The organism is Comamonas sp. 14P8.1.4 (genome assembly GCF_057799285.1).
Map to the genome: position 1 here is coordinate 1 of NZ_JBYOKN010000001.1, position 455,228 is coordinate 455,228.

At 59.9% G+C, this 455,228-nt stretch carries 420 protein-coding genes, 1 tRNA gene, 2 pseudogenes and 4 riboswitches (1 of these 427 running past the window's edge); of the genes and pseudogenes, 235 read left to right on the top strand and 188 right to left on the bottom strand.

Annotation, left to right across the window (positions count from 1 at the left end; genetic code table 11):
• The 3 genes from AC27VO_RS00005 to AC27VO_RS00015 form a co-directional block, all read right to left on the bottom strand.
• On the bottom strand, positions 1-791 hold a 791-nt coding region (locus AC27VO_RS00005), incomplete at its 3' end, for a class II glutamine amidotransferase (RefSeq protein WP_488664660.1).
• A gap of 76 nt (positions 792-867) precedes the next feature.
• Positions 868-2,331, bottom strand: a complete 1,464-nt coding sequence (locus tag AC27VO_RS00010; RefSeq protein ID WP_488664661.1) for an MFS transporter — start codon at positions 2,329-2,331, stop codon at positions 868-870.
• A gap of 50 nt (positions 2,332-2,381) precedes the next feature.
• Entirely contained in the window at positions 2,382-2,594 is a 213-nt protein-coding gene (locus AC27VO_RS00015) for a cysteine-rich CWC family protein (RefSeq protein ID WP_488664662.1), read from the bottom strand.
• A gap of 300 nt (positions 2,595-2,894) precedes the next feature.
• Here AC27VO_RS00015 and AC27VO_RS00020 point away from each other — a divergent pair, with 300 nt between their 5' ends.
• From AC27VO_RS00020 to AC27VO_RS00040, 5 genes are all read left to right on the top strand, one after another.
• The gene (locus tag AC27VO_RS00020; RefSeq protein ID WP_488664663.1) at positions 2,895-3,287 is read left to right on the top strand and encodes a winged helix-turn-helix transcriptional regulator; all 393 of its coding nucleotides are present in this window, start codon (positions 2,895-2,897) and stop codon (positions 3,285-3,287) included.
• 62 nt (positions 3,288-3,349) lie between these two features.
• On the top strand, positions 3,350-3,568 hold the full coding sequence (locus tag AC27VO_RS00025; protein ID WP_488664664.1) for a nuclear transport factor 2-like protein: 219 nt from the start codon (positions 3,350-3,352) through the stop codon (positions 3,566-3,568).
• Between the two features lie 3 nt (positions 3,569-3,571).
• Positions 3,572-3,748 (top strand): hypothetical protein, encoded by a 177-nt coding sequence (locus AC27VO_RS00030; protein ID WP_488664665.1) that lies wholly within the window; start codon positions 3,572-3,574, stop codon positions 3,746-3,748.
• A gap of 309 nt (positions 3,749-4,057) precedes the next feature.
• Positions 4,058-4,543: a GreA/GreB family elongation factor gene (locus AC27VO_RS00035; protein WP_488664666.1), complete on the top strand. Its 486-nt coding sequence runs from the start codon at positions 4,058-4,060 to the stop codon at positions 4,541-4,543.
• A 1,066-nt stretch (positions 4,544-5,609) separates the two neighbouring features.
• Entirely contained in the window at positions 5,610-6,479 is an 870-nt protein-coding gene (locus tag AC27VO_RS00040; protein WP_488664667.1) for an autotransporter outer membrane beta-barrel domain-containing protein, read from the top strand.
• 137 nt (positions 6,480-6,616) lie between these two features.
• Here the strand turns inward: AC27VO_RS00040 and AC27VO_RS00045 are convergent, their stop codons facing one another.
• Positions 6,617-8,821, bottom strand: a complete 2,205-nt coding sequence (locus AC27VO_RS00045; protein ID WP_488664668.1) for a malate synthase G — start codon at positions 8,819-8,821, stop codon at positions 6,617-6,619.
• Positions 8,822-9,061: 240 nt separating this feature from the next.
• On the opposite strand from AC27VO_RS00045, the gene AC27VO_RS00050 reads away from it, so the two are divergent.
• Together AC27VO_RS00050 and AC27VO_RS00055 are read left to right on the top strand one after the other, a co-directional pair.
• On the top strand, positions 9,062-9,994 hold the full coding sequence (locus AC27VO_RS00050) for a LysR family transcriptional regulator (protein ID WP_488664669.1): 933 nt from the start codon (positions 9,062-9,064) through the stop codon (positions 9,992-9,994).
• Positions 9,991-10,437 (top strand): DUF2214 family protein, encoded by a 447-nt coding sequence (locus tag AC27VO_RS00055; protein ID WP_488664670.1) that lies wholly within the window; start codon positions 9,991-9,993, stop codon positions 10,435-10,437. The genes AC27VO_RS00050 and AC27VO_RS00055 overlap by 4 nt, the downstream gene beginning before the upstream one ends.
• 4 nt (positions 10,438-10,441) lie before the next feature.
• Here AC27VO_RS00055 and AC27VO_RS00060 read toward each other — a convergent pair whose 3' ends face one another.
• Complete coding sequence (locus tag AC27VO_RS00060; RefSeq protein ID WP_488664671.1) at positions 10,442-10,771, bottom strand: YdcA family protein; 330 nt, start codon at positions 10,769-10,771, stop codon at positions 10,442-10,444.
• A gap of 88 nt (positions 10,772-10,859) precedes the next feature.
• Here AC27VO_RS00060 and argS point away from each other — a divergent pair, with 88 nt between their 5' ends.
• The 13 genes from argS (at position 10,860) to AC27VO_RS00125 (ending at position 24,076) form a co-directional block, all read left to right on the top strand.
• Positions 10,860-12,569 carry an arginine--tRNA ligase gene (gene argS, locus AC27VO_RS00065; RefSeq protein WP_488664672.1) on the top strand — a complete coding sequence of 570 codons (1,710 nt, stop codon included), beginning with the start codon at positions 10,860-10,862 and terminating at the stop codon, positions 12,567-12,569.
• A 32-nt stretch (positions 12,570-12,601) separates the two neighbouring features.
• Positions 12,602-13,246 carry an SPOR domain-containing protein gene (locus AC27VO_RS00070; protein ID WP_488664673.1) on the top strand — a complete coding sequence of 215 codons (645 nt, stop codon included), beginning with the start codon at positions 12,602-12,604 and terminating at the stop codon, positions 13,244-13,246.
• 55 nt (positions 13,247-13,301) lie between these two features.
• Positions 13,302-13,949 carry a thiol:disulfide interchange protein DsbA/DsbL gene (locus AC27VO_RS00075; RefSeq protein WP_488665503.1) on the top strand — a complete coding sequence of 216 codons (648 nt, stop codon included), beginning with the start codon at positions 13,302-13,304 and terminating at the stop codon, positions 13,947-13,949.
• Positions 13,950-14,059: 110 nt separating this feature from the next.
• Positions 14,060-14,698, top strand: a complete 639-nt coding sequence (lptA, locus tag AC27VO_RS00080; protein WP_488664674.1) for a lipopolysaccharide transport periplasmic protein LptA — start codon at positions 14,060-14,062, stop codon at positions 14,696-14,698.
• Positions 14,698-15,468 (top strand): LPS export ABC transporter ATP-binding protein, encoded by a 771-nt coding sequence (gene lptB, locus AC27VO_RS00085; protein ID WP_488664675.1) that lies wholly within the window; start codon positions 14,698-14,700, stop codon positions 15,466-15,468. Before lptA ends, lptB begins: the two co-directional genes overlap by 1 nt.
• Before the next feature lie 60 nt (positions 15,469-15,528).
• Complete coding sequence (locus AC27VO_RS00090; protein WP_488664676.1) at positions 15,529-17,112, top strand: RNA polymerase factor sigma-54; 1,584 nt, start codon at positions 15,529-15,531, stop codon at positions 17,110-17,112.
• Between the two features lie 184 nt (positions 17,113-17,296).
• Positions 17,297-18,241: a sugar ABC transporter substrate-binding protein gene (locus AC27VO_RS00095; protein WP_488664677.1), complete on the top strand. Its 945-nt coding sequence runs from the start codon at positions 17,297-17,299 to the stop codon at positions 18,239-18,241.
• 10 nt (positions 18,242-18,251) lie between these two features.
• Positions 18,252-19,820 (top strand): sugar ABC transporter ATP-binding protein, encoded by a 1,569-nt coding sequence (locus AC27VO_RS00100; protein ID WP_488664678.1) that lies wholly within the window; start codon positions 18,252-18,254, stop codon positions 19,818-19,820.
• A 21-nt stretch (positions 19,821-19,841) separates the two neighbouring features.
• Positions 19,842-20,831 (top strand): ABC transporter permease, encoded by a 990-nt coding sequence (locus AC27VO_RS00105; RefSeq protein WP_488664679.1) that lies wholly within the window; start codon positions 19,842-19,844, stop codon positions 20,829-20,831.
• A 24-nt stretch (positions 20,832-20,855) separates the two neighbouring features.
• Positions 20,856-21,770: a ribokinase gene (gene rbsK / locus AC27VO_RS00110; protein ID WP_488664680.1), complete on the top strand. Its 915-nt coding sequence runs from the start codon at positions 20,856-20,858 to the stop codon at positions 21,768-21,770.
• A complete protein-coding gene (gene rbsD / locus AC27VO_RS00115; protein WP_488664681.1) occupies positions 21,767-22,165 on the top strand; it encodes a D-ribose pyranase in 399 nt (132 codons plus the stop codon). Before rbsK ends, rbsD begins: the two co-directional genes overlap by 4 nt.
• A 121-nt stretch (positions 22,166-22,286) precedes the next feature.
• A complete protein-coding gene (locus AC27VO_RS00120) occupies positions 22,287-23,570 on the top strand; it encodes a THUMP domain-containing class I SAM-dependent RNA methyltransferase (RefSeq protein WP_488664682.1) in 1,284 nt (427 codons plus the stop codon).
• A 2-nt stretch (positions 23,571-23,572) separates the two neighbouring features.
• Complete coding sequence (locus AC27VO_RS00125; RefSeq protein ID WP_488664683.1) at positions 23,573-24,076, top strand: putative toxin-antitoxin system toxin component, PIN family; 504 nt, start codon at positions 23,573-23,575, stop codon at positions 24,074-24,076.
• Positions 24,077-24,161: 85 nt separating this feature from the next.
• Here the strand turns inward: AC27VO_RS00125 and AC27VO_RS00130 are convergent, their stop codons facing one another.
• Genes AC27VO_RS00130 through AC27VO_RS00140 form a run of 3 tightly spaced genes read right to left on the bottom strand, consistent with a single transcriptional unit; the run spans position 24,162 to position 28,718 of the window.
• Entirely contained in the window at positions 24,162-25,211 is a 1,050-nt protein-coding gene (locus AC27VO_RS00130) for a siderophore-interacting protein (RefSeq protein WP_488664684.1), read from the bottom strand.
• 1 nt (position 25,212) lies between these two features.
• The gene (locus AC27VO_RS00135) at positions 25,213-26,460 is read right to left on the bottom strand and encodes an MFS transporter (RefSeq protein WP_488664685.1); all 1,248 of its coding nucleotides are present in this window, start codon (positions 26,458-26,460) and stop codon (positions 25,213-25,215) included.
• 17 nt (positions 26,461-26,477) lie between these two features.
• Positions 26,478-28,718, bottom strand: coding sequence for a TonB-dependent receptor (locus AC27VO_RS00140; protein WP_488664686.1), 2,241 nt, complete (start codon positions 28,716-28,718; stop codon positions 26,478-26,480).
• Between the two features lie 85 nt (positions 28,719-28,803).
• Here AC27VO_RS00140 and AC27VO_RS00145 point away from each other — a divergent pair, with 85 nt between their 5' ends.
• Positions 28,804-29,514, top strand: coding sequence for a Crp/Fnr family transcriptional regulator (locus AC27VO_RS00145; RefSeq protein WP_488664687.1), 711 nt, complete (start codon positions 28,804-28,806; stop codon positions 29,512-29,514).
• Between the two features lie 123 nt (positions 29,515-29,637).
• Positions 29,638-30,747 (top strand): 3-deoxy-7-phosphoheptulonate synthase, encoded by a 1,110-nt coding sequence (locus tag AC27VO_RS00150; RefSeq protein WP_488664688.1) that lies wholly within the window; start codon positions 29,638-29,640, stop codon positions 30,745-30,747.
• A gap of 71 nt (positions 30,748-30,818) precedes the next feature.
• Here AC27VO_RS00150 and AC27VO_RS00155 read toward each other — a convergent pair whose 3' ends face one another.
• Entirely contained in the window at positions 30,819-31,478 is a 660-nt protein-coding gene (locus AC27VO_RS00155; RefSeq protein WP_488664689.1) for a hemerythrin domain-containing protein, read from the bottom strand.
• A gap of 361 nt (positions 31,479-31,839) precedes the next feature.
• Here AC27VO_RS00155 and sugE point away from each other — a divergent pair, with 361 nt between their 5' ends.
• The gene (sugE, locus tag AC27VO_RS00160; RefSeq protein WP_488664690.1) at positions 31,840-32,160 is read left to right on the top strand and encodes a quaternary ammonium compound efflux SMR transporter SugE; all 321 of its coding nucleotides are present in this window, start codon (positions 31,840-31,842) and stop codon (positions 32,158-32,160) included.
• Between the two features lie 18 nt (positions 32,161-32,178).
• On the opposite strand, the gene AC27VO_RS00165 is transcribed toward sugE, so the two are convergent.
• Positions 32,179-32,499, bottom strand: coding sequence for a heavy metal-binding domain-containing protein (locus tag AC27VO_RS00165; protein WP_488664691.1), 321 nt, complete (start codon positions 32,497-32,499; stop codon positions 32,179-32,181).
• A 158-nt stretch (positions 32,500-32,657) separates the two neighbouring features.
• Between AC27VO_RS00165 and AC27VO_RS00170 the strand changes: the two genes are divergently transcribed.
• Together AC27VO_RS00170 and AC27VO_RS00175 are read left to right on the top strand one after the other, a co-directional pair.
• Positions 32,658-32,780, top strand: coding sequence for a hypothetical protein (locus tag AC27VO_RS00170; protein WP_488664692.1), 123 nt, complete (start codon positions 32,658-32,660; stop codon positions 32,778-32,780).
• Between the two features lie 459 nt (positions 32,781-33,239).
• The gene (locus AC27VO_RS00175) at positions 33,240-33,878 is read left to right on the top strand and encodes a response regulator (RefSeq protein WP_488664693.1); all 639 of its coding nucleotides are present in this window, start codon (positions 33,240-33,242) and stop codon (positions 33,876-33,878) included.
• 89 nt (positions 33,879-33,967) lie between these two features.
• Here AC27VO_RS00175 and AC27VO_RS00180 read toward each other — a convergent pair whose 3' ends face one another.
• From AC27VO_RS00180 to AC27VO_RS00190, 3 genes are all read right to left on the bottom strand, one after another.
• Positions 33,968-35,074 (bottom strand): acyltransferase family protein, encoded by a 1,107-nt coding sequence (locus AC27VO_RS00180; protein WP_488664694.1) that lies wholly within the window; start codon positions 35,072-35,074, stop codon positions 33,968-33,970.
• Positions 35,075-35,258: 184 nt separating this feature from the next.
• A complete protein-coding gene (locus AC27VO_RS00185; protein WP_488664695.1) occupies positions 35,259-35,501 on the bottom strand; it encodes a hypothetical protein in 243 nt (80 codons plus the stop codon).
• Positions 35,502-35,584: 83 nt separating this feature from the next.
• Complete coding sequence (locus AC27VO_RS00190) at positions 35,585-38,233, bottom strand: hybrid sensor histidine kinase/response regulator (RefSeq protein ID WP_488664696.1); 2,649 nt, start codon at positions 38,231-38,233, stop codon at positions 35,585-35,587.
• Between the two features lie 219 nt (positions 38,234-38,452).
• Between AC27VO_RS00190 and AC27VO_RS00195 the strand changes: the two genes are divergently transcribed.
• The gene (locus tag AC27VO_RS00195; RefSeq protein ID WP_488664697.1) at positions 38,453-39,769 is read left to right on the top strand and encodes a dicarboxylate/amino acid:cation symporter; all 1,317 of its coding nucleotides are present in this window, start codon (positions 38,453-38,455) and stop codon (positions 39,767-39,769) included.
• A gap of 143 nt (positions 39,770-39,912) precedes the next feature.
• On the opposite strand, the gene AC27VO_RS00200 is transcribed toward AC27VO_RS00195, so the two are convergent.
• The 3 genes from AC27VO_RS00200 to AC27VO_RS00210 all read right to left on the bottom strand — a co-directional run bounded on the left by AC27VO_RS00200 (position 39,913) and on the right by AC27VO_RS00210 (position 44,066).
• Positions 39,913-40,887 (bottom strand): diguanylate cyclase domain-containing protein, encoded by a 975-nt coding sequence (locus AC27VO_RS00200; protein WP_488664698.1) that lies wholly within the window; start codon positions 40,885-40,887, stop codon positions 39,913-39,915.
• A gap of 581 nt (positions 40,888-41,468) precedes the next feature.
• Entirely contained in the window at positions 41,469-42,302 is an 834-nt protein-coding gene (locus AC27VO_RS00205) for a BUD32 family EKC/KEOPS complex subunit (protein ID WP_488664699.1), read from the bottom strand.
• A 48-nt stretch (positions 42,303-42,350) separates the two neighbouring features.
• Complete coding sequence (locus tag AC27VO_RS00210; RefSeq protein ID WP_488664700.1) at positions 42,351-44,066, bottom strand: FMN-binding glutamate synthase family protein; 1,716 nt, start codon at positions 44,064-44,066, stop codon at positions 42,351-42,353.
• A gap of 202 nt (positions 44,067-44,268) precedes the next feature.
• Between AC27VO_RS00210 and AC27VO_RS00215 the strand changes: the two genes are divergently transcribed.
• Positions 44,269-45,093 (top strand): UPF0149 family protein, encoded by an 825-nt coding sequence (locus AC27VO_RS00215; RefSeq protein WP_488664701.1) that lies wholly within the window; start codon positions 44,269-44,271, stop codon positions 45,091-45,093.
• A 190-nt stretch (positions 45,094-45,283) separates the two neighbouring features.
• Complete coding sequence (locus AC27VO_RS00220; protein WP_488664702.1) at positions 45,284-46,762, top strand: SulP family inorganic anion transporter; 1,479 nt, start codon at positions 45,284-45,286, stop codon at positions 46,760-46,762.
• A gap of 70 nt (positions 46,763-46,832) precedes the next feature.
• Here AC27VO_RS00220 and AC27VO_RS00225 read toward each other — a convergent pair whose 3' ends face one another.
• Both AC27VO_RS00225 and AC27VO_RS00230 read right to left on the bottom strand, forming a co-directional pair.
• Entirely contained in the window at positions 46,833-47,945 is a 1,113-nt protein-coding gene (locus tag AC27VO_RS00225; RefSeq protein WP_488664703.1) for a L,D-transpeptidase family protein, read from the bottom strand.
• Between the two features lie 143 nt (positions 47,946-48,088).
• Positions 48,089-49,219, bottom strand: coding sequence for a L,D-transpeptidase Cds6 family protein (locus AC27VO_RS00230; RefSeq protein ID WP_488664704.1), 1,131 nt, complete (start codon positions 49,217-49,219; stop codon positions 48,089-48,091).
• 394 nt (positions 49,220-49,613) lie between these two features.
• On the opposite strand from AC27VO_RS00230, the gene AC27VO_RS00235 reads away from it, so the two are divergent.
• The 13 genes from AC27VO_RS00235 (at position 49,614) to AC27VO_RS00295 (ending at position 62,030) form a co-directional block, all read left to right on the top strand.
• Complete coding sequence (locus AC27VO_RS00235; protein ID WP_488664705.1) at positions 49,614-49,808, top strand: Flp family type IVb pilin; 195 nt, start codon at positions 49,614-49,616, stop codon at positions 49,806-49,808.
• Positions 49,798-50,376: an A24 family peptidase gene (locus tag AC27VO_RS00240; RefSeq protein WP_488664706.1), complete on the top strand. Its 579-nt coding sequence runs from the start codon at positions 49,798-49,800 to the stop codon at positions 50,374-50,376. The genes AC27VO_RS00235 and AC27VO_RS00240 overlap by 11 nt, the downstream gene beginning before the upstream one ends.
• Before the next feature lie 99 nt (positions 50,377-50,475).
• Positions 50,476-51,516 (top strand): Flp pilus assembly protein CpaB, encoded by a 1,041-nt coding sequence (gene cpaB / locus AC27VO_RS00245; RefSeq protein WP_488664707.1) that lies wholly within the window; start codon positions 50,476-50,478, stop codon positions 51,514-51,516.
• A 19-nt stretch (positions 51,517-51,535) separates the two neighbouring features.
• The gene (locus tag AC27VO_RS00250; protein ID WP_488664708.1) at positions 51,536-52,906 is read left to right on the top strand and encodes a type II and III secretion system protein family protein; all 1,371 of its coding nucleotides are present in this window, start codon (positions 51,536-51,538) and stop codon (positions 52,904-52,906) included.
• Between the two features lie 8 nt (positions 52,907-52,914).
• Positions 52,915-54,342, top strand: coding sequence for a CpaE/TadZ family protein (locus AC27VO_RS00255; protein ID WP_488664709.1), 1,428 nt, complete (start codon positions 52,915-52,917; stop codon positions 54,340-54,342).
• 30 nt (positions 54,343-54,372) lie between these two features.
• Positions 54,373-55,662, top strand: a complete 1,290-nt coding sequence (locus tag AC27VO_RS00260) for a TadA family conjugal transfer-associated ATPase (protein ID WP_488665504.1) — start codon at positions 54,373-54,375, stop codon at positions 55,660-55,662.
• Positions 55,663-55,704: 42 nt separating this feature from the next.
• Positions 55,705-56,661 (top strand): type II secretion system F family protein, encoded by a 957-nt coding sequence (locus tag AC27VO_RS00265; protein WP_488664710.1) that lies wholly within the window; start codon positions 55,705-55,707, stop codon positions 56,659-56,661.
• Between the two features lie 15 nt (positions 56,662-56,676).
• A complete protein-coding gene (locus AC27VO_RS00270; protein ID WP_488664711.1) occupies positions 56,677-57,633 on the top strand; it encodes a type II secretion system F family protein in 957 nt (318 codons plus the stop codon).
• An 11-nt stretch (positions 57,634-57,644) separates the two neighbouring features.
• Positions 57,645-58,541: a tetratricopeptide repeat protein gene (locus AC27VO_RS00275; protein WP_488664712.1), complete on the top strand. Its 897-nt coding sequence runs from the start codon at positions 57,645-57,647 to the stop codon at positions 58,539-58,541.
• Positions 58,538-58,870: a DUF3613 domain-containing protein gene (locus AC27VO_RS00280; protein WP_488664713.1), complete on the top strand. Its 333-nt coding sequence runs from the start codon at positions 58,538-58,540 to the stop codon at positions 58,868-58,870. Before AC27VO_RS00275 ends, AC27VO_RS00280 begins: the two co-directional genes overlap by 4 nt.
• 17 nt (positions 58,871-58,887) lie before the next feature.
• Positions 58,888-59,385: a TadE/TadG family type IV pilus assembly protein gene (locus tag AC27VO_RS00285; RefSeq protein ID WP_488664714.1), complete on the top strand. Its 498-nt coding sequence runs from the start codon at positions 58,888-58,890 to the stop codon at positions 59,383-59,385.
• Position 59,386: 1 nt separating this feature from the next.
• Positions 59,387-59,839: a TadE/TadG family type IV pilus assembly protein gene (locus AC27VO_RS00290; protein WP_488664715.1), complete on the top strand. Its 453-nt coding sequence runs from the start codon at positions 59,387-59,389 to the stop codon at positions 59,837-59,839.
• A 64-nt stretch (positions 59,840-59,903) separates the two neighbouring features.
• Positions 59,904-62,030, top strand: coding sequence for a TadG family pilus assembly protein (locus AC27VO_RS00295; protein WP_488664716.1), 2,127 nt, complete (start codon positions 59,904-59,906; stop codon positions 62,028-62,030).
• Positions 62,031-62,072: 42 nt separating this feature from the next.
• On the opposite strand, the gene AC27VO_RS00300 is transcribed toward AC27VO_RS00295, so the two are convergent.
• From AC27VO_RS00300 to apaG, 8 genes are all read right to left on the bottom strand, one after another.
• Positions 62,073-62,564: a CinA family protein gene (locus AC27VO_RS00300; RefSeq protein ID WP_488664717.1), complete on the bottom strand. Its 492-nt coding sequence runs from the start codon at positions 62,562-62,564 to the stop codon at positions 62,073-62,075.
• A 22-nt stretch (positions 62,565-62,586) separates the two neighbouring features.
• Entirely contained in the window at positions 62,587-64,146 is a 1,560-nt protein-coding gene (locus tag AC27VO_RS00305) for a DUF4139 domain-containing protein (protein ID WP_488664718.1), read from the bottom strand.
• 12 nt (positions 64,147-64,158) lie between these two features.
• Positions 64,159-64,770 carry a phosphatidylglycerophosphatase A family protein gene (locus AC27VO_RS00310; protein ID WP_488664719.1) on the bottom strand — a complete coding sequence of 204 codons (612 nt, stop codon included), beginning with the start codon at positions 64,768-64,770 and terminating at the stop codon, positions 64,159-64,161.
• 32 nt (positions 64,771-64,802) lie between these two features.
• Entirely contained in the window at positions 64,803-65,771 is a 969-nt protein-coding gene (gene thiL, locus AC27VO_RS00315; RefSeq protein ID WP_488664720.1) for a thiamine-phosphate kinase, read from the bottom strand.
• Between the two features lie 103 nt (positions 65,772-65,874).
• Positions 65,875-66,999, bottom strand: coding sequence for a YbdK family carboxylate-amine ligase (locus AC27VO_RS00320; protein WP_488664721.1), 1,125 nt, complete (start codon positions 66,997-66,999; stop codon positions 65,875-65,877).
• 2 nt (positions 67,000-67,001) lie between these two features.
• Positions 67,002-68,252 (bottom strand): cation:proton antiporter, encoded by a 1,251-nt coding sequence (locus AC27VO_RS00325; RefSeq protein ID WP_488664722.1) that lies wholly within the window; start codon positions 68,250-68,252, stop codon positions 67,002-67,004.
• Positions 68,253-68,323: 71 nt separating this feature from the next.
• Positions 68,324-70,288: a site-specific recombinase gene (locus AC27VO_RS00330; RefSeq protein WP_488664723.1), complete on the bottom strand. Its 1,965-nt coding sequence runs from the start codon at positions 70,286-70,288 to the stop codon at positions 68,324-68,326.
• Positions 70,289-70,705, bottom strand: a complete 417-nt coding sequence (apaG, locus tag AC27VO_RS00335; RefSeq protein ID WP_488664724.1) for a Co2+/Mg2+ efflux protein ApaG — start codon at positions 70,703-70,705, stop codon at positions 70,289-70,291.
• Positions 70,706-70,735: 30 nt separating this feature from the next.
• Here apaG and rpe point away from each other — a divergent pair, with 30 nt between their 5' ends.
• Complete coding sequence (gene rpe, locus AC27VO_RS00340; protein WP_488664725.1) at positions 70,736-71,419, top strand: ribulose-phosphate 3-epimerase; 684 nt, start codon at positions 70,736-70,738, stop codon at positions 71,417-71,419.
• A gap of 117 nt (positions 71,420-71,536) precedes the next feature.
• A complete protein-coding gene (locus AC27VO_RS00345) occupies positions 71,537-72,265 on the top strand; it encodes a phosphoglycolate phosphatase (protein WP_488664726.1) in 729 nt (242 codons plus the stop codon).
• Between the two features lie 65 nt (positions 72,266-72,330).
• Here the strand turns inward: AC27VO_RS00345 and AC27VO_RS00350 are convergent, their stop codons facing one another.
• Positions 72,331-74,031 carry a methyl-accepting chemotaxis protein gene (locus AC27VO_RS00350; protein WP_488664727.1) on the bottom strand — a complete coding sequence of 567 codons (1,701 nt, stop codon included), beginning with the start codon at positions 74,029-74,031 and terminating at the stop codon, positions 72,331-72,333.
• Between the two features lie 196 nt (positions 74,032-74,227).
• The gene (locus tag AC27VO_RS00355) at positions 74,228-74,854 is read right to left on the bottom strand and encodes a chalcone isomerase family protein (protein WP_488664728.1); all 627 of its coding nucleotides are present in this window, start codon (positions 74,852-74,854) and stop codon (positions 74,228-74,230) included.
• Between the two features lie 409 nt (positions 74,855-75,263).
• Between AC27VO_RS00355 and trpE the strand changes: the two genes are divergently transcribed.
• From trpE to AC27VO_RS00385, 6 genes are all read left to right on the top strand, one after another.
• On the top strand, positions 75,264-76,763 hold the full coding sequence (gene trpE, locus AC27VO_RS00360; protein WP_488664729.1) for an anthranilate synthase component I: 1,500 nt from the start codon (positions 75,264-75,266) through the stop codon (positions 76,761-76,763).
• Positions 76,760-77,110 (top strand): chorismate mutase, encoded by a 351-nt coding sequence (locus AC27VO_RS00365; protein ID WP_488664730.1) that lies wholly within the window; start codon positions 76,760-76,762, stop codon positions 77,108-77,110. Before trpE ends, AC27VO_RS00365 begins: the two co-directional genes overlap by 4 nt.
• A complete protein-coding gene (locus AC27VO_RS00370; protein ID WP_488664731.1) occupies positions 77,107-77,688 on the top strand; it encodes an anthranilate synthase component II in 582 nt (193 codons plus the stop codon). The genes AC27VO_RS00365 and AC27VO_RS00370 overlap by 4 nt, the downstream gene beginning before the upstream one ends.
• A 150-nt stretch (positions 77,689-77,838) precedes the next feature.
• Positions 77,839-78,873 (top strand): anthranilate phosphoribosyltransferase, encoded by a 1,035-nt coding sequence (gene trpD, locus AC27VO_RS00375; protein WP_488664732.1) that lies wholly within the window; start codon positions 77,839-77,841, stop codon positions 78,871-78,873.
• Between the two features lie 67 nt (positions 78,874-78,940).
• The gene (gene trpC, locus AC27VO_RS00380) at positions 78,941-79,741 is read left to right on the top strand and encodes an indole-3-glycerol phosphate synthase TrpC (protein ID WP_488664733.1); all 801 of its coding nucleotides are present in this window, start codon (positions 78,941-78,943) and stop codon (positions 79,739-79,741) included.
• A gap of 154 nt (positions 79,742-79,895) precedes the next feature.
• Complete coding sequence (locus tag AC27VO_RS00385; protein WP_488664734.1) at positions 79,896-80,615, top strand: uracil-DNA glycosylase; 720 nt, start codon at positions 79,896-79,898, stop codon at positions 80,613-80,615.
• Here the strand turns inward: AC27VO_RS00385 and AC27VO_RS00390 are convergent.
• The gene (locus AC27VO_RS00390) at positions 80,612-81,451 is read right to left on the bottom strand and encodes a hypothetical protein (protein WP_488664735.1); all 840 of its coding nucleotides are present in this window, start codon (positions 81,449-81,451) and stop codon (positions 80,612-80,614) included. The genes AC27VO_RS00385 and AC27VO_RS00390 overlap by 4 nt on opposite strands.
• Positions 81,452-81,666: 215 nt before the next feature.
• Here AC27VO_RS00390 and AC27VO_RS00395 point away from each other — a divergent pair, with 215 nt between their 5' ends.
• From AC27VO_RS00395 to AC27VO_RS00420, 6 genes are all read left to right on the top strand, one after another.
• A complete protein-coding gene (locus AC27VO_RS00395; RefSeq protein ID WP_488664736.1) occupies positions 81,667-82,596 on the top strand; it encodes a siderophore ABC transporter substrate-binding protein in 930 nt (309 codons plus the stop codon).
• On the top strand, positions 82,580-83,578 hold the full coding sequence (locus tag AC27VO_RS00400; protein ID WP_488664737.1) for an ABC transporter permease: 999 nt from the start codon (positions 82,580-82,582) through the stop codon (positions 83,576-83,578). Before AC27VO_RS00395 ends, AC27VO_RS00400 begins: the two co-directional genes overlap by 17 nt.
• A 4-nt stretch (positions 83,579-83,582) precedes the next feature.
• A complete protein-coding gene (locus tag AC27VO_RS00405) occupies positions 83,583-84,575 on the top strand; it encodes an iron chelate uptake ABC transporter family permease subunit (protein ID WP_488664738.1) in 993 nt (330 codons plus the stop codon).
• Positions 84,572-85,330 carry an iron ABC transporter ATP-binding protein gene (locus tag AC27VO_RS00410; protein ID WP_488664739.1) on the top strand — a complete coding sequence of 253 codons (759 nt, stop codon included), beginning with the start codon at positions 84,572-84,574 and terminating at the stop codon, positions 85,328-85,330. The genes AC27VO_RS00405 and AC27VO_RS00410 overlap by 4 nt, the downstream gene beginning before the upstream one ends.
• A 195-nt stretch (positions 85,331-85,525) precedes the next feature.
• The gene (locus AC27VO_RS00415; protein WP_488664740.1) at positions 85,526-87,691 is read left to right on the top strand and encodes a TonB-dependent receptor; all 2,166 of its coding nucleotides are present in this window, start codon (positions 85,526-85,528) and stop codon (positions 87,689-87,691) included.
• Positions 87,692-87,785: 94 nt separating this feature from the next.
• On the top strand, positions 87,786-89,480 hold the full coding sequence (locus AC27VO_RS00420) for an enterochelin esterase domain-containing protein (protein ID WP_488664741.1): 1,695 nt from the start codon (positions 87,786-87,788) through the stop codon (positions 89,478-89,480).
• Between the two features lie 81 nt (positions 89,481-89,561).
• On the opposite strand, the gene AC27VO_RS00425 is transcribed toward AC27VO_RS00420, so the two are convergent.
• On the bottom strand, positions 89,562-91,355 hold the full coding sequence (locus tag AC27VO_RS00425) for a bifunctional metallophosphatase/5'-nucleotidase (RefSeq protein WP_488664742.1): 1,794 nt from the start codon (positions 91,353-91,355) through the stop codon (positions 89,562-89,564).
• A gap of 152 nt (positions 91,356-91,507) precedes the next feature.
• Here AC27VO_RS00425 and AC27VO_RS00430 point away from each other — a divergent pair, with 152 nt between their 5' ends.
• Positions 91,508-93,385, top strand: a complete 1,878-nt coding sequence (locus AC27VO_RS00430; protein ID WP_488664743.1) for a hypothetical protein — start codon at positions 91,508-91,510, stop codon at positions 93,383-93,385.
• Between the two features lie 126 nt (positions 93,386-93,511).
• Here AC27VO_RS00430 and queA read toward each other — a convergent pair whose 3' ends face one another.
• Complete coding sequence (gene queA / locus AC27VO_RS00435; protein WP_488664744.1) at positions 93,512-94,600, bottom strand: tRNA preQ1(34) S-adenosylmethionine ribosyltransferase-isomerase QueA; 1,089 nt, start codon at positions 94,598-94,600, stop codon at positions 93,512-93,514.
• Between the two features lie 246 nt (positions 94,601-94,846).
• Between queA and AC27VO_RS00440 the strand changes: the two genes are divergently transcribed.
• Positions 94,847-95,995: a sensor domain-containing diguanylate cyclase gene (locus AC27VO_RS00440; protein ID WP_488664745.1), complete on the top strand. Its 1,149-nt coding sequence runs from the start codon at positions 94,847-94,849 to the stop codon at positions 95,993-95,995.
• Here the strand turns inward: AC27VO_RS00440 and AC27VO_RS00445 are convergent.
• Complete coding sequence (locus tag AC27VO_RS00445) at positions 95,985-97,187, bottom strand: cyclic di-GMP phosphodiesterase (RefSeq protein WP_488664746.1); 1,203 nt, start codon at positions 97,185-97,187, stop codon at positions 95,985-95,987. The two genes, AC27VO_RS00440 and AC27VO_RS00445, sit on opposite strands and share 11 nt — an antisense overlap.
• Positions 97,188-97,280: 93 nt before the next feature.
• On the opposite strand from AC27VO_RS00445, the gene recG reads away from it, so the two are divergent.
• The 5 genes from recG (at position 97,281) to ygiD (ending at position 103,231) form a co-directional block, all read left to right on the top strand.
• A complete protein-coding gene (gene recG, locus AC27VO_RS00450) occupies positions 97,281-99,404 on the top strand; it encodes an ATP-dependent DNA helicase RecG (protein WP_488664747.1) in 2,124 nt (707 codons plus the stop codon).
• A 114-nt stretch (positions 99,405-99,518) separates the two neighbouring features.
• Positions 99,519-100,481 carry a LysR substrate-binding domain-containing protein gene (locus tag AC27VO_RS00455; protein WP_488664748.1) on the top strand — a complete coding sequence of 321 codons (963 nt, stop codon included), beginning with the start codon at positions 99,519-99,521 and terminating at the stop codon, positions 100,479-100,481.
• 195 nt (positions 100,482-100,676) lie between these two features.
• Positions 100,677-101,150, top strand: coding sequence for a Dps family protein (locus tag AC27VO_RS00460; RefSeq protein WP_488665505.1), 474 nt, complete (start codon positions 100,677-100,679; stop codon positions 101,148-101,150).
• 111 nt (positions 101,151-101,261) lie between these two features.
• On the top strand, positions 101,262-102,158 hold the full coding sequence (ubiA, locus tag AC27VO_RS00465; RefSeq protein ID WP_488664749.1) for a 4-hydroxybenzoate octaprenyltransferase: 897 nt from the start codon (positions 101,262-101,264) through the stop codon (positions 102,156-102,158).
• Positions 102,159-102,355: 197 nt separating this feature from the next.
• Entirely contained in the window at positions 102,356-103,231 is an 876-nt protein-coding gene (gene ygiD / locus AC27VO_RS00470) for a 4,5-DOPA-extradiol-dioxygenase (protein ID WP_488664750.1), read from the top strand.
• A 113-nt stretch (positions 103,232-103,344) separates the two neighbouring features.
• On the opposite strand, the gene proC is transcribed toward ygiD, so the two are convergent.
• The 4 genes from proC to AC27VO_RS00490 all read right to left on the bottom strand — a co-directional run bounded on the left by proC (position 103,345) and on the right by AC27VO_RS00490 (position 107,071).
• Positions 103,345-104,169 (bottom strand): pyrroline-5-carboxylate reductase, encoded by an 825-nt coding sequence (gene proC / locus AC27VO_RS00475; RefSeq protein ID WP_488664751.1) that lies wholly within the window; start codon positions 104,167-104,169, stop codon positions 103,345-103,347.
• A 139-nt stretch (positions 104,170-104,308) separates the two neighbouring features.
• On the bottom strand, positions 104,309-105,817 hold the full coding sequence (gene glpK / locus AC27VO_RS00480; RefSeq protein WP_488664752.1) for a glycerol kinase GlpK: 1,509 nt from the start codon (positions 105,815-105,817) through the stop codon (positions 104,309-104,311).
• A gap of 28 nt (positions 105,818-105,845) precedes the next feature.
• Positions 105,846-106,325: a GNAT family N-acetyltransferase gene (locus AC27VO_RS00485; protein ID WP_488664753.1), complete on the bottom strand. Its 480-nt coding sequence runs from the start codon at positions 106,323-106,325 to the stop codon at positions 105,846-105,848.
• The gene (locus tag AC27VO_RS00490; RefSeq protein ID WP_488664754.1) at positions 106,307-107,071 is read right to left on the bottom strand and encodes a DeoR/GlpR family DNA-binding transcription regulator; all 765 of its coding nucleotides are present in this window, start codon (positions 107,069-107,071) and stop codon (positions 106,307-106,309) included. The genes AC27VO_RS00485 and AC27VO_RS00490 overlap by 19 nt, the downstream gene beginning before the upstream one ends.
• A 237-nt stretch (positions 107,072-107,308) precedes the next feature.
• On the opposite strand from AC27VO_RS00490, the gene AC27VO_RS00495 reads away from it, so the two are divergent.
• From AC27VO_RS00495 to AC27VO_RS00615, 25 genes are all read left to right on the top strand, one after another.
• Positions 107,309-108,412: an ABC transporter ATP-binding protein gene (locus AC27VO_RS00495; RefSeq protein ID WP_488664755.1), complete on the top strand. Its 1,104-nt coding sequence runs from the start codon at positions 107,309-107,311 to the stop codon at positions 108,410-108,412.
• Positions 108,413-108,415: 3 nt separating this feature from the next.
• The gene (locus AC27VO_RS00500) at positions 108,416-109,504 is read left to right on the top strand and encodes an ABC transporter ATP-binding protein (RefSeq protein ID WP_488664756.1); all 1,089 of its coding nucleotides are present in this window, start codon (positions 108,416-108,418) and stop codon (positions 109,502-109,504) included.
• Positions 109,501-110,394, top strand: coding sequence for a carbohydrate ABC transporter permease (locus AC27VO_RS00505; RefSeq protein ID WP_488664757.1), 894 nt, complete (start codon positions 109,501-109,503; stop codon positions 110,392-110,394). Before AC27VO_RS00500 ends, AC27VO_RS00505 begins: the two co-directional genes overlap by 4 nt.
• Positions 110,387-111,199 (top strand): carbohydrate ABC transporter permease, encoded by an 813-nt coding sequence (locus AC27VO_RS00510; protein WP_488664758.1) that lies wholly within the window; start codon positions 110,387-110,389, stop codon positions 111,197-111,199. Before AC27VO_RS00505 ends, AC27VO_RS00510 begins: the two co-directional genes overlap by 8 nt.
• Before the next feature lie 13 nt (positions 111,200-111,212).
• Complete coding sequence (locus tag AC27VO_RS00515) at positions 111,213-111,521, top strand: DUF2160 domain-containing protein (RefSeq protein ID WP_488664759.1); 309 nt, start codon at positions 111,213-111,215, stop codon at positions 111,519-111,521.
• Positions 111,522-111,647: 126 nt separating this feature from the next.
• On the top strand, positions 111,648-113,381 hold the full coding sequence (locus AC27VO_RS00520; protein ID WP_488664760.1) for an ABC transporter substrate-binding protein: 1,734 nt from the start codon (positions 111,648-111,650) through the stop codon (positions 113,379-113,381).
• A 231-nt stretch (positions 113,382-113,612) separates the two neighbouring features.
• Positions 113,613-115,211: a glycerol-3-phosphate dehydrogenase/oxidase gene (locus AC27VO_RS00525; RefSeq protein ID WP_488664761.1), complete on the top strand. Its 1,599-nt coding sequence runs from the start codon at positions 113,613-113,615 to the stop codon at positions 115,209-115,211.
• A gap of 389 nt (positions 115,212-115,600) precedes the next feature.
• A complete protein-coding gene (rplN, locus tag AC27VO_RS00530; protein WP_042417471.1) occupies positions 115,601-115,969 on the top strand; it encodes a 50S ribosomal protein L14 in 369 nt (122 codons plus the stop codon).
• Between the two features lie 10 nt (positions 115,970-115,979).
• Positions 115,980-116,297, top strand: coding sequence for a 50S ribosomal protein L24 (gene rplX / locus AC27VO_RS00535; protein ID WP_488664762.1), 318 nt, complete (start codon positions 115,980-115,982; stop codon positions 116,295-116,297).
• A 10-nt stretch (positions 116,298-116,307) separates the two neighbouring features.
• Positions 116,308-116,847: a 50S ribosomal protein L5 gene (gene rplE / locus AC27VO_RS00540; protein ID WP_488664763.1), complete on the top strand. Its 540-nt coding sequence runs from the start codon at positions 116,308-116,310 to the stop codon at positions 116,845-116,847.
• Positions 116,848-116,855: 8 nt separating this feature from the next.
• Positions 116,856-117,161 carry a 30S ribosomal protein S14 gene (gene rpsN, locus AC27VO_RS00545; protein WP_042417459.1) on the top strand — a complete coding sequence of 102 codons (306 nt, stop codon included), beginning with the start codon at positions 116,856-116,858 and terminating at the stop codon, positions 117,159-117,161.
• A gap of 20 nt (positions 117,162-117,181) precedes the next feature.
• On the top strand, positions 117,182-117,577 hold the full coding sequence (gene rpsH / locus AC27VO_RS00550; RefSeq protein WP_191722411.1) for a 30S ribosomal protein S8: 396 nt from the start codon (positions 117,182-117,184) through the stop codon (positions 117,575-117,577).
• Positions 117,578-117,601: 24 nt separating this feature from the next.
• Complete coding sequence (gene rplF / locus AC27VO_RS00555; RefSeq protein WP_488664764.1) at positions 117,602-118,135, top strand: 50S ribosomal protein L6; 534 nt, start codon at positions 117,602-117,604, stop codon at positions 118,133-118,135.
• Positions 118,136-118,146: 11 nt separating this feature from the next.
• Complete coding sequence (gene rplR, locus AC27VO_RS00560) at positions 118,147-118,512, top strand: 50S ribosomal protein L18 (protein ID WP_191722413.1); 366 nt, start codon at positions 118,147-118,149, stop codon at positions 118,510-118,512.
• Positions 118,513-118,527: 15 nt separating this feature from the next.
• The gene (gene rpsE, locus AC27VO_RS00565) at positions 118,528-119,049 is read left to right on the top strand and encodes a 30S ribosomal protein S5 (protein WP_488664765.1); all 522 of its coding nucleotides are present in this window, start codon (positions 118,528-118,530) and stop codon (positions 119,047-119,049) included.
• A gap of 14 nt (positions 119,050-119,063) precedes the next feature.
• On the top strand, positions 119,064-119,246 hold the full coding sequence (gene rpmD / locus AC27VO_RS00570) for a 50S ribosomal protein L30 (RefSeq protein WP_003050517.1): 183 nt from the start codon (positions 119,064-119,066) through the stop codon (positions 119,244-119,246).
• 11 nt (positions 119,247-119,257) lie between these two features.
• Positions 119,258-119,689, top strand: coding sequence for a 50S ribosomal protein L15 (gene rplO, locus AC27VO_RS00575; RefSeq protein ID WP_488664766.1), 432 nt, complete (start codon positions 119,258-119,260; stop codon positions 119,687-119,689).
• Between the two features lie 22 nt (positions 119,690-119,711).
• The gene (gene secY / locus AC27VO_RS00580) at positions 119,712-121,025 is read left to right on the top strand and encodes a preprotein translocase subunit SecY (protein ID WP_488664767.1); all 1,314 of its coding nucleotides are present in this window, start codon (positions 119,712-119,714) and stop codon (positions 121,023-121,025) included.
• A gap of 139 nt (positions 121,026-121,164) precedes the next feature.
• Positions 121,165-121,278, top strand: coding sequence for a 50S ribosomal protein L36 (gene rpmJ, locus AC27VO_RS00585; RefSeq protein WP_003050535.1), 114 nt, complete (start codon positions 121,165-121,167; stop codon positions 121,276-121,278).
• A 22-nt stretch (positions 121,279-121,300) separates the two neighbouring features.
• Entirely contained in the window at positions 121,301-121,666 is a 366-nt protein-coding gene (rpsM, locus tag AC27VO_RS00590; RefSeq protein ID WP_312569066.1) for a 30S ribosomal protein S13, read from the top strand.
• 17 nt (positions 121,667-121,683) lie between these two features.
• Positions 121,684-122,085 carry a 30S ribosomal protein S11 gene (rpsK, locus tag AC27VO_RS00595; protein WP_174862330.1) on the top strand — a complete coding sequence of 134 codons (402 nt, stop codon included), beginning with the start codon at positions 121,684-121,686 and terminating at the stop codon, positions 122,083-122,085.
• A gap of 89 nt (positions 122,086-122,174) precedes the next feature.
• Complete coding sequence (gene rpsD, locus AC27VO_RS00600; RefSeq protein ID WP_488664768.1) at positions 122,175-122,798, top strand: 30S ribosomal protein S4; 624 nt, start codon at positions 122,175-122,177, stop codon at positions 122,796-122,798.
• A gap of 118 nt (positions 122,799-122,916) precedes the next feature.
• Complete coding sequence (locus AC27VO_RS00605) at positions 122,917-123,915, top strand: DNA-directed RNA polymerase subunit alpha (protein WP_488664769.1); 999 nt, start codon at positions 122,917-122,919, stop codon at positions 123,913-123,915.
• Positions 123,916-124,043: 128 nt separating this feature from the next.
• The gene (rplQ, locus tag AC27VO_RS00610; RefSeq protein ID WP_286997596.1) at positions 124,044-124,424 is read left to right on the top strand and encodes a 50S ribosomal protein L17; all 381 of its coding nucleotides are present in this window, start codon (positions 124,044-124,046) and stop codon (positions 124,422-124,424) included.
• 24 nt (positions 124,425-124,448) lie between these two features.
• Positions 124,449-124,525: transfer RNA gene (locus AC27VO_RS00615), tRNA-Met, on the top strand.
• A 2-nt stretch (positions 124,526-124,527) separates the two neighbouring features.
• Here AC27VO_RS00615 and AC27VO_RS00620 read toward each other — a convergent pair.
• Both AC27VO_RS00620 and AC27VO_RS00625 read right to left on the bottom strand, forming a co-directional pair.
• Positions 124,528-124,725, bottom strand: a complete 198-nt coding sequence (locus tag AC27VO_RS00620) for a hypothetical protein (RefSeq protein WP_488664770.1) — start codon at positions 124,723-124,725, stop codon at positions 124,528-124,530.
• Between the two features lie 310 nt (positions 124,726-125,035).
• Complete coding sequence (locus tag AC27VO_RS00625; RefSeq protein ID WP_488664771.1) at positions 125,036-125,245, bottom strand: hypothetical protein; 210 nt, start codon at positions 125,243-125,245, stop codon at positions 125,036-125,038.
• On the opposite strand from AC27VO_RS00625, the gene AC27VO_RS00630 reads away from it, so the two are divergent.
• Positions 125,244-126,494 (top strand): Hsp70 family protein, encoded by a 1,251-nt coding sequence (locus AC27VO_RS00630; RefSeq protein WP_488664772.1) that lies wholly within the window; start codon positions 125,244-125,246, stop codon positions 126,492-126,494. The genes AC27VO_RS00625 and AC27VO_RS00630 overlap by 2 nt on opposite strands.
• Positions 126,495-126,815: 321 nt before the next feature.
• Here AC27VO_RS00630 and AC27VO_RS00635 read toward each other — a convergent pair whose 3' ends face one another.
• A complete protein-coding gene (locus tag AC27VO_RS00635; RefSeq protein WP_488664773.1) occupies positions 126,816-127,778 on the bottom strand; it encodes a GlxA family transcriptional regulator in 963 nt (320 codons plus the stop codon).
• A gap of 106 nt (positions 127,779-127,884) precedes the next feature.
• Between AC27VO_RS00635 and AC27VO_RS00640 the strand changes: the two genes are divergently transcribed.
• The gene (locus AC27VO_RS00640) at positions 127,885-128,757 is read left to right on the top strand and encodes an MBL fold metallo-hydrolase (RefSeq protein ID WP_488664774.1); all 873 of its coding nucleotides are present in this window, start codon (positions 127,885-127,887) and stop codon (positions 128,755-128,757) included.
• 409 nt (positions 128,758-129,166) lie between these two features.
• Here the strand turns inward: AC27VO_RS00640 and rsmI are convergent, their stop codons facing one another.
• Entirely contained in the window at positions 129,167-130,090 is a 924-nt protein-coding gene (gene rsmI / locus AC27VO_RS00645; RefSeq protein WP_488664775.1) for a 16S rRNA (cytidine(1402)-2'-O)-methyltransferase, read from the bottom strand.
• On the opposite strand from rsmI, the gene AC27VO_RS00650 reads away from it, so the two are divergent.
• The 3 genes from AC27VO_RS00650 (at position 130,090) to AC27VO_RS00660 (ending at position 131,852) form a co-directional block, all read left to right on the top strand.
• Complete coding sequence (locus AC27VO_RS00650) at positions 130,090-130,491, top strand: YraN family protein (protein ID WP_488664776.1); 402 nt, start codon at positions 130,090-130,092, stop codon at positions 130,489-130,491. The genes rsmI and AC27VO_RS00650 overlap by 1 nt on opposite strands.
• Before the next feature lie 102 nt (positions 130,492-130,593).
• Positions 130,594-131,190, top strand: coding sequence for an SIS domain-containing protein (locus AC27VO_RS00655; RefSeq protein WP_488664777.1), 597 nt, complete (start codon positions 130,594-130,596; stop codon positions 131,188-131,190).
• Positions 131,190-131,852, top strand: a complete 663-nt coding sequence (locus AC27VO_RS00660) for a BON domain-containing protein (RefSeq protein WP_488664778.1) — start codon at positions 131,190-131,192, stop codon at positions 131,850-131,852. Before AC27VO_RS00655 ends, AC27VO_RS00660 begins: the two co-directional genes overlap by 1 nt.
• Before the next feature lie 62 nt (positions 131,853-131,914).
• On the opposite strand, the gene AC27VO_RS00665 is transcribed toward AC27VO_RS00660, so the two are convergent.
• Entirely contained in the window at positions 131,915-133,051 is a 1,137-nt protein-coding gene (locus tag AC27VO_RS00665; RefSeq protein ID WP_488664779.1) for a PilT/PilU family type 4a pilus ATPase, read from the bottom strand.
• A gap of 24 nt (positions 133,052-133,075) precedes the next feature.
• Positions 133,076-134,119, bottom strand: coding sequence for a type IV pilus twitching motility protein PilT (locus AC27VO_RS00670; protein ID WP_488664780.1), 1,044 nt, complete (start codon positions 134,117-134,119; stop codon positions 133,076-133,078).
• A 93-nt stretch (positions 134,120-134,212) separates the two neighbouring features.
• Here AC27VO_RS00670 and AC27VO_RS00675 point away from each other — a divergent pair, with 93 nt between their 5' ends.
• The 3 genes from AC27VO_RS00675 to AC27VO_RS00685 all read left to right on the top strand — a co-directional run bounded on the left by AC27VO_RS00675 (position 134,213) and on the right by AC27VO_RS00685 (position 136,695).
• Positions 134,213-134,932, top strand: a complete 720-nt coding sequence (locus tag AC27VO_RS00675; protein ID WP_488664781.1) for a YggS family pyridoxal phosphate-dependent enzyme — start codon at positions 134,213-134,215, stop codon at positions 134,930-134,932.
• Between the two features lie 178 nt (positions 134,933-135,110).
• Positions 135,111-136,262: an aminotransferase class V-fold PLP-dependent enzyme gene (locus AC27VO_RS00680; protein ID WP_488664782.1), complete on the top strand. Its 1,152-nt coding sequence runs from the start codon at positions 135,111-135,113 to the stop codon at positions 136,260-136,262.
• Between the two features lie 28 nt (positions 136,263-136,290).
• Positions 136,291-136,695: an FKBP-type peptidyl-prolyl cis-trans isomerase gene (locus AC27VO_RS00685; protein ID WP_488664783.1), complete on the top strand. Its 405-nt coding sequence runs from the start codon at positions 136,291-136,293 to the stop codon at positions 136,693-136,695.
• A gap of 155 nt (positions 136,696-136,850) precedes the next feature.
• Here the strand turns inward: AC27VO_RS00685 and AC27VO_RS00690 are convergent, their stop codons facing one another.
• Positions 136,851-139,076, bottom strand: coding sequence for a TonB-dependent receptor domain-containing protein (locus AC27VO_RS00690; protein ID WP_488664784.1), 2,226 nt, complete (start codon positions 139,074-139,076; stop codon positions 136,851-136,853).
• Between the two features lie 329 nt (positions 139,077-139,405).
• Here AC27VO_RS00690 and AC27VO_RS00695 point away from each other — a divergent pair, with 329 nt between their 5' ends.
• The 4 genes from AC27VO_RS00695 (at position 139,406) to AC27VO_RS00710 (ending at position 145,605) form a co-directional block, all read left to right on the top strand.
• Positions 139,406-140,680: a DUF445 domain-containing protein gene (locus AC27VO_RS00695; protein WP_488664785.1), complete on the top strand. Its 1,275-nt coding sequence runs from the start codon at positions 139,406-139,408 to the stop codon at positions 140,678-140,680.
• Between the two features lie 389 nt (positions 140,681-141,069).
• Positions 141,070-142,029 carry a siderophore ABC transporter substrate-binding protein gene (locus AC27VO_RS00700; protein WP_488664786.1) on the top strand — a complete coding sequence of 320 codons (960 nt, stop codon included), beginning with the start codon at positions 141,070-141,072 and terminating at the stop codon, positions 142,027-142,029.
• Between the two features lie 145 nt (positions 142,030-142,174).
• Positions 142,175-144,238, top strand: coding sequence for a TonB-dependent receptor domain-containing protein (locus AC27VO_RS00705; RefSeq protein ID WP_488664787.1), 2,064 nt, complete (start codon positions 142,175-142,177; stop codon positions 144,236-144,238).
• 68 nt (positions 144,239-144,306) lie between these two features.
• Entirely contained in the window at positions 144,307-145,605 is a 1,299-nt protein-coding gene (locus AC27VO_RS00710) for a class I SAM-dependent methyltransferase (protein ID WP_488664788.1), read from the top strand.
• Between the two features lie 9 nt (positions 145,606-145,614).
• Here AC27VO_RS00710 and AC27VO_RS00715 read toward each other — a convergent pair whose 3' ends face one another.
• Complete coding sequence (locus AC27VO_RS00715; RefSeq protein ID WP_488664789.1) at positions 145,615-146,046, bottom strand: hypothetical protein; 432 nt, start codon at positions 146,044-146,046, stop codon at positions 145,615-145,617.
• A 108-nt stretch (positions 146,047-146,154) separates the two neighbouring features.
• Entirely contained in the window at positions 146,155-146,508 is a 354-nt protein-coding gene (locus AC27VO_RS00720) for an ankyrin repeat domain-containing protein (protein ID WP_488664790.1), read from the bottom strand.
• Between the two features lie 314 nt (positions 146,509-146,822).
• On the opposite strand from AC27VO_RS00720, the gene AC27VO_RS00725 reads away from it, so the two are divergent.
• On the top strand, positions 146,823-147,812 hold the full coding sequence (locus AC27VO_RS00725) for a TauD/TfdA family dioxygenase (RefSeq protein WP_488664791.1): 990 nt from the start codon (positions 146,823-146,825) through the stop codon (positions 147,810-147,812).
• A gap of 53 nt (positions 147,813-147,865) precedes the next feature.
• Here the strand turns inward: AC27VO_RS00725 and sctC are convergent, their stop codons facing one another.
• From sctC to AC27VO_RS00830, 21 genes are all read right to left on the bottom strand, one after another.
• Positions 147,866-149,692 carry a type III secretion system outer membrane ring subunit SctC gene (gene sctC, locus AC27VO_RS00730; RefSeq protein ID WP_488664792.1) on the bottom strand — a complete coding sequence of 609 codons (1,827 nt, stop codon included), beginning with the start codon at positions 149,690-149,692 and terminating at the stop codon, positions 147,866-147,868.
• Positions 149,693-149,750: 58 nt separating this feature from the next.
• Positions 149,751-150,164 (bottom strand): type III secretion system chaperone family protein, encoded by a 414-nt coding sequence (locus AC27VO_RS00735; protein ID WP_488664793.1) that lies wholly within the window; start codon positions 150,162-150,164, stop codon positions 149,751-149,753.
• A gap of 18 nt (positions 150,165-150,182) precedes the next feature.
• On the bottom strand, positions 150,183-151,223 hold the full coding sequence (gene sctU, locus AC27VO_RS00740; protein ID WP_488664794.1) for a type III secretion system export apparatus subunit SctU: 1,041 nt from the start codon (positions 151,221-151,223) through the stop codon (positions 150,183-150,185).
• A complete protein-coding gene (gene sctT / locus AC27VO_RS00745; RefSeq protein ID WP_488664795.1) occupies positions 151,220-152,050 on the bottom strand; it encodes a type III secretion system export apparatus subunit SctT in 831 nt (276 codons plus the stop codon). The genes sctU and sctT overlap by 4 nt, the downstream gene beginning before the upstream one ends.
• 27 nt (positions 152,051-152,077) lie before the next feature.
• Complete coding sequence (sctS, locus tag AC27VO_RS00750; RefSeq protein ID WP_488664796.1) at positions 152,078-152,347, bottom strand: type III secretion system export apparatus subunit SctS; 270 nt, start codon at positions 152,345-152,347, stop codon at positions 152,078-152,080.
• Between the two features lie 33 nt (positions 152,348-152,380).
• Positions 152,381-153,031 carry a type III secretion system export apparatus subunit SctR gene (sctR, locus tag AC27VO_RS00755; RefSeq protein ID WP_488664797.1) on the bottom strand — a complete coding sequence of 217 codons (651 nt, stop codon included), beginning with the start codon at positions 153,029-153,031 and terminating at the stop codon, positions 152,381-152,383.
• A 4-nt stretch (positions 153,032-153,035) separates the two neighbouring features.
• Complete coding sequence (sctQ, locus tag AC27VO_RS00760) at positions 153,036-154,160, bottom strand: type III secretion system cytoplasmic ring protein SctQ (protein ID WP_488664798.1); 1,125 nt, start codon at positions 154,158-154,160, stop codon at positions 153,036-153,038.
• A 30-nt stretch (positions 154,161-154,190) separates the two neighbouring features.
• Entirely contained in the window at positions 154,191-154,517 is a 327-nt protein-coding gene (locus tag AC27VO_RS00765; protein ID WP_488664799.1) for a type III secretion HpaP family protein, read from the bottom strand.
• A gap of 327 nt (positions 154,518-154,844) precedes the next feature.
• The gene (gene sctO, locus AC27VO_RS00770) at positions 154,845-155,348 is read right to left on the bottom strand and encodes a type III secretion system stalk subunit SctO (protein WP_488664800.1); all 504 of its coding nucleotides are present in this window, start codon (positions 155,346-155,348) and stop codon (positions 154,845-154,847) included.
• The gene (gene sctN / locus AC27VO_RS00775) at positions 155,345-156,682 is read right to left on the bottom strand and encodes a type III secretion system ATPase SctN (protein ID WP_488665506.1); all 1,338 of its coding nucleotides are present in this window, start codon (positions 156,680-156,682) and stop codon (positions 155,345-155,347) included. Before sctN ends, sctO begins: the two co-directional genes overlap by 4 nt.
• A 32-nt stretch (positions 156,683-156,714) precedes the next feature.
• Positions 156,715-157,356, bottom strand: coding sequence for an HrpE/YscL family type III secretion apparatus protein (locus tag AC27VO_RS00780; RefSeq protein WP_488664801.1), 642 nt, complete (start codon positions 157,354-157,356; stop codon positions 156,715-156,717).
• Positions 157,326-158,042: a SctK family type III secretion system sorting platform protein gene (locus AC27VO_RS00785; RefSeq protein ID WP_488664802.1), complete on the bottom strand. Its 717-nt coding sequence runs from the start codon at positions 158,040-158,042 to the stop codon at positions 157,326-157,328. Before AC27VO_RS00785 ends, AC27VO_RS00780 begins: the two co-directional genes overlap by 31 nt.
• A 14-nt stretch (positions 158,043-158,056) precedes the next feature.
• Complete coding sequence (gene sctJ / locus AC27VO_RS00790) at positions 158,057-158,869, bottom strand: type III secretion system inner membrane ring lipoprotein SctJ (protein WP_488664803.1); 813 nt, start codon at positions 158,867-158,869, stop codon at positions 158,057-158,059.
• The gene (locus AC27VO_RS00795) at positions 158,866-159,300 is read right to left on the bottom strand and encodes an EscF/YscF/HrpA family type III secretion system needle major subunit (RefSeq protein WP_488664804.1); all 435 of its coding nucleotides are present in this window, start codon (positions 159,298-159,300) and stop codon (positions 158,866-158,868) included. The genes sctJ and AC27VO_RS00795 overlap by 4 nt, the downstream gene beginning before the upstream one ends.
• Positions 159,300-159,674: a hypothetical protein gene (locus tag AC27VO_RS00800; RefSeq protein ID WP_488664805.1), complete on the bottom strand. Its 375-nt coding sequence runs from the start codon at positions 159,672-159,674 to the stop codon at positions 159,300-159,302. Before AC27VO_RS00800 ends, AC27VO_RS00795 begins: the two co-directional genes overlap by 1 nt.
• A gap of 37 nt (positions 159,675-159,711) precedes the next feature.
• A complete protein-coding gene (locus AC27VO_RS00805; RefSeq protein WP_488664806.1) occupies positions 159,712-160,212 on the bottom strand; it encodes a hypothetical protein in 501 nt (166 codons plus the stop codon).
• A gap of 14 nt (positions 160,213-160,226) precedes the next feature.
• On the bottom strand, positions 160,227-161,099 hold the full coding sequence (gene sctB / locus AC27VO_RS00810; protein ID WP_488664807.1) for a type III secretion system translocon subunit SctB: 873 nt from the start codon (positions 161,097-161,099) through the stop codon (positions 160,227-160,229).
• A gap of 21 nt (positions 161,100-161,120) precedes the next feature.
• On the bottom strand, positions 161,121-162,242 hold the full coding sequence (gene sctE / locus AC27VO_RS00815) for a type III secretion system translocon subunit SseC family protein (protein WP_488664808.1): 1,122 nt from the start codon (positions 162,240-162,242) through the stop codon (positions 161,121-161,123).
• Positions 162,243-162,367: 125 nt separating this feature from the next.
• Positions 162,368-162,877 (bottom strand): SycD/LcrH family type III secretion system chaperone, encoded by a 510-nt coding sequence (locus AC27VO_RS00820; RefSeq protein WP_488664809.1) that lies wholly within the window; start codon positions 162,875-162,877, stop codon positions 162,368-162,370.
• 12 nt (positions 162,878-162,889) lie between these two features.
• A complete protein-coding gene (locus tag AC27VO_RS00825; protein ID WP_488664810.1) occupies positions 162,890-163,429 on the bottom strand; it encodes a hypothetical protein in 540 nt (179 codons plus the stop codon).
• Positions 163,430-163,447: 18 nt separating this feature from the next.
• The gene (locus AC27VO_RS00830) at positions 163,448-163,735 is read right to left on the bottom strand and encodes a hypothetical protein (RefSeq protein ID WP_488664811.1); all 288 of its coding nucleotides are present in this window, start codon (positions 163,733-163,735) and stop codon (positions 163,448-163,450) included.
• Between the two features lie 215 nt (positions 163,736-163,950).
• Here AC27VO_RS00830 and sctW point away from each other — a divergent pair, with 215 nt between their 5' ends.
• The 5 genes from sctW (at position 163,951) to sctV (ending at position 168,529) form a co-directional block, all read left to right on the top strand.
• A complete protein-coding gene (gene sctW / locus AC27VO_RS00835) occupies positions 163,951-165,009 on the top strand; it encodes a type III secretion system gatekeeper subunit SctW (RefSeq protein WP_488664812.1) in 1,059 nt (352 codons plus the stop codon).
• A gap of 1 nt (position 165,010) precedes the next feature.
• Entirely contained in the window at positions 165,011-165,388 is a 378-nt protein-coding gene (locus tag AC27VO_RS00840; RefSeq protein WP_488664813.1) for a type III secretion system chaperone family protein, read from the top strand.
• A 178-nt stretch (positions 165,389-165,566) separates the two neighbouring features.
• Entirely contained in the window at positions 165,567-165,989 is a 423-nt protein-coding gene (gene sctX / locus AC27VO_RS00845) for a type III secretion apparatus assembly protein SctX (protein ID WP_488664814.1), read from the top strand.
• Positions 165,990-165,991: 2 nt separating this feature from the next.
• Positions 165,992-166,405 carry a type III secretion apparatus assembly chaperone SctY gene (gene sctY, locus AC27VO_RS00850; protein WP_488664815.1) on the top strand — a complete coding sequence of 138 codons (414 nt, stop codon included), beginning with the start codon at positions 165,992-165,994 and terminating at the stop codon, positions 166,403-166,405.
• Between the two features lie 12 nt (positions 166,406-166,417).
• A complete protein-coding gene (sctV, locus tag AC27VO_RS00855; protein WP_488664816.1) occupies positions 166,418-168,529 on the top strand; it encodes a type III secretion system export apparatus subunit SctV in 2,112 nt (703 codons plus the stop codon).
• Positions 168,530-168,573: 44 nt separating this feature from the next.
• Here the strand turns inward: sctV and AC27VO_RS00860 are convergent, their stop codons facing one another.
• Positions 168,574-168,906, bottom strand: a complete 333-nt coding sequence (locus AC27VO_RS00860; RefSeq protein WP_488664817.1) for an STAS domain-containing protein — start codon at positions 168,904-168,906, stop codon at positions 168,574-168,576.
• A gap of 101 nt (positions 168,907-169,007) precedes the next feature.
• Between AC27VO_RS00860 and AC27VO_RS00865 the strand changes: the two genes are divergently transcribed.
• The 3 genes from AC27VO_RS00865 to AC27VO_RS00875 are packed head-to-tail and all read left to right on the top strand — an operon-like array spanning position 169,008 to position 171,093.
• Positions 169,008-170,570: a hypothetical protein gene (locus AC27VO_RS00865; protein WP_488664818.1), complete on the top strand. Its 1,563-nt coding sequence runs from the start codon at positions 169,008-169,010 to the stop codon at positions 170,568-170,570.
• Positions 170,567-170,809 (top strand): EscE/YscE/SsaE family type III secretion system needle protein co-chaperone, encoded by a 243-nt coding sequence (locus AC27VO_RS00870; protein ID WP_488664819.1) that lies wholly within the window; start codon positions 170,567-170,569, stop codon positions 170,807-170,809. The genes AC27VO_RS00865 and AC27VO_RS00870 overlap by 4 nt, the downstream gene beginning before the upstream one ends.
• Positions 170,810-170,859: 50 nt before the next feature.
• On the top strand, positions 170,860-171,093 hold the full coding sequence (locus AC27VO_RS00875; RefSeq protein WP_488664820.1) for an EscF/YscF/HrpA family type III secretion system needle major subunit: 234 nt from the start codon (positions 170,860-170,862) through the stop codon (positions 171,091-171,093).
• Positions 171,094-171,217: 124 nt separating this feature from the next.
• Here AC27VO_RS00875 and AC27VO_RS00880 read toward each other — a convergent pair whose 3' ends face one another.
• From AC27VO_RS00880 to purU, 3 genes are all read right to left on the bottom strand, one after another.
• Complete coding sequence (locus AC27VO_RS00880) at positions 171,218-172,702, bottom strand: FAD-linked oxidase C-terminal domain-containing protein (RefSeq protein WP_488664821.1); 1,485 nt, start codon at positions 172,700-172,702, stop codon at positions 171,218-171,220.
• 142 nt (positions 172,703-172,844) lie between these two features.
• Complete coding sequence (locus AC27VO_RS00885; RefSeq protein ID WP_488664822.1) at positions 172,845-173,765, bottom strand: LysR substrate-binding domain-containing protein; 921 nt, start codon at positions 173,763-173,765, stop codon at positions 172,845-172,847.
• Positions 173,766-173,912: 147 nt separating this feature from the next.
• Positions 173,913-174,761, bottom strand: coding sequence for a formyltetrahydrofolate deformylase (gene purU / locus AC27VO_RS00890; RefSeq protein WP_488664823.1), 849 nt, complete (start codon positions 174,759-174,761; stop codon positions 173,913-173,915).
• Between the two features lie 53 nt (positions 174,762-174,814).
• On the opposite strand from purU, the gene AC27VO_RS00895 reads away from it, so the two are divergent.
• Positions 174,815-177,157 (top strand): putative bifunctional diguanylate cyclase/phosphodiesterase, encoded by a 2,343-nt coding sequence (locus tag AC27VO_RS00895; RefSeq protein WP_488664824.1) that lies wholly within the window; start codon positions 174,815-174,817, stop codon positions 177,155-177,157.
• Positions 177,158-177,232: 75 nt separating this feature from the next.
• Here AC27VO_RS00895 and AC27VO_RS00900 read toward each other — a convergent pair whose 3' ends face one another.
• Positions 177,233-177,529 carry a BTH_I0359 family protein gene (locus tag AC27VO_RS00900; RefSeq protein WP_488664825.1) on the bottom strand — a complete coding sequence of 99 codons (297 nt, stop codon included), beginning with the start codon at positions 177,527-177,529 and terminating at the stop codon, positions 177,233-177,235.
• A gap of 152 nt (positions 177,530-177,681) precedes the next feature.
• Entirely contained in the window at positions 177,682-178,494 is an 813-nt protein-coding gene (locus AC27VO_RS00905) for a DUF3108 domain-containing protein (RefSeq protein ID WP_488664826.1), read from the bottom strand.
• Between the two features lie 129 nt (positions 178,495-178,623).
• Between AC27VO_RS00905 and AC27VO_RS00910 the strand changes: the two genes are divergently transcribed.
• Positions 178,624-179,649, top strand: a complete 1,026-nt coding sequence (locus AC27VO_RS00910) for a fumarylacetoacetate hydrolase family protein (protein WP_488664827.1) — start codon at positions 178,624-178,626, stop codon at positions 179,647-179,649.
• Between the two features lie 156 nt (positions 179,650-179,805).
• Positions 179,806-180,408, top strand: coding sequence for a cytochrome b (locus tag AC27VO_RS00915; protein WP_488664828.1), 603 nt, complete (start codon positions 179,806-179,808; stop codon positions 180,406-180,408).
• A 3-nt stretch (positions 180,409-180,411) separates the two neighbouring features.
• On the opposite strand, the gene AC27VO_RS00920 is transcribed toward AC27VO_RS00915, so the two are convergent.
• The 4 genes from AC27VO_RS00920 to AC27VO_RS00935 all read right to left on the bottom strand — a co-directional run bounded on the left by AC27VO_RS00920 (position 180,412) and on the right by AC27VO_RS00935 (position 186,154).
• Positions 180,412-181,482, bottom strand: coding sequence for a DUF3108 domain-containing protein (locus AC27VO_RS00920; protein ID WP_488664829.1), 1,071 nt, complete (start codon positions 181,480-181,482; stop codon positions 180,412-180,414).
• A 9-nt stretch (positions 181,483-181,491) separates the two neighbouring features.
• Entirely contained in the window at positions 181,492-183,180 is a 1,689-nt protein-coding gene (locus AC27VO_RS00925; protein WP_488664830.1) for an ABC1 kinase family protein, read from the bottom strand.
• A 102-nt stretch (positions 183,181-183,282) separates the two neighbouring features.
• On the bottom strand, positions 183,283-184,851 hold the full coding sequence (locus AC27VO_RS00930) for a sensor domain-containing diguanylate cyclase (protein ID WP_488664831.1): 1,569 nt from the start codon (positions 184,849-184,851) through the stop codon (positions 183,283-183,285).
• A 295-nt stretch (positions 184,852-185,146) separates the two neighbouring features.
• The gene (locus AC27VO_RS00935; RefSeq protein ID WP_488664832.1) at positions 185,147-186,154 is read right to left on the bottom strand and encodes a zinc-dependent alcohol dehydrogenase family protein; all 1,008 of its coding nucleotides are present in this window, start codon (positions 186,152-186,154) and stop codon (positions 185,147-185,149) included.
• A 267-nt stretch (positions 186,155-186,421) separates the two neighbouring features.
• Here AC27VO_RS00935 and AC27VO_RS00940 point away from each other — a divergent pair, with 267 nt between their 5' ends.
• Positions 186,422-187,696 carry a class I SAM-dependent methyltransferase gene (locus AC27VO_RS00940; protein WP_488664833.1) on the top strand — a complete coding sequence of 425 codons (1,275 nt, stop codon included), beginning with the start codon at positions 186,422-186,424 and terminating at the stop codon, positions 187,694-187,696.
• 75 nt (positions 187,697-187,771) lie between these two features.
• Here the strand turns inward: AC27VO_RS00940 and ycaC are convergent, their stop codons facing one another.
• The 4 genes from ycaC to AC27VO_RS00960 form a co-directional block, all read right to left on the bottom strand.
• Positions 187,772-188,404 carry an isochorismate family cysteine hydrolase YcaC gene (ycaC, locus tag AC27VO_RS00945; protein WP_488664834.1) on the bottom strand — a complete coding sequence of 211 codons (633 nt, stop codon included), beginning with the start codon at positions 188,402-188,404 and terminating at the stop codon, positions 187,772-187,774.
• Positions 188,405-188,497: 93 nt separating this feature from the next.
• Positions 188,498-189,370 (bottom strand): pirin family protein, encoded by an 873-nt coding sequence (locus tag AC27VO_RS00950; RefSeq protein ID WP_488664835.1) that lies wholly within the window; start codon positions 189,368-189,370, stop codon positions 188,498-188,500.
• Positions 189,371-189,507: 137 nt separating this feature from the next.
• Complete coding sequence (locus AC27VO_RS00955; RefSeq protein WP_488664836.1) at positions 189,508-190,431, bottom strand: LysR family transcriptional regulator; 924 nt, start codon at positions 190,429-190,431, stop codon at positions 189,508-189,510.
• A gap of 8 nt (positions 190,432-190,439) precedes the next feature.
• On the bottom strand, positions 190,440-192,473 hold the full coding sequence (locus AC27VO_RS00960; protein WP_488664837.1) for a molybdopterin-containing oxidoreductase family protein: 2,034 nt from the start codon (positions 192,471-192,473) through the stop codon (positions 190,440-190,442).
• Positions 192,474-192,766: 293 nt separating this feature from the next.
• Between AC27VO_RS00960 and AC27VO_RS00965 the strand changes: the two genes are divergently transcribed.
• Positions 192,767-193,918: an ABC transporter substrate-binding protein gene (locus tag AC27VO_RS00965; RefSeq protein ID WP_488664838.1), complete on the top strand. Its 1,152-nt coding sequence runs from the start codon at positions 192,767-192,769 to the stop codon at positions 193,916-193,918.
• 88 nt (positions 193,919-194,006) lie between these two features.
• Positions 194,007-194,261, top strand: a complete 255-nt coding sequence (locus AC27VO_RS00970) for an acyl-CoA-binding protein (protein WP_488664839.1) — start codon at positions 194,007-194,009, stop codon at positions 194,259-194,261.
• Positions 194,262-194,416: 155 nt separating this feature from the next.
• Here the strand turns inward: AC27VO_RS00970 and AC27VO_RS00975 are convergent, their stop codons facing one another.
• Positions 194,417-194,710 carry a polyhydroxyalkanoic acid system family protein gene (locus AC27VO_RS00975; protein ID WP_488664840.1) on the bottom strand — a complete coding sequence of 98 codons (294 nt, stop codon included), beginning with the start codon at positions 194,708-194,710 and terminating at the stop codon, positions 194,417-194,419.
• Positions 194,711-194,829: 119 nt separating this feature from the next.
• On the opposite strand from AC27VO_RS00975, the gene AC27VO_RS00980 reads away from it, so the two are divergent.
• From AC27VO_RS00980 to AC27VO_RS00990, 3 genes are all read left to right on the top strand, one after another.
• Positions 194,830-195,444 (top strand): hypothetical protein, encoded by a 615-nt coding sequence (locus AC27VO_RS00980; protein WP_488664841.1) that lies wholly within the window; start codon positions 194,830-194,832, stop codon positions 195,442-195,444.
• A gap of 126 nt (positions 195,445-195,570) precedes the next feature.
• Positions 195,571-196,836: a class I SAM-dependent methyltransferase gene (locus tag AC27VO_RS00985; RefSeq protein ID WP_488664842.1), complete on the top strand. Its 1,266-nt coding sequence runs from the start codon at positions 195,571-195,573 to the stop codon at positions 196,834-196,836.
• 4 nt (positions 196,837-196,840) lie between these two features.
• Entirely contained in the window at positions 196,841-197,206 is a 366-nt protein-coding gene (locus AC27VO_RS00990; protein WP_488664843.1) for a DUF1840 domain-containing protein, read from the top strand.
• Positions 197,207-197,349: 143 nt separating this feature from the next.
• Here AC27VO_RS00990 and AC27VO_RS00995 read toward each other — a convergent pair whose 3' ends face one another.
• The 8 genes from AC27VO_RS00995 to AC27VO_RS01030 form a co-directional block, all read right to left on the bottom strand.
• Positions 197,350-198,339 (bottom strand): tripartite tricarboxylate transporter substrate-binding protein, encoded by a 990-nt coding sequence (locus tag AC27VO_RS00995; protein ID WP_488664844.1) that lies wholly within the window; start codon positions 198,337-198,339, stop codon positions 197,350-197,352.
• 334 nt (positions 198,340-198,673) lie between these two features.
• Positions 198,674-199,921 (bottom strand): phenylacetate--CoA ligase family protein, encoded by a 1,248-nt coding sequence (locus AC27VO_RS01000; protein WP_488664845.1) that lies wholly within the window; start codon positions 199,919-199,921, stop codon positions 198,674-198,676.
• 89 nt (positions 199,922-200,010) lie between these two features.
• Positions 200,011-200,820: an ABC transporter ATP-binding protein gene (locus AC27VO_RS01005; protein WP_488664846.1), complete on the bottom strand. Its 810-nt coding sequence runs from the start codon at positions 200,818-200,820 to the stop codon at positions 200,011-200,013.
• A 159-nt stretch (positions 200,821-200,979) separates the two neighbouring features.
• Positions 200,980-202,302: an ABC transporter substrate-binding protein gene (locus tag AC27VO_RS01010; protein ID WP_488664847.1), complete on the bottom strand. Its 1,323-nt coding sequence runs from the start codon at positions 202,300-202,302 to the stop codon at positions 200,980-200,982.
• 83 nt (positions 202,303-202,385) lie between these two features.
• Positions 202,386-203,462, bottom strand: coding sequence for a branched-chain amino acid ABC transporter permease (locus tag AC27VO_RS01015; RefSeq protein ID WP_488664848.1), 1,077 nt, complete (start codon positions 203,460-203,462; stop codon positions 202,386-202,388).
• Between the two features lie 37 nt (positions 203,463-203,499).
• Positions 203,500-204,429: a branched-chain amino acid ABC transporter permease gene (locus AC27VO_RS01020; protein ID WP_488664849.1), complete on the bottom strand. Its 930-nt coding sequence runs from the start codon at positions 204,427-204,429 to the stop codon at positions 203,500-203,502.
• 16 nt (positions 204,430-204,445) lie between these two features.
• Entirely contained in the window at positions 204,446-205,231 is a 786-nt protein-coding gene (locus AC27VO_RS01025; protein WP_488664850.1) for an ABC transporter ATP-binding protein, read from the bottom strand.
• 25 nt (positions 205,232-205,256) lie between these two features.
• Positions 205,257-207,191, bottom strand: a complete 1,935-nt coding sequence (locus AC27VO_RS01030; RefSeq protein WP_488664851.1) for an AMP-dependent synthetase/ligase — start codon at positions 207,189-207,191, stop codon at positions 205,257-205,259.
• A gap of 286 nt (positions 207,192-207,477) precedes the next feature.
• On the opposite strand from AC27VO_RS01030, the gene AC27VO_RS01035 reads away from it, so the two are divergent.
• Together AC27VO_RS01035 and AC27VO_RS01040 are read left to right on the top strand one after the other, a co-directional pair.
• Positions 207,478-208,233: a Crp/Fnr family transcriptional regulator gene (locus tag AC27VO_RS01035; RefSeq protein WP_488664852.1), complete on the top strand. Its 756-nt coding sequence runs from the start codon at positions 207,478-207,480 to the stop codon at positions 208,231-208,233.
• 64 nt (positions 208,234-208,297) lie between these two features.
• Positions 208,298-209,485 carry a hypothetical protein gene (locus tag AC27VO_RS01040; RefSeq protein ID WP_488664853.1) on the top strand — a complete coding sequence of 396 codons (1,188 nt, stop codon included), beginning with the start codon at positions 208,298-208,300 and terminating at the stop codon, positions 209,483-209,485.
• 121 nt (positions 209,486-209,606) lie between these two features.
• On the opposite strand, the gene aqpZ is transcribed toward AC27VO_RS01040, so the two are convergent.
• The 4 genes from aqpZ to AC27VO_RS01060 all read right to left on the bottom strand — a co-directional run bounded on the left by aqpZ (position 209,607) and on the right by AC27VO_RS01060 (position 214,777).
• Complete coding sequence (aqpZ, locus tag AC27VO_RS01045) at positions 209,607-210,311, bottom strand: aquaporin Z (protein ID WP_488664854.1); 705 nt, start codon at positions 210,309-210,311, stop codon at positions 209,607-209,609.
• A 168-nt stretch (positions 210,312-210,479) separates the two neighbouring features.
• Entirely contained in the window at positions 210,480-211,652 is a 1,173-nt protein-coding gene (locus AC27VO_RS01050) for an alpha-hydroxy acid oxidase (RefSeq protein WP_488664855.1), read from the bottom strand.
• Complete coding sequence (locus tag AC27VO_RS01055) at positions 211,652-212,332, bottom strand: Fe2+-dependent dioxygenase (RefSeq protein ID WP_488664856.1); 681 nt, start codon at positions 212,330-212,332, stop codon at positions 211,652-211,654. Before AC27VO_RS01055 ends, AC27VO_RS01050 begins: the two co-directional genes overlap by 1 nt.
• Before the next feature lie 144 nt (positions 212,333-212,476).
• The gene (locus AC27VO_RS01060; protein WP_488664857.1) at positions 212,477-214,777 is read right to left on the bottom strand and encodes a TonB-dependent receptor; all 2,301 of its coding nucleotides are present in this window, start codon (positions 214,775-214,777) and stop codon (positions 212,477-212,479) included.
• 230 nt (positions 214,778-215,007) lie between these two features.
• Here AC27VO_RS01060 and htpG point away from each other — a divergent pair, with 230 nt between their 5' ends.
• The gene (htpG, locus tag AC27VO_RS01065; RefSeq protein WP_488664858.1) at positions 215,008-216,954 is read left to right on the top strand and encodes a molecular chaperone HtpG; all 1,947 of its coding nucleotides are present in this window, start codon (positions 215,008-215,010) and stop codon (positions 216,952-216,954) included.
• Positions 216,955-217,153: 199 nt separating this feature from the next.
• Positions 217,154-217,588 (top strand): hypothetical protein, encoded by a 435-nt coding sequence (locus AC27VO_RS01070; RefSeq protein ID WP_488664859.1) that lies wholly within the window; start codon positions 217,154-217,156, stop codon positions 217,586-217,588.
• A 6-nt stretch (positions 217,589-217,594) separates the two neighbouring features.
• Here the strand turns inward: AC27VO_RS01070 and AC27VO_RS01075 are convergent, their stop codons facing one another.
• The 5 genes from AC27VO_RS01075 to AC27VO_RS01095 all read right to left on the bottom strand — a co-directional run bounded on the left by AC27VO_RS01075 (position 217,595) and on the right by AC27VO_RS01095 (position 224,688).
• Positions 217,595-218,554, bottom strand: coding sequence for a diguanylate cyclase domain-containing protein (locus AC27VO_RS01075; RefSeq protein WP_488664860.1), 960 nt, complete (start codon positions 218,552-218,554; stop codon positions 217,595-217,597).
• 5 nt (positions 218,555-218,559) lie between these two features.
• Positions 218,560-221,370, bottom strand: a complete 2,811-nt coding sequence (locus AC27VO_RS01080; RefSeq protein ID WP_488664861.1) for an ATP-binding protein — start codon at positions 221,368-221,370, stop codon at positions 218,560-218,562.
• Positions 221,371-221,574: 204 nt separating this feature from the next.
• Positions 221,575-222,306 (bottom strand): response regulator transcription factor, encoded by a 732-nt coding sequence (locus tag AC27VO_RS01085; RefSeq protein ID WP_488664862.1) that lies wholly within the window; start codon positions 222,304-222,306, stop codon positions 221,575-221,577.
• 142 nt (positions 222,307-222,448) lie between these two features.
• On the bottom strand, positions 222,449-223,936 hold the full coding sequence (locus AC27VO_RS01090) for a serine/threonine protein kinase (protein ID WP_488664863.1): 1,488 nt from the start codon (positions 223,934-223,936) through the stop codon (positions 222,449-222,451).
• Positions 223,933-224,688 (bottom strand): metallophosphoesterase family protein, encoded by a 756-nt coding sequence (locus AC27VO_RS01095; protein ID WP_488664864.1) that lies wholly within the window; start codon positions 224,686-224,688, stop codon positions 223,933-223,935. The genes AC27VO_RS01090 and AC27VO_RS01095 overlap by 4 nt, the downstream gene beginning before the upstream one ends.
• A 213-nt stretch (positions 224,689-224,901) precedes the next feature.
• Here AC27VO_RS01095 and AC27VO_RS01100 point away from each other — a divergent pair, with 213 nt between their 5' ends.
• Complete coding sequence (locus tag AC27VO_RS01100) at positions 224,902-225,567, top strand: 2'-5' RNA ligase family protein (protein WP_488664865.1); 666 nt, start codon at positions 224,902-224,904, stop codon at positions 225,565-225,567.
• 3 nt (positions 225,568-225,570) lie between these two features.
• Here the strand turns inward: AC27VO_RS01100 and AC27VO_RS01105 are convergent, their stop codons facing one another.
• Positions 225,571-225,990, bottom strand: a complete 420-nt coding sequence (locus AC27VO_RS01105) for an organic hydroperoxide resistance protein (RefSeq protein WP_488664866.1) — start codon at positions 225,988-225,990, stop codon at positions 225,571-225,573.
• Positions 225,991-226,154: 164 nt separating this feature from the next.
• Positions 226,155-227,003 (bottom strand): 3-hydroxybutyryl-CoA dehydrogenase, encoded by an 849-nt coding sequence (locus tag AC27VO_RS01110; protein ID WP_488664867.1) that lies wholly within the window; start codon positions 227,001-227,003, stop codon positions 226,155-226,157.
• Positions 227,004-227,105: 102 nt separating this feature from the next.
• Here AC27VO_RS01110 and AC27VO_RS01115 point away from each other — a divergent pair, with 102 nt between their 5' ends.
• The 5 genes and pseudogenes from AC27VO_RS01115 (at position 227,106) to AC27VO_RS01135 (ending at position 234,319) form a co-directional block, all read left to right on the top strand.
• On the top strand, positions 227,106-228,737 hold the full coding sequence (locus AC27VO_RS01115) for a GMC family oxidoreductase (protein ID WP_488664868.1): 1,632 nt from the start codon (positions 227,106-227,108) through the stop codon (positions 228,735-228,737).
• Positions 228,738-228,900: 163 nt separating this feature from the next.
• Positions 228,901-230,676 (top strand): PHA/PHB synthase family protein, encoded by a 1,776-nt coding sequence (locus AC27VO_RS01120; RefSeq protein WP_488664869.1) that lies wholly within the window; start codon positions 228,901-228,903, stop codon positions 230,674-230,676.
• A gap of 90 nt (positions 230,677-230,766) precedes the next feature.
• On the top strand, positions 230,767-231,543 hold the full coding sequence (gene fabI / locus AC27VO_RS01125) for an enoyl-ACP reductase FabI (RefSeq protein WP_488664870.1): 777 nt from the start codon (positions 230,767-230,769) through the stop codon (positions 231,541-231,543).
• A gap of 84 nt (positions 231,544-231,627) precedes the next feature.
• The gene (locus tag AC27VO_RS01130; RefSeq protein WP_488664871.1) at positions 231,628-233,061 is read left to right on the top strand and encodes a bifunctional enoyl-CoA hydratase/phosphate acetyltransferase; all 1,434 of its coding nucleotides are present in this window, start codon (positions 231,628-231,630) and stop codon (positions 233,059-233,061) included.
• A 20-nt stretch (positions 233,062-233,081) separates the two neighbouring features.
• Positions 233,082-234,319 (top strand): annotated as a pseudogene (locus AC27VO_RS01135) (acetate/propionate family kinase).
• Here AC27VO_RS01135 and AC27VO_RS01140 read toward each other — a convergent pair.
• The 3 genes from AC27VO_RS01140 to AC27VO_RS01150 are packed head-to-tail and all read right to left on the bottom strand — an operon-like array spanning position 234,316 to position 239,110.
• Positions 234,316-235,491, bottom strand: a complete 1,176-nt coding sequence (locus tag AC27VO_RS01140) for a GGDEF domain-containing protein (RefSeq protein WP_488664872.1) — start codon at positions 235,489-235,491, stop codon at positions 234,316-234,318. The pseudogene AC27VO_RS01135 and the gene AC27VO_RS01140 overlap by 4 nt on opposite strands.
• 46 nt (positions 235,492-235,537) lie before the next feature.
• A complete protein-coding gene (locus AC27VO_RS01145; protein WP_488665507.1) occupies positions 235,538-236,992 on the bottom strand; it encodes an AMP nucleosidase in 1,455 nt (484 codons plus the stop codon).
• 42 nt (positions 236,993-237,034) lie between these two features.
• Positions 237,035-239,110: a putative bifunctional diguanylate cyclase/phosphodiesterase gene (locus tag AC27VO_RS01150; protein WP_488664873.1), complete on the bottom strand. Its 2,076-nt coding sequence runs from the start codon at positions 239,108-239,110 to the stop codon at positions 237,035-237,037.
• 346 nt (positions 239,111-239,456) lie between these two features.
• Between AC27VO_RS01150 and dtd the strand changes: the two genes are divergently transcribed.
• The 8 genes from dtd (at position 239,457) to AC27VO_RS01190 (ending at position 247,615) form a co-directional block, all read left to right on the top strand.
• Positions 239,457-239,927 (top strand): D-aminoacyl-tRNA deacylase, encoded by a 471-nt coding sequence (gene dtd, locus AC27VO_RS01155; RefSeq protein WP_488664874.1) that lies wholly within the window; start codon positions 239,457-239,459, stop codon positions 239,925-239,927.
• Positions 239,928-239,972: 45 nt separating this feature from the next.
• Positions 239,973-240,085, top strand: a riboswitch (S-adenosyl-L-homocysteine riboswitch).
• A gap of 79 nt (positions 240,086-240,164) precedes the next feature.
• The gene (gene ahcY, locus AC27VO_RS01160) at positions 240,165-241,580 is read left to right on the top strand and encodes an adenosylhomocysteinase (RefSeq protein WP_488664875.1); all 1,416 of its coding nucleotides are present in this window, start codon (positions 240,165-240,167) and stop codon (positions 241,578-241,580) included.
• 137 nt (positions 241,581-241,717) lie between these two features.
• Complete coding sequence (locus AC27VO_RS01165) at positions 241,718-242,881, top strand: TlyA family RNA methyltransferase (RefSeq protein ID WP_488664876.1); 1,164 nt, start codon at positions 241,718-241,720, stop codon at positions 242,879-242,881.
• A 131-nt stretch (positions 242,882-243,012) separates the two neighbouring features.
• On the top strand, positions 243,013-243,858 hold the full coding sequence (gene metF / locus AC27VO_RS01170) for a methylenetetrahydrofolate reductase [NAD(P)H] (protein ID WP_488664877.1): 846 nt from the start codon (positions 243,013-243,015) through the stop codon (positions 243,856-243,858).
• Between the two features lie 69 nt (positions 243,859-243,927).
• On the top strand, positions 243,928-244,566 hold the full coding sequence (locus AC27VO_RS01175) for a septal ring lytic transglycosylase RlpA family protein (protein ID WP_488664878.1): 639 nt from the start codon (positions 243,928-243,930) through the stop codon (positions 244,564-244,566).
• A 222-nt stretch (positions 244,567-244,788) separates the two neighbouring features.
• Positions 244,789-246,525, top strand: coding sequence for a hypothetical protein (locus AC27VO_RS01180; protein WP_488664879.1), 1,737 nt, complete (start codon positions 244,789-244,791; stop codon positions 246,523-246,525).
• Between the two features lie 83 nt (positions 246,526-246,608).
• Positions 246,609-246,863 (top strand): hypothetical protein, encoded by a 255-nt coding sequence (locus AC27VO_RS01185; RefSeq protein ID WP_488664880.1) that lies wholly within the window; start codon positions 246,609-246,611, stop codon positions 246,861-246,863.
• A gap of 272 nt (positions 246,864-247,135) precedes the next feature.
• The gene (locus AC27VO_RS01190; RefSeq protein WP_488664881.1) at positions 247,136-247,615 is read left to right on the top strand and encodes a type III secretion system chaperone; all 480 of its coding nucleotides are present in this window, start codon (positions 247,136-247,138) and stop codon (positions 247,613-247,615) included.
• 63 nt (positions 247,616-247,678) lie between these two features.
• On the opposite strand, the gene AC27VO_RS01195 is transcribed toward AC27VO_RS01190, so the two are convergent.
• Positions 247,679-248,581, bottom strand: a complete 903-nt coding sequence (locus tag AC27VO_RS01195; protein ID WP_488664882.1) for a 23S rRNA (adenine(2030)-N(6))-methyltransferase RlmJ — start codon at positions 248,579-248,581, stop codon at positions 247,679-247,681.
• Between the two features lie 330 nt (positions 248,582-248,911).
• Between AC27VO_RS01195 and rplM the strand changes: the two genes are divergently transcribed.
• The 4 genes from rplM (at position 248,912) to mdtD (ending at position 251,884) form a co-directional block, all read left to right on the top strand.
• A complete protein-coding gene (rplM, locus tag AC27VO_RS01200) occupies positions 248,912-249,340 on the top strand; it encodes a 50S ribosomal protein L13 (RefSeq protein WP_003059004.1) in 429 nt (142 codons plus the stop codon).
• A gap of 10 nt (positions 249,341-249,350) precedes the next feature.
• Positions 249,351-249,743 carry a 30S ribosomal protein S9 gene (gene rpsI / locus AC27VO_RS01205; protein WP_312566312.1) on the top strand — a complete coding sequence of 131 codons (393 nt, stop codon included), beginning with the start codon at positions 249,351-249,353 and terminating at the stop codon, positions 249,741-249,743.
• A gap of 238 nt (positions 249,744-249,981) precedes the next feature.
• Positions 249,982-250,347, top strand: a complete 366-nt coding sequence (gene erpA, locus AC27VO_RS01210; protein ID WP_488664883.1) for an iron-sulfur cluster insertion protein ErpA — start codon at positions 249,982-249,984, stop codon at positions 250,345-250,347.
• 121 nt (positions 250,348-250,468) lie between these two features.
• Positions 250,469-251,884 carry a multidrug transporter subunit MdtD gene (gene mdtD / locus AC27VO_RS01215; RefSeq protein WP_488664884.1) on the top strand — a complete coding sequence of 472 codons (1,416 nt, stop codon included), beginning with the start codon at positions 250,469-250,471 and terminating at the stop codon, positions 251,882-251,884.
• Positions 251,885-251,911: 27 nt separating this feature from the next.
• On the opposite strand, the gene AC27VO_RS01220 is transcribed toward mdtD, so the two are convergent.
• Positions 251,912-253,072 carry an anhydro-N-acetylmuramic acid kinase gene (locus AC27VO_RS01220; RefSeq protein ID WP_488664885.1) on the bottom strand — a complete coding sequence of 387 codons (1,161 nt, stop codon included), beginning with the start codon at positions 253,070-253,072 and terminating at the stop codon, positions 251,912-251,914.
• Positions 253,073-253,140: 68 nt separating this feature from the next.
• Positions 253,141-254,499, bottom strand: a complete 1,359-nt coding sequence (locus tag AC27VO_RS01225) for a M23 family metallopeptidase (protein ID WP_488664886.1) — start codon at positions 254,497-254,499, stop codon at positions 253,141-253,143.
• A gap of 184 nt (positions 254,500-254,683) precedes the next feature.
• Between AC27VO_RS01225 and tyrS the strand changes: the two genes are divergently transcribed.
• Positions 254,684-255,916, top strand: a complete 1,233-nt coding sequence (tyrS, locus tag AC27VO_RS01230; RefSeq protein WP_488664887.1) for a tyrosine--tRNA ligase — start codon at positions 254,684-254,686, stop codon at positions 255,914-255,916.
• Between the two features lie 158 nt (positions 255,917-256,074).
• Here the strand turns inward: tyrS and AC27VO_RS01235 are convergent, their stop codons facing one another.
• Entirely contained in the window at positions 256,075-256,524 is a 450-nt protein-coding gene (locus tag AC27VO_RS01235; RefSeq protein WP_488664888.1) for a bacteriohemerythrin, read from the bottom strand.
• A 239-nt stretch (positions 256,525-256,763) separates the two neighbouring features.
• Here AC27VO_RS01235 and glmU point away from each other — a divergent pair, with 239 nt between their 5' ends.
• Together glmU and AC27VO_RS01245 are read left to right on the top strand one after the other, a co-directional pair.
• Positions 256,764-258,200 carry a bifunctional UDP-N-acetylglucosamine diphosphorylase/glucosamine-1-phosphate N-acetyltransferase GlmU gene (gene glmU / locus AC27VO_RS01240; protein WP_488664889.1) on the top strand — a complete coding sequence of 479 codons (1,437 nt, stop codon included), beginning with the start codon at positions 256,764-256,766 and terminating at the stop codon, positions 258,198-258,200.
• 19 nt (positions 258,201-258,219) lie between these two features.
• A complete protein-coding gene (locus tag AC27VO_RS01245; RefSeq protein WP_488664890.1) occupies positions 258,220-259,005 on the top strand; it encodes a sensor histidine kinase in 786 nt (261 codons plus the stop codon).
• A gap of 67 nt (positions 259,006-259,072) precedes the next feature.
• On the opposite strand, the gene AC27VO_RS01250 is transcribed toward AC27VO_RS01245, so the two are convergent.
• A complete protein-coding gene (locus tag AC27VO_RS01250) occupies positions 259,073-259,594 on the bottom strand; it encodes an Lrp/AsnC family transcriptional regulator (RefSeq protein ID WP_488664891.1) in 522 nt (173 codons plus the stop codon).
• A 132-nt stretch (positions 259,595-259,726) separates the two neighbouring features.
• Here AC27VO_RS01250 and glmS point away from each other — a divergent pair, with 132 nt between their 5' ends.
• Positions 259,727-261,625, top strand: coding sequence for a glutamine--fructose-6-phosphate transaminase (isomerizing) (gene glmS / locus AC27VO_RS01255; RefSeq protein ID WP_488664892.1), 1,899 nt, complete (start codon positions 259,727-259,729; stop codon positions 261,623-261,625).
• 162 nt (positions 261,626-261,787) lie between these two features.
• Here the strand turns inward: glmS and AC27VO_RS01260 are convergent, their stop codons facing one another.
• The 3 genes from AC27VO_RS01260 to AC27VO_RS01270 form a co-directional block, all read right to left on the bottom strand.
• Entirely contained in the window at positions 261,788-262,813 is a 1,026-nt protein-coding gene (locus tag AC27VO_RS01260; RefSeq protein ID WP_488664893.1) for a methionine synthase, read from the bottom strand.
• A gap of 73 nt (positions 262,814-262,886) precedes the next feature.
• Complete coding sequence (gene msuE, locus AC27VO_RS01265; RefSeq protein WP_488665508.1) at positions 262,887-263,468, bottom strand: FMN reductase; 582 nt, start codon at positions 263,466-263,468, stop codon at positions 262,887-262,889.
• Between the two features lie 52 nt (positions 263,469-263,520).
• Positions 263,521-264,504 (bottom strand): putative oxygenase MesX, encoded by a 984-nt coding sequence (locus AC27VO_RS01270; RefSeq protein ID WP_488665509.1) that lies wholly within the window; start codon positions 264,502-264,504, stop codon positions 263,521-263,523.
• A gap of 214 nt (positions 264,505-264,718) precedes the next feature.
• Here AC27VO_RS01270 and AC27VO_RS01275 point away from each other — a divergent pair, with 214 nt between their 5' ends.
• Positions 264,719-265,645, top strand: a complete 927-nt coding sequence (locus tag AC27VO_RS01275; RefSeq protein ID WP_488665510.1) for a LysR family transcriptional regulator — start codon at positions 264,719-264,721, stop codon at positions 265,643-265,645.
• Positions 265,646-265,699: 54 nt separating this feature from the next.
• Here AC27VO_RS01275 and AC27VO_RS01280 read toward each other — a convergent pair whose 3' ends face one another.
• The 5 genes from AC27VO_RS01280 to prpC form a co-directional block, all read right to left on the bottom strand.
• Positions 265,700-266,560, bottom strand: coding sequence for an isocitrate lyase/PEP mutase family protein (locus AC27VO_RS01280; protein ID WP_488664894.1), 861 nt, complete (start codon positions 266,558-266,560; stop codon positions 265,700-265,702).
• 67 nt (positions 266,561-266,627) lie between these two features.
• Positions 266,628-267,836, bottom strand: a complete 1,209-nt coding sequence (prpF, locus tag AC27VO_RS01285; protein ID WP_488664895.1) for a 2-methylaconitate cis-trans isomerase PrpF — start codon at positions 267,834-267,836, stop codon at positions 266,628-266,630.
• A 71-nt stretch (positions 267,837-267,907) separates the two neighbouring features.
• Positions 267,908-270,538 (bottom strand): Fe/S-dependent 2-methylisocitrate dehydratase AcnD, encoded by a 2,631-nt coding sequence (gene acnD / locus AC27VO_RS01290; RefSeq protein WP_488664896.1) that lies wholly within the window; start codon positions 270,536-270,538, stop codon positions 267,908-267,910.
• Positions 270,539-270,558: 20 nt separating this feature from the next.
• Positions 270,559-270,996 (bottom strand): GntR family transcriptional regulator, encoded by a 438-nt coding sequence (locus tag AC27VO_RS01295; protein ID WP_488664897.1) that lies wholly within the window; start codon positions 270,994-270,996, stop codon positions 270,559-270,561.
• Positions 270,997-271,017: 21 nt separating this feature from the next.
• Positions 271,018-272,205: a bifunctional 2-methylcitrate synthase/citrate synthase gene (prpC, locus tag AC27VO_RS01300; RefSeq protein WP_488664898.1), complete on the bottom strand. Its 1,188-nt coding sequence runs from the start codon at positions 272,203-272,205 to the stop codon at positions 271,018-271,020.
• Between the two features lie 188 nt (positions 272,206-272,393).
• Between prpC and AC27VO_RS01305 the strand changes: the two genes are divergently transcribed.
• The gene (locus tag AC27VO_RS01305) at positions 272,394-273,851 is read left to right on the top strand and encodes a short-chain fatty acyl-CoA regulator family protein (protein ID WP_488665511.1); all 1,458 of its coding nucleotides are present in this window, start codon (positions 272,394-272,396) and stop codon (positions 273,849-273,851) included.
• A 223-nt stretch (positions 273,852-274,074) separates the two neighbouring features.
• Here AC27VO_RS01305 and AC27VO_RS01310 read toward each other — a convergent pair whose 3' ends face one another.
• The 6 genes from AC27VO_RS01310 to AC27VO_RS01335 form a co-directional block, all read right to left on the bottom strand.
• Positions 274,075-275,922, bottom strand: coding sequence for a TonB-dependent receptor domain-containing protein (locus AC27VO_RS01310; RefSeq protein WP_488664899.1), 1,848 nt, complete (start codon positions 275,920-275,922; stop codon positions 274,075-274,077).
• Between the two features lie 70 nt (positions 275,923-275,992).
• Positions 275,993-276,234: riboswitch (cobalamin riboswitch) on the bottom strand.
• A gap of 128 nt (positions 276,235-276,362) precedes the next feature.
• A complete protein-coding gene (locus tag AC27VO_RS01315) occupies positions 276,363-276,611 on the bottom strand; it encodes a helix-turn-helix domain-containing protein (RefSeq protein WP_488664900.1) in 249 nt (82 codons plus the stop codon).
• Positions 276,612-276,617: 6 nt separating this feature from the next.
• On the bottom strand, positions 276,618-277,577 hold the full coding sequence (gene nrdF / locus AC27VO_RS01320; protein ID WP_488664901.1) for a class 1b ribonucleoside-diphosphate reductase subunit beta: 960 nt from the start codon (positions 277,575-277,577) through the stop codon (positions 276,618-276,620).
• 27 nt (positions 277,578-277,604) lie between these two features.
• Complete coding sequence (gene nrdE / locus AC27VO_RS01325; protein WP_488664902.1) at positions 277,605-279,737, bottom strand: class 1b ribonucleoside-diphosphate reductase subunit alpha; 2,133 nt, start codon at positions 279,735-279,737, stop codon at positions 277,605-277,607.
• Positions 279,734-280,162 carry a class Ib ribonucleoside-diphosphate reductase assembly flavoprotein NrdI gene (nrdI, locus tag AC27VO_RS01330; RefSeq protein ID WP_488664903.1) on the bottom strand — a complete coding sequence of 143 codons (429 nt, stop codon included), beginning with the start codon at positions 280,160-280,162 and terminating at the stop codon, positions 279,734-279,736. The genes nrdE and nrdI overlap by 4 nt, the downstream gene beginning before the upstream one ends.
• Before the next feature lie 8 nt (positions 280,163-280,170).
• Positions 280,171-280,398 (bottom strand): glutaredoxin family protein, encoded by a 228-nt coding sequence (locus tag AC27VO_RS01335; protein WP_488664904.1) that lies wholly within the window; start codon positions 280,396-280,398, stop codon positions 280,171-280,173.
• A 167-nt stretch (positions 280,399-280,565) separates the two neighbouring features.
• A riboswitch (cobalamin riboswitch) is annotated at positions 280,566-280,800 on the bottom strand.
• Between the two features lie 380 nt (positions 280,801-281,180).
• Positions 281,181-281,416, top strand: a riboswitch (cobalamin riboswitch).
• Between the two features lie 67 nt (positions 281,417-281,483).
• Between AC27VO_RS01335 and AC27VO_RS01340 the strand changes: the two genes are divergently transcribed.
• The 6 genes from AC27VO_RS01340 (at position 281,484) to AC27VO_RS01365 (ending at position 290,162) form a co-directional block, all read left to right on the top strand.
• Positions 281,484-283,364, top strand: coding sequence for a TonB-dependent receptor domain-containing protein (locus AC27VO_RS01340; RefSeq protein ID WP_488664905.1), 1,881 nt, complete (start codon positions 281,484-281,486; stop codon positions 283,362-283,364).
• Positions 283,364-284,209, top strand: coding sequence for an ABC transporter substrate-binding protein (locus tag AC27VO_RS01345; protein ID WP_488664906.1), 846 nt, complete (start codon positions 283,364-283,366; stop codon positions 284,207-284,209). The genes AC27VO_RS01340 and AC27VO_RS01345 overlap by 1 nt, the downstream gene beginning before the upstream one ends.
• Entirely contained in the window at positions 284,196-284,756 is a 561-nt protein-coding gene (locus AC27VO_RS01350; protein WP_488664907.1) for a hypothetical protein, read from the top strand. The genes AC27VO_RS01345 and AC27VO_RS01350 overlap by 14 nt, the downstream gene beginning before the upstream one ends.
• Before the next feature lie 219 nt (positions 284,757-284,975).
• Complete coding sequence (locus AC27VO_RS01355; RefSeq protein WP_488664908.1) at positions 284,976-285,563, top strand: hypothetical protein; 588 nt, start codon at positions 284,976-284,978, stop codon at positions 285,561-285,563.
• 97 nt (positions 285,564-285,660) lie between these two features.
• Positions 285,661-288,138, top strand: a complete 2,478-nt coding sequence (locus AC27VO_RS01360) for a heavy metal translocating P-type ATPase (protein ID WP_488664909.1) — start codon at positions 285,661-285,663, stop codon at positions 288,136-288,138.
• A gap of 239 nt (positions 288,139-288,377) precedes the next feature.
• On the top strand, positions 288,378-290,162 hold the full coding sequence (locus AC27VO_RS01365; RefSeq protein WP_488664910.1) for a sensor histidine kinase: 1,785 nt from the start codon (positions 288,378-288,380) through the stop codon (positions 290,160-290,162).
• A gap of 126 nt (positions 290,163-290,288) precedes the next feature.
• Here AC27VO_RS01365 and AC27VO_RS01370 read toward each other — a convergent pair whose 3' ends face one another.
• The 5 genes from AC27VO_RS01370 to hglS all read right to left on the bottom strand — a co-directional run bounded on the left by AC27VO_RS01370 (position 290,289) and on the right by hglS (position 296,418).
• A complete protein-coding gene (locus AC27VO_RS01370; RefSeq protein WP_488664911.1) occupies positions 290,289-292,304 on the bottom strand; it encodes a hypothetical protein in 2,016 nt (671 codons plus the stop codon).
• 138 nt (positions 292,305-292,442) lie between these two features.
• Complete coding sequence (locus tag AC27VO_RS01375) at positions 292,443-293,147, bottom strand: riboflavin synthase subunit alpha (protein ID WP_488664912.1); 705 nt, start codon at positions 293,145-293,147, stop codon at positions 292,443-292,445.
• An 87-nt stretch (positions 293,148-293,234) separates the two neighbouring features.
• Positions 293,235-293,636, bottom strand: a complete 402-nt coding sequence (locus AC27VO_RS01380; protein ID WP_488664913.1) for a diacylglycerol kinase — start codon at positions 293,634-293,636, stop codon at positions 293,235-293,237.
• An 86-nt stretch (positions 293,637-293,722) separates the two neighbouring features.
• Complete coding sequence (locus AC27VO_RS01385) at positions 293,723-294,973, bottom strand: aminotransferase-like domain-containing protein (protein ID WP_488664914.1); 1,251 nt, start codon at positions 294,971-294,973, stop codon at positions 293,723-293,725.
• A 41-nt stretch (positions 294,974-295,014) separates the two neighbouring features.
• Complete coding sequence (hglS, locus tag AC27VO_RS01390) at positions 295,015-296,418, bottom strand: 2-oxoadipate dioxygenase/decarboxylase HglS (RefSeq protein WP_488664915.1); 1,404 nt, start codon at positions 296,416-296,418, stop codon at positions 295,015-295,017.
• A gap of 204 nt (positions 296,419-296,622) precedes the next feature.
• Here hglS and AC27VO_RS01395 point away from each other — a divergent pair, with 204 nt between their 5' ends.
• Positions 296,623-297,573: a LysR family transcriptional regulator gene (locus AC27VO_RS01395; protein WP_488664916.1), complete on the top strand. Its 951-nt coding sequence runs from the start codon at positions 296,623-296,625 to the stop codon at positions 297,571-297,573.
• 6 nt (positions 297,574-297,579) lie between these two features.
• On the opposite strand, the gene AC27VO_RS01400 is transcribed toward AC27VO_RS01395, so the two are convergent.
• The 3 genes from AC27VO_RS01400 to AC27VO_RS01410 all read right to left on the bottom strand — a co-directional run bounded on the left by AC27VO_RS01400 (position 297,580) and on the right by AC27VO_RS01410 (position 300,717).
• Entirely contained in the window at positions 297,580-298,548 is a 969-nt protein-coding gene (locus AC27VO_RS01400; RefSeq protein WP_488664917.1) for a Bug family tripartite tricarboxylate transporter substrate binding protein, read from the bottom strand.
• 197 nt (positions 298,549-298,745) lie between these two features.
• Entirely contained in the window at positions 298,746-299,642 is an 897-nt protein-coding gene (locus tag AC27VO_RS01405) for a transporter substrate-binding domain-containing protein (protein ID WP_488664918.1), read from the bottom strand.
• 190 nt (positions 299,643-299,832) lie between these two features.
• Positions 299,833-300,717: a hypothetical protein gene (locus AC27VO_RS01410; RefSeq protein WP_488664919.1), complete on the bottom strand. Its 885-nt coding sequence runs from the start codon at positions 300,715-300,717 to the stop codon at positions 299,833-299,835.
• A 657-nt stretch (positions 300,718-301,374) separates the two neighbouring features.
• On the opposite strand from AC27VO_RS01410, the gene AC27VO_RS01415 reads away from it, so the two are divergent.
• From AC27VO_RS01415 to AC27VO_RS01430, 4 genes are all read left to right on the top strand, one after another.
• Complete coding sequence (locus AC27VO_RS01415) at positions 301,375-302,040, top strand: DUF2760 domain-containing protein (RefSeq protein WP_488664920.1); 666 nt, start codon at positions 301,375-301,377, stop codon at positions 302,038-302,040.
• Between the two features lie 3 nt (positions 302,041-302,043).
• On the top strand, positions 302,044-304,005 hold the full coding sequence (locus AC27VO_RS01420; protein WP_488664921.1) for an Hsp70 family protein: 1,962 nt from the start codon (positions 302,044-302,046) through the stop codon (positions 304,003-304,005).
• A 451-nt stretch (positions 304,006-304,456) separates the two neighbouring features.
• A complete protein-coding gene (locus AC27VO_RS01425) occupies positions 304,457-304,729 on the top strand; it encodes a hypothetical protein (protein ID WP_488664922.1) in 273 nt (90 codons plus the stop codon).
• A complete protein-coding gene (locus AC27VO_RS01430) occupies positions 304,729-305,034 on the top strand; it encodes a hypothetical protein (protein WP_488664923.1) in 306 nt (101 codons plus the stop codon). The genes AC27VO_RS01425 and AC27VO_RS01430 overlap by 1 nt, the downstream gene beginning before the upstream one ends.
• An 805-nt stretch (positions 305,035-305,839) precedes the next feature.
• On the opposite strand, the gene AC27VO_RS01435 is transcribed toward AC27VO_RS01430, so the two are convergent.
• Both AC27VO_RS01435 and AC27VO_RS01440 read right to left on the bottom strand, forming a co-directional pair.
• On the bottom strand, positions 305,840-306,943 hold the full coding sequence (locus AC27VO_RS01435; RefSeq protein WP_488664924.1) for a calcium:cation antiporter: 1,104 nt from the start codon (positions 306,941-306,943) through the stop codon (positions 305,840-305,842).
• 177 nt (positions 306,944-307,120) lie between these two features.
• Entirely contained in the window at positions 307,121-307,588 is a 468-nt protein-coding gene (locus AC27VO_RS01440; RefSeq protein WP_488664925.1) for a carboxymuconolactone decarboxylase family protein, read from the bottom strand.
• Between the two features lie 321 nt (positions 307,589-307,909).
• On the opposite strand from AC27VO_RS01440, the gene AC27VO_RS01445 reads away from it, so the two are divergent.
• The 5 genes from AC27VO_RS01445 (at position 307,910) to AC27VO_RS01465 (ending at position 317,005) form a co-directional block, all read left to right on the top strand.
• Positions 307,910-308,803, top strand: a complete 894-nt coding sequence (locus tag AC27VO_RS01445) for a DUF4377 domain-containing protein (protein WP_488664926.1) — start codon at positions 307,910-307,912, stop codon at positions 308,801-308,803.
• A gap of 263 nt (positions 308,804-309,066) precedes the next feature.
• A complete protein-coding gene (locus AC27VO_RS01450) occupies positions 309,067-309,546 on the top strand; it encodes a type III secretion system chaperone (protein ID WP_488664927.1) in 480 nt (159 codons plus the stop codon).
• A 1,201-nt stretch (positions 309,547-310,747) separates the two neighbouring features.
• A complete protein-coding gene (locus tag AC27VO_RS01455) occupies positions 310,748-312,667 on the top strand; it encodes a hypothetical protein (RefSeq protein WP_488664928.1) in 1,920 nt (639 codons plus the stop codon).
• A 232-nt stretch (positions 312,668-312,899) separates the two neighbouring features.
• On the top strand, positions 312,900-315,794 hold the full coding sequence (locus tag AC27VO_RS01460) for an Hsp70 family protein (RefSeq protein WP_488664929.1): 2,895 nt from the start codon (positions 312,900-312,902) through the stop codon (positions 315,792-315,794).
• Between the two features lie 230 nt (positions 315,795-316,024).
• Positions 316,025-317,005, top strand: a complete 981-nt coding sequence (locus tag AC27VO_RS01465; RefSeq protein WP_488664930.1) for a Bug family tripartite tricarboxylate transporter substrate binding protein — start codon at positions 316,025-316,027, stop codon at positions 317,003-317,005.
• Between the two features lie 66 nt (positions 317,006-317,071).
• Here AC27VO_RS01465 and AC27VO_RS01470 read toward each other — a convergent pair whose 3' ends face one another.
• The 6 genes from AC27VO_RS01470 to AC27VO_RS01495 all read right to left on the bottom strand — a co-directional run bounded on the left by AC27VO_RS01470 (position 317,072) and on the right by AC27VO_RS01495 (position 322,295).
• The gene (locus AC27VO_RS01470) at positions 317,072-317,989 is read right to left on the bottom strand and encodes an allantoinase PuuE (RefSeq protein ID WP_488664931.1); all 918 of its coding nucleotides are present in this window, start codon (positions 317,987-317,989) and stop codon (positions 317,072-317,074) included.
• A 42-nt stretch (positions 317,990-318,031) separates the two neighbouring features.
• Entirely contained in the window at positions 318,032-318,505 is a 474-nt protein-coding gene (locus tag AC27VO_RS01475) for an ureidoglycolate lyase (protein WP_488664932.1), read from the bottom strand.
• 5 nt (positions 318,506-318,510) lie between these two features.
• Positions 318,511-319,335: an ABC transporter permease gene (locus tag AC27VO_RS01480; RefSeq protein ID WP_488664933.1), complete on the bottom strand. Its 825-nt coding sequence runs from the start codon at positions 319,333-319,335 to the stop codon at positions 318,511-318,513.
• Positions 319,328-320,077: an ABC transporter permease gene (locus AC27VO_RS01485; protein WP_488664934.1), complete on the bottom strand. Its 750-nt coding sequence runs from the start codon at positions 320,075-320,077 to the stop codon at positions 319,328-319,330. Before AC27VO_RS01485 ends, AC27VO_RS01480 begins: the two co-directional genes overlap by 8 nt.
• A 101-nt stretch (positions 320,078-320,178) precedes the next feature.
• Positions 320,179-321,201 carry an extracellular solute-binding protein gene (locus tag AC27VO_RS01490; RefSeq protein ID WP_488664935.1) on the bottom strand — a complete coding sequence of 341 codons (1,023 nt, stop codon included), beginning with the start codon at positions 321,199-321,201 and terminating at the stop codon, positions 320,179-320,181.
• Positions 321,198-322,295 (bottom strand): ABC transporter ATP-binding protein, encoded by a 1,098-nt coding sequence (locus AC27VO_RS01495; RefSeq protein WP_488664936.1) that lies wholly within the window; start codon positions 322,293-322,295, stop codon positions 321,198-321,200. Before AC27VO_RS01495 ends, AC27VO_RS01490 begins: the two co-directional genes overlap by 4 nt.
• 458 nt (positions 322,296-322,753) lie before the next feature.
• Between AC27VO_RS01495 and AC27VO_RS01500 the strand changes: the two genes are divergently transcribed.
• Positions 322,754-324,196, top strand: coding sequence for an NAD-dependent succinate-semialdehyde dehydrogenase (locus tag AC27VO_RS01500; protein WP_488664937.1), 1,443 nt, complete (start codon positions 322,754-322,756; stop codon positions 324,194-324,196).
• Positions 324,197-324,260: 64 nt separating this feature from the next.
• On the opposite strand, the gene AC27VO_RS01505 is transcribed toward AC27VO_RS01500, so the two are convergent.
• Positions 324,261-324,509 (bottom strand): hypothetical protein, encoded by a 249-nt coding sequence (locus AC27VO_RS01505; RefSeq protein ID WP_488664938.1) that lies wholly within the window; start codon positions 324,507-324,509, stop codon positions 324,261-324,263.
• A 247-nt stretch (positions 324,510-324,756) separates the two neighbouring features.
• Here AC27VO_RS01505 and AC27VO_RS01510 point away from each other — a divergent pair, with 247 nt between their 5' ends.
• Positions 324,757-325,023 (top strand): DUF2789 family protein, encoded by a 267-nt coding sequence (locus AC27VO_RS01510; protein ID WP_488664939.1) that lies wholly within the window; start codon positions 324,757-324,759, stop codon positions 325,021-325,023.
• Between the two features lie 70 nt (positions 325,024-325,093).
• Here the strand turns inward: AC27VO_RS01510 and AC27VO_RS01515 are convergent, their stop codons facing one another.
• The gene (locus tag AC27VO_RS01515; protein ID WP_488664940.1) at positions 325,094-326,164 is read right to left on the bottom strand and encodes a YeiH family putative sulfate export transporter; all 1,071 of its coding nucleotides are present in this window, start codon (positions 326,162-326,164) and stop codon (positions 325,094-325,096) included.
• Between the two features lie 125 nt (positions 326,165-326,289).
• On the opposite strand from AC27VO_RS01515, the gene AC27VO_RS01520 reads away from it, so the two are divergent.
• Entirely contained in the window at positions 326,290-327,195 is a 906-nt protein-coding gene (locus AC27VO_RS01520; protein ID WP_488664941.1) for a LysR family transcriptional regulator, read from the top strand.
• 109 nt (positions 327,196-327,304) lie between these two features.
• On the opposite strand, the gene AC27VO_RS01525 is transcribed toward AC27VO_RS01520, so the two are convergent.
• Positions 327,305-327,787, bottom strand: a complete 483-nt coding sequence (locus tag AC27VO_RS01525; protein ID WP_488664942.1) for a CreA family protein — start codon at positions 327,785-327,787, stop codon at positions 327,305-327,307.
• A 226-nt stretch (positions 327,788-328,013) separates the two neighbouring features.
• Between AC27VO_RS01525 and AC27VO_RS01530 the strand changes: the two genes are divergently transcribed.
• Together AC27VO_RS01530 and AC27VO_RS01535 are read left to right on the top strand one after the other, a co-directional pair.
• Positions 328,014-329,264: an MFS transporter gene (locus AC27VO_RS01530; protein ID WP_488665512.1), complete on the top strand. Its 1,251-nt coding sequence runs from the start codon at positions 328,014-328,016 to the stop codon at positions 329,262-329,264.
• A gap of 51 nt (positions 329,265-329,315) precedes the next feature.
• Entirely contained in the window at positions 329,316-330,152 is an 837-nt protein-coding gene (locus AC27VO_RS01535; protein WP_488664943.1) for an alpha/beta fold hydrolase, read from the top strand.
• Positions 330,153-330,254: 102 nt separating this feature from the next.
• Here the strand turns inward: AC27VO_RS01535 and cphA are convergent, their stop codons facing one another.
• On the bottom strand, positions 330,255-332,834 hold the full coding sequence (gene cphA / locus AC27VO_RS01540) for a cyanophycin synthetase (protein WP_488664944.1): 2,580 nt from the start codon (positions 332,832-332,834) through the stop codon (positions 330,255-330,257).
• A gap of 78 nt (positions 332,835-332,912) precedes the next feature.
• Positions 332,913-334,910, bottom strand: coding sequence for a cyanophycin synthetase family protein (locus AC27VO_RS01545; protein ID WP_488664945.1), 1,998 nt, complete (start codon positions 334,908-334,910; stop codon positions 332,913-332,915).
• 221 nt (positions 334,911-335,131) lie between these two features.
• Between AC27VO_RS01545 and AC27VO_RS01550 the strand changes: the two genes are divergently transcribed.
• The 3 genes from AC27VO_RS01550 (at position 335,132) to AC27VO_RS01560 (ending at position 338,492) form a co-directional block, all read left to right on the top strand.
• Positions 335,132-337,432: a cyanophycin metabolism-associated ABC transporter gene (locus tag AC27VO_RS01550; protein WP_488664946.1), complete on the top strand. Its 2,301-nt coding sequence runs from the start codon at positions 335,132-335,134 to the stop codon at positions 337,430-337,432.
• Complete coding sequence (locus AC27VO_RS01555; RefSeq protein ID WP_488664947.1) at positions 337,429-337,902, top strand: cyanophycin metabolism-associated DUF1854 family protein; 474 nt, start codon at positions 337,429-337,431, stop codon at positions 337,900-337,902. The genes AC27VO_RS01550 and AC27VO_RS01555 overlap by 4 nt, the downstream gene beginning before the upstream one ends.
• A gap of 146 nt (positions 337,903-338,048) precedes the next feature.
• Complete coding sequence (locus tag AC27VO_RS01560; protein ID WP_488664948.1) at positions 338,049-338,492, top strand: hypothetical protein; 444 nt, start codon at positions 338,049-338,051, stop codon at positions 338,490-338,492.
• Positions 338,493-338,553: 61 nt separating this feature from the next.
• Here AC27VO_RS01560 and AC27VO_RS01565 read toward each other — a convergent pair whose 3' ends face one another.
• The 8 genes from AC27VO_RS01565 to ilvA form a co-directional block, all read right to left on the bottom strand.
• Positions 338,554-339,468 (bottom strand): 5'-nucleotidase, encoded by a 915-nt coding sequence (locus tag AC27VO_RS01565; RefSeq protein ID WP_488664949.1) that lies wholly within the window; start codon positions 339,466-339,468, stop codon positions 338,554-338,556.
• A gap of 63 nt (positions 339,469-339,531) precedes the next feature.
• Positions 339,532-340,170, bottom strand: a complete 639-nt coding sequence (locus tag AC27VO_RS01570) for a glutathione S-transferase family protein (RefSeq protein ID WP_488664950.1) — start codon at positions 340,168-340,170, stop codon at positions 339,532-339,534.
• A gap of 71 nt (positions 340,171-340,241) precedes the next feature.
• Positions 340,242-340,973 carry a helix-turn-helix transcriptional regulator gene (locus AC27VO_RS01575; RefSeq protein ID WP_488664951.1) on the bottom strand — a complete coding sequence of 244 codons (732 nt, stop codon included), beginning with the start codon at positions 340,971-340,973 and terminating at the stop codon, positions 340,242-340,244.
• Positions 340,974-340,988: 15 nt separating this feature from the next.
• A complete protein-coding gene (locus AC27VO_RS01580; protein WP_488664952.1) occupies positions 340,989-341,987 on the bottom strand; it encodes an LLM class flavin-dependent oxidoreductase in 999 nt (332 codons plus the stop codon).
• Positions 341,988-342,085: 98 nt separating this feature from the next.
• Positions 342,086-342,376, bottom strand: coding sequence for a hypothetical protein (locus AC27VO_RS01585; RefSeq protein ID WP_488664953.1), 291 nt, complete (start codon positions 342,374-342,376; stop codon positions 342,086-342,088).
• Between the two features lie 63 nt (positions 342,377-342,439).
• A complete protein-coding gene (locus AC27VO_RS01590; protein ID WP_488664954.1) occupies positions 342,440-343,048 on the bottom strand; it encodes a histidine phosphatase family protein in 609 nt (202 codons plus the stop codon).
• A 10-nt stretch (positions 343,049-343,058) separates the two neighbouring features.
• Complete coding sequence (locus tag AC27VO_RS01595; protein WP_488664955.1) at positions 343,059-343,874, bottom strand: adenosylcobinamide-GDP ribazoletransferase; 816 nt, start codon at positions 343,872-343,874, stop codon at positions 343,059-343,061.
• A gap of 68 nt (positions 343,875-343,942) precedes the next feature.
• Complete coding sequence (gene ilvA, locus AC27VO_RS01600; RefSeq protein WP_488664956.1) at positions 343,943-345,502, bottom strand: threonine ammonia-lyase, biosynthetic; 1,560 nt, start codon at positions 345,500-345,502, stop codon at positions 343,943-343,945.
• 373 nt (positions 345,503-345,875) lie between these two features.
• Here ilvA and AC27VO_RS01605 point away from each other — a divergent pair, with 373 nt between their 5' ends.
• The 3 genes from AC27VO_RS01605 (at position 345,876) to AC27VO_RS01615 (ending at position 349,253) form a co-directional block, all read left to right on the top strand.
• Complete coding sequence (locus AC27VO_RS01605) at positions 345,876-346,325, top strand: OsmC family protein (protein WP_488664957.1); 450 nt, start codon at positions 345,876-345,878, stop codon at positions 346,323-346,325.
• A gap of 417 nt (positions 346,326-346,742) precedes the next feature.
• A complete protein-coding gene (locus AC27VO_RS01610) occupies positions 346,743-347,753 on the top strand; it encodes a porin (RefSeq protein ID WP_488664958.1) in 1,011 nt (336 codons plus the stop codon).
• Between the two features lie 192 nt (positions 347,754-347,945).
• Complete coding sequence (locus AC27VO_RS01615; RefSeq protein ID WP_488664959.1) at positions 347,946-349,253, top strand: porin; 1,308 nt, start codon at positions 347,946-347,948, stop codon at positions 349,251-349,253.
• A gap of 66 nt (positions 349,254-349,319) precedes the next feature.
• On the opposite strand, the gene AC27VO_RS01620 is transcribed toward AC27VO_RS01615, so the two are convergent.
• Positions 349,320-350,168, bottom strand: coding sequence for a MurR/RpiR family transcriptional regulator (locus AC27VO_RS01620; protein WP_488665513.1), 849 nt, complete (start codon positions 350,166-350,168; stop codon positions 349,320-349,322).
• Positions 350,169-350,321: 153 nt separating this feature from the next.
• Between AC27VO_RS01620 and tal the strand changes: the two genes are divergently transcribed.
• The 3 genes from tal to pgi are packed head-to-tail and all read left to right on the top strand — an operon-like array spanning position 350,322 to position 354,057.
• Entirely contained in the window at positions 350,322-351,269 is a 948-nt protein-coding gene (gene tal, locus AC27VO_RS01625; protein ID WP_488664960.1) for a transaldolase, read from the top strand.
• Positions 351,270-351,320: 51 nt separating this feature from the next.
• Positions 351,321-352,439, top strand: coding sequence for a beta-ketoacyl-ACP synthase III (locus tag AC27VO_RS01630; protein WP_488664961.1), 1,119 nt, complete (start codon positions 351,321-351,323; stop codon positions 352,437-352,439).
• A 7-nt stretch (positions 352,440-352,446) separates the two neighbouring features.
• On the top strand, positions 352,447-354,057 hold the full coding sequence (gene pgi / locus AC27VO_RS01635) for a glucose-6-phosphate isomerase (protein WP_488664962.1): 1,611 nt from the start codon (positions 352,447-352,449) through the stop codon (positions 354,055-354,057).
• A 148-nt stretch (positions 354,058-354,205) separates the two neighbouring features.
• Here the strand turns inward: pgi and groL are convergent, their stop codons facing one another.
• The 10 genes from groL to metK all read right to left on the bottom strand — a co-directional run bounded on the left by groL (position 354,206) and on the right by metK (position 364,980).
• Positions 354,206-355,855, bottom strand: coding sequence for a chaperonin GroEL (gene groL, locus AC27VO_RS01640; RefSeq protein WP_488664963.1), 1,650 nt, complete (start codon positions 355,853-355,855; stop codon positions 354,206-354,208).
• Between the two features lie 109 nt (positions 355,856-355,964).
• Positions 355,965-356,255: a co-chaperone GroES gene (groES, locus tag AC27VO_RS01645; RefSeq protein WP_066540317.1), complete on the bottom strand. Its 291-nt coding sequence runs from the start codon at positions 356,253-356,255 to the stop codon at positions 355,965-355,967.
• A gap of 416 nt (positions 356,256-356,671) precedes the next feature.
• Complete coding sequence (locus AC27VO_RS01650; RefSeq protein WP_488664964.1) at positions 356,672-357,838, bottom strand: GGDEF domain-containing protein; 1,167 nt, start codon at positions 357,836-357,838, stop codon at positions 356,672-356,674.
• A gap of 222 nt (positions 357,839-358,060) precedes the next feature.
• Positions 358,061-359,296: a GGDEF domain-containing protein gene (locus tag AC27VO_RS01655; protein ID WP_488664965.1), complete on the bottom strand. Its 1,236-nt coding sequence runs from the start codon at positions 359,294-359,296 to the stop codon at positions 358,061-358,063.
• Positions 359,297-359,419: 123 nt separating this feature from the next.
• Positions 359,420-359,911, bottom strand: a complete 492-nt coding sequence (locus tag AC27VO_RS01660; RefSeq protein ID WP_488664966.1) for a GNAT family N-acetyltransferase — start codon at positions 359,909-359,911, stop codon at positions 359,420-359,422.
• A gap of 184 nt (positions 359,912-360,095) precedes the next feature.
• A complete protein-coding gene (locus tag AC27VO_RS01665) occupies positions 360,096-361,169 on the bottom strand; it encodes a bifunctional nicotinamide-nucleotide adenylyltransferase/Nudix hydroxylase (RefSeq protein ID WP_488664967.1) in 1,074 nt (357 codons plus the stop codon).
• Positions 361,170-361,270: 101 nt separating this feature from the next.
• On the bottom strand, positions 361,271-362,467 hold the full coding sequence (gene pncB / locus AC27VO_RS01670; RefSeq protein ID WP_488664968.1) for a nicotinate phosphoribosyltransferase: 1,197 nt from the start codon (positions 362,465-362,467) through the stop codon (positions 361,271-361,273).
• Between the two features lie 20 nt (positions 362,468-362,487).
• Positions 362,488-363,315, bottom strand: a complete 828-nt coding sequence (locus AC27VO_RS01675) for a cysteine hydrolase family protein (protein WP_488664969.1) — start codon at positions 363,313-363,315, stop codon at positions 362,488-362,490.
• A gap of 111 nt (positions 363,316-363,426) precedes the next feature.
• The gene (locus AC27VO_RS01680; RefSeq protein ID WP_488664970.1) at positions 363,427-363,612 is read right to left on the bottom strand and encodes a DUF1328 domain-containing protein; all 186 of its coding nucleotides are present in this window, start codon (positions 363,610-363,612) and stop codon (positions 363,427-363,429) included.
• 183 nt (positions 363,613-363,795) lie between these two features.
• Positions 363,796-364,980 (bottom strand): methionine adenosyltransferase, encoded by a 1,185-nt coding sequence (gene metK, locus AC27VO_RS01685; RefSeq protein ID WP_488664971.1) that lies wholly within the window; start codon positions 364,978-364,980, stop codon positions 363,796-363,798.
• A 125-nt stretch (positions 364,981-365,105) separates the two neighbouring features.
• On the opposite strand from metK, the gene AC27VO_RS01690 reads away from it, so the two are divergent.
• Entirely contained in the window at positions 365,106-365,963 is an 858-nt protein-coding gene (locus AC27VO_RS01690; protein WP_488664972.1) for a lysophospholipid acyltransferase family protein, read from the top strand.
• Complete coding sequence (locus AC27VO_RS01695) at positions 365,960-366,841, top strand: lysophospholipid acyltransferase family protein (protein ID WP_488664973.1); 882 nt, start codon at positions 365,960-365,962, stop codon at positions 366,839-366,841. Before AC27VO_RS01690 ends, AC27VO_RS01695 begins: the two co-directional genes overlap by 4 nt.
• A 49-nt stretch (positions 366,842-366,890) precedes the next feature.
• Here the strand turns inward: AC27VO_RS01695 and AC27VO_RS01700 are convergent, their stop codons facing one another.
• Positions 366,891-367,793, bottom strand: a complete 903-nt coding sequence (locus AC27VO_RS01700) for an alpha/beta fold hydrolase (protein ID WP_488664974.1) — start codon at positions 367,791-367,793, stop codon at positions 366,891-366,893.
• A gap of 42 nt (positions 367,794-367,835) precedes the next feature.
• Positions 367,836-368,582 (bottom strand): ribosome biogenesis GTP-binding protein YihA/YsxC, encoded by a 747-nt coding sequence (gene yihA / locus AC27VO_RS01705; protein WP_488664975.1) that lies wholly within the window; start codon positions 368,580-368,582, stop codon positions 367,836-367,838.
• A 69-nt stretch (positions 368,583-368,651) separates the two neighbouring features.
• Between yihA and AC27VO_RS01710 the strand changes: the two genes are divergently transcribed.
• The 3 genes from AC27VO_RS01710 (at position 368,652) to ccsB (ending at position 372,887) form a co-directional block, all read left to right on the top strand.
• Positions 368,652-369,275: a c-type cytochrome gene (locus AC27VO_RS01710; RefSeq protein ID WP_488664976.1), complete on the top strand. Its 624-nt coding sequence runs from the start codon at positions 368,652-368,654 to the stop codon at positions 369,273-369,275.
• A 115-nt stretch (positions 369,276-369,390) separates the two neighbouring features.
• On the top strand, positions 369,391-371,553 hold the full coding sequence (locus AC27VO_RS01715; RefSeq protein WP_488664977.1) for a cytochrome c biogenesis protein ResB: 2,163 nt from the start codon (positions 369,391-369,393) through the stop codon (positions 371,551-371,553).
• Positions 371,550-372,887 carry a c-type cytochrome biogenesis protein CcsB gene (gene ccsB, locus AC27VO_RS01720; RefSeq protein WP_488664978.1) on the top strand — a complete coding sequence of 446 codons (1,338 nt, stop codon included), beginning with the start codon at positions 371,550-371,552 and terminating at the stop codon, positions 372,885-372,887. The genes AC27VO_RS01715 and ccsB overlap by 4 nt, the downstream gene beginning before the upstream one ends.
• Positions 372,888-372,999: 112 nt before the next feature.
• On the opposite strand, the gene AC27VO_RS01725 is transcribed toward ccsB, so the two are convergent.
• On the bottom strand, positions 373,000-374,193 hold the full coding sequence (locus AC27VO_RS01725) for a DSD1 family PLP-dependent enzyme (RefSeq protein WP_488664979.1): 1,194 nt from the start codon (positions 374,191-374,193) through the stop codon (positions 373,000-373,002).
• Between the two features lie 133 nt (positions 374,194-374,326).
• Here AC27VO_RS01725 and AC27VO_RS01730 point away from each other — a divergent pair, with 133 nt between their 5' ends.
• On the top strand, positions 374,327-374,827 hold the full coding sequence (locus AC27VO_RS01730) for a YbhB/YbcL family Raf kinase inhibitor-like protein (protein WP_488664980.1): 501 nt from the start codon (positions 374,327-374,329) through the stop codon (positions 374,825-374,827).
• Between the two features lie 120 nt (positions 374,828-374,947).
• On the opposite strand, the gene AC27VO_RS01735 is transcribed toward AC27VO_RS01730, so the two are convergent.
• From AC27VO_RS01735 to AC27VO_RS01750, 4 genes are all read right to left on the bottom strand, one after another.
• A complete protein-coding gene (locus tag AC27VO_RS01735; RefSeq protein ID WP_488664981.1) occupies positions 374,948-375,718 on the bottom strand; it encodes an amino acid ABC transporter ATP-binding protein in 771 nt (256 codons plus the stop codon).
• Positions 375,719-375,742: 24 nt separating this feature from the next.
• Positions 375,743-376,393, bottom strand: coding sequence for an amino acid ABC transporter permease (locus tag AC27VO_RS01740; protein WP_488664982.1), 651 nt, complete (start codon positions 376,391-376,393; stop codon positions 375,743-375,745).
• Between the two features lie 15 nt (positions 376,394-376,408).
• The gene (locus AC27VO_RS01745; protein WP_488664983.1) at positions 376,409-377,074 is read right to left on the bottom strand and encodes an amino acid ABC transporter permease; all 666 of its coding nucleotides are present in this window, start codon (positions 377,072-377,074) and stop codon (positions 376,409-376,411) included.
• A gap of 98 nt (positions 377,075-377,172) precedes the next feature.
• Positions 377,173-377,973 (bottom strand): transporter substrate-binding domain-containing protein, encoded by an 801-nt coding sequence (locus AC27VO_RS01750; RefSeq protein ID WP_488664984.1) that lies wholly within the window; start codon positions 377,971-377,973, stop codon positions 377,173-377,175.
• Positions 377,974-378,317: 344 nt separating this feature from the next.
• On the opposite strand from AC27VO_RS01750, the gene AC27VO_RS01755 reads away from it, so the two are divergent.
• The 4 genes from AC27VO_RS01755 to AC27VO_RS01770 all read left to right on the top strand — a co-directional run bounded on the left by AC27VO_RS01755 (position 378,318) and on the right by AC27VO_RS01770 (position 382,750).
• A complete protein-coding gene (locus AC27VO_RS01755) occupies positions 378,318-379,190 on the top strand; it encodes a MurR/RpiR family transcriptional regulator (protein ID WP_488664985.1) in 873 nt (290 codons plus the stop codon).
• A gap of 47 nt (positions 379,191-379,237) precedes the next feature.
• Positions 379,238-380,476, top strand: a complete 1,239-nt coding sequence (locus AC27VO_RS01760; RefSeq protein ID WP_488664986.1) for a diaminopropionate ammonia-lyase — start codon at positions 379,238-379,240, stop codon at positions 380,474-380,476.
• On the top strand, positions 380,473-381,726 hold the full coding sequence (locus AC27VO_RS01765; RefSeq protein ID WP_488664987.1) for a Zn-dependent hydrolase: 1,254 nt from the start codon (positions 380,473-380,475) through the stop codon (positions 381,724-381,726). The genes AC27VO_RS01760 and AC27VO_RS01765 overlap by 4 nt, the downstream gene beginning before the upstream one ends.
• Positions 381,727-381,793: 67 nt before the next feature.
• Positions 381,794-382,750, top strand: coding sequence for an N-carbamoyl-D-amino-acid hydrolase (locus AC27VO_RS01770; protein ID WP_488664988.1), 957 nt, complete (start codon positions 381,794-381,796; stop codon positions 382,748-382,750).
• 20 nt (positions 382,751-382,770) lie between these two features.
• On the opposite strand, the gene AC27VO_RS01775 is transcribed toward AC27VO_RS01770, so the two are convergent.
• The gene (locus AC27VO_RS01775; protein WP_488664989.1) at positions 382,771-383,412 is read right to left on the bottom strand and encodes a histidine phosphatase family protein; all 642 of its coding nucleotides are present in this window, start codon (positions 383,410-383,412) and stop codon (positions 382,771-382,773) included.
• Between the two features lie 307 nt (positions 383,413-383,719).
• Here AC27VO_RS01775 and AC27VO_RS01780 point away from each other — a divergent pair, with 307 nt between their 5' ends.
• From AC27VO_RS01780 to AC27VO_RS01795, 4 genes are read left to right on the top strand one after another with little or no spacing between them, the layout of a single operon-like run.
• Positions 383,720-385,318, top strand: a complete 1,599-nt coding sequence (locus AC27VO_RS01780; protein WP_488664990.1) for an ABC transporter substrate-binding protein — start codon at positions 383,720-383,722, stop codon at positions 385,316-385,318.
• A 4-nt stretch (positions 385,319-385,322) separates the two neighbouring features.
• On the top strand, positions 385,323-386,288 hold the full coding sequence (locus AC27VO_RS01785) for an ABC transporter permease (protein WP_488664991.1): 966 nt from the start codon (positions 385,323-385,325) through the stop codon (positions 386,286-386,288).
• Positions 386,289-386,300: 12 nt separating this feature from the next.
• Positions 386,301-387,239: an ABC transporter permease gene (locus AC27VO_RS01790; RefSeq protein ID WP_488664992.1), complete on the top strand. Its 939-nt coding sequence runs from the start codon at positions 386,301-386,303 to the stop codon at positions 387,237-387,239.
• The gene (locus AC27VO_RS01795; protein ID WP_488664993.1) at positions 387,236-388,990 is read left to right on the top strand and encodes an ABC transporter ATP-binding protein; all 1,755 of its coding nucleotides are present in this window, start codon (positions 387,236-387,238) and stop codon (positions 388,988-388,990) included. Before AC27VO_RS01790 ends, AC27VO_RS01795 begins: the two co-directional genes overlap by 4 nt.
• Before the next feature lie 675 nt (positions 388,991-389,665).
• On the opposite strand, the gene AC27VO_RS01800 is transcribed toward AC27VO_RS01795, so the two are convergent.
• Positions 389,666-390,268, bottom strand: a complete 603-nt coding sequence (locus tag AC27VO_RS01800) for a DUF6338 family protein (RefSeq protein ID WP_488664994.1) — start codon at positions 390,266-390,268, stop codon at positions 389,666-389,668.
• 1,165 nt (positions 390,269-391,433) lie between these two features.
• On the opposite strand from AC27VO_RS01800, the gene AC27VO_RS01805 reads away from it, so the two are divergent.
• Both AC27VO_RS01805 and AC27VO_RS01810 read left to right on the top strand, forming a co-directional pair.
• Positions 391,434-391,871: a hypothetical protein gene (locus AC27VO_RS01805; RefSeq protein WP_488664995.1), complete on the top strand. Its 438-nt coding sequence runs from the start codon at positions 391,434-391,436 to the stop codon at positions 391,869-391,871.
• Between the two features lie 234 nt (positions 391,872-392,105).
• A complete protein-coding gene (locus AC27VO_RS01810; protein WP_488664996.1) occupies positions 392,106-392,738 on the top strand; it encodes an ankyrin repeat domain-containing protein in 633 nt (210 codons plus the stop codon).
• A gap of 49 nt (positions 392,739-392,787) precedes the next feature.
• Here AC27VO_RS01810 and AC27VO_RS01815 read toward each other — a convergent pair whose 3' ends face one another.
• On the bottom strand, positions 392,788-393,696 hold the full coding sequence (locus AC27VO_RS01815) for an EamA family transporter (RefSeq protein ID WP_488664997.1): 909 nt from the start codon (positions 393,694-393,696) through the stop codon (positions 392,788-392,790).
• A gap of 317 nt (positions 393,697-394,013) precedes the next feature.
• Between AC27VO_RS01815 and AC27VO_RS01820 the strand changes: the two genes are divergently transcribed.
• From AC27VO_RS01820 to AC27VO_RS01855, 8 genes and pseudogenes are all read left to right on the top strand, one after another.
• Positions 394,014-394,652: an RNA polymerase sigma factor gene (locus AC27VO_RS01820; RefSeq protein ID WP_488664998.1), complete on the top strand. Its 639-nt coding sequence runs from the start codon at positions 394,014-394,016 to the stop codon at positions 394,650-394,652.
• Positions 394,649-395,701 carry a FecR family protein gene (locus AC27VO_RS01825; RefSeq protein ID WP_488664999.1) on the top strand — a complete coding sequence of 351 codons (1,053 nt, stop codon included), beginning with the start codon at positions 394,649-394,651 and terminating at the stop codon, positions 395,699-395,701. Before AC27VO_RS01820 ends, AC27VO_RS01825 begins: the two co-directional genes overlap by 4 nt.
• Positions 395,702-395,968: 267 nt before the next feature.
• Positions 395,969-398,212: pseudogene (locus AC27VO_RS01830) on the top strand (TonB-dependent siderophore receptor).
• Positions 398,202-399,428, top strand: coding sequence for an MFS transporter (locus AC27VO_RS01835; RefSeq protein WP_488665000.1), 1,227 nt, complete (start codon positions 398,202-398,204; stop codon positions 399,426-399,428). Before AC27VO_RS01830 ends, AC27VO_RS01835 begins: the two are co-directional and overlap by 11 nt.
• A gap of 72 nt (positions 399,429-399,500) precedes the next feature.
• On the top strand, positions 399,501-400,007 hold the full coding sequence (locus AC27VO_RS01840) for a hypothetical protein (RefSeq protein ID WP_488665001.1): 507 nt from the start codon (positions 399,501-399,503) through the stop codon (positions 400,005-400,007).
• 191 nt (positions 400,008-400,198) lie between these two features.
• Positions 400,199-401,188: a Bug family tripartite tricarboxylate transporter substrate binding protein gene (locus AC27VO_RS01845; protein ID WP_488665002.1), complete on the top strand. Its 990-nt coding sequence runs from the start codon at positions 400,199-400,201 to the stop codon at positions 401,186-401,188.
• Positions 401,189-401,191: 3 nt separating this feature from the next.
• Positions 401,192-402,409: a M20 aminoacylase family protein gene (locus AC27VO_RS01850; RefSeq protein WP_488665003.1), complete on the top strand. Its 1,218-nt coding sequence runs from the start codon at positions 401,192-401,194 to the stop codon at positions 402,407-402,409.
• On the top strand, positions 402,406-403,146 hold the full coding sequence (locus AC27VO_RS01855) for a phosphoribosyltransferase (protein ID WP_488665004.1): 741 nt from the start codon (positions 402,406-402,408) through the stop codon (positions 403,144-403,146). The genes AC27VO_RS01850 and AC27VO_RS01855 overlap by 4 nt, the downstream gene beginning before the upstream one ends.
• A 107-nt stretch (positions 403,147-403,253) precedes the next feature.
• On the opposite strand, the gene AC27VO_RS01860 is transcribed toward AC27VO_RS01855, so the two are convergent.
• The 4 genes from AC27VO_RS01860 to AC27VO_RS01875 all read right to left on the bottom strand — a co-directional run bounded on the left by AC27VO_RS01860 (position 403,254) and on the right by AC27VO_RS01875 (position 406,250).
• Positions 403,254-403,748 (bottom strand): YjjA family protein, encoded by a 495-nt coding sequence (locus AC27VO_RS01860; protein ID WP_488665514.1) that lies wholly within the window; start codon positions 403,746-403,748, stop codon positions 403,254-403,256.
• 291 nt (positions 403,749-404,039) lie between these two features.
• Entirely contained in the window at positions 404,040-404,738 is a 699-nt protein-coding gene (locus tag AC27VO_RS01865; protein ID WP_488665005.1) for a DUF4136 domain-containing protein, read from the bottom strand.
• Positions 404,739-404,898: 160 nt separating this feature from the next.
• On the bottom strand, positions 404,899-405,882 hold the full coding sequence (ttcA, locus tag AC27VO_RS01870; RefSeq protein WP_488665006.1) for a tRNA 2-thiocytidine(32) synthetase TtcA: 984 nt from the start codon (positions 405,880-405,882) through the stop codon (positions 404,899-404,901).
• Entirely contained in the window at positions 405,876-406,250 is a 375-nt protein-coding gene (locus tag AC27VO_RS01875) for a dihydroneopterin aldolase (protein WP_488665007.1), read from the bottom strand. Before AC27VO_RS01875 ends, ttcA begins: the two co-directional genes overlap by 7 nt.
• A 154-nt stretch (positions 406,251-406,404) precedes the next feature.
• On the opposite strand from AC27VO_RS01875, the gene AC27VO_RS01880 reads away from it, so the two are divergent.
• From AC27VO_RS01880 to trxC, 3 genes are all read left to right on the top strand, one after another.
• Positions 406,405-407,508, top strand: a complete 1,104-nt coding sequence (locus AC27VO_RS01880) for a class I SAM-dependent methyltransferase (protein ID WP_488665008.1) — start codon at positions 406,405-406,407, stop codon at positions 407,506-407,508.
• 17 nt (positions 407,509-407,525) lie between these two features.
• Positions 407,526-407,732 carry a DUF2905 family protein gene (locus AC27VO_RS01885; RefSeq protein ID WP_488665009.1) on the top strand — a complete coding sequence of 69 codons (207 nt, stop codon included), beginning with the start codon at positions 407,526-407,528 and terminating at the stop codon, positions 407,730-407,732.
• 151 nt (positions 407,733-407,883) lie between these two features.
• Positions 407,884-408,333 (top strand): thioredoxin TrxC, encoded by a 450-nt coding sequence (gene trxC / locus AC27VO_RS01890; protein WP_488665010.1) that lies wholly within the window; start codon positions 407,884-407,886, stop codon positions 408,331-408,333.
• A gap of 76 nt (positions 408,334-408,409) precedes the next feature.
• Here trxC and AC27VO_RS01895 read toward each other — a convergent pair whose 3' ends face one another.
• From AC27VO_RS01895 to AC27VO_RS01910, 4 genes are all read right to left on the bottom strand, one after another.
• Positions 408,410-409,555 carry an aminotransferase class V-fold PLP-dependent enzyme gene (locus AC27VO_RS01895; RefSeq protein ID WP_488665011.1) on the bottom strand — a complete coding sequence of 382 codons (1,146 nt, stop codon included), beginning with the start codon at positions 409,553-409,555 and terminating at the stop codon, positions 408,410-408,412.
• A 126-nt stretch (positions 409,556-409,681) separates the two neighbouring features.
• A complete protein-coding gene (locus AC27VO_RS01900) occupies positions 409,682-410,050 on the bottom strand; it encodes a DUF779 domain-containing protein (protein WP_488665012.1) in 369 nt (122 codons plus the stop codon).
• 190 nt (positions 410,051-410,240) lie between these two features.
• Positions 410,241-411,761 (bottom strand): acetaldehyde dehydrogenase ExaC, encoded by a 1,521-nt coding sequence (gene exaC / locus AC27VO_RS01905; RefSeq protein WP_488665013.1) that lies wholly within the window; start codon positions 411,759-411,761, stop codon positions 410,241-410,243.
• A gap of 128 nt (positions 411,762-411,889) precedes the next feature.
• Complete coding sequence (locus AC27VO_RS01910) at positions 411,890-413,140, bottom strand: multifunctional CCA addition/repair protein (protein ID WP_488665014.1); 1,251 nt, start codon at positions 413,138-413,140, stop codon at positions 411,890-411,892.
• A gap of 106 nt (positions 413,141-413,246) precedes the next feature.
• On the opposite strand from AC27VO_RS01910, the gene AC27VO_RS01915 reads away from it, so the two are divergent.
• Positions 413,247-413,702, top strand: coding sequence for a hypothetical protein (locus AC27VO_RS01915; protein WP_488665015.1), 456 nt, complete (start codon positions 413,247-413,249; stop codon positions 413,700-413,702).
• Between the two features lie 36 nt (positions 413,703-413,738).
• On the opposite strand, the gene AC27VO_RS01920 is transcribed toward AC27VO_RS01915, so the two are convergent.
• The 3 genes from AC27VO_RS01920 to AC27VO_RS01930 form a co-directional block, all read right to left on the bottom strand.
• Positions 413,739-414,422 (bottom strand): glutathione S-transferase family protein, encoded by a 684-nt coding sequence (locus AC27VO_RS01920; RefSeq protein WP_488665016.1) that lies wholly within the window; start codon positions 414,420-414,422, stop codon positions 413,739-413,741.
• Between the two features lie 86 nt (positions 414,423-414,508).
• Positions 414,509-414,784, bottom strand: coding sequence for a hypothetical protein (locus tag AC27VO_RS01925; protein ID WP_488665017.1), 276 nt, complete (start codon positions 414,782-414,784; stop codon positions 414,509-414,511).
• A gap of 22 nt (positions 414,785-414,806) precedes the next feature.
• Positions 414,807-415,379, bottom strand: a complete 573-nt coding sequence (locus AC27VO_RS01930) for a 5-formyltetrahydrofolate cyclo-ligase (protein WP_488665018.1) — start codon at positions 415,377-415,379, stop codon at positions 414,807-414,809.
• Between the two features lie 14 nt (positions 415,380-415,393).
• Here AC27VO_RS01930 and AC27VO_RS01935 point away from each other — a divergent pair, with 14 nt between their 5' ends.
• Positions 415,394-417,373 carry a lytic transglycosylase domain-containing protein gene (locus AC27VO_RS01935; RefSeq protein ID WP_488665019.1) on the top strand — a complete coding sequence of 660 codons (1,980 nt, stop codon included), beginning with the start codon at positions 415,394-415,396 and terminating at the stop codon, positions 417,371-417,373.
• Between the two features lie 87 nt (positions 417,374-417,460).
• On the opposite strand, the gene AC27VO_RS01940 is transcribed toward AC27VO_RS01935, so the two are convergent.
• Together AC27VO_RS01940 and AC27VO_RS01945 are read right to left on the bottom strand one after the other, a co-directional pair.
• Complete coding sequence (locus AC27VO_RS01940) at positions 417,461-418,405, bottom strand: MBL fold metallo-hydrolase (RefSeq protein WP_488665020.1); 945 nt, start codon at positions 418,403-418,405, stop codon at positions 417,461-417,463.
• Positions 418,406-418,407: 2 nt separating this feature from the next.
• Complete coding sequence (locus tag AC27VO_RS01945; RefSeq protein WP_488665515.1) at positions 418,408-420,123, bottom strand: AMP-binding protein; 1,716 nt, start codon at positions 420,121-420,123, stop codon at positions 418,408-418,410.
• A 255-nt stretch (positions 420,124-420,378) separates the two neighbouring features.
• Between AC27VO_RS01945 and AC27VO_RS01950 the strand changes: the two genes are divergently transcribed.
• The 10 genes from AC27VO_RS01950 (at position 420,379) to AC27VO_RS01995 (ending at position 429,208) form a co-directional block, all read left to right on the top strand.
• Positions 420,379-420,861: an Lrp/AsnC family transcriptional regulator gene (locus tag AC27VO_RS01950; protein WP_219162845.1), complete on the top strand. Its 483-nt coding sequence runs from the start codon at positions 420,379-420,381 to the stop codon at positions 420,859-420,861.
• Positions 420,862-421,184: 323 nt separating this feature from the next.
• A complete protein-coding gene (locus AC27VO_RS01955) occupies positions 421,185-421,895 on the top strand; it encodes a GNAT family N-acetyltransferase (protein WP_488665021.1) in 711 nt (236 codons plus the stop codon).
• Between the two features lie 158 nt (positions 421,896-422,053).
• Positions 422,054-422,941 carry a CorC family transporter gene (locus AC27VO_RS01960; RefSeq protein WP_488665022.1) on the top strand — a complete coding sequence of 296 codons (888 nt, stop codon included), beginning with the start codon at positions 422,054-422,056 and terminating at the stop codon, positions 422,939-422,941.
• On the top strand, positions 422,938-424,500 hold the full coding sequence (lnt, locus tag AC27VO_RS01965) for an apolipoprotein N-acyltransferase (protein ID WP_488665023.1): 1,563 nt from the start codon (positions 422,938-422,940) through the stop codon (positions 424,498-424,500). Before AC27VO_RS01960 ends, lnt begins: the two co-directional genes overlap by 4 nt.
• A gap of 171 nt (positions 424,501-424,671) precedes the next feature.
• Positions 424,672-425,196, top strand: coding sequence for a bifunctional 3-hydroxydecanoyl-ACP dehydratase/trans-2-decenoyl-ACP isomerase (fabA, locus tag AC27VO_RS01970; RefSeq protein ID WP_488665024.1), 525 nt, complete (start codon positions 424,672-424,674; stop codon positions 425,194-425,196).
• Complete coding sequence (gene fabB / locus AC27VO_RS01975; RefSeq protein WP_488665025.1) at positions 425,193-426,413, top strand: beta-ketoacyl-ACP synthase I; 1,221 nt, start codon at positions 425,193-425,195, stop codon at positions 426,411-426,413. Before fabA ends, fabB begins: the two co-directional genes overlap by 4 nt.
• A 96-nt stretch (positions 426,414-426,509) precedes the next feature.
• Positions 426,510-427,067 (top strand): D-glycero-alpha-D-manno-heptose-1,7-bisphosphate 7-phosphatase, encoded by a 558-nt coding sequence (locus tag AC27VO_RS01980; RefSeq protein WP_488665026.1) that lies wholly within the window; start codon positions 426,510-426,512, stop codon positions 427,065-427,067.
• Between the two features lie 28 nt (positions 427,068-427,095).
• Positions 427,096-427,869 (top strand): lysophospholipid acyltransferase family protein, encoded by a 774-nt coding sequence (locus tag AC27VO_RS01985; RefSeq protein WP_488665027.1) that lies wholly within the window; start codon positions 427,096-427,098, stop codon positions 427,867-427,869.
• A 5-nt stretch (positions 427,870-427,874) separates the two neighbouring features.
• Positions 427,875-428,618 (top strand): M48 family metallopeptidase, encoded by a 744-nt coding sequence (locus tag AC27VO_RS01990; protein ID WP_488665028.1) that lies wholly within the window; start codon positions 427,875-427,877, stop codon positions 428,616-428,618.
• 170 nt (positions 428,619-428,788) lie between these two features.
• Positions 428,789-429,208: a rhodanese-like domain-containing protein gene (locus AC27VO_RS01995; protein WP_488665029.1), complete on the top strand. Its 420-nt coding sequence runs from the start codon at positions 428,789-428,791 to the stop codon at positions 429,206-429,208.
• A gap of 63 nt (positions 429,209-429,271) precedes the next feature.
• On the opposite strand, the gene lysM is transcribed toward AC27VO_RS01995, so the two are convergent.
• Positions 429,272-429,754, bottom strand: a complete 483-nt coding sequence (gene lysM, locus AC27VO_RS02000) for a peptidoglycan-binding protein LysM (protein WP_488665030.1) — start codon at positions 429,752-429,754, stop codon at positions 429,272-429,274.
• Positions 429,755-429,935: 181 nt separating this feature from the next.
• Between lysM and AC27VO_RS02005 the strand changes: the two genes are divergently transcribed.
• The 5 genes from AC27VO_RS02005 to rfbC all read left to right on the top strand — a co-directional run bounded on the left by AC27VO_RS02005 (position 429,936) and on the right by rfbC (position 434,232).
• Positions 429,936-430,709, top strand: coding sequence for a type III pantothenate kinase (locus tag AC27VO_RS02005; RefSeq protein WP_488665031.1), 774 nt, complete (start codon positions 429,936-429,938; stop codon positions 430,707-430,709).
• A gap of 71 nt (positions 430,710-430,780) precedes the next feature.
• A complete protein-coding gene (gene rfbB / locus AC27VO_RS02010) occupies positions 430,781-431,848 on the top strand; it encodes a dTDP-glucose 4,6-dehydratase (protein WP_488665032.1) in 1,068 nt (355 codons plus the stop codon).
• Complete coding sequence (gene rfbD, locus AC27VO_RS02015) at positions 431,845-432,738, top strand: dTDP-4-dehydrorhamnose reductase (RefSeq protein WP_488665033.1); 894 nt, start codon at positions 431,845-431,847, stop codon at positions 432,736-432,738. The genes rfbB and rfbD overlap by 4 nt, the downstream gene beginning before the upstream one ends.
• Positions 432,739-432,793: 55 nt before the next feature.
• The gene (gene rfbA, locus AC27VO_RS02020) at positions 432,794-433,681 is read left to right on the top strand and encodes a glucose-1-phosphate thymidylyltransferase RfbA (RefSeq protein ID WP_488665034.1); all 888 of its coding nucleotides are present in this window, start codon (positions 432,794-432,796) and stop codon (positions 433,679-433,681) included.
• Positions 433,678-434,232, top strand: coding sequence for a dTDP-4-dehydrorhamnose 3,5-epimerase (rfbC, locus tag AC27VO_RS02025; protein WP_488665035.1), 555 nt, complete (start codon positions 433,678-433,680; stop codon positions 434,230-434,232). Before rfbA ends, rfbC begins: the two co-directional genes overlap by 4 nt.
• A gap of 90 nt (positions 434,233-434,322) precedes the next feature.
• Here the strand turns inward: rfbC and AC27VO_RS02030 are convergent, their stop codons facing one another.
• A complete protein-coding gene (locus AC27VO_RS02030; protein ID WP_488665036.1) occupies positions 434,323-435,465 on the bottom strand; it encodes a TFIIB-type zinc ribbon-containing protein in 1,143 nt (380 codons plus the stop codon).
• A 117-nt stretch (positions 435,466-435,582) separates the two neighbouring features.
• Positions 435,583-436,698 (bottom strand): SPFH domain-containing protein, encoded by a 1,116-nt coding sequence (locus AC27VO_RS02035; protein WP_488665037.1) that lies wholly within the window; start codon positions 436,696-436,698, stop codon positions 435,583-435,585.
• A 359-nt stretch (positions 436,699-437,057) separates the two neighbouring features.
• Between AC27VO_RS02035 and glyQ the strand changes: the two genes are divergently transcribed.
• From glyQ to AC27VO_RS02115, 16 genes are all read left to right on the top strand, one after another.
• On the top strand, positions 437,058-437,996 hold the full coding sequence (gene glyQ, locus AC27VO_RS02040) for a glycine--tRNA ligase subunit alpha (RefSeq protein ID WP_488665038.1): 939 nt from the start codon (positions 437,058-437,060) through the stop codon (positions 437,994-437,996).
• A gap of 90 nt (positions 437,997-438,086) precedes the next feature.
• Positions 438,087-440,201, top strand: coding sequence for a glycine--tRNA ligase subunit beta (glyS, locus tag AC27VO_RS02045; RefSeq protein WP_488665039.1), 2,115 nt, complete (start codon positions 438,087-438,089; stop codon positions 440,199-440,201).
• Positions 440,202-440,267: 66 nt separating this feature from the next.
• A complete protein-coding gene (locus tag AC27VO_RS02050; RefSeq protein ID WP_488665040.1) occupies positions 440,268-441,563 on the top strand; it encodes a nucleotide sugar dehydrogenase in 1,296 nt (431 codons plus the stop codon).
• An 11-nt stretch (positions 441,564-441,574) separates the two neighbouring features.
• Complete coding sequence (locus AC27VO_RS02055; RefSeq protein ID WP_192405247.1) at positions 441,575-442,627, top strand: Gfo/Idh/MocA family protein; 1,053 nt, start codon at positions 441,575-441,577, stop codon at positions 442,625-442,627.
• Positions 442,628-442,630: 3 nt separating this feature from the next.
• Positions 442,631-443,212: a UDP-2-acetamido-3-amino-2,3-dideoxy-D-glucuronate N-acetyltransferase gene (wbpD, locus tag AC27VO_RS02060; RefSeq protein ID WP_191722712.1), complete on the top strand. Its 582-nt coding sequence runs from the start codon at positions 442,631-442,633 to the stop codon at positions 443,210-443,212.
• A 7-nt stretch (positions 443,213-443,219) separates the two neighbouring features.
• Positions 443,220-444,323: a DegT/DnrJ/EryC1/StrS family aminotransferase gene (locus tag AC27VO_RS02065; protein ID WP_488665041.1), complete on the top strand. Its 1,104-nt coding sequence runs from the start codon at positions 443,220-443,222 to the stop codon at positions 444,321-444,323.
• A 24-nt stretch (positions 444,324-444,347) separates the two neighbouring features.
• Positions 444,348-446,225 (top strand): acyltransferase family protein, encoded by a 1,878-nt coding sequence (locus AC27VO_RS02070; RefSeq protein ID WP_488665042.1) that lies wholly within the window; start codon positions 444,348-444,350, stop codon positions 446,223-446,225.
• Positions 446,215-447,483: a lipopolysaccharide biosynthesis protein gene (locus tag AC27VO_RS02075; protein WP_488665043.1), complete on the top strand. Its 1,269-nt coding sequence runs from the start codon at positions 446,215-446,217 to the stop codon at positions 447,481-447,483. Before AC27VO_RS02070 ends, AC27VO_RS02075 begins: the two co-directional genes overlap by 11 nt.
• A 366-nt stretch (positions 447,484-447,849) precedes the next feature.
• Positions 447,850-449,172, top strand: a complete 1,323-nt coding sequence (locus AC27VO_RS02080; protein ID WP_488665044.1) for an O-antigen polymerase — start codon at positions 447,850-447,852, stop codon at positions 449,170-449,172.
• A 33-nt stretch (positions 449,173-449,205) separates the two neighbouring features.
• The gene (locus tag AC27VO_RS02085) at positions 449,206-450,369 is read left to right on the top strand and encodes a glycosyltransferase (protein WP_488665045.1); all 1,164 of its coding nucleotides are present in this window, start codon (positions 449,206-449,208) and stop codon (positions 450,367-450,369) included.
• Entirely contained in the window at positions 450,366-450,980 is a 615-nt protein-coding gene (hisH, locus tag AC27VO_RS02090; RefSeq protein ID WP_488665046.1) for an imidazole glycerol phosphate synthase subunit HisH, read from the top strand. Before AC27VO_RS02085 ends, hisH begins: the two co-directional genes overlap by 4 nt.
• Positions 450,977-451,741, top strand: coding sequence for an AglZ/HisF2 family acetamidino modification protein (locus AC27VO_RS02095; protein WP_488665047.1), 765 nt, complete (start codon positions 450,977-450,979; stop codon positions 451,739-451,741). The genes hisH and AC27VO_RS02095 overlap by 4 nt, the downstream gene beginning before the upstream one ends.
• Before the next feature lie 4 nt (positions 451,742-451,745).
• A complete protein-coding gene (locus tag AC27VO_RS02100; RefSeq protein WP_488665048.1) occupies positions 451,746-452,882 on the top strand; it encodes an N-acetyl sugar amidotransferase in 1,137 nt (378 codons plus the stop codon).
• 18 nt (positions 452,883-452,900) lie between these two features.
• Positions 452,901-454,022 carry a glycosyltransferase family 4 protein gene (locus AC27VO_RS02105; RefSeq protein ID WP_488665049.1) on the top strand — a complete coding sequence of 374 codons (1,122 nt, stop codon included), beginning with the start codon at positions 452,901-452,903 and terminating at the stop codon, positions 454,020-454,022.
• Between the two features lie 68 nt (positions 454,023-454,090).
• Entirely contained in the window at positions 454,091-455,170 is a 1,080-nt protein-coding gene (wecB, locus tag AC27VO_RS02110) for a non-hydrolyzing UDP-N-acetylglucosamine 2-epimerase (protein WP_488665050.1), read from the top strand.
• Positions 455,167-455,228, top strand: the start of a protein-coding gene (locus AC27VO_RS02115) for a glycosyltransferase family 4 protein (protein WP_488665051.1). The gene runs 1,186 nt beyond the window's last position; the window shows 62 of its 1,248 coding nt (coding positions 1-62); the start codon lies at positions 455,167-455,169; its stop codon lies beyond the right edge, outside the window. The genes wecB and AC27VO_RS02115 overlap by 4 nt, the downstream gene beginning before the upstream one ends.

The window sequence follows — 455,228 nt, forward strand, 5'->3', positions numbered from 1 at the left end:
CAGGATTCCGATGGTCGGGTGCGCTGGCCAAGGTGCAGGCGGCCATCCATGAACACATTGACCAGGCCTTGTTCAAACTGCGTCCAAGTTTCGTTCTTGGTGAGCGGCGCGGTGACGATGACGGCGACCTTGTCGTTGGGTGTGGTTTCGCTGGAGAAGTCGACACTCAGGTCTTCATCCGACAGATGGGCCTGGGCAAACGGGTGGCGGCGTTCTGTGAAGAACAGGTTGGTGGTGGCGTGGGCCCACAGGGCTTCGCCGTTGGAGAGCAGGAAGTTGAAGGTGCCGTGCGGCGCGATGCGCTGGGCCAGCTCTTGCAGGGTGAGGGTCAGCTCTTCAATGCTGGGCACACCGGCGTGGGATTTCCACAGCTCTTGCATGATCCAGCAGAAGGCCAGCTCGCTGTCGGTGCTGCCCACGGGGTGAAAGTGGGTGTGCAGCTTGGGGACAAAGCCCTTGAGGTCACCGTTGTGCGCAAACACCCAGTTGCGGCCCCACAGCTCCCGCACAAAGGGGTGGCAGTTTTGCAGGCTGACCACGCCTTGCGTGGCTTTGCGGATGTGGGCAATGACGTTCTGGCTTTTGATGGGGTAGTGGCGAATGAGCTGGGCCACAGGCGAGTCGATGGCGCGTTCATGGTCCACGAAGTGGCGCAAGCCTTTGTCTTCAAAGAACGCAATGCCCCAGCCGTCGGTGTGATCGCCGGTGTTGCCCGCCCGTTGCGCAAAGCCGCTGAAGCTAAAGCGCACATCGGTGGGGGTGTTGCAGTTCATTCCTAGCAGCTGGCACATGGGCGCACATTCCGTCTCAAACAATCAAAGGCGATAGCCTAACGTGCCTGCCGCCGCTTGTGTGCAATGCGGCGGTTTAGCGCGGCGTTTTGTTCGGTGGCGAGCGCAATTGCGTGGCCGCCACAAAGGCCAGCAGACACAGCACGGTCAGCATGGCAAAGCTCTCGTGGAACGCTGTGACCTTGCCCTGCAGCGCATCTACGCCAGGGTTGGCGGCCTGCACGGCCAGCCGCCACTCCAGCACAATGCCGCACAGCCCCACGCCAATGGCACCGCCCAGCATGCGAATAAAGCTGATGGTGCTGGAGCCTTGGGCAATCAGCGTGCGGTCCAGCGGGCGCATGGCGCCCAGGTTCAGGCTGGGCAAGATAAAGCCCAGGCCGATACGGCCCACCACAATAAAACCAGCCAGCAGCCACAGCGCCATGCCGGGGCCGGCCCACAGCATCAGGCCAAACGACAGCGCCAGCAGCAGCATGCCAATGCTGGTGAGCCAGTGCGTGGGCTGCGTGTCTGCCATCCGGCCGACCAGCGGAATGGCAATGGCCAGCACCATGCCGGCGGGCAGCAGCAGATTGCCTGCGTAGCTGGCCGACAGGCCCAGCCCCATCTGCATAAACACCGGCAGCAGGTAGGTGGAGCCAAACATGGCCGTGCCATAGATGAAGGCGACGATGCAGCCCATGACAAACGGGCGGTAGCCAAACAGGCGCAAAACCATCAGCGGCTGGCGGCCCTGGCGCAGCAAATACTTCTGCCAGGCAATGAATGCCGTCAGGCACACCACGGCCACGGCCAGCAGCAGTGCACCCTCGGTATGGCTGTGGTGCAAGGCCACCAGGGCATTCAGCACGCTGAGTGTGCCGACGGTCACCAGACCCAGTCCCCACACATCCAGCTTGCTGCCGCTGCCACTCTGGGGGGCACCATCGGGGGATGACGACGGAACAAACTTCCACGCCAGCCACAGCGACAGCAGGCAGGGCGGCACCACCATGAAGAATGTGGAGCGCCAGCCCATCCAGTCCACCAGCAGGCCACCCAGTGCCGGTGCAATGGCCGGCGCCAGCACCACGCCCATGCCAAACATGCCACCGGCGCGGCCCTGCTCGGTGGGTTTGAATGCCCGCAAGATGATGACCGCCGGAATCGGCTGGATGATGCCGGCCGCCACCCCTTCCGCCAGGCGCGAGAGCAGCAGCAATTCAAAATGCTGCGCCAGCCCCCCGGCCAGGCCGCCCACCAGCAGCAAGCCAATGGCCCAGGCATAGGTGGCGCGGTAGCCAAAACGGGCCAGCATCCACGGCGTGACCAGCATGGCGATGGTGGAGGCCACCATGAACGCCGAGGTGATCCACTGCGCGCGCTCCTGCCCCAGGCCAAAGTAGGCACTCATGGCGGGAATGGCCACATTCACGCTGGTGGAGGGAATGATGGAGGCAATCACCCCCACCATCAGCGCCATCAGCAGCAGCCAGCGGTAACGCTCGCCATGGCGGGCTTTCAGAACATCAGACGGCGCGGGGGCGAACAAAGACATGGGGAGCATTCCAACACAAAGCGCAGGGTGCGCAGCCTACGCTTTTGGGCTTAGCTTGGCTGCTTGTTGGCGACAGGTGCCTGCCCGCAGGCGGCGCACACGCAGGCTTGGCCGCGCTGCTCAGCGGGAATGCGTGCCAGCGCGTCCGGCGCAATCGTGGCTTGCATGCACCAGCACGTCTCGGGCGGCAGGCCCGCAGTGATGGCGCATTGGTTGGCTTGGCCGCACAAGGGGCACCGGCTGGGCGAAAGGGGTGAAGACATCGGCGCAGTGTAGGCGGCGGTGCGTGCAAGCGTGTGCTGCAAGGAATTGGTCTTGCACATCCAAACAGCTGTTTGCGCAGTTTTATCCAACGCAGACAGCTATGAATTTTGAGTGGATGGGTGCGATGTGTTCGCCAATGACCAGCCCAGATTTGGCTGACACGCGAAGGCTCTGCTGTACGACAACATGCGCGAGCTCGCCGGTGGCGGCTGTGCGCACAATCGTGGGCAGCGCAATAGGGTCCAGCCTTTGCGCCGTGCGCGCCCGCGCACCTGACTGGCCCATGGCATGGAGGGTTTATGGATCAAATCTCGGAAGTCGATGCCTGCAAGCTGGCGTTTGTCATGGCCATCAAGGATGCGTTGAATGTCGTCAGTGGCCAATGGAAGCTCGCCATCGTGTGCGCCCTGCTGAGTGGCCCGCGCCGCTTCAACGAGATGGAAAGGCTGCTCGACGGTTTAACGCCGCGCATGCTGGCCCGCGAATTGCGCGAGCTGGAAGTCAACGGCGTGGTGATGCGCACCAGTGCGGTGGGCGCGAGTGCCGTGCGCAGCTATGCGCTGACCCCTTCTGGCCAGCAGTTGGAGACAGTCATCCTGCGCATGGCGGAGTGGGGCGTCAGCCATCGCAAGCAGATGGCCCAGAGCCTGCTGGATGGCATGACACAGAGCCTGTCGCTATCCAAAGTGTGAGTGCTTTGTCCGAAGGTGCTGCCTAGCATGGGGCATCTCAAACCCTCTCAAGGAGTACGCAGATGAGCAGCCCTGAAATCACCGTGGTGGAAAAGATGTTTGCGGCATTTGCCGCCAAGGATGTCGCACAGGCCGTGAGCACCGTGTCGAAGGACACGGTGTGGGTGCACCACGGCACAACAAAGATGCCGGCCATGCGCTTTCTGGGCAAGTCCGGAGTGACGAAGTTTTTTGAAACCAGCATCCATAAGATGCAGATGGAGTACTTCCGGGTGTTGTAGACCGTGCAGCAAGGCCCCTTGGTGATCGCACTGGGCGAAGAGCGCTTCACCAGGCCCGGGCGTGATGGTGCTTGGGCGCAAAAGTGGGTGCAGGTCTATACCGTAGAGCACGGCTTGATCACCCGCATGGATGAGTACGCCACTTCGGCCGAAGCGGGCGACTATGGTGGGGTGGAATGACCGCAGCGCTGGGACCGTGCGTGGCGTAGCCTGCACACCTGCTACATAAAAAGGCACCTTGTGGTGCCTTTTTGTTTGCCAAATGGGCCTTTCGCGTAGATTGCGTCAGCGCTGATAGCTACGCTTTTTAAGCGCTTTCCTTCACCCTCAGGCGCCATGCGTGGCAGCCGTGGCCCGGTCTAGCCCGAAGGCTGCTGTACGCCCTTGAACACGAGGTTCAGCGCGGCTTGCATGCGCAGCGCGCTGGGTGCGCACAAGGCACGGGCTTCATAATCGGCGCCCTGTTTGCGTTTTCTGGAGCGATCGATCTTGGTAGATAAATTGTGGCTGCAGCAGCAGGTGCTGCAACAGTTGGACGAGGACTTGCTGCGCGTGGAGCAGGCGGCGCGGTTCGCCCATGAAACGGCCACGCACGAAGAAAACATTGCCGAGAACAAGTACGACACCTTGGGTCTGGAGGCCAGCTACCTCGCCGCAGGCCAAGCCCGCCGTGCAGAGGCGCTGCGCCAAGCCATCAGCCTGTGGCGCCAATGGGTGCCGCAGCCGTACACCGAGCGCCAAGGCATAGGCCAGGGGGCGCTGGTCTGGCTGGCCGATGCCCAAGGGCAAGAACAGCTGCTATTGGTTGGCCCCGAAGGTGGCACCATGAAGCTGAGCTACGGCGCCGCGCACATTCAGGTCATCAGCCACCAAGCGCCCTTGGCGCAGGCGCTGTGGGGCAAGTGTGAGGGGGATGAGGTGGTACTGCAGATGGGGGCGGAGCGCCAGCAGTGGGAAGTGCTGCGGGTGGAATAGGCTGCCAAGCGCTGCCACGGAGTCGCTCCATCGTTGCGCCTGCGCGCGCTTTTTGGCCCAACCTGTTGTGCTGCAAAGCAGCATGCCGTATTTCGATTACTGCAAGCCAAATTGGCATCTGGCGCTTATCTAGCAAGCGCTGGTAGCTCTTTATTTTGAATCTGTATTGCCCCAATGTTGCCGCAATGTGCTGCAATGGTCTTGGTCTTCCATGGCGGTCGTGTGCACCACGCCGTCACTGTCTTGCGGTGCAGCAATCACACGATCGCCCGTTGGAGCAATGGCTCCCCCTTCAGGTAGCCATGTGGGCATAGCGCACCCATGGTGATGGCGGTATTCCAATGCTGGCGGGCAGCAGCAGCAGCATCAGCGGCAGCATTTATGGCGGCTACAGCCAAGGCGGGGCCGCTGGTGCGCAGATGCTGGATGGCACCACCAGTGATGGCGCTGTGGGCCAAGGTGGGCGGGTGTACAACAACCAAGTCACGCTGGTGGGCGAGAACCTCTCCATTGCTGGCAGTGTTTATGGCGGCTGGAGTGTGAATGGGGATGGCAGCATCAACACCGACCGCAGTTTTTACAGCGGCAATACGCTGGTGCTCGATGGCTTCAAGGGTACGGTGCAAGGCATTTACCACTTTGACCGCTACAGCTGGGTGCTGCCAAAAAACGTGGTCAACCAGGATGTGCTGGTGCGCGTGCAAAACGCGGTGGATGTGCAGGGCACGCAGCACACGGTGGCGATGGTCAGCGATGGCAAGCGGCTGTACACGGGCGATACCGTGACCTTGATTGACAAGGCCACGGGCACGCCCACGCTGACCACGGCGCAAATCCAACAAGGCCTGCTGCTGACGTATGACGCCAGCCTGGCGGTGCGCAACGATGGCGCCTTGGTGCTGACCATTGACAAGGCGCCCCAGCCAGCCATAACAAAGCCTTCTTGGAAGGCAGCGCGGCCGCCATGGCTGCAGTGGGCGGTGGCGCCGACATGGTCAGCAGCGATGCCATGGGCGCCGCACGGCAAAGTGCCGGTGCAGCGGGTGCGACCGGTGGTGCAGGCGGCATGTTTGTGGCCACCGGGGGCGGCAGCAGCCGCTACCACACGGGCTCGCATGTGGATGTGCGCGACATCAGCTTGGCGCTGGGCGTGGCCAAGAACCTCGCGCTGTCCACGGGCAGCCTGATGCTGGGGGCGTTTGCCGAATACGGCCAAAGCCGCTATGACAGCTACAACGACTTTGCCGCCAGTGGCGTGGTGCGTGGCCAAGGCAACACCCATTACAGCGGCTTGGGCTTGATGCTGCACATGGGTGGCCTGGGGCAGCCAGCCGGCGTTGTGGCGGGTCAGGCCGCAGGCCCTAGGGGTGCCGTGGTTGAGCCTGCGGGGGCGTTTGTGGAAGCGGCCTTGCGGGCCGGGCGCAGCAGCAACCGCTATGACAGCGCTGATATGGTGGACGCCGCAGGCGTGCGCGGGCGCTATACCTCGCATGCCAACTATGTCAGCGCCATGGCCGGTGGTGGCTATGTGTGGCAGCTGGACGCCCAGCAGGCGCTACAAGCCTATGGCCGCTACACCTGGGGCAAGCTGGGCAGTGACCAGGTGTGGATTGGCGCTGATGCCTTGACCCTGGGTGCGGTGCTTAGCGCCCGCCTGCGCCTGGGTGCGCGCTACAGCTACACCACTGCCAGCCAGATGACGCCGTATGTGGGCCTGGCCTGGGAGCGTGAATTCCGGGGCGCTGCCACCGGCAAGGCCTACGACATGGCGATTGAAGCGCCTTCGCTGCGCGGCAGCACCGCCGTGCTGGAGCTGGGCGTGCGCCTGCAGCCCTCAGCCCGTTACCGCAGTCTGGCGCTGGATGTGGGCGTGCAGGGCTACGCCGGCAAGCGCGAGGGCGTGGCCGCCTCGGCCAAAGTACTCTACGCGTTTTAAGGTGCGGCCGGGCGAAGGTCAAGGCTGCTCCGGCACAGCGTTCGTAAAAAAAGGCACCTTGCGGTGCCTTTGTTGTTGTGTCAGTCTAATAAGCCACTATCGCTTACTGCATAAGCGTTTGTAGCTATGACTTTGGTTTAAGCTTGGCCGGCTTTGACCTTCAAACGCCATGCGTGCAGCAGCGGCTCGGTGTAGCCCGAAGGCTGTTGCACGCCCTTGAACACCAGGTCCAGCGCAGCTTGCATGGCAGCGCCGTTGGGGTGGGCGGCCAAGCTCTTGTAGGCAGCGTCACCAGCGTTTTGCTGGTCCACCACCTTGGCCATGCGGGCAAAGGTGTCGCGCACCTGCTGCTCGGAGACAACGCCGTGCAGCAGCCAGTTGGCAATGTGCTGGCTGGAGATACGCAGCGTGGCGCGGTCTTCCATCAGGCCCACGTTGTGGATGTCGGGCACCTTGGAGCAGCCGACGCCCTGGTCCACCCAGCGCACCACATAGCCCAAGATACCTTGCACGTTGTTGTCCAGCTCTTGCTGCTTTTCCGCGTCGGTCCACTTGGGGTCCTTGGCCACGGGGATTTGCAGCAGGTCGGCCAGGATGTTGGCGCGCTCGGTGTCGGCGCTGGTTTTTTCCAGCTCTTTTTGCACGTCGGCCACGTTCACCTGGTGGTAGTGCAGGGCGTGCAGCGTGGCGCCAGTGGGCGATGGTACCCAGGCGGTGTTGGCACCGGCCTTGGGGTGGCCAATTTTTTGCTCCAGCATGGCTTTCATCAGGTCGGGCATGGCCCACATGCCCTTGCCGATTTGGGCGCGGCCGCGCAGGCCCATGGTCAGGCCGACCAGCACATTGCTCTTTTCATAGGCTTGCAGCCAGGCGCTGGTCTTCATGTCGCCCTTGCGCACCATGGGGCCCGCTTGCATGGCGGTGTGCATTTCGTCGCCGGTGCGGTCCAGGAAGCCGGTGTTGATGAAGGCTACGCGCGCAGGGGCTGCTGCAATGGCGGCCTTCAGGTTCACGCTGGTGCGGCGCTCTTCGTCCATGATGCCCAGCTTGACGGTGTTGTCCTTCATGCCCAGCACTTGTTCGACACGACCAAACAGCTCGTTGGCAAAAGCCACTTCAGCGGGGCCGTGCATCTTGGGCTTGACGATGTAGACGCTGCCGGTGCGGCTGTTCTTGATGCCGTTAGCACCCAGACCCTTCAGGTCATGGATGGCGATGGTGGTGGTGACCATGGCGTCCAGAATGCCTTCGGGAATCTCTTTGCCTTCTGCGCCCCAGAGGATGGCGGGGTTGGTCATCAGGTGGCCCACATTGCGCACAAACATCAGCGAGCGGCCATGCAGCTTCACGGGCTGGCCTTGTGCTGCACCCGCGCCGGTGTAGACGCGGTCACCGTTGAGGCCGCGCGTGACGGTCTTGCCGCCCTTGTCGAAGGACTCGGTCAGTGTGCCCTTCAAAATGCCCAGCCAGTTGCTGTAGCCCAGCACTTTGTCTTCAGCGTCCACGGCGGCCACGGAGTCTTCCAGGTCCAGGATGGTGGACACAGCAGCTTCCACCACCACATCGGCCACGCCTGCGGCATCGGTCTGGCCGATGGGGGTGGCTTTGTTGATGATGATGTCGATGTGCAGGCCGTTGTTGATCAGCAGCACCGAGGTGGGTGCGGCTGCATCACCTTGGAAGCCGACGAACTTGGCGGCGTCTTTCAGCCCGGTCTTGCTGCCGTCCTTGAGGGTGACGGCCAGCTGGCCGCCTTCGACTTTGTAGCCGGTGGAATCTGCGTGCGAGCCAGCGGCCAGCGGTGCAGCTTGGTCGAGGAAGTTGCGCGCAAACGCAATGACCTTGGCGCCGCGCACGGGGTTGTAGCCCTTGCCTTTTTCGGCGCCGCCGTCTTCGCTGATGGCATCGGTGCCGTACAGCGCGTCATACAGGCTGCCCCAGCGGGCGTTGGCGGCATTCAGCGCGTAGCGGGCGTTCAGGATGGGCACCACCAGCTGGGGGCCGGCCATGGTGGCCAGTTCGGCATCCACGTTCTCGGTCGTGGCCTTGGCGCCAGCGGGCTGCTCCACCAGGTAGCCGATCTGTGTCAGAAACTTTTGGTAGGCCGCCATGTCGGCGATGGGGCCGGGGTGGGCCTTGTGCCAGGTGTCCAGCTCGGTCTGCAGGCGGTCGCGTTCGGCCAGCAGGGCGGCGTTCTTGGGGGCCAGGTCGGCCACCAGGGCGTCAAACCCTTTCCAGAACGTGGCGGCATCCACGCCAGTGCCCGGCAGCACTTGTTCGTTGATGAAAGTGTGCAGTTCGTTGGCAACTTGCAGGCCGTGGACTTGGGTGCGTGCGGTCATGGTGGGAACCCCTTGGAACATTGAAAAACCGTGGCTCCGCCAATGTGGAGCCTTGGGCTCACTGTATTCCAAAGATATGGGTTAATAAATTGGGCAAAAAGCTCAAAACTGATGACTTTTACGCAAAAGTGGGCAACACTTGCAAGGCGAGGTGGTTGTCACGTTGGTAAAGAAAACATAGCTGGAAGCGCTTGCTACATAAGCGCTAGAGGATAATTTCATGCATAAAGTATTTGTGCCATGGACAAACTGAAAGCCTTTGAGTCTTTTGTCTCCGTTGCCACCAAGGGCAGCTTGACGGCGGCCGCCAAGGCCGAGGGGGTGGCGCCGGCCATCATGGGGCGCCGGTTGGATGCGCTGGAGGAACACCTGGGCGTCAAGCTGATGGTGCGCACCACACGGCGCATCAGCCTGACGCACGAGGGCAGCGCCTTTCTGGAGGACTGCCAACGCCTGTTGGCCGATGTGTCTAACGCCGAAGCCAGTGTCTCTGCCGGGGGGGTGAAAGCCACCGGCCATCTGCGGCTGACGGCGCCTGCCGGGTTTGGCCGCCGCCATGTGGCCCCGCTGGTGCCGCTGTTTCATGATTTGCACCGGGAAGTCACCATCTCGCTGAACCTGAGCGACCGGGTGGCCGACTTGGCGGGCGAGGGCTATGACTGCGCGGTGCGCGTGGGCGATCTGCCGGATTCCTCCCTCATCAGCGTGCGCATGGCCGACAACCGGCGCCTGTGTGTGGCCACGCCCGGCTATCTGCAAAACCACGGCACACCCAAACACCCATCCGAGCTGGCGCAGCACCGCTGCCTGACTTTGTCGAGCGATGCTTCGCAGACCCGGGGCTGGGCATTCCGTCTGCCCAGCCGCGACGGCGGCACGGAGGTGGTGCACTTCAAGCCCACCGGGCCGCTGGACTGTTCGGACGGCCAGGTGCTGCACGACTGGTGCCTGGGTGGCTGGGGCATTGCCTGGCGCAGCACCTGGGAGGTGGAGGCCGAGATTGCCGCGGGCCGTCTGGTCGAGGTGCTGGCAGACTTTGCTGCGCCGCCCAACGGTATTTATCTGGTGTTCCCCCAGCGCAAGCACATGACTTTGCGGCTACGCTTGTGGATGGATTACCTCAAGGGCCAATATGAGCGCCCTGAGTTTTGGAGCAAAGGGATAGAGCGATGACCCTGGAAGCAATTCTGGCCAGCCTGCACCTGCTGGCCATCCTGACCCTGGTGGTGTTTCTCTCCAGCGAAGCCGCGCTGTGCCGCGCCGAATGGATGAATGAGGCCGTGGTGCGCCGCCTGGCCAAGCTGGACTTGATCTATGGGGTGGCGGCCCTGGTGCTGCTGCTCACCGGGATTGCGCGCATCGTCTGGGGGGCCAAGGGGCTGACCTGGTATGTCTCGCAGCCCTTGTTCCACCTGAAGATGCTGCTATTTTTTGTGACAGCGCTGCTGTCGCTGCGGCCAACCTTCGCCATCCGCAAGTGGGTGAAGACGCTGAATGTGGCGGGCACGCTGCCAGCGGCGGAATCGGTGCGCTGGGTGCGCAAATGGATCATGGTGCAGGCGCACGTGATTCCGGTGATTGCTGTGATTGCCGTGTTCTGGGCGCGCGGGATGTAAGGCCTCAGCGGCGCAGATAGCTTTTGTGCCCGCTGTCGCTGAGGCAGTAGCGCCCACCGCGCGGGCCGGTGCAGACCGCGCCGCTGCGGCAACTGCAGTCAGCACTGGCTGCTGGTGGGGTCTGGGGCAGCAGGCGCTGCGGTGTACTGGTGCCAGGGGCGGCGCACAATTTGCGCGAAGCGCTGATGGAGCCGTTGCGGCAGACAAATTGGCCATCCAGGCAATAGTCCACACCACCTTTGCGGCCCGAACAGGGCGTATTGGCCGCATGCGCGCTGGCCCCCATGCCCAGCAGGCACAGCAAGGCCGCGCCGATCCACATCCTGGTGTGCACACCCATCTCCCGTGTATTTTTCTGAGGCCAGAGTGTGCCGGATTCCAGTGCTTACGCAGGTTGTGGGCTGCGCACGTAAAATCGCCCGATGCTTTCTGTCAAACAAGAATTGCTCGCAGCGCTGGCTGCGCAGCTCGAAACCCTTTCGCCTGGCGCTGGCGCACGCGCTGCGTTCGAAAACCCCAAAGTGGCAGCCCATGGCGATTTCGCTTGTACGGCAGCCATGCAGCTGGCCAAGCCCCTGAAGGCCAACCCCCGTGCACTGGGGGAGCAGCTTAAAGCGTCTTTGGAGGCTACAGCCGCCTTCCAGCAATGGGTGGATGCTATCGAAATTGCAGGCCCAGGCTTCCTCAACATCCGCCTCAAGCCCGCTGCCAAGCAGCAGATCGTGCGCGAAGTGCTGGCGCAGGCCGAGAAGTTCGGCTACCAGGCCGACCGTGGTGAAAACATTCTGGTCGAGTTCGTCTCCGCCAACCCCACCGGTCCCCTGCACGTGGGCCACGGCCGCCAGGCGGCGATTGGTGATGCCATCAGCAACCTGTACGCCACCCAAGGCTGGAAGGTGCACCGCGAGTTCTATTACAACGACGCGGGCGCGCAGATCGACACGCTGACCAAGTCCACCCAGCTGCGTGCCAAGGGCTTCAAGCCCGGTGACGAGTGCTGGCCCACCGACAGCGAAAACCCGCTGGCCAAGAATTTCTACAACGGTGACTACATTGCCGACATCGCCAACGCGTTCCTGGCCAAGGAAAGCATCAAGGCCGATGACCGCGAGTTCACCGCCAATGGCGATGTGGAAGATTACGAAAACATTCGTAACTTTGCCGTGGCCTACCTGCGCAACGAGCAGGACAAGGACTTGCAGGCATTCAACCTGAAGTTCGACGAGTACTACCTGGAGTCCAGCCTCTACACCAACGGCTATGTGGCCGACACGGTGGAGCGCCTGATCGCCAGCGGCTACACCTACGAACAAGACGGCGCGCTGTGGCTCAAGTCCACCGAATTCGGTGACGACAAGGACCGCGTGATGCGCAAGTCCGACGGCCACTACACCTACTTCCTGCCCGATGTGGCCTATCACATCCAGAAGTTCAAGCGTGGCTACGGCAAGGTGGTGAACATTCAGGGCACCGACCACCACGGCACCATTGCCCGCGTGCGTGCGGGCCTGCAGGCGGCCAATGTGGGCATTCCCCAAGGCTACCCTGACTACGTGCTGCACACCATGGTGCGCGTGGTGCGCAACGGCGAAGAGGTGAAGATCAGCAAGCGTGCGGGGTCGTACGTGACGCTGCGTGACCTGATCGAGTGGACCAGCAAGGATGCCGTGCGCTTCTTCCTGTTGAGCCGCAAGCCCGATACCGAGTACACCTTCGACGTGGACCTGGCTGTGGCGCAGAACAACGACAACCCCGTGTACTACGTGCAGTACGCCCACGCCCGTATCCAGTCGGTGCTGCGCAGCTGGCAAGAAGCCGGTGGTGCCGGTGTGCCTGCACTCCAGAATGTGGACTTGTCCGCGCTGGAAGGCCCACAGGCCCAGGCGCTGATGCTGCTGCTGGCCAAGTACCCAGAGATGCTGAGTGCGGCTGCGGCCGGCAATGCGCCGCATGACGTCACTTTCTACCTGCGTGATTTGGCTTCCGCCTACCACAGCTACTACGATGCCGAGCGTATCTTGGTGGACGACGAAGCCGTGAAGCTGGCGCGTCTGGCGCTGGTCGCCGCGACAGCGCAGGTGCTGCACAATGGCTTGGCCGTGCTGGGTGTGAGCGCACCCGAGCGCATGTAACTGAAACAACAAGCAACGTGACAGGCGGTTTTATGGGTAAGCAGCAGCGTGGTGGCACCATCTTGGGGCTCATCATTGGTTTGATCTTGGGCCTGGGCATTGCGCTGGGGGTGGCGGTCTACGTCACCAAGGTGCCGGTGCCTTTCGTCAACAAGGGGGAGCCGCGCAACACGGAGGCCACCGAGAGCGAGCGCAACCGCAACTGGGACCCCAACTCACCCCTGTATGGCGGCACGCCTGGGCGTACCCAGCAGCCGCCTGCTGCAGCGCCTGCGCCGGATGCTCCCGTAGCCGCACCGACCCCGGTGGACCCTGTGGCCAAGCCGCCAGCGGCATCGGCCGATCCGCTGGGTGACCTGGCCAAGGCGCAGGTCAAGGCATCGGAGGCCAAAGCCGCCGCAGAGGCCAAGGCCTCGGCGGCGGCTGCCGCCAGTGCCGATGGCTTCAGCTACTTTGTGCAGGCCGGTGCTTTCCGCACCCAGGGCGATGCCGATGCACAGCGCGCCAAGCTGGCGATGCTGGGCTGGGAGGCGCGCATCAGCGAGCGTGAGCAAAATGGCCGTCCGGTGTTCCGCGTGCGCGTGGGGCCGTTCTCCAAGCGTGGCGATGCTGAACAGCTCAAGCAAAAGCTCGATGGCGCGGGTGTCGATTCCGCACTGGTCCGCGTGCAGCAATGAACTTTTTGAGCCCGCGTGGCTCATACCCCGCATATTTCGATAAGGAGTCCTTTTGATGCAACGCCGCCAGTTCTCTTTGGCCGCCGCTACGGCCGCCACCTCCATGGCTTTTGGTGCCAGCTCTGCCCTGGCGCAGCAAGCTGCTCCCAAGGAAGGCAAGGAATACCTGCGCTTGTCCAAGCCCGCGCCCACCGACGCGCCCGCCGGCAAGGTCGAAGTGGTGGAGTTCTTCTGGTACAGCTGCCCCCACTGCAACGCGTTTGAACCCACGTTTGCCGCCTGGAAGCAAAAAGCGCCTGCCAATGTGGTGGTGCACCGCGTGCCCGTCGCCTTCAACGCCAGCTTTGTGCCGCAGCAAAAGCTGTACTACGCACTGCAGGCCATGGACAACTTTGATGCCATGCACGTGAAGGTGTTCCACGCCATCCACGTGGAGCGCAACAAGCTGGCCAAGGACGAGGACATCTTCAACTGGGTGGCCAAGCAGGGTGTGGACGTGAACAAGTTCAAGGAGGTCTACAGCTCCTTCAACGTGTCCAGCCAGATCCGCAAGGCTGCTGCACTGCAGCAGGCGTATGACGTGGAGGGCGTGCCTTCCATGGGCGTGGCCGGCAAGTTCTATACCGACGGCCCCCGCGCAGGCAGCATGCCCAATGTGCTGAATGTGGTGGAGTTCCTGGTGGCGCAAAGCGCCAAGGCTTAAAGGTGGCCCCGTGAGGGGCTGCACTTCGACAAAGCCCGCCTTGCGCGGGCTTTTTTCATGGTTTGCGGGCTTGCGTGACTACAATGTGACGCAAGAAACGTGCCCTGCCCATGACATCTAAACTCATCACCTGCTTTCTGTTGACAGCTCTCTCGGGGGCTTTTGGTGTTGCGCATGCTGAACGCGCAGACCGCGACAAGCCCATGAACATTGAAGCGGATGCTTTGCGCCACGATGAGCTCAAGCAGACCAGTGTGTTCACCGGCAACGTGGTGATGACCAAGGGCACCATTGTTTTGCGTGGTGCGCAGCTGGATGTGCGTCAGGATGCGCAGGGCTACCAGCACGGGGTGGTCAAGGCCGAACCGGGCAAGCGTGCCTACTTTCGGCAGAAACGCGATACCGCCCCCGGCGCCCCCGACGAAGTCGTCGAAGGCGAGGGCGAGATCATTGAATACAACGGCCAGACCGACGATGTGAAGCTGATTCGCCGTGGCCAGCTGCGCCGTTATACCGGCGGCAAGCTCAGCGATGACATCATGGGCAGCGTCATCACCTATAACAACCTGACCGACGTGTTCACGGTGGATGGTGAGAAGCGCAGCAGCGAGCCTTCGTCGGCCCCTGCTGGCTCGGGCGGCCGTGTGCGCGCTATTTTGGCGCCCAAGGCCAGCGCACCGGCGCAGCCATCAACGGCCCCAGCGCAGCCTTTGCAGCCTTCGGGTGAACTGAATTTGCAAGGAAAGTAATGGCTGAGCATTCCCAAGATACGGCGGCATCCAGCAAGCTGGAAGCGCGCCATCTGGCCAAGTCCTATGGCAGCCGCAAGGTGGTCAAAGACGTGTCCATGACCGTGCAAAAAGGCGAAGTGGTTGGGCTGCTGGGCCCTAATGGCGCCGGCAAGACCACCTCGTTTTACATGATTGTGGGGCTGGTGCGCAGCGATGGCGGTGATGTGTTCATCGATGGCCAGTCGGTGGGTGGCATGCCCATTCACCAGCGCTCACGTCTGGGGCTGTCGTACCTGCCGCAAGAAGCCTCCATCTTCCGCAAGCTGAATGTGGAAGACAACGTGCGCGCCGTGCTGGAGCTGCAAAAGGATGCAGCGGGCAAGCCGCTGGGCAAGGATGAGATTGAGCAGCAGCTCACCACCTTGCTGCAAGAGCTGCGTGTGGACCACCTGCGCAAGTCGCCGTCGCTGGCGCTGTCCGGTGGTGAACGCCGCCGGGTGGAAATTGCCCGTGCGCTGGCGACCAACCCACGCTTCATCTTGCTGGATGAGCCGTTTGCCGGTATCGACCCCATCGCGGTGATCGAGATTCAGCGCATCATCGGTTTCCTCAAAGAGCGCGGCATCGGTGTGCTGATTACCGATCACAACGTGCGCGAAACACTGGGTATCTGTGACCATGCGTTCATCATCAGTGATGGCACAGTGCTGGCGCAGGGAACGCCGCAGGAGATTGTCGAGAACCCGGATGTGCGCCGGGTTTACCTCGGCGAACATTTCCGGATGTAGTCCTCTCCAGCGGTCCTAAAAAACAACAAAGGTCGAGAGAGCAAAAGAGGGGGTACAGCGTTGAAGCCAGGTTTGTCACTGCGGGTCTCACAGCATTTGGCGTTGACACCGCAACTGCAGCAATCCATTCGTCTCCTGCAGCTATCGACGCTGGAGCTTTCTCAAGAGGTCGAGCACATGCTCGACGACAACCCTTTCCTTGAACTGTCTACCGAGGATGCGCCGCGCGAAGAGTTTGGCGTGGACAGTGCAGACACCGCATCGGAATACGATGCCCATGCGGCGGAAGATGCACACTATTCAGTAGCGGACAGCGCAAGCACCACAGGCGCTGAAGGCCAAAAAGAGCAAGATTTTTCTGCTGCCGAAAGCGATGTGCCCAGCGACTGGGAGGGCGATGGCAGCGTGGACATGTCGTCTTTCGATGACGGCGAATGGGGTAGCGAAGCCCCGGCGCGTGGCAACCGCAACGACGATGACGATGCCCCTACCGCCCTGGAGTTGGCGGGCACCCATGAATCGTTGACCGATCATTTGCTGCAGCAGTCTCTGTCGCTGCGCCTTTCGGAGCTGGATCGGTACGCGCTGCGCTTTCTGATCGAAAACCTCAACGACGACGGTTATCTGGAAGACTCGCTGGAAGAGCTTGCCGTGGGGCTGGCAGGCAGCGAGGACCTCGAGCAGCTGGAAGAGCTGGTGCACCGCTTTACCGTGGCGCTGCGCCTGCTGCAATCGCTGGAGCCCGTGGGTGTGGGGGCGCGTAATCTGTCCGAATGCCTGCGCCTGCAGCTGCTCAACCAGCAACACCAGGGCGACGACAGCGAGCTGGTGGCGCAGGCGCTGCTGCTGTGTGCCCAGCCACTGGAAATGCTGGCCCGCCGCGATGTGCGCAAACTCATGCAAGCCTGCGGTCTGCCTGAAGCCAAGGTGCGTGCAGCGCTGGCCGTCATTGCGCGGCTGGAGCCCAAGCCCGGGCGCCGCTTTGTGGATGTGGAGCGCCACGTGATCGTGCCCGACGTCATCGTCAAGAAGGCCAACCGCCGGGGGGCGGACGGGCTGGCGCAGTTCAGCGTACAGCTCAACCCCGATGTCATGCCCCGGCTGCGCGTGCATGAGATTTACGCAGGCGCACTGCGTGGGCACAAGGGCAGTGAGGGCCATGCAGGCCTGCAGCAGCGCCTGCAGGAGGCGCGCTGGTTCATCAAGAACGTGCAACAGCGCTTTGACACGATCTTGCGCGTTTCCAAAGCCATTGTGGAGCGGCAGAAGAACTTCTTCGTGCACGGTGAGCTGGCCATGCGCCCGCTGGTGCTGCGCGACATTGCCGATGAACTGGGACTGCACGAATCCACCATCAGCCGCGTGACCACGGCCAAGTACATGTCCACCCCCCATGGCACGTATGAGCTGAAGTTCTTCTTTGGCTCGGGTCTGGGGACGGAAACCGGAGGCAACGCCTCCAGCACGGCAGTGCGTGCGCTGATCAAGCAGTTTGTATCGGCGGAAAGTGCGAAGAAACCGCTGTCGGACAGTCAGATTGCCGAGATGCTCAAGGAGCAGGGCATTGAGTGCGCGCGCCGCACAGTGGCCAAGTACCGAGAGGCGCTCAAAATTGCACCCGCCAATTTGCGCAAGGCGCTGTAAGCGGGGCTCGCAACCCTTGGCGGCAATGTTGGTTTGTACTCGCTCATGCGTTAATCTTGCGTTCGCCCGATAAAATCGCGCGGCGATCCATCACGAAATGCGCTACCTTTGGGTGGCGCATTTCTTTTTCTTCTCCCGGACTTGTGTTAACCAGTTGAGCGCATGCAGCGCTCGGAGTATCACCATGCAACAACGTCGTCACACCCTGCTGGCCATCGGTGCCGCTGCCCTGGCCGTTTGCGGTGCATTTGCACCTGTGGCCCATGCCGAAGAAAAGCCCAAGGTGGCGCTGGTCATGAAGTCGCTGGCCAATGAGTTCTTCCGCACCATGGAAGACGGTGCCAAGGCCCACAACAAAGAGCACAAGAACTATGTGCTGGTGAGCAACGGCATCAAGAACGAGACCGATACCGCAGCCCAGATCAAGATGGTCGAGCAGATGGTGGCCCAGAAGGCCCAGGCCATCGTGATTGCACCGGCCGACTCCAAGGCCCTGGTGCCTGTGCTCAAGAATGCCGTGGACAAGGGCGTGATCGTGGTGAACATCGACAACCGCCTGGATCCTGAAGCCCTGAAGGAAAAGCACCTGAACATTCCTTTTGTCGGCCCTGATAACCGCCTGGGCGCCAAGATTGTGGGCGAGCGTTTGGCGAAAGAGCTGAAGGCCGGTGACAAGGTCGGCATCATCGAAGGCGTGTCCACCACCACCAATGCGCAGCAGCGCACAGCTGGCTACAAGGACGCCATGGATGCCGCCAAGATGACCATCGTGGGCGTGCAGTCGGGCAATTGGGAAATCGCCAACGGCAACACCGTGGCCGCGGGCATGCTGCGTGAGAACCCCGATCTGAAGGCGCTGCTGGCGGGCAATGATTCGATGGCGCTGGGCGCCGTGGCTGCGGTGAAGGCCGCTGGCAAGGCCGGCAAGGTGCTGGTGGTTGGCTATGACAACATCCAGGCCATCAAGCCCATGCTCAAAGATGGCCGCGTGCTGGCTACGGCAGACCAGTTTGCTGCCAAGCAAGCGGCTTTCGGTATTGATGTGGCGCTGAAGGCCATCCAGGACAAGACCCCTCAGGCGCAGTTGCCTGCTGAAGTCAAGACCGACGTGGTGCTGGTGACCAAGTAAGGCAGCAGGCATGGCATTCCCAACTCCTGCAGACCAAGGCAACGTGGTCATGCACCTGGACGGTCTTGGCAAAGACTACGGCAGCAGCACGGTGCTGGATGGCGTGAGCCTGGATCTGCGTGCGGGCGAGGTACTGGCGCTGACGGGTGAGAATGGCGCAGGCAAAAGCACCTGCTCCAAGATCATGTGCGGCCTGGTGGCAGCCACGCGTGGGCAGATGACGCTCATGGGCCAACCCTTTGCCCCTGTGTCGCGGACCGATGCCGAACGTCAGGGCGTACGCATGGTGCTGCAGGAGCTGGGTTTGGTGAATACGCTGAGCGTGGCAGAAAACCTGCTGCTCGACCGCCTGCCCCGCAAATGGGGCATGGTGGATCGCCGCCGCTTGCACGAGATGGCGCGGGAGCAACTGGCCAAGATGGGGCTGGATCACATTGATCCACGCACCCAGGTGTCCGATCTGGGCATTGGCATGCAGCAGATGGTGGAAATTGCGCGCAATTTGCGTGATGGCAACCGCGTGCTGGTGCTGGACGAGCCGACGGCCATGCTGACGGCCAAGGAAATCGAGCACCTGTTTACCCAGATTGATCTGATGAAGGCGCGTGGTGTGGCACTGGTCTATGTGTCGCACCGCCTGGAAGAGCTGCAGCGTGTGGCCGAGCGTGTGGCCGTGCTGCGCGATGGCCGCCTGGTGGATGTATTGCCCATGCAAGGTCTGTCAGAAGCGACCTTGGTGGAGCGCATGGTGGGCCGTCATGTGGAAACGCTGGATGAAAAGCCCCGCCGTGAAGCGGGCCCCGTGCTGATGCGCGCACAGCATATGTCGCGCGGGGAGGCTGTGAAAGACGTCAGCCTGGAGCTGCACGCTGGCGAAGTGCTGGGTGTGGCGGGTCTGGTGGGCGCAGGCCGTACCGAGCTGCTGCGCTTGCTGTATGGCGCAGACCAGGCCGAGAGTGGCCAGATCGAGTTGACGGGGCAGCATCCCGACCTCACCGCACAGACGGTATCGCCCAACTGGCGCAGCCCCATGCAGGCGGTACGCGCGGGCATCGGACTGATTACCGAAGACCGCAAGGCCCAAGGCCTGTTGTTGCCGCAATCGATCCGCGTGAATACCTCGCTGAGCCATTTGAACGCTGTATCCGGCGGCGGCTGGCTGCACCGTTCGCGTGAGGCACAGCTGGCCAAGCACATGGTGCAGCGCTTGCGTGTGCGCGCCTCCAGCGCCGAACAGTCGGTGGGCACACTCAGCGGTGGTAACCAGCAAAAAGTGATTTTTGCGCGCTGGCTGCACCGGAACTGTCCTGTAGTGCTGTTGGACGAGCCCACGCGCGGCGTCGATGTGGGCGCCCGCGCGGATTTGTATGCCGAGATCAACACCATGACCGACCAAGGCAAGGCGGTGATGGTGGTTTCCAGTGATTTGCGCGAGCTGATGGAGCTGTGTGACCGCATTGCGGTTATGTACCAAGGCCGCATTGTGGCCACCTTTGAGCGTGGCCAATGGAGCCAGCAAGCCCTGCTGGCCGCCGCATTTGGCGATGTGACTGAAGCTGCCGCCACCGTGGCGGTCTGAAAAACAAGATTGACGAGACCCATGTCTTCCACCACCCCAACCTCTACACCGGCCACCGCGCGCAGCCCATGGCGCCAAGAAATGGGCACCTACATTGGCCTGATCGTGGTTTTGATCGCCATGGTGGCGCTGTTCAGCGCGCTGTCGGACTATTTTCTGACCCAGGACACACTGCTGTCGATCGCCAACGAAATCCCCGCTCTGGCGGTGATGGCCGTGGGTATGACTTTTGTGCTGATCATTGCGGGCATTGACCTGTCCGTAGGCTCGGTGCTGGCGCTCAGTGCTGCGGCTGCGGCTGCGGCCATGCTGCAGTGGGAATGGGGCCCCTGGGGGGCCGCAGTGCTCGGCTTGATGGTGGGCGTGGTGTGCGGTGCGATCACTGGGGGCATTTCGGTCGCCTGGCAATTGCCCAGTTTCATTGTGTCGCTGGGCATGCTGGAGGCGGTGCGCGGCGGCGCGTATCTGGTGACGGACTCGCGTACTCAGTATGTTGGCGATGCCATGGGCGGTTTGGCCGTGCCGTGGGTGGGCGGGCTGTCGGCCTCGTTTTTCATCGCGATCGTGGTGGTCATCATTGGCCAGCTGGTGCTCAGCCGCACTGTCTTTGGCCGTTATGTGGTGGGGATTGGTACGAATGAGGAAGCCATGCGCCTGGCCGGCGTTGACCCCAAGCCTGTGCGTATTTTGGTGTTTGCCGCGATGGGCTTGCTGGCCGCGTTGGCTGGACTGATGCAGTCGGCACGCCTGGAAGCCGCAGACCCGAATGCGGGCTCCGGCATGGAGCTGCAAGTGATTGCCGCTGTGGTGATTGGCGGCACCAGCTTGATGGGTGGCCGTGGTTCTGTCATCAACACCTTTTTTGGCGTGCTGATCATCGCCGTGCTGGAGGCGGGCTTGGCCCAGATTGGCGCCAGTGAACCCAGCAAGCGCATCATCACCGGTGCCGTGATTGTGGTCGCCGTGGTGGTGGACACCATCCGCCAGCGCCGCAGCGCGCGCCAGCACTGATCCCGGTTTGCAAGAGATTTGGCAATGACGCAATCTTCCAAGACCCGCATCGTGGTGCTGGGTAGCCTGAATATGGATGTGGTGCTGCGTTTGGGTGCCATGCCCGCACGCGGCGAAACCGTGCACGCCCAGGAACTGAGCTACATCCCCGGTGGCAAGGGGGGCAACCAGGCCGTGGCCTGTGTGCGCCACGGTGCCCAAGTGGCATTGGTGGGCGCAGTGGGGCGCGATGCCCACGGCGATGTACTGCGCAACGCGCTGGTGCAAGACGGGGTCGACGTTGCCCATGTGGCCGTGCACGATGACGTGGCCACAGGCTCTGCCGTGGTGATGGTGGAGCCCGACGGCAGCAACCGCATTGCCGTGATCCCCGGTGCCAACGCACTGGCCGATCTGCCGGCGAATTTTTCCGGCGTGCTCCAACAGGCCGACTTTTTGGTCATCCAGTTTGAGACACCTTTGGATGTGCTGGACCGCGCGCTCGCCGTGGCGCAGCAAGCCGGTTGCAAGGTGGTGCTGAACCCCTCGCCCGTGAAAGCGGTGCCCAGCAGCTGGTGGCCCCTGATCGACACGCTGGTGGTCAATGAGCACGAAGCGGCCGAATTGTCCGGGATGGCCGTGACAGAGGCAGCGACGGCCTTGCGTGCCGCGCAGCACTTTCTGGCGCTGGGCGTGGGCCGTGTGGTGGTCACTTTGGGCAGCCAAGGGGCCTTGGCGCTGGATGTGTCAGGCCATAGCGTGCATCCCGCCCCCCAAGTGCAGGTGGTGGACACGACGTCCGCCGGTGACACCTTTTTGGGCACCATGACCACCCGCTTGGGCGAAGGCTGTACCTTGGCGCAAGCGGTGGAGTGGGCCATTCAGGCTGCGGCTTTGTGCATTGGCCGTGCGGGCGCACAGCCTTCGATTCCGCAGCGTAGTGAAGTAGATCCTCAATGAAAAAAGCCAAACTGTTGAACGCAGCGCTGTCACACCTGGTGGCGCAGCTGGGTCACAACGACATGATCGTGATCGGTGATGCGGGCCTGCCCGTGCCCCCGGGCGTGCCTTGCATTGACCTGGCTGTGATGCGTGGCCTGCCCCGCATCGATCAGGTGCTGGAAGCGCTGGAGAGTGAAATGCAGGTGGAACGCCTGGTGCTGGCCACCGAATCGCTGGCAGCCAACGGTGGCCAAATGCCCGCCTGGTTGCCCTCGGGGTGGCGTGATCTGCCCACCGAGCAGGTGTCGCACGAGGAATTCAAAGTGCGCAACGCGCAAGCCCGTGCGGTGATCCGTACGGGAGAGTGCACACCCTATGCCAATGTGATGTTGGTGGCAGGCGTCGCCTTCTAAAATCGCTTGCTTTGGTGAGCGCAATGCAACGCAGCCTGTCAGGCTGCGTTTTTGCTTTCAGCGGGAGTCAACCAACAGCCGTACAAGGGAAGGGTGACTCGCGTATGCTTGGCCTCCTGCTATGAATCAACTGCATCTGTTTTTACCCTGCGCCGCCGGCGTTGAGGGCTATCTGGCCGACGAAGTGCGCGCCATTACCGGCGTGGGCAACGACGATGTGCTCACCGGCCGTGGCGGCGTCATGGTGCGCGGCATGTGGCGCGATGCCATGCTGCTGAACCTGCACAGCCGCCTGGCGCAGCGCGTGCTGATCGAGCTGTCGTACACCGAGTACCGCAGCGAGAACGACCTGTACCGTGCTGCCAGCGAAGTGGCCTGGGAAATCTGGTTCACACCGAAGGAAACCTTCAAAATCGAAGTGACGGCCCAGCACAGCCCGCTGACCAGCCTGAACTTTGCGGCCCTGCGCGTCAAAGACGCGATTGCCGACCGTTTCCGCGCCAAGCGCAACGGTGTGCGCCCCAGCGTGGAAACCAACCACCCTGATGTTCGCGTGCATGTGCACCTGACGACCGACAGCTGCACGCTGTACATCGACACCACCGGTGAGGCGCTGTTCAAGCGCGGCTGGCGTGAAGACAAGGGCGACGCACCGCTCAAGGAAACCTTGGCCGCCGCCATGATTGCTGCTACGGGCTGGGACCCGCACGGCCCCAACCCGCAGCCGCTGTATGACCCCTGCTGCGGCTCGGGCACGGTGGTGATTGAGGCCGCACAAATTGCGCGCAAGATTCCTGCTGGCATTTTGCGCAGCTTTGCTTTTGAAAAGCTGGTGCCTTATCAAAAGCACGTCTGGGAAGCCATCCTCGACGAAGCGGAATCCAAAATTCTGGATGTCAGTCCCGTGCCGATTTATGGCTCGGATGTGTCGCACCGCATGGTGGACTTTGCCCAGCGCAACGCCGAGCGTGCGGGCGTGGCCGAAACGGTGAACCTGCGTGGTGGTGATGCGCTGCAGCGTATGCCCCCGTGCGAGCAGCCCGGCATTATGCTGCTGAACCCGCCTTATGGTGAGCGTATTGCCGCTGCGGGTAGCTTTGGCCGCAATGCGGCGGAGCGCATGCATGAGGTGGAGCGCGTGGGCCGTGAAACCGCGCAAACCGAAGACGGTGGTGAATTTTTCAGCCAGCTGGCCAGCCACTGGAAGAAGAACTACAGCGGCTGGAGCGGCTGGATGCTCACGCCCGACCTGAAGCTGCCGGGCAAGATGCGCTTGAAAGAGTCGCGCCGTACGCCGATGTGGAACGGCCCGATTGAGTGCCGCCTGTTCCGCTTTGACATGATCAAGGGTGCGGTCAAACCCCGTAAAGATGAGAGCGCACAGCGCCCATTTGACGAGGCTTAAGCATGAAAATCGTTCTGAAATGGCCCACTTGCAACGCGGGCTACACCGGTCCGTTGCCGCGCCCCATGGTGCTGGACACGAACGTGGTCTTGGACATGCTGATTTTTGACGATCCGCACATTCCGCCGATCCGCGAGCTGGTGGCCAAGGGCGAAGTGCGCTGGATTGCCGATGAAGCCCAGCGCATTGAATTGGTCCGTGTGCTGCACTACAGCCAGATTGCCCCGCGCGTGTCGTTCTACGGTAAGACGCCCGAGGGCGTGATGGCGGCCTTTGATGCGGCGGTGGAATACGTGGCGGAAGCACCCAAGATCCGCTTCACCTGCACCGACCCGGATGACCAGCATTTCTTGGATCTGGCCAGCCAGCACCAGGCGCTGCTGGTTAGCAAGGACAAAGCCGTGCTCAAGCAGCGCAAGCGTGTGGCACAGAACTACGGTGCGACCGTGGGCAATATCGTGTTGCTGGAAACGGCAGAGGCCGTAGAAACGGTGGCTGAGGTTTGAGTCAAATCACCCTCTAACGCTTTCCCAGAAAACGCTGGAAGCTATCAAAAGTATGTAAAGGATGTGATGCAAGTCATATCCTTTTTTATTGCCAGTACACCGCGAGTTTGTGGTCGCCCCCTGTTGCCAGCGGATCGGCTTTGAGTGCAGCCTTGGTGGCTTGGATCAATGCTTTTCCGCCCGCTAACCACAGCTGGGTATTGGGGGGCACAGAGGCTGTTTGCGTGCGCAGCCAATGCTGTACGGCAGCGGCTTGGCTGGCAACATCGCCCACATGCCACTGCACATGCGCAGCAGGGGGGATGTAGGCCGTGTCACCCACGTGGGTGGCCAAAGCCAGTAGCTGCCAACCGCTGCCACGTGCGGCTTGCTGCTGTGCAATGCGCAAGGCAGCAGGCAGGGCCGCCATATCGGCGACCAACAGCAGGTGGGGCGCTTGGGGAATCGTGCCGCCAGAAGGCCCCAGCAAACCCACGTGGTCGCCCGTTTTGACCTGTGCCAGCCACTGCGCACCGGGGGCATCATGGTTGTGGCACACGATGTCGATATCCAGCCATTGCGCCTGCGTGTCGCACTGGCGAATGGTGTAGATGCGCTGCGGCAACGGGGTTTGGCCTGCGTCCCATTGCAGACGGCCTTGCGCGTTGAGCTGCGGCCATTGCACGGCGGTGTTGCCCTGCGGCAGCAGCAAACGCACATGCAAACCATCAGCTGCCAACGGGGCCATCACGGGCACTGCCAGCCGCACGCGGCGCATATGGGCGGTGATGTCGGTCACCGCGATGACTGTCACGACCTGAAAACGGTGGCGCAAATCTGCCGTGGGCAGGCCATGCCACTCCAGCTGCAGGGCAGATGCTGGTGCGCCATGGTTGGCCAGAAATTCTTGGGCATGCTCGTCCAGCGAGAGCTGAATCAGTTCTGCCATGCGGATATCCATGGCGTCAATGTCGCAGGAGAACCCGCCGGCATGGCAGCTGTGGAAGGCCAAGGTGCCCACTTGAGGCATGTGCAGTGTCACCCCTTGGGGGGAGGGGTGCAGTTGCACGCCCTCGGCCTCCAGATGGCTTTGTAGCCACGCCAAAAACGCTGGCGCATGGGGCATGTGCGCTTGCACGTGGAAATGCAGGGCCATCTCAGTGCTCCTGCAATCCACGCTGGGCTTTGCGCAGCAAGGTGGGGGTGAGCGCCAAAGACATCACGCCCAAGCCGGTGGCGACAGCGAACAAGCCGGTGAAAGACAACTGCTGCGCAATCGCACCGCCTGCCATGGAACTGACCATGTAGGTGAGCAGTTCGGCACAGACAAATACGCTGAAATCAGTACCAGGTTGTTTTTGCGAGGAAGCGCCCATGAATAAAGCGTAGAGCGCTACCATTTCCATATATCTCAGCATGCTCAGCGCCAGTGCCAGACCGACCAACACTTCGCTGCCGCCCAAGTGGCCACTGGCATGCAGCCCAAACAGCACATAGCAACCCACACGGATCACGCACAGGCCCAGCAACACGGTCAGCTGACTGCTGCGGCGCAGCCACCAAGCGGCCACCACACTGCCGAGCAAACCTGCGGTGACGGCGGCGGTGCCGCTGAGTGTGCCCACTTGGCTCAGGCTGAGGCCTTTGGCCAGCATGTAGCTGCTTTCCATTGACCGCACCATGCCTTCGCTCAGGCGATAGCTCATGGCCAAAAGCAAAATAGCCCAGATGCCTGGGCGCCGGAGCAGTCGCAAGATGCTGGGCCGCTCTGCATGCGCTGAAGGTGGTGCTGCGTCCTCCGCCTCCGCCTCCGCCTCTTGCATCCATGGCAGGGCCAGCAGCGGTAGCAGAGACAGACCGGCCATCAGTAACAGCGTGGCTTGCCAGCCCCAATGCTCAAACAGTTGCATGGACAACATGCCGCCCACCAGCACCCCTGCAGCCACCGCTGCAGCTTGAATGCCGTTGCCTGTGGCGCGCTGGGCTTGATTGTGCAAGATGCTGGTGGCATAGCCATCGGTGGCAATGTCTTGCGTGGCAATGCACAGTGCAATCACCATGCCCACCACCAGCAGCGCGGTGATGCTGCTGGGGGGCACCCAAGCCAGCGCCGCAATGGCTGCGCAGCAGCTCAATTGTGTGATCACAATCCAGCCGCGGCGGTGCCCCAGCTTTCCCCAGCTTTTGCGATCCACCCACGGTGCCCACAGAAACTTGAGCATCAGGGGCAGCATCAGCACCGACAGCAGCCCCACCTGGGTCAGGCTCATGCCACTGGCCCGCAGTGCTGCGGGCACGGCCATGATGAGCAGGTAGGACGGCACACTTTGCGCCAGATACAGCGCGGCAATCGTGGCCCAAGTGCGTGTGGGTGCCGAGTGGGAAAGGCAAAGGGACGAGGACATTTCAGCGCGAGGTGCTATCAATAGTTCACGGTGTAGTTCACCGAGAAGGTACGGCCACGGCCATAGTAGGCAAAGGTTTCTGGTGTGGCGGATGCGCCGTAAATATAGGCGGCGCGTTGCGACCAGGTGGTCAGGTATTTGCGGTCCAGCAGGTTTTGGACACCAAAGCTCAACCGGCCTTTACCCAGCTGTGTGCTCGCCAGCAGGTCCAGGGTGGTAAATCCCTTGATCGTCTGTTGGTTGTCATCGTTGAGTGTGCGCTGGTGTGTGGCCTGCACGCGTGCTTGCCAGCTGCCTTGCTGGTAGTCCGTGTGCAGTGTTAATTTCGATGGGCTGGCCATGTCAATGCCTTGGCGTTTCCAGTCTCCATGCTTGCGCTCTTGCGACTGAATCAGCAGCCAAGAGCCGCCAATACCCCATTGGCGGTTCAAGGCGTAGTTCACACTGCCTTCCCAGCCAAAGTTGCGGCGCTTCTTCTCCAGCACGTCGATCAGCAAGGTGCTGCGGTTTAACTCAATCGAGTTGTCGGACCAGGCATAGAACAGTGCAGTTTGGAAATTCAGTGGGCCTTGCTGGCCTTTCCATCCCCATTCCACTTGGCGTGTCTTGATGCCTTTGAGGGGGGCGGAGCTGGGGTCAACGCCTTGCGCCAGTTGCCAGTGCGTGCCTACCAATTTATAGCTGCCGTCACCAAAGTACTTACCGGGGTCGGGCAGCTCAAAGCCTTCGGTGTAGTTCAGCCACGTGCTGTGGCCTTCCATTGGTTTGAAGTGTGCGCCAAGGTTGAACAAGGTGACGTTGTAGTCTGCACTGCCACCGGGCACGGCATCGGCCGTTTGGCCCATGCCCAGCGCCATATAAATCTGCTGGGTGGCGGCGACAAAGTCCTTGACATCCAAGCCCATGCGCTGGTGGCGCAGGCCTGCAGACAGTGTGGTGCGGTCTGAGAGTTTCCAGTCCATTTGGCCAAATACGGCCTTGCTGTCGACTCGGTAGTCAGGGTAGCGGCCGGTGGTGCCGATCTTGCGATTGATCAAGCCACCACTGGCCATGGATTTCGCACTATCAAACAGCGTCATGCTGGAGTCGAAGTTCTCGCGATCCCAGTCCAGGCCGTAGCGCACGGTGACGTTGCCGATGTCTTTGGCCAGCGCCGCTTTGAAGCCCCACACATCGGTGTTCTGGTGTGAAGCAGATACGTAGCGCGGATCGGGGAAGGGCGCAAAGTCCAGCTCCTCCTGCCGCCAGAATCCCTGCAGGTAGAAATCATGCCCGCCCAGTACGTCGCTCGCGTGGTAGTTGGCATTGAGCATGGCACGCTCGGTCATGGGCACCACATCGCTGCTGAACCCTTCACGCTGTTCCAGCAGGCCGGGTTGCTGGCCGTAAATGCCGGCAAAGTTACTACCTGCATACAGGTAGCTGCTGCCCTCGAATTTGTTGCGGTAGTACTGTGCGCTGAGGTCCAGACTTTGCCCTGCACCTAAGTTGAATTGCAGATTGCCCATCACATCCATGCTGCGCGTATCTTGCAAGTCGGTTTGCGTGATGTCAGAGCGGACAGCCCGCCCTTGGCTATCAAAAAATCTACCGTTGTCTTGCACGGCAATGCCCAGGCGGCCTTGCACGGTCTCATTGCCACCGCTGACGGACTGCGCAACGCGCAACTGGCGGTCATCACTGGCATTCAAGCCGCTGACCATCCCCACTTCGCTGGAGAAGCGTGACGGGGCATCCGCCGCTTTTTTGGTGATGATGTTGACAATGCCGCCGGTGGCACCGCCCCCGTACAGGGCCGATGCGCCCGAGAGCACTTCGATGCGTTCAATATGGAAGGGGTCAATGGCATCGAGCTGGCGTGCGGTACCCCGTGAGGAGTTCAGAGACACCCCGTCCACCATCACCAGCATGGGGCGGCCACGCAGGTTTTGCCCAAACCCGCTGCGCCCTTGGTTGCCAAGGTCAATGCCAGGCACGAGGTGGCCCAGTGCTTCCTTGAGGTTCAGCCCTGCTTGGATCTGCGCACTTAAGGCTTCGCTGTCAATGACTTGTACTGTTGCAGCCAGCTCCGCGCGTGTCTGCCCCAGGCGCGAGACAGAAACGGTCTGTACACCCATCACCTGGGGCTCTGGGGCGCTGGATTGTGCGTGTGCTGGGATGCAGAGCATCAGCATCAAGCCCGTGGCGCTGGCAAGCGGGGTCAGGCGCAAAGCGTGTGCGGCGCTGCGTGGTGCAGAGAAAGAGGGCGTCATGGCCATGGGGTCTGTCGTAGAGAGAAAGTGCGAATTGCATGCGAATGTATGAGAATCGTTCTCAATCATTTTTTCTCGACGGAACAATTGCATGAATCAGCCGAAGAGTTGGACGCACCATGATCTTTACGCGCATTGGCGTGAGTGCATTTGGGCTGACTGCATTCCTGCGGATGTGATGCAGGCGGACGTACTGCCGCAGCTGCGTGTGCACTGCTATCAACCAGGCCAGGCGTTGTGGCTGCGCGGCGATGCGCCAACCGCATGGGTGGGCGTGATGGGCGGTGCTGCCAAGTTGTGCGTGACGACTGCGCAGGGGCGTGCGGTGACGGTGGGCTGCACTGCGGGGAGCTGGATTGGAGAGGCGCCGCTGATTCTGGGCGCAGCGCGGCACAGCTGTGATGCGGTGGCATTACACACACTCACCGCCGTGAGCATGCCGCGTGCCTGCTTTGACCATTTGCGTCGCAACTACTTGACGTTTGGGCTTTTTTTGCAAGAGCTGATGGCCGAGCGCAACCAGCAACTCATGGATTTGCTGGCGGCCCAACAAGAGGGCAACATCCCCGTCAAAGTGGCGAAGTGTCTGGCGGCACTGCTGACGCCGCGCAACTTCCCCACGCCACAAAGCCGAGAGATTCAGGTGTCACAAGGAGAGCTCAGTGAACTGTGCCAAGTCTCTCGATCGCGTCTGAGCGAAGCGCTATCGACGCTCGAAGCGCAGGGACTGATTCACGTGGGATATCGCCGCATCAAGGTGCTGGACTGGAATGCTATGCGCGGTTTGGTGCGATTTGAATGAAATGGGTTGCTAACGCTTGTCTGTAAAGCGCTGGCAGCTATGGTTTTGTGATTTGGCGACAGGTGGGTGCGGTGCACAAACCTTGGACTGGCAGCTTTGCAGCCAGACAGCGACAATGTTGCAATGACTTCTTCGCCTTCTCTGACCAAGCCTGCGGCCTTGTCCACGCTGGACAAGACCCGCATTGACGACACCCGCATCAAGACCGTACGCCCGCTGCTCACCCCTGCCTTGCTGGAAGAGTGGCTGCCCGCCACCGAGCAGGCGCTGGCACTGGTGGAAAGCAGCCGCGCCTCCATCTCGCAGGTGCTGCATGGGCACGATGACCGTCTGGTGGTGGTGGTGGGGCCTTGCTCCATCCACGACCATGCGCAGGCCATGGAATATGCGCGCCAGCTCAAGGTGCAGGCGGATGCGCTGAAAGACGACTTGCTGGTGGTCATGCGCGTGTACTTTGAAAAGCCGCGCACCACCGTGGGCTGGAAGGGCTACATCAACGACCCGTACCGTGATGGCAGCTTCAATGTGAATGAAGGCTTGAAGCTGGCGCGCAAGCTGCTGCTGGAAGTGCTGGAGCTGGGGCTGCCCGCAGGCACGGAGTTCCTGGATTTGCTCTCTCCCCAGTTCATCAGCGATCTGGTCAGCTGGGGCGCCATCGGCGCGCGCACCACCGAGAGTCAGAGCCACCGTCAGCTGGCCAGTGGCCTGTCCTCACCCGTTGGCTTCAAAAACGGCACCGATGGTGGCGTGAAAGTGGCGTGCGATGCCATCTTGGCCGCTCAGTCCTCGCACGCGTTCATGGGCATGACCAAAATGGGGCAAAGCGCGATTTTTGAAACCCGCGGCAACCAAGACTGCCATGTCATTTTGCGTGGCGGCAAAGCGCCCAACTACAGCGCCGCCGATGTGCAATCGGCTTGCGAGATGCTGGAGAAAATCGGCTTGCGCCCGCAAGTCATGATTGATTTTTCGCATGCCAACAGCAGCAAGCAGCATCGTCGCCAGATCGATGTGGGTGCCGATGTGGCGGCACAGATTGCTGCCGGAGAGGCGCGCATCACCGGCGTGATGATTGAAAGCCACCTGAACGAAGGTCGCCAGGACATCGTGGAAGGCCAGCCACTGGCGCATGGCGTGTCGCTGACCGACGCGTGCATCAGCATGGCGCAGACCATTCCTGTGCTGGAGCAGCTGGCCGCTGCAGTGCGCGCGCGCCGTAGTCTCAAGCGCTGAATCGGGGCATAAAAAAAGCCGCATGCAGAAGTTGTCTGCATGCGGCTTTTCTCTGCCAGAGATTTTTGAATTTATGGTTGGAGTTTAATTTTTTTCTCAATTGTGGTGTTCAGTTTTTCTTCTTTTTTACGCCGCGTGAAGACTTGTTTCATATAGCGCACGTCGCTGGCAGAGAGCTGCTTTTGCGCCGCCACGAATTGCTCTTGCTCTTCTTCACGAATGTGGTGCAGATAGACCTCACGCAACGCCGTAAAACGGCGCATCCATGCGGGCGATGCTTGATCGCGTGCCGCTAGGTCGGCCAGCTTGTCATCGATTTCCTTGTGCTCGCTGACCGCATGGCGCGCATCATCGGTGGTCTTGGGGTTGCGCATGACCGTGGACCACAGCGCCTGCTCTTCGGCGGCGGCGTGGCTTTTCAGCTCCAGCGCTAGCTCCTGAAAGAGCGTTGCACGCTCCGCAGATTTCGCGGTGGTTTCGCTCACCATGGCCAGCAGCGCCCGGTGGTGATCGTGGTCTTGCACCAGCCGTCCAAAGATGTCGGGATCTCCACGGAACGGTGTCTGCGGGGTGCTGCCAATGCGGGCGGCTACATCGGGCGCCACAGCCTTGGCTTTGGCAATGGCAGCGCATTTGGCCTGCGCGGCGGGCGGAGTGACAGCGGCCCGCTTGGTACGCGGGGCAGGTGCTGTTTGCGGAAGGTTTTTGCGGCGTGGGGTCGAGCTTGGCATGGCGTTCACCTGGTCAGAAAAGCAATACCGCCTGTTGTAGCCAACGATGCGCAAGTGCACGGGTGGGAAGAGAAGGTGCGCGCCTGTAGGAGATGGCGGCACGTGACCACGCAGGATCGTTTCGGCGGTGGCAGCGGCGGGGCGTTGCAGCATCCCGATGACATCGCCAGTGCCTCTGTCAACTGTGGCATGGCTACCACCCAAGCACCGCCAGGGGTTGGTGTACAGCGTGCGTGCCCGGCGGCGCACTGCCTAGAATGGACTTTCTTTCGCCGTGCCATACGGCCCGGCCCAGGACGACCTGGGTTGGTACTTTCAAAAGGGACGGCCCGCAGCGCACCTGAGGTGCAAGGAGTCTGGAATGGCGTGGCTTTATCTGGTTGTTGCGGGTTTGCTGGAGGTCGTCTGGGCCTTCACCATGAAGCAGTCGCACGGGTTTTCGCGCCTGGTGCCCAGTGTCATCACCCTCGTTGCGATGATTGCAAGCTTTGGCCTGCTGTCCATGGCCATGCGCACGCTGCCGCTGGGCACGGCCTACACCATCTGGACGGGTATTGGTGCAGTCGGTGCGTTTCTGGTGGGGATCACGGTGCTGGGTGAGCAGGTGTCCGCGATGCGCATTGCAGCGGCCGTATTGATTGTCAGCGGCTTGGTGCTGATGAAACTGTCTGCGGCGGAGTGAGCAGGTGGCGCGGCGGGCTTATTTGACGACCACTGCCGTGCCGCTGGCGGACACCATCAGCATGCTGTTGGCGGTGCCCAGGATCTCATAGTCCAGATCGACACCCACCACGGCATTCGCTCCGATTTTGGTGGCGTGGGCCTGCAACTCGGTCAGCGCCACTTCGCGGGCTTTTTGCAGCTCACGTTCATTGGTGCCTGCGCGCCCGCCCGTCAGGTAGCGGATGCCAGCGAACATGTCTTTGAAGACATCAGTGCTCAATATCACTTCGCCGGCCACAACCCCGCAGTATTTGGTAATGGTTTTGCCTTCTACGTTGGGTGTGGTGGTGACGATCATGCAGAGCTTCCAAGACAAAGGATGCCCACATGCTCTACGGAGTTTGCGCTTTGGCTCTGTAGGAATTGCCCGCAAGCGTGCGCGTCTTGGCCCATGTTCTGGACGAACGCGCGACACTGCACGTTCGTCCCCCCGACAGCGGGACGCCAGGAGGAACTATGGAGTCACATCGCATGCGGGAGACCGCGCCACGCCGATCTGCCGAGGCCACGCAGCGCCAGCCTGTAGCGCCCGATCAAGGCCCCGTGCCGTTGCCGCCCGACGACCAGCCACCGCAGTAAGCGGACAACCATCCAGGTCTGCGCATGCAGCACCCGCGCCATCGTCCACGGCCAAGGTTGCAAAGACGCCACAACGTGTGCACAGCAGGGGCTGTGCAAAAATTAATCATGTGGTTTATACTTACGGCTACGGGTTATCACTTACAGGTTAACGCGTAGCTGTGTGGCAGTTGAGATGCATCCCCACAGCACATTCAACCGGCATCTCGTACACAGAAAGAACTGTCATGCGTCAAGCCATTCACTCCATCATCGAGTTCATCCAAGAAGCCCGTGCCGCCCATCTGGACGTGGCCAACCAGTAATCTGGTGTGCTGGGCAGCCAGTGCGGGCTGTTGAAATCTACGCAAACTAGGAAGTGCCCTCCAGCATTGGCTGCAGGGCATTTTTGTTGGTGGCTGCGCACTGGCTTTGCGCAGGGTGAAAGCGGTGGTTCCGGGGGCGTGGCAGACTTCGTCCATGTCTGAACCCACCTTGCTCGTCGCAGACGATCACCCGCTGTTTCGCGCTGCCGTGCTGCACGTGCTGCGTGAGCGCTTTGCGCAGTTCACCACGCTGGAGGCGGCCAGCGCCGCAGGCGTCAGCGGGACACTGCAGGCGCACCCCGAGGTGGAGCTGGTGTTGCTGGACTTGACCATGCCTGGCGCTCGGGGCTTTTCCACGCTGCTGCACGTGCGCGGGGAGTACCCGGAGATCCCGGTTGTCATCATCTCTTCTAACGACCAGCCCCGCGTGATTCGTCGGGCGCAGCAGTTTGGTGCGGCGGGCTTCATTCCCAAATCAGCGCCGGCCGAAGACATTGCCAGTGCGATCGAGGCGGTGCTCGATGGGGGCAGCTGGTTCCCGCCCATGGCGGCAGAGCGTTCACAGGCGGACGCTGATCTGGCCGCGCGGCTGGCACAGCTCACGCCCCAGCAGTTCCGCGTCCTGCTGTGCCTGGCAGATGGCTTGCTCAACAAGCAGATCGCGCATGAGCTGGGTTTGGCAGAGAACACCGTCAAAGTGCATGTGACGGCCATTTTGAAAAAGCTCGCCTGCTATTCACGCACCCAGGCTGCAGTGCTGGTGAAAAGCCTGGAAAACGACAACGAGCTGTAAGCCCTGGGGGCGGCAGTGCAGGTGGCTGCGTTTTGAATGAAATCAGGCGATAGCCAAGGTGTAGCAAGCGCTGCTAGCTATCAATCTTTTCAAATCGACTGAAACAACGTGGCCAGCAAGCCGGTGGACAGCACGCCCACCTGCCAGCGTTGCAAGTGCTTCCAGGTGGCAGTGCTGCGCTCCGTCCACTCATACAGCACGGACCCTGCCGCGATGGACAGCAGCACCGCCACCAGCATGCCCAGTGTGTTGGGGATGAGCTGGCCCGGCCAGTTGGCATGCACCTCGGCATTGACCAGCAGGCACATGGGAAAGTGGATCAGAAAGATGGAGTACGAACGCTGGCCGATCCAGGTCAGACCGGGCAGCTGAAAGTCGCGCACGGCCTCGGGCCAGCGCAGGTTGCCGCACACGGCCAGCAGCAGCGCGCTGAGACCGGACAGCGCAATGCGGTCACGCCACTCCTGTGTCAGGGCAGACAGGGCCAGCACGGCAATCAGCACGGTCCACAGCACGCGCTGCGAGCGTTGTGCGCTGTGGGTGGCCCACCAGGCCATCATGCCCATGCCATAGGCGCCCATGAAGTACAGAGCCCACATGTCCAGATCCGGGTTCAGGTTCCACACCCACAGCGAGACGGCCGTGGCCAGGGCAATGCCCGCTTGGCCCCAGCCCGCCCAGCGCGACTGCTGGCGGCACAGCCACAGCCACAGCAGGCACAGGGCGTACAGCTGAAAGTCGATGGCGACATACCAGACGCCTGCAGAAATCGATTCAAAGCCTGCAATGCTGTGCAGCAGCAGCAAGTGCGCCACCACATTGGCCCAGGTGGGGGTTTCGGAGACCGAGGCATGGTCAAAACCCAGCCCGCGCACGGTCTCATTCACCACAATCGCCACGACCAGCGCTGCGCTGTAGGGCAGGCTCAGGCGGACGAAGCGCTTGCTCAGCGTGGGCCAGAAGGTGGTGTGCTTTCCCACCCCCTGCGGTGCCAGTGCGGCAGCGGCGAAATAGCCGCCCAACACCAGAAACACCTGCACCGCCATGCGGGCGTACTCTTCCATCCAGAACATGGACCCCGGCAGCAGGGGGCGCAGAACATCGGACATCGGGCCATAAAACGCGAGGTGGTGGCAAACAATCAACAGGCATGCCACGGCCTTGACCTGGTCAAGGGCGGTGTTTCGGGAGGTCATGAACAACTCAGAGCGAAGCGTACTTGTTCAACGGATGCCGTAGGCAGAACGCTGACACGTAACAGGCGGTTCTTGTAATTTTTAGTGTTTTTGGTTGCTAGCCCTTGATGGGCTTGCGCAAGATGCTCTTGTTTTTGTGAGTCAAGAAGCCGTTCTTGTAGCGTGCAATGTGCAGGAGGGCGCATCAGGCCTGGTATTGCGTACCCAGAATCCACCAGGCCAGTGCCCCCGACAGCAGGGCCAGCGCGATGGGAATCAGGTTAAGCGCTGCAGACACCGGCCCCCACTGTGCTCCGGCGCGCTGACGGGCGCTGCGGTAGCTGAGGCCTGCCGTCACCAGTGCCACGGGCGGAAACAGCAAGGCGGGCAAGATGAGGAACAGCAGCGGCAGGGTCAGCAGCGAAAGAGCAATCGAAATCCAGCGCATGGAGCAACAGCGGGAGTGGGGCAAGGCCCGCATGATAGCGGGCCGTCCAGGCCTGGGGCGCAGGGCGCGGGCGGCGTGCGCCCTCAGCCTTCCCGAATGCGCAGCAGCGTCTGGCTCATCAGCGCGCGCAAGGCCGGTGGGCGCACGGGTTTGGCCAGAAAGCCCCAGCCACGCTCGGCCGCCTGGCGGCGCAAGGAGGCATCACGCTCGGCCGTGACCAGAATCACGGGAGGGGTCTGCCCCCAGCGCTCACACAGCTGGGCGTACAGGTCTGGCCCGTACAGGTTGTTGCCCAGGTGCACGTCCAGCAGCACCAGCTGTGGCACGGCGTCGGGGGCGGCCAAGTGTAGCGCCTCGTGCGGGCCACCGGCGTAGGGCACCTCGCAGCCCCAGCGTTCCAGCAGGGCGCGGGTGGCGGCGCAGGTCTGTGGGTCATCGTCGATGTACCAGGCCACCCCGCCTTGCAACGGTGCATCGTCCTGGCGGGTGGTGGTGCTGGCACGCACGGTGGGCTGCAGCGCCTGGGCATCGCCCAGTGGCACCTGCACCCAGAACACGCTGCCTTGGCCCAAGGTGGAGCGCAGGCCGATCTCGTGGCCCAGCAGCTTGCCCAGGCGCTCCACAATCGCCAGCCCCAGGCCGGTGCCGCGGTCGTCGGCGTGGCCTTCGTCCAGGCGGCGGAACTCTTCAAAGATTTCACGCTGCAGGGCGGCGGGAATGCCGGGGCCCTGGTCGTGCACCTCGATGCGCACATGCGCACCGTGGCGGCGGCAGCCCACCACAATGCGGCCTTTGCGGGTGTAGCGAATGGCGTTGGAGACAAAGTTCTGCAGGATGCGGCGCAGCAGTGCCTCGTCGCTGCGCACCACATAGCGGCTGGCGCGCGTGCGCAGTTGCAGGCCTTCGCTTTCGGCCAGCATGGCGAAATTGTTGTGCACCACGTGCAGCAGGGAGTCGAGCGCGAAGTCGCGCACATGGGTCTCGAGCTGGCCTGATTCCATGCGTGCAATGTCCAGCATGCTGGTGAGGATGGCGTCCTGCGAGGCCAGCGCAGCATCAATGCTCTCGGCCACGTGGCGTCCGGCCTCGTCGTGTACATGGCTGGGCAGCAGGCTGGTGAACATGCGCGCCGCATTCAGTGGCTGCAGCAGGTCATGCACGGCAGCGTTCACAAACCGGGTTTTGTAGCGGTTGGCTTGCTCGGCCTCCTGGCGCGCAGCGTCCAGATCGCGTGTGCGCTCGGCCACGCGCTGCTCCAGCGCATCGGCCAGTGAGCGCAATTCACGTGCGGCGTTCTTGTAGCTGGTGATGTCGGCATAACTGGTGACAAAGCCGCCATCGGGCAGCGGATTGCCGCGAATCTCCAGCACCGTGCCATCGCCTTTTTCGCTCTCGTGCAGATGGGGCTTGCCACTGCGCAAATGGCCCAGGCGGCGTTGAATGCCCTCTTCCAGCGGGCCATCGCCCAGCAGGCCGCGCTTGGCGTTGTAGCGCAGCAGGGCTTCAATCGGGGCCCCCACGCGCACCAGCTCGGGCGGGTAGCGAAACAGCGCCAGGTAGCGCGAGTTCCAGGCCACCAGGTTCAGCGCGGCATCGATGATGACCACGCCTTGCGGCAGGTGCTCCAGGCTGCGCGAGAGGCCGGTGTCCGCCTGCTGCGCGGCCTGCACGATGCCGTCCTGGGCGGTGCGCAGTTCCTGGGCGTGCTGCTGCAGCACGGTCTCCAGCTCCTGGCGGCTGCGCAGGCGCAGACGTGTCAGTCGTTGGCGCTGGCGCACAAACAGCACCAGCAGCCCGGCAGCCAGCCACAGCCCGCCCGCTGCAATGGCCGCCCACCAGCTGGTGGTGGCGCTGGAGGCGGTGTCGTGCAGCAGGTGCATCTGCCAGCGACTGTTGGGCAGCCCAATGCTTTGCAGCAGCATGTGGCGGGGCAGTGCCGGGTCGTCAATCTGGACGAGGCGGCTGCCGTTGTCTAGGGTCTTGCGCACGCTGAAGTGCAGGGGGCTGAGTTGCTCAGACTGGTACTGGCGGGTGGCGGCCAGTTCGGCCTGTGCCTGCGCGGTGAGTGGCTGCAGCAGGCGGTAGCGCCAGCCGGGGCGGCTGGTCAGGAAGATGACGCCATAGGCATCGGAGACCACCACCACATCGGTGGTGCGGGGCCACTGGCGTTCCAGCTCTTGCAGCGCAATCTTGATGGCGATCAGGCCAATCACGCCGCCTTGATGGTCGTAAATGGCTTGAGAGAGAAAGTAGCCGGGCTCGCCCGTGGTGGTGCCAATGCCATAGAAGCGCCCGCTGCCGTGGGCCAGCGCATCTTGCACATAGGGGCGGTAGCTGTAGTCTTCGCCCACGTTGCTGCGCGGTGCCTGCCAGTTGCTGGCCGCCACGGCAATGCCTTGTCGGTTGATGAGCGTGAGTGTGGATGACTGGCTGGCACCGTTGGCGCGCTCCAGCTTGCGGTTGAGGTAGTCCACATCGTGGGGGCTCAGTGGGCGCTGCAGCGCCGCGCGCAGCTCGGTGTCCAGCGACAGCACTTCCGGCAGCGTGCGGTAGCGGTCCACGCGCTGCGTCAGCGCCTGGGCGCGCACAGCCAGCTGGCGCTGAAAGATGTCGCTTTCGCTGCGCAGGGCCTGCCACCATGTCAGCCAGCCCACGCAGAGCATGCTCAGCAGCATGCCGGCAATGAGGGTGACAACAGTCCAGACGGGGCGACGGCGAAGGGAGGCAAACATGCTGCCAGTGTGCCTGCGATCGCGCGGCTGTGTGGGTCAGCGCACCCCGCAGGGGCGTTCAAGGGTTCGTATTTCTACGTAGCGCGCGGGGTGGGCTTCCTCGGAAGCGCCGCAGACTAATACCAATAGGTTATCGGCAACGCAGCGCCCCAGCAGTACAAACCGGGCAGTAGCACCTTTGTGGTGCATTCGTCTTTGGATTCCTGCGGAAGATTTTGTATGCACGCCGTTCCTGCCGAAGCTATTGCCAAGCTCAAGCTCCCGTTCTACCGCCAGCTGTATTTCCAGGTGGTGTTCGCCATCATCGTGGGCGTGCTGCTGGGTTACTTTGAACCCGCTTACGGCGAAGCCATGAAGCCGTTTGGCGATGCCTTCATCAAGCTGATCAAAATGATCATCGCGCCGGTGATCTTTTTGACCATCGTCACCGGCATTGCCAGCATGACCCACCTGAGCACCGTGGGCCGCGTGTTCGGCAAGGCCATGGCGTACTTCATCACCTTCTCCACGCTGGCGCTGATCGTCGGTTTGATCGTGGCGAATGTGATGCAGCCTGGTGGCGGCATGCACATCAACGTGGCGGACCTGGACCAGACGGCCGTCAAGGGCTATGTGGCCAAAACGCACGATATGACCGTGACCGGCTTTGTGATGGACATCATCCCCAAGACCTTGGTCAGCCCGTTCGTGGGTGACAACATCCTGCAGGTGCTGCTGGTGGCCGTGCTGTTTGGCGTGTCGCTGGCCCTGGCGGGCGAAGCTGGCAAGCCGGTGCTGACCTTCTTGGAAGCCCTGCAAAAGCCCATCTTCAAGCTGGTGAACATTGTGATGAAGGCCGCCCCCATCGGCGCTTTCGGTGCCATGGCCTTCACCATCGGCAAGTTCGGCCTGGGCTCGCTGGTCAATCTGGCGGAGCTGGTGCTGACCTTCTACATCACCTCGGCGCTGTTTGTGCTGGTGGTGCTGGGTGCTGTGGCCCGTGCCTGCGGTTTCTCGGTCATCAAACTGATCAAGTATCTGAAGGAAGAGCTGCTGCTGGTGCTGGGCACATCGTCATCTGAATCGGCCCTGCCCAGCCTGATGGAAAAGATGGAAAAGGCCGGTTGCAAGAAGTCGGTGGTGGGTCTGGTGGTTCCCACGGGCTACTCGTTCAACCTGGACGGCACCAACATCTACATGACGCTGGCGGCGCTGTTCATTGCCCAGGCCACCGATATTGACCTCACGCTGGGTCACCAGATCGCCTTGCTGGCGGTGGCCATGCTGTCGTCCAAGGGCGCGGCGGGTGTGACCGGTGCCGGTTTCATCACCCTGGCCGCTACGCTGGCCGTGGTGCCTGAAGTGCCCGTGGCCGGTATGGCATTGATTCTGGGCGTGGACCGCTTCATGAGCGAATGCCGCTCGCTGACCAACTTCATCGGCAATGCCGTGGCCACCGTGGTGGTTTCGCGCTGGGAGAATGGCGTGGACATGAAGCAGCTGAACGCCGTGCTGGATGGCCAGCCCGTGCCAGCGACGGAAGCCACCCAGGCCTGAGGTCATGGACCATGCTTGGTGCCGAGTTGTTGCACCTAGCCAAAAAGCCCCGCTCAGCGGGGCTTTTTTTGTGCATGTACTGCGCAGATTGATGAGTAAAAGTGCCTGCAGCCCTTTTCTGAAAAGCGCAAGCAGCTATGGTTTTAGCTGGCCAGGCAGTCGGTGGCTGCCGGCAATGCCAGCGCTTGCCAGACGACGCGGTTGCGACCCGACTGCTTAGCTTGGTAGAGCAATTGATCGACCGCCTGCACCAGCTGGGCCGGTGTTTGATCAGGCTGCGGCACCAGGCTGCCGCAGCCGATGCTGACGGTCAGCAGCTGATTGAAGGGCGAGTGGGCATGTGGGATGGCCTGCTCCTGCAGCAGGCTGCGAAAACGCTCGGCCACCTGGCGTGCAATGTCCACCTGCACCTGGGGCAGCAGCACCACAAACTCTTCCCCGCCATAGCGCGCCACCAAGTCGCTGCATTTGTCACAGGTCTGGAACAGCGTCTGGGCGACGCGCACCAGCGCCTGATCGCCCGTCTGGTGGCCGTAGCGGTCATTGAGCTGTTTGAAAAAGTCGATATCCAGCATCAGCAGCGACAGCGGGGTTTGCGTCTGCATGGCATGGCCCCAGGCCTGCGTCAGGGCCTCGTCAAAGCGGCGCCGGTTGGCCAGCTGGGTCAGGCCGTCTTGGTAGGAGAGTGCTTCCAGTTGCTGCTGCATGCTCAGCAGCTTCTCTTCGGTTTTCTTGCGCTCGCTGATGTCAAAGATGAAGCCGACCAGGGCTTGTGTTTCGCCTTGGGCGTTGCGCAGCACATGCACCGTCTCGCGCACCCAGACGTAGCGCCCGTCAGCGGTCAGGGCGCGGTAGTCGGCTTCGTGGTCCACACCTGCCAATGACAGTTCCACGCAGCGGCTGACCACCTGGTCACGTTCATCGGGGTGGATGCGGTCGGCCCAGTCCTGCACCGTGTCCCAGTCCCGGGTGCGCCAGCCCAGCAGGGTTTCGATCTGGGGGCCGACGTACAAGTAGCGCTGGCTCAGCCAGTCAATTTTCCAGGGGATGGCCTGGGTGGACTCCAACAGCGAGCGGTAGGTGTCGTCACGGTCATGGGGTTGGGCAGGAGCAGTCATGGCAGTGGTGTTCAAAGGCAGCGATGGGGTGGCATGCCCGCATCCAGGCGCTGTGCGCCGGGCGAGTGATAGGCCACTGTGCGGGCTGGTGCAGCCACAGCAGATGGTTGGCTATCAAATCATATGGTTTGATAGTGCTTTGTGATGACCTGGTGTAGTGTTGGATGGGACGAATGGTGGGCCATCCGATTACCGGGGCGTTGTGCTGGTGGCGCAAGGCAGGCGCAGCCGAGGACATGGCGGCCATCGGTGGTGTGCAGCAGGCTTATAGGCTTTCAGGCATTAGCGCTTGCTGCATCAGCGCTATGCGCTATGTTTTTTAGTTCAGCGCAGTCAAACACCCCGCATGGGCGCGGCCTCTCCAGCCCTCTCCAGCATCCGCATGCCCGCTCATGGCCTGAGATGCCCAGTGCAGGCGCAGCAGCACACGCTGCGGAGCTTCGTGGCCGGCATCGTGACGAAGGGGAGATGGTCGAGCGACGGCGAAAGTGCATGAACCCCGCCTGTGGCGAGGCAGCGGGCGGCGGTCGATAGCGGGCGTTGGGCCTTGGGGCCCTGGTGCATGCGGCGCTGGCCGTACGCTACTTGGACGCCTTGTGCGCAGGGCGATCCGCACGCACCAGCTCAAAGGCCATGCGAATACGTTGGCCGTCACGGCCCAGTTTGCGGTCCAGTGGCAGGCGGCCAGCCCAGGCCATGCGCGCAATCGACTGCTGCAGCAGTGTGCGGGTGTCGGGGCTCAGGGTCTGGCACCAGGCCGCCCAGTGCTGGCGCGCCTCTTCCAGCGCACCCGCTTGCGCGAGGATCCAGGCGGTGGAGTGGGCGTAGCACAGCGCATCGCGTGCCTGGCACACAGGCAGCGGCAGGTGCGCTGCGGGGTCATCCTCAAAGTCGATATAGCCAATCACACCGTCCGGGCAGCGCACCAGGTTGCGGGCAAATGCCTGGCTGAGCGTGGTGCCCGCCTTGTGCACTTTGCCGATGGCCTGCAGCCCCTGTTTCCACAGCGCCAGCACTGCGTTGGGGCCGCGCGCCATGGCATCTTCCATGGCGTTGCCCAGGCTGGGGGTGTCTTCGCCGGGGGCGCCCAGGTGGCGCATCAGGAAGCCGTCAGCCGTCACGGCCAGCACGGCCGGAGCCCGCAAGCCGCGTGCGGCAAAGTCCTGCAGCCGCGCAACTTCCGTGGCAACGGCCACGCTGCCACCGGGGTTCGGGACGGGGCTGAGCACGGGCATGCGCAAGGCCTTGGCCAGCATGCCCATGGCGCGGTAGCGCCAGCCGGGGTTGAGTGCGCCGGCGCGTTTCACCCACAGCGTTTCGCCGCCCTGGTCATAGCGCATGATGCTGTGCGGCTGGCTGCGCACATGGGCTTGCAAAAAGGCGGCGTAGTCAGGGGCGGCGGTGGAAGCGGGCACAGGCACATCGGTCAAAACAGAGGGACCGCAATCGTGGGGCGCTGCGGGCTAGCCAGCAATTGTGCCCGGTTCTTTCTGCGTGGCTGCGGATGGCTGCAGTGGCGGCGGTGCAATCTGGAAGGTTTGTGCGCAGGCGCGGCCCCAGTACATCTTGAACACATTGTGCTGTGCATCCAGCGGGCCCAGCAGCGCACCTGGTTCCACGCGCAAGATGGTGTTGGCCAGCTGATGGACCTGTGAGTCACTGGTGCGCCGCACGATGTGGTGGGCGGTGATATCACCCGGGTGCTGCAGCCCGGCGGCTTGCACCAGCTCTTTGAGGGCATGAAGGGTGCTGCGGTGGAAGTTGGCCACGCGCGTGCCCTTGTCGGGCACCACCAGGGCCTTCTGGCGCACGGCATCTTGCGTGGTTACCCCGGTGGGGCAGTGGCCGGTATGGCAGGTCTGGGCCTGGATGCAGCCCAGCGCCAGCATGAAGCCGCGCCCCGAGTTGCACCAGTTGGCACCCAGCGCCATCATACGGGCGATGTCGAACGCGGTAATCACCTTGGCTGCCGCGCCAATTTGCACGCGGTGGCGCAAGTTGACGCCCACCAGCGTGTTGTGCACCAGCAGCAGCCCTTCTTGCAACGGCACCCCCACGTGGTCCGTGAATTCGACAGGCGCCGCGCCCGTACCGCCTTCGGCGCCATCCACCACGATGAAGTCAGGGGTGATGTCGGTTTCCATCATGGCTTTGACCATGGCGAACCACTCCCAGGGGTGGCCGACGCACAGTTTCAGCCCCACCGGCTTGCCGCCAGACAGGCGGCGCAGCGTGGCGATGAATTGCATCATCTCCAGCGGGGTGTGGAAGGCGCTGTGGCTGGACGGACTGATGCAGTCCACTCCCACAGGCACGCCGCGTGCGGCCGCAATCTCGGGGGTGACTTTGGCGCCCAGCAGCATGCCGCCGTGGCCGGGTTTGGCACCTTGGCTGAGCTTGAGCTCAATCATCTTGACCTGCGGGTCGGCTGCATTGGCGGCAAAACGTTCTTCGCTGAAGCTGCCATCGGGGTTGCGGCAGCCAAAGTAGCCCGAGGCTACTTGCCAGATCAAATCGCCCCCGTGCACGCGGTGGTGCTGGCTGATGGAGCCTTCGCCCGTATCGTGCGCAAAGCCGCCGGTGCGCGCACCCAGGTTCAGCGCCAGCACGGCGTTGGCGGACAGGGCGCCAAAACTCATGGCCGAGATATTGAACACGCTGGCGTGGTAGGGCTGGGTGCAGACCGCATGGCCGGGCAGGGGGTGCTCGGGCGTTCCGCCAATCCAGACGCGGAAGTCCTGGCTGTCGAGTTTGGTGGGCGTCATGGAATGGTTGACCCATTCATAGCCGTTGGCCGAGACATCCAGCAAGGTGCCAAACGGGCGGCTGTCAGGCTCGCCTTTGCTGCGCTGGTAGACCAGCGAGCGCTGGGCGCGCGAGAAGGGCAGAGCCTCGTGGTCGCCCTCGATGAAGTACTGCCGCATCTCGGGGCGGATGAATTCCAGCATGAAGCGCAAATGCCCAATGACCGGGTAATTGCGCAAGATGGCGTGGCGCGTCTGGCGCAAATCCTGCAGGCCGATAACGGTCAGCACCGCCGCCACGCTGGGCAGCAGCCACCACCAGCGCCCCCAGGCCCATGCCGCCGCCAGGCCCAGCACGCAGGCGACCACGCACAGCACCAGCACGGTGTAGCGCACGGGAAAGAGACCCGAGGAACGGGAAGAAGCAAGATGCATGCAGACAACTCCTGTAGACAACGCCAGTGCAAATGGCACGGGCTTGGCGCGCCGGCTACACTGCCTGTCATCGGCCACGCATGCAGCGCGCATGCAGTCCCGCCCCTTTGCATCGATTGTGCGAATGACGGCGCTATCGCCATGCAGGAGACCGCCGAATTCGTACATGGGCCCGAGCCCGCTAACCCAATATAAACACGCCATGGAAAACCACCAAACAGACGCTCCTGAAGTTGAAGCCGCACTGAGCACCGAAATGCTCGAAGAGCTGGACAACATGCTTGAAGCCATGCGCGAGCGCGCCGAAGAAATCCCCCAGTGGGAGTTCTGTGACGGCTTCTTGACGGCCCTGATCTGCACACGCCGCCCCATCTCCGCTGCCGAATGGCTGCCCATGCTGCTGGGCGATGGCGAAACCCTGGAAGTGGCCGAAGGCCAGCCGTTGCCCAAGTTGGAAGCTTTCCAGGATGCGGCGCAGCAAGCACGCTTTTTGGAGCTGGTGCAGCTGCGCATGGACGAAGTGCGCGGCCAGCTGGATACCGAAATCAAGTCGCTGGAAGACCAGGCTGCCTTCCAGCCTGAAGTGATGGACACCCGCGGTGCGCTGCTGATGCTGCCCGAAGCCGAACGCGCTGAGCTGGAAGAAGAAGAGATCCCTTCGCTGGGCCAGGTCTGGGCATTGGGCTTCATGTTCGTGGTGGAAAACTGGGCCGAAGAGTGGGCCGCCCCCCGCGACAAGGAAGCCGCACAGTGGCTGGATGCCGCCATGGAATTCCTCGTCAACCTGACCGAAGACGACGACGGTGAACCCACGCTGAATCTGTACGACGAGAACGGCCCCGCATCGACCAGCCAAGAGCGCCTGGACGCCTTTGGCGAAACCGTGTGGGCTGTCTATGACCTGCGCCAGCTGTGGCGCAGCATGGGCCCCCGCGTGGAGGCCATCGTCAAGGGTGAGCAGCCAGGCCGCAACGATGTTTGCAGCTGCGGCAGCGGCAAGAAGTTCAAGAAGTGCTGCGGTGCCTAATCTGCACCTGCGTTTTTAAAGGCGCTTGCCTTTAAAAATAGGAGCAGTAAGCGTTCGATTTTTCTGGATTTCAGATGGTTTTCTATCTGAAGCGTAGAGAAATCAAGCGCAAGCAGCTCCTTTTTTGTGGGCGTGTGCAGGTGGGCGCAAAGCCCTACCATCACGTGCCAGTACGTTCTTGAGCTGTTGTATGTCCTTGCCTTTGTTGACCCGTTTGCGCGCGGAATGGGCGCCCAGCATTCCCCGTGAGTTGCTGGCCGGTGCCGTGGCCACGTTTGCGCTGATTCCGGAAGTGATCGCCTTCTCCTTCGTCGCGGGGGTGGATCCGTCGGTGGGTTTGTTTGCGTCGTTCGTCATCAGCATCGTGATCGCCTTTTTTGGAGGGCGCCCGGCCATGGTGTCGGCGGCTGCAGGTTCGGTGGCCCTGGTGGCGGCGCCGCTGGTGGCCTCGCACGGCATTCAGTACCTGTTTGCAGCTGGCCTGCTGGCGGGCGCGATGCAGATCGTGTTTGGCCTGTGCAAGATGGGCATGCTGATGCGCTTTGTCTCCAGCTCGGTGCGAACCGGTTTTGTGAACGCGTTGGCCATCATGATTTTCGCGGCGCAGCTGCCGCATCTGCACGGGGCGAATTTGCCCACCTGGGGCATGCTGGCGCTGGGCCTGCTCATCATTTATGGCCTGCCCTGGCTGGGGAACAAGCTGCAGCTCAAGGCACTGACGGCCATCCCTTCCCCCCTGATTTGCGTGGTGCTGCTGACGGTGCTGGCCGCAGCCCTGGGCCTGCCGGTTGCGACTGTGGCCGATTTGGGCAAGTTGCCGGATGCATTGCCGCTGTTTGGCCTGCCGCAGGTGCCTGCCTCGGTCGAGACCTTGCGCATCATCGTGTTGCCTGCGCTGGCGATTGCGATGGTGGGCCTGCTGGAGTCGGTGTTGACCGCAGCCGTGGTCGATGAAATGACCAACACCCCCAGCGACAAAAACCGCGAATGCACGGGACTGGGCGTGGCCAATATGGCATCCAGCGTGTTCGGCGGCATTGCGGGCTGCGGCATGATTGGCCAGGCCGTGGGCAATGTGAAGTACGGTGGCCGCGGGCGCCTGTCCACCTTGTTTGCCGGGGTGTTCTTGCTGGTGCTGATGGTGGCATTGAAGCCCTGGGTATCCCAAGTGCCAGTGATGGCCCTGGTGGCCATCATGGTGATGGTGTCGGCCTCCACGTTTGACTGGAAGTCGCTGGGCAATCTGGTGCGTTACCCGCGTCTGTCCAGCGGGGTCATGCTGGCCACCGTGGTCATCACCGTTGCCACCCACAATCTGGCGGCAGGGGTGATTGCCGGGGTGCTGCTGTCAGGGGTGTTCTTCACGTTCAAAGTGGCCCACATGCTGCAGGTGACGCATGTGGATGATGCGGTGACGGGCCAGCGCACATGGCGCGTGAGCGGGCAGGTGTTTTTTGCCTCGGCCGATGCCCTGGTCGAACATTTCGACGTGCGTGCGGTTGCGGGTTTGCCGGTGCGCATTGATGTGAGTGACGCGCACTTTTGGGACATCACCGCGATTGGTGCCCTGGATAAGGTGGTGGAGCGCTTGCAGCAACATGGTTGCACCGTCGAGTTGGTGGGCATGGATGCCCAGAGCCAGCGCTTGGTGGCGCGCATGAAGACCTGAGCGCCACCCGCACCATCAAAAAAGCCCGCTGTTGCGGGCTTTTTTGATGGTGGCTTGCCGCCAGCAATGTTTAGCTGAGCACGTCTTCGGAGAATATCTGCCAGTTGCCACCTTGCTTGCGCCAGTACTGGCGCACCGTGGCGGTGGAGTTCTTGGCCACTTGCAAGTTCACAATGCGGATTTCGCCAGCGTCTTCTTGCCAGTTGTAGACGGACATGTCTTCCACCGCTAGCTTGGACAATGGGCCTACGCTGGCCAGGCGGCCACGGCGTTTTTCCAGGGCGTCGGCGTTGTTGAGGTCGGCGCTGTAGAGCTGGTTCAGGCTGTGTGTGTCGCCCTGGCGCCATGCGGTCTGCCAGCGCTCAATGGATTGCTTGAAATTGTCTTGCTGGCGTTGCTGCATCGTCCACTGGGGCGTCACCCAGTGCAGCTTCTCCGTGATCAGCACCGGGGTGCGTCGGTCAATGGATGCCATCAGGAATGCAATATCGGGGTTGGACAGCACCACGCAACCGTCGCTGGCCTGCGGTACGCGGGCAAACTGATCCGAAGGCACGCCGTGCAGCCAGATGCCGCTTCCGGTGCGGCCCTGCAGGCGGTCCCAATCGTTGGGGTAATTCACGGTCAGAGCCCCTTGTCCATACAGGTCGGGCAGGCGCTCGCCGGGAATTTGGCGACCGACAAAGTACACGCCCAAGGGCGTGCGCTGGTCACCTTCGGCGCGCTTGTGCACGCCGTTGCGGCCCACAGTGACGTAGAAGTTGCTGATGACTTCCAGGCCCTTGGGGCCATTGGAGAACACGTAGAGCCGGGATTTGCTGGCATCCACGGCAATGACGTGGCGCACCGATGGGCTCAGGTGCATCAGGTTGCTGGGCACCATGCCAGGCGGTGGCAGGTCCACGGCGGCTTGGCGGCGGCGTTGCAGCTCGTTGTGCAGGCCCTTGTAGAACTCGGGGGGCGCAATGTTCTGGTCGGCCACGCCCATGTTGTGCTTGCTGGGCTCGGCTTGCGAGCGTGCCAACTGCTCACCCATGGTGGGCGCGCCGGTGCGCAGGCGCAGCATGTCGGCGTACAGCAGTTGTGCGGCGCGGAAGTTGGGCACTTCCTGCGTGAGCTCTGTCACGGCGCGGAAGGCTTCATTGATTTCTCTGCGCTCAATCTGCGCCAGGATCTCTACCAAGCGCTTTTCCGCGCGCGTTTGTTCAGCGCTCGCATAGGCGAAGCTGCTCCAGGCGAAGCAGCCTGTGAGCGCAGCCAGTAGCAAGAGGGTGTGGGACCAGTGTTTCCCTGCACAGACAGGGAAACGGTTTGAATGACGGAACATTAACGACCGGTTTCTTCTCGTATGATGCGCCACTTATCGCCTTCGTTTTGCAGGCGCAGCGTTTTGCGGGTGGTCGCTTTGTAGCCACCCGCCGCATAGTACTGGCGGAAGCTGGCGGTAGCGCGCTCTCCCTGAAGGTTCACCTTCAGATCACGCACTTCCAGGGTGATGTCGGATTTGCCCACGATGCGGTCTTTGCGCTCTGTTTTCCACGCAGCCAAGGTGGGGCCTTGGGGGTCAAAGTGACTGCTGTAGGCCGCATAGTAGGCCTGTATGTTCTGCTGCTCCCAGGCCTTGGCCCAGGCTGCGACGGCTTTCTCTACAGCAGCCACGGCTTGCTTGTTTTCATCCGACTTGGCGGGCTTTTTCGTGACTTCCGCAGGTTTGGCAGCAGGGGCAGGGTTGCTTTCTGGAGCAGGCGTTACTGCAGCGACCTGAGGCGCTGTGGGCGCGGGCACTACCGCTTCGGCCGGTTTTGTGACAGCTGCAGGTGCCAAGGCGGCCGTTACAGGCGCTGCTGTCGGGGCGGAGGCCGTGTGTGGTGTGCTGGCTGCAGCGTGTGCCGCCACTGGGAAAATTTTCTTGATCAACGCCAGTTTGGGTTGAATCGCTTTGCGGTTGCCGTCCAGTTGCAAGGCCTTGGCATAGGCATCGCTGGCCATGCGAGCGTACAAATCGCCCAGGTTCTCATGCGCGGTGGCGTAGCTGGGGTTGGTGCGGATGGCTTGCTCAAGCACCTGAGCGGCTTTGCGTTCATCGCCCTTGGCTGCGTACAGCACGGCCAGGTTGTTATAGGGCTCTGGCAGGCCTGGGTAATCTTGTGTGAGTGCCGTGAAAATTTGGATGGCTTGGTCGTACTTGCGTTGCTCGGCCGCAATCACCCCTTGCAGAAAACGCATCTGCACATCGCCGGCATTTTGTTTGAGGTGGCTCTGTGCGCGCTGGGCCGCTTCATTTAGCTTGCCTTGTTCGAGCAATTTCGCCACCTCGGCACTGGCCGATGGATCCGCTGCCGCCCAGCCAGAAGCCAGGGCACCCACGCAGATCATCCCTGCTGTCGTAACAGGTCGTACAAAGCGTAAGAGGCCTTTGCGCATCGAGAACAAGGAAAGCACGGACGTGAGAGACATGAAGGTACTTTCAACGAACAGTCAGGGTGGTGTACGGGAAAGGCATTTTCGCTTGTAAGCGCAAACATGCCAAAGATTGAAAATTTTATGCGGAATCAGCACTCCTACCTGCTATGTAGGGCGTTTTTACCTATAGGGAGCGTGGAGCATGCCCGGGAAGGAGGGTGTACAGGGCACAAGAACGGGGGCGTTGCATGCCCTTGTTTAATAGCTAATTTGTATGAACTTCCGCATTTCAGTAGTGTGTAAATTTTTGTGTAGATGTTGACTCATTGTTTCGCGGGTGGTTTTCCTACAGTTTGAATGGCATCCCATATTTAAATTTTGTTCCGAGCTTTGTTTTTTAGAGCTTGTTTTTATTCGTTTTTCTTTGCTATGAGGAAAGGATTTCATCATGAAAAAAGCTATTCAAAAATTTTGGCGCGACGAAGAAGGTGCTACCGCAATTGAATATGGATTGATTGCGGGGTTGATTGCCGTAGTTTTGGTGACAGTTTTGACAAGTTTGGGTGGTGGGTTGGAGGCAACATTTCAAAAAATTGTAGATGCACTGCCCGGGAAAGCTGCAGCTGGAGGGGGTGGAACTTGATTTGCTAGAAAGAAACTTTATGGGTTTCGGCGGACTGTTTTTTTTGAAAATCATATGGCTGCTACTACTTTGTTGTGTAGCAGCCATTGATTTTAAATTTAGAAAAGTTAAAAACTTTCTTGTGGTTGCTTTTTTTATTTTTGGTATTGCTTCTATTGTTTTTAATGTCACTCCATTTGGCACTAATGTTGGTAGTGCACTCATTGGTGCATCAGCAGCATTTGTTTTTTTTATTATCTTCTATCAATTGAAAATCATGGGTGCCGGGGATGTGAAGTTCGCACTGGTGCTTGGTGTATGGCTGGGTTTGACGAGTGGATTGGTTTTTGTTTTTTTATGGGCAACTATTTTTTCTTTGTTGCATGCATTATTTGAGCTATATGTTTTAAAACATATTAGAAGTGCTTTGTTTTTATGGGGGATAGCGCATGGAAGCCGCTCCGAAGATGCAGCCACCGGCAATTCACCCAGCAAGGTGCGAACTATCCCGTATGCGGGTTATATGGCCGTGGCAGCCATATTTTGGATGCTGAGAGGAGTGCCCTCGGTGAATCTTCTGTCGGTTTAGTCCTATAGCCAACAGCGCTGTTGGTGTACTTCTGCAGGAACACAAAAAGACTCTACTGTTTACACGAAGAAACAAATTGTGTATGGAGGGGATGGCCTCATGAAGTTCACAAAAATATTGGCGGGCATTTTGTTGGTGCTTGCTATTGGCTTGGCGATATTGGCCTGGATGCTGGGTCGCGAAACGCCCAGAGAGGTGAATAAGCACGTGGGTGCACCGACTAATGCGGCTGCGTCCAGCGAAGCATCCACCAAAAGCACTGCGGCACATTTCTCTGTATTGGCTGCGAGAAACGCTATTCCCGCCGGGCATCGCCTCACAGAGGCGGATATTCAGGTGCTTGAAAAGACAGAAGCAGTCGTTGGAAGCTTTGCGCAGCCCGCTGAACTGATCGGCAAGACAACGTTGCTTGCTTTGAATCCTGAACAAATTGTGTTGGAGCAATATTTGGTGACAGGGCTTTCGCTGCAGCTGGAAAACGGCCAGAGGGCCGTTTCCATTGCGGTGAAAGAGCCTATGGCCGCAGGTAATCACATTCGGCCTGGTGATTTTGTGGATGTGTTCTTTACCTTGCAGCAGGACGAAAAGCTGACCAAAGTGGACACGCAAACGCGCTTGTTGCTGGCCCGTACGCGGGTGCTGGCTTATGGGAGTGGGACTGTTGAAAATCCTCCTGCAACGTTGGCGCAGCGTCGGGCTGAACAGGCGAAGGAGAACAGCCAGCGCGGTAGCAGCAGAGAAGAGGCGCGCAGCAGAGCAGACGTGGCAAACACAGCGGTTCTGGCGATCCCCTTGGAGGATGTGCAGCGGCTCACATTGGCTGAAAAGTATGGCCAGTTGAGCCTTGCGTTGAGACATCCCGATGATCTGGAGATGCCTGATATTGAACGTTTTGCAGAACTTCCTGCAGCTTTGCGCCCTGTGGGACAGGGTGTGCAGAAAGCAGGTGACCTTGATCCCATGGACAGGGCGTACGCAGGTTTGCGCTTGTCAGATTTGGCGGATGGTGGTGCAAAGTCAAAGGGTGTGACCGCAGCAGTGCCGCGCAGCGCATCCCGGGCGGGCTCCGCGCATAACACGGCCGCTTCGCAGACCGTAGAGCTGCTCAACGGCAGCAGTGTCCAAACTGTTCGCTATTAAGCCAAGGCAAGAGGTCGTCATGAATTCCTCCTCGTTGTATTGCTCCTCTCCATGGATATCGCGCAGTGTGCTCAGCATGGCAATTTCCGGCGCACTGTCTTGCGGCTATGTATATGCGCAAGATACGCCAAACATCGTGGCGAATGCCGCCCCCCAAGCGCTGTCCGCAGAAGTGGAGCGCATGCTTTATTTGGCAGTTGGTGGCCAGCAAACTCTCACGCCTGATTTCACACCATCGCGCATTGCAATTGGTAATCCTGCTGTCTTAGATGCCAAGGTGTTGCGCAACTCTGCCAAAGGGGCATCCAGCAATGCGCAAATTCTGTTGACGGGCAAAGGTGCCGGTGGCACCACGATGACCTTGTGGCCCAAGCAAGGGGGCGTGCCCCAGCAGTGGAATATTCAAGTTGCGGCGGGATCCCCGCTGATTCTGGATAAGCGATTGCGCAGCATGCAGGAGCATGCAGGGCTGCGTAGCTTCTACAAGTCAGGGCTTGCGCAAGGCAGCACTTTGGTGGATCGCTCTCAGGTGGACGTGAAGAGCAATACGGTCCAAGTGGATGTGCAGGTGATTGAATTCAAAAAATCTGCGATGAAAAAAGCAGGGTTGAACTTCAACACCAATAAGCCCAGAGATGGTGGTTTCAGCTTTGGCTTGTACAACCCATCGACCAGCGGGAGCCAAACACCGTTTGCCGATGCGATGAACCTGGTGCTGAGCTTTGGCAAGGCCTTGAGTGGGGCAGGGCTCACCGCAAGCTTTAGTCTGTTGGAAGGAAATGGTCTGGCGCGTGTGTTGGCCAAGCCCACGTTGGTGGCGCATTCGGGTCAAAGCGCCAGCTTTTTAGCCGGGGGGGAGTTGCCCATTCCCGTAAGTGCTAACGATGGAAATATCGCGATTGAGTACAAAGAGTTCGGCGTCAAACTGCAGCTGACGCCAACAGTGCTGGCAAATGATCGCATTGCTCTCAAAGTGGCTCCGGAATCCAGTGACCTGGATTTCACAAACTCCGTCGCTGTGGGCGGCGTTGAAGTTCCAGCCATTCGTACACGCCGCGCAGACACGATGGTGGAGCTGGCAGATGGTGAAAGCTTTGTCATTGGTGGCCTGGTGAGCCGCAGCACATCCTCCAATGTCAATAAAGTGCCTTTACTGGGTGACTTGCCGATTCTGGGGAGTTTTTTCAAAAATCTCAGCTATTCGCAGGAAGAAACAGAGCTGGTGATTGTGGTGACTCCCAGCTTGATCCACCCCTTACCCGTCGGTACCAATTTAGAAGCATATATGCCTGGTGCCAAGGCTGAGCATCAGCAGGCAGGCCATGTCTGGGAGGGCTACTTGATGGGGGCGGGTACCGCGAATGGCGCAATGCCCGGCTTTTCGTATTGATGGTGGCAATGACGTATTCCAATACTCCAGCCTCCCCGGAAGGCAATAAACATCCAACCTCCAATGCGGTTTCGTTGGAGCAACTTCTGGCATTGCGACAGAAAAAGAATGAAAAAACAGAAGCCACTACGGATGTACGTGAGTCTGTAGATGCCTCCGAGGTTGAAGTGCAGAAAGAGCAGCCAGTCGATCAGGGCTTGCCTTTGATCTTGGTTGTGCATGTAGATCAAACGCAGGCGGCGAGTGCTAAACAAAAACTGCGATGTATTACAGATGAGGTGAGTCTGCAGTGGTTGTCGGTGCAGGAGCAGATTGTTGAGCATGTGCAACTGATGCAGCCGCATGCCGTCATGATTCAATTTGCGTCGAATGCATTGGAGGAAGCTGCTGCGCTGGCGAAACAACTGCACCAAATGCCGCAGCAGTTGCCGGTTTTTGCATGGGGGAGCACGCAAGAGCCGAAGGCGATGCTTTGGGCATTGCGTGCGGGGGTGCAGGATTTTCTGGATATCGATGCCGCAGACCAAGAAATTCATGAGCGTGTGAAGACCTTGCTGGCGAAAGGCAAACATCCAGAGGTGAAGCAGAGTGCCGTAGGGCATGCACCCTTGGTTGCATTGATGTCTGCGCGCGAAGGCGTGGGAAGCAGTTTGCTGGCTGCACACTTGGCAGTTTTTTTGCAAACAGCCTTTGGCCACAGTGCAAAAAATGCAGACCAGACAACTGCGCCGGCGCAGATGGAAACCTTGCTACTAGATCTGGGTGCTCCCGCTGGCGATGGCGCACTTTATTTAGATCTGGTCAGTGAGTTCGACTTCATGGAAGCGGCGCAAAGCTTGCGGCGCTTGGACCAAAAAATGGTATCAGCAGGCTTTGCTCAGCACGTGAGCGGTCTGCGATTGCTGACACTGCCACGCGTCGGTGGTGTTGACAAACCTTTGGCTGGTGCTGAGGCAGATTTACTGGTTCAGCGACTGCGTGAGTATTTTCAGTACATCGTGGTCGATCTTGGTGGCGTGAGTCAGTCCGACCTTGCCATGCGTATTGCATCCAAGGCAAAAAAAATATGTGTGATCTGTGACCAGAGCTTGCCTGGAGTGGTTGCGACGACAGAGTTATTGCGACAGCTGGATTCTCGAAAAATTGCGCGCAGTGACATGGCATTAATTGTCAATCGCTATGACCGTAACCTGGAGCTGTCTGCGCAGCACATTGCAGATCAGTTGCAGCTGCCATTGCTCATGACAATTCCTGAGCGGCGTGTTGAGCTGTTGCAAGCGGTCAATCAAGGGGAGCTGCTATCGCCGCAATCCAAGCGGGAACCGTATGTACAAGCAATTCACAAGCTGGTTGAGATTTTGCGCAGCAGCTTGGGGCTGGAGAAAACTGCTCCCAAAGGTTCTATTTCCTCGCTGTTGCAACGGATGAGGGGGTAATCAATGTCGCAGCAATCGTCGGTATCTGTCATGCATTCAGGATCGGGGGACTTTGAAAAGTCAACGCTGTATACCGATCTGAAAGATCGCGCGCATGAGCATTTGCTCACACGTATTGAAGAGCTCGGTGCTGCATTTTCCCGACTGTCGCAGACAGCGGTAGGGCATTTTGTCAAAGTAGAACTCGACAATTTCATTCGAACGAACACGATTCCCGTCAACGAAATGGAAGCCATGCAGCTCGCGCGTGGCTTGGCGCGAGAGCTGACGGGTATGGGGCCCTTGCAGGAGCTTTTGGACGATCCTGCGGTTGAAGACATTTTGATCAATGGGTATCAAAACTTATATGTGTCACGGCGTGGCGTTTTGCAGAGCGAAACGTCGGGGTTTAAAGATGATGAGCATGTGCTGCGCATCATTCGCCGTATCTTGGCGCCTTTAGGCCGGCGCTTGGATGAGTCAAGCCCGATGGTTGATGCCCGTCTTCCCGATGGCGGCCGTATCAACGTCGTGATTGAGCCATTGGCGATCGATGGCATTTCTGTCTCTATTCGCAAGTTCCGAAAAGAGCCGTTGACGCCGACGGATTTGGTCGAGCTCGGGGCATTCACGAATGATATTGCACGTATTTTGGAAATGGCTGTGCAATCGCGTTGCAATATTTTGGTCAGCGGTGGAACCAGCTCCGGCAAAACCTCTTTGCTGAACGCATTGGCAAATTTCATCCCTGAGCATGAGCGCGTGGTCACGATCGAAGATACGGCAGAGCTTTCACTCAACCATGAGCATGTCGTGCGCTTGGAAAGCAGGCCTGGGGGCTTTGATGGCGTGGGACATGTAAGCATCCGCGACCTGCTGCGCAATAGCTTGCGTATGCGTCCGGATCGCATCATTGTTGGCGAAGTGCGTGGTGGAGAGGTGTTGGAGCTTTTGCAGGCGATGAATACGGGGCACGATGGATCCATGGGCACCATTCATGCAAGCTCTCCCAGGGAGTGCCTCTACCGCGCAGAAATGCTGGCGGGATTCGCCGGCTTTCAGGGGAGTGAAACCAGTTTGCGCCGGCAAATCGCCAATGCAGTGGATTTCATTGTGCAGATCGGTCGGCTGTCGAACGGTAAGCGCCGTTTGATCTCCTTGACAGAAGTCACGGGGATGACGGACAGCATGATTTCCACGCAAGAGCTGTTTCGGTATGAACCAGGCATTGATAGCGATGGTCAGGAGTTTGACCATTGGGTCACGCTCGGCATTTCGCCACACTCGCCAAAGCTGCAAGCTTGGTGGAGAAGCCAGCAAAAAGCATGGGGTGAGGGCTGAAATGCAGATGTTGTCTCCAGATTCACCATATGGGAGGTGACCATGCTTTCACCGGTTGCAGTTGGCTTGGGCGCATTTGCGTGTTTGATCTTCGCGTTGGCTGTTGCAGTATTGGGCTATGGAAAACGCCAGGCTGGAAATGACGCTCTGAATGCGCATTTGCAGCGCACGCTGGGGCGCCAGGCAGTGGGGGAGGGTGTGCATGCTCCCGTAACGGGGGCTGCGGAGAAGTCTTCGCCAAGTCCATGGGATCCCGCGCATGTGTGGGTGCAGCGTTGGCTGTATGCCATTGGCGCCCAAACATGGGGTGTCAGTCGCAGGGCCATTTGGGGAATCGCGGCGGTTGTAGTTTTGCTGTTCGTGTCGGGTTGGACAAAATTCAATGCCGCCTTTGCGGTAGTTGCTGTGCTTGTTTTTGGTTTGGGTGTGTGTTTTTTCTTCTGGAAAAGATTGGAGAAGAAACGCCAAAAAATGTTGGAACAGCTGCCCGGATTTTTGGACAACATGGTGCGCTTGATCGCCATTGGGTCATCGCCACAAGCCGCATTTCAAATGAGCGTCAAAGGCGTTCCAGAGCCCTTGGGAAGCGCCTTGCAGCAGGCTTCAGGGGTACTTTCAGCGAGCTCAAACCTGGGCTATGCAATGGAGCAGCTGGAGGGGACTTGGCGTTTGCCTGAATTTGGTTTGCTCGCTGCGGTATTTCGCATGAGCACCAAGTATGGTGGCCGAACAGATTTGGTGTTGGAGCGGGTCGCAGCCTATATCCGCGACAAGCATTCTGCAGAACGTGAGCTGTATGCCATGTCTGCAGAAGTGCGCTTGTCAGCATGGCTGCTTTCATTGCTACCTATAGTCGTTGGCGCTTTCATCATGCTGGTCAATGATGGTTATTTTTTGCGCATGTGGCAGGACGACAGTGGCCGAAAGATGATCCTCTTGGCTGCGGGTTTGGAGCTTGCAGGGGTGATCTTGTTGTATCGCTTGGCGAAGTTGAAATAACGAAGGTGCCACGTCATGACAGCTTCACAGATTTTGATATTCAGTTTGTGCTTGGGGGCGGTGAGCATCGGTTTATGGAGTGCTACGCTGGTCTGGCGAGTCTGGCGCTCCGAAAAGGCCGGTGTGCACCTGGAAGGCGCTTTGAAGGGGCATGCTGAAGATCGGGCGCGGGCAAGCTTGTCACCAGCGGCGGACGCCTCGCTGAATTCAAGAGATGCGTCTGAAGACCTTGGTCAGGCACTTCCCACATGGTTCAACGGTCGATGGATACGCCCGTTGCTGGCTGATGAAGATCGCGTGTTGCTCGATCAGGCGGGAATTGGTTTGGCAGAAGGTGCGCCTGTCTATGTGGTGAGTCGCGTGATTCTGGCTGGGCTGCTGCCGCTCGTGGCTATGAATTTCATGCATTTGCATGGCATGAAAACGCTGATGGCAGTGTTTTTTGGCATTGCATTGGGGCTGATGCTGCCAAAGTGGATTGTTCAGTCCATGGCCAAAAAACGGCGTAGACGGATCGGCGAAGAGTTGCCCTTGTTTGTGGATATGTTGCGCCTGCTGCAAGGCGTGGGCTTGAGTGTCGACCAGAGCCTGCATATTTTGGCCCATGAGTTTGGCCGTGTACTCAAAGTGATTGGCTTTGAACTTGGGTTGGCAAACCGCCTTTACGCCACAGGCCGAAGCCGTGAGCAGTCTTTCCAGCGCCTGATCGCTTTGAGTGGTGATGAAGACATGGTCGCTGTCGTGAACTTGCTGGTGCAGGTGGATAAGCATGGCGGTGCGGTGCAAGAGCCTTTAGCGCAATTTGCACAGCGACTGCGTGAGAGGCGCCAGGCGGAGTTCAAAGAAAAAATTGGAAAAATCACGGTAAAGATGACGGCCGTCATGGTGCTCACGTTATTGCCCGCCTTGATCGTGATTACGGCGGGGCCGGGTTTTATGGCTGTGATGCGCTCTTTGTCCAGCATCAAGTAAAGGACATCTCTATGCAAACTTGGCTCAAGGGTTTGATGTGGCAGCGGTGCTTGGTTTTGATGGCTGTGCTGATGGCTGGCTGTGCATCTAAGGGGCCGCAGGGCTATGGGGTGTCAAAGAGCACCGCATCAATGGCGCAAGCACAGCTTGCGTTGGCAGAGCAATCGACGCAAGTGGATACCGCAAGCACCTATCTTGGATTGATTGAGCAAATGCAGCAGGCGGGGCATTGGTACGCATCATTGGCTCACACGGAGGCGTTTGAGGCGCAGCACGGGCAGTCACCGGAGGTGCAGTTGCTGCGGGCTGATGCATTGCGCAATACACAACAATATGACGCTGCCAAGAAGATCTACATGTCGTTGCTGACAGCGCCGCAAGCATCGCGGGCATATCGTGGAATGGGGTTGCTGGAAGCCAGCCAAGGGCATTACGAAGCAGCACTACGTGCTTTAGAACAGGCACGCAAGTTGAACCCCATAGATGCCAATACGCTGAGCGATATGGGGTATGCCTATATGCGCAGTGGGCAGCTTGATCAAGCCCATGTACCTGTGATGCAGGCGGCACAGTTGGCGCCGACGAACCCTCGTGTGCAACTGAATTTGGCACTCTATTGGTTAGCCAGTGGGGCAGATGATTTAGGTTGGCAGTTGCTTCAGAAATTGCAACAGCCTCAACCGAAGGGCGCACGTCCTGTCATTAACCAAGATGCTGTGCGCAGCTTGCAAGAGCAACTGGTGATTGTGAAAAGTGCGGTGCAGGCACGCAGCGGCCGTGTTCCCCAAGAGAGCACAGATGATTCGGTTGGGCAAGTGGTCAGGGTGAGTTCTGTGGTGGTAGAGCCCGTCCCACGTGCTGTGTTTGCTGCTGACCAGACGCCCTCATTGTCCAAGGATGCGCCATGAAAAAATCAAGTTTGCGTATGTTGCTCGTTTTTGCATTTTTTGCACCCGTTGGCAGTGGCACATGGGCTGAGGAGACTGCGTCTCCCAGTGCCATTGCATACCAAGGCCAAGCGATGGCGCAGACTCCCGCTGCGGGAGGTGGAGTCCAAAAGGGGTTTGTGATTGGCCTTTCCACGGAAAGGCTCTTGGCGCTGCAGCGCACGAGCGCGCCTTCCAGGCCTCGGACGATCGATGCGGATCAAGCATCTCGCAGTTATGAGCGCTATCTGAAAAGTTTTGAGTACCCGATTCCCGAAAAATTCGAGACAGGGACGGAAACCAAGAAATAGCATGCTTTCGCAGTGATATGAAACACAAGAAAAACATGCCTCGTGCAGCACAACAACATGGCGTTTATGCCGTGGAGTGGGCGATTGTGTTTCCCGTTTTTTTCATGCTGATTTATGCACTTGTCAGCTTTGGCCTGGCATTTCTTGTGCGTGAGTCCATGCAATCTGCCGTAGAGGATGGGGCGAGGGCAGCACTGCGCTATCAACCCACGCGTGAGCAGCGATTGCTGCAGGTGAAAAACGTGGTGCAGCAGAACTTAAGCTGGTTGCCCGCAACCTTGAGGCCGAAGGGGGACGATATCCAGGTGACGGTGTGCCGGTTGAATCAGGCCATGGCATGTGATGCCAATTTGCTCTGTGGTGTTGATTTGGAGAGCCGGTGCTTGGTCAATGTGCAGCTGGAAATACCGTATGGCAAACAGGCACTGGCGCCCGCCATTCCAGGGCTTGGCGTGCTGGTCCCTGATGTGTTGGCCGCCGGAGCCAGTGTGCTGGCTGACCAAGGGGGGCTTTGACATGGTGTGCTCCGCAGCCCATCGTGGCAACGCCGCTGTCCAGTACGGAGTCGCAGCGGTCGAATTTGCACTGTCATTGACGGTGATGCTGTTGTTTCTGGGGGGCGTTTCTATCTACTGGAGTCTGCTGCAGACACAGCAAAGCTTGGCGCGTGCGACTGGCGATGGTGCACGCATGCTGCAGGAACTCTCGTTGGGCGCATTCTCCGCACTGGATCCGAGCAAAGCAGCAGGCAAGGCAGCCATCCAGCAGAAGGTGGCGCTGACGGTGCGGCAAAGCCTGCATGGCTCTGGACTGAGTTCAGCCAATCAGGCGCAGGTGAATATCGTCTGGAGTGCTTCCCAGGCCGCATTGCAGGTGGACTATCCCTATGATTTTTTAGGGAACATCTTCCCACGTGTTGCATCCCCAAAAAGTCTGCAGGCCACAGCCACGGTCAACCTGAGCCCGTAGTCGTGAGGTGAACGAGATGTGCCAGTCCCCATGTGTAAATCGACGACAACGCGGCAGTGTGCTGGTGCAGTTTGCTTTGCTGTTGGGCGTCATCGTGGCCATTCTGGGCGTGATCGATCTCGGCTATATGTTCTATGCCAAACGAGAGTTGCAACGCATTGCGGACCTGTCGGCTTTGCATGCAGTGCAGTACATCGACTTCACGGAGACCGGGAGCAAGCGAGCGATTCCTTGTGAAAAAGCCGGTGAGAGCAGTGTGAATGCCAATTGGCCCGCATCAGGTCCGATCGTTGTCATTTCCAAAGTCGTGACCTGTGGTGAATGGAGTGCCAGCTTGTATTCGGCGCCACAGCATTTTCAAGCGTCCTCTGGCGAAGTAAACGCTGCACGGGTGGTGCTGGAGGGGCGGTCACCGACGTTTTTCCCTGGCACATGGCGGCGCGAAATCGGCGCGCAAGCGATTGCCAAACGTGGCGAGCCGCTGGCGGTTTTTTCTGTGGGCAGCAAGTTGCTGGCGGTTGGTTGCCGCCAAGAGCTGGCGCCTTTGGTGCAGTTGCTGAAAGTGGTGGGTGTGGGTAACCCGTGCGTGACGGTGAATGGTTATGACGGCTTGGCAACTGCCACAGTTTCAGCCAGTGGCTTATTGAAAGCGCTGGGCTTGCCTCTGGATGCAGATTTGTCAGTGCTGGATGTTAATAATTTGCTGATGGCAGAAAAAGTGTCACTGGGCGCCATCTTGGATGCCGCGGCAACGTTGGGCGGGCACAGTGAGCTGCTGGGCCTGAACGCCGAGGTGTTGCGCGTGTTGGGGCTTCAGCTGGGTATTGATGCCCTGAACCTAGAGGTGCCGCTGGGGTCTGGCCCAGGTGGGCCGGGTATCTTTGCCAGCATCCATGCGCCCGATGGCGCCACAGCCTCCGCATTGGATGTGCAGGTTGGAGTGCTGGACATCATCACGGCCGCAGTGGGGGTAGGAACGACGGGGCGAGGCCTTTCCATTCCGGGCCTGTCAGTGCAAATTCCTGGGATCTTGCCCAATCTTTTGCAGGTCAAAGCGGGCATTACAGAGCCACCATCGATTGCGATTGGTGGCGTGGGTGCTACGGCCTATAACGCACAGATACGTCTTTATATCGATGTAGATACCAGTGGCGGTGTGTTGGGGGGCTTGCTGCAGTTGCTGGGCACCAAAATCAAGTTGCCCATCTTCATTGATGTGACGCGTGCCAAAGCAACGCTGAATGCACTGTCCTGCAAGGTGCCACTCAAAGACAGCACAGCGCAGCTTCAGGTGGATGCGTCGATTGCGCAAGCTTGCATTGGCAAGGTGACTGGCGATCCATTCTCGACGCGCACTCCCATTTGTGAGTCCATCCAGAAAGAAACGTTGATCAGTGCACTGGGGCTGATCAAAATTCACAACAAAATCAGTATTGATGCACTGGAAAACAGTTATCAGTCCCCTCCGATAGTGGCTGGAGAGACATGGACCACGCCAGGGAACAGTCTGAACTTAGGCACCACCTTGGCGAACTTGATCAATGAGTTGCTCAGGCTTTTGGGGGAGTTGCTGGGGGCCCCTTCAGGAGGAAGCTGGAGTGCTGCAGAAAATGCGGCATCTGCCCAGAAAATGGCGAGTTACTACTTGGGATTGGGTAGTCCCAGCCATCCGAGTAGCGCGCTTCCTGTCAACCAGTATGGGGTTCTTGCACCCAAAGGCGCTTATGACATCAACAAGCTGAGCGATCGATTGAAAGCTGACATTGATCGAAACTCTCAATCTTGTTTGTTGGTGATTTGCTGGAATACCAATGCATGGGACCGCTGGGTTGACCAAGTGCAAACGGGGCACGTAAACGGCGTGGGTGATGCGTTGGGAGGCCGGGGGTGTCTGGGTGCGACGCCGGAAGGTGGTGTGGTCGCAGGCGTTGGTGGTGCAGACAATATAGCGAGCTTCAACAGCTGTATTCGGCGTGAACTTGCAGATGCATTGCTGGAAGCACCGAATGCCAAACCGAATTACTTGCAGGTGCTGTTGAGCCCGCTGACTACGCTTTTGCAGAAACTCTTAGACCCCATTGGCAACCTTTTGGCGGGGCCGATATTGCGTGATGTACTGGGTATTGAGCTGGGGCTCAACGATGTGCACGTGACATCGGTGGGCTGTGGCGGTGGCCAGTTGGTGTACTGATGGCGGGCGCCTCAAGGGCCACGTTGTCGCCGCGCCATCGTTTTAGTGGAGCAGCTGCAGCAGACGCTGCAGGGCATGGCGGGTTGTTTGATCGCGCACCGCATGGCGATCGCCGGACCACTGCACGCACGCGGTTTGGGTCGTGGTACCTACGGTCCATCCAAACCATACCGTCCCCACAGGCTTTTCCGGGCTGCCGCCGCTGGGGCCCGCAATGCCCGTAACCGCCAGTGCCACATGGGCCTGGGAGTTGGCCGCAGCCCCTGCCGCCATGGCGGCAGCGACTTCCTGACTTACCGCGCCGTGCTGCGCAATCAAGGCAGCAGGCACACCCAGCATGTCTGTTTTGGCTGCATTGGAATAGGTGACAAAGCCGCGGTCAAACCATTCGCTGGAGCCTGGCAGATCAGTGCAAGCCGCAGCAATCATGCCGCCGGTGCAGCTCTCGGCAGTTGCTAGCAACCAGCCGCGCTGGCGCAGGCGGTCCGCCAGTTGCTGAACCAGTTGCGGCAAAGGCATCGCAGGCTGTGGCATAGATCGGCCTTTCGTTCCGCCGTCAGCGGCGTTCGCGCAGCTTCATGTCTTGCGGCCAAGAGATGGTGTGGCTGCTGGAAAAACGCTGGGTCGTTGCGGGGGGCAATGTTGCTTCCCATAAGACGGCACCGGTTTGCGCATTCCACGATGTATTGCTGGGTTGTGGGCTGTAGCGTGATTCCACCCGAATGTCCGCTTGTTCCGCGACGGGAGCTGCATCCAGCACCTGCAGCTGAATGGGGCTGCGGTGGTTGTTGCGCACCTCCCAGGCATTGCTTTCTACGCGTTCCTGGCGCTGCCCCATCAGGCCTGCGGAGCCACGCTGGGTTTCTGCGGGCAGTGCGCGCACCACCACACGTTCATCTTTGCCAAAGCCGAGGCCGTTTTGTGCCACGGCCTGTGCATCCAAGCGGCTGGCGCCTGCATACGCACCATCACGGTACAGGCGCAGTGGGCCGCTGGGCCATATGCCATCGGGCAGCTCAAAGCTGGCGATCAAGTAGGCGCTGGGGTCGATCGCCGGGGTCGTGCGTACCACCAAGCGTGCGTCCAGTTGCTGTTGACCTAGGCTCAGGGACAGCTGCTCTGCGTTGGAGGGGATGACCATGCGCTGCGGCAGCGTGAACGTGGTGGCATGACTGCCTTCAAACACGCTGGCATCAAAGTGGGGTTCTGCGCCCGCTGCAGCGCTGCGTGCTGTGCGCGCGACGGGGGCTGCTGCAGGAGCGGGCATGCGCAACTCTGCGGCAGTGTTGCGTGCCACGGGCGTTGCTTCGGCAATGCGCCAGGGCCGTGGCAGCGGGCTGTTGGCGGCGGCGTTCGGTTGTCCGGTCGACAGCACCAGCGTCACATCGCGCCAGTCTTCGCCGGTGTTCTGGCTAACTTGTGCGGTGCGCTCCAGCGTGATCTTTTGTGGTTCGACCTGCAAGGTAGCCCGGTAGCCCGGTTGCCAGCTGGGGCCGCGGACCTGGTAGCTCAGTGCCAGATCACCACCCTGAGGTGCTGCAAGGGTGATCTGCACGGTGCTGACCATGGCATCGTCGCCGCCGGTGCGTTGCTGGTCTGCCAGCAAGGGGGCCAGCTGGCTTTGCAGCGCTTCTTGTGCACGGCTGATGGCGTGTTGGCGCTGTGCCACGGTTTGGCCGGTGCGGCGCAGCGCATCGGCGGTGGCGGCGATGTGTGTGGCGCTGATCGGTTGCTCAAAACGGTTCAGCCATGCACCGGCGTGCTCAAGGCCTTGTGCCTCGGCTTGTAGCGTTGCAATCTGGTCTTCCAGCTCCCGAATTTTGCTGGGCTGGCCTTGCGCACAGTGGGTTTGCAGCGCACGTGGCTGCTGGCGCACGGCGATCTCGCCCACCGCAATCCCTGTGCTGGTGTGCACTTGCAGGGTTTGGGCATCCAGCCCTGCGGGTAGGCAGGTGAAGGTGGCTTGTTGTGCGCCCGCTGGCAGCCGCATGGCGCGCTCAATCGAAGCACTGCCCGGATACACCGTCACTTGGGTGATGCCTGAGGTCTGGGCATGGGATGCACCCACACCACAGATCAGAACAGACAAGAGCAAAGGTGTGCGGGGCAGGTGCATCGGGCGGAGTCCTTACAGAAAGAGGTGGCGCCACAGCGCCATGACCAGCAGCGTGCAGAACGCAGCCACTAGGTCGTCGAACATGATGCCCCAGCCACCTCGCCAGCCAAAGCCTTTGAACAGGCGGTCGGCCCACTTCACGGGCTGGGGTTTGACGGCATCAAAGAAACGGAACAGGGCAAAAGCGATGAGCTGGCCCCAGAACCCCATGGGCATGGTCAGCCACAGAATGATCCACAGTGCCACCACTTCATCCCAGACGATGTGGCCGGGGTCTGGCACACGCATGTGGCGCGCAGTGACGGTGCACGCCCACCAGCCCACGGGAATGCTGGCGGCAATCAGCCAGCCCATTTGGGGTGGTGTCAGCCACAGCTGCAGCACCAGATAAGCCAGCCAGGCCCACAGGGTGCCAACGGTGCCAGGCGCCACACGGCCCAGGCCAGAGCCAAAACCCAGTGCAATCAGGTGGGCCGGGTGCTGCAGCATGAAGCGCAACGTGGGGCGCACGGGCTGCCCGGCGTGACGACGGTGGGCGGCAGAGGCCGCAGCAGCGTCTGGGGATGCGGTGGTGTTGTCGAATTCGGTGGAGCGCTTGGGCTCCACGTCAGTGATAGGTTCCATGTGGGGATTGTAGAAGTCGACCCGGGCGTGCTTCAGGCGAAGTGGTCAAAGCCGGCAAAGCGCAGCGGCAGTTGCTGGCCGCCGGGCGCCATCACGCGGATACCGCGCTCAGCTTCAATGCGGCCAATGCAGGTGATGGGCACCCCGGCTTGTGTGGCGGCTTCGCGCACGGCGGCCTGGGCACTGCTGGGGGCGGTAAAGCACAGCTCGTAGTCGTCGCCACCGGCGAGGGTGCAGGCATCGATGCGGCTCATGGCCAGCGCGGCCATCAGAGGGTGGCGGCGGGCCTGCATCAGGCTGCGGGTGATGTTGGCATCAATGCGCGCGCCGACGTGGCTGGCGTCCAGAATGTGGGTCAGATCGCCCAGCAGGCCATCGCTGATGTCCAGGCAGCTGCTGGCTACGCCGCGCAGCGCCAGGCCCAGTGCGACGCGGGGTGTGGGTTGTTCCAGGCGCTGGCGGGCCTGCGCCAGTACGGCGGGGGGCAGGGCATGCTGGCGCAGCAGGGCGTCCAGGGCGATGCGGGCATCGCCCAAGGCGCCACTGACCCAGATGTCATCGTCCACCTGGGCGCCGCTGCGCAGCAGCGCCTGTCCGGCGGGTACTTCGCCAAACACGGTGATGCAGATGTTCAGCGGGCCTTGGGTGGTGTCGCCGCCGACCAGTTCGCAGTCGTGCTGGTCGGCCAGCGCAAACAGGCCTTCGGCAAAGGCCTGGCACCAGTTGGTGTCGGCGCGGGGCATGGACAGGGCCAGGGTAAAGGCCAATGGTCGGGCGCCGCTGGCGGCCAGGTCGCTGAGGTTGACGGCCAGGGCTTTGTGGCCCAGCAGCTGGGGCTGGACATCCGCCAGAAAGTGACGGCCTTCCACCAGCATGTCGGTGGAGACTGCCAGTTGCATGCCCGGCGCGGGGGCCAGCAGCGCGCAGTCGTCGCCCACGCCCAGTGGAGAGCGGCGCACGGGGCGCTGGAAGAATTTACGGATGAGTTCGAATTCGCCCATGATAAAAAAGTAGCAGTTAGCGCTGGTGTTTAAAGCATTTCAGATGCAATTGGTGCTGAAGTGATTGTTCTACAAGCGCTAGCAGCTATGCTTTTCGTAAGGTTTAAGCGGCGGCGCTGCGAAAGCGCCGGGCCGCCTGCCGCGTGACTTCGCCCAGCAGCTGTTCTTTGGCCTGGCGCTCGCGCAGCCACCGTGCATCATTGTGACTGCTTGCCACGTCGTTGCGAAGGGTCTGCAGCGCCGACGCCGCGCCGTGGCGCGTGGCATAGGGCGTGAGCTGGTCGAGGGTGTGCTGAATGTGCTCCGACAGCGGCATGTGCTGGCCGCTGCCAGGGTCGACATACACCGCATCCAGCCCGAAGCGGCAGGCCTGGAAGCGGTTGTAGGTGTAGACGAGGTAGTCGTCCTCCTGCGGTGTGAAGGGCTGGGTGTCCAGAAACCAGGCCGCCAGTGCCTGCACATAGCCAGCCAGCGCTGCAGCGCGTTCAATGGTCAGCGGGGTGTCGAACACGCGGATTTCGATGGTGCCGAACTCCGGCTTGGGGCGGATGTCCCAGTAAAAGTCCTTCATGCTCTTGACCACGCCGGTGGCGGTCATCTTGGTGAAGTAGGTCTCAAACTCCGCCCACGTCAGCACACAGGGCGCACGGCCAGACAGCGGAAAGGCAAACACCGAGTTCAGCCGTGCGGAGTCAAACGCTGTGTCTTGCCCCTGCACGTAGGGGCTGGAGGCCGACAGCGCAATGAAATGCGGGATGTAGCGGCTCATGCGGTGCAGCATCAGCAGCGCCGCATCGGCATCCGGGCAGCCAATGTGCACGTGCTGGCCAAAGATGGTGAATTGCTTGCTCAGGTAGCCGTACAGGGCCGACAGCTCATGGAAACGCGCCTTGTCGTAGATGCGCTGCTGGTGCCACTGCTGGAAAGGGTGGGTGCCGCCACCGACCACGGCGATGTTGAGCTTGTCGGCGCTTTTGACCAGCGCATCACGGATGGGGGTGAGCTGGCTGAGGACTTCGGCCGGGCTGTGGCAGATGCCAGTCGAAATCTCGATCATGCTGCTGGTCATCTCCGGCACCACGCTGCCGGGCAGCTGGTGCTTGTCCATCAGGCGCAGCATGTCGGTGGCGTAGGGGGCCAGATCGTAGTCGTTGGTGTTGACGAGCTGTAGCTCCAGCTCCACGCCCAGGGTCAGCGGTTCGGAGTGTTGAAAGGCTTGCAAAGTCATCGTCATCCTCCCTGTGGGGGTTGGGGCGCCGCTGTGTTTTGCGGCTGGCTGCTGGCTTCCCCTGCGCGGCGCAAGGCCAGGGTGGCCAGCACGGCGCCCAGCAGTTCCAGCAGCAAAATGGCGGGCAAGGCCGTGCCTGCAATGGCCTGTGCCGCCTCGGGCGCGGCCTGCGCAAACTGCGAGGTAATCAAGAGCGCCACGGCCGACATGGGTGCCATGGCACAAGCCACCCACACGGCCTGGCGCCAGCTGGCGCCGGTGCCGATATTGCCCAGCCCCACGCCCACGGCCTTGGCCAGCAAACGTGTCACCATCAGGGCCAGCACTGCGATGGCGACGGCACCGCTCCACGAGGCCTGCGCCGCCGTCGTCGACACCAGCACAAACATCAGCATGGTCAGCAGTGAGGATGCCGTGCCCAGCTGCCGTGGCCAGGCCCAGGGGCGCTGGTGCAGCTGCTTGAGCAGCATGCCGCCCAGCAGCGCGGCCAAGGGTGCCGAGCCGCCCAGGTGCGCCGCAATGGCGCTGGCCGCCGCAATCAGCGCCAGCATGAGGATGGAGGTGTTCTCGCTGTTCGGGTTCATCCACTGCAGCGCCAGCCGCATGGCCAGACACAGCAGGGCGGCTACTGCGACGGAGACCCCCAGCACCACCAGCACGGGCGTGATGTCTGTCCACAGCGATTCCGAGGGGTGGGCGAAAATTTCGGCCTTGGCACTGCCCAGCGTGAGCGCGTACAGGGTCGAGAGTGTGGCCAGCGCCATGACCCGGTCGGTCACCGGGCCGGCAGCGCGCGTGTCGTTGATCACACGGGCCAGCACCACCGGGGAGGCCGCCATGGCAATCAAGGCCAGGGGCGTGGCCGTGGCCGCAGGCATCTCCAGCCAGCGCAGGCTCCCGTACACAGCGGCATAGGTCAGTCCGGCCTCCAGCAGGCTTTGCACCAGCACCATGGGGTTGTGGCGGAACCAGCGCAGCGTGATGCGCCCGCCGCATTCAAACAGCACAATGGCCACCCCCAGCTCCAGCAGAAACAAGGCGGGGCCTTGCAGCGGCCACGGTGTGGCGCTGAAGCCCAGAAAGCCCGCTAGCGTGCCGACGGCCGCGTAGCCCAGTACTTTGGGCATCTTCAGGTGGCGCTGGAACATATAGCCAACCAGCGAAGCCACCGCCAGCAGCAGCGACCACTGCAGGGTGTCAAAGCCGGCGGAGGGTTTGAGCCATTGGGCCCAGAAGCTGGGATCTTGGGTCATGCCGTCATCCTTCTCGGTGTCTCCTTGAATCGGAGCAGCGCAAGCGCTGGATGGGCACCGCCTGAGATCGCTCAGGGCTTGAAGAAACTCAGAGGCCGTTTGCGCAGACGGTGGCGAATGGCAGCGTAGATGCGTGAGCGCTCCACGCCAGTGATGTTGTGGGCGCGCAGTGCCATGCGGAAAGCCAGGTAAAAGCTGACCATCACATTGATGGCGCCATTGAAGGGCAGCATGGCTACGGCCCACCAGAAGGCGTCGTCATGAATCATGGACCACCCGAAGGTGGCACCGGCAACGCCCAGCTGGCCTGAGGACAGTGTGACATGTCGCACTTCCAGGCCCAAGCCGAAAAACCCTGCAATCGCAGGCGCAAGCCCCAACATCAAGCCCAGCGAAATATTGGCCGCGAACCCGGAGATGTTGTTGCGCCAGAAAATGCTCCAGCGCTTGGCGCGGTGGCTGCCCAGCAGACCTGTGATGGCCGGGTTGTAGCGCATGGCCGAGTCCAGCCGGTTGAGCACAAACCAGTTTTCGGCCCAGCCGGCGATCAGGCTGCTCAAAAACAGCAGCACGCCGGTGAAGGCCGCAAACAGCACAGAGGGGCCAAGCAGGCTCAGCGAGTCCAGCACGTGGACGGCGTGCACTTCATCCAGCGGCGGTGAGCCAAAAGCGTACTGGTAGAGCAGGGCCAGCCCGAGGGCTGCGGGAAAGACGATCAGCACATTGCCCAAGATGGCGGCCACCTGGGTGCGCGTCAGGTTGGCCACTTCGTCCACAAACCGCTCTACTGCGCCTTGCTCATTAATGTCCTTGAGCCGTGAGGCCATGGCCGGCGCCGTCATGGCGGGCTGTTTGGTGGCCACGGTGAAGTGCAGCAGCTGAATCAGCACAAAGCTGATGGCGTAGTTGATCCCTGCCCAGAAACCGCCCCAGAATGCAGAAAACGCCAGCGCTGCCAGGCCAAACTTCAGCATGGTGGTGACCGACATCAGCAGTCCGCCGCCCGCCGCCTGGCGCACCATCTGCAGGTATTCCGTGCCGTTGCGGGTGATGTAGTGCTCGCCCGTTTCGGCGCTGCGCTCGGTCACCTTGGCCGCCAGCAGCGAGGTGTTGTTGGAGATCAGCGAGCGCAGGCTGCGCCGGTCGCGCCCCACGCTCACAAACCCGGCCAGCAGGCGCATGGCTTCTTGCTCGGGGTGTTCGCTGGTCAGGCAGTCCAGCAACTGGCGGATGCGCACGATGCGCGTGCGCAGCTGGCGCACGCGAAACACCAGGCCGACGGAGATGCCGTCGTCACCAAAGTGGTTGTAGACCGAACCAATGGCGGCGCGGCAGGCGTCCAGGCGCTCGCGCAGGCGGCGCTCGGCCTCCAGCAGGCGCTCGGGAGTGCGCAGGCCATGCAGCACCTCCACGCGCAGGCTTTCCACATCGCGGATCAGGTCGTGAAAAGGCCGTTGCTCGCGCGTTTCTTCGCTCATGCGCAGGCGCAACTCGGGGGCAAAACCATTGGCCAGAATTTGCCCGGCGCAGTAGGTGATGGCGTTGAGCAGCGCATGCTGCCAAAAACCGGCGCCCTGTCCGTCCGCAGGTGCCAGCAAAGTGGCTAGGCGCTGCAGCAGAGGTTCGGGCAGTGCCGTCAGCCAGCGGGCATCAAACTCGCTGGGCATGGCAATGCCAAACAGCTCGGAGGCATCGATGGTCTCGGGGGTGCCCGGCAGCAGCTTGTTGCGAATGCGCTCGGACAACTCGTTGATCATGGCGGTGCGCGGTGCAAAGCCAAAGTCTGCGAGCAAGGTGGTGATGTCGACGTGCGCCGTGAAGGCCTGCCACCAGGCCTGCAGGCGCTGGTGCGCGGCGGCATCGTTTTCAAAGGCGCTGATCAAGGCCTCGAAGCGCGTGAGCGCTACCTCGATGGAGGGCTGGGCGGCGCGCACCCACTCCAGCACGTGGATGAGCCACAGGTGGCGTTCCGCAATGTCGGCTGAGGGATCCAGCTCGCTCAGCAATCGGGGCAGGTCGTAGGCTTGACGGGGCATTCAGTGCAGGGTGCGTGATGAGGGCAGGTGCAGCGCATCGGCGTTGTCCGATACGTGCTCAATATCCAGGGTGAACGGGGCAATGGCCGCGTCAAAGGTTTCACCGGATTCGGTGACGCACAGATAGTGCCCCTGCATGCTACCCGTCGGGGTGCGCAGCTCACAGCCGCTGCTGTAAGTGAAGCTTTCTCCGGGCTGCAGCAGTGGCTGGCGGCCGACCACGCCCAGGCCGTGCACTTCCTGCAGGGTGTCGGCGGCATCGGTGATCAGCCAGTGGCGTGCCACCAACTGGGCAGCGACCTGCCCCGTGTTGGTGACGGTGATCGTGTAGGCGAAGCGATACAGCCCGGACAGCTGCTGGGATTGCTCCGCGTCATAGTGGGCGTGGGCCTCGACCTGAAACTCATACATCGGCATGTGGCTATGGTAACTGCGACAATTGGCCGTATGAACCCCACGTACCGCATTGCCCCCTCCATCCTGTCCGCCGACTTCGCCCGTCTGGGCGAGGAAGTGTGCAACGTCATTGCCTCTGGCGCAGACTGGATTCACTTCGACGTGATGGACAACCACTACGTCCCCAATCTGACGTTTGGCCCCATGATTTGTCAGGCTTTGAAGCCCCACGCTGTCACGCCCGAAGGCAAGCCCGTGCCGATCGATGTGCACCTGATGGTGCAGCCCGTGGACGAGCTGGCCACCGCCTTTGCCAAGGCCGGTGCGGACTACATCAGCTTTCACCCCGATGCCTCGCAGCACGTGCACCGCAGCATCCAGAACATCAAGAGCCAGGGCTGCAAGGCCGGCCTGACGTTCAACCCCGCCATGCCCCTGGACGTGCTGGACTGGGTGATCGAAGACCTGGACCTGATCTTGCTGATGAGCGTGAACCCCGGCTTCGGTGGTCAAAGCTTTATTGATAGCACGCTGCGTAAGATTGAAGCGGTTCGCAAGCGTATTGATGCCTGCGGAAAAGACATCCGCCTGGAAGTGGATGGCGGCATCAAGGAAGGCAATATCCGCGCGGTGGCGAACGCTGGTGCCGACACCTTTGTGGCAGGCAGCGCCATTTTTGGCAAGCCCGACTACAAGGCCGTGATTGACACCATGCGTGCCAATCTGGCGGTCTGAGCGCAGACGGCGGACAGAGAACGCGAAGGCCTGCCATGCAGGCCTTTTTTATAAGTATTTTTGGCTTTTAGCGTAGAGTTCAAAAGCGCTGACAGCTATGAATTTTGGAGAAATTTTGTGGCGCTGAATGTAGCTTGGGTGGAGGGGGGTAAGACGTGGGCCTTGGATGCTGCCATCGTCGATCTGGACGGCACCATGGTGGACACCATGGGCGACTTTGCGGCCGCCATTGAGCGCATGCTGGTGGATTTGGCCCTGCCACCGCTGGATGCCGCCGCGATTGAACACATGGTCGGCAAGGGTACCGAGCACTTGCTGCGCTGTGTGCTGGCCGTGGTGCTGCAGCCCGCTTATCCCGAAGAAGCCGCGCGTGCCCAGCAGGCGCAGGCACTGTTCCCTCAGGCGTTGGAGCGGTATATGCACCACTACATCGCCATCAACGGCCAGCATTCCAGGGTGTACGACGGTGTGTTGTCAGGCCTGGCAGCGCTGAAGGCCGCTGGCCTGCGCCTGGCGTGCGTGACCAACAAGCCCCTGGCTTTCACGCCGCCTTTGCTGGCCGCCAAAGGGCTGGATGGCCTGTTTGAGCAGGTGTTCGGTGGTGACTCTTTTGCGCGCAAAAAGCCCGATCCCATGCCCTTGCTCAAGACCTGTGAGGCGCTGGGCACGCTGCCAGCCCGCACCTTGATGATTGGCGACTCCAGCAACGATGCCCAGGCCGCCCGCGCGGCAGGCTGCCCGGTGGTGCTGGTCACCTATGGCTACAACCACGGCCAGCCCGTGCAGGCGGTGAATGCCGATGGTTTTGTAGACAGCATTGCGCAGCTGCGTAGCAGCGCGGATTGATGCTGCAAAAAATCCAGTAAAAAGCCCCGCAATGCGGTGCCTGGCGTGCGCAGTGTGCTCTGGTTTTAGCTGTGCAACTGTTCCGGCGCGCGGCGTGGTGCGCTGGCGCGTGCCGGTGGCGCGGCAATGGCTGCGGGCAGGGTCTGCAGCACCGGGGCAGGCGCACGGCTTGTGCGCAGCGGGGCCGCAGTGGCTACGGCGGATGCCGCGTGCTGCGCCAGCTGAAAGACGGCCACGGCCTGCACCAGCTGTTCGGCCTGGCTTTGCAGGCTGACGGCCGCGGCTGCGCTTTGTTCCACCAGTGCAGCGTTTTGCTGGGTGTTCTGGTCCATGTGGGTCATGGCCTCGCCCACCTGGCTGACGCCGGTGCTTTGCTCGGCGCTGGCAGCGCTGATCTCGCCCACCATGTCGCTGACACGGCGAATGGCCGTCACCACCTCGGCCATGGTGGCGCCCGCCCGATCGACGAGGGTGGTGCCTTGCTCCACGCGCGTGACGCTGGTGGAAATCAGGGTTTTGATCTCCTTGGCGGCTTCTGCGCTGCGCTGTGCCAGGTTGCGCACCTCGCTGGCGACCACGGCAAAGCCTCGGCCTTGCTCGCCGGCCCGCGCGGCTTCCACGGCCGCGTTCAGTGCCAGGATGTTGGTCTGAAAGGCAATGCCGTCAATCACGCCAATGATGTCGGCGATGCGCTGGCTGGCTTCATGGATGCCGCGCATCGTGCTCACCACTTCTCCGACCACCTGGCCGCCCTGCTGCGCAACCTGGCTGGCACTGCTGGCCAGTTGATTGGCCTGGCGGGCGCTGTCGGCATTCTGGCGCACGGAGCTGCCAAATTCCTCCATGGAGGCGGCGGTTTGCTCCAGGGCGCTGGCCTGCTCTTCCGTGCGGATGGACAGGTCGTGGTTGCCCTGTGCAATTTCCTGGCTGGCCAAGGCCACGTGCTCTGCGCCATGGCGTACGTGCTGCACCATCTCGGCCACGCTGGCGCGCATGCCCTCCAGCCCTTGCAGCACGCTGTGTGTGCCGGGCGGTACAGCCAGCGGCGTGCTCAGGTCACCGCGGGCCATAGTCTGCGTCAGGGACAGCAGCGCAGCGGGCTCGGCGCCCAGCTGCTGCAAGATGCTGCGCGAGAGCACAAAACCCGCGCCCAGCAGCAGCGCGGTGACCAGAACCAGCTCGCCAATGACCCATTGCACGCGCCGGGCAAAGGCCGCGTGCACGGTGTCGATGTAAACGCCGGAACCGACCACCCAGCCCCAGGGTTGAAAGCCCATGACGTACGAGACTTTCTCCACGGGATCGTCGCTGCCGGGCATGGGCCACAGGTAGCGGTGGTAGCCAGCGCCGTCTTTTTTGACGATGTTGACGAAGTCCACAAACAGCTGGCGTCCCGTGGGGTCGCGGTTGTCGGTGACGTCTTGCCCATCCAGCTGTGGGCGTACGGCGTGCATCACCATGCGCGGGTGCATGTCGTTGACCCAGAAATACTCGTTGCCGCTGTAGCGCAGCTTGGCGAGGGCTTGCAGCGCGTTTTGCTGTGCCTGGGTGGTGCTGATCTCGCCTTGGGTTTCCAGCGCGTGGTAGTGCTGCAGCAGGCCGTGCGCAATTTCCACGGTTTGCCGCACGGCGTTTTGGCGTTCCTGGGTCAGCATGGCGCGCTCGGAATAGCTGAAGCCCAGTGCCGTGCCCAGGATCAGCAAGGTGGCCAAGGCCACCAGCGCTCCCAAGCGGCGTGAGACGGTGATGTGATGAAGCAGGGGCATGAAGGCTCTCCAGGTGCGCAGGGTCTAGGCGGTCAGGTCCGGCGCGCGCCAAAGCGGAGCCGTGATAGCGCACTGTGTGGGGTGGCAGGCGCTGCGTTTTTGCGCAGACGCAAAGTGCCGCGTTGCGGCATGTTTCAAAAAAACCAACAGGCCCGATGGGCCTGTTGAACGGTTCCGATGGGCGGTATGTAGGGGCCTAGCTGCGCTTGTCTCCCAGCATGGCTTGCTTGAGCTTGTTGTCCGCAGGCTTGGGGCCCAGCCAGATGCCCAGCAGCGCTTGGTAAAACTCAGGCTCGGAAAACTCCGTGGGCTCCGGCACGCCATTGATGCTGAGCACCATGCCCTTGCCAGGCATCCAGTCCAGCGTGAATTTGTCGCCGGTCTTGAGCTCTTTGTGGCGGTTGAAGACCTCGCTCATGCGCATCACGCCGGGGATGAGCTTGGAAAACTGCTGCTTGTCCATGTTGTCTTCCATGCCGTGTGCAAACAGCTTGCCCAGCTCGGAGGCATTGATGGCGCGCAGCATGGTCACGCTCACGCGTTTGCTGCCCGTCAGCTTGCCAATGTCTTCGAGGGAGCTGGCCGGCTTTTCCAGGTATAGCGCGGCGGCGTAGACCTTGAAGATGGCCTTGGTGCGAATGCCGGCACCGTTGCGCAGCAGTGTCTGGCCCTGTACTTCTACGGTTTTGGGGTAGCCCACCAGCTCATTGGGCTCTTCCGTTTGGGCCCAGCTGGGCAGGGACAGGGTGCCCAGCACGGCGATCAGGCCTGCTAGCGCTAAGCGCAGCAAGCGCAATGCAGGGGAGGTTGAGGCTGTCAGCATGGAGTCTCCTTGGCGATGGTTGCAATCGAACGATCGTGCTTTTTATGAGGGAAATTGTGGTGTGGGCACCGGCGCAAAACAAGATCCCTGCATCGGTTTGGCGGGAAAACCACCCTAGGAATAACACTGAAGCGCGCAGGCGCCGTGCCCCCGCAACAGTGGCTGTCGCGGGGCGTTGGTGCGATGCGCTACACTTGCCCACTATGTTCATTCACTACGTGTTCATCACAGGTTGCGCGGACCGGGGAGCCTGGCCCTGGCGTAAGCCTGCATCAATGACCGTGTAAAGCGCCCGGTGCATGGGCGCACCCTTGTCCGCCACAGCTGCGGACGGTTTGAATGAATCGCAGCGCCTGCCCGACCGATGACGACCTGCGCAGTGCGTTGCCCCGACTGGGAACCCTGCTCTGTGATTACAGAACTTGAATTCAAAAGCCTGGCCAGCGAAGGCTACAACCGCATTCCCCTGGTGACTGAGGCGTTCGCCGATCTGGAGACACCGCTGTCCCTGTATCTGAAGCTGGCCCACGCTGGCGGTGACGGCAAGCACAGTTTTTTGCTGGAATCAGTAGTGGGTGGTGAGCGCTTTGGCCGCTACAGTTTTATTGGTCTTCCCGCCCGTACTTGCTTGCGCGCCAGCGGTTTTGGTACCCAAGCCAAGACCGAGGTGGTGACCGATGGCAAGGTGGTGGAAAGCCATGCGGGCAATCCGCTGGACTTTATTGCCGCCTACCAGCAGCGCTTTAACGTGGCGCTGGTGCCCGGCCTGCCGCGTTTTTGCGGTGGCTTGGCGGGTTACTTTGGCTACGATGCGGTGCGCTACGTCGAGAAAAAGCTCGAAGCCTCCTGCCCGGTCGATACGCTGGGCACGCCCGACATCATGCTGCTGCTGTGCGAAGAGGTGGCGGTCATCGACAACCTCTCGGGCAAGCTGTATTTCATCGTCTATGTGAACCCGGCAGAGGCTGAGGCCTATAGCAAGGGCAAAAAGCGCATGCGCCAGCTCAAAGAGCAGCTGCGCTACTCGGTCAGCGTGCCGCAGATCAAGGGCGGTGACAGCCACCCGGCCGAGCGCAGTTTTGCCAAGGCCGACTACATCGCTGCCGTGGAGCAGGCCAAGGAGCTGATTGCTGCCGGTGAATTCATGCAGGTGCAAGTCGGCCAGCGCATTCAAAAGCGCTACACCGAATCCCCCCTGAGCCTGTACCGCGCGCTGCGCTCGCTCAACCCCTCGCCGTACATGTATTTCTACAACTTTGGCGACTTCCAGGTCGTGGGCTCCAGCCCCGAAATTCTGGTGCGCCAGGAGCAGGTAGAAGAGGGGCAGAAAATCACCATCCGCCCACTGGCCGGTACCCGCCCCCGGGGCGCTACGCCCGAAAAGGACAAGGCCACCGAGCTGGAACTGATGGCCGACCCCAAAGAGCGCGCCGAGCACGTGATGCTGATTGACCTGGCGCGCAACGACATCGGCCGCATTGCCAAGACGGGCAGCGTGAAAGTGACGGAGGCCTTTGTGGTGGAGCGCTACAGCCACGTGATGCACATCGTCAGCAACGTGGAAGGCATTTTGCAAGACGGCATGACCAGCATGGACGTGCTCAAGGCCACCTTCCCCGCGGGCACGCTCTCGGGCGCGCCCAAGGTGCATGCGATGGAGCTGATTGACCAGCTCGAACCCACCAAGCGCGGTATTTACGGTGGCGCCGTGGGTTACCTGAGCTTTGCGGGCCATATGGACATGGCGATTGCCATCCGCACCGGGGTCATCAAAGATGGCCACTTGTATGTGCAGGCCGCGGCCGGTGTGGTGGCCGATTCGGTGCCCGAGATGGAGTGGAGAGAAACCGAACACAAAGCTCGCGCCTTGTTGCGCGCTGCGGAACTGGTGGAAGAAGGGTTGGAATGATGCGAGCGATCGACAAAGTCAAAGACTGCCAGAGCATGCAAGAAGTGCGTGCGGGCGTGAATGCGCTGGACGACATCTTGGTGCCGCTGCTGGTGGAGCGCAGCGGCTATATGACGCAGGCCGCCAAGGTCAAAAACAACGAGCACCTGGTGCGCGATGAAGCGCGCATTCAGGCCATCGTGGACCGTGTGCGCCCGATGGCCGAAGCGCAAGGCGGCAGCCCCGAGCTGATCGAGCGCCTGTACCGCGCCATGATGGAGTGCTACATCGCCTACGAACACCAAGAGCTGGCGCGCCTGCGTGCGGCAGGCTTGCAAGCACAGAACAGCGAAGGAGCGCAGGTATGAAGCTCTTGATGATCGATAACTACGACAGCTTTACCTACAACATCGTCCAGTACTTTGGTGAGTTGGGGGCGCAGGTGACCGTGGTGCGCAACGACGAAATGTCGCTGGACGCCGTGATCGCTTTGGTGGCCGAACAAGGCATTGAACGTGTGGTGATTTCACCCGGCCCCAGTTCACCCAAAGAGGCGGGTATTTCGGTGCCGGCCATCCAGCACTTTGCGGGCAAGCTGCCGGTGCTGGGCGTGTGTCTGGGCCACCAGAGCATTGGCGCGGCGTTTGGTGGCGACATCATCCGCGCGGGCCAGCAAATGCACGGCAAAACCAGCGTCATCAGCACCGACCAAAAAGGCGTGTTTGCCGACTTGCCCGCGCAGTTCACGGTGAACCGCTACCACTCGCTGGTGATTGATAAAAAGACCATCCCGGATTGCCTGGAGATCACAGCCACCAGCGAAGACGGCGAGATCCAGGGCGTGCGCCACAAAACGCTGGCCGTGGAGGGCGTGCAGTTTCACCCCGAAAGCATCTTGACCGAACATGGCCACGCCATGCTCAAGAACTTTCTGGAGCAGAAATAAACGCCCCGCCGCAGTGCCTTGTGCAGTGCGGCTTTTGTTTTTAGGAGCTGCTAGCGCTTGTCATGCAAGGTTTTCAAAGCAATAACTACCTGAAAGACAGCAATAACAAGCGCCAGCAGCTTGCAATGCGATAGCAAAGGAATTCCAGTCATGAGCACGTTTACCGCCCAAGAAGCGCTGCAGCGCACCATCGAACACCGCGAAATCTTCCACGACGAAATGCTGGAGCTGATGCGCCAGATCATGCGTGGCGAACTCTCGCCCGTGATGACGGCGGCCATCGTTACCGGCCTGCGCGTGAAGAAGGAAACGATTGGCGAAATCTCTGCCGCCGCCGAGGTGATGCGTGAGTTTTCCAACAAGGTGCATGTGCACGACAAAGCCAATTTGGTGGACATCGTCGGCACTGGCGGCGATGGGGCCAACACCTTCAATATCTCCACGTGCAGCACCTTTGTGATTGCCGCTGCGGGCGGCAAAGTCAGCAAGCACGGCGGCCGCAGCGTGAGCAGCAAATCGGGCAGCGCGGATGCCATGGAAGCGCTGGGCGTGAATATCAACTTGAAGCCTGAGCAGATTGCCGATTGCATCCGTGATGTTGGGATCGGCTTCATGTTCGCCCCGAACCATCACCCTGCGATGAAGAACGTGGCGCCGGTGCGCAAAGAGCTGGGCGTGCGCACCATCTTCAACATCCTGGGGCCCCTGACCAACCCGGCATCGGCCCCCAACATCTTGATGGGCGTGTTCCACGAAGACTTGGTGGGCATCCAGGTGCGTGCGCTGCAGCGTTTGGGCGCCGAGCATGCCTTGGTGGTGTATGGCCGCGATGGCCTCGACGAAATCAGCCTGGGTGCCGGCACGCTGGTGGGCGAGCTGAAAGACGGCGTGGTGCGCGAATACGAAATCCACCCCGAAGACTTTGGCCTGCGCATGGCGGGCACGCGTGCGCTCAAAGTCGAAACGCCCGAAGAGTCCAAAGCCATGCTGATGGGCGTGCTGCAGGGCGAGCCAGGTCCGGCGCGCGACATCGTGTGCCTGAACGCCGGAGCCGCGCTGTACGCGGCCAATGTGGCCTCCAGCATCGCAGATGGATTGCAGCGCGCGCAGGCGGCGATTGACAGCGGCGCAGCGCTGAACAAGCTCAATGAATTGGTGGCCTATAGCGGCAAGCTCACGCCCTGAGCGGGCAGCGCCGACAATAGACTGCATTGCTGCACCCCGGTGCACGGCTCCAACCAGAAAGCACACCATGTCCGATATTCTGAAAAAAATCTGTGACGTCAAAGTCCAAGAAGTGGCTGCGGCCCAAAAAGCCATTCCGTTGACGGAAATGCGCCGCGATGCAGAAAGCCGTGTGTCCACGCGCGACTTTGAAGGTGCCATCCGCGCCAAAATCGCCAAAGGCCATGCGGGGGTGATCGCGGAAGTCAAAAAAGCCAGCCCCAGCCAAGGCGTGATCCGTTCGGACTTTGATCCGGTCGATATCGCCCAAAGCTATATGGTGGGCAACGGCAAGATCAGCGCGGCGTGCTTGTCGGTGTTGACCGATCGCCAGTTCTTTCAGGGCCAGCCTGACTTTTTGAAGCAAGCCCGCGCTAGCACACTGCTGCCGGTGCTGCGCAAAGACTTCATGGTCAACCCCTACCAAATCTACGAGTCGCGCGTGATGGGCGCCGATTGCGTGCTGCTGATTGCCGCGTGCCTGGAAGACAGCATGATGGTCGAGATGGAGCAAATCGCTCGCAGCTTGGACATGGCGGTGCTGGTGGAGGTGCATGACGGCGCTGAGCTGGAACGTGCCTTGAAGCTCAAAACCAAGTTGGTGGGTATCAACAACCGCAATCTGCGCACCTTCGAGGTGAATGTGCAGACCACGCTGGATCTGCAAAAAGAGGTGCCTGCCGATCGCTTGCTGGTGACCGAGTCGGGCATCCAGACCAAGGAAGACGTCAAGAAGCTGCGCGACGCGGGCATCCATGCCTTCTTGGTGGGTGAGACCTTCATGCGTGCGCCTGAGCCCGGCGAGGCGCTGGCCAAGCTGTTCGCCTGAAATTTGACGCATCGCGTGGACGGGTGCGCTGGTGATGCCCTAGAGCCGCTAGGTATGACCCGCCCCAGTTACGATCAAGGCAAGCGTTGCTGCTCTTTTTTTCAGAGATGCTAGCGCTTGCCTTTGTTTGTTTTTCAATAGAAATCAGCCTGAAATGACCGAACCATCAGCGCAAGCAGCTACCCAATTGATGAGTGCCCATCCTGCAGATTGGCCTGTTGCCGCGGGCTGGCAAACAGCGGTGGACGGTTTTTTTGCTTCGACCACGGGGCAGCAACTGCAAGCCTTTTTGCAGCAGCGTTTGCAAGACGGCGCGGTGATCTTTCCGCCGCAGCCCTTGCGCGCGCTGGCGCTGACGGCGCCGCAAGACGTGCGCGTGGTGATCTTGGGCCAAGACCCGTACCACGGCCGTGGGCAGGCCGAGGGCTTGGCCTTTTCGGTGGCGCCGGGCGTGCGTTTTCCGCCATCGCTGCTCAATATCTTCAAAGAAATGCAGCGCGATTTGGGTGTGCCATTTCCCCCCATGCCCAACCCCGGTGGCTCCTTGGTCAAATGGGCACAAAACGGCGTACTGCTGCTCAACACCTGCCTGACGGTGGAAGAAGGGCAAGCGGCCAGCCACAGCAAAAAAGGCTGGGAGGTGCTGACCGACGCCATCATCCGTCAGGTAGCGGAGCAGGGCCGTCCGACCGTCTTCATGCTCTGGGGCGCCCACGCCCAATCCAAGCGCGCTTTGATTCCAGAAGATCGGGGGCATTTGGTGTTGATGAGCAACCACCCATCGCCGCTTTCGGCCTTGCGCCCGCCGGTGCCATTCATTGGCAATGGCCACTTTGGGCTGGCGAAGGCGTTTCGCCAGCAGCATGGCTATTAGGATTTAAAGCCTAAGTTGGCTTTGAGCTGGGCCAGCTTAGAGCGTTGCGCTGGATCTTGCTGGACACCTTGCAGCGCGTGGCGCATAAAGATCCACAACAAGGCTATGAAGCCTCCGCCGATAAGGCCAGCGAGCAAAGGCATAGCTTTGCGCGCTGATTGAGGGGCTGTGGGTAAGGTGGGCATTTGCACCACATCCTTGCTGCTGAGACCGGTGAGCTCTTGCTCGATTTTGGCGATGGCAAATTCGCGTTGGCTGGCAAGGTTCAGTAGCTCGCCATAAGTGCGAATCGCATCGGGTGTTGTCTGCGATGCAGGCTTTGCATCCGCGATCATTTTCTGTATTTCAGTCAATCGCGCACGCTCGCTTTGCAGCAAATTGCTCAAGCGTTCAGCTTCAGGTCCAGACAGTGCAGTGATCTCAAAGAGTTTTTCTAGTGCAGCTTGATTGCTGGCCTGTGCCATTTCAGGGGTGGGTGCGGTCACGGAAATACTCACTAGGCGATCTTGCCGCCCCAAACTGGCGCTTACTTGATTCGTGGAACTTGGAATGCCCGTAAATGCTTCACCAGTGTTGATCATGCTAATGATCACTTCAGGACGGATTTTCGGGCGCTCGCCTTGAGCAACAGGTTTTTCTACAGAGATCGAGGAGGTGCTGACATAGATCTTGGGTTCTTGTGATTGCCATAAAACAAATCCGCCAGCCATGAGCAAGCCGAGCAACGGCAGAACAATCAATGTTTTGAGGTTTTCAGACAAGATCAAGAAAAGATCCAAGATGTCGATTTCGTCATCTGGTATTTCTGTTGTTGTTGGTGTGGTCGTGGGGGTCATTGGCAGTTGCCTTAAGGCAATAGCTAAGTTGAAAGAAGGGCTAGAGTACTTTCACTCATGCAGAAGTCAATGGATCAGCTTTTGGAAGTGAGGAGGGGGATGCAAAGTCTTCACCCAACTTTACAAGCCCACTTTAGCTTTATTGAGAACGATTCTCATACAATGCGTGCATTGATGAACGAGCAGTCGCTGGAAGGCGGCAGAGGAAATTGGACATGAATGCTGTGTGGAATCGTCGCCAAACCGTAGCGGGCCTTGTGCTGGCAATGACCTTGCCTTTCGCTGCTGCGCATGCGGCAGACACCATCAAGGTGCAAGACAACACGGGTGAGGTGCAAATGCCCGTCAAGCCCAAGACCGTGCTGGTCTATGACTTTGGCGCGTTGGACATTATTCAGACACTGGGTGGTCATGTGACTGGCAATCCCACCCAGGCGCTGCCCCCTTCGCTCAAGCAATTTGCGGACAGCAGCAAGTACGCCAACATTGGCACGCTGTTTGAGCCGGATTACGAAAAAGTCAAAGCGCTCAAGCCGGACCTGATCATTGCGGGCAACCGTTCGCTGCCCAAGGTGGAAGAGCTCAAGAAGTTCGCGCCCGTGTTGGACATCACCATCGACAACCAAAACCAGATGGCGCACGTCTACCGCAACATCCGTGCGATCTCGGCCATCTACGGCGTGCCAGACAAGGGCGAGCAAGAAATCAAAGCCATCGAAGCGGGCATTGCCGATGTGAAGGCCAAGGCCGTCAACAAGGGCGGTGCGCTGTTCATCATGACCAACGGCGGCAAGATCAGCGCCTATGGTCCCGGCTCGCGTTTCGACATGCTGTACTCGGTGTTTGGCGTGAACCCGATCAAGGACAAGATTGAAGTGTCCAAGCACGGTCAAGCGGTGTCGTTTGAGTACTTACTCAAGACCAATCCCGATTACCTCTTGGTCCTCGACCGCGATGCCGCGATTGGCAACGAAGGCCAGTCCGCCAAAAAGCTGCTGGACAACAAGCTGGTGCACGCCACCAAGGCCTGGCGCAATGGCAATGTGGTGTATTTGAATGCGGCCAGCTGGTACACCATGTCCAATTCCAGTCCTACCGCACTCAAAGAGAATCTGAAACAATTGGCAGATGCTTTCTCCAAGTAACACACCCGCAGGGCGCACAGCCCTCGCGTGGACAGGGGCCCTTGTGGCCCTTTTTGCATTGGCGCTGTGGAGTTTGTCGGTGGGCGTGAGCGATGTGTCTTGGGACACCTTGTGGAGCGACAGCGACGACGACATGGTGGCCCAGGTGCTGATGTATTCGCGCGTGCCGCGCACGCTGGCCCTGATGCTGGCGGGCAGTGCCATGGCCGTGGCTGGCCTGCTCATGCAGATGCTGGCGCGCAACCATTTTGTCGAGCCTTCCACCATGGGCACGGTGGAATCGGCCACGCTGGGCATGCTGTTTTGCATGTTGGTGGCACCCGACTTGCCCGTGTTTGCCAAGATGGGTATCTCCGCCGTCACGGCCATGGCGGGTACGGCGCTGTTCATGGGCATTCTCTCGCGCATCAAGCTGCGCTCGGCCTGGATCGTCCCGCTGGTGGGCTTGATCTTGGCGGGCGTGATTGAGGCGGCCACCACGTTCTGGGCCTACCAGCACGACATGATCCAGTCGTTGCGCGCATTCTCCAATGGCGACTTTTCCGTGATCGTGGAAGGTCGCTACGAGATGCTGTGGTTGTCGCTGGGCGTGACGGGCTTGGCGGTCATCGCTGCCGACCGCTTCACGGTCGCGGGCTTGGGCGAATCGTTTGCCACCAATTTGGGTCTGAACTACAAGCGCTTGGTGCTGCAAGGGCTGATTGTGGTTTCTGTGGTCACAGCCTGCATTGTGGTGACCGTGGGTGCTATCCCGTTTGTGGGCCTGATCATTCCGAACGTGGTGCGCTTGGTGCTGGGCGACAACGTGCGCCGCAGCGTGTGGTGGGTGGCCGCAGCAGGTGCAGCGCTGACACTGCTGTGTGACCTGGCTGGGCGCCTCATCATTGCGCCGTATGAGATTCCGGTCGGCACCGTGATGGGCGTGGTGGGCAGTGCGCTGTTCCTCGTGATTTTGTTGCGCCGTCGTGCCAAGCAAGGGTAAGCAGATGGAGCAAGATTTGTATGTGCCGCCGCAACGTGCGGCATGGTGGTCACTCAGCCGCCATCGTTTGATGGTGCTGGTGGCGTTGAGCGTGCTGGCGGTGCTGGCTTTCATGACAGTGGGGGTCGAGGCCGATTGGGCTTTTGTGCTGGAGCACCGGGGCATCAAGGTGCTGACCATGCTGGTCGTGGCCTGCGCCCTGGGCATGTCCACCGTGGTGTTCCAGACCGTCACGCACAACACCATCCTCACGCCTGCGGTGATGGGCCTTGATGCCCTCTATCTATTCTTGCAAGCGGTGCTGGTGTTGGTGCTGGGCTCCGTCGGTGTGGTGGGGCTGGGCGTGATCCCGAAGTTTGGGCTGGAGATCGTGCTGATGGTCGTGCTCAGCGTGGCGCTGATGCGCTGGCTGTTCACCGGCCATGCCTCCAGCCTGCACCTCATGCTGCTGGTGGGCATGGTGCTGGGCATCATGTTTCGCAGCCTGACCAGCTTTGCCATGCGCATGATCGACCCCAATGAGTTCGCCACGCTGCAAGACCGCATGTTTGCCAACTTCAACACCATCCACATACAACTGCTGTGGCCGTCGCTGGTGTTGCTGGCCATCGGTGCGCTGTATTTCTGGCGCCAGCGCCATGTGCTGGATGTGCTTGCATTGGGCCGTGATGCGGCCGTGAATCTGGGCGTGGACTACCAGCCGCAGGTGCTGCGACTGCTGGTGGTGATGTGTGCCATGGTCGCTGTCTCGACCGCGCTGGTCGGCCCGGTGACGTTTTTTGGCCTGCTGGTGGCCAATATGGCCTACCAGTGGATGGGCACGCGCCGCCACCAATGGGTGCTGCCAGCGGCAGTGCTCTGGGGCTGCATCTTGCTGCTGGGCGGCCAGGTGATTTTGGAGCGTGTGCTGGGCTTTAACTCCGCGCTGTCGGTGGTGGTGGAATTTGTGGGCGGCCTGGTGTTTATCTGGCTGCTGATGCGCAAAGGCAAACAATGATTGAGACACGTGACGTCGTGAAGACCCACGGCAGCACCACGGTGCTGCATGGGGTGAATGTGCAGATTCCGGTGGGGCAGTTCACGGCCATCATCGGCCCCAACGGCGCGGGCAAAAGCACGTTGCTGAGCATGGTCAGCCGCCTGGAAGCCATGACCTCCGGCTCGGCCCATGTGGCCGGGCTGGATGTGGCCAAGACCGCCAGCGATGCGCTGGCCAAGGTGATGGCGATTTTGCGCCAGGACAACCAGTCCGCCCTGCGCCTGACTGTGCGCGATCTGGTCGGCTTTGGCCGCTTTCCGCACAGCAAGGGCCGCATGACGGCCGAGGACGTTCAGCATGTGGACCAGTCGCTGGAGTTCCTGCAGCTCATGCCACTGGCTGACCGCTATCTGGATGAACTCTCGGGCGGCCAGCGCCAGCGTGCCTACATCGCCATGGTGCTGTGCCAGGACACGCCGTACATCTTGCTCGATGAGCCCCTGAATAACCTCGACATGGCGCACGCGGTCAGCATGATGAAGCTGCTGCGCCGTATGGTGGATGAGCGTGGCAAGACTGTGGTGGTGGTGCTGCACGACATCAACTTTGCCAGCTGCTATGCCGACCACATCGTGGCCATGAAGGACGGGCGCGTGGCCGATGAAGGCAGCCCCTTGGTGGTGGTGCGTGACGAGGTACTGTCTGCGCTGTACGGCATGACGGTGAGCGTGCATGAAATCAAGGGCCAGCGCCTGTGCCACTACTTTGCATAAAAGATAGCTGCTTACGCTGATGCACAAAGGGTTTCAGGTTGATTGGCCTGAAACCCTTTGTTTTTTGTTTTTAGAACTCTGGTTTTTGTCCTTTTTGCAGGAGGGTAGCGTGCACTGCTACCCCTTACTTAAGCCTGAGTTTGATAATAATTATCATTTATTGAATTGGCCGGCCCTGGGCCTGCCACTTTTTGCATGTTTGTCTCTCGAATCTCTGCGTGCAGCAGCTCGCTGTCGCTGTCTGTGCTGGCTGTCGCTGGCGTTCTCACACTCACCATCAACAGCGCAGCAGCGCAAGAAGCGGCAGCCGTGCTGCAGCAGGTGGACGTCCAGGCCCGGCAGGATGCCCAGGCACTGCCTGCGCCTGCCGCAGGTGGTCAGGTGGCCAAGGGCGCAGGCCTGGGCGTGCTGGGCAACCGTGATGTGATGGATACCTCCTTCAACATCACGGCGTATACCCAGCAAGCCATTGCGGACCACCAGAGCAAAACTTTGGGGGATGTACTGGAGAACGACCCCTCTGTGCGCTACAAGACCAATGCGGGCCATGCACGGGAGAACTTCACGATTCGTGGTCTGGAAGTGAATTCTTCCGAAACCGCCATGAATGGCATGTACGGCATCTTGCCCAGCGACCACATCCCCACCGAGATGATCGAGCGTGTCGAGGTACTCAAGGGCCCAGGTGCGTTGCTCAATGGCATGAGCCCAGGCGGCGCCGTGGGCGGCGTGGTGAACGTGGTCACCAAGCGCGCTACGGCGCAAGATCGCAACCAACTGACCGCCTCGTACGAGACAGCCTCACAGCTGGGAGCACACGCTGACATCTCCAAGCGCTTTGGTCCTGAGCGCCGCCTGGGCGTGCGCGTCAACGGCAGCATGTCCAGCGGCGAAACAACCACCGATGAACAAAAGCGCCGCAAGCGCTTTGGCTCGCTGGGCATGGATTACCAGGGTGACAACTGGACGCTGGGCCTGGATGCCTACGACTACCACTCCCGCATGGCCCATGGCAGCCCCTTTATGGTGGGCTTCAAAACGGGCGTGGTGCCAGCTGCGCCTTCGGCCAATCTGAACCACTTCCGCGGCATCCATACCGATCAGGACAGCCAGGGCGCTGCGCTGCGCGGCAGCATCAACTTGAATGCAGACTGGACAGCGTTTGGCAGCTATGGCTGGTCACAGACCAGCTATGACGGTATGGTGTTTGGCACCCGTGGTGATTTGTTGGATGCGCAAGGAACTCTAGGGGTGACGACCTGGCGCCAGAGCGGTGTGACGCAAAACCATTCTGCTGATTCCGGTGTGCGTGGTAACTTCCAGACCGGTGCGGTGGACCACCAACTGGTGCTGTCATTCAACCAACTGCGCCAGACGTCGGACACGGGCGTGGTGTCCCCCAAGCTGGCTTCGGGCCAGAAGTACCAGTACACCAGCAACCTTTACAACCCCACATCCCAGGCTGTGATGACGACGGGCGCACAGTCGCTGACCCGCGCGGTTGACAATGTCATCACCAGCTACGCACTGGCCGACAGCATGACGCTGCTGAGCGGAAAACTGCAAGTGACTGCGGGCGCGCGCTTGCAAAAAGTGGAGCAAAAGGCCAAGACCTACTATGAAGAATCGGTGGTCACGCCCATGCTGGGTGTGGTGGTCAAGCCTTGGGGCGAGCATTTGTCCTTCTACGGCAATTACATCGAAGGCCTGAGCGCGGGTCAGAACGTCACGGATGTGAAGTACGCCAACTATGGCGACAGCTTGGCTCCGTACAAGACCAAGCAGTTGGAGGCCGGTGTGAAGTGGCAGCAAGGTACATTGACCCAGACGGTGTCGGTGTTCCAGATTCGCAAGCCTTCAGCGATAGCGGTGGAAGAAGGTGGTCAAACCTTCTTGCAAGCAGATGGCGAACAGCGCAACCGTGGTGTGGAATGGAATGTGTTTGGCCAAGCCATGCCTAGCTTGAAGCTACTGGGCGGTGTGGTGTACACGCAATCTAAGCAGAACAAGACCAAAGGTGGCTTGCAAGATGGCAACGATGCCTTTGGTGTCCCTCGCTGGACGGCCAATGTGGGCGCGGACTGGGCTGTGCCTGGTGTGGCAGGCCTGTCGCTCAATGGCCGGGTGGTTTATACCGGTAAGCAATATGCAGATTCGGCTAACAAGCTGCAGGCACCCAGCTGGACCCGTGTAGATGCGGGTGTGGCCTATGCCACGCGCATGGCCAGCCAGCCCGTGACTTTGCGTGCCAATGTGCTCAATGTGTTTGACAAGCAATACTGGGCGGGTTCGTTCAATGATGGCTATATGACGGTCGGAACACCCCGCACCTTGCGTGTGTCTGCGACGCTGGATTTCTAATCTCGCCTGCCGCTGTACACCAGCCCAACGCCGCAGCTCGGCGTTGGGCTTTTTGGCGTACTGGATGCTTTGTTTGATTGCCTGATGTGATCCCATGAATCTGAAAAGAACTTTGCAGCACTGGCCCACCGCCGTACTTGCTGCCACCTTGTGCGCGACGCTGTCTCCTGCGGTGCATGCCGCCAATGGCGTCGCCCTGCTGAATGACCCGGTCCCCGTGCTGCAAAAAACTTTGCACGGCCAAGCGGGCGCTGGCGGACAGGCGGTGCGCCTGGCCGTGCCTGCCGGGCAGGTGGTGCAGCTGCGCTTTGCGGGTGCGGGTCTGCAGTTGGATCTGCGCGATGCTGCAGGGGTGCATGTGCGCCGTCTGGCGGAAGAGGGCAAGGGCGTGCAAACAGCGATGTGGCTGTCACAAGGCCCGGAACGCGAACAGCTGTGGCTGTCGCCTGCCGGTAAGCTGGCTCCCGGCAGTGCCGCATTGCCTTTTGAATTGCAGGTGCTGAACACCTGGGCGACCCAGGGCATTGACCAGCCCCAGCCCGATGAAACACCCATGGGGCCGCGTCTGCAGGCGTTGCAGCAGGCCCTGGCGCGCGGTGAAAGCACCGAGGCATTCTGGCGCGAGGTGCAGGCCCAGGGCGCACCGTGGGTCGAGCCCTGGCAGGACGGCCAACGGCTGGTGACCTTCCTGTGGCGCGATCAGGGCAACCAGAACGTGCGCCTGTTTGGCAGCCCCAGTGGTGACCACAACCCGTTGCGCAAGCTGGCAGGCAGTGATGTGTGGTGGACCAGCGTGGCCATGCCCCCGCAAGCGCGGTTGAGCTATGCGCTGGCACCCGATGTGCCCAACGTGGCCAACCCCGCCCAGCAGCGCCGCATGATCTTGACGACCTTGCAGCGCGACCCGCTCAACCCCCACACTTTCCCGGCTGCGCTGCAGCAGCACGCGCAGGATCGGTTTCAGGGCCGTTCGGTGCTGCAGTTGCCACAGGCGCCTGAACAGCCGTGGGTGGCTGCGCGGGTGCAGGTGCCGCAGGGACAGCTGCAGCGCCATACGGTGCACAGCAGCATCTTGGGCAACGACCGCGATGTCTGGACGTATGTGCCCGCTGGCGCTGCGCCGCAAGCCTTGCTGGTGCTGTTTGATGCCCATGCCTTTGTGCAGGATGTGCCCACGCCGCGCATTCTGGACAACCTGATCGCCGACGGGCTGCTGCCCAACACAGCGGCGGTCATTGTGGGCAATGCCAGCCCCGAAGCACGGGGCGATGAGCTGCCGCCCAACCCGCAATTTGCCCGTTTCATGGCCGAGGAGCTGATGCCCTGGGTGCAGCAGCAGGGCCTGGGGCAGATGGCGCGCCACACGGTGGTGGCTGGCAGCAGTTACGGCGGACTGGTCTCCAGCTACCTGGGGCTGGTGCATCCGGAGCTGTTTGGCAATGTGCTGAGCATGTCGGGCTCGTACTGGTGGGCGCCCAAGGGCGAGCAGCCAGGCTGGATGCAGCGTGCCTGGCAGGCCCTGCCCACGCCCACGCCGGCCGTGAAGTTCTACATCGATGCGGGTCTGTTCGAGGGCGGACGCGGCGGGCGTGCCGGCATTTTGGAAACCAGCCGTGAACTGGGCGATGTGCTGCGCGCGCGCGGCGTGCCGGTGACGCAGCGCGAGTTTGTCTCTGGCCACGACTATGTGCAGTGGCAAGCCTCGCTAGGTTGTGGCCTGGTGGCGCTGCTGGCACCGCAGCACTGGGGCGATACGCGCCTGCAAGTGTGCGATGGTGTGAAGAAATAAGAGCTGCCAGCGCTTGTCATGCCTTGTTTTGGATAGGTTTCCTATCTGAAACGTAGGCATTGAAGGCGCTAGCCGCTCTCTTTATTGCAAGGCTTGAATGCGCGGCTGCACCTGCCAGCGCAGCGGGCTGTGGGCCCGCACATAGGCTTGCAGCGCATCGATATCCACCGGCCCCCGCGTGCGTGCCGTGCCTTCGGCCAGCACGGGATAGCGATCCCCGCCCTCGGCCAGGAAGCTGCTGACCACCACGCGGTAATTGCGTGCCATGTCCAGCGGCTGGCCGCGCAGCTGCAGCGCCTGCACCTGTTGGCCCAGCGGCGCACTGGCCACGTGCTGCCAGCGCAAGTCGGCATTCGGGGTGAGCACGCGCGGGCGGTTGGACGATGAGCGCGGGTGCTGGTAGCTGTCTTCCAGCAAGGTTTTGATCTGCGCGCCCGTCAGCGTCATATTGATCAGGTGATTGCCAAAAGGCTGCACGGCATACAGCTGTTCAAAGCGCACGCTGCCATCGGCGGCGGGCCGCAGGTCGGCGCGAATGCCGCCGCTGTGCATGAAGGACATATCGGCGCTGCCCTGCGCATCGTCACGCAGCGCCCATTGCTGGGCATCGGCAATCAGCTGGCCCAGCGGTACCTCGACCGTGGGCAGGTACTGACGCGACAGTGCAGCGGGCTGCGGCGCGATGATGCGCCCCACCACCTGCTGGGCCAGCGCTTGCGTGCGCGCGCTGTAACGGTCAATCACCTGCTGCACCGGCGCATACGGCGTGACCTGTGGCACCACGGCGGGTGATGCGGTGGCGGCGGCCTGTGCACTGCCGGGCACGGCCAGCGTGCGCGCGCTGCGGTGCACCAGCCGGCGTTGCTGGGTGTCCCACTGCAGGTGAATGTCGGTCAGCTGCGTGCCGTACTGGCCGGCGCTGGTCAGCAGCAGCGGGCGCTGCGGGTTCACGCTGGCGTAGTCGCAGACATAGCTTTGGTGCGTGTGGCCGGAGACGACCACGCTGATGCGCGCATCCAGCCGTTCCAAAATGGGCACGATGCCGCCGCTCAGTCCCTGGCAGCCGCTGGAAAAAGCCGGTGCATGGGTTTTGCCGCCTTCGTGCAGCAGCACGGCAATCACATCCGCCCCCTGGGCCAGCAACTGCGGCACCAGGGCATTGGCGGTGTCGGCCTCATCGGCAAAGCGCAGACCCTCGGTGGCATTGCCTGCCACCAGCTTGGGGGTGGCGCGCAGTGTCATGCCGATAAAACCTACGGTCACCTGCTGGCTGCCGTGGCCGAAGGTCTTCAGCCCCGTGGCGGGCAGCAAGGGCTGGCCATCCACGCGGTGCACATTGGCCGCCAGCAGCGGAAAAGTGGCCCCCGCAAACTGCGGGCTGAGCTGGCAGGGCTGGCGCGTGGTGTGTTGCGTGCAGCCGCCTTGGGCCAGGCGCAACAGCTCGGGCCAGCCCTGGTCAAACTCATGGTTGCCAACGGCGGCAAAGTCCAGCTGCAGCGCGTTGGCTGCTTCGATCGTGGGTTCATCCAAAAAATACGAAGACAGCAGCGGCGACGAGCCGACCATATCCCCCGCGCTGACGACGGCGCTGTGCGCATACTGCTGGCGCAGTTGCGCCACCGTGCCCGCCAGCCAGGCCATGCCGCCCACATCGATGGTGTGGGGCGCATGGCCATTGCCACCTGGCACATGGGCATGTGTGCCCGGTGGCTGCAGGTGGCCGTGCAGGTCGTTGAAAGCCAGCAGGTGCACGTCCACGACGGCGGCCTCTGCCGCCGGGCGGCTGGAGGGAACGGTAGGGCTGGCACAGCTGACCAGGCAGAGCGCGGCCACCACGCAGGCAGCACGGCGCGAAAAAGCGCAGAACAAAGGCATGGGCGCATTGTCTGCGCGCAAGCAAGGCGGCGGCAATCCCTGCGAAGGCCGGTGTGCAGCTGGGCCGGGCAGCACGGCGTGCATGGCGCCAGATACACGCTGTAACGCGCCAGCGCGTGGGCGTGGGCAAGGGCCTCCGATAGACTGCGGCCATGCACGTCACCCCCAGCGCTTCATCACCACTTGCCGCGTCTGCGGTGGACCCTCTGGCACCACCTCCTCCTCCCGCTTCTCAGCGCAGCTTGATGCTGATGGGGTTGCTGCAGGGCATGGCCTTGTATGCCTTGTTCGAGTGGATCGATGACCGCAGCTGGCTGGCCCTGGGCATGTTGCTGACGGTGCAAGTGCCCTTGTTCATGGGCATGGCGGTGACGCGCTGGCGCACGCCAGCGCTGTGGGCGGGTGGCGCGGTCATGGCATTGGTGGTGCTGCTGATGGGCGGCTGGGCCGTATGGCGCAATGGGTACAGCGAGGTGGGGTCGACCGCGGCACTGCTGCGGATGGCCGTGGCCATCTCGCTGTGGTGGTTTGTGGCGTTGGCCTTGTTTCAGGCCTACCTGGAGCGCGGCCGCTGGCGCATTGCCTACCAGCGCCTGTTTGTGCATGCTTGGAACAACGCCCTGGTGCTGCTGGTGGCCGCCGTGTGCGTATTGATGATTTGGCTGGTGCTGTGGCTGTGCGCAGCCTTGTTTGCGCTGGTGGGCGTGAAGACGTTTGCGAAGCTGTTCATTGAACCGTGGTTTGCCTGGCCCTTCAGCGGGTTGGTGTCGGGTCTGGGGCTGTGGCTGGCCCGCACGCTGGAGCGCCCGATTCAGATGGCGCGCCAGGTGATTTTGGCGCTGGGCCATGTGGTGCTGCCACTGATGGGCTGGGTGGTGGTGATGTTTGTGCTGTCACTCGTGTTTACCAGGCTGCAGACCTTGTGGGACACGCGTTTTGCAGCCGCCATGCTGATGGGGGTGGTGATTTTTCAGATCTGGCTGCTCAACGCCGTGTACCAGGACGGCAGTGCCGCGCGCTCACCCTATCCGCGCTGGGTGCAGCATGTGCTGCAGGCCAGTTTGCTGGCCATGCTGGTGCTGGCCACGTTGGCCTGCATGGCTGTGGGCTTGCGGGTGCAGCAATATGGCTGGACGGCCGAACGCCTGTGGGCTGCGGTGGGCAGCGCTTTGGTGTGGCTGTATGCCGCTGGTTATGCCGCCGCCGCGCTGCACAGCTGGCGCACAGCGCGGGCTGCAACGGCAGCCCCGTGGCTGGCATGGCTGAGCCCCGTCAACCGGGCGCTGTCGGTGGTGGTGCTGGCTGTTTTGCTGGCGCTGCAGACGCCGCTGCTGGACCCGGACCGGCTTAGCGCACGCAGCCAGTTGGAACAGCTGTCGTCGGGGGCGCAGCCCATCACCCATGAACGCTTGATGGATCTGAAGTTCAACCACGGGCCTTACGGTGCGCAGGTGCTACAGACGCTGGGTCAGTCCCCCGCAGCGCAGCGCGAGGAGATTCAGATCTGGGTGCAGGAGATTGCCGCCAGCCCCGGGCGCCATGATGTGCCCCGTGTGCATGATGACAAGCGCCAAGCCGTGGATGTGCCTGCTGCCCAGGAACGCATCCAGCATGTGGCGGGGCCTGCGCCACATGCGGACTGGTGGCCGTGGTTGCTGGAGCGTGCTGCGCAGGCGCATTGGGCCTCGTCCTGTTTGTACGACAGCGCCGAGTGCGTGCTGATTACGGGCGACTGGGACGGAGATGGCCAAGCTGACCATCTGCTGTGTGATCTGACCGAGACGAGCTACCAGCGCTGTCGCTTGTCGGCGCGTGGGCCAGCGGCGGGTGCGCAGGCGCGCGGCGCCTGGAATGACGAGGGCGTTGTGGAGTGGCGCTATGGCGCCAGCGCAAATGCTGGCAGTGGCTTGCGTGATGCTTTGCGCCACGGGCAGCTAGAGCCGCAAAAACAGCGCTGGCCCAACTGGTCGGCGTCCGTGGTGCAGGATGGCGCGGCGCAGCCCATGACCGGGCGCTTGCGCAACCGCTGAGGGATGGTGGGTTTTTAAAAAAGAGAGCGGCTTGCGCCTGTTTTTCAATGCTTTTGATGTGTTTTTGCATCGAAAGCATTGCTTAACCTACGCAAGCCGCTCTCTTTTTGTGAAGGCTGCTGTGGCCTAGCGTTTGCGCTCCAGCAGCATCGAGTCACCGTAGCTGAAGAAACGGTACTCGTTGGCAATGGCGTGCTGGTACACATCCATGATGTGCTTGTAGCCAGCCAGTGCGCTCACCAGCATCATCAGCGTGCTCTTGGGCAAGTGGAAGTTGGTGATCAGGCAATCCACCACGCGGAACTCAAAACCGGGGGTGATGAAGATGTTGGTGTCGCCCGTGATCTGGCCGGTGCGCGCCCAGGATTCCAGCGTGCGCACGCTGGTGGTACCCACGGCAATGATGCGGCCACGGCGCTGGCGGCAGCGCTCCAGCGCAGCCAGCGTGGGCAGTGGAATGTTGTACCACTCGGTGTGCATCTGGTGCTCGGCCAGGTTCTCGGTCTTGACCGGCTGGAACGTGCCCGCACCCACGTGCAGGGTGACGGCGGCGGTTTCCACCCCCTTTTCCTTCAGCGCAGCCAGCACCTGTTCGTCAAAGTGCAGCGCGGCCGTCGGCGCGGCCACGGCACCGGGGTGGCTGGCAAACACGGTCTGGTAGCGCTCGGTGTCTTCGGCCTCGTCCGGGTCTTCATCGCTGTTTTGGTTGCGGGCGATGTAGGGCGGCAGCGGCAGGTGGCCAAACTGGTCCATCAACTCCCACGGTGTTTCACCGTTTTCGCCTTGCAGCGCAAAGCGGAACAGCGGGCCACTTTCGTCAGGCCAGCGGCCCAGCAAGGTGCCATCAAATCCGCCTTTGCCCAGACCGCCGTGCAAATGCACCTTGGCACCAGGCAGCGGTTTTTTGCTGACTTTCATGTGGGCCACGACTTCGTTGCCCTGCAGCACGCGCTCAATCAGCAGCTCCAGCTTGCCGCCGCTGGCTTTCTCACCGAACACACGGGCCTTGACGACCTTGGTGTCGTTAAAGATGAGCAAGTCACCTTCGTGCAGCAAATCAGGCAGTTCTTTGAAGATGCGGTCGACCAGCTCCGGCGCTCGCGCGTCCAGCAGGCGCGAGCCACTGCGTTCGGCAGCGGGGTGTTGGGCAATCAGGTGCTCGGGGAGCACAAAGTCAAAATCACTAAGGGTATGAGCGCGGGGGCTGAGAGACATGCGAGTTCTTGAGGGCTGAACAAGGCCCGTTCCAAGGTAAAACCAAAGACGGGAATTCTCGCAAATCTCAGGCAGGGCGCGCAGCAACGGGCTGGCAATGTCCCTGTTCGGCTTGGGTAAGTCCTCGGTGTCCAGAGGCCATCCTTTGATGCGCATCACAGACGGGTGCAATTGGTGTTCTTACACTTGATTACATATCGCGTGTTTGCCGTTTTTTGACCTCACTCTTCATTTCGACGCTTCACCATGGACACCGCCTTTGTATGGGACCAGCACTTTGTCACGGACTTGCACGCTGTGGACGAGCAGCACCATGCGCTCGTGGATCTGTTCAATGAGTTGAGCAACGGCCTGTTCTCCAAGCGCAGCGACCGTGAAGTGGTGCTGGCAGACACCTATGCCCGGCTGCTGTCGTATACCGAGCACCATTTCCAGGAGGAAGAGGCGCTGATGGCCAGTTTTGGGGTGGATCCGCGCCACGTGGAGAGCCACCGCATGATGCACCAGCAGTTTGTGGAGCAGGTCATCTTGCTGTGGGCGCAGCGCACCACCATGAGCGATCCGGCCACCACGCTGGTGGGTTTTTTGACCTCCTGGCTGGGGCTGCATATTCTGGGTATCGACCAGTCCATGGCGCGGCAGATCAAGTCCATCCAGGAAGGCATGTCACCGGCACATGCCTACGACAAGGAACGCGGCAACCACGACAACGGAACGCAGGCCTTGCTCAAGATGATCGGCAAGCTCTACACCGCCTTGACGGCCCAGAACGCCCAGCTGGCGCTGGCCAACCAGACCCTGGAGGCCCGCGTAGCACGCCGCACCCGCGAGCTGGAAGATGCGAACGCCCGGCTGAAAGCGCTGTCCAACACCGATGCACTGCTGGGCATTGCCAACCGCGCACATTTCAATGAGCGGCTGGAGCAAACCTGCGCCATTGCGCGGCGCAGCGCACGGCCGGTGGGCATGGTGCTGATCGATGTGGATTACTTCAAGCGCTACAACGACCGCTACGGCCATGTGCAGGGGGATGCGTGCCTGCAAGCCGTGGTGAAAGCCGTGCAGAACTGTGCGCACCGCGAAACCGATCTGGTGGCGCGCTACGGCGGGGAAGAGTTCGCGGTGATCTTGCCGGACACCGATCTGGACGGTGCCTGGGCCGTGGCCCAGCGCATGGTACAGGCCGTGCATGCGCTGGAGCTGGTGCATGAAAGCTCGCAAACCGCACGCGTGGTGACCATCAGCGCCGGGGTGTTCAGCCAAGTGCCGACGGGCGCGGGCGCCAAACTGCTGGTGCGGGAAGCGGATGAGGCGCTGTACCGCGCCAAAAGTGCCGGGCGCAACCGTGTGATGGCGCCGGAAGGCTACGCGCTGTTGTCGACTCTCAAGCCGTAGCGGCTGCGGCCGCAGCGGCTTTTTGCCACAGGCTTTCCAGGTTGGAAAACGGCCATTGGTTGGGGTCTTCGCTGGCCACAATGCGCTCGTGCGGCAGCTTTTCCAGATCCATCAGCTTGGCGGGGCGCAGCAGGCGCTGCAGCCCGATGTGATAGAAGGCCGCCACCTGCGGGGTGGACATGCTTTGGTGGGCTGGCGCACACACCACCCCCAGCAAGCCCGATTGAAGGCGCACCAGACTGCCCACGGGGTACAAGCCAATCGTTTTGACGAAGTGTTCAAAGATTTCGCCATCCAGATGGCTGTGGCACCACTGCGCCATGCGCTGCAGGGCCACGCTGGGTGACCAGCCTTTCTTGTAAGGGCGGTCAGAGGTGATGGCGTCGTACACATCGCAAATGGCCGTCATGCGCGTGAGCAGGCGCAGATCGGCAGCCGCGAGGCCGTGGGGGTAGCCCGTGCCATCCATGCGCTCATGGTGGTGCAGACAGGCGTCCAGAACATCCTCGTCGTGGATGGTGCCCTTGAGCATGACGTAGCCCTTCACCGGGTGCTTTTGCATGTGCTTGAACTCGTCGTCCGTCAGCTTGCCCGGTTTGTTCAAGATGTCTGCGTTGGCGTAGGCCTTGCCCATGTCATGCAGCAAACCCGCCATGCCAGCTTGCATGACCTGGGTGGCATCCAGCCCCATCTTGCGCGCCAGCGCCACCATCAGCCCTGATACGGCCACCGAGTGCATATAGGTGTAGTTGTCGGTGGTTTTGAGGCGTGCCACGCTGATCAGCGCGTCCGGGTGGCGTTCCACAGAGTTGCAGATCGCATTCACCAGCGTGCTGGCCGCCTGCACATCCAGGGCCTGGCCCATGCGGGCTTCGCTGAACATGTGCATGACGGCGTCACGCGCCTCTTCGCACAGCGCGGCGGCGCGCTGCAGCTCCTGCGCCAGCGGGGCCGGTGCGGTGTCGTCCGTCCAGGCTGTGTTGATCGACACGGGCTCTGCATCGGTGATGTCTGTTCCGCGCAAAGTGTTGATCCACACCTCGGGCACCGCACTGCCGCGCAGCTTGGCGAGCATGGCCGGGCTGTCGATCAGGAAAGACGTGCGCCAAAAATCATGCGCCAGCCATGGCCCGCACAGTGCGTGGACATACATCCCTGTCTGCAGCTGCTCGATACGAATTTTTTTCAGCATGGAGGGATGAAGCAGATTAGAAACATCTGGAAACGTTGCCGTACATGTTAGCCTTTTCACCCTGGTCAGTGACTACTCAACTGTTAACGATTCATGCCTTCTGCATCGCCCACTCCTGCCAAGAAAACAGCCCCCAGTGCGGCCCAGCAGGCCATGCACAAGCTGGGTTTGGTGCGCGATATCGACCTGGTGCTGCACCTGCCCTTGCGCTACGAGGATGAAACCAAGATCACGTTGCTGCGCAACGCGCGTGATGGCGATACGGTGCAGATTGAAGCCACGGTCACGCAGTGCGAGGTGCAGCTGCGCCCGCGGCGCATGCTCAAAGTGACGGTGGAAGACGGTACGGGCACGTGTGTGCTGACCTTTTTCAGTTTCTACCCATCCCAGCAGAAAACCATGGCGGTGGGCACGGTGCTGCGCATTCGTGGCGAGATCAAGGGCGGATTTTGGGGACGGCAGATGATGCACCCGGCCTTCAAGGTGGCCGGGGGCGAGCTGCCGAAGGCGCTCACGCCCGTCTACCCCACGTCGGCAGGTTTGCCCCAGCCCTACCTGCGCCGCGCCATTGCCAGCGCCATGCAGCGTGTGCAGCTGCCGGAAACGCTGCCCCAGGGCGTGCCACCGCCAGTCATGAATTATTGGGGTGAAAATGGCCTACAGCCCTTGCTGAGCCTGCGTGAAGCGCTCGCTTTCTTGCATCACCCTACACCCGATGTGGCCCTGGCCACGCTGGAAGACCATTCGCACCCCGCCTGGCAGCGCCTGAAGGCCGAAGAGCTGCTGGCCCAGCAACTGTCCCAGTACCAGGCCAAGCAAGAGCGTGCGGCCCTGCGCGCCCCGGTGTTGCAGGTGCCAGCCCCAGAGGCTTGGGCGCTGACGCTGGTGGAGCAGTTTTTGCAGCAACTGCCGTTTGGGCTGACGAATGCGCAGCAGCGGGTGTGCCGCGAGATTGCCGAAGACATGGCGCGTGCCATGCCCATGCACCGGCTGCTGCAGGGCGATGTGGGATCGGGAAAAACCGTGGTGGCAGCGATGTCGGCCATGGTCTGCATTGCCGCAGGCTGGCAGTGCGCCTTGATGGCACCCACCGAAATTCTGGCCGAGCAGCACTTTGGCAAGCTGGTGGGGTGGCTGGAGCCGATTCTGGCCCCGTTGGGCAAGAAAGTGGCCTGGCTGTCGGGCGCACAGAAAAAGAAAGAGCGCACGGCCATGCTGGCGCTGGTAGCCAGTGGCGACGCCGCACTGGTAGTGGGCACGCATGCGGTGATTCAGGAGCAGGTGCAATTCCACAACCTGGCCTTGGCCGTGATCGACGAGCAGCACCGCTTTGGTGTGGCGCAGCGCCTGGCCTTGCGACAAAAGCTGGCGCACCAGGGGCTGGAGCCGCATTTGCTGATGATGAGTGCCACGCCCATTCCGCGTACCCTGGCCATGAGCTACTACGCGGACCTGGATGTGTCGGTGATCGACGAGCTGCCACCGGGCCGCACGCCCATCGTGACCAAGGTGATTTCGGACAGCCGCAAGGACGAGGTGATTGCCCGCATTGGTGCCCAGGTGGCCGCTGGGCGGCAGGTGTACTGGGTGTGCCCGCTGATTGAAGAGAGTGAAACGCTGGACCTCTCCAACGCCACGGCGACGCACACGGATCTGAGCGAAGCCCTGCCGGGCGTGACGGTGGGTTTGCTGCATTCGCGCATGCCAACGGCCGAGAAAAAGGCGGTGATGGAGCTGTTCACCGCGGGCATCATGGGCGTGCTGGTGTCCACCACGGTGATTGAAGTGGGGGTGGATGTGCCCAATGCTTCGCTGATGGTGATTGAGCATGCGGAGCGCTTTGGCCTGAGCCAGTTGCACCAACTGCGCGGGCGTGTAGGGCGCGGCGCGGCCGCATCGGCCTGTGTGCTGTTGTATTCCGTCAACGACAACGGACGGTTGTCTGACACCGGCAAGGAGCGCTTGCGCGCCATGGCCGAAACCAACGACGGTTTCGAGATTGCCCGCCGCGACCTGGAGATTCGCGGGCCCGGTGAGTTTCTGGGGGCGCGGCAGTCCGGTGATGCGCTGTTGCGTTTCGCCGATTTGGACAAAGATTTCGCCTTGCTGGAGTGGGCCAAGGAGTTGGCGCCTATGATGTTGCAGCGCCACCCCCACTTGGCGCAGCAGCATATTCAGCGATGGTTGGGCGCCAAGGCGGAGTTCCTGAAGGCGTAGGACAATCGCGGAAATGACCCTGGGTGCTTGCGCATTCTGGGGCGGCGAGTCTGTACATTCGATTACATCAATGCAAAATGCCTTCTCGTTCACCGATAGGCATAAACAAAGTCCATGACGCTTACCGAACTCAAATACATTGTCGCCGTCGCACGTGAGAAGCACTTCGGTCGCGCGGCTGAGGCGTGCTATGTCTCACAGCCCACCTTGTCGGTCGCGATCAAAAAGCTGGAAGACGAGCTGGACGTGAAAATTTTTGAGCGCAGCGCGGGCGAGGTGTCGGTCACTGGACTGGGTGAATCCATCGTGCGCCAAGCGCAAAGCGTGCTGGAGCAGGCTGCCGAGATCAAGGAAATTGCCAAGCGCGGCAAAGATCCGCTGTCGGGCGTGCTGACCCTGGGCGTGATCTACACCATTGGCCCCTATCTGCTGCCAGAGCTGGTGCGTCACTCCATCAAGATGACGCCACAGATGCCGCTGATGCTGCAAGAAAACTTCACGGTGAAGCTGCTGGAGATGCTGCGTACCGGTGAACTCGATTGCGCCATCGTGGCAGAGCCTTTCCCGGATACCGGGCTGGCCATGGCGCCGCTGTATGACGAGCCTTTCATGGCTGCGGTGCCCAATACCCATCCGCTGGCCGAAAAAGAATCGGTCACGACCACCGAGCTGAAAAACGAAACCATGTTGCTGCTGGGCGCGGGACACTGCTTCCGTGACCACGTGCTGGAGGTGTGCCCCGAGTTTGCGCGCTACGCCAGCAATGCCGAGGGCATTCGCCGTACGTTTGAAGGCTCGTCGCTGGAGACCATCAAGCACATGGTGGCCGCAGGCATGGGCGTGACCCTGGTGCCACGTCTGTCTGTGCCCAAGGATGCGCTGGCCACCCAGCGCCGCCGCACCTCTGATGATCCGCACATCCGTTATTTGCCCATTCGCGGTGAAGAGGGGCACCAGCCCCCCAGCCGCCGCGTCATGCTGGTGTGGCGCCGTAGCTTTACCCGCTATGAAGCCATTGCCGCATTGCGCAACGCAGTCTATGCCTGCGAGCTATCAGGTGTTGAGCTGCTGACCTGAGCACTCAACCCACTGTCGCCATAAGTCATAAGACTGTTACGCCAGCATGCATTGGCTTGCGCTACAGTCATCATTACACCTGAGCCGTAGCAGGCACTGTGCTGCCGCACCGGCTCTGCATGATTGAGGAGGAACATCATGGCTACCAAAGCACCCAAGAAAACCACCGTCAAAGCAGCACCCGCACCTGTGGGCATGCCGATCAAGATTGGTATCAGCACCAAAGACCGCGAGCTGATCGCAGCGGGTCTGTCGCGTCTGCTGGCCGACACCTACACCCTGTACCTGACCACGCACAACTTCCACTGGAACGTGACAGGCCCCATGTTCAACACGCTGCACACCATGTTCATGGGTCAGTACACCGAACTGTGGAATGCCGTAGACCCTGTGGCCGAGCGTATCCGCTCGCTGGGCCACTTCGCGCCTGGCTCCTATGGCCAGTTCGGCAAGCTGACCAGCCTGCCCGATGTACCCGCCACCCCCCCCAAGGCTACGGAAATGATCCGCATCCTGGTGGAAGGCAATGAAGCGGTGGCGCGCACAGCCCGTGAGCTGTTCCCCCTGGCTGACAAGGCCAGCGACGAGCCTACCGCCGACTTGCTGACCCAGCGCCTGACCGTGCATGAGCAAAATGCTTGGATGCTGCGTTCGCTGCTGGAAGAGTAAGAGTAAGCGGCACCTAGCGGGCAGGCGCGTGGCACGACCACGTGCCCGCCGCAGAACCCCCACAACGCCCGCGCTCTGCGGGCGTTGTGCTTTTGGCGCGACAATTTGACCATGACGACTTCAACCCCCACACCCGCCGCTGAGGCGGCGCACCGTTCCAAGCTTTCGCTGTACCTGGATTTGATCCGCTGGAACCGCCCGGCGGGCTGGCTGGTGCTGGTGTGGCCTACGCTGGCCGCCTTGTGGCTGGCGGCCGATGGCTTTCCGGGCTGGCATTTGCTGCTGGTGTTTGTGGCGGGCACGGTGCTGATGCGCAGCGCGGGCTGCACCATCAATGACATCGCAGACCGTGACTTTGACAAACACGTCAAGCGCACCACACAGCGCCCCATCACCAGCGGGCAAATCAGCGTCAAGGAAGCGGCCCTCGTGGGCGTGGTGCTGACGCTGGTGTCCTTTGTGCTGGTGCTCACCACACGCTGGGAAGCCGTGGCCTGGTCGGTGCCCGCTGTGTTGTTCACCATCCTCTATCCGTTCACCAAACGTTTTTTTGCCATGCCGCAGGCCTTTTTGGGCATTGCGTTCAACTTCGGCATCGTCATTGCCTTTGCGGCGGTGACGGGGGAAGTGGGCTGGACGGCATGGCTTTTGTGGCTGGCCAATATGTTCCTAGTGCTGGCCTATGACACCGAATACGCCATGGTGGACCGCGATGACGATCTGAAGATCGGCATGAAAACCTCGGCTATCACTTTGGGGCGTTTTGACGTGCTGGGCATCATGGCTTTCTTTGCGCTGTGCCTGGTGCTGACCACCATCGCCGTGCTGCCCTATGGCCTGGGTTGGCCTTTCTGGCTGGGCATGGCAGTTGCTGCCGGCCAGGTGCTGTGGCATTTCACCTTGATCAAAGACCGCGCCCGTGCGGGCTGTTTTGTGGCCTTCAGCAAGAGCCATTACATCGGTATGACGATTTTTGCAGGCATTGCTCTGGGCCTGGCGCTGCGCTAAGTGTCAGGCAGGGCTGCCAGCAAGCCTCGCGGAACTTGTGGGCGTGCAGCCACTCCCATTGCCAACGATGACCAAGGGGCCGGATGGCCCCTTTTTCATGCCCGAACCGAGCAAATGCTGAAAGTGGGAAGATGCAACGCAGACATTGGCTGGGCGCTGCCGCAGGTGCAGCGGCCCTGGCCGCAACAGGAGTCAGCATGACGATGAGCCAAAACTTGGACGCTGCCGTGGCGCAAGCGGGTATCACCGCACTGCGGCCCTCTGCGCGCATGCCGGTGCTGTTTGTGGGGCACGGCAGCCCCATGAACGCGATCGAGGACAACGCCTACCGGCAAAGCTGGCAGCAACTGGGCCAAGAGCTGCTGGCGACGGGCGAGCGCCCGCAGCTGGTGCTGTGCATCTCGGCGCACTGGATCACGCAGGGGCAGGGCGCGTGGCTGACGGGCATGGCGCAGCCTAAAACCATCCATGACTTTGGCGGTTTCCCCGATGCGCTTTTTGCCCAGCAATACCCTGCACCGGGCGCGCCGGCCATTGCCAAGCAGCTGGCTGCCGAGCTGCACAACCCGTACAACCAGCAGGCGCTGGGCGTGGATGAGGATGCTTGGGGGCTGGACCACGGCACGTGGAGCGTGCTCAAGCCCATGTTTCCCGATGCCACCATCCCCGTGGTGCAGCTGAGCATCGACTACAGCCGCCCGGCGGCCGAGCATTTTGCGCTGGGCCAGCAGCTGCGGGCGCTGCGTGATCGCGGCGTGCTGATTGTGGGCAGCGGCAACGTGGTGCACAACCTGCGCGCCTTACAGCGCACGGCATCCCCCCTGCAGGCTTACGACTGGGCCATTGAGTTTGACCAGATGGTGGCCGATAAGGTGCAGCAGCAGGACCTGGCTGCGCTGGCGAACTTCCAGCAGCTGGGCCCCGTGGCGCAGATGGCGCACCCCACGTACGACCATTATTTGCCCCTGCTGTATGCCGCAGGCGCGGTGGGTGCCGATGACGCCGCGCAGTTCTTTAACGCCGACTTTCAGATGGGGGCCATTTCCATGCGTTCCATGGTGTGGCGAGCTTAGGCGCAGGTCGCTGTTTTGTGCAGACGGGACGAAAAAAAGGAGTGCATGGCACTCCTTTTTTATGAGCTGATGGCGCTTGTTTAGTGAGTGTTATAAGCTGTTTTTAGGCCAATTTAACGGCCAAACTCTGCCGCCAGTTCCTTGGCGCGGGTTTCGGCTTTGCGCAGCGCAGCAATGAAGTGCTGGGGCAACTGCGTCTCTTGCATGTGCGTGATGGCGGCGTAGGTGGTGCCGCCCTTGCTGGTGACGCGCTCGCGAAGCGTGGCGGCGGGCTCGTCCGAGCGGGCGGCCAACTCGGAAGCACCTTGGAAGGTAGCAATCGCCAGCTGGTAGCTTTGGTCGGCGGTCAGGCCCATGTCCACACCGGCCTGGGTCATGGCTTCCAGGAACAGGAACACATAGGCGGGGCCGGAGCCGGACATGGCGGTCACGGCGTCGAGCTTGTCTTCGGCATCCACCCAGACAAATTGGCCGGTGGTGCCAATCACGCGCTCGATCAGCGCCTGGCCTTCGGCGTCCACATCAGGGCGGGCAAACAGACCGGTCATGCCCTTGCCCACCAGTGCGGGGGTGTTGGGCATGGCGCGCACGATGCGGCCGGTGCCCAGCCATTGGGCAATGCTGTCGGTGGTGATGCCGGCGGCTACGCTCAGGTGCAGGGCGTTGGCGGTGTGGATGGCGACAGGGGCTGCGGCATCCTTGAAGGACTGGGGCTTGACGGCCCAGACCACCAGGTCGGCACCGGCCAGCGCGGCGCTGGCAGCGGGCAGGGCGGTGATGCCGAATTTGCTCTGCAGCGCAGCGCGCGCGGCTTCAAAGGGCTCCACCACGGTGATTTGCGACACGGGCAGACCACGGCCAATCAGGCCGCCGGTGATGGCGCTGGCCATGTTGCCGCCCCCGATGAAGGCGATGCGGGTAGAAGGTGTCTGGCTCATAGCAAGGGGTTCCAAGAAAACGGTATCTATCTAAAAACAAGAGCTGCTTGCGCTCGTCAAACAAAGGTTTCAATGGGTTTCGTCATTGAAATGCTGTATTTGTGCGCGCTAGCAGCTCTCTTTTTAAGGGCGGCGAGGCTTACTGCGCCGTGGTCTGGCGCACGGCGCGCTCCCAGCGGGCCATCAGCTCATCGGCGCGGCATTTGTCCATGGTGGGCACAAAGCGGCGTTCGGCCTTCCACAGGTGGGCCAGCTCGTCGGTGCTCTGGTACACCCCTGACGATAAACCTGCCAGATAAGCCGCACCCAGCGCTGTGGTTTCCACACAGGCCGGACGCACCACCGGAATGCCCAGCAGGTCTGCCTGGAACTGCATCAGCAGGTTGTTCACGCAGGCGCCGCCGTCCACGCGCAGCTCGCTCACGGCAGCGCCGCCATTGGCCACGGCATCGCGGCTCATGGCCAGCAGCAGGGCCGCGCTTTGGTAGGCGATGGATTCCAGCGCGGCGCGGGCAATGTGCGCCAGCGTGGTGCCGCGTGTCAGGCCGGTGATGGAGCCGCGTGCCTCCGAATCCCAATAGGGCGCGCCCAGGCCGGTGAAGGCGGGCACCAGCATGACGCCGCCGCTGTCGGGCACGCTCTCGGCCAGTTGCTGCACCTGGCCACTGTGCTCAATGGCCTGCAAGCCATCGCGCAGCCACTGCACGACGGCACCGCCGATGAACACGCTGCCTTCCAGCGCAAACTGCGGCGTGGCGCTGGCCTGCGCGGCGCTGGTGGTCAGCAGGCCGTTGGCCGAAGTCTGGAACTTGCTGCCGGTGTGCATCAGCATGAAGCAGCCCGTGCCATAGGTGTTCTTGGCCATGCCGGCCTTGAAGCAGGCCTGGCCGAACAGCGCGCTTTGCTGGTCGCCCGCCACACCGCCGATGTGGATGCTGCCGCCCAGCACGTCGTCGGCCGTGCGGCCAAAGTCGGCGGCCGAAGGCAGCACTTCGGGCATCAGGCTGGCGGGAATGTTCAGCAGGGCCAGCAGATCGGCATCCCACTGGTTGGTGTGCACGTTGAACAGCATGGTGCGGCTGGCGTTGCTCACATCGGTGACGTGGCGTGCTTGGCCTTGCACGCCGCCGGTCAGCTGCCAGATGAGCCAGCTGTCGACCGTGCCAAAGGCCAGCTCGCCGCGCTCGGCAGCGGCGCGGGCGCCGGCCACGTTGTCCAGCAGCCATTGCAGCTTGGTGCCCGAGAAGTAGGCGTCAATGCGCAGGCCCGTCTTTTGCAAGATGGTGTCGCTATGCCCGGCTTCGCGCAGTTGCTGGCAGGTGGGCTCAGCGCGGCGGTCTTGCCAGACGATGCCGTGGTGGATGGGGGCGCCGGTCTTGCGGTTCCAGACGATGGTGGTTTCGCGCTGGTTGGTAATGCCCACGGAGCGAATGTCGCTGGCTTTCAGCCCGGCCTTGGCCAGGGCCTCTTTGGCGGTGGTCAGCTGCGTGCGCCAGATCTCGCGCGGGTCGTGCTCCACCCAGCCCGGGCGGGGGTAGATCTGGGGCAGCTCTTGCTGGGCCGAGGCCACGATCTGGCCTTGGGCATCAAAAACAATGGAGCGGGAGCTGGAGGTGCCTTGGTCCAGGGCGAGCAGGTAGGTGGTCATAGGAAAACAGGGTGTGCAAATCCGCCCATCACAGGTCCAGCACAAAGCGGGCGGTCTGGGCCTGCTCTGTCCAGCCTTGTTGGGCGTAAAAGCCGCGCTGGTAGGAGTCGCGGTCGCGGTTGTTTACCAGCCAGATGCGGCTGCAGCCTTGGGCGCGCGCAGCCTGAATGGCTTGGTCAAGTAATTGGCTTCCAACGCCCATTCCACGGGCGCTGTCAGCTATGAAAAGTTCGCTCACATAGCCTTCCCAGCTTTGCAGGACGGCCACGGGCAGCCAGTGCACGGCGCACCAGCCCAGCAGATCGCCTTGCGCATTGCAGGCCACCCACTGCCGCTGGCGCTCGCTGGGGGCGAGCAGGGGGGCAATCCGGCGGGCGTGTTCTTGCGGGCTGCCACTGGCAAACCCCGCAAACCAGCCAATGCTGTGCAGCAAGGCCGCCAGCGCCTGTGCATCGCTGGTCTGGGCTGGGCGGATGTGCAGTGCAGCCGTCATTGGGCGACGATGCATTGGACCTCGGCCTCCTGCAGCAGGTGGGTGAAGGTCTCGGGGGGGTGCACATCGGTGAACAGGCGGTTGACCTGGTGCAGGCTGGCCAGCTCCACCATGGCCTGGCGGCTGAATTTGCTGTGGTCGGCCGCCAGCCACACTTCGCGCGACTGCTGGATGATGGTTTGGGCCACTTTCACCTCGCGCAGATCGTAGTCGCGCAGGGTGCCGTCCGCCTCGATGGCAGAGATGCCGATGACGGCAATATCCACCTTGAACTGGCGCAGAAAATCGATGGCCGCCTCACCCACAATGCCTCGGTCGCGCGTGCGCACCACGCCTCCGGCCACGATGACTTCGCAGTCGGCATTGCCACTCAAAATGGCGGCCACGTTCAGGTTGTTGGTGATCACGCGCAGGCCCTGGTGGTGCATCAGCGCCTTGGCCACGGCTTCGGTGGTGGTGCCAATGTTCAGGATCAGCGAGCAGCCATTGGGAATGGCCTGGGCAATGGCTTGGGCAATGCGTGTCTTGCCCTCGGCATGCATGGTCTGGCGGCGCGGGTGGGCAATGTTTTCCACGGTGGCGCTGGGCATGCGCACCCCGCCGTGAAAGCGCACCAGCAGACCCATTTCCGCCAGCTTCTGGATGTCGCGGCGCACGGTTTGCAGCGTGACTTCCAGAATGTCCGCCAGTTGTTCAACGGTGGCAGATTGCCTGTGGCGCACTTCTTCCAAAAGCTGCAGTTGGCGTGGATTTGTGTTCACGGATTGGACTTTGACGGTGGTGAATGAAGCCCGCCGCACAAGCGGACGGGGGGCAGTCAAGCCTGCCATCCTAGGGTGTTTACGAATGTAGAACGAATTCAAACGAATCGCTGTCAGGGTATTTTTCTATACCTTGCGCCCCGGAAAGAACAAAAATGATCACAAATCGATGGATTTTTGGCGTTTTATCGCGGGAGTGTTTGCGCACTTCGTTTCGTCGGCTGGCAAGAGGTGTACATGCAACTGGTGCTGGAAAACGTGGTGCAGAAGGTGGGGGCCGCAACGTGGCTGTACCCGCTCAATCTTTCCTTGCAAAGCAATGTGGTGACGGTGCTGCTGGGGGCCACCCAGGCCGGCAAGACCAGCTTGATGCGCCTGATGGCCGGGTTGGACACCCCCACACAGGGGCGCATTGTGGTGGATGGCCAGGACGTGACGGGCATGCCGGTGCGCCAGCGCAATGTGGCCATGGTCTACCAGCAGTTCATCAACTACCCCTCGATGACGGTGGCGGACAACATCGCCTCGCCGCTGCGACTGCGGGGTGAAAAAGAGATTGATAGCAAGGTGCGCGCGCTGGCCAAGCGTTTGCACATTGATATGTTCCTTGATCGCCTGCCGGCCGAGCTGTCAGGCGGTCAACAGCAGCGTGTGGCCCTGGCGCGCGCCCTGGCCAAAGATGCCCCCCTGATGCTGCTCGATGAGCCCCTGGTCAACCTGGACTACAAGTTGCGCGAGGGGCTGCGCGATGAATTGACGCAGCTGTTTGAAGCGGGCCGTTCGACCGTGGTCTATGCCACGACCGAGCCTGCCGAGGCCTTGATGCTGGGTGGCTATACCGCCGTGCTGGAGCGCGGGGAGCTGCTGCAGTACGGCCCAACCTCCGAGGTGTTTCGTGCGCCGCAGTCACTGCGCGTCGCACGTGCCTTCAGCGACCCACCCATGAATCTGGTGACTACGCAGCTGCAGGGCGATGGCCAGCAACTGCGCCTGCCTGATGGGAGCATGTTGACACTGCGCACGCCTTTGCAAGGCGCCAACCACCCCGAGGTGGTGCTGGGTGTGCGTGCCAGTGCCTTGTCGCTGCAGGCGCAACCTGGCAGTGTGGCCCTGCAAGGGCGGGTGCATCTGGCGGAGATTTCTGGCTCTGACACCTTTGTGCATGTGCAGCTGCCCTGGGGTGACTGGGTGGTGCAACTCACGGGGGTGCACAAGGTGGATTTGAATGCGCCTATCAGCGTATATCTGGCGCCCGCATCGTGCTATGTTTTTGCGCCTGAAAACGCCGCTGGGCAAGGTGGTGCATTGCTGCAAATGCCGCTGGGCATGCAAGGAGCTTGAACCATGGCACGTATCACCCTGGATCTGGCACATGCCTACCGCCCCAACCCGCAGCAAGACAGTGACTACGCCCTGCTGCCCATGCAGATGGAGTTTGCCGATGGTGGCGCGTATGCCTTGCTGGGCCCTTCGGGCTGCGGCAAGACCACGCTGCTGAACATCATCTCCGGCCTGGTGCAGCCGTCGCAAGGCAGTGTCTGCTTTGACGGCAAGGCCGTCACGCACGACACACCGCAGCAGCGCAATATTGCGCAGGTGTTCCAGTTTCCGGTGATCTACGACACCATGACCGTCGCTGAAAACCTGGCATTTCCGCTGCGCAATCGCAAGGTGCCTGAGGCGCAGATTCGCCAGCGTGTGGGTGAGATCGCCGAGATGCTGGAGATGAGTGCTCAGCTCGATCAGCGGGCAGCGGGTCTGGCGGCAGACGCCAAACAAAAAATCTCACTGGGGCGAGGGCTGGTGCGCCCGGATGTGGCAGCAGTGCTGTTTGACGAGCCGCTGACGGTGATTGACCCGCACCTGAAATGGCAGCTGCGCCGCAAGCTCAAGCAAATTCACCATGAGCTCAAGCTCACGCTCATCTACGTTACACACGACCAGGTGGAGGCGCTGACGTTTGCCGACGAGGTGGTGGTGATGTCGCGCGGCAAGATGGTGCAGGTGGGTACGCCCGAGGCGTTGTTCGAGCGGCCCCAGCATGCGTTTGTGGGGCATTTCATCGGTTCACCGGGCATGAACTTTGTGCCACTGGCGCAGCGTGACGGACAGTTTTATGCAGCAGGCCAGCCCCTGACGTCACCTGTGCTGCAGGCGCACGCGCCAAGCGGGGATTCGGGCAGCTGGCAACTGGGAATCCGTCCGGAATACGTACAGCTGGCAGCGGCCCAGGCTCCCGGAGCCTGGCCTGCCCAGGTGCTGCGGGTGCAGGATGTGGGGACACACAGTTTGCTGACCGCAGCAGTGGACGGTACCGCGCTGAAGGTGCGTTTGCCTGCGGGTGAGGCGGTCCCTGCCCCCGGTGATGCCGTTTGGTTGCAGCTATTGGGGCCCCACACCTGTTTTTATCGCAATGAGGAGTTGCTGGCATGAGCACCATCAACAAGCCTTTGAACCAGAAAGCGTGGCTGTTGATACTGCCCGTCATGCTGTGTGTGGCGTTCTCGGCCATCTTGCCGCTGATGACGGTGGTGAACTATTCGGTGCAGGACATCATCAGCCCCGAGCGGCGTGTGTTTGTGGGCACGGAATGGTTCGCCATGGTGATGCGGGATGAAGAGCTGCATGCCGCGCTGTGGCGGCAGATCAATTTCTCGCTGGCGGTGCTGCTGGTGGAGATTCCTCTGGGGATTGCGCTGGCACTGTCCATGCCCGAAAAGGGGTGGAAATCTTCGGCAGTGCTGGTGCTGATTGCCTTGTCGCTGCTGATTCCCTGGAACGTGGTGGGCACCATCTGGCAGATTTATGGGCGCTCGGACATTGGGTTGCTGGGCGCCGCGCTCAATGGCCTGGGGATGGACTACAGCTACACCGGCAATGCCGTGGATGCGTGGGTGACGGTGCTGGTCATGGATGTCTGGCACTGGACGCCGCTGGTGGCGCTGCTGTGCTTTGCGGGCCTGCGCTCCATTCCCGATGCGTACTACCAGGCCGCGCGCATTGATGGTGCCAGCAAGTGGGCGGTGTTTCGCTACATCCAGCTGCCCAAGTTGCGGGGTGTGCTGATGATTGCCGTGCTGCTGCGCTTCATGGACAGCTTCATGATCTACACCGAGCCCTTTGTGCTGACGGGCGGTGGCCCTGGCAATGCCACCACCTTCTTGAGCCAGTACCTGACGCAAAAAGCCGTGGGCCAGTTTGACCTGGGGCCAGCGGCGGCGTTCTCGCTGATTTATTTCCTCATCATCTTGCTGCTGTGCTTCATCCTCTACAACTGGATGCAGCGCGTGGGCACGGGCGACGCAGAGGTGGCGCATGACTGAAAAACGCTTCAAAAAACGCAGCATCTTTCTGTGTCTGTACCTGCTGTTTGCGGTGTTACCCATCTACTGGATGGTGAACATGAGCTTCAAGACCAATGAGGAAATTCTCTCCAGCTTCACGCTCTGGCCTGCCCATTTCACCTGGGCGAATTACCACACCATTTTTTCGGATGCCTCCTGGTACAGCGGCTACATCAACAGTCTGATTTATGTGGCGATCAATGTGGTGATTTCGCTGTCGGTGGCGCTGCCTGCGGCCTATGCATTCTCGCGCTACCGTTTTCTGGGTGACAAGCATGTGTTCTTTTGGCTGTTGACCAATCGCATGACGCCACCCGCCGTGTTTTTGCTGCCTTTTTTTCAGCTCTACACCACGGTGGGATTGATGGATACGCACATCGCCGTGGCGCTGGCGCACCTGCTGTTCAACGTGCCTTTGGCGGTGTGGATTCTGGAAGGTTTCATGAGCGGAATTCCGCGCGAGATCGATGAAACCGCCTACATCGATGGCTATAGCTTTCCTCGCTTCTTTCTCACCATTTTTCTGCCGTTGATCAAGGCTGGGGTGGGCGTGGCAGCGTTCTTTTGCTTCATGTTCAGCTGGGTGGAGTTGCTGCTGGCGCGCACCTTGACCAGTGTGAATGCCAAACCCATTGTGGCCACGATGACGCGCACGGTCAGTGCCTCGGGCATGGACTGGGCCACGCTGGCGGCGGCTGGGGTGTTGACCATCGTCCCCGGGATGGTAGTGATTTGGTTCGTTCGCCACTACATCGCCAAAGGCTTTGCGATGGGCCGCGTTTGACAGGAGAGATGTGATGCTCAGTTGGATGGCTTGGACGACACCGGTAGCGATCTTCTTCATCTGTATCGCCGTCATGTTGATTGGCATGACCGTGTGGGAGGTACGCAGCCCCTCGGTGTTGCGCAAAGGCTGGCTGCCAATCTCCACCACGCGGGGGGACCGCCTGTTTGTGGGCCTGCTTTTGGCGGCCTATGTGAATTTGGCCTGGGTGGGTATGGGCGAGAAGCTGGTGCAGTGGCTGGCCCTGGAGCAAGAGCCCTCGGTCTGGATCAGCTTTGTGCTGTCCATGTTGCTGCTGGCGCTGGTCATGCGCAAGGGTTAAGACGGAATGCGGGCGCCTGCACGGGGCTGGGCGCCGGGGTGCGAGTGTGTGGCTTGGCCTGATCTTCCCCTGTCGGCCGGGCGATATGTCAGCGGGGTCAAAGCAAAATCAAACCAGGAGACAGCTATGAAAGTGCAAGTTCGGGCCATCGCCATTGCCGCAGCGGCGCTGGTTGCTGGTCACGCCGCATGGGCGGGTGAAGCAGAAGCCAAAAAGTGGATTGATGCAGAGTTTCAGCCCAGTACCTTGAACAAAGACCAGCAAATGGCCGAGATGAAATGGTTCATCGAGGCGGCCAAAAAACTGCAGGCCAAAGGGGTGAAAGATATTTCGGTGGTCTCAGAGACCATCACCACCCATGAGTACGAGAGCAAAACCCTGGCCAAGGCGTTCTCGGAAATCACTGGCATCAAGGTGACGCATGACCTGATCCAGGAGGGCGATGTGGTGGAGAAGCTGCAGACCTCCATGCAGTCGGGTAAGAGTATTTATGACGGCTGGATTTCAGACTCTGATTTGATTGGCACGCACTACCGCTACGGCAAGATTTTGAATCTGAGCGACTACATGGGCGGTGCGGGCAAGGAATGGACGAATCCGGGGCTGGATCTGAAGGATTTCATCGGCATCAGCTTCACCACGGCACCCGATGGCAAGGTCTACCAGCTGCCCGACCAGCAGTTTGCCAATCTGTACTGGTTCCGCGCCGATCTGTTCGAGCGCGCAGACCTGAAGCAAAAGTTCAAGGCCAAATATGGCTATGACCTGGGTGTGCCACTGAACTGGAGCGCCTATGAAGACATTGCGGAGTTCTTCACCAACGATGTGAAGAACATCGATGGCAAGCCGATTTATGGGCACATGGATTACGGCAAGAAAGATCCGTCGCTGGGCTGGCGCTTCACCGATGCCTGGCTGTCCATGGCCGGAGCAGCCGACAAGGGCATTCCCAACGGCATGCCGGTGGACGAATGGGGCATTCGTGTGGCCGATGACAAATGCACCCCGGTGGGGGCCTCGGTCTCGCGCGGCGGTGCCACCAACTCGCCGGCCGCGGTATTTGCGCTGACCAAGTATGTGGACTGGATGAAGAAGTACGCGCCCAAAGAAGCCATGGGCATGACCTTTGGCGAATCGGGTCCCGTACCTGCGCAGGGGCATATTGCGCAGCAGATCTTCTGGTACACCGGCTTTACAGCCGATATGACCAAGCCGGGTCTTCCCGTGGTGAATGCCGACGGCTCGCCCAAGTGGCGCATGGCCCCAGGCCCCAATGGCCCGTATTGGAAGCAGGGCATGCAAAACGGCTACCAGGATGTGGGCAGCTGGACCTTCTTTAAAGACCACAACCCCGACCGCCTGGCGGCAGCCTGGCTGTATGCGCAGTTTGTGACAGCGAAGACGGCCAGCTTGAAAAAGACCATCGTGGGCCTGACGCCCATCCGCGAATCGGACATCCAGTCCAAAGCCATGACCGATATGGCGCCCAAGCTGGGCGGTTTGGTCGAGTTCTACCGCAGCCCCGCGCGTGTGGCCTGGACCCCGACGGGCAACAATGTGCCGGACTACCCCAAGCTGGCGCAGCTGTGGTGGAAGAACGTGGCGCAGGCGGCTACGGGAGAGAAGACCCCGCAGGCAGCCATGGACACCTTGGCAGAAGAGATGGATCAGGTGATGGCACGTTTGCAACGTGCGGGCATGGCGCACTGTGCGCCCAAGCTCAATCCCAAGGGGGATCCCAACAAGTGGCTCAGCGACAGCCAAGCCCCCTGGAAGAAGCTGGCCAATGAAAAGCCCAAGGGTGAAACCATTGCCTATGACAGCCTGCTGAGCGCCTGGAAGAACGGCAAGGTGCGCTGACCATCGACCTTGGACAGTCCATCCCTGAGGCAGGGGATGGGCTGTTGGGGCCGTATATCGCACAGTGCGTGGGTGGCAAGAGACGCTGCAGCGATCAATTTCGCGCTTAAATCAACTTAACCGCGCATTAAAAACGAAAAAGAGCGAAAATATAGATTGGCTATCTGTGCCAGATCGCTCGTTGTTCAAGGGGAATGCGAGCCGAGGCGGCGCGTGCACAAGGCTTTGCCCATGAACAACCTTTCTTCTCCTCTGACTACCGATCGTGCGGAGCTGCTGGCCCGTCTGGCGCAGCCCGAAACCTACGACCTGCTGATTATCGGTGGTGGCGCAACTGGCTTGGGCACGGCAGTGGATGCGGCGGCGCGTGGTTTCAAGGTGTGCCTGCTGGAGTCGCACGACTTCGCCAAAGGCACCTCATCGCGCGCGACCAAGCTGGTGCATGGCGGTGTGCGTTATCTGGCGCAGGGCAACGTCTCCCTGGTGCGCGAAGCGCTGCACGAGCGGACCACGCTGCTCAACAATGCCCCCCACTTGGCCCAGCCGCTGGCGTTCGTGATGCCGTCCTACAAGCTGCTGGACACGCCTTTTTATGGCGCTGGCTTGAAGATGTACGACGCGCTGGCCGGTAAAGATGGCCTGGGGCGTACCGAATTTCTGAGCAAGGACAAGACCTTGCGCCTGCTGCCCACGGTGCGCACGGACCATCTCAAAGGTGGCGTGAAGTACTGGGATGGCCAATTTGATGATGCGCGTCTGGCCCTGGTGCTGGCCCGTACCGCTGCCGCCAAGGGCGCCTTGCTGGTCAACTACTGTCCGGCCAAGGAACTGTTGCACACCGATGGCAAAGTGTCTGGCGTGGTCTGTGAAGATGCCGAAACAGGCACCCGCTACGAAGTGCATGCCAAATGCGTGGTGAATGCCACCGGCCCCTGGGTGGACCTGCTGCGCCAGCAAGATGCCGAGCTGCTGGGCAAGCCCGTCAAGCCCATGGTGGCGCCCAGCCAAGGGGTGCACGTGGTGGTGGACCGCGAGTTTCTGCCAACCGACCATGCCCTGCTGGTGCCCAAGACGGCGGATGGCCGCGTGCTGTTTGCCGTGCCATGGCTGGGCAAGGTCATTCTGGGGACGACCGACACCCCGCGCCACGTCCTGGCGCGCGAGCCCTTGGCGTTCGAGCAAGAAATCGCCTTCATCCTCAAGGAAGCGGGCAACTACCTGTGCCGCCGTCCCACCCGTGCGGATGTGCGCAGCATCTGGGTGGGCATGCGTCCCCTGGTCAAGCCGCAAGATGATGATGGCGAGAACACCAAGAAGATCAGCCGCGAACACACGGTCATGACCAGCAAATCGGGCTTGGTCACCGTGACCGGTGGCAAGTGGACCACCTACCGCGCCATGGCCGAAGATGTACTCAAAGAGTGCTTTGATGCCCAGCTGCTGCCTGCCCGCGATGGTGGGGTGACGGTCAAGATGCCGCTGGTGGGGGCGCCCAAGCCCGAGCAGGTCAAGCATCGCATGAATGCCGCACAAGGCGAGCACATCTACGGCACAGAGGCTGCCGCCGTGCACAGCCTGCCCGGCGCTGATCAGATGCTGACCGAGGGCCTGAGTGAAGCCATGGTACGTTTTGCCGTGCGCTATGAGTACGCGCGCACCGTGGAAGACGTGCTGGCCCGTCGCAGCCGCTTGCTGTTCCTGGACGCACGCCTGGCGGCCATGGTGGCGCCCCGCGTGGCTGAAATCCTGGGACAAGAGCTGCCAGGGGTGGATGCGAAGCTGCCAGATTTCCTGGCGCTGGCTCAGCAATACCTGCTGCCTCCGGTTTGACGGGGTGAGCGATGCCTGCTGTTGCGGCAGGCACTAGCAAAAATAGAAGCGCCTAGCGTTTGATTTTCATTGGTTCCAAGGGTAAATTGCCTTGAAATCAATGTTTTGCAAGCGCTTGGCGCTATTGTTTTTGCAAAGCGACCGCGGCCTGGCTGCATCCCGTGAGGATGTGGTGGTTTTTGGCTGCTAAGCAGTTGACGCGCAAGGAAATTCTTGCGATAATCCTATGCTTCACGTGTAAAAGCGTGAAACTTTCTGCCCAGCGGGAAGCCTTTTGGAATGGTCCAGAAGGTGGACGACGGGCCCAAGACTGACCGGCTGCTTCGTTCGGCCCTTGAGAAGTTCTCTGGGGCTGTCCGTGTCTGCTGGAGCAAGTTGGGAATATTGAAATGATCCAAACAGAATCTCGTTTAGAGGTTGCCGATAACACGGGCGCGAAGTCTGTTCAGTGCATTAAGGTGCTGGGCGGTTCTCATCGTCGCTACGCAAGTGTTGGTGACATCATCAAAGTGAGCATCAAAGAAGCCGCTCCCCGTGGCCGCGTCAAAAAAGGCGAGGTTTACAGTGCAGTGGTCGTTCGTACAGCCAAGGGCATCCGCCGTGGCGACGGCTCTTTGGTGAAGTTCGATGGCAACGCTGCCGTTCTACTGAACGCCAAGCTGGAGCCTATCGGCACTCGTATTTTTGGCCCCGTGACACGTGAACTGCGTACCGAAAAGTTCATGAAGATCGTGTCCCTGGCACCTGAAGTTCTCTAAAGGAAGCACCATGAACAAGATTCGCAAGGGCGACAAAGTCATCGTGCTGGCCGGCCGTGACAAGGGTAAGCAAGGCGTCGTTGCTTCGCGCAAGGATGACTCGCATCTGGTGATCGATGGCGTGAACCTGGTCAAGAAGCACGTCAAGCCAAACCCCATGAAGGGCACCACCGGCGGCATCGTGGAAAAGGCTATGCCTATCCACCAGTCCAACGTGGCTATCTTCAATGCAGCGACTGGCAAGGCCGATCGCGTGGGCATCAAGGTGAACGCCGATGGCACACGTGTTCGCGTGTTCAAGTCCAATGGCGCTGAAATCGCCGCCTAAGGAGTAACACATGGCACGTTTGCAAAAACTCTACCGCGAAAAGATCGCGGCCGAACTGAAGGCTAAGTTCGGTTACACCTCCGACATGGAAGTGCCCCGTCTGACCAAGATCACTCTGAACATGGGTGTGAGCGAAGCTGTGGCCGACAAGAAGGTGATGGACAACGCTGTGGCTGACCTGACCAAGATTGCTGGTCAAAAGCCCGTGGTGACCAAGGCCAAGAAGGCTATCGCTGGTTTCAAGATCCGTGAAGGCCAAGCTATTGGCTGCATGGTGACCCTGCGCGGCGTTCAAATGTACGAATTCCTGGACCGTTTCGTGACCGTGGCTCTGCCCCGCGTGCGTGACTTCCGTGGTATTTCGGGTCGCTCGTTCGACGGTCGCGGCAACTACAACGTTGGCGTCAAAGAACAGATCATCTTCCCTGAAATCGAATACGACAAAGTGGATGCTCTGCGTGGTCTGAATATCAGCATCACAACCTCGGCGAAGAACGACGACGAGTGCAAGGCACTGCTCGCAGCGTTCAAATTCCCCTTCAAGAACTGAGGTAGCGCATGGCTAAGAAAGCTTTGATCGAGCGCGAACTGAAGCGCGAAAAGCTGGCAGCTAAGTACGCTGCCAAGTACGCAGAACTGAAGGCAATCGCCGGTGACGCTAAGCGTTCCGACGAAGAGCGTGACGCAGCCCGCCTGGGTCTGCAGAAGTTGCCTCGCAACGCCAACCCCACTCGCCAACGTAATCGTTGCGAAATCACTGGTCGTCCACGTGGCACATTCCGTCAATTCGGTCTGGGTCGCGCAAAGATCCGTGAACTGGCCTTTGCTGGTGACATCCCCGGTGTGACCAAGGCTAGCTGGTAAGCAAGCAGGAGAGATACAAGATGAGCATGAGTGATCCTATCGCCGACTTGCTGACCCGTATTCGCAACGCCCAAATGGTGTCCAAAGCCACCGTGTCGGTTCCTTCCTCTAAGGTGAAGGTTGCCATCGCACAAGTGCTGAAGGACGAGGGCTATGTTGACGGTTTTGAAGTCAAGACCGAAGACGGCAAGTCTGAACTCGTTATTACCCTGAAGTACTACGCCGGTCGCCCTGTGATCGAGCGTATCGAACGTGTGAGCCGTCCTGGCCTGCGCGTGTACAAGGGTCGTGACGCTATTCCTCAAGTCCAAAACGGCTTGGGTGTGGCCATTGTTACCACTCCTAAGGGTGTGATGACAGATCGCAAAGCACGTGCTACCGGTGTCGGCGGCGAAGTGCTGTGCTATGTGGCCTAACGGACATTAAGGAGAAATACTGAAATGTCTCGCGTAGCAAAAGCAAATGTGACCATCCCCGCAGGCGTGGATGTGTCGATCAATGCTGATTCCATCAAGGTGAAGGGCAAGGGCGGTGAACTGACCCAAGCGCTGAACGCATTGGTTGTTATCAGCAACAACGAAGGCAAGCTGTCGTTTGCCCCTGTGAACGATTCCCGTGATGCTGACGCTCTGGCCGGTACTTTCCGCCAGCTGGTCAACAACATGGTGAAGGGCGTGACCGAAGGCTTTGAAAAGAAGCTGACGCTGATTGGCGTGGGTTACAAGGCCGCTGCACAGGGCACAAAGCTGAACCTGAACGTGGGCTTCTCGCACCCTGTGCACTTTGAAGCTCCCCAAGGCATCACCATCGCTACCCCTACTCCGACCGAAATCGTGATCAAGGGTGCTGACCGCCAAGTGGTGGGTCAGCTGGCTGCTGAGATCCGCGCCGTTCGTCCCCCTGAGCCTTACAAGGGCAAGGGCATCCGCTATGTGGATGAGAAGGTCGTGATCAAAGAGACCAAGAAGAAGTAAGGAGCTGCAATATGTTGACCAAGAAAGAGCAGCGTCTGCGTCGTGCACGCCAAACACGTATCCGCATTGCACAGCAAGGCGTGGCACGTTTGAGCGTGAACCGCACGAACCTCCACATCTACGCCAGCGTCTTCTCCGAAGATGGCACCAAGGTGTTGGCCACAGCTTCAACTGCCGAAGCCACTGTGCGCGCACAACTGGGCGCCGCTGGCAAGGGTGGCAACGTGGCTGCCGCCACACAAATCGGCAAGCTGATTGCCGAGCGTGCTAAGGCTGCCGGCGTTGAGAAAGTGGCTTTCGATCGCGCTGGTTTCGCATACCACGGCCGCGTGAAGGCTTTGGCAGAGGCCGCTCGCGAAGCGGGCCTGCAGTTCTAAGCGGAGCGGACAAAAATGGCAAAGTTTTCCCCCAAAGTGCAAGACGAAGGTCGTGACGACGGTCTGCGCGAAAAAATGATTGCGGTGAACCGCGTCACCAAGGTTGTGAAGGGCGGTCGTATCCTCGGCTTCGCTGCACTGACCGTGGTTGGCGACGGTGACGGCCGCATTGGCATGGGCAAGGGCAAGTCGAAAGAAGTGCCTGCAGCTGTGCAAAAGGGCATGGAAGAGTCCCGCCGCAACATGATCAAGGTATCGCTGAAGAGCGGTTCCATCCACCACTCTGTGGTGGGTCATCATGGTGCTGCACGCGTGGAACTGCACCCAGCTCCTAAGGGTACCGGTATCATCGCCGGCGGCCCAATGCGCGCTGTGTTCGAAGTGGTCGGCGTGACCGACATCGTGGCCAAGAGCCACGGTTCTTCGAATCCTTACAACATGGTTCGCGCCACACTCGACGCTTTGAAGAACTCCACAACCCCTTCGGAAGTGGCTGCAAAGCGTGGCAAGTCGGTTGAAGACATCTTCACCGCCTGATCGGAGTCCAGCACATGACAACACAACAAACTGTCAAGATTCAGCTGGTTCGTAGCCCCATTGGCACCAAAGAGTCGCACCGTGCGACTGTGCGTGGCCTGGGTCTGCGTAAGCTGAACAGCGTCAGCGAACTGCAGGACACTCCTGAAGTGCGCGGCATGATCAACAAAATCGCCTACTTGGTGAAGGTTCTGTGAAAGGATTGATGATGGAACTCAATAGCATCAAGCCCGCAGAAGGCTCCAAGCACGCAGCACGTCGCGTGGGTCGCGGTATCGGTTCCGGTCTGGGTAAGACTGCCGGTCGTGGTCACAAGGGTCAGAAGTCGCGTTCGGGTGGCTACCACAAGGTAGGCTTCGAAGGCGGTCAAATGCCTCTGCAACGTCGCTTGCCTAAGCGTGGCTTCAAGTCCATGACTTTGAAGTTCAACGCTGAAGTGACTTTGGCTGCTCTGGAGCAGCTGGGTCTGGCTGAAGTGGACGTCGCTGCACTGAAGCAAGCAGGTCTGGTAGCCTCCAACGCCCTGGTGGTGAAGGTTATCAAGAGCGGTGAGTTGACCAAGGCTGTCAAGCTGAATGGCGTTGGTGCCACAGCTGGCGCCAAGGCTGCCATCGAAGCTGCCGGTGGCAGCATCGCCTGATTAAGTTCTGAAAGAGACATCCGTGGCTACTAGCGCAGCTCAAATTGCAAAAACCGGCAAGTTTGGTGACTTGCGTCGCCGACTGGTTTTTCTGTTGCTTGCGCTGGTCGTATACCGTATCGGGGCGCATATCCCCGTGCCGGGCATCGACCCAGCGCAGCTGCAGCAGCTGTTCAATGGCCAGCAGGGCATTCTCAACCTGTTCAATATGTTCTCGGGTGGAGCGCTTTCGCGCTTCACAGTGTTCGCACTGGGGATCATGCCGTACATCTCGGCATCGATCATCATGCAGCTGATGACGTATGTCGTCCCTACATTTGAGCAGCTGAAGAAGGAAGGTGAGGCGGGGCGTCGCAAGATTACCCAATACACCCGCTACGGCACTTTGGCCTTGGCACTTTTCCAGTCGTTGGGTATTGCCGTGGCTTTGGAAAGCTCTCCTGGTCTGGTGTTGGATCCAGGCTTTGGCTTCCGCATGACTGCGGTGGTCAGCCTGACAGCTGGCACTATGTTCCTGATGTGGCTCGGCGAGCAGATCACTGAACGTGGTCTGGGTAACGGCATCTCCATTTTGATCTTTGCTGGTATTGCCGCAGGCTTGCCCAGCTCGATCGGTGGATTGCTGGAGCTGGTTCGTACCGGTGCCATGAGCATCCTGGCCGCGATCTTCATTGTCCTCGTTGTGGCAGCCGTGACGTATTTCGTCGTGTTTGTCGAACGTGGCCAGCGAAAGATCCTGGTGAATTACGCACGCCGCCAAGTCGGCAACAAGGTGTATGGTGGTCAGTCTTCGCACTTGCCACTGAAGTTGAATATGGCAGGTGTGATTCCTCCCATCTTCGCTTCTTCGATCATCTTGCTGCCCGCAACCGTGGTGAATTGGTTCAGTGCAGGAGAATCCATGCGTTGGCTGAAGGACATTGCATCGACGTTGACCCCCGGTCAGCCGATTTATGTGATGCTCTACGCCGCCGCAATCATTTTCTTCTGTTTCTTCTACACAGCACTCGTGTTCAATAGTCGCGAGACCGCTGATAATCTGAAGAAGAGTGGTGCTTTCATCCCCGGTATTCGTCCCGGTGACCAGACTGCCCGCTACATTGACAAGATTTTGGTGCGTTTGACACTGGCTGGCGCCATCTACATTACATTTGTATGTTTGCTGCCTGAGTTCTTGATCCTGAAGTACAACGTTCCGTTCTACTTCGGTGGTACGTCCCTCCTGATTATTGTGGTGGTGACGATGGACTTCATGGCGCAGGTACAGAATTACATGATGTCGCAGCAGTACGAATCCCTTCTCAAGAAGGCCAACTTCAAGGCATCAGGTCACTGAGATATGAAGGCCGTTCCTTCCGGGAATCCCTGGAAGGAATCCAACAACAGGCAAGTTTGAGTGCTCTGCACTCTCTTACGGTCACAGGCAGTGTCCAGGTCAAGAGAGTGGAACGGATGCAAAGTTTTAGGAGAATGAAATGAGAGTTTCGGCTTCGGTCAAGAAAATCTGCCGCAACTGCAAGATCATCCGCCGCAAGGGTGTGGTACGCGTGATCTGCACAGACCAGCGCCATAAGCAGCGCCAGGGCTGATTGAAAGTATTAGAGGACTAATATGGCACGTATTGCTGGTATTAACATCCCGCCCCACAAGCATGCTGAAATCGGCCTGACCGCCATTTTCGGTATCGGTCGTACGACTGCTCGCAAGATCTGCGAAGCTTGCGGTATCGAGTACTCCAAGAAGGTCAAGGACCTGACTGACGCTGATCTGGAAAAGATCCGTGACCAGTTGAATGGCATGACTCTGGAAGGTGATCTGCGTCGCGAAACCACCATGAACATCAAGCGTTTGATGGACATCGGTTGCTATCGCGGTTTCCGTCACCGTCGTGGTCTGCCTATGCGCGGTCAACGTACACGCACCAATGCCCGTACTCGCAAGGGTCCGCGCAAAGGCGCAGCGGCACTGAAGAAATAAGGGATTGAGAGATCACTATGGCTAAGGCACAAAACAACGCTGCAGCACGTGTACGTAAGAAGGTTCGCAAGAACATTTCTGACGGCATTGCACACGTGCACGCTTCGTTTAACAACACGATCATCACCATCACCGACCGTCAAGGCAACGCTCTGTCGTGGGCTTCGTCGGGTGGCCAGGGCTTCAAGGGTTCGCGCAAGTCGACTCCTTTTGCAGCTCAGGTTGCTTCGGAAGTGGCCGGTCGTGCTGCTATCGAACAGGGCATCAAGAACCTGGACGTCGAAATCAAGGGTCCCGGTCCTGGCCGTGAATCCTCGGTTCGCGCCCTGGGTGCTCTGGGTATCCGCATCACTTCCATTGCGGACGTGACACCGGTTCCCCATAACGGCTGCCGCCCTCAAAAGCGTCGTCGTATCTAATTTTTGTAAGCCCACCGCCACCCGGGTTGTTTTTGACACCCCGGGTGGCTCCCGTGTGTAAGCACGGTAGATGAACAAAGGAAACTCAAGTGGCACGTTATATCGGCCCCAAGGCCAAACTCTCCCGCCGTGAAGGCACCGACCTGTTCCTGAAGAGCGCTCGTCGCTCCATCGCGGACAAGTCCAAGTTCGACACAAAGCCCGGCCAACACGGTCGCACATCGGGTCAGCGTACGTCTGACTACGGTCTGCAACTGCGTGAAAAGCAGAAGGTCAAGCGCATGTACGGCGTGCTGGAAAAGCAATTCCGCCGTTACTTCGAAGCTGCTGACCAGAAGAAGGGCAACACTGGTGCGAACCTGCTGGGCCTGCTGGAAACTCGTCTGGACAACGTGGTCTACCGTATGGGCTTCGGCTCCACACGCGCTGAAGCACGTCAGCTGGTGTCCCACAAGGCCATCACTGTGAATGGCCAATCCGTGAACATCCCTTCCTTCCTGGTTAAGGCTGGTGACGTGGTCGCTGTTCGTGAAAAGTCCAAGAAGCAAGCCCGTATTGTTGAAGCCCTGCAACTGGCTCAACAAGTTGGCTTCCCCGCTTGGGTGGAAGTGAGCCTGGACAAGGCTGAAGGTACTTTCAAGCAAGTGCCTGACCGCGATCAATTCGCAGCTGACATCAACGAATCTCTGATCGTTGAGTTGTACTCGCGTTAATCGTTGTCTCGGTTAAGCAATTAACCAATCCCGTTCCTAAACCGCGAGGCATCGCGGTTTAGGTGCTTCACCAGCCTTACCGGTGTAACGAGCCGGGGGTATTGAGAGGAAGTTCTGCATGCAAACAAATCTGCTGAAACCCAAGACGATTAATGTTGAGCAGCTTGGCCACAACCGTGCCAAGGTGACGCTGGAGCCTTTTGAGCGTGGCTATGGCCATACGCTGGGCAACGCACTGCGCCGCGTTCTGCTGTCGTCCATGGTGGGTTACGCAGCGACGGAAGTCACGATTGCTGGCGTGCTGCACGAGTACTCGTCCATCGATGGCGTGCAAGAAGATGTGACCAACATCCTCCTGAACCTGAAGGGCGTGGTGTTCAAGCTGCACAACCGCGACGAAGTGACTCTGAGTCTGCGTAAGGATGGCGAAGGCGTGGTGACCGCGCGCGACATCCAGACTCCCCACGACGTTGAGATCATCAATCCTGACCACGTGATCGCCAACCTGTCGCAAGGCGGCAAGCTGGATATGCAGATCAAGGTGGAACAGGGCCGTGGCTATGTGCCCGGTAACGTGCGCCGCTACGGTGACGAGTCGACCAAGTCGATCGGCCGTATTGTGCTGGACGCATCGTTCTCTCCCGTTCGTCGCGTGAGCTACACCGTGGAATCTGCCCGCGTGGAGCAGCGTACCGATCTGGACAAGCTGGTTGTCGAAATCGAAACCAACGGCGCTATCAACGCTGAAGACGCAGTGCGCGCATCCGCCAAGATCTTGGTGGAACAGCTGGCTGTGTTTGCTCAGCTGGACGGCGAGTTTGGTGAAGGCGGCATCCTGCAAGCCGGCGGTAGCCGCTCGAATGCACAAACGTTCGATCCGATCCTGCTGCGCCCTGTGGACGAGCTGGAACTGACCGTTCGCTCTGCAAACTGCCTGAAGGCAGAAAACATTTACTACATCGGTGACCTGATCCAGCGCACCGAGAACGAGCTGCTCAAGACTCCTAACCTGGGTCGTAAGTCGCTCAATGAAATCAAGGAAGTCTTGGCTTCCCGCGGTCTGACTCTGGGCATGAAGCTCGAGAACTGGCCACCAGCAGGCCTGGAAAAGCGTTAATTCGCTAACCAAGCTATAATTGCTGGCTCTGTACCTGAGAGGGTATAGGGCCAGTTATTTTTCACACACAAGTGCACCGGGCGGTACCTGATACGGCCACTCGACAAACTACCTAAAAGGAAAGCACCATGCGTCACGGCAACGGACTCCGTAAACTGAATCGTACTTCTTCGCACCGCAAGGCGATGCTGCAGAACATGATGAATTCTTTGATCGAACACGAAGCGATCAAGACCACTGTGCCTAAGGCCAAGGAACTGCGTCGCGTGATCGAGCCTATGATCACTCTGGCTAAGGTGGACACCGTGGCTAACCGCCGTCTGGCATTTGACCGTCTGCGCGACCGCGACAGCGTGACCAAGCTGTTCAACGTGCTGGGCCCCCGCAACGCTAAGCGTCCTGGTGGCTACACACGTATCCTGAAGATGGGCTTCCGCGTGGGCGACAATGCACCTATGGCTTTCGTTCAATTGGTGGAACAAGCTGAAGAAACTCAAGCTGCAGAATAATTCTGTGCTATAATTTGGACATATCGCGAGGTGGAGCAGTCTGGTAGCTCGTTGGGCTCATAACCCAAAGGTCGTTGGTTCAAATCCGGCCCTCGCAACCAAATCAAAAACCCTGTTGAAGCAATTCAACAGGGTTTTTTGTTGTCTGCGTTGCATCCAGAATCTCCGCTGAGAGTGCTTTGTGTATGTGCTTGAAGTGCAGGGCCGCAAGCTGCTCCATCGTGAGACCGGCAGCGTGAGCAATCGCTGCAAGCGTTGGGATGCAATGCTTGATGTCTCCAAGTCTTGGGAAATCACTCATGGCGATACACCTTGGCTCGTCGCTTGGCTCCAAAGACCAAAGGTAGGCAAGAACCAGACTACGTGTCCGCTTTGGGCTGGCTCAAGTGGGCTTGAAACCCTGGAAGCGTACGGACCAACGCAGTGCGCAGCAGTACCGAAGCCCCTGCAGAGATCCTGCTGCTGTCTGAGGCCCCGAAAGATATGCCGCATGCGGGTGCGTGAACGGGCGGCCCACAGCCATGGATCTAAGGCGTGCAGGCGTTGCCAGCGGCCCGCTCACTTCATATCTGTATACGTCAGCCCGGCGCATTGCACCTTGCACACTGGTATCAGTCACAGCGCGGGCTGTTGGGTGCTGCCAGCAAGGGCTTGCCCAAGCTGCCAAAATAACGCCCCTTTGTTTGATTGGGCAGCATGGAATGCATAGCTGTTTGCGCTTGTGAAATAAGGCTTTGAGATAGTTTTCTATCTGAAAACCTTATTTTTCCAGCGCAAGCTGCTTCCTTTTTTGTGATGCTGCCTGGCTTGAAATTTCGCATGCAGATTCTTCCGCACACCACGCTGGGTATTGACTTCGGCACTTCCAACTCGGCCATGGCATGGCGCACGGCGGGGCAAACCGCGCAACTGGTACCCCTGGAAGGCAAAGCCGCCGCCATGCCCACGGCGCTGTTTTTTAACTACGAAGACCGCAGCACGCACTATGGCCGTGATGCGATGAAGCAGTATTTGGCCGGTGAAGAAGGGCGCTTGATGCGCTCGCTTAAAAGCCTGCTGGGCAGCAGCTTGCTGCAAGACAAAACGGCGGTGCATGGCAAGCTGGTGAGCTACCAGGACATCATCGCCATCTTCCTGCAGCAACTGGCCCACCAGGCGCAGCAGCACATGGGCGGCATGCCAGAGCGTGTGGTGCTCGGCCGCCCCGTGCATTTTGTTGATGCCAACCCCGAGCGCGATGCGCAGGCACAGGCCTCGCTGGAAGCGGCAGCCCACACCGCAGGTTTCAAAGAAGTGGCTTTCCAGCTGGAGCCGATTGCCGCTGCGCTGGACTATGAGCAGCGCCTGAGCGAAGAAGCCTGCATTTTGGTGGTCGATATTGGCGGTGGTACTTCTGACTTCACCGTGGTGCGCCTGGGGCCCCAGCACGCGGGCAAGCGCGACCGTACGCAGGACATCCTGGCCACCACCGGCGTGCACATTGGCGGTACCGACTTTGACCACAAACTCAACGTCGCCGAGGTGCAGCCCCTGCTGGGCCTGGGCCACACCGGCCCCAGCGGCCGTGAAGTGCCCAGCCGCGTGTTCTATGACCTGTCCACCTGGCATTTGATTCAGTGGCTGTACGCTGCCAAGTCCATGCGCGAGGCCGAAAATCTGCGCGCCGACTACAGCGACCGCAACCTGCACGCCCGCTTGATGCGCGTGCTGGAAGAGCAGGCCGGCCACCGCCTGGCCGATGCCGTGGAGCAGGGCAAGATCAGCGCCTCCAGCACGGCCGCCGATGCGCGCATGGACCTGGGGTGGGTGGAAGCTGGTTTGTCAGCACAGATCACGCCACAAGGCTTGGAGCAGCACTTACAGCAGCTGCTGGCCGATGTGGTGCAGTGCGCCGAGGACTGCGTACGCAAAGCGGGCTTGCGCAAGGAACAGATCACGTCCCTGTACGTGACGGGTGGTTCGTCGGCCCTGCAGACGCTGCGCGATGCGTTGAAGGTGGCTTTCCCCACTACGCCGCAAGTGGCAGGCGATTTGTTTGGCGGCGTGGCATCGGGTCTGGCATATGCCTAAAAATGTAGCTGTATGCCCTTGCTAAATAAGGGCTAGAGGCTGAAAAGGCTGTTAACTCTTGCTGGGGTTGGCAGCCTTTTTATTGGGTTGATGCTTGGGTTGCTGGTTGCGCTTGGGTTGGCTGAGGCAGGGGGACACCCAGATGGGTGATTCACTTTTTTGTCTGAGACATGAAACTCACCAAAGCAGTGCTTCACTCAAACAGCCGCAGGAAAGATGAAGAGCTTCCATGATGGGCGCGGTGCTTACACGCTTGGGAGCCTTGCAGGCAGCGTAGAGAGCTTGAAGCGGCTGTTATCGACCCATAGCGGGCATCAAATTTCATTGCTTTCCAAAAGTTTTCCTCCATTCGCTCGGACTCACTTGATTTCTGCGTTTGAAGTGCTGGCGCAATGTCGTTGAATTTTGAAACCCCACCTGATGCGCAATGGTTTCCACTGGTAACAGGGTACTTTCCAGCAATTCGCGTGTGCGCTGCAGTCGCTCGCTAATCAACCAGTCGCCCAAAGACATGCCGGTTGCTTTGCTGAAATGCCGTGTAAAGGTGCGCCGACTCATGGTGGATCGTGTTGCCAGGCTGTCCACATCATGATTTTCATGCAGATGTTTTCGTAAGAAGTCGAGCAATTGGTTGATTCTTGCGTCTTGGGTCGAAGGGGCAACAGGTTGCTCAATGAATTGCGCTTGGCCGCCTTCACGGTGAGGCTGCACCACCAGCATCCGCGCAAGCTTGTTGGCAATTTTTTGCCCGTAGAACTTGCGCACGATGTAGAGACAGCAATCAATGCCTGCACCTGTGCCGGCCGATGTGATGACCCCATCGTCATCGACATACAGCGAATTCGTGTCAAGTTGAACCTGTGGAAAACGCTGCGTGAAATCTTGCTCACCCATCCAGTGGGTGGAGGCTCGCCTCCCGTCGAGTAATCCGGCATAGGCGAGTGCGTAGGTGCCGTAGCAAAGTCCAACGATGTGCGCACCACGCAGCCGTGCTTTCCGCAGCGCATGGACCAGAGAAGGCTCTGGAGGCTCGTCCAAATGATGCCACCCAGGAACCACGATGATGTCCGCCTGCTCCAGCAGCTCCAAGCCACCATCGGGATGGGCCATGAGTGCGCGTTCTGCCGCCAAAGCGCTGCCTTGGGGCGTCAAGATCTGCAACTCAAACAGTTTTTGTTCAGGCAATTGCGCACTGAACAACAGAAACGGCACCCCAAAGTGAAAGGGGCTGAATTGCGGATATGCAACCAGCGCAACGACTGGTACGTGGGTTTGTGCATGCATACGGTAATTTTGGCCCAATTCTTTCGAATGTTGTCTCGTAGGCCAATTTTTCAAAAAGGCAGGAAACTGAAAAATTCAGTCTGAACTACCACTTCAAAGAGAACCCATGAAAGCTAAAAAGTTGCTGTCCCCGCTGATGTTGGCACTGTCTATGAGCGTGTGCGGCAGCACCGCATGGTCCGGCGAAATGTCAGTCCAAGTGCAGCAAATCCGCAATGCGACCGTCAAGATCGATTTTTCGGGCACCACGTTCTTGATCGACCCGATGCTGGCTCCACAAGGGGCATACGATGGTTTTGAAGGCACCTATCGCAGCGAACTGAGAAATCCTACCGTGGGGCTGCCGATGACAGCGCAACAAGTGCTCGACAGCGTTGAGGCTGTGGTGGTGACCCACACCCACTTAGACCATTGGGACGAGGCTGCGCAAAAGCTGATACCGAAAAATTTGCCTGTGTTTACGCAAAACGCAGCGGACGCACAGCTCATTCGCAGTCAGGGTTTTAAAGATGTGCGTGTGCTGGATGGAGAAGTCACATTCAATGGCGTGAAACTGACAAAAACCGGCGGCCAGCATGGTAGTGATTTGCTCTACGCAGATCCAACGAGAGCGCAGAATTTGGGCGCGGTGATGGGCGTGGTCTTTTCCGCACCTCACGCCAAAAAAGTGTATGTGGCCGGCGATACGGTGTGGCGACCAGAGGTTGCAAAGGTGCTTGCTGTACACAAGCCAGATGTCGTGATTCTGAATACCGGCAGCGCACTCATGACGGGCTTTGAGCAACACCCCATCATCATGGGCAAGCAAGACACGTTGGAGGCCACCAAGCATGCACCCAACGCCACGATCGTGGCTGTGCACATGGATGCGGTGAATCACATGTCACTCAGCCGCAAGGAATTGCGCCAATTTGTTGAAGAACAACAAATTGAAAAAAGCGTTTTGATTCCAGAGGATGGACAAGCCTTCAAGTTCTAAACCATCGTGCCCAGACCAAGTTCTGGGCATTTCTTTTTCAGATTAAAGAATATTCGTGACTGACTTGAAATGCTGCGTATGTCCGCTTCTGGCCGATAGTTGCCCTAGAAAAATCACTGCACCTCAGCTTCCCGCATGCGTGCAAAGTCGAGTTTCGCCGGGCGGCTGCAAAGTCGTATCTGGGGTACTTTTGCGGGTGTAGCCAGACAGTGACTTGCCCGCCGGGGCGACCTCCTGGTCTCGGCCAATCAGCGCACAGCAAGCACTTTCAACACCTCCAAAACATAAAAGGCCTGAAGCCAATGCTTCAAGCCTTTTATGCCACTAGCCCTTATGTGCAAAGTGCTAGTAGCTATTATTTTAGGTGGATGGCGTTAAGCTAATCCCCGCTCAAGCAGGCGCATACCAATCACGCATTTTCACCCTCACGCTTGATGTCCAGCGCCAGGTCATACAAGGTATTGCGATTGCCTCCGGTGATTTCGGCGGTCAGCTTGACGGCAGCCTTGGTGGGCAGCTCCGCCAGCAGCAGGCGCAGCACGCGTTCGCTTTCGCCGGATTCTTGCTGCACTTCGACCGGGTGCAGCACCACCACAAATTCGCCTTTGACGCGGGTGGCATCGGCGTCCAGCCAGGTCGCCACGTCTTGTGCTGCGTGGGTGGTGACTTGTTCAAACTGCTTGGTAATTTCGCGGGCCAGCGTGACTTTGCGCGCGCCCAGCACGGCCAGGGCTTTGGCCATTTCCTGAATGCGGTGCGGCGCTTCTAGCAACACCACGCAGCGCGTTTCATCGGCCAACTGGTGCACGGCGGTTTGGCGTTCGGCATTTTTGGTGGGCAAGAAGCCGGCAAACACAAAGCCACCGTCGGTTTGCCCGGGGGGCACGCAACCGGCCACGCTGATGGCGCTGGTGATAGAGCTGGCGCCGGGCAGTGGCATGGCGCGCAGGCCTTGTGCTGCCAGCGCTGCGCACAGGCGTGCGCCGGGGTCGCTCACGCCGGGGGTGCCGGCATCGCTCACATAGGCAATGCGCTGGCCTTGTTGCAGGCGGGCGATGATGCCAGCGGCGGCTTCGGCCTCGTTGTGCTGGTGCACGGCCAGTAACTGGCTGCCAGGGCGTTCCAGCCCGTAGCTGCGCAACATGCCCTGGGTGTGGCGGGTGTCTTCGCAGGCAATGGCATCCACCATTTGCAGCACATGCAGGGCGCGCAGCGAAATATCGGCCAGATTACCGATGGGCGTAGCCACCACATACAGGACACCCTGTGGATAATTTTGCGAGGCAGCGGCGTCGCGCGCTGCTGTTAATGCCGAAGCGAAAGAGGCACTCAATGTTCTTCCTTGGGAAAAAGCCCGCCACACCAGCGGTGGGTAAAACCAGCGCGCAAGCGCGTGGGCAGGCGGCCGAAGACCAAGCGCTGGCCTATCTGCAGGCCCAGGGCCTGCGGCTGATTGCACGCAATTATCGGACGCCCGGGCGCGGCGGGGGGGAGATTGACTTAATCCTGCAAGAAAGCGATGGCACGGTGGTGTTTGTCGAGGTGCGCAGCCGCAGCCACGCCGGTTTTGGCGGGGCGGGTGGCAGCATCGGCTATGCCAAGCGCCAGCGCATCGTGCTGGCCGCACAGCACTGGCTGCAGGCCCACGGACAGCACACCGCCTGCCGGCTGGATGTGGTGTTGCTCGACGGCAGCACGCTACAGTGGCTGCGCGCTGCCTTTGATGCGGCTTAGGCCGCCAAGTGGTGCGGAACCATGGGGCGATGACGTAGTCACACACGGTGTTAACCGAAGGCTACAAAATTCGAGAAAGCGCACAGTTATCATCACCACTCCATGCTTGAGCAACAAATCCAACAACATTTCATCGACAGCGCTGACTTGAAATACCAGTCAGCCCAGGCGCTGAGCCTGCCCATCTCTGCGGCAGTGCAGGCCTTGCTGGCCTGTATCACCGGTGGCGGGAAAATTCTGGCCTGTGGCTCTGGCGCTTCTGCCAGCCAGGCACAGATGTTCGCCAGCCTGTGTGTCAGCGGCTTTGAACGCGATCGGCCTGAGCTGGCCGCCGTGGCCCTGTCTTCAGACAGCGGCTTTCTGGGCGCGCTGTCGGGTGCAACCAATCTGTCCAACCAGTACGTGGCACGCCAGGTACGTGCTTTGGGTCAAGCCAGTGATGTGCTGCTGGTGCTGTCCATCTCGGGCCATGAAAGCAGCATGCTGGAGGCTGTGGAAGCGGCCCATGAGCGCGACATGATGGTGGTGGTGCTGACAGGCCACACCGGGGGTGCTTTGGCAGGACGTGTACGCGAGACGGACGTGCTGATTTGCGTGCCCCATGAGCGCCCGGCGCGGGTGCGTGAAGTGCACGATCTGGTGCTCAATTGCTTGTGTGATGGAGTAGATACCCAATTGCTGGGCGAACAGGAGATGTAATGAGAGAACAATGGCGTCGAACAGGTTTGGCCGTGGTTGCAGGGGGCATGTTGATCGGCAGTTTGACCGCATGTGTGCCCTTGCTGGTGGGGGGCGGCGCGGTGACGACTGCGTTGGTGGCTTCGGATCGCCGCACCTCGGGCATGTACCTGGAAGATGAACGCATTGAGCAAAAGGCCCGTTTGCAAGTGAACGAGGTGTTGCCCAGCAGCAGCCGTGCCAGTGTGACCAGCTTTAACCGTCTGGCGCTGTTGACCGGTGAAGTGCGCTCGGACAGTGAAAAAGCTGCGGTAGAACGTGCTGTGGCCGGTGTGGAGAATGTGCGCAGCGTGGTCAATGAGCTGGAAGTGGTGCCTTTTATCTCTTCCATCACGCAGCGCAGCAAAGATACGTTCATCACCAGCAAGGTCAAGGCCAGCATTCTGGATGCCAAGGATTTGCAGTCCAACACCATCAAGGTGGTGACAGAGATGAATGTGGTCTACCTCATGGGCATTGTGACGCCGCGTGAAGCCAAGCGTGCTGCAGAGATTGCGCGCGGTGTGAATGATGTGCGCAAGGTGGTGCGGGTGTTTGAGAGCATCACCGAAGAGGAGCTGGCCAGCTACCGCACGCGCCAAGACCAGGCACCGGTCGAGCAAGATCCTGCAGCCCAGAATTAAGCGCAGGTTTCCCCATCAAAAAAGCCCGGTTCAGCCGGGCTTTTTTATGGGTGATAGGTGCGTCACATGATGCGAAAGTGTTCGGTGCCAGCCGCCAGATCACTGTTGTGCGCGCGCTTGCTGTGCAGCTTGATCTGCAGGCGCAAATCGTTGACCGAATCGGCGCTGCGCAAGGCATCTTCGTACTTGACGGCACCGCTCTCGTACAGGTCGAACAGCGACTGGTCAAAGGTTTGCATGCCCAGCTCGCGGCTTTTCTTCATGATCTCCTTGATCTCAACCACATCGCCCTTGGCAATCAGATCAGAAATCAAGGGTGAATTGAGCATGACTTCCAGCGCGGCCACACGGCCCTTGCCGTCTTCTTTGGGCAGCAGGCGCTGGGAAATCATGCCGCGCAGATTGAGCGACAAATCCATGAGCAATTGCTCGCGGCGCTCTTCGGGGAAGAAGTTTACGATCCGGTCCAGCGCCTGGTTGGCGCTGTTGGCGTGCAAGGTGGCCAGGCACAGGTGACCGGTTTCCGAGAACACGATGGCGTGTTCCATGGTTTCGCGGTCGCGGATTTCGCCCATCAAAATCACGTCGGGGGCCTGGCGCAGTGAGTTTTTCAGTGCAGCTTCCCAGCTGTCGGTATCCAGGCCGACTTCGCGCTGGGTGATGATGCAGTTCTTGTGCGGGTGCACAAATTCGATCGGATCTTCCACGGTCACGATGTGACCGTGCGAGTGTTCGTTGCGCCAGTCCACTATGGCTGCCAGCGAGGTCGATTTGCCTGAGCCGGTGGCGCCCACAAAAATGCACAGGCCGCGCTGCGTCATGGCCACGTCTTTGAGTACCTGGGGCAGCCCCATGGCATCAATGGTGGGAATGGTGGCAGGGATGGTTCGCAGCACCATGCCCACACGCCCTTGCTGAATGAAGGCATTCACCCGGAAGCGGCCGATGCCGGCGGGGGAAATCGCAAAATTGCATTCCTTGGTGCGCTCAAACTCGGCCACTTGCTTGTCGCTCATGATGGAGCGCGCCAGTGTCAGGGTGTGGGCGGGCACCAGTGGCTGGTCCATCAGCTTGGTGACCTTGCCGTCGGATTTGATGGCAGGGGGGAAGTCGGCAGTGATGAACAAGTCACTGCCCTTGCGTGCCACCATCAGCTTGAGCAAGTCGTTAATGAATTTACTGGCCTGATCGCGTTCCATGGCGCTGTCTCCAAATGCAGTCGGTTAACCGGGGAAGTTTTCAGGCGACTTGGCCTTGCCACGCGCTTCGGCAGCGCTGATAACGTTGCGGCGCACCAGCTCGGTCAGGTTTTGGTCCAGGGTCTGCATGCCGACGTTGCTGCCTGTCTGGATGGTGGAGTACATCTGGGCCACCTTGGCTTCACGGATCAGGTTGCGGATGGCGCTGGTGCCGATCATGATCTCGTGCGCAGCGACACGGCCATTGCCATCCTTGGTTTTGCACAGGGTCTGCGAAATCACGGCCTGCAATGATTCGGAGAGCATGGCGCGCACCATTTCTTTTTCTTCGGCAGGGAAGACGTCGATGATACGGTCGATGGTTTTGGCCGCGCTGGAGGTGTGCAGCGTACCGAATACCAAGTGGCCGGTTTCGGCGGCGGTCATGGCCAGGCGAATGGTTTCCAGGTCACGCATTTCACCCACCAAGATGCAGTCCGGGTCTTCACGCAGTGCAGAGCGCAGCGCGGCAGAGAAGGAGTGCGTCATCGGCCCCACTTCGCGTTGGTTGACCAGGCATTTCTTGGAGTCGTGCACAAATTCGATGGGGTCTTCCACCGTCAGAATGTGGCCGTGTTCGTTGCTGTTCAGGTAGTCCACCATGGCGGCCAGGGTGGTTGACTTTCCCGAGCCGGTAGGACCGGTGACCAGGACCAGGCCGCGTGGTTTGAGTGCCAGATCGGCAAAGATCTTGGGTGCGTTCAGATCTTCCAGCGTGAGAATTTTGCTGGGAATGGTACGGAACACAGCCGCGGCGCCGCGGTACTGGTTGAAGGCGTTCACACGAAAGCGGGCCAGCCCTGCGATCTCGAACGAGAAGTCCACCTCCAGGTTTTCTTCGTAGGCCTTGCGCTGCCCGTCGTTCATGATGTCGTAGACCATGGCGTGTACAGCCTTGTGGTCCAGCGGCTCCACGTTGATGCGGCGCACGTCGCCGTGCACCCGGATCATCGGTGGCAGACCTGCGGAGAGGTGCAAGTCCGAAGCCTTGTTTTTGACGCTAAAAGCCAGCAGGGTCGTGATGTCCACAACAAATCTCCCTCTCAATACCGCATCGTGCAAAGGTCTCCTTCAGGCGACTTGCTGCCAGCGGCCTTATGGTTTGGTACGCTTCGGAAGATTATGACCACGATTGCTTGCAAGCTCCAAAGCGTTCACGCACAGATTACCCTCGCATGCCAAAAGTGCGGCAGGCAGCCCACAGATGTGGCCTTGTTGGCGGTGTCCAAGACCTTCCCCGCTGAGGCGGTGCGCGAGGCCGCGTTGGCAGGCCAGCGCGCTTTTGGGGAGAACTACATCCAGGAAGGGGTGGAGAAAATAGCCGCTGTGGGGGCCATGGCCGATGTGCCGCCCTTGCAATGGCACTGCATCGGCCCAATCCAAAGCAACAAGACCAAGCTGGTGGCCCAGCACTTTGACTGGGTGCACACCGTTGATCGCGAAAAAATCGCTCAGCGTTTGAGTGAGCAGCGCCCAGACCACCTGCCGCCGTTGCAAGTGTGCATTCAGGTGAATGTGGATGGTGGAGAGACAAAATCCGGTTGCACGCCCGAGCAGGCACTGCAGCTGGCCCAAACGGTGGCGGCGCTGCCCCGGCTGCAACTGCGTGGGGTGATGAGTATTCCAGACCCCCAGGCTACCGATGCCGCCATGCTGGAAGTGCACCGCAAGGTGGTAGAGGTGTTTGCACACATTCGTGCTCAGCTGCCTGGGCAGGCGCAGTTCGATACCGTCAGCCTGGGCATGACGGCGGACATGCACATTGCCATTGCGGCTGGTAGCACCATGGTGCGCGTGGGCAGCGGCATTTTTGGTGGGCGCCATTACGGCGCACAGGGCTAGGGCTGCCTGCATCTGGCTTGCGGTATTTCAGGTTTTTGATGTGGCGCAAGCGGCATATCACTGGGTATATGCCGTGTATACAAAAACGCAGAGCTTGCTCGCGCTGAAAAAAGCGGCATGCTAAGCTGGTTTCTATAGCAATCAGGCCGCGCTGTGGCCGCAAGAACTTGGAGAAACCATGCCCGGACTTTTGCCCGATATCGATCCCGATGGCCTGTTGGAGTTTTCGGTGGTCTACACCGACCGTGCGCTCAACCACATGTCCAAACGCTTTACGGGCGTCGTGCAAGACATTCTGGGCACGCTCAAAGAGGTATACAACGCCCACACGGCGGTGCTGGTGCCCGGCAGTGGCACTTTCGGCATGGAAGCCGTGGCACGCCAGTTTGCCAATGGCCAAAAAGTGCTGATTGTGCGCAATGGCTGGTTCAGCTACCGCTGGACGCAGATTTTTGATACGGGTAACTTTGGTCTGGGCGGTGGTGCCGTGGTCTGCAAGGCGCGCAAGCAAGGCGCAGGCAGCCAGGATCCCTGGGCACCCTGCGCAGCCGAAGATGTGGCTGCCACCATCCGCGCGGAAAAACCCAAGGTGGTGTTTGCCCCGCACGTCGAAACGGCCAGCGGCATTTTGCTGCCTGATGACTACATCCGCACCATCAGCGATGCAGCCCACGAAGTGGGGGCCTTGATGGTGCTGGACTGCGTGGCGTCGGGTGCCATGTGGGTGGACATGGTCAAGACGGGCGTGGATGTGCTGATCAGCGCGCCACAAAAGGGCTGGAGCAGCTCGCCCTGTTGCGCCATGGTGATGCTGTCTGAGCGTGCACGCCAGGCCATTGATGGCACACAAAGCTCCAGTTTCTCGTGCGATCTGAAGAAGTGGATGCAGATTGCCGAAGGCTACGAAAAGGGGGCGCACGCCTACCACACCACCATGCCGACCGATGCGCTGGTGCGTTTGCGCGATGTGATGATGGAAACGCGCGCATACGGTTTTGCCAAAGTGCGCGAAGAACAAATAGAGCTGGGCGCCAAGGTGCGCGCGCTGCTGGAGTCACGCGGTTTCCCCAGCGTGGCGGCGGAGGGCTTCAAAGCGCCTGGCGTGGTGGTCAGCTACACCACCGACCCCGGTATTCAATCGGGCAAGAAGTTCTTGGAGGCGGGGCTGCAAACCGCTTCGGGCGTACCTTTGCAGTGTGATGAAGGTCCCGACTTTCAAACCTTCCGCATTGGCCTGTTTGGCCTGGAGAAGTGGCACAACGTGGACCGCACCGTCGGCCATTTGCGCACTGCCTTGGATGCGATCGGGGTTGTGCCAGTGCAGGCATGATGGCGCTTTGTTTGCAATGAAAGCTTGTATGAAGCAATGGTTTGTCATCGCCGCTGCCAGCCTGCTGGCGCTGGGCACGGCCCATGCGGCCTCTGAGACCACGGCCAGTGGCCTGGTCTATGAAGTCATCCAGGAAGGCATAGGCGCACAGCCTGCCGCCACTGACACCGTGCGCGTGCACTACCGCGGCTGGTTTCCGGAAAGTGGCAAAGAGTTTGACAGCTCCATCGCCCGTGGCCAGCCCATCGACTTTCCTTTGAACCGCGTCATTCCCTGCTGGACCGAAGGCGTGCAAAAAATGAAAGTGGGCGGTAAAGCCAAGCTGACCTGCCCCGCCAGCATTGCCTATGGCAGCCGTGGCGCTGGTGGTGTGATTCCGCCCAATGCCACGCTGAATTTTGAGGTGGAGCTGCTGGGCGTAAAGGGTAAGTAAGTCATAAAAGAATAGCTGCTGGCGCTAGTTGGATATGAATTTCTCTATAAAAACTATCTAAAGTGCTTATTTCGTAAGCGCTACCAGCTATTTTTATTGAAATACGAATATAAAAAAGGGAGGCTTAGGCCTCCCTTTTTTATGTGTGCCAGAACTTAGAACTGGATGTTGGCCCGCAGCCAAAGGGTGCGGCCATCGGGAATAGAGCCTTTGGTGGACTGGCTGGACTTCACGTAGGAGTTGGCCCATGCATCACGCTCTCCGGTGACCACGCCAGCATTGTTGTATGTGAGTTCACGCCATTTCTTGAATTTCAAGAAATCCTTATCAAACAGGTTGTAGATGGTGGCGGAGAAGCTCACATTTTTGTTCATTCGGTATTGAGCACCGAGGTTGAACAGGCTGTAGCCACGGATGTCTCCGACGGCTGCAAATTCACGCTTTTCGTTTTCGGAGAAGTTGCTGTAGTCATTGTTAAAACGGCGGCTTTTACCTCGGTATTCCGCTTGCAGCCATGCAGACCACTGGTTATTGATATTCCAGTTCAATGTAGCGCTGGCTACATGCTTGGCCACATCACTGAGCTTGCCTACCACCTGGCCCTGCTCGATGAGTTCGCTGTCCGTCCATGTGTAAGTTGTGGCCATATTCCAAGCGGGCGAGAAGACGTACTTGCTGCTCAGCTCCAAACCCCATGTTTTGCCTTCGTCTTGGTTGTGACTGAAGGTGGTGTTTCCCAGAAGACCTGCGCATCCTCCAATTCGGTAGCTGGTATCGCAGCGGTCGCTAACGATTTTGTTTTTGATGTTGTTATGAAAAGCGGTAGCACCTGCTGTCCAGCCCTTTTGATTGTCAAATAGCAATCCAAGTTCTGTACTGGTGCTTTCTTCAGGTTTGAGTGCGGGATTACCGATGGTCATGGTTGTGCCCTGACCTGAGTAGCCAGCCAGTCCATCAACCATTTGGTTCACTTTGGGGGCGCGGAATCCTTGGCTGACACCGCCTTTGACGGTCAGCATTTGTGTGGCGCTCCATACCAAATAAGCGCGGGGGCTCCAGTGACCACCAAACTTGTCATGGTGGTCGTAGCGCAAACCACCGGTGGCCGTCAGGCTGTCGGTCAGGCTCCATTCATCTTCGGCAAAGATTGCCCAGGTGTTTTGCTTGAAAGCAGATGCCCCGGTCATCAACGCCAAACCCTCCTTGGCAGTGGTATGGCTGTACTGGGTGCCAATTGAGAGCAAGTGGTTTTCACCAATGGGGCTCACCAGCTTGGTATCCCAGGTGGTGCTGCTGGACTCGAGTGTGCGTGATTTGCCAATCAAATCAGGACGGCCAGCGTGGTTGGCTGCAGCCGTCGGAACGGTACGGCCTTCCGTTCGGTTCTGGCTGTAGCTCAGGCTGCTTTCTAGCAGGCCGATGTCCAGTTTGCCTTTATAGCCGATTGCATATTGGTCGCGGTTGAACTGCAACTCATCGGCATAGCCAGAGGCTGTGTTGTTGGACGCACCTGTGGTGCAGTTCAGGTAGTCCAGCGTACCAAGCTCGCACCGGCGGTTGTCATACGAGGAGCGTGCGCTGTCAACATCCAGCCAAATCTCTTGGCCGTTGCTTGGCGTAAAGGTCAAGCGCGCACCCAAGGTATGTTGGTCAGTCTTTACTGGAGATGGGCCGCGTGTACTGATTGTTCCCTCTCCAGAAGATGGTTTGAGGTCAGAACCATCGCGATTCAAATAGCTGCCGCGAATAGTCAAGCCCAATTTATCTTGCTGGATGGGACCGTTCAAGTAGAAGCTGGTCTTTTGAACTGCACCTTGGTCACCGTTTTCAGGCAGCGAGCCTTCCACTTGCACGCTGCCTCCCCACTCTTTAGCCACCTTGCGGGTGATGATGTTGATCACGCCACCCATCGCATCGGAGCCATACAGCGTAGACATGGGGCCACGAATCACCTCAATGCGCTCAATCGCAGACATGGGGGGGATCAGTGACGTCAATGCGGAGCCAAAGCCATTCGGTGTGGTGTCACCTGCAGGATTAGGACGGCGGCCATCGATCAGCACTAAGGTGTATTCGCTCGGCATGCCACGCATGCTGATGTCAAACCCCCCGGTTTTGCCGGTGCTGCCTTTCACATCGATGCCCTCTACGCCCTGCAGGGCTTCGGCCAAGTCGCGGAAGCTTTTCTTCTCCAACTCTTCGCGCGTCACCACCGAAATGGAGGCGGGCGCTTGCTTGAGTTCTTGCTCAAACCCGGACGCGGAGACGACCACTTCAGATAATGTTTGGGTGCTTTCCTGGGCAACTGCAGATGCACAGGCGGCAGCAGCCAGTGCGAGCAGCGTGGGCTTGACGTAGAACACAGTAGATTTTTTGGACATGGCAAAACCTGCCAGCGGTGCTGGCACTCAGATAGGTTGAGGTGGTGTGAAGCGGTGCAGCCCTATCGCGATCGGATGGGTGCTGCGATGTCCTGGTTATGAATTTTTCTGATGGACATGAAGTGCCTCAATTATTGCATTTCGTAATGCAAATCGTTCTCAGCCTTATGCTTTTTCGGTGTATGTGTCGCGGAAAACAAACGATTGCTTGCGGCGGTGCAGGGGCGCGCTCACCAGAGACCGGCAGTGCTCCTACTGCGCATTTCGGTGCGTGCGCAGCTTGCGTCACAGCAGTGTCGAGTACGCTGGGGTGGCGAGGAGGTCGTGACATGCCCATGAATTGGAGTGCTGCAGGCCATGGCGTACGCCGCGCCAAGCTGCTGGCGCTTGGACTGCTGGTATTTTTTGCACTGCTGTTTGCCTTGACCCATGTGCTGCCCGCAAGCTTGGCGGTGCGGTGCATCAGAGCCGTTTCCGAAGCCGCAATGGTGGGGGCGCTGGCCGACTGGTTTGCTGTGACGGCGCTGTTTCGCCGTATTCCCTTGCCGCTGGTTGGGAGGCATACCGCTATCATTCCGCGCAACAAAGATCGGATTGGCGAAAACCTGGCCGCCTTTGTGCGCGATAAATTCTTGGATGCGCCGTCACTGGTTGCACTGATGCGCCAGCACGACCCTGCGCAATCGATGGCCCAATGGCTTTCAGAGCCACGCAACACCCAACTGCTGGGGCAGCAGCTGGCACGGGTCGTCGCCGGGATGCTGGAGATGGTGCAGGACCGGCAGGTAGAGCGTCTGCTCAAACGCACGCTGCGCAGTGCACTGGCGCAGGTGGATGTCAGCCAGTCCATGGCTGCCGTGCTGGCCGGTTTGACCCATGACGGCCGTCACCAGGCGGTGCTCGATGATGTGCTGCGCAAAGTCTCCAGCATGCTGCGCGAAGAGCGGGCGCGTATTTTTATTGGTGAGACCATCGTGCAATGGCTCAAACGCGAGCACCCGTTCAAAGAGAAAGTGCTGCCGACTGATTGGCTCAGCGAGAAAGGGGCCGATGTGATTGCCCAGGCACTCGACAGTGTGCTGGCTGATATTGCGCACAACCCCCAGCACCGCCTGCGCCTGGCGTTTGACCAACAACTGGTGCAGTGGATCGACAGCTTGCAACATGACCCGGCGTACGCCGCCAAGGGGGCGCAAATTCGCCACTACATCCTCCACGATGAGAACCTGGCCACCTACCTTAGTGGTCTGTGGGCACGCATGCGCAGCAAGTTGGAAGCAGATCTGGCCCATGAGCATTCATGGGTGGCGCGCAAGCTGGCCATGGCTGGGCAATGGCTGGGTCAATCGCTGGCGCAGGACGAAGCGCTGCGTGCTTCCATGAACGAGCGCCTGGAGCGCTGGGCTTACAGCTTGGCCCCGGATGTGTCGCAATTCATTGCCAAGCACATTCAGGACACGGTGCAGCGCTGGGATGCGCAGGAACTCTCTGACCTGATTGAGCAGCACATTGGCAAAGATCTACAGTTCATCCGCATCAACGGGACGCTGGTCGGCGGCTGCATTGGACTGTGCCTGTTTGTCATCGGCCACTGGATGGGCTGACCCAGCGGCCTTGTCCTGCTGGAACGCGCAGGACGGGGTGCACATTGGTTGCGTGAGAAGCAAGAATAAAAACACTTTAGCCTTGATGCACCCGCATTGAATGCTCCTTTAAGAAGAGCAATTAACGCCCTAATCCCGTGACTTTACGTGCTGATTAGGCTGCTTCTGAAACATACTATTACATGTTAATAAGACTGATTCTCAGTTTTCTTCACTGAAAATCACGCACTGTTTCTTCTGCCTTTCATCGCCAGCTTGCGTGATGAGGACTGTGTGAAGTGCATCAATTTCTGCCAGATCCGCCGCTGCCAGCAGGCCTCGCGCACGGATCGATGGGTCGGCATCCCTTGCGGAATCGCCGGCAATTTTTCATAGAGAGGGAGTGTCTTATGGGTTTCCGTAATCAGCGACGAGCCGTCGTCTTGGCTTGCGTTGCCGCGTTCAGCGGTGTGGTTTGTGCGGCAGAAGCGTCCGCCCAGGGGCAAGTGGTCAGCATTGCGCATGCCAAGGGCACGACGCAGGTGCCAGCCAAGCCCTTGCGCGTGGTGGTTTATGACTTGGCGACGTTGGACACCATGCAAACGTTGGGCATTCCTGTTGCGGGTGTTCCCAAAGCGCAGTTTCCGCAGTACATGGCGGGCTATGCTGATGCCAAGTACACCGTGGCGGGCTCGCTGTTTGAACCTGATTACGACGCACTCAGCCAGATCAAGCCCGATTTGATCATCGTCGGTGGCCGCTCGGCTTCGAAGTACGAGGTGCTGAGCAAGATTGCGCCGACGGTCGATTTCTCGGTGAACAGCAAGCAGATGCTGCAGGACATGGAGCGCAATGTGATGCAGCTGGCCGGCTTGTACCAACAGCAGGGCAAGGGCCAGCAGCTGGTTGCACAGATCAACCAGCGCGTGGCGGCGTTGCGCCAGGTGTCCGCTCAGGCCGAACCCGGTCTGCTTTTGATGGCGGTGAACGAAAAGATCATGCCCAACGCACCAGGCAGCCGTTTTGGTTTTCTGTTTGATGTGTTGGGGGCCAAGTCGGCCATCACCGCCAAGGACGTTCCCGCGCGTGGCACGGCCTATACCTTTGACGATGTGGCCAAGCTGAACCCCGCCTGGATTTACGTGATTGACCGCAATACCGGTACCGGCTCGGCCGCTGGCGGCGGCGAAATCATTCCCTCGCAGAAGGTGTTTGACAACGCCCAGGTCAAGGGCACGACGGCAGGTCAAAAGGGGCAGGTGGTTTTTCTGGACCCGAAGGGCTGGTACCTGATGGGCAGCACAGGTCCCACGGCTTTGCTGAACAACGTCGCACAGCTTCAGCAAGCGTTCGCCGCAGCTGTGCGGTGATTTGAATGGTGTGACTGATGCTCCTTAAAGAGGAGCTATAAGCGCATGCTGCATCAGCGTTTGATGGTGAAAACTAAGTCATAACAAACATCTGCCTTCGCTGGCTGCTATTTAAAAAAATGATTCTCGAAAAGCGGATGTTTCCATGTCTAAGGCATTTCCATTTCATCGCTCGCTGATTGCAGCAGCGGCATTGAGCAGTCTGTCTGCACTGGCACAGCAAGAGGGCTCACAGCTCGATACCGTGACGGTGACTGCAGGGGGCTATGAGCAAAGCGTCAAAGACGCGCCCGCATCCATCAGCGTGATTACGGCCGATGAGATTGCCAAAAAGTCGTATACCGATGTGACCGACGTGCTCAAAAATGTGCCGGGTGTGCATATCCAAGGCGGTGGCGTTGAAGAGTCCATCATGATTCGCGGCATGAGTGCGGACTACACCTTGTTCCTGGTGGATGGCCGCCCGCAGCAGGACAACCAGGCCTTTGGTCTGAATGGTGCACAGGCTGGAACACCGATTAACTTCCTGCCGCCGCTGGAATCCATCGAGCGCATTGAAGTGGTGCGTGGCCCGGCATCTTCGCTGTATGGCTCCAATGCGATTGGCGGTGTGGTCAACATCATCACCAAGAAGGTCGTCAACAAATTCAGCGGTAGCGTGACGACAGAATTCGTCCAGCCGGGCTCGGGCAACGATGTCACCAACAGCGGTTTCCAGACCAGCATGGCGCTGAACCTGCCTATCGTGCAGAACGTTCTGTCGCTGCAGCTGACAGGGGCATACCGCAATCAGAGCGAGGCAGATTTTGTAGGTGGTGATGACAGCGCGGCGGCAGATCCTGAGTTCAAGCGACAGAACTTTGGCGCCAAGGCCAGCTTGAAAGTGGATGCACAGAACACCTTCACACTGGGCGGCACCCGTACGACGCAGGAGCGCAGCCACAACCCCGGCAAGAGCTTGGCCGCAGCCGATGATGCGACGTACAGCAAATCCATCCGCAACAACCTGTTTGTGACCCACGAGGGGCGCTACAAGGACATGTTGTGGGAAAGCTATGTGAATTACGACACGTCGGACAACCCCACGCGCACCAACGTCACAACGGGCAACAGCATCAGCTTTGATACGTTGACCGCCAATACGCAGGCAACGTTCTTCCTGGGTGATCACACTTTGACGGCGGGAGCCAATTACAAGGGCGAAGAGCTTAAGGATGGCGCCAGCAACGGGCTGAACCTGCCGGGTGTCGTGGTGCCCACGGATGTGGTGACCATGGACCGCGACATGTATGCCCTGTTCCTCGAAGACAACTGGCAGCTGACGGACGATTTGTCACTGCTGCTGAGCGGGCGCTATGACTACAGCGAGGACTTTGGTGGCAAGCTCAGCCCCAAGGTGTATGCCGTGTACAACCTGACGCCCACGCTGGCGCTGAAAGGTGGCATGACCACGGGCTACAAGACGCCCAGCCTGCGCAATGCCGCATCGGACTTCGGCAGCTCTTCCATGGGCGGCGTGATCATCGGCAACAAGGAGCTGAAGCCTGAGACCACACGTAACTTTGAAATCGGCCTCAACTACGGGGATGCCAGCAATGGCTTGTCTGGCAGCGTGACGGTTTACCGCAGCGAGTTCAAGAACAAGCTGCTGCGCTCAGGCCGTTTGCCTGGCTGTGAAGCCACGACGGACCCGACCAATGTGTGCGTGTACAACGGCGTGACCTATCCGGGACATCGATTCGGCTACACGACCATGGAGAACGTGGACTCTGCCGAGTTGAAGGGGCTGGAGTGGACCGCAGACTGGAAGCTGAACAAAGCCTGGACCTACCGCCACAGCTACACCTATGCCCAAACGGAGCAGACTTCCGGGAAAAATGTGGGCAAGCCGCTGAACGATATTCCTGAGCATATGTTCAATGCTTCGCTGGACTGGCGCGCCACCCACCAGCTGAATCTGTGGGGGCAAGTCAATTTCCGTGGCAAAACCTCGGGCCGCACTACCAACTCCAGTGGTTCGAGTACCAACGATATGAAGTACCCCGCCTACACCTTCATGGATGTGGGCTTGGTCTACGCCGCAACCCCGGATGTCAAACTGCGATTCGGCGTCTACAACCTGACGAACCGACGCGTGACGCCTGACAATGGTTTCGCCTATGTACTGGATGGCCGACGCTACAGCGCATCGGTGACAGCACAGTTCTAATTGGGCAAGACCTCGCAACGGCCTGGCAGCCTGTGCGTTGTCAGGCCGTTGGATTGGGAAGGGATACCGTGAAAAAGACCGATGGTTACCCCACCGATGTCGATTACCCCGCATTTTTCTACAAGGAAATGCAACCCGTCTGGCTGGCCGGCGTGACACGCATGCTGGGCTTTACGGCACCCGATGTCGCTGGTGCATTCAGCTACTGCGAGCTGGGTTGTGGCGTGGGAATCAACTTGCTGGTGGCCGCCGCGTGCCACCCGGAGGCACGTTTTACCGGGGTGGATGTCAACGCCACCCATGTCCGCCTGGCCCGTGCGGCTGCTGGTGCGGCAGGGCTGCAGAACATCGAGTTCATCCACAGCGACTTCACGGAGTTTGCCCGCATCCACACGACGCGGTTTGACTTCATGACAACGCATGGGGTGTGGTCGTGGGTGGCACCACATCAACAAGAAGCCTTGCTGGCGTGTGTGCAGACCTGCTTGCAGCAGGGGGGGATTTTTTACCTGCACTACATGTGCCACCCAGGTTCAACCGATTTGCTGACCGTGCAGCACTTTCTGCATCTGTTTGCGCCACATGTTCTAGGCAGCTCGGCACAGCAGGCGCAGATGGGGCTGAAACTACTGAGCCAATTGAGTGATAGAGGACTGTTCAGCGACAGCCCCGGCGTGCGCAGGCACCTAAAAAACCTGCAAGGCCAAGATCCCCGGGACCTTGCGCATGAGTTTTTGACCGACCATTGGCAGCCCGCGCATTCGGCACAAGTGCATCGGCAAATCAGTGCATTGGGGCTGAGCTATCTGGGCAGCGCTGACGTTTTCAACAACCTGGATGTGTCGTTGTCTGTTCCTGGTACCATGCAAGGCGTGATCCGGCAGACCCAGATTCCCGCGATTGCCGAGACGCTGAAAGATATGGCGCGCAACAGCCATCAGCGCATGGATCTTTTCCAGCTGCAGCCTGCGCCATTGGCGCAAGGCGCCTACCTGCAGCAGCTGCAAGCCATGGTGTTTCAGTGCTTACCGACTGCTCCTGTGGCAGGCCCGCTTTCCTTTGCTACGCCGATTGGGCCGATCGAGGCACCGCAGGCCCTGTGCACGGCGTTGCTGCAGCGATTGCATCAAGGCCCGGCTACGTTTTTCGAGCTGTCACAACTGCCTGGCCTGATCGGGCAGGAAGGGCTGTTGCTGCAAACCTTGCAGCTGATGATGTTCGCAGGACTGGCACATCCTCGTAACCCCGCCGCAGCATCCGCGTCTGTGCCAGCACAAGGGTTGGTCCAGTGGCTGGCCCAGCAGCGTATTGATCTGCAAGTACAGGTGGATGGCGGGACTGCAGTCCACACGGGCCATCCAGCTTAGCCCCTGCGGTTATTCCTCCGGGGTTTGCTCGGAAGCCGCTTTTTCGTCTTCCAGCAAATGTGTGCCAATCTGCTTCCAGGCTTTGGCGGCATCGTGCTCGCCCGCAAAGTGGTGGCAACTGGCAGCCGTCATGGCGATGCGGCCGTTCTCCGGATCCAAATCAAACGCCAGCTCGCACTGGGCGGCGGCATTGCTCCACATCACCAGCGCGTTGGCCGATTCTTCTTTTTGCAATGCCAGGGCCTCGGCCATCCAGGCTTGTGCCAGGCGAAATGCCGCTTCTGCGTGCACCGGCTCGGCTTTGTGGGCGTGGAAGAAATGCTTGCCCGCCTCTTGCCACAGTGCGCGGGCGCGCTGGAAGTCCTGCGTGGCGGCCTGGTGGGCCTGGACGACCAGGGTGTTGCCCGATTGCAGGTGTTCTTCAAAGCTCAGTTCAGTCATGGTGTGGGGCAAGCAGTCAGCAAAAGCAGTGATTGTGGCGCGATGCGCGAAAACGCGTGGTCTGCACGTGATCTCTATGCGGCACGGCCCTCGCAGGGCGGCTGTCTGCTAGAGCGCAAGCCAGCGCTGCCACCACCGCGCACGGGTTGGGTGGCGGGGCATGGTGGCACCGAAAGATAGCAGCAAGTCTTGCAGTGCAGTGTCATCGCGTTGGCGTGCCGCTTGCAGCGGGGTGAGCTGGCCCAGCTCCGCAGCTAGATTGGGATCAGCACCGTGCTCCAGCAACAGCTGGGTCACAGCGGTATGCCCGCCCAGCACGCTGATGACCAGGGCGGACACCATGGCCTCGGGGTGCTGATAATCGACATCCACACCGGCGCGCAGGTGGTAGCGCACACAGTCCACATCACCGCGTTCTGCCGCGTTGAACATGTCTTTCCAATCACCTCCTGCACTGGCCATGTACTGCTCCTTGAAGGGTCTTTGCGCAATATAAGGGCTTCAAAAAGCCGTGAACAGCGGGATGCGGGGTGGTGATTTCCTGCGTGAAAACGCGAATGCTTGAAAAAATCTGTGTAACAGAGCAGGCGCTGTGCGTGTGTTCGGCGACGTTGAGAGGATCAACGCTTTGCTATTGATTTGGAAGCTTTGCGAGCATTGGCAGCAAGCGAAATCCATGAATAAACATCAGGTTTGTTGCGCTGCGCCAACAGCCTGTTGCACGCTCTAGCATGCCTTCTTTTGCGGGTTAACCCTTGGTTAAAGGACGGTACAGCGTGAGCAGCATTCTTCACACCCCTCTGACAGGCCCTGCCGCATGGCGCGGCGCAGATCTGGCCGGAGATTCTTCCTGGATTCACCACCTGAGCGTTGATGCGATCGCAGCACTGGATGCAGCCTTGGCGCACCTGAAGGCGCAGGGCCTGCAGTTTCCGCATTTCCAGCAAGCCGACTTCCCCTTGCCCGAAGCCTTGCGGGCCGAGCTGGCACTGCATGCCGAGCAGCTGGAAAATGGCCGTGGCTTTGTTGTGCTGCGCGGGCTGCCGGTGGAGCGCTACAGCGATGCCGAGATCAATGCGCTGTACTACGGCATTGGTTTGCACCTGGGGCAGCCGGTGCGCCAGAACCCGCGCGGTGACTTGCTGGGTCTGGTGATGAACGTGGGGGACAAGAGTCAAAAGACCACGCGTGTCTACGAAACCAATGACTATTTGCCCTACCACAGCGATCCTTCTGACATGGTGGGCCTGCTGTGTGTGCGCAAGGCCAAGGAGGGCGGTCTGTCCAGTCTGATCAGCGTAGCGGCCATCTACAACGAGATTTTGCGCACGCACCCCGAATACCTGGGGCTGTACTACCGCCAGTGGTACTGTGCCCACCTGTGTGAAACCGGGACAGAGCCAGGCCTGACGCCCATCTTCAGCTTCCACCAGAGCAAGCTCAGCTGCCGCTACATGCGCCAGTACATCGAACTGGGCCACGAGATGCGCGGCCTGCCACTGTCGCCCGTGGAAGTCGAGGCGCTGGATTTGTTCGACCGCGTCATCCACCAGCCCGAGCTGCGCTTGGACATGATGCTGGAGCCGGGTGATATCCAGTTTGCCAACAACTATGTGGTGCTGCACTCACGCAATGGCTTTGAAGACTTTGATGCGCCTGAGCAGCGCCGCAAGCTCTTGCGCCTGTGGGTGAAGATGCCCAATGCGCGCGAATTGGCGCCGGAGTTCCCGGGACGCAACGGCTTTCCTGCAGCGGCGGTTGTTTAGCTTTTTGCGTGTGACCGCAGCAGCTATGCTGCGCCCCCGCAGGGGCGAGACGGTTAATTGGGTGCGTGGACCACGTCAAACGTGTCGGAAGTTTTGGCGGAGGTCGCCGGGGTTTCCTCATGCACCGGGTGGATGGCGGGGATGGCAGGATTGACCGCGGGATCTGTTGTGCGCAATTGATCGAGCGCAGTCTGTGCGGCGTTGGGCAGAGTGACCAGCCGTGGCTTGATCATGAACATGCGCTCGCGCGACTGGTTGTTGTGGGTTTTGTTCGAGAACAGCAGCCCCACCAAAGGCACAGAGCCTAGAACCGGAACTTTGTTCACCTCCGATTTGCGCTGCTGGTTGTTGTAACCGCCGATCAAGAGCACCTGGTTCTCACCGACCATGGCCTGCGTGCTGACTACGCTGCGGCGCACGATAGGAATGGTGTCAACGGTGACCTCCTGAATCTGCCCGTCTTCGATGTCAATATCCAGTTGAATCACCACATCACTTTCGCGCTGGACCATGCGCGGCGTGACGCGCAAGGTGGTGCCAGCAGTAATTGGGGTGATGGTGGCGACGCGCTCGCCTACCGTTCGGATATAGAAAGTTTCCGAAAGGTCCAGCAAGGCGCCGGTATTTTCGATGGTCAAGATGGACGGGCGGGAATGAATCGTCGCGTCGCCTTTGCTCTCCAGCGCACGAATGCGATTGATTAAAAAGTTGCCCGAGCTGACAACCAGGCTGCTGGGGTCTACGGACGCTGCGCGCTGCACAGCGCCAACGACAAAATCGTTGCCGTCGCCCACGGTGGTGGTGTTGCCGTAGCCTGCCACGGTGCCACCGCGGCGACCACTCCAAGAAATGCCCAGCTCATCCAACTTCGTCGTGTTGACGTCGATGATCATGGCCTCGATCTCGATCAAGGGCGCAGGGACATCCAGCTGTTCAATGAGCTGCTTGTACAGCGGGATACGATCTGCAGTGTCCTGCACAATGATGGCATTCAGGCGTGAATCTGCCTGAATGGAGGGTGCCAGACGGCGTGCCTCACTGGCTCTGCTTGCTCCCGCAGCGCGGGGTGTAGCGCTCTGTGGCAGGCTGCCTGAAGCACTGCCATTGGGTGAGGCTGTGGTGGTGGAGCCCTGCAGACCATTGCCATTGCTGCTGAAATCCAGGCCCGCTGTATTGGCGGCGGGTGCCAGGGCGTTGACGCTGGGTGCCACAGATGTCAGCAAGGCGTTGTGTACACCGCTGTTGCCTTGCCCGGAGATCAGGTTGCGCAGCACATTGGCCAAACCTGGGGTGGTGATCTGTCTGTCGCGATAGAGGATGGTGCGATCATCCACAGACGCATATTTGAGGCGGAAGACAGCCACTTGCTGCCCCCCCGCGGTCAATGGCAAGGCAGCCATGGTGCGTTGTACCAGCGTCAGATACTGGGGGGGGCCGGAAACCAGTGCCAAGCCTTGTTCTGGCAACTCTCCCCAACCAAAGCGAGGGTCCAGCACCGCCAGACTTTCCAGTGCCTGGCGCACGGCGCCAATCGTGCCTCCGCCGGCCATGACGGTCTGTGTTTGCATCTCACTGTTGCGACTGACGTACAGCGTTCCTGCATGGGTGAACCACTGCAATCCATGCACGCTGGACAATTGGTCCAGAAAAGCAGCAGGAGTGGCTGCATTGAATTTTCCGTTGACGTTGCCCTTGACCTCAGGGCTGAGTTCCAGACTCAGGCTGAAGCTGCTGGCAAAGTCACTCAGTACGCGCTGCAACGGTTGGCGACTGGCATAGTAGGTGTAGGCATCCTCTGTCCATGGATGCGGACCGGCCCAGGCTGTACTGCCACAGGCAAGCAAGGTGGCCAAGGCTGCATGGCGCAGGCGTGTGGTCATGAGGCGGTGCAAGGAGGTCATCGGTATCTGGTCCGTAAGAGGGGGGAAGGGCTGCGCTTCAGGCTCTGCCTATCAATGGTTTCCAGGCAGCCAATGCATTGACCAGTGCACCGACGGTGTCATCAATGTCTTGAAGGCTGTGTGCGGGGCTGAGCTGTTGCAGCCAGAGTGCGCGCTCACGCGCATCCACCACGCAGTGGGCGGCGTGTTGTGCCATCAACCCGGCGGCCGCCTTGCCAGCAGCGACCAAGAGGTTGTCGCGCGCCATACCTGCTTCAGGCAGGGCACGCAACCAGGCGCTGACTTGTACGCCGCTGTGCGGCAGAGCGCATAGGCGCAACATGTGCAGCCCGTCAACCATCAAGGGCAGCACAGGGCTACCAGGCGCAGGCTGGGCGTCAAACTGAGCGCCGTACTGGCGCAGTAACTCGTGGGCAGGGCCGAAATGCTTGGCGGCGGTCGCAGTGTTCACAGCAAGAATCTCATTCGTTTAGTCTTTGGGCATCTGCTGCAGCAGGCGCAGGATTTCGGCCACGGGCTCAACAAGGTCAGAGGGAATGTATTGGCCGGTTTGGGCCTGGGCAGACAACGCGCGTGCCAAGGGGATGTTTTGCATAACAGGAACACCCGCTTCTCGGGCTGCATCAATCATGCGTTGTGCCAAGGCACCTTCGCCTTTGCCGGTCACGATCGGTAAAGGGGTGTCTTCCGCTTCGTAGTGCAGTGCCACTGCGTAGTGGGTTGGGTTGGTCACCAAGACGGTGGCTTTGCGCGCACTTTGTACGGCGCCTTCCTGCATCATTTCCTGGTGCAGGTGCTTGCGCTGGTGCTTGATGTGCGGGTCGCCTTCCATCTCTTTGTATTCTTGCTTGATTTCGTCTTTGCTCATCATCAGACCCTTACGGTACTGAAAGCGTTGCCATGCAAAGTCAGCCAGAGCCATGACGCCATAGGCCACACCAATATTGACGAGCATGGTGTGCAGGAGGCTGGCCACGGATTGGCCCAATCCCTGAATGCCTGCGAGCGGCAAAGTGGTGAGTGTGGGGAGGGCGTCTCGAATGATCAGGGTGAGCAGGGCGCTCAAAAAACCAATTTTGAGCAGCGACTTCAAAAACTCCATCAAATTCTTCTTGGAGAAGATGTTTTTGGCATTGGCCAGGATGTTGAGTTTTTTGGCAGAAGGCTTGAGTTTGTCGAAGGCAAACAAAATACCGACCTGCAGGGCATCCGAAAAAATTCCCAGACCTACGACGATGCCAATGAAAGGCAGCAGCAACCAGGCAGCTTCGAGCAGCAATTGGGTGACGATAGCGTTGGCCGCTTCATGGAATGGCAGACCTTGCACAGTCGAGGGCAGCAAAATCATCTGTCCCAGGGTTTCCACAATATGGCCGCTGGCGGCCAGCATGTAGCCGAACAGCGCCAGAATCAAAATCGTCTGCGTGAAGTCTTTGCTGTACGCAACATCACCCTTTTTGCGGCTGTCATGCAGTTTTTTCGAGGTGGGTTGTTCGGTTTTTTCGCTCACGCCCCACCTCCTGGTGTGGCGCTGTGCGGTCCCCACAGGTCTTGCAACCAAGGCAGCACTTGTCGCACGCTCTGGACATGTTCTGCGGCGTATTCAAACAAGGTGCTGGCATACAGCATCAGCACCAGCATGGCCAGGGCGCTTTTGATAGGCATGGCCATGAAGAAAACCTGTAACTGCGGGGCAAAGCGGCTGATTAGCGCCAGACCAAACTCGGCCAGAAACATGACGACCAATGCAGGTGCTGCGAGCAGCACGGCCATGCGCACCAGGTCATCCAGGCGACCGAGCCACAAAGGAATGTGGCTGTCCTCGAAGTGCGGCACCCATTGCAGCGGAGGCCAGATGGCGAAGCTGTCATAGAGCATTCCCAGCAGTAGACCCAGGCCACCACTGATCAGGAAAAACACGATGAAAGCCTGGTTGAACAAAATGCCCAGCGGGGAAGAGTCGTTGCCGGTGATCGGATTCAGCGTGGCAGAGATGCTGGCACCACGCTGGTTGTCCACCAGGAAGCCCACCGCTTCAAAAATCCAAAATGGCAGTGCGGCCAGCAACCCCAGCACGAAACCGACAAAGGCTTCCTTGAGGATGTAGAGCATCATCAGCACTGCATTCATTTCCAGCGGATTGCTGTGAATCTGGCTTTGCATCACCGGCACCATGATCAGCCCGATGGCGCCCGCCACTGCCCAGCGCAGAAGGCCGGGGATCAGCTGGTTGTTGAACAGTGGCAGAGCAATAAACATGGCCAGAATGCGCGGTTGGGTCAGAGCCATGGCAGAGACAAAGCTTTTGGCCTCATCGTAGGTAACCGGAATGTCCATGGGGTTCCCAAATGGCCTGCAAATAAATCAGCGACCCAGCAAAGGGATAGCGTCGAAAATTTGGGCGGTGAAATTGAACATCTCACCACCGACCCAGCGCGCGGTCAGCAAGATCGTGAGCGACACCGCAACGAGCTTCACGCCGAATGACAGCGTTTGCTCCTGAATTTGGGTCAGTGCCTGAAACAACGAAAACAAAGTACCCACGATGGAGCCGACCACAATGGGGGGCAGTGAGAGCCAAAGCACCAAATAAAGTGCCTGCGTGAAATAGGCCACAACATCAATTTCATGCATAGTCAGTCTTTCGGTGCGCTGCGTTGGATCGGGTTAGGCATAGGTCAGCACCAAGCCCTGGATCAGGCGCGACCAGCCGTCCACCATCACAAAAAGAAAGAGTTTCAAGGGCAGCGAAATGGTGACAGGCGACACCATCATCATCCCCATGGCCAGCAAGATGTTCGAGACGATCAGGTCGATCACCACAAACGGCAGATAGATCAAAAAACCCAGCTGGAAAGCGGCGGTGAGCTCTGAGACCACAAACGCCGGCATGAGCACCATGAAGTCGCGTTCTGTCATGCCTTGGGACATCTCAGCGGGCCACAAGCGCTCAGCGGTACGCAGGAAAAAATCACGCTGCTCTACGCGGCTGTTCTTCACCATGAATTCACGCAGCGGCTCTGCCGCATGCTGCACGCTGTGAATCAGCTCGGGCACGCTGCGCAGGCTTTCACCGCTGCGACTGACCTGGTTGAGGATTTGGTTGCCCACTGGCGCCATCACATAGGCGGACAGGATCAGTGCCAAGCCATACAACGCCAAGTTGGGGGGCATTTGCTGCACGCCCAGTGCGTTGCGTAGCAAAGACATGACGATGGCGATTTTCAAAAAAGAAGTGCTGACCACAACCAGTGTGGGCATCAACGCCATCAGCGCCAGCAGTACCGCCAGCGTGATTGGATCGAAAGAAGCATTCATGGGCTTAGACGGTTTCGTCGCTCAGAACCTCAGCAGAAGCCTTGGCCACCTGTACGGATGGCTCTGCTCTGGAGGCGGCGGGATGCAGTGCACTAATACAGACGCCCATTTGCCCATCAATCTCAATCAGATCGCCATGGCCGATCAGTGCACCATTGGCACGGATAGCGACCGTCCCTGCTGGTGCGTGCTGCAGTGTCAGGGCTTGCCCGGGCTGGAGAGCACTGACTTGTGCCAGCGAGAGCTCTATCTCACCCAGATCAAAACTGATTTTGACGGGGATGTTGTCCAGAGACACCGCCATGTGGGTGGTGGCGTCGACATCTTCAATATGGGAGGGCATGGTCTCGCTCCAGGCGTGCAAAACAGTCAATTGAGAAAAATCGCTATCGCTAGACAGCTGAACGTGCAGTCCAGCCCGTTCACCGGCAGCAAGCCAAAGCTGGCGCTGGCCTTGCAGATAGTTGTGGGTCAGCATCAGGACATCGCCCAAGGCGAGGTCGGTGAATTCATGCTTGGCGAGCTGGGTGGTGCCCAATGTGGCGTGCAAGCGAAGTGGCAAATTCAGATCTGGAGCCTTTGCTGGCATGGGCCTTGAGGCCAGAACGCCAGCCAAACTCATCAATCCCAGGCTATCGGTATGCAAGTGGCCGTGCAGTGGTGTGATGGCCTCTGGCGTATCACAGGGCTCAAGCTGCCAGCTCATGGCAAATGTTGCAGGCGTTGGCAGCTGCGTGGTGTGAATGGCAGTAATGCTGGCCGGCCCCCTTTGCAGTCGCTCCAATTGCACGAGCAGTGGTGCGCATGCGGCTTGTAGCAGCGGCTTGTACAAGCTGGGGGGGAGGGTGGGGCATACGGTGCTCGCAGGCAGCACAGCGGCGACCAGTTGTTGCAACTGCGCGGTATCCAGCCACAGTTGCCAGATGCTGCCTGACCATTCAAGCAGCACGCACACGGGGCAGGAGGTGTGGGGCGCTGAATTCTGAATGGTTGGCGTGAGCGTGAGCCACCAATTGCGCTGCGCTACGGTGACGGGCAACTGCTGCGCATGGCTTGCAATACGTTCAAAGGCTTGCACTTGATTGCGACTGAGCGCAGGCAAGGGCCAAGCAGGATGAGGGGAAGGCATCGTAGTCAACATGCAGTGGCTGAATCAAGTCTAGAAAGCATCACATACCGCTTGCTCCAGGCAAGGGGCGGTGGGGTCATCGGTCTGTACCTGCACGCAGGTTGCGCGTTGCAGTCGCTGTGCCAGCTGCTCAGCCAACCATGGGGCCTGCTGGCACAGTTTGAGGCGGGTGTTTTCGCTGGCGCAGGTGAATAACGCCGTCAGGCGGCCTTCGGCCTCAAACACCTGCAGTTCAACGCCAGGCAGTTGTGCATCGTCAATTTGCAACTGGACGGCACGGCGACCGTTGTGTCCGTCGTTGACGAGCAAGCGACTGGCCATGTGCTGCAGCATGGATTCCAGTGAAGCGTCGGCCATGGGGATATCCTCAGCATGCGGGCTCACGGCGGGAGAGGATGCTGTGGAAGCCGTCGCCGGGCGAAACAGATCGAATGGGCTTTTTGCTTCTGAATGTGAAGCTGTTGGCGTAGGACTGGATTGGCTTGTAGCTGTATTGGGCTGTGCCATCAAATCGTGCAGGCGTGCGCTGTCTTGCTGCATGCCCTGGCGCAGATGGGGTTCACCTTGGGAGCCTGTTTGTGACTGGCTCCAGTTAGAGCCTGATGGGACGCCCACGTCCAGATGCAAAGGGCGGTCAGTGGACATGGTGCACCTCCTGATGGCGGCACGTGGTGATCAACGGCTTCATTGCAACGCCTCCTCGTGGTGCCAGTCTTCCTTGTCGCGTGCAATGCTTGCGGCCTCTTCCATTTCCAGGTCTTCTTTGCGCTCGGCTTCCTGTGAAGCCAGGAGATCAAAACGATCTGCCAACTCCAGAAACTTGGAGGTCTGTTGAACCGCTTGCTGGTGGGTGTTGCGGGCATCGGCGAGCGCCTGCTCGGCCTGTGCCAAAACAGCCTCTGCAGCACTGACGGCATCACGTTGAAGCAACTCCTGCTGCTTGAGGGCGGCGACAAACTGGCTGGCATCCTCCAGATCACGCAGTTTGACCAGGCGCGTGCACAGGTCGGCATAGAGCGCCTTTTCACTGCGCAGCGCTTCTTCCAGCATGCGGGCCAACTCTTCCTGAATCTTTTGCAGTGCTGCTTCGCGTTCTTGGAGCTTGGTGCGCTGCTGGCGCACGCCCATTTCTGCCTGGCCTTCGCGAAAGCGTTTGATGGACAGCAGCTCCTGCATCATGTGGCTCATCGCAGATTGCCTCCGACCAGCTGCTCCAGTGCTGCCAAAGTCTCATCCATGGAGGCGTGCTCCTGGGTGGCTTGTTTCAGAAACTGCTTGATGGCATCCATCTTGTCGATGGCTTCGTCGGTGACCAGATCGCCGCCCCGTTTGTATTCCCCGATCTTGACCAGCAACTCGACTTCTTCGTACTTGGCCATCAGCTCACGCAAGCGGCCTGCGAGTTTCTTGTGGCGGGGTGAGACTACGGCATTCATCACGCGCGAGGCAGAAGCCAGCACATCGATGGCGGGGTAGTGATTCTGGGCACCCAGCTTGCGCGAAAGCACGATGTGGCCGTCCAGAATGGAGCGGGTTTCATCGGCGATCGGCTCGCTCATGTCATCGCCTTCGACCAGCACGGTGTACAGCGCGGTGATGGAGCCCTTGTCGTTCATGCCGGCGCGCTCCATGAGCTTGGGCAGCGTGGCAAACACGGAAGGGGGATAGCCGCGTCGGGTAGGCGGCTCGCCAGCAGCCAGGCCAATCTCGCGCTGCGCCCGCGCAAAACGGGTGACGGAGTCCATGAGGAACAGCACCTTCTTGCCCTGATCGCGGAAGTACTCGGCAATGGCCGTGGCGACATAGGCCGCTTTGGAGCGCTCCATGGAGGATTTGTCGCTGGTGGCGCAGACAATCACGCTTTTTTTGCGACCTTCCGGCCCCAGTTCATGCTCCAGGAATTCGCGCACTTCACGGCCGCGCTCCCCAATCAGTGCCACGACGGTCACGTCCACATCGGCCCCTTTGACGAGCATGGCCATGAGTGTGGATTTACCGCCACCTGCCGCCGCAAAAATACCCATGCGCTGGCCTTCGCCGCAGGTCAGCGGGCCATCCAGCGCGCGCACGCCCAGCTCCAGTGGCTGCGAGATGATGCGGCGCTTGAGGGGGTCGGGTGCTTCGGCAAACACTGGGTAGAACTTGCTCGCTTCCAGCGGTCCGCGCTCTGCTTCATCCAGCGGACGGCCCAGTCCATCGAGTACACGGCCCAACAAGCCATAGCCAACGGGCACCATGTGTGCACGTCCGGTGGGAATCACTTCGGTGGCTGAGGAGATGCCGTACATGTCGCCAATCGGGGTGAGCAACGCGGCATCCTTGGCAAAACCCACTACCTCGGCCTTCATCTCGAAGTCCTCGCCCGGATTGCGCAAGATGCACACTTCACCCACTTTGACGGCAGGAATTACGGCCTTGATGATGGTGCCGATCACCTGCGTCACACGGCCCTTGATTTGCAGCACGGGCGTGTCGTCCAGCGCCAGCTGCATCATCTCCGTGATGTAGCCAAATTGGCGCATGCTGCGTTTGGGGTGGGTGAGTGTGGCGGCACTCATACGCGGCTGCCCAGAACTTTCTGGAAAGCGCTTTCAATGGCTTGAAGCTGCCCTTCGATGCTGGCTTCCACCACGCCGATCTCGCTCTCCAGAATGCAGGCATGCGGTCCGAGCCGGGCATCGCCCACGATATCCAGGTAGCCGACACCGGGGTAGGCGCTCAGAATGTCGTTGATATGGGCACGTACAGGCTCCACTTGTGCAGGAGGCAGGCGCAAGGTCATCTGCTTTTGATTGCGCACCACGGCCAGTGCATTTTTCACCACGACCAGCACCTGCTCGGTATCGTCGTAGCCATCCACGATCTTGCGCATGGCCTGCACCACCAGTTGCACCATGTCGCTTTCTATTTGGGCGAAGTAATCCACCGTACGGCTGACGGTGTCAATCATTTTTTCGGCCTGCTCCATCTGCGCATCGGCCAAGCCATCGGCATAGCCGCGCTCGCATTCCTTTTGGTAGGCGGCCTGGGCCTGGACTTCGATAGCGGCAGCCTGCTGCTGGGCGGCTTCAATCAGTGACTGCGCTGTTGCCCAGGCGCTGATATCACTGGCGCGCAGGCGCCGCACGCCGGGTGCCAGCTTGGCCTGCAGGTGACGTGCGGGAGTCAGTGGGTCTTTGGCAATGAGGAAAGCCATGCGGAATCCAGTGTGTTCATCAATTCAAGGCCAATCGCCAGCGCATCTGCAGCGTTAGGCCAGCGGGCAATGGGCATTTCCAGTGACTGCCAGTGCGAGGGCAGCTGCCAAAGCAGGCGTTCATGGAGTGCAGAGGGTGCGTTGTCGAGTGCGGTCCACAGCAGCTGTGCGCCTATCCATCGCATGCTCTCGGCAAGATCCAGGCCATGCCATTGCAGCTGGGCGAGTTCTGGCAAGCCTGCACGCAGTGGGGGGACTGTCTGAATGACCCAGGCCAAGGCCTGTTCGCCCAGCGCTTGCTGCACACGCATGCGGCTGGCACGGTCGATGCAGCGGCTGAGCTGAGGACTGCTGATGAGCATGCCCGCATGCAGCAGCCATGCATCGAACAAGGCATGCGGCGCCATGCAAAGCGCCAGCGCACCATGGTGGGTGATAGCAGTGAGCTGCGCTGCATCCACGGCTTGCTGTGCCAGCAGCTGGGAAGACCAGTGCTGGTGCAGTGCGCCATGGATTGCACTGTCGCTGGAAGGCAACGGCGTCAGGACGTCTGCAACCAGCTGGGGCAGCCAGCTGGCATGGGCGTGCTGGCTGGGAAGTAGCCACCAATGAAGAAAATGGCTGTTAAGCCATATTCCATCAGCGCTGGTAGCTATGCTTTGTTCTTCTTTTAGCAGCGTGGACATGGTGCATCCATGGGTTACACCGTGCTCAAGGCCGTCGCTTTGCTGCGCCAGGGGGCCCAACGCCACAGTGCATAGCCGCCGGCACCCAAGGCTGTCAGGCACAAGATCAGCATGGTCCACAGCACCGCACTCAAAGTGCCAGCGTGTTGCGTGGCGATGGGGATACCCCAGACCTTACCCATTGCTGTGCTTTCGGCAGCTTCGGTCAGCACGCGCTGTTGTGACGCGACCAAGATGACCGAGACATTCTCAGCACTCAAACTGGGAATGCTGTTGGTCACCAGGCGGCGGATCTGCGGCTGCAGGATTTCGAGGTTGTAGCCATCCTGATAGCGAATGAAAACTGCAGCGGTCGAGGGAACGCCCGCATCCCCGGCCACGCCGCGTTCTGGCAGCACCACATGCACGCGAGCATTGAGCACGCCATCAATTTTGGACAATGTTTGCGACAGTTCCTGGGACAGCGCGTAGATGTAGCGTGCACGCTCTTCCAGCGGTGAGGAGATCAAGCCTTCCTTCTTGAAGACTTGGCCCATCCCGGCGTAGCGTTCACGCGGCAGCCCGCGTTCACGCAGCAGCTCAAGGGATTGGCCCACATTGTTGGAAGGTACGCGAACGCTGACCATGCCTTCTTTGCCTGCTACTTTTTCTGCAGGAATCTGCACTTGCAGCAAAGCAGAGATGACTTCATTGGCTTCGTCTTCGGGGATAGCCCCCATGAGATCCACCTTGCCACCGCAGGCAGCGAGTGTGAGGCACAAAGCCACGAAAGCGCCGCGCACCCATGTCATGGGGTGCAGCGAGGAAAACATCGGAAATACCGTCATTGCACACGCACCAGTTGGTCAAAGTTCTGAGTGGACTTGCTGATGGCTTTGCCCAGCACTTCGTATTGCACGGACGCTTGCGTCAGATGCAGTTGCAGGCGCAGCATGTCCTGCATAGTCAGGTTCTTGCCGCCGTCTTGCAGCGTTTGGCTCACCACACCCCACTGCTTTTGCATATCTTGCGAAATGCTTTGCATGCCGCCCAAGATACGCTCGCCAACGTTGGGGACGGTGCCATCGGCGGCCGGTGTTGTGGGGGGAGTTGCAGCGGCTGCAGAGGTATGGCTGATAGCTGGAGAGGCTATCGCCGATGGGGGCGCGACCTCCATCATCTGTGCAAAGCGCTCGGCATCGCTGGCAGATGCAGCCGCCACGGGTGTAGGTGCTGCCGGCAAGGTGCTGCTTGCCAATGCTTGGACAAGTACTTCCATCAGAGCGGTCCTTGTGATTGAAGAGGGGGGCTGAAGGGCGCTTGCGGCTGGCCCAGCATGCCAAGCGCCATGCGGCGGGCAGGGCTGTCCAGGCATTCGCGTGTGCGTTGCACCAGTTGCTCCAGCAAATGGGTGCTTTGGCGCCGATGGCCTGCCAGTTGCAAAGCCAATGCATGAAAGGCATCCAGCATGTCGGCTTCCTCCCCTGTGGGTAAGTGCACGCGCGAAAGTTGCTGGACCGCCTGACTGGCCTGGCCTGCATTCATCCAGGCGCAAGCCATGCCAATGTGCGCAAAGGCTTGCTGTGGACGCAACAAAGCCAGCGCATCAAAAATGCACTGGCTGCGAGTCGTATCACCACGGGCGGCGGCCATGAAACCGAGCTGCGTCAGTAGCTGGATATCTTTGCTGCTAAGCGGCTGCATGAGCGGGTTGTGCATCCTGCAGTGACTGCAGCAGCAGTTGCGCACGCTGCGCAATCGGGGCATCTTCTGCAGAGCTTGCCAAGCGCAGTACCATTTTGAGAATTTCTGCCGCAATGGTTGGCATGCCCAAGTGGTACAGGCTTTCCGCCCATGCCAAGGCCAAGGTGCAGGACTCAGGCTCGATATAAAGCGCCGTGCCCAGTGCGTTGGCAGCGGTGGTCCAGTCCTCCAATTGGCAGGCACAGGTAGCAAGCCCACGCAGGCAATCGATGTTCGATGGTGCGTAGAAAAGCAGCAACTGAAAGTACTGGCTGGCTTGTTCATAGCGTGCGGTTTGCATTTGCGTGCAAGCCATGGCGTAGAGGCTGGCTTGTGTGGCTTCGTCTAGCCGCTGGGTGTGCGGCAACGCATTTAATTCAGCGAAAGCACGGTCGAAGACATTGACCATGTCGTTCGCAGTATCTTGGGGCAATGGAGTCGTTTGCATGGGAAGCGGTTGCCTTAGATGTTGCGGTTGATAGCGCGGTTTGTTTCAATGCGCGATTGATCAATGGCACTGACTTTGTCTTTGATGTCACGAATGATGTCGAGCATTTGTTGCATCATTTCGTTGGCACCTGAAACAGCAGATTCATGCAGTTTGGCTTGGGCTTCATGGCGTTTGGCAGAGACCTCGGCCTTGCTTGCTGCAAAATTCAAACCCGCACTGATGGTGCTTCCGGTACCAGCGCTGAATTCACCAATGACCTTTCCTTTGGTGTTGATCTTGTCAGCAGCTTGGCTGAATCCCTTGGCAACGCCCGCCCATTCTTTGGATTCCGCCTTGGCATATCCCCGGAATTTCGAGCCCTTGTCAAAGCCCTTGGACATATCTTTGAAGTAGTCCGCTTGATTCTGGGCCTTGGCACCAGATGCCGCCTCACGGCCACTCGCAATAGAGGTGCCCAATTGAACAAAGCCGCCACCAATTTGAAAGGCGCTTTGCACCATGGCTGCTGCAAATTTGAAGTTGGCGGCCTTTTGCGTATCGTCAGCCGCCTTGAGAAGTTCACCGACTTGGGAGTCCAATGAGCTGGCGCGAATTTCACGGTTGGTGTTGCGCATTTCTTGCGCGGTCTTCTGTACCAACGCCATGACCGCATAGATGTCGATGGACATATGGCGCTCGGCACTGGCTATGCCTGTGCCGATTTCTTTCGGTGTTTGAGAGCGTGTTTGATTGACAAGACCTTTGAAGGGCGCATTAAGGGCGTCCTTGATGCTGACTAAAAGAAATTCTTTGAGTTGTGCTTGCTGTGTCTTGTGCGTTCCCACCAGAGCTTGGCGCTGCTGGATGAAGCCAGAACCTGCGTTTGGTAAATTTTCGACTGCCATTGCTAGTGTTCCTTCTCGTTGTCAGGCCATGGAGCGCTGGCCGATGTTTTGGGAAATCTGAACGCGGCTTTCGCTAGCCGCAGCAAACATTTGGGTCGCAACGCTATAACTGTCTTGTAGTTGTTGCACCAGCTTCTTGATGCTCTCTGACTCTTCTTGCATCTGTGCCTGAAGCTTGATCATCATGGCGGAGAGTTTCTGGCGGTCTACCTGGGCCATATCTGCTTTGCGTTGATCTACACCGGCTGCAATATCCAGAGATCCACTCACAATCGTTGATGTAGCCGCAGTCCCTTGGGCAGCCGCCTGCGCGATCTTTGCGCCCACATTCACGGTTTCCATGACGGATTTCGCGGCATCGCCCACACCTTTGCCGACATTGGCAAAGCCGGATGCCACGGCTACACCAATGCCTGCGGCTGCGGTGAAGGCGGCGCCGAGGATGGCGGCAGTGGTTGCACTGGCGCCGCCCAAAGATGCGATGCCAGAGGTGACATTCCCCATCAGCGCAGGGTCAAGTACCAGGCTGCCTGGGACCAGTCCCATGGCCAGAGCTCCGCCCATCAGTTTGGCCGCAGCATCCAGCTTGTCTTTTGGCACTCCAACGGCACCTAAAAAAGCTTTGCAGGCCATCGTCGTCAAGGCGCTGAGCTCCAGAGGGGGGCCTCCACATTCTTGGCTGATTGCGGACGCCAGGCTCATGGTTGAACCTACCAAACCGAGCACTGCCAGTGCGAGCAAGGGGCCAGCCGCCCCTCCCGTCAGGCCGGTGGCACAGGTCAAGGCGACGGTGGCAATAGCGCTGGCGATGACGGAGGCAATCTTGGTGATCCAGCCAAAGATTTTGGAGACCAGACTTTTCTTGGCTGCTTTGGCTGATTTTTCTGCCCACTCCGTGATCTTCTTCATATTGGTTTCATGCTGGGCCTTGATTTTGTTTTTGTTGAGTTTCAGGCCTTCGCTGGCTGTGCGCATTTGCGCATCCTGAGTTTTGCCTTGCATCACAACCAAGATGGCCGTCAGATCTTCTGCCGAGAAGTTGATGTTCATCTCGGGCAGTTTGGGTGCGCCATTGGCGTTGGTCAGCGTTGTCTCTTTGCCTTTGGGGTTCAGTGCTTGGAAGAACTGGGCAAGTTTTTCCAAGACTTGTTTACCGCTCAGTACACGAGGCTGAGCGGCTGCAGCGGCGTTGCTTGTCGGCGTCGCTGCTTGTTCTGTATTTCCCCCTGGGATGCTGGGGCGAGCGGGTAAGGAGCTAATGTCAGCTGTCATGCGCGGACTCCTGGTTCAGTGGCGGGGGTGGTCTCTTCGTTGGGTTGTGAGAGGAGTTGCAGCAGCACTTCACTGCGCTGGCGCACTTCCAGCCAGGCTTCGTCGGGGTACTGTTGCAAGATTTCCTGCAGGGCTTCCTGTGCTTCCTGCACCTTGCCCATACCGATAAAGCATTCCGCCGTGTGAAACAGTGGCAGTGGGTCTTCCACATCCATCAAGGTGGCCATGCAGTGGTATTGCATGGCTTCTTCGTAGCGTTTGAGCATTTGCAAACTGCTGGCCAGTGCGCTCATAAAGCGCTTGTCGGTTTGCACATTGGCAACCAGAAAGGCAAAGCATTTCAGTGCGTCGCTGTACTGTTCTTGGTTGTAGAGGCTGTGCCCCAAGGCATAGATGGCTTCCAGCTCCTGCTCGGAATAATCCATCAAGGTGGCCAGGTTGGTGCCCTGGGTAATGGCCTGTGCCAGGGTTTCGGGGGAGTCGATGTAATCAATGATTTCGGACATGCTCATTCCCATTCAGCGCATATTGGCCAGCACGGACGAGCGGCTGTCGTTCATCTTCTTGATGAAGTTGGTCATCACGTCAAAGGCTTCATTGCGTTTGTTGGAGAGGCTTTGCAAGCGCAGCATGTCCATCTGCTGGCTGTTGCTCTCGGCATCGACTTCGCTCTTGATTTTTTCAATGAATCCCGTGAGGTCGGACTTCTTGTTGTCCTCTGATAGCTTGATCCCATATTTCGCTAGGGTCGCAGCAATTTCTTTATTGGCGTCTGTTCCATTGGTATTGTTGATAGCAGTCGCAGATCCTGCAGATTTGCCTTTGATTGTGTCTTCTGACCCTGGAAGCCTGGCATCAATGGCTCGGAGTTCTGCCAGTGCCTGATTGCATTTGGCAATATTGCTGTTGCGTGCATTTACTGCATCGATTTGGTCTTTAAGCTGGGTTTCCAAAAGACTGGCACGTTGTCCCTGTACGGCCATCAAAGCCGTTTCCAGGTCCAGGCTTTGGATGTCGCCCAGATTCACGCCGCCGTAGCCGGTAATGCTGTTGCTCATGGTGTGTCTCCTGAGGGTTTAAATCATGCGACGTGGGCGTCGGCTGTTGGGGGCACCTGCTTGCTGCAGGCGCAGCAGCTGTTGGTGCGCTTCTTCCTCGACGGCGGCCAGGTCGGCTTGCATTTGTGCATTTGCTGCCTCGCGCTCTTCGTCGCTGAGACTGGCGGCGTTGACTTGGGCCACCTTGGCAGGGTCGAGGCCCATGTCGCGCAGCACATCCTCGCCGTCTTCAATCTGGCGCCGTACTTGCGCAATGAGGCGCTCGGCTTCGGCGATGATGGTTTCTGGATCAAGCGGCGCTGGCATAAAGTTTCCTTGCGAGGCAGGCAGACAAGCTGCGAACACGGTGTAAGTAACAGCCCGCATGCCGCGGTTCCATGGTGTAAATAATTTTTTTGCGGGAACTTCGCGGGTGTTGGCGTTACGTATTGCTCTGGTAAGTGCAGCCTTGGGTTGCACAGCAGCACAAAGGGCACATGCAACGTATCGATTCATTCCAAAATTCCGCCGCGGACTGTGGTATGGCTCAGCACGGCGCTGGGCAGTCTGGGCAAAAGGCAACGGGGCAGCTGGGGGGGCAGCAGGTGCAGGTGGACGATGCACAGTCCATCTTGGCTGACGCAGCCGAAGAAATCAGTCTGCACAACGCGGAGAAAGCCGAGACCAAGCACACGGCAGAGCGAAAAAAAGAGGGAATGCGACCGGCAGGCGTGATGAACATGGAGGAAATCCAGGCCTTCATGGATGCGGCGCAGGCGTTTGAGGACCCCGAACAGTTGGTGCAGCTGGCCAAGCGCATGTTGTCCGGGCAGGGTGATCCTGGTGCTTTGGCCCGCCAGTCCTTGGGTAAACCCTCGGAGCAGTACATGGCGCTGCAATATGCGCTGCAGCAAGGCCAGCAAGAGGGCGCTCCTGCGGATGTGCTGGAGATGCTGCGTGAGTCGCTGCTTGATCTGGAGATGGCGCATGGCCCGGGGATCCGCGCGGATATCAACACGATCGGGGTGGCGGCTGCGCCGGGGGCGAATCGTGAGTCCATCACAGCCTTTCAGTCTTGCTATCAGGACGTGGTGCTGGGAGAGGCCACGCTGGGTCAAACCTTGAAAAAGCTGGTCAGCCAGTTTGCGGGTAAGAACTTTGCGCAGGGTCTGCAGCAGATGACGCAGGCGCTGGGGCGTGATCTGGCGGCAGCGCGGCCGTCGACAGATGCGGTGCGGTTGCAGTCACTGGTGCATGACCTGTATCACTTGGAAGTGACATCGACGGTGCTGGAAGGCGCCGAGGGGCTGTCTCAGGAACTGCAGAAAAAGCATGGCATGCCCGCGTTTGCGCCTGAAACCCTGATGCATGCCATGGTCGATGTCAGTGGCGAAAAGTGGCTTTCAGCGACACGGTTCAGTAATTTGGCCGACCAGTGTGGTGCCCGGGCGGTCGAGCCGCAAATTCATTTCTTGACCGGCATGAAAGTGCTGATGCGCGATATGCCCGTGCAGGTGTTTGTGGATGCCGAGCAGCGTCAGTCCGTTTTTGGTGCGCTGCAAGATGCTCTGGATAGGGCGATTGATCGGGAGGATTATTGAAATGTCGGTTTTGACTCAAGTGCTGGCAGATTTTGGTCGCGATATTGGTATCGATCACCTGCAGGAGCGTCCCGAGGGCGGGCTGCAATTGCGGCTGGATAACGGTGATTTACTCGGTGTGCAGGTGTATGGGGAGGACGTGGTCATTCACTATGCGCAGCCTTGTTCTTTTGATGCGCCAGCCCGTTTGCTCAAGGCCATGAAGTTGTCGCAGGCCATGGGCAGTGATGCGGCGATGGTGCAGGTCGGGTTGCGTGAAACGCCGCAGGCGCGCTGGCTGGTGGTGGTGCAGCGCGTGCCCGCCATGAGTGTGGGGGCGCGCCAAATGCATCAAGTATTTGGCTATCTGCGCGACTTTGTGCAGCAAACCATTGTGTAAAAGATGAGCATCTTGCGCCTGGTTTGTATGGATTTCAGGTGATTTTTGCTCTGAAATGAAGCATTCATAGGCGCAAGCAGCTATGAATTTAAAGAGCGTGTGGGCATGGAACCATTGGCGCGCGCGTGTTACTCAGTGCGGTAGTCCTGTTTGAAGGACTGTTCTTGAGGAGACGTCCATGCCAGAAGTGCGTGGTCATTCATTCAGCTTTGATCGAGGCATCGAAAGCATCACGCATGCAACCAAGGCACAAGCCAGTGCGTTAGGGAGCATGCCTGAGCGCGCCGATGCGCCGCCTGCGGATTTGAACAATCGCCCGCAACTCGATCAGCTGCTGCACCAGCCTTCGCTGAATGATCAGCTGGAAGAGCAGCTGCGCCCCCGACTGGAGCACCGTGACTTGCTCACGCCTGCACGCTTTCGTGAGGAGTTGGGGCATGCGCAGAGCCATTTGCGCGACAGTGCCGATGCGCTTTTGCAAAAAGGCTCAGACCACGCCGATGCGGCGCGTGGTTTGAATCGCGCCGCCCGTTTGCTGCAGGATGAGTCGCAACTGCGTGAGCTGCTGCAGACCTACCGCAGTGCGTTATTTCAGGGCTGAGCATGGCACACGATCAAGAAGGTGCGGCGGACTCCGCTGCAGTACCGGCCAGCGATGCGCGCCTGGAGTTTATGGATTTGCTGGGCTACATCTATTTGCAGCATGGCTTGCCAGACAAGGCCGCCGTGCTGCTGACAGCCCGCGATGTACTCGAACCCGGTCATTTCCGCACATTGCTGACTTTGGCCGTGGCGCAGGTGCGCAGTGAAAAACCCAACAAGGCCCTGGAGACGCTGGAGAGGCTGGCGATGCAAGGCGGTATGGATGCGAACTTCCACCTGGTGCGGGCGCAAGCCTTGCAGGCGCTGGGCCGTGTTGACGAAGCACATACCGCCATGCGCACGCACATCCGTTTGCGTGGAGTGGCAGTGAACAGTGAACGCCCCGGTATGCATGCGGGCCCAGGTGATAACTAAGGTATAGCTTTGATGCAGCAGTCCGCATGGTTACCGCGCCTTCAGCGCATAGTGCAGATATCCACCAGTCGTAACGACCTGGTGCTGGCCTTCTTCCTGGTGGCGGTCATCTTCATGATGATTTTGCCGCTGCCGACATGGCTGGTGGATGCGCTGATTGGCATCAATATGACGCTGTCGGCAATCTTGCTGATGGTGGCCATGTATTTGCCATCGCCGCTGGCGTTTTCGTCATTCCCGTCAGTGCTCTTGGTGACGACCTTGTTTCGCCTTGGCATCTCCATCGCCACTACGCGATTGATTTTGTTGCAAGGGGATGCGGGTCACATCATCGATACCTTCGGCAACTTCGTGGTGGGCGGTAATTTGGTGGTGGGCTTGGTGGTCTTTTTGATTTTGACCATTGTGCAGTTCGTGGTGATTACCAAGGGCGCAGAGCGTGTGGCGGAAGTCGCGGCACGCTTTTCGCTAGATGCCATGCCGGGCAAGCAGATGTCCATCGACGGTGACATGCGAGCGGGCACCATCGACATGGAGGAGGCCAAACGCCGGCGCGGTATTGTGGAAAAAGAGAGCCAGCTTTACGGCGCCATGGATGGCGCCATGAAGTTTGTGAAGGGCGATGCGATCGCCGGTCTGATCATCGTGGCGGTGAATCTGTTGGGCGGTATTTTGATCGGCACCATGCAGCGCGGAATGACGGCCGGTGATGCGGTCAAAACCTATTCGATTCTGACCATTGGTGATGGTCTGATCGCGCAGATTCCCGCGTTGTTTATCGCGATCTGTGCGGGCATGATCGTGACACGGGTGCAGACCAACGATGGTGGTCCATCCAACGTGGGTAAGGACATTGGTGCGCAGATTCTGGCTCAGCCCCGGGCGTTGCTGATTGCGGCAGGGGTGGCGCTGGGCATGGGCATGATTCCGGGCATGCCGCTGCCGGTGTTCTTGGTGCTGGCGCTGGCGATTGGCTCTTTGGGTTTTGTGCTGATTCGCAGTACCAAGCGTGTGGTGGATGAAAAGACCGGCCAAATCACCGAAGTGCCTGCCATGCAGCCTGCTGGCGAGAAACCCAAGAAGAAAGTGGAAGACGGCAGCGAAGAATTTGCTCCCACGGTCCCCTTGCTGATGGATGTGGCGCATGGCCTGCAGGACAGCTTTGACCCAGATGTGCTCAATGAAGAGCTGCTGAAAATTCGACGGGCCCTGTACTTTGATCTGGGGGTGCCATTCCCCGGTATTCAATTGCGCTTTAACGAATCGTTGGCCGAAGAAACGTACAACATTCTGCTTTCTGAAGTGCCTGTGTCCCAAGGGCGCTTGCGACCTGGCTATGTGCTGGTGCGAGAAAACTTAAGCAATCTGGCGGCGCTCCAGATTCCGGTGGAAGAAGACCGAAAGTTCTTGCCGCACATTCCCACACTTTGGGCCGACAAGGCATTGCAGCCGACACTGGCTTCGGCAGGCATTCCTTTCATGGATACCAGCCAAGTGCTGTCGTACCACTTGGCGTTCATTCTGAAGAAATACTCGTCAGACTTCATTGGCATCCAGGAAACCAAGTTTTTGCTCAGTGCCATGGAAGGGCGTTTCCCGGACTTGGTGAAAGAGTCGGCACGTGTGCTGCCCATCCAAAAAGTGGCTGAAATTCTGCAGCGTCTGGTGTCTGAGGACATCTCGGTGCGCAATCTGCGCACTATTTTGGAGGCGCTTATCGAGTGGGGGCAAAAGGAAAAAGACTCCGTGCTGTTGACGGAGTACGTGCGTTCCGCGCTCAAGCGCCATATCAGCTACAAATACTCCAGCGGGCAAAACGTGCTGCCAGCTTATTTATTGGCTCCCGCAGTTGAAGATACGGTCCGTGGTGCGGTGCGACAAACTTCGGCTGGTAGTTATTTGGCGCTGGACCCTGCCATTGGCAAGAAGCTGGTGGAGAACATTCGCCGTACGGTGGGCGAAATTGGAGCGAACAGCCAGCGCCCAGTGCTGCTCACCTCGATGGATATTCGGCGCTATATGCGCAAGATGATTGAGCAGGACTTGTATGAGTTGCCAGTGCTTAGCTACCAAGAGCTGACGCAGGAAATCAACATTCAGCCGCTGGCCAGGATTGAGCTATGAGTCACTGCGTAACCGCTGCAGTGACTCTGCAGGCAATGATGGGCTCAGACTTGGGCGCAGGCTTCATCCACCGTCGCGGTCACGATGAACAGCGCCAGGAAGCCACTCATATCAAACACTTCACGCACGATGTCTTGCAGGCCTGCCAAAGCCAGCTTGCCACGTGTCGCTCGCAGTTTCTTGGCCGCCAGCAACACCACGCGCAGGCCCGCCGAGCTGATGTAGTCCAGTGCCGTGAAGTCAAAGACCAAGCGCTGAGCACCGGCCGTCAAATGCTCCGTCAGGACGCGCTCCAATTCGGGAGAGCTGCTGCTATCGAGTCGCCCTACAGGGCGCAGGATCAGAATGTCAGCGCGTTGTTCTTGTTCCAGATTCATGGGTTGCCTTTGGTGCGTGTTAAACGGTGGCCGTACAGTTTTTGCAAACTGCTGAAATTGTATGGCTGCATGACGCTTTCTCAGCATCTGCAGGAGTGCGAATGTTGATGCCTGAAACAGTGCACGAGCCTGTGCACACGGAGCAGCCATGCTTGCAACTGCGCATCTTGGCGGGTGCCCATGAAGGCGCTTGCGTAGCGTTGTCCTTGGAAGATGCGCAAAGCGTGCATTTGTCCAATCACGGTGATGCAGACATCTGGATCACCGATGCGCCCTTGTTTGAGTCTGGCAATGCCTGGCTCTATGCCGATGCAAAGCGCTGGGTTCTTTTGCCTGATCCTGTACCCGCTACCGATGTGCAGTCCTTGGTGGGTGACCATTGGCAGGAAAAAGGTTCCACGCCTTTGGGAGAGGTCGTTTGGCTGGGGGATGTCTGTCTGGTTGTCTGTGATGCGCAAGCGCCTTGGCAAGATCCGTCCATTGGGGGGCGACCGAAGGGCTTGGCGGCAGATGTGGCGGTTTTTCACGAGGATGCAGACACGCTGCCGCTGCCACCCGCAGAACATGCGGCAGATATGCCGCCCCTTCATGATGGCGACAGCCTGATCGTCTTGCCGGATGCGAATGTCTCGCAGGGGCGAGCCGACGAACGCGGCGATGCGCCGGTGTACAAGGTCCAAGCAGAGGCGGTACACCAGAGTGCCGACGGGGCTGCTGGAAACAGCATCAAAAAATGGGTCGGGGTAGCCGCGGGCTTGATCTTGGTGTTGGCAGTAGCGGGTGCCGTGTGGTGGATGCAGTCGAGCCCAGCGCCTGTGACGTCGATTGCGGCTGCTGCCCCTGTTTCCGAAGCGCTGCAAAAGCAGCAGGTGCAGGAGGCGCGCCTGGTGATTGCCATGGTGGATCCAGGCCTGCGGCTGGAGATCAATCCCCTGGCACAAGGCGGGGTGCGTATCTCTGGCTGGCTGGCAGATCAGAGCAAGCTCGATCAAGTGGTTCAGACGCTGGCGACGTTGCGGCCTTTGCCGCAAGTGGCATTGCGAACCATGGCAGAGTTGAACGATGTGGTCCAGGAAGTGGGGCGCAGCCATGGTGTGCATCTGACGCTGCGGCCCCAGTCACAAAGCCGTGTGCAAGTGACTGGCGTGCTGTGGGAGGAGCCCAAGCGCAAGGAGATCATCCATGCGGTTCAGCAGCGCTTGCCAGCTGGCCTGCAACTGGTGGATGGCCTGTATGCCCCGTCAGCGCATGTGCCGGTTGTCACGCAATGGCTGGCTGGGCTTGGCCTGGATGTGCGCGATGTGGCGTGGAAAGACACATCGATGCAGCTGAATGTGCGTTTGCGCAATGGCCAGCGGCGCAGCTTGGAGCAAGCATTGCTACGCAGAGGCCACCCTCTGGAAGGTATTCCATTCAGGCTGCTCACTGCTGAACCGGCACAGGCCGGTGCCAGCGTGGGTGTGGTGCCGGGGCGCTTGTCAGCCAATGCACCGGGGGTGCCGGTCGCTGTACGTACCGTGGTCGGGGGCGTCCACCCCTACCTCATCACCTCGGATGGCCAAAAACTGCAACTGGGTGCGCAGGTGGGCGCATGGCGCTTGGTCAGCATTGCTTCAGACCATGTGCTGTGGGATGGCCCTCGGCGTCTGGAGGTCGCAAGGTGAATTTATTGCTACCGCCATTGGCAGAGGCTGGGAATTTCCCCGCCCTCAGCGATCTGGAAGAGCGCCTGCAAGGCGCCGAGCGCGAGCAGGTTTTGCAACAAACACGCCAGCAGATTCAGGAGATGCGGCAGCAGGTGGTCTGTCACATGCAGCAAGGCGCTTCTCTTGAAGAGTACCGCGTGCTTGAAGCGGTTCGAGATGCTTGTTTGGCAGCCTCTGAGCTCATTGACAGTCTGTAATTATTTCCCTAACTTAGGCCTCATAAGCCTAGCAACACGAGGAGTGCAAGATGATAGGTTCAGGATTGACGTTCGAGAGTATCAACTCCACGATCAGCAACGTGACGCAGACACGCGAAGCGCAATTGAAGCAAACGCTCAGCCAGCTGAAAGAACCCACGACCCAGGATCTGCTGCAGATGCAGCAAGAAGTGCAGCAGTGGAGCATGTTCACGCAAATTCAGAGCACGGTGGTCAAGGAAGTTGCGGACGCCATGAAGGGCGTTATTCAAAAATCCGCTTGATTCAGCGGGTGGCTTGCTGGCAGGCAGCCCTTTTCCAAGGGCCGCAGCAGGCTGCAGACCGCAGACCGCAGACCGCCTCTCGGTGCGCTGCACCTGGGCGGGTCTGCGCAGGTAGCACGGTGTCTTAAAAGCGCGGCAGGTCTGGGTGGCTGATCTGCCCGCCGCGCACCAGCATCTTGCCGTATTCGGCACAGCGGTTGTGGGTGGGAATCACTTTGCCGGGGTTCAGCAGCCCGGCCGGATCGAACGCGGCTTTGAGCGCAAACATCTGCAGGTTTTCTTCGGTGGTGAACTGGGTGCACATGCTGTTGAGCTTTTCTACGCCCACGCCGTGCTCGCCGGTGACGGTGCCGCCCATGGCCACGCTGGTTTCCAGAATGTCGGCGCCAAACAGTTCGCAGCGATGCAGCTCGTCTGGGTTGTTGGCATCAAACAGAATCAGCGGGTGCAGATTGCCGTCGCCAGCGTGGAAGACGTTGGCGCAGCGCAGCTGGTACTTCTTTTCCATCTCCTGAATCGATAGCAAGATATCGGCCAGGCGCTTGCGCGGGATGGTGGAATCCATGCACATATAGTCGGGGCTGATGCGGCCGCTGGCGGGGAAGGCGTTTTTGCGCCCGCTCCAAAAGCGCATGCGCTCTTCCTCGTTGTTGCTCACCGTGATGGCGGTGGCGCCTGCAGCCGTGAGCACCGCGCTCATGCGCCCGATTTCTTCTTCCACCTCTTCGGGCGTGCCGTCGCTCTCGCACAGCAAAATGGCCTCGGCCGTCAGGTCGTAGCCGGCTTTGACAAAGTCTTCGACGGCGGCGGTCATGGGCTTGTCCATCATCTCCAGTCCGGCCGGAATGATGCCGGCGGCAATCACGGCGGCCACGGCGTCGCCGGCTTTGCGCACGTCGTCAAAGCTGGCCATGATGCAGCGCGCCAGCTGCGGCTTGGGGATAAGTTTGACGGTCACTTCGGTGGTGACCGCCAACATGCCTTCGCTGCCGATCAGCGCGGCCAGCAGGTCGTAGCCGGGCGCGTCCAGCGCGTCAGAGCCAAATTCCACCGGCTCGCCCTCGATGGTGAAGCCTTTGACTTTGAGGATGTTGTGCACGGTCAGGCCGTATTTCAGGCAGTGCACACCGCCGGAGTTCTCGGCCACATTGCCGCCGATGGTGCAGGCGATCTGGCTGCTGGGGTCGGGGGCGTAGTACAGATTGAAGGGCGCAGCAGCCTCGCTGATTGCCAGGTTGCGCACACCGCACTGCACCACGGCCGTGCGGCTGTACGCGTCCACCTTCAAGATTTGGTTGAACTTGGCCAGCGACAGCGTCACGCCCATGGCGTGGGGCATGGCGCCACCTGACAGCCCCGTTCCCGCACCGCGCGCCACCACGGGCACTTGGATGGCGTGGCAGGCTTTGAGCACGGCCTGCACCTGCGCATAGGTCTCGGGCAGGCAGACCACCAGCGGGCGCTGGCGGTAGGCGGTCAGGCCATCGCACTCATAGGGCGTGGTGTCTTCGGCATGCCACAGCAGGGCGTGCGCGGGCACGTGCAGGGACAGGGCGTGTACCACCTCGGCTTGGCGGGTGGCGCGTTCGGAAAGGCTGGCGGTCGTCATGGTGGATGACTGTAGGGCAAGCCTTGCGCGGGCGCTGTGATTTTTTTGGCAAGACTGCGTGAAAGCGGCGCGTGCCTAGTGCGATGAAATTAAAAAAGGAGCTGTCAGCGCACGCTAGATAAGCGCTGGAGGCATATTTTGTTCACATTGTCTTGGCCAGCCATTCGGCGAAGGCCTGGCATTCCCAGCGGTCCATGCTGCCGGTGCGCCAGCACAGGAAGTGGGCGTGGGGGCTGGGCACTTCCAGATCGAACAAGCGCACGAGGGAGCCGTTGTCCAGCCACGGGGCGCCCAGCTTCAGGCGCACGGGGGCCACGCCCAGGCTGGCGGCAGCGGCATCGCACAGCAGGCCGACGTCGTTGAACTGGGAGCCTTCGGTTGGTTCGGCCCAGTCCAGACCGGCGGCCTGGAACCAGGGGCGCCAAGCTTCCAGCGGGCTGCGCAGCAGCGGCAGCTCCAGCAGGTCTTCGGGTTTTTCGATGGGGCCTTGCTGGCGCAAAAAAGCGGGGGAGGCGACGGGGGTGTAGACGTCGCGCGCAATTTCCTGGTGCTCCACGTCGGCGTAGTGGCCGACGCCGTAGCGCACCATCAGGTCAGCGTCTTCGGCCACCACGTCCAGCAGCGGGATGGCGACTTGCAGCGTCAGGTCGATCTCGGGGTAGGCCTCGGTGAACTGCGCCAGACGCGGAATCAGCATGCAGCGCGCAAACGTGGGCGTGACGGCTATTTTGAGCCGCGCGCGCCCGGTGGCCACGGGGTGGTTGGGGAAGCACTGCAGTGCGCCCAGGCCTTCGCGCACCTGTTGCAGGTAGTTCTGGCCGTCGGTGGTGAGGGAGAAATCCGTGCGCCCAAACAACTGGGTGCCCAGCACTTGTTCCAGCTGGCGCACGCGGTGGCTGACGGCGCTGGGGGTGACGCTGAGTTCTTCCGCCGTCAGCGTGACGCTGCGCAGCCGCGCCAGGGCTTCAAAGGTCAGCAGGCACTGGATGGGCGGAATGCGCCGGGCCGAGCGGCTGTCAAAAAAACGGGTGGGGCGCTGGCCGTTGTTGCGTGGCGTTGACATGGTCGGGCGGGCAGACGGGGAGGAAGACGCGTAATACTATGCTTTTAAAAGCAGCTAGCGCTTGTTTTTCTTGATTTTTCCAATGAAATGATCGGTAAATCAAGATTCAACAAGCGCTAGCTGCTTTGGTTTTGAGAGCGTTGCCGTTCAGCGGAACACCACAGTCTTGTGGCCGTTCAGAATCACGCGGCGTTCGCTGTGCCACTTTACGGCGCGGGCCAGCACCTGGCTTTCGGTGTCCTGGCCACGGGTGGTCAGGTCTTGCACGGTGTCGGTGTGGTCGGCGCGGGCCACGTCTTGCTCAATGATTGGGCCTTCGTCCAGGTCGGCCGTCACGTAGTGCGCGGTGGCGCCGATCAGCTTCACGCCACGCTCATGCGCCTGGTAATAAGGCTTGGCACCCTTGAAGCTGGGCAGGAAGCTGTGGTGGATGTTGATCGCCTTGCCCGACAATTTTTGACACAAGTCATTAGAAAGTACCTGCATGTAACGGGCCAGAACCACCAGCTCGGCGCCTTCCGCCTCGATAATCTCGAACTGCTTGGCTTCGGCCTGGGCCTTGGTGGCTGCGGTGACCGGGATGTGGTGGAAGGGGATGTTGTGGCTGGCTGCCAGCTGGTAGAAGTCGCGGTGGTTGCTGATGATGGCTTTGATGTCGATCGGCAATTGGCCCGAACTCCAGCGGAACAGCAAGTCGTTGAGGCAGTGGCCCTGGCGGCTGACCATGAGCACGGTCTTCATGCGTTCTGCCTTGGAGTGCAGGCTCCACTTCATGCCGTAGGTTTCGGCCAGCGCGGCAGTGGCTTCCTTCAGGGCAGCCAGGTCCGTGCTGTCGCAGTCAAACTGGACACGCATGAAAAACAGGCCGGTGACGCTGTCGTTGAACTGGGAGGCTTCTTCGATGTTGGCGCCTTGCTCCAGCAGAAAGCCGGAGACGGCATGCACCAGGCCGCGTCGGTCTGGGCAGGAAAGAGTAAGAATATAGGCTTGGGTCATAGCGCAGCAATTGTCGCAGCATGGCCGGGACTGAGAGCGAATTGAGGGAATACATGCAACAAGAGGGCGCAGTCCCGCACCTGGCACCATGGCGTGCGCTGGTTCTGTATCTGGCTGCAGGCTTGCTGTGGTTTGGTGCGGGCGACTTCATCTTGCCACTGCTGGTGGAGGATCACGCGCTCCATATTGCGCTGCAGCGCGCACAGGATTACGTGTTTGTGCTGCTCTCTGGCTGTCTGGCAACCTGGCTGGTGTGGCGCGCCTTGCGTGCCGAGCAGCGCCGGGTTGCGGCGCGCCAGGCCTTGGCCCAGAGCGAAGAGCAGCTGCGCTTGGCCTTGGATGGCAGCGGCAACGGCATGTGGGACTGGGACATGGTGCGCAAGATGCACACGTTCTCGCAAGGTGTGGCCAGCATGATGCGCTATACGGGCGACAGCTTTGCCCGTGACTTCCGCTTTCGCCCGCGTATTCACCCGGAAGACCGGGCCATGGTGGGCCGGGCGGCTCGCTTGGCACTGGCGACCGGAGAGCTGTTCACCGTCACAGCCCGCGTGCAGTGTTTTGATGGCACCTACCGCTGGTTTGAGGCGCGTGGTACCCGCCACCTGGATGCCTGGGGCAAGCCCGTGCGCTTTTCCGGCATCATTGCCGACAAAACCCAGCAGCGCCAGGAAGAGGAACGCCTGCGGCTGGCTGCGGCGGTGGTGGACAACACGGCCGAAGGCATTGTGGTGACCGATGCCCACAGCCACATTCTGTCCATCAATACGGCGTTTTCACGGCTGCTGGGCTACGAGCCAGCTGAGCTGATTGGCCAGCGCCCTTCCGCATTCAAGTCGGGCCGCCACGACAAGGCGTTCTATGACGATATGTGGGCCAGCCTGCACCGTACCGGCCACTGGCGCGGCGAAATCTGGAACAAGCGCAAGAATGGGGAAGTCTTCCCGGAGCGCATGTCGCTGAGTGCCGTCAAAGACCCGCATGGCCAGACCACGCATTACGTGTGCATGTTCACCGACATCTCTCAGGAAAAGCAGCGCGAGGAGCAACTGCAGTTTCTGGCGCACCGCGATGCGCTGACCGGTTTGTCGAACCGTGCGTGGTTTGTGCAGGAGCTGGAGCGTTCGGTGGAGCAGGCCGCAGCGGGGCGCGACAAGCTGGCGGTGATCTTGCTGAATCTGGATCGCTTCAAAGACGTGAATGACAGCTACGGCCATGCCGTGGGCGATGAGGTGCTGCGCCACATAGCCCGTAAGGTGCAGTCGGCGCTGCGCCCGGGGGACCTGATCGCTCGGATGGCGGGCGATGAAATCGTGGTTCTGGCGCGCCAGTTGGTGCGTACCGAAGATGCTTCTGAGATTGCTGAGCGCCTGATCCAGGCGGCGGCCGAGCCTTGGAAGTCTCCGGATGGCTTTGCCGTGGTGGTGAGCGTGAGTGCCGGTATTTGCTGCTACCCCCAGCATGCGCAAAACGCGGCCTTGTTGGTGCAGGGCGCGCATGCAGCGGTGTATGGCGCCAAGGAAGGCAAGGGCGACAGCAATCTGTGGTGCTTCTTCAACGAGGACATGACCCATGCGGCGCGTGAGCGCATTGCCCTGGAGTCGCGGTTGCGCCATGCCTTCGCGCAGGGGCATCTGCAAATGTTCTACCAGCCGCAAATCGATATTGCCTCGGGCCGCATCATTGGATGCGAGGCATTGATGCGCTGGTTCGACCCCGTGGAGGGCATGATTTCTCCGGCGCGCTTCATTCCGGTGGCGGAAACATCGGGCCTGATCGGCCCCATCGGCGAGTGGGCACTGCAAGAAGCCTGCCGCCAGGCACAGGCCTGGTGCGACCAAGGGCTGCCCGCCATTTCCATGGCCGTGAATGTGTCGCTGCACCAGTTCTTGCTGACCGATATTGTGGGTTGCACGCGCAAGGCGCTGGGGTTGTCGGGCTTGCCTGCAGAGCGCCTGGAGCTGGAAATTACCGAAAGTGCACTGGCTGAGCGCCCGGATGAAGCGCTGACCGTGCTGAGCCATCTGAAGCAACTGGGTCTGCGCCTGGCGATTGATGACTTTGGCACGGGCTACTCATCGCTGGCGCATCTCAAGCGCTTTCCGATTGACTTGCTCAAAATTGACCAGAGCTTTATCCGCGATATTCCCCAGAGCGCCGATGACATGGCCATCAGCCATGCCGTGATTGCCATGGGTCAGAGCATGGGCAAGCAGGTGCTGGCGGAGGGCGTGGAAACCGCGGCCCAGCTGGAGTTTTTGCGCCAGCATGGCTGCAACTATTACCAGGGCTATTTCTGCAGCAAACCGTTGCCTGCGGCGGAGTTTGCCTTGTTGCTGCAGGGCGAAGCACAGCGCTTGCCGCATGCGGGGCAGAGCAGCACGGTGGTCATGTAAACCGCCAGTTGCCCAGTAAAAAGAGGCCCATCAGGGCCTCTTTTTGTGTGTGGGGGGTGGTACTTCGTCAGTGCTTCAGTGAATCAACACCGGGTTTTGTGCGAGCTGGGCGTAGCGCTCCAGGGTGTCCTCCACCTCTTCCTCGCTGGGCGATTCGCGCTGCCATTCCTGGATGATTTGCTGAAAGAGTTCGGCCCAGGAGCCATCCAGGTACACCTCTTTGCCCGAACGCTTGTCCACAATCTCAAAACCGTGGCGAGGCAGCGCAGGCGCAGGGGTGGCTCCGTCAGCCAGTGTCACTTCTGTGGGCAAGCCGAGATCCGGCTTGAGATGGAGCACCACAAAAGAATCCGAGTCATAAAGCATTTGCATGGTGATCCTCCTTTCTTGCCGGGTGTGCTGCAGTGGCACTGTGATGCCAGATCAGGGCGCAACCGGCCGTTTCAAGGTGCATGAAGGGATTGCATGCCAGCTCAGTATTCCATGAATGGCCCAACCGTGTGCTGCCACCCCGTCAGCAGAGCTTAGGGCTTGCTGTGGGACTGCAGCTTCAGGTCCAGCTCGTCGCGGCCGCCGTCTTCCACCATGCGAATGCGCACGGGGAGGTACTGCAGGCTGGGTGCCAGCCACAATGCGGATTGCAGGCCATCGGCATCACTGCTTTCGGCATGGTGCTCCAGCTTGAGTGCGGTCATGGTGCCCGCAGGCAGCTGCAGGTTTTCAGTGCCGCGGACGGTGAATGTCCAGGGCGCTACGCGGCTGCTGCTGGCCGCTTGCACGGTGATTTGGGTGCCTGTTGGGTATTGCCTGGGAGCGGCGGCAATCATGCCGGCCACTTGAAAGAACACGCTGATGCGGTCCTGGGTGCCCAGCACCAGCGGCGCAGACTCGTTCCCCCGGCTGAAGCGAATCTGGCCAGCCTGGGTATCAAACGTGGTGCTGTGCTCTTTGCGGCTGCGGTCCAGAAAGATTTCAGGCTGCAGGCCGTGAGAGCCGATAGCGCCCACACTGGCCTGGCGGCGGCTGCCCACCACGGGGATTTGCACCTCCTGGGCAGCTTCATAGCGCTGGCCTTGCGGCAGCCAATCGAGTTGGGCCTTGGTCTGGTAGGGCAGGCTTTTGATTTTGCCTTGTACCGAAAACTGCATGCGCGCAGCCTCTGGTGCTCGCCAGGCTGGCGTGCTTTTGCTCAGCTGGCCTTGGGCGTTGCGCACGGTGATGGGCGCGGTGTCTGCCGGCTGTGCGTGTGCGCTGGCAGCAGCCAGCACCAAGGCCAGCGTCAGGCTGCGGGGCAGGTGGTGCAGGCGAGCGCTGCAGGCCAAGGAGCGTAATGGCATAGGTGAACCTTAGAATTTGTGGCATACACCGTGGGCGGCTTGCAAAGCGGCCCACCCCAGTTCTTCTATTTTGGCAGCAGCTTTTGTCGGCTGCGGCTGTATGGCCTTGCGGTCAACACTTCTTAGCCCATGAAACTTGCTACTTACAAAGACGGATCGCGCGACGGTCAGCTGATCGTGGTCTCCCGCGATCTGCGTTTGGCCCATTACGCCACGGGGATTGCCTCGCGCATGCAGCCGGTGCTGGACGACTGGGCGTTCATTGCCCCGCAATTGCAAGACCTGTATACCCAGCTGAATGCTGGTCGTGCGCCCCATGCTTTTGCATTTGACCCTATGCAGTGCATGGCACCGCTGCCTCGCAGCCACCAATGGCTGGAGGCTGCGGCCTACCCCTCGCACCTGGCATTGACGCAGTCCGCGTGGACACTCAGCCTGACAGAGCCTACGTTGCGCCAGGGCACTGGCGATACGTTGGTGGGTGCATGTGATGAGGTGGTGCTGGCCAGTGCTGCCATGGGTATGGACTTTGGGGCTGGCCTGGCGGCCATCACCGCTGATATTCCCATGGGTAGCACGCCGGAGCAGGCGCTGCACGGTGTGCGCTTGCTGATGCTGAGCAACACCTTGTGCCTGCGGCATTTGATGCCGGATGCACCGGGGCATGCATGGAGCAATGTGCAAAGCTGGCCCGCCGTGGGGATGAGTCCGGTCGCTGTCACCGTGGACGAGCTGGGCGAAGCATGGCGTGCCGGCCGGGTGCAACTGCCGCTGCACAGCAGCGTGAACGGGCGCAAAGTTGGGATGTGTGAGGCTGGGGAAGACATGGCTTTTCACTGGGGGCAGCTGCTGGCCCAGGCAGCGAAAACGCGCAGTTTGTCGGCGGGCACCCTCATGGGCACAGGGGTGGTGAGCAATGTCGGCACCGACAGCGGCAAGGGTAAAAACCAGCGCACGGACTGGCCACGTGGCTACCACAGCATTGCCGAAAAGCGCGCCATGGAAGTACAGCAAAGTGAGGCGGCGAGCACGGGCTATCTGCAGTTTGGGGACACGATACGTATCGAAATGAAAAACAAGGAAGGTCACAGCATTTTTGGTGCGATTGATCAAACCATTGTTTCTCCGCTGGGCGACGGCAGCAGCGAATCTTGAGCATGTAAAAGCTGTCTAGCCCTTTTAGGTCAAGCGCTTTTAGCTCTTCTTTTGTGATTGCTGAAGGTCGTGCATGGCGGTGCGGCATCACTGTGCGACCACACGCTGCTTTGTTAATGTGGCACGCAGCAAGACATCACTCACAGGAGGAAATGCATGGTGCGTGTATCCAGCGATAGCCATATGCCAGCGGTTTTACATATCCCCCCCAATGTGTGGCGCGATACGCCACAGCGCTATGGCCGTATTAGCCGTTGGCTGCATTGGGGCATGGCTGTGTTGATGGGCTGGCAGTTCGCCGGCATGGTGGCTAAAGTCAGTTTGGGGCGTGATGCTGCGTTGACCCAGCTGCTGGCAGGGGCGCATGCCAACCTGGGCTTGCTTCTGCTGTGCCTGCTGCTGGTGCGGCTGGTCTGGGCCTGGGTGAACAGCGGCCGCCGCCCTGACAAGGGGGAAGGCCTCTGGGGCATGGCCGCATGGTTGGGCCATATGGCGCTGTATCTGTTGATGCTGGTTGTGCCGCTGCTGGCGGTGCTGCGCATGTTGGGTAATGACCGCGCCTTCAGCTGGTTTGGATGGATCGTTCTGAACAATGGCACATCGGACAAGGTGGAGTGGATGATTGCCCCTGCCCGCGCCGCCCACGGCTGGCTGGGGTGGCTGTTGCTGGCGTTGATCGCCGGCCACCTGCTGATGGTGCTGGTGCACCGTGTAGGCCTGAAAGACAACGTGCTGCAGCGCATGCTGGGCCGTGTCTGACGCTTATTCCTTGAGCGAAAAATCCATCACATCCCCATTGGGCTCTGCCATGTGAATGCGCACCGGCAGATAGCCCTGCTGGGGACTGACCCACAGCTGGGCCGTTTCATCGTCACCGGCCTGGGGCTGGCGCTGCAAGCGCAGCGCGGTGTGCGGGCCTGCGGGCAGCTCCAGGGACTCTTGCGCTTCGACCACAAAAGTCCACATCTGCAGGCTGCGTGAGCCTAAGGTGGGAATCGTGATGCGGGTGCCGGGTGCGCGCAGCGCAGGCATGGTCTGCAGCATGGCGGCCAGTTGCAGAAAAACGCTCAGCCGATCCTGGGTGCCGGGCCCAATGGCGGCGGCTGGGCGCTCCGGCGAGAATGTGGCCTGCTGGGTGTCCCAGTTCAGCTGCGCCGCACGGCGCTTGGCAAAGCGGCGATCACTAAAGGTGTGTGGCTGCAGCCCCTGTGCAGTCCACAGACCACTGCTGGTTTGCTCCATGGAGCCCAGTAAAAATGCGCTGACGGACTGCCGTGCCTGGTAGGTATTGCCGTCAATCACCCACTCCAGCTCTGCTTTGGCGTGGTATTCCATGCCTTTGACAAAGCCGAGCACCTGAAAACGTAGCTGTGTGCGCTGCTGCAGTGCCTCGCTGACTGCTGGGAGGTCCAGCGCGACGCTGTGGCCTGTGGCATCGTGCACCGTCAGAGCCGGGCCGGTGCGCACGGCAGCTGCTGGCGTCGTGGTGGTTGCTGGTAGTGCGTCTTCTGCAGGAACGTCGTCTGGTACGAGTGGTTCCATGACTGGAGGTGCTGCCGACGCTTCAGTGGGGGCATCCAGCGCCGGTGCAAGGGGCTGTGTGGGTTGTGGCCGTGCAGGTGCTGCTTTCTTGGGGTGTGGCTGCTGCGCTGCGGGTGGAGGCGGCGGCGCGGGTGGTGCGATCACGGCAGGGGTGACCCACACGGTGTCCATGTGCGCGGGGCTGTCCGGGGGGGCAAGGTGCAGCGGGGTGTGCCACGGCCAGGGGCTGAAAATGACGGCCCAGTGCGCAGCAGCAACACCAACCGTGGTGGCAAACACAAGATGGCGCATGCGGATCGCTTAATCCAGGGCTCTTTGGCGGCGCATGGTCATCACCAAAACGGCCAAGCTGATGATGGCTCCCAGACCGCCTAGCACGGGGAATACGGGAATGCCAAACAGGCGCACATTCCACGCCAGCAGCGTCGGCCCAATGCCCAGAATGAATGCCCCAGCCACTACGGCCAGCGACAGCCGGGTGGCTGCCCGCTCCAGTGCGGTCGACACGCGGTGCAGGTGGCGCACTTCCATGTCGACCCCGATACGCCCTTGCTTGAGGCGGTACATCAGCAAACGCAAGGTTTTGGGCACATCGGCCGTCATCTCGTACATCTGCATGACCGCGGCACGCTGCTCGCGCAGCAAGCGGCGGGGAGCGTAGCGGGCACGCATTTGCTCGGCAACCAGCGGCTTGGCGGTGGCAATCACATCAAAGTTCGGGTCAAGCTGCAGCAACACGCGGTCGGCGGTGATCAGTGCCTTGAAGAGCAAGGCCATGTCTGCAGGCAAGGCAATCTGGGCCTCGCGGGCCAGATCCATGAATTCGCTGATGGAATCACCCAGGCGCAGCGGCCCGTTGTCGCGGCGCGCGATATAGCGCTCAACCGCCGATTCCATGCGGGCGATCTCTACCCGGGTGTCCCCTGTCCACTCCAGCAGCATCATGACCAGCCCATCGGCATCGCCCTCCACCATCGCGCGCAACAGCACCAGAAACTGGTCGCGCCGGTGCGGCGAAAGGTGGCCGACGAGGCCGAAATCGAGAAACCCGACGCGATTGCCTTCCAGGGCAAAGACATTGCCGGGGTGCGGATCCGCATGAAACAGCCCATCACGCAGCACCATGTGCAAGAACGCCTGTGCGCCGCGCTGGGCCAGCAGCGGCCCGTGGAAGCGGCCATCGCTGCTGGCCAGGTTGGCGGGTACGCCATCCAACCAGTCCTGCACCAGCAACTGCGGGGTGCTGAGTGGCCACAGAATGCGCGGAATGCAGATCTCGGCTTGCTGCGCAAAAGCATCGGCCACGCGCTCGTTGTTGCGTCCTTCGATGGTGAAGTCCAACTCTTCCTGCAGGGCGTCACCCACTTGGCGGGCTACGTCGACCGGGCGAAAGCGCTCGAGCTGCGGAAAACTGTCTTCCACCATGGCGGCCACGTGGCGCAGCAGGCGGGCATCCGCTTCCAGCCCGGCTCGAATGTCAGGGCGCTGCACTTTGACCACCACTTCGCGCAAGGAGCCATCGCTGCGTTGCACCTGGGCACGGTAGACCTGTGCGATCGAGGCTGCAGCCAGCGGTGTGGGGTCAAAGCGGGTGAAGGCCTGGTCAATCGGCATGCCCAACTGCTGGGCGATGTGGGGCTGCATCACGCTCCACGGCAGCGGTGTGGCCTGGTTGTGCAGCTGTTCCAGGGCCTGGGTCCATTCGGCGGGGAGCAAATCCGAGCGGGTGGCCAGAATCTGCCCCAGTTTCACGAAGGTGGGGCCAAGTGCTTCGATGGCCATGCGCACGCGCTCTGGGCGGCTGGTCTGGGCAATGGGGTGGTCCGCATCGGCATTGGCGGCACGGTGTTCACTGCTGGTACGCCACTGCGCCCAGCGCGATAGGCCCAGGGTTTGGACAACATCGGCCAGCCCAAAGCGCAGCAAGGTGCCCACAATTTCTTGCAAGCGGGCGCGGTCTCGCACGGCAACAACGGCAGTCTGCAGCATAGGCCTCTCAGTCACTGGTGATGCCTGCCAGCATAAACCTTTGCGCAGGGTGGTCGCGTCAGAGACCGGCGCACATGTTCCGCACGGGCAGCCGGTGCGGTTTCAGGGGGCAGGGGGCTCCTGTGCCTGAATGCCGTATACCTGCACCTGGTTGCGGCCGTTGCGTTTGGCGGTGTAGAGCATGGCATCGGCCTGCTTGAACACGGTGGGAATGTCGGCATCGCCATCGGGCCAGCTGGATACACCCAGGGAAATGGTGATGTGCCCCACCGTGGGCAAGGCGGAGGCTTCCACCAGCAGGCGCAGGCGTTCGGCCACCTGGGCCGCCACGTGGCGCGGTGCGCCAGGCAGCAGGATGGCAAACTCTTCCCCACCCAGGCGGCAGGGCATGTCATCGGTGCGGCAAACGTCGCGCATCTGCTGCGCCAGCTGCTGGATCACGGTGTCGCCCACGTCGTGGCCAAAGCTGTCGTTCACCTCTTTGAAGTGGTCAATGTCGATGGCCACGACCGAAAACGGCGTGCTGCCGGCAGCTAGGCTGTCCAGCGTCACGTTCAGGTGGCGGCGGTTGCTCAAACCAGTCAGGGGGTCGGTGTGTACATCCTGGCGCAGTTTGGTGATGTTTTTGTGCAGCAGGCTCAGGCCGACCAGCATGGCTTTCTTCAGCTCATGGGCCTCGTAGTACCAGGAGTGCACCGACTGGATGGTCTGCACGGTATCCGCACGGTCCATGGTGTGGGCCCCATTGGCCAGCTGGCGCAGCGGCTTGGCAATGCGGCGCGCGCCCCACCAGATCAGCAACAGCAGCAGCAGAGTCAGCGGTAGCGTCTTGTAGAGCATGGTGCGCATCAGCGCGTCCAGTGGCTCCAGGGTGGCGCTGGTGGGGCGCTGGGTGACGATGCCCCAGCCGGCAATCGGCACGGGCGCGTAACCCGCCAGCATGGGAATGCCCTGGCTGTTGGTGACAGCGGCGCGGCCGGCCTGACCGGCCACGACCTGGTCGATCACGGTGTTGCCGGTGATGATTTGGCCCACGCGTTCGTGGTTCGGGTGGTAGATGATGCGTTTGGTGTTGTCCACCACGTACAGGTAGGAGCCATCCTGGTAGAAGTGCTTGCCCAGCAGCTTGTCCAGCATGCTTTCCTGCTTCAAGTAGATGCTGCCGCCCACCGCGCCCAGGTACTCGCCCTGCGGCGAAAAAATGGGCTGCGAGATGAAGATGATCAGATTGCCCACCACGGACATATAGGCCTGGCTGATCACTGGCGCCTGGGTGCGCAAGGAGTCCTGCACGGGCATGCTGTTGAGCGTGCGGCCTTTGATTTGCAGCGTTTCTGGTGAGGTGGCGAGCACCGTGCCCTGGGCGTTGAACACGGCCACGGAGTTGAAGCTCTTGGTCTGCAGGCGCAGGCGTGTGGCTTCGTCCAGCAGCGTGCGCTCGTCATCCATGTGCGGGGCCAGCCGCTGGGCGGTGTAGGCCAACTGTTGCAGGGTGAACTGCAGAAAGTCCTCGGTACTCTGCGCCAGTTTGCGCGCGTAGGCGGCATTGCCTTCCTGGGTGGTGTCGATCAGTTGCTGGCGCTGTACCGCATAGCCCGCATAGAAGGTGTTGGCGAACGGCAAGAGGGCGCTGCACAGCGTCAGACCCAGAATGAGGCGGCGTAAATCCATGGCGGAGCGGCAAAGGGAGCGGGCTTTGCCAGGCAAAAAGGTGAAAGGGGCCAGGCGGCGGGTGGGCCATGGCGGTATGCGCCGGAGGTCCCCGGCCTGCTTCGCCCCAGATTGCCCGCAGTCGTGGCGGATTATCGGGCGTGCGCGGGCCTCGCAGTGTCAGCTTGTTGCCACGCCAGGGGGCGGGTGCCGTGCCACCGCGGCATGGCGGCGACCCTGGGTGACGATGGTTCAAGCACAAAAAAGGTGTTTTGGCCTTGCTGCGTATGCGGTATGTGCTTTGATTTTTGAAGAATCAAATGTCCACGCAGATCTTGCCGAAGTGCTGGCCCGTCTGCTGGTGCGCAAATGCCTGGGCCAGTTGTACCAGCGGGTAGTGGCGGTCGACCACGGGCTTCCAGCCAAACTGCTCCAGCGCACGCACCATGTCTTGTTGGTGCTCGCGGCTGCCCACAATCAGCCCCTTCAACGTTTGCTGCTTGGCCATCAGCTCCACCGTGGGCACGCTGCCGGCAAAGCCGGTGAGCACACCAATCAGCGCCATATGACCGCCCACCGCGCAGGCGCGAATGGACTGAGGCAGGGTGCCGGGGCCACCCACTTCGACCACGATATCGGCCCCGCGCCCGCCTGTTGCGGCCAGCACGGCGTCGCCCCACGCAGGGGTGTCTTTGTAGTTGATGACGATGTCTGCGCCCAGGGCTTTGAGCTTCTCTGCCTTGGCTGCGTTGGAGGTGGTGGCGATCACGCGGGCACCCATGGATTTGGCCATCTGCAGCGCAAAGATGGAGACGCCGCCGGTGCCCAGTACCAGCACCGTGTCGCCCGCCTGCAGCTGGCCATCGACCACCAGCGCACGCCAGGCGGTCAGGCCGGCCGTGGTCAGCGTGGCGGCTTCGGCGTGGCTCCAGCCCGCAGGTGCATGGGTGAAGGCGGTCGCAGGCATGGTGACGTGCTCACGCGCAAAGCCATCCACACCATCGCCGGGCACGTGCTTGAAGTCCGACGGCACATGGCGGCCCGCCAGCCACTGGGGAAAGAAGGTCGAGACGACAGCATCGCCCACGGCGAACTCGCTCACGCCAGCGCCCACGGCGGTGACGACACCGGCGCCATCAGCCATGGGAATGCGGCCATCCGCGGTGGCACCGGGGCGGCTGGCCACCAGCAGGTCGTGGTAGTTGAGCGAGCTGGCGTGCACGCGCACCTGTATCTCTCCGGTCTGCGGCGCGGCAGCAGCGGGCAGGTCCACCAGTTGAAGTCGATCGAGGCCACCGGGGGCGGCAAGTTGTATGGCTTTCATCACAGTCTTTGGTCGGCACGGTTCAGATCAACCGGGCCCCAAGAATACGGCGGGATGGCGCTAGGGGGCCGGTTGCCGCTGCAAAGACCGTGCGAAAAATGGCGGTTGCTTGCAAGCATCTTTTGGCCATTTTGACTATATGGTTAAAGGGTGCACTGCTCATATTTTTATTTTTTCTGCAAACCAAGAAATCAAATCTGCCTTGCAGACGTGGGCACTGACTTCGAAGCAGAAGCGGTGCCCAAAGAAGGCAAAAAATGCCGGGTTATGAAAAATAAGCTCACCGATTTAGATGCCCGGTTGGCCGCCTTGCCTGTGAAGGTGAGGGTGCAATTGCCGGACGGTAAGTGCCTGGGACCCGAGTCCGCAGATGTTCGTATCACCATCCGCTCGCCCATCGCCTATCTGGCGCTGATGGAGGGTCGCATGGGCGATCTTGGCAGCGCTGTGGTCGAAGGTTGGGTAGACCTCGAAGGCAATATGCACGACGTGATTGCTGCGGGCCGTGGTCTGCTGGAATCGGACCCCACCGCCAACACGGAAACAGACCCCAACTGGTGGAGCAAGACGGTGCACCGCGCACGTTCGCTGGCGCTGCACACGCTCGAACGTGATGCCCAGCAGATTCAATTCCACTACGACTTGTCGGACGACTTCTTTAAGCTGTGGCTGGACCCCTGGCGTGTCTATTCCTGCGGTTACTACCGCGAAGCCGACATGACACTGGCGCAAGCCCAGGAAGCCAAGCTCGATCACATCTGCCGCAAGCTCGACCTGCAAAAGGGCGAGCGCATGCTGGACATCGGCTGCGGCTGGGGTGGCTTGATCGTCTGGGCGGCCAAGCACTATGGCGTGAAGGCCAAGGGCATCACCCTGTCCAACAACCAGCACCACTATGTGACTGAACTGATCGAGCGCGAGGGCCTGCAAGGCCAGGTGGTCGTTGAGTTGCAGGACTACCGCAAGGTGCCCGATGAGCCTTTCGACAAGATCAGCTCGGTGGGCATGTTCGAGCACGTGGGCCGTGCCAACTTGCCCGAGTACTTCCAGACCGTGCACAAGCTGCTCAAGCCCGGTGGCATGGCGCTGATCCACGGTATCACCGCTGGCAATACCGCGAACTTGCAGGTGGGTGCGGGCATGGGTGACTTCATTGAAAAGTACATCTTCCCCGGTGGCGAGTTGATGCACGTGAGCGCTGTCCTCAAAGACATGGCCGAAGGCGGTCTGGAGATGGTGGATACCGAAAACCTGCGTCCCCACTATGCCCGTACGCTGTGGGCTTGGTCGGATACGCTGGATGCCCGCTTGGACGAAGCCCGTGCTGTGCTGGTCAAGCAGTGGGATGAGGAAAAGGCCGATCGCGTGATCAAGGCTTACCGCCTGTATCTGGCTGGTTGCGCCATGGGCTTTGAAGAAGGCTGGACCGCGCTGCACCAGATGCTGTGCGTGCGCCGTGATGGCAACATTCAAACGGGCGCTATCACCGGTGCCCAGTCGGCTTATCCCTTCCAGCGCAAGTACATGTACGAACAGCGTTAATCGCGCATTGGGTCAATGCATGGAAAAAAACCGCTACAGCGCAGGCTGTAGCGGTTTTTTTGTGCATATGCAGGCTTACTTTTGTGCCGTCATCATCGCGTGGCTGGTCATCAAATTGCGGTAGTCGGGGATGTGGTTGCTGAACAGTGCGCCCAGTCCTTCGACGTCATTGCGCCAGTCGCGGTGCAATTCACCGGCGGCGCCAAACCAGGTCATCAGCTGGGCGCCAGCTTGTTCCATGCGGCTCCATGCGGCTTTTTGCGTCATTTCGTTGAAGGTGCCAGACGCGTCGGTGATGACAAACACGTCATAGCCCTCAGCCAGTGCAGACAGCACGGGGAATGTCACGCACACTTCGGTGACCACGCCGGCCACGATCAGCTGCTTCTTGCCAGTGGCCTTCACGGCTTTGACGAAGTCTTCATTGTCCCAGGCATTGATCTGGCCAGGGCGGGCAATGTAGGGGGCGTTGGGGTGCTTTTCCTTCAACTCGGGTACCAGGGGGCCGTTGGGGCCGGTTTCAAAGCTGGTGGTCAGGATGGTGGGCAGCTTGAAGTATTCGGCCATGTCGGACAGGGCCAGTACATTGTTCTTGAACTTGTCGGGATCAATGTCGCGCACCAGGGACAGCAGGCCGGTCTGGTGATCGACCAGCAGCAGAGCGGCATCGTTCTTGTCCAGGCGGACATAGGGCTTGCGTTGGGACATGGAATGCTCCTTGAACAGTGAGGGAAAGTGGGCAAAAGCGCCCGGATGCACCCCTTGGCAGGGGCACAAATCAGAAAAACATGGCCGTGCCGCCTAGGCGGCCGCAGGCATTTGCCCAAAGCGGCCGGCGTAGAAGTCGTCAAAGGCCTGCGTCAGCTCCTGGCGGGTGTTCATCACGAACGGCCCTTGGCCTGCGACGGGCTCGAGGATGGGGGCACCGCCCAGCACCAGCACCATGGCGTCGGTGCTGGCCGCCAGTTGCAGGCCATCGCCATCGCGTGACAGCTGGGCCAACTGGCCGCTTTGCAGCGGTTGGCCATTCACTTCCACCGTGCCGCGCACCACCATCACCATCAGCGTGTGGTCTGCGGGTAGTTGCAGGTCGGCTTCTGCGCCGTGGTGCAGGCGTACATCCCACACATTGATGGGGGTGTGCGTCAGGGCCGCGCCGGCGTGGCCGTTGTAGTCACCCGCAATCACGCGCACCTGCCCGGCGTTGTCGGGCAGCGCAATCTCGGGAATGTTGGCTTGCGTCAGGGCCTGGTAGCGCGGCGCATCCATCTTGTGTGCAGCGGGTAGGTTGACCCACAGCTGCACCATCTCCAGCACGCCGCCACGGCGGGTGAATGCCTCGGAGTGGTATTCCTCGTGCAGCAGGCCACTGCCTGCTGTCATCCACTGCACTTCGCCGGGGCCGATGGTGCCCCCGGCGCCTGCGGTGTCGCGGTGGCTGACTTCGCCTTCGTAGACGATGGTCACGGTCTCAAAGCCCCGGTGCGGGTGGGCACCGACGCCTTGGCGCACGTTGCTGGCCGCAAATTGGGCGGGGCCCGCGTAGTCCAGCATCAAAAAGGGGCTGATGCGGCTGCCGTGGCGGTGGTAGTCAAACAAAGTCCGCACGGGGAAACCATTGCCCACCCAGTGCTGTGCGGGGGGGCTGTAAATGCTTTGTACGGTTTTGAGCATGGTCGACTCCTGTTGGACAGCGCAGCGAAGGTGCCGCGCCCTGAGGAGTACTTTGCCAGTGCAACGATGAAGGCGGTAGCGTGCAAAAAAAGGCTGCAGCGTTCTATTTGGAGAACGATGGCGGTGCCTGTGCGGCGCTAGGCGGGGTGGTCGGCGAACTCTTGGGCCAGAAAGTCCAGCAAGGCGCGCACCGCGGGCAGCAGGCCGCGGCGTGAGGGAAACACCGCGTGCACGATGGCGGCGGGGGGCTGCCACTCGGGCAACAGTTGCACGAGGTGGCCTTGAACCAGATCGGGCTGTACCAGGGCCGTGGGTAACTGCGCCACACCGGCGCCCTGGCGTGCGGCCCGCCACAGGGCAATGCGGTCGTCGGTCACCATGCGCGGGGTGGTCAGAATGCGGGCCTTGGCACCGTCCGGGCCTTCCACGTCCCAGGTGTAGCCGCGCCCGCCTTGCAAGGAGCCCAGGCTGGGCCATTCACCCACATCCGCAATCGTGGGCAGACCGCCCATACGCTCCACCAGGGCGGGGCTGGCGACCAGGCACTGGCGGCTTTCCCCCAGCACTTTGAGCACCAGCTCGCTGTCTTCCAGCGGCGGAAAGCGCACCCGGATGGCCAGATCCAGTCCTTCCTGGATGACATCCACACGGCGGTTCGTGCTTTCAATGTGCAGCTCTACCTCGGGGCACTGTGCCATGAAGCGGCCCAGCGCATCGCCCAGGTGGTAGTCCAGCAGCGCGGTGGGGCAGGACATGCGCACCACGCCGCGGGGCGAAGTCTGGGTGTTGGCGATCAGGGCTTGCGCGGCTTCGGCCTCAACCAGCATGGCCACGCAGCGCTGGTAGTAGGCCTGGCCCACCTCGGTCACGGCAAAGCGGCGGGTGGAGCGCTGGATCAACCGCACGCCCAGGCGCTCTTCCAGCAGCGCAATGCGGCGGCTGAGCTTGGATTTGGGCTGGTTCAGTGCCCGCCCGGCCGGGGCAAAGCCCCCGTGTTGCACCACCTGTACGAAGAAGTACAGGTCGTTGAAGTCCATCGAGGCAGGGAATTGGAACGACATGGCGGGCCCTAGGCGTGGCGGACGACCTGTACCGCACAGTCGTAAAACGTGGGTGCGCGGCCGATGTCGGTCAGCCCCTGGTGCGTCAGCTCATTCACATTGGTGCCATTGGCCCCGTCCTTGCGCCACCAGATGCCCAGGCCCACCACCACGCCTGCACGGGCACGGCCATTCACGGCGGCGTGGCACAGGTGTTCGCCACGGTCGTTGAACACGCGCACCATGTCCCCGTCGGCAATGCCGCGGGCCGCGGCATCGTCCGGGTGCATTTCCAGCTCCGGGCGGCCCTCGATGTGGCGCAGGGTCTTGACGTTCACAAAGGTGGAGTTCAGGAAGTTGCGCGCGGGCGGAGAAATCATGGCCAGCGGGTACGCTGCGCTCCCACTTTCATAGTTGCTAACGTAGTCTGGTAGTGGGCTGATGCCCATTTTTTCCAAAGCCGGGCTGAAGAACTCACACTGGCCCGAAGGGGTGGCAAAGCCGCCGTGCGCAAACGGCGCATCGGGCAGGTCTTGCTGGGCAAAGCCGTGCTGCAGCAACTGGGCAAAGTCAATGCGGCTGCCTTCCAGGGCTTGGCGGCACAGGGCTTCGTCACTGTCCTGAAAGTGTGGCGCGGCAAAGGCGCTGTCGTAGCGTGCCATCTGGGCGGCCAGTGCGCGGAAGATCTCCGCATTGCTTTGGGCCTGCCCCACGGGTGTGATGGCGGGCTGGTTGAGCAGCACGTCGGTGTGACCGTAGCTGGTGTGGATGTCCCAGTGCTCCAGCTGCGTGGTGGCGGGCAGCACGTAGTCGGCGTGGTCGGCCGTGTCGGTCATGAAGTGCTCAATGACCACGGTGAACAGGTCTTCGCGGGCAAAGCCCTGGACCACCTTGGTCGAATCCGGTGCCACGGCCACGGGGTTGCTGTTGTAGACCACCAGGGCCTCAATCGGCGCCTGGGTGTCGAGCAGTGCATCGCCAATCGTGCTCATATTGATCAGGCGCGGGCGGCGTGCGCCCAGCAACTGCGGCATATGCAAGCGCGCACGGTTGGTGGGTGCGTGTGAGGACGACGACAGCAGCAGCCCACCCGCGCGGTGGCGCCAGGCGCCAATCAGTGCCGGCAGGCAGGCCACGGCGCGCACGGCATTGCCACCACCGCGTGCGCGCTGCATGCCGTAGTTCAGGCGGATGGCGGCAGGCTGGGTGGTGCCGTAGTCGCGCGCCAGCTGGGTAATTTGTTCGACGGGCAGGCCGCAGACTTGCGCAGCGCGCTCGGGCGGCCATTCCAGCGCGCGGGCCTTGAGTTGCTCCCAGCCCAGGGTGTGCTGGGCGATGTAGTCGTGGTCCAGCCAGTCGTGCACGATCAACTCGTGCATCAGTGCCAGCGCTAGGGCTGCGTCGGTGCCGGGCAGCAGTTGCAGGTGTTCGTGGCATTTGTCGGCTGTCTCCGACTTGCGCGGGTCAATGCACACCAGCTTGGCGCCATGACGCTTGGCTTCCTGTGCAATGCGCCAGAAGTGCAGATTGCTGCCGATTGAATTGCTGCCCCAAATCAGGATGAGCTGGCTCTCTGCAAAAAACTGCACCTGCATGCCCAGCTTGCCGCCGTAGGTGTGCATCAGCGCTTCACTGCCCGCACTGGCGCAGATGGTGCGGTCCAGCAAGCTGGCGCCCAACTGGTGGAAAAAGCGCCGGTCCATGCTCTCACCCTGCACCAGACCCATGGTGCCGGCGTAGCTGTAGGGCAGGATGGCTTCCGGATTGCGCTGGGCCACGGTGTGCAGACGCTGGGCAATGTCGCTCAGGGCTTCGTCCCAGCTCACGGGGGTGAACTGGCCGCTGCCCTTGGGGCCGCTGCGCTTGAGAGGGGTGAGCACCCGTTCCGGGTGGTAGGTGCGTTCCGGGTATTTGCTGACCTTGGCGCACAGCACACCGCCCGTCATCGGGTGCTGGGCATTGCCCTGTGTACGGGTGGCCACGCCATCGACCACGGTGGTGACGAGCGCGCAGGTGTCGGGGCAATCGTGCGGGCATGCGCCCAGAACGGTCAGGTCAGACATGAGAAAGCCAATTCAGAGCCAAGCAATAAGGCTTGGGATTTAAGCATGTGCACAGCGGCTGTGGCGGCCCGGGATGCCGGAAGTTGTAACGCATGCAGGGGCGTTGTCGTGCGTGGGCGGGGCCTGTTTGTGTTGTTTTCCGGCGCTGGAGTGCATGGTTGCGCAGACTTGCACCACGCCAGGCATTCCTTTTATGCAGGGCTTTTCCTATGATTTCACATTAGGTGACAGTTGGGCGTGTGGCCCTGCCGCGTAGGGCGCGCAGAACAAAAAACATGAGGGAGTTCATCGGTATGCAAGAGAAAGTCTGGAATCGGCGTGCTTTTGGCAGCGCCGCATTGAGCGCGGCCACCATCGCCGCATTGCCACGCGCCTGGGCGCAAGACGGTGATCGCATCGTGCTGGGCCAGTCCTGCGCCATGTCGGGGCCGAATGCGCAGCTGGGTCTGGACTACCACCAGGGCGCCAAGCTGTTCTTTGAGCGCCTGAATGCACAGGGCGGTGTGGGCGGTCGCAAGATTGAGCTGCGGGCGCTGGACGATGGCTACGAGCCCGCCCGTTGCGCTGACAACACCCAGCGTTTGATTGCCGATGGCGTGTTTGCGCTGTTCGGCTATGTGGGCACGCCAACCAGTGTGGCCGCGCTGCCGCTGGTGCAAAAGGCGCGCATTCCGTTTTTTGCACCGCTGACAGGGGCCGGGGCGGTGCGCCAGCCCAAGCTGGCGGGTCTGGTGTTCAATGTGCGCGCCTCGTATGCGGACGAAACGGCGCTGATCGTGCGCCAGCTTACGCAGCTGGGCCTGAAAAAAGTAGCGGTCTTCTACCAGAACGACGACTACGGTCGCTCGGGCCTGGAGGGCGTGAAGGCCGCGCTGGCGCAAAGCGGGCTGGAGCCGGTGGGCACGGCCACGGTGGAGCGCAATTCGGTGGACGTGGCCAAGGCCGTGGCCACACTGGTGCCGCTGGCACCCAATGCGATTGTGCAAATCACTACCTACAGCGCCAGTGCCGCCTTTGTGCGCGCGGCGCGCAAGGCCGTGTATGGCGGGCAGTTCATGAACGTGTCGTTTGTGGGCACGCAGGCGCTGACCAAAGCGCTGGGCAGTGAGGCTGAGGGCGTGGTGGTCTCGCAAGTGATGCCATCGCCGTTCAAAAGCTCCACCCCCATGTCGCGCAAGTATGTGGAGGCGCTGCGCGCTGCCGGGCAGGAAGAGACGGCCAACTACTCTGGCCTGGAAGGCTTTTTTGCCGCGCATGTGCTGAGCGAAGGCCTGCGCCTGGCGGCTGGCAAGGGGGACCTGACACGCACAGGGCTGGCCACCGCACTCAAGGGCCTGGATGGCGAGCGGCTGGACGGCTTTACGCTGGACTTCCACAGCCAGCAGGCGCGCCAGCGTTTTGTGGAACTGTCGATGCTGACCGGCACCGGCAAGGTGCTGGTGTAAAGGGGGCGGGCAGTTCTGCGAACGATCGTGCTTTTTTGGCGATTTTTGGCTACACTGCCCTCCATACCAACCATAAGGAGACCGGCGCATGTCCGACCTGAACGCAACGTTTGAAGAAGCCGTCAAGAATTCCACCTCGCTGAGCGAGCGCCCTGACAACGCCACGCTGCTGAAAATCTACGCGCTGTACAAGCAAGCGACCGAAGGTGACAACGAGGCCAAGAAGCCCAGCTTCACCGACATGGTGGGCCGCGCCAAGTGGGATGCGTGGGAAAAGCTCAAGGACACCACGCTGGACGAAGCCAAGCAGCAGTACATTGACCTGATCAATTCGCTGCGTTAAACCCAGCGCACGCACCATAAAAAAAGGCAGCCCCATGGCTGCCTTTTTTTGTGACGTACTTTTAAAAACATAGCGACTAGCGCTTGTGTATTCATCATTTGATGCACCAATGCCATTGAATGGCAGTGCATGCAAGCGCTGGCAGCTATGGTTTTTTAGGCGTCTTGCACCATGGCGTCGAACTGCTCGTTCAACTTGGCTTCGATCTTTTCCTGAAACATGGCGGCCAGAAAGCCCAGCTGTGCTTCCAGGCGCAGTTGCTCGGCGCTCACCTGCAGCTGCCCTTCCATGCCATTGCCTTCAAAGTGCAAGATGTCTTGCTGCTCCCCCGCTTCGTAGCGGCATTGCACGCCAAACTTAGTGTGGGCTTTTTCGGCCCACTGCTGGGCATGTTGGCGGGCGCGGGGCAAGCCCAGCGCGTGCGGGCGTTCAATGAGGATGTGGGACACGGGCCAAATCTCTGAAAACAGGTGGAAAGGGCGTGCATCATAAAAGTCTGGCTGACTGGTGCGCGGCCAAGGGCTGAATACACTTAGGGTTTGGTTATCACTCAAGCAAGCGTAGTGCTATGGATTTTTTGACTTGGATCATCGTGGGCGCCATCGCCGTTTATGTGCTGCAGAACATGGAGCACCGCCGTCGCGTGCGCCTGCTGGGCGCGCACCTGGCCCCCACGCAGGTGGAAAAGCTCATGGGCGGCCTGATCGATGGCTATATGCGGGCGCTGGATGAAAAAGACGCCGAGCGCAGCAAGCAGGTCTGGGCGATTTTGGACAACAGCGAGAAAACGCTGGCCGACCAGCTGCAGCGCCTGTCCCACACCTTTGCCGAGGAAAGCGCGGAGGAAACGCGGGTCAGCACCCTGCCGCTGGCCCTGCCGTACTTTGACCGCCTGATGCCTTCTCACACTTTTGATATGCGCGAAGCCTTGAAGATGCATGCCAAGGCGGTGCGCGAGGCCTGTGCTCCCGATGAGGTGGATCTGGAAACCCGCAAGCGCCTGGCGTTCACGATGACGGCAGAGCTGTTGCTGCTGCAGCACACCTGCCACTGGTTCTGCAAGACGCGCACGATTGCGTCCATGCGCTTGATTGCGCGCCAGAAGACGCCGTATGAGCAAGTGCTCCAATCCGTGGCTCCCAGCACCCTGGCCGCATACCAGCGCCTCGTGGGCAAGGTCTGAGCGCGGCTGGGTCTGCGTTTTCGCGCAAATTCACGGCAGTTCATGCATGGATACGGGAAGAATCCTGTCAAATTTGCGTACTTCGGCGTATTGACGTAGCGCTGGGGGTGTCTCAACAATGGCTGCATGAAGAACATGCTTGCTGCCTTAGAGACTCGGCTGGCTGAACTCCCAGTCCGTGTCACCGTCGATCTGCCCAACGGGCAGCGTCTTGGCCCGGAACAAGGTGAGGTGCACGTCACCCTGCGTTCACCCGCCGCGCTGCTGGCCTTGAGCCAGGGGCAAATTGGCTCGCTGGGGGCGGCCGTGGTCGAAGGCTGGGTGGATGTGCAGGGCCGCATGCGCGACGTCATGCGTGTGGCCAGCGGTCTGCTGCAGACCGACCCGGTGCGGGGCAATGCCAGCTGGTGGTCGCAAACCATGGGCCGCGCCCGCTCCATGGCCTTGCACACGCTGGAGCGCGATGCGCAGCAGGTGGAGTTTCACTACGACCTCTCGGATGACTTCTACGCGCTGTGGCTGGATCCGCTGCGCGTGTATTCGTGTGCCTACTACCGCGAGCCCGATATGACGCTGGCCCAGGCGCAAGAGGCCAAGCTGGATCACATCTGCCGCAAGTTGAATTTGCAGCCCCGTGAGCGGTTTCTGGATATTGGCTGCGGCTGGGGCAGCCTGATCCTCTGGGCGGCACAGCGCTACGGGGTGCAGGCCAAGGGCATTACGTTGTCGCGCAACCAGTACAACTATGTGCGCCAACGCATTCAAGATCTGGGGCTTGAGGCACAAGTCCAGGTAGAGCTGTGCGATTACCGGCAAATGTCGGATCGCCCCTATGACAAGCTGGCTTCGGTGGGCATGTTCGAGCACGTTGGCCAAGCCAATTTGCCCGCGTACTTCCAGGCTGTGCGGCAATTGCTGGAGCCGGGCGGACTCGCGCTGATTCACGGCATCACGGCCGGTGGCACCAGCAACCGCCAGCTGGGAGCAGGCATGGGTGAGTTCATTGGGCGCTATATTTTTCCGGGCGGGGAGCTGGTGCATGTCAGCGCGGTGCTGCACGACATGGCCGATGCCGGTCTTGAAATGGTGGACACCGAAAACCTGCGCCCGCATTACGCGCGCACGCTCTGGGCCTGGTCCGATGCGCTGGAGGCACAGCTGCCGCAAGCACAGCAGATCCTGACGGCGCAGACCGACGACGAGCGCTCGCTGCGAGCACTGCGTGCGTACCGCCTCTATCTAGCGGGCTGTGCGATGGGTTTTGAGCAAGGCTGGATGGGGCTGCACCAAATGCTGGTTACGTATCCCAGCAATGATTTGGCCATGGGACCACTGCGCGGCGCGCAATCCAGTTATCCTTTTCAACGTCAATACATGTATTCCAAAGGATAGGCATATGGCATACACCTTCCAATCTCGCGCGACGGCCGATCTGATCATGCTCAAGGCCGCAGCCGAACAGATCTTGAAATTGCTGGACAAGCCGGTGCAGGAACCCGGGATCATCACCGTGGAACAGATTCCGCAGGTGCTGACGCTGCTGGACAAGGCCGTCGAAGACGATGAGGCGCGTCGCCAGGCCGTCAAGGCGGGCATGGAGGGCAGCAGTGAGGGCGATGCCGGCGCGCAAGAGTCGGCGGCCGCGGCCGAGTCGGCCAAGCTGGGGCCGGTCAGTCTGCGCCAACGCGTGGTGCCGCTGGCTGACATGTTGCGCCGCAGTGCTGCAGAAGGTAAACCAGTGACCTGGAAGGTGGCAGGCTGACACGCTTACTGGCTGGGTGCTGGTGTAGCCCCAGAGGCGGGCTCACGTTCGGGTGAGACAACAAAAAACCGCCAGGGCATCGCTCTGGCGGTTTTTTGTTGTGGCGCGGCACTTGATCCAGCGCCGCGCGGCAAGGTGGGGTATCAGTCCGCGAACTGACCTGCAGCCTTGATGACCTTGCCCCACTTTTCGATTTCAGCTTGCACAAACTTCTTGTGCTCAGCGGGCTCGACGCGCTTGTCGGCCACGACCACCGCGCCCAGACCTTCTTGCTTGCGCACGAATTCGGGGTCTTTGACGGCTTCCTTGAGCGCTTGGTTCAGCTTGGTCAGCACGGCAGCAGGTGTGCCCTTGGGTGCGTACAGACCGTGCCAGATGGTCACGTTGAAACCCTTGATGCCCGATTCATCCAAAGTGGGCAGATCTTTCAGGGCTGGCGACTTCAGGCGCTGAGGCGTGGTCACACCATAGGCCTTGACCTTCTTGCCTTCGATTTGCGAGGAGGTGTTGGTGGTCTGGTCGCACAGCACGTCCACGGTATTGCCCATCAGGTCGGTGATGGCAGGGGCCGCGCCCTTGTAGGGAACGGTGGTCATCTGCGTGTTCAGCGCGCTTTGCAGCATCAGGCCGCACAGGTGCGAGGCAGAACCCAGACCCGCGTGGGCCAGGTTGACCTTGTCTTTTTCCTTGCCGATCCAGCCCGACAGTTCCTTGAAGTCCTTCGCTTCCATGGTGGGGCGGGCGATCACGGTCATGGGCACATCGTTGATGATGCCCAGGTATTCGAAATCGTTGGGCACGCTGAACGACAGCTTGCGGTACAGCGAAGGCATGGTGGACATGCCGATGTGGTTCAACAGCAGGGTGTAGCCGTCAGCCTTGGAGCGTGCGACTTTGGCGGTGCCGATGGAGCTGCCAGCGCCGTCGGCGTTTTCGATCACCACGGTGCTGCCCAGGGGCTTGCGCAGGGCTTCCGCTAGGTCGCGCGCCACGCGGTCTGTGGGGCCGCCAGCTGTGAAGGGCACCACGATGGTGATGTTCTTGCCCGCTGCAGGGAAGTCTTGCGCGCTAGCGCCCAGCGAAACAGTGGCTGCTGCCAGGGCAACGGCGGCAATACGGAAGGATGCATGCATAGGTGAATCTCCTGGTGCTTGTAGTCAGTTGTGTGGCTAGCGATGCTAGGAAGTTGTCTTACAGACGCATCCCCGGGCAATCCCTGAGTTTGGTGAGAAAAATTCTAAGAATATTTGTTACTTGTCCTGGGTCAAATCGCAGTTAATCACCTCTGCGAGTGTTTTGGAAGGTAAAAAACTTTAAAAATACCTAAGATTGATTATTTTTCTTGATTTCCCATGGGGCTCGTGCTTGCAGTGCCGCGCAGGCCGTCTCGAGCCTTGGGTGATGGGTAGCGCAATAGGTCGCGCCATTTTTATATGGCGCAACCAAATTTTTACAATGTGAAAGAATTTACGCGTAGCTGCGCGCGTCTTCAATGACTTTCCCATCGTTGGGCAGGCTGCCAGGCGTGACCAGCTGAATGTCTGCACGCAGCTTGGTGATGTCACGCACGGCTTCTCCAATCAACTGGGCGAGGCCTTCGGACGTTTCGGGGCTTTCCACCAGCAGCGTCATCTGGTCGCTGGCCATCTCGCCGCTCACAACCAGGCGCGCCTTACCCGCTTGCGGAAAACGCTTGACCACTTCGGACACCTGACCGGGGTGCACAAACATGCCGCGCACTTTGGTGGTCTGGTCGGCACGCCCCATCCAGCCCTTGATGCGCAGATTGGTACGCCCTGTGGGGCAGGTGCCGGGCAGGATGGCGGAGAGGTCGCCGGTGCCAAAGCGAATCAGCGGGTAGTCGGTGTTCAGGGTGGTGATGACCAGCTCACCCACTTCGCCTTCCGCCACCGGGTCACCAGTGCCCGGGCGCACGATTTCCACGATCACGCCTTCGTCCAGCACCAGGCCTTCGCGGGCACTGGTTTCATAGGCGATCAGGCCCAGGTCGGCCGTGGCATAGCACTGGTAGCCTTCAATGCCCTGTGCACGCAGCCAGTCGCGCAAAGAAGGGGGAAATGCCTCGCCGCTGAGCAAGGCCTTGCGCACGCTGGGCAGGGCTACACCCAGGCTTTGCGCTTTTTCCACAATCAGCTTGAGAAAACTGGGGGTGCCGATGTAGCCCGCAGGGCGCAGCTCGGCCATGGCCTGCACCTGCTGTTCGGTCTGTCCCGTACCGCCAGGGAACACCGTGCAGCCCAAGGCATGGGCCCCGGTTTCCATCATCGAGCCGGCAGGCACGAAGTGGTAGGAAAAGCAGTTGTGAATCAGCTCGCCGGGGCGAAAGCCTGCGGCATAGATGGCGCGGGCCATGCGCCAGTAGTCGGTACGTGTGCCTTCAGGCTCATAGATGGTGCCTGGGCTGGCGAAGACGCGCGGCATCTGCGGGCCAAACGGCTGGGTGTTGAAGCCGCCGAAGGGGGTGTCTGCGCGCTGCGCCTGCTGCTGGGCCAGGAGTTCGTATTTGCGCGTGACCGGCAGCTGCGCCAGCGCTGCGCGCGTGCGGATGTCTGCAGCGTTGACACCGCTCAGAATGCGGGTGAAAGCGCTGGAGTGCTGCTGCGCGTGGGCCACTTGCAGGGGCAGGGCTGCCAGCAGTGCAGCTTCGCGGGCTGCGGGGGCACGGGTTTCCAGATCATCGTAATGCGGGCGCATGCGGGGCTCCGAAACAGAGGGTGAGAATGGGAGTGAAATCTGCCATCAGCGCCCATATGACGGGCGTGTCGTGCTATCAAACATGCGGTTTAGGCGAGCCAGCGTTTACGGCGCTTGTAGCTTTTCACATCGCGAAAGCTCTTGCGCTCATTGCCGCCCACGCCGAGGTAAAACTCCTTGACGTCTTCGTTGCTGGCCAGGTCGCTGGCGTTGCCGTCCATCACGATGCGGCCGCTTTCCATGATGTAGCCGTAGTCGGCGTACTTCAGCGCCATATTGGTGTTCTGCTCGGCCAGCAAGAAGGTGGTGCCTTCCTTGGCGTTCAGGTCTTTGACGATGTTGAACACCTCTTCCACGATCTGCGGCGCCAGGCCCATGGAAGGCTCGTCCAGTAGCACGATGTTCGGGTTGCTCATGATGGCGCGGCCAATCGCGCACATCTGCTGCTCACCGCCCGAGGTGTAGGCCGCCTGGCTGGTGCGGCGGGTTTTCAGGCGCGGGAAGTAGTTGTAGACCTTCTCCAGGTTGGCGGCGATCTCGCCCTTGTCGCTGCGCGTGTAGCTGCCCGTCATCAGGTTTTCTTCGATGGTCAGGTGGGCGAAGCAGTGGCGGCCTTCCATCACCTGGACCACGCCGCGCTTGACCAGGTCTGCGGGCGACAGGTTCTGAATTTGCTCGCCACGCAGCTCGATCGAGCCCTTGGTGACTTCGCCGCGCTCGCCCTTGAGCAGGTTGGAAATCGCGCGCAGCGTGGTCGTCTTGCCTGCACCATTGCCGCCCAGTAGCGCGACGATGCCTTTTTCTGGCAGCTGCAGCGAGACGCCTTTGAGCACGAGGATGACGTGGTTGTAGATGACCTCGATGCCGTTGACGCTGAGGACGATTTTTGGGGTTTCCATGTTTGTGCCTTTCAACCAATCGGCAGGCCTGCATGCCGCCGGAATGCGTGGAGGTGCAGGACTGTCGGCTGGGCACTGCCACGCAGGAGCAGGCAGTGCCAGTGCACAAGTGCGGAAGACCGCGGTGCGCAGCGGCTAGCCACGCACCGGGGGCTGTCTTTACTTGCAGTCGGCCGCTGCGCGGCGGGTGTGTTTCTTGTCGGCCAAGTACTTGTCGCCGTGCTCCTTGATCAGGGGCTCAATGACCTTGTCATCGGACTGGTACCAGTCCGCGCCCATCACCCAGTTTTTGCCGTCCCAGGTGTGGATGCGGGCTGAGGTAGAGCCCATGTGGTCGCTGCAGCTGGTCTTGAGCGGGCGCATCACCTGGTCAAAACCCAGCTCTTTCAGGCGGGCTTCGGTCAGGTTCAAGTTTTCGTAGCCCCAGCGCACTTGCTCGCCGGTCATGGGCTTGCCCTTGCCAAACTTCTCTTGCGCGGTACGGATGGCTTCCACCGTGAGCATGGAAATGATCATGCCGCGGGTGTAGAGCACGGAGCCGACTTCGTCACGCGGGCCTGTGCCAGCCTTTTTGTCGTGCACATGCTTGAGCACGTCTTGCGCTACCTTGGTGTTGGCGCCAAAACCGTTCAAAGCCAGCGCCTGGTAGCCCTTGGCGCCTTCGCCCACGTCGCGCACATCGGGTTCAGCACCGGCCCACCACACGCCATACAGCTTGTCCCGGGGGAAGCCGGTGGCTTGCGCTTCCTTCAGCGCGGTGGAGTTCATCACGCCCCAGCCCCACAGCAGGGCAAAGTCAGGGCGGCTCTGGCGCAGTTGCAGCCAAGTGGCTTTTTGCTCTACGCCGGGCGCGGTCACGGGCAGCAGTTGCAGCTCAAAACCATGCATCTTGGCGCGCTCTTGCAGCACGGGGATGGGCTCCTTGCCGAAGGGGCTGTCGTGGTAGATCAGCGCAATCTTCTTGCCCTTGAGCTTGTCCAGGCCGCCGACTTTTTTGCCGATGTGCTGGATCAGGATGTCGGCACCGGTCCAGTAGCTGCCCATGAAGGGGAAGTTCCACTGAAAAGCATTGCCGTCCTTGGCAATCGACAGGCCGTAGCCCAGCGTGATCAGCGGAATCTTGTCGATCGGGGCCTTTTCGGTCAGCGCAAAGGTGATGCCGGTAGCCTGAGGGTCGAAAGCTGCCACATTGGGCTTGCTCTTGAGGCGCTCATAGCACTCCACGCCGCGGTCGGTGGCGTAGCCGGTTTCGCATTCTTCGTAGGTGAGCTTCACGCCATTGACGCCGCCGTCACGCTCGTTGACCAGCTTCAGGTAGTCCTGCTTGCCGTTGGCCCATGGAATGCCGTTGGGCGCATAGGCCCCGGTGCGGTAGGACAGCAGCGGAATGAACTGCTCGTTGGCTTGCGCCGCTGCGCTGCCGGCAAAGCCAGCGCCTGCTGCAACCAGGGTGGCCGCCAGGGCCAGACGGGTGAACTTCATGGTTTGTCTCCTTGATGGGAATTGATCTAACGTCACCTAAAACGCGCACTGCGCGCACACACACCTTGCAAACGCACTCGAAATCAATGGGGGAAGGGCCAGACACGCATCTTTTGCTTGCCAATCGACCACAGCTTGGCCAGTCCATGCGGCTCCACGATCAGGAACCACACGATCAGTCCGCCGAAGATGATGAATTCCGCGTGAGACACGCCGGCGGTCGACATTTCAAAACCCAGCAGACCTGCCACGGCGGGCAGCAGCAGGCTCAGGAAGATAGGCAGCACCACGATGAAAGCTGCGCCAAAGAAGCTGCCCATGATGGAGCCAAGGCCGCCGATGATCACCATGAACAGCAGCTTGAAGGAGATGTCCACCGAGAATGCTGCGGGCTCCCAGGCACCCAGGTGCACAAAGGCCCACAGTGCACCGGCCACGCCGATGATGAAAGAGCTGACGGCAAAAGCGCTGAGCTTGGCGTACATAGGGCGGATGCCGATCACGCTGGCCGCCACGTCCATGTCGCGGATGGCCATCCACTCACGGCCGATGGCGCCGCGCACCAGGTTTTTGGCCAGCACGCCCATCACCACCAGTACGGCCAGGCAAAAGAGGTATTTGGACGTAGCCGATTCGATGGGCATACCGAAAACCTGCAGGCCGCTGACCGAGACCGAACCCGAGGGGGAGTCGTTGGTGAACCACTTGATGCGCAAAAACATCCAGTCACTGAAGAACTGTGCCGCCAGTGTGGCCACAGCCAGGTACAGGCCTTTGACGCGCAGGCTGGGCAGACCAAACAAAATGCCGAAGAAGGTGGCGCACAGGCCGCCCAGGATGATGGCCGGAATCAACGGCATGCCGGGAATGCGCACCAGGAAGTTGTAGGCGCCGTAAGCACCCACGGCCATGAAGGCCCCTGAACCCAGCGAGATCTGACCGCAGTAGCCCACCAGGATGTTTACGCCCAGCGCGGCCAGCGACATGATCGTCAGCGGGATCAGGATGGCTCGGTAGAAATAGTCGGTGGCGAAAATTGGCACCACCAGAAAGGCGGCAGCGATCAGCAGCAACACCGCCACCTTGTCCTGGCGGATGGTGAAGATCTGCTGGTCGGCGCGGTAGCTGGTTTTGAATTGACCGTTCTCACGATAGAACATGGCTTTTTTCTCCTGATTGCTCTATGGGTTGGACCGGTCAGACGCGGTCGATAATTTTCTCGCCGAAGAGACCCTGTGGCCTGAACAGCAAGAACACCAGGGCCAGCACATAGGCAAACCAGATTTCGATACCGCCGCCCACATAGGGGCCGAGATACACCTCAGACAGCTTCTCGCCCACGCCGATGATCAGGCCGCCGATGATGGCGCCGGGAACCGATGTCAAACCGCCCAAAATGACCACTGGTAGGGCGCGAAGCGCTACGGTTGTGAGAGTGAATTGCACGCCCAGCTTGGAACCCCAGATCATCCCGGCCACCAGGGCCACGATGCCTGCGACGCACCAGACGATGACCCAGATGCGGTTGAGCGGAATGCCGATGGACTGGGCGGCCTGGTGATCGTCGGCCACAGCGCGCAGGGCGCGGCCGGTGCTGGTTTTTTGGAAGAAGACGGACAAGGCGGCCACCAGGCAGGCGGCGATCACAGCGGCGATCACGTCTTCCTGGTTGACCATCACGCCGCCTTCGAACACCGAGTCGAACAGGAACAGCGGGTCCTTGGGCATGCCAATGTCGATCTTGTAGATCTCGCTGCCAAACAGCGTCTGGCCGACGCCTTCCATGAAGTAGGTGATGCCCAGCGTGGCCATCAGCAGCGTGGCGGCGTCCTGGTTCACCAGGTGGCGCAGCACCAGGCGCTCAATGATCCAGGCGCAGATGAACATGATGCCGGCCGCGATGATGAAGGCCGCCACATTGGAGACGATCTTGTTCTCGATGCCCGTCCACTGCGGAATCCATTCCGCAAAACGGGCCATCGCCAGCGCGGCGAACAGCACCATGGCGCCCTGGGCGAAGTTGAAGACGCCCGATGCCTTGAAGATCAGCACAAAGCCCAGCGCCACCAGCGCATAGAGCATGCCGGCCATCAGGCCGCCAAACAGGGTTTCCAAAAAGAATGCCATTTTTGTTTCTCCCTGCTCAGTGGCTGGTGCCCAGATAGGCCCGGATCACGTCTTCGTTGTTGCGCACTTCATCGGGGGCACCGTCGCCAATCTTCTTGCCGTAGTCCAGCACCACCACGCGGTCCGAGATGTCCATCACCACGCCCATGTCGTGCTCGATCAGCACGATGGTGGTGCCGAACTCGTCGTTCACGTCCAGGATGAAGCGGCACATGTCCTGCTTTTCTTCCACATTCATGCCGGCCATGGGCTCGTCCAGCAGCAGCACCTGCGGCTCCATCGCCAGCGCGCGGCCCAGGTCCACGCGCTTTTGCAGGCCGTAGGGCAGCTGACCGACGGGGGTCTTGCGGTAGGCCTGGATTTCCAGGAAATCAATGATGTGCTCCACGAATTCGCGGTGGGCGATTTCTTCACGCTCGGCAGGCCCAAGACGTAGAGCCTGCATGAGGATGTTGCTCTTGATTTTGAGGTTGCGTCCGGTCATGAGGTTGTCGATCACGCTCATGCCTTTGAACAGCGCCAGGTTCTGGAAGGTGCGCGCCACGCCCATTTCGGCGACCTGGCGGCTGTTCATGTGGTCGAACTTCTGGCCCCGGAAGGTGATGGAGCCCTCCGATGGGGTGTAGACCCCGTTGATGCAGTTGAGCATGGAGCTCTTGCCAGCACCGTTGGGGCCGATGATGGAGCGGATCTCATGCTCGCGCACATTGAACGAGATGTCGGTCAGCGCTTTCACGCCACCGAAGCGCAGGCTGATGTTTTGGATGTCCAAAATGACATCGCCAATCTTTTTGTCTGTCATGGCTACGGGTCTTTCGCTCTGGCGCTCAGGCAGCGGCGCGCGCGGCCGTGAAGGTCTTGGCGTTGATGATCTGCAGCGTCGCACTGACACTGCCCGTGCGGCCATCCTCGAACTTGACCTGCGTTTCAATGAACTGCTGGGTCTTGTCGCTGTACAGCGCCTCAATTAGCGCCCCGTATTTCTCCGCGATGAAGTTGCGCCGGACCTTGCGGGTGCGGGTCAGCTCATCGTCGTCCGGGTCCAGTTCCTTGTGCAGCACCAGGAAGCGTGCCACCTGGGTGTCGGCCATGCCGGTTTCGGAGGCCAGATCAGCGTTGACTTGCTGGATGCAGTCCGCAATCAGCTCCAGCACCTTGGGCTTGGAGGCCAGATCCACGTAGCCGCCGTAAGGGATGTTCTGGCGCTCGGCCCAATTGCCCACGGCTTCGTAGTCAATGTTGATGAAGGCGCAGACCTGGTCACGGGCATTGCCAAAGCACACGGCCTCTTTGATCTGAGGGAAGAACTTGAGCTTGTTCTCGATGTAGTTGGGCGCAAACATGGCGCCCTTGTTGGTCTTGCCCACATCTTTGGCGCGATCGATGATGCGCAGATGGCCGTCGGCATCCAGCACGCCGGCGTCACCGGTGTGGAAGTAGCCTTGCTCGTCAATGACTTCTGCGGTGGCATCGGGGCGCTTGTAGTACTCCTTGAGCACCGAGACGCCCTTGACCAGGACTTCCCCGTTGTCGGCAATCTTCAGCTCGATGCCGGGGGCGGCTTGACCCACGGTGTTGAGTTTGACGTGGCCATTTTTCTGGATGCAGACATAGGCGCAGGTTTCGGTCTGGCCATACAGCTGCTTGAGGTTGATGCCGATGGAGCGGAAGAACTTGAACAGATCCGGGCCAATGGCCGCCCCCGCCGTGTAAGCCACGCGAATGCGGGACAAGCCCATCACATTGCGCAGCGGGCCGTAGATCAGCAGGTCACCGAGCTTGTATTTGAGGCGGTCCAGCGCCCCGACGGGCTTGCCGTCCAGCATGTCGGCACCCACGCGTTTGGCCAGCTGCATGCATTTTTCATAGAGCCACTGCTTGGCGGGCGCCGCATCTTCCATGCGGATGGAGACCGACGTCAGCATGCCTTCAAACACCCGAGGGGGCGCAAAGTAATAGCTGGGGCCAATTTCGCGCAGGTCGATGCTGACCGTGCTGGCCGATTCGGGGCAGTTGATGGTGAAACCCGCCACCATCCATTGCGCCAGTGAGAACAGGTGGTCGCCCACCCATGCTGGGGGGAGGTAGGAGATGATGTTGTCCCCGTGGTGCAGGCCATCGACCTCCACCGCCCCCTGGGCGGAGCCAATAAAGCTGGCATGGGTCTGGCACACGCCCTTGGGCTTGCCGGTGGTGCCCGAGGTGTAGAGGATGACCGAGACATCGTCAGCCCGCACGGCCTGTGCCATGGCATCCCAGACGCCTGGGTGATCACGGTCCCAGGACTGGCCCAGTTGCTTGAGTTCGGCGGTACTGATCAGGCCCGGCTCTGCATATTTGCGCAGCCCACGGGGGTCGTCATAGATGATGTGCTGGATGCTGGGCACGGTCTCGCGCACTTCCAGCAGTTTGTCCACCTGCTCCTGGTTTTCGGCAAAGGCAAAGGTGATCTCTGCGTCCTGCATCACAAAGCACATTTCCTGGGCCACGGCATCTTGGTACAGCGGAATCGGTACCGCTCCAATGCTTTGCACGGCCACAAAGCCCATGTACAGGTGCGGACGGTTGTCGCTGATGAAGGCGAGGTTCTGCCCCTTGGCCAGCCCCAGCGCGGCCAAGCCGCAGGCCATGTGGCGCACGTCCTGGGCGACATCGGCCCAGGTCCAGGTTTGCCAGATGCCGTATTCCTTCTCGCGCAAAGCAGCAGCGCCTGGCCTTTCGGCCGCATGCTGCAGCAGCAGGTGCGGGAATGTTGTTGCCATCGCAGATCCTCAAAGTGTCGTGCAGCCAGAGTTCCCATGAACCTGCGGCTTTTCGCATGCCAAGTTCACGAGTTGAGGGCATCGTAGGTGGCACTTTGACGTTTTCTTGTCTTTGCGATGACTTTTTCGGGAAAGACCTAATCGGGTTTTTCCGTGTATTTTGGCGGCATATAGCGCATCGTTGCGAGCATTTGACTTAAATCAGGAAACGCTGTCCAGGACGCTACAGTTTGTCGTGGCAAACCCCATTGCTACGACAAAGCGCTCGCGCACATGCTTGCAACCTATGAGCCCAAGCACTTCCTTGTACCAACGCCGCCGCGCTGCGACGGCAGAAGAAATCGAAGCCATTCCGTGGATGCATTCATTGCTGCCGCGCGAGCGTGAGCGCGCGGTCGCTGCCTTGCAGGTGACGCAGGCCAACGCGGGTGAATATGTGAGCCACGCAGGCAAGAAAGTGACGTACTGGCTGGGGCTGATTGATGGCTTGCTGAAAATGAGCGGCGACAACATCGACGGCCTGACCATGACCTTTACCGGTGTGCCGCCGGGCGGCTGGTTTGGCGAGGGCACGTGCATCAAGCGCGAGTGCTATCGATACAACATTCAGGCGCTGCGCAAAAGCACGCTGGCCGGCATTCCGCTGGAAACATTTGAATGGCTGCTGGACAACTCCCTGGGCTTTAACCGTTTCATCATGAACCAGCTCAATGAACGCCTGGGGCAGTTCATTGCTGCGCGGGAGATCGACCGCATCAGCAACCCCGATGTGCGTGTGGCGCGCAGTCTGGCGGCCCTGTTCAACCCCGTGCTGTACCCGGCTGTGGGGGCGGTGCTGCGCATCACCCAGCAAGAGCTGGCGTACCTAGTGGGCCTGTCGCGCCAGCGCGTGAATGAGGCGCTGGCCACGCTGGAGAGCCATGCCGCCATTCAGGTGGAATATGGCGGTTTGAGGGTCATGGACTTGCAGGCCCTGCGGGAGGGGCGCTTTGCAGCGGCCAAGCGCACGGCGCTGGCAGAGCCCCTGGATGCGAGGGCATAGTCTGAGCGGCCAGCAAGGCTGTGCAAGCGGGGTGACAATAGCGGCCTAACTCCAAGAGCCGAGCATGTCTTTCAAAGACCACCCCCATTCCCGAGGCCCCCAGTCTGACGGCGCCTCCCGTCCTGCAGGCGAGCGTTCCGAGCGCCGTGGCAATGACGACCGCCCCCGCTTCAACGAACGTAACGACCGTGGCCCACGCCCTGAAGGTGGGGATCGTGACCGCCCACGCTTTAACCGTGACGAGCGTGGCCCCCGTCCAGAGCGTAGCTTTGGCGATCGTCCACGCCGCGAAGAAGGTGGCTTTGGCCGCTCGGACCGTCCCCGTTTCAACAGCGACGAGCGCGGCCCACGCCGTGAAGGCGGCTTTGGCGGCGGTGATCGCCCCCGCTTCAACGACCGCAACGACCGTGGCCCACGCCCCGAAGGCGGCGACCGCCCTCGCTTTAACCGCGATGAGCGCGGCCCCCGTCCAGAGCGCAGCTTTGGCGACCGTCCACGCCGCGAAGAAGGTGGTTTTGGCCGCTCGGACCGTCCCCGTTTCAACAGCGACGAGCGCGGCCCACGCCGTGAAGGCGGCTTTGGTGGTGGTGATCGCCCCCGCTTCAACGACCGCAACGAGCGCAATGACCGCGCGCCCCGCCCAGAAGGCGGCGACCGTCCCCGCTTTAACCGCGACGAGCGCGGCCCCCGTCCAGAGCGCAGCTTTGGCGACCGTCCACGCCGCGAAGAAGGTGGTTTTGGCCGTTCGGACCGCCCCCGTTTCAACAGCGACGAACGCGGCCCACGCCGTGAAGGCGGCTTTGGCGGTGGTGATCGCCCCCGCTTCAACGACCGCAATGAGCGCAATGACCGCGCGCCCCGCCCAGAAGGCGGCGACCGTCCCCGCTTTAACCGCGATGAGCGCGGTCCCCGTCCAGAGCGCAGCTTTGGTGACCGTCCACGCCGCGAAGAAGGTAGCGCTGGCCGCTCGGACCGTCCCCGTTTCAACAGCGACGAGCGCGGCCCCCGCCGTGAAGGTGGTGCAGGCGGTGATCGCCCGCGCTTCAACAAAGAACGCAACTTCGGTGGCGCCCGTGGCCGCCCTGGCCAGCCGGTGCGTGAAGAGCGCCCAGACTACGCCAACAACGAAGGCGAGATTCGCCGCTCGTACAGCGGCATCCGCACTTACCGTGCGCCTTCATCGCTCAAGGGCAAGGCTGCACCGGTGCGTGTGATTCGTCCGGAAGAGGGCGATTTCAAGAAAAAGCCATAAACATAGCGCTTCGCGCTGGTGTTTAAAGCATTTCAAGGTGTTTAGGTCTTGAAAACAAGAAAGGGAGCGCGCAAGCAGCTCCCTTTTTTATTGCGGCACCGTGTGCGGTGCGCGTCCTGGCTTATTCGTCGTTGCGGCGGCTCAGCAGGGTTTGGTAGATCACCGCACCGATGATGGCGCCCACAATCGGGGCCAGCCAGAACAGCCACAGCTGGTTCATGGCGATTTCGGGGCCGAACACGGCCACGCCGGTCGAGCGGGCAGGGTTGACCGAGGTGTTGGTCACGGGGATGCTGATCAAGTGAATCAGCGTCAGGCACAGACCAATGGCCAGACCCGCAAAACCGGCGGCTGCGCGCTTGGCGGTTGCGCCCAGAATGACGATCAAGAACAGGGCCGTCATCACCACCTCGGTGACCAGGGCGGCTGTCATGCTGTAGCCGCCGGGGGAGTGCTCCCCAAAACCGTTGGTGGCAAAGCCGCCAATGTCGGCACCAGCCTTGCCTGTGGCAATCACATACAGAATGCCGCCGCCGGCAATCGCGCCCAGCACCTGGGCAATGACGTAGCCGGGCAGCTCACGCCAGGCGAAACGCCCGCCCATGGCCAGGCCGACAGAGACCGCGGGGTTGAAGTGACCTCCGGAGATCGGGCCCAGCGCATACGCACCGGTGACCACGGTCAGGCCGAAGGCCAGCGATACGCCTGCCAGGCCGATCCCGACGTCTGGAAATGCGGCGGCCAGGACGGCGCTGCCGCATCCGCCCAAGGTCAGCCACAAGGTGCCGATGAATTCGGCCGACCATTTTTGAACTGTTGTTGGCATAAGCCCTCCTGCACAGCGTGCACAGTGACAGTTGGCGGCAGATCCGCCCACTTGCACGCATGCTATGAAAACTGCAGGCGTTATGGTTCAGGTGTAACTGTCAAGAAACATCGCTGAGAGGCAGCTCAGGGTATCGCGTGGTGTTTTTGACACATTTTGCAACGGCACTCATCCGCCGCTGCGTGGTGCGCTGCCCATGGGCGGCGTGTGCCAGACCACCTCGGGGGTGATGGCCGACACGCTGGCGCAGCCCAGGTGGGCCATGGCCAGCTCCAGTTCGGCACGCAGCAAGTGCAGCATGTGGGCCACGCCCAGCAAGCCTGCCGTGGCCAATGCGTGCATTTGCGGGCGGCCGATCAGCACAGCGCGGGCACCCAGCGCCAGGGCTTTGACCACATCGGTGCCGTAGCGCACACCGCTGTCCAGCAGCAGCGGAATCTCGGGGCCAACGGCTTGCGCAATGTGCGGCAGCACCTCCATGGGGCTGACCACGCCATCCAGCACGCGCCCGCCGTGGTTGGAGACGATGAGCGCATCGGCACCCAGCGCCACCGCCTGGCGCGCTTGGGCGGGCGAGAGCACGCCTTTGATCAACAGCGGTAGCTGCGTGTGGGCGCGCAGCCAGCGCAGGTCATCCCAGGTGGGGGCTTGCTGCATCAGCGGTGTGCCAAACAGGATGGGGCCTTGCAGCGGGCTGGTGTGCTGGCTGGTAGGCATGCCGCGCAGATTGGCGGCATCTACCCCATAGGGCTGCGGAAAGCCGGAGCGTTTGATGGAAGCATCCACCGTCCAGACGATGGCGGTGTAGCCTGCCGCTTCAGCGCGGCGCAGCAACTGCAAGCTGTGGGCGCGATCGGGCTGCAGGTACAGCTGAAACCAGTGTGGGGCGCCTTGGCCCATCTCGGCGGCTGCGGCCTGGCCCGCTTGGGCAATGTCTTCCAGCGTGTGGCTGGAGAGCGTGCTCACCACCATGCCTGTTTGCAGCGCCATGGCCGCGCGCACAGTGGCCAGCTCGCCTTCGGGGTGCACCAGGCGCTGGTACGCCACGGGGGCCAGCAAGATGGGGCTGGCCAGGTCGTGGCCCAGCAAGTGGGTGCGGGTGTGGGCATCGTGCACCAGGGCCACGGGCTGGGGCAGCAGGCGCAGCTGGTCAAACGCCGTGCGGTTGTGCGTGAGAGTCAGGTTCTGGTCGGCACCACCCTGAATGTGCCGCCACGCATGTGCCTCGATATGGTGGACGGCATGGCGCTCGTAATCCGCCGCGCAGGCAATGTCGGGCGGAATCTGGCTGTGCGCGGCGCGCAGCGGCTCGCCCAGCGCGTTGAGGGTGGTGCTGGGCATCAGGCCTCCGACCACATGCGCAGCAGGTTGTGGTAGGTGCCAGAGAGGGCGGAGAGCTTGGGATGCTCTGGGCAATCCATGGTGAGCTGCTGGATGGACTGGTCCAGGTCAAACAGCATGCGGCGCTGTTCATCAGACTTGACCAGGCTCTGCGTCCAGAAAAACGAGGCGTAACGCGTGCCCTGGGTCACAGGGTTCACGCGGTGCAAGCTGGTGCCGGGGTAGACGATGGCATCGCCTGCGGCCAGCTTCACGCTTTGGTGGCCAAACGTGTCCTCCACAATCAGCTCGCCGCCTTCGTATTCATCGGGCTCGCTGAAAAACACCGTGGTGGAAACATCGGTGCGGACCTTGATGGCCGTGCCGGGAATGACGAACAAGGCGTTGTCGATATGGTTGCCATATGTGCCACCGCCCTCATAGCGGTTAAAGCGGGGTGGCAGCACCCGCAGCGGCAGGGCGGCAGACAGATACAGGGGGTTATGGCCCAATTTGTCCAGAATCAGGTTGCCCATCTTGGCGCCCAGCGGGCTGTCAACGGGCAGCTGCAAATTGCTTTTCACCTTCACGGCCAGGTGGCCTGCCGTGAGACGGCCATCTTGCCAATCTGCCGCTTCCATGGCTTGGCGGCATTCGCGAACTTCTTCAGGGGTCAGCAGGGAGGGGATGCGCAGCATCATGGTGAAAGCAACCTTTCAATGTTCAAGCCAGTGCGCTCCAGCGCGCCAGCCAGTATGTATGCAAAAGCCCCGCAACAGCGGGTGCTGGCGGGGCTTCGTGGGGAGCAACTAGCCTAGGTCAAATCTAGGTGTTGCACAAGCTCATCAGTAAGTGAACTTGAGGGTGGCAACAGCTGAGCGGCCGGGAGCCATGGTTGCATAGTGGGGCGAACGCACACCGCTGTAATAAACCTTGTCAGTCAGGTTATAGACGTTGATTTGCAGGGTGAGGTTGGGGTTGAACTGGTAGCTTGCCATGGCGTCATAGCGGCTGTAACCACTCACGCCCTTGGTGACGATGCTTCCATCCACCTTAGATTCAATATAACTAGCGTTAACTGAGCTTTGAGCGTACACACCCAATCCCAAAGTCAGCTTTTGCATAGGTTTGTAGCTAGTCCACAAGCTAAAGCTGTGCTTGGGCGTGTTAGTGGCAGGCATACCGTTACCCGCTTCAACATTGCCACGCGAATTCTGTTTCAAGCCGTTCTGCTCGCTATCCATATAGGTATAGCCACCAAAAACGGACAATGCGGAGGTGAAGTTACCCGTGAAGCCGAGCTCAATGCCGTTGACTACCTTCTCAGCACTCATAGAAGCAACGCTGCCTGCCTCATAAGTACGTGCATTAGTCGTTTTATTGCGGAAAATGGCCGCACTTACGCCTAACTTTTTATCCAGCAAATCCCACTTGGTCCCAACCTCAATAGAGCGAGTTTTTTCAGGACTCAAATCACTATTAGCGTTGTCGCTCAAGCCAAGATCTTCGTTGCCATTCCCGACAGAGCTGCCAACTGGGCGTGAGGAAGTGCCGATACTCGCATAGATACTGCCATTGGTTGCAGGCTTGTATACGGTACCCAGCTGATAGTTAAGCAGCGTATCGTTACGCGACTGATCCAGTGCTTGTTGCGGGTTATTGGCACTAGGCGCCGCCAGAGGATTTCGATACCACGGAGCAGTCGATGAAACACGGTAGTGATCCGCACGCAGGCCTGCATTCAGCAGCCATTGTTCATTGAGCTTCATGGTGTCGAAGCCATACAACGCAATGCTATTTACCTTGTTGGTTGTGACGCGGCCTTTGTCCCAAGCAAAGTTCCATGGCACCGAACTATTAGGGTTGCTCAGCGATGCGCACCACATAGAAGGTGCATTGCATGTGCCACCACTTTGAATAGCACCGGACTGAGACTCGGATTTTTCTCTGGAAAGCTCTAAACCTAAAGCGTAGCTATGGCTAATATTGCCTACTTGCTCTTTACCCGTGAACTCCGTCACGTTTTGCAAAGTATTCACATCTGCAATACGGAAGTTTCCTCGACGCCAAACGTAACCATTGAGGACGTTACCTTTGCTGTCATCGGGCTGGGTCCAGATGTAGTCCTGCTGAGACTTGCTATAACGCAGGCTGTTGCGCAGTTTGTTGGTCTCCGTAAATTTGTGTTCAACTGAAGCCAAAAACAGATCGCTCTTTTCTTTGCTGAAGTCGCGATTTTTCAGGCCATACCAATTTTCGCGGCTATTGCCATACACAGGGCGAACGGCGCTACCGCCGGGCAAGCTTTCTGCATTCTTACCAACACCACCACCTGTATTGCGGTATAGGTAAGGGACACCACCATCTGGCATATCGTCCGTTTGTAAATGCTGCCAAGAAAGTGTTACTTCGGTTGGCGTTCCCATGCCAAAAGTCACCGTGGGTGCAATGCCCCAGCGCTTGTTCTCGGGGCCATTGCGGCCTGCGACATCAGCATCATGGGCCATAGCATTTAGACGGAAGCCGGTGTTCTCATTCAGCTTGCGGTTCAAGTCGAGGGTTGCTCGCTTGTACTTGTCTGTGCCAAGACCTACATCACCAGCAATGAAGTTGTCGTTCTTTGCTTTTTTGGTGGTCAGATTGATCGAGCCACCTGCACCGCCGCGGCCTGCATAGGCAGAGTCAGCACCCTTGATAACCTCAACAGACTCCAGGTTGAAAACCTCGCGGCTACCGGCTGCGATATCGCGCATGCCGTCCACGAAAGTGCTCGATTGTGCGTCGGCGCCGCGAATGAAGGGCTGGTCACCGCTTGGGTTGCCGCCTTCGCCGTTACCGAAGGTGATACCAGGGGTGGCTTTCAGCGCCTCTTGCAAGCTGGTAGCGCCCGTTTGCTTGATGACCTCTTCATTGATCACTGTCACCGTCTTGGGTGTGTCAATCAGCGGTGCTGTGAACTTGGCCGAAGGTGCTGTATCTGTCTTGAGGGAGGGGGTTGCGCTTTCCTGCACAGTCACGGTCGACAGAGTGGCTGTTTCTTGCGCAAAAGCGGACGCGCCAGCGATGCACAGGCCTGTAGCAAGGGCCAGCTGTGTCAGTTCGCAGTGCAGTCCGGCCTTGTTAGATGTTTTTGAGGCGTTGGACATGAGAATTTCAGTGTTAGCGCCCCAGCGACAAGATGGCGTGGGGCGGCCGCGATTCTATTCCTGACTGAGAACAATTCTCTTTTGCTTTTGCATTGCTATCTTCGAAGTGTTGCCTCGTGACAACGTGTGAAATGCCTTGAAGAACAGCAGTCCGCCCTTATATGGCGGACTGTGCCGGTTCGCTGGCTTTGCATAATTGAGACTTACGTAAGACTGCCCAAGATAGAACGATGAGCAAGCAAACCCATTCCTTCCAAGCCGAAGTAGCGCAGCTGCTGCATTTGGTGACCCATTCGCTGTATTCCAACCCCGAGATTTTTGTGCGCGAGCTGGTCTCGAACGCTTCGGATGCCTGCGACAAGCTGCGTTTTGAAGCGCTGAACGACAGCAGCCTGTATGGCGACCAGCCGAATCTGGAGGTGCGCGTGTCGTTTGACACGGCCGCCAAGACGATCACCATTGCCGACACCGGCATTGGCATGAGCCAGCAAGAAGCCATTGACAACCTGGGCACGATTGCCAAGAGCGGCACCAAGGCGTTCATGGACAAGCTCTCGGGCGACCAAAAGAGCGACGCACAGCTGATTGGTCAGTTTGGTGTGGGCTTTTACTCGGGCTACATCGTGGCCGACAAGATCACGGTGGAAACCCGCCGCGCAGGCTTGCCGGCCAGCGAAGGTGTGCGCTGGGTCAGCGGGGGCACGGGCGAGTTCGAGGTGGAACAGATCGACCGCGCGGTACGGGGCACCAGCATCACGCTGCATGTGCGCGAAGACGCGCAAGAGTTTCTGAACGGCTGGAAGCTCAAGCAGCTGATCACCAAGTACTCCGACCACATCAGCCTGCCCATCCTGATGGAAAAGGAAGAGTGGAAGGACGGCGAGAACGATCAGCCCGGCGCCATGGAGAAGACTGGCGAATGGGAAACCGTCAACAAGGCCAGCGCCCTGTGGACCCGTGCCAAGAAGGACGTGACCGAAGCGCAGTACCAAGAGTTTTACAAAGCCATCAGCCATGACTTTGAAGACCCGTTGACCTGGAGCCACAACCGCGTGGAAGGCAACACCGAGTACACGCAGCTGCTGTACATCCCCGGCAAGGCTCCGTTTGACCTGTACCACCGCGAAAAGAAAGCGGGCGTGAAGCTGTATGTGAAGCGTGTGTTCATCATGGACGATGCCGAAGCGCTGCTGCCCGGCTATCTGCGCTTCGTGAAGGGCGTGATTGACTCGGCCGATTTGCCGCTGAACGTCAGCCGTGAGCTGCTGCAGGAAAGCCGCGATGTGAAGCTGATCCGCGATGGCTCCGTCAAGCGCGTGCTCGGCATGCTGGAAGACCTGGCCAAGCACGACAAGCATGACGCCGCAGAAGCTGCCGATGGCGTGACCGATGTGGTGGATGCCGACGACAAGGCCAAGGAAGGTAAGTACAGCCAGTTTTATGCGGAGTTTGGCGCGGTGCTCAAGGAAGGCCTGGGCGAAGACATGGGCAACAAGGAGCGCATTGCCAAGCTGCTGCGCTTCGCCTCGACCCAATCCGATACGGTGGGTGTTTCGCTGGCGGATTACAAGGCGCGTATGAAGGAAGGCCAGGAGGCCATCTACTACATCACGGCAGAGACGTTGACCGCCGCCAAGAACAGCCCGCAGCTGGAAGTGTTCAAGAAGAAGGGCATCGAGGTGCTCTTGATGACCGACCGTGTGGACGAATGGGCGCTGAACTACCTGACGCACTTTGACAACACTCCGCTGCAGTCCGTGGCCAAGGGGGCCGTGGACTTGGGCAAGTTGCAGGACGAAGAAGAGAAGAAGGCCGCAGAAGAAGCGGCGGAAGCTTTCAAGCCACTGCTGGCCAAGCTCAAAGAAGCGCTCAAGGACAAAGCCGAAGACGTGCGCGTGACCACCCGCTTGGTGGATTCACCTGCTTGCCTGGTGGTGACCGATGACGGCATGAGCGCCCAGCTGGCACGCATGCTCAAGCAAGCCGGTCAGGAGATGCCCGCCTCCAAACCCGTGCTGGAGGTGAATCCTGAGCATGCACTGGTCAAGAAGCTTGATGGCAGCGTGCACTTCCACGATCTGGCGCACATCTTGTTTGACCAGGCATTGCTGGCCGAAGGCGGCATTCCCGAAGATCCAGCGGCTTACGTCAAGCGCGTGAACGCTTTGTTGGTGTAACCAACCTGGCGTTCCAGACGCCGTCTCATGCTCCAACCCCGGTCGTGCAAGCGGCCGGGGTTTTTTGATGTTTTTGGCTTCAAACCCTTGTTGGTAAATCACTGAAAGCTATTTATTTTGATGATTGAATGCTGCTGCAGTGCGGTGCCAAACCGACCAGGGTGAGCGGGTTGCCTCAGATCTGCGCACAATGGATTGCATGAAAAAACTTTTGCTGTTGACCGGGATGGTGCTTGCGCTGGCAGGTTGCTCAACCTCTGCAGGGGTGGGCATTGGTGTGCCAGTGGGTCCTTTCAACATTGGCGTTGGCCTGGGGACCGGTGGTGTGTCTGCGGGCATTGGCACCGGTGTCGGCCCGGTGGGCGTGGGCGTTGGGGTGAATCAGCGCGGCCAAGTGACGGGCAATGCCGGCGTGGGGGCCTCTGTGCCGGTGGGCGGTGCCAGTGTGGGGGCCGGTGTGGGTACCTCTACCGTGCTGCATGACCCGCAGGCAGCGCCCAAGGCCAGGTCTGCTGCCGAGAGCGATGTGCAGACGCCGCCCGCCGCTCCGGCGCCAGCAGCGCCCGGCGCCGTGCAGTGGCGCGATGCACAAGGCCAGGTGGTGCCGGAGTGCCGCACCCGTGGTAACTGCTAAGAACAGCTAAACGTCAGCTGCATCGCTGCTGACGATGCGGTTGCGCCCCCCGCGCTTGGCGCGATAAAGCCGCTCATCGGCCATGGCCAGCAGATACTGGCTGTGGGGCAGCGCATGGGGCAGGGCGGACACCACGCCCATGCTGACGGTGACGAACTCTGCAGCCTGGGCCTGGACATGTGGCAGCTGCAAGGCCGCGATGGCGCTCTGGATGTCATGCGCCAGCTTGAGCGCACCTTCGTGGGTGGTCTCTGGCAGCAGGCAGACAAACTCTTCGCCGCCGTAGCGGGCCACCATGTCTCCAGGGCGGTGCAGGCATTGGGCAATGGTCTGGGTCACTTGCTGCAGGCATTCATCGCCGTGCACATGGCCGTAGTGGTCATTGAATGCCTTGAAATCGTCCACATCCAGCATGACCAGCGCCAGCGGCAGTCCCTGGCGCTGCATGCGGCTGAACTCGCGCGTGAGCATGGTGTTGAAGTAGCGGCGGTTGGCAATGCCTGTCAGCCCGTCGCAATGCGACAAGCGCTCGAGCAAATTGCGCTGCTGGGCCAGTTGCAGGTGGTTGCGCACCCGGGCCAGTAAAACGGCTGTGCGAAAGGGCTTGGCGATAAAGTCTGCCGCCCCCATGTTCAGCCCCACTTCTTCGGCACTGATATCGGACATGCCGGTAAGGAATATCACCGGAATGTGCGCGGTGCGGGGTTCGTTCTTGAGCCTGCGAAACACCTCAAAACCATCCATCTCTGGCATCAGTACATCCAGCAAGATCAAGTCCGGGTGGTACTGCAGTGCCATGTCCAGCCCTTGCTGGCTGGAGGTGGCTGTGTGCACCTCGCACAAAGTGCCCACCACGCTGGCAATTAGCGCGGCGTTCATTTCCACGTCGTCAATGACCAGCACTTTCTGCGCTTGCGAAGCGGACATCAGCTCCGGGTGGAAAGGCAGCGAACTTGCGTAGGGCATGGCGCTCAGGGGTGGGGATGGGTGGCGGGGCAATACGCTTGCAGACGCTGAACGCCAGCTTGGGAGGACTGATCCACCAGAATGGCCAGCTCTAGCGCACGTTCGGCATCTGCCACTTTCAGTGCAGCGGACAACTCTGCCGAGAGGTGACCCAGGCGCATCAAGCCAAAGGTGGCAGCAGTGCCTGTGAGCTTATGGGCTTCCGCACGCATGGCTTGCCAGTCGTGCTGCTTTGCCATTGCAGGCATTTGGCGAGCGCGTTGTAGGCTGTCTTGCGTGAACTGGCTCACCAGTTGCTGCAGCTTGGCACGATCGAACAGTTGCGCCAGGGCATCGATGGCCGCGGGGTCAAAATCCGGCGGCAAGAGAGCTTGTGGGCCCTTGTCGGCCGGTGCAGTGCCTGCCTCGGATGGGTTCCCAATCCAGGCTTGCAGCACGTGATGCAGGGTAGATTCCAGCAGCGGTTTGCTCAGGTGCGCGTTCATGCCCGCTGCGAGTGCCCGCTCAATGTCTTGTACCGCGGTGTGGGCTGTCATGGCGATGATCGGCAAAGTGGCAAACCCGGGCAGCTGACGCAGTGCCTGGGTGGCGCTGAGTCCATCCATGTGCGGCATTTGAATATCCATCAGCACGCAGGCGAAGTAGTCGGGGCCCAACGTCTGCAATTTCAGCAGCGCCTGTGCACCGTCTTCGGCCACTTCGGTTTGCAGCCCCAGCGCATGCAGCATGCCTTCGGCCACGGCGCGGTTGAGCAGGTTGTCGTCCACCACCAGAATGCGCAGGCCCTGCCAGGCGTCTGGACTGCTGTGTGCCTGCTGCGACAGCGCATGCGTGGGCGCACGGGGCACAGGCAGGCGGGCTGGCTCCAGCACGGCGGTGAACCAGAAGGTGCTGCCTTGACCCAGGGTGCTGTGCACGCCTGCAGCACCGCCCATCAGCTGGGCCAGGGCGCGCGAAATGGTCAGGCCCAGTCCGGTGCCGCCAAAGCGCCGGGTAATGGAGTTATCGGCCTGCTGGAAGGCCTCGAACAGCATGGGAAGACGGTCGGCGGGGATGCCTGGCCCGGTGTCTTTGACGCTGACATGCAGCACGATGCGGTGCAGGGTGCTGCTGGGGTCGAGCCGCAGGCCGATATGGATATGCCCGGAAGTGGTGAACTTGATGGCGTTGTTGACGTAGTTGAGCAAAATTTGCGCAATACGGTGGGGGTCGCCCCGCAGGCTGTCCGGCACTTCGCGCGCCATTTTGTAGTTCAGGGACAGTCCTTTTTTACTGGCTTCTTCCTGGCACATGCTGAGCACATCCAGCACCACGTTTTCCAGGCTGAAATCGGTGCTCTCCAGCTTGAGCTGGCCTGCGTCGATTTTCGAGAAATCCAGGACCTCGTTGATGATGCCGCGCAAGTGTTGGCCCGCCCGAAGGATGTTGTGCAATTGTTCGCGTTGGGCTTGCGGCAAGTCGGCCTTGAGCAACAGCTGTGTCAACCCCAGGATGGCGTTGAGCGGGGTGCGGATTTCGTGGCTGATGCTGGCTTGCAGCGTGGATTTTTCGCTCGCGCTTTGTTCGGCCTGGCGTTTGGCCTTCTCCAGGGCCCGCGACTGCATGATTTCCTTGGTGACATCCAGCCAGACGCCATTGAAGGTGATGCTGCCATTGCTTTCCAGGTGCGGGTTGGCGCGTGTTTTGATGCTGCGGGTGACGCCATCGAGCATGACCATGGAGACATCAAAATCCACCGGCTCCAGCGTTTTGGCGCTGGCTGCAAAGTGCTTTTCGGCAATCAGCGTGGCCTTCGGGTCGTGGTGGCGAATGATGTCCGAGGCGTGCTCGATGCTCAGATCGGTGCTGCTGTTGACGGTCACCCCCATCAGCTGTGCCCACTGGGGGCTGGCAAAACGCAGGCGCAGTGGCACGCCGGGGGACAGCCGCATCTGGAACACAGCACCGGGGATGGCGCTGGTGAGTTGTTGCAAGTGCTCGATCAGCAGGTGGTTTTTTTGGTGACGTGCCAGTTCACGCTCCAGCACATCGGCTTCCTGCAGGGCAGTGCCAAAGCCTTGCAGAGTGCGTGCCATGGTGCCAATTTCATCGGTGCGCGTTTGGTCGGCAATCGGCGTGTCGTAGTGGTGCAGGCTCATGCGCTGCATGCTGGCGGTCAAGCGGCCGATTGGTCGAGAGACATGGCGCCAGGCGATCCAGGCCGCCCCGGCCGAAATCAGCAGCACGCTCAGCCAGCCTGCCAGCATGGTGGTGATGATCGTGCGCCGGGTGCCGGCGGCGAGTTCGCGGGAGGCAAGCTCAAACACGTTTTGCGTTTCAGCGCGCAGGCTGACGACTTGCATCCCGAGGTTTTTGAGGGAGGGGGTGAAGCTCTGGCTGAGCATCAGCAAACCCCGGTCGCCGTTCCAGTGCAGGCTGGCAGCCATGACGCGCTGGCCGGCCGCAAACATGTGGCGCGACTGTGTCAGCAACTGATTGAGTGCCAACTCGTGCTCAGGCAAGAGTGGGTAAATCTCCATCAAATTGGCTTCAAACGCTTTCTGTGTATGTGCTAGCTGCTCTTGATGCAGGAGTATTTGATCTTCAGCACTGGTGGTCAGTACCGTGTGCACCAGGGAAGACGCTTCCGCCAGGTGCTGGCGCACCACACCAATCTTGCTGGTGGCGGCGGCCTGCTGCTCCAGCAGTTGGTGGTACTGCGCTTCAATGCGCTGCATATGCCAGGTGGCATAAACCGTGACCATGGCGGAGGCAATCCCCATGGATGCCACCAAGAGCACAATTTTGGCGGTCAGGCTCAGAGAGGGCAGCTTCATGGCAGGCAAGCGATCATGGCAACGTGGCGGAGGATGGCAAGCATACGGCCTGGCGCACCCGCCAGCGCAGGCATGGGCCCCGGCTGGTGGTCAAGCTTTCAGGGGCCAGCTACCGCTCAGGGGCTGCAGCGACAAGGACGTGCGAGCCGCGCAGGTGGGGCGCTGCACTGCACGTGGTGGATGCGAGAGCGAGCGGTGCCGCGCTTACGCGGGCAGCCCAAGGGCCTCGACGTTTTCCGGGGCCGGCAGGATTTCCATGCGGTAGCCCAGGCCATAAATGGCGCTGAGCTGGTAAATCTGGCCATCGCCATGAAACTGCCCCAGTTGCAGCTTGGTGCGCAAGCGGGAGGCATGCGTATCCAGTGTGCGCGATGGGGTGGGGGTGATGTTGCCCCACACGGCTTCTGTCAGGTGGTTGCGTGACAGCAGGCGGCCACAGTTCTGGAATAAAAATTCCGCCAACTCATATTCGCGGTGCTTGAGCTCGATGGGCTGATCGTGCAGGTACACCGTGCGGGCCACGGGATCGAGCCGGTAGGGCGTGAAATCCAGTCGCATGGTCGTCACGTCCGGGTAGGCACGGCGCATGAGCGCGGTGACGCGCGCCATGAGCTCTTGCACCCGCAGCGGTTTGATCATGAAGTCATCGGCCCCCGCGTTGAAGGCGGCCACGATGTCTTGCTCTTCATGGCGCTGGCTGGCGAACAGAATGGGCAGTTTGCTGCCGCCTGCTTCGCGCAGCGCGCGCACCACTTCGATGCCGCTGAGCCCGGGCAGCAGCCAGTCAACGATCAGCAGATCAAAGCTTTCACGCCGCATGGCGCGCAGCAAGTCTTCCCCCGTCTCAAACAAGATGGTGGCGTGGCCCATTTGGTGAATGGTGGCTTCCACCAGTTTCAGGAAAATCGGATCGTCGTCGAGAACAGCAATGCGCATGACGCTGTTGTAACAAAAAATTTCATATGGTGGTGCACTTCAATGCAAATGAATGCAAATCTCGGGGGTATGCATGGATTGGCTGAAAAGTGCGGCTCAGGATGGTGCGGCCGCGTCGCAATGAATAACCTGCGTGTAAATGCTAATGGATAAGTGAGCGCGCGCTATGTCTATCTGGTTCAGTGTGCGATGTTTGCAACTGACTGAGTGCCTCAAATGGTAATTGTTGCTTGACCAAGATCACGGTGCAGGGCGCATCACGCGCCACACGCATGGGAACCGTGGCAATCAGGCGCTGCATCTGCAACCCGTGGGTGGCAGCGCCCAGAATCAGCAAGCCCACGTTGTTGCCTTGCGCATAGCGCACCAGGGCCTGGGCGATGTCGGAGGCTTCCAGCACGTGGTAGCTCACGCCATGACCGCCCACCTCCAGCCCCTGGGCCCAGTGCTTGAGGCGGGCCAGGTGGGTGCGGTGCAGCTGGGTTTCGCTGCGGCTGCTGTCGGTGGTGCTGCTGGCTGACGGCGAGATGACGGTGACCACCGCCAGCCGCGCGCCCGGGCGGGTCGAGAGCGAGCGGGCCACGGCCTGGCGCAGGCTGTAGAGCGTGGCATCGCTGACGTCCTTGTGGGGCACGGCCACCATGAGGATGGGAACTTCGGTGATTTGCTGCACAGGCAAGGGGCTGGGCTGGTATTCCATCCCTGCAGCGGAGATCCAGCGGCGCAGCTTGCCCAGCAAGGGAATGCCACGCAGGCGCATGCCGCGGCGGGTGATGGGGACTTGCTCTGGATTGACCAGGTCAAACGCCAGCTCTGCCGCTGTGGCGTAGCGTTGGGCGGCCATAGGCTCCAGGCAACGCAGAATGATTTCCTGCAGCCAGTCCGGCACATCGGCGCGCAGGGCGCGTGGGGGCGTGGGGGCCATCCACATGCGCTGGCGCATGCCGCCTTCGGTGGCGGGCGTGCCGAAAGGCAGCTCGCGGGTGGTCAGCTCGTACAGCATGACGCCGATGGCAAAGATGTCGCTGCGCACATCGCCGCGCACACCGACGATCTGCTCCGGGGCTATCCAGGCGGGGGAGCCGACGGCCTTGCGCAGCTCTTCGGCCAGCAAGTCCGGGTAGTGGGCGTGGCAGGAGAGACCAAAATCCAGCAGCACGGCATTGCCATCGCCTTGGATGAGGATGTTGCCCGGCTTGAGATCCAGGTGGCAGCAGTTTTGCTGGTGCAGGTGGTGGGCAGCCTGGGCCATGGCCGCACCGAGCTGGATGATGGTCTCGATGGGCAAGGGCGTGGGCTGGTCCAGCCAATGCTGCAGGGTGTGGCCGCGCATGTGTTCCATCACCAGGTAGGGCAGGCGCACCAGGTCACCTGCGGCTACAAAGCGCGGGACGTGCGGGCCATGCAAGGCCGGCAGGATCTGCAGTTCCATCTCGAAGCTGACAATGTTCTCGGCACCATCACCGGCGGTCATGCGCGGAATTTTCATGACCATGGGAAAGCCCGGTGCTGTGGCCGGATGGATGGCCTGGGCATAGCGCACGCTGTAGATGTGGGCCATGCCACCGGCGTGGATGCAGTCTTCAACGACAAAACCGTCGATCTCGGCGCCAGGCAGGAGTTTTTTCATCGGCCTTGCTCCAGCCGCTCGGCAAATTCGGGTGGCATGCCGCTGCGCTGCACGGCGTGCACGGCAGCCAGATGGTCGTACGGCACGCGGTGAAAGGTCATGGTGGCGGCGGTGCTGTCATACAGAGCGTACATGGCCCGCACATCGCCATCACGGGGCTGGCCGCAGGAACCCACAATGGCCAGCCACTGCCGGTGCGTGGGCACGGGGATGGGAACACCGGGCTGCGGCACAAAGCGCATGAGCTTGGCTGTGGGCGTGAGGTAGTACAGCGAATGGTGGTGCACATGGCCGCTGAAGACGTAGCGTATGCGGGCATCGATATCGCTGGCGGCAGCCATGCTGCGCTCGGCCAGCACGCTGTTGTCTATGTAAGGCCAGCGCTCTGGCTGGTGGGCGCTGGCGTGCACCAGCAGCACGTTGTCGTGCTGGCTGAGCAGCGGCAGCTGCTGCAGGAATTTGGTGTGGATGGGGGCCAGCTGGGCATGCGTCCACAGCGCGCCTTGTTCGCCCACGTGCTGGGCTTGGCTGGGTGGGTGCAGGGTCAAGTCATCGTGGTTGCCGCGCACGGCCCACGCACCTTCACGCACGGCTTGCATGACGGTGTCGAGCACGGCTGCAGGGCTGCCGCCGTAGCCCACCATATCGCCCAGAAACGCCAGTTGCGTGGTGCCTTGTGAGCGCGCATGGGCCATGCAGGCTTGCAGGGCTTGCAGGTTGGCGTGGATGTCGGAAAACAAAGCCAGTTTCATGCACCTATGGTGGCGCGCCAAGCTGGCGGCAGGCTTGCAGTGCGCATTGGGGTTTGCCCCTGATATTCAATAAAAGAAGAGCGGTTCACGTGCTTTAGCAGGCGGTTTTGGGTGATTTTTATGCGGAATTCAAGGCGTTGAAAGCGTTGGCAGCTATTGTTTTTGCTTGAGGCGGCACCGCTGGGATGCACTTGCTGGCACACTGGGTCACATATGCCGATGCCGCCCCCTCCATTGACCGAAGCCTGTGAAGACCGCGATTTTGTGGAATGGCACCGTGGCTGCCCCTGGTGTGCCGTATGGGTGCTGCGTGTGGAGCAGCCCGCTGTGATGGCGCAACTGACGCGGTCACGGGCTAGCTTGGCGCCCTGGCTGCTGCCACGTTATGCGCGCCAGCTCCATGTGACGTTGGCCTATCGCGGGCTGATGGCGGTAGAGGGGGGGCACACCCACGCTACGTTTGGCAAGGCGCAGTTGCGCGCTGATGTCCAGGCATTGCAGGCTGCACCGTGTGCCCCATTTGCGCTGCAGGTGCAGGGTGTGGGAAGTTTTTCGACGGTGCCTTATCTGGCGGTGGAGGCCAGTGCACCGTTGCAGGCCGTGCACGAGGTGCTGATGGCGCAGACGCCTTACCCGGGTTGGCACTATGTGCCGCATATCACGCTGGGCCACTACGGTTGCCAAGTGCCCATGGCGACCGTCTTGACGGCGCTGCAAGCGAGTGTGCCCAGTGGGTTGCTGTGGGAGGGGTGCGTACCGGACCTGTGGCTGGCCCGTTATCGCAGCAATGATATTGCGGGCCCCCTGTACTTTGAGGGCCGCTTTGACTTGCGCACCCAGCGCTATGAAGTGCAGCCGGGTGCGTTGCTTTCGCTGTAGGGCTTAGAGAATGCTCAGCGTGACGGGGATGTTGCCGCGCGTGGCGTTGGAATAAGGGCAAACCTGGTGGGCGGTATCCACCAGTTGCTGGGCTTGTGCTTGGTCCATGCCGGGCAGATTGATCTGCATGCGCACGGCAATGCCGAAAGCTTGGCCGACCGGGCCCAGATCGACTTCGGCATCCACCGACAAATCCTGGGGCAGCGTCACCTTCTGGCGTGCAGCCACCGCTTTGAGCGCACCGATGAAACAGGCCGAGTAACCTGCCGCAAACAGCTGTTCAGGGTTGGTGCCCGTGCCGCTGCCACCGGGCGGTGACAGCTGGATGTCCAGCTTGCCATCATCGGTGCGCGAGGCGCCTTCGCGCCCCCCCGTGGTGTGGGCGTGGGCGGTGTAGAGCACTTTGTCCAGTGATTGGGTCATGCGCGGTCTCCTGCAGTGAGAGGGGGGATGGGGCAGCGCCGGGCTGCGGCGTGAAAGGGTTCACTGTACGGGGCACCTGCCCCAGAGGGCGTAGGCCGGAACGCCAAAACAAAAAACGCCCAGCGGCATGCGCCGCTGGGCGTTGTGGGGTGGCGCAGGAGGGCTTAGTAGGTGTACACACCCTGGCCGGTCTTGCGGCCCATGCGGCCCGCAGCCACCATTTCGCGCAGCAAATAGCAAGGGCGGTACTTGCTGTCGCCAAACTCTTCCAGGTAGACCTCCATCACGGCCAGGCACACGTCCAGACCAATCATGTCGGCCAGAGCCAGTGGGCCGATGGGCTGGTTGCAGCCCAGTTTCATGCCAGCATCAATGTCTTCGGCCGTGGCCGTGCCTTCGGATAGCACATAGAAGGCTTCGTTGATCATGGGCACCAAGATGCGGTTGACCACAAAGCCCGGGGCATTCTTGACGGTGATGGGGCTTTTGCCCAGCTTTTCCGACAGGGCCTTGACGGCGTCGTGCGTGGCATCGCTGGTTTGCAGGCCACGAATGATCTCCACCAGCGCCATCATGGGCACGGGGTTGAAGAAGTGCATGCCGATGAATTTGTCGGCGCGCTGGGTGACTGCGCCCAGTTTGGTGATGGAGATGGATGAAGTGTTGGTGGCAATCAACACTTCGGGGGCGAGCGTGTTGTCCAGCTGCTGCAGGATCTTGACCTTGAGGTCGTAGTTTTCGGTGGCGGCTTCAATGACCAGCTGTGCCGATTTCAGGTCCTCGTACTGGGTGGAGGTCTTGATCAGCGCCAGTGCCTTGTCTTTGTCTGCAACCGTGATTTTTTCTTTTTTGATCAAGCGATCCAGGCTGCCTGCAATGGTGGCCAGGCCCTTTTGCACGGCCGCTTCCGAAATATCCACCATCACCACGCCAATGCCGGACATCGCACATGCCTGTGCAATGCCGTTGCCCATGGTGCCTGCGCCAACGATACCTACGGTTTGAATGCTCATGATCTATCTCCCTCATTAGTGATTGGTATGCGGGGAAGATGGTATCCAAATTATTTGACAGAAGGCGTAACGTTGGTGCCTTCTGAAAGGGATGGTCTCGGCATGAGCGAATCATTTGACTATGTGGTGATTGGGGCGGGTTCTGCAGGCTGTGTGCTGGCGGGGCGTTTGACGGAGAACACCCAGCACCAGGTGTGCCTGCTGGAGGCAGGTGGCTCGGACGATGCCGTCCTGGTGCAATGCCCGGCAGGCATTGCAGGCATGGCCAAAAGCAAGCAGTTCAACTGGGCCATGCAGACAGTGCCCCAGGCGGGCTTGAATGGCCGCAGCGGTTTTCAGCCCCGCGGCAAGGGGTTGGGGGGGAGCAGCTCAGTCAACGCCATGATTTACTTGCGCGGTCAGCCCCTGGACTATGACTGGTGGGCGGCGCAAGGCAATCCAGGCTGGGGCTGGGATGATGTCAAACCCTGGTTTCTGAAAGCGCAGCACAACGAACGCGGGGCAGATGCGGTTCATGCCCAGGGTGGGCCTTTGAATGTGGCTGATTTGCAGCGCCCGAACGCTTTGAGTACGGATTTTGTGGAAGCGGGCGTGCAGGCCGGTTTTGCGGCCAACCCCGATTTCAACGGGCACAGCCAGGAAGGTGTGGGCCTGTACCAGGTGACGCAGAAAAATGGGGAGCGCCATAGCGCCGCCAAGGGCTACCTCACGCCCCATTTGCAGCGCAGCAATCTGCATGTGCGTACCGGAGCGCAGGTGGTGCGCATTGTGCTCAGTCCCACGGAAGACGGGCTGCGTGCCACAGGGGTGGAGTATGTGCGCGCTGGCGTGCGCTACACCGTGCATGCCCGGCGGGAAGTGCTGCTCAGCGCCGGGGCGCTGCATTCACCGCAGATTTTGATGCTCTCGGGAATTGGTCCGGCGGACCACTTGCAGCAAGTGGGCGTGACGCCGATGCATGATTTGCCCGGGGTGGGCGAAAACCTGCATGACCACCTGGATGCGATCGTCGTAGCCAATGCGCCGCGGTTGACGCAGTCGTTTGGCTTGTCGGTCGCAGGCCTGGCGCATGTGGCGCAAGGCGCCTGGGAGTGGCACAGCAAACGCACGGGTATCTTGACGACCAACTTTGCCGAAGCAGGGGCTTTTCTGCGCAGCAGCCCGGAAGAGGCGCAGCCCGATTTGCAGCTGCACTTTGTGGTGGGCAAGCTGCTGGACCATGGCCGTAAAACGGCCTGGGGCCACGGTTTTTCATGCCATGTCTGTGTGCTGCGGCCGCAAAGCCGAGGGACGGTGCAGCTGCACAACGCAGATCCGCTGATGCCGCCTGCGATCGACCCCAACTTCTTGGCTGCCGAAGACGATTTGCAGCGCACCGTGCGTGGGGTGCAAATCATGCGCCACATTCTGTCGCAGCCCGCATTGGCCAGACATGGTGCGCAGGAGCTACCTGCTTCAGCTGCCGCGCAAACACCTGCCCAGATAGCGCAATGGGTACGCCAGACGGCAGACACCATCTACCACCCGGTGGGCACTTGTCGCATGGGGACCGGAGATCGTGATGTGGTGGACAGCCAGCTGCGTGTGCACGGGGTGCAGGGCCTGCGGGTAGTGGATGCTTCGATTTTTCCACGCATCATCAGCGGCAACACCAATGCACCCACCATCATGGTGGCAGAGAAGGCCGCACACATGGTGCTGGAGGCGGCACAGACCGAGGGTGTTGCCGTGTGAGATGCCGGAGCGCAAGACCGCTGAGCGGACGGAGCGCTAGCTTTGCATGCTCTGTGCTTGGGGGTTGATAGAGGTCAAAACAGGCAGTTTTGCGCAGGCAGGCGCAGAGGCTTTTCCTGACAATGCAGGCTGATACAAACTGTAACTGCATGTTGAGGATGAAGTGACGGCTGAACATCTCCAAACCGATTGGCAAGCGAATGCTGCGCAGGCCTTGGATGACCGCATGCGTGCGGCGCTGAGTGCTGCGACCATGGGGCTCTCTCCGGTGGCGCTGGGCTTGGCAACGGCAGATTGGTGGATGCACCTGGCATCTGCGCCCGGCAAGCAGATGACTTTGGCGCAGCGTGCGTTGGAATTGGCGAAGCACGCGGCCAAAGCCAGTGTGGGCTCTTCGAGTGAAGCGGATGCCCGCTTTAAAGATGCTGCATGGCAACAGTGGCCGTACAGGGCGATGAAAGAAGGCTTCAAGGCCAGCGATAGCTGGTGGCGTGAGGCCTCACAGGTGGAAGGCATGACGCACCACCATCGCCAGCTTATGGATTTCTTTACACGGCAGTGGATGGATGCGTTGGCACCATCGAACTGGGCGGTAACCAACCCCGAAGTGCTGGCCAAGGCCCAGGCAACGGGTGGGGAAAGTCTGCGCAAGGGCTTGGCGCTGTACCTGGAAGATCAGCAGGCTGCGCGCAAGGCCAAGGCCGATACACCCGCACAAGCACTGGAGCCTCTGGAATATGCTGTGGGTGAGGATGTGGCATGCACCCCTGGCAAGGTGGTATTTCGCAATCATCTGATCGAGCTGATTCAGTACAGCCACAGTACGGACAAGGTGCTGCCGGAGCCCGTGCTGATCGTGCCTTCCTGCATCATGAAGTACTACATCCTGGATCTGTCGCCGCAGAACTCGATGGTGAAGTACCTGGTTGGCCAGGGGCATACGGTGTTCATCATCTCCTGGCGCAATCCGGTTGCTTCAGACCGGGAGCTGAAGATGCAGGACTATCTGAGTCGCGGTGTCCTGGAGGCCATGGCGGCCGTGAAAACCGTCACGGGTGCCACCAGCATTCACAGCATGGGCTATTGCTTGGGGGGAACATTCTTGGCGATTGCTGCCGCAGCTTTGGGGCGGATACAGCGCAAGAAAACACGCTCAGCCAAAGAGCAGGCCTTGATTCCAGCGGACATGCCCAGCCTGCGCTCCGTCATCTTGCTGGCGGCGCAGACGGATTTTTCTGAGCCCGGAGAGCTGGGTGTCTTTATCGATGAAGCCCAGCTGGCCAATCTGCGCCAGAGCATGAACGAAAAAGGCTATCTGTCGGGCAAGCAAATGGGCGGTTCATTCCAGTTTCTTGCCTCCAAGGATTTGGTCTGGTCGCGTAATACACGGCGTTATCTGATGGGAGAGGATGATGCCAGTTTTGATCTGATGAGCTGGAATGCCGATACCACGCGCTTGCCCGCGCGCATGCACAGCGAATACCTGAGTTCGCTGTTTCTGAACAACGCGCTGGCCTCGGGGCAATACCGGTTTGCGGGTGCGACGGTGGCGCTGATGGATATTGATGCACCCATGATGGTGGTGGGCACGACGCGTGACCACGTCTCTCCATGGAAGTCGGTCTACAAAATTCACTTGCAAACGGACACGCATGTGACCTTTGTTCTGGCCGCTGGTGGGCACAACGCAGGGATTGTCTCGGAGCCTGGTCGCCCGCGTCGCAGCTACCAGATCGCCAGCGTGGAGGATGGGTCTGGCTGGATCGATCCGGATGACTGGGTGGCCCAAACGCCCGTGGTGCAAGGCTCGTGGTGGGAGGCCATGGACCAGTGGATCCAGCAGCGCTCGGGTGCACCCGTCAAAACCAAGCCGATCAAGTCTGCACACGTGCTGTGTGACGCTCCAGGCACCTACGTCACGGTGCGCTACGCCGATTAAACGGCGAATATTTCCCGCAAAAAATTTCGATATGGGCATGCGGCACGGGCTGCGGCATTGCCTTTCACCACCAATGAGGAAACAAAGACGATGCATCGTGCTGCAGCATGGAGCCTGGCAGGCAAAAAAGGTTTGGTACTGGGATTGGCCAACGATCGATCCATCGCTTGGGGCTGTACGGCGCTGGCGCGTGCCCAGGGCGCAGACGTTGTGGCGTCTTGTCTGAACGAGAAAGCGCGCAAGTGGGTCGAGCCTTTGACTGCACCCATCGGGGTGGATCTGATGCACTGCAATGTGGAAGAGGAGGGGCAGTTGCAAGCGCTGGTGCAGCATGCCGTCGACAAATGGGGCAAGTTGGACTTTGTGATTCACTCCATCGCCTGGGCTCCCCTGGACGATCTGCATGGGGATGTGGTGGATAGCTCTCGGGAGGGCTTTGCGCGCGCGGTGAGTGTGTCCTGCCATTCGTTCGCGGAGCTGGCCAAACTGTGCGCCCCTCATATGCAGGATGGCGGCAGCATGCTTTCGATGAGCTATCTGGGGTCCGGCGAAGCGGTGCCGCACTACGGCCTGATGGGGCCGGTGAAGGCTGCGCTGGAGTCCATGGTGCGCTATATGGCGATGGAACTGGGTCCGCGAAACATTCGGGTGCATGCGGTCTCGCCCGGCCCCATCCTGACGCGTGCAGCTTCGGGGATTGCCCACTTCGACGGGTTGATGGCCACGGCGCAGGCCAAAGCGCCGTTGCAGCGCTTGGTGACGTTGGAGGAGATTGCGCAGCTCAGCACTTTCTTGTGCTCAGACGCCGCATCGGGCATGACTGGGCAGACCATTTATGTGGATGCAGGCGTGCATGCCGTTGACTGAGCTGCACCGCAGCCCCTGTGTCGCTCTTTCACCATTTCAACCCTTGCGGCATGGTTCAACCCTTGCAGCGAAAAAACGTTTCCTATGAATACCCTGGCACCTGATGTTGCATCGATGGAGAACGTGACGTATGACGAGCTGGAAATCGGGCATAGCGCCCGTTTGCTGCGTACGGTCACCCTGGCTGATATTCAGGCCTTCGCCGCTGTTTCTGGTGATATCAATCCCGCGCACCTGAATGCCGAGTATGCCGATGCGACCATGTTCCATGGCGTGATTGCGCATGGCATGTTGGGGGCTGCGTTGATCTCGGCGTTGTTTGGTACGCAGTTTCCTGGCCCGGGCACGATCTACTTGGGGCAAGAGCTGAAGTTCACCAAGCCCGTGCGCGTGGGAGATACCTTGGCCGTGGTGGCCACGGTGGTGGAAAAGGATGACGAGAAAAAACGCGTCAAGATGGATTGCTTGGTGACGAACCAAAAGGGTGAAGTTGTGCTCAAGGGGGAGGCCAAACTGATGCCGCCCACGCACAAAGTCAAAGTGCCCAGGGTGGACGCTCCGCAAATCCAGTTGTTTGACCCTGAAGCGCGACAGAAAGACCTGCTGGCGCGCACCGCCTCTTTGGCGGCAGTGCGCTGCGCGGTCGTACACCCTTGCGATGCGGGATCGCTCAGCGGGGCCATGGATGCGGCGCGCCACGGGTTGATTCTTCCCGTGCTGATTGGCCCGGAGGGCCGTATTCGGCGTGTAGCCCACGAGGCTGGTATTCAGCTGGATGGTGCAGAAATTATTTCTGTGGAACACAGCCACGCCGCTGCATCACTGGCTGCAGAGATGGCAGCGCGCCAAGAGGTGGATGTTGTGATGAAAGGCAGCTTGCACACCGACGAGCTGCTCAAGGCGGTGCTGGCGCAACCGGCATTGCGCACGGGACGCCGCCTGTCGCATATTTTTCGCTTTGATGTGCCGCTGTACGCCAAGCCGCTGTTGATCACCGATGCCGCCATCAACATTCGCCCCAGCTTGCTGGAAAAAGCCGACATCGTGCAAAACGCCATTGACTTTGCTCGGGTGCTGGGGGTGGAGGTGCCGAAGGTCGCGTTGCTGTCTGCGGTGGAAACGGTAACCCCCAGCATTCCTTCCACACTGGATGCCGCTGCCCTGTGCAAGATGGCCGATCGCGGACAAATTCACGGGGGCGCACTCGATGGGCCGCTGGCATTTGACAACGCCATTTCCATGGAAGCGGTGCGCATCAAAGGGATTGCATCGTGCGTAGCAGGGCATGCGGACATTCTGGCGGTGCCTGACCTGGAAAGCGGCAACATGCTGGCCAAGCAGCTCGAATACCTGGCGGGGGCATCGGGTGCAGGGCTGGTACTGGGTGCACGGGTTCCGATTGCCTTGACCAGTCGCGCTGATGGCCCGCGGGCGCGGGTGGCTTCCTGTGTGCTGGCGGTGCTGTGTGCGCATGAACAGCGCAAGCAGCAAGCGGCCAACGCCTGGAAGCAAGGCTAAGCGCAGCAAGGAGGACGGCGATGGCTATTTTGGCGGTGAACGCGGGGTCTTCCTCGCTGAAGTTTTCCCTGCACCCTCTGCACGAGGATCAAGTGCAGCCCTGTGTGTTGTCTGGCTGCATCCAGGGTCTGGAGCCCGGCGGTATTCCTGTGATGGATTGGGTATATCTAGGGAAAAGGCACTCAGAGCCTTTGCTGATAAGCGCTGAGTGCTCTGCTTTTTCGTCGGCTTTGCATCGTGTCAGTACCTTGGTCGAACGCCTGGATGCCGCACCGGAGATTGCCGCGATTGCCCATCGCGTGGTGCACGGCGGCGGTGTTTTCACAGGGCCAGTTCGGGTGACAGAGGAGGTGTTGCGCCAGCTGGCGTGTTTCAACTCGCTGGCCCCGCTGCACCAGCCGCACAACCTGGAAGGGATCCGTCAGTTCCAAGCGGTCTTTGTGCAGGTGCCGCAGATTGCCTGCTTCGATACGGCCTTTCACGCCAGCATGCCGGAGGTCGACTACGCATTCGCGCTGCCCCAGTCTTTGCAGGCGCAGGGCGTGCGCCGCTATGGGTTTCATGGCCTGTCCTACCAGTACATCATGTCGGTGCTGCAGCAGCAAACCCTGCGCGGGCGTGGTCGCGTGGTGATGGCGCATCTGGGCAATGGCGCCAGTTTGTGCGCGGCCTTGGCGGGTAACAGCGTTACCACCACCATGGGTTTTTCAGCCTTGGATGGTTTGATGATGGGTACGCGCAGTGGCTCGCTGGATGCTGGGGTACTGCTCTATTTGCTGGAGCAAGGCTGGACGCATGCGCAAATGCAGACGTTGCTCTACAAGCAAAGTGGGTTGCTGGGGGTGTCCGGTATTTCGGCCGATATGCGCACGCTGCGTGCGAATGGCAGTGTGCATGCGCAGCGTGCCATCGATCAGTTCACGCACCGCATCATTCGTGAGACAGGGGCTTGGTGGCATGCTTGGGGGGGCTGGATGTGCTGGCGTTTAGCGGTGGTATTGGCGAGCATGACGCCGTGTTGCGCGGCCAGGTGTGTGAGCGCCTGGGATGGCTGGGGATTCGCATGGATGCGCAGCGTAACCAGGCTGCCTTAGGGCATGCAGCGTGTGCCATTCATGCGCCAGACAGTTCGGTAGAAATCTGGGTAATTCCCACCGATGAGGGGCGTGTGGCAGCGCGTGAGGCCGCCGTACTGCTGGAACAGCAGCCACCGGCAACAGCGGTTTTGGTCAGCGATAGTGCACTGGCCCAGGCTTAGGGGTAGCGGATGGCCTGCACAGGGGCCAGGGGTGGTGGTGTTGCCGTGTCTTCAAATGCCAGTCGGTTGCGGCCATTGCTTTTGGCCTGATACAGCGCGGTGTCTGCCTGTTGCAGCAGTTGTTCCAGAGAGCGTGGCTGCATTTTGTTTTGCAGCGCGCAGCCCGCGCTGATGTGCAGTGCAAAGCCCAGTTCCTGGCGCGAACGTTCACGCAGTGCGGTGCTCAAACGCGTGAAAAAATGCTCGACAGCGCGCGGGTGGGCGTACATCAGCAAGCAAAATTCTTCACCGCCCCAGCGGAATGCCATCTCGTCCGAGCGCATGTGGGCACGCAGTATCTGCGCCAAAAGCTGCAGCGCCTTGTCGCCCATGGCGTGTCCATGTTCGTCGTTGACAGTCTTGAAGTGGTCCAGATCCAGCAAGATAACGGCCAGTGGCAGATTCTGTCGCTGCGCCAGCGCTTGCATCTGTGGTGCAGACTGCAGCAGCGCGTGGCGATTGGCCAGGCCTGTGAGTTGGTCGGTCATCGCCATCTCGCGCAGCTTCTGGTTGGTTTCGTCACGCCAGGCCACCAGCATGCTCACCAGCGTCAGGCTGCCGCATATCTGCGCAATCATGGCAAACAGGTGGTTGGGCAGGCTGTTGTGCGCAAAATCTTGCAGCCAAGTTGTATCGGTCACCAGATATGCACGGGTGAGCAGGCTGATGCCCATCACTGTGGCGCAGCCCGCCATCAGGTAGCGCCAGGACCGGGCAGCATCACGTTGCGGGTGCAGGCACATCCAGCCCAGGCAGCCAATGCTGATGGCATGGCAGGTGCTGTACCAGGCCATGCGCAGGGGAATATGGTCCAGGAAAAGCGCAAATCCCAGGGGGCCGAGGGCGCACAGGCCCACGACCACTGCACGCAGAGGGCGTGGACCCAGCCAGCTTTGCAGGGCTTGTGCCATCTGCCACTGGGCGGCAAAGGCGGTGCACGCTGCCGTCAGGCTCAAGACGGGGTCCCAGCTGGTGCCGCGGGTGCGTGCTGCAGCCACAATCAGCCCCCAGCTCAATGCCTGCAGCACAAAGTATTTCTGGGCATGCTGCGCCGCGGTGCTCACTGGGTTGCCCATGACCAGAGGGAGTGCCATGCCAATCACCATCATGTTGATGGTGATGAGAATGGCCATTGAAGCAAAATCCAAGTGCATGGGCAAAGCGGGGAGGGTGCAAAGGCTACTGAAAAGCCACTTCGGCAAAGCTGCGCAGCTTGCGGCTGTGCAGACGCTGGGCACCCCCGTCGCGCAGGAGTTCGACCGCGCGCATGCCAATGCGCAAGTGCTGGTCGACACGCTCGCGGTAGAAGTGGTTGGCCATGCCGGGCAGCTTGATTTCGCCGTGTAACGGTTTGTCACTTACACACAGCAGTGTGCCGTATGGCACGCGAAAACGAAAGCCATTGGCCGCGATGGTGGCGCTTTCCATGTCCAGGGCCACCGCTCGGCTTTGGCTAAAGCGCCGCTGGGGCAGGTTGTCTGGCAACAACTCCCAGTTGCGGTTGTCGGTACTGGCCACGGTGCCCGTGCGCATGATGCGTTTGAGGTCGTCGTCCGAGACCTGGGCCACGTCGGCCACTGCTTGCTGCAAGGCCTGCTGAATCTCGGCCAGCGCTGGGATGGGGACCCACAGGGGCAGCTCTTCATCCAGGACATGGTCTTCGCGCACATAGGCGTGGGCCAACACGTAGTCACCTAGGCGCTGACTGTTGCGCAGCCCCGCGCAGTGGCCCAGCATCATCCAGGCATGCGGGCGCAGCACGGCAATGTGGTCGGTGATGGTCTTGGCGTTGGCCGGGCCCACACCGATGTTCACCATGGTGATGCCGCTGTGGTCTGCGCGCACCAGGTGGTAGGCGGGCATTTGCGGCAGGCGTGCCGGGGTGGTGCCCAGGGCATCAATGTCATGGGCAGCCAGCCCAACGCGGCGTGTCACCACGTTGCCGGGTTCGATGAAGGCGATGTATTCGCTGTCTGGCTTGGCCATTTCGGCGTGGCCCAGACGAATGAATTCGTCGATATAGAACTGGTAGTTGGTGAACAGCACGTAGTTCTGGAACCACTCGGGGGCCGTGCCGGTGTAATGGCGCAGCCGGTGCAGCGAATAGTCGATGCGTGGCGCGGTGAACAGAGACAGGGGCAGAGCGCCGCCGGGTTGGGGCTGCCAGGTGCCATTGGCAATGCCATCGTCCATGGCGGCCAAGTCCGGCAGATCGAAAACCTCGCGCATCATCTGGCGGCGCTGGGTGCTCAGGCTGCCTTCAATGTGGTCATTGTCGGCAAAGGAAAAGTGAATCGGGATGGGCTGCTGACTCAGTCCCACCTCAAACTGCACGCCGTGGTTGCGCTCCAGCAGGCTCAGCTGGGTGTGCAGATAGGTCGCGAACAGATCAGGCCGGGTGATGGTGGTTTCGTACAGCCCGGGGTGATCTAAAAAGCCATAGGCCAGGCCGGTTTCAGGTCTGCGCACACTGTGTGCATGAATGCGCAGCAGCGGGTAGCAAGCGCGTACCGGCTGCGGGAAGTCCTGGCCTTCCACGTACGACTGCATGGCGCTGCGCAGGCGCGCTATCTGCTGCAGGTACAGCGTCTGCAGATGCTTGACGGCATCCGCAGCGTGGGTAAATACGGCCATTGCGGCCGAAGGCGAAGCGGCAAGTGGTGTGTCGTGCATGCCTCATTGTGGCGTACCCATTTGGCATTGGTGTTTTTGCCAGCCAAGCGCATCTTCGGCGGACATGGGGCGCGAGAGGTAGTAGCCCTGAATCAGGTCGCAGCCCAGGCCTTTGAGCAGATCCCACTGCGCCTTGGTCTCCACGCCTTCCGCCACCGTGCGCAGGTTCAGGCTGTGGGCCATTTGCAAAATGGCGGTGACGAGGCTCACATCGTCCTGGTCCTGCGGGGTGTCTTTGATGAAGGCGCGGTCGATCTTGAGCTTGTCCAGCGGATAGCGTTTCAGATAGGCCAGGGATGAATAGCCGGTGCCAAAGTCGTCGATCGCCAGGCGCACGCCCAGCGCCTGCAACGCCTCCAGCGTGCTGAGCACGTGCTCCGACTGTTTCATCAGCGTGGTCTCGGTCAGCTCGATTTCCAGCCATTGCGGATCGATCGCGGTGTCGGTCAGGATTTGCTGTACTTCTGTCTGCAAATTGCTTTGGTTGAATTCAATGGCTGACATGTTGACCGACACCACAACGGGCGGCAGCCCCGCATCGCGCCATGCGCGCAGCTGTTTGCAGGCTGCACGCATGACCCAACGGTCCACCAGCGAGATCAAGCCGCGTGATTCGGCAAAGCTGATGAATTCTGCCGGGGGCAGCAGGCCGCGCTCTGGGTGCTGCCAGCGCACCAGCGCTTCAAAACCTTCCAGGCGGTTGGTGCGCAGATCCCACTGCGGCTGGTAGTGCAGCACCAGGCCCTGGTCTTGTTCGACGGCTTCGCGCAGCAGGCGGTCTTGTGCCAGCAGGCGGCTGGGGCGCATGTGCATGAGCGCGCTGTAGTACTGGTGGCTGCCGTGGCCCAGGTTTTTTGCGGTTTCCATGGCGGCGCTGGCATTGAGCATCAGGGCCTCGGCGCTGTCGCCGTCCTCGGGATAGAGGCAGATGCCGATGGATGCCGGCAGATTCACCAGCCCGCTGGGCAAGGCATAGGGCTTGTCCATGACAAAGCGGATTTCACGCAGGATGCATTCGGGCTGGCAGGCCGTGAGCGGCGATGCCAACACCACCACAAACTCATCGGCGGCCAGGCGCGCCACGATATCGTCCGGATGCACCTTGCTGCGCAGGCGGCGCGCGGTCTCCACCAGCAGCTTGTCGCCTGCGTCGTGCCCCAGTGAATCGTTGACGTCTTTGAAGCGGTCCAGATCCACGTACAGCACGGCGGCGGGGTGCTGGCACTGCGCGGCATGCTGCAGCACCTGGCGCAGCTGGCGCATCAGGCCCTGGCGGTTGGGCAGTCGCGTGAGCGGATCGTGAAACGCCAGAAAGTGCATTTCCGCTTCGGCACGTTTGCGCTCTGTGATGTCGCGCAGCACCATCAGGCCCAGATCGTCCCCATCTTCGGGCAGCAGGCTGATGGTGATTTCCACGTCCAGTTCCTGGCCGCTGTGGTGCAGCAGCCGGGTTTCCTGGGCGCTGGTGGTGCCCTGCTCCACCATGGCCTGGGCTGTGGCGCGCAGCACGTGGGGCAGCAAGTGCAGCACGGGGCGGTCCAGCAGTTGGCTCAGCGGGTAGCCGGTCAGCGCGATGGCGGCGGGGTTGGCATCAAAGATGCGGCCATGGCGAAAGAAAATGATGGATTCACTGGTGGCCGTGGCGTAGCGGCGCAAGCGCGTGTCGCTGTCTTGCACCATCTGCATGGCATCGACGAACGACAGGCTTTGCAGCGGCGCCACCACAATGGCGCAGACGTTGGGGCCGTTGGCGTGGGCGATCAACTGCGTGGGAATGTGCTGGTTGCGTGCAAACGTCAGCGGGGTTTGCAGGCTGGCCCCGTGTTCGTGCGCGTCGGCTAGGCGCTCCAGTTCGCACTTCCACTCGTTCCAGTCGCATGGCGACAGGTAGCTCTGCGGCTCTTTGTCCTGCAGGTCCTGCGTGGGCATGTCAAAGAGCTTGGCATAGCTGGCCGTGGCCCACAGGCAGCGGGCGGAGGGCCAGCTCAGATACGCCATCGGCACACCGGTGGTCAGGGCCACGGCGTGCAGCACATCCAGTGGTGGCTCGCTGGGGGAACGGGTGGGTACGGGGGTCATGGCTGCACCTGGGGCGGGTGGCGGCTGCACAGGGTGGCGCAGCCGGTGGCAGGCGCAGTCAGGCGTGCGCAGATGCCTGGCGGGTAGACGCAGCCAGGCCAGGCGGGGTGGTGAGAAAGAGCAGTCGCAGACATAGGACTGCAGGTATACCGGAGTCCATGTGGGCAAGTTTTGCGTTACGGCAAGTTACAGTTTGGCGGTGGCTGCGCGCATACAGTCTGAGCGGCGTGCACGATCTTCACAAAAATAAGAGCGGCTAGCGCAGGTGTTTCATACCTTGTAGGCTTGTTTGTGCGTGAGTTGCAGGTTTAATCAGCGCTACCAGCTATGTATTTGTGAGAAACCCATGATCACCGTATTGCAACGCGTGCGCCAGGCACGTGTCGAGATTGATGAGCGCATTGCCGGGCAGATTGCGCACGGCCTGCTGGTGTTGGTGTGTGCCGAGCAGGGTGACACCCCACAAGAGGCCGACAAGCTGCTGGCCAAGGTGCTGAAGCTGCGCATCTTCACCGACGACGCGGGCAAGATGAACCGCAGCGTGCAGGACGTGGGCGGTGGGCTGCTCATCGTCAGCCAGTTCACGCTGGCGGCCGATACGCGCAGCGGCAACCGGCCCAGCTTTACGCAGGCGGCCAAACCGGATGATGGCCGCCGGCTGTACGACTACATCGTGGCGCAGGCGCGAGTGCTGTACACCGCAGGGCCTGTGCAGACGGGCGAGTTTGGTGGCGACATGCAGGTGCACTTGGTCAACGACGGGCCGGTCACCATCCCGCTGCGCATTGCCCCTGCGGCGGTGCCAGCTGTTGGCTGATGGCGGCAAACCCTGAAGGGCTCGATTACAATCGGCGCTTCTTTTCCTCCTGAGGAGCGTTGCAGCGACCACCCGAATCCGCGGTGGCGTGAGGCTCGGGAGGGCAGCAGGTGGCTGAAAACAGCCTCCTCGCTCCCAGGCAACGACGCTCACCCACGCTTTCTGTGCGGTGAGGCCTGTTAGCCCCAAATCCCCCAGAACGTGGTTTTTCAAAGTTGTTTTCCGCACGGAGAAACCATGAGCAATACACAAGACCGCGCCATCACCGATATTTCGTTGGCTGATTGGGGTCGCAAAGAAATCCGCATCGCTGAAACCGAGATGCCTGGCCTGATGGCCATTCGCGAAGAATTCGCTGCTGCACAGCCCCTGAAGGGCGCGCGCATCACCGGTTCGCTGCACATGACCATTCAAACGGCTGTGCTGATCGAGACCCTGAAGGACCTGGGCGCTGACGTGCGCTGGGCTTCTTGCAATATCTTCTCGACCCAAGACCACGCTGCTGCAGCCATCGCTGCGACTGGCACCCCCGTGTTCGCCATCAAGGGCGAATCGCTGAAGGACTACTGGGATTACACCCACGCGATCTTTGAATTCGGCGCTGCTGGCACCGAAAACGAAGGCCCCAACATGATCTTGGATGACGGCGGCGATGCCACCATGCTGATGCACCTGGGCCAAAAGGCCGAGAAGGACATCTCCGTGCTGGCCAACCCCGGTTCCGAAGAAGAAAAGATCGTTTTCGCAGCGATCAAGGCCAAGCTGGCGGTTGACCCTACTTGGTACACCCGCAAGTCCGCCCAAATCATGGGCGTGACCGAAGAAACCACCACCGGTGTGCACCGCCTGAACGAAATGTCTGCCAACGGCAGCCTGCTGTTCCGCGCCATCAATGTGAACGACTCGGTCACCAAGTCCAAGTTTGACAACCTGTACGGCTGCCGCGAATCGCTGGTGGACGGTATCAAGCGCGCCACCGACGTGATGATCGCCGGTAAGGTGGCTTGCGTGGCCGGTTACGGTGACGTGGGCAAGGGCTGTGCCCAAGCCCTGCGCGCCCTGTCGGCCCAAGTGTGGGTGACAGAAGTGGACCCTATCAACGCCCTGCAAGCTGCGATGGAAGGCTACAAGGTTGTGACCATGGAATATGCCGCTGACAAGTGCGACATCTTCGTGACCACCACCGGTAACAAGGACATCATCCGCCACGAGCACATGGTCGCCATGAAGGACCAAGCCATCGTCTGCAACATCGGTCACTTCGACAACGAAATCGACGTCGCGTCGATCGAGAAGTACAAGTGGGAAGAAGTCAAGCCCCAGGTCGACCAGATCGAGTTCCCTGACGGCAAGAAGATCACTTTGCTGGCCAAGGGTCGCTTGGTGAACCTGGGTTGCGCCACTGGCCACCCCTCGTTCGTGATGAGCGCTTCGTTTGCCAACCAGACCATCGCCCAGATCGAGCTGTTCACACGCCCTGAAGCCTACGAAGTGGGCAAGGTCTATGTGTTGCCCAAGATCCTGGACGAAAAGGTGGCGCGCCTGCACCTGAAGAAGGTCGGCGCCATGCTGACTGAACTGACCGATGCACAAGCTGCTTACATCGGTGTGAAGAAGGAAGGCCCTTACAAGCCTGAAACCTACCGCTACTAATCTGGCGGGGCAAAGCCGCAGCAAGGGCTGTGGCTTTGCGACCTCTGGCGCTGGGTGCTATCTATGAAAATAGATAGCTATCGACGCTTGTATACCCAGCGTTGGAGGCCTATTTGAGTAATAAAAGGAACTACGCCATGCGCGCAGATGTATTTTTGGTGGACAACGGACATGCCACCACCCGTTCGCAGGCCCAGCGCCTGATCGCTTCGGGCGTGGAATGGCGTTTGACGCCGTTGGCTCCGTGGAAAAAAGTCGCCAAGAACGGTGACGAAATCCCCGCAGGTGCCGAGCTGAAGCTGCTCGACGATGCCGAAGTCAAATTCATCTCACGTGGTGGTTTGAAACTGGAAGGCGCCTTGAAGGCTACAGGCCTGAAGGTCGATGGTTTGCGTTGTTTGGACGTGGGCCAGAGCACGGGCGGTTTTACCGACTGCTTGCTCAAACACAACGCGGGTCAGGTCATTGGTGTGGACGTGGGCCAAGGCCAGTTGCAAGAAAGCCTGCGCAGCGATGTGCGTGTGATTTGCGTGGAAGGGCTCAATGCCCGTTTCATGACCGCAGAAGCGTTGGAAGACGCCTGCGAAGAAGTGATTTCTGAGCGCTGGGAAGAGGAAGAAGACAACGAAACCCTGCCCCAAGCGCCTTATGCGTGGATGCGCAATGGCGGCCAGGTCGACGAAGAGTACGACGACAGCCGCGACGTTAAAGACAAAGACATCGAAGCCTTCAAGGCCGAGCGCGCCGCCAAGGCCAAGGCCCGTGCCGAAGGCACCATCCCCACTGAGCGCCGCCGCAAGGCTGAGTACGCGGATGTGAACATCACCCCGGAATTTGACTTTGTCACCGGTGATGTGTCCTTCATCTCGCTCACGCTGGTGTTGCCTGCCGTGGTGCGCATGCTCAAGCCCCACGGCCAGCTGCTGATGCTGGTCAAGCCACAGTTTGAGTTGCAGCCCGGCCAAGTCGGCAAGGGCGGCATCGTGCGCGATCCGGCTTTGTTTAAGGAAGTGGAAACCCGCGTGCGCACCTGCCTGGCCGACCTGGGCCTGGAAGTGAAGGGCTGGATGGATTCGGCCATTGAAGGCGGCGACGGCAACCACGAGTTCTTTGTGCACGCCGTGCAAGGCACCGTCATCAAGAACGCGGGCGAGCCCTTGCCAGATATGCCAGCCACGCCTGCGGCCAAGCGTGTCTCGCGCACCGTGCTGCGTGAGCTCAAGCGCATCGACGTGATTGACGACGAAGAAGACGGCTACAACGTGCCGGGCCCTGCGCGCCCCAAGCGCAAGACCAAGTAACCCGCAGGCGCTGTGGTGCACGGTGGTGTGCGGCAGTGCTCTGGGTGCCGGGATGATTGATTGCGGGGCACATGCCCGCCCCGCAGTGACAACAGACAGCCTGCCGGGAGGGCAGGCGAGGAGTGACGAACGTGGCCAACGCAGCAAACAGCAGCTTCCCCATCAGCTTTGAGTTTTTCCCCACCAAAACGCCTGAAGGTGCGGCCAAGCACGTGCAAGTGCGTAAGGATTTGTATGCGCGCCAGCCCGAGTTTTGCTCGGTCACCTATGGTGCGGGCGGTTCTACCCAGGCGGGCACTTTCAGCATGGTGCGCGACATCCAGGCCGAAGGTATGCAGGCTGCCTGCCACTTTTCCTGCATTGGGGCTACCAGCGCCAAGGTGCGCGCAGAGCTGCAAGAACTCAAAGACATGGGCGTCAAGCGCCTGGTGGCACTGCGTGGCGATCTGCCAAGTGGCTATGGCTTGGGTGGTGAATTCCAGTACGCCAGCGACCTGGTGGCCTTCATCCGCAAGGAGTTTGGTGACTGGTTCCACATCGAGGTTGCGGCCTATCCGGAGACCCATCCCCAGGCCAAATCACCCGATGCTGACCTGAAAGCTTTTGCTACAAAAATACAAGCTGGAGCCCATGGTGGCATCACGCAATATTTCTACAATGCGGACGCGTATTGCCGTTTTGTTGAAGGGATTCAAGCACTTGGCGTGCAGGCTCCGGTGGTTCCAGGTATCATGCCAATCCTTAATTCCTCTCAACTCATGCGCTTTTCCGATGCGACAGGCGCTGAGATTCCCCGGTGGATCCGCCTGCGCCTGCAGGCCTACGGGGACGATGTGACCTCGATTCGCGCCTTCGGCATGGATGTGGTCACACGCTTGTGCGAGCAGTTGCGTGACCAAGGCGCACCCGGCTTGCACTTTTATACGATGAACCAGAGCGCTGCCACGCTGGAGCTGTGCGACCGACTGGGCCTGTAAGGGTCTGAGCGGAACTCGCTGGCCTTCAAGTGGTGCTTCCCATGCGCTCACCGTTAGAAGGGTCAGACCATGCAAGCACGTGGGTGCCAGCCTGTTTCCGTCAGTGCGTCTTTATTTTCTTCGGCACGCCGTCGTGCCTTGCCCGCAGCTTCGGTGCTGCTGGCTGCTGTATTAACGGCCTGCGCGCCTTTGCCGCCAACGGCAGAGAGCGCCACCGCCACCACGGGGGATGCGCCCCCCAGCGCCAAGCTGGGTGCGCGGGCAGGTTCTGAGCTGCTGGCCAAAATGGCGCCACCGCCCCTGCGTGCCGATCGCCACAAAGACCCGGCCAAGGCGCTGCAAGAGCATTTGTACGATCTGGAGTTGCCCGAAGTTGACCAGCAAGGCATTGCCTCCTGGTACGGCCCTGGCTTTCATGGCCGCAAGACCGCCAATGGCGAGCGTTTCAACCAGTATGAGCTGACAGCAGCGCACCGGACCTACGAGTTTGGTACGCAACTGTGCGTGCGCAGCAAGGTGACAGGGCAGTCGGTGGTGGTGCGCGTGAACGATCGTGGCCCCTTCGTGAAAAACCGCGTGATTGACCTGAGCAAGGCAGCCGCCGAAGAAATTGGCATGCTGGGCCGTGGTGTGAAATCGGTCGAGATCTACAAGCTCGACAAAGGCGAGGACGAGTGCCCCGAAGTTTTGCTGCAAGCGCAAAACTAAAGCTCAAGCGGAGCGGCGTATTAAATAAAAGAGGAGCTGTCAGCGCTCATCGAATAAGGGTTTCAGATGCTTTTTGCACTGAAACCCTTTGTTTTTTGTGCTTGCTGCTTCTTTGTGAAAGATGCATTGGAACGATGGAAGGTCATTTGTGACTAAAGAAAAAATTCTGCATTGGGGTGCAGATGTTAGTCATGGCATTAATGAAAGATCCGAGGGGTATCTGTGATGGTGGGAAATATTCAATCCAGCTCGATAAATCTGTCTTCCGACTTTGGCTCTAAAGCCTTATCCAATGAGAAATTGAAGGCTGCTCCTGCGGGTGCTGGACGCGTGAATGGGCAGGTGCATCAAACGGCAATTCCGTTGTCAAAAAACGTGGGGTTGGGGTCACGCATTGCTAATGCACTAGTGCCCAATGGTTGGCGTACAGAAAAAAAAGCCTACGCTGCGCTAGAAAAAACGCATGAAAACACAGCGCAGTTGTTGGCGGCGCTCCAGCAAGGTGTCTGTACTGATGTTCCTGGCCTGGGGGCGCTGCTGCTGCAAACGACGTCAGATTTGGCGCCGCTACAAGATGCTGGGCATCAGCCTGATGACGTATGTAAAGCACAATTGGATGTGCACTTGCGGAAGTTGGACTTGGATACTTTGCAATCAATCGCGAAAAGTGTGAAACAAGGCATTGCCGATGTGCCCGGGGATGAGGGAAAAAGCGTGCTCCGCATCGTGCAAAACAGCGTTCACCAGTCAATATTGAGGATGAGCCCATCCAATGTTCAGCAAGAAATGCTGAGGGTGAGCATTTCCGATGTGCTGCAAGAAATTCGAGATGGTGACTTTTCACGACCTCAAAAGGCTGCGGAAAAAATGGAGCTGTTTTTGCAGAGCGTCGCCATTTTGAAGGGCGCAGATGTCGAAAATATCTCGGTGGATGCGCTTAAAAACCGAGTGACGGAGATGGACAGCAGAACGCTGTTGAGCTTTGGCGCAACCTTGGATCAGTTTTTGCCAGAACTTGCAGGGCATTTGTCTGATGACGGTATTGCTGAATTAGTTGGGCTTTCTCACCATGCGCATCATGAACAAATGGGCCGTTTAGAGAAATTTGTCGCTGAAAAAAATGAAGTATTGCAAGCGGCTTATGCGCCAGTGGCTGCTGCGATTCAAGAGGGAGCGGATGTTCCTAAAGCGTTGGATGCATGTCTCTCTAATATCACTGCCGCACTGAAAGAAAAGAACCTAGAGGGGAGTAGTCGCGCGGTTAAAGCAGCGATTGTGATGGAGGTTCTTAAGAAAGTTGTGGATATGGGGTTGAGCGATAGCGGATCACCAGCGATCACGGAAAATGACGTCGCCGCGCTGTGGAAAGCGATGCCTAGACAAAAGCAAGAGCAATGGAGTGCTGGCAGCGTGTATTCACTGGTCGATGTGAAAAGTAAGGCATCGCAGGAAATTCAGAAGCTTGCAGCCAGCACGGAGAAAGAAATTAATAAAGCACAAGAGCCATATAAAGAGGCGCTTGGGAAACTTCTTAACGGTATGTCGCCGCCTTCCTCAAAGAACGGTGAGGTTATTAATTCGCCTCGCATCAGTGCTGATGAAATTACTTCGCTTGCGTATGAGTGTGCGCTGAAGTTTTTGCAGATGAAAGACGCGTTCAGCGCCTTGGGTATTCAGGCCGATGATGCGGACACAACGACAAAACTTAATCGTCAGGCGATAGAGCAAACGTTGACCCAATTTACGCATAAAGAACAGTTAGCGCTCAGGGCAGTCCTTGCAGGGGAGGCGAATCAAGCCCTGATGGCTGAATTAGAGGAGAAGCGAACAGCCTTGATTGATGAGAATGCGGCGGGCGATCGACCAGAATCAGGTGCGAAGGGCATGCGTTATTTGCAAAGCTACCAAGTGCTGGAAGGTTTGTGCAAAGTGCTGCGGGTGGATATCACGCCACCCTAGGTGTCGTCGGCACAGCTAGCAAGTGCCAAGTGATATGCGCGCAGGGGGCTGGCCTACCTCAGGGTATCGAGTGGAATGACTTGTTGAAAGACGAAAGTCGAGATTATTTGAATGCATTGATTCAATACCTCGACTTGCAGTCGATGACTTCAGATAGCGTGAATTTTTTGAAGGTTTTGGTTGAATACAAAAAAGTGAAATCATTGGATGATGCCAAAACATTTATTCACACAACGGTTGATTTGAGCGAAGCACGAAGTCATCAGGCAATCCGTGCCAATAGCAGCCCAGAGGCTCAAGAACTTAATAAATTTCTTCTGAGAGGATCCAGCGAGTGATGGAGAGGCGTTCTCGGGGGGGGAAGTTATTTGAACGTACAAGGGGTGCATCTACTCAGCTTTATGCACTGCTGCATGGAAAGGAAACATCTTTTGACGTGGTGAATTTTGAGGACGGGGTGCCGGAAATCGCTGTGGGAAAACTCAACGGCCTGTTTCAAGACCCCAGTAGTAATTGGTTGAAAATTTTTTAAAAAGTTAAAACTTTCTTGAAGGTGTGATCGTCTTCGCACCAATCCGCACATGCGGACATTATTCATGGATGTAAATATATGCAGGTACAGCAGTTAATCGAACAATTCGCACGAGAACAAAATATTGCGGGGTTTGCGTTGAATGAGTATGGCTGTGCAGCTTTGCAAGTGAAGCAAGGGTACACGCTGAATTTTGAGTGGAATGAATCGCGTGCGCTCTTGCATCTTTATGCCACCTTAGGGTTTGTGCCTGCTAGTGATAAAGAACGGGTTTATCGTCAGTTGCTGGAGGCTAATTTGTACGGTATTGGTTCGGGCGGTGCTGTATTGGCTCTTGATGGTAGTCAAGAGAGCATGGTGCTGTGCCAATGGCTAGATATCGAAGGCCGCAATGCACGTACTTTGGCGGATGTGATTGAGCAGTTTCTTGACGCTGTCGACCACTGGCTAGAACGAATTCAAATGGGTAGCCTGGGTGCATACGCCACGCAAGAAGGTAGTCGGAGTTGGGGGGGGATGTTGCCAAATCTCAGTTCGAACACTCTATGGCAGGCATGATGTTGCGAGCCTGAAGCGAAGAAATACGAGCGCTAGCAGCTCCTTTTTTTAGGGGCGAATGGCTTACTCGCCAAACTCCAGCGTGTGCGTGGCGTTTTTGTCCTGCGCCAGCAGCTTTTCAATCTGCGGCAGGGCTTCCTTGAGGGCCGCACGCAGGGTGAAGGGCGGGTTGATCAGGAACATGCCGCTGGCCGGCAGGCCGGGGCGCTTGCCTTCGGTGGTATTGCCCCAGTCATTGACTTCGCTGCGGATCTTGCTGCCCTTGACGGTCAGCGACGCGTGCAGCCAGCCCCGGCCAGCCTTGGTGGCCAAGGTTTTCAGGCGTTTGGGCAGGTCGTGTGCATCCTGGCGCGGAATGATGGGGTACCACACGGCGTAGGTGCCGGTGGGGAAGCGCACCAGGGCGTCTTCGATCATCGTCAGCACACGGCCGTAATCGGTTTTCATTTCGTAGCTGGGGTCGCACAGCAAAAAGCCCCGGCGTGAAGGTGGGGGCAAGAAGCGTTTGACGCCATTGAAGCCGTCTTCCATCAATGTTTCCACCTGCTTGCCAGCTTCCAGCTGGGCCATATTGCCGTCCAGCGAGCGCCAATCGTTGGGGTGCAACTCGAACAAGCGCAGCTTGTCTTGCGGGCGCAGCAGGCTTTGTGTGATGAAGGGAGAGCCGGGGTAGGTCTTGACGCCCTTGCCCTGGTTGACGCTGCGCACGGCCTGCAAATAGGCGCGCAAGGCGGGTGCCAGTTGTTCTTCGGGGGTGTCGAGCAGGCGCTCAATGCCGTCCTTGGACTCGCCGCTGGTGTTGGCGAAGTCGCCATCCAGGCGGTACAGGCCCGCACCAGCGTGGGTGTCGATCACGCTGATGGCCGTGTCTTTTTGCGCCATGTGTTGCAGGGCTGCGATCAAAACGGTGTGCTTGAGCACATCGGCGTGGTTACCGGCGTGAAAACCGTGGCGGTAGCTGAACATAGGTGTGAATTCTTCTCGGTTCGTGCGGCAGTCTGCGCTGCAGCGGGGCGGCGGCCCAGGGCCGCAAGATGGTGCCAGTGTGCGGGGATTGCCGTTTGTGCGGGTAAATCCACACCCACATCAGGTGCTGATGGCGCTATTGGACGCTATTTCGTATAATGGCGGGCTTCGCAGCGATTTTATGGCCCCGCGGCGAAGTACTGAAGCCCGGGTATTTTGCTTGTGCTTTGGTAATTCCCGCCTAAGAGGCTTCCTAGTTCAGCAATGAATTTAAGAAGAAGCACCGACCGCGGAAAAGGGCCTTCCAAACCTTCTTGAAAGAGAAATCTCATGTCTACATTCAGCGCAAAGCCCGCTGAGGTGCAACACGAGTGGTTTGTGATTGACGCCACCGATAAGGTGCTCGGACGTGTCGCCAGCGAAGTGGCACTCCGTCTGCGCGGCAAGCACAAGGCAATCTACACACCTCACGTTGACACCGGCGACTACATCGTCATCATCAACGCCTCCAAGCTCAAGGTCACTGGCACCAAGAACCTGGACAAGGTGTACTACCGTCACTCCGGTTTCCCCGGCGGCATCACTGCCACCAACTTCCGCGACCTGCAGGCTAAGTTCCCTGGCCGTGCGCTCGAGAAGGCCGTTAAGGGCATGCTGCCCAAGGGTCCTCTGGGCTACGCCATGATCAAGAAGCTGAAGGTGTACGGCGGTGCTGAGCACCCCCATACCGCACAGCAGCCTAAGGCTCTGGAAATCTAAGGAGACCTCAATGATTGGTGATTGGAACAACGGTACAGGCCGTCGCAAGTCTAGCGTCGCTCGTGTATTCCTGAAGAAGGGCTCCGGCAAGATCACTGTGAATGGCAAAGACATTCAACAGTATTTCGGCCGCGAAACCTCCATCATGATCGCTAAGCAGCCTCTGGTGCTGACTGGCAATGTCGAAGCTTTCGACGTGCTGGTTAACGTCCATGGCGGCGGCGAATCCGGCCAAGCTGGTGCGGTTCGTCACGGCGTGACACGTGCGCTGATTGACTATGACGCAGCCCTGAAGCCTGCACTGAGCCAAGCTGGCTTCGTGACTCGCGACGCTCGTGAAGTCGAGCGTAAGAAGGTTGGTCTGCGTGGTGCTCGTCGCGCCAAGCAGTTCTCGAAGCGTTAATTCGTTTCAGACCTTGCTGGAAGGTGGTTGCTCTGGCAACTGCCTTCCCACAAAAAAGCCGCTGCTGCCTTTGGGCGTGGCGGCTTTTTTGTGGGCGCTTCGGAGCACCAGCAGACCCTGTGGCTGCCAGGGTAATGCCCCCACTGGGACTGTCGTCAAAGCCAGGGCTTGCTTAATTCCTGAGCAAACTGCAGTACCATTGCCGCCGATTTTCAGAAGAATTCTCGGAGTAATCCCCATGAGCGCCGTTGCAGAAAATACCACCACCGAAATGCCAGAACCCATCCTCTTTACGGACAGTGCCGCTGCCAAGGTGGCGGATCTGATTGCAGAGGAAGGCAACCCAGACCTGAAGCTGCGCGTGTTTGTGCAAGGCGGCGGCTGCTCGGGCTTTCAGTACGGCTTTACCTTCGACGAAATCACCAACGATGACGACACCACCATGACCAAGAATGGTGTCTCGCTGCTGATCGATGCCATGAGCTACCAATACCTGCTGGGCGCCGAGATCGACTACAAGGAAGATCTGCAGGGTGCACAGTTTGTGATCAAGAACCCCAACGCCACCACCACCTGTGGCTGTGGCTCCAGCTTCTCGGTGTGAGAGCGCTGTTGGTCCTTGCATTGCCCTTCACAAAAAAGCCGCTGTTCATCAGCGGCTTTTTTGTGTCTAAATTGGCCTCAAGCGCTTATCTGGCAAGCGCTGCTAGCTATCAAATATCGCTATGAGTGCATCTTCCCCATCGAGCTCTATGGCGCAGGAGCGTTTGCTGTGGCTGGTCGCCATTGGTTTTTTCATGCAAAGCTTGGATGCCACCATCCTCAACACCGCTTTGCCCAGCATGGCTGCTTCGCTGGGAGAGAGTCCGCTGCACATGCAGTCGGTGGTGGTGTCGTATGCCTTGACGACTGCCATGCTGATTCCGGCCACAGGCTGGGTGGCTGACCGCTTTGGCACGCGCCGCATTTATACGGCAGCCATGGCCTTGTTTGTGTTGGGCTCAGTGCTGTGCGCGCTGGCCCCTAGCCTGCAGTTTCTGGTGATGGCGCGTGTGGTGCAGGGCGTGGGTGGGGCGATGATGCTGCCCGTGGGGCGTCTGGCGGTGTTGCGTGCGTACCCGCGTGATGCCTTTATTCGCGCGATGAGCTTTATTGCCATTCCGGGGCAGATTGGGCCGCTGATGGGGCCTGCGCTGGGTGGTTGGCTGGTGGAGTATGCCTCGTGGCACTGGATCTTTTGGATTAACGTGCCGATCGGGATTGTGGGGGTCTGGGCGGCATGGCGCTGGATGCCGCGCAACGACCAGCAGCCCAAGCGCGCATTTGACGGCGTGGGCTTTGCATTGCTGGCGTTCGGCATGGTGGGGGTCTCGCTGGCGCTGGATGGCTTGTCGGCTGTGGGCATGGGGCATGCCTTGGTGACCGTGCTGCTGGTGTTTGGCATGGCCAGCCTGGCGGCGTACTGGATGCATGCGCTGCGTAGCCCCGCACCGCTGTTTGCGCCGGCTTTGTTTGGTGTGCGTTCGCTGCGCGTGGGCTTGTTGGGCAATCTGTTTGCGCGGCTGGGTAGCGGTGCAGCACCATTTCTGGTGCCTTTGGTGTTGCAGGTGGGCTTGGGTCTGTCGCCTTTTCACGCGGGCAGCATGATGCTGGCCACTGTGGCTGGGAGCATGCTGGTCAAGCGCATGGCGGTGCGGACGGTGCTGTGCTTTGGCTACAAGCGGGTGCTGCAGGTGAATTCGGTCTTGCTGGGCATCATGATTGCGAGCCTGGGTCTGTTGAGCCGTGAGCAGTCACAGTGGCTGATCATGGCGCAGCTGTTTGTGTTTGGCTGCATCAACTCGATGCAGTTCTCGGCCATGAACTCGGTCACGCTCAAAGATATGGAAGGTGAATTCGCCAGCAGTGGCAACAGCTTGCTGTCCATGGTGCAGATGCTGGCCATGAGCATGGGAGTGGCGGTGGCTGGTGCTGTGCTGACAGGGTTTGCCGATATGTGGCACGAGCGAGAGGGCTACCGATTGCTGGCGCTGCAGGCCACATTTGTCACGGTGGGGGTCATGACGCTGGCTGCCACCTTGGTGTTCAGCCAGCTCGATGGTGATGAACGGGTGCAGCCTGCACCCGATACGCACGACTGAGAACTGCTGCGGGCGCAGCAGTCGGCCTTAGGCCGGATAAATGGCACCCAGCACGCGTGGGCCTGCGGCACCGGTTACGGCCGGCCGGTTGCCTGGCAGGCCATGCATGCACTGGCGGGCCAGCCAGGCAAAGGCGGCGGCTTCCACTTGCAGGGGGGGGAGGCCACGTGCTGCGGTGCTGAGTACCTGAGTGTTGGGCAGCAAGGCCTGTAATTGGCGCATCAACTCGGTGTTCAGTGCGCCGCCACCGCAGACCAGCAGGTTGTCACTGTGGGGCGCGTGCTTGCGCACGGCATCTGCACAGCTGTGCGCAGTGAAGGCGGTGAGCGTGGCCTGCACATCTTGCGCACAAGGGGCTTGGCTGAGGCTTTGTAGCTGCTGCTGCAACCATGCCGGATTGAACAGGTCGCGCCCTGTGCTTTTGGGTGGGGGCTGCTGCAAGAAAGGTTCTGCCAGCAACTGCTGCAGCAAAGGCGGGTGCACGGTGCCGCCTGCCGCCCATTGACCTTCGTTGTCATAGGCGGCGCCCGTGTGCTGCAGGCACCACCAGTCCATCAAGGCATTGCCAGGCCCGCAATCGAAGCCAATGACCCCCGTGTGGGGATCTGCCAGGGCCGGCAAGACGCTGATGTTGGCAATGCCGCCGATATTGAGCACAGCGGTGGCGCGATCGCTGCGCCCAAACGCGCCGAGGTGAAAGGCGGGCACCAGTGGAGCTCCCTGGCCCCCTGCCGCAACATCACGGCTGCGCAGGTCGGCCACCACGCTGATACCTGAGCGTTCGGCCAGCAGGGCGGGGTTTTGCAGTTGCAGGGTGTAGCCGGTGCCATCGTGCAGCTGTGGTTGGTGGCGCACCGTTTGGCCGTGGGCGCCGATGGCGCGCACTTGCTGTGGCTGGGTGCCGCTGCGTTGAAGCAGCTGCTGTACCACTTCTGCGTAAGCGCGGCTAACGGCATTGCCCGCCAGTGCAGCGCGGTGCAGTTCATTCACCCCTTGGGGGCTGTTCAAGGCCAGCAGCTCTTGGCGCAGCTCGGTCGGAAAGGGGTGTGTGGCATAAGCCCGGACCTGCATCTGCTGGGCCGTATCCCAGTGCACAAGCACCCCATCCACGCCATCGAGCGAGGTGCCGGACATCAGGCCGATGTACAGCTCGGCAGCATCACAGGAAGGGGTAAGGGTGGTGGGCATAGGCGCAAGTCAAGCAGGCGAAGAAAAAGGGCCTCGATTGCTCGAGGCCCTTCGAAGGGTAGCACGGCTTATTGTGCGCTGGCCTGACGAATCAGGTCGGCAGAAGCCAGTTGCATGTGCATGAATTCGGCATGCTTGGCGAACTGCTGGCGCACCTTCTCGGAGATTTCATTGGCCTGGTTCTTGGCAATGACAGTCTGCGGATCTTGGTGCGAGCCATTCACGCGGAATTCAAAGTGCAGGTGGGGGCCGGTAGACCAGCCGGTCGTACCGACGGCACCAATGAACTGACCCTGCTCCAGGGACTGGCCCTTTTTGACGTCGATGCGGCTCAGGTGGGCGTAAACGGTGACGTGACTGGTGTTGGAGTGCTTCACAAAGATCACGTTGCCAAAACCGTTTTGCCAGCCTGCAAACTCGACCACGCCATCACCCACGGTACGCACCTTGGTGCCTGTGGGGGCCGCAAAATCGGTGCCCAGGTGCTTGCGCCATGTGTTGTGGATGGGGTGCTTGCGCATGGCAAAACCGCTGCTGATGCGCGAGAACTCAACGGGCGAGTTCAGGTAGGCGCGGCGCAGGCTGGAGCCATCCATGGCGTAGTAAGAACCGCGCTTGCCAGATTCCTGGAACCACATGGCCTGGTGCAACTTGTCGCGGTTCTGGAATTCAGCGGCTAGCACGCGGCCGGCACGCAGGAATTCGCCATCGGCTTCCAGCGTCTCGTAGATCAGCGAGAAGCGATCGCCTTTTTGCAGGCGGTGGAAATTCACATCCTCAAAGATGTCCGCAATCTGTGTAGCCACCGAGTCCGGCAGGCCAGCTGCATCGGTGGCAGCAAACAAGGTGCTGTGGATGGTGCCGCCCGCCAGGCGGGTGTTGACCGACAGTGGGGCGCTGGAAGTGGCTGCGACAAACTGACCATCTGCCTTGCGCTCCAGCACCAGGCGCTGGAAATCCTGGCTGTTTTCATCCTGCACCCAGCGCACGGTCAGCTTGCGCAGCTGGTGGTCGTTACTGGCTTCTGCAGAAATCAGGCGGCCGCTGCGGCTGAAGATGTGCTGGCGCGCCAGATCATTGCTGCGCAAGAATGCAGAGGCGCTGGGGTCAGCAATGCCCAGGCGCTGCAGCAGCGATTCAGGGGTGTCACTGGCGCGGCTGTAGTCCGTGCGGAACAGCGAAAAGTTATTTTGGTCCGTCAGGTCGGCCAAGGTACTGCCATCCACCAGCGAGGGAATGGTTTGGGTGAGCGTGCGGACGGGCAGGTCGGCAGGATCAGGTCCCAAAGAGGCCACGGCGAATGCACCGCCGCCAGCGGTGAGCATCAGGGCTGCAATGGCGGCAGTCAGGCGCTTCGGGTGACGCTGGATGGACTGTGCCAGCTGTGCGAGCAAAGCACTGCCGGCAGAAACTAGTTTGTGAGTCAAAACATGGGTTCCCGGGAAGTGTGCGTACCCTGAAGACAGAAAGGCATGTGAGGCATGGGGCACGCGATCTGTCAGCATAGTGGCCATTGCGCGGTATGTAAATGGCTTGCCGACTAGAATTCATCACTGCAATCGAGCCCCAAGTATACCGGGGAGGCCAACCCCAGCGCTGGAAAAAACCCTTATGAATCAAAATGCTGTTACAACATACCCAGTCACTGAGGCTGTAAGACAAGCGCTTGAAATCACGTTGCGTGGCGTCGATGAATTGTTGCCACAAGCGGATTGGACGCAGAAACTGGCCAAATCGGCGGCCACAGGCGTTCCGTTGCGCATTAAGCTGGGTCTGGACCCTACGGCACCCGATATCCACCTGGGTCACACCGTAGTGCTGAACAAAATGCGCCAGCTGCAGGACCTGGGCCATACCGTGATCTTCCTGATTGGTGACTTCACGACGCTGATTGGTGACCCATCAGGTCGCAACAGCACCCGCCCACCATTGACGGCTGAGCAGATCAAGCTCAACGCTGAAACGTATTACACCCAGGCCGCCAAGGTGCTGGACCCGGCCAAGACCGAGGTGCGTTACAACAGCGAATGGTGCGACCAGCTGGGCGCGCGCGGCATGATCCAGCTGTCGGCCAAGTACACCGTGGCCCGCATGATGGAGCGTAACGACTTCCACACGCGCTTTACCGAAGGCAGCTCGATCAGCTTGCACGAGTTTCTGTACCCGCTGCTGCAGGGTTACGACTCGGTGGCGCTCAAGGCCGACCTGGAACTGGGCGGTACCGACCAGAAGTTCAACCTGATGATGGGTCGCCATCTGCAGGCTGAATACGGTCAAGAGCAGCAGTGTGTACTCACAATGCCCTTGCTAGTGGGGCTGGACGGTGTGCACAAGATGTCCAAGTCCAAGAACAACTACATCGGTATTACCGAAGACCCCAACACCATGTTTGCCAAGGTGCTGTCGATTTCGGACGACCTGATGTGGGACTGGTACACCTTGCTGTCGTTCAAGAGCATGGCGGAGATCAACGCGCTCAAGGCCGAGATCGAGGCCGGCGGCAACCCCAAGCACGCCAAGGTGGCACTGGCCAAGGAAATCACCGCGCGCTTTCACAGTGCAGAAGCGGCCGAGGCCGCAGAGCAGGATTTCAACAACCGCGCCAAGGGTGGCATTCCTGATGACATTCCCGAAGTGAGCCTGACTGGCGCACCACTGGGCATTGGTGCGCTGCTCAAGCAAGCCAACCTGGCACCCTCGGGCAGCGAAGCCAACCGCCTGATCGACGGCGGCGGCGTGCGCATCGACGGCACGGTGATCAGCGACAAGGGCTTGAAGGTTGAAGCCGGTACCTTTGTGTTGCAAGTGGGCAAGCGCAAGTTTGCCCGTGTGACGCTGGGCTAAGCAGCAGCGCCCTCGGCACCCCAGGCTGCAGTCCTTTGCAAGGGCTGCAGCTTTTTTATGGGTCTCTAAAAAGTGAGCTGCATGCGCTGATGGTTGAATGATTTTGGTGTGTTTTGTGTCAGATCTGTTTGTTTGACCTGCGCAAGGTGCTCTCTTTTTTATGCAGTGTGCGGCAAAGCGGCTGCGCTGCCGCTTGCTGCAGGGCTTGCCATGGCGGCTTGCAGGAACGGGACATAGGCGCGGTCTTCTTCCAGGATGTGGTGCAGCAGCCAGTCTTTGAGAAAGTCCATCGCTTCGAGATCCACGTCTTCTCCGTCTTCAAAGCGCATCAGCCAGTCCATGGCTTTGGTGGTGAACTGGGCATGCTCGGCCGTATGTTCCGCGGTCTGCGGGTAGCCATAGCGCTGGAACATCACCTCTTCCTCAATGAAATGGTTGTGGGTGTAGTCCACCAGGCCCTCCAGCACCTGGGCGATGACGGCGCGCTCCGGGATGGGGTCGTTGACCACTTCATGCAGGGTGTTGATCAGGTGCACCAGGGTCTGGTGCTGCGCGTCAATGTGGGGAATGTCCAGCATGAGCGCGCTGGACCACGGCATAAAGGTCATGAACGTTCCTTTCTGGTGGGTGAGTGAATGGCGTTACAGCATGCAGAAAGGGCCGCCGGTCTCCAATGGGGACGCGCAGCGGTTGCTGGTGATGTCTGATCAAAATCAAACCCGGCAAAGGGAGGTGTCGTGTGCTGCCCACGGCAGCGGATGCGCGGTCTTGCTTGGCAGACCCGCAGAGCGCGGGATAATCACCCGCTGTAGCGCCAGCGTTGGCTGGCCCCAACACTGGTTTTTTTATGTCTCAGAACGCACTTCCTCTTGATATCGTCGTCATGGCTGCCGGCAAGGGCACCCGCATGAAAAGCCGCACCCCCAAGGTGCTGCAGAAACTGGCGGGGCGTGCACTGCTGCAGCATGTGCTGGATACGGCGGCGCAGTTGCAGGCCCGCTCGGCCGTGGTGATTACCGGCCACGGTGCGCAAGAGGTGGAGACGGCCATTGCCCAGGGCCGCAGCGCCCAGGCGCTGGAGCTGAAATTTGTGCGCCAGGAGCCCCAGCTGGGCACTGGCCACGCCGTGCAGCAGGCGGTGCCTGCGCTGGCCGATGACGGCATGGTCATCGTGCTTTCGGGCGATGTGCCACTGACGCAGGCGCAAACGCTGCAGGATCTGGTGTCGGCGGCAGACAACCGCCGCATGGCGCTGCTGACCGTGACTTTGGACAACCCCACGGGCTACGGCCGCATCGTGCGCAATGCGCAGGGAACGGTGCAACGCATCGTGGAGCAAAAAGATGCGAATGATGCCGAGCGCGCCATCACCGAGATTTACAGCGGCATCATGGCCGTGCCTGCCAAGCAGCTGTCGCAATGGCTGTCCCAACTGAACAACAACAACGCCCAGGGCGAGTACTACCTGACCGACATCGTCGCCATGGCGGTGGCCGATGGTGTGGATGTGGTGGCCCACCGCATCACCGATGCGGTGCAGGTGGCGGGCGTGAACAGCCCGCTGCAGCTGGCGGAGCTGGAGCGGGCCCACCAGCAGCGCCAGGCGCTGGTGCTGATGGAACAGGGCATTCGCCTGGCCGATCCGGCCCGTTTTGATGTGCGCGACGATGTGCGTGGCAACGCCGCGCAACTGCTGTGCGCACAGGATGTGGAAATTGATGTCGGTTGCATCTTCACCGGCAAGGTTGAGTTGGGTGAGGGCGTGCACATTGGCGCGTACTGCCACATCAGCAACGCCGTGATTGCCGCAGGCGCAGTCATTCACTCGTTCACGCACATCGATGGTGAAAAACTGGGTGCCAGCGTGGGCGAAGGCGCACTGATTGGCCCGTTTGCCCGCTTGCGTCCTGGCGCGCAGCTGGGCAAGGAAGTTCACATCGGCAACTTTGTCGAGGTGAAGAATTCCACCCTGGCCGATGGTGCCAAGGCCAACCATCTGGCGTACCTGGGCGATGCCACGGTGGGTGAGCGCGTGAATTACGGCGCGGGTTCGATCACTGCCAACTACGACGGTGCCAACAAGCACCGCACCGTGATTGAGGCCGATGTGCATGTGGGCAGCAACTGCGTGCTGGTGGCCCCTGTCACGCTGGGTGCCGGTGGCACGGTGGGCGGTGGCTCCACCATCACCAAGAGCACCGAGCCCGGCGCTTTGAGCGTGGCGCGCGGCAAGCAGGTGTCGATTGCCAATTGGCAGCGCCCTGCCAAGCAAGCTAAGGCCTGAAGCGCCAGTGACGCAGCCCATGTCCATGTCCACCCCGGTGCCTGCAACGCTCGAAGCCGCCCAGGCGCTGATCGCGCAGCAGCAGATAGAAATTGCCCGCTTGCACAGTGCGCACGAAGCATGGATGCGCGCCGTTGCGCATGACTTGCGTGCACCGCTGCGGCATGTGGTGTCTTTTGCGCCCTTGCTCCAAGAGTCGGTGCAGGCGCTGGTCGCGGCAGCGCCGCAGGCGACAGAGGCGGCCGAAGACGCCCATGAGTTTGTGACCACCATGGAGCAATCGGCTCGCAAGATGAGCGCGATGCTGGATGGTCTGGCCCATATTTCACGCGCCGCACGTGCTCCTTTGCACCTGGAGGTGCTGGACTGGGTGGCGCTGCTGCAACCCCTGGTGCAGACCTTGCAGGCGCAGCACCCGCAGGTGGTGTGGGAGTTGCCAGCGCAGCCCGTATGGGTGCTGGCTGATGCCGAGGGGCTGCGTAGCGCCATGCAGGCGGTGCTGGGTAATGCGGTAAAGTTCTCTGCCCGCCAAGCGCAGCCGACGGTGCGGGTGTTTGCCCAGCCGCTGGCGGAAGGTGGCTGGCGTCTGGCCGTGCAAGACAACGGGGTGGGTTTTGACGACAGTCGTACCCATCAGCTGGGGGCGCTGTTTCAACGCATGCACCGCGAGAGCGAGTTTGACGGCGTGGGCTGCGGCCTGCCGCTGGTGCAGACCATTGCAGAGCGTCATGGGGCACGCTGGCATGTGCAGGCCCAACCGCAGGCTGGGTGCACGTTGTGCCTGGATTGGCCAGCGGCAGCCTGATTTGCAGTTTTAGATCAATAGTGCCTGAAACGCTTATCTGGCAAGCGCTGGTAGCTATATTTTCTTCTTACGATGCACTCAAGGCACCAGCCAGGCGTGGCAGGTGGGGACTGAATTTGGCGCGCTTGGTGGCAAAAAATGTTTTCACATTGCGCACATTGCGCTGCGCGGTGAACAACTGCTGCGACAGCGCTAGATAGGCAGGCATATCGCGGCAGGCCACGACCAGCATGAAGTCGGGCCCGGGCGAGACGCGCCAGCATTGCTGCACGGCATCTTCTGCTACAGCCTGTGCTTCGAAGTCATCCAGCGCTTCGGCGTGCTGGCGCTCCAGCGTTACTTCCACCACCGCTTGCAGCCCGTGTCCTACCAGTGGGGCCAGGGCCTCGGGCCGCACAATGGCGACCTGGCGCTCCACCAAGCCCAGGCTGTGCAGGCGGCGTATGCGCCGCAGGCAGGTGGGGGGGGAGATGTGCAACTGCTCCGCCAGCGCCACATTGCTTTGTCCCGCATCGCGCTGCAGCAGGTCCAGCAGTTGCAAGTCGGTGTTGTCCAGGCTGGATTCGGCGGTGTTAATTTCAGATTTCATTTGTATTTGAAATTTAATTTCACAATTAATTTTGTGTGAAATTAAATTTCTTGAAATATGGAAAATAGATCATAAATTTTATTTTCTAGCTTTTAGCATCGCTGCAGTTTCAATCTTTTTGGAGTTCCGCCTATGTGTGGCATCGTTGGCGCAGTTTCCACGCGCAATATCGTTCCTTTGCTGGTGCAGGGCCTGCAGCGCCTGGAATACCGTGGCTATGACTCCTGTGGCGTGGCCGTGCACCGCATGGTGGCGGGCACCCCCATTAGCCAAGGCTTGCAGCGTGCGCGCAGCACCGCCCGCGTGGCCGAGTTGCTGGAGCAAGTCACCACCGATGATCTGCAAGGCCTGACCGGTATCGCCCACACCCGCTGGGCCACGCACGGCGAGCCAGCGGTGCGCAACGCCCACCCACACTTCAGCTACGGCCCCGGCGAGACGGTGGACAGCGGCAAGCCCGCCCGTGTGGCGCTGGTGCACAACGGCATCATTGAAAACTACGAAGCCCTGCGCGCAGACTTGCAAGCCAAGGGCTACATCTTTGCCAGCCAGACGGATACGGAAGTGATCTGCCATCTGGTAGACAGCCTGTACAACGGTGATTTGTTTGATGCCGTCAAGGCCGCGCGTGCACAGCTGCACGGCGCTTACGCCATTGCGGTGATGCACAAGGACGAGCCGCACCGTGTGGTGGGTGGTCGTGCGGGCTCACCCTTGGTGTTGGGCGTGGGCCAAGACAACAGCGAATTCTTCCTGGCCTCGGACGCCATGGCCATTGCCGGTGTGACTGACCAGATCGTGTACCTGGAAGAGGGTGATCTGGTGGACTTGCAGCCCGGTCGCTACTGGATTGCCGGTAAAGACGGCCACGCCGTGCTGCCCGAGCAGCGCCCCGTCAAAACCGTGCACGCCCACAGCGGTGCAGTGGAGTTAGGCCCTTACCGCCACTACATGCAAAAGGAAATCTTTGAGCAACCCCGTGCGATTGGCGACACGCTGGAAGGCATCGTCAACATTGCACCCGAATTGTTTGATGGTGCAGATGGCACTGCCGCCTGGCGTGTGTTCAAGGAAATCGACAACGTCTTGATCTTGGCCTGCGGCACCAGCTACTACAGCGGCTGCACGGCCAAGTACTGGCTGGAGAGCATTGCGGGCATCCCTTGCAATGTGGAAGTGGCCAGCGAATACCGCTACCGCACCAGCGTGCCCAATCCCAAGACACTGGTGGTCACCATCAGCCAGTCGGGTGAGACGGCGGACACGCTGGCTGCGCTGCGCCATGCGCAGAGCCTGGGCATGGCCAACACGCTGACGATCTGTAATGTGGCCACCAGTGCCATGGTGCGCGAGTGCAAGCTGGCCTACATCACCCGCGCAGGTGTTGAAATTGGTGTGGCATCCACCAAGGCATTCACAACGCAGCTGGCTGGTCTGTTCTTATTGACCTTGGCACTGGCCCAATCCAAGGGCAAGCTGACGGAAGCGCAAGAGCAGGAATACCTGAGTGCCATGCGCCACTTGCCTGTGGCCTTGCAATCGGTGTTGGCGCTGGAGCCGCAAGTGGTCAGTTGGGCAGAGAACTTTGCCAAGCACCAAAACGCCTTGTTTTTGGGGCGCGGCATGCACTATCCGATTGCGATGGAAGGTGCGCTCAAGCTCAAAGAGATTACCTATATCCACGCCGAGGCTTACCCCGCAGGTGAACTCAAGCACGGCCCCTTGGCGTTGGTGGACAACACCATGCCTGTGGTCACCGTGGCACCCAATGACGAGCTGCTGGAAAAGCTCAAAAGCAATATGCAAGAGGTGCGTGCGCGCGGTGGTGTGCTGTATGTGCTGGCCGATGCCAAGACCAACATTGAAAATGCCGAGGGTATGCACGTGATTCGCATGCCTGAAAACTATGGTGCGCTCAGCCCCATCTTGCACGTGGTGCCGCTGCAGTTGTTGAGCTATCACACCGCCGTGGCGCGTGGTACCGATGTGGATAAGCCCCGTAACCTGGCCAAATCGGTGACCGTGGAGTAAGTAAAGCGTTATCGTTGCTTGCAATATCTCAACGTGAAGCTTTACAGCATGGCTTTGCATGCAATGAAAAAAGCGCTCCATTGGAGCGCTTTTTGTTTGGGTGGCTAGTTAGCTTGTGAGTGTTTGAATTCGGCAGCAGCCGAGAGCGATGAGCGCTATGCCTCACTCCTGCGCTAGGCGCTGCTTCGCCAGCTGTGTACCCGCTGCCAGTGCCTTAAGTTTGCGCCAGGCTACGTTGCGGTCCATGGGGGCCAGGCCGCAGTTGGTGCACGGGAACAGGCGGTCTTGGGGCACAAACTCCAGTGCACGGCCAATGGTGTCTGCAACTTGCTCTGGGGTCTCGACCACATCGCTGGCCACATCGATCACGCCGACCAGTACGTCCTTGTCTGTCAGCAGTTTCATCAAGTCGGGTGGCACGTGCGAGTGGATGCATTCCAGGCTGACTTGGTGGATGCTGCTCTTGGCCAGTGCGGGGAACACTGTCTCGTACTGGCGCCATTCATCGCCCAGCGTGCTCTTCCAGTCGGTATTGGCCTTGATGCCGTAGCCATAGCAAATGTGCACGGCCGTTGTGCAGTTCAAGCCTTGCACCGCACGCTCGAGCGCCTGCACGCCCCAGTCGACGGCGTCTTTCATGTAGACGTTGAATGCAGGTTCATCGAACTGGATGATGTCCACGCCATCGGCCTGCAGCGCCAGCGCCTCCTGGTTGAGTAGTTCGGCAAAGGCAAAGGCCATCTTGACCTTGTCACCGTAAAAGCGGTCGGCCACGGTGTCGATGATGGTCATGGGGCCGGGCAGGGTGAACTTCAGCGTTTTCTTGGTGTGCGCACGCGCCAGCTGGGCTTCAAAGCCATGCACACGGCCTTTGAGGCGCAGGGCCGAGACCACCTGCGGCACCATGGCGTCGTAGCGGTTGTTGCGGATGCCCATGGTCACTTTGTTCTCGAAGTCAATGCCTTCGACCTGCTCCAGAAAGCCGTGCACAAAGTGCTGGCGTGACTGCTCGCCGTCACAGACGATGTCTAGGCCCGCGTCTTCCTGCGCCTTGATCCACAGCAGGGTGGCGTCGGCCTTGGCCTGCAGCAGGGCATCACCCTCGGCCTTCCATTGGGGCCAGAGTTTGTTGGTTTCTGCCAGCCATTCGGGTTTGGGCAGGCTGCCTGCAATAGATGTTTCAAACATCGGTGTTCCTTTAAAAAAATCGGGGCACTCAGCGCCAGGCGGCATGCCTGTACGGTGAGTGCGATTGGAGCGCTTAGGCGGCCACTGCTTCGAGGTCAGCGCAAGCCGACTCGCGGCATGTCAGCTCGATCATTGGCAAGGCCTTTTCAACGGCTAGCCGGGATCGCTCAAGCAAGGCTTCATTGCGAAGGCAGCCGTCTGCAAAATCACTGTCCGTCGCATAAACGCCCAAAGGCAGAGTGCGCGTTTGAAAAAAGCTGAATAAAGGGCGCAACTGGTGATCAATCATCAAAGCGTGACGATGACTACCGCCCGTGGCTGCCAGCAAGATGGGCTTGTCGATCAGTGCATCCTGATCAATCAAGTCAAAAAAATGCTTGAACATGCCTGTGTACGAGCCCCGAAAGACAGGGGTCACCACAATCAGAATGTCCGCCTGCTCCACAGCAGCAAGCTCCTGCTCCACCACGTCAGGCAATTGCGTGCGGAATGTCGCGCCTGCCAACTGCGGGACACGTTGACCGATGGTGACCAGGCGTACATCGCACGGCACCAACTTGGCAACCAGGCTGAGCAGATGGTTTGCCAGAACCGTGGACTTGGAGCTTTGCTGCAGCCCGCCAGAGACGGCAACTAAATGCAGTGGCCGCATGATTTTGCTTTCATGAAATTTCATCCAACAATCTCATTCATGAGATGTGCAGCCATCAAATATGGACATTCGCCGACCATTGCGCGAGCACTTTTTGGTAGGGCTTAATAAACCATTCTTCTGTCAGCTTGCCCTGGCTCACTGCCAATTGGTTACGTTCTTCGCGATCGTAGAAAATCTGTGTCAATGAATGGTCGGTATTCTTCAAGTTCGGTTGAAAACGAATGGCCGCTGGTGCATTGGCGTTATAAATCTCTGGACGATAAATTTTCTGGAATGTTTCCATGACGCTAATGGCGGCAATTATTTCCAGATTTGCATAATCTGCCAATAGGTCACCAATGAAATAAAACGCCAGTGGTGCAACACTGTTTTTAGGCATGAAGTAGCGAACTTTCAAACCCATTTTGTCGAAGTAATTATCGGTAATGGATGGCTGATCTTGCGCATACTCAATACCCAGCACAGGGTGGGTGACACCGGTTTGGTAATAGGTTTTTCCTGCAGCAATGCTCAAACAGATCAGCGGGCTATTTTTGAAATTTTCTTTGTAAACGTTCGAGTCGAGGAAGTGCTTGAACAGCTTGCCATGCAATTCGCCAAATCCCTCTGGCTCGCTAAATTGCGTTTTATTTTCGTTATGTTTTTTCAGTACAACGCTGAAATCATAGTCGCGAACGTAGGAAGAAAAGCTGTTGCCGCCGCTTCCTTCAATGTGCTTGCCTGTTTGATTGTCAAAAATATTTGTTTTCAACGTTTCAATCAATGGGAGCTGATTCTTTAGCGTTTCCCCATTGATTTTCATGTCGGCAGAGATGATCTCCAATTCAATTGCATAGCGATCTCCATTGGGATTATCCCAATGGGCCAGGCTATTGAACCGATTGTTCATCATCTTGATGGTGCGTCGCAAATTTTCTTTGCGATTTTCGCCGCGCGCCAAGTTGGCGAAATTGGTGGTCAGACGCGTCTTCTCAGAGGGTTGATAGTCCTCATTGAAGATGAATCGATCAATGCTGAACGTAAATTCGGGGCACACGGAGCTATTGCTCGCAGCATCAATACCGGCAGGGGAGAGAGGGCGACTCAGAGACATACAAACCTTCAAAAGCAAAGCACCACGACCTGAGCTGGGCGGTGCCTAGGAATGCATGAATGCTATGAAAATTGAATCTTGAAGTAAAACGAGAATTTTTCAGAGTAACTTGAGGTAAGCTAATGTTGTTGCGTTTTCACACCCCAGAACTGCTGTGATCCTGTCCCCGTTTTTAGAGCTGCGTCACCTACGGACACTCTCTGCCCTGCATGAAACCGGCAACTTGGCCCGTGCTGCGCAGTTGCTGAATGTCACCCAATCGGCTCTTTCCCATCAGATCAAATTTCTGGAAGAGCGCTATGGCAGCCCCTTGTTCGAGCGCAAGTCCACCCCCCTGAAATTCAGCGCCATTGGCGAACGCATCCTAGAGCTGGGAACCAAAATCCTGCCCGAGGTGGAGCAAGCCGAGCGTGATTTGCTGCGCTTATCGCAAGGAGGGGGTGGCACGCTACGCATTGTGGTGGAGTGTCATACCTGCTTTGACTGGCTGATGCCTGCCATGGATGTGTTCCGCCAGCGTTGGCCTGATGTGGAGCTGGACATCGTCTCTGGCTTTCACCCCGACCCGGTGGCTCTCATTTTGCAAAACCGAGCAGAAGTCGCCATCGTGGGGGAGCCCGATGACAACGACCCCGTGGTCTACCACCCACTGTTTCGCTATGAAATGCTGGCGCTGGTAGCCAAGCACCACCAACTGGCGGAGCGCAGCTACCTGGAGGCGCAGGACTTTGCGGATGAAGTGCTGATCAGCTACCCGATTCCAGATGACATGCTGGACATCATGCGGCAAGTGCTGGTGCCTGCCGGAGTCACCCCCGCAGGCCGTCGCACCAGTGAGCTGACCGTGGCGATGCTGCAATTGGTCGCCAGTGGCCGCGGTATTGCCACCTTACCGATGTGGACGGTGCAAAGCTATCTGGACAAAGGCTATGTCATCGCCAAGCCAGTGAACAAACAAGGACTGCACGCCCACTTGTACATGGCCAGCACACCAGAAGTGGGGCAACGCCCATGGATGGCTGATTTTGTGCGTATTACCCGCGAAAGCACATTCAAAACACTACCGGGGATCGAACTGCTGTAGACCTGCTGCGACCATGCGGTGGTCGCTTCAGGCCTCAGAACCTATGGCTGGAAATCAGGAATAGCGCTTTTCCAGCGCATCCCAGAAATCCTTGTTCACCAGACGCTGGCGTTCCAAGAACGGAGCCACGATGGCGGGGTCTTCATCCACCTTGTGCTCGTCACGCAGCAGGGTCAGGCACTTTTGCATGCCGGCCACGGCGCCTTGCAGGGCGGCGTTGGCGTACAGCACAAGGCCAAAACCGAGCTGGCCCAGTTCATCGGCATTGAAGATGGGGGTCTTGCCGCCGATGACCATATTCATCAGCTGCGGGGCTTGCAGCCGCTGGGGCAGGGCGCGCACTTCTTCGGCCTGGGTGACGGCTTCGACAAACAGAATATCGGCTCCGGCTTCCTGAAACAGTTGAGCGCGCTCAATGGCGGCTTCAAAACCGTGGACAGCAGCGGCATCGGTGCGGGCCATGATGAGGGTGCCGCTGTCGCGACGGGCATCGACGGCGGCGCGGATTTTGCCCAGCATCTCGCTGGTTTCAATGACTTGCTTGCCGTTGAAGTGGCCGCAGCGCTTGGGACTGACCTGGTCTTCGAGCTGAATACAGTCGGCTCCGGCGCGCTCCAGCGTGCGCACGGCGTGGTAGGTGTTGACGGCGTTGCCAAAGCCGGTGTCGGCATCGACCAGCAGTGGCACTTCCACGGCGTCGCGAATGCGGGCGGTGTGGTCGGCGATATCGGTCAGGCCCATAAAGCCTTGGTCGGGCATGCCAAACCACATATTGGTCACGCCTGCGCCAGTGATGTAAATGGCTTCAAAACCAAGGTCTTCCACCAGTTTGGCGGACATGGCATTGAATGCACCGGGCACGATGACGCCACGGCGTGCGTCGGCCAGGGCTTTGAGTTTTTGCTTGGGGTTCATGATGTGTATCTATTAATTTAACAGCGGCTAGCGCTTATGTATCAAGCGATAAAGCCTGTTTTGATTGTTATTTGGCGTCCAGCACCAAGGCAGGCACGCGTACTGCGCCTTCCATCAGAATGCGCGCGCTGCGGCTCATTAGGGCCTTGGTGACTTGCCATTGGCCGTCCACGAGTTGCGCCTCGGCACCCACACGCAGCGTGCCGCTGGGGTGGCCAAAGCGCACGGCATGTCGCTCGCCGCCACCTGCTGCTAGATTGACCAGCGTGCCGTGGATGGCGGCAGCCGTGCCGATGGCCACGGCAGCGGTGCCCATCATGGCGTGGTGCAGCTTGCCCATGGACAGGGCGCGCACCACCAAGTCGATCTCAGCGGCGGCTACGGCCTTGCCGCTGGATGCCGTATAGCTTTGGGCCGGTGCCATAAAGGCGATCTTGGGCGTGTGCTGGCGTGTGGCGGCTTCGCTCAGGTTTTGGATCAAGCCCATGCGCAGCGCACCATGCGCGCGAATCGTCTCGAATCGGGCCAGGGCTGCGTCATCGTTGTTGATGGCGTCTTGCAACTCGCAGCCGGTGTAGCCCAGATCTTGCGCCTTGAGGAAGATGGTGGGAATGCCTGCGTTGATCATGGTCACTGCAAAGCGGCCGATACCGGGTACTTCGAGTTGATCGACCAGATTGCCGGTGGGGAACATGGCGCCGCCGTCCTCACCATCGTCGGCTGGGTCCAGAAATTCCAGTGCCACTTCGGCGGCGGCGAACGTCACGCCGTCCAGTTCAAAGTCACCGGTTTCCTGCACTTGGCCGTCGGTGATCGGCACATGGGCCACGATGGTCTTGCCAATATTGGCTTGCCAGATGCGGATGGTCGCAGTGCCGTTGTGTGGAATCTTGGCGGCATCGATCAAGCCCATGTGAATGGCACAGGGGCCGACGGCAGCGCTCAGGTTGCCGCAGTTGCCGCTCCAGTCCACAAAGGCCTTGTCGATGGCGACCTGGCCAAACAGATAGTCCACATCGTGGTCGGCACGCGAGCTCTTGCTGAGGATCACGCCTTTGCTGGTGGACGATGAGGCATTACCCATGCCGTCGATTTGCTTGCCATAGGGGTCGGGGCTGCCCAGGGTGCGCAGAAAAATCGCATCGCGCACAGGGCCAGGCTGCTGGGCGGCTGCAGGCAAATCCTGCAGTTGGAAGAACACACCTTTGCTGGTGCCGCCACGCAGATAGGTGGCCGGAATCTTGATTTGCGGTGCAAACCGCTGGTTGTCGCTCATGGTTGTCTCAGGCGTTAGGGTCGTTATCCAAGAGTGGGTAGCTATCATCTTTTGATAGCTACCCATGCTGATTACAACTGGGCTTCAAGCTCTTTTTGTTCAGAGTTTTCCGCTAGGAAGTCCTGGGCGAAGCGTTGCAGCACGCCGCCGGCTTCGTAAATGCTGACTTCTTCTGCGGTATCCAGGCGGCAAGTCACGGGCACTTCAGTGCGCGCACCGGTGGTGCGGTAGATGTGCAGCGTCAGCTCGGCACGGGGTTTGCGCTTGCCAATCACGTCAAAGGCCTCGGTGCCATCCAGCCCCAGTGTGTGGCGCGTGGTGCCGGGCAGGAATTCCAGCGGCAGCACGCCCATGCCGATCAGATTGGTGCGGTGAATGCGCTCAAAGCCTTCGGCCGCAATCGCTTCCACACCGGCCAGACGCACACCCTTGGCTGCCCAGTCGCGGCTGGAGCCCTGGCCGTAGTCCGCGCCGGCAATGATGATCAAGGGCTGCTTGCGCTGCATATAGGTCTCGATGGCCTCCCACATGCGCATGACCTTGCCCTCAGGCTCCACACGAGCCAGCGAGCCTTGCTGCACGCTGCCATCAGCCTTGACCACCATTTCATTGAAGAGCTTGGGGTTGGCAAAGGTGGCGCGTTGGGCTGTGAGGTGGTCACCCCGGTGGGTGGCGTAGGAGTTGAAGTCCTCCTCGGGCAGGCCCATTTTGTGCAGATACTCGCCGGCGGCCGAGTCCATCATGATGGCGTTCGATGGCGAGAGGTGATCGGTGGTGATGTTGTCCGGCAAGATGGCCAGCGGGCGCATGCCGCGCAGCGTGCGCTCTCCGGCCAATGCGCCTTCCCAGTAGGGCGGGCGGCGGATATAGGTCGATTGCGCGCGCCAGTCATACAGCGCTTTTTCCTTGGCGCCGTTGTCCGCCTGGATGTCGAACATGGGTTCATAGACCGCGCGGAACTGCTCGGGCTTGACGGCCGCTTTGGCCACGGTGTCGATCTCCTCATCGCTGGGCCAGATATCCTTCAGTCGGATTTCGCGACCTTGGTGCACGCCGAGTACATCGTTTTCAATGTCAAAACGAATGGTGCCTGCAATGGCGTAAGCCACGACCAGAGGCGGTGATGCCAGGAAGGCCTGCTTGGCATAGGGATGGATGCGGCCGTCAAAGTTGCGGTTGCCCGAAAGCACGGCCGTGGTGTAGAGGTCGCGGTCAATGATCTCTTGCTGGATCACGGGGGCCAGCGCGCCGCTCATGCCGTTGCAGGTGGTGCAGGCAAAAGCCACCACACCAAAGCCCAGCGCTTCGAGGTCATGCAGCAGGCCGGCTTGCTGCAGGTACAGCGGCACGGTCTTTGAGCCGGGGGCCAGCGAGGACTTGACCCAGGGCTTGCGCGTCAGGCCCAGATTGCGGGCGTTGCGCGCCAGCAGACCGGCAGCGATCACATTGCGCGGGTTGCTGGTGTTGGTGCAGCTGGTGATGGCCGCGATGATGACCGCGCCATCGGGCATCTGACCTTCTTGCTCCGTCCATTCCCCGGCGATGCCCTTGGCAGCCAGATCGCTGGTGGCCAGGCGGGCGTGCGGGTTGGAAGGGCCTGCCATATTGCGCACCACGCTGCTGAGGTCAAACTGCAGCGTTCGGTCATATTGGGCGTTTTGCAGGGTATCGACCCACAGACCCGCTTGCTTGGCATAGGTTTCCACCAACTGAACTTGCGCAGGCTCACGGCCTGTGAGGCGCAGGTAATCGATGGTTTGCTCATCAATGGCAAACATGGCGGCTGTCGCACCATATTCGGGGGCCATATTGGAGATGGTGGCGCGGTCGCCAATCATCAGGCTGCTTGCGCCTTCGCCAAAGAACTCCAGATACGCGCCCACCACTTTTTGCTGGCGCAGGAACTGCGTAAGCGCCAGCACGATGTCGGTGGCGGTAATGCCGCTTTGGCGCTTGCCCGTCAGTTGCACGCCAATGATCTCGGGCAGACGCATCCATGAAGCGCGGCCCAGCATCACGTTTTCCGCTTCCAGACCGCCCACGCCCACGGCGATCACGCCCAGCGCATCGACGTGCGGGGTGTGGCTGTCGGTGCCGACCAAGGTGTCGGGATATGCTTCTCCATTGATAGCATGGATCACTGGGCTCATGCGCTCCAGATTGATCTGGTGCATGATGCCGTTGCCCGGTGGAATCACTTCCACATTCTTGAACGAACGCTTGCACCAGTCGATAAAGTGAAAGCGGTCTTCGTTGCGGCGGTCTTCAATGGCGCGGTTCTTGTCAAAAGCCTCGGGGTCATAGCCGCCACATTCCACGGCCAGCGAATGGTCCACGATCAGCTGCACCGGCACGACCGGGTTCACGGCTGCGGGGTCACCGCCCTGGTCGGCAATCGCATCACGCAGGCCGGCCAGATCGACCAGCGCTGTCTGGCCCAGGATGTCGTGGCAGACCACGCGGGCCGGAAACCATGGGAAGTCCCGCTCGCGCTTGCGCTCGACGATCTGGGTCAGGCATTCGGTGAGGATGGCGGGGTCGCAGCGGCGCACCAGGTTTTCGGCATGCACGCGGCTGGTATAGGGCAGGGTGGCCCAGGCACCGGGCTGAATCGCTTCGACAGCGGCTTGTGCGTCAAAGAAATGCAAGGCCGTGCCGGGCAGGGCTTTGCGGTAGACGTTGTGGGTGTTGTGTGTACGCATTTTTCTAGCTTGTGACAGGCTTAGTCAGCCAAGGCAGCGCTGTGCTGCTCAGACATAGCAGGGGTGTAGGAGGGGCGTGAGCCCAGTGCCAGTTGCAAGCGTGCTTGTGCAATGGCATAGACGCGCTGTGTCAGTTCGGTGCAGGATGTACCGCTCTTGTCTCTGATCTCATTCAGGTGCCGGGCCAGAACTTGGCATAGCTGCAGGGCCTCGGCCTCCTGTGCGGCACTGAGGCACGTCACCGTCATTCCACGGCGAGGTTGTGCTGTGAGCAGACCTTCGTGGCACAGCAGCTTCATGGCCTCGCGCACAGGCGTGCGACTCACGCCAAATTCCAGCGCCAGCGCACCATCGTTGATATCACTGCCTGGCAGCATCTGATGGCTCAGAATGCGCTCGCGCAATTTGTCAGCGATGGCGATACACAGTGAGTGGGCTTGCAGGGGTTGGACAGTCATGGCGTCGTGCAGGTTGAGGCTTTACTGGCGTTCTTCAATCGGCACAAAGCGCAGATCGTCAGGGCCGGTGTAGTTGGCACTGGGGCGGATGATCTTGTTGTCTTGGCGCTGCTCGATGATGTGGGCGGCCCAGCCGCTGGTGCGGGCAATCACGAACAAGGGCGTGAACATGGCAGTGGGCACGCCCATCATGTGGTAGCTGACGGCGCTGAACCAGTCGAGGTTGGGGAACATCTTTTTGACTTCCCACATCACCGATTCCAGACGGGCCGCGATGTCGTACATCTTGGTGCTGCCGGCTTCATCCGACAGTTGCTTGGCCACGCCCTTGATGACCACATTGCGTGGGTCGCTCACGGTGTAGACGGGGTGCCCAAAGCCGATCACGACTTCCTTGGCTTCCACGCGGCGACGGATGTCGGCCTCGGCTTCGGCGGGGTTGTCATAGCGTTTCTGGATTTCAAATGCCACCTCGTTGGCGCCCCCATGCTTGGGGCCGCGCAATGCGCCAATCGCGCCAGTGATGGCGGAGTACATATCGCTGCCCGTGCCTGCGACTACGCGGGCCGTGAAGGTGGAGGCGTTGAATTCGTGCTCTGCGTACAAATTCAGCGAAGTGTGCATAGCGCGCACCCAACTGTCCGAAGGCTTGGCGCCGTGCAGCAGGTGCAGGAAGTGGCCACCGACGGAGTCGTCCTCAGTCTCCACCTCAATGCGGCGCCCCGAGTTGCTGAAGTGGTACCAGTACAGCAGCATGGAGCCGAGCGATGCCATCAAGCGGTCGGCAATGTCGCGGGCGCCGGGTAGGTTGTGGTCGTCCTTCTCGGGCAGGGCGCAACCCAGGGCCGAGACGCCGGTGCGCATCACATCCATGGGGTGGCTGGCGGCGGGCAGTTGCTCCAGTGCCGTCTTTACGCTGGTGGGAAGACCGCGCAGCGCCTTGAGCTTGCTCTTGTAGGCCTTCAGTTCAGCGCGTGTGGGCAGCTTGCCATGCACCAGCAGATGGGCGATTTCTTCAAATTCGCAAACCTCGGCGATGTCCAGAATGTCGTAGCCGCGGTAATGCAGGTCATTACCGGTTTTGCCCACGGTACACAGCGCTGTATTGCCAGCCGTCACTCCTGACAGGGCCACGGATTTTTTGGGCTTGAACGTGCCTGTGGCAGTTGGATGGCTGGCTTGGACGGTGGGTTCGGCCACGATGCTCATATGGGTCTCCTTGGGTAGATATGGGTGGCAATCAAAAGTGTTTACAGACTTTTGATCTGCCATACTTCGCAATCTACGCAGTTGCTTTACACAGCGATAGCACTGAATTAGCGAAACATTGCGAAGAGAAATTCGCCAATTTGCAAATTTTGCGAATTTCTCTAGCCATAAAACAGGGAGACGCTGAGATGGCCAAAACTTTCATGGGGGTGCGACTGCGTAGCCTGCGTGCCGAGCGCGGCATGACGCAAGCCGCGCTGGCGCAAGCACTGGAGCTATCGCCCAGCTACCTCAATCAGATTGAGCAGGACCAACGCCCGCTGACCGTGGCTGTGCTGCTCAAGATCCACAAAGTGCTGGGCGTCGATATTCAGCAGTTTTCTGAAGATGAAGAAGCACGCCTGCTGGCGCAATTGCGCGATGCCATGGCCACGCTCCCACAGCCTGAAGGTGCTGTACCGCTGCCCGAGTTGCGCTCAGTGGCAGCCAAAATGCCGCAGCTAGCGAAGGCACTTCTGGCCATGCACCAGCGTCACTTGGCAAACGAACAGAGGCTGGAGGCATTGACGGTACGCTTGGGCGACAACCGCGCGGAGATGGATGACGGCAAACCGCTACTGGCAGAGCCTTTGCAACAAATGCCGTTTGAGGCGGTGCGCGATTTCTTCTTTGGCCACCGCAATTATTTTGATGCGTTGGATCGTGCAGCCGAAGACCTGGCAGCCCAGGCCCATGAGCACGCAACCACCCAAGGCGGCAACCAGATTGATTGGTTGAAATTTCGCCTGCACGCAGCGCACCAGGTTGTGGTCTTGCGGGAGACTCACAGCAGTGCACAAGCCGAGCCTCACCACCGACGGTTCGATGCTGCGGCGCGCACCTTGTATGTGGCGCCACAGCTGCGCCCTGCGCAGCAAGCCTTTCAATTGGCAACGCAGTTGGCGCTGTTGGAATTTGATGTCCTGATAGACGACATCTTGAAGGCCATGCATTGGCAGGATGAGGCCACGCGGCGCTTGGCACGTATGGGTCTGGCCAACTATGCAGCCGGCGCTTTTGTACTGCCCTACGGTGATTTTTTACAGGCTGCGGAGAGCCTGCAGTACGACATTGACCTGTTAGAACGTCAATTTGGTGTGGGGTTTGAAACCGTATGCCACCGACTCTCGACCTTACAGCGCGCAGAGGCTCCAGGTGTCCCATTTTTCTTTGTGCGTGTGGACCGCGCCGGAAACATCAGCAAGCGCCAATCGGCCACCCATTTTCACTTTTCTAAGACAGGCGGCACCTGCCCGCTTTGGGGTGTTTATGAGGCATTTTCACAGCCTGGACATATCGTCCCACAACTGGCATCCATGCCCGATGGACGTGTTTATCTGTGGATTGCTCGAACCATCAGTCGAGCGGGTCATGGTTGGGGCGCACCTGGAAAAACTTTCTCTATCGGCCTCGGATGTGATTTGCAACACGCGGCACGGCTCGTTTATTCCAAAGGCTTAGATTTGCGCAATGTGGATGCTGCAATGCCCATCGGTATGGGTTGCAAGGTGTGCGAGCGCATCGCCTGCCCGCAGCGTGCTTTCCCCTTTGTGGGTAAGCGATTGAGCGTCAATGAAAATGAGAGTGGGTTTGTGCCTTATGGATAAGTGTTCATGCATCGGCACAGGCCATCTGTGAATTTTGAGATGCAGCTTTGAATTGACCTGAATCGACCAGCTTTTCCTAGATAGCTGCTAGTCCCACGGAATGCATCTCTCAAATGCTGCTGTCGCAAGATGTCATTCCGTGAGGCTGCAAGCCCCCAAGGGGCAACCAGGGAGGGTCAAAGTGACATGGCTGTAGTCACTGCCTCCCTTGGTATTCAACGCCCTATTGCGGCATCCACTTCACACCCAGCCATAAGGTTCGACCGGCTGTCGCGTAGCCCTTGGCATACTCATAGTCATGGTTGAAGGCGTTATCCAAACGTGCAGTCATGAGGAAGTCTTTTCCGAGTTGGCGAGACGCAGACAGATTCCACAACGCGTACCCGGTTAGATTCTTCTCAACACCCTCTTTATCAAATCGGCTGCTGGCTGCTTGTACTTCTGCACCCCAGGTCCAATCTTTCCACGCTGTATCAGCGCCCAGCGTGGCATATCGCTGTGATCGACGTTGCAGGAAATTTCCGGTTTTGGTGTTTCTTGGGTTTTGGAAGTCTGCAGAGGCATACCACCGGACTGGGCCTGTTCGCCACTGCGCTGCCAAGGTGATGCCTTCTAGCAAAGCTTCATCGACATTCAGGTAGCAACCAGTGGCAGCGCATGAGCCTTGACCAGACTGGAAAGCCACAAGATTCTTGACTTGGTTGCGGTAGGCGGTTGCACTGAATGAGCGATCGTTCTCACTCCAGCGCAAGCTCACTTCTGTGTTGCGGCTCTTCTCTGGCTCAAGGCTTGCATCGCCGTTGGCGCCAAAACGCTGAATCAGCGTTGGCACACGGAAACCTGTGCCGACCGAGGCGGTGGTCTTCCAGTTCTCGGCAAAAGCCCATCCGTAGGCGATGGTAGCGGTTTGTTTTCCGCCAAAATCGCTGTCTTGGTCATAGCGAACGTTCATTTGTACCGAGTGGGCGTTCCAGCTGCCCGCATAGCCCAGTCCTATCGCATTTTGCTGGCGAGAACGCTCCAGACCTTTCAGTCCGTTGTTGTGCAAAGTATCTTCACGACGCTCCAGCATGGCGGAAAACAAGCCCAGGGAGGTGGAAAGCTCATTGCTCACCAAATAATTGCGCAAATTTGTTTTGGCAAAAAATGGGCTTTTAGCGATTGTTTCGTAAACAGCTCTAGATTCGCTGACCGCCACGTGGGTTTTAAATTTTTCTGTCCATTGGCTGTCCCATTGCAAGCCATAGGCATCTAAATTGCGGATGGCCCAGTCTTCCTGATCCGAACGATTGTCATAACCAGCTTTGGAGTCACTGGTCAGCGCTGTCACGTTCAAGCGCTGTGCGTCACTCAGCTGCAGTCCAATGCGTGCATTGGCTGAGTTGAGCAAATAGCCATCTTTGTCATGGTTTTTTCCAGTGGGTTGACTATCAAACCCATCACTTTCTGCATAGGACATGCCGACGGCATAGTCCCAGTTACCGGTGCCTCCGCTGAAGCCCGCAGTGCTTTTGAGCGTCTGGTATGTCCCTCGGCCGATGGATACATAAGGTTTGAACCCATCTTCGCCACGCTGTGTGAAGATTTGTATGGCTCCTGCCATTGCATCTGAGCCGTAAACAGCGCCTGAAGCACCGCGCAGAATTTCAATGCGCTCAATGGCGTCAAGCGGGATGGACTCCCACTGTGCACCACCTGATCCGTTCTGCGCATCAATGCGAATGCCATCGATATACACAGCCGTGTGTTGCTTGTTGGCTCCGCGCAGGAACATCTCTGTGGTGCTGCCAGCTCCACCTGTTCTTGTGATTTGAATGCCAGGTACTTTGGCCAACAGATCTTCGATGGAAGATGCGCCACTGCGCTCGATGGTGGCGCGATTCACGACGGTGATATCTGACAGTGCCTCGGATAGATTTTGCTCGTAGCGCGTGGCAGAAACCACGACTTCAGGCATCTCTGCCGCCAGCGAAAAAGCTGCAGGCATCAGGGTTAAAGCAACAGCTGCGCTGACAGGGCGCACAGCCAACGACAAAACAGCGCGAAGGCGCTGTTGTTCAATTCTCTTCATGGGAAATTTTGAAAAATTCGCCCGACTGACCTCCCCGTCAGCGATGGGCAAACAATATTTGAAGGACTCTTCAAACGAAACTTCGTTGGCCGGTATACGGGCTGGTCTGGCACTCCCTAGCCTTCCCATTCGCAAGTCAGACTTGCGCACAGTGGCGGATCAGAGAGCGGCTCTTTCAAAGAGAGAACATGGACTCACCGTTGCGGGGACAGCGCAGGCTAGATCACGCCTCGTCAAGGCGTTTGCACTCTGCTTCCCGTTTAACTGCACTGTCAGAATGACAATGCGGGCACCAACGAAACTAGATTTTCTGTCTGAGTGAGGCCATACAGCTGTTTTATGAGCTGCGGCATTGGCAATGCATTGCCACGCGATGGCTCCTCAGACCGACAAGGGGAAAGCCTGCAAAAGGCTCTCCCCTTGAACTCCTTGCAACAGCGTTAGCTTTTTGCGCACACCTCTGCATCTTTGATTGGGTTGCTCACATAAAAAGCGAAGAAATCTGCCTGCGTAATGGAAAAAGCCCGTTCGAGCTTCTCCATCAATGGTTTCTTCATCGGTTTTTTGTCAGTTTCTATATCTTTCAGATACTGACGATCTACTCCAATTGCCTGAGCCAGCTGAATCTGGCTCATTCCCCTGCTTTTACGGAAGGTCGTTAGCACAGGGCCAATAAAAACCGCTTGCATACTTGATCAGAAGTTCCAGTCCTCGTCTTCAGTAGCAACAGCTTTACCGATCACGTAAGAAGAGCCAGAACCTGAGAAGAAGTCGTGGTTCTCATTGGCGCTGGGGCTCAGTGCAGCCATGATGGCAGGGTTCACTTGGCACATGTCATTGGGGAACATGGCCTCGAAGCCCAGGTTGCTCAGCGCCTTGTTCGCGTTGTAATTCATGAAGCGTTTGACGTCTTCGGTCAGTCCAACGGGGTCATACAGCTCTGCGGCGTAGTGACACTCCATTTCGTACAAGTCGTACAGCATGGCATAGGCTTCCGACTTGATAGCTTCCTGCTCTTCGGCAGGGAGCTTGGCAAATGCCAGCTGGAACTTGTAGCCAATGTAGTAGCCGTGCACGGCTTCATCGCGAATGATGAGGCGAATCAAATCGGCAGTGTTGGTGAGCTTGCCGCGGCTGCTCCAGTACAGCGGCAAGTAAAAGCCGCTGTAGAACAGGAAGCTCTCCAGGCATACCGATGCAATTTTCTTTTTAAACGCATTTTCTGTTGCGTTGTACTCTTGCAGGATGAGCCTTGCTTTCTTTTGAAGCCAGGGGTTTTCTTCAGACCAGCGAAAGGCTTCATCAATTTCAGCAGTGGAGCACAGTGTCGAGAAGATGGACGAATAGCTTCGTGCGTGTACGGCTTCCATGAACGTGAAGTTCGATAGCACGGACTCTTCATGCGGTGTGACAGCATCTTGCATCAGCGAAGGCGCGCCCACTTGGTTTTGAACGGTGTCCAAAAGCGTCAAGCCGGTGAACACTCGAATGGTGAGTTCTTGTTCACTGGGGCGCAGCGTAGCCCAGGAGGGGATATCGTTCGAGAGTGGAACTTTCTCAGGCAGCCAGAAGTTGGCGGTCACGCGATTCCAGATCTCCAAATCTTTCTCATCGTCCAAACGATTCCAGTTGATGGCTTGAGTAATGAAGGTCATCTTTGTACTTTCTTGACGGTAGAGGGCTCAGAGGGTGCAGGACACGCAGGCCGACGTCACTTCCGTGCCTTCGAGTGCCAGCTGGCGCAGGCGGATGTAGTAGATGGTCTTGATGCCCTTCTTCCAGGCATAGATTTGGGCTTTATTGATGTCGCGTGTCGTAGCGGTGTCCGGGAAGAACAACGTGAGTGACAAGCCTTGGTCCACGTGCTCTGTGGCAGCTGCATACACGTCGATGATGGCGTTGGGGCCCACTTCATACGCGTCGCGGTAATACGCCATGTTTTCGTTGGAGAGAAACGGAGCGGGGTAGTACACGCGACCAATCTTGCCTTCCTTGCGGATCTCGATACGCGAGGCAATCGGATGGATGGAAGAGGTGGAGTTGTTGATGTAGCTGATCGACCCTGTGGGTGGAATGGCCTGCAAATTGCGGTTGTACAGGCCGTGAGCCATTACGTTCGCCTTCAGCTTTTCCCAATCGGCGCGCGTAGGTAGCTGCACGCTGTTCTTGGAAAACAGGGCTTGTACGGTCTCTGTCGTAGGCAGCCAGTCGCGGCAGGTGTACTTGTCAAAGTATTCACCGGTGGCGTACTTGCTGTCTTCAAACCCTGCAAAGCGCTGTTTTTTCTCCTGTGCCAACAAGCATGAAGCGCGCAAGCAGTGGTAGGCCACCGCTGCGAAATAGACACTGGTGAATTCCACTGCAGCCGGGCTGTCGTAGTGAATTTGCTCACGTGCCAGGTAGCCGTGCAGGTTCATTTGCCCCAGGCCAATGGCGTGGCTATCGTCATTTCCCTTGCGCACCGAAGGCACGGAGTTGATGGCACTCATCTCTGACACTGCAGTGAGCGCCCGAATCGCTGTTTCCACAGCAGCCCCTAAATCGCCACCATCCATTGTGGTGGCGATGTTGAGCGAGCCGAGGTTGCACGAGATGTCGTTGCCAATGTGTTCGTAATTCAGGTCTTCGCTCAGTGTGGAAGGCGTGTTGACCTGCAGGATTTCTGAACACAGGTTAGACATGTTGATGCGACCAGCAATCGGGTTCGCACGGTTCGCCGTATCTTCAAACAAGATGTAGGGGTAACCGGACTCGAACTGGATTTCGGCAATGGTTTGGAAGAACTCGCGTGCCTTGATCTTGGTCTTCTTGATGCGTGGGTCGTCCACCATCTCCTTGTAGTGCTCGGTCACCGAGATATCGGCAAATGGCTTGCCGTAGACACGTTCCACGTCGTACGGCGAGAACAGGTACATGTCCTCGTTCTTCTTGGCCAGCTCAAAGGTGATGTCGGGGATCACCACGCCCAGCGACAGCGTCTTGATGCGGATCTTCTCGTCCGCGTTTTCGCGCTTGGTGTCGAGAAAACGCATGATGTCCGGGTGGTGGGCGTTCAGATACACAGCACCTGCACCTTGGCGCGCACCCAGCTGGTTGGCGTACGAGAAGCCGTCTTCCAGCAGCTTCATCACGGGAATCACTCCGGAGGACTGATTTTCGATACCTTTGATTGGAGCACTTAACTCACGCAGATTACTGAGCAACAGAGCCACGCCGCCCCCGCGTTTGGAAAGCTGTAGTGCCGAGTTAATGCTTCGGCCGATACTTTCCATGTTGTCTTCCAGGCGTAGCAAGAAGCACGAAACTAGCTCACCACGCTGTTTTTTTCCGGCGTTCAAAAACGTGGGTGTGGCGGGTTGAAAACGCCCTGCAATGATCTCTTCCATTAAACGCATGGCAAGTTTTTCATCACCGCGTGCCAAGGCCAGCGATACCATCACCACCCGGTCTTCAAAGCGCTCCAGATAGCGTTTTCCATCACGGGTTTTAAGGGTGTAAGCGGTGTAGTACTTGTAGGCGCCAAGGAAGGTGGGAAAGCGGAATTTTTTGCCAAAAGCCGCTTTAAAAATCCGCTCAATAAACTTGGGAGAGTACGCGTCCAGTACCTCTGCTTCGTAGTAATTTTGCGAGCGCAAGTAGTTCAGTTTTTCTTCCAGCGAGTGAAAGAACACGGTGTTCTGATTCACATGCTGTAGAAAGTATTGGCGTGCGGCCTTGCGGTCGGCATCGAACTGCAGTTTGCCTTGGGCATCAGGCAAGTTCAGCATGGCGTTCAGGGCGTGAAAGTCCAATTCAGTAGGGGTGCTCAGGTTCATCGCAAAGCTTCTCGGACAGTAGGTAAATTGGAAGACAGAAAATGCTGGTCGATATGGCGCAGACGTTGCCAGTCCGTGGGCGTTCCGGCCATTTCCACACGTAGCAGCAGGGGAACATCGCATTTGCGGGCAATCACGTCGCCAGCTTGAGCGAAGGCAGCGCCAAAATTGCGATCCCCGCAGGCCACCACTGCGCGTAGCCATTGACGACGCTCTGGCGCATTCAAAAAACGGATCACGGCTTTGGGTACTGCGCCGTTGCCTTGGGCATCCCCAAACGACGGGGTGAGCAAGACAAAGGGCGCTGTAATCTCAGGCTGTGCTTCTTCGGGGGTGCGTGGAATTCGAAGTCCTGACAGTCCCGCTTGTTGAAGGAGCCGCGCTGTATTTCCAGTTTTGGAAGAATAAAAAACCCAGCGAGCCATGATCGGCCTTAAGCCGTGGCTGCCAATGCGGCTAAGCGGTCTGGGCGAAAACCACTCCAGTGTTCATCGCCCGCTTTGACCACGGGGACTTGGCGGTAGCCCCATGTTTGCACTTGAGCTGCGGCTTCCGCGTTCTGGGAAACATCAACGACTTCGTAGGCCAAGCCTTGGCGATCCAAGGTGCGCGCTGTCATCGTGCATTGGGGGCAATGGGGTTTGGAAAAAAGAGTGATCATGAAGCCTTCAAGCCCTGCTAGACAGTGGCACGACAGGTTTCTGATAGCTAAAGACGCAGGTCGCGGCACACGGCGCAAAGCAGGTGTACCTAGCTGGTTGGTCCAAGAAAGCATATGCAGCCACCCAGGCGTCCCCGCCTGTACGGTTGATGAAAAGCCAAGAACGTGTTCTTGGCTGCTTGTTGGCCGGTATCCAGACTGGTAGGCACAGGTAACACGCCTTCCCAAAGCCGAGGCTTCAGTGGCTGCTTGTGTTACCGCGCACTGCAAAAAAACTGCAATGCACCTCACTTACTGTTGCGGGGGCAGTTCAGGTTAGCCTCGTCGGAACAAGGCCTCCTGATTCTCGTTTAACCCTAGCTTGAGAACTCACGCTAGTGCACCAACAAGATGAATTCTATGCGCCAAAACTTTTTTGAAAACCAGTTTGGGCAGCCATTGATCGCTGACTTGATCTGTCAAAAAGTGCTAGGAGCTTGCTTCAAGCATTTCACTTTTTCTTGCTCTTCAAGCTTGCTTCCCTTGGAATTACAGTGCCTTAGATCGAGGAGGCCGCTTCTCTTTGGGCTTCGCTTTGTCATTGTTTTGTTTTGTAAATTCAAAAAAAGATTGACATAAACACTCCGCAGCCAAGGTTATGCGGGATTGTGTGGATAGGGTCGTGCACGTTTCTCGTGGATGTGTTTGGCGCCCAATTGAAATTGGCACCATGTAAAAAATGGGCTGTGGTTGAACTACTACGGCTACCAGCTTGGAGGCAGCATGAAGTTGCCTCCAGCCTTAGAATTAACCCGCTTTCTGGTGCTCGCGCGGTCTTCCCTGGCCGCGCAGTTAAACGGGAAACATGAGAGGGTGCGCGCTCTTCAGTGCGCCACCTTGCATGTACTGCCCCCGCAACAGTGTGTGCACGGGTCGTAAGACCAGCCTACCTTGCTACAACCACTGAAGCTTTTGGCTTTGGGAAGGTTTAGGTAGTCGGTGCACCAGTCTGTAGACCGGCCGGAAATGGTTCGAAGAAGCTGCTCCGCACTCTTCGGTTTTTTGTGACGCACTTGCGGGGACGCTGTGCGTACAACTCAAGAAATATGACTATCCACACCTCCATCTTGCATGGCGCAGCTGTGCGCCAGCCTGCACGTTTTGCATGGGCAGCCATTGCCATTGCTGCTGCGTCGACAGCGCATGCGCAGAATGATTCAGAAAAACGGTTGAATACCACGGTTGTGACCGCCACACGATCGGAAACCAAGTTGGATGAAACCTTGGCTGATGTTCGGGTGATCACTGCTGAGCAAATCTCTAACCTGGGTGGACGCTCCTTGGCAGAAGTGCTGCAAAGATTGGCAGGCGCCCGGATGACCAGCAACGGCGGCCGTGGGCAAACGCAGGGCATCAGCTTGCGTGGTAGTTCTCAAGTGATTTTGTTGGTAGACGGCGCGCGCTTTGGCTCTGCCACAGCAGGAGATCCTTCATTACAAAGTCTGCCCTTGGAGCAAATCGAAAGAATCGAGGTTGTGCATGGGCCGGCATCCGCTCTTTATGGCAGCGATGCTATTGGTGGCGTTATTCAGATATTCACGAAAAATGGCAAGGGGCATGGAAAAGCATTGACCCCAAGTGCATCGACCACTTTGGGCAGTCGTGGCTATAAAGATGCTAAAGCAGGACTGATTGGTGAGCAGAAGGGGTGGAATTACAGTCTGAACGTCGCACGTGTCGTTGATCCCGGTTTTTCAGCCAGCAATAGCAAAATCGGGTCATATATATTCAATCCCGATGTTGATAAATTCAACCAGTCATCCGTAACGGCCAGCCTTGGATACGCATTCAACGACACATGGCGTCTGGACGGGAATTTCATGCAAGCAGATGGCTTCGCAGAATCTGACAACGGGGCAGCAGCACAGTCTTGGCTAGATTCAGATGCTGGCACACGTGCTTTGAAGCTTTCCGGCGCATTCACCCAGGAATGGAAAACTTCACTGAGCTATTCGCGTGCCTTGGACAAACAATGGAATCGTGATTTGGATATTGCTTCGGCAACTTTGAGTAGCACAACATATAACACTCGCCAAGATGAGTTCAAGTGGGGCAATGAAATCAAGACCGGTCTGGGTGTTGTTGTTGCAGGATTTGAGCGCTTAGAGCAAAAAATATCAACGACGACGGCCTTTGATCAGTCCGAACGCTCCACCAATGCAGCTTACGCTGGATTGAATGGTGCGTTGAATGCGCATTCATGGCAGGTGAATATCCGAAGAGATGATAGTTCCCAATATGGGGTTTACAACACATGGGGCGTGGCGTATGGCTATGAACTCTTGCCCAACCTGCGTGTGCATGCAAGCCGTGCCAGTAGTTTGAAGGCTCCAACATTCAACGATCTTTACTACCCAGGCTTAGGGAATCCTCTGCTGCAACCAGAAGTTGCACACGGCAATGAGTTGGGGGTTGACTGGAGCATCGCCTCTCATCACTTCAAGCTTGTTGGGTTTGACAACAAAGTGGAGAACTTGATTGCATGGGCGCCTATTGCACCTGGTAGCTGGACTTGGAAGCCAGCCAATGTGAATCAAGCGCGCTTGAAAGGCTGGTCTCTGCAGTACCACCTTAATCAAGATAGCTGGAATCTGAACGCCAACTATGAACGTCTTAGCGCTCGAGATGGTGATGGTGCCGTACTGATGAACCGGGCCAAGCACCAAGTTTCTATTGCGCTGGACAAGTCATGGGGGGCTTGGAAGTTGGGTGCATCCGCCTTGTATGCGAGCGAGCGCCAGCGCTCAGTTTCTGAGACGCTAGCGGGCTACACCACCATGGATGCCTATGCCGAGTACCAGCTCAATAAAGATTGGGCGTTCCAAGCGCGTATTTCCAACTTGACGGACAAGGTGTACGAGACGGCTTATGGCTACAACCAACGCGGTCGCGCTGGATACCTGACCCTCAAATGGACGCCTAAGTAATGTCTTTGCTGCGCGTCATCAGCGCAGCTTCCCTCTTGGCCCTGTCTGTTCTTACGGAGCAGGCATGGGCCAAGACAGGGCGCATCATTTCTTTATTGCCTTCCGCCACGGAGGCTGTTTGTGCTTTAGGGGCTTGCGATCGTTTGGTCGGCGTTGATGATTTCTCTCTGGATCCCGCCAGCGTACGGGGGCTACCCCGGTTGGGTAAAACTTGGCAGCCCAATATGGAGTCGATTCTGCAGTTGCAGCCTGACTTGGTATTGATTGGAAATGTTCCCCCTGTACTCCAAAAGTTGCAAGCCTTGGGGTTGAACGTGCAGAGGGTGGATGCAGTCACGGTTGAGGAAGTGCATGCGGTCTTGCATAAGCTGGATGGCTGGCTAGAGACGCAACATGCATCTGACACCATTCGCACAATGCAAAGCAGGTTGCTGGCGCTTGCGCATGAAGCTGCGCAACTACCGGCACAACGTGTTTACCTTGAGGTGGATGCCGTCATGTATGCAGCCTCACCGGCTTCTTTCATGGGGCAATTGTTAGCGGCTTTGGGGGCGAAAAATATTGCTGCGGGTAGCGCAACCCTCTTTCCCAAGCTCTCACCCGAGTATGTGGTGCAACAAGCACCGGATCTCATTATTCAAACCTACGCACAAAGCACAATGACCGTGCACCAGCGACCTGGGTGGAAAAAGATTCAGGCGGTGAAGCACAAACGCATTTGTCGGCTGACAGCAGAAGAGCGCCGGATCACCACACATCCTGGCCCTCGCATGGCAGAAGCTGCAGAGATTTTTTTGCGCTGCATGCAAATGCCATTTGCAAAGGAACACTATGAAACTCAGTAAAAACTGGGATGAAGTTTGCTACCCCTTCATCCATCAAACCTCTTACCTCTGCGACTTTGAAGTCACCACCGATGAGTTATGCGCCCTGATTGGCAGTGCTGTTGCCGCGAGCACGAACGATATGGCAGACATTCGTCAGGATTTGGAAGATTTGCAGCCATTGGCCTTTCATATCAACGGCTCAATTCGTGGTCGCTTGGCGGTGGAGGAGTCCGACCAGCAATGGCTGCTTGCCAAATTGCATCACTATCGTGCCGAAGTGGGTGACCGTGAGCATGTTTTTGTCTTGCCGCGTGGCGCAGCACCCGTTCCACAGCTGCATCAAGCGCGCTCCTCAGCCAAGAAAGCGATTCGTTGCATGGTGCGTGTGGAGGAGGAAGGTGGCAAAGAGGTTCCTGATATTCTGCCCCGCATGTGCAATACCCTGTGCAACTTATTCTTCGTGATGACGCTGGCTATTAATCAACGAAGAGGTGTTCAGGAAGTTCCGTTTGAGAGCAAGAGTTATGGCAGTCCGGCCAGAAGGTCCGACACTGCTTCTTCGTGAAGCTAGAAAACGCTGCTTGATTCACTCAGCTCGGGTACGCCGTCAACCGACGCCAAGTGACTGACTGATTGGTTGCGGGCGGTCAGTACGGGGTGTCGGCTCATAGCGCACCATTGGGTTGTGGCATTGCACGTGGTCGTATTGGCTTTCATGCGCTCTGTGGCAGCTTTGCAGTGAACTCGTTAGAGTGGCGCACGAATCTCCTCCCGAGCTGTTGTCATGCCCCGATCCCCAGTTTCTTTCCACACAACACCAGATAGCTTTGACGCCTTCTTGCAGCCGCAGGATGTGGAGCAGATCTACATTGTCTTGTCGCTGGCCAAACAAGCCTATGCCAATGACTTGGCGCAGGGCGTGAAGGCGCTGCAGGCTTCTCCCGCTGAATTTGCACGCCGCGCGGTGGCACACCAAGATCGCATTGCGCGGCGGCATTATGGGATTGCAACGCTGTTTGGTGTGATCGTGCTGGCCATGGTCTACGTGATCTATCAGGCCTTCTCCACCCCGGGTGTGGGTGTGCTTGGCATTGTTCTGCCTGCCGCCATGGCGGGCTTCGCCTTATGGCGCATGGAGCGCTCGGTTTACCGAGGGCGCCAGGGCAATCTGATGTTGCTGCGCTTGCTGGATATGCTGGATGGCCTGCCTTACAGCTATCAAGCTGAAGCATTTGTGCAGTGGGGTGTGCAACATCCTGCGCTGGCGCAGGTGGCGCAAGACTGGGCGGCCCCTGAGGGGATGGCGCTCAAGCATCTGGTGGCCCTCAAGTGGCATGAAATGGAGCTGCGTACGCCGATGGCATTGCAGTAGCCAGCGAGACTGCGCAAACGCTTGATCAAGGCTGCCATATGGCAGCCTTTTGCTTTGCAGGGCGGCATCCAAGGGATGAAAGACGTACATTGGAGCCATGATTGCACCGCTCTCTTCGGATTCTTCTGCTGTAGTGTTGCCCATTGAGGGTATGACTTGCGCTTCCTGCGTGGCGCGCGTTGAACGGGCTTTGAAGAAAATTCCCGGGGTACACGATGCCAGTGTGAACCTGGCTACAGAAAACGCCAGCATTCAATTCAGCGCAGCACCCGATGTTCCTGCCGCTATGGCCGCGATTGAGGCCGCAGGTTACACGGTGCCCCAGCAAACGCTGGAGCTGCAGGTGCAGGAGATGACGTGTGCCTCATGTGTCGGGCGTGTAGAGCGGGTGCTGCGCAAGCAACCAGGTGTATTGCAGGCGCAGGTGAATCTGGCCATGGAGCGCGCCAGCGTGCTAGTGGCAGGGCATGTGGATGTGCAGGCACTGACGGCTGCAGTGGCCAAGGCGGGCTATCCCGCCCAAATGGTGGCCAATACAGCCGCAGCAGCAACAGGCCGTGGCGCTGTCGCCGAACGGCATGCACAGGAAGGCCGGCAGCTACAACGCTCTTTGTGGGTGGCAGCAGTGCTGGCCATACCCGTTTTTGTGCTCGAGATGGGCGGGCACATTTGGCCCGCATTTCACCACTGGGTGCACACCCATATCGGTATGCAAAACAGCTGGCTGTTGCAGTGTGTGCTGACCACGCTGGTTCTGATCGGTCCCGGGCGCCGTTTTTATGCCAAAGGCATTCCAGCTTTGCTGCGTGGTGCGCCGGATATGAATTCTCTGGTCGCTGTGGGAACCGCGGCGGCATACGGCTATTCGCTGGTCGCCACGTTGGCACCCCAGTGGCTGCCAGCGGGCAGCACGCATGTGTATTACGAGTCTGCCGCAGTCATCGTGGTATTGATTTTGCTGGGGCGTTGGATGGAAGCTCGCGCCAAGGGAAATACCTCGCAGGCTATCCAGCAACTGGTGCAGTTGCAGGCCCCTACCGCCTACGTGGTGCGTGATGGGGCCGTACAGGAGGTAGATATCGCACAGGTGCGTGCAGGTGACGTGCTGGAAGTGCGTCCTGGTGCACGCATTCCTGTCGATGGGGTGGTGCTGGAAGGTCGCAGCTTTGTGGATGAATCCATGATCAGCGGGGAGCCTGTTCCCGTAGAGAAAGTGCCGGATGCGGTGCTGATTGGTGGCACGGTCAACCAGCAAGGTGCGTTGCGCATGCAGGCCGACAAAGTGGGGACTGATACGTTACTGGCCCACATCATTCGCATGGTGGAGCAGGCGCAAGGCAGCAAGCTGCCCATCCAGGCGGTTGTGGACCAAGTCACCATGTGGTTTGTGCCTGCGGTGATGGCGGTGGCATTGCTCACATTTGCCGGTTGGATGGTGTGGGGGCCAGAGCCAGCGCTGTCGCTGGCCCTGGTCAATGCGGTGGCCGTGCTCATCATCGCCTGCCCTTGTGCCATGGGCTTGGCCACACCCACGTCCATCATGGTTGGAACGGGCCGGGCCGCGCAGATGGGGGTGCTGCTGCGCAAAGGGGAGGCGCTGCAGCAGCTGCGGGATACCAAGGTGGTGGCGGTCGACAAGACCGGCACACTCACCAAAGGCAAACCTGAGCTGACGGATGTATTGCTGGCGCCAGGATTTGTGCGCGCGCAGGTGCTGGCCCAGGTGGCTGCAGTCGAAGGTCAATCTGAGCACCCGATTGCTCAGTCGATTGTGCAAGGCGCCAAGGCCGAAGGCCTGGTGCTGCCCCGGGTGCAGGCCTTTGAATCGCTCACCGGCCTGGGTGTGCGTGCTGAGGTGGACGGCGTGCGTCTGGAGATCGGTGCTGACCGCTGGATGCAAACTTTGGGCTGCGACGTCACGGTGTTTGCGGCGGATGCGGAGCGCTTGGGGCGCGAAGGTAAAACCCCGCTGTACGCAGCCATTGACGGACAGCTGGCTGCCATGCTGGTGGTGGCTGATCCGATCAAAGACAGCACCCCTGCAGCGATTGCCGCATTGCATCAATTGGGGCTGAAAGTCGCCATGATCACGGGGGATAACCGCCACACCGCACAGGCCATTGCCCACCAGTTGGGAATTGATGAGGTGGTGGCCGAGGTGCTGCCAGGTGGCAAGGTGCAGGCGGTGCAGCGTTTGCAGGCCGCATATGGTGTGCTGGCGTATGTGGGCGACGGCATTAACGACGCCCCTGCGCTGGCGCAAGCTGACGTGGGGGTGGCTATTGGCACCGGCACAGACATTGCCATCGAGTCGGCCGACGTGGTGCTGATGTCGGGAGATCTGCAGGGCGTACCCAAGGCGATTGCCTTGAGTCAGGCCACCATGGCCAATATCCGGCAGAACCTGTTCTGGGCGTTTGCTTACAACGTGGCGCTGATCCCCGTAGCGGCGGGTGTGCTCTATCCAGTCAACGGTATGCTGCTCTCACCCATGTTCGCGGCGGGTGCCATGGCCATGTCCAGTGTGTTTGTGCTGAGCAATGCACTGCGCTTGCGCCGCTTTCAGTCACACTAGGCTGGCGTTACACACTGGCGGTTGAGCGAGTTTGGGCTTTTAACACTTCAAAAAAGATGGGGAGAGGGATGCAAGGCTGGTGGACACATGCTCTGCGCAACACCGCGCCCGCACCGCAGTGGCGCTGGATGCATGTGTGCGCTTGGTTGTGTTGCTGTCTGTGGTTGCACCCGGTCTGGGCGCAAACGCCGGCGGCGCATGCTTCTGGGCAGTGCACGATCACCGCGCCAAGCAGCGCGATGGCGCCCGAAACGGTTCCGGGCCAGCGCCCTGCAGCAGGCTGGCGTTCGATATCGCTGCCGCGCTCCATCGGCCACGATGCGTCCATGCCCCGGGGGGCTGTCTGGTTTCGTGTGCAATGGCAGCTCTCTTGTGCCGAGCAGGTGACGGATGCACTCGCGGTATTTGTGGCTGGCATTCACCAAGCGGGTGAGGTGTATTGGAACGATCAACTGCTGTGGCGCAGTCGCTCACAGGTCGATCCGCTGTCGCGTGGGGGGAATACGCCGCGGTGGTGGCCGGTTTGGGTGGCCGATGCACAGCAGCCGCAAACCTTGTGGGTACGTGTGGTCAGCGACGTGCCAGAGCACTTGGGGTTGGGGCAGGTAGAGCTTGGTGATGCGCAAGAGGTTGAGGCCCTGCAGCAGCACCGTTTCACACGGCAGCGGACGGGCTATGTGGTTTCCGGCGCTCTGGGTTTTGCCATTGCATGCGTTGCACTGGTGGTTTGGGTGTTCCACCGGCGCGAGAAAAGCTATTTCTGGCTGGGGTGCATGCAGGTGTTCTGGGTGCTGTATCTGAGCATTCTTTTGTCGCAAGAAACATGGCCGATTTCGAGTGCGAATGCGCTCACTGGGGTGTCGCTGTCTTTTTTGCTGGTGTATGCGCAATGTTTCTTGATGTTCACGCTGCGCTTTGGTGGCATGCACCATCCCTATATTGAAAAAAGCACATGGGGCGCTCTGACCCTGTGGCTGTGCTTGGTGCTCTGGGTAGGTGTGCCTTCCACGTACCGCAATCTCATCTCTCTGGCCTGGTGTGGGCTGCTGTTTGCGGCGACGAGCCTGTACTTCCAATGGCATGCATGGCGCACACGCAATCCGCTGCACTTGATGCTGGCGATGTGCTGGCTGGGGGTGCTGGTGGTGGGGGTGCATGACACGTGGTTTGCCATGCAGCAGTGGTACAACTTTGAGACGTGGACGGTATTTTTTGGTCCGGTGCTGGCGGTCATGCTGGGTGTGTTGTTGGGCTGGAAGCTGGCTGCAGACATGCGCCACATAGATGGATTCAACGCAGAGTTGACACAGAAAGTCGCCGAGGCACACAACCAGCTAGCGCAGTCGTTGGCACGCGAACATGCCCAGGCGCTGCAACACGCCAAAGTTCAGGAGCGTATGCAGCTGGCACACGATCTGCACGATGGCTTGGGCGGCACCTTGGTGCGATCCATGAGCATGATCGAAGCGGGTGACCAGCCGGTGGTGAAGGAGCACGTGCTCTCCATGCTCAAGAGCATGCGCGATGACTTGCGGCAAATCATTGATGCAGGCTCCGGCAGCGGCGCGCAAGTGCCCCAGAGCCCACCGGAATGGCTGGCACCTTTGCGTCACCGGGTGATGCGGGTGCTGGAAAGCCTGGATGTGCAAGCCCGCTGGGAGGTCGATGCGCACTGGCAGCAAGTGCCCAGTGCCACGCAGTGCCTGAGCTTGCTGCGCATTCTGGAAGAAAGCTTTGCCAACATCATCAAGCACAGCCAGGCGCAGCATGTGCATATGCGTTGCACGCAATCAGCTGGGGGACTGCTGCACATCACGCTGCAAGATGATGGCGTGGGGTTTGATATGCAAGCGGTACAGGCGGCCAATCTGAGTGTGGGCATGCGCAGCATGCAGGCACGTGCCCAGCGGATGGGCGCACATTGGCACGTACTCTCTGCACCCACGGGGACGGTGGTTGAAGTGCAGCTGCAGGTGTCCCCGGCGCATGCGGTGCAGGCTGCGGCAACGGCCGGGCACGATTGACCGGCAGCATGGCTGGTGCGGGCCAGAAAGGAGCGCGCTGCGTTGTGCTGCTGCCCGCAGCATTCATCGGTAGGGCGTTGCTGTCATCACGCTAGCAAGCGCCACATGCAGGCCCCACACCAAGCTTTAAGGCTTTTTGCTGGATGCAGATGCCGAAGGCGCCCACGCAGTCGCTGACCATTGCACCAGGGCATCGCCGCAGCGGCCCCAAAGCACCCGACCATCCGGGCTCCACTGCAGCTGGCGCAAGTCCCAGCACGTGTTCTTGTTGGCTTGCAGTGGCTGCGAAGTCCCGGTATCAAGTCTCCAGACTGCCGCCACCACGCCCTGGCGATTGCCGCCTAGAGCCAGGCGTTGGCCATCGGGCGATGCAGCGGCGGCCGGCAAGGCATCCAGACCCGGCAGCGCCAGCGAATAACGAACCTTGCCACTAGCAGCATCCACCACGTGCATGCCAGGGTTGCGCTGTGTGCCGTCCATCAGCACAAAGCCCACAGCCATCCAGCCGCCCCGGGCCGATCCTATGGGGGCAGGTACCCACTGCGCCATGCCCGTGTCATCGTGGGGGTCGACCGGCCCAAAGCGGCGCGGTAATGCAATGGTGCGCAGCAAGCGGCCGGTTTGCGTATCCAGCGCGCTCAGGCCGGCGGCATCTTCCACCCAGGTCTGGGGCACAGGGCCATCCCAGCGCACGGGTTTGATCTGGGTGTTGCCGGGGAATCCATGGTCCACCACGTCTTGGCGCGGTGCGCTCAGGCGGTGCGTGTATGACCAGGCATCCCCCGGTGCCGGTCGTGGCAGGCTGGGCGCCCATTCGCTGAAAGTGGCGCGCGGTTTGCCATATTGGTGCCGATAGGCCAGTGGCAGGCCGTTGCCATCCGGGGTGAAGCGCAGGTAGCTGTCCTGGGCCAGGGCGGGTGGATCGAATTGCAGCGGGTGCACGCTGAGCGTGGCACGGGCGACGTCGAAGTGCAGCAGCTTCTCACCTGCAATCAAGTAGGCGTTGTGCCCGCTGGCATTGGTCGACAGCAGTCTGCGGTGCACGTGCTCGGTGGGTGACTGCCACAGCGTACGCGGGGCATTGCCATCGGTTGGGGCCCATTGCAGCAGCGCAAACGGGTAGCCCTGCACCAGCAGCACACTGCCGTCGGCCAGCACTTGCATATCGGCCACGTCCCACTGGTTGCGGTCAATGGCCAGCACCTGCGTGGCGGGTAGGGCGGGCGCCTTGGCCGGGGCTTGCCATACTGGTTCAACGATGGCGGTGGTGGGGGCCGTGGCAGCGGCAGGCAGCCAGGCGCTGGTGCTGGCACCCAGCTGCACATTGCTGCCGGGCAGGGCTTGCAGGGCGTTGAACACCGGGGTGAACAGTGCGTCGGGCACGCTGCGCTGGCTCAGGCGTGCGGAGGGTCCGCTGCTCATGATGTTGAACTCTGCCAGACGGCGCGCCTGGCTGATCAAGCCGGCATCGGGGTTGGGCCATTCATCGGTTTGCTGCAGGCGGATGGCGGTGCTGGGGCGGCCCAGCACCGCGTCGAGCTGCATCACACGCACGTGCAGCGTGCTTTGCACGCGGCCCAGCAAGCCATGGCGCTGTTCGGTCTGGGCACTCCAGTGGCTGAATTCGGCGCTCAAAGCGGGCACCAGGTGCTTGTCGCGCTGGGACTGCAGAGTCCATTGGTGTTCTAGCCGGGCCAGTCGTGCGGGAACTTCGGTGGCCAGCAGTGCGCCATCGGCCACGGCTTGTTCCAGCGCAGGCAGGTGGGTTTGGCGCACCATTTGCTGCTTGAGGTCGGGCTGGCGTGCCATCAAGACCTGGGCCCACTCGGTGCCGACGGAGCCGTGGGACAGGCGCGCAGTGCTGGCCTGGCCTGGGAAGTTGCCCAGCGGTGCCAGCGCCTGCTGCACCACGGGCAGTACCTGGTTGAAGGGCAGGTCGACCACCATTTCCACGTGCTGCAGCAACTTCTGTTGGAACGTCAGTGCTGGCGCGCGCAGGGCCGAAGGCAGATCATCATTGCGTGCCTGTTGTTCTGGGGGCTGCATCTGCCAGCCCGCAGGTAAATCAGTGGCTTGCACGCTGGAGGAGAGCGCGGCCGTTGCCAGCCAGTACAAAGGTTTCCATCGCAAGAGGTGGTGCATGCATTGTCCTGTTGGCTGCGGCAGGCGTGGCACTGGAATGCAGCCTGTCTGCTAATTTCATAGCTGCAAGCGCTTGTAAATAAACGGTTTCAGATGGTTTTGTATCTGAAGTGCTTTGTTGGCAAGCGCAAGCTGCTCTTATTGATTGATTTTTGGCACGTCCACAAAGTCTTCCAGACGTAGGCCTTTTTCTTGCAGCAGCGCTTCCAGCACGGGCTGCAGGCGGCCCAGGCTGGCTTGCACGGTCTCGCGCACGGTGTCCACCACCACTTGTGTGCTGCGCTCGATCTCGATGTTCACCAGATCGCCCTCGCGCTTGTTGCCAAACACGGTCATGCGCAGGGTCTCGGGAATCAGCCAGACCTCAAACCAGCCTTCCTGGCGGTTCACCTCCGCCACCGTCAGGCTGGCGCCGTTGATAGCGATATAGCCTTTGGCAAATACATAGGGGCGAAATGCTTCGGGAATGCCAAAACGGATCTTGTGGTTGGTGTCGGTGCTCAGCACCTCCAGCACCGGTGCGGTGAAATCCACATGGCCCGACAGCGGGTGGCCGCCAATCTCGGCGCCATCCTTGGCGGCACGCTCCACGTTCAGCACATCGCCCACTTGGTACTGGCCCAGCGTGGTGATGTTCAGGCTCTGCAGCATCACATCGAACGTGGCGCGGGTGGGCGAGAGGTTCTCGGTCACCGTCAGGCACACGCCGTCGTGCGAGACGCTGGCGCCAATCGCCAGGTCCTGGCAAAAGCCTGCGGGAAACTCCATGGTGAAGGTACGCAGACCGTCCTGGTCGTGCAGCGCGGCAATCGTTGCCACGGCTTGGATGATGCCGGTGAACACGGGTGAAGCCCTCAATCAAACAGTCAAAACAAAAGTCTCTGGCGCAGTGTAAGGCGCACGGTGGCGCCGCCTGCCATTTATGGGCAATCAGGCCCCAAAGCGCTGGTACAGCGCTGCCGCCCAGACGCCACCGCACAGCAGCAGGCACAGCAGCACGGCGGCGCTGCCCATGTCCTTGGCTTTTTTGGACAGCGCATGCCACTCGCTGCCCATGCGGTCAATCGCCGCTTCAATGCCGCTGTTGAGCAACTCGGCCACCAGCACCAGCACCACGACGGCAGCCAGCACAGCGGTTTCTACCCAGGTTTGGCCCAGCCAGAAACTGGCCGGCAGCAGGAGCACGGCCAGCAGCACTTCCTGGCGGAAGGCCGCAGAATCGCTGAAACCCGCCACCAAGCCTTCCACGGAATAGCGCCCGGCATGCCAGATGCGCGAGAAGCCACGGCGTTGTTTTTGAATGTTCACGGGTTCGGTGGTGGGGTTGGGCATACAGCAGTCCAAAACAAAAAATCGGCACCAGCGGCTGGCGCTGTGCCGATTGTAGAAACTCTGCACCCTTGTGGGTGCACCCAGCGCTAGCTTTGTTGCGCCTGCAAGGCGGCGCGGCCCAGGCGCTGCACGGCCTCGGCCATGTCCTGCGCTTCGGTGGCTGCAAACGACATGCGCAGCGCATGCCGCTGTGCCGCATCGGGGTAGAAGGCTTTGCCTGGCACATAGATCACGCCATGTTCCACAGCTGCATCAAACAAGCGCTGCGGCGCAATGTGGGGGGCAATCTCGGCCCAGACAAACATGCCGCCGGCTGGCATGGTGCAGCGGATGGGCTGATCGGGCAGGGCATTCAAGCCTTGCACCAAGGCATGCATGCGCCGCTGGTATTCGGTGCGTGCGTGTTGCACGGTGGCGGTGTAGCGGCCACTGTGCAAATAGCTGACGGCCACCATCTGCGCCATGGGCGAAGTGCATAAATCCACGGTCTGCTTGGCCACCGCGCAGCGGCGCAGCAAGGCAGGGTCTGCCAGCATCCAGCCTATGCGCAGCGCAGGGGCCACGGTTTTGGACAGGCTGGACAGATAAATCACCGGGTTGCACCCGGCAGGGGCGATAGATTCAGCCATGCTGCGCAAGGTGGGCGGTGTGCTGCCGCCGGCGGCTTGCGCATCGGTAAAGTGCAGCTCGCCATACGGGTCGTCTTCCACAATCCAGAAACCATATTGCACCGCCAGCTGCACCAAGGCCTGGCGGCGCTGTGCGCTGAGCAGGCTGCCGCGCGGATTGGAGAAGTTCGGTACGGTATAGAGCAGCTTGGGCCGCTGTGCCGCAGGCAGCTGTGCCAGCAGCTCGGCCAGTGCATCGGTTTGCAGACCGTCCGCATCCATGGGTACGCCCATGATGTGGGCCTGCGCCAGGCGCAGGGCCTGCAGTGTGGCCGGGTAGGCGGGTACTTCCACCAAGACGGTGTCACCCGGCTGCAGCAGCACGCGCATCAGCAGGTCGAATGCCTGTTGGGAGCCGGTGGTGACCAGCACATCCTGCGCACTCGCCTGCATGCCGCGCGCCTGCGCTTGCTGCACCAAGGCTTCCCGCATGGCGGGCAAGCCTTCGGTCGCACCGTATTGCAGCGCGCTGATGCCCTGACTCAGTGCATGGTTGGCAGCCTGTGCCAGCCCTTGCGCATCCAGCAAGCTGGCGGACGGGTAGCCGCCAGCCAGCGACAGCATGCCGGGGCGACTCAGGTACGGAAACAGTTCCCGAATCGGCGAGCCCGCAGGCTCTGCAAACAGCGGTGCAAACGCCGCAAGTGGTGGGGTGGTGGTCGCGTTCATGCAAGCCTGCAGTCGGGTCAAGGTGGGCGGTGCTGGGGGGATCAGGCGGTCAAATGCTGCCAAGCGGCATGCACTTGCTCTATCGAACGCTGCTGTGCCTGGGCGTACAGCGCAATCTCGTCATGCACCTGGGCGCCCAGCGCCGCTTCAAACACTTGCTGTGCGGCATTGGCTTGGTAGTGCTTTTGCTCGTCGCCACCCAGGTTGGACTGGAAGATGCCTGCAGCGCTGACGGGCAAGAAGTCTTCGTAGGTGATGGGCTCGGCGTGCACCATTCCTTGCGCAATCAAGGCTTCCCAGTCCGCCGTGGTGTGTGGCGCCTGCGCGGGCGCGGCGGCATTGGCGGGCACGCTGTAGCGGTAAAAAGCCAGGCCTTGGCTGCGCAGCGCTGCGTGAGTGTCTGGGAATTGCGCAAACGCCTGCTCCAGGCGTGTGCCGTAATCTGCGGCGGCACTGCCTGCGCTGCCCATGCTGCGCACTTCGGCCAGCAGTGCGTCATACAGGGCACGGCCCTGGTGGGTCAGGGCTACGCCGCGCTGCTCAATCTCGCCGAAGCGGGCCGTATGCGCGCCGTTGCTGTCGCCTTGGGCATCGGTAAAGCGGATGGCTTCCTTGAGGGCTTTGAAGCTGGTTTGGCGCAGCAAGATCGGGCATTGGCGGCGTGGCGGGCCTTCCACCACATCCTTGGCATCCATGCCGTGGGTGGGCATGCCGGCCTGCGCCGCGTCAATATCCAGTGTGCGGGGCGTCAGGTGGTTGATGTGCGGGCCTTTGAAGCACACCACATCCGCCACCAGGCGGTGGGCTTTTTGCAGCGCATCGTAGGTGGCCGCATCCACGGTGGCATCGCTGTGCCAGCGGAAAGTCTCCAGCGCTTCCTGCACAAAAGCGCTGGCGTCCGCATCGTTCAGGCCGCCTTGTGCTTCGGACTGTGCAATCAGTGCCAGTGCACGCGGGGTGAAGATATTGCGGCGCGCCAGGATGTCGCTGGCTTGCTGGCGCAGGGCGGGGTCGGCAATCAGCTCCAGGCGGAGCAGCGAGGTGAAGACGCGAAACGGGTTGGCCCGCAGTGCTGCATCGCTGACCGGGCGAAAGGCGGTGGAGTGCACGGGCACCCCTGCGACCGACAGGTCGTAGTAGCCCACCGGTTCCATGCCCATCACGGCAAACAAACGGCGCAGCGTGCTCAGCTCCAGCTCGGTGCCCACGCGGATGGCGCCGTGGCGCTCAATGTCCAGGCGCTCCAGCTCGCCGGTGCGTGCCATCTGGGCGTGCAAGCTGGCATCTGCTTGCAGTGTTTGCTGGTTCACCTCGGCTACCAGGGTCACCAGGCTGCCGTATTGCGGCACTTCGGTGCGGTACATCTCCGACATGGCGCGTGAAAACCGGGTGCGAATTTCATCGCTGGAGACAAAGGCGGATGTGGGGTGATGCGTTGCGCTCATGAGTGACCAGGCCGTAAAACAGAGAAAAACAGGGCGATCAATGTGCAGTGATCGTATTAGTACGCATGGATGCAGCCCCAATTCCGAGGCATGGTGGTGCAGGCGTTGACTTTGGTCAAACGATAATCTGGTGCCGATGTCATGCAAACTAGGAATGACCTCGGATTCCTTCATGTTTGCAAGCACTTGGGTGCTTGGGTTTTTATGCAGCTCTCCCGACGTTTCCTGCCTCCCATGTCCTTGCTGTGCGCTTTTGAGGCCTCGGCACGGCTTCAGAGCTTTACGGCCGCAGCCGCTGAGCTGCACCTCACGCAAAGCGCGGTGAGCCGCCAGATTCGTGCGTTGGAAGACCGCTTGGGGATTGATTTGTTTGTGCGGGAGCGCCAGACCGTGCGCCTGAGCCCCGCAGGCCAGGCTTATGCCCAAGAAATTCGGGGGGCGTTGATGCGCATCTCGAATGCCACCTTGGGCCTGCGTACCAACCCGCAAGGCGGCAGCCTGAATCTGGCGATCTTGCCCACGCTGGGTACGCGCTGGTTGGCACCACGACTGCCCGAGTTCTTCAGCGAGCATCCGGGCATCACCATCAACCTCACCACGCGCTTGTCGCAGTTTGACTTTCAGCTGGAGGCGGTCGATGCAGGCATCCACTTTGGACTGCCCCATTGGCCCGGCGCGGAGCTGGCATTTTTGATGAGCGAAACCGTGGTGCCTGCCTGCAGCCCCGCCATGTGGGCGCAGCACCAGTTTGCCCAGCCGCAGGATTTGTTGCGCGCGCCGCTGCTGCATCTGGCATCGCGCCCCGATGCCTGGCAGCGCTGGTTTGAACACCAGGGCCACCACACGGCAGAGGTGCCCGGCATGCTGTTTGACCAGTTTGCGACGGCGGCGCAGGCCGCAACGTCCGGTGTAGGCGTTGCTCTGCTGCCGTCATTCCTGATAGAGCGGGAGCTGGCCAGCGGCGAGCTGGTGCGTGCGCTGCCGCAGCTGCCCGAGATGGAAAGCGCCGAGCGCTATTACCTGGCGTGGCCTACCAGCCGCAGCACCTACCCGCCCTTGCAGGCATTTCGCGCATGGCTGCAGGCGTCGGCCAGCAGTTTCATGGCGCGGCATGTGCAAGGCCATGCCGCAGTGGCTGCTGACCACGTGGAGTGATCCGCGTTACAAGCGAATGTCCGCCTTTTGAATGATGGCGGCATTGCTGGCGCTTTCGGTACGCAACACTTGCGCAAACGTGGCCTGGTCTTGCTGCAGCGCAATATTGTCCGTGGCTTTGAAAATGGCCTGAATGTCGGGGGTCTGCACCAGCGTTTGTACCAGTGCATTGATTTTGTCGACAACGCTGGCGGGGGTGCCTGCTGGGGCCATAAAGCCGAACAGCGAGGTGAGGTTGGCTTGGGGAACTCCCAGTTCGGCCAAGGTGGGGATGTCAGGATGGCTGGGCGCACGCTGCGGGCCGGTGGTGGCCAGCACGCGCAGCTTGCCTTGATCCACCAGGCTGTTGATGGTGGCAAAGGGGTTGCCCAGCATCAGTTCAAAATGTCCACCGACCGCATCGCTCACGATCTGCCCCACCCCACGGTAAGGCACATGGGTAAACAACAGGCCGGTTTGGGCCTGCAACTGTTCCACCATGATGTGGCCGACAGAACCCATGCCCGATGTCGCAATGCGCACACTGCCGGGCTTGGCTTTGGCTTGCTGCAGCAGGTCGTTCCAGTTTTTGCCGGTGAAGCTGCTGGTGGCCAGCACATACACGGGCGAATACATCATGGGGGCAACCGCCACCACATCCTGGAAGGGCTGGTAGGGCAGCTTCATCAAGTGGGGCGACAAGGTGAGTGGGCTGATCGCGCTCAGCGCCAGCGTGTAGCCATCAGGTGCGGCCTTGGCCACATCAGCCATGCCCAGGGTGCCGCCAGCGCCGCCTTTGTTTTCCACAAAAAAACTCTGGCCCAGCGATTGCCCCATCTTTTCCACCAGCTTGCGGCCCACGCTGTCGGTCACGCCGCCCGCTGCATAGGGGATCACCACGCGAACAGGTTTTTGGGGCCAAGCGTTCTGGGCCCAGGCCCGGGGGAGGCCCAGTGCCAGGGCACTGGTGCACAGGAAGTGTCGGCGATGCATCATGGTGATCTCAAACAGGTGGTGCTGCGCCCTGGCACAGAGGCATCCTGCACGGCGTATCCGTTGCAGGGCTGTGTATCAGGCGTTGCAGGGTGGGGAATAAAAAAGCAGGAAAGCGCAGCCACCGCATTGGAGGGTGGCTGCTGGTGGGGGCATGCCGCCACGGAGGGCGGATGGGCGCTGCGCCCGCGGGGAAGGCGTTACAGGCTGTAGGCTTCCAGCGGCTTGTCGTTGGGGGCTTGCAGCAGCTGCTTGAGCGTGTCGCCCATGGGCAGGCTCAAAGACATGTTCTTGGGCGGGATGGGTTGCACAAACCACTTGTCATAAATCTGGGCCACTTCGCCAGACTTCATCATGCTCACCAGCGCATCGTCCACCGCTTTTTTGAAGTTGGGGTCATCCTTGCGGAACAGCAGCGCAATCGGCTCAGAGCCCAGCACTTCGCCCACGATTTTGTAGCCCTTGGGATCTTTGGAGTTGGCAATCACGCCGGCGAGCAAGTTGTCATCCAGCACAAAGGCTTCGGCGCGGCCGGCCTCCAGCATCATGAAGCTTTCGAAGTGGTCTTTGCCCAGCTGGGTGGGCAGATTCACACTGTTGTCTTTGGCAAATTTGCGCAGCAACTGCACGGCCGTGGTGCCTGCCGATGCGGCAACGGTTTTGCCATCGAGCTGTTTGAAGGAAGTAATGGGCGAGTCTGCACGCACGGCCATGCGCACTTCACTCACATACGTGGTCACGGCAAACGACACCTGTTTCTGGCGGGTGAGGTTGTTGGTCGTGGGGCCGCAGCCCACATCGACCGTCCCGTTCTGCACCAGCGGCAAGGTGTTTTGTGCCGTCATCGCCATGTATTCAATCTTGGCCTGGGGCGCGATTTGCGCCAGAACCTTCTCGCACAGCTCAACGTGGTAGCCCACAAACTGGTGGTTGGAGCCCAGGGCGTAGGCCATGGGCGCCGAGCTTTCGCGCACACCGATGGTGACCTTGCCTTGTTGCTGAATCTTTTCGAGCGTGCTGCCGGTTTGGGCGTGTGCGCTGAATGCAGAGACCAATGCCGCGCAGGCGATGCCCCAGTGGGCGGAAAACTTCGTCATACCAAACTCCTTCGTGGTGTTTCAAGCAATCTGCATGCCAGGCATGGCAGATGCCGCTGTCGTCAAGGACTTGCATCAACTATCTGGTAATTGGCGACGCAGGCATAACGATGAAACGGAAGGAGGTCATGCGGGTGGTGTATGACCTGGGGCTGACCCTAGGCGAAGAGCCCTCCTCTTTGGCGCCCGGTCAGGTGAGGTGGAACCGCGCTGCGGCAGGCTCTTCCCACCAGCCACTGGCCAGCCCTTGCGGCTTGCGCAGCGCGCGCACCCAGGCGCAGTCGGGCCAGGCTTCTTTTTGCACATTCATGCCGGCAAACACGCCATAGCCGTCCCCGGCCACGATGTCGCCTTCGGCTTGCATGCTCTCGCCCGCGCGGATGCTGCAGGTGGCGCGAATGTCGCCCAGCGCCTTGATGCCCCAGCCCGCCTGAATGTGGTTGCCGCCATGCAGGCTGTCCTGGGTGGCAATGCCCTGGCCCACATCCAGCAGACCTTGCACGTAGATGGTGCCGCCTGCACGCACGCCCTTGGCGCATTGCAAGCGACCTTGCACGTCGATCGACTGGCCCACCACGGCTTCACCTTGGAGGGTGACATTGCCCGCGCAGCGCAGCTCCCAGCCTGCACGCACATGCGCGGCGCGGATATCGCCGGGCACATCCACGCTCCACGCGGCCTTGATGTCGCCGCCCGCTTGCAGGGACTGCGCAAAAATCGCGCCGCCGCTGTGAATGTCCTGCCCCACTTCCAGCGTGCCGGCACGAATGCCTGCACCGGCCTGCAGGCTGCGCCCCACCAGCAATTGCCCCGGCACGCGCACCTCCCCGTGCACGATCAGCGTGCCGGCAAACACAAAGTGGTCGGCCTCCAGGTGATCCAGCTCCAGCACGGCGTGGGTGCTGCCAAAGTTTTCCAGCAGCCAGCGTGCGTCTTCCACGCGGCCGGCGGCCACCTGGGTGTCCATAGCAGCCTGGTAGTCACCGCCGCCCAGGTTGTTGCGCACAAACCAGCGATAGCCCATGGCACAAGGGTTTTTGCCGCGTAAAAAAGTCTGGGTCAGTTCCATGTCCATGGGTCAAGCTCATCGGTTCCGGGGTGTGAAACGGACACGTGGCTGGGGCCTGACTGCCAATGCAGACGTGGTTGGGCCAGGGTGCGCACATGCCCTTGCTGGGTGCAAGAGGTGAAGGCCGTGCGGAGGGGTGAAGCTGTGTGGTCTTACGCCTTCCGCACGGCGGCGGAAAGCATGGCCGTAACGCCACTGAGGCTGACAAAGGCCGAAGGCACGCCATGGCTTTGCGCCTGCTGGCTACGCAACACGCGGGCACAGGCCTGCGGCGCCGCTGCCAAAGCAGTGCAGCGCAGACAAGCAGCAGTCGGTGCGAGCGTGGGGTGCATGGAGAGTGCAGAAATGCGGGGGGGGGGGCGAAAGCCCTGGCAGGCAGGGTTGTCAGCCCGCAATTATCGCGGGCAGCGCAATCTGGCACGGCGCAGTGCGACATTCCAGCGGCGCCAGCGCCGTTGCTAACCCGCCTTGGGCGGGATTCCTTGCCGCAGTGCAAGGCATAGGGCTTTGGGTAACATCGCTCCTCCTGCGGGCGCGCGCCTGCTAATTACTGGGGTGTGATGTGCTTGCACCGCCCCGCGCGCGCCACGCGCCTTTTTTGTCGCTTGCGCCCCTTGCCCGTTGTTGCCGGGCTGGCGCTGGCAGGTCTTTTGAGACAGTCGCATGACCCCCAATACCCCGCCCTCCTTCCTGAGCCGCATCGCCATTGCCATCGGCAGCTTCTTTGCAATTTTGGGCAATGGCCGCTTGGCCGCAGACGTTGTCCGCGTGCGCAATGGTGAAGCCCTGGCCGCTGACGTGGCCCCCCAAGAAATCCGCGTCGAAGTACCCGTCGAGAAGATCGTCGAAGTGCGCGTGGAAGTGCCGGTAGAGAAGATCGTCGAGAAAACGGTCGAAAAGCGCATCGAAGTGCCGGTGGAAAAACTGGTCGAAAAGACCATTGAAGTCCCCACCCAGACGGCAGCCCTGCAATTGCTGGGCTTGCTGCAGCGGGAAGCGCGCTTTGTGGACTTCATCCAGGAAGACGTCGCCCCCTATACCGATGCCGAAATTGGCGCCGCCTGCCGCGTGGTGCACGAAGGCTGCCGCAAGGTGCTGCGCGAGCACCTGGCCATTGCCCCCGTGTTCAACGACGTGGAAGGCGCACGCGTGACCGTGCCTGAGGGCTTTGATGCCGCAGCCGTGCGCCTGACGGGCAACGTGGTCGGACAGGCCCCGTTCACCGGCACGCTCTCCCACCGTGGCTGGCAAGTCACCGAGGTGAAGCTGCCCCAGCTGACCGATGTGCAAGCTGCCAAGGTCATCGCCCAGGCGGAAGTGGAGCTGTAAACCATGAGTGTGTTTGCCTCCATCGCCCAGTCGGGCAGCGCTGCTGCATCGGCGGCACCGATCACCAATTCTGTAGCTGCCAGCGTATATTCCACACGGGCTACAGGCCAAAATGGTGTGCAATTTAGCATCGGCATTGACCTGGGCACCACCCACTGCGCGCTGTCGTATGTGGACAAGACCGCCAGCGACGGCGAAACCGTCGCGCAGGGCGTGCTGGCCATTCCCCAGCTGACGGCCCCCGCCAGCGTCGAGGCCAAGCCCCTGTTGCCCTCGTTCCTGTACTTGCCGCATGACAGCGAGCTGACCGCTGCTGAGCGCAGCTTGCCTGGCCAGGCCCCCCAAGACTTTGTCACCGGCGAATTCGCCCGCAGCCGTGGCGCGGCCACGCCCATCCGCTTGGTCTCCAGCGCCAAAAGCTGGCTGTGCCACCCCGGTGTGGATCGCCGCAGCCCCTTGCTGCCTGCCGATGCCCCGGCCGAAGTGGCGCGCATCTCGCCGTTGACCGCCTCCATCCGCTACCTGGAGCACCTGCGTGGCGCGTGGGAGCAAGCCCACCCCGAGGCACCGTTTGCCCAGCAAGACATCACCGTCACCATCCCCGCATCGTTCGACCCCGCTGCGCGCGAGCTGACGGCCGAAGCCTGCCGCGCGGCAGGTTTCCAGAACCTCACGCTGCTGGAAGAACCCCAGGCTGCGCTGTACAGCTGGATTCAGGCCAGCGGCGGCGCCTGGCGCAAACAGGTCAAGCACGGTGACATCATCTTGGTGGTGGACGTGGGCGGCGGCACGACCGACCTCTCGCTGATCGCCGTGCTGGAGCGCGATGGCAATCTGGAGCTGCAGCGCATTGCCGTGGGCGAGCACATCCTGCTCGGCGGCGACAACATGGACCTGGCCCTAGCCTACGGCGTCGCCCGCAAGCTGGCCGCCGAAGGCAAGCAGCTGGACGCCTGGCAAACCCGCGCCTTGTCGCACGGCTGCCGTGCGGCGAAGGAGCAGTTGCTGGCCGACGCCGCACTGCAATCCGTGCCCGTGGTCGTGCCCAGCCGGGGCAGCCAGCTCATCGGTGGGTCGATTCGCACCGAAGTCACGCGCGATGAAGTACTGACCATGCTGGTCGAAGGTTTCTTCCCCAAGGTTGCCGTCAGCGCCAAACCCCAAACCCGCGCCCGTGGTGCACTCACGCAGCTGGGCCTGCCCTACGCGCAAGACGCAGCGGTTACGCGCCATCTGGCCGCCTTCCTGAGTCGCCAGGTCAACGCGCTCGACAGCATTGACGGCCTGCAAGGCCAGCAAGAAGCCGGCTCCACCTTCCTGCACCCCACGGCCATCCTGTTCAACGGCGGCGTGCTCAAGGCCCCGCAAATCGAGCAGCGCATTGTGGAAGTCATCAACGGCTGGTTGGACGAAGAAGCCTGCGAACCCGCCCGCCTGCTCGACGGCGCCAACCTCGACCTGGCCGTGGCCCGTGGCGCGGCCTACTTTGGTCACATCACCGCGTCGGGCCGTGGCATGCGCATCCGCGGTGGCACGGCGCAGTCCTACTACATCGGCGTGGAAAGCAATATGCCCGCCATTCCCGGCATGGAGCCGCCCATCTCTGCCCTGTGTCTGGCCCCGTTCGGTATGGAAGAAGGCACCGAAGTGGCGCTGCCCGACATGGAGCTGGGCCTGGTCGTCGGCGAGCCCGTGCGCCTGCGCTTTTTTGGCTCATCCGTGCGCCGCGCGGATGGGGTCGGCACCATGTTGGACTTCTGGTCGCCCGAAGAGCTGGTGGAGTTGCAGGAGATTGAACTGAACCTGCCCGCTGCGGGCCGGGGTGCTGGTGAGGTCGTGCCTGTCACCTTGCAAGCCCGCGTGACCGACATTGGGACGCTGGAGTTGAATGCTGTTCCGGTTGGAGGAACTGACCGCTGGAAGGTGGAATTCGATGTGCGTGCGGAGACTGTGGACGAGGCTTAAGCGGCCTCATCGCTCCAGCTTTTGAAAAGTTCTTTGCAAAGCCCGCATCGCGTTGTTGATGTGGGCTTTTTTGTTTATGGGTGTTTTTGGCTTTTAGCGCTTATGTAGCTTGCGCTGGTAGCTATGGTTTGTGGTTCTTTTTTGCGTCTGCGGTGTGTTTGTGGGCAGAGGCCGGTTCGTCGCACCGGCGGGCGAGTAACTTTCTTGTCCGCGACAAGAAAGTTACCAAAGAAGCGCGTCTGCCGACGGCTATCCGGCGGAACTCACTGCGCTCCTGCGTCGCTACGTTCAAACAGCCGCCGGAAATATGAAGGACATCCCGAAGTAGGGCGCGACGTTTGCGCGCGCGTGGACTTTGGCAAGCGGTTAGTAGTTTTTAAGGCTGCTTACGACCCTAAACAGTCTCTTTAGATTTATGCAAACGATTCTTATTTGCACATAAAATCATTGAATGACTTTATCTTCATCTTCGGATCAACGCTTTATCAAATCTTGGATTGGTCTTGGCCTCGGACTGCTTTTTGCAGCCCTAAACATTGCGTCGTTTATCGATTCGCGTGAGTTGCACAGTGTCTTTGGTGCACTCGCATTTTTGAGCTTTACCACCCCTTGGAGCCAGCTGACGTCATTTAAAGAACCTTCACCTATGACACCTGTCGCAACGGTGATGACATACGCTGCTTTAGCGCTTCTCACAATTTCTATGTTTCTGCGATTTTTCTAATGAAGCATATGAACTCAAAACCAAAAACAAATAGCTTGGTTAAGTCTTGGATTGGCCTTCTCTTTGCACTCGCTATCTCGGCTATAAGCGCGTATTTGTGGCTTGCAGATCAAAATCAACGTTACATGTTGGTTAGTATTGGTTTTCTGCTCTGGGCCTATCCTTGGAGCCAAACTTCCCCACCTATCAGCAAGTTTTTCGCCAAAGAGTCTGCCTCCCGTAAACCTTTGGCGAAAGCGCTAACAACCATGGGCTGGGGACTTCACATCACTTCTGTGATTGCCCCTTTCAGCCCAAAATTTTGATAGGCCACTTCTGGCAGAAAGCAGAAGTAGTAGCAAGTGGTGAGCTGTGCCACTTAATTTGGAGCCTGCAAAAGGACCTTCCTGTACAACGCTGCGCAAAAGTAGGCAAGGTGTTCCTGGTCTCAGCCCCTTCTACCCGTGCCGAGGCGCACAGCCGCAGACGGAAACAGCCAGACGCGCTGTTTGAGCCTGCGAAGCAGGCGAGTTTGCGGCTGGCCCGGCTGGGGCGAGCACCGCAGGTTGCCCGGAGCAGAGCGGAGGGACACGGGTAGAGGTGTGCACTTCTTTTGCTTACTTTTCTTGTGCAAGCAAGAAAAGTAAGTCGCCGCCGCGCGACCAGCGGCCAGCAAAACGTCAAACAAATAATCAAAGCGAAATAAGGTTCTAACGCTTATGCAGTAAGCGCAAGCAGCTCATATTTCCTGAAAAGAAATTCCCAGCCAAGCACGGCGGTCCTGCATCAACCCCTTCTAACCGTGCCGAGGCACACAGCCCCAGACGGAAACAGCCAGGCGCGCTGTTTAAGCCTGCAAAGCGGGCGATTTTGCGGCTGGCCCGGCTGGCCTGATAGGTCGGGCACCGCAGGTTGCTCGGAGTGCAGCGGAGGGACGCGGGTAGCAGGGTCGCCTTTTCTTTGCTTACTTTCCTTTGGTGAAGCAAAAGAAGTAAGTAGCCGCCGCGCGATAAGCGGCCTCAGAAAGTAAAAAACACAGCGGCTTCTGAATTTCAAAAAGAATAAAAACAAAATGAGCTGCTAGCGCTTATGTAGCAAGCGCTAGCAGCTCATTTATTTGAAGAACTTTGCCTACGGCACAAAACTAAAAAACAAATACACCACAAACAACACCACATGCACGATGCCGGGCTGCAGCGTGGTGTTGCCCGTGCGCAGCGTCAGTGCCACAGTGAACAGCGACAGCACCAGCAGGGCGGTGGAGCTGGCGTCCAGCCCCAGTTGCAGCGGCCAGCCCATATAGATGCCCAGCAGGGCCACGACCGGAATGGTCAGGCCAATGCTGGCAATGGCCGAGCCAATGGCCAGGTTCAGGCTGGACTGCAGGCGGTTGGCGGAGGCGTTGCGCATGGCGGCGCCAAATTCGGGCAGCAGCACGATGGCGGCGATGATGATGCCCAGTGTGGTGGCGGGCGCGCCCCAGCGGCCCAGCAGGGCTTCGAGCGTGGGGGAGATGGATTTGGCGCTGAGCACCACAGCCACCAGCGAGAGCAGCAGCAGCGCCACGCTGAACAGGGCGGTGCGGGTGCTGGGCGCGGCGGTGGCTGCGTCGGCAGGGGTTTCGCCTGCGACGGGGATGGGCATGAAGTAGTCGCGGTGGCCCATGGTCTGGAACAGGGTGAAGGCCACAAACAGCACCAGCGTGGCGACGGCCACAAACAAGAGCTGGGGGTTGGTGTAGCTGCCGTCGGTGGTGCTGCTGGTGTAGTTGGGCAGCAGCAGCGCCAGTACGATGATGACGGTCATGGTGCACAGCGCATCGGTCATGCCTTCCACGTGGAATTGCTGCACGCGGTGTTTGCGCCCGCCGACGATCAGGCTCAGGCCGATGATGCCGTTCAGGATGATCATGATGGCCGCAAAAATGGTGTCGCGCGGCAGGCTCAGGGCCTCCAGGGGGTCGCCTGAGAGCATCATCGAGACGATCAGCGCCACTTCAATGGTGGTGACAGACAGGGCCAGCACCAGCGTGCCAAAGGGCTCGCCGACCTTCAGCGCAATGACTTCGGCGTGGTGCACGGCGCTGACCACACCGCCCAGCAGGCCGGCGCACAGCAGCAGCACCAGCCCGGGCATGCCAGGCATTAGCAGGCTGAGCCCCAGAATGAGCCAGCTGGCCAAGGGCACGGCCCAGGTCCATAGAGGGTTGTAGGGGCCGGTGGGGGTGGTGGTCATACGAGTCCTTGGAGTAACTCGTACATCGTGTTTCAGTTGTCGGTGCCGCGCTGTCTGACATTCGCCTGCCCCCCCCTGTAGGCGGTGGTGCGGCGCAGGGGCTGCGGTATCACCATAAAAATAGCGCGCAAGGCTTATGTATCAACCGCTGCGTGCTATTTTTATGAAGTGCTCAGATCAGCCCTGTGCGGCTGCCGCGCTGACGGCCTGTGGCACGTTGCGAAAGCTGATGGCCATGCGGTTGTAGGCATTCATCAGGCCAATGGCAATCGTCAGGTCAGCGGCTTGCTTTTCATCGAATGCGCTGCGCAAGGTGGCGTAGACATCATCGGGCACACCGGTGGTGGCAACCAGGGTGACGGATTCGGCCCAGGCCAGTGCAGCACGTTCCTGGGCGGTGAACAGGGCACCACCCTCGCGCCAGGCCTGCACGAGGGCGAGCTTCTCGATCGCCACACCGTGCTGCAACAGGCTGCGGGTGTGCATGTCCAGGCAGAAGGCGCAGTTGTTGATTTGTGAGACGCGCAGGTACACCAGCTCGACCAGCTGGGCGGGCAGGCCGCTTTGTACAACGTAGCTGTAGACACCGCCCAGGGCTTTGGCGCCAGCGGGGGCAATGTGGTTGTAGTCAAGGCGTGCGGTCATGGGGAATGCTTTCTTTGTCTAAGGCGCGCGCGGCGTAGGCCGGGCAGCAAAGCACCGATTACAGCCGCCGCGCGCATGGGCTGCAAGGTCAGGGGGCATCCACCACGCCGCCAGTGTGCGCTTGGTGCATGGGGCTGGCGGCTGGCGGCTGGCGCGTGTGGCGATTGGTTGCAAATACGGCGGAACTTGCGGGGCCATGCCATTCCCCAATGTAGACAGGGCAAATGGTGGCTTGGCCTACACCCTGGCTTTGCCGTGCTTGGCTAGGATTTGGCCAACGCCAACCCGCCTGTGCTTGGTTTCACTCTGAAGGATGTTGATATGAATCGATGGACATTGGCCGCTACGTGCGCTGCCACTCTGGCCTTGGCTGCTTGCAGCAGCCCCAACCCCGACACCACAACGTCCAAAGCCACGCCGCCGGCGGCTTCGACCGCGCCAACGGACAACCCCTCCACCGCACCGCGCACCATGGCATCCATGATCAACGAGACACTGCAGGCTTACTACTGGACGCTGGACAAGGCCGAAGACAGCGCGGGCCGTGCCCAGCCCAGCTTCAAGGCGCTGGAGCCCAAAGTGCCCGTGCGCCTGGATTTTTTGGCTGGCAGCAAGCCGGGCGAGCAGTGGGTGACCAGCCGTGTTTGCAACACGATGACCGGCGGCTATGCGCTGCAGGGCAACACCATTGAGGTGTCGCGTTTGATGAGCACCCAGATGGGCTGTATGGACCAGAATCTGGTGCGCCTGGAGCAGGCTGTCGGCGCTCAGATGGGGCGCATGCAGTCCGTGCAGATCATGCAAGATGGCACAGCACCCCGCATGACGCTGCAATTCAACGACGGCAGCCGCTGGCACATGAAGGGTCATCCCACCGATGTCACCCGCTACGGCAGTGCCGGGGAGACCATGTTCCTGGAAGTTGCGCCACAAACACGCTCCTGCGTCTCTGGTGTGATGCGCACCCAGTGCCTGCAAGTGCGCGAGGTGCGCTATGACAGTGCGGGCCTCAAATCGGGCACGGGCGAATGGCACGCGTTCCACGGCGAAATCCAGGGCTTCAAGCACGAAGCAGGTTTGCGCCATGTGCTGCGTATCAAGCGCTACCCCGTGAAGAACCCAGCGGCAGATGCTTCGGCGTTTGCCTATGTGATGGATGCGCGCATTGAAGTCGAACGCGTCAGCAAAAGCCAGCCCCGCCGCAAGGCCCAGTGATGGCCGCCGCCCAAGGGGCGGTAGGGCCTGAAAACCCGTCAAGGGCATGCACTGCGCACCAAGTTGTTGGTGCGCAGTTTTTTTATGCCTGTGTCTGCGCACTGCGCACGCTGAGCGCTCAGGGAAAAAGAACCCGGTGGTGAGGGCGTGTGTGCAGCCCGTGGTGCAAGCGCATGCAGCGGGGTGGTGTCAGGGGTGGAACTGCGGGCCTTGTTCGGTTACTTATCCGGCAAGCAAAGTATTCACGCATGGAGTGACACCGAATGGCAACGCACTTTCAAACACTGATGGCACAGCTGGGTCGCACGCTGGGGCTTCCTGATCTGGCGCTGGACGACACGGGCTACTGCTGCTTGCAGCTCGATAGCATCAGCGTGCACCTGGAGGCACTGGAAGACACGCATGCGCTGCTGCTGGTCTACAGCACGCTGGGGCAGTTGGCAGATCCACCACCGCGTGCTGTGTGCCAGCAGTTGCTGCAGGGGAACCACTTGATGTCAGGCACGGCAGGCGCCACGCTCGGGTTGGGCGAGGACGGGCGTACGGTCAGCCTGAGCAAGGTGGTGGAGACTGGTGCGCTGGATGTGATGGGGCTGGAATATCTGCTGCACAGCTTTACCACGGCCGCTGAGCACTGGAGTGCGGTGGTGCAAGCCACTGATGCAGATGCCAGCGAGCACGTGGCACCGAGCATCTCTGTTGGAGCACTCCCACTCGAGTTGCACCCGTTACTGCGCGTGTAAATCACAGAGTAAGGGGGGACTTGTGCCCTCCCGTTGCTGCGCTCCTGTTGTGGCACCCGGACGAACGCGGTGCACATCCTTTGGTCTGAGAGAAAAATCCATGGCTACAGTGTCCAATTCCACACCGCTCCCAACTGCAGTTCAAACGGGTGCTGGGCAGCCACATCCCAATCCCGGTGCAGCACTGCAACCGCTGACGCGAGGGTCGATGCTGGGGCGTGCTGTGCAATGGGTGCGCAATACGATTCCCGGTGGTGCGCAGGCACAGGCCACTGCGCGCATGAACCAGCAAACGCGGCAGAACCTGCACAACAGTTTGGCCCAGCAATATGGCCCTGCGGTGGCCAACACCGTATTTGGTGGTGCGCAGGTGCAAAGCACGGCGCCATTGTTGACGCGCACCGTCCAGCAGGTACAGCAGCAGGCCCAGCAGGTCCAAATTGCGAACAACCGCCAGGTCGGGACTCAGGTGTTGCAGCGTACGCAGCAGATGATTGGCGCCATCACACAGCGGCTGACCAGCAGCGGGCTGAGTACGGCCGGGATACGCAGTGCACAGACGAATCTGACAAGATTTGCAGCATTAACGCCCAACCAGCAGCGCTGGATGCATGCTCTGGCTGGTGCTCAAGCACGGCGTTCACAGGCCTTGGTGGCAGCGCAGACGGGCGCTTCGAACCTGGCGCACTTATTGCCGCTTGCACGCCGCGCGGGTGCAGCCGCAGCGGGAGGGGCAGCGCCCGTTGCGATCGCTGCGTCAGGCGTCCAGGTACGTGCTGCACCTGCACCTGCACCTGCACCTGCACCTGCACCTGCACCTGCAAGCCCTCCTGTCACACACGGTCCTTCTGCGCAAGCCGCAGCGATCGCAACGGGCGCAGCCGCTGCGGCTACGTCGGGCGAAGAAGTCACCATGACTTTGGCGGAATTCCTTGACGAAGATCCAGCCTCCGCATCGGATACACCGAACACAGGACCAGGACCAGGACCAGGACCAGGACCAGGACCAGGACCAGGACCCGGACCCGGACCCGGACCCGGACCCGGACCCGGACCCGGACCCGGAGGTGGTGCCGCTGGAGCAGCGGTTCCTGCTGCTGCGACGAATGCCCACTCTGCGGCTGTCAGTGAAGCCGCTAAAACTGCGGCGCCACAGGCTTCTGTCCCTGGCGCGGCCTCGGATGAGGTGCTGGAATTCGAGGTGGACGCTTTATTGGCTGACGAGGGAGGTCTTTCGGAAACACCGCTCACCGAGGAGGACTTCCCCGACTTCGAGACCTGGGCTGCACAGCTGGATCCTGCAGAGCTGGAAATCTCAGCCGCAGAGCAGCAGGCGATTGAAGAGGATTTGCGCGCCAGCGGCGCCCCTACCGAGGTGTCTGACGCATGGGTTGATGCGCTTGTGAGCCTGTCGCAACAGCATATCGAGCAGTTGACGCAGGCCTCTGGCACGGGCGCTGCCGTTGCATCGTCACCGAGTCATGCAACGGCATCATCGACAGGTGCCCGCGATGCCGAAGACGGTGGGCTTTCCGAGACACAAGGCAATGATCCAGAGGTGGATGATTTCGAGACCTGGGCGGCGCAGCTGGATCCATCTGAGCTGGAAATTACAGAGGCAGAGCAGCAGGCGATTGAGGCCGACTTAAACGGCGGCGATGCGCCTGCCGCAGTGTCTGATGAGCGGATGGAATCGCTTCGGACCCTGACGCGGCAGCAGCTGGAGCAGTTGTCGCAGACCCCGGGTGAGAGGGGCGCGTCAGCCCCTGCATCGAGGCAGACAGCGGCAGCTGCTGAATCGGTCACGGTACAGGCTGTCGCTGCAGAGGATGATCTGATGGCGTTGGCGCAAGCCCAGCAGGCCCAGAGTACGGCCCCGTTGGCCCAGGCGGTGCATGCCCCAGATGTTGCACGCACCGGAGTTTCTGCCTCTGCTGGGACTGCGGCGCAGGTGCCGCCAGCTTTGGCACAGCATGCACCGGTGGGGGCTGCTCCCACAGCGCGTGCGAACCAGCGCATGCAGGCGCAGCTGACTGCGAATGGGGCACAGCAGGCATCGACCGGACGTCTGCAGCGGCTGAGCGCAGCGATGTCACAGGCGTTGCAACAATTGCGCATCGGGGTGGGGGGCTGGAGCGGCATGGTTCGGTTGACCGGAATTCAGCTGCAAATGCTGCGCACAGCGATTGCACAGATCACCGATCGCGAAGGGCGAGTCACAGCGGCCGATCAGCGCACCATGTTTGGAACCCGGTTGACGCAGGCGCAGGTCCGTGCAGGTCTGCAGCAGGCCGAGGCACGCATGGCTGGAGCCAGAGGCGCAGCACCGCGTGCGGCACCAAGGGGTGCGGCAAGCACCGCGCCAGCAGACGCAGTGCCTGTGCCGACACAGCAGGACTGGAGTGATGCACAAGGCGGTCACTTGCACCAGGTGCTGCGCAGTCTGACAAACGGTGGCTTTGACCTGGGTGACACCCGTGATTTGTTGATGCAATGGCCTGCATTGCAGGGGGGCGATGCCAGCATGGAGCCCCAAGATATGGCTGCGGCGCTCACCAACCTGGCGCAGGGCGCATTGGCGGGCATGTCGTTTGTCAATGTACGTATGGCGGACTTGCGTCAACTCAGGGTGGACCTGCAAGCCCAGCCGGGCGTGCATCCATCCAGCCTGCAGTTGCTGGGAGAGATCAGCGATTTCATTGTTCGTACGGCGACGCAGCAACTGCCGCCGGCTGGCAGCGCGATGGATACATTGCTGCGAGCTCAGCTCGCACAAGAACAAGCCCTGGAAAACTTGGACTTCATCCGTGATGTCGATGCCTTCATGCAGGGCACTCCAACGGAAGCTGCCATGCTCGACATCATGGATCGCTTTGTGCTGCAAACGCGCCCTGCAGCTAACTCGTTCAGCAGTGCCTACAACACGGTGGAGGTCTTCCTGAGCCCGGATGTGCGAACCAGCATGGGGGAGGAGCTGCAGTATGTTCTGGATTATCCGCACGCAGCTGATGCTTCCCAACGCATGCGAGATTTGTTTGTGCAAGCGCGCGCGGAGGCTGAAAATTCTTTGCTTCGCGACAGCATGGAGCGGCTGAGAAGCACGCTGAGAGCACAGCTTTAGTAAGCAATGTCTGGGCCGTTTCTGGAAAATCCAGCATGGCCGATGCCTGGTGCATGCCAGGGTGCTGTCTTGGGTTGGGGTTAGCGCATGGGCGGTCGGTGGGGGGAGGCATTGCGATGCCATCGCCAAGGAGCGTAGCCCTGTTTGCGGGGTCTCTGGCGCGAGGATGCCGGTGGACGGGGGCGACTTGCTACGATCGGCGCCACGTTTTTTGTGACTGCGCCACTTCCTCATGTACCCCCACGCTTCCTCTTTCATTGTCGGCATTGATCTGGGCACCAGCCACACGGTGGTGGCAGCCGTGCCGCAAGAGGGCGGTGCGCAGGACATCACGCTGCTGCGGGTGCCGCAGCGCCACTCTGCGGCGGACATCGTGCAGGACACGCTGTTGCCATCAGCCCGCTACCAGGCAGCCGTCGGAGAGCTGAGCGACGCCTGGCAGCAGCCGTGGGTGGCGCAAGGCGCTAGCGCAGCGGCCCCTGCCGTGGTGGGCCGCTGGGCGCGTGACTTGGGCGCTGCGGTACCCGAGCGGCTGGTTGCCAGCGCCAAAAGCTGGCTGTCCCACCCCGGGGTGGACCGCAGCGCGCCCATCCTGCCCTGGGGGGCAAGCGATGACGTGGCCAAGATTTCGCCGTTGGCGGCCTCGGCCTCGTACCTGGCGTACATCCACCAGGCGTGGAACCAGCAACACCCAGATACCCCGTTGCACGCGCAGACGGTGGTGTTGACGGTGCCTGCCTCGTTCGATGAGGGTGCGCGTGCGTTGACGCTGGAGGCCGCGCGGCTGGCGGGCCTGCCGCAGGTACACCTGCTGGAAGAGCCCAAGGCCGCCTTCCATGACTGGCTGGTGCTGCAGGGAGAGCAGCTGGCGCAGCAATTGGCGGGCAGCCGCCAGGTGCTGGTGGTGGATGTGGGTGGCGGCACGACCGATCTGACACTGATCCGTGTGGATGCTGCGCAAGACGGTGGCCTGCCCACGCTGACCCGCACCGCCGTGGGCGAGCACCTGATGCTGGGCGGCGACAACATGGATCTGGTGCTGGCCCACCAGCTGGAACCCCAGCTGGCTGGCGCTGGCCAGCGCTTGAGTGCAGCCCGTTTCGCTCAACTGGTGCAGCGCTGCCGCAGCGCCAAAGAACAATTGCTGGCGCAGGATGCGCCGCAGCAACTGAACATCACCTTGCTGGGTGGCGGCAGCCGCTTGCTGGCTGCCGCGCAAAGCGCCACGCTCACGCGTGCGCAGGTGCAGCAGTGGGTGGTGGAAGGCTTCATGCCACCAGCGGCCATCACCGATGTGCCCAGCAAACGCCAGGGTGCGCTGCGTGGCCTGGGCCTGCCTTACCCGGCCGATGCCGCCATGACGCGGCACCTGGCGCAGTTTCTGCGCCAGCATGCGGGCAGCGATGCCCAGGCCTTGCCCGATACCGTGCTGCTCAACGGTGGCGTGTTCCATGCGCATGCGCTGGTGCAGCGCCTGACCGAGCAACTGAGGGCCTGGCGCGGTAGCCCCGTGCGCGTGCTGTACAACCCGCACCCCGACTGGGCGGTCGCGCGCGGCGCAGCTGCCTACGGGCTGGCGCGTGCTCAGGCACAGGCAACGAAGGATGCAGCGTCTTATTCGCCGCTAGCCCAGGCACAGCCTGTGCCAGCAGCTACAAAAAACATGCTGCCCCGCATTGGCGGCGGCTCGGCCCGCAGCTACTGGCTGCTGCTGCCTGCGGTGGGCGGTGCGGCACCACAGCTGGTGTGCCTGCTGCCCAAGGGCACGGAAGAGGGCGTGCGCATGGCGCTGACCGGGCGGCGCTTTGCGCTCAAGCTGGGGCAGGCCGTGCGCTTTGTGCTGCTGGCACACAGCCACGGTAGCCAGAGTGCGCAGGCCGGGCAGCTGATGCCGCTGCAAGGCGAGGGCTGGGTGGAGCTGCCGCCCCTGTCCACCGTGCTGTCCGCACCCGAAGGCCACCAGTCCGCACAGGTGGAAGTGCAGCTGCAGGCCTGCATGACCGAGGTGGGCACGCTGGAAGTGCGCTGTCTGCGTGTGGAAGCGGGTGTGGCCGATGCGGTGCAGTCGTGGCTGCTGCCGTTTGCGGTGCGCGGCGCAGTGGAGGGCGAATCTTTGGAAAAGATAGCGGATAGCGCAGGTGTATTAAGGGCTGAAGGCCAAAAAGGCTTGAAAGATAGCTCCTCTGCCTTGCCTGCCGCTGTGGCGCTGATCGATCGCATTTTTGGCACGCAGGCACAGGATGTGGTGGCCAAGGATGTGCGCCAGCTGCGCCACTCGCTGGAAAAACTGCTGGGCCCGCGTGCAGGTTGGCATGTGGCCCAGCTGCGCGCCCTGTGCGATGCACTGCTGGCACGTGCCAAGCGTCGCCGCCGCACGCCGGAGCATGAGCGGGTGTGGTTCAACCTGACGGGCTGGTGCTTGCGCCCGGGCGTGGGGGCGCAGCTGGATGACTGGCGCATCAGCCAGGTATGGGCGCTGTACGCCCAAGGGCTGGGCCATGTCAAAGAAGCCGCCAATTGGACCGAGTGGTGGGTGTTCTGGCGCCGTGTGGCCGCAGGCTTGAACGAGGCGCAGCAAATGCAGGTGCTGGAGGCCGTGGCTGCCGCCATGCAAAAAACCGTGCAGCAAGTCACGCAACGCAGCGGTGGCAAAAGCAGCCACGGCAGCTACGACGACATGCTGCGCCTGTTTGCCGCGATGGAAGCCGTGCCCTGGCAGTACCGCCAGGAGATGGGCCAATGGATGCTGCAGCGCTTGAAGCGTGCGGACGAGTCCGCGCAGACCTGGTGGGCGATTGGCCGCCTCGCCGCGCGCCAGCCGCTGGCTGCGAATGCGCATCTGGTGATGCCGCCTGCAGCCGCTCAGGAATTTCTGGATGCCACTTTGCAGCAAGACTGGCGCAAGAACGAAACCGCCATGTTTGCCGCGTTGCAAATGGCGCGCATGACCGGCGATATGGCGCGCGATATGCCCGATGCAGCACGCACGCAAGTTCTGGCCAAAATGCAGGCAGCCGGCGCCCCCTTGCGGTGGCTGGAGCTGGTGCAGCAGGTGGTGCAGATGGAGGCCGAAGACCAGCAGCGCAGCCTGGGGGATAGCCTGCCGCCGGGCTTGGTGCTGCTGTGACAGCGCAGCAGCCAGCTGACTGACGGTGGGCTTGCAGGGTCGGGCCATTTGGCCGCAGGAGCGGCGCCTGCTCCTATGATGACCGCATCGCTTCCCAAGAGCCGCTGGCCGTGACCATCCTTGCGACCGCACCTCTTGCACTGCCGACGGACCTATACGTCCGCGCAGTCTCTTGCACGCCACAAGCAGCAAGTTCGCCTTTTTGATCCATTGACGTACTTGGAGTTGTGATGCCTGTGCACACCCTGTTCTCGCGCCGCCATGCTTTGGCTGCTGCTGCCGCTGTGTTGTTGAATTGCTCAGGCGCCAGTGCCTGGGCCCAAAGCAGTTGGCCAACCAAACCGATTACTTTTGTGGTGCCGCAAAACCCCGGTGGCGCCAACGACGTGATTGCACGTGCTGTGGCGCAGGGTCTGGAAAACACATTGGGTCAACCCGTGATTGTGGAAAATCGGCCTGGTGCCAACGGCAATGTTGGCACCAGTCAGGTGGCGCGCAGTGCACCGGATGGGTATACCTTTTTGGTGACGGCGCAAAGTGCGCACACCATCAATCCGGCGCTGTATTCGCGCACTGGCTTTGATGCGATCAAGGACTTTGCCCCCGTGATGCAGCTGGCTGTGGCGCCGTATCTGCTGGTGGTGAACCCGAGCTTTCCAGCCAAGAATCTGGATGAGCTGGTGGCCTACGCCAAGGCCCATCCGGGCGCAGTGGCCTATGCTTCTGCAGGCAATGGAACGCTGAACCATTTGCTGGGTGAAATGCTGAAAAAGCAAAAGGGCATTGAGCTGCTGCACGTGCCGTACAAGGGCGCAGCAGCGGCTGCCACCGATGTGGTGGCGGGCCAGCTGCCAGTGACGTTTGGCAGCTTTCCGGGCGTGATGCCGTTTGTCAGCAGTGGCAAGCTGCGCGTGCTGGGGGTGGCATCGGACAAGCCGACACCGCTGGCGCCAGAGATTCCAGTGCTCAAAGACCTGGCCGTGACCTCCTGGTACGGCCTGTTTGCCCCGGCAGGAACGCCCCAGCCTATCATTGCCAAAGTGCACACCGCTATCGCGCAGGTGCTGACCACCCCGGCCATGCAAGAGCGCCTGAAAACCCTGGGGGCCGAGCCCGTGGTCTCCAGCCCGGCCAGCTTTGCGGCAGGTTTGCCTGCCGAGTTGGCGCACTGGAAGCAGGTGGTGGATGCCTCTGGGGCGCGCATCGACTGAGTGGCCTTTGCGCATCCGTAGTCAAAAAAGCCCGCAGATGCGGGCTTTTTGCTGGGTATGACGCCTTCAAGGACGCGGGCCGGGGTAGGGGTGGTGGGCGTGCCAGTGCTTGGCAATGTCCAGCCGGCGCGTGATCCAAACATCGGAGAACTGGGTCACGTAGTCGAGAAACTTCTTGAGGCCCATGGCGCGTGAGGGATGGCCCACCAGGCGCATGTGCAGGCCCACGGACATCATCTTGGGCTGGGTGGCACCTTCGTCGTACAGCATGTCAAAAGCGTCTTTGAGGAAGCGGAACCATTCATCGGAGGTGCCCGTCCAACCCGCATATTTGCCGTCGTTGTTGGTCAGCGAATACGGAATGACGAGATGGGGTTTGCCTTCGACGGTCTGCCAGTGGGGAAGTTCGTCGCCGTAGTAGTCGGAGTCGTAGAGAAAACCACCTTCTTCGGCCACCAGGCGGCGGGTGTTGGTGCTGGGGCCATAGCGGCAGTACCAGCCCAGCGGGCGCTCGCCCATGGTGGTCTGCAGCGAGGCAATGGCACGCTGGATGTGCTCGCGCTCTTCGGTTTCACTGAGTTCGTAGTGCTTGATCCAGCGCCAGCCGTGGCAGCAGATGTCGTAGCCGTTGTCGCGGATTTTGGCGACCGCTTCGGGGTTGCGCTCCAGTGCCAGGGCGCAACCAAACACGGTCAGCGGTAGCTGGCGCTCCTCAAACAGGCGCACCAGTCGCCAGAAACCAACGCGGCTGCCGTACTCGAACATGCTCTCTGCGGCCAGATCACGGCCATGGCCCATCTGGTTGAGGCCATGGGCCTCAGTCAGGCCGGTCTCGCTGAAGTTCTCTCCGTCATCGAAGGAGGGCTCAGAGCCTTCCTCGTAGTTCATGACAAAGTTCAGCGCCAGGCGTGCGCCGCCGGGCCATCGGGGGTTGGGAGGTGTGGCGCCGTAGCCCACAAAATCGCGTTGGGGTTGCCAGGTCATAGTCAGCGTGCAGTAGAGAAAAACAAGAAAAGGCAGCGAGGCCTACAGGGCCACTTGTACCGGGGCGATGTCGACAAACTCTTCATCGCCGCCGTCATGGGCCTTCCACATCCAGACCCCGAAGGTGGCGGGGCCGTTCAGCAGGGTCAGGCTGTAATGCCAGGTGTTAGGGTGGTAGGTGATGCTTTGCTGGCCGCTGACAACGAAGGCCTGGGCCTGCGCCATATCTGGCTGGCTGGGGGCTCCGTGTGGGGCCACGACCACCAGGTAGCTGCAGTCCTGCAAGGGCATGAAGGTCTGTGAGGAGAACTCGTGGCGCTCCATGAACGTCAGCGTCAACGGCAGCGTGGCCACCTGGGCGATGTGCGAGACCGTGAGATCCGGTTGTGCATAGTCACGCAGATTGCCCAGGCTGGGCGGCAAAGTGCCTTTGCCCGGCAAGGTAGGGTAGTCCAGCACGGCCCCAAAAGGGGCGAATGCTTCGACGGTCAGGGGTTGGGCTTGGAGGGAGGTCATCAGTGTCAGCCTTGCAGGCGTTTGGTTAGGCCCACGGCACGTTCCATGAGCAGCATCAGCACGAGTACCGCGACGATGAGCACGCCCGAGACGGCGGCAACGCGCACATCCAGCGTGGATTCCATCATTCCCCACATGCGGATGGGCAGCATGTCGGTGTCGGCATCGGCCAGGAACAGCGAAACGGGCACGTTGTCCATGGAAGCCATCAGTGCCATGAAAGCGCCGGCAGCAATGCCCGGCGCGATCAGCGGCAGTGTCACGCGGCGAAAGCCGTACCAGGGCGAGGCGCCGAGGATGGCCGAGGACTCCAGCAAGGCATGGTCCATCTGCATCAGGCTGGAGGTGGTGGTGCGCAGCACGAACGGCACCACCATGACCAGGTGGCCAATCACCATCAACGGCATCGACGGCATGACCCCCAGCAGGGTGAAGAACATCAGCGCGGCCAGGCCAAAGGAGATGCCGGGCAGCACCAAGGGCGAGAGAAAGAACCCCAGCAAGCTTTTGCCGGCCCAGCTGTGGCCTTGTCTTTGCAGTCCCATGGCGGCGCTGGCGCCCAGCAGCACGGCCAGCAGGGCCGCAATGATGGCCACGATGACGCTGTTGAGCGCCGAGGCGTGAATAGGTGCCGAGCGCTGGGCATCAAACAGGGCCTCATACCAGCGCAGCGACCAGCCTTGCGGTGGAAAGTGCATGGTCTGGCTGTCGGTGAGCGACGCTAGCAGAACAATGAGTACCGGCGTCACCAGCACCACCAGGGCCAACAGGGCGATGCCACCGATGGTGAGGAGGTAGGAAATATCTGCCCACGAATCACGTCTAGACATGCAGGTACCTCATGCTTTTCTTGCCCAGCAGGTTCAGCAGTGCCAGGCACGCCAGGACGGCACCCAGCAGGACCATGGATATCACGGCGGCCATGGGCCAGTTAAAGACCACGGAAGACTGTTGCCAGATCAGCAGTGGCAGATACACCAGGCGGCTGCCACCGATCACGGACTGTGAGATGAAGGCCGTGGTGGCGCTGGCAAACACCAGGGTGCAGCCCGCGATCAGGCCCGGAATGCTCAGCGGCAAGATCACCTTGAACAGCGTGCGCCACCTGGATGCCCCCAGGATGCTGGATGCATCAAAGAGGTTCTTGTCCAGCTTGGACAGCGAGGCAATCAAGGGCAGCAGCAGCATGGGTAGCTCAATTTGTGTGAGCGACATGACCAGCCCCAGTTCGGTCTGCAGCAGGCGCAGCGGTGTGGTGGTGAGGCCCAGGGCCAGCAAGGTCTGGTTGATGACCCCGTCGTTCGACAAAATCACAATCCAGGCAAAGGTGCGCACCACCACCGACAGCAGCAGCGGCATGACCAGCATGAACAGCAGCACGCGCTGCCATTTTTCGCTCAGCCCCATGTAGGCCAGGGCCAGGGGGTAGCCCAGCAGCAGGGTGGCCAGCACCGTCATCAGCCCTAGCTTGAGGGTGTTGAACGTGGCTTGCCAGTAAAAAGGGTCGGTGACGAATTTGCGCCAGGTTTGCCAGCCCCAGTGCTGCAGGTCTACATCGTTGTGCAAACTCACTGCAATCAGCAGCAGTAGGGGGGCCGCAAAAAATGCGAGGTAAGTCCCAAAAAGGGGCATGACCAGAGCCCCTGTTTGCAGACGCTGCAGCAACCAGCGCATCAGCGTGCCACTTCGCGGTTGAAGCGCTCAATCCAATCGGGGCGCAGCGGGTTGATCTTGCTCCAGTCGTGCTGCACCATCTTGCGCATCTCCGCCAGCGACTGCAGGGGCAGGCCCGCACCTTGCAGCGATACATCGCTGTTGACGGGGGCAAAGTTGTAGGGCTCTGCCATCAGCGCTTTTTGTACGCCCGCGTCCAGTGCTGCATCAATGAATTGGTAGGCCGCGTCCACATTCTTGCTGCCCTTGGCGATGTGCAAGGTGGTGAAAAAGGCGATCAGGCCGGTGTCGGGCGTGACCATTTCAATGTCCACTCCCTTGGCCTTGAGCGTGCTCACTGTCTGGGTGTTGGTGTACATGATGTCGCACTGGCCTTGCTGGAACATGCTGGGCATGGAGGCAGAGTTGCCGATCACAGCCACCTTGGGCAACACCTTCTTGAGTTCGCGAAAGAATGGCTCCACATCAGATTCCGAGCCACCGAAGGCCTTGGCCATCTCGATGATGGCCACAGTGCCAAAGGTGGTCTGAAAACCGGTCAGGCCCAGGCGCGAGACGTAGGGCTCGGCAAATAGTTCTTTCCAGCTGGTTGGGGGCTTGGGGAATTTCTTGGGGTTGTAGGCAATGCCGACAAACTGTGCCGCCACGGTGACGCCGATGTCATCGATCATGCCGGGCTGCAGCTTGGCCGCGTTTTTGAGCTTGCTGCCGTCAAATTTCTCGAACAGGCCCGCTTCCTTACCGGTAACGCGCGGGCCGGGGTCGAGCACCATGGTGTCAAACGGAGGGCGCCCACGTGCAGCACGTGCCTTGGCAATCTGGTCCACCGCCCACAGTGACTGCATGCGCAGTTCCACACCCGACTGGGTTTTCAGTGCCGGCGCCACCACGCTGCGGTAGGCATCTTCCCAAGTGCCTGGGTAGATGGCTGCCGTGACTGTGCTGGGGTTGGCCCAGGCGGGCAGGGCCATGCCGGATACGGTGGCCAGGCCGCTCAGTTGCAGAAAATTGCGACGCTTCATGGTGCTACTCCTTGGAATGACTGCGGAAAAATGCGCGGGTTGGCAGATGCGCTCAGACCGACCCAGACGTGCTCGGGAAAAGCCGGGCTGTCAGGCAGCCGAGGTTGGATGGATTTGATGAGCGTGTTTCTGCCCAGATCGACCTGGTAGACCATGTGGCCGCCCAGGGGCGTTTGCATGCAGATGCGTCCGGGTAGAAAACCCGGGACCGGCGTGGCGGAGATCTGTAATTGCTCAGGGCGTACGGTCAGAGTGACGGCCTTGCCTGTGGGCAAGTCGCCGTAGCCTGTGGCGTAGATTTGCAAGGGCAGATGGTCTCCAACACGCAGCTGTACGGAGTGGGCGTGGGCCATTTCAACGTGGGCGGCAATCTGGTTGCAGCTGCCCACGAAGTGGTTCACAAACAGTGTCTGTGGGCAGTCATAAATGCCAACGGGCGTGTCCAGTTGCTCCAGCTGCCCTTGGTTCATCACGGCAATCTTGTCGGCCACCGTCATGGCTTCTTCCTGGTCGTGTGTCACCAGAATCGCGGTGATGCCCAGCTGCTTTTGCAGGCGCTTGATTTCCAGCTGCATGTCCAGCCGCAGGTTCTTGTCGAGAGCGCTGAAAGGCTCGTCCAGCAACAGCAGCTGTGGCTCGCTGGCAATGGCGCGGGCCAAGGCCACACGCTGCTGCTGCCCACCTGACATCTGGCGCGGATAACGGTCACGCACGTGGGGCAGCTGGACAATTTCCAGGCACTCCTGCACGCGCTTTTTGATCATGTGTCCAGGGGTTTTGCGGGCCTGCAGGCCGTAGGCCACGTTGTCCGCCACCGTCATATGGGGGAACAACGCGTAGTTCTGAAACACCAGGCCCATGTTGCGGGCGTTGGGCTGCAGGTCATCAATGCTGCGTCCATCCACGCGGATGCTGCCTGACGTCTGCTTGTGAAAGCCCGCGATGATGCGCAGCAGCGAGGTTTTGCCACAGCCTGAGGGGCCGAGCAGGGCCAGGATTTCACCAGGCTCCATGGAGATGTTTACATCACTTAGCGCTGTGAAATCACCGTATCGCTGCGTGATGGACTCAATATCTAAGGCACAGGGGTTCATCTTGCATCTCAAGCTGGGAGTTGCAGCTTTCTCGCAAAAAGTGCGCCAAAAAAGAATTTTTGTTGAGTTAAAAAATGGTTTTAAACATTTTTTGTGTCAACGAAGTCAGCGGTCACCTAGGTTGGAATGCACGGTTTACGGTGGTTTTTCAGAGCAGGGTCTGCGTTGGCGGTGTTACGTAACCAACTGCAAATACGGCATGTGGCGGCGCCGCATGCGGGTTGTTCGCACCAATGCGGGTCGGATGGTCCCGGGAGTGGCTGCAGACGCTGTGTGCTGGCGGTTGAGCGCTGCCGCACAGGCGACAGCGGTACGGCATGGCAGCCGCGTACCCTCCTTGGACCGAGTGCCGGCACAGCGTGATTCGGTACTAAACTGCGCGGCACACCTGTGCCCAACACCTCACTGTGGGGCGCATTTGCGCACCAGATGTGTGCCTTTTTGATTGGATTTGCCCCATGCGCTACGCCTACCCCGACACGCAATTGCTCATCAACGGCCACTGGCAGCCTGCTGCCAGTGGAAAAACCATGCCTGTGCACAACCCGGCAACGGGGGAGGTGATTGGTCAGCTGGCGCATGCGGGCAAAGAAGATCTGGATCGTGCCCTGGCTGCGGCTGAAAAAGGCTTTGCGATCTGGAAGAACACCAGCGCGCACGAGCGTCAGGCCACCATGCGCAAAGCCGCTGGTTTGCTGCGTGAGCGTGCCGACGATATCGCCGCGCTGCTGACGCAAGAGCAGGGCAAGCCACTGGCTGAAGCCAAGGTGGAAGTGCTGGCCGGTGTGGGCATCATCGAGTGGTTTGCCGATGAAGCCCTGCGCCTGTATGGTCGCATCGTGCCCGCGCGCCGGGCGGATGTGCAGCAACTGGTCATTAAAGAACCTGTAGGCCCGGTGGCGGCGTTCACACCGTGGAACTTCCCGGTCAACCAGATCGTGCGCAAGATCAGTGCAGCGCTGGCCACGGGCTGCTCTTTCCTGTGCAAGGCCCCGGAAGAAACGCCGGCATCGCCTGCCGCGCTGTTTCAGTGCTTTGTCGATGCGGGTGTGCCAGCTGGCGTGATCGGCCTGGTCTATGGTGACCCGCATGAAATCTCCAGCTACCTGATTCCCCATCCTGTGATCCGTAAGGTCACGTTCACGGGCTCTACCCCCGTGGGCAAGCAGCTGGCGGCCATGGCAGGCGCGCACATGAAGCGCAGCACCATGGAACTGGGCGGCCATGCACCGGTGATCATTGCGGATGACGCCGATGTGGCCCTGGCCGTCAAATATGCGGGCGCTGCCAAGCTGCGCAATGCGGGGCAGGTGTGCATTTCGCCCACCCGTTTCTTGGTACACAAGAGCTTGGAAAAGCAGTTCACCGAACAGGTGCTGGCGTACTTTGATTCCATCAAGGTTGGTAATGGCTTGGAGGCCGGCACCACCATGGGGCCGCTGGCCAACCCCCGTCGTATTACGGCCATGAAGGCTTTGGTGGCCAATGCGCAAGACAAGGGCGCCAAGTTGCTGATGGGCGGAAAAACGCTCAGCGATGCCGGTAATTTTTACGCGCCGACGGTGCTGGCTGATGTGCCGTTGGATGCCGATGTGTTCAACCAGGAGCCCTTTGGCCCCATGATTGCCATGCGCACGTTTGACAAGCTGGACGAAGCCATTGCGGAGGCCAACCGCCTGCCCTATGGCTTGGCAGCCTACGCGTTCACCGCATCGCTGAAAAATGCGCACCAGCTGAGCCAGCAGCTGGAAACCGGCATGCTGTGGATCAACCAGCCTGCCGTGGCATCGGCAGAAATGCCGTTTGGCGGGGTCAAGGACTCGGGCTATGGCTCTGAAGGTGGCCCGGAGGCGCTGGAGGCATATCTGGTGGCCAAGGCAGTCTCGATAGCCATGGTGTAAATCACCCGCGTGGGTGGCAGTCAAAAGGCCGCATCTGCGGCCTTTTGTTTGGCGCTTTCCATGGCTACTTGGTGGGGACGTCATCACCCAGAGGCTTGCCATCGGGGCCGCGTGCATCGGTGTCCACCATGCCTTTTTTCAGGTCGCGGTGGGCCTGTTGCATTTCGGGGGAGGGGGCTTGGTCGGTCATGTTGACCGACTGGTCACGCTCGTGCGGCAGCTTGGCCGTGGCGCTGGCATCGCCCGGTTTTTGCGGCGTGGTGGTGTCGATGCTGGATTCTGGGCTGGATGGGGGTGCTGGGGTGTGGGGCATGGCGGACTCCTTGATGCTGTCAGTCTTACCGCCCGGTGTCGCCAAGGGTGTAGGCCATGTGCCGCGCTTGTTGGCAGCGCATGAAAAGAACTTTTCAAGTTGTAAGCTGCACAGCAGGGCAGCACATGGACGTGCAGGCCAGTCCTACACCACGCAGCGGGGATGTGAAGGAAGATGGCTCCACAGCGCCACCGCCTGCATGCAGGGTGCGTGGAAAAGCTTTTTCATTCACTGTGCGGAGGACGATATGAGTTTGACACCAGGCGTATCCCAGCCCAGCTTTACCGATCTGTTTGACCAACTGGGTTTGGAAAGCGACCCAGAAAGCATCAAACGCTTTCTCAAGCAGCACGCACCGCTGCAAGAGGGGCTGCATATTTACGAAGCCAAGTTCTGGACGCCACAGCAGGCGCAGCTGCTCAAAGAAAAGCTCAAGTGTGATGACGATTGGGCGATTGTGGTGGACCAGTTGAACGCCGCTTTGCAAGAGCGCCCCGATTTGGATAAGTTGTAGACCGCTGCGTGGGTATGCACAAAAAAGGCAACCTTGGGGTTGCCTTTTTTGTGTCCGAACGCTTTTTCGATCAACCCAGCCAATGCGTGAGCAGCGCGCCGGCGCCCAGCAACCACGCAAACAGCAGGGCGGCCAGCAGCAGCGGCTTGATGCCTGCAGCGCGCACCGATTGCCAGTGTGTCGTCAGTCCCAAAGCAGCCATGGCGATGGCCAGCAACAGGTTGTCCAACTCCACGCCCAAGCGGCTGAGGCCGGCGGGCAAGATGCCCAACGAGTTGACCCCGGCCATGGCCACAAAGCCCAATGCAAACCACGGAATGGTGATGCAGCCGTCGCTTGGATCGGTCGCGCCAGTGTGGCGCAAGCGGCGTGCCACAAAAGCGCTAAGCATCAGCAAGAAGGGGGCGAGCATCATCACGCGCACCATCTTGGCAATCACGGCGGTGCTGGTGGCTTCGGGGCTGACCGCTGCACCCGCAGCCACCACCTGTGCCACTTCGTGCACGGTGGCGCCCACGTACAGGCCGTAGCTGTGTGCATCCAGCGGCAGCCATTGCGCAGCCGCATTCCACTGGAACAAGGCCGGGTAGAGGAAGGTGGCCACGGTGCCAAACACCACCACCGTGGCAATGGCCACCGCCACATCCTGCGCGCGGCCCTTGGCAACGGGGGCAGTGGCCAGCACGGCGGCGGCCCCGCAGATCGAACTGCTCGCACCAATCAACAGGGTGGTGCGCGTATCCAGCTTCAAGAGCTTGGTACCCAGCACACAGGCCCAGCCAAAGGTGCTGGCCAGCACCAGTGCATCCAACGCCACGCCGCCCCAGCCCACTTGGGCGATGTCCTGGAAGGTCAGCCGCAGGCCATACAGCACGATGCCGGCGCGCAGCAGCTGTTGCTTGCCGATGTTTACGCCGGGCGTGCACTGCGCCGCCATGCGGGGATACACGGTATTGCCGATGAGCAGCCCCAGCACAATGGCCAGTGTGAGTGCGCCCATGCCGTGTGTGGCCATCCACGGCCACTGCGCCAAACCGATAGCCGCCAGCGCCAGTGCGGTGCTGAGCAGCAGGCCGGGTAGATGGCGGCGCAGCCAAAGTGCGAGCGGTGATTGAAAAAATGAAGTCGTCAAAGTGTGCATAACAAGGCCTGCACAGCGTTGTCCTGGGCAGGTGCATGCAACTTTAGATAACTTTGTTATATTTGTATAACGAATACTTTTTCTAAAAACTACCTGCTGAGCAGGTAGATGATGCGGAGCCTTGCATGCTGCACCTGACCTTGCGCCAGCTGGAAATTTTTAGCGCTGTGGCCCACAGCGGCTCGACCGTGGCGGCGGCCGATGCGATTGGTCTGTCCCAATCGGCCACCAGCGCGGCCTTGCAGCAGCTGGAAGTGGCGCTGGGCACGCTGCTGTTTGAGCGGGTGGGGCGCAATCTGGTGTTCAACGATGCAGGGCGCGCAGCGCTGCCGCAGGCGCTGTCGCTGCTGGAGCAAGCGCGCAGCTTGGAGCAGGCTTTCGGCGCGGGGGGCAGTCACCTGCCGGTGCGTTTGCGCGTGGCAGCCAGCACCACCGTCGGCAGTTACGTGCTGCCGCCCGTGCTGGCGGCGCTGGCGCGCAGCCATCCGCACATCAGCGTGGATGTGCGCATTGGCAACACGCGCAAGGTGGCGCAAGCGGTGGAGGCCATGGCGGTGGATGTGGGCCTGATTGAAGGCAGCAGCCATGGCGTGGGTCTGCAGGTGCAGCCGTGGCTACGCGACGAGTTGCTGATTGTGGCGGCGCCGCACGACCCTTTGGTGCAGGTGGCACGCAGCAAACCCATTGGCGTAACGCTGCTGCGGCAAGCGCGCTGGTTGCTGCGCGAAGAGGGATCTGGCACGCGCGAGATGGTGGAGCACGCCTTGCTGCCGCGCCTGCAGCAGTTGCCAGCCGCTACCACGCTGGGCAGCTCGGAAGCCATTGCGCGCTGCGTGGCACAGGGCTTGGGTATCAGCTGTCTGCCGCGCGTGCTGGTGCAAGCCATGCTGGACGATGGCAGCTTGGTGGTGTTGCCCACGTCGCTGCCCAAAATGGAGCGCCATTTCTCGATCTTGCAGCGCACGGGTAAGCACCTGTCGCCCGCGCTGCAAGCGTTTGCCGATGCCTGTGCGGCGCAGGCACAGGCATGAGTAATTGATAAAAAGTGAGCGGTCAGCGCTGGTAAATACTCAGCTTTGCATCAATTTCATGTGCAAATACAAGCAGTACGAGCGCTAGCAGCTCTCTTTTTGATGGCGCTTACTTGAGCGGAATCGGCGTGCTGCGCGGTACGGGCACCGCTGCCACGCTGTTTTGCGGTGAGCCTTCGATCACGCGGTCGGAATACGTCATATAGACCAGCGTGTTGCGGCTTACATCCACCATGCGCACCACGCGCAGGCGTTTGAACAGCAGCGAGGTGCGTTCGGTGAACACTTCTTCTTGCTGCTTGATGGGCGCTGCAAAGCTGATGGCACCGGTGGCCTGGCAGCTGATGGAGGCTTCCGAGCGGTCTTCGGCCAGCCCCAGCCCGCCCTTGATGCCGCCGGTCTTGGCGCGTGAGACATAGCAGGTCACGCCGGCCACCTTGGGGTCGTCATAGGCGTCCACCACGATTTTGTGGTCCGGGCCGATGAACTTGAACACCGTGTCCACGGAGCCAATGGTTTCGGAGTTGGCTGCAGCGTAGCCGCAGCCCAGGAGCAAGGTGGCGCTGGCCAGCCAGAGTCGATGTGCTTTCATAGCTTGCAAGCATACGGCGTGCCTCGGTGCTTTGCAGGCGGGCAATGTACTGCTGGTGCTTGCAGGTTTGTGCGGCGCATGACGCAGCCTGCGCACGGTGGCGGGAAAATCGGTGGCTGAATCGATCCGCGCAGATCAAGCGACTGGCTGCACCAGCCCGCTTCATGGCGCCACGGCCGCTTGCTGGTGGCCGTTTCTGACTGTTTTGACGCTCCCCATGTCTCGTATCTCTCCCACGGCGCAGCCTCCCGTATTGGCTGCGCCTGCTTTGCTTTTGATGGCCGTGGCCTGTGGTCTTTGTGCCGGTGGCAATTATTTCAACCAGGCGCTGCTGCATTCCATCGCCCTGCACTTTGGTGTGGACGAGGCCGTGGCCGGTATGTCGGTGACGGTGGCTCAGGTGGCCTATGCCGTAGGCCTGTTGTTCATCACCCCGCTGGGCGACAAGCTGGAGCGCCGCCGCATGGCCGTGGTGCTGATGCTGCTGGCCGCGGCCGGCCACGCCATGGTGGGCTGGAGCAGCAGCTTTGCCCTGTTCATGCTGGGCACGTTGGTGGCAGGCCTGTTTTCGGTGGCGGCCCAGGTGCTGGTGCCGATGGCAGCCGCACTGGCTGCACCGGGCCATGCAGGGCGCAATGTGGGCTTGGTGCTCAGCGGACTGCTGGTGGGCATCTTGCTCTCGCGCAGCGTGGCAGGCGGTCTGTCGGCCTTGGGTGGCTGGAGCCTGGTTTACCAGGTGACGGCCGTGGCCATGGCGCTGATGGCGCTGTGGATGCGCAGCGTGCTGCCCACCTCCCGTGCGCCGCAACCCCTGCCTTATGGGCAGGTGCTGCGTTCCATGGGGCAGCTGCTGCGCAGCCAGCCAGCGCTGCGCTTGCGCACCATGGCCAGTGCGCTGGCCTTTGCCTCGGTGAGTGTGATGTTTGCCACCATGGCGCTGGTGCTGTCCAGCGCGCCTTTGCAGCTGAGCGATGCACAGATCGGTCTGGTGGGGCTGGCCGGGGTGACCGGGGCTTTGATCGCCAATGTGGCGGGGCGCTGGGCCGATCAGGGTAAAGACCGCACCTTGCTGCGCGTGGGGGCGGTGGCACTGCTGCTGTCGTGGCTGCCGCTGTGGTGGGGGCAGGCCAGCGTGTGGTGGTTTGTGGCGGGCGTGCTGGTCATGGATCTGGGCTTGCAGGCGATCAATGTCACCAACCAGTCCAGCGTGGCCAGCTTGCTGCCCGAGGCACGCAGCCGCATGAATGCGGTCTATATGACGGGCTACTTTGCCGGCGCCTCTATTGGTTCTGCATTGGGCGTGTGGGCCTGGAATATGGCGGGCTGGCAGGGCGCGTGCAGCGTGGGCGCGGGGCTGGCGGCGCTGGCCGCACTCAGCGTGTGGCGTGGTGTGCGCTGGGCCCGGCGCCAGCAGCGTGCGGTGCAGGGCCTGCAATCGTTGCACACGGTAACTTCGGGATCGGCTGACAGACGGTAAGCTGCTGCAGGGCCAAGCTGGCAGTTTTCACCGCCAGCAAGGAGGCCTGCGATGCCGTTTGTCACACTGACCCATCCCACTGCCCAAGGGGGCGCGCTGTACTACGAAGACCAGGGCCAAGGCCAGCCGGTGGTGCTGATCCACGGTTGGCCGCTGAGTGGCAAATCCTGGGAGGCCCAGGTGGGGCCGCTGGTGGATGCCGGTTTTCGCGCCATCACGTATGACCGCCGTGGCTTTGGCGCCTCATGCCGCCCCTGGGAGGGGTACAACTACGACGTGATGGCCCAGGACCTCCATGACCTGATGCAGGCGCTGGATCTGCGCAATGCGGCACTGGTGGGCTTTTCCATGGGCGGCGGCGAGGTGGCCCGCTATGTGGGCACCTATGGCAGCGAACGCGTCGCCAAAGCCGTGTTTGCGGCAGCGGTGCCGCCGTATTTGTTCAAAGCCGCCGACAACCCCGAAGGTGCCGTGACACAACACGATGTGGACACCAAGCAAGGGGGCGTGAGGCAAGACCGGCAAGCTTTTCTGGACGCATTCACGCAGAAGTTCTTCACGCCCAAGGGCGGCAAGCTAGCGGTCAGTGAAGACCAGCGGCTGTTTGCCAAAGCGATTGCCTCCACCGCATCACCCAAAGGCACGCACGACTGTGTGGAGGCTTTCTCGTGTACTGACTTTCGGGGTGATCTGGCCCAATTCAACATTCCTACCTTGGTACTGCATGGCGACAGCGACCAGACGGTACCTCTGGAGGTGAGCGGCCAGCGCACGCATGCCATGGTCAAGGGCGCGAGCCTGCATGTGATCCAGGGTGGCCCACACGGCTGCAATGTCTCGCACGCCCAAGAGTTCAACCAAGCACTGATCGACTTTTTGAAAAATTAAGCCAGTAGCTGCCGTAGTTGGGGCGTGAAAAAAAGGCGCTGGTGCTTGCTGCACCAGCGCCTTTTGCTATGGATGTTGATCCTTGCTGACCGTCTTTGCGGCTTAAGCCTTGGCGGCTTCTTCCACGTGCTTGCGCAGGTGCTCCAGCGACTCTTCCACCTGGTCCACCAGCACCAGGCACAGATCGCCGGGCTGCAGGCGGCTCAGTGCGTGGTCAATGGCGATGAATTCACCGTGAATGTCGGTGCTGTAGCTGGTGCGCGGTGCGCCTTCCAGGCCCTTCTTCAGCAGGGCAATCACTTCACCGTCTTCACGGCCACGCTGGCAGGCGTCCTGGTACAGGATCACGTCATCGAACGCAGCGCCCAGAATGCGGGTCTGCTCGATGATGTCCTGGTCACGGCGGTCACCGGCACCGCTGATGACCACGCTGCGGCGGTTGGCCGGAATGGCGGACACCGCTTGCGTCAGCGCACGGATGGCGTCGGGGTTGTGTCCGTAGTCGGCGACGATGGTGGCTCCCTTGTAGTCCATCACATTGAAGCGACCAGGGGCATTGGCAGCGTCGTTGTTGAACGAGGCCAGGCCACGGCGGATGGTGTCCCAGGGCAGGTCTGCCGCCCAAGCCGCACCGATGGAGGCCATGGCGTTGTCCACCTGGAAGCCGATGGTGCCGTTGCGTGTGAGCGGAATGTCGGCCAGCGCAATGCTTTCCTTGAATGCGCCTTCGGCACAGACGATGTGGCCGTCGTCCACGTACACCACCCGGTTGCCCTGGGCGCGGTGTGTGGCCATGACGTGGTGGTGGCGGTCAGCGCCAAAGTAAATGATCTTGCCCAGGCAGACGTTGGCCATGGGGGCCACGTGCGGGTCAATCGCGTTCAGCACGGCGTAGCCCGTGGGGGCCACGTTCTGCACAATCACACGCTTCAAAACCATCACGTCTTCGACGGTGGTGATGAAGTTCAGGCCCAGGTGGTCGCCTTCACCCACATTGGTGACCACGGCCACCTGGCAGCGGTCAAAGCCCAGGCCTTCACGCAAAATGCCGCCGCGTGCGCATTCCAAAATGGCAGCGTCCACCTCGGGGTGGGCCAGCACATTGCGTGCGCTCTTGGGGCCAGAGCAGTCACCGCTGTCGATCTGGCGGCCATTGACGTAGACGCCGTCGGTGTTGGTCATGCCCACGCGCAGCCCTTGCGTGGCGAAGATATGGCTGATCAGGCGCGTGGTGGTGGTCTTGCCGTTGGTGCCGGTCACAGCCACCACGGGGATACGGCCATCTTCACCCGGGCCAAACAGCAGGTCGACCATGGGGGTGCCCACGTTGCGGGGCTTGCCAAACGAGGGTGCCAGGTGCATGCGCAGACCGGGGGCTGCATTCACTTCCACAATGCCGCCGTTTTGCTCTTCGAGTGGTTTGAGCATGGTCTCGCACACCACGTCCACGCCGCAGATGTCCAGACCCACGCAGGCCGCCGCTTCAATGGCGCGGGCGGCAATATCGGGGTGCACATCGTCCATCACGTCGGTGGCGCTGCCGCCGGTCGACAGGTTGGCGTTGTTGCGCAGCACCACGCGCTGGCCCTGGGCAGGCACGGAATCGGGCGTCAGACCTTCACCGGCAATGCGGCCGATGGCGATGTCGTCCAGACGCACCTTGGTCAGTGCCGTGCCGTGGCCGGAGCCGCGGCGGGGGTCCTGGTTGACGATGTCCACCAGTTCACGGATGGTGTGCTGGCCATCGCCCAGCACCTGGGGTGGGTCGCGGCGGGCGGCGGCCACCAGGTGGTCACCCACCACCAGCAGGCGGAAGTCGTGGCCGGGCAAGAAGCGCTCCACCATCACCACGGTGCCAAACTCCATGGAGGTGGCGTAGGCCTTCTCCAGCTGTTCGCGGGTGGTGATGTTGACGGTCACGCCCTTGCCCTGGTTGCCGTCTTGCGGCTTGACCACCACGGGCAGGCCCACTTCCTGGGCCAGGGTCCATGCGTCTTCCACGTCTTTCACGGGACGGCCCATGGGCACGGGCACACCCGCTGCGTGCAGCAGGCGCTTGGTCAGGTCTTTGTCTTGGGCGATGGTTTCGGCGACCGAGCTGGTCTGGTCGACTTCGGCGGCCTGGAACTTGCGGGCCTTGGAGCCCCAGCCCAGCTGGACCAGGCTGCCGGCGGTCAGGCGGCGGAAAGGGATACCACGGGCAATGGCCGCGTTCAGCAGCGAGCCGGTGGAGGGCCCCACGCGCTCGTCTTCGTCCAGCTCGCGCAGCTCGGCGATGGCGGCCTTGGCGTCAAAAGCGGTGTCGTTCAGGGCAGCGGTGATCAATGCTTCAGCCAGCGCCATGGCGCGCTTGCCCACGGCTTCTTCCGTGTATTCCACCACCACCTGGAAGGTGCAGGATTCGACCGTAGCGTGGGTACGGCTGAAGGTCACCAGGCAACCGGCTTGTGCCTGCAGTGCCAGTGCAGCGGCTTCGAGCACGTGGGCCATGGACAGGGTGTTGTCCATGCCCTGGCCTTGCAGGCCACCAATGGCGGGAAAGCGCGCGCGCAGCTTGTCTTCAAAGCCAGCGATCTGGGTGAAGTTCTGCTCTTCCGTTGTGCAGTGCACGATGGATTCGATAGCGGTGTTGCGGCTCCAGAGGTTGGGGCCGCGCAGGGCGCGGGTGCGAGAAATTTCCATGGTCTGTCTTTCCGCCAAAATTTAAATCAAATTGGCTTCTAACGTAGATTTGACAAGCGCTTGTAGCTATCTTTTTAATCAGGCAGGCTGGTAATCAAAAGTTTTGATGCCAGCGGCAATCAGCTCGGGCGTGATGTCCAGTGCCCAGGCGGTGGCAATCGCGGCCAGCAGGGCGGAGGAGTCAGGCTCGAAACCGTTGACGGGGCGCAGCGCATCCAGCTTGCCAAGGGCGCGCTCGTTGCGGCCGTGTACCAGCAGCACCTCGGTGCCGTTCAAGACCACGGCGCGGCCGCCCGCATCGCGGTGGGCCTGCAGCACGGTGCTCTTGGGGTCGTGGGTGTAGAACAGCACCTGGCCATCGCACAGGCGGGCCAGATCGGCCGAGCGCTCGTCGTCGGCATTGAGCACGCCGGCGCCTTGGCTGAGCACCACATCCATCTGGGTGCGCATCACGCGGGTCATTTGCTCGGCTTCCAGCACATCGTGGTCGGCCAAGCTCTCAAAGCCGTCCATGTCGGTGACCACGCCCACTTGGCAGCGGTCATAGGCCAGGCCTTCTTCCAGGATGGAGCGGGCGGTGGTCTGAATGACTGCGGCTTCAGCCAGGCGGTTGACCAGCAGGCGGTGGGCCGCATGCCAGTTGGTGTTGTCACCCTTTTGCGTCAGGCGGCCTTCCAGGAAGGTGCCCTCGCTGCTGGCCACGCCAGTGCGCTTGCCGCTGAGCTGCAGCAGCCAGCCCACCAGACGGGCGATGAAGGCGTTGTGGCGTGTGCCCGCAATGCCCACCACGGGGATGCGCGAGGCCTGGCCGTCGCTGTCGCCTTCGGTGGTGGGGAACAGGTGTTCCACAATGGCCTGGCCTACGGGGCGTGCCACGCCGACGCTGGGCTTGAGGTGCATCAGCAGGCCGGGGCCGCCGTTGACTTCCAAAATGGCACCGCCCTGGGCTTCCAGAGGCTGGCTGATGTCGTGGCAGACCAGATCGACGCCAGCAATGTCCAGGCCCACGGCCTTGGCAGACAGTGCGGCCATATACGTCACGTCAGGATGCACCGCATCGGTGCAGTCCACGGTCACGACCTTGGCGCGGGGGTTTTGGCCTTCGGGGTATTCACCGCGCGAAGCGGCCACCACCTTGCCACCCACCACCAGCAGGCGGTGGACATGGCCGGGCACGTGGCGCTCCACCATCACGTAGCGGGTCAGCTTGCGGGCTTCTTCGTAGGCCGCGCGCACTTCGGCTTCGGTGGTGAGGTTGAGGCTGACGCCCTGGCCCTTGTTGGAGTTGTAGGGTTTGACGGTCACGGGCAGGCCCATGTAGTCCGCTTCTTCCCATGCCTGATCGGCGCTGTAGACCAGCTCCCACGCGGGAACGGGCACGCCGCAGGCCTTGATGAGTTGCTTGGTCAGGTCTTTGTCTTCGGCAATGCCAAAGCCAATGGCGCTGGTCTTGTCGGTTTCGGTGGTCCAGATGCGGCGCTGCGAAGCACCGTAGCCCAGCTGGACCAGGTTGCCATCATTCAAGCGGATGCAGGGAATGCGGCGCTCGGCGGCAGCATTGACGATGCTGGCCGTGCTGGGGCCCAGGTACCGGTTTTCGATTTCGGCCTTGATGGCTTCCACCGCAGCGGGTACATCAAAGGGCAGATTGTTGATGGCTGCCATGAGCAGTGCGTGGCCCTGCTTGAGTGCCACATGCGCCACCGATTCTTCAGGGCAGCGGAAGACCATGCGGTAGACACCATGCTGCGAAACGCTGCGGGTCTGGCCAAATTCGGCTGGCATGCCTGCCATGTTCAGCAACTCAATGATGGTGTGCTCCATCACGTGCCCCATCCAGGTGCCGTCCTTGAGGCGCTCGATAAAGCCGCCACGGTGGCCCACACCACAATGGTGCTCCACGAGGCCGGGCAGCCAAGCGGTCAGGCGCGGGGTGAAACCTTCCAGTTTGTCGGAGGGGTAGTCTTCCAACTCGCCCAGGTCCAGCCACACTTCAAGGACTGGACGGTAAGTCCAGACGCTGGGGCCACGCAGGTAGGTGGTACGAAGCAGTTGGATGTCTTTGAATGTCGCCATGAATATCAGCGTTGGAGTGAAGGCTGGGGTCAAAGGCCACAGTCTGAAAAAAGAAGGGCTATTGTGTGCAGCAGGCAAAGCCGTGGCAGTTTGTCAGCCAAACTCACCCCTGATGCGTTCAAGGGTGTAGCTCCTACTTGGGTGTGAAGTGTTCTTGCAAAGAATGCGCCATGCCCCCACCCTTTGGCAGTGTGGCCAACGCTGGGTTCTAACGATTCAACATGCAACATCACCATCCTGTAGATACCTCTGGTGTCTTCAATGGCCCTTTGGGGGCTGAACTGCGAGCACAACTCGCACCCCATGAAAACGTACAAGCCGCCCTGTCGGTTGACTTGACGGTTTCGCTGCGCTTTGCGCCAGGGGTGTTGGCACTGACAGAACTGCGTATTGTGGGCAAAGATGCGGACAGTGATTGGCAAAGTTGGCCATTTTCTGCCGATTTGCAGCTGCGCCTGATTGACTACGCCGGTGTGGGCACTCTGGAATTGCATGACAGCCAGCGTCGTTTGGCATTGTGGCGCTTCACTTTGAACCAGCAAGCGCAGGTGCTTCGCTTCTTGCAGCGCTTTAATCAGCTGCGCGATGCCACTGCCGCAGGCACGCTGGAGCAAGCCCTGCAGCCGGTGGATGAAAGCCGTTGCAGTGTGTGCAGCGAAATCCTGCCTCCCGACAGCGACGAGTGCCCAGCCTGTGCCCGCATGGCTGCGCCCAAGACCTCGACCTGGGTGTTGTTGCGTGTGGGGCGTTTTGCCAAGCCATACAAGGGGTTACTGATTCTGGGCTTTGTGTTGACGCTGCTGGCGACGGCCGCCACCCTGGTGCCGCCTTACCTGACCATCCCGATCATGGATGACATCCTGATCCCGTACCAAAAGAGCGGTCAGGCCGTGGAGCCGTGGCTGGTGGGCCTGTACCTGGGCGGTTTGCTGTTGTCCGCCCTGCTGGCTTGGGGGTTGAGCTGGGCGCGCACCTGGGTGATGGCCAAGGTGTCCGAGCGCATTGGCGCGGACATGCGCACCTCCACCTATGCCCACATGATGAAACAGTCGCTGGAGTATTTTGGCGGCAAGCGCACGGGCGACCTGATGAGCCGCATCAGCGCGGACACCGATCGCATCAACATGTTCCTGTCGCTGTACGCGCTGGATTTTGTGACCGATGTGATCATGATCATCATGACGGCGGTGATTCTGGCCTCCATCAACCCCTGGCTGGCGCTGGTGACCTTGGTGCCGTTGCCTTTCATTGCCTGGCTGATTCAGAAGGTGCGCGGGCGTCTGAGCGTGGGCTTTGACCGCGTCAGCCGTGTCTGGGCCGATGTGACGAATGTGCTGTCCGACACCATTCCCGGTGTGCGCGTGGTCAAGGCGTTTGCACAGGAAGCACACGAGACAGAGCGTTTCCGCCAGGCGAATGTGCGCAACCTGGAGGCCAATGACAAGGTTAACAAGGTCTGGTCGCTGTTCTCGCCCACAGTGGGGCTGATGACCGAAATCGGCCTGTTGGTGGTCTGGGGTTTCGGTATCTGGCTGGTGGCGCACGACCAGATTACGGTGGGCGTGCTCTCGGCCTTCATTGCCTACATCGGTCGTTTCTACACCCGCCTGGACTCCATGAGCCGCATCGTGAACATCACGCAAAAGGCCGCAGCTGGCGCCAAGCGCATCTTTGATGTGCTGGACCAGGTCAGCAGCGTGCCTGAGCCGGTGAATCCCGTGCAGCTGCCGCAACCCGTGAAGGGTCGCATCTCCTTGCACGATGTGGGCTTCCGCTATGGCAGCCGCCAGGTCATTCGTGGCCTGAATCTGGACATTCAGCCCGGTGAAATGATCGGCCTGGTGGGCCACAGCGGCTCGGGCAAGAGCACCTTGGTGAACCTGATCAACCGTTTCTACGATGTGACGGAAGGTAGCATCCAGCTTGATGGCGTGGATGTGCGCCGCCTGGCCGTGGCGGATTACCGCCGCAATATTGGCCTGGTGCTGCAGGAGCCTTTCCTGTTCTTTGGCACCGTCGCCGAGAACATCGCCTACGGCAAGCCCCATGCAAGCCGCGCCGAAATTGTGGCCGCAGCCCGCGCTGCGCACGCCCACGAGTTCATCTTGCGCCTGCCGCATGGCTATGACTCGGTGGTGGGGGAGCGTGGCCAGGGGCTGTCAGGGGGCGAACGCCAGCGCATCAGCATTGCGCGTGCCTTGCTGATTGACCCCCGTCTGCTGATTCTGGATGAGGCTACTTCGGCGGTTGATACGGAAACCGAAAAGGAAATCCAGAAAGCGCTGGACAACCTGGTCAAGGGACGCACCACGATTGCGATCGCCCACCGTTTGTCGACATTGCGCAAAGCCGACCGTCTGGTGGTGATGGACCGTGGTCAGATCATTGAGGTTGGTCCACACGATGCACTGATGGCGGTGCAGGGCGCTTACTGGCGCCTGTACGAGGCGCAAGCCCGCCGCGCTGAAGAAGATGCACAAGCTGCAGGCTTGACACTGGCCCGCGAAGGAGAGAAAGCATGAGCGCCACAGATATCTTGCTCAGCCGCAATGCCCATGGGCGCCTGTGCCTGACGCTGCCCGATGGCACGGAGCATGAGGCACTCACCCCCGTGCGGGCGTTTCCGATCGCTGCACCTGAAGAAGCGATTTCCCTGGTGGGGCGCGACGGCAAGGAGGTGTACTGGATCGATCACCTGAGCGAAGTCCCCGAGGCCATGCGCCTGCTGCTGGAAGAAGACTTTGCTGTGCGCGAGTTTGTGCCGCAAGTCCTGCGTATCGAAGCCATCGATGCGATCTCGGTGCCCAGCGTATGGACGGTCGTGACCGACAAAGGAACCGCACAACTGGGCTTGAAGGCGGAAGAAGATATTCGTAAGCTCGATGGGCAGCACCAGCTGCTGATTACCAGCCGTGATGGCGTGCAGTACCGTATCCAGGATGCCCGCCAGCTGGACAAGCAGTCACAGAAGTTTCTGGAGCTTTTCCTGTAATGGCTTGAAAACGTTGGTGTATTTTGGTTTTTTGGACGTTGCGTAAAAAAGTTGAAAAAAGTTCTTCAGTTTTTCTGCAACGTGCCGATAAAGCAGTCGGAACCAATTTTTGTCGACGTTATTGACTGCCAACTGAGGGCCTCACCATGCAAATACCACCCGTAGAACGTAATCCCATCCAGTGGACGAACACCCAGGGTGCCAATTTGTATTCAACAGGCGCCTCCGGGGCTGCGGCGATTCGCCCCGTGCATGCGGTGAATGCGGTGGAATCCACTGACCAGCTCGGTGAAGGCGTGACCGTCACGATCAAGAGCCCAGAAAAGCCCACCGACAAGAGCTTGCGCGACCATGACTGGACCGAGGTGCAGGCCAAACAGGTCAAGGAAGAAGAGCAGGAGCCGCCCAAGGAGCCTATCTACAAGCAGCTGATTGAGCACCTGCAGTCCATGTGGCGCGCCAGCGCCATGGCGGTGGAAGTGGCCCAGGAATCGCAGAAAACCGACCAGCAAGAGCGCAACTTGCTGCAAGTGCGCACCGAACCGCTGACGTACGACGAACCTTCGGTCAAGCGCACTGGCGGTCTGTAAGACCACTGAGCCCTAATCAGCCACCTGCGGGTGGCTTTTTTCATGGGGTGAAAAAAATGTGTCAGCCAGCGTGGTTGGCAATGCCGCTGCGCACATGGCCGGCGGGAACATGGGCGCTGGCGGATTGCACATGGCCGGTTTGGTCGTCAAAAAAGAAGTCCGGCGCAAACTCACGCAGGAACGCCCCTTTGGCTAAGCCGCCCAGAAACATGGCCTCATCTACCTCAATGCGCCAGTCCATCAGGGTGCGAATGGCACGTTCGTGGGCCGGGGCGCTGCGGGCGGTAACCAGGGCCGTGCGCAGGTGCATGCCGCCGGTCACGCCTTGCTGGGCAGCTTGCTGCAGGCGGTGCAGGGCGGCCAGCAAGGGTTTGAAGGGGCCATCCGGCAAGGGCTGGGCCACGTGTTCTACCTCATGGCGCAAAAAAGCATCCAACCCTTCGGCCTGGTAGACGCGCTCGGCTTCGTCCGAGAACAGCACGGCGTCGCCGTCAAAGGCAATGCGCACTTCTTGCGGGTGGGCGCTGCTGGCGCCGGCCGACTCGGTCAGCACGCGTGCCGCCGGGTAGCCCAGGCCCAGGGCTTCGGTCACATCGGCGTCATTGGCCGACAAGAAAAGGTGAGCACCCAGCGGCCGCAGATAGCCGAAAGGGTCGCGTCCTTGCGTGAAAACACCGCGCTGGATGCTGTCCAGCCCATGGGCTTTGGCGCTGCGAAACACGCGCATGCCGCTGACCGGGTCGTTGCGCGAGAGCACCACCACCTCCACGCGCTGCACGGCTGGCGTGTTGAATGCCAGCAGCTTGCGCACCAGCGGCAGGGCCACGCCGGGGGCAGCGGGCACGTCTAGCTTGTCCCGCTGCAGCGCCACATAGGCGGCAGGGTCCTGGTCGAAGACGCGGTTTTCCTCCTCAAAGTCAAACAGCGCGCGGGAGGAGATGGCGACCACCAACTGGTCATGCAGGGATACGGGCATGGGCAAGACAGAGTGCAGCGGACAAGCACCCAAGCATAGCGGGTGCCGTGATGTTCAGTGCGCTCAGGCGATCTGCTCCATTGGCCCATCCAGCGCATCGGCGCGGGCAGAGGCCGGGCGTGCCAGCAGCGGATCGGCATAGGTCTGAAACTCTGGCAGCTTGGGCAGCGTGCCCGTCATCATGCTCCAGCCGATGTAGCTGGCCAGGTACAGGTCGGCGGCGGTGAAGTGGTCGCCGCACACGTACTGCTTGCCGGTGACGGCCTGCTGCAGCGTGCGCACCACATCGTCAAAACGGCCAAAACCGTACATCGTCGCTTGTTCGTCGGTCTGGCCTTGGAGCCAGCCTTGGGACTGGGCCGTGGTGGCGGCCTCCACCGGGCCCGCCACAAAGAACAACCAGCGGTAATAGCTGCCACGCGCTGCGCTGCCGATAGCGGGGGCCAGCTTTTTCTCGGGGTACAGGTCGGCCAGGTAGGCCAGGATGGCAGCGGTCTCGGTGATCACCGTGTCGCCATGCTGCAGTGCGGGCACCTTGCCCATGGGGTTGATGGCCAGGTAGGCGGGGGCCTTCATGTCCGCGCCAAAGTCAACGCGCACGTTGTCGTAGGTGGCGTCACATTCGTGCAGCATCCAGTGCACGATGCGAGCCCGTGACATGGGGTTGCTGTAAAAGCGCAGCGCGGTGGTGGAAGCAGCCATGTGTCTCTCCTGAAGTGGGCCTGGCGAAGTTGCCATGCAGCCACTCTAGGAAGGCAGGCTGACAGTTTGTGTCAGCAGTCAGCAGCAGGAGCGGCTGCGCTGGGCTGCGTGAAGTCCGGCCGCTCACAGTCCAGCTGGGCCAGCCAGCGGCGAATCAGGCTTTGCCGGTTCTCGGGGTAGCGTTCGCCGCAGTCGTGCAGGTGGTGTACGCGGTCGGCGCGGAAGTGGCGAAAGCCACCGCGCAGCTCGCACCAGGCCGACACCACGCGCGCTTTCTCAAAATAGGCCATGGCAAACGGCCACACCAGACGCTCGGTCTGTGCGCCGTGGGCGTCTTCATAGCGAAGGATCACCTTGTGCTGGGCGCGGATGGCCTGGCGCAGCGCAGGCTGCCAGGGTTCGGGCACCACGGTTTGCCCCATGGTGGGCACCAGCAGGCCGCTGGTGTCGACCTCAATGCGCAGCGGCAGCGGCAGGCAGCTGCGAATACGCTCCAGCGCGGCATCGGCGGCCTGGGCCAATTGGGCATCGGCTTGCAAACTGGCCCAGCGTGCACCCAGCAGCAGGGCTTCCAGCTCGTCTTGGGTAAACATCAGCGCCGGCAGCAAAAAGCCGGGGCGCATCTCAAAGCCGACACCGGGGTCGCCCAGAATGTCGGCGCCCTGGCTGCGCAGGCTGGCAATGTCGCGGTACAGGGTGCGCAGGCTCACGTTCAAGCGCTGGGCCAGCTCCGGCCCGCTGTGCGGCTGCGTGGCACGCCGCAGGATGTCCAGTAGCTGCAGCAGGCGGGCAGAGCGGCTCATGGTGTGCGGCGGGGCTTACCAGGCCGCCGCTTGGGCGGTGATCTCCAGGCTGCGCAGGCGCAGGGCCGGGTCGTACACATCGCTCACCAGCATGAATTCATCGGCCTGTGTGGCCTGGGCAATCGCTTGCAGGCCCGCACGCATGGTGTCCGGCCTGCCGACCACGCCCATGGCGAGAAAGTCGTGGATAGCGGCCTTCTCGTGGTGACCCAGTTGCGCCATGAAATCTTCCTCGGGTGGCTGCAGGCGGCTACGCTGGCCGGTGAGGATGCCCAGCACGCGGCGGTAGGTGCTGCTGGCCAGGAATTCGGCTTCTGCATCGGTGGGCGCGGCAATTACCGGCACGCCGACGATCACATAAGGCTTGGCCAACTGTGCCGAGGGCTGGAACAGCTGGCGGTACAGCGCAATGGCCTGGTGCAGCATGCGCGGGGCAAAGTGCGAGGCAAAGGCATAGGGCAGGCCTTTCATTGCCGCCAACTGGGCGGAGAACAAGCTGCTGCCCAGCAGCCAGATGGGCACATTGGTGTCCTGGCCCGGCATGGCGGTGATGCGCTGGCTGGGCTGGACGGGACCCAGCAGGCGCTGCAGCTCGGCCACGTCACGGGGGAAGTCTTCTTCGGTCTCTATGCGGTCGCGGCGCAGCGCGCGCATGGTGGCACCGTCCGTGCCGGGCGCGCGGCCCAGGCCCAGGTCGATGCGGCCAGGGTAGAGTTCGGCCAGCGTGCCAAAGGCTTCGGCCACCACCAGCGGTGCGTGGTTGGGCAGCATGATGCCGCCGGAGCCCACGCGGATGTGCGCGGTCTGGCTGGCAATGTGCCCGATCAGCACGGCCGTGGCAGAGCTGGCAATGCCCGGCATATTGTGGTGCTCGGCCAGCCAGTAGCGGGCAAAGCCCAGGGCTTCGGCCTTTTGGGCGGTCTGCACAGCCAGGTCCAGCGCCTGGCGCACCGTGCCGCCTTCGCGCACGGCCACCAGGTCCAGCATGGAAAGACGTGGGGTGAGGGGCTGCATAGGGATCTCCACTCTTGAAATAGAAGCGGTCAGCGCTGGTGTTGATTGGGCTGGAGCCGAAAAAAGCGGTCAACCCCGGCGCGGTCTGCGTGCTCTGCTCAGGGCTGGCTGCGTTTCGAGGCTTCGTTCTTGCAGGTGATCGCCAACAGCACAGCCCAGACAATGGCCACCACGGCCACGCCCCAGTTGTTGTCACCCATTTCCATGGCCACAAAGGTCAGGGGCAACGCAATCAGCGCGCCCATGCGGATCATGCGGTTGAGGGTAAAGGTGCTCAAGCGGGCCTTGAACGCCAGCAGGGCCCCAAAGCTGAGGATGGCCAGGACAGCGATGTAGAGGAAAGCGTCGCCACCGAATGGGGTGGCCCAAGTGCGCAGAGATTCAAACATGCGCCCATTGTGCGGCACAGGGCTGCCGCCTGCAGCGGGCAAAGCCTTGCGGGCGCGGGGGCATCAGGCGGCCAGCGCCTGCAGCGCTGCCGTGTGGGCTTGCCAGGGCAGCTGCTGCCACTGGCCGAAGGCGGGGGCGGGCAGTTTCCAGTCTTGCGCGCGGGGGTGGGCTGCGCCGTACTGCAGCAGCCATTGCACGCAGCGGATGACGCCCGCGTGTGTGACCCACACCACATCACGCGTGCCCAGGCGGCTGTCGTGCTGCCAGCTCTCGTGCAGGGCGCTGCGCACGCGCTGCAGCATGGTGCCCAGGGCTTCGCCGCCGTCGGGTGCGTGGCCATACAAGTCGTTGGACCAGGCATCCACAGCGCTGCGGCCAATGTCGTTCCAGGCTTGGCCTTCCCAGTGGCCAAAGTGCATTTCTTGCAGACGGGAATCTGAAGTCAAAAGTGCCTCTGGCGCTTGCAGTGCTTGCGCAAGCTGCTCACATCTTTGTAGGTGGGAGTGGCGCACCAACGCTCCCCGGGGCAAGGCGCTGGCGGCGCGCATGCCTGCGTGCAAGGTGGCGCTGGGGTCGGCCGGTACATCCAGCTGGCCGTAACACACGCCGGGCGCAATCAGCGGCTGGGCATGGCGCAGCAGCCAGAGGGAGGGAGGGGGCGTAGCAGTCATCGTCACCACTTCACAGCACATACTGCGCCAGCAGCAGGCCGCAGACGAGGTACAGCGCCAGCTCGCACACCTGCTGGGTGGCGCCCAGGCAGTCGCCCGTCATGCCGCCCAAGCGCCGCTGAAAGCGCCAGCCCATCCAGGCCGTGACGACCGTACCGGTCAGCAGCAGCGCCAGCACGGTGGATGCACCCAGGTATACCCACACCGCCACCAGCGCCGGCAGGCACCACAGCAGCCCGGTGCACACGCCAGCCACGGTCAGCGGGCTGCCGGCGATGTGCAGGGTTTTGGAGGTGGCAGGCAGGCTGACATGGGGCAAAACGCGCATCAGCACCAGCGGCGCGGCGCGCGAGAGCACATGTGTGGTGCAGACCAGCAGGGCGGCCGCGGCAACGTCCACCTGAATGAGCAGGGCCACAAACACCACCTTGGCCAGCAGCCCCATGCACAGCGCCATCACGCCATAGGCGCCCAAGCGGGAGTCTTTCATCACTTCCAGCACCCGTTCGGCGGGCAGGTGGCCACCCAGGCCGTCGGCCACATCGGCCATGCCGTCTTCATGAAATCCGCCCGTCAGCGCCAGCGTGGCGGCGGTGCTGAGCACGGCCGCCACCCAGGGCAGCATAGGGTGCGTGGCCAGGGCGTAGTTGCAGGCCAGGATCACCACGGCAGCGGCCAGCCCCACCAGCCAGCCCACCCCGGGCAGGTGCCCGGCACTGGCGCGCTGCAAGGTCGGGCTCCAGCCCACCCAGGCGGCCAGCCGTCCGGTCAAGGGAATGCGGCTGAAGAACTGCACGGCCAGCAAAAAGTGACGGAGGGCTTGCATGACGTATCAAAAAGTGGAGCTGATAGTGCTTATCCAGTAAGCGCTAGAGGCCAAAAAGATGCAAATCTTTATTTGAGAAACAGCTGGTAGGCGGGGTTGTGGGTTTCTTCCACCCAGGGGTAGCCCAGCTGCTTGAGGAAGGCATCGAACTTCTTGCTGTCCTTCTCAGGCACCTGCATGCCCACCAGAATGCGGCCGTAGTCTGCGCCCTGGTTGCGGTAGTGGAACAGCGAGATGTTCCAGGTGGGAGCCATCAGGCTCAGGAACTTGAACAGTGCGCCAGGGCGTTCGGGGAAGACAAAGCGCAGCAAACGCTCTTCCTGGGCCAGTGGCGAATGGCCGCCGACCATGTGGCGCAGGTGCTCCTTGGCCATTTCGTCAAAGGTCAGGTCCAGCGCGGCAAAGCCTTTTTTCTCAAAGTGCTTGGCAATTTTCTCGCTCTCGCCCTTGGCTGCGGTGGTCAGACCCACAAACACATGCGCCTTGCGGTCGTCGCTGATGCGGTAATTGAACTCGGTCACATTGCGGGGGCCGCCGGGCAGCTGGCCCACCACCTCGCAAAAGCGCTTGAAGCTGCCGCGCTCTTCGGGGATGGTGACGGCAAACAGGGCTTCGCGCTCCTCACCCACTTCGGCCCGCTCGGCCACAAAGCGCAGGCGGTCAAAGTTCATATTGGCGCCGCACAGAATGGCGGCGTAGGTCTCGCCCTTGGTTTTGTGTGTGGCGACGTACTGCTTGATGGCCGCCACCGCCAGCGCGCCCGAGGGCTCGACGATGGAGCGGGTGTCCACAAAAATGTCTTTGATGGCGGCGCAGACGGCGTCGGTGTCGACCACCACATAGTCATCGACCAGGTCTTTGGCGATGCGGAAGGTTTCCTCGCCCACCAGCTTGACGGCTGTGCCATCGGCAAACAGACCTACATCGGGCAGTTCCACGCGCGCACCGGCTTGTACGGACTGCAGCATGGCGTTGCTGTCCTTGGTGTGCACGCCAATCACCTTGACCTCAGGGCGCACGGCCTTGATGTAGTTGGCCACGCCACTGATCAGGCCGCCGCCGCCAATCGCTACAAACACCGCATCCAGGCGCTGGCTGCCCAGTTTTTGCAGCTGGCGCAGCAGTTCCATGGCAATCGTGCCCTGGCCGGCAATCACATCGGGATCGTCAAAGGGGTGGACAAAGGTCAGCCCCTCTTCTTTTTGCAGCTTGACGGAGTGCTTGTAGGCGTCGGAATAGCTGTCGCCGGCCAGCACCACCTCGCCGCCCAGCGCGGCCACGGCATCGACCTTGAGCTGTGGCGTGGTGGTGGGCATCACGATCACGGCGCGGCAGCCCAGCTTTTTGGCGCTCATGGCCACGCCCTGGGCGTGGTTGCCGGCGCTGGCGCAGATCACGCCTTTGGCCAGCTGGTCGGCCGTCAGGTGGGCCATCTTGTTGTAGGCGCCGCGCAGCTTGAAGCTGAACACGGGCTGCTGGTCTTCACGCTTGAGCAGGACTTTGTTGTGCAGGCGGCGGCTGAGGTTCTTGGCGGGCGCCAGATCCGACTCAATGGCCACGTCGTAGACGCGGGCGTTGAGGATCTTGGTCAGGTAGTCAAAGGGGGTAAGTGTCTTTTGCGAGGTCATACAGCGACAAACCAGAGTGGGGCGGGCGCCGATGGAAGTGCCCACACAAGACCGCCATCATAGGCACAAGCCCTGTGCCTGAGCCATGTTGGTGCTGTAGGGTAGGCATCGTGAGGCAAAAAAAAGCCCCGAGCCGCGGGGGCTTGGGGCTGAATCCACCGTTAGAGGAGGTGGAGGAGACAAAGGGTGCGCTACAGTCGGTGCTGTGGTGTGTCGCTTGCCAAGCAAACGATTAACGCGAGGTTCGAATTGTACGTCGATCTATGCTGCGCCGCAACAAGATTTCAATATTTACTGAAATTCCAGTTTTACCAATGTGGTCAATTGAATCAGTAAATATGCTTGCCTTTAGGAATTGCACAGGAGAAACACTATGGAATGCACCGTAAGCTGGACTGGCGCCGCAGGAACGCGCTCAGGCATGGGCTTTATTGCCGAGACAGGCAGCGGCCACGTGCTGGCGATGGACGGCGCCCCCGACGAACGCAACCCCGCCAATGGCGGGCAGAACCTGGCGCCCCGCCCCATGGAGGCCCTGCTGGCAGGCACTGGCGGCTGTACCGCCTATGACGTGGTGCTGATTCTCAAGCGCGGCCGCCACGACGTACGAGGCTGCTCCGTCAAACTGCAGGCCGAGCGTGCCGAGGTCGAGCCCAAGGTCTTTACCAAGATCAATATGCACTTCACGGTCACCGGTACAGGGATTCCTGCAGCGGCGGTAGAGCGTGCCATCGCCATGAGCCACGAAAAATACTGCTCTGCCAGCATCATGTTGGGCAAGACCGCAGAGATTACGACCAGCTTTGAGTTGCAAGAGGCTTAAATCTCTCAAGAGTTATTAAAAAGCGCCTAATTGGCGCTTTTTTTTGTTATTTCTGCTCTTTTTTGATAAGGGTGCATGAGTCTTTTGTGCGGTGGCAGGCCTGTTGTCCTTGTTTTGCTGGTTTGTAGATTGGCCTAATGTGAGTGCTTGCTGCGATGGATGTGGCGCAGTGTTGCCAATTGTCACGGGCGTCTGAATGGCCCGACATTGGTGCTCAGGCCGCGAGGTGTTGCACTGTGGCAACAGAAACAGCGGTTTTTGGCGCTGCAAAGGGGAATTTCTTTGCGCAAGGGGGTCCAGTCTGGTGCAATAAGCCCAACTTCCCCACCAGGAGGTTGGCGCGCTTTGCAGGTGCTGCTTTGTTTCAAGGCAATACCCACCGGCAACGTGCCCTCAACAAACCTTGGAGTAAATCAAATGAAGAAATCTCTGATCGCTTTGGCAGTGCTGGCCGCTTCCGGCGCCGCAATGGCTCAATCTTCCGTGACCCTGTACGGTGTTGTGGACAACTCGGTGGCTGTTGTTAAGGGCCAAGAAACTGTGTCCGGCCTGCTGCACAGCGGCAACGCTACCAGCCGTCTGGGCTTCCGCGGTGTGGAAGATCTGGGTAACGGCCTGAAGGCTGAATTCGTGCTGGAAGGCGCAGTGGGTTCCGATGACGGCACTGGCTTTGACTTCAAGCGCCAGTCGACTGTTGGTCTGGCAGGTAACTTCGGTCAAGTGCGTCTGGGCCGTGCCCTGACCGCTTCGTACAACGCTGTGAGCCGTTACGACATGTTCGGTACCGTGGGTCTGGGTTCGACTCTGTCTTGGAATGGTACACAAACAGGCTACCAAGTCCGTTCGAGCAATATGATCAGCTACATCTCGCCTAAGTTCTCCGGCTTTGGCGTTGGCGTGGACTATGGCTTTGGCGAGCAAAGCGAAAACCGCGAAGCCCGTTACGCTGGTATCGGTGCAACTTATGACAACGGCCCTCTGAGCCTGGGTCTGGGTTACGACAAGCAAAACAACGGCTTGGCTGTTGGCGGTACTGAAGATCTGTCGACTTGGCAGCTGGGTGGTTCCTACGACCTGAGCGTGGTGAAGCTGGCTGGTTTCTACAAGGAAACTAAGTACAAGACAGTTGCAACTGGCGACAGCGAGAAGCTGAAGTCTTGGAACCTGGGTGTTTCCGCTCCCGTGGGTGCTGCTGGTGTTGTGAAGGCTTCTTACAACAACTACAAGATGGCTGATGCAAAGGCTCAACAAGTTTCGCTGGGTTATGTGCACAACATGTCCAAGCGCACAGCTGTGTACGGTACCTACGCGTTCCTGAAGAACAAGAACGGTTCCGAGTTGGCTCTGAACGGTGCCTTCACTGGTGCTGGCCTGACCGACGGCGGCAAGCAACAAGGTCTGCAAATTGGCCTGCGTCACGCTTTCTAATTGACTACTGGCTTAGGCCAGTTTCAATGAAAGTAAAAGCCAGCCTTCGGGCTGGCTTTTTTGCGTCTGAGTGGTTGCCGAGCACGGGAAAACGAGCGTGGTTTCCATGCGAAAGTGAGAATTAGAACGTCTGTGCTTTTCTAGAATGAATTTGCATCCTGAATCGAATATTCACTTCAAGGAGACAAGCAGATGCAAAAGAAAATCGTAGCTATTGCCGCCAGCCTGTTGTGTATGGGCGCTTTGCCAGCTTTGGCCCAATCCACAGGGGCAAGCAAGGTGGAGCTGTGGGGGATTGTGGACGCAGCCATTCGCCACACCAACAACGAAGGTGCCGATAAAGGTGGTCTGACCAAAATGATGGGTGGCGGTATGTCCCAAAGCCGCTGGGGCATCAAAGTGGACGAAGACCTGGGCGGTGGCAGCAAAGCATTTGTGGAGTTGGAAAACCGCTTCAATGCAGATGACGGCTCGGTGAGCACGCCTTTCTTCCAACTTGCCTATGTGGGTCTGCAAGGTCCGTATGGCCGCCTGAGCATGGGGCGCCAGTGGAATGTGCTGTTTGATGTGGTGACATCGACCTATGCATCCTTCCCTTATTCTCCCTATATGGAGGCGTATAAGCCAGAGTTGGGTATGGCTGCAGGCGCGCGTACCAGCAATGCCTTGAAGTACACCTTGGCAACACCCACACGGAACTGGGTGGCATCGGTGCAGTATTCCTTTGCAGAAGGGAATGACAATACCAATGCAGTCCGAGATGTAGGCCTCGGAATGCTGTCTCCCTTGACGGCTTCTACTCCCTTATCTTTGCCAGTTAAAGGCATGATTGATAACGCAGTCGCAGGTGCCGCAGGCGGTGCTAATGCCCTGACTAGCGCGGCAACAACTGTCGCATCAGGTGCTCTGAAGACGATGGGGGGATTTTTGCGTTATTCAGAGAATGGCATTTCCTTGGGTGGTGGTTTCTTGAGAACTGAGTTGCCGGGTGGCTCGGATCTGGATGCCTGGACGCTGGGTGGGTCTTATCGCTCTGGTGCGTTGTATGCTAATTTGGGATATGGACAAAATAAAGTTAAGTGGAAGGATCCCGGGAGCCCCACCACTGTTGGCGCCTATGTGGGGGCATTAACAGACCGATTTGTTGACCAAGCAATTATTAATAATATGTGGCAAGGTCAGACGAATGGAGGCTTCCAGGTTGGGGATGCTGATAAACGCCAAATGATCAAAGTGGGGTTCGGTTATCAAGTGACTCCGCAGATTAATGCAGGGATGCACTACTTCCACGCTAAGCAGTCGGGCTCTGTGAGCGGTGCGTCGAATGGCAAGGCCAATATGATGGTCGCAGCGATTGACTATGCGTTTAGCAAGCGTACCGACGCTTACTTTGGCGTGGATCACACCCGAGTCTCTGGCGGTGAAGGCGTTTACATTGATAACGCAAGCAAAGCGCGTACCCGTACCGGTATTACTGCTGGCTTGCGCCATCGCTTCTGATCTTTTCAGGAGTAACTTCACAAAAAAAACCGGCTTTGCCGGTTTTTTTTGTGGGTACGTATTTTTTCAAATACCGTAACGTTTTTGCTGAAGTTGGTTTTGGAGGTTCTGCAGCTTTTGGGCCAGGCCAGGGCCCATGTTGAGCGCCACTGCAGTAGCCAGAATATCAATAATTAAAAGGTGCAAAAGGCGCGAGGCCATGGGGCTGTAGAGGTCAGAGCCTTCGAAGTTATCCGCAGCCAACACGATATGGCTGGCATCCGAAAGCGGTGTGCGGCTGGAAGTAATGGCAATGACGGTAGCGCCTTGTTTACGTGCAATATGGGCGACATCGACCAGTTCTTTGGTGCGTCCCGAATTGGAGATGACAATCAGGCAATCACCCGGATTCAGCATGGTCGCCCCCATGACCTGAATATGGCTGTCACTGGTAGCCTGGCTGGTAATACCCAAGCGGAAAAACTTATGTTGCGCATCTTGTGCAACGACGCCGGAGTTGCCGACACCATAAATTTCCAGGCGTTTCTTCTGCTGCCAGGTACTGACGATGGCGTTGACTGCCTGCTCGATGGCTGCAGGGTGGGCGTCGTTGCGGTACTGCAAAAACGCGGCGACAGAGTTGTCGATGACTTTGACCACCACATCGGAGGTTTTGTCATCGGCATCCACGCTGCGATGCACATAGGGCACGCCTTCTGCCACATTGCCAGCAAGCTTGAGTTTGAAGTCTGCCAGGCCGTCATAGCCCATGCTGCGGCAAAAGCGCACCACCGTAGGTTTGCTCACATTGGCTTTTTCGGCCAGTTCGCGCACCGGCAGTCGCGCGAAGCTATGGGGATCTGCGAGCACGAGTTGCCCCACCCGCTGCTCTGCGGGAGCAAGAGAGGGAAGCGAGGCAGAGATTCGGTCAAGCATGCAAAAGGCCTTGGTTATATGGTGCGTAAAAGTGAGATTTTGCGCCACTTGCAACAAACCAGGGGCGGGCGGGATTAGCACGCTGTATTCGTTGGCAGTGGGCACTACACTTGAAACTTCACGGCTAAAACACACAACAAGTATTGAGACACCATGAGCCAACTGGAGCAACTGAAGCAATACACCACGGTGGTTGCAGATACGGGTAATTTTCAGCAGCTTGCGCAATTCAGGCCGCAGGATGCGACGACCAACCCATCCTTGATTTTGAAGGCGGTGCAGCAAGCCGAGTACCGTCCCTTGATGCAGGAGGTGGCTCGCCAGTGGCAGGCCAAGCCGATGGACGAGGTGGTGGACCGGCTGCTGGTGCGGTTCGGGTGCGAAATTTTGTCTGTGGTACCGGGGCGTGTTTCTACCGAGGTGGATGCCCGGCTTTCGTTTGACACGCAGGCCACCGTGGTCCGGGCGGAGCGTTTGATTGAGCTGTACCAGGCCGCAGGCATTCACACCGACCGCGTGTTGATCAAGATTGCTGCGACGTGGGAAGGGATTGAAGCCGCTCGCAAGTTGGAGCAGCGCGGTATTCGCACCAATTTGACGCTGCTGTTTGCCAAAGCGCAGGCGATTGCCTGTGGCCAGGCAAAGGTGCAACTGATCTCTCCCTTCGTGGGGCGCATTTTTGATTGGCACAAAAAACAGGCCGGTGCGCAATGGGATGAGGTCGCGATGTCTGGCGCCAACGATCCGGGGGTGCGCTCGGTACGGGCCATCTATGAGTACTACAAGCACTTTGGGATTGCCACCGAAGTCATGGGGGCGAGCTTTCGCAATACGGGGCAAATTGTGGCACTGGCCGGCTGCGACTTGCTGACGATTGCACCAGAGCTGCTGGCGCAGCTGAGTCACAACACGGCGCCTGTGCAGCATGCGTTGAGTGCAGAGCTGGCCCGCCAGCAGTCGCTGCAAGCGGTGCACTATGACGAAGCGGGTTTTCGCTTTGCCATGAATGAAGACGCCATGGCGACCGAAAAGCTGGCCGAGGGTATCCGGGCCTTTGTGGCTGATGCCATCCGGCTGGAAAAGCTGATCCAGGCCCTCTGATCGTTACACTTAAAGGCTGCGCCGCTCATGGCGAGCCATGGAATTACTTTTATGCATTCAGTCGTCATCAGCGGAACCGGCCTGTACCAGCCGCCGCACACTATTACCAATGCCGAGTTGGTTGAGGCGTTCAACCAGTATGTCGATGTTCAAAATGCGGCCCATGCCCGTGCCATTGCGGCAGGCGAGCAGCCTGCCTTGCAGCATTCGAGCGTGGAGTTCATTGAAAAGGCATCGGGTATCCGCCAACGCTATGTGATGGAAAAAACGGGGGTGCTTGATCCGTTGCGCATGTATCCACGTTTTGCAGAGCGCGGGGATGATGAACTTTCATTGATGGCTGAAATTGCGGTGGCTGCGGCGCAGCAAGCATTGCAGCAAGCAGGCAAGACCGGGGCTGACATCGACATGGTGCTGTGCGCGGCCTCGAATATGCAGCGCGCCTACCCCGCCATGGCCGTGGAAATTCAGCAGGCGCTGGGTGCTGGGGGCTATGGTTTTGACATGAATGTGGCGTGTTCATCGGCCACTTTTGCGATGGAGCAGGCGGTGAACGCCGTGCGCTGCGGCACCGCACGCTGCGTGCTGGTGGTCAACCCGGAAATCACTTCTTCCCATCTGGAGTGGCGCGATCGCGATTGCCACTTTATTTTTGGTGATGTGTGCACCGCCGTCATCATTGAGTGTGCTGAAACCGCCACCAGCGCAGATGCCTGGGAAGTGGTGGGTACGCATTTGGCGACCCAGTTCTCGAACAATATTCGAAACAACTTTGGTTTTATCAACCGCAGCGAAGACAGCGACCCTGTTGCACGTGACAAGACTTTTCGCCAAGAAGGCCGCAAGGTTTTCAAGGAAGTTGTGCCAATTGCTGCCGCTCATATTTCGACCCACCTGGAGCAGCTCGGTCAAACGCCTGAGCAAGTGCGTCGCTTCTGGCTGCACCAAGCCAACTTAGGCATGAATCAGTTGGTGTTGAAGAAGCTGGTGGGTGAGGCAACGGAAGACCGTGCACCACTGATCCTGGATGAATTTGCCAACACGGCATCTGCTGGCTCCATCATTGCTTTCCACAAGCACCGCGCTGATTTGGTGTCCGGCGATATGGGCGTGATCTGTTCGTTCGGTGCTGGCTATTCGGTGGGCAGTGTGGTGGTGCGCAAGCATTGAACGGAGCATGGGTTTGGTTTGTGATGGCACCCCCGAGTGGGCACGGCTGAAAGCACACTTTCATGAAATGGACGGTGGCTTGGATTTGCGTACGGCATTTGTTCAGGATGCCCAGCGTTTAGATCGGCTCAGCCAGCAGGCTCCGCATGTGTTCGCGGATCTGTCCAAAAACTGGTTGCTGGAACATACGGAAGTGCTGCTCTCACAGCTGGCGCACGCGTGCAGCGTGCACACGCTGCGTGACGCCATGCTGTCGGGTCAGGCCATCAACTGCACCGAAGGGCGTGCGGTCATGCACTGGTTGCTGCGCACGCCACGTGATGGCGGGCTGCTGCGTGCGCATGCACTGGCGTGGGATGGCGCGCTACACCACGCCCTGGATGAAGTGCACCACACCCTGGATGCCATGCTGGCCATGGCGGAGCAGGTGCGCGCAGATGCGCATATCACCGATGTGGTCAACATCGGTATTGGTGGCTCGCACCTGGGCCCTGAAGTGGTCGTACAGGCGCTGGAAGACTGGGTTGATACCAGCAAGAGCTTCCACTTCGTCTCCAATGTGGATGGGCATGAACTGGGTCATGTGCTGCGCAAGGTGCGCCCTGAAAGCACCTTGTTCTTGATCGCTTCCAAATCGTTCACCACGGCGGAAACCATGCTCAATGCGCATTCAGCGCGTGAGTGGTTCTTGGCGAACGGTGGCAGTGCGGATCAAGCTGCCGCATGCAGTATTGACCGGCACTTTGTGGCGTTGACGACGAACACGGAGGCTGCCGCCCAGTTTGGCATCTCGCGCACACTGGGTTTCTGGGACTGGGTCGGTGGTCGTTTTTCCCTGTGGTCGGCGATTGGTCTGCCGATTGCCATTGCGATAGGTGCTCAGCAGTTTCGCAACATGCTGCAAGGTGCGCACGAGATGGATGTCCACTTCGCGACCGCGCCGGATGCGCAAAACTTACCCATGCGCTTGGGGCTGCTGGATGTCTGGAACCGCAACTTCTGTGGTTTTGACAGCCGTTGCATTGCGCCGTACAGCCATGGTTTGCGCCGTTTGACCGCCTATTTGCAGCAGCTGGAGATGGAGAGCAATGGCAAGCGCGTGACGCGAGACGGTGTGGCACTGGATGTTGCCACCGCACCGATTGTCTGGGGCGAGCCGGGTACCAACGGCCAGCATGCATTTTTCCAGATGCTGCACCAGGGCCAAGATGTGATTCCGGTGGAGTTCATTGCCCTGCGCGATGGCGGCAAGTATTTGGGGGCGCACCACCAAAGTCTGGTGATCAATGCGATTGCGCAGGCCCAGGCATTGATGCTTGGCCGCAGTGGTGAAGGCGTGGAACGTGACTGCCCTGGCAATCGCCCCAGCACGTTTTTACTGCTGCAGGCGCTGGACCCTGCATCGTTGGGGGCTTTGATTGCGCTGTATGAACACCGGGTGTTTGTTTCGGGGGCCGTGTGGGGTATCAACAGCTTTGACCAGTGGGGCGTAGAGCTGGGCAAGCAGCTGGCCCAAACGCTGCGCCAGCGCCAGCAAAGCCACGATTGGGCAGGCGTTGATCCATCGACGGTAGCACTCATGCAGCGCTTGGCAGAATCACCGGTCAACGGTAACTAAAAATAAGAGCTACTATCGCTGATGGGATAAGCGCTAGTAGCTGTTTTTATCCGGATTTTGATCCATCAAACAAAAAGGCCGCTTATGCGGCCTTTTTGTTGGTGTGCAGCCACCGAAGCTTTGCAGCTTCGGTGTAGCGGCTTGGCAATTACATGCCCATACCGCCCATACCGCCCATACCGCCCATGCCACCCATGTCAGGGGCACCAGCTGCTTCAGCCTTAGGAGCGTCAGCGATCATGCACTCAGTAGTCAGCAGCAGCGAAGCCACGGAAGCGGCGTTCTGCAGTGCAGTACGAGTCACCTTGGTAGGATCCAAGATACCCATTTCCAGCATGTCGCCGTAGGTGTCGTTGGCAGCGTTGAAGCCAAAGTTGCCCTTGCCCTTCAACACTTCGTTCACGACCACCGAAGGCTCGCCACCGGCGTTGGACACGATTTCGCGCAGAGGCGCTTCTACCGCAGCCAGCACCAGCTTGATACCGGCGTCTTGCTCGACGTTGCCAGTCTTCAGCTCGCCCACGGCTTGCTTAGCGCGCAGCAGTGCCACGCCACCACCAGCCACGATGCCTTCTTCCACAGCAGCGCGGGTAGCGTGCAGGGCGTCTTCCACGCGGGCCTTCTTTTCCTTCATTTCGACTTCGGTGGCAGCGCCTACCTTGATCACGGCAACACCGCCGGCCAGCTTGGCCACGCGCTCTTGCAGCTTTTCACGGTCGTAGTCGGAAGTCGCTTCTTCGATCTGAGCGCGGATTTGCTTCACGCGGGCTTCGATTTCGTCAGCAGCGCCAGCACCGTCGATGATGGTGGTGTTTTCCTTGCCGATTTCAACGCGTTGGGCTTGGCCCAGGTCTTCCAGAGTGACCTTGTCCAGAGTCAGGCCCACTTCTTCAGCGATGACCTTGCCGCCAGTCAGAATGGCGATGTCTTCCAGCATGGCCTTGCGACGGTCGCCGAAGCCAGGAGCCTTCACAGCCACCACCTTCAGGATGCCGCGGATGGTGTTCACCACCAAAGTTGCCAGGGCTTCGCCTTCGACATCTTCAGCAATGATCAGCAGGGGACGGCCAGCCTTGGCAACTTGCTCCAGGGTAGGCAGCAGGTCGCGGATGTTGCTGATCTTCTTGTCGAACAGCAGCACGAAGGGGTTGTCCAGAATCGCAGCTTGCTTTTCGGGGTTGTTGATGAAGTAGGGCGACAGGTAACCGCGGTCGAATTGCATGCCTTCCACAACGTCCAACTCGTTGGACAGGGACTTGCCTTCTTCCACAGTGATCACGCCTTCCTTGCCCACCTTGTCCATGGCTTCAGCAATGATGCTGCCCACGGATTCGTCGGAGTTAGCGGAGATCGAACCCACTTGGGCGATTTCCTTGGAAGTGGTAGTGGCCTTCGATTGGGCCTTCAGTTGCTCAACCAGAGCAATCACAGCCTTGTCGATGCCGCGCTTCAGGTCCATGGGGTTCAGACCAGCGGCTACGTACTTGGAGCCTTCGCGCACGATGGCTTGGGCCAGCACGGTAGCGGTTGTGGTGCCGTCACCAGCGATGTCGTTGGTCTTGGAAGCTACTTCCTTCACGAGCTGAGCGCCCATGTTTTGCAGCTTGTCCTTCAGTTCCACTTCCTTGGCCACGGACACACCGTCCTTGGTCACGGTAGGGGCACCGAACGAGCGCTCCAGCACTACGTTGCGACCCTTAGGGCCCAGAGTTACCTTGACCGCGTTGGCCAAGATGTTCACGCCTTCAACCATGCGTGCACGTGCTTCACCGCCGAATACTACGTCTTTAGCTGCCATTTTTGGCTCCTAGAAATTAGGTTCAAATCGGCTGCTAGGCCTTGTCAATAAAGCACTAGCAGCTATGAAATTCAATGTCTTGAAAGAAAGAGGTAATCGCCGCAGGGAATTACTTCTCAACAACCGCAAACAGGTCGTCTTCCTTCATCACCAGCAGTTCGTTGCCGTCGATCTTGACGGTCTGGCCGGAGTACTTGCCGAACAGCACGCGGTCGCCAACCTTCACGTTCAGAGCGATTTGTTCGCCCTTGTCGTTGCGCTTGCCAGGGCCCACAGCCAGCACTTCGCCTTGGTCAGGCTTCTCAGCAGCGTTGTCGGGGATATAGATGCCCGAAGCGGTCTTGGTTTCGTTCTCAAGGCGCTTGACGATCACGCGGTCGTGCAAAGGACGCAGGTTCATAACATCTCCTAGATATCAATCAACAGGTGGTTAGGTCCGGAATCCTGTAGCAACAGGATGTCTTTAACTGGTGTGGGGCAAGGCTGTTAGCACTCAACCCCATCGAGTGCTAATAATAAGGTAAAAATTTCCAGTTTCAAGAGGCGGGTTTTAAGCCAAGGCGTTGCTACGGGGGTGAAATGTCGCGAATTTGACGTTGAGGCGTCACTTGGTCATTGCGCAAAGTCACCGAGCCAGGGCGCTGCACTTTCGTTGGCTTGGGGCCTGTGCATGCCAGATGGCGGTGAGCAGGCTAGGCGCCAGGCTGGAGGGTGCCAGACGGGTGATGCCCGCAGGCTTTGTGGGCTCAGCCAGATTGGTTGGTCGCAAGGTCAAAAGCAACAAGGACCCTCTGGCGCACTGGTTGCCATGCGCATTCATCGGAGTTCGTGCTCGCAGGCTTCCTGCTCATCCATGGATGCTTGGTGCGGCGCCATCGCCTGTGAGGCTTGGGCCGCGCTGCTGTGTACCCGGTTGCGGCCGTTGGATTTGGCGTGGTACATGGCCGCATCGGCCTGGGCCAGCAGGGCGGTGGTGTCGGGGCAGGTTGCATCCGCTTCGGCTACGCCAACGCTGATGGTGACATGCAGTGTCGTGCCATTCACGGGCACCACGGTGGCTTGTACGGCCAAGCGCAGCTTTTCTGCCAGCTGCAGCGCATCGTGGCTATCTGTGCCGGCAAGCAGCACGCCAAATTCCTCGCCACCGAGCCGGCCGCACAGGTCCGCTTCGCGCAACGCGGTCTTGATCCGTTGCACCACGGCTTGCAGTACCCGGTCTCCCGCAGCGTGGCCGTGGGTATCGTTGATCTGTTTGAAGTGGTCGATGTCCACCAACAGGGCGCTCAGCGGCAAACCGTAGCGCCGGGTGTAGGCGAACATGGTATCGGCCTGCTCTTTGAAAGCGCGCAGGTTGTTTAACCCGGTCAACTCGTCGGTGCGGGCAGCGTCGCTGGCGATGCGGTGCTGAATCTCCAACTCACGGCGCAGGCGCAGGAGTGACTGCATGGCGCCCGAAAGCTCACGCGTCGTGCGCACGACGAAGGCGGAGAACGTCAGGGTGGTCAAGGCCAGCAGGCGCTGCTCGGTGCCTGGTTCGGTGAGCAGCCACAGCGTTGTGGGCAGCAGCACCAGCGCCACGGCGACCAGCGTCATGGAGCGATAGGCCGCGTAGGCAGAAATTGCGCTGCCGGCCATGCCGACCGCAAAAAAGAGGGTGATGACTTGCGACAGCAGGTTGTCGCGGGACATGAGCAGAAAAGCGCCAATACCCCAGACCCCGGCGATGAACACCAGGGTGACCCAATACACGCCTTCCCAGCGGGCCGGTGTACGGTGCTCGGTGGCACTGCGGCTGTACGCCCAGAACAGAGCCAGGCGAATCGTGCCGGCCAGAAAGAGTGTGATGAGCCACGGCTTGATGACCTGGTGGTTGCCAAGGTCGTGCTGCAGCCAGGAGAGCACCAGTGCCCCGCCCACGCTGCCAAGTGTGGCCAGAAAGGACTGTCGGAACAGGAGTTGCAGCTGGTCGGTACGGACCTGCATGGCAACGGACCTGCTGGTGGGGTGCTCTGGCGCGGACAAGCGTGACATGGGCGGTGTGGCGGGCTGTGCGGGGGAGGACGCAACATCATACTGGCGCCTGCCGTGCCATTGGGCTGCTGGATGTGGCCTGACTCTGACAGCGGCCTGTCTTGCATTGCTTGCACCGGGCCGCAGGACCGCGATGGCAACCCGCCGAGCGGTAGCGTTGTTCTGTGCTGCCGCTTAAGCCGACACACCTTCCGTGGCCATTGGCGCTACGTGGTGGTGCAGAACCTGAAAACAGGCCTGGTCGCGCCCTTGGCGCTTGGCTTGGTAGAGCAGTCTGTCAGCGCGCTGAAAGACGCTGTCTTGCGTGTCATGCAGCGCAATATTGGTGCCCCCCATGCTGGCCGTCAGGTGTGTGGCTGTCGGAGAGGCTTCGTGCGGCAGGTTCAGGGTGTGCAAGGCGGTGCGCAAGTGCTCCAGGTGCTGGGGCAGGATGTCTGGTGGCATGTCGTAGATGGCCAGAGCGAACTCTTCACCGCCCAGGCGTACGGGCAAATCCATTGGTCGCTGGGCCAGCTGGCGCAGCAGCTTGGCAAACTCTCGCAGCACCTGGTCGCCGGCCTGGTGGCCGTAGCGGTCGTTGTAGAGCTTGAAATGGTCAATATCAAAAATGACCAGAAACAAATGCTTGTGCTCGCGGCGGGCCAGGCGCATGCACCGTTCGAGATGCTCGTGGAACATGCGCCGGTTGGGCAGGTCTGTCAGTGGGTCATGGCTGGCTTCCCAGTTGAGCAGGCGGCGCAGCAAAAATTGCTCACGCAGACCTTTTTCTCGGTAGTAGGCCGTGACGCCAGAGAGCACAAAAGTCACCCATGCCACGGCGCTCAGTACCCAGTGCTGCTGCAAGTGTTCGGGGCTGTTCAGAATCAGTGGGCCTGAGATGGTGATGATCAGCCCCACCAGCGTGGCGACTGGAGCCATCAGGCGCAGCCGCACGCCCAGAGGGAAAAAAACAACGCTGACAATCAGGACCTGAACGACGCTGGTTTGCGGCATACCCAGGTTTTTGAGGGTGTACGACGATGCCGCAATGGCCATGCAGCAAGCGACGACGGCACCTGCAACGCTCCATTCGTAATCGATGCGGCTGCTGTGGGGGCGGGTCAGGGTGTAGACCGCACAGCCAAAGCAGATAAAGACCAGCCAGCGCAGCACCATGGAGCGCCAGAAAAAAATGTCAGCGTGCGCGCTGCCAGCCAGCTCGTGCAGGCGCCAAAAATCAAAAATGGCGTACAGCCCCCACACCACAGAGACGGCGCACACCGTGAACAAGGCGCTCAGGTATTGCGTGGCACGCAGATGCTGGAGAAACGGCGCTTCCAGCGCCGGGTCGAAGACCAGGCGCTCCAGGCGATGCTCCAGGTTCAGTCGCAGCGCATCGGCTTCAGAATGGGTGACGGGAATATGGTGCAAAAGGGACTTTCCACTGGCAGGCCAAGTACTTGCGTACGCTGCCCCCAGCAATATAGGTCAGTCCCCGGGGAAAAGGTGCAGGTGACTTTGTCAACTTTTTCAAGCTGACTGCACTGCCAGCCCTCAGGCCTTGGCGTTGGCGGCCAGCGCCTGCAAGGCGCCGCCGGTCATGCGGTAGCGAATCCACTCCGACTGGGGCTTGGCGCCCAGGCTGTCGTAGAACTCGATCGATGGGGTGTTCCAGTCCAGCACGCTCCACTCAAAGCGGCCACAGTCCTGGTCGACGGCAATTTGTGCCAGATGGCTCAACAAGGCTTTACCTGCGCCTTTGCCGCGCTGGTCGGGGGACACATACAGGTCTTCCAGGTACAGGCCGTGCTGGCCTTGCCAGGTGGAGTAGTTGAAGAAGTACACGGCAAAGCCCACGGGGGTGTCGCCATCCAGGCAGATTAGGCCAAACACCTTGGGGTTGTCGGTAAACAGGGTGTGGTGCACGTGTGCGGGGGTGGCCAGCACTTCGTGTTCGGCTTTTTCGTAGATGGCCAGCTCACGCACAAAGTGCAAGATCAGGTCGGTGTCTTCAATGGTGGCGGGGCGGATGGTGAGATCGGACATAGACATACTCAAATGCAAGGTGCTCGCCAAGGCGAGCACAGGGGAAAAAAGGGCGCAGTAGGCGCGGTGGTGCCGTGCAGTGGGGTCAGTGTGCGGCAGTGCCTCTATCAAGTCGAATGCTTTTATGCAGCAGCTGTATTACTTTTGATATGGCTTGGGCGGCATTCACCGCCTCTTGCAGCGCTTAGGGCAGAGCCACGGCAGCGCTGGTGCGAAAGCGCTCAAAACAGCGGCGCAGCACGTGGAAGTGGTCTTCAAACATCTGGCTTTCCATGCTGGGCAATGTGCTGAGCGGCACCCAGCGGGCGGCGACGGCATCGTCACCACCTTGCACGGTGGGCAAGGCCGTATCGGGCAGGTGGAACACAAAGACGTGGGTGATGGTGCGCCCGCGCAGGCTGCGGTCTGGGTGGTCAAACACTTCTACCCCTTGCAGGGCGCTGTGCATGTGCGCAGCGGAAAGGGGTAAGCCGGTTTCTTCATCCAACTCACGCAGGCACGATTGCCACAGGGTATCGCGGGGCTCCACAAATCCGCCGGGCAATGCCCACAGGTCTTTGCCGGGCGCATGGCCGCGTTGAATGAGGAGGACGTGGCCGTGGCACAGCAGCAGGCCATCGACGGTGACGAATACCGGAGGATAGGGGGCGCCGGCCCAAGCGGCTTTGTAGCCGCTGATCATGCGCCACTCGGCTTGCATAGCGCTGTATTCGGGCGTGCTGTGCCAGGCGCGCAGCCAGTGGACGACCGCGGTGGGCACCAGCGGCGTCAGCTGTGCCCACATGTCCTGCACTGGAAAGGCTGGCAAATTCCAGTAGATCTCGCGGGTGGGGGTGCCATCGAAGTCGCCTTGGCGGGGCAGGCTCAGCAGTTCCCAGCCGGGAAAGCGCGCGAGGTAGTTGCTGCTGTCATCTTTGAAGTGCCCGACCAGCGCAATGCGCTCGCCCGCAGGCACCTGGGTTTGCACGGCCTGCAGGACGGCCTGGACCCAGCGCGGTTCGTCGTAGTAGTCGCGCACGGGCACGCAATGCACGCGCGCTGCTTCGTCGGCTTCAAGGCTGGTGCGGATGAGTTCGGCCCGCTCCTGCCAGGTGAAAGGGTTCTTGGGGCTGCGCGCCTGGTAGGCGCTGCCCAGCACGATCACCACCTGTTGCGCGGTCTGCAAGGCTTGGCGCAGCAGGGCCAGGTGGCCGTTGTGAAAGGGTTGAAAACGACCAATCAGAACAGCAGTATGGGGGGCGTTGGCAGGCAGTGACATAAATAAAAAGAGCGGCTAGCGCTTGATTTTTAAGGCTTTCAATGTGTTTTGATATTGAAGCTGATATTTAACCAGCGCATGCTGCTATGTTTTTATAGGCTTCAGGCAATCGGGTCGGCAATGCCAAACACCTGGCGCAGGTAGGCCAGATAGGTTTCATCGTCACACATGGTTTTGCCGGGCGTGTCAGAGATTTTGGCCACGGGCTGGCCGTTGGCACGCACCAGCTTCATGACGATGTTCAGCGGCGTCAGGCCGACATCGTTGGTCAGGTTGGTGCCAATGCCAAAGCCCAGCTGAATGTGCGGCGCAAAGTAGCGCCACAGCTCCAGCGCCTTCTCCAGGTTCAGACCATCAGAGAACACCAGTCGCTTGGTGTGCGGGTTGATGCGCAGCCGGCGGTAGTGCGCCAGCGCTTGGTCGCCCCAGTCAAACGGGTCGCCCGAGTCGTGGCGCAGGCCATCAAACAGCTTGGCAAAGTACAGGTCAAAGTCTTCCAGAAAGGCGCGCATGCCGACGGTGTCGGTCAGGGCAATGCCCAGGTCGCCCCGGTACTCCTGCACCCAGTCCTCCAGTGCTGCTTTTTGAAAGTCGCGCAGGCGCACGCCCAGGGCTTGAAAGCTTTGCAGGTATTCGTGCGCCATGGTGCCGATGGGCGAGATCTGCAGCTCTTTGGCCAGCAGCACGCTGGAAGTGCCTTTGAACCACTGCGGCACCTCGCGCGTGAGGGTGGTGACCACTTCGCGGTGCCAGGGCTCGGAAAAGCGCCGGCGCAGGCCAAAGTCGGACAGCTCAAACGGGTGCGCTAGGGTGGGCTCGTCTTTCAGGGCGCGCAGCCCAGCAATTTTGGCTTGCAGGCGGCGGCGGCCTTCGTCCAGCGTGTCTGGCGTTTGCAGGTGGCGAAAGTACAGCTCGTTGACGATGGAGAGCACGTGAATCTCAAAGCCCATGACATGCACTTGCGGGCCATGGGCTTCAATGCTCAGGCCGCCTTCGGGCGTGGCTTGGACCGCGATAAAGCTGCGCTGGAACTGGAACAGGCGCAGAAAGTCCACAAAGTCGCTTTTGATGTAGCGCAGGCTGCTCAGGTAATCGAGCTCATCCTTGGTGAAGCGCAGGCTGCACAGGTGGTCCAGCTCGGCATTCACTTCGGCTTCCAGCTGGGCCAGCGGGTAGGCCGTGGCATTGCGGCAGGCAAAGCGGTATTCGGCCAGGGTCTGCGGGTGGCGGTGCAGCATGGCCTGCCACATGGTGAATTTGTAGAGGTCGGTGTCGAGCAGGCTGGTGATGATGGGCATGGGAGAGGGCTTTCGGTGCATTACAGGCACAGGTCGGCGGTGGTGCACAGCTGGGCACCCGCCGCTTGCAGCTGCTGTAGAAAAGCGTGGTGCTGGGCATCAAAACCGCTGACCGGGCTCATGCCGTCTGTCAGCACCGCTAGGCGTGCAGCGAAGCCGGGCGGCGCTTGTTCCAGCAAATGCGTCACCGTAGCGCGCACGCAATGGCTGCTGGCTTCACCGGCTACCACCAGGCGCTGCGCTTGCAGCAGTGTGGTGAGCAGTGTCTGATTCAAGCAGGTTTCGGGTGCAGCGGGGTTGGGCACTTCGGCCTCCAGGGCACTGTAGTGTTCCGTCCACGGGTTGCTGCCTTTGAAGATGTTCAGCACGGCACGCTGCTGCTGGCGTTGCCAGTCGGCGCAGGCGGTCAGGATATCGGCATGCACACCATGGCCCCAGCTGCCAATCTCGCAGTGCACGGGCCACACCATCAGGGTGTAGCGGCCACGGGCTTTCAGCACATCCAGATAGTGCAGCGTGCGTGCCAAGTACAAGGGGTTGCGGGGCTGGAAAGCGCCGCTTCGCACCTGTGCGGCCGTGATGGCAGTGAAAGGGGGCACGGCTGTGCCATCGGCATCGTGCCAAAACGCCGGGTGGGCAATGTCAAACACCTGGTGGGAATCCAGGGTAACGGTGATGTGATCGATGTGCGCGCCGTGCTGGCGCAACCACTGCGCTACGCGCTGCATATCGGCATGTGCTCCGGGCACGGGCAGTGCCGGTTGCAGACCGTGGGGGCACAAAGAAGCGGGGAGATCGCAAAAGTCGTTTTGCGAGTCAATCAGCAGCAATTGGGTTTCAAGCGTCATGGCAGCAGTGGCACAGCGAAACGGGGATGCGCTGGAGTGTAGAAGCTTGTGGGGCCAGCCCCAATGAAAAGGGCTGCTTGCGCAGCCCTGCGGGTGAATGTGTGGCAATGCTTACTTGAGCATTTTGCGTGCGGCCCCGACGCCCAGCGCAGCCAGCACCAGGAAAATCACAGCCAGAATCAGGAACAGGATGAACAGCACTTTGGCGATGCCCGCTGCACCGGCGGCCACGCCGGTAAAGCCAAACAAGCCGGCAAGCAAAGAGATGATGGCAAAAATGATGGCGTACTTCAGCATGATGCGCTCCTCTGGGACGGTATGCCACGCGGTGGTGGCTGGTGCAGTCAACCATAGGTCGGGCACAGCGCTGCCGACCGTCGGCTGCCCCTGCCTTGCCGTGTAGGAGTGCTGCGTCAGCCCGCGCAGGCCATGAAAAAGCCCGCACAAGGCGGGCTTAGGGGCAAGCGCTGGGGCGTACCGTTATTTCAGACCGGCTGCGGCGCGCAGCTCGGCTGCCTTGTCCGTCTTTTCCCAAGTGAACTCGGGCTCTTCGCGGCCAAAGTGGCCGTAAGCGGCGGTCTTGGCGTAGATGGGGCGGCGCAGGTCCAGCATTTCGATAATGCCGCGGGGGCGCAGGTCAAAGTGCGCAGCCACCAGCTTGGCGATTTCCGCATCGGGAATCACGCCGGTGCCTTCGGTGTACACGGTGATGTTCATGGGGCGTGCTACGCCAATGGCGTAAGCCACTTGCACTTGGCACTGCCGTGCCAGGCCCGAAGCCACCACGTTCTTGGCCACGTAGCGGGCAGCGTAAGCAGCCGAGCGGTCCACCTTGGTTGGGTCTTTGCCGGAGAACGCACCGCCGCCGTGAGGGCAAGCACCGCCGTAGGTGTCCACAATGATCTTGCGGCCTGTCAAACCGCAGTCACCTTGGGGGCCACCGACCACGAAACGGCCTGTGGGGTTGATCAGATACTTGGTATCCAGCAACCATTCCTTGGGCAGCACGGGCTTGATGATCTCTTCAATGATGGCTTCGGTGAACGAGGCCTTCATCTTGGTCGCAGACTCCGACTGGTCGGGGCTGTGCTGGGTCGACAGCACTACGGTGTCAATGCTGTGGGGTTTGCCATCTACGTAGCGCAGAGTCACTTGGGACTTGGCATCAGGGCGCAGGAAAGGCAGGCGGCCATCCTTGCGCAACTGAGCTTGGCGTTCCATCAAGCGGTGTGCGTAGTAGATAGGGGCAGGCATCAGCTCGGGCGTTTCGTCGCACGCGTAACCGAACATCAGGCCCTGGTCGCCCGCGCCGATGTTCAATTCGTCGTCGCTGGCTTTGTCCACGCCTTGGGCGATGTCCTGGCTTTGCTTGTCATAAGCGACCAGCACGGCACAGCCCTTGTAGTCAATACCGTAGTCGGTGTTGTCGTAGCCAATGCGCTTGATGGTGTCGCGGGCTACTTGGATGTAGTCCACGTTGGCACCGGTCGTGATTTCACCAGCCAATACCACCAGACCGGTATTGGTCAGTGTTTCAGCTGCTACACGGCTGTGCGGGTCTTGGGTGAAAATTGCATCCAGAATCGAGTCGGAGATCTGGTCGGCAACCTTGTCTGGGTGGCCTTCAGAAACTGATTCTGAGGTGAATAGAAAGTCGTTCGCCATTGAATAAACTCCTGTCTTAGCAAATGCGTTGCTCGGCTGGCAGAAGTCGGGCGAACGCTTTAGCAGTTTTGTTTTACGTCGCCCTGCAAGTTGCTCTGTTAACTCAGCGACACGTACCAATTGTAATGCCAACCCTTTTTCATCTTCTCTCTGTAGTGCCTTTGCCTTTGACGCACCTTTTAGGGGCGTGCCTGGGCTGGCTGGCCTGGGCGTTTTCTCCAACCTACCGCCGTCGCTTTGCGGCCAATAGCGCGCAGGCGGGCTATCGCTTTGCGCAGGTGAAGGATGCTGTCGGTCATGCGGGGCGCATGGTGGCAGAGCTGCCGCGGCTGTGGCTGACGCAGACGCCGGTGCAGGCCATGCATGGCGTGGAGGCGGTCGAGCAGGGTTGGGCCAAGGGCAAGGGCATCTTGTTCCTGACGCCGCACCTGGGGTGCTTTGAGCTGGCTGTGCAGGGCGCTGCCCAACAGTGGTCGGCCGAGCACGGCACTATCACCATCTTGTACCGCCCGGCCAAACAGGCGTGGTTGGCCGAGATGATGCTGACCGCACGCAACCGCCGTGGGATCCAGGCGGTGCCCACCAATCTGTCGGGTGTGCGCCAGATGATCAAGGCGCTGCGCAAGGGCGAGGCGGTGGGGCTGCTGCCCGACCAGGTTCCGCCCCATGGGCAAGGCCAGTGGGCCCCTTTCTTTGGCAAAGATGCCTACACCATGACCTTGGCCGCCCGTCTGGCGCTGCAGACAGGGGCGACAGTGATCCTGGCCCGCTGCCAGCGCCTGCCTGCGGGGCGCGGTTATGAACTCTTTTTTGAAGCATTGCCGATGCAGTTGTCCGACCAACTGGATGATGCGGTGGTGCAGTTGAACCAAGCCATGGAACATACGATTCGCCAGTGCCCCACGCAATACCTGTGGGGCTATGGCCGTTACAAACAGCCTCGCCACGAGGCACCCGCCGGCACGGAAGGTGGTGCCGCATGAGCTGGAGCAAGTTCGGTGTGGCCTGCATGCATGGGCTGGCCAAGCTGCCGCTGCCGGTGCTGCGGGGGCTGGGGCGTGCCATTGGGAATGTGCTGTATGTCGCGGCTGCGCCACGCCGCAAGATCGCGCTGCGCAATCTGGCGCTGTGCTTTCCCGAAAAGACCGAGGCCGCGCGCAAAGCCCTGGCCAAGGAAAGCATGGTGGTGTTTTGCCAGACCTTTTTGGACCGCAGCTGGCTGTGGTTTGGCTCTGAAGCCTTGGTGCGCAGCCGTGTCCAGCTGACGGGGGCGGTGCATGAGCTGGAGGGTGATGCCCCCACCATCGTCTTTGCGCCGCACTTCTACAGCATGGATGCGGGGGGCTTGGCCCTGCCGCTGAATACGGAGCGTGAATTCACCTCCATCTTTGCGACCAACCCCGACCCGGTGCTGGATGCCTGGTTCATGACCGGTCGCCAGCGCTTTGGCAATGTGCGCATGCTCAACCGTGCCGATGGTGTCAAACCCATCATCTCGGTGCTGCGCAAAGGGGGGTTGCTGTATTTGCTGCCTGATATGGACTATGGCAAGAACGACTCGGTGTTTGTGCCATTCTTTCAGGTGCCTGAGACGGCGACCATTCCCTCGCTGTCACGCTTTGCGCGCCTGGGCAAGGCCAAGGTGGTGGGGCTGTACAACCGCATGACGCCCGATGGCTATGTGGCAGAAATGACGCCCGCGTGGGAGAACTTTCCGACGGATGACCACATCGCAGATACCGCGCGCATGAATCGTGAGCTGGAAGCCGCTATTCGCACCATGATCCCGCAGTACTACTGGGTGCACAAACGCTTCAAAACCCGTCCGGATGGGCAGGCATCGCTCTATACCAAAAAATAAGCCGAATTGGCCTTCAATCCAATAGCTACCTGCGCAGGTAGCTATTTTTTTATGCGGCTGGAGGGGTGCTCAATATGTTCTGTAGCGTGGCCAGCACCTGCTGGGGAGCTTCGTGCACCAGCCAGTGGCTGGCATCGGGCAGGTGCTGGATGTGTAGATCAGGAATCCAGGCCTCCAGGCCGTTGAGCAGCTCAGGCCGCAAAGCCACATCCTGGTCGCCCCAGAGAATGTGTGTGGGCACGTGAATGCGCAGCATGGCGTCCGGCAGCTGCAAGCTGTGAATGTGCTGGTCGTCGCCACGCGGCGGTACCAAGGGGCTGGCCGCGTAGTAAGCACAGGGTCCGTGCAGCCCCATCCGCCAGTGGGCCTGATACTGGCTGCGCAAAGCAGGGGTCAGCCAGCGGGGCCACTGTCCGTCGTTGGTCTGAAAGAAGGTGAACAGCTTGGCGCCGTCATCGGTCAGCAGCTGCGCGGTGGCATCTGGGCGGCGCAGGTAGTGCATGTACTGGCTGGCGGCTTGCTGGGCTGGGTTGTGCTGCAGCTCTCGCGCAAAACTGCCGGGGTGCGGTGCGTTGAGGATGAGCAGCCGTTGCAGCAAACGCGGGTGCTGGTTGGCCAGATTCCAGGCCAGCGCACCACCCCAGTCATGGGCCACCACGCAGGCAGCGGGGCGACCGGGGGTGAGTGCCTCGATCAGCGCGGCTAGGTCTTGCACCAGTGCTTTGGGCCGATAGTCTTGGATGGCCGTGGGTTGGCTGGAGGCGCCGTAGCCACGCAAATTGGGTGCTACGCAGTAGAAATCTTGGCCAAGCTGGATCAGCAGGGCATCCCAGATGAATGCGCCCTCGGGAAAACCATGTAAAAAGACCAGCAAAGGCTGGTCTGGGTGACCACTGCTGTGGCAGTGCAAGGTGATGCCGTGCGGCAAAGTGAGGGTGCCTGTGTGAACCATTTCGATCTCCCGCAAAGCAGCACCTGCACGGTGCCTGTGCGTTCAATCTTGTGCAGGTGCGTCGCTGGCAGGGGTCGCAGGGGTGACGTCAGAGGGCTCTGTTTTCCCTGTGTTGATGCCGGCGGGGTGGCTCCAGTGCCACAGCAGCTGGGCCACTTCGTCCACACCTTGCTTCTTCAGTGCAGAGAACATGCGCACTTCGCCGCCGCCGGCATTGAGCTTGGTGATCGACAAAATCTTGGCTTGCTCTGCGCGCGTCAGCTTGTCGGCCTTGGTCAGCAGGATCAAAAACTTCAGACCGTTTTCTACACGGGGACGAATGGCATCCAGCAGGGCTTCATCCAGCTCGGTCAGGCCCAGGCGGGGGTCGCACAGCAGCACGACGGCGCTCAGGCTTTCGCGCTGCATGAGGTAGTTGAGCATCACACGCTGCCAGCGCTCTTTGTCCGAGCGCGATACTGCGGCATAGCCATAGCCTGGCAAGTCGGCCAGCACGGCATCGGTGACCCCCTGTTTACCCAGGGAGAACAAGTTGATGTGCTGGGTGCGGCCTGGTTTTTTGGATGCAAAAGCCAGTTGTTTTTGCTGCGTCAGCGTGTTGATGGACGTGGATTTGCCTGCGTTGGAGCGTCCGACGAACGCGATTTCAGGCACGTCTACCTTGGGCAGATGATGCAGCTGAGCGGCAGTTGTCAAAAAGCGCGCCGTGTGCATCCAGCCCATGGCGAGCTTGGGATCAATTTGGTCAGAAGTTTGACCCGAAGCAAATGCGGAGGAGTTGGTCGTCATGGGGGGTATTAAGCGTTAGGGCGTCATTGTAGAATCTGGCGGTTTCGCGCACATAACCAGACCCACAATATGAAGTTGCTCGCCTCTTTGCTGACGGCTGCCGCACTGGCAGCACCCGCTCTCCCGGCCTTTGCGGCGGGCGATACTCCTGCCAAGCCTGACCTGGTTAAGGGTCAAGCCAGTTTCGAAGCTGTTTGCGCAGCTTGTCACGGTGCTGATGGCAATTCGACTATTGTCGTCAATCCTAAATTGGCACATCAGCATCCAGAGTATTTGCTCAAGCAGCTGCATGATTTCAAGGACGACAAGCGCGCCGATCCCGTCATGAAGGGTTTCGCCACGATGCTGTCGGATGAAGAGATGCGCAACATCACCGCCTGGTTGGCCAAGCAGCCTGCCAAGAGCGGTTTTGCCACCGACAAGGATTTGGTGGTGTTGGGCGAACGCATCTATCGCGGTGGGGTGCCAGATCGCAAGATTGCTGCATGCGCCAGCTGTCATAGCCCTAATGGCGCTGGTATTCCTGCACAGTACCCCCGCCTGTCGGGACAGCATGCAGATTACACTGTCAAGCAGCTGAACGCCTTCCGTGACGGCTCGCGCGCCAACAATCCGCAAATGAAGGATGTGGCCGCCAAGCTGAACGACCGCGAGATCAAAGCCGTGGCAGATTACATCGCCGGCTTGCGCTAAATCAAGTTTTCGCTGCCCAGTGGGAACTTGCCGCCCATAACAAACCCCAACAAAGGCGGGACCATCATGAAGCGATGGCCCCGCCTTTTTACTTTCGGGCCCTGTGTCTCTTTCCATGTCTGATTCTTCTTCCGGTCAGCCCGCTGAATTCGAGCGCCCGCAACGCATGCGTGCGTTGCTGGAGTTGCTGGCTTCCATGCGCTTTGCGATTTCGCTGCTGTCCATCATTTGTATTGCTTCGGTGATTGGCACCGTGCTCAAGCAACATGAGCCTTCGGCCAACTACGTGAACCAGTTTGGTCCGTTCTGGGCGGAGCTGTTTCTGGCCCTCAAGCTCAATGCCGTGTACAGCGCATGGTGGTTTTTGCTGATCTTGGCGTTTTTGGTGGTGAGCACCACGTTGTGCTTGCTGCGCCATACGCCCAAGTATTTGGCTGATCTGCGCAACTACAAAGAGAACATCCGGGCGCAAAGTCTGCAGGCCTTCCATCACAAGGCCGAGTCGGCGCTGGGTGAAGCGCCACAGGCTGCCGCACAGCGCATCGGTGGCATCCTGACGCGCAGTGGCTGGAAGGTGAAGTTACAGGAGCGCGATACGCCAGCCGGCAAGTCCTACATGCTGGCGGCCAAGGCGGGTGCTGTGCACAAGCTGGGCTATATCGCGGCACACGCGGCCATCGTGCTGATTTGTATTGGCGGTTTGTTTGACGGCGATCTGGTCGTGCGGGCCCAGATGTGGCTGGGCGGCAAAACGCCCTATACCGGTGCCGGTCGTATTTCGGATGTGCCTGAGCAGCACCGCCTGTCACGCCACAACCCGACGTTCCGCGGCAACCTGATGGTGGCTGAGGGTACCCAGGCGGGCACAGCCATCCTGAATCAATCCGATGGGGTGTTGCTGCAGCCTTTGCCTTTCTCGGTGGAACTCAAGAAATTTATCGTCGAGTACTACGACACGGGTATGCCCAAGCTGTTTGCCAGCGATGTGGTGATTCACGACGCCGAGACGGGCGAGCAGATTGAAAAGCGCATTCAGGTGAATCACCCGGCCAGCTACAAAGGTGTGGAGATTTACCAGTCCAGCTTTGACGATGGCGGCTCGCGCGTGAAGCTGCATGCCGTGCCATTCAGCGCGGGTGGGGAATCGTTTGAGGTGGAAGGCCATATTGGCGGTTCCACCCAATTGCTGCGCGGCGGCTCGACCAAGCCTGAAGACGGGGTGACGCTAGAGTTCACGGAACTGCGCACCATCAACGTGGAAAACTTCAGCAACCCCAAAGCCAATACGGCCGTGGATGTGCGCAAGGTGGATCTGCGCAGCTCGATCGAATCTCGCCTGGGTGGTGGACACAAAACCTCGACGAACAAGGATTTGCGCAACATCGGCCCCAGCATTGGCTACAAGCTGCGCGATGCATCGGGCCAGGCACGTGAATACCAGAACTACATGAGCCCGGTCGATTTTGGCGACGGTGTGTCCATGTTCCTGCTGGGTGTGCGCGAAAACGCCTCGGAAGCTTTCCGCTATCTGCGCATGCCCGCTGACGAACAAGGCAGCATGCAAGGGTTCATGCGCCTGCGCGCTGCGCTGATGACCCCTGCGCTGCGTGAAGAGGCAGTGCGCCGCTATGCCCAGCAAGTGGTGCCTACTGATCGCGCAGACCTGCGCGATGCCCTGGCGCAATCTGCACTGCGCGCCGTGAGCCTGTTTGCCGGCTCTGGCAGCACAGCAGGCAAGCCCGATGGCGGTTTGCAGGCGATCAGCCAGTTCATCGAAGCCAATGTGCCGGAAGCCGAACGTGAGCGCGCCAGTGAAGTCCTGATTCGCATCTTGAACGGGGTGCTGTTCGATCTGGCACAGCTGAGCCGGGAGAAAGCAGGACTTAAGCCACTGGAATCTGGTGAACAAACCCTGGCCTTCATGACCCAGTCGGTGTTTGCGCTCAGCGATGCGCAGTTCTACCCCGCACCCATGGCCTTCATGATGGACGACTTCACGCAGGTGCAAGCCAGCGTGTTTCAGGTGGCCCGCGCCCCTGGCAAGAACATCGTGTATCTGGGCTGTTTGTTCCTGATCATCGGCGTTTTCGCCATGTTGTATGTGCGTGACCGCCGCCTGTGGGTCTGGGTGGTTCCCGAAGCGGGCGCTGCCAAAGCAACCATGGCGCTGTCATCGAATCGCAAGATCATGGACACTGACCGCGAATTTGATAATTTGAAGGAAAAACTGTTGGCAGCACCGACTGCTGAACAGTCCCCCACGGAGCGTTCTGTATGAGTAGCACGACTACTTCCACCATCACCCTGAATGAAGGCTACTTCGCACGCCGCAACTGGTTTGACTGGCTGTTTGCCGCGCTTTTGCTGGTTGGCGGCCTGTTTGCCTGGAGCCAGTACCAACATGCCATGGATGTCTATGAAAAAGGCATTCTGATCGGCGCCATCCCCGCCATGATTGCCCTGGGCTGGTTCTGGCGTCCACTGGCCAAGCTGATGCTGGTGGTGGCGGCCTTGTCGCTGCTGGCCATCTGGCTGTATCAAGGCGCCGATGGTGTGGCGCACATTGATCGCTCGGAGACAGTGTTTGGCCTGAAGTATTTCTTGTCCAGCCAGTCCGCCATTCTGTGGATGAGCGTGCTGTGCTTCATGGCCACCATTTTTTACTGGATCGGCCTGTTTGCCAAAGGCGAGCGCGACACCTTTGCCACCCTAGGCAGCCGCATCACCTGGGTGGCCATCACGCTGGCGCTGGTGGGCACCATGGTGCGCTGGTTCGAGAGCTACCTGCTGGGACCTGATATTGGTCACATTCCGGTCAGCAATCTGTACGAAGTGTTCGTCATGTTCATCTGGATGACGTCGCTGTTTTATCTGTACTACGAAGCGCAGTACAAGACCCGCGCCTTGGGCGGTTTTGTGATGCTGGTCGTCAGCGCGGCCGTGGGCTTTTTGCTCTGGTACACCGTGGTGCGTGAGGCACATGCCATCCAGCCCCTGGTGCCTGCGTTGCAAAGCTGGTGGATGAAGGTGCACGTTCCGGCCAACTTCATTGGCTACGGCACGTTTGCTTTGTCGGCCATGGTGGCGTTTGCCTACCTGATCAAGCAGCAGGCGCAAGAAACCAAGTGGTACAAGCTGGCCCCCTTGTGGGTGCTGGGCGTGGCGCTGTGCTTTGAGCCTTTGGCATTCCGCCAAAGCACGGCCACGGGTAGCAGCTACTGGATTGTGTACTTCGGTATTTCTGCCGTGATCGTGGCCGCCATTCTGGCGGGCCGCAAGCGCATTGCCGCACGTTTGCCTGACTTCGAAATCCTGGACGACGTGATGTACAAAGCCATTGCCGTCGGCTTTGCCTTCTTCACGATCGCGACCGTTCTGGGTGCGCTGTGGGCGGCTGAGGCCTGGGGTGGTTACTGGAGCTGGGACCCTAAAGAAACCTGGGCACTGATCGTGTGGCTGAACTACGCGGCCTGGCTGCACATGCGTTTGATGAAGGGCCTGCGCGGCACGGTCTCCGCCTGGTGGGCCCTGGTGGGCCTGGCCATCACCACGTTTGCTTTCCTGGGCGTGAACATGTTCCTGTCCGGCTTGCACAGCTACGGCGAGTTGTAAGCGAAATAGGCGGCTAACGCTTGCTGTACAAGCGCTGGAAGCTATATAAATAAATAGATCCAACGAAAAGAGCTGTCTTCAAGACAGCTCTTTTTTTATGGCCGACTGGGACTTAGCGCAGTGCGCCGCGGGCGTCGATGGTGATGATGCATTCCACCGTGCCCGTGTCCAGGCTGCCGCGCACGCCGATCATGTGGCTGTGCAGGTTGATGGTGGGGTCGCAGTGCCCGGGCACGAGCCACAGCGTATCGCCCCATGCTGGCAGCCAGCCCTCGGTATTACCAGCCGCAGCGTCGGGGTGCAGCAAGCCGTGTTCATCGCCCCCGTTGCCCACCTGCAGGGCATGGGCTGCAGGCAGGCCGTACACAGTGGGCATGCCGCAATCAATGGCATAGGTCTTGTGGCCCGCATCGCACACGGCATGCGCAGGGCTGAGCGACATGACCTGTGTTTTCACCAGCAAGGCATGTTCGAACACAGGCTGGTCCGGCGCCAGGGTGTTGGCGGCGTAGTCGGCATCCATGAACATGAAGGAGCCCGATTGCAGCTCGCCATAGATGCCGCTGCGCGCTTCGTGCACAAAGGTGCCGGTGCCTGCACCCGTCACCAGTGGAATGGCAATGCCAGCCTGGTCAAACGCGGCCTGTGTGGTTTGCACATGTTGCAGCACCTGCTGGATGGTGGCGTGGCGTTCGGCAGGTGTGCGCAGGTGTTGTGCACCGCCGTGGTAGGCCTGCAGCCCCGCAAAGCGCAGTGTGGGCTGGGCCAGAATGGCCTGCGCCAGCGCCACGGCGGCGGGGCCTGGCGCTACGCCACAGCGGTTTTGCCCCACATTGATTTCCACCAGCACATCGATGGCGGCTTGGCCTGCGTGGTGCTGCTGCATGGCCTGTGCCAGGCGCGCAATGCCTTCGGCGTGGTCCACCGCCATCGCCAGTCGCCCGCCCTGGGCTTGCAGCTGCAAGGCCAGCTCGGCCACGCCAGCCAGTTTGGCGTGCGCAACAATCTGGTTGCTGATGTAGAGGTTGCGAATGCCGCCAGCGGCCAGCGCTTGCGCTTCAGCGAGTTTTTGCACGCAGTGGCCCTGTGCGCCAGCACGCTCCAGCCATTGGGCAATTTGCACGCTTTTGTGCAGCTTGGCGTGCGGGCGCCAGCGCACCCCGTGCTGCTGCGCAAACTGCGCCATGCGGGTGATGTTGCGTTCCATGGCATCAAGGTCAACGACCAGCGCCGGGGTGTCAATGTCCGCCACGGACTGGCCGACCAGGGTGTCCAGATAGGCCGTGAGGGGAGTGGGTGAAGGCATAGTGATGGGGTGGGAGTACGTTCAGCACGCAATCCTGTCAGGGTAACAAAGTGGCTGCTCCACATGGTCGAAGTGCCCCGCGTACTTCAGTATGGGCATACTGCGCAGATTGCCAACTGAGGAGACTTGAACCATGACCGCCTTCACCCTGAGCAGCCCCGATATTGCGGCCGACGCAGCCATCGCACCGATTTTTGAGTCCGATATGTTTGGCTGCGGCGGCGCCAACCAGTCGCCCGTGCTGCAGTGGCACGGCGCACCGGCTGGCACGAAGAGCTTTGCCGTGACGGTGTATGACCCCGATGCACCCACGGGCTCGGGCTGGTGGCACTGGATGGTGATCAACATTCCCGCGCAGGTGCAGTCGCTGTCAGCCAATGCCGGCGACAAAAGCGGAGCCAGCTTGCCCGCCGGTGCCCGCCAGATGCGCAACGACTATGGCATTTACGCCTGGGGTGGCATGTGCCCCCCACCTGGTGACAAGCCGCACCGCTACATCTTTACCGTGCATGCCCTGTCGGCCGATACGCTGGACATTCCGGCCGATGCGACCACTGCCGTGGGCGGTTTCATGATCCGTGCCAACACCCTGGCCACGGCATCGTTCACCGCGACTTACGCACGCGCTGCTTAAAAGGTTGTTTAAAAAAAAGGAGCTGCTTGCCTGTGTATTTGCTGGGTTGTGATGGCATAAGTGCCTGAAAACCATGCAAAACATGCGCAAGCAGCTCTTTTTTGATAAATGGCTGCCGCCTTAGTGCGCGGAAAGACCGAGGAACTGACGCAGCTCGGGCGTTTGCGGGTTGCCAAAGAGTGCCTGCGGCGCACCCACTTCGTGCACCTTGCCTTGGTGCATAAAGACCACCTTGTCGCTGACCTTGCGCGCAAAGTTCATCTCGTGGGTCACCATGATCAGCGTCATGCCTTGCTCGGCCAGGCTTTCCACCACGCTCAGCACTTCGCCAACCAGCTCGGGGTCCAGGGCCGAAGTGACTTCGTCGCACAGCAAAATTTCAGGGTCGATCGCAAGGGCTCGGGCAATCGCCACGCGCTGCTGCTGGCCGCCAGAGAGTTGATCGGGCATAGCGTCAAATTTTTCCGCCAAGCCCACGCGGGCTAGCAGACGCTGGGCATTGGCGCGCGCGATGTCTTTGGGCTGGCGTATCACCAGCGAAGGGGCCAGCATCACGTTTTTGCCCACGCTCAGGTGCGGGAACAGGTTGAAGTTCTGAAAAATCATGCCCACGTTCTTGCGTAACTCACGCATGGCTTGCGGGTTGTCCGCCTGCAAAGACTGGCCGTGCACGGTCAGCTGACCTTCCTGAAACTGCTCCAGCCCGTTGATGCAACGCAGCAGCGTGCTTTTGCCAGAGCCACTTTTGCCGATGATGGACACCACTTCGCCACGGTCAATGTGCAAGTCCACACCCTTGAGCACTTCGTTGCTGCCATAGCGTTTGCGCAGGCCGCGAATATCGACCAAGGGCATGACAGCAGCGGGGGAGGGGGAAACAAGGGTAGTCATAAGCGCGTCTCGGATGAATGCGGGTTAACGGTTGGGGCGCATGCGTTTTTCCAAACGCTGGCTCCACAGTGACAGTGGAAAGCACAGGACAAAGTACAGCGCAGCCACGCAGCCGTAGACCAGGAAAGGCTCGAACGTGGCATTGGCAATCAGCTGCCCAGCCTTGGTGATTTCAATGAAGCCAATCACGCTGGCCAGCGCTGTGCCCTTGATGATTTGCACCATGAAGCCGGCAGTGGGGGCGATGCCCACGCGCAGTGCCTGGGGCAAGATGACGTGGCGCAGTTGCTCGCCAAAGCCCATGGCCAGGCAGGCAGAGGCTTCCCACTGCCCTTTGGGGACGGCTTCCACGCAACCGCGCCAGATGTCGCACAGGTAGGCGGCGGAGTACAGCGTCAAACACACGCAGGCAGCCACCATGGGCGAGGTGTCGATGCCCACCAGCGCCAGGCCAAAGTAGGTCAGAAAAATCTGCATCAGCAGCGGCGTGCCTTGGAAGATTTGCACATAGGCTGCCACCAGGTGGGTGCTGCCCGGTAGCTTGGACAGCCGCAGCACCAGCAGCGCCATGCCCAGCAAGCCGCCCAGCACAAAGGCAATGACCGACAGTGCCACGGTCCAGCGCAAGGCCAGCAGCAGTTGGTAGGCAATGTCCCAGAAAGTAAATTCAACCATGGTGTGTCTCCGGGGTCAGGCGCTGCGGCGGCCAAAGATGAAGCGGGGGCCGATCCAGTTCAAGAACTGGCGCAGCGCAATGGCCAGCAGCAAGTAGCTGAGCGCCACCACGATGTAGCTTTCAAAACTGCGGAACGTGCGGCTGGAGATCAGGTTGGCTGCGTATGAAATTTCTTCGGTCGAGATCTGGCTGCATACGGCTGAGCCGAGCATGACGATGATGATCTGCCCTGTCAGCGCAGGCCAGACACGGCCCAGCGATGGGGGCAGCACCACGCGGGTGAAGGTTTGCCAGGGGCTCAGCGCCAGGCACTGTGCGGCTTCCAGCTGGCCGCGTGGTGTGCCTTCAATGCCAGCGCGAATTTGCTCGCAGGCATAGGCACCCAGATTGAGTGTCATGGCCACAATGCTGGCCGTCTCGGGCGACAACCGCACCGCCAGACCCGGCAGGCCAAAGAACAGGAAAAACAGCTGGATGATGAAAGGCGTGTTGCGGAAAATTTCCACGTAGGTGGCCACTGCGGTGCGCACGGCCAGTCCGGCGTTCAAGCGCATCCAGGCGCAGGCAATGCCCAGCAGCATGCCCAAAGGAACGGCAACGCCGGTGAGAAAAATGGTGAGCATCAACCCCTTGAGTAGCATGGGGTAGTTGGCTAAAACAGGTAAAAAATCCATGCTCATGGGCAGCCCTTGCGCAAGCAAAATCCGGAGAACGCAGGCGGCATGAGCGCCGCCGCCAGGTGGTGGAGCCCGTTGAGTACGGGCTGCACCATCACGTCTTAGTCAGGCAGGTTGCCCATGCTGCGACCCAGCCATTTCTGAGAGTAGCCTTCGATGGTTCCATCGGTCTTGGCGGTGCGCAAAATCTCGTTGACCTTGGTCAGTAGCGCAGTCTCGCCCTTGCGCACACCAATGTAGTTGGGTGAGTCCTTGATCAGCAGCTTGTACTCAGCCTGCACCTTGGGGTTCTTTTGCAAGGCAGCAGCGGCCACGGCTGCACCTACCGCCACAAACTGAGTTTGCTGAGACATGAAGGCGGCGATGGTGGCGTTGTCATCTTCAAAGCGCTGGATCTTCAGGCTCTTGGGGGCCAGCCCTTGCAGGGCATCGTCCTGGATGGTGCCGCGTGTCACAGCCAGCGTTTTGTCGGCCAGGTCATCAAAGCTTTTGATGACCACGTTCTTGGGGCCGAAGACGGCCTGAAAGAAGGGGGCATACGACACGGTGAAATCGATCACCTTGGCGCGCTCTTCGTTTTTGCCCAGGGCCGAGACGATCAAATCAATCTTCTTGGACTGCAGGTAAGGAATGCGGTTGGGGGTGCTGACCGGCACGAACTCGGCCTTCACACCCAGCTTGTCGGCAATCAACTGCGCCACCGCCACATCCACGCCGGTGGGCTTGAAGTCAGGCCCCATGAAACCGTACGGTGGGTAGTCCGTTGGGATGCCCATTGCAATGGATTTCTTGGCCATCACGTTTTTCAGGGAGGTGTCTTCTTGCGCAAACACGCCGCAGGAGATGGACAGGGCAACAACAGCCAAAGCGCTGGCGGAAAGGGTGCGACGGCTCAGGGACATGGTGGGTACTCCGTGGTGCAAAAAATTGAACGAGTACCCGGTATCAGCACAGACCGTGCCAAGTTGTGAAACAGGCGTTTCTAGGCAGCGCAGATGGGTTTCACGCCGCACATGCGGTATGTTTTTTCGGGTGTGCTGCAGAGGGGGAGACGCTGTTCGTGCGGTTCTTGGAAAAAGTGCGGCGTGCAAGAAGGTGCAAACAGGCATTGGATTTGCAAGCAAAGCCATCAACATGAAACACAAGTGCCAATGTTTCATGAATTTGGCACTTGTGTTTCATGAAGTGGTGCATTCCGTCCCCATGCTGGTGCGCCATCCCCAAATTGGAGACACACGGCCTGTTTATGACCCACTCAACCCCAGTCACAACCTTGGAGGCGCGCATACGCCATGGCTATGAGGGCCTGTCCGAAGCAGAGCGCAAGTTGGCCGATGTGGTGCTGGCGCGCCAACGCGAATTGCTGGGTTATTCGGCCACCGAGCTGGCTGGGTTGGCGGGAACCTCCAAATCCAGTGCTGCCCGTTTTTTTCGCAGCTTGGGGTATGCCGGCTATGAAGAGTTTCGCCATGCCTTGCGCCAATCACAGGTGCAGCAGTCACCTTTGGCACGCATGGAGGGCAAGCGCAGCAAAGACAGCGTGGGGCAGCAGTTTCAGGCGCATTTGCACACCGATGCCCAGCGCTTGGATGCATGGCGGCAGGCCGTGCCGGAGGCACAGCTCGAAGCTGCACTGCTCTTGCTGCGCAAGGCACGCAAGGTGTGGGTGGTGGGCTATCGGCATAGCCATGTGACGGCGTTCTATGCCCAGTCTTTGCTGGCGCAGGTGCGCCCTGAGGTTTTCAGCCTCAACGATGGCGCGGGGCGTGAGGCGGATTTGCTGGCATGTGCCAGCGACAAGGATGTCGTGCTGGCGGTGGACTTTCGCCGCCGCAGCGCGCGGCTGCCGCATGTGCTGGCCGCAGCGCGCAGTGCCGGCGCACAAACCATGGTGCTGACGGATGCACCGGTATCTGCGCTGGCCATGCAAGCACAAGTGGTGCTGCGCTGCGGTGCCAGCAGCCCACAAGGCCTGTTTGACTCTTATGTCTGCGGGGTGAGTCTGGTGAATTTTCTGGCGGCCACACTGGCGCAGCAACTGCGGTCCGGTACACAGCAGCGCCTGTCACGGATTGAGGGGCTGCATGTGGCGCTGAATGACTTGGAGCCGCAGCTGTAAACGGCAGCGGCATATCGATGAACTGTTTGAACTTGAAAGATTTTTGTATGCACAGTGCTGCACTCCCTTCTCTGGCGCTCGAATGCCTGGCCAATCCGGCGGCCAATCGCATGACGCCCTACGGTGCGCGCCGCAGCGAAATTTTGGGCGCCGATGCCCTGGCCTTGGCGCAGCGCGAACTGTCGCAGTGGCAGGGCTATGCCCGCACGCCGTTGCACAGCCTGCCCGCGTTGGCACAGGCTTTGGGTGTGGCCAGCGTGCATTACAAAGATGAAGGCGGGCGCTTTGGTCTGGGTAGCTTTAAGGCGCTGGGTGGTGCGTATGCGGTGGCGCGTTTGCTGTGCCGCGTGCTGGGTGCCAAGTTGGCGCGCACGCTGACCACGCAAGATTTGCTGACCGCAGAGCTGCGTGCACTGTGCGCGGACATCACCGTCACCTGCGCCACCGACGGTAATCATGGTCGCTCGGTGGCTTGGGGCGCGCAGCTGTTTGGTTGCCGCTGCGTGATCTATATCCACGCGACGGTCAGCGAAGGCCGCAAAGCAGCCATTGCGCACTACGGCGCTCAAGTGGTGCGCACCGCAGGCAACTACGACGATGCGGTGCGACAGGCCGATCTGGATGCCCAGCAGCATGGCCGTTTTGTGATCTCGGACACCTCTTACCCCGGGTATATGGACGTGCCACGCGATGTGATGCAGGGCTACCAGTTGATGGTGGAAGAGGCGGCACAGCAGCTGGATCAGCGCCCCACACACATCTTTGTGCAAGCGGGTGTGGGCGGCTTGGCTGCTGCGGTGTGCGGCTATTTCTGGGAACGTGACGGCGGAGATCGTCCTTTCTATGTGGTGGTGGAGCCTGACAAGGCCGACTGCCTGACGCAAAGCGCCAAAGCGGGCCAACTGACGGCTGTCACGGGCGATATCGACACCCTAATGGCGGGCTTGGCCTGCGGTGAGGTATCGCACCTGGCGTGGGAAATCTTGGAGAAAGGCACAGACGCGTTTTGCGTGATTCCAGACGATGCTGCGGTGGCAGGCATGCGCTTGCTGGCTCACCCACTGGGGAACGATCCTGTCATTGTGGCGGGCGAGTCTGCGGTGGCAGGCCTGGCTGCAGCCATTGCGGCGAGCCAGAGTGAGACAGCCCTGCAAACGCTGGGCTTGAAGGCAGACAGTCGCATTTTGTTTTTTGGCTCTGAAGCCGCCACCGACCCCGAGCTGTATGCCCAACTGGTGGGCGAGACGGCAGAGCAAGTGGCAGCCCGTGCCCAGGAGCGCGTATGACTGCATGGGACACCTTGCGCATTGATGGGGCACGGCTGCTGCAGCGTCTGCAAGATTTGGGGCAGTTTGGTGAACTGGAAGGCGGCGGTACCAACCGCTTGGCCTTGAGTGATGCCGACAAGGCCGGGCGTGACTGGACGGTCCAGCAGATGCGTGACCTGGGCATGGACGTGCAGATCGACGCCATTGGTAACGTGGTGGCCACTTATGCCGGTACCGACGCCCAGGCGCTGCCGGTGATGATGGGTAGCCACATCGACACGGTGCGTACCGGCGGCTTGTATGACGGTAACTACGGTGTTATGGCGGGGCTGGAGGTGGTGGCGGTGCTGCGCGATGCAGGCTTGCGCACCCCGCGGCCTTTGCAAGTGGCATTTTTTACCAATGAAGAAGGCGCGCGCTTTCAGCCCGACATGATGGGGAGCTTGGTCATGGTGGGCGGCATGCCGCTGCCTGACGCACTGACCTCCTGCGCGGTCGACAACGGTGCCACGGTGGGGGCAGAGTTACAGCGCATTGGCTATGCCGGCAGCCACCCTGTTGGGCAACCGCAGGTGCACCGTTTTGTGGAGCTGCACATTGAACAAGGCCCTGTGCTGGAGCAGCAGGGGATCGACATTGGCGTTGTGGAAGGGGTGCAAGGCATTTGCTGGATGGAGCTGCGCTTTGGCGGCACCAGCAACCATGCGGGCACCACCCCCATGGCACTGCGCCATGACGCAGGTATGTGTGCGATGCGCGTGGCCACCTTCGTGTCCGACCTCGTGGCGCGCTATGGCGGCCGCCAGCTGGGAACCGTGGGGGCGCTGCAGCTCAAGCCCAATCTGATCAATGTGATTGCCAATGAGGCGGTGATGACCGTGGATTTGCGCAATACCGACGGCCAGCGTTTGCGCGATGCGCAGGCCGAGGTACTGGCTTTTGCACAGGGCTTTTGTAGCCAGCATGGCGTGCAGTTCAGTCACCGCCAATTGGCAGACTTTGCGCCAGTGGCCTTCGATGCAGCACTGGTCGATAGCGTGCAGCAACACGCCCAGGCGCAGGGCTTGAGCACGCTGCGCATGCCCAGCGGTGCTGGGCACGACGCACAAATGCTGGCGCGCGTATGCCCTACGGCCATGGTGTTTGTGCCCAGCGCGGGCGGTTTGTCGCACAACGTGCGCGAGCACACCGATGCCGTTCAGCTGGAGCAAGGGGCCAACGTCTTGCTGCAGGTGATGCTGCAGGCCGCGAACGACCTGGGTGAATAAATATTGAGTGAAAAACGCCTCCAGCGCTTATGCAATCTGCGCTGGAAGCTACGAAAGTGAGAGAGTGATGAGCCGTATTGTGAATGTTGCCCTGGGCCAACTGGGCCCGGTCCAAAAAGCCGATTCCCGCGCCAGTGTGGTGCACCGCCTGTGCGCCATGATGCGCGAGGCCAAAGCCTTGGGCGCGGATGTGATTGTCTACCCCGAGCTGGCATTGACCACCTTCTTCCCCCGCTGGTACATCGAAGACCAGACAGAGCTGCACAGCTACTACGAGCGCGAAATGCCCAGTCAGGACACCATGCCGCTGTTTGATCTGGCACGCGAGCTGGGGATCGGCTTTTATCTGGGCTATGCCGAGCTGGCACAGGAAAACGGACAGCTCATGCAGTACAACACCGCCATTTTGGTGGACAAGAGTGCCAAGATCATTGGCAAGTACCGCAAGATCCATGTGCCCGGCCACTTTGAGCACGAGCCTTGGCGAAAATTCCAGCATTTGGAAAAACGCTACTTCACGCCCGGCAAAAATTTTGGCGTGTACGAAGGCTTTGGCGGCACCATGGGGATGGCACTGTGCAACGACCGTCGCTGGGCCGAGAGCTACCGCGTGATGGCACTGCAGGGCGCGGAGATGATCTTCATCGGCTACAACACCCCGGTCCACAACGCCCCCGCGCCACAGCACGATGATTTGTCGCTGTTCCACAACCAGCTGTCCGTGCAGGCCGGGGCCTACCAAAACGGTTGCTGGGTCGTGAGCGTGGCCAAGGGCGGTCTGGAAGAGGGCGTGGACAGCATTGCCGGCAGCCTGATGGTGGCCCCCAGCGGTGAGGTGGTGGCCCGCTGCATCACCAAGGATGACGAAGTGGCGCTGGGCCGCGCAGACCTGGACTTTTGCGCCGTGTACAAGCGCACCACCTTCAACTTTGACTTGCACCGCCACCCCGAGTGCTATGGCCTGATCGTGGAGAAAAAAGGGGAGACGCTGGCGGCGGATGGGGCGCTGTGGGCTGATAAATAGCCGCAGCCCGTTGGCAGCGCTCAGCTCGCAAACTCATCGCGGGTGTGGTTGTGCAGGTGTGCCACGTCGCCCCAGCCCACCAGTGTCAGTCCCTCAGGTGTCCACAGCAGGCGATTGATGGCTGCGTTGCCCAGCTCCCAGGAACGTGGCGCTTGCAGGTCCTGGCGGGTGGCCAGGCGGTAGAGGATGTCCATCACGCCGCCGTGGGCCACCAGGGCAATCTGGCCACCCGTGTGGGGTGCCGCCAGACGGTCAACCGTGTGCTGGATACGGCCGCGCAGCATCTGCAAGGACTCGCCGCCGTCATCGGGCACAAAGTCCGGGTCGCGCTTGCGCCAGCGCATGGCCTGCTCAGGTTGCTCTGCTTCAATTTCCTGAAACGTACGGCCTTCAAAGCTGCCAAAGCAGCGCTCGCGCAGGCCTGCGTCTGGCTGCACGGTGCAGCCGGTGGTCTGGCCAATGGCCTGCGCCGTCGACAGCGCGCGCTGCAAATCACTGCTGTAGATGGCATCGAATGACTCGTCTGCCAGTGCAGCGCCCACGCGCTGGGCCTGCCACAGGCCGATGTCGTTCAGTGGGATGTCCAGGTGCCCCTGGATGCGGGCGTCAACGTTCCAGGAGGTTTCGCCATGGCGGATGGCGATGATGCGGGTAGCGTGCATGCGGCAAAGGCGCGGTCGGCGCGTGAATTCAACAAACAGGGCAACCGCCAATGGGCAGCTGCAGGCTGGATTGTCCGGCATTCCGTTGTCCGCGAAGCGCTACACGCAAAACAGGGTTTTCTGCGCGAAATCATATTGCGGCATGAGCTTATTGCGCTGGGAGTGAAGACTCACGATATAAACATGCGAAGAAAAAGATATTCCCGATAAACGGCATGTTCATTGCTGGCAGATGCAAACCCTAGGGCCATGCACGGCCTGTCCATGGCATACCGATAACCCTTTACTTCTTTTGGAGGAGACACAGATGATGTTGAAAACTTTGGCTGGTGCCTTGCTGGCAGTTGGTTGCTTGTCCGTTACCGGTTTCGCGCAAGCGGATACGGTGCGCTGGTCGCGCTCGGCGGATGTGACCACGCTGGACCCCCACGTGTTCAACACAGGCACCAACTTTGTGCTGATGCACCAGATGTATGAAACGCTGCTGAACCGCACCGCAGATGGCAAGCTGCAGCCGCTGCTGGCCACCGAGTGGAAGCTGCTGCCCAATGACGCCACCGTCTGGGAGTTCAAAATTCGCCCGAATGTGAAGTTTCACGATGGCAAGGCGCTGACCGCCAAGGACGTGGTCTTCTCGCTCAACCGCGCCAAGGGCCCGAATGCGCAGGTGAAGTCGCTGCTGGCTTCGGTGGAAACCATCAAGGCCGTGGATGATTTGACCGTGCAGGTCAAAACCAAAGGCCCGAACCCGATTTTCCCCAACAACCTGACCAACATCTTCATCATGAATGAAGAGTGGGCCAAGGCCAATGGCGCGCTGGACACGCAAGACGCCACCAGCAAGACTGAAAACGGTGCCACCCGCGCGGTGAATGGCACCGGCGCTTTCACGCTGGCTACCCGCGAAGTGGACAGCAAGACCGTGATGAAGCAAAACCCCAACTACTGGGGCAAGAGCAAAGTGGGCGATGTGACCGAGCTGGTCTACCTGCCCATCAAGTCGCCCGCCACACGCGTGGCGGCATTGCTGTCTGGTGAAGTGGACTTTGCCCAGGACATTCCTGCGCAAGATGTGGCGCGCCTGAAGCAAGACAGCAAGCTGCGCATCAACGAAGGCCCTGAGAACCGCTCCATCTTCCTGGGTCTGAACGTGGGCTCGCCAGAGCTGAAGTCCAGCAACGTCAAGGGCAAGAACCCCTTGGCCGACCCCAAGGTGCGCCAAGCCATGGAACTGGCCATTGACCGCGATGCGATCAAGCGCTCGGTCATGCGTGGTCTGTCCAACCCCTCGGGCATCATGGCCCCCTCGTTTGTGAATGGTTACGAGAAGGCCATGGCGGCCTATCCCAAGGCCGATGTGGCCAAGGCCAAGGCCTTGCTGAAGGAAGCGGGTTACCCCGATGGCTTCACCATCACCTTGCACACCCCCAATGACCGCTATGTGAACGATGAAGCCATCAGCACGGCGATTGCTGGTTTCCTGGGCCGCGTGGGCATCAAGACCGAAGTGTCTTCGCGCCCGATTGCGCAGCACAGCGTGTCCATCGTTAACGCCGACAGCGATTTCTACCTGTACGGCTGGGGCGTGCCGACCTATGACTCGGCCTACATCTTTGACTTCCTGATCGCCACGCGCGGCAAGGAAGGCCGTGGCGCGCAAAACGCGACGCACTACAGCAACGCCGATCTGGATGCCAAGATCATTTCGCTGTCGGCAGAGAGCGACACTGCCAAGCGCAATGCCACCATCCACGACATCTGGCAAGTGGTGCAAAAAGAGCGCATGTACATCCCGCTGCATGACCAGGTCATCCACTTTGCCTCGGTCAAGTCCATCAACGTTCCCGTGCACCCCGACAACGTACTGCACTTCAAGGACGTGAAGATCAACAAGAACGCGAAGTAAGAACATGCTGGTCCATCTGCTGCGCAGACTGGGCCAGTCAGTCTTGGTGCTGCTGGCCGTCTCGCTCGTTTCCTTCATGGTGTTTCGCCATATCGGTGATCCCACCATCAGCTTGCTGGGCGAAGACGCCACGCTGGAAGAACGCACAGCCCTGGTTGAAGAACTGGGCTTTAACAAACCGGTACCGCTGCAATACCTGTCCTATGTGGGCAAGGTGTTGCAGGGGGACCTGGGTATCTCGTACCGCTTGAAGCGCCCCGTGGCCGACGTGATTGCCGAACGTCTGCCTGCGACGCTGGAGCTGGCCATGACCGCCGCCGTGCTGGCGCTGGTGATTGGTGTGGTGCTGGGTGTCTATACCGCGATCAAAAAGGATGGGTGGCTCAGCCGCTCCATCATGACGGTCTCGCTGGTGGGGGTGTCGCTTCCGACCTTTTTGATTGGTATTGGTCTGATTTATCTGTTCGCTGTCGAGCTGCGCTGGCTGCCATCCTTCGGGCGTGGCGAGACGGTCAAGATCGGCGGCTGGGAAACCGGTTTCCTCACTAGCTCTGGCTGGGCGGCGCTCATCATGCCGGCCATCACGCTGGGCTTCTACAACATGACGCTGATCATGCGTCTGGTGCGGGCAGAGATGCTCGAAGTCTTGCGCTCCGACTACATCCGCTTTGGCCGTGCCCGTGGTCTGCATGAGAAAAGCCTGTACTTTGGCCATGCGCTGCGCAACACGCTGATTCCCGTCATCACCATTGCGGGCTTGCAAATCGGCTCGCTGATTGCCTTTGCCATCGTCACGGAAACCGTGTTCCAGTGGCCGGGCGTGGGCCTGCTGTTCATCTCCTCGGTGCAGGGTGTGGATGTGCCCCTGATTGCTGCCTACCTGATGTTCATTGCATTGCTTTACGTGGTGATCAATTTGCTGGTGGACTTTTTGTATGTGCTGGTGGACCCCCGCCTGCGAAAGAAATAACAGGGGGCTGCAATGACTGATTCTGTAAAACCCGTGCCGGTGCCTACCGGCTGGAAGGCCAGCGACTCGCCCGTCAAACGCGCGTTTGCCAAGTCGCGGCTGGTGCAAGTGGCCACCGCTGTTCTGGCGCTGCTGGTGCTGGCCACCATCTGCGCGCCACTTCTGGCGCTGCACAACCCGTTTGACCCCGCCAACCTCGACTTGATGGATGCCTTCACCCCGCCGTGGAGTCAGGGCATGGGGGAGTTTTTCTACCCACTGGGTGCGGACGACCAGGGTCGTGATGTGTACTCGGCCATCCTTTACGGCCTGCGCATGTCGGTGTTTGTGGGCGTGTCGGCCGTGGCGCTGTCGCTCCTCATCGGTGTGCCGCTGGGCCTGATTGCCGGCTACGCCGGCGGCTGGTTTGACACGCTGCTCATGCGCATTGCCGATGTGCAGCTGACTTTTCCCGTCATCCTCGTGGCGCTGCTGATCTTCGGTATTGCCCGTGGCCTGCTGCCCGAGGGTTACCGCGACGACATGGCGGTCTTCGTCATCATCGTGGCGATTGGCTTGTCTGACTGGGTGCAATACGCCCGCACCGTGCGTGGTGCGGTGATGGTGGAAAAGCAAAAAGACTATGTGCTGGCTGCCCAGCTCATTGGCCGCAGCCAGACTGCCATCCTCACCAAGCACATCCTGCCCAATATGCTGGCGCCCATTTTGGTGATTGCCACCATCAGCTTTGCGCACGCCATCGTGGCCGAATCCACGCTGTCGTACCTGGGCGTGGGCCTGCCGCCTACCGCGCCCTCGCTGGGCACGCTGATTCGCATTGGCCAGAGCTTTCTGTTCTCCGGCGAATGGTGGATTTTGCTGTTCCCTTCGCTGGTGCTGCTGGCGCTGGCCCTGTCCGTGAACCTCGTCGGTGACTGGTTGCGCGACGCTTTGAACCCCAAGCTGCAATGAACATGACCCCAGACACCTCTAACCCCGTGCCTGCCGGTGATGGCGCTGCAGCGCCGGTGCTGCGCGTGCGCAACCTGAGCGTCACGTTCGATACCTACAAAGGTCCCGTGCACGTGCTGCACGATGTCTCGTTTGACATCTGGCCCGGTGAAATCCTGGGCGTGGTCGGTGAATCCGGCGCGGGCAAGTCCATGACGGGCTCCGCCGTTACGGGCCTGATCGAAGCACCCGGGCGCATCTCCAGCGGCACCGTCGAGTTGCGTGGTCTGCGCATCGACAACCTGCACGGTGAAGACCTGCGCCGCATTCGTGGCAAGCGCATTGGCACCATCTTCCAAGACCCGCTTACCAGCCTGAACCCGGTCTACACCGTGGGCCGTCATTTGGTAGAGACCATTCGCACCCACTTGCCCGTGAGCGAGAAAGAAGCCGAAGCCCGCGCCCTGGCGTTGCTGGAAGAGGTGGAAATTCCCCACGCCAAAGAGCGCATGGCGCAGTACCCGCACCAGTTCTCGGGCGGTATGCGCCAGCGCGTGGCGATTGCCCTGGCGCTGTGTGCCGAGCCTGAGCTGATCATTGCCGACGAGCCCACCACCGCACTCGATGTGTCGGTGCAGGCGCAAATCATTGCGCTGCTGCGCAAGGTCTGCAAAGAGCGCGGTGCCGCTGCCATGCTGATTACGCACGATATGGGCGTGATCGCCGAGACCGCCGACCGCGTCATGGTCATGTACCAGGGCAAGGTGCTGGAGACCGGCGCCGTGCGCCAGGTGCTGGACGCCCCGCGCGACCCCTACACCCAGGTGCTCATGGCGGCCATCCCCAGCGTGCACCAGCGTGTGCAGCGCCTGCCCGTGCCGGAAGTGGGCGGTGGCCCGGTCGCCAAGGCCGTGCCGTGGACTCCGAAAGACGTAGCTGTCAGCGCAGACGCAGCAAGCGCTAAACCGCTTTTGGAGGTCAAAGACCTGTGCAAGGACTATGACCTCTCCAGCGGCTGGCTGGCCCGCCTGCTGGCGCGCGAGGAGAAAAAAATCCTCAAGGCGGCAGACCATGTGAGCTTCAATATCCGCAAAGGCACGACCTTTGGCTTGGTGGGCGAATCGGGCTCGGGCAAATCCACCGTGGCGCGCATGGTGGCGGGCCTGACGCCGCCCACCAGCGGCACCATCTTGTTTGATGGTGTCGACAAATGGAGCCCCGCAGCCCACACCGTGGCCATGCGCCGTCGCTTTCAGATGATCTTCCAGGACCCGTACGCGAGTCTCAACCCGCGCTGGACGGTGGAGCAGCTGATTGCCGAGCCCCTGGTGGTGCTGGGCCTGACCAGCGGCCCTCAGGAGACGGCCGAGCGCGTGCAGGAAGCCTTGCGCCGCGTGCGCATGAAGCCGGACGACGCCAAGAAGTACCCGCACCAGTTCTCCGGCGGCCAGCGCCAGCGCATCGCCGTCGCGCGTGCTTTGGCCAGCAAGCCGGAGTTCATCATCTGTGACGAGCCGACCTCTGCCCTGGACGTGTCGGTGCAGGCCCAGGTGCTGAACCTGATGCGTGACTTGCAAGACGAGTTTGGCCTGACCTATCTGCTCATCAGCCACAACCTTGCGGTGATCCGCCATATGTGCGACGACATTGGCGTCATGCAGCGTGGAAAGCTGGTGGAAGTGGGCGATGCGCAGGTGGTGCTGGATGATCCGCAGCACCAATACACCAAGGATTTGATGAGCGCGATTCCTGACATCGCTCACGTGCATTGAGCGGGCTGCTTTTGAAAAGCTAGCTTCAAACTTTGTGTGGATGGAAAGGCTCACGGCTTGGGTTGTGAGCCTTTTTTGTTTATGGGTGTTTTGGCTTGTAGCGCTTATGGGGCTTGCGCTAGCAGCTACTTTTTTATTTTTTTGCGCTTGCTGTGGCGTTGTTGACAGAGGCCGCTTATCGCGCGGCGGCGACCCGATTTCTTTTGCTTCGTCAAAAGAAACCGGGGAAAGAAAAGACGACGCTTGCAGCGAGCTTGTCCGGCGGAACTCACTGCGCTCCTGCGTCGCTTCGTTCAAACAGCCGCCGGAAATATGAAGGACATCCACGATGGGTGCGCGACGCTTGCGCGCGCGGGGGCTAGCAAAGGCTGCTATCGACCCAAAGGGGACATCTCACTTTCGATAAATCCTGCTTATCGCAGGCAACAAAAAAGGCGCTTTGAAGCGCCTTTTTTGTTGGTTTAAATCTTCTTCTACCTGGAGCAGATCGGTAGAAGTTAGGGGACGCAGATGCGTCACGCCAGAGCGGTTCGATTGGGCGTCACTTTTTCTGCACAGCTGGCGGAGGTGGAGGCGCAGGTGGCTTAGCGAACGTGGGCTTTTGCATGACATTACCGCCATCCCGCACGATAGTGCGTGGTGGCGGAGCAGGCTTCGTTGTAGGTGGTCTTGTGTTCATGTTGTGCTATCAGGGCGTTTGACGAACTCGACGTTAACGACTTCGGCTATTGGAACAAGGATACCCTCGGTCGTGTTCAGTTCGATCTGTGGATCGGAGTGAATCCATGATGGGTAGGTGATGAAAATATGACCTCGCTCAAAGTTCGATGGCCACACCTTTGGCCAACCGTAGAGCCTACGGCCGTCTTTCAGTTCCAGGACAACATAGGTTTCGTGATCAACGAATACGGTGCACCATTCTGAAGGTTGAGAACTACGTCGCGAGATTCCAACTTTTCGAAGCCAAACATGCAATCGGTCAGTGTTGGTCAGATACGCAGCCAGAAGTCCAAAAATCGTCGCTGTCAGCACGGAAGCGATCAGTTCCGCATCTTGGTCCCATTCGCGTAGTTGATACCAGTGCCCAATTGCAATGAGGGCGATCCGCTCGACAGTTACGAGTCCTGAGACTATTAGCGTGAATAAAAGTGCTTGTACGACGCGCTCAAACTGGGATGGCTTCTGGTGCGAAGTTAGCGAGTAGAAGATCCACGCGACCAGAAAACCGGGAATCAAGAACGAGAATAAAGCGATGACATCTTTGGAGAGTTCTGGCATTTTTGACACTTAACGTAATGTAGGCCCGAACCAAGCCGCAGATCATAGCTGGCACACCGATCTAGGCCACGGATAGTCCGTGTACCTTAAATGAAGGCTATGGAGCGATCTTTGGCCTGCAACAAATACATATCTTGCGCAAAAAACCCGCTCTAGGTGGGATGGAAGTTAGCGGAGCAGGATGATGTGGTGTGTCACGCCAGTTGCTAGAAGAACAGCGTGTTCGTTGTTTTGAAAAGGGTAATTGTTGTGTTTGATCATGATTAGCATAGCTACTCCTATAAGACTGCAGGAACCATTTCCTACAGTCTTATTTAGTGGTTTTCATCAAGCATGTGCAAAACACCCGTCAATCTCGAATTTGCGCATAGCTTTCGATAACTCCTACTTATCGAGCGTCGGCTCTTGGCCGATAACCGTCCTAAGCCATAGAGCACTAATGTCACCCACGCGCGCGCAAGCGTCGCGCGTGCCAAGAATAAAAATCAAATCTCCGGCGGCTGTTTGAGCGAAGCGCTGCAAGCGCGCAGTGAGTTCCGCCGGAAGCCGTCGGCAGACGCGCTTCTTTGGTGACTTTCTTGTCGCGGACAAGAAAGTTACTCGCCCGTCGGTGCGACAAACCGACCTCAACAAGCAAATCCAAAACAGAAGCCAAAAAAACAGCGAAATAAGCTTCTAGCGCTTATTCAGCAAGCGCAAGCAGCTACGATTTTTCGTGGTTGGAAGGCCAGTGGACTGTGGACAAGAAAGCCACTCGCCCGTCGGTGCGACAAACCGACCTCAACCAGCAAATCCAAACCAGAAGCTAAAAAACAAGCGAAATAAGCCTCTAGCGCTTATCCAGCAAGCGAAAGCAGCTACGATTTTGGGGGGCTGGAATACCAGTGGAATGCGGACAAGAAGGTCACTGACACCGTCCGTGCCAAGCACCAATCTCTGCAATCCAAACCCCAAAAAGAAAATCAATATGCATAGCAAGCGGCGTAGATAGAGCCTTGCAAAACGCATATTGCATTCAAAAAACGCGCTACGTGGCTGGTGGCACGCCGACACCATCCAACCCCCTTGGCTGATGCAGCGCAGCAGCCCTTCGGCGCTACAACACGGGCATCACGGTTCTGTGTGGCACAAGACGGCGCAAGCTGCGCGTCACCGAAGGAGCGCAATGCGATACCTAATACTGGCAGCCGCTGCTTGGGCGGCAATGGCGCTGGTCGCCTGCAATCCTTCCAAGGACAACGTCACGGCCCCGGTGCCTGGTCGCACGCCCATGCCAGCCACTCCGCAGGCGCCGTCAGCACCGGTGGTGCCGTCGGACCCTGAGCCCGATGTGGCGCAGCAGGCCGCGCAGGGGGCGCCGCAGATCTTGCTGTTCACTGGGCCGATGGATTTGACCATTCGCCTGAGCACCTACGACAACTTTGCCACCGCCGTCATGACCGTGGATTCCGAGCACGCCTTGTCCATGCACCGGGTGCGTTCAGGCAGTGGAACTCGGCTGGAAAACGGAGAGGGTGTCGCCATTGAGTTCAAAAATGGCGTGGGCACCGTTGAGTTTTCGTCGGACGATGTGATCGATATTGAGCAGTATCGGCTGCCGTAGCGGTGTACCGCTTTGTTGGCACAGCCGCTGCGCTAAAGCGCAGGGCGCGGCGAAAGGGCGAATACAGAGTCTGCCGCCATCTACGCCATGCACCCCATCGTTGGACGGCAATGCAGCATCTGCGTGCAGGGGCGGCGTCATGTCTGCGATGCGCAGCTTGAGCACAATGACGGCCAAGGAGTGCTGCCTATGCCGCTGAACCGCCGAACTTTTTGCTGGGGAGCGATTGCTGCCATGACTGTGCCCACCGCCCACAGTGCGCCCAAGGGGGCCGCCGATCAAGCCTTGCAACAAGCCGCAGCCCAGGGTGACGCTGCACAGGTGCGTGCGTTGCTGCAACAAGGTGCCAACCACGCCGCGCGGGATGCCACCGGGGCCACACCGTTGCTGGTGGCCACGCACCACAACCACGTGGAAGTGGCGCGCATATTGATTGAGGCGGGGGCGGATGTGAATGCCCAAGACCACATCCAAGACAGCCCCTACCTGTATGCCGGGGCACGCGGACACAACGAGATTTTGAAGATGACGCTCGCGCACGGTGCCGATCTGCAAAGCCTCAACCGCTATGGCGGCACGGCGCTCATTCCGGCGGCCGAGCGCGGGCATGTAGAAACCGTGCAGCTGCTGATTGCCGCTGGGGTGGATGTGAACCACATCAACCAGCTGCACTGGACCGCCTTGATGGAAGCGATTGTGCTGAGCGATGGCGGTGCGCGGCATGTGCAGATCGTGCAGGACTTGGTGAACGCCAACGCTGATGTGCACCTGGCCGATGCGCAAGGCACCACGCCGCTGCAGCATGCCCGCCAGCGCGGCTATGCCGCCATCGAGGCGATCTTGCTGCAGGCCGGGGCGCAGCGTTAGGGATAGTGATGTTTGAGGCTGCTAGCGCTGATGGATGCTGCGCTGGCAGCTATGCCTTTTGCGAGATCGCTGCAGCACTGGCGGGACGTGCCGCTTTGGCTTGGCGGTGCCGCGCGGTGGCTGCGCAGCCCATGGAGGCCAACATGATCAGGCCAATCGCCAGGCACTGGCTCCAGCTGAGTACCTCACCCAAAAACAGCAGCGCCAGCAGGGCGGCCACGGCGGGCTCCATGCTGGTCATGGTGCCAAACACGTTTTTCGGCAGGTGCTTGAGGGCAAACAGTTCCAGCGAAATCGGGATGGCGCTGGAGATCAAGGCCACGCCCAGGCCGGTCAGCAAAATCGGGGCGGAGAGCAGTGCGCTACCTGCGTGTGCCACACCCACAGGCACCACCACCAAGGCCGCAACTGCAGCGCCCAGCGGTGCAGTGATGCGCACGGGCAGGTGGCCCACGCGTTGGCCAAAGTGAATGTACGAAGCCCAGCCGGTGGCGCCCAGTGCGGCCCAAGCCATGCCGGTGGGGTCGAGCGTGCGCATGTCGTGGCCCAGCGGCAGCAGCAGGGCCAGCCCACACACGGCCAAGGCAATCCACACAAAGTCGAGCGCACGGCGCGAGGACAAGACGGCCACAGTGAGTGGCCCAGCAAATTCAATGGCCACCGCAATGCCAAATGGCAGCGTGCGCAGCGAGAGATAAAAAGCCAAACACATGCCGCCCAAGGTGGCGCCATAGATGGCAATGTGGTGCAGCTCGTGCCGTGCCAGCGGGGTGCGCCAAGGGCGCCAGAACAGCAGCATCAGCAAGGCCGCAAAGCCCAGGCGCAGCGCCGTCGTGCCTTGCGCACTGATGTGCGGGAACAGCGCATGCTTGGCCCAGGAAGTGCCGGTACACAGAAAAACGATGGAGCCCCAAAGGGCCAGTACCGGCAGCAAAGAGGGGGAGCGCAGCGCAAACATAGGGCGTGAATGTAGCGCCTGCGCGCCGTGGGGCGGGGCACGTGGTGCGGGTGATGGCCCTGATGGATGCAGGTGTTTGAGAGGGTTTTTGCCTGCTGACGCAGGCGCTGCAAGGGATGGTAGCTATGGTTTTCGTGGAGCAGATGAAGTGCGCGCAGCGACTGCTTGCCGGTGCCGCAGCCCGCTGGACCACGCAAAGTGGCGTGAATGCGTAGATAATGAGATTTATTATCATTTGTGAGGTGATGCTGCACACCCCCCGGGCTTGGCCCCGTGCACGGTGGCGCAGGCCTTCCTATTCCTGCAACGGCCCTTCTGTGTTCGAGCGCTATTACCGAGAACTGCTGAACTTTCTTGCCCAGAAAGTGCGCGACCGCGATGTGGCCTGCGACTTGGTGCAGGAGAGCTTCACGCGGGTGTATGCCGCAGAGCGGTCCGGCACGCAGGTGCGCGATCCGCGCGCGCTGCTGTACCGCACGGCCCGCAATCTGCTGATTGACCGCTACCGCCGCACAGACACGGCCAGCGGTGTGCTGGTGCCACAGGGGGATGACCCCGATGACGCGCTGGAGGCGCAAGCCGGTCCGTCGGTGCTGGAGCCTGAGGCGGCTTTTGCCGCCCGCCAGCGCCTGGAGCAGGTGGCGCAGGTGGTGGACAGCTTGCCGCCCCGCTGCAGAGAAGCTTTTATTTTGGTGAAGTTTGAGGGTCTCAGCCATGCACAAGCGGCGCAGCGCATGGGGATTGCGGTAAAAACCGTGGAGATGCAGATTCAAATTGCACTCAAGGCCTGTTGGCAGCGCATGGATGAGCTGGATGGCACCCCGCCGACGGACCCCGTGGCGCGCGCGGGCGCAGCAGCAAGCCGCGTTAGCATGGGCCTGATGCCAAGCCGTTCCCCCGATTACAGGGTTGTGGGCATGAGCGCCGTCAACCTGATAAACCGAGCCTTTGTATGAACCGCCCCGACGCCACCCCTCCAGACACGCAGCGCTTGCGTGACGCCGCGCTGCAATGGCTGGTGCGCAGGCAGGATGCGGGCTGGACGCACGAGACGGAATCCACCTTTCAGGCGTGGCTGGCTCAAGACCCACAGCACGGCCTGTGCTATGCGCAGTGCGCACAGCGCTGGCAGGAGATGGACGCCATGCCGGCCGATCTGCTGCAGGGCATGCGCCAGCAGCTGGCCGCAGACAAGGCCCGCCATGCAGCGCCCGCGCCAGCACGGCGCAAGTTTTTGCTCTGGCCTGCCGCTTCGGCACTGGCCAGCGTGGCGGCAGGCGGCGTGGGCTTTGTGGCCTGGCAGCACTGGCAGGCACAGCCGCTGTCGGTGCACGCCTTGCGCACCGAACGCGGGCGCATGCAAAACGTGACGCTGGGCGATGGCTCCACCGTGGCCATGGATACGGACACGCAGCTGGAGGTGCGCTTTTACCGCCAGCGCCGCGAGGTGCAACTGCTGCAAGGGCAGGCCATGTTTGAGGTGACGCATGACGGGCGCCCCTTTCATGTGCTGGCCGGGGCCACGCGTGTCACCGTGGTCGGTACGCGGTTTGCGGTGCGCTACACGCCCCATATGGCGGGGCAGGAGGGCGTGCAGGTGGCTGTGGAAGAAGGTCGCGTGCGGGTGGCCGTGCTGGATGCCGCGCAGCAGCCCTCGGGTGACTATGACTTGCAGCAGGGCGTGCTGCTGACAGCAGGCCGCAGCCTGGGCACCGATGCATCGGGCCAGCCGGGGCCGACCACCGCCGTCACGGCGGAGCACATGGCCCCCTGGCGGCGCCAGCGCGTGAGCTTTCTGGATGCCCCGCTGTCCCTGGTGGTGGCGGAGTTGGAGCGCTATGGCCCCACCGGCCTGCGCATTCACCAGCCGCAGGTGGCGGCATTGCGCCTGTCCGGCACGTTCGATCCGCTGGCGGTGGGGGCTTTGTACCGGGCCTTGCCCCGGGCGCTGCCGGTGCGCTTACAAGCGGATGGCGACGGGTTTGAAATCGTCTTGCAAAAGTAAATAAGAATTTTTCGCTTTTGCTACAGGGTATCGGCGCGCTGGCGCGTCTACCGCAATAGATCCACAGCTTCTATTGCGAAAGAGACCATGTACAGCCGTTCATTCCCCTTGCTTCCCTTGTCTGTTGCGCTGGCCCTTGCCTGGGGGGCTGCCCCGGCGCTGGCGCAAACCGCCCCGGCGTCTGCTGCGGCGGGCGTGGAACAGTCTTTTCAGCTGGCCGCCCAGCCTTTGGCGCAAGCGCTGAACCTCTGGGCACGGCAAAGCGGCATGCAGCTGCTGGTGCAGCAGCAGCATGTGGCCGGCAAGACTGCACCTGCCGTGCAGGGCCGTTGGACCGCGCAGGCCGCCTTGGCGCAACTGCTCAGCGGCAGTGGCTTGCAGGCGCAGGTGGATGGCGCCGTGGTGACCATTGCCCCCATCGGCGCTGCCACTGGCAGTGAAGCAGCCCTGCAGACCGTGGATGTGCGGGCGGGCCGCACCGAAGAAGTCGGCAACGGCCCGGTGCTGGGCTATGTGGCTAAGCGCAGCCTCAGTGCCACCAAGACCGACACGCCGTTGATGGAGACACCGATGTCGATCCACGTGGTGTCCAAAGAACAAATCGAAAGCCAGGGCACGCAGCAGCTGACGCAGACGCTGCGTTACACCGCTGGCCTGTCGTCCGATATCCGGGGCGATACCTCGCGCTTTGACATGATGGCTTTCCGCGGCATTGGTGCCGTGTCTGACTCCATCCTGTAGCTGGATGGCCTGCGCCTGCCGCGTGGTGCCTCGTACCTGGTGCCGCAGGTCGACACCCACAACCTGGAGCGTGTGGAAGTGCTCAAGGGCCCGGCATCGGTCATGTACGGGCAGGCCCCGCTGGGTGGGATTGTCAGCCTGGTCAGCAAGCGCCCCAGCGCGGAGTCGGCACATGAGGTCTCGGTATCGGTAGGCAGCAACCAGCGCAAGCAGGCCACCCTGGACAGCACTGGTGCTCTGAATGCCGATGGCACGCTGCAGTACCGGTTGACAGCGCTGGCGCGCAGGTCCGAGACCTCGGTAAAGTTTGCCGAAGAAGAGCGCCTGTACATTGCGCCTTCGGTGACCTGGAAACCCAATGCCGACACCCAGCTGACCGTGATGGGCCTGTACCAGAACGACCCCAAGGGCGGTTTTTACGGCGTGCTGCCATCGCGCGGCTCCATCTTGCCCAACCGCTATGGCCGTCTGCCGCGCGATTTCTTTGATGGCTCCCCCGACACCAACAAGTTTGAACGCACGCAGTCGAGCCTGGGTTATGAATTCAGCCACCAGCTGAATGCACAGTGGAGCATTCAGCAGAACCTGCGTTACTGGCACATGGACCTGGATCAGAACCAGGTCGGGTTGAGCAAATTGCATTCCGATGACCGCACCCTCATCCGTTATGCGCTGTGGTCCAAGGAAAAGCTCAAGGCTTTGAACATTGACACCCACCTGGTGGGCAAAGTGCAGACCGGCGAGCTGGCGCACCAGGTGCTGCTGGGCGTGGATGTGCAGCGTGACCGCTGGGAGCAAACCCAGGGCTACGGCGCAGCGCCCACACTGGACTGGCTGGCACCGAATTACCAGCAGCCCATCACCTTGCCTGCGGCCAGCACCAGCCCGGATCGCAAGCAGCAGCTGACAGGGGTGTACCTGCAAGACCAGATCAAGTGGGGCCGCTGGGGCCTGACGCTGGGCGGGCGGTTTGACCGCATACACACCACCAACGACAACCAGCTGACCAAGACGTACACCGATCAGACGCTGAGCAAAGCCACCTGGCGTGCCGCCCTGATGCACAACTTTGACAGCGGCGTGGCTCCTTACGCCAGCTACGCCACGTCGTTTGACCCGTCGGTGATGGCCAACTCCTTTGGTGCACCGTTCAAGCCCACCACGGGCAAGCAGGTCGAAGTGGGGGTGAAGTACCAGCCTGTGGGGCAGGACGCCTTGTTCACCGCCGCGCTGTTTGACCTGACCCAGCAAGACGTGCTGACACAGGACCCCACTTCCACGCACCCCATGGCGCGCGTGCAGACAGGGGAGGTCAACTCGCGGGGCATTGAGCTGGAGGCGCGCTTTAGCCCCATCAAGCACCTGAACATCATTGGTGGTGCCAGCTGGATTGACCCGGAGATCACACGCAGCAACGGGGTCGACCTGGGCAAGCGTCCGATCACCGTGGCCAAACAGACCACCACGCTGTGGGCCGACTACAAGCTGACCGAGGGCGCCCTGGCAGGCTGGACAGTGGGCGCTGGCGTGCGCCACGTGGGCCACGCCTATGCGGACGCCAGCAACACCCAGAAGATTCCGGGTTACACGCTGATGGATGCCATGCTGCGCTATGACCTGCAGCACCTGGACAGCTCGCTGCGTGGTGCTTCCTTGCTGCTGAACTTCACCAACCTGACCAACAAGACCTACTTCACCTGCAATGGCGCAGACTTCTGCAACTACGGTCAAGGCCGTACCTTCTTGGCGACGCTGAAGTATGGCTGGTAAGCAACTGGGGGCCACGCCCCATCACCGCCGGGTGCTCCTGGCCATTGGCCTGCTGTATGTCGGTTTTGGCGTGATGGCCGGGCTGTTGCAGGGCGGCCTGCCCCCCATCCTGCGGGCACGCGGCATGTCGATGGACACCATCGCTTGGACGTTTGCGCTGTACCTGCCGATTGGCCTGTCCTTTCTGTGGGCGCCGCTGGTAGATCGCCTGCGCCTGCCGTGGCTGTCGCCACGCATCGCCTGGATTGTGCTGGCGCAAGCCGTGGCCGTGCTGGCACTGATCGCTATTGCGGGATTGGGCGATGCGCCGCTGGGCCTGCTGTTTGGCGTGGGGCTGGTGGTGGCGGTGGCAGCCGCCACCATGGATCTGGCGCTGGATGCGCTGGCCGTGGAGCTGACGCCCGCGCACAGCAAGCCCCTGGCGGCATCGATGAAGCTGGCGGCACTGGCGCTGGGCGGCATGCTTGGCGGCGGGGTGCTGGTGGCGGCACTGGCACAGCTGGGCTGGCAGACCACGTTCTGGCTGGTGGCGGCGTTCATGCTGCTGTCTTTGCTGCCCATCCTCGGTTTGGTGGGGCATGAGCGCGCCCATGCGGTGCAGCAAGCCCTGCAGCAACGCATGCCCACGCAGTGGTTTGCCTGCTTGCGCCAGCCCCAGATGCGCCAGTACCTGCTGGTGCTGGTGGTGGCTGCGGGCGTGATCTTCCCGCTCAGCGCGCTCAACCGGGTGATGCTGGTGGACATCGGCGTTCCCATGGAGCGCATTGCTTGGCTGGTGGGCACCTTGCAGCCACTGGCGCTGCTGGCCATTGCCGTGCTGGCAACACCGCTGATTCGCTGGCTGGGCCACAAGGGCGCCTTGTGGGCGCTGACGGCAACCGGCGCTCTGTGTGTGCTGGGTCTGATGCTGGGCCATGCACAGCACGCCCAGGCGCTGGCGGTGGTGGCCACCGTGGGCATAGCGGCCGTGGTGGGCGGGTTGATGGTGGTGTATTCCGCCCTCATCCTGCGCTGGTCCGAAGGGCCGCAGGCCGCCACCAATTACGCCGTGCTGTTTTGCGGCACGCGCCTGGCAGGCATGGTCACCTCGGTGCTGGCGGGCAAGCTGGTGGCACTGCTGGCCTGGCAGGCCTTCTATGGCCTGGGCTTGGTGGCGCTGCTGCTGTCCAGTGCCTGGCTGCTGTGGACGCTGCGCCGTTCGCCGCACGTGGTGTGAGCCCCACCGATGACCTGGTGCAGCGCTGCCTGTTGGGCAGTCGCTGCCTTTCACAATAATCAAGGAGATCCCATGAATCCCCCCGTTTCCCCCACCTTGCCGATTGCCGGTCTCGATACGCAGCTGTTTGATGCCAGCGAATGGCCACTGATGTATGGCCGTTTTCCAGAGCTGAGCGAGAGTGACCGTGTCACGCGCATTCTGGATTCGCTGGATGCCATCTTGGCGCTGCAGCAACCGTTTGTGATGGCCTGGATTCCGCCCAGCCATGACCACGATGACGAGCCACACGCAGATGAGAAACGCTCTGTGGTCTGGATCAAGCAGCGCAAGGCCGACCTGCGCCAGCATTGCCGCGGCTATCTGTACATCACCGACGACGCGGCGCTGGCCGAATTGCTGGAGAGCCGCCTGCAGACCGTACGCAAGATGTATGGCTTTCCCATGACCGTGGTAGCTGATCGCGCCAGCGCCCAGCGCCCAGCGGCAGGCGCAAACGCTGTTGTTGCCCCCGCTAGCAGCCGGGTGAGCACAGGGCTGCAGAGGGTGAGCGGATTTTTGATCCTTATTGCCTTCTAGCCCTTGCTGAATCAGCGCTGACAGCTATTTTTTTGAGAAGGTGAGGGTGGTGCAGAACCTGCCTGGGGCGGGCTGCACGATGTGGTTTCTGCGGAGGCCGCCGCGCAGGGAGCGTGCCACAATTCGAGGGTAAACCCGTGCAGGCGGCATGCGGCAACCTGCGAATTCTGGCTTTTTACCTGCTCCTCACCATGCTTCGACGCACTTTGATTTCCACCGCTGCGGTGGCCCTCGCTTCTGTGGCCATGGCCTCGACCGCCTGGGCGGCCGATGATGCCTGGCCCAAGCTCAAGCCCATCAACCTGATCGTGCCCTTCAGCGCCGGTGGCAATGTGGACTTCCAGTCGCGCCTGATTGGGCAGAAGCTGTCCGAGCGCCTGGGCCAGACCGTGGTCATCGACAACGTACCCGGCGCCGGTGGTGTGCTGGGCGTGAGCAAGGCGATTGCCGCTAAACCCGACGGTTACACCCTGGTCATGGGCTTTGATGGCCCGGTGAGCGTGGCGCAGCTGGTCAACAAAGCCGTCAAGTACAACGCTGAGCAGGATCTGGCCCCCATTGGCCTGGTCAGCATTGCCCCCGTAGTACTGATGGCGCGCCCCGGTCTGCCTGCCAAGAACATGCAAGAGCTGATTGCACTGGCCAAGGCCCAGCCCGGCAAGGTGACCTACGGCACCTCGGGTGTGGGCACGGTGCTGCACTTGGCTATGGAAATGGTGCAAGAGCGCGCCGGTGTGCAGATGGTGCACGTGCCCTACCGGGGCGGTGCGCAGATCACCAACGATGTGATGGGCGGCCAGGTGGACACCGGCTATATGGTCACCACCAGTGCCACGCCTTTGGTGCACCAGGGCAAGCTGCACGCGCTGGGCGTGACCTCGGCCCAGCGCATTGATGCGATTGCCAACGTACCCACCTTCTCGGAAACCCCGGTGCTCAAGGGTCTGGAGATCAACACCTGGACCGGTCTGCTGGCCCCCAAGGGCACACCCGACGCGGTGGTACAGCGCCTGGCCAAGGAGCTAAGCGCCGTGCTGCAACTGCCCGATGTGCAGCAGCGCCTCAAAGACGGTGGCGCCACACCGGGCCAACGCACGCTGGGCGACTTTGCCCAGTTCCTGAAGCAGGAAAAGGCCAGCTACACGGCCATCGTGCAATTGGCCAAGATTGAGCAGGAATAAGCCATGCCACTGCCCGCCCCGCTGAACCCGGTGCATGCGCCGCTGGACCTGCCCGTGCTGCCCGAAGTGGCGGCCGTGGCGGCCGAGATGCTGCGCCTGCGCCATGATCTGCATGCCCACCCCGAGCTGGCCTACGAGGAACACCGCACCGGTGACACCGTGGCCGAGCGGCTGACCGCCTGGGGCTTTGAAGTGCACCGTGGGCTGGGTGATACCGGCGTGGTGGGCACGCTGCGCTGCGGCGACGGCCCCCGGCTGGGCCTGCGCGCCGACATGGATGCGCTACCCATTCTGGAGGCCACGGGCCTGCCTTACGCCAGCCAGCATGCGGGCAAGATGCACGCCTGCGGGCATGATGGCCACACAGCCACGCTGCTGACGGCCGCCAAGGTGCTGGCTGATCGCCAAGCAACGTTGCAAGGCACGCTGCACCTGATTTTTCAGCCCGCAGAAGAAGGCCATGGCGGTGCCAAGAAGATGGTGGAGCAAGGCTTGTTTGAGCGCTTTCCGTGCGATGCGCTGTACGCCTTCCACAACGAGCCGGGCTACCCCGCTGGGCACTTTGGCTTTCGCGCCGGGGTGATGTATTCCAGCTCGGACACGGCCATCATCACCATTCGCGGCAAGGGCGGCCACGGGGCCATGCCGCATGTGGCGGTGGACCCGATCGTGGTGGCCTCACACCTGGTGCTGGCGCTGCAGACCATCCGCTCGCGCGAGGTGGACCCCAACGACATGGCCGTGGTCACCATCGGTGCCATCCATGCGGGCGATGCGCCCAATGTGATCCCCGAGACTTGCGAGCTGCGCCTGACCATTCGTGCGCGCTGCCCCGAGGTGCGCGCGCTGCTGCGCGAGCGCATTACCGCCATGGCACACGCCCAGGCGGCGGTGCACCGCGCCACGGCCGAGGTGAATTACATCTGGCGTTATCCCCCTGTGATGAATGACCCGGTCGCCACCGACTTTGCCGTGGGCGTCGCCCGGGAGTTTCTGGGCGACGCCTGGCTGATTCCTGATCTGCAGCCGCTGCAAGCCAGCGATGACTTCGCCATCATGCTCAACGAGGTGCCCGGCAACTACTTCATCGTGGGCAATGGCATGGGCGAAGGTGGCTGCATGGTGCACAACGCCGCCTACGACTTCAACGACAACCTGCTGCCGGTCACGGCCAGCTACTGGGTACAACTGGCCCAGCGCTACCTGAAGGCCCGCGCATGAACGCCATTGACCTCTCCGGCCAGAACCTGCCCGGCTTTGATGCCACCACTGCCTACTGGCAGGACATCGTCACTGAAGCCGAGCTGACCCAGTCCACTCAGCCGCCGTATGCGCGCAGCTACCCCGCGCGCCTACCGGATGGACGCTATCTGGTGCTGCCGCTGCGCGGCATGCCCACGGCCGACGGCAGTGCGCCGGAGCGCTGCGTCGCCTCGCTGATTGCCAACCAGGCGTCGATGGACGTGGTGGACACGCTGGCGCTGCACATGGCGCAAGCGGCCAAGGCGTATGATTTTGATGTGATCGTCGGTCTGCCTACGTTGGGCCTGGCCTTTGCGCCGCTGGTGGCCAAGGCACTGGGCCACCGCCGTTATGTGCCACTGGGCTATTCGCGCAAGTACTGGTACCGGGAAGCGCTGTCTGAGCCCGTCAGCTCCATCACTACGCCGGGCAAGGGCAAGCTGCTGTATGTGGACCCCAACCAGCTGCCGCTGCTGGCGGGCCAGCGCGTGCTGGTGGTGGACGATGCCGTCAGCTCCGGAACCACCATGGTCTCGGGCCTGCAACTGCTGCAGCGCTGCGGCGCACACATCAGCGCGATTGCCGTGGCCATGCGCCAGGGCACGCAATGGCAGCACAAGCTGCTGCGCAGCGATGGCAGCGCCATTCCCGTGGTTGGCGCCTTCGACTGCCCGCGCATGGTGCGCCAGGATGGCGCCTGGTGGCCTGAGGCCTGAGGGCAGCTAGGCTGGCTCCGGATACAAAAAAGGCTTGCAACCATGTTGCAAGCCTTTTTGCCATTCAGGGCTGATGCAGCTTGCGCTGGCAGCTCTGTTTTTTGAGATCAAAGCAGCGATTTGGCGTTGTCCAGCACAAAGTCGCAGGCCTTTTCTTTCAGGTCGCCCTTGAGCTTGTCCATGCTAAAGCTCTGGCCGTTGCCGCCCGTGATCATGCCGGTCAGGCCGTTCAGATAGCCCTCATCCTTGGGGGCTTCCTGCTTTTGGGTGCCCAGACCCAGTTTGCCCAGCAGCTGTTCTTTGACCTGCTCGGCCTTGTTGGGGTTCAGGTAGTTGTTCTTCATGCAATAGGTCAGCACGCCTGCGGCATTGCTGGCCGTGCCGGATGCGGGAACGCCCAGCGATGACAGCAAACCACTGGCTGCGCTGCCGCTGTTGCCCAGCAGACCACCCAGTGCCGAGCTGCCTGTGCTGCTGTTGGCCGTGGCGCTGCTGCCTGCGCCCAGCTGCGATGCCTGCTCGCGCAAGGTATCGCCCCAGCTGGCGGCGTGGGCGCCCCAGGTGGTGCTGCACAGGGCAGCGGCCAGCGCTGCGGTCTTCATCCAATGTTTCATTACCAACTCCTTCTGCGGTGCAAGGCGCACAAGGTAGCACGGCTGGTGCGGTGCAGCGTGTGGGCAAATGTAGTGATTTGCAAAAATCGCCCCACCACGGTGGCTGCTTGCAAAAATTTAAAGCTTTTTGGCTGCTAACGCTGATGTAGCCTATGCAGGCAGCTTCTGATTTTGATGGGATGCATGGCGTGCACCGCACCTGGTGCGCGCGGCAGCGGGCACAAAAAAGGCCACCGAAGTGGCCGGGGGCTGCGGCGCATGCGCGCGCTGCGCGGTGGTTTAGCGCGTAGCCGGTGTGGTGCTGGCTGGCGCACTGGCGGGCACAGCGGCGTCTGCGGCCGGTGCTGCGGGCTTGGCCTTCGGCGTGAGTGTGGTGCTGACGGTGCGGTCGCCCTGGGGTGGGTGGGGGAAGTCGGTCAGCGCTGCGTCAAACAGAATGTTCCAGATCACGTTGTCGTCCATCCAGACTTCGTCGTAGGTGGCCGAGGTTTCGTAGACGATTTTCTGGGTCTGCTGGTCACGCAGCACCAATTTGACGCCCCGGTAATAGACCATGGGTGGCGTGTCCATCCAGCCCAGCCCCATGCCCATGCGCGGTCCCCCAAAGCCCATGCCAAAACCAAAGCGGGGGCCGTAGAACCAGTTGTCATACGCCGGGTGGTAGGCGCGGCCCTGGGAGGCGTTGGCACCGACTTGCACCACCAGGCGTGCCAGGTCAGGGCGTGGGTCCCGCGTCAGGCCCACGCGCTGCAAGGCCTTTTCGGCGGCGGCTTCCACCTTGGCAAAGCTTTGCTGCTGGCTTTGCGAGGGCAGCAGCTCCATGCGGTAGGTGGCGGGCAAGTTGATGCCGCCCATGCTGGAGTAGCTTTGCACACTGGAGTTGATCTGGCGCGGGCCGCTGGCACAGCCAGTCAGCACGGCGGCGGTGGCCACCAAGGCGGCGATGGCCCAGCGGCGGGTGTTGGAGGTGTTGTTCATTGGTTGGTGCTCCTGCAGATGGAAGATCCATGCTTGCCTGTGGGAGCCACGATACACCGGCCAAGTTCCCGGGAACAGACATTCCCGTGCCATGCAGGGTGTTGCAGCATGTAAAAAGCCCTGCATGGGCAGGGCTTTGTGAGGGCGAGAGGGCTGCGGTTTAACCGATTTGCACCACTTGCACGCCGCCGGGCAGGGCCGAGGGCTTGGGCATTTCCTCATGGTCAAACGCCATGTCGCCGTTCGGGTCGGCAATGCCGGTGGCCTTGGCACCCTTGAAGTCGTGCAACTCGGGATCCATCATGTGCGTGGTGACCACATTGCCCATGGCGCGGAACATGCTCTCGATGCGGCCGGGGAACTTCTTGTCCCACTCGCGCAGCATGTCGCCCACGGCCACGCGCTGCAGGCCGTCCTGGCTGCCGCACAGGTTGCAAGGGATGATGGGGAAGTTGTTGTACTGCGCCCAGCGGATGGTGTCCTTCTCGGGCACGTAGCACAGGGGACGAATCACGACGTGCTTGCCGTCGTCCGACACCAGCTTGGGTGGCATGCCCTTCATGCGGCCACCGTAGAACATGTTGAGCATCAGCGTCTGCACGATGTCATCGCGGTGGTGACCCAGTGCCACCTTGGTGCAGCCCAGACGGTCGGCCACCGAGTACAAAATCGCACGGCGCAGGCGCGAACACAGACCGCAGGTGGTCTTGCCTTCCGGAATCACGCGCTTGACGACCGAGTAGGTGTCTTGCGTTTCGATGTGGTAGTCCACGCCGATGGACTGGAAGTACTCGGGCAGGATGTGGTCAGGGAAACCGGGCTGCTTCTGGTCCAGGTTCACGGCCACGATCTCGAACTTCACGGGCGCGCGCTTTTGCAGCTTGCGCAGGATGTCGAGCAGCGTGTAGCTGTCCTTGCCGCCGGACATGCAGACCATGATCTTGTCGCCGTCTTCAATCATGTTGAAGTCCATCACGGCACGGCCTACCTCGCGGCACAGGCGTTTTTCGAGCTTGATCTGCTCGCGCTCAATCTTGATCTTGCCGGGCTTGGCTTCGCCCTCGGCGGCAGCAGCTTGGTTGTCGGCAACGGCCTCTTCGGCCATCCAGGGGTTTTCAGTCACAGCGTTCATGGGGTTCACCATTGTCCGGTTTCGACGCGAATGGCGATTTCGCAGTCGTCAAAGATCTCTAACTTGCTAATTTTCACGCGCACACCCCGCACGCCGGGCAGGGCTTGCAGCTGCTGGGCCACTTCGCCAGTCAGGCGCTCCAGCAAGTCGGTATGACGAGCGGTGCAGACTTGCAAAATGGCATCGCGCGCCAGCCGGTAGTCCAGCACCTCGGTGATGGCGTCGCTGGCGGGCAGCAGGGGCAGGGTGCCCATGTTGAGCTCGGCATCCACGCGGATGGGCTGCGCAGCCTCGCGCTCGTGGGCAAGAATGCCCAAGCGTGCGTTCAGGCGCAGCCCGGTCAGGGCGATGGTGCGTTGGCCAGTGGCAGCAGACGACATAAAAAGAGGAGCATGTTGCGGGCTTGCAGCCTGCATTTTGCGGTGTTTAGCGTGTGAATAGATGTGCGGTCATGGTCACCACGCCTTCCAGCTGTTGGCGCCAGCGGGCTGATTTGCAGCCCACACGCTCGCAAGCGACGACAATGCAGGGGTGATGACAGAACCCACAATTTTAACGAACGCATTGCGTTTGCACATCGACAAGGCCATTGCCCAAGCGGGTGGATGGATCGGCTTTGACCAATTCATGGCTGCGGCGTTGTATACGCCGGGGCTGGGTTACTACGCCAATGACACGGCCAAGTTTGGTGCGCTGCCCGATTCCGGCAGCGATTTTGTGACGGCGCCCGAGATTTCGCCTGCCTTTGGCCAACTGGTGGCCGCGCAGATTGCCGAGGCCCTGGCCAAGACGGGTACCGACGAGGTCTGGGAGTTCGGCGCCGGCACCGGCGCGCTGGCGCTGCAGATTCTGGAAGAGCTGGACCGCCTGGGCGTACACATTGCGCGCTACACCATCGTGGATCTGTCGGGCACGCTGCGTGCCCGCCAGCAGGCCAAGCTGGTGGCGCATGCGCCCAAGGTGGTCTGGGCCAACGAGCTGCCCGCGCAGATGCAGGGCGTGGTCGTAGGTAACGAGGTGCTGGATGCCATGCCGGTGCAGATCATTGCCCGTGTACAGGGCCAATGGTTCGAGCGCGGCATCGCCGTTGAAGACGGGCAACTGGTGTGGGCCAACCGCCCGACCGACTTGCGCCCACCGCTGGAGGTGGAGGGGGAGCACGATTACGAAACCGAAGTCCACGCGCAGGGCGAAGCCTTTGTGCGCACGCTGGGTGCACACCTGGTGCGCGGCGCGGTGTTTTTGATTGACTACGGCTTTGGCGAAGGCGAGTACTACCACCCGCAGCGCCACATGGGCACCATGGTCTGCCACTACCAGCACCAGGTCGACAGCAACCCGCTGGACAAGGTGGGCCTCAAAGACATCACCGCCCACGTCAACTTCACCGGCACGGCCGTGACCGCCCAAGATGCGGGTTTTGACGTGCTGGGCTACACCACGCAGGCGCACTTTCTCATCAATTGCGGTCTGCAGGCCAAGCTGGATGCCATGAACGCCGCCGAGCGCGCCATGGCACTCAAGCTGATGCTGGAGCATGAGATGGGTGAGCTGTTCAAGGTGATCGGCCTGGTCAAGGGCGCAGAGCCCTGGGATGCCCTGGGCTTTGTGCACGGCGACCGCACCCACCGTCTGTAAACACCGCAAAGCTGCCCATGATCCGCTGGATGCTGTTGATCTTCGTTTTCCTCGTGCTGCTCAACGCTGCCACGGGCGTGATTCGCAAAGTCGGTCTGGGTCGGCTGCCGGGCGATTTCACCTTCCGGCTGCTGGGGCGCGAGGTGTTTCTGCCGTGTGCCAGCGCAGTGCTGGTGACGGTGCTGCTGTTCAGCGTGATCAAGCTGGTGGCCTGGCTGGGTTAGGTTGTAAGAAAAGATAGCTTTTGGCGATTGCTGCATCAGCGTTAGAAGCTGTTTTTGTGCTGAAGTTGGCATGGGCATTGCACGCCCCCTGTGCTTGCAAAATGCCCAGCAGGCACCATATAGTGCTTTTCAGATTGCGTGAGGAACTGCCATGACCACTGCCGACCGCCTGCACATCGTCTGCCCGCATTGCCACAAGACCAACCGCGTGCTGGCTGCGCAGCTGCACAGCGCACCCGATTGCGGCAGCTGCCACCAGCCGCTGTTCACGGGCGAGCCTGTGGCGCTGGATGCAGAAAGCTTTGCCAAGCATGTGGGGCGCAGCCATATCCCTGTGGTGGTGGACTTTTGGGCGCCCTGGTGCGGCCCCTGCCGCATGATGGCCCCGGCCTTTGCGCAGGCGGCGCAGCAACTGTCACCCCAGGTGCGGCTGGCCAAGCTGGATACCGAGGCCTACCCGCACGTGGCGCAGCCCTATGGCATTCGCAGCATTCCCACCATGATCATCTTTCAGGGCGGCAACGAGGTGGCTCGTATCTCTGGCGCCTTGCCAGCGGGTGAGATCGTGCGCTGGGTGCGTTCCGTCACTGACGCGCTCTGACCGGCCAGCGCACGCTTTCCCTTGGCTTTTTTCGCGAAGGGGGCTGCGCCTGTCGAACGGTTAAAACCGTAGCTGCTTACGCCGGTACTGCCTGGGCTGCAAGCAGTTTGAGTGCATCAGAGAGTGCACGAATGTCTGCATCGGTGGTCTGCCAGCTGACCGAGGCACGCACCACGCTGTCCAGGCCGCGCGCCTGCATGTCCAAAGGGGTGAATCCCATGCCGCTGAGTGCCAGCTGCATGCCTTGTTGCTGCAGCGCTTGCTGCACCTGGGCGGGGGGCATGCCGTCCAGCGTGAACGGCACAATGCCGCAGCTGTCTGGGGCACCCGGCAGGCTGCGCAGCGTCAGCCCCGGCACCTCGCGCAAGGCGGCGCGCAGCGCACGCGCACTCTGGGCAATGTGGGCCAGGCGTTGCGGCCAGCCTTGGGTGTGGGCGGTCTCCAACGCTGCCAGCAGGCCGAGTTTGAGTGCCATGGAGCCTTCGGACTGCTCCAGCATGCGTGCGCTACGGCGCAGCTGCGGGCCTGTCGCCGTCATGGGGCAAGACACATGGTCCACCGTTATGGGGCGCAGCTGCTCCACCAGACGGGGGCGCAGGTACACCAGCCCCGTGCCGCGTGGCCCGCACAGCCATTTGCGGCCAGGGGCGGTCAGTGCATCACACTGCAAGGCCTGTACATCGGCGGGAATGTGGCCCAGGGCCTGGGCGGCATCAATCAGGTAGGGAATGCCGTGGCGCGCGCAGACAGCGCCCAAGGCCTGCGCGTCGTACACGGTGCAACCGTTGGCGGGCACCCATGTCAGCGCAACTAGCTTGACGCGTGCATCCAGCAGGGCCTCCAGCGCAGGCAGGTCCAGCGCGCCCTCCGGTGTGCAAGGGATGGTTTCAATGCGAATCCCGCTGCGTTGCTGCAGCTGGTGCAGCATGGCGTAATTGCCACCCCATTCCCCGGGCGTGACCAGCACGCGGTCACCCGCCTGCAGCGGCAGCGCGCCCACCACGGCGCACCAGCCGTGCGAGTTGCCGGTGGTCAGCGCAATGTCACTGGCCGGGCAGTTCAGCAGTTCCCCGAGTTGTGCATACAGCTGTGCCAGCTGTGGCTGTACCTGCTGGGCCGCGGTGTAGGCGCCTTGGCTTTGCTCCAGTTGCATATAGCGAGAGATCACGTCCAGGGTGCTGTCGGGCATCAGGCCGCCAGCGGCTTGGTTGAAGTAGTGCATGGTGCTTGCTGCAAAGTGGTGCTAGCCATGCTAGCGCGGGATGCACTCTGCGTGCTGGGTGTTGTGTGCGGTGCACCACCGGTTTGCGGCAGCGCGGGCATCGCCAGCTTCGTGGCCAGTGCCCGGTCAGGCTCCGTGGCGCAGCTGGGCCAGTTCTTCGTCGGTGAACACCCGTGAGCGCGTGAGAAAGGCCTTGCCCTCCGGCCCCTCCAGCGACAGCGTGCCGCCGCCGTGACCGTCGATCACGTCGATGATGAGCTGGGTGTGCTTCCAGTACTCAAACTGCGAGGTACTCATGTAAAACGGCAGCCCGCCAATCTCGCCCAGCTGCACATCGCCGGGGCCAATGGTCAGCTCGCCCTCGATATAGCAATTGGCCGCACTGTTGTCGCAGCAACCCCCAGACTGGTGAAAGAACAGGGCCGGGCCGTATTTGGCCTTGAGCACTTCGATCAACGCCAGGGTTGCCGGGGTGGCAATGACACGGTCAACCATGGGGTGCTCCTTGTGAAGAAAGATAGCTGCTAGCGCTTGGTGCATAAGGGCTAGCGGTCTATTTGGCTTGAAGTAATGGCGGGGCCGCAAGCTTGGCATAGCGCCCCGCAGGCGAGGCACACCATCGAAGACAGTAGCAGCGCTACGGCGAGATGGTGCAACGACGCATTCGGGGTGCTAGGACAAGCGCTTAAAAGAAGCCCAGTTTGGATTCGGAGTAGGACACCAACAGGTTCTTGGTCTGCTGGTAGTGATTGAGCATCATCTTGTGGTTCTCACGCCCCACGCCCGACTCCTTGTAGCCGCCAAACGCCGCGTGCGCGGGGTAGTGGTGGTAGCAGTTGGTCCACACGCGCCCGGCCTTGATGCCGCGGCCCATGCGGTAGGCCACATTGCCGTTGCGGCTCCACACCCCGGCGCCCAGGCCGTACAGCGTGTCGTTGGCCAGCTCCAGCGCTTCGGCTTCGGTCTTGAAGGTGGTCACCGCCAGCACGGGGCCAAAGATCTCCTCCTGGAAGATGCGCATCTTGTTGTGGCCCTTGAAGATGGTGGGCTGCACGTAGTAGCCGCTGTCCAGGTCGCCCCCCAGCTGTGCCTGCGCACCGCCGATGAGCACCTGCGCGCCTTCTTGTTTGCCCAAGTCCAGGTACGACAAGATCTTGGTCAGCTGCTCCTTGCTGGCCTGGGCACCCATCATGGAGTTGGGGTCCAGCGGGTTGCCATGCTTAATGGCTGCTACGCGCTTCAGCACCCGTTCCATGAACTTCTCGTAAATCGATTCATGAATCAGCGCGCGTGAGGGGCAGGTGCAGACCTCGCCCTGGTTGAAGGCAAACAGCACCAGCCCTTCGATGGCTTTGTCCAGAAAGCTGTCGTCCTTGTCCATCACATCGGCAAAGAAGATGTTGGGCGACTTGCCGCCCAGCTCCAGCGTGGCCGGGATCAGGCTGTTGGCGGCCGCCTGCGCAATCACGCGGCCGGTGCTGGTGGAGCCAGTGAAGGCAATCTTGGCAATGCGCTTGCTTTGCGCCAGCGGCATGCCGGCTTCACGGCCAAAGCCGTTGACGATGTTGAGTACGCCCGGCGGCAGCAGGTCGCCAATGATGCCCATCAGCACCAGGATGGAGACTGGGGTGGATTCCGCAGGTTTGAGCACCACGCAGTTGCCAGCGGCCAACGCGGGGGCCAGCTTCCACGCCGCCATCAGGATGGGGAAGTTCCACGGAATGATCTGGCCGACCACGCCCAGCGGCTCGTGGAAGTGGTAGGCCACGGTGTCGCCATCGATCTGGCTGATGCCGCCTTCTTGTGTGCGAATGGCACCCGCAAAGTAGCGGAAGTGGTCGGCAGACAGGGGAATGTCGGCATTCAGCGTTTCGCGAATCGCTTTGCCGTTGTCGATGGTCTCCACATAGGCCAGCAATTCCTTGTTGGCGTCGATGCGGTCGGCAATCTGCAGCAAGATGTTGCTGCGCTCGGTGGGACTGGTCTTCCCCCAGGCATCGGCAGCCGCATGGGCAGCGTCCAGCGCCTTGTCGATATCGGCCGCCGTGCCGCGAGCGACCCGCGTGTAGACCTTGCCGTTGATGGGGGTGACGACGTCAAAGTACTCGCCATTGGTCGGCGCAACCCATCGGCCGCCGATGTAGTTGTCGTACTGGGCTTGGTATTGGTGCAGTGCACCAGACTGACCGGGCAAAACGTAAGGCATGACAACGCTCCTGCAAGGTGGGTGAAAAGGGTTTCAAGCCCTTGCATCCTCCCGCGCTTGCAGCGTTTTGTGCGTGCTGGAATTCCCTTGTCTTACAAGGTGTTGCAGTGCAAACGCGGCGTTGTCTTTCAGGGCGTCGCTGACGCCTGCAGCCAGGTGGCAACCGCCTGCTGGCGCACGGTGTTCACCGCATCGCCGATGGCCTTGCCTTTGAGCCCCTGTGCAGCGGCGGCCTGGGCAGCGCTGGCCGTGTCCACCTGCAAGGCCGCCTGTAGCCCACCCCACAGTCGTTCGCGCTGCGGGTAGGGGCGGTCTTCCAGGCCGGTGCGGCCACGTGCATCGCATTCGCAGGCCCACAGGGCCTGGGCAAAGCGCTCGGGCTTGCGAATGGCGTCGCAGCGCTCATACAGGCGCATCAGGGCCGCCACGTTGAATTCCTGGCTGCGGTGGATGTTGCCGTGCTCGCGCGCCACCAGGTCAGCCAGCTCCTTGCAGTCATTGGGCACGCGCCAGCGCTCGCACACCGCTTTGAGCAGCTGGGCGCTGCGCTGCTCATGGCCAATGTGGCGCGGCAGCATCTCGGCAGGTGTGGTGCCCTTGCCAAAGTCGTGGCACAGGCAGGCAAAGCGCACGGTCAGGGGGGCGTTCAGCTGCGCGGCCATGTCCAGCACCAGCATGGCGTGCACGCCGCTGTCGACTTCGGGGTGGTATTCGGGGCGCTGGGGCACGCCCCACAGGCGATCCAGCTCGGGCAGCAGCACGGCGAGGGCGCCGCAGGCGCGCAGCACTTCGAACATGCGTGAGGGCTTGGCCTCCATCAGCCCGCGGCTGATTTCCTGCCACACGCGCTCGGGCACCAGGTGGTCGGCTTCGCCCGCTTGCACCATCTCGCGCATCAGCTGCAGGGTTTCGGGGGCCACGCTGAAATCGTCGAAACGCGCCGCAAAGCGCGCCACGCGCAGGATGCGTACCGGGTCTTCGCGGAAGGCATCGGTCACATGGCGCAGCAGCCTGGCCTGCAAATCAGCTTGACCGTTATAAGGGTCAAATACGGCTTCAACGCCCGTCCAGTCTACGGGAGCAGCTATGGCATTGATAGTTAGGTCGCGCCGTGCCAGGTCTTCTTCCAGCGTGACGTCCGGGGAGGTGTGTACCACAAAGCCGCGGTAGCCCATACCGCTCTTGCGCTCGGTGCGCGCCAGTGCGTATTCCTCGTGCGTTTGGGGGTGCAAAAACACGGGGAAGTCTTTGCCCACGGGGGTAAAGCCCTGGGCGGTCATGGTTTCGGGGGTGGCGCCCACGACCACCCAGTCGGTGTCGTGAAACGGACGCTGCAACAAGCGGTCGCGCACGGCGCCGCCGACCTTGTAAATCTTCATGGGGCAAGTGTAGGGGCACGGCCCGGGCTTTGCCTGCCGTGCTGCCATAGGGGGTAGGCTTTGTTGGTAGAGTCGCCCCCTTGTTGCCTTGACCGCCGGAGCTGCCATGTCCCTTCTTGATGCCCTGACCATTGCCCAGCTGAACCCCGATGGCAGCGTGCCCATGCCCGAGGCACCGGATGCCCAGGCCAATGCAGCGGCGGCTGCGGTGGAGCGCGAGGCGCAGTTTGAAGCCATGCAGGCGCAGCTCAGCGCGTTGCAGGAGATTTTGGCCAAGCCGCTCAAAGACATCCTGGCCGACCACGACAAGCTGCAGAAAAACGCCGCGGCCTGGGATGCCTATGCGGCCATGTGGATGTTGGGCCAGCGTGCCATGCGCCGGGTGGCGGTAGAGCTGGCCGCGCAGCAGGGCGTGAGCGAGTCGGAGGTGGTGGCCCGTGCCCTGGCCCATGCCGAGCAGGTGCTGAACGTGGAAGATGAAGACCTGGGTGGCTCACTGGCGCCCGCGCAGCTGGCGCACATTGCGCGCCACAAACCATTTTTGCGCCAGCAGATGCGTTGAGGCACCCGGCAAGGGGCAGCGCCTGCCGCCTGCTGCTTAGCGCTGGGTGCGGTAGGGCTCGTCTTCGGCCACGAAATCGTGCTCAGCCAGCGCGGCGGTGATCCATGCTTGCACGGCAGGCAGGGCGCGCACGCGGTCCATGTAGGCTGCAATGGCGGGGGGCACCGGCAACGCGTAGGTGTGCAGGCGCATGCACACGGGCGCAAAAAACGCATCGGCCATGCTGAAGCGCCCAAACAGCATGGGGCCGCCGTGCGCTTGCAGCAGGGTGCTCCACATGGTGCTCAGGCGTTCCACGTTGGCGCGCACATCGGCCTGCTCAGCCCAGATGCGGGCACCGATCTCGGGCAGCGCCGCTTCGATGTTCATGGGGCAGTGGTTGCGCAAGGCGGTGAAGCCGCTGTGCATTTCGGCGCAGATGCTGCGTGCCCGGGCACGGTCGGCGGCAGCGCTGGGCCAGATGCCAGCCTGCGGAAACTGCTCGTGCAGGTACTCGGCAATGGCCAGCGTGTCCCAGACGGCCAAGCCGTCGTGCACCAGCAGCGGCACATTGGCCGTGGGGCTGAGGGCGCGCATGGTTTGCTTGAACTGCGAATGAGGCGCAAAGCTGTCAAAAAGCACCATCACCTCGTCAAAGGCAATGCCCAGCTGGCGCATGCCGACCCAAGGGCGCATCGACCATGAAGAGTAGTTTTTGTTGCCAATGTACAGCTGCAGCATGGGATGAGTCCTTGTAAAAACGGAGCGGCCAGCGCTTGTGGGCTGGGCGCTAGAGGCTGTTTTTATTCAAAACTGAGGGTGGTGCCTCAGTCTTCGGCTTTGCTGCGTGGGCGCAGGCCGGCCTGTGCGGCCTGGGTTTGCTCCACCATGTGCGACAGCCATTGCTGGCTTTCGGGCAGTTCAAACAAAAAGTCCCAGATGGCGTCGTGCTGGCGCGGGGTGAGGCTGTGCGGGCCGTGCTTGCGCATGTGGCGCTGCAGGCGGTGCACCTCGTCACGTGTCAGCGGCTCGCGCATGGGGGTCAGTGGTGCGCGGGGGCGCAACCAGCGTTGGGGAATAGATTTCTTTTTACGAACAGACATACGCGTGCAAGGCAATCACCCATCACACCGGCCAGACAACACCGTTGTCGTTGAGGATGGCATCCAGTGGCAGGTCATGGGATTCGGGCAGAAAGTCTTCAATGAAGCCCTGGGTAAAGCCTAGGCCAACGGTGAAGGGGCGGGGCGAGAGCTGGGCCAGCGTGCGGTCATAAAAACCGCCGCCATAGCCCAGGCGATAGCCGCCGGGGGCATAACCCACGCAGGGCACAAACAGCAGCGTGGGGGTGAGGATTTCGGTGTCCTTGGGTTTGGGGATGCCGTAGGCATCTTCTTCCATGGGGCAGCCGGGGTGCCAGGCGTGAAAGCGCATGGTCTTGGTGACCTTGTCGATCACTGGCAGGCCGATGCGCCGGCGCTGGGGCTTGTCGAGCAGCTCGCCGTCTTCCTTCCAGCGGTGCAGCACAGGCAGGGGGTCGAATTCGCCCTTGATGGGCCAGTACGCACCGATGACCAGATCGGGCCGGTCAACCAACCAGATGCGCATCACGCGTTGCAAATCGTCAGCGCGCTGTAGGCGATCAGCCATATTCAGGCGCTGCTGTACCAAAGTGCGTCGAAGGGCCGCTTTGTCCATCACATAATTCCCCCATGCAATGGCACCAGATTCTGACACCGCTTTGCGCGGCTGCACTTTTAAGCGTTCCCGTTTCTTGGGCTGCAGCCCAAACGGCGGGTGACAATATTTTGCTGCAAATGCAGGAAGCCGCCCGCAAAGGCGACAAACCACGGCTGGCAGCACTGCTGCCACAGACGGCCGGACACCCCCTGGAAGCCTGGGCGGCGTACTGGGAACTCAAGGCCCGCCTGAACACGGCGGGCCCTTCCGAGATTGATGCTTTTTTACAACGCTGGCGCGGCACCTACCAGGAAGACCGCCTGCGCAATGACTGGCTGTTGCTGCTGGGTCAGCGCCGCCAGTGGGGTGATTTCGCACGCCTGCTGCCCGACTTCCGCATGAACGACGACAAGGAGGTGCGTTGCTACGACCTGGCCGTTCAGACCATTGAACAGCGCCAGCCAGAGAACGCCGCCCAGGAAGTGGTGCGCCTGTGGCATGCCCAGCGCGATGCGGACGATGGTTGTGCCCAGGCCGCCAGTGAGCTGTATGCCGTCAAGAAGCTGGATGACAACGATGTCTGGAAGCGCGCGCGCCTGTCGGCCGAACTCAATCGCCCATCGAGCGCCCGCCGTGCGGTGGGCATTGTGGCGCCCGACGCCATGCAGCACGTGACCGAGGTGTTCGCCTCGCCCGTGAAATACCTGGCCGGCACGAGCAAGGTGCGCGGCGAGACGCGCCGTGAGCTGGCGGCGCTGGCGCTGATCCGCATGGCCAGCAATGACCCGGATCAGGCTGCCAATTTGATGGAGTCACGCTGGAACAACCAGCTGCGCGCCGAAGAGCGTGACTGGGTCTGGGGCGTGATCGGCAAGGTCAGCGCACGCCGCTTGTCCGGTGATGCCGTGGGCTACTTTGCCAAGGCGGGCAAGTCCGAGCGCATGTCTGAAGAAGCCCAGGAATGGATGGTGCGTGCCAACCTGCGTGCGGGCAACTGGAAGGCTGTGCGCAAGACCATCGACGACATGCCGGCCGCCATGCAGGCCGACAGCACCTGGGTGTACTGGAAGGCGCGGGCCTTGCTCAACGACCGCCGTGTCAGCCAGGCAGAAAATGCCGAAGCCCAGCGCCTGTTGCAAAGCATTGCCAGCGTGCGTGGTTTCTACGAAAAACTGGCGCTGGAAGATCTGGGGCAGGTGGTGAACATGCCCCCGGCTCCGCAGCCACCCACCGCGCAGGAACAGGCTGCTGCCGCGCAAAACCCCGGTCTGCAGCGCGCGCTGTACGCCATCAACATGGGCCTGCGCAGCGAAGGCGTGCGCGAATGGAACTACACCATCGGCCTGCATGTGCCCGGTGGCATGAATGACCGCGAGCTGCTGGCAGCTGCCGATCTGGCCTGCAAAAAGCAGGTGTGGGACCGCTGCATCAACACCAGCGAGCGCACCCGCGAGGTGATCGACTGGAGCCAGCGCTTCCCCATGCCCTTTCATGATGCGGTGATTGCCCAGGCCAACAGCATTGGGCTGGATCCGGCCTATGTGTACGGGCTGATTCGCCAGGAAAGCCGTTTCATCATGGACGCACGCTCGCACGTGGGCGCTTCGGGCCTGATGCAGGTGATGCCCGCCACGGCCAAGTGGACGGCCAAGAAAATTGGCATGACGGACTTTCAACCGAGCATGATCAATGACCGCGATGTCAACATCGTCATCGGCACTTCGTACCTGAAGCTGGCGCTGGATGATTTTGATGGCTCCATGGCCATGGCGGCCGCAGGCTACAACGCGGGCCCCGGCCGCCCACGCAACTGGCGCAATGGTCCGGTGCTGGATGGCGCCATCTGGGCAGAAAACGTGCCCTTTACCGAGACCCGCGACTACGTGAAGAAGGTCTTGTCCAACACCACCAATTACGCGGCCTTGATTACCGGCCAGCCCCAGTCGCTCAAGGCGCGCCTGGGAACGGTGGGCCCCAAGGTGACGGCGGAGTACAACCGCGATCTGCCGTAAGGGCGCTACGCAGGGCATACGAATGCTCTAAAGATGGCACAGGGCCTTGCCGCGCGGTATGTGCGGCATGTTTTTTGTGCATCGGCGCTAGCGGTTGCTCAGCATGGGCACGCCGTCGACCAGCGCATGTGCGGCGGCGCCGCTGTCTACCAGCGCTTGCACCAGCGTGTCCAGCCATTCCTCCATAGGCTGGTCGGCAAAGTAGCGCGCATGCAGCATGGCCACATAGGGAGTGTGCTGGCACCAGTCATGCACCTGCTGCAGCGGCAGTTGCTGCCATTCCAGCAATTTGTATTTGAGCAGTACCTTGGCGGCGTAGCGTGCATGCCGCTCGGGCTGCTGGGCAAAACTGTCCAGGCGCTGGCGGGCGGTGGTCAGTGCCCGGCCAACATCGCTGAACATGGGGCCGTGGCCTGGCAGCACCAGGGCGGGCGAGAGGGCCTCAATCACATCCAGCGTGGCGGCCACTTCTTCGAAGGCGTGCACGCCTTCGATTTCCGGGAACACCACGCCAAAGCCGTTTTCCCACAGTGCGTCGGCAGAGATCAACAGGCGCCGCTGTGGCTCGAACAGGATGATGGAGTGCGGGTCATGCCCGGGGGCTGCGTGGATCTGCCAGCGCTGCTCGCCTAGCGTGAGGGTGCTGCCCGGCTGCAGCACATGCTGCGCGGTAAAGCGCGGGCAATCCTGGCCGGTGGGGGTGTAGCTCAGCGCATCGGGGTTCCACTGCGCCACATGCTGTGCCTGGCCCGGCGCAATCCAGGTCTGCACAGAAGGCCAGTGGGCTTGCAGGGCGGCATTGCCCCCGCAGTGGTCGCTGTGCAGGTGGGTGTTGAGAATGCGGGTGAGGGGGCGTGTGCCGATGGTCGCCTGCACCAGCGCCACCGTCTGTGCGGCGTGGGCGCAGTAGCCGGTATCTACGATGGTGGCGCTGTCCTCGGCTACAAACACCGTGCTGTTGGCCGAGAGCCAGCCCCGTTCCAGAAAAAACATACCGGGCCACAGGCCCGGTGTGGTGGTGGCGCAGGGCATGTTCAATGCGGGGCCGCAGCCGTGGCCTTGGCACTGCTGGGCTGGTCGCGCAACTCGCGCCGCAGGATTTTGCCCACATTGGTTTTGGGTAGCTCTTCGCGGAACTCGATGTATTTGGGGCGCTTGTAGCCGGTCAGGTTGTCGTGGCAGTAACGCAGCAGGCGCTCTTCGGTGAGCGTGGGGTCGTTCTTGATCACATACACCTTGATGGCTTCGCCGGCGTGTTCGTCCGGCACGCCCACCGCCGCGCATTCCACCACGCCGGGGCACAGCGAGATCACGTTCTCCAGCTCATTGGGGAAGACGTTGAAACCGCTGACCAGGATCATGTCTTTCTTGCGATCGATGATCTTGGTGTAGCCGCGCTCGTCCATCACGCCGATATCGCCGGTACGCATGAAACCGTCGGCCGTGAAGGCCTTGGCAGTTTCCTCGGGCTGGTTGTAGTAGCCGCGCATGACGTTCGGCCCCTTGATGCAGATTTCGCCGTTTTGCCCTTGCTGTACGGTGATGCCGTCGTCATCTTTGATAGCGATGTCGATGCCCGGCAGGGGCAGGCCAATCGTGCCGCTGAAGTGGGTGGTGTTGACCGGGTTGTTGGTGCCGATGGCACAGGTCTCACTCATGCCCCAGCCTTCGACCATGACTTTGCCGGTCACCTTCTGCCATTGCTTGGCCGTGCCTTCGGACGCGGCCATGCCCCCGGCTTGCGAGACGGCCAGCTCCGAGAAGTCCAGAGCGCGGAATTTCTCGTTTTGCAGCAGCGCATTGAATAGGGTGTTGACCGCTGGCAGGGTGTGGAAGGGGCGCTTGCGCAGCACTTCCACAAACTTGGAAATATCGCGCGGGTTGGGGATCAGGCTCATGCTGGAGCCTTGGCGCAGCGTGAGCAGCAGCAGGGTCAGCGCAAAGATGTGATAGAGCGGCAGCGCAGCAATGCCGTGCAGCTTGCGCATGTCGGCACGCCCTGCGTAGGCCGGGGAAAACCAGGCTTCGGCCTGCAGCGTGGCCGCAATGATGTTGCGGTGCGTCAGCACCGCGCCTTTGGACAGCCCCGTGGTGCCGCCGGTGTACTGCAAGAAAGCGATGCTGTCGTGGTTGACCTGGGGCTTGCGCAAGGCTTTACCGGCACCCAGCGACAGCGCTTGCTTGAAGGGGGTGACGGTGCGACCGTTCAGCGGCAGCTCATAGGCGGGCACCATTTTGGCCAGGTGGCGCACGGCAAACGTGATCCAGCGGCCATACACGGCACCCAGCAAATCGCCCATGGAGGCCATGCACACATGCTGGATAGGCGTGCGCTCAATGACTTCGGAGAGCGTGTGGGCGAAGTTCTCCAAAATGATGATGGCGGTGGCGCCCGAGTCTTTGAGCTGGTGCTCCAGCTCGCGTGCGGTGTACAGCGGGTTGACGTTCACGCAGGTGTAGCCGGCGCGCAGCACACCCGCCATGGTGACGGCAAACTGCGGCACATTGGGCAGCATGATGGCCACGCGGGCATCGGGCTCCAGATTCAGGCTTTGCAACCAGGCGCCAAGCTGTTGCGAGAGCTTGTCCAGCTCACCGTACTTCATCCACACATCCATGCAGACAGTGACGGGCTGGTCGGCATATTTCTTCAGCGAGTCTTCCAGCAGCTCCACCACGGAGGAATACTCCCCGGGGTTGATATCGTGAGGCACCCCAGCGGGGTATTCGTTCAACCACAGTCGATCCATGTCAGCGCCTTTCATGCCAGGGGGTCATTGGTCGGTGCAACGCAGTGCGTGTGGACCATTCTTGAAGGGTGCAGACAGATTTCGGCATGGGGCTTTACCTAGGCATGGGGGCTTTACCTAGGAGCGCGCAGGGCTCAATAATGGTTAGCACGACTGGCGCGTGCTTTTTAAAAAATTGCGTCAAGCAATGGTTGTTTGCAAATATCGTGCGTTGACTCTTATAGATGACTGCGTGCATGCATAAAATCGCCAGCCATGACTGCAGAACACACACTCGATAAGCTGGACCGTTCCATCCTGCGCCGCTTGCAGGAAAACGGCCGCGAAACCTACGACGTGATTGGCGAGCAAGTAGGCCTGTCCCCCAGCGCCGTGCTGCGCCGTGTCAAACGTCTGGAAGAAGCCGGAGTGATCGAGCGTTACGTGGCGCTGGTGCCCCCGGAAAAAGTGGGCCTGGGCCTGACGGCGTATCTGAATGTGCGCCTGGAGAAAAGCTCGGAAACGCACAAGCGCAACCCCATGGATGCCTTCAAGCAAAGCGTGCAGAACTGGCCCGAAGTGGTGGAGTGCGCCTCGCTGACCGGCGAGATGGACTACCTGCTGCGCGTGGTGGTGGCAGATATGCAGCACTACAGCCGTTTCATCATGGAAACGCTGCTCAAGCACCCCAGCGTGTCGGACTGCAAAACCAGCTTTGTGCTGGACCGTGTCAAAGCCACCACATCGGTACCTGTTTAAAAGATGAGCGGCTAGCGCTTGTCAAGCAAGCGCTTCAATGTGGTTTTTGGCTGATTTCAAGCATCAACAAGCGCAAGCAGCTCACTTTTTTGAAAATGCCGAAACAGCACCTGCGGGTGCTGTTAGTTTTTGTGGCGCAAAAGCAGCGCCGCCGTGGGCCTGCGCGGGAAGTTGCGGCACCCTGATACCCAGAACGCAGGTTTTATGTTGCAATGCAGCAAATTAACGTAAACCCTAGGTTTTGACGGTGCACACCATGTGACTGGAAGTCTGGGGCAATGCCTGAAACAATGTGCACAAGCCGTGTGCACAGGACTTTGACCATGACCGAGCCTCTCCGTTGGATCACCTCTCCCTGGAAAGCCAGCAAGCAATGGCTGCGTAAATCGTCGGCCAAGCGCAGCGTGCCCACCATGGTGCCGATTCGTGAGCTGTCGGCGCGCCACCGCGCACGCATTCGTGCCCACCTGCTCAAGCTTGATGACGGTGACCGTTACCTGCGCTTTGGCTACGCCGCCAATGATGAGCAGGTGGTGCGCTACGCCGACAGCCTGGACTTTGAGCGCGACGACATCTTTGGCATCTTCAACCGCCGCCTGGAGCTGATCGCCATGGCGCACCTGGCCTATACCGACCTGGCCGAGCACAGCAACTGCGCGGAGTTCGGGGTCTCGGTGCTGAAAACCGCACGCGGCCTGGGGCTGGGCACACGCCTGTTCGCCCGTGCCGTGCTGCATTCGCGCAACCAGGGTGTGGTGATGATGTTCATTCACGCGCTGAGCGAAAACACCGCCATGCTCAAGATTGCGCGCAATGCGGGTGCACGCGTCAAACGCGATGGCACGGAGTCCGAAGCCTACCTGCAGCTGCCTGCAGCGGGGCTGGACAGCCAGGTCTCCGAGCTGTGGAACAACCAAGTGGCCGAGGTGGACTACCAGTTCAAGAAACAGGCCAAGCAGTTCTGGTCCATCTTGGCGGACGTGCAGGAAATTCGCCAGGGCGTGCGCGACGGCCGCCACCAATCCTCGCCTTGAAGGCAGCTGCTAAGTCCAGCACCGGGCGCCAGCGCGCCGTAAAGCGTGCCACTGCATGCACGCAGGGCATGGGGATGCAGGCAGGCCCATTGCCTGGGCGGCGGAATCCGCTATCCTTGTCCCCCTATTCACTACCGCACGTCCTGCACTGAAAGACTGTGTCAGACCCGCATCCTGCGCGCCACGGCGAGCGCGAAGACAAGCGCACTTTTCTGCAGAAAATTGTCGAATTCATTCATCCGGGGCTCGACTCCAAGGATGAACTCATTGAAACCCTGGCCGAAGCCGAAGACAACGAAGTCATAGGCACCGAAGCGCGCGTCATGCTCGAAGGCGTGATCCGCATGGCTGACCGTGCCGCCTCCGACATCATGGTGGCCGCACCCCGCATGGATGTGCTGGACATCGAAGCGCCCTACGACGAGATGCTGGTGCAAGTCATTCGCACCGCCCACTCGCGCTTTCCGGTGTACGAGGGCGAGCGCAACAACATCATCGGCATTTTGATGGCCAAGGACTTGCTCAAGCTGCAGCGCTCTCCGTCGATGAGCGTGCGTGCTTTGCTGCGCCCCGTGACCTTTGTGCCCGAGTCCAAGGCCCTGTACGACCTGCTGCGCGAGTTCCGCTCCAACCGCAACCACATGAGCATCCTGATTGACGAGTTTGGCGAAGTGGCCGGGCTGGTGACGATGGAGGACGTGCTCGAGGAAATTGTGGGCGAGATCGAAGACGAATTTGATGTGCCCGAAGAAGAGGGTGACATCTTTGCCCTGGCTGACAACACCTACCGTGTGGCAGGCCACACGCCTTTGGAGCGGGTGGAAGAGGCGTTTCAGGTCAGCTTCGCCCAGGAAGAGGGCGCGGCAGAGTTTGACACCATTGGCGGTTGGGTCAGCCATGCCATGGGGCATCTGCCCCGGCGCGGTGAGTCGATGCAGGCGGCAGGTCTGCACCTGACGGTGCTGCACGCCAAGGGCGGCGCTGTGCGCTGGTTCCAGGTCACGCGCACGCACGACGGCTGGCTGGACGGGCAGGCGCCGGCATGAGCACGCTGGCCCCAGCCTCCGGCCGCTGGAGCATGCAAACCTGGCTGATGGCTGGCATCTTGCTGGTCGCCGGAGGGCTGCAAGCGGCCGCTCTGGCATGGCCATCGGGTGGGCAGCCGCTGTGGTGGCTGCAGATTCTGTCGCTGAGCGTGCTGTGTGTTGCGGTGCAACGGGCCCGCAATGCGGCCCAGGTGGCGTGGCATGGCGGCATCTTTGCCACGGCGTGGCTGGCGGCCACGTTCTGGTGGTTGTTTATCTCCATGCACACCTATGGGGGCTTACCCGCCCCGCTGGCGGTGCTGGCGGTGCTGGCGCTGGCGGTATTTCTGTGCAGTTACTACGCGCTGATGCTCTGGGTTTGGAAGCGTTGCACGCGCCCAGGCTGGACGGCCGTGTGGCTGTTTGCCGCGTGCTGGACGCTGGCCGAGCTGGCGCGAGGTACTTTGTGGACCGGGTTCCCCTGGGGGGCGGTCGGCTATGCGCATGTGGAAGGGCCGTTGTCGGTCTTGCCCCGTTGGTTGGGTGTGTATGGCACGGGTTTTGTCGCAGCAGCCTTGGCCATGGGCCTGGCGCAGGTGCGCCCGGTGTGGCAAGCCCGGCGACTGACGCTGGCTGTGGTGGTGGGCTGTGGTGCGCTGTGGGTGGCTGCCGGGCTGGTGCGCCAGCAGGCGCTGGAGCAGCCCGGGCGGGATACCGTGTCTGTGGCCTTGCTGCAAGGCAATATTGCACAGGATGAAAAATTCATTCCTGGTGGCGGTGTTGCCCAAGCCTTGCAGTGGTATGGGCAGCACCTGCTCAAGCCACAGGCGGACCTGACGGTACTGCCTGAGACGGCCTTGCCCGTATTGCCGCAGCAACTGCCGCAGGGGTATTTGGAAGCCGTGATGGGGGCTTACCGGCAGCCGCAGAGCCCGTTTGCCGCCTTGGTGGGCATGCCTTTGGGTAATGAAGTGCAGGGCTATAGCAATGCAGTGATCGGCTGGATGCCCGGGGAAATGCCAGAATACCGGTACGACAAGCACCATTTGGTGCCTTTTGGCGAATTCATTCCACCGCTGTTTCAATGGTTTGTTCGTATGATGAACATTCCGTTGGGCGATTTCTCACGCGGAAGCTTGGGGCAAGCGCCCATGGCGTGGAAGGGTGAGCGCTGGGCCCCCAATATTTGTTACGAAGACTTGTTTGGCGAAGAATTGGGAGCGCACTTTGTAGATGCAACAAGGGCTCCCACGGTATTTGTCAACGTCAGCAATATTGCGTGGTTCGGTGACAGCATTGCGGTGGACCAGCATTTGCAGATCAGCCGCATGCGTGCCCTGGAGTTTGAACGCCCGATGCTGCGCGCCACCAATACGGGGGCGACAGCGGTGATTGACCACCGCGGTGCAGTGACGGCAGCCTTGCCACCCCATACGCAAGATGTGCTGGTGGCACAGGTGCAAGGGCGTGACGGTGTGACGCCTTTTGCGCTGTGGGTGTCGCACTGGGGCCTGTGGCCACTTTGGCTGTTTTGCGTGGCCGTCGTAGCTTGGACTTTCAAGCAACGCAAGAAAATTTGAGCAAACAGGGTGTGATTGATACGTTATGTGAAGATTGCAAGTGCTTTCGCACAATAGGACGCCTGTGAACTTCCATAATGTGCGGCTGTTCGCAGCACATGTATAAACTGTCGCGATTACACACACGAGAAACCAAGTAGCGGGTCACCCGCTGCGGAGCAAGTTAGAAAAATGGCTGAATCTTTTTCCTATGAACAACTGATCGCTTCCGGTGAAGGCAAGTTGTTTAAGCCCGATAGCGGACGTTTGCCCCTGCCTCCCATGCTGATGTTTGATCGCATCACCCACATCTCGGAAGATGGTGGCGAGCATGGTCTGGGCAAGATCGTGGCCGAATTGGATGTCAACCCTGAGCTGTGGTTCTTCAAGTGCCACTTCCAAGGCGATCCCGTCATGCCCGGTTGCCTGGGCCTGGATGCCATGTGGCAGCTGATCGGCTTTTACCTGACCTGGCTGCAATTGCCAGGCCGTGGCCGTGCACTGGGCGCTGGCGAGGTGAAGTTCACGGGCGAAGTCGGCCCTGACGTCAAGCGCGTGCGCTACGAAATCGATATCAAGCGTGTGATCAAGCGCAAGCTGAACATGGCGATTGGCGATGCACGTTTGTTCGCCGACGACAAGGAAATTTATGTGGCCAACGATTTGCGCGTAGGTTTGTTCCTGCGTGAAGGCGATGGCAAGGAAACTGCGGCATGAAAAAACGCGTAGTGATCACGGGCGCGGGCATTGTCTCGTGCATTGGTAACGACTTGGCAGCCGTGGAGGTCTCCCTGCGGGAAGGCCGCTCAGGCATCAAAGCCATGCCCAAGTTCACCGAACTGGGCATGCGCAGCCAAGTGGCTGGCATTCCCGAGATCGACGTGGAGGCCCGTATCGACCGCAAGCAACTGCGCTTCATGGGCGATGCGGCCGCGTATGCGCAAATTGCACTGGAAGACGCGATTGCCCAGGCGGGCTTGACCCCCGAGATGGTCAGCAACCCACGCACCGGCCTGATCATGGGCTCGGGTGGTGGATCGCCAGCCAACCAGATTGAAGCCGCTGATACGTTGCGTGAAAAAGGCATTCGCCGCGTGGGACCCTACCAGGTCACACGTTGCATGAGCTCGACCGTTTCGGCGTGTCTGGCCACCAATTTCAAGGTGCGCGGTATCAACTACTCGATCACCTCGGCCTGCTCCACATCGGCGCATTGCATTGGCGCTGCGGCCCAGCAAATCGCCTGGGGCATGCAGGATGTGATGTTCGCCGGTGGCGGTGAAGAGCTGTCCTGGGGCATGTCGCTGCTGTTTGATGGCATGGGAGCCATGTCCAGCAAGTACAACGAAACGCCCGAAAAGGCGGCACGCGCCTATGACGCGAACCGTGATGGTTTTGTGATCGCCGGTGGTGGCGGTGCGGTGGTGCTGGAGAGCCTGGAGCATGCGCTGGCACGCGGTGCCAACATCTTGGCGGAAGTGGTGGGTTTTGGCGCGACGTCGGATGGCGAAGACATGGTGGCCCCTTCCGGTGACGGAGCGGTGGCATGCATGAAGCAAGCCATGGAAACCGTGGAAGGCCCGATCGACTACATCAACACCCACGGCACATCGACCCCTGTGGGCGATATGCAGGAAGTGCGTGCGATGCAGGCGCTGTTTGGCGACAAGGTCCCCCCTTTCTCGTCCACCAAGTCGCTGACCGGCCACTCGCTGGGCGCTACCGGTGTGCAAGAGGCCATTTACTGCCTGATCATGCTGAACAAGGGCTTCATCGCCGGTTCCGTGAATGTGGATACGCCGGATGAGTCCTTGGGCACCATGCCCCTGGTCACCAAGACACGCGATGCACAGCTGACCACCGTGCTGTCGAACAGCTTCGGTTTTGGCGGCACCAACGCGTCGTTGGCGCTGCGCCGCTGGGCTGGCGCTTAACGCGCGATGGCCAAGCGCGGTGTTTGCCGGGCGTATGCACTTCGGTAACGCCGCGCTGATTTTTCATCCTTTGCGTGCGCTCATCGCCTTTTGCCTATGAAGCTAGCCATCCTGGATCGTATCGGCACCCTCAATGTAGAGGGTGAGGATTCCATTGTGGCGCTCAAGGACTGGACGCCACAGCCTGGCGTTTTAGAGGCGATTGCGCAGCTCAACCGTGGTGGCTGGCATGTCACCCTGGCCACCAACCAACCTGGTTTGGGGCGTGGCAGCTTTGATGTGCATGACCTCAATGCCATTCACCTGCGCATGCAGCGTGAGCTGGCCGCAGCGGGTGCACGGGTGGAAGCGGTGTTTTTCTGCCCGCATACCCCGGAAGAGCACTGTGCCTGTCGCAAGCCAGCACCGGGCTTGCTGCAACAAATTGCGCTGCGCTATGGCGCAGAGCCGCATGAGGTGTGGGTGGTGGGCCAAGACGCCAAACACCTGCAAGCGGGCGAGGCCATGGATGCCCATCTGGTGGGGCTGCAGCTCGACGGGGATGCCACAGCGACTGCGCTGGCCTCCCATGTACCGCCATACACCAGCTGGAAAGCGGTGGCCGACGCTTTGGCGCCCGATGTGCAAGCGCCCCCACCGGCGCCGCATTTTTAGACAACGGCCGATTTTTAGGACTGCTTTCATGTCGTTTATTCGCTCTGTGATCCACATGCTGTGGATGGGCATCACCGTCATCCCCTACACCTTGCTGATTTTGCTGGTGCGCGTGTGTGGCGGCTCTCCTTCGCTGCGCTGGACGATTGCGCGGGCCTGGCTGAAACTCAGCGTGGACAGCGCAGGCTGGTTCTGCGGCGTGAAGTACCGCGTGCAGGGTATGGAAAACCTGCCCACCGATCCCCAGCAAGGCGTGGTCCTGCTGTGCAAGCACCAGTCCACTTACGAGACTTTCTTGATGCCGGCCATCATGCCCCGTGCGCTGGCCTATGTGTTCAAGAAAGAGCTGCTGAGCATTCCTTTCTTTGGCTGGTCGATTGGCAGCCTGGACATGATCCACATTGACCGCAAGCATGGCTCCCGCGCTTTCCACAAAGTGGTGGAGCAGGGCAAGCGCCTGCTGGCCCAAGGTATCTGGGTCATCATGTTCCCTGAAGGCACGCGCATGGCCCGTGGCGAAGCGGGCGAATACAAGACGGGCGCTACCCGCCTGGCCATCATGACGGGCGTGCCTGTAGTGCCGATTGCGGTGACTTCGGCCAAATGCTGGCCGCGCAAGTCGTTTGTGAAAACCCCTGGCGTGGTGGACGTGTCGATCGGCCCCATGATTGCCAGTGCCGGGCGCAAGCACGAAGAGTTGATGGTGGAAGTGCAAGCCTGGATTGAAGGTGAAATGCACCGCCTGGACCCCGAAGCCTACCCCGCAGCCCCAGTGCTGACGCAAGACCGCACTGACGCTTGAACGCCTTGGAGTTCTCTCACCCGCAAGCCACGCACAGCGCCCCTTTGGGGCAGGCCCGCGTGGCTTATTTGTTGGTGCGCAGCAGTCGCCGCAGCATTGGCCTGGAAGTCAGTGATAGCGGTCTGACGGTGCGCGCGCCTCAACGTGCCAGCCTGGCCCACATCGAAGCCGTGCTGCAGGAAAAAGCCCGCTGGGTGCTGGGCAAGCTGGATGAACGCCACACGCGCACGCAGCAGACACCGCAAATCGACTGGCAGCATGGCGCACAGCTGCCTTATCTGGGCGGACAACTGCAGCTGAGCCTGCACCCCGCTGCGCCGCGAGGCGGAGAGCTTTTGGCGGTCGGGGAGCACCGCTGGGTGCTGCACCTGAATTTACCGGTGGATGCGCCGCCCGCCAGCGTGCGGGCACAGGTCAACGCCTGGTGGCTGCGCCATGCGCGCGGCCTGTTCACCGAGCGGCTAGAGCGCTTTGCGCCGGCTGTCGGTGTGCAATGGCGCAGCTTGCGCCTGTCGAATGCGCGCACGCGCTGGGGCAGTGCCAAGCACGATGGCAGCATCATGCTGAACTGGCGGCTGCTGCACTTTCGGTTGCCGGTGCTGGACTACGTGGTCATGCATGAGCTGGCGCATCTGCAGGTGATGGACCACAGCCCGCGTTTTTGGGCAGTGGTGGAATCGGTCTGCCCCGACTACCTTGCTTTGCGCGCGGAGTTGCGCAGGCTGCCAGCGCCCGAGTGGGTGCTCTAGAAAATAAGAGCGGTTCGCGCTTGGTGTGCGGTCATTTCAAATGACTTTCTATATGAAATGAAGCGTTTGCAAGCGCAAGCAGCTATATCTTTTGAAGAAGTGTGCTTGGGCGCCGCGTGCTGCATGTGCGAAACTGCGAGCCCCTATTGCTACCCTACAAGGACTGTGTGATGAGCACTTCGCAAGCGCTTCAAGTGATCCCGGCAGCCGGCTACGCCGGTGATATCCCTGCTGCATTGGCCTGGCAATGGGTGCAGGCTGGAGAGGCTGTGCTGATCGATGTGCGCACCGACGCTGAGCGCGCCTGGGTCGGGCAGGTGCCGGGCGCCGTCCCTGTGCAGTGGAAGCTGTGGCCCGGCATGGCCAGCAACCCAGATTTTGATGCACAGTTGCAAGCGGCCGTCCCTGCTGGCGGTAAAGCCGTACTGCTGTGCCGCAGCGGCGTGCGCTCTGTGGCTGCCGCTACACGTGCTGCGCAGCTGGGGGTGCAGGCCTACAACATCCTGGAAGGGTTTGAGGGCGATGTGGATGCCCAGGGCCATCGCGGCAATCTCGGCGGCTGGCGCAAGCAGGGGCTGCCCTGGCGCTGAAAGAGCCCATCGCCATGAAAAAAGGCTCCTTGCGAGGAGCCTTTTGTTTGCAGACGTAAAGAATTACAGCGCAGGAATGCGCAGTTTCTGGCCTGGGTAAATCTTGTCGGGGTGGCTCAGCATGGGCTTGTTAGCCTCGAAGATCGCAGGGTATTTGTTGGCGTCGCCGTAGTACTTTTTGGCGATGGCCGACAGCGTGTCGCCACGCACCACATCGTGGTACTGGGCTTCGGGCTCAGGGTTGGTCACGCTCATCTGGTTGTCGACCGAGGTCACGCTGGAGACGTTGCCGCAGCACAGGGTGACCTTTTCTTTGGCCGCTTGCGTAGGTGCTTCGCCGTTGACCGTCACCTTGCCCTGGCTGGCGTCATAGCTGACCTTGAGGTTGCTGACGCCCAGCTTCTGCGCGTTGATGTAAGCCTCAATGGCCGTGGCAGCCTTGGCATTGAGCTCATCTTGTGATGCAGCTGTGGGAGTTGCGGCTTGCGCGTCTTTGCCGCCAAACAGTTTTTCACCAGCTTCTTTAATGAAACTAAACAGGCCCATACATCGACTCCTGAGAAAAGTTAGAGGGAGATTGGTCAATGTACTGGCAAATGCCTCAGGTGTAGGACAGACACTTCCTACAACCAAATTTTTGACATTTCGCGCTGAAATGGTGTGTTTGTAAGGTGGTCGTGTCGCAAAGCACACGGGAAGCACCGCAAAAATCTTGATAATGCCGCCCATGACTTTTTTGGCCATTGATATCGGCAACACCCGCTTGAAGTGGGCGATGTATGACGCTCCACGTCCCGGTGCAGCTTTGCTGGCCCATGGCGCAGAGTTTTTGGAACATATTGAACGCTTGGCAGAAGGCCCATGGAGCAAGCTGCCAGCGCCGACCAAGATGCTGGGCTGTGTGGTGGCCGGTGAAACCGCGCGCCGCCGGGTACAGGATCAAATGGAGCTGATGCTGGGCTGGGATCTGGAGCCCAAATGGGTGGTGCCTTCGCTGCAGGAGGCCGGTGTCACCAACGGTTATGAACACCCGCTGCGCTTGGGGGCTGACCGCTGGGTGGCCATGATTGGCGCACGCAATCACATCCTGCAACGCGGCAATGAGCGCCCGCTGATCGTCGTGATGGTTGGTACAGCAGTGACTGTGGACGCGCTGGATACGCAGGGTAACTTCTTGGGCGGCTTGATCCTGCCGGGTCACGGCATCATGCTGCGGGCACTGGAGAGTGGCACGGCCGGCCTGCATGTGCCGACTGGCTCCGTTACTCCCTTTCCTAAAAACACCAGCGATGCGCTGACCAGCGGTGGCACCTACGCCATTGCAGGGGCTGTGGAGCGCATGTACCAGCACCTGTATCTGCATTGCAGCATGGAGCCGGCCTGTGTGATGGCCGGTGGTGCAGGCTGGAAAATGGTGCCCAGCATGACACGCCCGTTTGAGCTGGTGGACAACCTGATTTTTGAAGGCTTGCTGGTGATGGCGCAGCAACGCTGGGGGTGACTGCGCGTGGGCGTCAGGGAAAAACCAGGTGCTGGATAATGTGCCTTCTTCTGACGTAGTGAACCCCTCCCATGATTCTTGTCACCGGTGGCGCAGGCTTTATTGGTGCTAATTTTGTTCTGGACTGGCTGGCCGCGACAGGCGAGCCCGTGGTGAATGTCGACAAGCTGACCTACGCGGGCAATGTGGAGAACCTGGCCTGTCTGCGGCACGATACACGCCATGTGCTGGTGCAGGCGGATATTGGAGATACCGCGGTGTTGGCGCAGCTGCTACAGCGTTACCAGGTGCGGGCCGTGGTGCACTTTGCGGCAGAAAGCCATGTGGATCGCTCCATTCATGGCCCCGAGGATTTCATTCAAACCAATGTGGTTGGGACTTTCCGCTTGCTGGAGGTGGTGCGCGCTTACTGGCAGGGCTTAGAGGGGGCTGCTCAGTCGGATTTTCGCTTCTTGCATGTCTCTACCGATGAGGTCTATGGCGCGCTCAGCCCCACAGCCCCCGCGTTCAGCGAGCACAGCAACTACGCCCCGAACAGCCCCTACTCAGCCAGCAAGGCTGCATCCGATCATTTGGTGCGGGCATGGCACCAGACCTATGACTTGCCGGTACTGACGACCCACTGCAGCAACAACTATGGGCCGCTGCATTTCCCGGAAAAACTCATCCCTCTGGTCATCGTGAATGCCTTGGCGGGCCAGCCGCTGCCTGTTTATGGCGATGGCCTGCAAATACGGGACTGGCTTTACGTCGTAGACCATTGCAGCGCCATTCGCCGGGTGCTGGAAGCTGGCAAAGTCGGGGATACCTACCACGTGGGGGGCGGGAGTGAGCGAACCAATATTGACATTGTGCAAACCATCTGCAGATTGCTGGATGCATGGCAGCCCCGTGTGGATGGCCGATCGTATGTCGAGCAGATCGTGCATGTGGCTGACCGCCCTGGTCATGACCGCCGCTATGCCGTGGATGCCAGCAAGCTGGCGCATGAGCTTGGCTGGGAAGCTGCGGAAACTTTTGAAAGCGGTATACGCAAAACCGTGCGCTGGTATCTGGACCATCCGCAGTGGGTGGCCGATGTGCAGTCGGGGCGCTACCGCGATCGAGACTTTCCGGGCTGTACGCAGGGGGGGGTATGAAAATTTTGCTGCTGGGCAGTCGCGGGCAGGTGGGCTGGGAGTTGCAGCGTAGCCTGTCAGTACTGGGTGAGTTGGTCACACTGGACCGCATCAGCACAGAGAACTGCGGCGATTTCACTCAGCCTGAAGGTGTGGCGCAGGCCGTGCGTGCCATCCGGCCCCATGTGATCGTCAACGCTGCCGCGCACACAGCCGTAGACCAGGCGGAACGTGAACCGGAACTTGCGCGTGTGCTCAATGCCACCACACCTGGTGTGCTGGCGCGCGAAGCGTTGGCGCTGAATGCTTTGCTGGTGCACTACAGCACTGATTATGTTTTTGGTGGCCAGGGCGACGCGCCGCAGAATGAGCACGCTGCCGTGGCTCCTCTGTCGGTGTATGGGCGAACCAAGCTCGAGGGTGAGCAACTGATTCAAGCCAGTGGCTGCCGCCACCTGATTTTTCGCACCAGCTGGGTATATGCGGCAAGAGGCAATAACTTTGCCAAAACCATGCTGCGCTTGGCGCAGGTGCGTGAACGGCTCACGGTGGTCGATGACCAGTGGGGAGCACCTACCGGTGCCGATCTGCTGGCCGATATCACTGCGCACGCCATACGCCATGTCATGCAGTGCCCCGATGCGCTGGGGCTGTACCACTGCGTGGCAGGTGGTGCGACGACCTGGCATGCGTATGCGCAGTTTGTGCTGGAGGTGGCCGGCACGCTGCAGCCAGCACTGGATGGAAAGCTGGCGGCGCTGGAGCCCGTGCCCAGCAGCGCTTACCCCAGCTTGGCGCAGCGGCCACACAATGCACGACTTGATACCACCAAGTTGCAGCGTCAGTTGGGTGTGCAGCTTCCGCATTGGCAGCATGGCGTGCGCCGCATGCTGCAAGAATTATTTGAATGAAAATGGCTGTTAGCGCTGATTTAGCAAGCGCTAACAGCTACGAAATAAATATCTTATGACGCAGGCACGCAAAGGCATCATCTTGGCAGGAGGCTCGGGCGTGCGCCTGTATCCTGCAACGCTCGCCATCAGCAAGCAACTGCTGCCGGTGTATGACAAGCCGATGATCTATTACTCGCTGAGCACCTTGATGCTGGCGGGAATCCGCGAAATCTTGATCATCAGCACCCGGCAGGACACCCCCCGCTTTGAACAGTTGCTGGGCGATGGTCGCCAATGGGGGCTGCATCTGCAATATGCGCAGCAACCCAGTCCGGATGGATTGGCACAGGCATTCCTGATCGGAGAGTCGTTTCTTGCAGGCGCTCCCAGCGCGCTGGTGCTGGGGGACAACATTTTTTATGGTCATGACTTTCCGAAGCTGCTGGCACAGGCGAGCGCGCAGTCGTTGGGCTCTACCGTGTTTGCCTACCATGTGCAAGATCCAGAGCGCTATGGCGTGGCCGAGTTTGATGCCCAAGGCAAGGTGCTGTCACTGGAAGAAAAACCTGCGGCGCCCAAGTCCAACTACGCGGTCACGGGGCTGTATTTTTACGATGACCAGGTGGTAGGGCTGGCCAAATCACTGCGCCCATCGGCGCGCGGGGAACTGGAAATCACAGATCTAAACATGCTGTACCTGCGGCAGGGACAGTTGAATGTGCAGTTGATGGGCCGCGGCTACGCATGGCTGGATACCGGCACGCACAACAGCTTGTTGGAGGCCGGACAGTTCATTGCCACGCTGGAGCAGCGCCAAGGCCTGAAAGTCGCGTGTCCGGAAGAGATCGCCTTTCGCGCAGGCTGGATTGATGCGGCGCAGCTGGAACAGCTGGCGCAGCCGCTGCTGAAAAATGGCTATGGCAAATACCTGATGCAATGCCTGAAAGGGGCTGTGCGATGAAGGTCACGCCCACGCGCATTCCTGAAGTCATGCTGCTGGAGCCCCAGGTGTTTGGGGATGCGCGTGGCTTTTTCTATGAAAGCTTTAACCAGGAGGCATTCAATCAAGCCACAGGGACAAACTTTGAGTTTGTACAAGACAACCACAGCCGCTCATCCAAAGGGGTGCTGCGTGGATTGCACTACCAACTGCCACCGCATGCGCAAGGCAAGCTGGTGCGAGTGACGCGTGGCGCTGTGTGGGATGTAGCCGTGGATATTCGCAAAAACTCGCCGACGTTTGGGCAATGGGTGGCAGAGACGTTGACGGAAGACAATCACAAACAGTTCTGGATTCCACCGGGCTTTGCCCATGGTTTTGTGGTGCTGAGTGATACCGCTGACTTTTTGTACAAAACGACTCATTACTACGCGCCTCAATCGGATCGAGGAATTGCGTGGAATGATCCTGACATTGCGATCCAATGGCCTGATGTAGGAATGAACGTTTTGTTGTCTGACAAAGACCAAAAGCAACCGTTCTTTAAAACTGCGGAAGTCTTCTCTGCATAGAGACGATCAGGTGGTGAACTGCATAAAAAAGGACTGCGGATGCAGTCCTTTTTTATTTCCAGCGCAATCCGTGTGCAAGCGGCACGTTGATTATTGGTTTTGCATCACCATCAGTACCAGAGCTGCAACCACCAGCGCACACAGCACGGCAAAGAAAATTTTCACCCAGCTGTACGGCCGCTCGCCTGCAATTTGGCCGGTATAGCCATTGGCTACGATCTGGAAGTTGCGGCTGCCGTAGGTGTAGCCCACCAGCCAGACGGGCACCAGCACATGTTTGAAGGTGCGGCCGGCGTATTCGCGCTGCACGCGCAGGTTGCGGTAGGTGTCGCCGGGTACTTGGCGGGCGCACAGGGCTTGAACCTGACCATCCATATCTTGCTCATTAAGCTGGGCCGCTTTACCCAGGTCGACCTGGTAGCGCTCTACCGTCCATCCGCGCACAAACTCTGGGGTGTAGGGTTTCAGGTCCGTCGTGGTGGGGAAGGGCTCTACCTGGCGCAGCAAGTTCGCGTGCACGCCCACGGTGCCGGGCACTAGCTCATCGTCAAAGAAATGGCGCAGGTCACCTGATGCAGCTTGCCAGCGGACATGGCGCACTTGCCGCGTCTGGGTGTTGCCGTTGGCGTCGCGGTAGGTTTCTGTGGTGTAGTAGTAATAACCGGCCTCCGCCCACCACTGTGCGCTGACATGGGCATCAAACGTCCAGTACGGCAGATACACGCCGTGCAAGGTGTCGGTCAAGGCCGCGTTCTTGAGTTTGTTGGGGGCAAACCAGCGGCTGCCGTACCACTGGCGGATGGTGTCACGGATCTGTCCATCGCTGATCTTGAACGGCAAGATGCTTTGCGGCGTGATGGCGTCATTGCGCGTTTCATGCGCCACGATGGCGGGCGAGCCACAGAAATCGCAGCGCTGTGCTGTGCGTCCATCGACAAACACCGAGATGGCGCGGCAGTTCTGGCACTGTACTTCCGTGCGCTGCTCGCCCCAGCCGCGGCCATGTGCGTGGCTGCGCAGGGCTTCGGCCAGGTCTTGCTCCACCACTTCCTGGCCGAGCTCTTCACGCACGTCATTGCTCCACGGCACCACGGTGCCGCAGTAAGGGCATTTGAGCGATTGGGCCTTGGCGTTCCACTCCAGATTGGCTCCGCACTCCGGGCACGGGTGCTTGCGCACCATGGAGGGCTTGGGGGCATCGGGTGCGGCAGCGTAGGAAGCGTTATCAGTCACAACTGGCAATAAAAAATGGCGCAAACAACGTGGGCTAAGGGGCCGGAGCCGCCCAGCAGCGAACTTGCCGTCCCCCAATTGGGGGGAAGTAGCGCAGCGGCACAGCGGGCGCTGTACTTATCCACGCAGAAACTCATCGAGGGCTGCTTGGCCAATGCGCCAGTTTGCACCGATCTTGCGGCCTTTGAGGCTGCCCGCTTCCAGCTCAGCGATCACATCTGCCACTTCCACGCCGAGTACTTGGGCTGCCTGTTCCGGGGTGTACACCTGCAGGCCCGCGGCAGCGGGTGCCGAAGGGGTTTGCGCGGCCTGCGCCGCAGCCGGGGAAAACGCATCGTGGCCAGCAGTCGCTGCGCCGCCGTTGGTGGCAGTCGCAGGCTGCTGCATCTGCTTCATCATCTCCTGGGCCATGCCAAAGCCCATGGCCATGGAGGCAGGTACGGTGGCCGTAGCGGCACCTTCGCCGCCGTTGGCCATGGCCTGGCCCATTTGGTATTTCACATAGTCGTTGAGGTTGCCAATGGCGCTCATGCTGGAGCGCTTGTCGATAGCTTGCTCCACCTCGGGCGGCACGGAGACGTTTTCCAGCACAAAGGTGGTGACCTCAATGCCGTATTTCTCCACCATTGCGGGGTTGATGATCTGCACCAGCGCATCGCCCAAGTCGCTGTAGCGGGTGGCCACGTCCAGCACGGGCACCTGGGCCTTGGCCAGCGCCTCCGTAAATACGCTGACGATGCGCGAACGCATGGTGTCGGCAAATTCGTCAATGCGGAAGTTCTGGTCGGTGCCTGCCACTTCTTTCAGGAACTTGGCGGGCTCGACGATGCGGAAGTCGTAGGAGCCAAAAGCGCGGATGCGCACCACGCCAAAGTCCTTGTCGCGCATGAGCACGGGGTTGGACGTGCCCCACTTGTTGCCGGTGAACAAGCGCGTGTTGATGTAGTAAACATCGCACTTGAAGGGCGACTGAAAACCATATTTCCAACCTAGGATAGTGGAGAGCACGGGCACGTTTTCGGTGCTGAGCGTGTGCTTGCCGGGGCCAAACAGGTCGGCGTACTGGCCGGCAGCCACAAACTGCACCTGCTGCGACTCGCGCACGATCAGCTGGGCGCCGTTCTTGATTTCCTTGTCCTCGTCCGGCCAGCGGTAGGACAGGGTGTCGCGCGAGTCATCGGTCCATTCGATGACTTCAATCAGCTGGTTCTTGATGATGTTGAACAGGTTCATGCCAATCCTCGCAAGCAGGTCAGAAGAAAAAGTTGTGATCCATTGTAGGGCGGGCTTTTTATGGCGGCTACGGCAAATAAATCAAAATTCGTAGCGCTTCGCGCTGGTCATTGCTTGTTTTTGTTGTTAAAGGTTAATGAGTCGCTTATTTGGTAAGCGTAAGCTGCTCTTTATTTGAAAGCAAATTGCGCTTTGTTAACAGGCAAGCACCTCTGCTGACACCAAGCAGCGAGTCAGAGGCCTAGAATCACCCCTTTGCGCGCGTGAGCGTGGCCTTTGCTGTGCCCGCTGGTTGTGCGGTCTCTTATAACGATTGCGCTGGCGTTTGCGCGCCAGCCCACCTGAGCCTTTCAGACACCATGCTGACCTTCCAACAAATCATTCTGAAACTGCAGTCCTACTGGGCCGACCACGGCTGCGCACTGCTCCAGCCCTATGACATGGAAGTCGGCGCCGGTACCTCGCACACCGCCACGTTCCTGCGCGCCATTGGCCCAGAGCCATGGAAAGCAGCCTATGTGCAGCCCAGCCGCCGCCCCAAGGATGGCCGCTATGGCGAGAACCCCAACCGCCTGCAGCACTACTACCAGTTTCAAGTCGTGCTCAAGCCCGCACCTGACAACATCCTGGAGCTGTATCTGGGCTCGCTCGAAGCGCTGGGCTTCGACCTGAAAAAGAACGACATCCGCTTTGTGGAAGACGACTGGGAAAACCCAACCTTGGGCGCCTGGGGTCTGGGCTGGGAAGTGTGGTTGAACGGCATGGAGGTGACGCAGTTCACTTACTTCCAGCAAGTCGCTGGTATCGACTGCAAGCCCGCCACCGGCGAAATCACCTACGGTCTGGAGCGCCTGGCCATGTACCTGCAGGGCAAGGAATCGGTGTACGACCTGGTCTACACCGAGGGCCTGAGCTACGGCGATGTGTTCCACCAGAACGAGGTGGAGCAATCCACCTACAACTTCGAGCATTCCAACGCTGACTTCCTGTTCACCGCTTTCACGGCGCACGAAGACACGGCCAACAAGCTGATCGATGCGCAGCTGGCGCTGCCTGCCTATGAGCAAGTGCTCAAGGCGGCGCACACCTTCAACCTGCTGGATGCCCGTGGCGCCATCTCGGTGACCGAGCGCGCCGCCTATATCGGCCGCATTCGCAACCTGGCCCGCGCCGTGGGCAAGAGCTACCTGGACAGCCGCGCACGCCTGGGCTTCCCCATGGCGCCTAAGGCCCATGCCGACGAAGTGCTGGCCGAGTTGGCCAAGGCCGCTGAGCAGGCCGCCAAGAAGGCTGCGTAAGTTCGCACCGACGCACTCGCAAGTCCCATTTAAAAGTAATTTCAGCCGCTAGACCTTATGAATCAAGCGCTAGCAGCTATCAAAAATACCATGAACGCATCGAATCTACTGGTTGAACTGTTTGTTGAAGAGCTGCCACCCAAGGCACTGCAAAAGCTGGGCGATGCCTTTGCTGGCGTGCTGTTTGAGCAGCTCAAGGCGCAAGGCCTGCTGGCTTCCAGCGAATCGCGCCTGACGGCTTACGCCTCACCCCGCCGCCTGGCAGCCCACATCACTGAAGTGCTGCCCCAGGCCGAAGACAAGGCCGTGTCGCAAAAGCTGATGCCTGTGGCTGTGGGTCTGGGTGCCGAAGGCAAGCCCACGCCCGCGCTGCTCAAAAAGCTGGCGGCTCTGGGTGCTGACGAATCCGCCGTGGCGGGCCTGAAGCGCGAAGGCGAAGGCAAGGCCGAAGCGCTGTTTTACGCATCCACCGTCAAGGGTGTGGTGCTGGGCGACGGTGTGCAAAAGGCGCTGGATGAAGCCATCGCCAAGCTGCCTATCCCCAAAGTGATGCGCTACCAGTTGCAAGACGGCTGGAGCAGCGTGCACTTTGTGCGCCCTGCACACGGTCTAGTGGTGATGCACGGTACGCAAGTGCTGATCGGCGTGAAGACGCTGGGCCTGACGGCCGGTGCCGCCACCCAGGGCCACCGCTTTGAAGCCAAGGTGGATCCCGTGGTCATCCGCAACGCCGACAGCTACGCCGAGCAGTTGCGTGAAGAGGGCGCAGTGATCGCCAGCTTTACCGAGCGTCGTGCCGACATTGCCCGCCAGTTGCAAGCCGCGGCAGCGCGCGTGGGTGGTGGCGTGCGCCCCATCGACGACGCTGCTTTGCTGGACGAAGTGACCGCGCTGGTCGAGCGGCCCAATGTGCTGGTCTGCGAGTTCGAAAAAGAGTTCTTGAACGTGCCGCAGGAATGCCTGATTCTGACCATGAAGGCCAATCAGAAGTACTTCCCCTTGCTGGATACGCAAGGCAAGTTGACGCACCAGTTTTTGATTGTCAGCAACATCACGCCGCAAGACGCGTCGGCTGTCATCGAAGGCAACGAACGCGTCGTGCGCCCCCGTCTGGCTGATGCCAAGTTCTTCTTCGACCAAGACCGCAAGAAAACACTGGCTTCGCGTGTTGAGGGCCTGGGTAAGGTGGTCTACCACAACAAGCTGGGCACCCAAGGCGAACGCGTAGAACGTGTGCGCGCCATTGCTAAAGCCATCGCCCAGCAAATGGGTGACGCGCAATTGGTGCAGCAAGCCGACCAGGCTGCCATGCTGGCCAAGACCGATTTGGTGACCGATATGGTGGGCGAGTTCCCAGAGCTGCAAGGCACCATGGGCCGTTACTACGCATTGAACGACGGCCTGGATGTGGCGGTGGCCGACGCCATTGAAGACCATTACAAACCCCGTTTTGCGGGCGACGAACTGCCACGTGGTAATGCTGGCGTGGTGCTGGCCCTGGCTGACAAGCTGGAAACGCTGGTGGGCATGTTCGGTATCGGCAATCTGCCCACGGGCGACCGTGACCCCTTCGCCCTGCGCCGTCATGCGCTGGGTGTGATTCGCATGCTGGTCGAAAAAGACCTGCCCTTGGATCTGCAAACGCTACTCGTCAGCGCTGTGCCAGCTTTTGGCGACAAGATCACCGACGCAACGGCGCAGCTGGTGGAGTTCTTCTACGACCGCCTGTCGGTCAATCTGCGTGAACAAGGCTTTAGTGCTCAGGAAGTTGAAGCTGTGCTGGCTTTGCGCCCACAGCGCCTGGCCGATGTGCAAAAACGTCTCGAAGCCGTACGTGCCTTTGCAGCATTGCCTGAAGCGCAAGCACTGGCTGCTGCCAACAAGCGCGTGGGTAATATCCTGAAGAAAGCCGAAACAGAAGTGCAACCTCAGGTGAACGAGGCGTTGCTGGCAGAGCAGGCTGAAAAAGACCTGTTTGCAGCATTGCAATCCGTTGCACCCAAGGCGCAGCAGCAGTTTGAAGCAGGTGACTACACCGCAAGTTTGCAAACCTTGGCAGCATTGCGCGCCCCGGTGGATGCGTTCTTTGAGCACGTCATGGTGAATGCCGAAGATGCTGCCTTGAAGGCCAACCGCTTAGGTCTGCTGGCAGCATTGCATGTAGCTATGAACCGGGTGGCAGATCTGGCAAAACTGGCTGTATAAAAAGTGCTATTTCCATGCTGCTCCTCAGCTTGGAGTGGGTAAACACATTAAAAAGAAGTTAACACGATGAACTTTTCTGATGCCAGCATTGCCATTATTGGTCTTGGCTACGTAGGTCTGCCCCTTGCAGTCGAATTCGGCTCCAAGCGAAAGACTTTAGGGTTTGATATCAACGCACGGCGCATCGATGAGCTGCGCGGCGGGCAAGACCACACCTTGGAATGCAGTCCTGAGCAGCTGCGCAGCGCAGTTCACCTTCAGTACAGCCACGAGATTGAAGATCTGCGTGCCTGCAAGGTGTTTATCGTGACGGTACCAACGCCTGTTGATCAGGCAAATCGTCCAGATATGACGCCGTTGATCAAAGCCAGCCAAACCGTGGGTGCTGCTTTGAAAGCTGGCGATGTGGTGATTTATGAGTCCACGGTATATCCGGGGGCGACCGAAGAGGTTTGTGTTCCAGAGCTTGAGCGCATGAGTGGCCTTAAATTCAATCAGGATTTTTTCTGTGGCTATAGCCCTGAGCGCATCAACCCAGGCGACAAGGTCAACACACTGACCACGATTAAAAAAATCACCAGTGGCAGCACCCCAGATGTGGCTGCAGCGGTCGATGGCCTGTACCGTGAAATCATCACTGCAGGCACGCACTTGGCAAGCAGCATCAAGGTGGCAGAAGCTGCCAAGGTGATTGAGAACACGCAGCGTGACTTGAATATTGCGCTGGTCAACGAGCTTTCAGTGATTTTTGCTCGTCTTGGAATTGACACTCTGGATGTACTGGAGGCCGCCGGCAGCAAGTGGAACTTCTTGCCTTTCCGTCCTGGAATGGTGGGCGGTCACTGCATTGGCGTGGACCCCTACTACCTGACGCACAAAGCTGAGCAGGTGGGATATCACCCGCAAGTGATTTTGGCGGGACGCAGAATTAACGACAACATGGCGCGTTATGTCGCTCGCAATACTGTCAAGCTGATGCTGCAAAACGGCATGGACGTGCCGCGCTGCCGTATTGGTGTGATGGGCCTCACTTTCAAGGAAAACTGCCCGGACATCCGCAACAGCAAGGTTGTGGACATGGTGCATGAATTTGAAGCCTGGGGCGCGCAGGTTGTTGTTGCTGACGCATGGGCTGATGCACAAGAGGTGAGCCACGAATATGGCATTACCTTGGGGCAAATTGATGAAGCACATCCAGTGGACGCTCTGGTGGTAGCCGTGGGGCACAACCAATATCGCAGCTTGTCTGGGGCGCAACTCAAGGCTTTGACTCGGGGCAATCAGCCAGTTTTGGTCGATGTGAAGTCTTTATACGACCGCCATGCGCTGGCTGACCAAGGTTTTTCCATCTTCCGCTTGTAATTGAGACGTTTATGCTGACCCCTGTTCAAGACCGAAAAGTTCGCTTTGCACTCGTTGGTGCTGGCCGTATTTCAGCCAACCACTTTGGTGCTTTGGATCAGCACAAGGATCGGTGCGAGGTGGTGGATGTCTGTGACATTGACCCTGCAGCGCTGGCACAAGCTGTCGAGAAAACCGGAGCCCAAGGCCATGCATCTTTGCAGGCGCTGTTAGCCAAGACAACGGCTGATGCCGTGATACTGACCACACCCAGTGGCCTTCATCCCAGGCAAGCGATTGAAGTTGCGCAGTCGGGGCGACATGTAGTCAGCGAAAAGCCGATGGCCACACAATGGCACGAAGCTTTGGGCATGGTACGAGCCTGCGACGACGCAGGGGTCAAGCTCTTTGTTGTGAAACAAAACCGCCGCAATGCAACTTTGCAACTGCTAAAGCAAGCAGTAGAGCAGGGTCGTTTTGGCCGCATATATAGCGTTGCCCTGAATGTGTTCTGGACGCGTCCCCAAGAGTATTACGACGCTGCCAAGTGGCGTGGTACGTGGGAATGGGACGGCGGGGCCTTTATGAACCAGGCCAGCCACTATATTGACTTGCTCAACTGGCTGATTGGCCCAGTCGAAAGCGTAATGAGCTATACCGGAACGCTGGCACGCAATATTCAGGCTGAAGACACAGGCGTCTCTGCCATACGTTGGCGCAATGGTGCCATGGGTACCTTAAATGTCACCATGCTCACGTATCCCAAAAATCTGGAAGGCAGCATCACCATCTTGGGTGAAAAGGGTACGGTCCGTGTAGGGGGCGTAGCTGTCAATGAAATTCAGCAATGGCAGTTTGCAGATCAGCGTCCGGAAGATGAAGAGATCAAGCAGGCCAGCTATGCCACAACCAGCGTTTATGGTTTTGGCCACCCGCTGTACTACGACAACGTCATCAAAACCCTGCAAGGCCAAGCAGAGGCGGAAACTGATGGCCGTGAAGGACTCAAGAGCCTAGAGTTACTGACCGCCATGTACCGCTCAGCACGCGATGGCGTTCGCGTTGCATTGCCACTGGAGCGCTGATTCATGAATTATTCAGTGCATTCCAGCGCCATCGTCGACGAGGGCGCGCAGATTGGAGAAGGTAGCCGTATCTGGCACTTTGTTCATGTCTGTGCGCAGGCAAAAATTGGCCGCGGTGTTTCGCTGGGACAAAACGTCTTTGTTGGTAACAAAGTCGTGATTGGCGATCATTGCAAAGTACAGAACAACGTGAGCGTTTATGACAACGTAACACTGGAAGACGGCGTGTTCTGCGGCCCAAGTATGGTCTTCACCAACGTTTATAACCCCCGCTCTTTGATTGAGCGAAAAAATGAATATCGCGATACTTTGGTTAAGAAAGGCGCCACTTTGGGCGCCAACTGCACCATTGTCTGCGGTGTCACGGTGGGTGCCTATGCATTTGTAGGCGCCGGCGCGGTGGTGAATAAAGATGTGCCAGATTACGCACTGATGGTGGGTGTACCCGCAAAGCAAATTGGCTGGATGAGCGAATTTGGCGAACAACTAAATCTGCCGCTTAAAGGAGAAGGGCAAGTAGTCTGCGCGCACTCCGGAAAACTTTATGTATTAAGTGGCACTACCGTCATACAACAACCAGCCTGAGTAAGCCATGCAATTTATTGATCTTAAAACGCAGTATCAGAATTTAAAAAAAGAAATTGATGCTGGTATTCAGCGTGTATTGGATCATGGCCAATACATTTTGGGACCACAAGTTGCTGAACTAGAAGAAAAATTAGCAGCTTATACCGGTGCAAAATATTGCATTTCAGTGGCTAACGGCACAGATGCTTTGCAAATCGCCCAAATGGCATTGGGTATTGGACCCGGTGATGAAGTCATTACTCCTGGTTTTACCTACATCGCAACGGCTGAAACCGTAGCTCTGCTGGGTGCCAAGCCTGTATACGTAGATATTGATCCACGTACCTGCAATCTTGACCCACAGTTGTTAGAAGCAGCCATCACTCCGCGGACCAAAGCGATCATCCCCGTGAGCCTTTACGGGCAATGTGCCGATTACGACGCCATCAATGTGATTGCCGCGAAACACGGCTTGACTGTCATTGAAGATGCTGCCCAAAGTTTTGGGGCAACATACAAGGGGCGAAAAAGCTGCAATCTCACCACTATTGCCTGTACCAGTTTCTTTCCAAGCAAACCCTTGGGCTGCTACGGCGATGGTGGGGCTATTTTTACCAATGATGATGAACTGGCGAAAGTGATGCGCCAGATTGCTCGCCATGGGCAAGATCGCCGCTACCACCATGTTCGCGTAGGTGTGAACAGCCGTTTGGACACGCTCCAGGCTGCAATTTTGCTGCCGAAACTGGCTGTACTGGACCAAGAAGTTGCCCAGCGCCAGCAAGTCGCCCTGCAATACGCTGATGCATTGCGAAAGTTCGTACAAGAAGGTGACGAAGCGTCTGGCATTCAGCTTCCACATGTTGAGTCCTGCAACACCAGCGCATGGGCCCAATACACGCTGCAGGTGCCCAACCGCCAGCAAGTGCAAGACAAGCTTAAGGCGCAAGGCATTCCTACAGCAGTGCATTACCCAATACCGTTGAATCTGCAGCCTGCTGTGGCGGATGCGGGTGCATATTTACCTGTGGGTGATGCAGTTGCGCAGAAGGTGGTCAGTTTGCCCATGCACCCTTATTTGGGCGAAGAAAGCATTACCCAAATTGCAACATTAGTTGCCCAGCAGTAGCAAGCGACATAAATCGGCTGGTTAATGAGCGCCATTAATTACCGCCCCGACATCCAAGGTCTGCGTGCCATTGCGGTGTCGGTCGTGATGTTGTTTCATTTCAACCCTGCCTGGATGCCTGGTGGGTTTGTCGGGGTCGACATATTCCTGGTTATCTCTGGTTTTTTGATTGTCAGCATATTGCTGCACAAAAAAAATCAATCAGATTACCGACTCTTTGATACGCTGCAGTACTTCTACGTCAGTCGCTTGAAACGTATTGCACCTGCGTATTTTGCAATGCTGACGGTAGTCTCTTTGCTCTCCGCAGTCCTGTTTTTGCCGCAAGATCTTGCCATTTATAAAAAAGGCCTGAATCAAGCAGCATGGTTCAACAGTAACAATTACTTTGCTGGCTTTGGTGATTATTTCGCTCCTGCTAGTCATGAACAACCCCTGCTGCACACTTGGTCGCTGGCAGTAGAAATCCAGTTCTACCTGCTGGCCCCACTGCTGGTTTTGCTACTGCCCGTCAAGGCGCTCAAATGGTTGTTTGCAACGTTGCTGCTCGGCTTCACCTGCTTAGCGGAATATCGTCTGCGTGTACTGGTTATCGAGCAGGCAACTTACTACAGCTTATATGCGCGTCTGCCGGAATTCTTTGCTGGAGCGCTCGTAGCACTCCATTTGTATGCTGGCAAAGCATCAAAGGAAAGCAAGCCTTGGCTCAACAAGTTAGGAATGGTCTTGATCATCGCGGCTGCCACTTTGCAGCCTCAACTTGGACCTTTCCCCGGTTTGCTGGCCTTGTTGCCTGTGGCTGGAGCTGCACTCGCTCTGCTGCACCCTGCTCAAGGTGGGGTAGGGCGAGTGCTGGCAAGCAAGCCTATGGTCTTTCTGGGCGAACTGTCGTATTCACTCTATCTGTGGCATTGGCCGGTATTGGCCTTGCTGCGCTACTACACAGGCACGCAAGTACTGGATGTACCGTTTAGTCTGCTGTTTATTGCCTTGACCTGGCTCTTAGCATGCTTGTCGTTTTATTGGGTAGAAATACCACTACGTTCGAGCAACCTGTCCCGTCTGAGAAAAATGCTGGGTTACGGTTTACTGGCTGGTTCGGTCTTGGGAGTGGGGGGCGGGATGGCCAAAATCAATCAAACGCTATCACCTCCACCGCTGCCCGTCGAATATCAGCGCTACGCTGATCCCGCAACAATTTGCCATGGACAGATCGTTGACGATTGCCTCAAAGGTGATCTGAACAGCGACAAGGAAGTGCTGGTTCTGGGCGATTCTCATGCAGCCATGCTCAATCTCTTTTTTGACCAGTTGGGAAAGGATTTGGGGTTCAAGGCGCGCATCATCACTGCCAGCAGTTGCGTGACCATTCCAGGGTTTGATTATCAACGTATTGCCGAGTGGGCACATCGACCCTGTTTGGAACAAATTGAGCAGGCCAAGAAATATTTGCCGCACACAAAGGTGCTATTTCTGGCTGCAAGCTGGAACTGGCAATTGGCATCTGAGGACTTTAAAAAGGCTTTGAATGTTTTTTTGTCAGAGCAAAGTCAGGCGGGTAAGGAAATTTATCTTCTTGAACAAGAGCCTTTATTAAGAAAGAACCCGCTGCGGGCCATACGATTCAGAGCACTGGGTCTTGATTCAATAATTGATATTGACCCCGCTTATGAAAAGTCCAACTTGATGCTGCGACAGTACGCTGAGCTTTATCCAAGAGTCACCAGCTTGAATTTCGAGTCTTCTGGTTTTTTTGATCAAGCCCCTTTTTTTGACAGTGTACCGATCTATTTTGATGATAATCACTTGAATGAAGAGGGCGCGAAACGCTACGCCATGGTTGCGCGCAGCACGTTCGAAAAAATATTGACGAATCTATTTTGGAAATATTATGAAAAATAGATTGCTAGAAAATTCATTTGTTCGCCGAGTATTTGTTTTAATAGGTGGTACTGCAATTGGACAGTTAATTGCTATTTGCTCACTGCCAATTTTAACGCGTCTTTATACTCCCGAGGATTTTTCTGTTTTAGCTGTTTATGTTTCATTATTATCAATGATAACTGCAGTTTCTGGTCTTTGTTTAGAGTATGCAATTCCATTGCCTAAATCAAATCGAGTGGCTGCGTCGCTGTGTATTTTGTCAATTTCTAATGTATTTATATTTGTTTTTTTTATTTCTCTTCTGATTTTAATTTCTCCTAATTTCATACATGATTTGTTGGATAAAAAAGTTTATCAATTTATTTGGTTGATTCCATTGGGCGTTTTATGCGTTGGAATATATAATGCATTACAGTATTGGTCCATAAGAAATAAAAAATTCGGATTGATATCTAAAACCAAAATAACACAGTCACTCGGAGGTACTGGCGTAAAGCTTTGGGCAGGATATTTTCTTAGTGGATCAGCATTTGGACTTGTATTTGGACAATTGATTGCACAAAGTGCGGGTTTTATAAGCTTTGCTTCTTCATTGAGGAAAAATGATTGGAATATTTTTCGAAGTGTAAGGCTTAAACATCTTAAATTTGCATTACGTAGATATAAAAAATTTCCAAAATATTCAACAGTTGAGGTTTTTGCTAATACAGGAAGTATCCAAATACCTGTAATTTTAATTGCTTCTTATGCATTGGGTGCTGAGGCCGGGTATCTCATGCTGGCTATGCAGCTATTATCAACGCCGATGGGGATGATAAGTGGCGCAGTTTCTCAAGTTTATTTGTCTGAAGGATCTAATCGCTTTCACCAAGGTGAGTTGAAAATATTTACGGAAAAAACCATTTATGGGTTGGCTAAAATTGCATTCATCCCTTCAATAGTCATAGCAATTCTTGCACCAAGTTTAATCTCTTATTTTCTTGGCGAAAGCTGGAGGCGTACTGGAGAGCTTATAAGTTGGATGGTTCCGTGGTTTTTCATGCAGTTCATAACTTCACCGGTTTCTACATCACTATACATTACAGATAATCATAAAATTGCTTTTTATCTTCAAATTTTTGGAATTTTCCTAAGAGCTGGAGGTGTGTATTTTTTTGCATTTTTTGAGCATATTTATATCGTCGAGTACTACGCGTTGTCAGGACTATTGTTTTACACAATATATTTAGTTGTTGTTCTTGCTGTCCTTAATAAGAAATCAAATAATTCTAATTAATTGTTTAATGTTTGAACTTGTATGACGATTTAAATGAAATTTAACCAGAAATTAGAATTCGTAAAATTAATTAGCTTTGTACAGGTACTGCTGTTGATGCTGTATTTTTCTACAAATATTTTTAATATTGGCGAAATGGAGGCAGGGTTGGTTTTTTTTGCCTTAAATTTTGTATTTCTGCTTTTTCAAAGTATTCATTATCGATTGATAACTAGAGTACATTTTTTTGTGTTTTTAATACTTGTTTTTTGGATTGGATTGCGTGTAATTTTTTTATTTAGGAGATGTTGAATAATGGCATATTTAACGTACTCTGACATAATTTATTTTTTGAAGATAAAAATTTATTGAGTTAATGGAGAAATTATGCTGGAAATAGCTTTTTTATTTTTATTTTTTGCAAGTCCATTTTGCATGGTTTTTCTTCTAAAAATAGCTGATGAGAAGATCAATAAAATAAGCATAGTAAATGTAACTACCTTATCAATATACATATTTTCGTTTCTCGGAACATTGCCTTTATTCTTTATGATGGACGAATACCGAATGGCAATCGGTGTGATCGATAGGGAAAATGTATTTCTGACACTGATTTGTTCTTTTGTAAATATGGTTTTTTTCTTGGGCGGCGTCATTTTTATAAGAAGAGTTTTGCGACTCAAACCTTTTCCTGTTGTTTCCTCCAGAATATCTGACTTATCTTTTGTTCAGAAATCTATTTCTCTTTGTTTTTTTGCATTTTTGTGCCTTATTCTTTTCTTATATATAAAAAAAGTTGGAGAAATTGCACTTTTTACAGCGATCCAACAGGGCGTTGCTGAAGCTGCTATTGCACGAAGCAATATGGGTAATAACTTAGAGGGTGGTGGATATCATTGGTATCATTTAATTTTACACAATCTTGGATTTTTAATAACATTGAATTTTTATGCTATTTTTATTAAAAATAAAAATGCAATTAATTTATTTTTATTTCTAATATCATTTTTAATATCTTCATTTGTTGCAACAATGGCAACGGAGAAAGCAGCATTTGTTGGATTGTTAATGGCTTTAGTCATGATGCACTATCTTGTTAAGTCTGATGGACTGATGCCCAAAAAAAGTTTAATCACCTTGGGGGGGGGCATTATTTCCATTTTGGTTATTTTTTATATATATTTCATGGGTAGCTCAACTGTACTGGATGCATTTGCATCAATTATTTCGAGGGCATTCTCTGGTAGTATTTCTCCAGCTTATTTTTATCTTCAATATTTCCCAAGCGAACAAGAATTTCTCGTTGGCAGAACATTTCCAAATCCTGGGGGAATTCTTCCGTATACACCAGTTCGATACACTATTGACGTCATGAATTGGGTATTTCCAGAAATGCTTTCCGGAGAGGTGGTTGGGACGATGCCTACAGTATTTTGGGGAGAAGCCTATGCGAATTTTGGTTTTCTTGGAATTCCTGTTGTCGCCTTCATGATGGGGAGTATTGTTGCTGTGGTTTCATATTTATTCTCCAGGCTCGAATTAAATACTATGACAGTTGCTTTTTTTGTTTGGTTGATTTTTCATTTTAAAACCCTGGCCATTACGGGATTCAGTGGTTTTTTATATGATTTTCATCTTATATTCATGTTGATATTTATGCTTGCAGTATTACTTGGAAGTGGCAAGATTAGAATTTACAGTCGTGCATAATATAATTAATTCTATTCTATTTAAGATAATATTATGAATAATCTTCATATTTCCCTCACTGAATTCAGAAATGAAAGTCGTCTAATGAAGGAGGCCGCGAGCCTGATTTGTGCGCAGGTATTTTCTCAGATACATGTGGCTGCCTTGCATGCGGAAGGTTTGGCGACTGATCAAACCTTTGGAGCAGATATCCACGCCCATCGTTTTAATTTGATAACTCGCAAATTTGGCAAAAATATTCTATTTCAAACGTTGAAATATCTTGAATACTGCACTAGAGTTTTTTTGTATTATAAAAATAAAAAAATATATTGTGTGAATGTGCATTCCTTGGGTTTATTACCATTAGGAGTGCTGCTTAAGTATGCATGGCGCATACGTCTGATTTATGATGCGCACGAATTGGAAACTGAAACTAATGGGGCTAGAGGGCTTAGGAAAAAACTTTCAAAATGGTTGGAGCGTAAACTGATCAAACACGCCGATATGACTATCGTCGTCAGTGAAAGCATCGCAGACTGGTATGCTAATGAATACCATATCAAGCGGCCACTCGTGGTTTTGAATGCACCCAATCAGCATAAACTTCAAAAAAATAATCGTTTCAGAGAACAACTGGGTATTCGTGAGGATCAAGTCATCTTGCTTTATCAAGGTGGCTTGATAGCTGGGCGTGGCGTTGGTTTGATTTTGAATGCTTTAAAATCTCGTAAAGATAAAAAGTTAGTTGCTGTTTTCATGGGTTATGGCTCATTGCAGCAGGAAATTCAAGTAGCTGCCAATCTATGTAAAAATATTTTTTTCTACCCTGCCGTTACACCAAAATTGCTTCTTGAGTACACATCTTCTGCAGACATTGGCATTCATTTGATTCAGAAAACTTGTTTGAATCATGATTATTGTATGCCTAATAAGTTGTTTGAATATGCCATGGCAGGTTTACCGGTTATAGTTTCAGATATGAAAGATATGTCTGAGTTAGTTAATAGAAAAAATATGGGAGAAGTTATTTCAGACTTTTCAATTGAGGCTATTAATCGAGCTCTTGATAATTTTTTGAAGAATGATTTAAAAATCATGAAAACTAATGCATACTCTATGGCGTGCGAACATGCATGGGAAGTACAAGAGCAGAAAATGCTAGAAGGATATCGCGCGATTGGTTTTTCTGCAGTACCCAAAAAGGTTGAAGAATGATTGCTATTATTGACTACGATATCGGTAATATTGCCGCAGTGGTGAATATGCTTCAGCGGCTCGGAATAGCCTGTAATGTCACAAGAGCGGCTAATGAGATTGAACAAGCCGAGCGCATCATCCTGCCTGGCAATGGGGCGTTTGATGCCTGTATGCAGAATTTGCGAGCGAGTGGCTTGATTCCTGTGCTTGAGCAGCAGGTATTGCAGCGTGGTGTGCCGTTGCTGGGGATTTGTGTGGGAGCCCAGATGCTGGGACAGTCGAGTGCAGAGGGTGTGGAGCCTGGGCTGGGCTGGCTGGATATGCGGGTGGAGCGTTTCCCTGCATTGCCTGCCTTGCGTATCCCGCATATGGGCTGGAATCAGGTCAATCCTGTGCAGGCCGATCACCCCTTGGTGCAAGAAATGACAGCAGATACACGGTTTTATTTTGTGCACAGCTACTACATGGTTCCGAAAAATCCTGCTGATGTCCTACTGCAGGCACATTACGGTTTGGATTTTTCTGCAGCCGTAGCGTGCGGCAATATTGCAGGGGTGCAGTTTCATCCAGAAAAAAGCCATCGTTTTGGCAAGCAATTGCTGAGTTCTTTTGCTAGGTGGGCACTATGATTCAGGCGCGAGTGATTCCCTGCCTGCTACTTCGTGGCAATGGACTGGTGAAAACTAAAAAATTCAAAGATGCAGTCTATTTGGGTGACCCGGTTAATGCGGTGCGTATTTTCAGTGACAAAGAAGCGGACGAGATTGTCATTCTTGACATTGATGCCTCTCGCGATGGCCGTGAACCCAACTATGAGCTGATTGCAGAGATGGCTGGAGAGGCCTTCATGCCTGTAGCCTATGGGGGCGGAGTGCGCAACCTGGAGCAGATACGGCGCTTGATTCGCTCTGGTGTTGAAAAGGTGGTTATCAACACTCTAGCTACCGAGTCAACAGACACCATTAAAGCCGCTGTTGAAGTGTTTGGCAGCCAGGCTATTGTGGGTGCAGTCGATGTGCGAAAAAAACTGTTCGGTGGCTATAGCGTCATGGCCAAGTCGGCGACAGTGGATACGCGGCTGAATTTGCAACAGCACATTCAGAGTCTCGTACAGGCTGGAGTGGGTGAGCTGTTCATCAATGATGTGGAGCGCGACGGCTGCATGGCCGGATTCGACCTGGCGCTGGTTCGTAGCGTATCGCAGGCTCCGGTGTCAGTAGTTGTTTGCGGAGGTGCAGGCACGCTGGAACATTTGCGCGAGGCTGTCCATGATGGGGGCGCATCGGCTGTGGCGGCGGGCAGTATGTTCGTATTTCACGGAAAACACCGTGCTGTGCTGATCAATTATCCCAAGACAGCAGATCTGGGAAAACTTCTTGCAAAAGGATAAAGATATGAACTACCAATGTTGTACTCGGTGCGTGATGGACACGACCGATCCGGAAATCACGTTTGATGCGATGGGTGTTTGTAACCATTGCCGTCAATTTGAAGAAGTGACTCAAAAAAAATGGTTTCCAAACGAAGAAGGTCACCGTCTCTGGGCCGACTACCTTGAAGAAATCAAGGCTGCAGGGAAAGGTCACGAATATGACTGCATTATTGGTTTGAGTGGTGGAGTAGATAGTTCTTACTTGGCGATCAAAGCACATGAGTGGGGGTTACGCCCTCTGGTGATGCACGTTGATGCAGGCTGGAATAGTGAATTGGCGGTTGCCAATATTGAGGCAGTCGTCAAGCATTGCGGTTACGACCTGCATACCCATGTGGTGGATTGGGAAGACATGCGTGATTTGCACTTAGCATATCTGCGCGCAGGCATATCGAACCAGGACGTAGCACAAGATCACGCTTTTTTTGCAGGTCTATATCATTTTGCGACACGCAATGGTATTCGCTATATTTTATCTGGTGGTAATTTAGCAACTGAAAGTATTTTTCCTTCGTCATGGCATGGCAGCGCAATGGACGCTATTAATCTGAAGGATATTCATAAAAAATATGGTTCTAGAAAGTTGAAGAATTATCAAACGATAAGTTTTTTTGATTATTATTTTTGGTATCCATTCGTCAAGAAAATGCGGGTATTACGTCCTTTGAATTATATGCATTATGATAAATCGGAGGCATTGCAAGAACTAGAAGAAAAAGTGGGCTACAAACCTTATCCAAGAAAACATGGCGAATCGATATTCACAAAGTGGTTTCAAAATCACTATTTACCAGAAAAATTTAATATGGATAAGAGGCGCCCGCACCTATCAAGTTTGATAGTTTCTGGGCAAATGTCCCGTGATGAGGCTATATGTAAATTGGATGAGCCTTTGTACGTTCAAGAAGAACTTGACGTTGATATAAAATATTTGTGCAAAAAGTTAAAAATTTCTCGGGAAGATTTTGATGGTTTCATGACGGTGCAGAAACATGAATATACTGATTTTTCTAACTGGAATGGTCTTTATAAATTTGTGAAAAGTGCCAAGCGGACAGTTACAAAGATAATAAGAAAAGATATAAAAATATCTTATTAATGATCGGTGTTATTTGATATGAAAGAAGCCTTCTGCAAAAAAGTTGCCCATCTCACGTCGGCCCATCCTCGCTACGACACCCGCATTTTTTTGAAAATGTGTACTTCACTGGCTAATCATGGGTATGCAGTGAGTTTGGTCGTGGCTGATGGTCTGGGCAATGAGGAAAAGCAAGGCGTGCGGATTGAAGATGCCGGTGCATCCAAAGGGCGTCTGGACCGTATGCGCCACGCTCCGGCACGTGTTTTGACCAAGGCGCTGGAGCTGAATGCTGATGTGTACCACCTTCATGATCCGGAGTTGCTTCCCATTGGCCTCAAGCTAAAAAAGCTGGGCAAGCGGGTGATTTTTGATGCGCATGAGGATGTGCCCAAGCAGATTTTGGGCAAACCCTATTTAAACAAGCTGGCCAAGCTGCTGGTGTCCAAGACTTTTGCGGTGTACGAGCGATGGGTGTGCCGCCAGCTGGATGCGGTGATTGCTGCAACGCCCTTTATCCGGGATAAGTTTCTGGGAATGGGCGTGTACTCTGTGGATATCAACAACTTTCCCTTATTGGGTGAACTTGCCTGCGGTGATATTGATTGGGCGCGTAAGCAGCAGCAGGTGTGCTATGTAGGGGGCATTACCAAGATTCGCGGAATTTTGGAAGTGGTGCAGGCCATGGCCCAGGTGCAGTCGGGTGCACGACTGCAGTTGGTCGGGCAGTTTTCTGAGACAGATGCGCAAACTAAAGCGCAGGAGCATTTTGGTTGGCAGCAGGTAGATGCCTTAGGTTTTTTGGGGCGAAAAGACGTTGCTGATGTATTGGCTGTTGCAGTGGGAGGATTGGTGACTTTCTTGCCATCACCTAACCATATTGATGCGCAACCTAACAAAATGTTTGAGTACATGAGTGCAGGTGTACCCGTGATCGCCTCGAACTTTCCCCTGTGGCGCGAAATTGTGATCGATAACGCTTGCGGGCTGTGTATCGATCCGTTGAATCCTGTGGCCATTGCACAGGCTATTGACTATTTGGTCACGCATCCTTTGGAGGCCGAGCAAATGGGGCGCAATGGGCAGCGTGTAGTGCAGAAAAAGTACAACTGGGCAATTGAAGAGAAAAAACTTATAGAGCTATATGACGGGTTGAAGTAATTTGAAGAAAACTGGCATTAAACTCTCGCTGAGTAAGCGCTATTAGCTATTAAAAATAAAATATACCCATGAAAAAAATATTAACTATCGTCGGTGCCCGTCCGCAGTTCATCAAGGCCAGCGTCGTTTCACGAGCCATTGCGCAAACCGCAGACTTGCATGAGGTGTTGGTACATACCGGACAGCACTTCGACAGCAATATGTCGGATGTATTTTTTACCCAGCTTGGTATTCCCCGTCCAGATCACCAGTTGGATATTCATGGTGGCGGTCACGGAGAGATGACGGGGCGTATGTTGGTGGAGATTGAGCGCATTTTGCAGGCTGAAAAGCCGGACCGTGTGCTGGTGTATGGCGATACCAATTCCACGCTGGCTGGTGCCTTGGCCGCAGCCAAGCTGCATATTCCTGTGGCACATGTGGAGGCGGGGTTGCGAAGCTTCAACATGCGAATGCCTGAGGAAATCAACCGGATCCTGACGGATCAGATAAGTGACATTCTGTTTTGTCCCACGCAAGCTGCCATGTGCAACTTGCAGCGGGAGGGTTTTGCTTCCAAGCCTGTGCAGCTGTTGCAGGTGGGCGATGTGATGCAGGATGCAGCCCTGTTATTTGCTCAGGCTGCTACGCAGGCGCGGGTGGAAGGAGTGGTGGGCGATGGCTTTATTTTGGCCACTCTTCACCGTGCAGAGAACACCGACGACTTGGAGCGGCTGAGTGCCATTGTCGGTGCACTCAATGCCCTGCATATGGATCAGGCTCCTGTAGTGCTGCCTCTGCACCCACGTACTCGTGCTGCGATTGCCAAGGCGGACTTAGATTTGAAAGTGCAAGTTATTGACCCCGTGGGATATCTGGAAATGGTGGCATTGTTGCGCCGCTGCGCGCTGGTGATCACGGACAGTGGGGGGGTGCAGAAAGAAGCCTTTTTCTTTGGTAAAGCTTGCGTCACCATGCGCGATCAGACCGAATGGGTCGAGCTGGTAGAGGTAGGTGCTAATACCTTGGTTGGGGCCGATGCCGTAGCCATTCAGGACGCTGTAGGTGCCAATCTGGGGCGGTTGGTTACAGATGAAGGGCAGTTGTACGGTGGTGGTATGGCGGCGCAGAGGGTGGCTCAGGTATTGGCTGGCGGAGCGCTAGCATGAAACACGTCTGGGTTCTCAACCACTACGCGCAGGAACCCGGCGGTGCAGGTGGCACACG

Bases quoted from the DNA above. Each gene is read 5' to 3' on its own strand.
- AC27VO_RS00010 (WP_488664661.1), bottom strand. From the start codon at position 2,331: ATGTCTTTGTTCGCCCCCGCGCCGTCTGATGTTCTGAAAGCCCGCCAT.
- AC27VO_RS00015 (WP_488664662.1), bottom strand. From the start codon at position 2,594: ATGTCTTCACCCCTTTCGCCCAGCCGGTGCCCCTTGTGCGGCCAAGCC.
- AC27VO_RS00020 (WP_488664663.1), top strand. From the start codon at position 2,895: ATGGATCAAATCTCGGAAGTCGATGCCTGCAAGCTGGCGTTTGTCATG.
- AC27VO_RS00025 (WP_488664664.1), top strand. From the start codon at position 3,350: ATGAGCAGCCCTGAAATCACCGTGGTGGAAAAGATGTTTGCGGCATTT.
- AC27VO_RS00040 (WP_488664667.1), top strand. From the start codon at position 5,610: ATGTTTGTGGCCACCGGGGGCGGCAGCAGCCGCTACCACACGGGCTCG.
- AC27VO_RS00045 (WP_488664668.1), bottom strand. From the start codon at position 8,821: ATGACCGCACGCACCCAAGTCCACGGCCTGCAAGTTGCCAACGAACTG.
- AC27VO_RS00050 (WP_488664669.1), top strand. From the start codon at position 9,062: ATGGACAAACTGAAAGCCTTTGAGTCTTTTGTCTCCGTTGCCACCAAG.
- AC27VO_RS00055 (WP_488664670.1), top strand. From the start codon at position 9,991: ATGACCCTGGAAGCAATTCTGGCCAGCCTGCACCTGCTGGCCATCCTG.
- argS (WP_488664672.1), top strand. From the start codon at position 10,860: ATGCTTTCTGTCAAACAAGAATTGCTCGCAGCGCTGGCTGCGCAGCTC.
- AC27VO_RS00070 (WP_488664673.1), top strand. From the start codon at position 12,602: ATGGGTAAGCAGCAGCGTGGTGGCACCATCTTGGGGCTCATCATTGGT.
- AC27VO_RS00075 (WP_488665503.1), top strand. From the start codon at position 13,302: ATGCAACGCCGCCAGTTCTCTTTGGCCGCCGCTACGGCCGCCACCTCC.
- lptA (WP_488664674.1), top strand. From the start codon at position 14,060: ATGACATCTAAACTCATCACCTGCTTTCTGTTGACAGCTCTCTCGGGG.
- lptB (WP_488664675.1), top strand. From the start codon at position 14,698: ATGGCTGAGCATTCCCAAGATACGGCGGCATCCAGCAAGCTGGAAGCG.
- AC27VO_RS00095 (WP_488664677.1), top strand. From the start codon at position 17,297: ATGCAACAACGTCGTCACACCCTGCTGGCCATCGGTGCCGCTGCCCTG.
- AC27VO_RS00100 (WP_488664678.1), top strand. From the start codon at position 18,252: ATGGCATTCCCAACTCCTGCAGACCAAGGCAACGTGGTCATGCACCTG.
- AC27VO_RS00105 (WP_488664679.1), top strand. From the start codon at position 19,842: ATGTCTTCCACCACCCCAACCTCTACACCGGCCACCGCGCGCAGCCCA.
- rbsK (WP_488664680.1), top strand. From the start codon at position 20,856: ATGACGCAATCTTCCAAGACCCGCATCGTGGTGCTGGGTAGCCTGAAT.
- rbsD (WP_488664681.1), top strand. From the start codon at position 21,767: ATGAAAAAAGCCAAACTGTTGAACGCAGCGCTGTCACACCTGGTGGCG.
- AC27VO_RS00120 (WP_488664682.1), top strand. From the start codon at position 22,287: ATGAATCAACTGCATCTGTTTTTACCCTGCGCCGCCGGCGTTGAGGGC.
- AC27VO_RS00125 (WP_488664683.1), top strand. From the start codon at position 23,573: ATGAAAATCGTTCTGAAATGGCCCACTTGCAACGCGGGCTACACCGGT.
- AC27VO_RS00130 (WP_488664684.1), bottom strand. From the start codon at position 25,211: ATGGCCCTGCATTTCCACGTGCAAGCGCACATGCCCCATGCGCCAGCG.
- AC27VO_RS00135 (WP_488664685.1), bottom strand. From the start codon at position 26,460: ATGTCCTCGTCCCTTTGCCTTTCCCACTCGGCACCCACACGCACTTGG.
- AC27VO_RS00140 (WP_488664686.1), bottom strand. From the start codon at position 28,718: ATGGCCATGACGCCCTCTTTCTCTGCACCACGCAGCGCCGCACACGCT.
- AC27VO_RS00145 (WP_488664687.1), top strand. From the start codon at position 28,804: ATGAATCAGCCGAAGAGTTGGACGCACCATGATCTTTACGCGCATTGG.
- AC27VO_RS00150 (WP_488664688.1), top strand. From the start codon at position 29,638: ATGACTTCTTCGCCTTCTCTGACCAAGCCTGCGGCCTTGTCCACGCTG.
- AC27VO_RS00155 (WP_488664689.1), bottom strand. From the start codon at position 31,478: ATGCCAAGCTCGACCCCACGCCGCAAAAACCTTCCGCAAACAGCACCT.
- sugE (WP_488664690.1), top strand. From the start codon at position 31,840: ATGGCGTGGCTTTATCTGGTTGTTGCGGGTTTGCTGGAGGTCGTCTGG.
- AC27VO_RS00165 (WP_488664691.1), bottom strand. From the start codon at position 32,499: ATGATCGTCACCACCACACCCAACGTAGAAGGCAAAACCATTACCAAA.
- AC27VO_RS00170 (WP_488664692.1), top strand. From the start codon at position 32,658: ATGGAGTCACATCGCATGCGGGAGACCGCGCCACGCCGATCTGCCGAG.
- AC27VO_RS00175 (WP_488664693.1), top strand. From the start codon at position 33,240: ATGTCTGAACCCACCTTGCTCGTCGCAGACGATCACCCGCTGTTTCGC.
- AC27VO_RS00180 (WP_488664694.1), bottom strand. From the start codon at position 35,074: ATGACCTCCCGAAACACCGCCCTTGACCAGGTCAAGGCCGTGGCATGC.
- AC27VO_RS00185 (WP_488664695.1), bottom strand. From the start codon at position 35,501: ATGCGCTGGATTTCGATTGCTCTTTCGCTGCTGACCCTGCCGCTGCTG.
- AC27VO_RS00190 (WP_488664696.1), bottom strand. From the start codon at position 38,233: ATGTTTGCCTCCCTTCGCCGTCGCCCCGTCTGGACTGTTGTCACCCTC.
- AC27VO_RS00195 (WP_488664697.1), top strand. From the start codon at position 38,453: ATGCACGCCGTTCCTGCCGAAGCTATTGCCAAGCTCAAGCTCCCGTTC.
- AC27VO_RS00200 (WP_488664698.1), bottom strand. From the start codon at position 40,887: ATGACTGCTCCTGCCCAACCCCATGACCGTGACGACACCTACCGCTCG.
- AC27VO_RS00210 (WP_488664700.1), bottom strand. From the start codon at position 44,066: ATGCATCTTGCTTCTTCCCGTTCCTCGGGTCTCTTTCCCGTGCGCTAC.
- AC27VO_RS00215 (WP_488664701.1), top strand. From the start codon at position 44,269: ATGGAAAACCACCAAACAGACGCTCCTGAAGTTGAAGCCGCACTGAGC.
- AC27VO_RS00220 (WP_488664702.1), top strand. From the start codon at position 45,284: ATGTCCTTGCCTTTGTTGACCCGTTTGCGCGCGGAATGGGCGCCCAGC.
- AC27VO_RS00230 (WP_488664704.1), bottom strand. From the start codon at position 49,219: ATGTCTCTCACGTCCGTGCTTTCCTTGTTCTCGATGCGCAAAGGCCTC.
- AC27VO_RS00235 (WP_488664705.1), top strand. From the start codon at position 49,614: ATGAAAAAAGCTATTCAAAAATTTTGGCGCGACGAAGAAGGTGCTACC.
- cpaB (WP_488664707.1), top strand. From the start codon at position 50,476: ATGAAGTTCACAAAAATATTGGCGGGCATTTTGTTGGTGCTTGCTATT.
- AC27VO_RS00250 (WP_488664708.1), top strand. From the start codon at position 51,536: ATGAATTCCTCCTCGTTGTATTGCTCCTCTCCATGGATATCGCGCAGT.
- AC27VO_RS00255 (WP_488664709.1), top strand. From the start codon at position 52,915: ATGACGTATTCCAATACTCCAGCCTCCCCGGAAGGCAATAAACATCCA.
- AC27VO_RS00260 (WP_488665504.1), top strand. From the start codon at position 54,373: ATGCATTCAGGATCGGGGGACTTTGAAAAGTCAACGCTGTATACCGAT.
- AC27VO_RS00265 (WP_488664710.1), top strand. From the start codon at position 55,705: ATGCTTTCACCGGTTGCAGTTGGCTTGGGCGCATTTGCGTGTTTGATC.
- AC27VO_RS00270 (WP_488664711.1), top strand. From the start codon at position 56,677: ATGACAGCTTCACAGATTTTGATATTCAGTTTGTGCTTGGGGGCGGTG.
- AC27VO_RS00275 (WP_488664712.1), top strand. From the start codon at position 57,645: ATGCAAACTTGGCTCAAGGGTTTGATGTGGCAGCGGTGCTTGGTTTTG.
- AC27VO_RS00280 (WP_488664713.1), top strand. From the start codon at position 58,538: ATGAAAAAATCAAGTTTGCGTATGTTGCTCGTTTTTGCATTTTTTGCA.
- AC27VO_RS00285 (WP_488664714.1), top strand. From the start codon at position 58,888: ATGAAACACAAGAAAAACATGCCTCGTGCAGCACAACAACATGGCGTT.
- AC27VO_RS00290 (WP_488664715.1), top strand. From the start codon at position 59,387: ATGGTGTGCTCCGCAGCCCATCGTGGCAACGCCGCTGTCCAGTACGGA.
- AC27VO_RS00300 (WP_488664717.1), bottom strand. From the start codon at position 62,564: ATGCCACAGCCTGCGATGCCTTTGCCGCAACTGGTTCAGCAACTGGCG.
- AC27VO_RS00305 (WP_488664718.1), bottom strand. From the start codon at position 64,146: ATGCACCTGCCCCGCACACCTTTGCTCTTGTCTGTTCTGATCTGTGGT.
- AC27VO_RS00310 (WP_488664719.1), bottom strand. From the start codon at position 64,770: ATGGAACCTATCACTGACGTGGAGCCCAAGCGCTCCACCGAATTCGAC.
- thiL (WP_488664720.1), bottom strand. From the start codon at position 65,771: ATGGGCGAATTCGAACTCATCCGTAAATTCTTCCAGCGCCCCGTGCGC.
- AC27VO_RS00320 (WP_488664721.1), bottom strand. From the start codon at position 66,999: ATGACTTTGCAAGCCTTTCAACACTCCGAACCGCTGACCCTGGGCGTG.
- AC27VO_RS00325 (WP_488664722.1), bottom strand. From the start codon at position 68,252: ATGACCCAAGATCCCAGCTTCTGGGCCCAATGGCTCAAACCCTCCGCC.
- AC27VO_RS00330 (WP_488664723.1), bottom strand. From the start codon at position 70,288: ATGCCCCGTCAAGCCTACGACCTGCCCCGATTGCTGAGCGAGCTGGAT.
- apaG (WP_488664724.1), bottom strand. From the start codon at position 70,705: ATGCCGATGTATGAGTTTCAGGTCGAGGCCCACGCCCACTATGACGCG.
- rpe (WP_488664725.1), top strand. From the start codon at position 70,736: ATGAACCCCACGTACCGCATTGCCCCCTCCATCCTGTCCGCCGACTTC.
- AC27VO_RS00350 (WP_488664727.1), bottom strand. From the start codon at position 74,031: ATGCCCCTGCTTCATCACATCACCGTCTCACGCCGCTTGGGAGCGCTG.
- AC27VO_RS00355 (WP_488664728.1), bottom strand. From the start codon at position 74,854: ATGCTGACAGCCTCAACCTCCCCTGCATTGCGCTTGCTGCGCTTAGCG.
- AC27VO_RS00365 (WP_488664730.1), top strand. From the start codon at position 76,760: ATGATGCGAGCGATCGACAAAGTCAAAGACTGCCAGAGCATGCAAGAA.
- AC27VO_RS00370 (WP_488664731.1), top strand. From the start codon at position 77,107: ATGAAGCTCTTGATGATCGATAACTACGACAGCTTTACCTACAACATC.
- trpD (WP_488664732.1), top strand. From the start codon at position 77,839: ATGAGCACGTTTACCGCCCAAGAAGCGCTGCAGCGCACCATCGAACAC.
- trpC (WP_488664733.1), top strand. From the start codon at position 78,941: ATGTCCGATATTCTGAAAAAAATCTGTGACGTCAAAGTCCAAGAAGTG.
- AC27VO_RS00385 (WP_488664734.1), top strand. From the start codon at position 79,896: ATGACCGAACCATCAGCGCAAGCAGCTACCCAATTGATGAGTGCCCAT.
- AC27VO_RS00390 (WP_488664735.1), bottom strand. From the start codon at position 81,451: ATGACCCCCACGACCACACCAACAACAACAGAAATACCAGATGACGAA.
- AC27VO_RS00395 (WP_488664736.1), top strand. From the start codon at position 81,667: ATGAATGCTGTGTGGAATCGTCGCCAAACCGTAGCGGGCCTTGTGCTG.
- AC27VO_RS00400 (WP_488664737.1), top strand. From the start codon at position 82,580: ATGCTTTCTCCAAGTAACACACCCGCAGGGCGCACAGCCCTCGCGTGG.
- AC27VO_RS00405 (WP_488664738.1), top strand. From the start codon at position 83,583: ATGGAGCAAGATTTGTATGTGCCGCCGCAACGTGCGGCATGGTGGTCA.
- AC27VO_RS00410 (WP_488664739.1), top strand. From the start codon at position 84,572: ATGATTGAGACACGTGACGTCGTGAAGACCCACGGCAGCACCACGGTG.
- AC27VO_RS00415 (WP_488664740.1), top strand. From the start codon at position 85,526: ATGTTTGTCTCTCGAATCTCTGCGTGCAGCAGCTCGCTGTCGCTGTCT.
- AC27VO_RS00420 (WP_488664741.1), top strand. From the start codon at position 87,786: ATGAATCTGAAAAGAACTTTGCAGCACTGGCCCACCGCCGTACTTGCT.
- AC27VO_RS00425 (WP_488664742.1), bottom strand. From the start codon at position 91,355: ATGCCTTTGTTCTGCGCTTTTTCGCGCCGTGCTGCCTGCGTGGTGGCC.
- AC27VO_RS00430 (WP_488664743.1), top strand. From the start codon at position 91,508: ATGCACGTCACCCCCAGCGCTTCATCACCACTTGCCGCGTCTGCGGTG.
- queA (WP_488664744.1), bottom strand. From the start codon at position 94,600: ATGTCTCTCAGCCCCCGCGCTCATACCCTTAGTGATTTTGACTTTGTG.
- AC27VO_RS00440 (WP_488664745.1), top strand. From the start codon at position 94,847: ATGGACACCGCCTTTGTATGGGACCAGCACTTTGTCACGGACTTGCAC.
- AC27VO_RS00445 (WP_488664746.1), bottom strand. From the start codon at position 97,187: ATGCTGAAAAAAATTCGTATCGAGCAGCTGCAGACAGGGATGTATGTC.
- recG (WP_488664747.1), top strand. From the start codon at position 97,281: ATGCCTTCTGCATCGCCCACTCCTGCCAAGAAAACAGCCCCCAGTGCG.
- AC27VO_RS00455 (WP_488664748.1), top strand. From the start codon at position 99,519: ATGACGCTTACCGAACTCAAATACATTGTCGCCGTCGCACGTGAGAAG.
- AC27VO_RS00460 (WP_488665505.1), top strand. From the start codon at position 100,677: ATGCCGATCAAGATTGGTATCAGCACCAAAGACCGCGAGCTGATCGCA.
- ubiA (WP_488664749.1), top strand. From the start codon at position 101,262: ATGACGACTTCAACCCCCACACCCGCCGCTGAGGCGGCGCACCGTTCC.
- ygiD (WP_488664750.1), top strand. From the start codon at position 102,356: ATGACGATGAGCCAAAACTTGGACGCTGCCGTGGCGCAAGCGGGTATC.
- proC (WP_488664751.1), bottom strand. From the start codon at position 104,169: ATGAGCCAGACACCTTCTACCCGCATCGCCTTCATCGGGGGCGGCAAC.
- glpK (WP_488664752.1), bottom strand. From the start codon at position 105,817: ATGACCACCTACCTGCTCGCCCTGGACCAAGGCACCTCCAGCTCCCGC.
- AC27VO_RS00485 (WP_488664753.1), bottom strand. From the start codon at position 106,325: ATGCATCGTCGCCCAATGACGGCTGCACTGCACATCCGCCCAGCCCAG.
- AC27VO_RS00495 (WP_488664755.1), top strand. From the start codon at position 107,309: ATGCAACTGGTGCTGGAAAACGTGGTGCAGAAGGTGGGGGCCGCAACG.
- AC27VO_RS00500 (WP_488664756.1), top strand. From the start codon at position 108,416: ATGGCACGTATCACCCTGGATCTGGCACATGCCTACCGCCCCAACCCG.
- AC27VO_RS00505 (WP_488664757.1), top strand. From the start codon at position 109,501: ATGAGCACCATCAACAAGCCTTTGAACCAGAAAGCGTGGCTGTTGATA.
- AC27VO_RS00510 (WP_488664758.1), top strand. From the start codon at position 110,387: ATGACTGAAAAACGCTTCAAAAAACGCAGCATCTTTCTGTGTCTGTAC.
- AC27VO_RS00515 (WP_488664759.1), top strand. From the start codon at position 111,213: ATGCTCAGTTGGATGGCTTGGACGACACCGGTAGCGATCTTCTTCATC.
- AC27VO_RS00520 (WP_488664760.1), top strand. From the start codon at position 111,648: ATGAAAGTGCAAGTTCGGGCCATCGCCATTGCCGCAGCGGCGCTGGTT.
- AC27VO_RS00525 (WP_488664761.1), top strand. From the start codon at position 113,613: ATGAACAACCTTTCTTCTCCTCTGACTACCGATCGTGCGGAGCTGCTG.
- rplN (WP_042417471.1), top strand. From the start codon at position 115,601: ATGATCCAAACAGAATCTCGTTTAGAGGTTGCCGATAACACGGGCGCG.
- rplX (WP_488664762.1), top strand. From the start codon at position 115,980: ATGAACAAGATTCGCAAGGGCGACAAAGTCATCGTGCTGGCCGGCCGT.
- rplE (WP_488664763.1), top strand. From the start codon at position 116,308: ATGGCACGTTTGCAAAAACTCTACCGCGAAAAGATCGCGGCCGAACTG.
- rpsN (WP_042417459.1), top strand. From the start codon at position 116,856: ATGGCTAAGAAAGCTTTGATCGAGCGCGAACTGAAGCGCGAAAAGCTG.
- rpsH (WP_191722411.1), top strand. From the start codon at position 117,182: ATGAGCATGAGTGATCCTATCGCCGACTTGCTGACCCGTATTCGCAAC.
- rplF (WP_488664764.1), top strand. From the start codon at position 117,602: ATGTCTCGCGTAGCAAAAGCAAATGTGACCATCCCCGCAGGCGTGGAT.
- rplR (WP_191722413.1), top strand. From the start codon at position 118,147: ATGTTGACCAAGAAAGAGCAGCGTCTGCGTCGTGCACGCCAAACACGT.
- rpsE (WP_488664765.1), top strand. From the start codon at position 118,528: ATGGCAAAGTTTTCCCCCAAAGTGCAAGACGAAGGTCGTGACGACGGT.
- rpmD (WP_003050517.1), top strand. From the start codon at position 119,064: ATGACAACACAACAAACTGTCAAGATTCAGCTGGTTCGTAGCCCCATT.
- rplO (WP_488664766.1), top strand. From the start codon at position 119,258: ATGGAACTCAATAGCATCAAGCCCGCAGAAGGCTCCAAGCACGCAGCA.
- rpmJ (WP_003050535.1), top strand. From the start codon at position 121,165: ATGAGAGTTTCGGCTTCGGTCAAGAAAATCTGCCGCAACTGCAAGATC.
- rpsM (WP_312569066.1), top strand. From the start codon at position 121,301: ATGGCACGTATTGCTGGTATTAACATCCCGCCCCACAAGCATGCTGAA.
- rpsK (WP_174862330.1), top strand. From the start codon at position 121,684: ATGGCTAAGGCACAAAACAACGCTGCAGCACGTGTACGTAAGAAGGTT.
- AC27VO_RS00605 (WP_488664769.1), top strand. From the start codon at position 122,917: ATGCAAACAAATCTGCTGAAACCCAAGACGATTAATGTTGAGCAGCTT.
- rplQ (WP_286997596.1), top strand. From the start codon at position 124,044: ATGCGTCACGGCAACGGACTCCGTAAACTGAATCGTACTTCTTCGCAC.
- AC27VO_RS00620 (WP_488664770.1), bottom strand. From the start codon at position 124,725: ATGAGTGATTTCCCAAGACTTGGAGACATCAAGCATTGCATCCCAACG.
- AC27VO_RS00630 (WP_488664772.1), top strand. From the start codon at position 125,244: ATGCAGATTCTTCCGCACACCACGCTGGGTATTGACTTCGGCACTTCC.
- AC27VO_RS00625 (WP_488664771.1), bottom strand. From the start codon at position 125,245: ATGCGAAATTTCAAGCCAGGCAGCATCACAAAAAAGGAAGCAGCTTGC.
- AC27VO_RS00635 (WP_488664773.1), bottom strand. From the start codon at position 127,778: ATGCATGCACAAACCCACGTACCAGTCGTTGCGCTGGTTGCATATCCG.
- AC27VO_RS00640 (WP_488664774.1), top strand. From the start codon at position 127,885: ATGAAAGCTAAAAAGTTGCTGTCCCCGCTGATGTTGGCACTGTCTATG.
- AC27VO_RS00650 (WP_488664776.1), top strand. From the start codon at position 130,090: ATGTTCTTCCTTGGGAAAAAGCCCGCCACACCAGCGGTGGGTAAAACC.
- AC27VO_RS00655 (WP_488664777.1), top strand. From the start codon at position 130,594: ATGCTTGAGCAACAAATCCAACAACATTTCATCGACAGCGCTGACTTG.
- AC27VO_RS00660 (WP_488664778.1), top strand. From the start codon at position 131,190: ATGAGAGAACAATGGCGTCGAACAGGTTTGGCCGTGGTTGCAGGGGGC.
- AC27VO_RS00665 (WP_488664779.1), bottom strand. From the start codon at position 133,051: ATGGAACGCGATCAGGCCAGTAAATTCATTAACGACTTGCTCAAGCTG.
- AC27VO_RS00675 (WP_488664781.1), top strand. From the start codon at position 134,213: ATGACCACGATTGCTTGCAAGCTCCAAAGCGTTCACGCACAGATTACC.
- AC27VO_RS00680 (WP_488664782.1), top strand. From the start codon at position 135,111: ATGCCCGGACTTTTGCCCGATATCGATCCCGATGGCCTGTTGGAGTTT.
- AC27VO_RS00685 (WP_488664783.1), top strand. From the start codon at position 136,291: ATGAAGCAATGGTTTGTCATCGCCGCTGCCAGCCTGCTGGCGCTGGGC.
- AC27VO_RS00690 (WP_488664784.1), bottom strand. From the start codon at position 139,076: ATGTCCAAAAAATCTACTGTGTTCTACGTCAAGCCCACGCTGCTCGCA.
- AC27VO_RS00695 (WP_488664785.1), top strand. From the start codon at position 139,406: ATGCCCATGAATTGGAGTGCTGCAGGCCATGGCGTACGCCGCGCCAAG.
- AC27VO_RS00700 (WP_488664786.1), top strand. From the start codon at position 141,070: ATGGGTTTCCGTAATCAGCGACGAGCCGTCGTCTTGGCTTGCGTTGCC.
- AC27VO_RS00705 (WP_488664787.1), top strand. From the start codon at position 142,175: ATGTCTAAGGCATTTCCATTTCATCGCTCGCTGATTGCAGCAGCGGCA.
- AC27VO_RS00715 (WP_488664789.1), bottom strand. From the start codon at position 146,046: ATGACTGAACTGAGCTTTGAAGAACACCTGCAATCGGGCAACACCCTG.
- AC27VO_RS00720 (WP_488664790.1), bottom strand. From the start codon at position 146,508: ATGGCCAGTGCAGGAGGTGATTGGAAAGACATGTTCAACGCGGCAGAA.
- sctC (WP_488664792.1), bottom strand. From the start codon at position 149,692: ATGACCACACGCCTGCGCCATGCAGCCTTGGCCACCTTGCTTGCCTGT.
- sctT (WP_488664795.1), bottom strand. From the start codon at position 152,050: ATGGACATTCCGGTTACCTACGATGAGGCCAAAAGCTTTGTCTCTGCC.
- sctS (WP_488664796.1), bottom strand. From the start codon at position 152,347: ATGCATGAAATTGATGTTGTGGCCTATTTCACGCAGGCACTTTATTTG.
- sctR (WP_488664797.1), bottom strand. From the start codon at position 153,031: ATGAATGCTTCTTTCGATCCAATCACGCTGGCGGTACTGCTGGCGCTG.
- sctQ (WP_488664798.1), bottom strand. From the start codon at position 154,160: ATGCCTTCCCCTCATCCTGCTTGGCCCTTGCCTGCGCTCAGTCGCAAT.
- AC27VO_RS00765 (WP_488664799.1), bottom strand. From the start codon at position 154,517: ATGGCCGACGCTTCACTGGAATCCATGCTGCAGCACATGGCCAGTCGC.
- sctO (WP_488664800.1), bottom strand. From the start codon at position 155,348: ATGAGCCACATGATGCAGGAGCTGCTGTCCATCAAACGCTTTCGCGAA.
- sctN (WP_488665506.1), bottom strand. From the start codon at position 156,682: ATGCGCCAATTTGGCTACATCACGGAGATGATGCAGCTGGCGCTGGAC.
- AC27VO_RS00780 (WP_488664801.1), bottom strand. From the start codon at position 157,356: ATGGCTTTCCTCATTGCCAAAGACCCACTGACTCCCGCACGTCACCTG.
- AC27VO_RS00785 (WP_488664802.1), bottom strand. From the start codon at position 158,042: ATGTCCACGCTGCTAAAAGAAGAACAAAGCATAGCTACCAGCGCTGAT.
- sctJ (WP_488664803.1), bottom strand. From the start codon at position 158,869: ATGACGGTATTTCCGATGTTTTCCTCGCTGCACCCCATGACATGGGTG.
- AC27VO_RS00795 (WP_488664804.1), bottom strand. From the start codon at position 159,300: ATGGAAGTACTTGTCCAAGCATTGGCAAGCAGCACCTTGCCGGCAGCA.
- AC27VO_RS00800 (WP_488664805.1), bottom strand. From the start codon at position 159,674: ATGGCCGCCGCCCGTGGTGATACGACTCGCAGCCAGTGCATTTTTGAT.
- AC27VO_RS00805 (WP_488664806.1), bottom strand. From the start codon at position 160,212: ATGCAAACGACTCCATTGCCCCAAGATACTGCGAACGACATGGTCAAT.
- sctB (WP_488664807.1), bottom strand. From the start codon at position 161,099: ATGGCAGTCGAAAATTTACCAAACGCAGGTTCTGGCTTCATCCAGCAG.
- AC27VO_RS00820 (WP_488664809.1), bottom strand. From the start codon at position 162,877: ATGTCCGAAATCATTGATTACATCGACTCCCCCGAAACCCTGGCACAG.
- AC27VO_RS00825 (WP_488664810.1), bottom strand. From the start codon at position 163,429: ATGAGCAACAGCATTACCGGCTACGGCGGCGTGAATCTGGGCGACATC.
- AC27VO_RS00830 (WP_488664811.1), bottom strand. From the start codon at position 163,735: ATGCCAGCGCCGCTTGATCCAGAAACCATCATCGCCGAAGCCGAGCGC.
- sctW (WP_488664812.1), top strand. From the start codon at position 163,951: ATGGCTCAGCACGGCGCTGGGCAGTCTGGGCAAAAGGCAACGGGGCAG.
- AC27VO_RS00840 (WP_488664813.1), top strand. From the start codon at position 165,011: ATGTCGGTTTTGACTCAAGTGCTGGCAGATTTTGGTCGCGATATTGGT.
- sctX (WP_488664814.1), top strand. From the start codon at position 165,567: ATGCCAGAAGTGCGTGGTCATTCATTCAGCTTTGATCGAGGCATCGAA.
- sctY (WP_488664815.1), top strand. From the start codon at position 165,992: ATGGCACACGATCAAGAAGGTGCGGCGGACTCCGCTGCAGTACCGGCC.
- sctV (WP_488664816.1), top strand. From the start codon at position 166,418: ATGCAGCAGTCCGCATGGTTACCGCGCCTTCAGCGCATAGTGCAGATA.
- AC27VO_RS00860 (WP_488664817.1), bottom strand. From the start codon at position 168,906: ATGAATCTGGAACAAGAACAACGCGCTGACATTCTGATCCTGCGCCCT.
- AC27VO_RS00865 (WP_488664818.1), top strand. From the start codon at position 169,008: ATGTTGATGCCTGAAACAGTGCACGAGCCTGTGCACACGGAGCAGCCA.
- AC27VO_RS00875 (WP_488664820.1), top strand. From the start codon at position 170,860: ATGATAGGTTCAGGATTGACGTTCGAGAGTATCAACTCCACGATCAGC.
- AC27VO_RS00880 (WP_488664821.1), bottom strand. From the start codon at position 172,702: ATGACGACCGCCAGCCTTTCCGAACGCGCCACCCGCCAAGCCGAGGTG.
- AC27VO_RS00885 (WP_488664822.1), bottom strand. From the start codon at position 173,765: ATGTCAACGCCACGCAACAACGGCCAGCGCCCCACCCGTTTTTTTGAC.
- purU (WP_488664823.1), bottom strand. From the start codon at position 174,761: ATGACCCAAGCCTATATTCTTACTCTTTCCTGCCCAGACCGACGCGGC.
- AC27VO_RS00895 (WP_488664824.1), top strand. From the start codon at position 174,815: ATGCAACAAGAGGGCGCAGTCCCGCACCTGGCACCATGGCGTGCGCTG.
- AC27VO_RS00900 (WP_488664825.1), bottom strand. From the start codon at position 177,529: ATGCAAATGCTTTATGACTCGGATTCTTTTGTGGTGCTCCATCTCAAG.
- AC27VO_RS00905 (WP_488664826.1), bottom strand. From the start codon at position 178,494: ATGCCATTACGCTCCTTGGCCTGCAGCGCTCGCCTGCACCACCTGCCC.
- AC27VO_RS00910 (WP_488664827.1), top strand. From the start codon at position 178,624: ATGAAACTTGCTACTTACAAAGACGGATCGCGCGACGGTCAGCTGATC.
- AC27VO_RS00915 (WP_488664828.1), top strand. From the start codon at position 179,806: ATGGTGCGTGTATCCAGCGATAGCCATATGCCAGCGGTTTTACATATC.
- AC27VO_RS00920 (WP_488664829.1), bottom strand. From the start codon at position 181,482: ATGCGCCATCTTGTGTTTGCCACCACGGTTGGTGTTGCTGCTGCGCAC.
- AC27VO_RS00925 (WP_488664830.1), bottom strand. From the start codon at position 183,180: ATGCTGCAGACTGCCGTTGTTGCCGTGCGAGACCGCGCCCGCTTGCAA.
- AC27VO_RS00930 (WP_488664831.1), bottom strand. From the start codon at position 184,851: ATGGATTTACGCCGCCTCATTCTGGGTCTGACGCTGTGCAGCGCCCTC.
- AC27VO_RS00935 (WP_488664832.1), bottom strand. From the start codon at position 186,154: ATGAAAGCCATACAACTTGCCGCCCCCGGTGGCCTCGATCGACTTCAA.
- AC27VO_RS00940 (WP_488664833.1), top strand. From the start codon at position 186,422: ATGAAAAATAAGCTCACCGATTTAGATGCCCGGTTGGCCGCCTTGCCT.
- ycaC (WP_488664834.1), bottom strand. From the start codon at position 188,404: ATGTCCCAACGCAAGCCCTATGTCCGCCTGGACAAGAACGATGCCGCT.
- AC27VO_RS00950 (WP_488664835.1), bottom strand. From the start codon at position 189,370: ATGCTCAAAACCGTACAAAGCATTTACAGCCCCCCCGCACAGCACTGG.
- AC27VO_RS00955 (WP_488664836.1), bottom strand. From the start codon at position 190,431: ATGTCGTTCCAATTCCCTGCCTCGATGGACTTCAACGACCTGTACTTC.
- AC27VO_RS00960 (WP_488664837.1), bottom strand. From the start codon at position 192,473: ATGTCTGACCTGACCGTTCTGGGCGCATGCCCGCACGATTGCCCCGAC.
- AC27VO_RS00965 (WP_488664838.1), top strand. From the start codon at position 192,767: ATGCAAGAGAAAGTCTGGAATCGGCGTGCTTTTGGCAGCGCCGCATTG.
- AC27VO_RS00970 (WP_488664839.1), top strand. From the start codon at position 194,007: ATGTCCGACCTGAACGCAACGTTTGAAGAAGCCGTCAAGAATTCCACC.
- AC27VO_RS00980 (WP_488664841.1), top strand. From the start codon at position 194,830: ATGGATTTTTTGACTTGGATCATCGTGGGCGCCATCGCCGTTTATGTG.
- AC27VO_RS00985 (WP_488664842.1), top strand. From the start codon at position 195,571: ATGAAGAACATGCTTGCTGCCTTAGAGACTCGGCTGGCTGAACTCCCA.
- AC27VO_RS00990 (WP_488664843.1), top strand. From the start codon at position 196,841: ATGGCATACACCTTCCAATCTCGCGCGACGGCCGATCTGATCATGCTC.
- AC27VO_RS00995 (WP_488664844.1), bottom strand. From the start codon at position 198,339: ATGCATGCATCCTTCCGTATTGCCGCCGTTGCCCTGGCAGCAGCCACT.
- AC27VO_RS01000 (WP_488664845.1), bottom strand. From the start codon at position 199,921: ATGCGCCCGCATTACGATGATCTGGAAACCCGTGCCCCCGCAGCCCGC.
- AC27VO_RS01005 (WP_488664846.1), bottom strand. From the start codon at position 200,820: ATGGAAACCCCAAAAATCGTCCTCAGCGTCAACGGCATCGAGGTCATC.
- AC27VO_RS01010 (WP_488664847.1), bottom strand. From the start codon at position 202,302: ATGAAGTTCACCCGTCTGGCCCTGGCGGCCACCCTGGTTGCAGCAGGC.
- AC27VO_RS01015 (WP_488664848.1), bottom strand. From the start codon at position 203,462: ATGTTCTATCGTGAGAACGGTCAATTCAAAACCAGCTACCGCGCCGAC.
- AC27VO_RS01020 (WP_488664849.1), bottom strand. From the start codon at position 204,429: ATGGCATTCTTTTTGGAAACCCTGTTTGGCGGCCTGATGGCCGGCATG.
- AC27VO_RS01025 (WP_488664850.1), bottom strand. From the start codon at position 205,231: ATGACAGACAAAAAGATTGGCGATGTCATTTTGGACATCCAAAACATC.
- AC27VO_RS01030 (WP_488664851.1), bottom strand. From the start codon at position 207,191: ATGGCAACAACATTCCCGCACCTGCTGCTGCAGCATGCGGCCGAAAGG.
- AC27VO_RS01035 (WP_488664852.1), top strand. From the start codon at position 207,478: ATGAGCCCAAGCACTTCCTTGTACCAACGCCGCCGCGCTGCGACGGCA.
- AC27VO_RS01040 (WP_488664853.1), top strand. From the start codon at position 208,298: ATGTCTTTCAAAGACCACCCCCATTCCCGAGGCCCCCAGTCTGACGGC.
- aqpZ (WP_488664854.1), bottom strand. From the start codon at position 210,311: ATGCCAACAACAGTTCAAAAATGGTCGGCCGAATTCATCGGCACCTTG.
- AC27VO_RS01050 (WP_488664855.1), bottom strand. From the start codon at position 211,652: ATGCCCAGCACCACCCTCAACGCGCTGGGCGAGCCGCTGCGCGCCGCG.
- AC27VO_RS01055 (WP_488664856.1), bottom strand. From the start codon at position 212,332: ATGATGCTGCGCATCCCCTCCCTGCTGACCCCTGAAGAAGTTCGCGAA.
- AC27VO_RS01060 (WP_488664857.1), bottom strand. From the start codon at position 214,777: ATGTCCAACGCCTCAAAAACATCTAACAAGGCCGGACTGCACTGCGAA.
- htpG (WP_488664858.1), top strand. From the start codon at position 215,008: ATGAGCAAGCAAACCCATTCCTTCCAAGCCGAAGTAGCGCAGCTGCTG.
- AC27VO_RS01070 (WP_488664859.1), top strand. From the start codon at position 217,154: ATGAAAAAACTTTTGCTGTTGACCGGGATGGTGCTTGCGCTGGCAGGT.
- AC27VO_RS01075 (WP_488664860.1), bottom strand. From the start codon at position 218,554: ATGCCCTACGCAAGTTCGCTGCCTTTCCACCCGGAGCTGATGTCCGCT.
- AC27VO_RS01080 (WP_488664861.1), bottom strand. From the start codon at position 221,370: ATGAAGCTGCCCTCTCTGAGCCTGACCGCCAAAATTGTGCTCTTGGTG.
- AC27VO_RS01085 (WP_488664862.1), bottom strand. From the start codon at position 222,306: ATGCGCATTGCTGTTCTCGACGACGATCCGATTTTCCTGAAACTGGTG.
- AC27VO_RS01090 (WP_488664863.1), bottom strand. From the start codon at position 223,936: ATGAAAAAACTCCTGCCTGGCGCCGAGATCGACGGTTTTGTCGTTGAA.
- AC27VO_RS01095 (WP_488664864.1), bottom strand. From the start codon at position 224,688: ATGAAACTGGCTTTGTTTTCCGACATCCACGCCAACCTGCAAGCCCTG.
- AC27VO_RS01100 (WP_488664865.1), top strand. From the start codon at position 224,902: ATGCCGATGCCGCCCCCTCCATTGACCGAAGCCTGTGAAGACCGCGAT.
- AC27VO_RS01105 (WP_488664866.1), bottom strand. From the start codon at position 225,990: ATGACCCAATCACTGGACAAAGTGCTCTACACCGCCCACGCCCACACC.
- AC27VO_RS01110 (WP_488664867.1), bottom strand. From the start codon at position 227,003: ATGAGCATTCAAACCGTAGGTATCGTTGGCGCAGGCACCATGGGCAAC.
- AC27VO_RS01115 (WP_488664868.1), top strand. From the start codon at position 227,106: ATGAGCGAATCATTTGACTATGTGGTGATTGGGGCGGGTTCTGCAGGC.
- fabI (WP_488664870.1), top strand. From the start codon at position 230,767: ATGCATCGTGCTGCAGCATGGAGCCTGGCAGGCAAAAAAGGTTTGGTA.
- AC27VO_RS01130 (WP_488664871.1), top strand. From the start codon at position 231,628: ATGAATACCCTGGCACCTGATGTTGCATCGATGGAGAACGTGACGTAT.
- AC27VO_RS01140 (WP_488664872.1), bottom strand. From the start codon at position 235,491: ATGGCCATTCTCATCACCATCAACATGATGGTGATTGGCATGGCACTC.
- AC27VO_RS01145 (WP_488665507.1), bottom strand. From the start codon at position 236,992: ATGGCCGTATTTACCCACGCTGCGGATGCCGTCAAGCATCTGCAGACG.
- AC27VO_RS01150 (WP_488664873.1), bottom strand. From the start codon at position 239,110: ATGACCCCCGTACCCACCCGTTCCCCCAGCGAGCCACCACTGGATGTG.
- dtd (WP_488664874.1), top strand. From the start codon at position 239,457: ATGATCACCGTATTGCAACGCGTGCGCCAGGCACGTGTCGAGATTGAT.
- ahcY (WP_488664875.1), top strand. From the start codon at position 240,165: ATGAGCAATACACAAGACCGCGCCATCACCGATATTTCGTTGGCTGAT.
- AC27VO_RS01165 (WP_488664876.1), top strand. From the start codon at position 241,718: ATGCGCGCAGATGTATTTTTGGTGGACAACGGACATGCCACCACCCGT.
- AC27VO_RS01175 (WP_488664878.1), top strand. From the start codon at position 243,928: ATGCAAGCACGTGGGTGCCAGCCTGTTTCCGTCAGTGCGTCTTTATTT.
- AC27VO_RS01190 (WP_488664881.1), top strand. From the start codon at position 247,136: ATGCAGGTACAGCAGTTAATCGAACAATTCGCACGAGAACAAAATATT.
- AC27VO_RS01195 (WP_488664882.1), bottom strand. From the start codon at position 248,581: ATGTTCAGCTACCGCCACGGTTTTCACGCCGGTAACCACGCCGATGTG.
- rplM (WP_003059004.1), top strand. From the start codon at position 248,912: ATGTCTACATTCAGCGCAAAGCCCGCTGAGGTGCAACACGAGTGGTTT.
- rpsI (WP_312566312.1), top strand. From the start codon at position 249,351: ATGATTGGTGATTGGAACAACGGTACAGGCCGTCGCAAGTCTAGCGTC.
- erpA (WP_488664883.1), top strand. From the start codon at position 249,982: ATGAGCGCCGTTGCAGAAAATACCACCACCGAAATGCCAGAACCCATC.
- mdtD (WP_488664884.1), top strand. From the start codon at position 250,469: ATGAGTGCATCTTCCCCATCGAGCTCTATGGCGCAGGAGCGTTTGCTG.
- AC27VO_RS01220 (WP_488664885.1), bottom strand. From the start codon at position 253,072: ATGCCCACCACCCTTACCCCTTCCTGTGATGCTGCCGAGCTGTACATC.
- tyrS (WP_488664887.1), top strand. From the start codon at position 254,684: ATGAATCAAAATGCTGTTACAACATACCCAGTCACTGAGGCTGTAAGA.
- AC27VO_RS01235 (WP_488664888.1), bottom strand. From the start codon at position 256,524: ATGACCTTTATGCCGTGGTCCAGCGCGCTCATGCTGGACATTCCCCAC.
- glmU (WP_488664889.1), top strand. From the start codon at position 256,764: ATGTCTCAGAACGCACTTCCTCTTGATATCGTCGTCATGGCTGCCGGC.
- AC27VO_RS01245 (WP_488664890.1), top strand. From the start codon at position 258,220: ATGTCCATGTCCACCCCGGTGCCTGCAACGCTCGAAGCCGCCCAGGCG.
- AC27VO_RS01250 (WP_488664891.1), bottom strand. From the start codon at position 259,594: ATGAAATCTGAAATTAACACCGCCGAATCCAGCCTGGACAACACCGAC.
- glmS (WP_488664892.1), top strand. From the start codon at position 259,727: ATGTGTGGCATCGTTGGCGCAGTTTCCACGCGCAATATCGTTCCTTTG.
- AC27VO_RS01260 (WP_488664893.1), bottom strand. From the start codon at position 262,813: ATGTTTGAAACATCTATTGCAGGCAGCCTGCCCAAACCCGAATGGCTG.
- AC27VO_RS01280 (WP_488664894.1), bottom strand. From the start codon at position 266,560: ATGAACCCCAAGCAAAAACTCAAAGCCCTGGCCGACGCACGCCGTGGC.
- prpF (WP_488664895.1), bottom strand. From the start codon at position 267,836: ATGAGCGACAACCAGCGGTTTGCACCGCAAATCAAGATTCCGGCCACC.
- acnD (WP_488664896.1), bottom strand. From the start codon at position 270,538: ATGCGTACACACAACACCCACAACGTCTACCGCAAAGCCCTGCCCGGC.
- AC27VO_RS01295 (WP_488664897.1), bottom strand. From the start codon at position 270,996: ATGACTGTCCAACCCCTGCAAGCCCACTCACTGTGTATCGCCATCGCT.
- prpC (WP_488664898.1), bottom strand. From the start codon at position 272,205: ATGAGCATCGTGGCCGAACCCACCGTCCAAGCCAGCCATCCAACTGCC.
- AC27VO_RS01305 (WP_488665511.1), top strand. From the start codon at position 272,394: ATGGCCAAAACTTTCATGGGGGTGCGACTGCGTAGCCTGCGTGCCGAG.
- AC27VO_RS01310 (WP_488664899.1), bottom strand. From the start codon at position 275,922: ATGAAGAGAATTGAACAACAGCGCCTTCGCGCTGTTTTGTCGTTGGCT.
- AC27VO_RS01315 (WP_488664900.1), bottom strand. From the start codon at position 276,611: ATGCAAGCGGTTTTTATTGGCCCTGTGCTAACGACCTTCCGTAAAAGC.
- nrdF (WP_488664901.1), bottom strand. From the start codon at position 277,577: ATGACCTTCATTACTCAAGCCATCAACTGGAATCGTTTGGACGATGAG.
- nrdE (WP_488664902.1), bottom strand. From the start codon at position 279,737: ATGAACCTGAGCACCCCTACTGAATTGGACTTTCACGCCCTGAACGCC.
- nrdI (WP_488664903.1), bottom strand. From the start codon at position 280,162: ATGGCTCGCTGGGTTTTTTATTCTTCCAAAACTGGAAATACAGCGCGG.
- AC27VO_RS01335 (WP_488664904.1), bottom strand. From the start codon at position 280,398: ATGATCACTCTTTTTTCCAAACCCCATTGCCCCCAATGCACGATGACA.
- AC27VO_RS01340 (WP_488664905.1), top strand. From the start codon at position 281,484: ATGACTATCCACACCTCCATCTTGCATGGCGCAGCTGTGCGCCAGCCT.
- AC27VO_RS01345 (WP_488664906.1), top strand. From the start codon at position 283,364: ATGTCTTTGCTGCGCGTCATCAGCGCAGCTTCCCTCTTGGCCCTGTCT.
- AC27VO_RS01350 (WP_488664907.1), top strand. From the start codon at position 284,196: ATGAAACTCAGTAAAAACTGGGATGAAGTTTGCTACCCCTTCATCCAT.
- AC27VO_RS01355 (WP_488664908.1), top strand. From the start codon at position 284,976: ATGCCCCGATCCCCAGTTTCTTTCCACACAACACCAGATAGCTTTGAC.
- AC27VO_RS01360 (WP_488664909.1), top strand. From the start codon at position 285,661: ATGATTGCACCGCTCTCTTCGGATTCTTCTGCTGTAGTGTTGCCCATT.
- AC27VO_RS01365 (WP_488664910.1), top strand. From the start codon at position 288,378: ATGGCGCCCGAAACGGTTCCGGGCCAGCGCCCTGCAGCAGGCTGGCGT.
- AC27VO_RS01370 (WP_488664911.1), bottom strand. From the start codon at position 292,304: ATGCACCACCTCTTGCGATGGAAACCTTTGTACTGGCTGGCAACGGCC.
- AC27VO_RS01380 (WP_488664913.1), bottom strand. From the start codon at position 293,636: ATGCCCAACCCCACCACCGAACCCGTGAACATTCAAAAACAACGCCGT.
- AC27VO_RS01385 (WP_488664914.1), bottom strand. From the start codon at position 294,973: ATGAACGCGACCACCACCCCACCACTTGCGGCGTTTGCACCGCTGTTT.
- hglS (WP_488664915.1), bottom strand. From the start codon at position 296,418: ATGAGCGCAACGCATCACCCCACATCCGCCTTTGTCTCCAGCGATGAA.
- AC27VO_RS01395 (WP_488664916.1), top strand. From the start codon at position 296,623: ATGCAGCTCTCCCGACGTTTCCTGCCTCCCATGTCCTTGCTGTGCGCT.
- AC27VO_RS01400 (WP_488664917.1), bottom strand. From the start codon at position 298,548: ATGATGCATCGCCGACACTTCCTGTGCACCAGTGCCCTGGCACTGGGC.
- AC27VO_RS01405 (WP_488664918.1), bottom strand. From the start codon at position 299,642: ATGACGAAGTTTTCCGCCCACTGGGGCATCGCCTGCGCGGCATTGGTC.
- AC27VO_RS01410 (WP_488664919.1), bottom strand. From the start codon at position 300,717: ATGGACATGGAACTGACCCAGACTTTTTTACGCGGCAAAAACCCTTGT.
- AC27VO_RS01415 (WP_488664920.1), top strand. From the start codon at position 301,375: ATGACCCCCAATACCCCGCCCTCCTTCCTGAGCCGCATCGCCATTGCC.
- AC27VO_RS01420 (WP_488664921.1), top strand. From the start codon at position 302,044: ATGAGTGTGTTTGCCTCCATCGCCCAGTCGGGCAGCGCTGCTGCATCG.
- AC27VO_RS01425 (WP_488664922.1), top strand. From the start codon at position 304,457: ATGACTTTATCTTCATCTTCGGATCAACGCTTTATCAAATCTTGGATT.
- AC27VO_RS01430 (WP_488664923.1), top strand. From the start codon at position 304,729: ATGAAGCATATGAACTCAAAACCAAAAACAAATAGCTTGGTTAAGTCT.
- AC27VO_RS01435 (WP_488664924.1), bottom strand. From the start codon at position 306,943: ATGACCACCACCCCCACCGGCCCCTACAACCCTCTATGGACCTGGGCC.
- AC27VO_RS01440 (WP_488664925.1), bottom strand. From the start codon at position 307,588: ATGACCGCACGCCTTGACTACAACCACATTGCCCCCGCTGGCGCCAAA.
- AC27VO_RS01445 (WP_488664926.1), top strand. From the start codon at position 307,910: ATGAATCGATGGACATTGGCCGCTACGTGCGCTGCCACTCTGGCCTTG.
- AC27VO_RS01450 (WP_488664927.1), top strand. From the start codon at position 309,067: ATGGCAACGCACTTTCAAACACTGATGGCACAGCTGGGTCGCACGCTG.
- AC27VO_RS01460 (WP_488664929.1), top strand. From the start codon at position 312,900: ATGTACCCCCACGCTTCCTCTTTCATTGTCGGCATTGATCTGGGCACC.
- AC27VO_RS01465 (WP_488664930.1), top strand. From the start codon at position 316,025: ATGCCTGTGCACACCCTGTTCTCGCGCCGCCATGCTTTGGCTGCTGCT.
- AC27VO_RS01470 (WP_488664931.1), bottom strand. From the start codon at position 317,989: ATGACCTGGCAACCCCAACGCGATTTTGTGGGCTACGGCGCCACACCT.
- AC27VO_RS01475 (WP_488664932.1), bottom strand. From the start codon at position 318,505: ATGACCTCCCTCCAAGCCCAACCCCTGACCGTCGAAGCATTCGCCCCT.
- AC27VO_RS01480 (WP_488664933.1), bottom strand. From the start codon at position 319,335: ATGTCTAGACGTGATTCGTGGGCAGATATTTCCTACCTCCTCACCATC.
- AC27VO_RS01490 (WP_488664935.1), bottom strand. From the start codon at position 321,201: ATGAAGCGTCGCAATTTTCTGCAACTGAGCGGCCTGGCCACCGTATCC.
- AC27VO_RS01495 (WP_488664936.1), bottom strand. From the start codon at position 322,295: ATGAACCCCTGTGCCTTAGATATTGAGTCCATCACGCAGCGATACGGT.
- AC27VO_RS01500 (WP_488664937.1), top strand. From the start codon at position 322,754: ATGCGCTACGCCTACCCCGACACGCAATTGCTCATCAACGGCCACTGG.
- AC27VO_RS01505 (WP_488664938.1), bottom strand. From the start codon at position 324,509: ATGCCCCACACCCCAGCACCCCCATCCAGCCCAGAATCCAGCATCGAC.
- AC27VO_RS01510 (WP_488664939.1), top strand. From the start codon at position 324,757: ATGAGTTTGACACCAGGCGTATCCCAGCCCAGCTTTACCGATCTGTTT.
- AC27VO_RS01515 (WP_488664940.1), bottom strand. From the start codon at position 326,164: ATGCACACTTTGACGACTTCATTTTTTCAATCACCGCTCGCACTTTGG.
- AC27VO_RS01520 (WP_488664941.1), top strand. From the start codon at position 326,290: ATGCTGCACCTGACCTTGCGCCAGCTGGAAATTTTTAGCGCTGTGGCC.
- AC27VO_RS01525 (WP_488664942.1), bottom strand. From the start codon at position 327,787: ATGAAAGCACATCGACTCTGGCTGGCCAGCGCCACCTTGCTCCTGGGC.
- AC27VO_RS01535 (WP_488664943.1), top strand. From the start codon at position 329,316: ATGCCGTTTGTCACACTGACCCATCCCACTGCCCAAGGGGGCGCGCTG.
- cphA (WP_488664944.1), bottom strand. From the start codon at position 332,834: ATGGAAATTTCTCGCACCCGCGCCCTGCGCGGCCCCAACCTCTGGAGC.
- AC27VO_RS01545 (WP_488664945.1), bottom strand. From the start codon at position 334,910: ATGGCGACATTCAAAGACATCCAACTGCTTCGTACCACCTACCTGCGT.
- AC27VO_RS01550 (WP_488664946.1), top strand. From the start codon at position 335,132: ATGCAACATCACCATCCTGTAGATACCTCTGGTGTCTTCAATGGCCCT.
- AC27VO_RS01555 (WP_488664947.1), top strand. From the start codon at position 337,429: ATGAGCGCCACAGATATCTTGCTCAGCCGCAATGCCCATGGGCGCCTG.
- AC27VO_RS01560 (WP_488664948.1), top strand. From the start codon at position 338,049: ATGCAAATACCACCCGTAGAACGTAATCCCATCCAGTGGACGAACACC.
- AC27VO_RS01565 (WP_488664949.1), bottom strand. From the start codon at position 339,468: ATGCCCGTATCCCTGCATGACCAGTTGGTGGTCGCCATCTCCTCCCGC.
- AC27VO_RS01570 (WP_488664950.1), bottom strand. From the start codon at position 340,170: ATGGCTGCTTCCACCACCGCGCTGCGCTTTTACAGCAACCCCATGTCA.
- AC27VO_RS01575 (WP_488664951.1), bottom strand. From the start codon at position 340,973: ATGAGCCGCTCTGCCCGCCTGCTGCAGCTACTGGACATCCTGCGGCGT.
- AC27VO_RS01580 (WP_488664952.1), bottom strand. From the start codon at position 341,987: ATGCAGCCCCTCACCCCACGTCTTTCCATGCTGGACCTGGTGGCCGTG.
- AC27VO_RS01585 (WP_488664953.1), bottom strand. From the start codon at position 342,376: ATGTTTGAATCTCTGCGCACTTGGGCCACCCCATTCGGTGGCGACGCT.
- AC27VO_RS01590 (WP_488664954.1), bottom strand. From the start codon at position 343,048: ATGACTGCTACGCCCCCTCCCTCCCTCTGGCTGCTGCGCCATGCCCAG.
- AC27VO_RS01595 (WP_488664955.1), bottom strand. From the start codon at position 343,874: ATGCAAGCCCTCCGTCACTTTTTGCTGGCCGTGCAGTTCTTCAGCCGC.
- ilvA (WP_488664956.1), bottom strand. From the start codon at position 345,502: ATGACCTCGCAAAAGACACTTACCCCCTTTGACTACCTGACCAAGATC.
- AC27VO_RS01605 (WP_488664957.1), top strand. From the start codon at position 345,876: ATGGAATGCACCGTAAGCTGGACTGGCGCCGCAGGAACGCGCTCAGGC.
- AC27VO_RS01610 (WP_488664958.1), top strand. From the start codon at position 346,743: ATGAAGAAATCTCTGATCGCTTTGGCAGTGCTGGCCGCTTCCGGCGCC.
- AC27VO_RS01615 (WP_488664959.1), top strand. From the start codon at position 347,946: ATGCAAAAGAAAATCGTAGCTATTGCCGCCAGCCTGTTGTGTATGGGC.
- AC27VO_RS01620 (WP_488665513.1), bottom strand. From the start codon at position 350,168: ATGCTTGACCGAATCTCTGCCTCGCTTCCCTCTCTTGCTCCCGCAGAG.
- tal (WP_488664960.1), top strand. From the start codon at position 350,322: ATGAGCCAACTGGAGCAACTGAAGCAATACACCACGGTGGTTGCAGAT.
- AC27VO_RS01630 (WP_488664961.1), top strand. From the start codon at position 351,321: ATGCATTCAGTCGTCATCAGCGGAACCGGCCTGTACCAGCCGCCGCAC.
- pgi (WP_488664962.1), top strand. From the start codon at position 352,447: ATGGGTTTGGTTTGTGATGGCACCCCCGAGTGGGCACGGCTGAAAGCA.
- groL (WP_488664963.1), bottom strand. From the start codon at position 355,855: ATGGCAGCTAAAGACGTAGTATTCGGCGGTGAAGCACGTGCACGCATG.
- groES (WP_066540317.1), bottom strand. From the start codon at position 356,255: ATGAACCTGCGTCCTTTGCACGACCGCGTGATCGTCAAGCGCCTTGAG.
- AC27VO_RS01650 (WP_488664964.1), bottom strand. From the start codon at position 357,838: ATGCAGGTCCGTACCGACCAGCTGCAACTCCTGTTCCGACAGTCCTTT.
- AC27VO_RS01660 (WP_488664966.1), bottom strand. From the start codon at position 359,911: ATGTCCGATCTCACCATCCGCCCCGCCACCATTGAAGACACCGACCTG.
- AC27VO_RS01665 (WP_488664967.1), bottom strand. From the start codon at position 361,169: ATGTCACTGCCTGCCAACGCCCCCCATACTGCTGTTCTGATTGGTCGT.
- pncB (WP_488664968.1), bottom strand. From the start codon at position 362,467: ATGCCCATCATCACCAGCCTGCTCGACACCGACCTCTACAAATTCACC.
- AC27VO_RS01675 (WP_488664969.1), bottom strand. From the start codon at position 363,315: ATGACGCTTGAAACCCAATTGCTGCTGATTGACTCGCAAAACGACTTT.
- AC27VO_RS01680 (WP_488664970.1), bottom strand. From the start codon at position 363,612: ATGCTGAAGTACGCCATCATTTTTGCCATCATCTCTTTGCTTGCCGGC.
- metK (WP_488664971.1), bottom strand. From the start codon at position 364,980: ATGGCGAACGACTTTCTATTCACCTCAGAATCAGTTTCTGAAGGCCAC.
- AC27VO_RS01690 (WP_488664972.1), top strand. From the start codon at position 365,106: ATGCCAACCCTTTTTCATCTTCTCTCTGTAGTGCCTTTGCCTTTGACG.
- AC27VO_RS01695 (WP_488664973.1), top strand. From the start codon at position 365,960: ATGAGCTGGAGCAAGTTCGGTGTGGCCTGCATGCATGGGCTGGCCAAG.
- AC27VO_RS01700 (WP_488664974.1), bottom strand. From the start codon at position 367,793: ATGGTTCACACAGGCACCCTCACTTTGCCGCACGGCATCACCTTGCAC.
- yihA (WP_488664975.1), bottom strand. From the start codon at position 368,582: ATGACGACCAACTCCTCCGCATTTGCTTCGGGTCAAACTTCTGACCAA.
- AC27VO_RS01710 (WP_488664976.1), top strand. From the start codon at position 368,652: ATGAAGTTGCTCGCCTCTTTGCTGACGGCTGCCGCACTGGCAGCACCC.
- AC27VO_RS01715 (WP_488664977.1), top strand. From the start codon at position 369,391: ATGTCTGATTCTTCTTCCGGTCAGCCCGCTGAATTCGAGCGCCCGCAA.
- ccsB (WP_488664978.1), top strand. From the start codon at position 371,550: ATGAGTAGCACGACTACTTCCACCATCACCCTGAATGAAGGCTACTTC.
- AC27VO_RS01725 (WP_488664979.1), bottom strand. From the start codon at position 374,193: ATGCCTTCACCCACTCCCCTCACGGCCTATCTGGACACCCTGGTCGGC.
- AC27VO_RS01730 (WP_488664980.1), top strand. From the start codon at position 374,327: ATGACCGCCTTCACCCTGAGCAGCCCCGATATTGCGGCCGACGCAGCC.
- AC27VO_RS01735 (WP_488664981.1), bottom strand. From the start codon at position 375,718: ATGACTACCCTTGTTTCCCCCTCCCCCGCTGCTGTCATGCCCTTGGTC.
- AC27VO_RS01740 (WP_488664982.1), bottom strand. From the start codon at position 376,393: ATGGTTGAATTTACTTTCTGGGACATTGCCTACCAACTGCTGCTGGCC.
- AC27VO_RS01745 (WP_488664983.1), bottom strand. From the start codon at position 377,074: ATGAGCATGGATTTTTTACCTGTTTTAGCCAACTACCCCATGCTACTC.
- AC27VO_RS01750 (WP_488664984.1), bottom strand. From the start codon at position 377,973: ATGTCCCTGAGCCGTCGCACCCTTTCCGCCAGCGCTTTGGCTGTTGTT.
- AC27VO_RS01755 (WP_488664985.1), top strand. From the start codon at position 378,318: ATGACCCACTCAACCCCAGTCACAACCTTGGAGGCGCGCATACGCCAT.
- AC27VO_RS01760 (WP_488664986.1), top strand. From the start codon at position 379,238: ATGCACAGTGCTGCACTCCCTTCTCTGGCGCTCGAATGCCTGGCCAAT.
- AC27VO_RS01765 (WP_488664987.1), top strand. From the start codon at position 380,473: ATGACTGCATGGGACACCTTGCGCATTGATGGGGCACGGCTGCTGCAG.
- AC27VO_RS01770 (WP_488664988.1), top strand. From the start codon at position 381,794: ATGAGCCGTATTGTGAATGTTGCCCTGGGCCAACTGGGCCCGGTCCAA.
- AC27VO_RS01775 (WP_488664989.1), bottom strand. From the start codon at position 383,412: ATGCACGCTACCCGCATCATCGCCATCCGCCATGGCGAAACCTCCTGG.
- AC27VO_RS01780 (WP_488664990.1), top strand. From the start codon at position 383,720: ATGATGTTGAAAACTTTGGCTGGTGCCTTGCTGGCAGTTGGTTGCTTG.
- AC27VO_RS01785 (WP_488664991.1), top strand. From the start codon at position 385,323: ATGCTGGTCCATCTGCTGCGCAGACTGGGCCAGTCAGTCTTGGTGCTG.
- AC27VO_RS01790 (WP_488664992.1), top strand. From the start codon at position 386,301: ATGACTGATTCTGTAAAACCCGTGCCGGTGCCTACCGGCTGGAAGGCC.
- AC27VO_RS01795 (WP_488664993.1), top strand. From the start codon at position 387,236: ATGAACATGACCCCAGACACCTCTAACCCCGTGCCTGCCGGTGATGGC.
- AC27VO_RS01800 (WP_488664994.1), bottom strand. From the start codon at position 390,268: ATGCCAGAACTCTCCAAAGATGTCATCGCTTTATTCTCGTTCTTGATT.
- AC27VO_RS01805 (WP_488664995.1), top strand. From the start codon at position 391,434: ATGCGATACCTAATACTGGCAGCCGCTGCTTGGGCGGCAATGGCGCTG.
- AC27VO_RS01810 (WP_488664996.1), top strand. From the start codon at position 392,106: ATGACTGTGCCCACCGCCCACAGTGCGCCCAAGGGGGCCGCCGATCAA.
- AC27VO_RS01815 (WP_488664997.1), bottom strand. From the start codon at position 393,696: ATGTTTGCGCTGCGCTCCCCCTCTTTGCTGCCGGTACTGGCCCTTTGG.
- AC27VO_RS01825 (WP_488664999.1), top strand. From the start codon at position 394,649: ATGAACCGCCCCGACGCCACCCCTCCAGACACGCAGCGCTTGCGTGAC.
- AC27VO_RS01835 (WP_488665000.1), top strand. From the start codon at position 398,202: ATGGCTGGTAAGCAACTGGGGGCCACGCCCCATCACCGCCGGGTGCTC.
- AC27VO_RS01840 (WP_488665001.1), top strand. From the start codon at position 399,501: ATGAATCCCCCCGTTTCCCCCACCTTGCCGATTGCCGGTCTCGATACG.
- AC27VO_RS01845 (WP_488665002.1), top strand. From the start codon at position 400,199: ATGCTTCGACGCACTTTGATTTCCACCGCTGCGGTGGCCCTCGCTTCT.
- AC27VO_RS01850 (WP_488665003.1), top strand. From the start codon at position 401,192: ATGCCACTGCCCGCCCCGCTGAACCCGGTGCATGCGCCGCTGGACCTG.
- AC27VO_RS01855 (WP_488665004.1), top strand. From the start codon at position 402,406: ATGAACGCCATTGACCTCTCCGGCCAGAACCTGCCCGGCTTTGATGCC.
- AC27VO_RS01860 (WP_488665514.1), bottom strand. From the start codon at position 403,748: ATGAAGACCGCAGCGCTGGCCGCTGCCCTGTGCAGCACCACCTGGGGC.
- AC27VO_RS01865 (WP_488665005.1), bottom strand. From the start codon at position 404,738: ATGAACAACACCTCCAACACCCGCCGCTGGGCCATCGCCGCCTTGGTG.
- ttcA (WP_488665006.1), bottom strand. From the start codon at position 405,882: ATGGTGAACCCCATGAACGCTGTGACTGAAAACCCCTGGATGGCCGAA.
- AC27VO_RS01875 (WP_488665007.1), bottom strand. From the start codon at position 406,250: ATGTCGTCTGCTGCCACTGGCCAACGCACCATCGCCCTGACCGGGCTG.
- AC27VO_RS01880 (WP_488665008.1), top strand. From the start codon at position 406,405: ATGACAGAACCCACAATTTTAACGAACGCATTGCGTTTGCACATCGAC.
- AC27VO_RS01885 (WP_488665009.1), top strand. From the start codon at position 407,526: ATGATCCGCTGGATGCTGTTGATCTTCGTTTTCCTCGTGCTGCTCAAC.
- trxC (WP_488665010.1), top strand. From the start codon at position 407,884: ATGACCACTGCCGACCGCCTGCACATCGTCTGCCCGCATTGCCACAAG.
- AC27VO_RS01895 (WP_488665011.1), bottom strand. From the start codon at position 409,555: ATGCACTACTTCAACCAAGCCGCTGGCGGCCTGATGCCCGACAGCACC.
- AC27VO_RS01900 (WP_488665012.1), bottom strand. From the start codon at position 410,050: ATGGTTGACCGTGTCATTGCCACCCCGGCAACCCTGGCGTTGATCGAA.
- exaC (WP_488665013.1), bottom strand. From the start codon at position 411,761: ATGCCTTACGTTTTGCCCGGTCAGTCTGGTGCACTGCACCAATACCAA.
- AC27VO_RS01910 (WP_488665014.1), bottom strand. From the start codon at position 413,140: ATGAAGATTTACAAGGTCGGCGGCGCCGTGCGCGACCGCTTGTTGCAG.
- AC27VO_RS01915 (WP_488665015.1), top strand. From the start codon at position 413,247: ATGTCCCTTCTTGATGCCCTGACCATTGCCCAGCTGAACCCCGATGGC.
- AC27VO_RS01920 (WP_488665016.1), bottom strand. From the start codon at position 414,422: ATGCTGCAGCTGTACATTGGCAACAAAAACTACTCTTCATGGTCGATG.
- AC27VO_RS01925 (WP_488665017.1), bottom strand. From the start codon at position 414,784: ATGTCTGTTCGTAAAAAGAAATCTATTCCCCAACGCTGGTTGCGCCCC.
- AC27VO_RS01930 (WP_488665018.1), bottom strand. From the start codon at position 415,379: ATGGACAAAGCGGCCCTTCGACGCACTTTGGTACAGCAGCGCCTGAAT.
- AC27VO_RS01935 (WP_488665019.1), top strand. From the start codon at position 415,394: ATGCAATGGCACCAGATTCTGACACCGCTTTGCGCGGCTGCACTTTTA.
- AC27VO_RS01940 (WP_488665020.1), bottom strand. From the start codon at position 418,405: ATGCCCTGCGCCACCACCACACCGGGCCTGTGGCCCGGTATGTTTTTT.
- AC27VO_RS01945 (WP_488665515.1), bottom strand. From the start codon at position 420,123: ATGGATCGACTGTGGTTGAACGAATACCCCGCTGGGGTGCCTCACGAT.
- AC27VO_RS01950 (WP_219162845.1), top strand. From the start codon at position 420,379: ATGACTGCAGAACACACACTCGATAAGCTGGACCGTTCCATCCTGCGC.
- AC27VO_RS01955 (WP_488665021.1), top strand. From the start codon at position 421,185: ATGACCGAGCCTCTCCGTTGGATCACCTCTCCCTGGAAAGCCAGCAAG.
- lnt (WP_488665023.1), top strand. From the start codon at position 422,938: ATGAGCACGCTGGCCCCAGCCTCCGGCCGCTGGAGCATGCAAACCTGG.
- fabA (WP_488665024.1), top strand. From the start codon at position 424,672: ATGGCTGAATCTTTTTCCTATGAACAACTGATCGCTTCCGGTGAAGGC.
- fabB (WP_488665025.1), top strand. From the start codon at position 425,193: ATGAAAAAACGCGTAGTGATCACGGGCGCGGGCATTGTCTCGTGCATT.
- AC27VO_RS01980 (WP_488665026.1), top strand. From the start codon at position 426,510: ATGAAGCTAGCCATCCTGGATCGTATCGGCACCCTCAATGTAGAGGGT.
- AC27VO_RS01985 (WP_488665027.1), top strand. From the start codon at position 427,096: ATGTCGTTTATTCGCTCTGTGATCCACATGCTGTGGATGGGCATCACC.
- AC27VO_RS01995 (WP_488665029.1), top strand. From the start codon at position 428,789: ATGAGCACTTCGCAAGCGCTTCAAGTGATCCCGGCAGCCGGCTACGCC.
- lysM (WP_488665030.1), bottom strand. From the start codon at position 429,754: ATGGGCCTGTTTAGTTTCATTAAAGAAGCTGGTGAAAAACTGTTTGGC.
- AC27VO_RS02005 (WP_488665031.1), top strand. From the start codon at position 429,936: ATGACTTTTTTGGCCATTGATATCGGCAACACCCGCTTGAAGTGGGCG.
- rfbB (WP_488665032.1), top strand. From the start codon at position 430,781: ATGATTCTTGTCACCGGTGGCGCAGGCTTTATTGGTGCTAATTTTGTT.
- rfbD (WP_488665033.1), top strand. From the start codon at position 431,845: ATGAAAATTTTGCTGCTGGGCAGTCGCGGGCAGGTGGGCTGGGAGTTG.
- rfbA (WP_488665034.1), top strand. From the start codon at position 432,794: ATGACGCAGGCACGCAAAGGCATCATCTTGGCAGGAGGCTCGGGCGTG.
- rfbC (WP_488665035.1), top strand. From the start codon at position 433,678: ATGAAGGTCACGCCCACGCGCATTCCTGAAGTCATGCTGCTGGAGCCC.
- AC27VO_RS02035 (WP_488665037.1), bottom strand. From the start codon at position 436,698: ATGAACCTGTTCAACATCATCAAGAACCAGCTGATTGAAGTCATCGAA.
- glyQ (WP_488665038.1), top strand. From the start codon at position 437,058: ATGCTGACCTTCCAACAAATCATTCTGAAACTGCAGTCCTACTGGGCC.
- glyS (WP_488665039.1), top strand. From the start codon at position 438,087: ATGAACGCATCGAATCTACTGGTTGAACTGTTTGTTGAAGAGCTGCCA.
- AC27VO_RS02050 (WP_488665040.1), top strand. From the start codon at position 440,268: ATGAACTTTTCTGATGCCAGCATTGCCATTATTGGTCTTGGCTACGTA.
- AC27VO_RS02055 (WP_192405247.1), top strand. From the start codon at position 441,575: ATGCTGACCCCTGTTCAAGACCGAAAAGTTCGCTTTGCACTCGTTGGT.
- wbpD (WP_191722712.1), top strand. From the start codon at position 442,631: ATGAATTATTCAGTGCATTCCAGCGCCATCGTCGACGAGGGCGCGCAG.
- AC27VO_RS02065 (WP_488665041.1), top strand. From the start codon at position 443,220: ATGCAATTTATTGATCTTAAAACGCAGTATCAGAATTTAAAAAAAGAA.
- AC27VO_RS02070 (WP_488665042.1), top strand. From the start codon at position 444,348: ATGAGCGCCATTAATTACCGCCCCGACATCCAAGGTCTGCGTGCCATT.
- AC27VO_RS02075 (WP_488665043.1), top strand. From the start codon at position 446,215: ATGAAAAATAGATTGCTAGAAAATTCATTTGTTCGCCGAGTATTTGTT.
- AC27VO_RS02080 (WP_488665044.1), top strand. From the start codon at position 447,850: ATGCTGGAAATAGCTTTTTTATTTTTATTTTTTGCAAGTCCATTTTGC.
- AC27VO_RS02085 (WP_488665045.1), top strand. From the start codon at position 449,206: ATGAATAATCTTCATATTTCCCTCACTGAATTCAGAAATGAAAGTCGT.
- hisH (WP_488665046.1), top strand. From the start codon at position 450,366: ATGATTGCTATTATTGACTACGATATCGGTAATATTGCCGCAGTGGTG.
- AC27VO_RS02095 (WP_488665047.1), top strand. From the start codon at position 450,977: ATGATTCAGGCGCGAGTGATTCCCTGCCTGCTACTTCGTGGCAATGGA.
- AC27VO_RS02100 (WP_488665048.1), top strand. From the start codon at position 451,746: ATGAACTACCAATGTTGTACTCGGTGCGTGATGGACACGACCGATCCG.
- AC27VO_RS02105 (WP_488665049.1), top strand. From the start codon at position 452,901: ATGAAAGAAGCCTTCTGCAAAAAAGTTGCCCATCTCACGTCGGCCCAT.
- wecB (WP_488665050.1), top strand. From the start codon at position 454,091: ATGAAAAAAATATTAACTATCGTCGGTGCCCGTCCGCAGTTCATCAAG.